The organism is Streptomyces sp. NBC_00400, assembly GCF_036048035.1.
Lineage (GTDB): Bacteria > Actinomycetota > Actinomycetes > Streptomycetales > Streptomycetaceae > Streptomyces.
The window spans coordinates 1,084,692-1,540,707 of sequence record NZ_CP107940.1; the positions used below are offsets into that span (position 1 = coordinate 1,084,692).

Consider the following 456,016-nt stretch of genomic DNA (forward strand, 5'->3'; position numbering starts at 1 on the left):
CGACACCGCCCATCCGGTCCACGGCCGGGACCGGATCGTCCACCGGCTCCTTGGGGAAGCGGACGACGGTCGGTGCGTCGGCCACGTCCAGCGCCTCGCGCAGCTGGGCGCGAAGCTGATCGGCGTCGCGCGGTGCGGCGATCCGCAGACCGGGGACGACCTGCAGGATCGACAGGTCCCACATGCCGTTGTGGGAGGCGCCGTCGGTGCCGGTGACACCGGCCCGGTCCAGCACGAAGGTGACGCCGCACTTGTGGAGCGCCACATCCATCAGCACCTGGTCGAAGGCCCGGTTGAGGAAGGTGGCATAGACCGCGACGACGGGGTGCAGACCACCGGTGGCCAGCCCCGCCGCCGACACCACCGCATGCTGTTCGGCGATGCCCACGTCCCACACCCGGTCGGGGTAGGCCGCGGCGAATTTCCCGAGCCCGACCGGCTGCAGCATCGCCGCGGTGAGGGCGACGACGTCCGCGCGTTCGGCGCCGATGCGGACCATCTCGTCGCCGAAGACGGAGGTCCAGGAGGGCCGGTCTGCCGCGATGACGGGTGCGCAGGTCAGAGGGTCCATCACACCGACCGTGTGGAAGTGGTCCGCCTCGTCCTCCAGAGCAGGCCGGCAGCCGCGGCCCTTCTCGGTGAGGCAGTGCACCAGGACCGGGCCGTTGAAGCCCTTCGCGCGGCGCAGCGCCGATTCGACGGCCGCGATATCATGGCCGTCGACCGGTCCGAGGTACTTCAGCCCCAGGTCCTCGAACATGCCCTGAGGCGCAAAGGCGTCCTTGAAGCCCTTCTTGGCGCCGTGCAGGGATCCGTAGAGCGGCGGTCCGACGACCGGGGTGCGCTGGAGCACGTCCTTGCCCCAGGACAGGAACTTCTCGTAGCCGTCGGTGGTGCGCAGGGTGGCGAGATGGTCGGCGAGGCCGCCGATGGTGGGGGCGTAGGAGCGCTCGTTGTCGTTGACGACGATGATCAGCGGGCGGTCCTTGGCGGCGGCGATGTTGTTGAGGGCTTCCCAGGCCATCCCGCCGGTGAGCGCGCCGTCCCCGATGACGGCCACCACATGGTCGTTGCCGCCCCGCACCCCTCGGGCCTTGGCCAGGCCGTCGGCCCAGCCCAGCACCGTCGAGGCATGGCTGTTCTCGATGACATCGTGCGCGGACTCGGCGCGCGAGGGATAGCCGGACAGGCCGCCCTTGGCCCGCAGCTTGGAGAAGTCCTGACGGCCGGTCAGGAGCTTGTGCACGTAGGCCTGGTGGCCGGTGTCCCACAGGATGCGGTCGGCGGGTGAGTCGAAGACCCGGTGCAGGGCGAGGGTCAGCTCGACCACGCCCAGGTTGGGCCCCAGATGGCCGCCGGTACGGGCGACGGCCTGCACGAGGAAGTGCCGGATCTCCTCGGCGAGTGCGGCAAGGCGCTCCGCGGGGAGCGCCTTGAGGTGGCGTGGCTGCCGGATGTTCTCCAGCATCGTCATATGCGCTCCCCCTCCGGTTCGGCTGACAGGGACCGGCCGGGCCCGGCTCGTGCGGCCATGTGGCGCAGGAGCCGGGCCGGACCGGGACGACGGTGCGCCCGGGTGCGGCTCACCGCCGGTGGGCGGTCACCCGCGGTTGCCCGCGACGGTCTCCCTGGCCGCCCGGAGGGATTCCTTCAGCGACCCCATGGTGGCGAGGACGGCGGTCGGCTCGTAGCCGCAGTGCGCCATGCAGTTGGCGCAGCGCGGGTCCTTGCCGCGGCCGTACTTGTCCCAGTCGGTCTCCTCGATGAGCTCCCGGTAGGTGGGGACGTACCCGTCGCTCATGAGGTAGCAGGGGCGCTGCCAGCCGAAGAGCGAGTAGTTGGGGATCGCCCACGCCGTGCACGGGAAGTCCGCCTTGCCCTCCAGGAAGTCCAGGAACAGCGGGCTGTGGTTGAGCCGCCAGCGGCGCCGGTTGCCGCCGGCGAAGGCCTTCTTGAACAGCTCACGGGTCTGCTCCACGCCGAGGAAGTGCTCCTGGTCGGGGGCCTTCTCGTAGGCGTAGGCGGGCGACAGCATCATTTCGTCGACCTGCAGGTCGTCATTGAGGAAATTGAGGACCTCGATGATGGTCTGCGGGGTGTCGGTGTTGAAGAAGGTGGAGTTGGTGGTGACCCGGAAACCGCGCCGCTTGGCCTCCTTGATCGCCGCCACCGCCTCGTCGAACACGCCTTCCTTCGCGACGGATTCATCGTGCCGCTCGCGCATGCCGTCGATGTGCACGGCAAAAGCGAAATACGGCGAGGGGGTGAAGTTCTCCATCTTCTTGCGCAGCAACATCGCGTTGGTGCACAGGAAGACATACTTCCGCTTGGCCACCAACTGCCGCACGATCTCGTCGATCTGCGGGTGCATCAGGGGCTCGCCACCGGCGATGGAAACCATCGGGGCGCCGGACTCCAGCACCGCACCGACCGCCTGCGCCACCGGCATACGCTGTTTGAGTACGCCCGCCGGATGCTGGATCTTCCCGCAGCCCTCGCATTTCAGATTGCACGCGAAGAGCGGTTCCAGCTCGACAATGAGCGGGAACTTCTCCCGCCGGCGGATCATCTTCTGTTCAAAAAGATAGGTCCCGACCCGGATGGACTGACGGAGCGGCATGGCCATCTGGCTCACCTCCAGGGGAGCAGCAAAGAACGGTGCCATTCATAGAAAACAGGAAGTACGGAGCGCAGCACGCGGAAGGCCGATATTCCACCGCGCACCGTGCCGATGCGTACGAGTTCATGTTCTGGAGCGTCCACGACCACCCGGACGGCCGCAACCGGACGGATGCCGGCCCGCCGGGCCACCCGGAGGGTCACGGCGGATTCCATGTCCACCGCGACCGCACCGGAGGCATGCAGCGCGGCCCGCTCCGCACCGCGTACGACGTGGTCACAGCCGCGCAGCAGCCCGGTGTGCACGGTCAGCCCCCGCTGCCGCAGGGCCCGGAGCAGCGGGCCGTTGTCGTGGCAGAGCGTTTCCGGCGCGTCCGCATGGTGGTCGCGGGTGGCCTCGGCGACGACCACGTCCCCGGGGCGCATCCCGGGAGCGAGGCCGGCGCAGAAACCGCTGGCGACGACGGGGGAACGCTCGGTGACCGCGCCGGCACGCAGCGCATGGGTGAGGGCGCGTTCGGCCGCCTGGGGGCCCATGCCGGTACGGAGCGTGACCAGCTGCGGACCGTCCCCTCGCGCCGTTCCCCCGCGGTCACCGCCGCGCAGCGCGAACCGCTCGATGCCGAGCGCACAGGCGACCAGCAGGGGCGGGTCCGCGTCCGCCGGGGGCCGCGGCATCAGACCCTCACCGGTGCGGCGGCCGGCCCCCCGCCCAGGTAGCGGCCCAGGGCGGTCAGCGGGAAGACCTGGCGGTAGAGGTGATAGTTGATGGAGAAATCCCAGGGGAAGCCCGTGCCGGTGAAGTACGGCTCGTCCCAGGACCCGTCCTCCCGCTGGGTGGCGGTCAGCCAGCGCACTCCGCGCCGTACCGCCTCGCTGCCCCGCTCCCCGGCCGCGAGCAGTGCCATCAGCGCCCAGGCGGTCTGTGAGGCGGTCGAGGCGCCGCGCCCGGCCCACTCCTCCGTGTCCTGGTAGGAGCGCTGGTCCTCGCCCCAGCCGCCGTCGTCGTTCTGCACCTGCTCCAGCCAGCGCACCGCCCGGCGCACCGCGGGGTGCGAGGCGGGGATGCCGGCCGCGGCGAGCGCGGGGAGCACCGAGCCCGTGCCGTAGAGGTAGTTGGTGCCCCAGCGGCCGAACCAGGCGCCGCTGGGCTCCTGTTCGGCCAGCAGCCAGGCGATGCCGCGGCGGGTGCGCGGGTCGTGGGTACGGCCGACATCGGCCAGCATCTCGACGACATGGGCGGTGACATCGGCCGACGGCGGGTCGATGACCTCCCCGAAGTCGCAGAACGGCAGCCGGTTGGGGAACGGGCTGGTGTTGTCGACGTCGAAGGCGCCCCAGCCCCCGCCCTTGGACTGCATCCCGAAGCTCCAGCGCACCGCGCGGTCCACCGCGGCGTCGACCCGCTGCGGATCGGGGTGCTCGACCCGGCGCAGCGCGAGCACCACCTCGGCGGTGTCGTCGATGTCCGGGTAGCTGTCGTTCTCGAACTCGAACGCCCAGCCTCCGGAGGGGAGTTGGGGCCGCTTCACGCTCCAGTCGCCGGGCCGGCGGATCTGCTCGGCGAGCATCCAGTCGACGGCCTTGACCAGCTGCGGGTGGCCGGCGGGCAGTCCGGCGTCGGCGAGCGCGATGGTGGCCAGGCAGGTGTCCCAGACCGGGGACTGGCAGGCCTCGATCATCCGGATGGGACCTCCCTGGCCGTCGGGCCCCGGGGGGCCGTCCTCGCGCCATACGGCGAAGCGGTCGAGGGAGGCCAGGCCGGCGCGCAGCACGGGGTGGTCGAGGTCGTAGCCGAGGAGGTGCAGGGCGATGACGGAGTAGACGGCGGGGGGCTGGATGCCGCCCCAGCAGCCGTCGTTCTCCTGCCGCTCGATGATCCAGCGGGCGGCGGAGCGCATCGCGGCGCCGCGCAGCTTGCGCAGGGCGACCTTGTGGTAGAGGTGCAGCGCCTTGTCCAGGCGCTGGAAGAGCCCGTCCCACGTGGTGGCGGGGGCGAGCGGCCGCGGCGGGTTGGGCCGGCGCGGATCGGTGTGCAGCTCGTCGAGGCCGAACGGCGCAGGGCGTACCGGGCGCTTCGCCGAGACGATCGTCAGCGGCACGATGGTCTGCCGCGCCCAGCATCCGAAGTCGTAGATGTTGAGCGGGAACCACGTGGGGAAGTAGATCAGCTCCGGCGGGAGTTGGGGCAGGTCGTCCCATTTCCACCAGCCGAAGAGGGCCAGCCAGATGCGGGTGAAGACCCGGGCCGCGGCGACTCCGCCCTGTTCGCGGACCCATGCGGAGGCCTTGGCCAGGTGCGGGGCGTCCGGGTCGTCCCCGGCGAGGCGCAGGGCGACATAGGCCTCGATGGTGGTGGAGAGTTCGCCGGGCCCGCCGTGGAAGGTGGCCCAGGTGCCGTCCGCACGCTGCTCGCCGCGGATGTGACGGGCCGCGGCCGCGGTGAACTCCGGGTCCTGGATGCCCAGGAATTGACGGAGCAGCAGGTCTTCGGCGTCCATCGTGACGTTGGTCTCGAGGTCGCCCTTCCACCATCCGGCGGGGTCCTGCACGGAGAGCAGGTAGTCCGTGGCGCGGGCGGTCGCGCGCCGGGCGGCGTCCGCCGTGTCCTGCGCCGTGGCGGTGCGCGCGGGCGGAGCTGTTCCGGTTGTCTCAGCGGTGGCATCGCTGGCCGAGGGGGCCCGGGGCGGCAGCGCCCCGGTACTTCCGTCGGTCGTCGCTGTCATGGCTTCCCCTTCTGCAGTGAACTGTCAAAAGCGTGCTCAGGGATTCCGTCGGCCGGCGCCTGGCTGGCGCCGGCCGGCGACTGCGATCTATTCGGTGTCGCTGGTGCTCATCTCTCCCGTACAACGACGAAGTCCGCGAGTGCGACGAGCTGTGCGCGGACCTTTTCCGGCATCTCGATCTCGTTCAGGGCGGCAATGGCGGTGGCGTGCTGGCGGCGCGCCTCCTGAGAGGTCCACTCGCGGCCGCCTGCCTCCTCGATGAGGGCCGCGCGGGAGGCGAACTCCTCCTCGGTGAAGTCGGCGATCTCGGTCTCGCTCTTCTTCGCGTCGTCGGCGAGGATCCGGGCAAGACGCTCGGCGGCGGGGCCCTCGGCGGCCAGTGCGGCCACGACCGGCAGCGACTTCTTGCGCTGGCGCAGGTCGCTCCAGGGCCGCTTGCCGGTGGCGTCCGGGTCGCCCCAGATGCCGAGCAGATCGTCGACGGCCTGGAAGGCGAGGCCGAGGTGGTAGCCGTACCGCTCCAGGGTGTCCGCGGTGCGGTCGTCGGCGCCGCCGAGGACCGCACCGATGGAGACGGCGCAGGCCAGCAGCGCGCCGGTCTTGTTGCCCTCCATCTCCAGGCACTCCTCGACGGTGACCCGCTCGCGGTGCTCGTAGGAGATGTCCTGGGCCTGACCGTCGATCAGTTTGCGGGAGGCCTGGGTGAGCCGGCGGGTGGCACGTCCGGCGTCGACCGTGCCGAGCTCCAGCAGTATTTCGTTGGCGAGGGCGAACAGCGCGTCCCCGACGAGGATGGCCTGTGCGGGACCGTGCACCTTCCAGACGGTGTCGCGGTGCCTGCGCTGCTCGTCGCCGTCCATGAGGTCGTCGTGCAGCAGCGAGAAGTTGTGCACCAGCTCGACGGCGACCGCGCCGGGGATACCGGTCTCGGGGGCCGCGCCGGCGGCCTCGGCCGACAGCAGGGCGAGCGCGGGCCGTACGGCCTTGCCGCTGTCGCCCGTGGTGGGGCGGCCCTCGGCGTCGATCCATCCGAAGTGGTAGGCGGCGACGGTGTCCATGGGAGAAGCGAGCCGGTCCACGGCGGCACGCAGCACGGGAGTGGCGAGTGTCCGCCCGCGCTCCAGCAGCGCGGTGACGCTCTCGGTGTCGATAGCTGGGGAAGCCGGGTTCACGGTTTCTCCTCTGTTTCCGGTGCTCGTGCTCGTGGGAGCGCTCGTACTCGTAGTCATGCCGCCTCCTGAGGCAACTGGCCCTGGGGGAAGCCGAGTTCGGTGAGTGCCTCGCGAGCGGCGGCAGTGCCGCTGCGAACAGCGCTTTCCATGGTCGCGGGCCACCCGGTGGCGGTCCACGCACCGGCCAGGAACAGGCCGGGGGCTTGGGTGCGGGCGGCGGGGCGGAGCCTGCCGACGCCCGGCGCGGGCGCAAAGGTCGCGGTGCGCTCGCGGGTGACGAAGAAGTCGTGGATCCTGGCGCCGCGGGCGGCGGGCAGCAGCCGCTCCAGTTCGGGCAGATAGCGGGCGCGGAGCTTGGCGACCGGCTGGTCGATCTCCTCCTGCGCCGCGGACTGCGAGACCGCCAGGTACTGGCTGCGCTCCTGGCCGGGAAGGCCCGTCAGCCCGGAGGCATCCGTGCGGTCGAAGACCCACTGGACCGGGGAGCCGACCGCGGCGAAGAAGGGGCGGCGCAGCACCTTGCGGTCGTAGACGACATGGAGGTTGAGGATGGGGGCGGTGCCGATGTCCAGCAGCCGGTCCTTGCCGTCCAGTGCCGCGTCGGGCAGCAGGGCGTGTGCCTCGCGCTGGGGTACGGCGAGGACGACGGTGTCCGCGGTCAGCTGCTCGCGCTCGTGCGGCCCCTTCTCCACCGTGACCTGCCAGCCGTCGTCGCGGCGGGTGAGGGCCCCGGCGCGGGTGCGCAGGGCGATGCGGACGCCGGCCTTCTCCAGGGCCGTGCGGGCGAGGTCGTCGTGGACGTCGCCGAGCGGGACCCGGGCCCAGCCGATGTCGGCGGCACCGGGGGCGGACAGCAGCCCGGTCTTGAAGACCTTGGCGGCCAGGCCCGTCGAGGCGTCCTCGGCACGGGCGTTGAGGGTCGCGATGCCGACCAGGTCCCACAGCGCCTCGACCGCGCGGGCGGACTGGCCGTGGCGGCGCAGCCAGCTGCCGAAGTCCTGCCGGTCCAGGGCGGGGTCGGCCGGGTCGAGACCCTTCAGCGCGAGGGTGGCGCGGACGACCCCGGCGCGTTCGGCGGGCGAGAGGTGCGGGTAGCCGGCCAGACTCCCGGCGAGGTGCAGCGGTACGGGGAGCGCCGTGCGGCGCAGCCGGCCGAGCCGCATCCGGTCGGCGTCGAGGACGGGTACGTCCATCCGGTCCTGCAGGGGCACCAGGTGCGCGGCGCCGAGCCGTGCCAGCAGCCGGCTGTAGGCGGTGCAGCAGCGCAGGAAGACATGCTGGCCGTTGTCGACGGTCAGCTCGCCGACGCCGGACTCACGGCGGAAGGAGAAGACCAGCCCGCCGAGACGGGGCCGGCCCTCGACAAGGGTGACCCGCAGCCCCGCGTCGGCCAGCGCGAGCGCCGCCGTGGTGCCCGCGAGCCCGCCGCCGATCACCACCGCCGCCGCCCCTTCGGGACGGCCGGACGGCAGGGCGTGCCGCCGGCCGGGCCGCATGGGCTCCGATGTCATGTGCTCTCCCCCCGTACTGCTGTGAGGGACGCAGCCACTCCCGGGAGGGTTGCCCGCCGCACTGACGCGGGATCACCGCTGTCGTTCGCCGCCCGGCGCATCATCCGCGCCTCCGCACGGACTCCCGGCGGCCGATCGCCCGCGCGTCGAGCCCGGAGAGCCCGCGCACCGCGACGAAGGCCTTCTCCCGGCCGGGCAGCGAGACCCTGCCGCGCAGCACCGCCTCGGGGTCGGCGGCGATCCGGGTCAGCAGCCGGTGGTAGATGCCGGCCATCGCGGCCACGCAGGCGCCGCTGCGCCGGTCGAGCATCGGCAGCAGCCGGAATCCCTCGGCGAACAGCGCGCGGGCACGCTGCGCCTCGAAGTGCACCAGGCCGGTGAAGTCGGAGCCGGGCGGCGGCACGGGCCCCTCGAAGCCCGCCGCGCAGCCGAACTTGGCAAGGTCCTCGGCGGGCAGATACGTACGGCCGTTCCCGGCGTCCTCGCGAACATCCCGGAGAATGTTGGTCAGTTGCAGGGCCAGGCCGAGGGTGTCGGCGTACTCGAAGGCACGCTCGGCGTCCGGCGCGCCCGGTACGGTGCCGAACACGCCCAGCGAGAGCCGGCCGATCGCGCCGGCGACACAGCGGCAGTAGTCCCGCAGCTCGTCCCAGGTCTCATAGGTCTCGCCGCGCACATCCATCAGCACGCCGTCGATCAGCTCGTCGAGACCGTCCAGCGGCAGCGGGAAGCGGCGGGCGGCGTCGGCCAGCGCGACGGCCACCGGGTCGGTGTCGTCCTCGTCGATCCGGCCGTCCTTGATGCGCGCCAGCACCGCCCGGGTGTCCTCCAGGCGGCGTTGCTTGGCGGCGGGTTCCAGGGTGCCGTCGCCGATGTCGTCGACCCGGCGGGAGAAGGCGTAGAGCGCCGACATGGCCTGCCGCTTGTCGGCCGGCAGCAGCCGGATGCCGTAGGCGAAGTTCCGTGCCTGCTGCCCGGTGACGGCCTCGCAGTAGCGGTACGCAGCGAGCACCGGCGCGGACGCGTGTGCGGTTGCCTCCACGGTCCGACTCACCCCTCTCTTCGCAATGTCGCCCCTACCTCGCGCAGCAGGCTGAGCTTGGTCGGCTTGGGCGGTCCAGGGAGTACGTCGTAATCGGCGGCCGCGACCGCCTGGAGTGCAGCGCGTCCGCCGGCCACGAAACCGGCCAGCAGCAGCTTGAGTCTGCCGTGGACGCTACCCACCAGCGGGGTGCCTTCACGCAGCAGCTCACGGGCGCGTTCGGCCTCGTAAGCGATCAGCGCGCGCACCGATGCGCCCCCGCTCGGCGCGGCCAGATCGGCCTCGTCGACGCCGAAGCGCTTCCTGTCCTCGGCCGGCAGGTAGATGCGGTCGCGCCCCAGGTCCTCGGCCACGTCCTGGATGTGCTCGACGATCTGGAGGGCGGTGCAGACCGCGTCGGAGTGGCGGATGCGGGCGGGGCTCGCGGTGCCGGTGAGGGCGAGGACGAGGCGGCCGACGGGGTTGGCGGACAGCTCGCAGTAGGCGGCCAGGTCGCCGTAGGTGCCGTAGCGGCTCACCCGCTGGTCCTGCCGGTTGGCCTCGATGAGGTCGAGGAACGGCCCCGGGGTCAGCGCACAGCGCCGGACGGTCGGGCCGAGGCGGCGCAGCAGCGGATGCCCGGGGCCGGGGGCGCGGTCACTGAAGACGCGGTGCAGGTCCGCTTCGAGGGCGTCCAGCAGCGCGGGCCGGTCGTCGTACTGTGCGCGGTCGAGTCCGAGGAGTACGGCATCGCCGCCGCCGGGTGCGAGATCGCCGTCACCGATGTCGTCGACGAGCCGGGCGAAGCCGTAGACGGCCATCAGATCGGTCCGCCAGGCACGGGGCAGGAAGAACGGCGCGACGGGGAAGTTCTCGTGTGCGGCCTGATCGAGCACGGTGCGCGTCTGCTCCCGTCCGTCACCTGCCGCCCCCCTTCGGAGGAAGGCGCGACGCGCCTGCTCGTTGTCTCGGCTCACCGGGGGCTGCCCGGCGCATTTCGGTGCCGGAGCGAACCAGTAGCCATTGCCGTCACGTCTCCCGTTCTACACCGCCAAGACAAAACATCCCATTTCGGACACGCCGCAGTCGGCGCCGCGCCCTGATCGAGCCCGCATCACCCGCTTGGGCGAGCATTGCCCGACATATCCCACTTGTGCCGTTCGGCACCCGTACAGCTTACGCCGTACATCTCGCCCGCGTCCGAGGGGGTACCGAAGCCCGGGGCAGCCATCCCGTCAATATCCGTTACGCCCGAACTGTTCCAGGTGTCAACGGAGTTGACCTTTTCCTCACGCCCGAAGGCCCCCGCGAGGCGGACTCACGGAGGCCTTCGGCTGCGGGACGGACTATTTGCCCGTCTCCTTTTCGTACGCCTTGATCACTTCATCCGTCGGGCCGTCCATCAGCAGCTCGCCGCGCTCCAGCCACAGGGTCCGGTCGCAGGTGTCGCGGATGGACTTGTTGTTGTGGCTGACGAGGAAGACCGTGCCGGCCTCCTTGCGCAGTTCGCGGATGCGGGCCTCGGAGCGCTTCTGGAAGCTGCGGTCGCCGGTGGCCAGCGCCTCGTCGATCATCAGCACATCGTGGTCCTTGGCGGCGGCGATGGAGAACCGCAGGCGGGCGGCCATGCCGGAGGAGTAGGTGCGCATCGGCAGCGAGATGAAGTCGCCCTTCTCGTTGATGCCGGAGAAGTCGACGATGCCGTCGTAGCGCTCGCGGACCTGTTCGCGGCTCATGCCCATGGCCAGGCCGCCCAGGAGGACGTTCTTCTCGCCGGTCAGGTCGTTCATCAGGGCCGCGTTCACGCCCAGCAGCGAGGGCTGGCCGTGGGTGTAGACCTTGCCGCGCTCGGCGGGCAGCAGACCGGCGACCGCCTTGAGCAGCGTCGACTTGCCCGAACCGTTGGAGCCGATCAGGCCGATCGACTCGCCGCGGTAGGCGGTGAAGGAGACGCCCTTGACCGCGTGCACCTCGCGTACCCCCGTGGAGGGCTTGCGGCGCACGATCCGGTTCAGCGCCGCGGTGGCGCTGCCCTTGCCCGCGCCGGTGCCGTAGACGCGGTAGACGATGTGCAGATCGTCCGCGATCACCGTCGGGATACGGGCCTCGGCGGCCTCGGTCGGCTCGATGCCGTTCTGTTCAGCCACGTCCGTACCGCTCCTCAGCCTTCCAGAAGTACACAAAGCCGACCACGCCCATCAGCAGCGCCCAGCCGCCGGCGAACGCCCACACATGGGGCGGCAGCTTCGCGGCGGTGAAGCTGTCGATCAGCGCGAAGCGCATCAGGTCGATGTAGACCGCGGCCGGGTTGGCGTTGAGCAGGACCTCCACGAAGGCGGGGGCGTGCTTGCCCTTGAGGATCAGGTCGATGCTGAACATCACGCCGGACGCGTACATCCACGTCCGCATGATGAAGGGCATCAGCTGCGCCAGGTCCGGGGTCTTCGCCCCCATCCGTGCCATGACCATCGCCAGGCCGGTGTTGAAGACGAACTGCAGCGTCAGTGCCGGCAAGGCCAGCAGCCACGACCAGGTCGGGACCTGCCCGAAGCCGAGCAGGATGATCACCAGCACGCCCATGGAGAACAGCAGCTGCTGCAGCTGCATCAGGCAGAACGAGATCGGCAGGCAGGCCCGCGGGAAGTGCAGCGCCCGCACCAGGCCGAGGTTGCCGGCGATCGCCCGCGTACCGGCCATCACCGAGCTCTGGGTGAAGGTGAAGATGAAGACACCGGTCACCAGGAACGGGACGAAGTCGGGGACGCCCCGGCTCGTGCCGATCAGCACACCGAAGATCAAGTAGTACACGAGGGCGTTCAGCAGCGGTGTGGCCACCTGCCAGACCTGGCCCAGCTTGGCCTGGCTGTACTGCGCCGTCAGCTTGGCGCTGGCGAACGCGGAGATGAAATGCCGCCGGTCCCACAGCTGCCGGACGTACTCCGGCAGCGAGGGACGGGCCCCGCTCTGCGAGAGCCCGTACTTCTGGGCCCGCTGGGCAGGGGTGAGCCCGTCATCGGAAGATGGCGGGGCACTCATGGCGACCGCACCGTCGTGCGTGGTCTCGCTCACAGTTGACACTTTCGTCCTCAAGGTGCGCTGCCGGGGCCACGCCCCGGTTCGCGCCTGATGCTCTCAGATACGAGCTTGTCAGATGACGGGAGGGCGGCCCAGTCGGGTCAGTCGCCAAACGGTAGCCCACTTCATGGGGCGCCTGGGACCGCTCGGGGTCGCCCAGCCCTCCTTGAAGCCGCCCAGCCAGGCCCGCAGCGCCGGTCGCGACGGCCGGCGGGCGAGGGTGAGCAGAAACCAGACACCGAGATAGACCGGAACCAGCGCGGCGGGGAGGTTGCGCCGGGCCAGCCACACCCGGTTACGGGCCACCATCCGGTGGTAGACCGCATGCCGGGCGGGTGCCGTCGTCGGATGGAAGAGCACCATGTCCGACCGGTAGTCGATCTGCCAGCCGGCGTCCAGCGCCCGCCAGGCCAGATCGGTCTCCTCGTGGGCGTAGAAGAAGTCGTCGGGCAGCCCGCCGACCTCCTCGAACACCTGCGTACGGACCGCATTGGCACCGCCGAGGAAGGTGGTGACCCGCGACGAGCGCAGGGGGTCCGAGGCCCGCAGCCGCGGCACGTGGCGGCGCTGGGTCTCCCCCGTGTCCGGGTCGGCGATCCGGAAGCTGATGATCCCGAGCTCGGGATCGGCGGCGAAGGCCTCCCGGCACAGCTCGGCGGTGTCCTCCCTGGCCAGCAGCCCGTCGTCGTCCAGGAAGAGCAGGACGTCGACCTCGCTGCCGCCGGGGCCGAACGCCTCGATACCGACGTTGCGGCCGGCCGGGATGCCGACGTTCTCCGGCAGCTCGACGGTCCGTACGCCCTCGGGGAGCTCCGGCAGCGGCGAACCGTTGCCGACGACCGCGACCTCGATCGGGTCGCCCTCCTGCTTGGCGACCGAGTCCAGCAGCGCGCGCAGCTCCTCGGGGCGGTTGCCCATGGTCAGGACAACCGCACCGAGCCGCATGCTCCTACCCACATCGGCTCCCGTCACTTGAGCCTGCTGGAGGCGAGGATGGACACCAGGTGCAGCAGGGTCTGCAGGAGCGCGATGCCCGCCAGCACGGCGACGCCGAGCCGCGAGAAGAACAGATCGCCCCTGACCGTGTCCAGGACCGCCAGGACCAGGATCAGCAGGGAGGCCTCGACCCCGAGGACCAGGCGGTGGAACTTCAGCGCCGCGGCCGCCTTGCGGGCCAGTGCCATACCGGACGAGCGCGGCTCGGACGCCGTCTCCTTGACCGGCGGAAGACCGCCCTGGTGACGGGCGACACCGACGAGGTCGGTCTCGGCCTTGATCATGATGGCGCCGAGAGCGGCGAGGGTACCGAGGAAAGCCCACAGCCAGTCGATCCGCCCGGAGCCCCACAGGTCCGCGGCGCGCAGGCCGAAGCCGACGAGCACCGCGGCGTCGCACAGGTAGGCGCCGACCCGGTCCAGGTACACCCCGCCCAGGGAGAACTGCTTCTTCCAGCGGGCGACCTCGCCGTCGACACAGTCGAGCAGCAGGTAGAGCTGGACCATCAGCACGCCGAGCAGGGCCCCCGCGATCCCCGGCACCAGCAGCGCGGGGGCGGCGAGGACGCCGGCCACGGTCATCACGTAGGTCAGCTGGTTGGGCGTGATCCGCGTGTTCACCAGGTGGCGGTCGATGCGCAGCGAGAGCTCGCGCATGTAGAGCCGGCCGGCCCAGTGCTCGCCGCTCCGCCGGTCCTTCACCCCCGGAGGGTGAACGACCGGGCGGAGCTCAGCTACCGATGGCTTCTGCATAGTCGGCGTAAGCGTCCCTGATCTGGTCGGTGGACAGGTCGAGGTGTTCGAGGATGGTGTAGCGCCCGGGGCGGGTCTTGGGTGCGTACTCGACGGCCTCGACGAATTCCTCGTCCGTGAAGCCGATCTCGCCCGGCGTGACCGGCAGGCCGTGCCGGCGCAGCACCTCGACCATCAGGTCACGGGTCTCCTTGTCCCCGCGCAGATGCGTGGCGAAGGCGGCGGCGAGGCCGCACTGCTCGCCGTGGCTCGCGGCGCGCTTGGGGTAGAGGATGTCGAGCGCGTGGTTGATCTCGTGGCAGGCGCCGGACGCCGGACGGCTGTCACCGGCCACCGACATCGAGATACCGGTCAGGACCAGGCCCTCGGCCAGCACCTGGAGGAAGGCGTCGTCGCCGACCCCGCCGGGGTGCCGGAGCACGGCCTCGCCGGCCTGGCGCGCCATGGCGGCGGCCAGTCCGTCGATCGCCTCGCCGGTCTCGCGGTGCGAGAGCTCCCAGTCCGCGACCGCGGAGATGTTGGAGATCGCGTCACCGATGCCGGAGCGGACGAACCGGACCGGGGCCTCACGGATGATGTCGAGGTCGATCACCACGGCGATCGGGTTCGGCACACCGTAGGAGCCGCGGCCCGCGTCGTTGTCGAGGGTGGCGACCGGCGAGCACAGGCCGTCGTGCGACAGGTTCGTCGCCACGGCGACCAGCGGCAGGCCGATGCGCGCCGCGGCGAACTTGGCGCAGTCGATGATCTTGCCGCCGCCGAGGCCCACGACCGCGTCGTAGTGCCCCTTCTTCATGGCGTCGGCGAGCTTGATCGCTTCGTCCAGGGTGCCGCCGCCGACCTCGTACCACTCGGCGCCCGGCAGCTGGGGCGACAGCCGCTCACGCAGCCGTGCCCCCGAGCCGCCGCTGATCGCGATGGCGAGCTTGCCCGACGCGGAGATGCGCTGATCGGCCAGCAGGCCCGCCAGGTCGTCCAGGGCACCGGCGTTGATGTCAACGACGACCGGGGACGGAATGAGGCGGGTCAGTACTGGCATGCGATGTCACGGCCCTTCGCCAGGTCGTCGTGGTTGTCGATCTCGACCCACTTGACGTCGCCGATCGGGGCCACGTCCACCTTGAAGCCGCGGTTGACGAGCTCCTGGTAGCCGTCCTCGTAGTAGAGGTCGGGGTCCCGCTCGAAGGTGGTCTTCAGGGCATCGGCCAGCTCCTCGGCGGCCTCGCCCTCGATGAGGGTGACACCGATGTACTCACCGGTCGCCTCGGCCGGGTCCATCAGCTTCGTGATCTTCTGGACACCCTTGGCGGGGTCCACGACGACCTTCATCTCCTCGTCGGCCAGCTGCTTGACCGTGTCCAGCGCGAGGATGATCTTCTGGCCGTTGCCGCGGGCGGCGAGCAGGGTCTTCTCGACCGAGACCGGGTGCACGGTGTCGCCGTTGGCGAGGATCACGGTGTGCTTGATCGAGTCACGGCCGCACCACAGGGAGTAGGCGTTGTTCCACTCCTCGGCCTTGTCGTTGTCGATGAGGGTGAGCTTGAGGCCGTACTTCTGCTCCAGGGCCTCCTTGCGCTCGTAGACGGCTTCCTTGCGGTAGCCGACGATGATCGCGACCTCGGTCAGGCCGATCTCGGCGAAGTTGCCGAGGGTCAGGTCGAGGATGGTGGTGTCCCCGTCGACCGGCACCAGAGCCTTGGGCAGGGTGTCGGTGTAGGGGCGCAGACGCCGTCCGGCGCCGGCAGCCAGCACGAGGCCGATCATGCGGGTTCTCCTTCATCGTGTACGGCGGGTGCTTGGGAGGACACCCAGAAACGGATGCTCTCGACGAGCACCAGCAGCGCCAGGACCACAGCAAGGGCCGTCAGCGCGATTGTGAAACCTTCAGGGGACAGGGCGGCGGCGAGAACGGTGATCACGAGGATCCGTCCCTCATGTCCGCCGGTCGCCCGGACGAGCCACCGCGGGGGGGCTCCGGTGCCACCGCGGATGCGGTAGACCGTGTCGTAGTGATGGTAGGCGACCGCCGCGACCAGCCCGAACGCCGCGGGCAGCGCTCCGGGGACGTCCGCACGGGCCGCCAGGACCAGGATCGTGACGTATTCGCCGGCCCGGAAGAAGGGCGGAACGAGCCAGTCGAGGGTGCCCTTGAGCGGCCGTGCCACGGCGGCACCGGCCAGCAGCGCGGAGCAGACGGCGACGCCGACGGTGAGCCAGGACATCGGGTCGTCCTGGAAGATCACCCAGACCAGCAGCACGGCGGCTGAGAGAAACGCCATGACCGGCGCCAGGAAGGAACCGGTACGGCCGCGGCCACGGCCACGGCCGGCGATCAGCTCGGCGAGCGGCCCGGAGTCGGCGAGGTCGGCCAGCGCCTGGGCGGCGCGGTCGGTACGGCGGGCCCGGCGGGTGAGCGAGCGCAGCACCCGGCCTGCCGTGGTGTAGCAGGCGGCCAGCGCACAGCCGATGAGCAGGGCGTAGAAGACGATGCGCGGGGTGGTGAGCGCGGTGAGCACCGCGATCATGGCCCAGCGCTCACCGATCGGCAGCACGATCATCCGGCGCACCCAGACCGTCCAGCCGACGCTGTCGAGCTTGTCGGAGAGCGCGGCGGTGGGGCTGGTGTTGGCGGTCGCGTCGTGGTTCGCCTCGTTGAAGGAGAAGTCGACGACATGGCGGCAGGTCTGCAGCACCATCGCGCCCAGTGCCAGCGCCCATACGTCGTCGCCACCGCGGGCCGCGCCCAGGGCCAGGCCCGCGTAGTACGCGTACTCCTTGGCCCGGTCGAAGGTGGCGTCCAGCCAGGCGCCCATCGTCGAGTACTGCAGGGAGTAGCGGGCGAGCTGCCCGTCGGTGCAGTCCAGGACGAAGGAGAAGAGGAGCAGCAGGCCGGCCGCGACGAACCCGCCGCGGGTGCCGGTGGCCGCGCAGCCGGCCGCGATCAGCGCGGTGAGCAGGGACGCGGTGGTGACCTGGTTGGGGGTCAGCCCGCGGCGCGCGCACCAGCGGGCCAGGTAGCGGGAGTACGGGCTGATGCAGTACGTGGTGAAGAACCCGTCACGGGACTTCACGGCGGTGCGCAGCCGTACGGCCTCGTCGTCGACGGCGGCGACGGCTTCCCGGGCGTCCTCGCGCTGTGCCGGGGTGAGCGCGACGGTGGCGACCAGGCTGCCGAGCTCGACGCGGTGCAGTCCGGTCACCTCGCGGTCGAGGGATGTGGTGAGGGTGTCGGTGAGGACGTCCGTGAGGTGGGCGGTACCGGCGCCGACCGGGATCCTGCCGACCGCACGGGTCAGCGCGGCGCGCGCCTCGGGCTGCGCGGTGAGCGCGCCCGGCACCGCCGCGGCGGGGAAGCGGGGGTCGGTCAGTGCGAGCCGCAGGGCATGCAGATGGCCGACGAAACGGGGGTCGACGACGGCGACCCGCTCCTGGGCGGGCACCGCGGCAAGCAGCTCGGCGGCGGATGCGGCATCGTCCGCAATACGGACGTCAAAGCCCAGCGTGCGCAGGTCGGCTTCGAGCGGCGACCCGGCGACCGGCGGACCGGTGAGGATGGCGGTCGACAGTCGAACTCACTCCTTGGATGCTGACAAGGCAGCACGGACGGTTCGTGATCGATCCGCATTCGATACGAACTACCCGGGCAGCGGGCGTGGCACACCTGGCGCCCGGTGGGCTGGGGTGGCACGTCGGCAGAGGCTATCGGATCGCCGGATGCGGCGGTTCACCGCGCATTCACCGCTCGATCGAGTGACCGACGGCTGCGCCTGCCGCGATCATCATGGTGGATCAGGTGGTCCATGAACAACTGGCCCGCGGACCTGGCATTCTCTCCGGTGCCGGTTATGAGGGGGCTGGTCACGGGGCGGGCGGGTTGTGCCGGGGCCGGTGTGGCGAGAGCCATCCCCGGTCCGGGGGCGGTCACCGTCCTGCGCTGCCGCCACCGGGACGCGCGCGCCGTCCGTATCGGGGGCGAAGGGCGCGACAGCGGGGTGTGGACCATCTCACGGCCGGGCGCACGGAAGGAGCGGCGCGCTGGCATGTAGCGCCGCGCACCCGCTCTGCCGGTGATGCGGACCCGGCTAGGGCAGACTTGGCGTCGAAGACCGACGACAAGGATGGGCATGCCGATCACACCTGCCAACGGACAGACCGCCGGGGACCCGGCGGTGAGCACACCGGGCGGCGCCGCCGAACCGATCATGCTGGAGCTGGTCGACGAGGACGGTGCGACGATCGGCACCGCGGAAAAGCTTGCGGCCCACCAGGCTCCCGGGCAGTTGCACCGGGCGTTCTCCGTCTTCCTCTTCGACGAGAAGGGGCGGCTGCTGCTGCAGCGCAGGGCGCTGGGGAAGTACCACTCCCCCGGTGTGTGGTCCAACACCTGCTGCGGCCACCCGTATCCCGGTGAGGCACCGTTCGTGGCCGCGGCCCGGCGGACCTCGGAGGAGCTGGGCCTGGCGCCCGCCCTGCTGGCGGAGGCGGGCACCGTGCGTTACAACCATCCCGACCCGGCCTCCGGCCTCGTCGAGCAGGAGTACAACCACCTGTTCGTCGGGCTGGTGCGGGCCGAGCCGGCGCCCGACCCCGAGGAGATCGGCGAGATCGCCTTCGTGACGCCGGAGGAACTGGCCGAACGGCATGCCCAGGCGCCGTTCTCCGCCTGGTTCATGACCGTGCTGGACGCGGCGCGACCGGCGGTGCGCGAGCTCACCGGAGGGTCGGCGGGCTGGTAGCGAGCGGGGTGAGCGGCAGCTCGGCCCAGATGGCCTTGCCGCCGTTCCTCGTGTTCTCGACATCGCATTTGCCGCCCGCCTCCGCGGTGAGCGTCTTGACGAGCCACAGGCCGCGGCCGCCGACGTCACCCTGTTCCGCCTCCAGTGCCTTGGGGCGGTAGGGGTGGCCGTCCTCGACCGCGACCCGTAGCCAGTTCGCCCCGATGGTGACCTGGACGGCGATCTGGGGCGAGAGCAGGGCGGCGTGCCGGACGGCGTTGGTGACGAGTTCGGAGACGATGAGCAACAGGCCGTCCATGATCTCGGCGGCCACGGGAACACGCTGTTCGGCGAGCAGATCCCGGACCGCGTGGCGTGCCTGCGGCACCGAAGACTCCAGTGCCGGGGCGGTGAACCGCCAGACACCTTCGTACGCGAGCGGGGAGGTCAGCTCTTCGGGGGGCTCTGCGGGGGGTCCGGAAGGCATCCTCACAGGAAGAGTGTTGAGAATGCGTTGGTCCGGACCGGCCAGCTGAACACAAGTCAGCGCTTATCGACGCTTTATGGCCGATTGCGAGTGAGGCGCTCGGCCCGGCGACCGATCCTGTTGCTTTTATGGGTTGTTCGCGGACTTACCGGAGGTGACCCCCGTACGATCCGCCCCCCGGGGCGGTACATCCGGAACGCACAGCGCGGCGGGACCGGTGCCTGGGCATCGGTCCCGCCGCGCTGTTTCAGTAGCGGGGACAGGATTTGAACCTGCGACCTCTGGGTTATGAGCCCAGCGAGCTACCGAGCTGCTCCACCCCGCGTCGGTGAACACCACCCTACGGGTCGGCAGCCTCAGCACCAAATCGATAATCATCGCGGGTGCCGCGGGCCCGCCGGTCCCGGATCACCGCCTGCATCGGACGGTGATCCGGCCACGTCCTCAGACCGCCCGGTCGGTGACCCGTCCGCCGTCGACCTCGATACGGCGGGTGGTGTGCACCGCTTCGAGCATCCGGCGGTCGTGCGTGACCAGCAGCAGGGTCCCGGGGTACGAGGCGAGCGCGGACTCCAGCTGTTCGATGGCCGGCAGATCGAGATGGTTGGTCGGCTCGTCCAGGACGAGGAGATTGACCCCGCGGCCCTGGAGGAGGGCCAGCGCGGCGCGGGTCCGCTCCCCCGGTGACAGGGTGCGCGCGGGGCGCAGCACATGCGCCGCCTTCAGCCCGAACTTCGCCAGCAGCGTACGGACCTCGGCGGGCGGAAGGTCGGGGACACAGGCCCGGAAGGCGTCCATCAGCGGCTGGTCGCCCTGTTCCCGGTCACCCGGGCCGGGTGCGCCGAAGAGCCGGCCGCGCGCCTGGTCGACCTCGCCGACCACCACGCCGGGGCCCAGGGCGGCATGCCCGGTGTCCAGCGGGAGCCGGCCGAGCAGGGCGGCGAGCAGGGTCGACTTGCCGGAGCCGTTGGGGCCGGTGATGGCGACCCGGTCCGCCCAGTCGATCTGCAGGTCCACCGGGCCGAAGCGGAAGTCGCCGCGCCGCAGGCCGGCGCCGCGCAGGGTGGCCACGACCGCGCCGGCCCGGGGCGCGGCGGCGATCTCCATCCGCAGCTCCCACTCCTTGCGCGGTTCCTCGACCACCTCCAGCCGCTCGATCAGGCGCTGGGTCTGTTTCGCCTTGGCGGCCTGCTTCTCGGTGGCCTCCACCCGGGCATTGCGGCCGATCTTGTCGTTGTCGGGGGCCTTGCGGCGGGCGTTCTTGACGCCCTTCTCCATCCAGTTGCGCTGGGTGTGTGCCCGGGTCTGCAGGGCGGCCTTGGTGTCGGCGTACTCCTCGTACTGCTCCCGCGCATGACGCCGGGCCCGTTCTCGCTCCTCCAGGTAGGAGGTGTAGCCACCGCCGTAGGTATTGACCTGCTGCTGGGCGAGGTCGAGTTCGACGACGCGGGTGACCGTGCGGGTCAGGAACTCGCGGTCGTGGCTGACCAGTACGGTGCCGGCGCGCAGCCCCGTGACGAAGGACTCCAGCCGGTGCAGACCGTCCAGGTCGAGGTCGTTGGTCGGCTCGTCCAGCAGGAAGATGTCGTAACGGGAGAGCAGCAGCGAGGCGAGCGAGGCTCGGGCGGCCTGGCCGCCGGAGAGCGTGGTCATCGGCTGGTCGAGGCTGACGGACAGGCCGAGCTGTCCGGCGGTTTCCTCGGCGCGTTCGTCGAGGTCGGCCGCGCCCAGCGCGAGCCAGCGCTCCAGCGCCGTGGCGTAGGCGTCGTCCGCGCCGGGCCGCTCGTCGACCAGCGCCTGGGTGGCGGTGTCCAGGGCGAGCTGGGCGTCGGCCACGCCCGTACGGCGGGCGAAGAAGGTGCGGACGGTCTCTCCCGGGCGGCGGTCGGGCTCCTGGGGGAGGTGGCCGACCGTGGCGGTGGGCGGGCCGAGCGAGAGCGTCCCGTCCTCCGGGGTGTCCAGGCCGGCCAGCAGGCGCAGCAGCGTGGACTTGCCCGCGCCGTTGGCGCCGACGAGGCCGACCACGTCCCCGGGGGCGACGACCAGATCGAGGCCGGAGAACAGGACGCGCTCGCCGTGGCCGGCGGCGAGATCTTTGGCGACAAGAGTTGCTGACATCAGGCCGCCGATCGTATCCGGCCCGCTCCGTCCCGGTCGCTCTAATATCCGGAGCATGGAACCCGGTCTGAAGACGCATGTCAGCGACGGCACAGCGACCGTCACCGTCAGCAATACCGGCAAGCGGAATGCCATGACCGTGCAGATGTGGCGGGACCTGCCGCCGCTGCTGGAGCGGCTGGCGGCCGACCGCGCGGTCCGGTCGCTGGTGCTGACCGGCGAGGGCACGACGTTCTGCGCGGGCGCCGACATCGGGTCCCTGCGGGATCCGGCGGGTGAGCCGCAGGGTCTGGCGGCGGCGGCCGAGGAGGCGCTGGCGGCGTTCCCCGGGCCGACGCTGGCGGCGATACGCGGCTATTGCGTGGGCGGCGGCACCCAGTTGGCGGCCGCCTGCGATCTGCGGTTCGCGGAGGAGGGCGCGCTGTTCGGGGTGACGCCGGCCAAACTGGCGGTCGCCTATCCGGCGGCCGCCACCCGGCGACTGGTCCGGCTGGCCGGGCTGTCCACCGCCAAGTACCTGTTGTTCTCTGGCGAGTTGATCGACTGTGCACGGGCACTGCGGACGGGCCTGGTGGACGAGGTGCTGCCCGAGGGTGCGCTGGACAAGCGGGTGGCGGAGTTCTCGGCCGTCCTCGCGAGCCGGTCGCTGCTGACGCAGACCGCGGCGAAGGAGCTGGCCGACGGCACGTGGGACGTATCGCCGGCCGAGGCCGAGGCGCGCGGCGCTTACTGGGCCGCGCAGGCGCGGGCGAGCGGCGACACCGCGGAGGGTGCCGCCGCCTTCCTGGAGCGCAGGGCGCCGCGCTTCACCTGGCCGACGGGCTGACGCCGGGGCGGGCCTTACGCGGGGCGGGCCTTGCGCGGGCCCGGGTGGGTGAAGCCCGCACGGGCCGTGGGACGGCTGCTCACTGCTGCCCGGTCAGCAGGGCCCGGCCACCCTCCCGCATCATCGCGGTGATCTCGGCCGGGGCCTTGTCCGGGGAACCCGCGTCGTAGGGCGGCTGCGGGTCGTATTCGATGCCGAGCTGGATCTCCTGGGCCGCGGCGTCCCCGGCGATCCGGCCGGCCAGCGTCAGCCCCATGTCGATGCCGGACGAGACGCCGGCCGCCGTGACGTACTTGCCGTCGAAGACCACCCGTTCCCCGGTCGGCTCGGCCCCCAGCGCCGGGAGCTGGTCCAGCGCGAGCCAGTGGGAGGTCGCCCGGCGCCCCTTGAGGAGGCCCGCGGCGGCCAGGATCAGCGAGCCGGTGCACACCGAGGTGGTCCAGGTGGTGCCGGCGTCCACGGCGCGGATCCACTCGTGCACCGGGCCGTCCGCCATCTGCGCGGCCTGCCCCGCGCCGCCGGGCACGACGAGGATGTCCGGTGCGGTGACCTCGCCCAGCGTGGCGTCGGCGACCAGCCCGAGCGAACCGAGGTCATTGCGGTGCGGGCCGGTGCGCTCGGCGACGAACACCGCCTCGGCGCCGGGCAGCCGGCTGAGGGTTTCGTAGGGGCCGACGGCGTCGAGCGTGGTGAAGCCGTCGAAGAGAAGGATCGCGAGCTGCATGGAGTTTCCTGTCGGTAGATCGGTATCCGTAGGGGCGGTGCCGGCCCGGTGGAGCGATGGCGGCCGGCAGGGGGTCAGGAAGAGACGAGGGGTGGTCCGGCGGTCCGGAAACGGCGGCGGTATTCGGCCGGAGAAGCGCCCAGGACACGGAGGAAGGCGCGGCGCATCGCCTCGGGGGTGCCGTAGCCGCAGTGGCGCGACACCTGCTCGATGCCGTCGGCGGAGTCCTCCAGATGCCGCCGGGCGGCCTCCAGCCGGACCCGGTCGACATAGCGCCCCGGCGTCATGCCCACTTCGTCGCGGAAGGCACGGGCGAAGTGCCGCGGCGAGAGGCGGGCGCGCTGTGCGAGGGCGTCAACGGAGAGGTCCCCCGCCGGGTTCTCGGTGATCCACTGCTGGACGTCGCGCAGCGGTCTGCGCTGTGCGGTCTGCGCGGCGAGCTGGGCGCTGAACTGGGTCTGGTTGCCGGGCCGCCGCAGAAACACGACCAGATGGCGAGCGATGGTCAGCGCGAGGTCCCGGCCGAGGTCCTCCTCCACCAGGGCCAGCGCGAGGTCGATACCGGCCGTCACGCCCGCGGAGGTGGCCAGATCGCCGTCCCGTACGTAGATCGGCTCGGGTTCGACCCGCACCGCGGGGAACCGTTCGGCGAGGGTGTCGCAGAGCATCCAGTGGGTCGTCGCGCGGCGGCCGTCCAGCAGCCCGGCCTCGGCCAGCAGCAGCGCTCCGCTGCACACCGACACCTTCCGCCGGGCGCGGTGGGCGTTGCCGCGCAGCCAGTCGACCAGCCGGGGGTCGGGGGTGCGGGTGCCCTCACCGCCGGGCACCAGCAGGGTGTGCGGCGGCCCGGCGGCGGCGAGGGTGGTGTCGGGGACCAGGGTCAGCCCGCTGGTGGTGCGGACCGGGGATCCGTCAAGGCTGGCGGTGCGGATCCGGTAGCCGCCCGGGACTTCCCGGCCCGCTCCGTGGAAGACCTCGACCGGTCCGGAGACGTCGAGAGCCTGCACACCGTCGAAGAGAACGACGAGTACCTCGCGCTGTTCCATGCCCCCATCCTGGGCAGCGGGGGCGAAGGCGGCAACGACGGATTTCCCACCCTTTCTGCCATCGCACGGGCCGGCAGCGGCTCACGGCCCTCCTCCGGTGCCCTGCACTCACCTCCATACCGACGGGTCGGTAACCTGCCCGTATGACCACTTCCAGCGCACTGCCCGAGCAGGCCGGCCGTACCTGCCACAACGTCGTCAACCCGTTCCACTCCACGCACTACTTCGCGCCGGAGCTCGCCGCGGAGATGGCCAAGGCCGGCATCGAGAACCGCAGCGCCGCCTACTTCGCCTGCCGCGGAGCGGCCATGGGCGCGGTGGGCCCCGGCACCATCACGGCCACCTTCTACAACTTCAAGCACGACCTCATAGCCGAGCACGTCCCGGACGTCTGGACGGTCGCCACGCCCCAGGCCGTGCTGGAGGCCCGGCTGCGCGCCGTGGACGCCACGCTGCGCCGGCTCCTGGGCCCGGAGGCCGTCGAGTCGCCGGAGATGGCCGAGGCCGCGCACCTGGCGCTGCGCGCCGTCGAGGGCTGCACCCGCCAGGCCCGGCCGCTGTACGCCGCGCACGCCGACCAGCCGGTGCCGAGCGCCCCGCACCTGGCTTACTGGCACGCCGCGACGCTGCTGCGCGAACACCGCGGCGACGGCCACCTGCTGGCGCTGCTCGACGCCGGACTGGACGGGCTGGAAGCGCTGGTCACCCACACCGCCAGCGGCCGTGGGATGAGCTACAAGGGCGTCATGGCGACCCGTGGCTGGTCGGAGGGGGACTGGGCGGCGGCGCAGGAGCGGCTGCGGGCCCGTGGCCTGCTGGACGCCGAGGGCGAGTTGACCGAGGACGGTGTCCGGCTGCGCAAGGACCTGGAGCGGATGACGGACCGTCTGGACCGGGCGCCGTACGAGCACCTGGGCGCCGACGGCGTGGCCCGGCTCACCGAGCTGGCGACCGGTTTCACCACCGCCGCCATGAACGCCGGGGCGTTCCCCGCCGCGCTGTTCGGCAAGTGAGGCCTTCGTAGCGTCACCGGGCCCGCGGTTCCCGGGAGGGGTGGATCCGTTCGCCCCGCCCGGGGCCGGGGCCGCGGTGGCTCTCCCCGCCCGCGGGCGGGCGCGGGGGGCTGCGCGGACACCCCCGGGCGGCCGGGCGGTGCGACAGTCCGGCCCGCCAACCGGCACAATGCAGGCTTACGCAAGCGCTGGAAGGCGGGTCAGGATCAACGTGACGGCATCCACTGAGCCCATCGGGACCCTCGGGTCCATCGAAGCGAGGATCGCCGGGGAGCTCGGCGTCAAGGAGCGGCAGGTGAAGGCCGCGGTCGAACTGCTCGACGGCGGCTCGACGGTCCCGTTCATCGCGCGCTACCGCAAGGAAGCCACCGAAACGCTCGACGACGCGCAGCTGCGCTCGCTCGAGGAGCGGCTGCGCTATCTGCGGGAGCTGGAGGAGCGGCGGACCGCGATCCTGGAGTCCGTGCGGTCCCAGGGCAAGCTCGACGCCGCCCTGGAGGCGCAGATCCGCGGCGCCGACTCCAAGGCGCGGCTGGAGGACATCTACCTCCCGTTCAAGCCCAAGCGGCGCACCAAGGCGCAGATCGCGCGGGAGGCGGGCCTGGAACCGCTCGCCGACGGGCTGCTCGCCGATCCTTCGGTGGAGCCGGCCGCGGCCGCCGCGGCGTTCGTGGACGACGGCAAGGGCGTTGCCGACGCGGCCGCGGCCCTGGAGGGCGCGCGGGCCATCCTGACCGAGCGGTTCGGCGAGGACGCGGACCTGATCGGCGAGCTGCGCGAGCGGATGTGGTCGCGCGGGCGGGTCGCGGCGAAGGTGCGCGAGGGCAAGGAGGAGGCGGGCGCGAAGTTCGCCGACTACTTCGCCTTCGCCGAGCCGTTCACCGAACTCCCCTCCCACCGGGTGCTGGCGATGCTCCGCGGCGAGAAGGAGGAGATCCTGGATCTCGCCCTGGAGCCGGAGGACCCGTCGGCGGCCACCGAGGGCCCGAGCTCCTACGAGCAGTCCATCGCCCACCGCTTCGGCGTCACCGACCGGGGCCGGCCCGGCGACAAGTGGCTGCAGGACACCGTCCGCTGGGCCTGGCGCACCCGGGTCCAGGTGCACCTCGGGATCGATCTGCGGCTGCGGCTGCGGCAGGCCGCCGAGGACGAGGCGGTACGGGTCTTCGCCTCGAACCTGCGCGATCTGCTGCTCGCGGCGCCTGCCGGTACGCGCGCCACGATGGGCCTGGACCCCGGCTTCCGTACGGGCGTGAAGGTGGCCGTGGTGGACGCGACCGGCAAGGTGGCCGCCACGGAGACCATCTACCCCCATGTGCCGCAGCAGAAGTGGGACGCCTCGCTGGCCACGCTGGCGAAGCTGGCCCGTGAGCACGACGTCGAACTGATCGCGATCGGCAACGGCACCGCCTCCCGCGAGACCGACAAGCTGGCGGCCGATCTGATCGCCGCGCAGCCGGAGCTGAAGCTGACGAAGGTGATGGTCTCCGAGGCCGGCGCCTCGGTGTACTCCGCCTCCGCGTTCGCCTCGCAGGAGCTGCCCGAGCTGGACGTCTCGCTGCGCGGCGCGGTGTCCATCGCCCGCCGTCTGCAGGACCCGCTGGCCGAGCTGGTCAAGATCGACCCGAAGTCGATCGGTGTCGGGCAGTACCAGCACGACCTGTCCGAGGTGAAGCTGTCGCGCTCGCTGGACGCGGTGGTCGAGGACTGTGTGAACGGCGTCGGCGTGGACGTCAACACCGCCTCGGCGCCGCTGCTTTCGCGGGTGTCGGGCATCGGCTCCGGGCTCGCCGAGAACATCGTGGCGCACCGGGACAGCAACGGCCCGTTCCTCTCCCGCAAGGCCCTCAAGGACGTGGCGCGGCTCGGCCCCAAGGCGTACGAGCAGTGCGCGGGCTTCCTTCGGATCCGGGACGGCGACGACCCGCTGGACGCCTCCAGCGTGCACCCGGAGGCGTACCCGGTGGTGCGCCGGATGGTGAAGTCGGCGGGCAGCGAGGTCGGTTCGCTGATCGGCAACACGGCGGTGCTGCGCACGCTGAAGGCCGCGGACTTCGTCGACGACTCCTTCGGTCTGCCGACGGTGAGCGACATCCTGCAGGAGCTGGAGAAGCCGGGCCGTGACCCGCGTCCGGTCTTCAAGACGGCGACCTTCAAGGAGGGCGTGGAGAAGATCGGCGACCTGCAGCCGGGGATGCTCCTGGAGGGCGTGGTGACCAATGTCGCCGCCTTCGGGGCGTTCGTGGACGTGGGCGTCCACCAGGACGGTCTGGTGCATGTCTCGGCGATGTCGAAGACCTTCGTCAAGGACCCGCGGGACGTGGTGAAGCCGGGCGACATCGTGCGGGTCAAGGTGCTCGATGTCGACATCCCGCGCAAGCGGATCTCGCTGACGCTGCGGCTGGACGACGAGCACGGCAAGGGCGCCGCGGCGACCGGCGGCGGCGAGCGCCGGGGCGGCTCCGGCGGCTCCGGCGGCTCCGGCGGCTCGGGCGGATCGGGCGGCTCCGGCGGCGGCCGGGGACCGCGTGAGGGCGGCGGCCGGAGCGGTGCGCCGCGCCAGCGGCAGGGCGGCGGGCAGCGGCAGGGCGGCAGCGGGCAGCGCGGCGGTGACCGCCGGGGCGGCCGCGACGCCGGGCCGGCCAACGACGCGATGGCCGATGCCCTGCGGCGGGCCGGACTCCTGGGCACGGAGCGCGGCGGCCGCTGACGGACCACGGCTGCGACCGGCGGCAGCGGGACGGGCGCCCGCTGCCGCCGGTACCGCCGTGTTGCGGAGGTGCTGCGGACGGCCTACTTGGATTCGACCCGCCCGACCGGGTGGGGACCGCTCGCCAACGCCTCGCGTGCGGTCTGCCAGGTGCGGTCGCCGGGGTGGAGCTCGGTGCGGAGGTAGGCCGCGGTGAGCCGCCCGACGGCGGCGACTCGCTCGGGGCTCTCGTCCGTGGTCTCGGCGGCGTCGTATCCGGGGATCCCGCCGAGTGCGTGCCCCGCGCCGAACAGGGTGAGCAGGGACTTGGGGCCGGGGCTCAGGGTGTAGGGGTCGGCGTGCCAGTCCGGCCCCCGGTCCGTGAAGTGCGGGGAGTCGTCCTCGTCGCCGGCGACGACCAGCGCGGGCGTGGTCATCGTGGAGAAGTCGGTGGTCCGCAGAACGGGCAGCGCCTGCGCCATGGGCCCGTTGAGGACGTCACCCCTGCCGGGCGCGGCCAGCAGCACCCCCGCCTTTATCCGGGGCTCGATGAGGCTCACTTCCTCGCCGCTGTCGGGGTCGGAGACCCGGGCGCCGAGCAGGAGGCCGGCGGTGAAACCGCCGAAGGAGTGTCCGGCAACGGCGGCCTTGGTGTGGTCGATCCGCCCGGCGAGCAGCGGCACGGCCTCTTCGATCACATCGAGCCGGTCGAGGAGGTGCGTCATGTCCTCGGCCCGCGAGCGCCAGAAGAAGGGTGCTCCTGGGGCGTCGGCGACCAGGTGGCTCAGAGTCCTGGAGGTGAGATGGGTGGGCTGGACGACCACGAACCCCTGTGCCGCCCAGGAGTTGACGAGCGGCGCGTAGCCGTTCAGCGAGGAGAGGTGGTTCGAGGGGCCGTGACCGTGCGAGAACAGGATGACGGGAAGTCCCGTTCCGCTCGCGGGTGCCGATACGCGGACCTGCATGTCCACGGGACGTCCGGGAACGGACAGCACCACCGGGCTGAAGGACAGGACCGGGGCGGGCGTGCCCGGGGTGTCGGCGGTGGTGGTGGCGGTGTCAGTGGAAGCGTTCACGAGGTGCGGGTTCCCCTTCTGTGAGCCCTGCCGCCCGCCGGTCTCGTGCGGCCGGCGGGCGAGCAGGGCGGTAGAGAGCGTCCGGCTTCGGCTAAGCTGAAGCGGAACGCTGCTCCATTTAATATCCGGATCGTCGCTCCGTTTTGTCAAGCCCTGCCGAGGGAGAACGTGATGCCCACCGATGGCCCCGCCGGGGAGCCACCGGCCCGCAGCAAGCGGGCCGACGCCCAGCGCAACCGTCAGACGGTGCTCAGCGCCGCCGCCGAGGTGTTCGTCACCTCCGGTGTCGACGCGCCGATCCGGCAGATCGCCGCCGGGGCGGGCGTCGGGATGGCCACGATCTACCGCCACTTCCCGACCCGGGCGGATCTTGTCACCGCGGTCTACCGCCACCAGATCGAGGCATGCGCCGAAGCCGGACCGGACTTGCTGGCCGGCACCGATACTCCGTTCGACGCACTGCGCCGCTGGATCGACCTCTTCGTCGATTTCCTGGTCACCAAGCACGGACTCGCCGACGCCCTGCAGTCCGACAGCGACCGCTTCGCCGCGCTGCACACCTATTTCCTCGACCGCCTGCTGCCCGTCTGCGCCCAACTGCTCGACGCCGCGGTCGACGCCGGTGAGATCAGGCCCGGCACCCAGCCGTACGAGCTGATGCGCGGCATCGGCAACCTCTGCATCGGACGCGACAGCGACCCCCGCTACGACCCCCGCCGTCTGATCGAACTGCTCCTCCAGGGACTACAGCGGCCTCGACCGGCCTGACGGCGGCGTTCACGGACGGCGGCGTTCACCGACAACGGCGTTCACGGTCGGCGGCGTTCACGGTCGGCGACGTTCACGGTCGGCGGCGTTCACCGGCGACGGCGGGCGGCGGGGCGGCGACGGCGGCGGGGCCGTGACGGGGCGGGGCGGCAGTCCCGCGGTTCAGGACGCCTCCGCATGGCCACGGATGCGCTCCACTTCCGCCGCCACATCCGTGAGCGTGGCGCAGTCCGGGACCGGCAGCAGATCCGGCAGACCGCCGGCCGGCCGGCGGCGCGGGTCCTCCAGGGCATCGGCCATCGCCGACAGCGCCTGGCACAGCCGCTCGGCCTCGGCCACGCTCGGGCGGCGGGCGCCGTGGTCCAGGCGTACCGCGCAGGCGGTCGCGGCGTCCACGATGCGTTCGGCCGCGGTGACGACGGTCAGCCAGTCGGGGTTGCGGTCGCGGGCGGCGAGGAGTTCGGCCGCGGCGGTCTCGGCCGCCGCCCTGGCCTCCCCCAGCGACCGGTAGGCGGCGCGGCGCAGCGTCAGCCGCCGGGCGGGGTCCGTGCCCGGTGCCGACTCCAGGACGTGCCGGAGGAATTCCTCGGTGCTGTGCAGCGCCGAGGTGACGCGGTGGCCGACCCGGCGGCGCGGGTCGGCGAGCCGTGGCAGGTGCCCGACGACGAGCACGATGCCGCAGGCGATGGAGGTGTCGACGACCCGCTCGGCGGCGGCCTCCTGAGCGCCGCCGGCGTAGACGAACGACAGCACCATGAGGGTGATCGCCACGGTCTGGAGCGCGAAGTGGCGCGTGGCGAACGGCAGCAGCGCGCCGCCCACGCCCGCCACCAGCGCGGGCCACCACGAACCGGTCAGCACCAGGCCGGCCCCGGCGAAGACCAGCACGCCGGCGACGGTCCCGGCGAAGCGGTTGACCGTACGGGAGAAGAGCGGGCCGAGGTCGGGTTTGACGAGGAAGGTGGTGGTCGCCGGGAGCCAGTACCAGTGCTCGGGGCGCAGCAGCAGGGCCACGGCGGCGCTCGCGGCGATGCAGACGGCGACCCGCAGGCCGTAGTCCCGCCCGGCGGGCCCGAACAGGCTGCGCCCGCGCCGGGTCCGCCCGCCGGCGGCAGCCACCGCCGCACGGGCCACGGTGCCCGGCACGGTCAGCCAGGCGGGGCGGCCGGCGGGGGCCGGTGCGGGCGGTTTTGGTGCCGGGGACAGCGGCTCCCGGCGGGCGAACGCGACCGCCGCGTCCAGCAGCGCCTGGTCGAAGGCGCCGCGTGCGGCCGTACTGGTCTCCGGGGCGGACAGCCGGCCCGGGGACCGTCCGGTGCGCAGGGCCTCGGCGAACTGCCGGGGGCTGCGCGCCACCCGGGACGGCAGCGGCCGGGCCTCCCACAGCAGTGCCACGCTGGCCTCGCACAGCGCGGTCGCCGCGGCGAACCGCTCGGTGAGCAGCCGCTCTTCCGTACGGGCGGGGCGCCGCAGCAGCCTGCTGGTGAGCCGGCGCAGCCGCAGGGCCTCGTCGGCACGGTCCAGCGCGGCGGTGAGGCGGCGCCTGGCGGGCTCGGCACCGGCCCCGCCGGCCGCGCCCAGGGCATCGGCGAGCGCATCGAAGACCGTGGCGACCGCCGCCCGCTCGCCGCTGAGCGCACCGCCGGCGGGTCGGGGCGAGCGCAGTACGAGCCGCAGCAGGAGCAGCCACAGGCAGCCGGCGAGGACGAAGAGAGCCTTCGCCCAGGGCGCCCCGGGCAGCGGCATCCCGGCGCCCAGGACCGTGGTGGCCAGCATCTGCATTCCGGCGTTGGAGCGCACCGGCCCGGCGACGCTGCCCGCGCCGGAGACAAAGCCGACGGCGAACAGCGCCGGAACCATCCACCAGCCCGCACCGGCCGTCTGCAACGAGGCGCCGATCAGCATGCCGAACGCCGAGGCGAGGGCGGGCAGACCGATGTGGACCATGCCGGTGCGCCGGGTGCCGGGACGGTCGTTGACCCCCGCCAGCATGGAGCCGAGCCCGCTCAATACGCCGGGCGCCGGGTGGCCGGTGGCGATGCCCGCGCCCAGCAGCGGTCCCGCACACAGCGCACCGCGGGCGACGGCCGCCCAGGGCACGGGCAGCCGCTGCCAGCGGAACGGGTGGGCCAGCCAGGCGGGCACGGCGCGCTGCGCGCGGAGCATGGGCCTCCTCAGACGACGGCGTACGGACGGCAGGAACGGAATCCGAGGGGCGACATCGGCCAACGGTGCTGGTACCACCCTAAGGTCCGGGCTTGTCCGGACCACTGCCGCGGGGTTACCGCAAGATCACGAGCGCACGGCCGGAAGGCGGCCCGCCCCCGTGGCTGTCAGCCGTCCTGCCCTGCCTCCCCCTCGTCAGCTCTCCCCCACCCTCGTCAGCTCCCGCCCCACCCGTTACCGTCCCGCCATGGCGATCAACACAGGCGGCATGGACATAGCGGTGATCGGCGGCGGCGTGATCGGACTGACGTCGGCGATCGCGCTGGCGGAGGACGGGCACCGGGTGCGGGTGGTGAGCCGGGACGCCGCGGGCGCCACGACCTCGGCGGTGGCCGGCGGGCTGTGCTGGCCGTACCGCATCCGGCCCTACGAACGCGCGGTGCGGTGGTCCGTGCGGTCCTTCCATGTGCTCACCGCGCTCGCCCGGCGGCCGGAGGAGACGGGCGCCCGGATGGTGACGGGCACGATGACGGACGCGACGGACGACGGGCGGGACACGCACCCCGGCGACCGCCCCGACGACGATCTGGCCGCCTGGTACGACGCGGTGCCCGGATTGCGGCGGGCGAGCGCCGAGGAGCTCCCCGAGGGGCATGCGGCCGGGTGGCGGGCCCGTACCCCTCTGGTGGACATGCCGGCCCATCTCCGCTACCTGGAGCGGCGGTTGTCGGCCGCGGGCGGCAGCGTGGAGCGGCATGAGATCACCTCGCTGACCGGGGCCGGCCGGCGTGCCGACGTGGTGGTGAACTGCTCGGGGCTGGGCGCGCGTGAGCTCGTACCCGATCCGGACGTCCATCCGGTCCAGGGGCAGCTGGTGATCGTGGAGAACCCCGGTATCGAGGAGTGGTACGTGTCCGCCGACACGGGGTCCGCGGACACGACGTATGTGCTGCCGCAGCCGTACGGCGTGGTGCTGGGCGGGACGGCGCGGGAGAACGCGTGGTCACGGGAGCCCGATCCGGCGGTGGCGGAGGCGATCGTGGCGCGCTGTGTGCGTCGCTTCCCCGAGCTGGCGGGGGCCCGGATACGGGAGCACAAGGTCGGGCTGCGTCCGGCCCGCCCGGCGGTACGGCTGGCGGTGGAACGGCTGCCCGACGGCACACCGTGCGTCCACAACTACGGGCACGGGGGTGCGGGGGTGACCGTGTCCTGGGGGTGCGCGGACGAGGTGCTGCGGAGCGTACGGGCCCTCCGGGAGGGTGACGGGCCACGGGGCCGGTGACGGTCGCGGGGCCCCGCCCGGCCACGGCGCCGGGCCCGTGACGCCTGGCCGCCGGCCGGCCGGCGGCCACCCGGGATTTGTGAATCGGCGCCGGACGAGATGAAGTTGCCGCCCAAGGGCGCACATCCCTTTACCGGCCTCGTGCGTCTCATGAGCAAGCGGCATTTCCATATTGCCGCACTTCAGGGGCATTTGGAGTATACATTTTGAAAAACCGCAAAATCGGCAAAAGGGGCATGCGTCGCGCATCCGCGGCGGTTGTCACCGCGGGAGCCGTCCTGACCGCAGGAGCGCTCGCCGCTCCGGCACAGGCCGCCACGCCCACGCCCCCCGCGATCGTCGCCAAGGGCGGCTTCGTGATGAACAACGGCACGGGGAAGTCCCTCTTCACCAAGGCCGCTGACACCCGCCGGTCCACCGGCTCCACCACCAAGATCATGACGGCTCGGGTGGTGCTGGCGCAGGCGAACCTCGACCTGGACGCCAAGGTCACGGTCCAGAAGGCGTACAGCGACTACATCGTCGACAACAACTGGGCCTCCTCGGCCAAGCTGATCGTCGGCGACAAGGTCACCGTCCGCCAGCTGCTGTACGGGCTGATGCTCCCGTCCGGCTGCGACGCGGCATACGCGCTGGCCGACAAGTTCGGCAGCGGCTCCACCCGGGCCGCGCGCGTGAAGTCGTTCATCGGGAAGATGAACTCCACCGCCAAGTCCCTGGGCCTGACGAACACGCACTTCGATTCGTTCGACGGCATCGGGAAGGGCGCGAACTACTCGACGCCGCGCGACCTGACCAAGCTGGCGAGCAGCGCGATGAAGTACTCCACCTTCCGTACGGTCGTGAAGACGAAGTCGACCAAGCAGAAGGTCATGACGAAGAGCGGTGGCTACCGCAACATGTCGTGGGAGAACACCAACGGTCTGCTCGGCAGCTACTCGGGCACCATCGGCGTCAAGACCGGCTCGGGTCCGGAGGCCAAGTACTGCCTGGTCTTCGCCGCCACCCGGGGTGGCAAGACGGTCATCGGCACGGTCCTGGCCTCCTCCTCGGTGGTCAACCGCACCGCGGACGCCAAGAAGCTGATGGACTACGGCTTCAAGAAGTAGCCCGCCCGGGACGTACGAGGGGCCTGCGCGCAGCCATCCGGCCGCACGCAGGCCCCTTCGCCGTCCCGCTGCCGTCCCGCTGCCGTCCGGCCGCCGCCGCTCCGCACGAGCCCGGTCCTGACGGGCCCGCCGGTCAGCCGGTCAGCCGGTCAGCCGGTGGCGATCCGCGCCGACACGCAGGGGTCCTCGTTGCGGTAGCCGAGGCGGTCGTAGAGCCGTTCGGCGGGAGTGTTGTCCGCAAGCTGCCACAGCGTGCAGAAGCCGTGGTGGCGTACCGCGTACCGGGTCAGCCACGAGGTCAGGGCCGCACCGAGCCCCTGGCCGCGCTGGCGGGCGTCCGTCGCGACGGACGCCATCAGCGGAGCGCCGCTGTCCCGCAGGCTGCTCAGGGCACCGCAGGCCACCAGCTGCCCTTCCGTGCCGCGGATCCCCACCCACAGGGTCACGCCGCTGGAGCCGGGGCCGGTGGAGTGGGCCGGGCTGTGCTCGTTGAGGAAGCCGAGCAGTTCCTCGTGGTGTGAGGCGTCAAGAGTGACCACCCGCTCCTCCGCCGGGTGTACGGGCGGTTCCTCCAGCGTCCAGCGGAAGATCCACTCCACGACGTCGGTCACCGGCAGATGCCGCCTGACCTGGCCGACGGTGCCGCGCGGCCCGGTGAACTCCCGCACCCGCTCGGGCAGGCCCTGCGCGGCACGCAGCACGAGTCCGGCGGCGGGATCCGGTTCGCCGACGCACCACAGATGCCCGCGGGCGTCGTCGAGCCAGGCGGCGGCGCCCTGGCCCGACCAGCTGATGCGGCCGGCCGGACGGCGCCGTGCGGCGCCGAAGCGCAGCAGCGCGCCGCCGGTTTGCCGCTCCAGGCCCTGGTCGAACAGGTCTGTGGTCCGGGGGAGAAGAGTCGTTGCCTGCATCGCTCTCTGAGGGAGTTAAGGGAGGCGAACGGCCCGGACACGCGCACGCGTGACCGGAGTCCGTCCATCTGGGTACAGGGGGAGCCCGGCAGCGGCTGCGCACACGCGCGCCCGGCCGACCGGGGCGTCCACTCTGGCATACCGCCCCCGGGCCGGGGCAAATCAGGGTCCCGGGACCCTCTCCGGCCGGGAGGCGGACGCAGCAGGGGCCGGCCGGACACCACGTCCGGCCGGCCCCTCACCTGCCCCGCGGACCACCTCGGTGACCGCTCACCGGGCAGCCGCATCCGGTGTGGCGGGCAATTCATCAGGGATTCGCGCTCCGGCCTTCCCTCCGGCTCCCGGCGGCGCTACCGACCCCGCCACCGACGGCGTCCTCGCCACCATCGCCGACCCCGCCGCCCTCGCCATTCCCGTTGCCGCCCGGCCCGATCCGGAACTCGAAGTCGCCGTCGTACTGCTCATGGCCCGCGATGACGGCCATCTCGACGGCCTCCTCGCCCTTCTGGCCGCGCACGATCAGCGGATCGCTGCGCAGATCGCGCATCAGCGCCCAGCACATGGCGATCATCACGACCATGAACGGCACCGCGACCAGAATCGTCAGGTTCTGCAGTCCGGTCAGGGCGTCGCCCGAGCCTCCGCCGATCAGCAGCATGATCGCGGCGACCGCGCCGGTCACCACTCCCCAGAAGACCACCACGAGCCGGGTCGGCTCGAAGGTGCCCTTCTGCGAGAGGGTGCCCATGACGATGGACGCGGCATCGGCGCCGGAGACGAAGAAGATGCCGACCAGGACCATGACCAGGATGCTCATGACCGTGGCGAGCGGGTACTGGTGCAGCACGTCGAAGAGGTGGCCTTCGGGCGTGCTCGACCCGCTGAGCTTCTTTTCGGCCTGGAGCTTCATCGCCGAGCCGCCGAAGACCGCGAACCACGCCAGGCTGACCACGCTCGGTACGAGGATGACGCCGCCGATGAACTGGCGGATCGTCCGGCCACGGCTGATCCGGGCGATGAACATCCCGACGAAGGGCGTCCAGGAGATCCACCACGCCCAGTAGAAGACCGTCCAGCTCCGCAGCCAGCTGCCCACATCGGCGCCGCTGCTCGCCTCCGTACGGCCCGCCAGCTGCGGCAGCTCGCCGATGAACGAGCCGAGGGAGGTCGGCACCAGGTTGAGGATGAGGATCGTCGGGCCGACCACGAACACAAAGACCGCCAGGATCACCGCCAGCACCATATTGATGTTGGACAGCATCTGAACGCCCTTGGCGATGCCGGAGACCGCGGACAGGATGAAGGCGAGGGTCAGCACGGTGATGATGATGACCAGCAGGCTGGTGCTGACGCTGTCCATCCAGCCGAGCACCTTGATGCCGCTGCCGATCTGCAGCGCGCCGAGCCCGAGCGAGGCCGCGGAGCCGAAGAGGGTGGCGAAGATGGCCAGGATGTCGATGACCTGACCGCCCCAGCCGTTCGCCCGCCGGGTCCCGATCAGTGGGGTGAACACCGCGCTTATCGTCTGCCGCCTCCCCCGCCGGAAGCAACTGTAGGCGATGGCCAGCCCCACGACCGCGTAGATGGCCCACGGGTGCAGCGTCCAGTGGAACATCGTGGTCGCCATCGCGGTGTCCATCGCCTGGGCGGCGTCCTTGGGGTCGGTGCCCGGCGGCGGTGTGGTGAAGTGCCCCAGTGGCTCACTGACGCCGTAGAACATCAGGCCGATGCCCATGCCCGCGCTGAACATCATCGCGATCCAGGACACGGTCCGGAATTCGGGGTCCTCGCCCTCCTTGCCGAGGGTGATCCGGCCGTACTTGCTCACGGCGAGCCAGATCGCGAAGATCACAAAGCCGGAGGCGGAGAGCACGAATGCCCAGCCCCCGTTGTCGATCACCCAGTTCAGCATGGATGTCGAGGCGTTCTTGAGGGATTCGGTGGACGTCGCTCCCCAGGCGATGAAGGCGAGGGTGAGCAGCGCGGTCACACCGAAGACCACACGGTCGGTCTGCGGGGGCCCGGTCCGCCGCGGGTCTTCGGGAAGGTCCGCGAGGGAAGGGGTGGCACCCCCGTCTCTGGCTCCTTTGACTGTGTCCGACACGTGTCAACCTTTCCATGTACTTCAATGGGTCATATTTTCCTTACCCGTTACCCCCTACCACACGAGGGCAGACGTTCATGGGCTTCGCGACCGTAAGGTGATAACCGGCCCGCTGGTCCAACAGCAGCGGGACGAGCGTGCGCAGCGACTGGCGCAGCGGTACGACGGCGCCGCCCCCGGCCCGCTTCCAGAGCACTCCGTGCAGCGCCAGTTCGTCCTTGACCTGCGCGAACTGTGCCGCGTCGAGACGGTAGGCGCAGGGCGGGGCGGCCAGGACCTCGCCGGCCCCGGGGGGTTCGTTGTCCGCACCGCCGAGGTAGACGGGGCCGCGGTCGGCGTAACCGGCGAGGCGGGCGGCGGCGGTGGCCGCCTCGATGCGTGTGCGGTGCCGGACGGTGAAGGTGAACGCGCCGTCCAGCGTGGCCAGTTGGGAGTCCACCCGGCGCCGGTTGTTGAGCACGGGGTCGGCCTTCTCGGCGGCAGTGAGGGCGTCGACCCGGGTCTCGACGAGCAGTCCGACCGAGCCCTTCACGCCGGTGGTGTTGCGCAGAATCCGTTCCTGGCCGTCGCCCGCGACCTGCTTGACCGGGTCGCCGGTCTCCGGGTCGGTCCAGATGCCGTAGACGCCGGTGGAGAATCCGGCGCGGCGGACGGCGGGTTCGGCGAAGTCCCGGGAGAGTGCGGTGGCTTCGCGGTGCACCCCGTCGGCGGTGTTGAGGTTGCGGGGCCACAGGGACAGCAGGTCCTTCAGGTAATACGGCGCGGTGGGGCCGTATTCGTGCAGGTCGAGGAGGGTGTCGGGGCGGTAGTCGCGGAGGACGGCGGCCATCGCGCGGGACTCGGCGGTGTGCAGGGCCAAATGATCGCGGTTGATGTCCACGCCGTCGGAGTTGCCACGGGTGTCCGCGGCCCGGCCGTCGGGGTTGGCGGTCGGGAGGACCAGCACGCTGGTGTGCTCCAGGAGCCTCCGGACGGCCGGGGCCTTGCTGTAGGCGAGGTTGCGGACGGTGGTCAGACACGCCTCACGCCCGGCGGGCTCGTCGCCGTGCTGGGAGCAGACCAACAGGACGGAGTTGCCCCGGCGGACGTCCGCCGGGCGCTCGGGGGCCGGGGCGCCGATCCTGACGAGCCGGATCGGGCGGCCCTGCCGCGTGGTGCCGATCCGGTCGATGCGCACCCGCGCCGAGGCGCGGTCGACCGTGGTGAGGAACGTCTGCTCCTCGGCTCCGGTGGTCCAGCGGGCACCGCGGCTGGTTTCGAATCCCGTACGGGGTGCGGGGGTTCCGGTTGCGCCGGCGGGAGGGGCCGGCGGGGTCGCGCCGAGGAGGGGGGCCGTCAGTCCGACGACCAGCGTCCCCAGGGCGAGGCGGCAGAAGCGGGACCTCACGAAGGTGCCTCCCTTGGGTGGGCGGTGGGGGTGACGTGCGGTGACGTGGGGCGAGGTGCGGGGTGGGGTGGGGTGGGGCCGCCCGCTGGAGGGGGCGGCCCCGGGCGGTCATCCGCCGGCCGGCATCCGGCTGATCGAGCGCGGCGGGGCGATCCCGGCCGGCGGTGTGGCGGCGGCCGGGTGCCGGGGCGCGCCCGCGGTGGCCCGTGCGAAGGCCGGGGCGCCGCCGGTCAGCGGCAGTTGGGCAAAGGTGCGGGAGAGGTCGAGGGTGAGCTTCGGAGTGGACGCGGGCGGGTCGATCAGGCCGGCGTCGGTTCCGGCCACGATGAGCGCAAGCCGGTGTCCGGCGGGCACGAGGTGATCGCTCGCGGCCAGATTCAGGGTGAGGGTGTAGCGCTTGCCCGGGGTGAGCGGGCGGCCCTTGTGGGGGTCGGCGTAGGTGCCGAGGTCGGCCCAGCCGCGGCTGAAGACGGTGTATCCGACCTTCCGGGTGTCGGCCGCGGTCTCCTTGAAGCAGCCGGTGTCGCCCGGGGTTCCGGCGCCCCAGCAGGTGCGTGTGCCGAGGGTGGTGATGCCCTCGCCGTCGGCCGCGTAGTTGCGGATGGTGTCGGGGCCGAGGTCCACCAGGACGGCGGAGAGATGGGCGGTCGTGGTGCTCGGGGTGGCGGTCACCGTCACCTTGCCCGAGCCGGACAGCCGCAGCGGGGCGCGCAGCGGTGCGGTGCTGAATCCGGCCTTGGCGGGCGTCGGTTCGTCGATCCGGGCCGCCCAGTCGGCCTCGCTCAGCTTCGGGTCGTCGGTGAAGGCCGCACTCGCGCCGTGCGGCGCCTTGGCGGTGCCCAGCACGCCGACGCCGGGTGCGCTGCCGCCACGCGGCCGCAGGGTGGTGGTCCGGGTGCCGGGGGCGGGCCACTGCGGGTCGGTCGACCAGGTGCCGGGGGAACGCTCGATATCGGCCCTCGGGGCGCGGTCGATGCCGTTGTCGTAGCCCATCAGATAGTGGTCGAACCAGTGGTGCAGGGTGGTGACCCACTCCCCGCGGCGGAAGTCGAAGGGGTCGACGTGCCCCGTCTGGGAGAGCCAGATCTTGCGCTCGACGCCGTGCCGGGCGAGCGCGTCCCACCACTGCCCGGCGTGCCGGGTGCGGACGTTGAGGTCCTGCATGCCGTGCACCATGAAGACGCTGGCCCGGACCTTGTCAGCGCGCCGCACATAGTCGCGCTCGCTCCACAGAGCGGTCCAGTCGCCGCTGCGCGGCGCACCGTCGGCGAGCTTCTTCTGCATCGCGGCGCAGCGCTTGTGCGCGTCGGGGCTGTTGACCAGATCCGCGAGGGCGTCGGGGCCCGAGTCGTAGAGCGGGGCGCCCTGGGCGAAGTAGTAGTCGTACCAGGAGGAGATTCCGGCGATCGGGACGATGGTCTTCAGCCCCTTGACGCCGGTGGCCGCGACGCCATTGGCGATGGTGGCGTCCCAGCTCTTGCCGATCATGCCGGTGCTGCCGTTGGACCAGTCGGCGGTGACGGGGGTGCCTCCCGTACGGGCGGTATAGGCGCGGCCTCTGCCGCCGAGCCAGTCGATCACGGCCTTGGCCGACCCGATGTCGGAGCGGCCGCCGACATCGGTGCAGCCGTCCGAGCGGTTGGTGCCCGCGAGATCGACGAGGACGGTCGCATAGCCGCGCGGCACGAAGTAGTTGTCGTAGTAGAGCGGGAACAAGGCCGGCCGGCCGTGGTCGTCATAGGTCTTCTTCTGGCTCTCGTTGCCGCGGCCGCAGCAGGAGTAGTACGGGCTGGCGTCCATGATCACGGGGATCCGGCGGCCCTGCTGTGCGGGTTCGGCGGGCCGCACGATGTCGACGGCGACGCGGTCGGTCCTCCCGTCCGCGTCGCCGTCGAGCCGTGTGTCCACCCAGACCGATTCGCGTATCGCGTGGTCGTAGGAGTAGACGGGTCTGCTCTCGCGGGGCGCCGCCTGCGCGGCGGCCGGCCCGGTCAGGGCGGACAGCAGGGCGGCGACGGCCGCCACCACGAGCAGGGTGAAGGGGGTGCGGAGGATCCGCGCAGGATTCGTCACGGGCGGACGGTAGCGCGGCGCAACTCCCGTGCGTAAGAGCCTGTCCCGCAACCCCGGCGGCCACGGCCGTCGCGGAGGAAGCGGCACCGCAGAACGTGGCCGGGGGCGGCGCATACCGGACACCCCGCCGGCCCGCTGCGACCGGCCGGCGATCAACGGGGCCTGCGGAGGGGGTTCATGTCGGTCATGTGTCAGATAAGGCCATGTACATGACGCCGCCGCTCCCCCGTGCATAGGGTCTGACGAGAGCCATCCCCCTACGAGTTGGAGGACTCGTGCGTCACAGACTCCTGGTCCCGGGTGCGGCCGCACTCAGCCTGCTGCTGGCGATCCCGGCCTCCGCGGCCGGCTTCACCCCGGGCGCTCCGGGTGTGGGCGACAGCTACTACCCCGAGAGCGGAAACGGCGGCTACGACGTTTCCCACTACGACCTGCGACTCAAGTACCAGCCCAAGACGGACCTGCTGGAGGGCACGGCGACGCTGCTCGCCAAGACCACCCAGGACCTCTCGCGCTTCAACCTGGACTTCGGCCTCAAGGTCAGTGAGATCCGGGTCAACGGCAAGAAGGCCTCCTTCGCCACGTCCGGCAAGCACGAGCTGGAGGTCACCCCGGCCACGCCGCTGGAGAAGGGCAAGCAGATCAGCGTCGTGGTGCGCTATGCGGGCAAGCCCTCCGAGCTGAAGATCGACAACTACAGCGCCTGGGCCCGTACACCCGACGGCGGGGTGATCGCCCAGGAGCCGGACGCCGCCGTGTGGTGGTTCCCGAGCAATGACCACCCCACCGACAAGGCGACCTACGACATCTCGGTGGCGGTCCCGGACGGCACCCAGGCGCTGAGCAACGGCGTGCTGGCCTCGCAGTCCTCCAAGCTGGGCTGGACGCGCTACAACTGGCGCTCGGACAAGCCGCAGGCGACCTACCTCACGACGCTGGCCGTCGGCAAGTTCGACATCACCACCGATACGACCGCGAACGGCCTGCCGGTCATCAACGCGGTCAGCAAGGACCTCGGCGCGAACGCGGGCTCGGCCCGGGCCAGCATCGAGCGCACCGCCGAGGCCACCGAGTGGCTGGAGAGCGTCTTCGGCCCCTACCCGTTCAACGCGGTGGGCGGCTATGTGCCGAACGTGCCGGCCCACTACGCGCTGGAGACCCAGACCCGCCCGTTCTACGGCGAGAAGGCCTTCGACCGCGGGACGAACGTCTCCGTCGTCGTGCACGAGCTGGCCCACCAGTGGTACGGCGACAGCGTCTCGCTCAAGGACTGGAAGGACATCTGGATCAACGAGGGCTTCGCCGCGTACAGCCAGTGGCTGTGGTCGGAGAAGGAGGGCGAGGGCACCGCTCAGGAGCTCGCGGACTACGTCTACGCCCAGCACCCGGCCGATGATCCGTTCTGGAAGGTCAAGCCGGGCAACCCGGGCGCGGAGAACCAGTTCGACGACGCCGTCTACGACCGTGGCGCGCTGGCCCTCCAGGCGCTCCGCAACAAGGTCGGCGACAAGGCCTTCTTCGGGCTCCTCAAGTCCTGGCCCACGGAGCACAGGTACGGCAACGCCTCGGTGGCCGACTTCGTGAAGTTCGCCGAGAAGAAGTCCGGAAAGAACCTTGCCGGGTTCTTCGACACCTGGCTGTTCCAGCCGTCCAAGCCCGCGGTGGGCGCGGGCAAGCAGGCGTTCGGCGCGGGGAAGTCGCCGGTCGCCGAGCCCAAGTCGTGGAAGCAGATCGCGGCCACGCACGACGTGCACCGGCGCTGACGCGGCACACGGGCGCCCGCTCCGGCGCCCGTGGCAACGATCCGGCCGGAGCCGGGGTGATTCCCCGGCTCCGGCCGGCTTCGTTGCGCCTACCCGCGCGCCGCCTGCCGGGCCCGGCGTGCGACCGGCAGGAAGCGCAGGCGCTCCGGAAGCACCGGGACCACGGCGCGGACGACCCGCCCGAAGCGGCGCAGCCGGCGCTCCTGCGCATCCGTCCATTCCAGTCCGATGGCGCACCGGGCCTCCGGCGGCATCAGACCGATCGTGAGGAAGCGGCGGAAGCGGGCGAACCGCGGGCACAGCCACGGCCAGGTCAGCCGGAGGAGCACCCGCAGCCACCGCGGACCACGGTCCGGGACCGGCAACGACGGATCCTTCGCCACCAACTCCCGCACCACCACGGTCTCTTCGAGTTCGTTGTCGAGAACCTTCTGGTAGTACGGCCAGAACTCCTCGACGGACTGCGGCATATCGCGGTTGTGGATCCCCAGGATCCGCCCGACCTGGAGCCATTCCGCATACAGCTGCCGCTCCTGCGCCTCGGTGAAAGGGCGCCCGAGATAGCGCTGCGCGTTCCGGAAGACGGGGTATCCGGTGGCGTGCACCCAGGCGTAGTACGCGGGGGTGAGCGCGTGATACTTGCGGCCGTGAGCGTCGGTCCCCTGAATGGTCTTGTGCAGCTGCCGCAGCCGGCGCCCTTCCGCGACCGCGCCCTCGCCTCCGTACACCCACAGCTGCAACGAGGTCAGCGACCGCTCCCCGCGCCCCCACGGGTCCGTGCGGAACACGGAGTGGTCATCCACTCCGGCACCCACCGCCGGGTGGGCGACCTGCATGGTCAGCGCGGCCGGCAGGGTCAGCAGAATGCGGACGTCACCGGCCAACGACCAGAGCACACCTCCGACCGGCGGGGGCTTTGCGTATGTTTCTACCATATTCATGTCATTAATCATGATACGGCGGGTCTGATGACTGACGGACGCGGGGCGGGCGCTCGGCCGGCGTGCCCCTTCGACGTATTGCCGCAGGGACAGGCCTGACCGGGGCGGCGTCGAACGAGGTTTACGCGCGGGCGAGTTGCCCCCGGGCAGGGGACGTACGCACCAGAAGCGGACCGCTGCCAGGCGACCCCACTTCAGGCAGGCCGCTGCAGGCGGGCCGACGCAGGAGGACCGCCGGAACTCGCACCACCGCCACCGCACCCCCTGGGCGACATTAGCCCGTAAGGGTGATTTTGCCTTGAGATAAACCCCATGAGCTGGGTCGATGACATCACCATTTTTCCTTGCCGGGCGCAGATAGTGACAAGGGCATCACGGAACGCGACACTCGCGACATCTGTCCGGACCACCCAAAAGGAGCACACACATGTCCTGCCCTCCCCCTCCCATTGACGCCCGTAAGGCACTCGACTTCCTGAGGACGAGCGGGCTCGTCGACCTCAGCGTTCCGCTGGAGCGCGTCGTCGACCAGGTCAGCCAGCTCGACGACGTGGCCGGCTACGTGCTCGCCTGGGAGCGCTACGTCCTGGTGGTCGCCAACCAGGTGGCCGAGCCCGACGACTCCGCTGCGCGCAACTGACCGTTGACTGCACCGATCGCCGGGAGGCATCCGATGGACACGACGCAACCCGGTGACGGCATGTCACAAAGGCGCGCGGTGGAGACCCGGGCAGTCGCCTGGCTCGCTGCGCGCCGCCATCTGATCGACCCGGCCGAAGCCGCCACGGACCGGGTGCTGTTCGCCCGCAAGGCGCTCATCGAAACCGCCTTCCTCGTGGGGCTGCGGGCGCGTCTCGCCCCCGAGCCGCTGGAGCGCGACTACGCGGCCCTCCTCACACAGGTCGAGGAGATCACGGCCCGCCCCTCCTACCGGGAGCTGATCGCCCGGGACGAAGCGGCCCTCCTGTTGTACGCGGGGACCTATGCGGCACTCCGGCTCTGCGGACGCGAGGACCCGGAGTTCCGGCACGTCATCACGCAGGCCGCGGCCGGAGGGTATGCGACGGTCTTCGAACGGATCCCGTACCGGCAGCTCGATCTGCTGCACACCCTGGAGCTGTGCGGTGTCCGCCACACGCTGCCGGCCATGGACGACGTCCTGCCGTTCACCCTGCTCTGCAACAGCCCGAATGTCGCCAAGCTCACCGACCGCGACATCTACGCCATCACCCACACGATCTTCTACGCCACGGACTTCGGCCTCCGCGAGCCCCGCTGGCCACGAGGCTTCGACCCGGGCACGGCGGTGGAACTGATCGAAGCGCTGCTCGTTCTCACCCTCGGCCAGGAAAATGCCGACCTGGTGGGGGAACTCCTGTGCTGCCTGCTGTGCCTCGGGGTGCGGGACTCTCAGGAAGCCCGCCGGGCATGGGAGTTCCTTACGGCGGCACAAGAGGCGGACGGGCGGGTCAATGGGCCTCCTGGTGTGGTCCACCCCGAACTGGCCGACGGGGACGACGCGTACGCACACTGGGCCACCGGCTACCACACCACCATCGTCGCCGCCCTGGCCGCGCTCCTGGACCGCAGCCCCAGGGTGGTGCGAAGGCGCCGGCCGTCCGCACCGAAGCCCCACCTGACCGTGGAGGAGCCGCTGCGGCGGGCAGTGGCGTGGCTGGCCGGCACGACCCGGCGCCATACCCCTGTCAGGCACCTGCCGGCCGCTGCGGCTGTCGCTCACGCAGCCGAGGCCCTGGGCGAACCCGAGCTCGCCCGCCCCCTGCTCCTGGACTTCTCCGAACGTCTCGCGGACGTGGACGCGGACGTGTGGCAGGAACACGGGATGGAGGTCGTGGGCGAGTTCGCATGCGGTCTGCGGACTCACGAGATCACATGCCCCTCACTCGACGCCTTCCTCAAATCCGCCGCCGCTGCCGTCGAACTCCTGGACGAAGTTCCCCCACAGGCCGCGCGCAACGTCCAACGCCTCGTCGACCTGGGGCTGATCACCCCCGGCTGTGCGGCCGCGCTGGGAAACGGGGAAGCCGACGCACCACATCCAGCACCGCGCTCAGCACGGCACTCGACACCGAAGACGACCGCCGCCGGCCTGCCCCACGCCTGGAAGAACTACCACCTGGGACACATCGCCGCCCTCGTCCGGGACTGGACTCGCGCCGGTCGGGCACAACACCGCATCACCCGCGACGCACTCGCCTTCCTCCTCTCCCAGCAAAGCCCTTGCGGCGCCTTCGGCCGCCCGGCCTGCGACGACCCGGCCACACGGGAACGGACCATGCTCTCGTGGACCCAGAGCATCATCACCGCCCTGGCCGCCGTACACACCACCTGCAGCGCAGTTCCCGCTGCCCGGCAACCGTGAAGGCGAAAGGGCGGTCGCGGATGCCTTCCGGCCTCCACGACCGCCCTTGATTCCGCAGGTGGGCGTTACTGCGCGACTACTTCGACAGTTCGCGCTCCTCGGCGATCCGGCTCACCCGGCCGCGGACCGCGAACCAGCCGGCGACCAGCGCGACGGCGAGGACCGGGATCAGCATGACGGTCTGCCGGCCGACGCCGTCGTCGAACCACATCAGGACGATGACGCCGAGCAGGAAGGCGATGGTGGCGATGTCGGTGACCGGCGTGCCGGGGAGCCGGAAGCGCGGGCGCTCGACCAGGCCCTCCTTCGACCGCCGCACGAACACCATGTGGCAGACCATGATCGTGCACCAGGTGCTGATGATGCCCAGCGCCGCGATGTTCAGCACGATCTCGAACGCCTCGCCCGGCACGACGTAGTTGAGCCCGACGCCCAGCACACACACCGCGGAGGTGAGCATGATGCCGCCGTACGGCACCTGGTTGCGGTTCATCAGGCCGGCGAACTTGGGCGCGGAGCCCGCCATCGACATGGAGCGCAGAATGCGGCCGGTCGAGTAGAGCCCGGAGTTCAGGCTGGACATCGCCGCGGTCAGCACCACGAGGTTCATCACATCGCCCGCGGCCGGCACACCGACGTTGGACAGCACCGTGACGAAGGGGCTCTCCCCGTCGACGTACTTGTTCCACGGCAGCAGCATCGCCAGCAGGATCACCGAGCCGACGTAGAAGACGCCCACCCGCCACATGATGGAGTTGACGGCCTTCGGCACGACCTTCTCCGGCTCACCGGTCTCACCGGCGGTCACACCGACCAGCTCCACGGCGGAGTAGGCGAAGACCACGCCCTGGAGCACGATCACCACGGGCAGCAGACCGGTCGGAAAGATGCCGCCGTGGTCGGTGAGCAGATTCAGGCCTGGTGTGTGGCCGTCGACCGGGTGCTGGGTGGCCAGCAGGAAGATGCCGATGAACATGAAGACGACCAGCGCCGCGACCTTGATGATCGCGAACCAGAACTCCAGCTCACCGAAGATCTTCACCGAGATCAGGTTCACGGTCAGCACGACCGCCAGGGCGATCAGCGCCATCACCCACTGCGGGATGTCGGTGAACAGGCTCCAGTAATGGGTGTAGAGCGCGATCGCGGTGATGTCGGCGATACCGGTCGTGGACCAGTTGACGACGTACATCCAGCCGGCGACGTAGGCGCCCTTCTCCCCCAGGAATTCGCGGGCGTAGGAGACGAACGAACCCGATGACGGGCGGTGCAGCACCAGCTCGCCCAGGGCCTTTACCACGAAGAAGGCAAAGAGGCCACACACCGCATAAGCAATCGCCAGCGCGGGTCCGGCGGCGTGCAGTCGGCCACCGGCGCCCAGGAACAGGCCGGTGCCGATCGCTCCACCGATGGCGATCATGTTGATGTGCCGGCCCTTGAGGCCCTTGCTGTAGCCCGCGTCGCCCGCATCCTGCTGCGCGCCGCTTCCCCCGTCAGGTGACCCGTGGGCTGTCTCGGTGACGGTTTCTGTGCTCACTGGTGGTGCATCTCGCTTTCGGGGAGGCGCTTGAGCGATTGCCGATCCCGCGGATCGCGCGGACGGCCGACGGCACACCTTCCCCGAAGAGCGCTCCCCCGTCTGTGGGCAAGATCACATCGTGTACAGGCCATCTAAGATTTGTCCATATTTGTCGTGAATTAACAGGCGGAACAGTTTCAGGGGAGGTGTCAGTTCACCCGATTCCGGACCCCACGCGTCGCCCGGCAACCAAAAGTTCTTGGCCCGTTCGGTCCGATGGGGAGGGGCATTGGCCTCCATGACGCCCCGCTCGCCGCCTCACCCCGCCGTACGCCCGGCGAGCGGTACCCGGCGGCGGGGCTCGCCGAACCAGCGGCCGAGCACCGGTTCCAGGTCATCCGCGCCGGCCCAGCAGACGTAGCCGTCCGGCCGGATGAGCATCGGCTCGGTGGCGGCGCCCCGGCCCACCCGGTCCACCCGGTCCGACCAGGGGGCGGCGATCCTGGCGAACGTGTCGGCCGGGTCCAGCAGGATGCCGTGCCCGGACCGCAGCAGTTCGTGCACCCGGGCCGGGCCGAGGTCCAGGTCCGGTGCGGGCCGCCCGACGAGCGGATGGGATTCGGTGCCCGGCATCGGATAGCGGACGGCCATCCCGGACATCAGGTCGGCGAGATAGTGCTGGGCGTCCGGGAGGTGGGCCATGGCCGTGAAGATCTCCCGGGCGGCCAGCACCTCCGGATCACGGGTACCGGCCCAGTCCATCAGCAGGCTCTGTGCCCGGACGTTGCGCAATACGGCGGCCCCGGCCGGATGGCGTTCCGCGTGATACGTGTCGAGCAGGTTCTCGGGTGCCCAGCCGCGCACGGCGGCGGCGAGCTTCCAACCGAGGTTGAGCGCGTCCTGCATCCCGGTGTTCATGCCCTGTGCGCCCAGCGGAAGGTGGACATGGGCGGCATCGCCCGCCAGGAACACCCGCCCGTGCCGGTACTGCTCGACCTGCCGTGACGCGTTGGTGATACGGCGGGCGTAGCGCAGTTCGAGCAGGTGCACCCGCGTTCCGAACACGGTGCTCAGGCCGTGACGGATGTCGTCCTCGGTGACCGGGACCTCCCTCGGCAGTGACCGGCCCGGTCCCCCGAGGACCAGTCGGCGCAGCTGCCTGCCCTGCGGATCGGTGCCGAGCGGGAACAGTGCCGCCCAGTGCCCGTCCTCGTTCCAGGTGTGCGACGTGGACGAATCGACACCGCTCAGCCGGACGTCGGCGGCGATGATCGTCAACGTACCGGGCTGACCGGGGAACCCGGCCCGCAGCAGCGACCGCACGGAGCTGTGAGCGCCGTCGGCCGCGACAAGGTAACGGGAGCGGAGGGTGGCGCCGTTGGCGAAGGTCGCGGCGACCCCGTGGTGGTCCTGGACGAGGCCGACCAGTTCGTGGTCCCTCCGGGCGTGGAGGCCGTGCGCGGCGAGGTGTTGGTCGAAGAATCCCTCGATGACCACCTGCGGCACGGACCGCCATGGCAGACGGTGCCGGTTGGAGTGGAGCGGGAGGGGGATACCGGCGAAGTGGCCGGTGGTGACGGGGTGATCTCCAGTGGCCAGCAAGGGCTCCAGCAGCCCTCGTTGGTCGAGCGCCTCCAGTGTGCGGGACTGCACGCCGCCTGCCTTGGACAGGTCGCTGCGCTGCGACAGCTTGTCGACCAGCACGGTCGACACCCCCGCCATCAGCAGCTCGTTGGCCAGCGTCATTCCGGTCGGGCCGGCGCCGACGATGAGCACATCGGTGTCCATGGACTCTCCTCTGGCTGTGTCGATCAGGACAGAAGCAACGCTCCGTCGGCCGAACCACCCGAGCCAGAAGCCGGCTCGATTGCGCTGATATCTGACACCGCCTACCCTCGGCTCGGTGGAATCCGACTACGACGAGCTGGATCGTCGGCTCGTGCACGCCCTGCAGATCGACGGCCGTGCTCCGTTCAGCGCCATCGCCGAGGTTCTCGGCGTGTCGGATCGCACCATCGCCCGCCGGTACGCCCGGTTGCGGTCGGCCGGGGCGGTGCGGGTGCTGGGCGGGGTCGACCCCACCGCGCTGGGCGCCATCCTGTGGTTCCTGCGGGTGCGATGTGCGCCCGCCGCGTCGCTTCCGGTCGCCGAGGCGCTGGCCAGACGCCCCGACACGTCCTGGGTGAGCCTCAGCTCCGGCGGCACCGAGATCACCTGCGTGGTCCGTACGGAGAGCGAGGCGGACAGCGAGGCACTGCTGCTGGCCAAACTCCCCCGCACCCCGCGTGTGGAGGGCGTGACCGCGCACTCCGTGCTGCACGCCTTCTACGGTGGCCCGGACAACATGGTCGGGAAACTCGGGTCGCTGGACACGGAGGCGATCGCGCGACTGCGCCCGCCTCCGGTGCCGCACCGACGAGGACCGGTGCGGCTCGACGACGGCGACCGCAAGCTCCTCGCCCTGCTGGCCACGGACGGCCGGGCCGGGTTCGAGCAGTTGGCCGCGGCGACCGGCTGGTCACCGACGACGGTCCGGCGCCGGATGACGGAGCTGCGCGAACACGGCCTGCTCTATCTCGACATCGACGTCGACTGGCGCATGTTCGGCGTGAACGCCCGAACCCTGATCTGGCTCTCGGTCGCCCCCGCGCACCTGGAGGAGGCCGGTCGGGCGCTGGCCGGGCATCCGGAGATCGCGTTCGCCGCCGCCACGACCGGCCCGACCAACCTGTACGCGAGCGTGGTGTGCACGAACCAACGGGAGCTGTACCGGTACCTGACCACCCGGATCGCCGCACTCCCAGCCGTCACACACCTCGAAACGGCACCAGTGATCAAGACCGTCAAGCAGGCAGCGAACCTGACGTAGCTCCGACCGGCACTCCGGCGCTGTACCGGCGGTCCGGCTGGCCAGTGGCCCCCGGCGGTGGGCCCGGCGTGCTCCGTCCCACGGTCCTTGTGACAGCGCGCCGCCTTGGCGACACCTCTCGTGCTTCGGCTCGGTAAGTTGAGCGCTCCCTGATGCCGGCGCGCCCACGCTCGCGAACCTCCACCCCTCGCGAACGGTCACACTGACGTGGCGCAACAACAGGGCAGAAGGGTCCAGAAGGTTTCACAGGAGTGGTGAGACAGCAATACTGTTGAACATGATGGAGACCGCCACCGGCCTGACGGTCGACGAACTGGCCGCCCGCGCCGGCGTCACCGTCCGCACGATCCGCTTCTACAGCACCCGCGGCCTGCTGCCGCCGCCGGAGATCGGTCCACGCCGGGTCGGCCGCTACGGTCCCGACCACCTCTCACGGCTCGCGCTCATCGAGGAACTTCAGCACCAGGGGCTGACGCTCTCCGCCATCGAACGCTATCTGGAGCAGCTGCCGCCGGATCTGAGCGCCCAGGATCTGGCCATCCACCGGGCACTGGTGGCGAGTTGGATTCCCGACACGGCTGAGGACGCCACCCGGGCCCAGCTGGAGCGGCGGGTCGGCCGGGCGCTGACCGAGGAGGACCTGGACCGGCTGGCGGCCATGAGTGTGCTCGTACGGACCGACGACCCGCAGGTCTTCCGGGTCGATCCGGGGCTGCTGCACCTGGGCGCCCGGCTGCTGGACGTCCCGATCGCGCTGGAGACCATCATCGCGGCGCGCACCGTCGTCATCGAGCACACCCGCTCGGCGGCCCGGGAGCTCAGCAGGCTCTTCAAGGACGAGGTGTGGGAGCCGTACCGGGAGGGCGGGCCGGACGAGGAGGAGCTGGCGCGGATGAAGTCGCTCTCGGCCCATATGCAGCCGATGGTGGTGCAGGCCCTGGTCACCGCCTTCCAGCGGTCGATGAAGCAGGAGCTGCGGGAGGCGTTCGGCAAGGAGGGCGACCAGGGCCCGGGAGGCGGCCGCGCCTCGCTGGGGTGAGGGGCGGGCCGCCGGGGCCCGCCCCTCTGACCGGTCGGTCCCTGACCGGTCGGTCCCTGACCGGTCGGTCCCTGACCGGTCGGTCCCTGACCGGTCGGTCCCTGACCGGTCGGTGGCCTGTCAGGCCATGGCCGGTCGGTCCTTGGCCGTCAGACCATGACTGTTCAGTCGCTGAACTTCTCGCCCTTCTCGGCCTTTTCGACCAGCAGCGCGGACGGCGCGAACCGGTCTCCGTAGGCCGCCTGCAGCTCGCGGGCGCGGGCCACGAAGCCGGGCAGGCCGACACGTTCCTCCCGCCCCGGCCCACCCTGGTAGCCGTTGATGTACTGGATCACGCCGCCGGTCCAGCCCGGGAAGCCGATCCCGAGGATGGAGCCGATGTTGGCGTCGGCGACCGAGGTGAGCACGCCCTCCTCGAAACAGCGGACGGTGTCCAGGGCCTCGGAGAAGAGCATCCGCTCCTGCATGTCGAGGAACGGGACCGCGGTGTCCTTCTTGGTGAAGTGCTCGCGCAGGCCGGGCCACAGGCCGGCGCGCTTGCCGTCGTCCCCGTACTCGTAGAAGCCGGCGCCGCCGCTGCGGCCGGGGCGTCCGAACTCGTCGACCATCCGGTCGATCACCGCGTCGGCCGGGTGCGGCTGCCAGTCGCCGCCGGACTCCTCGACCGCCCGCTTGGTCTCCTCGCGGATCTTGCGCGGCAGGGTGAGGGTCAGCTCGTCCATCAGGGACAGCACCTTGGCCGGGTAGCCGGCCTGGGCCGCTGCCTGCTCGACGGAGACCGGGTCGACGCCTTCGCCGATCATCGCCACGCCTTCGTTGATGAAGTGGCCGATGACACGGGAGGTGAAGAAGCCGCGCGAGTCGTTGACGACGATCGGGGTCTTCTTGATCTGGCGGACCAGGTCGAAGGCGCGGGCCAGTGCCTCGTCGCCGGTCCGCTCCCCCTTGATGATCTCCACCAGCGGCATCTTGTCGACCGGCGAGAAGAAGTGCAGCCCGATGAAGTCCTGGTCGCGCTCGACGCCTTCGGCCAGCAGCGTGATGGGCAGCGTGGAGGTGTTGGAGCACAGCAGCGCGTCGGGCGCGACGATGTGCTGGATCTCCTTGAACACCTTGCGCTTGAGCGCGACGTCCTCGAAGACCGCCTCGATGACGGCGTCACAGCCCGCGAGGTCCGCCGGCTCGGCGGTGGGCGTGATGCGCGCCAGCAGCTCATCGCGCTTCTGCTCGGTCGTACGGCCCCGGGAAAGCGCCTTGGCGAGCAGCCCCTCCGCGTACGCCTTGCCCTTCTGCGCCGCCTCCGGGGTGATGTCCTTGAGGACGACCTGCATCCCGGCCCTGGCGCAGGAGTAGGCGATGCCCGCGCCCATCATGCCGGCGCCGAGGACCGCGACCTTCTCGACCTTGCGGGGCGCGATGTCCTGGGGCCGGTTGGCGCCGGAATTGACGGCCTGCAGGTCGAAGAAGAACGCCTGGATCATGTTCTTGGAGATCTGGCCGGTCACCAGCTCGACGAAGTAGCGCGCCTCGATGGTCTGCGCGGTTTCGAAGTCGACCTGGGAGCCCTCCACGGCCGCGGCGAGGATGTTGCGCGGGGCGGGGTAGGGGGCGCCGTTCAGCTGCTTCTTGAGGTTGGCGGGGAACGCCGGGAGGTTGGCCGCGAACTTGGGCTGGGCGGGGGTGCCGCCGGGGATGCGGTAGCCCTTGACGTCCCAGGGCTGCTGGGACTCGGGGTGCTCGTCGATGAAGGTACGGGCCTTGGCCAGCAGTTCCTCGGGCGTGGCCGCGACGTCGTGGATCAGCCCGGCGTCCTTGGCGCGGGTGGCGTTGTACTGGGTGCCCTGGAGCAGCACCTTCAGCAGCGCGTCGGCGATGCCGAGCAGCCGGACCGTACGGGTGACGCCGCCGGCGGCGGGCAGCAGGCCGAGGGTGACCTCGGGCAGGCCGATCTTGGTGCCGGGGGTGTCGAGGGCGATGCGGTGGTGGCAGGCGAGCGCGATCTCGTAACCGCCGCCCAGCGCCGCACCGTTGACCGCGGCGACGACGGGCTTGCCGAGGGTCTCGATACGGCGCAGGTCGCGCTTGATGCCGTTGCCCGACTCGAAGGCCTGCTGGGCCTTGTCGGGGGTGACGGCAATCAGGTCGCGCAGGTCGCCGCCGGCGAAGAAGGTCTTCTTGGCGGAGGTGACGATGATGCCGCGGATGCTGTCCTTCTCGGCCTCCAGGCGGTCGGCGACCGCGGTGAGGGAGGTTGTGAAGGCGTTGTTCATGGTGTTGGCGGACTGGTCCGGGTCGTCCAGGACCAGGGTGACGATGCCGGTCTCGTCCTGTTCCCAGCGAATGGTCGACACAGCAGCGGATTCACTCATGGTGCGTACTCCGTAGTGGGTGGGACGAGGGTCAGAGGCGCTCGATGACGGTGGCGATGCCCATACCGCCGCCGACGCAGAGGGTGGCCAGGCCGTAGCGCTTGTCCTGCCGCTCCAGCTCGTCGATCAAGGTGCCGAGGATCATCGCGCCGGTGGCGCCGAGGGGGTGTCCCAGGGCGATGGCGCCGCCGTTGACATTGACCTTGTCCAGGCTCAGGCCCATGTCCTTGACGAAGCGCAGCACGACGGCGGCGAAGGCCTCGTTGATCTCGACCAGGTCGATGTCGTCGATGGTCAGCCCGGCCTTGGCGAGGGCCTTGCGGCTGGCGGGCGCGGGGCCGGTGAGCATGATCGTCGGCTCGGATCCGGAGACCGCGGCGGAGAGAATACGGGCCCGGGGAGTCAGGCCGTAGCGTTCGCCGACCTCCTTGGAGCCGATGGCGACGAGCGCCGCGCCGTCCACGATGCCGGAGGAGTTGCCGGCGTGGTGGACGTGGTCGATCTTCTCGACCCAGTGGTACTTCTGCAGGGCGACCGCGTCGAAGCCGCCGGCGTCGCCGATGGTGGCGAAGGACGGCTTGAGGCCGCCCAGGGAGTCGGCGGTGGTGCCGGGGCGCATGTGCTCGTCGTGGTCGAGGACCACCAGGCCGTTGCGGTCGCGTACCGGGACGACGGAGCGGTCGAAGCGGCCGTCCTTCCAGGCTTCGGCGGCGCGCTCCTGGGAGAGCGCCGCGAACTCGTCGACGTCCCGGCGGGTGTAGCCCTCGATCGTGGCGATCAGGTCGGCGCCGATGCCCTGCGGGACGAAGCCGGTGTCGAAGTTGGTCATCGGGTCGGCGAACCAGGCGCCGCCGTCGGAGGCCATCGGGACCCGGGACATGGACTCGACGCCGCCCGCCAGGACCAGGTCCTCCCAGCCGGAACGCACCTTGGCGGCGGCCATGTTGACGGCCTCCAGGCCCGAGGCGCAGAAGCGGTTCTCCTGGACGCCGGCCACGGTGTCGGGCAGCCCGGCGGCGATCGCCGCGATCCGGGCGATGTCGGAGCCCTGGTCGCCGACCGGTCCGACGACGCCGAGCACGATGTCGTCGACGGCGGCCGGGTCCAGCCCGGGGAAGCGCCGGCGCACTTCATGGATCAGACCGACGACCAGGTCGATCGGCTTGGTGCCGTGCAGTGCGCCATTGGCCTTGCCGCGGCCGCGCGGGGTGCGGATCGCGTCGTATACGTACGCTTCGGTACTCAAGTCAACAAGCCTTTCGCATGAGGGTGGAGGCAGAGGCAGCGGGTGGGGACCGGGGCCGGTCCGCGGTCAGCCGAGCAGGGAGCGTCCGATGATCTCCTTCATGATCTCGGTGGTCCCTCCGTAGATCGTCTGGATACGGCCGTCGGTGAAGGCCTTGGCCACGCGGTATTCCGCCATATAGCCGTAGCCGCCATGGAGTTGCAGACAGCGGTCGGCGACGCGCTTTTGCAGTTCGGTGGCCCACCACTTGGCCATCGAGGCGTGCACCGCGTCCAGTTCACCGGCGGAGTGGTCGGCGATACAGCGGTCGAGGAACGCCCGGGTGACGGCGCATTCGGTGGCCATCTCGGCTATCTCGAAGCGGATGTGCTGGAGCTTGGCCAGCGGCCTGCCGAAGGCCTCGCGCTCCTTGACGTACTCGCTGGTGATCTCCAGCAGGTGTTCGGCGCCGGCGACAGCGGCGACGGCGATGCCCATCCGCTCCTGGGCGAGATGGGTCATCAGATGGACGAAGGCGCCGTTCAGCGTGCCGAGCAGGTTCCCCTTGGGGACGCGGACGTCGTGGAAGAACAGCTCGGCGGTGTCCTGCGACTTCTGCCCGATCTTGTCGAGGTTGCGGCCACGCTCGAAGCCCGCCATGCCCCGCTCGACGACCAGCAGGCTCAGGCCGTGCGCCCCGCCTTCCGGTGTCGTTTTGGCCACGACGATGACCAGGTCGGCGAGGATGCCGTTGGAGATGAAGGTCTTGGAACCGTTGAGGATCCAGTGGTCGCCCGCATCCTCGGCGTGGGTGCGGATGCCCTGCAGGTCGGAGCCCGCCCCGGGCTCGGTCATCGCGATGGCGGTGATGATCTCGCCGCTGCAGAAGCCGGGCAGCCAGCGGCGTTTCTGCTCCTCGGTGCCCAGCGTCGTCAGGTAGGGGCCGATGATGTCGTTGTGCAGGCCCACGGCCAGCCCGGACGCGCCCACCCGGGTGAATTCCTCGGCCAGCACCGCGCTGTAGCGGAAGTCGTGCTGTCCGCCCCCGCCGTACTCCTCGGGAACCGCCAGCCCCAGCAGTCCCTGCTTGCCGGCCGCCCGCCAGGCGTCCCGGCTGACGATGCCGTCCTTCTCCCACTGCTCGTAATGCGGCGTCACTTCCCTGGCGAGGAAGGTCCGTACGACCTTGCGGAAGGCCTCGTGGTCCTCGGTGAAGATCTGGCGCTTCATCTGCGCGGTCATCGCTGCGGGCCCTCCTCGGAGCCGGTTCTTGACGGTGTCGGTCGGCGTGGGGGCCCCGGCCGCCCCATGGGATGGCGCCGGACGGCGCCCATGGCGAGCCGCCCGCCCCACACGTCGCCGGCCCTCCCCGGGGAGAAGGCCGCGGCTTCTTCGGCAGCCGGACGCGGGCCGGCCGCGTACGGGAGCGTGGTGGCGGGTGCCATCAGCCGGCCGTGTCCTGCTGCCCGGCGCGGACCGGGCCGGCGGGCGGGTCGTCGGCGACGCGCGGGGCGAGGAGGCCGGGGACCTGCCAGTCACGGGCGACCTCCACCAAGTCGGCGCCGGGCTGCGCGGGGGGTCTGCGTACCGCTCCCGGAGTGCGCGAGAAGCGCGGCGCGGGCGCGGGCTGGGTGAGTCCACCGTGCTCGACGAAGGTGCCGCGGGCGGCGAGATGCGGGTGTTGCGGGGCCTCGCGCAGGGAGAGCACCGGCGCCACACAGGCGTCGGACCCCGCGAAGACGGCCGTCCATTCCTCGCGGGTCCGGGTCTTGAAGCGGGCGGCGATGGTGGTGCGCAGCTCACTCCAGGCGGTGAGGTCGTCGCGGCTGGGTGCCTCCTGCTCGATGCCCAGCAGCCGGATGAATGCGCCGTAGAACCGCGTCTCCAGCGCGCCCACCGCCATATGGCCGCCGTCGGCGGTCTCGTAGGTGCCGTAGAAGGGTGCCCCGCCGTCGAGCAGATTCGCGCTGCGCCGGTCCTGCCAGCCGCCGGCCGCCAGCATGCCGTGGATCATCGCCGTCAGATGGGCCGTGCCGTCGACGATGGCGGCGTCGACGACCTGGCCCGTTCCGCCCTCGGTGCGGGCGTGCTGGAGGGCGGCGAGGACGCCGATGACGAGGTAGAGGGAGCCGCCCGCGTAGTCACCGAGGAGATTGGCGGGGATCGCGGGCGGGCCGTCGGGTGGGCCGATCATGCCCAGGGCGCCTGTGATGGCGATATAGCCGATGTCGTGTCCGGCGGTGTCGGCGAGCGGGCCCTGCTGTCCCCAGCCCGTCATCCGGCCGTAGACCAGCCGGGGGTTGCGCACCAGGCACTCCTCGGGGCCCACTCCCAGCCGCTCGGCCACGCCCGGGCGGTACCCCTCGATCAGCACATCGGCACGCTCGGCCAGTTCGAGGACCTGCGCCACCCCTTCGGGGCTCTTCAGGTCCACCAGCACGGAGCGTTTGTTGCGGTTGGTGACGTCGTAGGCCGGATCGACGCCCAGCCCCGGGCCGCCGGGCCGGTCGACGCGGACGACGTCCGCGCCGAGGTCGGCCAGGAGCATGGCGGCGAACGGACCGGGGCCGATGCCCGCGAGTTCGACCACCCGCACCCCGCTCAGCGGGCCGTTCCCTGACTCCGTCATCGCGCCCCATGCCTTTCCGCACTGTGACACTTCTGATGTAACACTTGCGATGTTAAGAACGTGTTCCACTTTCCACAAGCCCCCCGTGCCGGGTGGCACCAGCCAAAAGGCCCGCGCCGGCGATGCTCAACTGCCATCGCCGTCACGGGCCTTTGCGCGCCTGCTGCCGCTGCGTCGCTATCCCCCGTCGAGCTCGGCGATGAGCTTCTTGGGGGCTATGACGCGATACGACTCCTCCGCCCAGTCGCAGAGCAGCTCGGCCGGCGGAGCGTCCGGCTCCGCCAGCGGGACCTGCACCCATCCGGACTTGCCCAGGCCGTAGCCCGCGGGCTTGGCGCCGGGCAAGGTCAGGGCATGGGCATGCGCTGCGGGGTCCTTCAGCTTCAGCGTGACCCCGCGCGGACAGCCGCCGTCATCGATGCCGAGGAAGACGAAGACCTTCTTGTTGACCTTGATGACGCTCTCGCCCCAGGGGAACTCCTCCACGGTGCCGGGAAGCCCGAGCGCGAACGCGCGCACCCGCTCCCGCACCGCCGCCGGACCCGCCGCCTTCGCCATGCACTCCTCCGCATCCGTCCCCCGTACGGCACCGCCCGCGGCGCCGCCCGGCGCCACGCTCGTCACGCGTGGGCCGCCCAACGCATTCCACGCTAACGGCGACCACTGACAACGGCCCGCGGAGCGCCGGACGCCGGGCCGGCCGAGGGACACGTGCCGTCCTGTCCGCCCCGCAACTCGCCACCGCGCTGTTCGACTTCCACAGCGGTCAGGGGCTGCGCCGGTTCACCGGGCCAATCGGCTTCATCGGCGGCGGCCTGATCTTCGTCAGGAAGGACGCGGTCCGGGGACTGACGACGGCCGCCGCCATCTGGCTGACCGCGCCATCGGCATGGCCTGCGGTGGCGGCCTGCCGCTGCCGGCCACCGGCGCGACGGCGGTGCACTTCCTCGTCGTCCGCGGCTTCTCGAAGTTGTCCGGCCGGATCCCCTCGGGTCCGTCCTACGCCCGTATCGAACTGCCTTCCGAAACGGCCCGGCGCCCATCCGGCCGGGTCTCCTGCCCCCGCACACGGTGGAGCACCGCTACGCCGAGTCCGGCGGCACCTCCCCGGAAGCGGGAGCAGGAGTGGGAGCAGAAGGGGGATGGGGATAGGGAGCAGATGACCGCCCCAGGGGCAGCGCCCCCGCTTCCCCGGCCTCCGGTACGAGGTGGTCTTCGGGTGCCTGACGGTCCACGAGCCGGCCCAGCCGCTGGGGGACATTGCCGCCCACCAGGATGATGACCACGAGCGTCAGCCCGAAGGTGAGCACTGCCAGCGCCCGTCCCAGGGGCATGCCTTCGGCCAGATGAGCTCCCAGGACGGGCGCCACCGCCCCGCCCAGGGCTCCGGCGTTGTAGACGAAGCCCAGAGAGGCGGCGCGGGTGGCGGTCGGGAAGTGGCCGGCGAGGTACTTCGGCAGGATGCCGGAGACGCCCTGGCCGAGCGCGAGCAGCCCGAAGAGCAGTGCACCGAGCGCCGGCAGGCTGTCCTGCACCGCGAAGACCGGGAAGATGAAGGCGAGGGAGGCCAGCAAGGTGCCGGCATAGGCGCGGCGGGTACCGAACCGGTCGCCGGTGAAGCCCGCCAGCCAGCAGCCCGCCATGGTGCCGAAGCCCGCGTAGAACATCACGTCGGTGACCTGTCCGGGGGCGTACCCGAGGTCGGTCTTGAGGTAGGTGGGCAGCAGGGCCTGGACCGGCCAGCTGTAGAGGAAGGCGCAGAACACCGTCGCCATCAGGGCCACGTACAGCAGCCACCCGCGACGGCCGCCGAGCTGCGCGGCGAATGCCACCAGACACACCGCCGCGACGACGGACAGCCCTGGCACGGCCCCCGCGCCGACGGGGGTGAAAACGCAGAACAGCGCGACCGCGGCCGCCGCCGCCAGGAAAGTGTTGATCCAGGGCCGGATGCGGCCGGTGAACAACAGCCGGAGGGGATGGGGACGTTCCTCTTCCGTGCCGGCGGTGCCGATCTGCCGCTGCCAGTCACCGGCTTCCGGCAGTGACCGGCGCATCCAGAGGGCGACCAGGACGGGCAGGACGCCGATCCAGAACATCCAGCGCCAGCCCCAGTGCGGGACCACCCACTTGTAGAGCTCCGCCGCGAGGACGGTGCCGCCGGCGTAACCGGAGATGATGAATCCGGAAGCGCGATTGCGCCATCGGACGGGCCAGCTCTCCAGCACATACGTCACGCCGGCGCTGTACTCCCCCGCCATGCCCAGACCGATCACCAGCCGCGCGACGAACAGGCTGGTGTAGCCCCAGGCGAAACCGCAGGCGAAGGTACCGAGCGAGTACAGCAGGATGCTGGTGACCATGGCGGTCCTGCGGCCGTAGCGGTCCCCCATCGCGCCCAGGACGGCGCCGCCCAGCCACCGGGTGATGAAGGCTCCGGAGATCAGTGAGGCGGCGGTGGCAGTGCTCAGATGGAAGTCGGCGGCGATCTCGGTCAGCACGAGGGTGATCAGGACGAAGTCGAAGCCGTCCAGGAGATAGCCGATCCAGGCGGCGAACATCGCCTTCCACTGGCGCGGGGTGACTTCCTGCCACCAGTTCCGGCTGATCCGGCTGATCCATCTGTAATCAGGGGTGTCCGCGGGACGCGTCGTCACGGCTGTCCGGCCTCCTCCGGCGATCGGCGGACGGTACGGTTCGCGGCGTCGTCGGGGCAGCCGCTGGGTGACGGTCGGGGCAGCAGGCCAGACATGGGACGTCCTATGTCATCGGTGCCATCGGTGAATCTGGACCCGTCGCCATGCTCTGTCAAGACTGCGTGCCACAGTCCCTGCCGCCCCTGGGGACGGCGAGGGAACGGCCAAGGCGACGGACGGGACCGTACGTTGACGGGGCGACGGTCACTGCCTAATGTCCGGGCTCCGTGCCCGGTGGGCGGTCGAGAAGACGCACGAGAGGACGCACGATGCGACGGCAGGACACCTCCGGACGGGACCATGATCTCGTCCTCTACGGCGCGACCGGTTTTGCGGGCGCCCTCACCGCCGCCTACCTGGCCGCGCATGCTCCCCAGGGCTGCCGCTGGGCGCTGGCCGGGCGCAACACCGCCAAACTGGAGCGGCTGCGGGACCGGCTGACAGCGATCAACCCGGACTGTGCCGCCCTGCCGCTGCTGCGGGCCGACAGCGGCGATCCCCACGCGCTGCGCGCCCTCGCCGCCGGTACCCAAGTGCTGGTGACGACGGTCGGGCCGTATCTGCTCCACGGTGAGCCGCTGGTCGCCGCGTGCGCCGCGGCAGGCACCGACTATGTCGATCTGACGGGTGAGCCGGAGTTCATCGACCGGATGTATGTGCGTCACGATGCAACGGCCCGCGCCTCCGGTGCGCGCCTCGTGCACGCCTGCGGCTTCGACTCCGTCCCGCACGATCTGGGGGTGCTCTTCACGGTGGGGCTCCTCCCCGAAGGCGTCCCCGTACGCATCGACGGCTTCGTGCGGACCAACGGCACCTTTTCCGGCGGCACTCTGGCCTCGGCACTGACCGTCGCCTCGCGTCCGGCCGGCATGGCGCGGGCCGCCCGCGAGCGGCAGCGGGCGGAGCCGCGACCGGCCGGCCGTACGGTGCGGGCGCCCTTCGGGCCGCCTTTCAGGAGCGGTGAAACGCGCACCTGGGGCGTGCCGTTGCCGACCCTCGATCCTCAGGTCATCGCCCGCTCCGCCGCCGCGCTGGACCGTTACGGGCCCGACTTCCGCTACCGCCACTACGCAGGCGTACGGCGGCTGCCGGTCGCCGTCGGCGGGGCGGTGGGGGTGGGGGCCCTGTGCGCACTCGCCCAGGTGCCGGCCGCGCGGCGCTGGTTGTCGCGGCGTCTGGAACCGGGCGACGGGCCGGGCCCCGAACGGCGCGCACGCAGCTGGTTCAAGGTCCGCTTCGTCGCCTCGGGCGGTGGCGAACGTCTGATCACCGAGGTCTCGGGCGGTGACCCCGGCTACGACGAGACGGCGAAGATGCTCGCCGAGTCGGCGCTCAGTCTGGCCTTCGACGACCTGCCGGAGACCGCCGGGCAGGTGACCACCGCGGTTGCCATGGGGGACGCGCTGACGTCCCGCCTCCAGGATGCGGGCATCACGTTCCGCGTCGTCCAGGGGTAGCCCCGGCTCTCCTTGCCCCCACCCGGTCAGGCGTCGGCGAGCGCCCTCCGGCACAGTGCGTCCGCGGCCCGGGTCGTCTCGGGAAGCCGGTAATGCGCTGCCAGATGGAGCGTATGCGCACAGGCACGGTCGAGGTCGATGCGATGCCCCACGGAGACGAAGACCGGCTTGACGCCCCTTTGGGTACGCAGCGCACGTCCCACCTCCTCCGCTCCGTCCAGAAGAGGAGAGGCGGCGCCGCGGTCCGGCCCGGGAAGTGCGTAGCGGAAGGTGAAGGGGTTCTTGGCGACACCGACGGTAGGCAGCCCGGTCAGCACTCCCAGGTGGCTGGCGAGCCCGAAGCGGCGCGGGTGCGCCAGCCCGTAACCGTCGCAGACCACGAGGTCAGGGGTACGGGTGAGACGGGCGAGGGCGTCGAGCACGGTGGGAATCTCACGGAACGCGAGCAGGCCGGGGACGTACGGGAAGGAGATCTGCCCGACGGCGGTCGCCTCGTCGACGACGGCGCGCGTGCGGGCGTCCAGCGCGACGGCGGCAGCGGCGACGACGTCACGTGCGTCGTCGTAGGCGACATCCACCCCGACGACCGTGCCCTCGAACCCCGGTTCCGGACCGGGTTCATCGAGCCGCACGTGGGGCCGCAACCGGTCCTGGACCGCGCGCGCCTGGTCTTCGTCGACCGGCCAGTTCCGCAGTTCGTCGTCGCAGGAGATCGTTCCGGGAGTGTCCATGATGGCCACTACGCTACCGAACCGGTGAGCGAGCCTCTGGCCAGGCCGGGAGGCCTGATCATGATGCGTTGTCAGTGGCGCTGGGTACCTTGGTGAGCGTGAACCCGGACTCCGCCGACTCCGCCGGCCGCGCAGGCGCCGCCGAGGGCAGCCCCTCGGTGATCTGCTCGTGCCCCACCGCCGGTACCTCGCCGCTCTGAAACCACCTTCCGAGGTCTTCATGCCCGATGCGCTCCACCAGCTCGATGCCCTTGAGCTCGCCGCCCGGTTGCGCCGCCGCGACGTCTCCGCCCGGGAGGTCGTCCAGGCGCATCTGGACCGCATCGAACAGGTCAATCCGACCGTCAACGCCCTCGTCACCCTCGATCCTGAAGGCGCGCTCTCCGCGGCCGCGCTCGCCGACGAACGCCTCGTCCGGGGCGCCGCCCTCCTGCCCCTCCACGGCATTCCGATCGCCTTCAAGGACACCCATCTCACCCGCGGTATGCGCACCACACACGGCTCACCGCTCTTCGCCGACCACGTCCCCGACGAGGACGACTTGCTGGTCGACAGGCTGCAGCGGGCCGGCGCCATCCGCCTCGGCAAGACCAATGTGCCCGAATTCGCCGCCGGTTCCCACACCTTCAATCCCGTCTTCGGCACCACCCGCAATCCGTACGACACCACACGTTCGGCGGGCGGCAGCAGTGGCGGCGCCGCCGCGGCACTCGCGGCCGGGCTGCAACCCCTCGCCGACGGCAGTGACATGGGCGGCTCGCTGCGCAACCCCGCATCCTTCTGCAATGTCGTCGGGCTGCGGCCGACGCCCGGGCGCGTCCCCCGGCACCCCGGTGGCGATCTCTGGGACACCCTGTCGGTCCCCGGCCCGATGGGGCGGACCGTGGCGGATACAGCGCTGTTGCTGTCGGCAATGGCGGGTCCGGATCCACGCTGCCCCATCGGTCTGGAGACCCCGGGCGAGGCGTTCCGGGTGCCCCTCGATCGCGAGTTGCGCGGCCTGCGCATCGCCTGGACACCGGACCTCGGGGGCCACGCCCCGGCCGACCCGGACGTACTCGCCGTTCTGGAACCGCAGTTGAGGGTCCTGGAGGAACTCGGCTGCCGTATCGACACCGCCTGCCCGGACCTCACCGGAGCCGACGACACCTTCCGTACGCTGCGGGCACACAGCTTCGACCTGGCGCTCGGCGCCCTGCTCGACTCCGACCGGCAGAGCCTCAAACCCAGCATCGTCCAGAACATCGAGCAGGGCCGCCGGCTGACCGCCGCCGACCTGCGCACCGCCACCGCGACCCGCAGCCGGCTGTACCTCGGCATACTGGACTTCTTCTCCCGGTACGACCTGCTCCTGGCACCGGTCAGCCAAGTCACGCCGTTCGACGCGGAGCTGGAGTATCCCCGGGAGGTCGCGGGCCGGCCCACCCACTCCTATCTGGACTGGATGCGATCCGCCTACCTCATCTCCGTCCTCGGCGTACCCGCCCTTTCGGTTCCCGCGGGATTCACCCCGGGCGGTCTGCCCGTGGGGCTGCAGTTCATCGGTGCGCCGCGCGCGGATCTCGCCGTTCTCCAGGCAGGGCATTCCTATGAGAGCGCCACACGGCACGGACGGCGCCGCCCGGACCTGCCCACGGCCTGACCGTCCCGGCGTCCTGCCCCTTGAGGTTGCGACACTTCCGGGACCTGTACCTGCCCGCAGAGACATGCCCGCGGAGTTCGCCACACCATCCGGAAACAGCCGCACCCACCGGAGACACTTGCTGCGGCATCCGCCCTGGCCTGCGCATTCCCTTCCCGTCAGAAGCCGCACTTCCGCCTGATATCTCGTCTATATTGCACCCATGTTCGTACTGGAGCTCACCTACACCGCGCCCCTCGAACGCGTCGACGCCGTCCTTCAGGAGCACCGGGAGTGGCTGGAGAAGGAGTACGCCGCCGGGCACTTCCTCGCAGCCGGCCGCAAGATCCCGCGGGACGGGGGCGTGATTCTCGCCGCGGGAACGGACCGTGCGACCGTCGAGCGGATCGTGACCGAAGACCCGTTCGCCCTCGCCGGGGTGTGTGAGTACCGGATCACGGAGTTCGCGGCGACGACGACCGCCCCGGCTCTGGAGCAGTACCGGGAACAACTGCCGTCCTGAGCAGCCGTCCCCTTGCGCCCGGAGCGCCGGCGCACCAGGCTTGCGGGCTTGCGGGCTTGCGGGCTTGCGGGCTTGCGGGCTTGCGGGCAACACCCTCGGCGCAGTGGACACCACCTGGCCCGGCCCCCTTCACCTTGAGCGCCCCGCGGGCGGAACAGTCGGCCCCGTACCTCAGCCCGGTAACCGCCCCTCCCCTGGGCTACGGGGTCGTCGTCGGGGGCACCGCTGAACCACTGAGCGAGCCGGAGCTCGCGGGAACGGTCGTGGGCGACGCGGGCCAGCGCCCCCCGTTACGCCAGTAGTCCTGGATGTCCTCCAACTGACGCCCCTTGGTCTCGGGCGCGGTGGCGGCGGCGAAGACCAGTGCGGCGAGCGCGAGGACGCCAAGGCCCGCGAAGGTCAGGGCCGCACCGGCCCAGGCCATCAAAGAGGGGAAGAACTGGGCGATCAGGAGATTGGCCACCAGGTCGGCGGTGAGCATCACCGAAGCCCCGGTCGAGCGCAGCTGGGCGGGGAAGGCCTCGCTCGCATAAACCCAGATGAGCGATCCGAAGCCGAAGTTGAAGGCTGCGGTGAACAGCAGGATCGCGGCGAAGCCCACCCAGGTCGAGGCGCCGTGCAGCTCGCCCCTGGCGAAGACCGCGGTCAGGACGGCGAGCATCGCGACCATCGTGCCGATACCACAGAGCAGCACCACCCGGCGGCCGAGTCGGTCGATGATGAGGAGGGCGACCACGGTCGCGGCCAGCGAGGCGAGCTGGACGAAGGACGGCAGCAGGAAGTTCTGGCCGCTGCCGGTGAAGCCCATCTCCTCGAAGATCTGCGGGCTGTAGTACGTCACGGCGTTGATGCCGGTGATCTGGCAGAAGAAGCCGAGGCCGACGACGAAGAACGCGGCACGGGCGTACGGCTTGCGCAGCAAGGAACGCGCCGATCCACCGCTCTCCCGGGCGAGCGCGGATGCCACGACAGCGACCTCCTGACGCGGGTCGACGTCCGGATCGGTCATGGCCATGACCTCGACAGCTCGTTCCGTGCGCCCCTTGAGGACGTACCAGCGCGGGGTGTCCGGCAGTCTGAGCAGCGGGATCAGAACGAGTGCGGCGGGGATCGCGGAGAGACCGAGCATCCAACGCCAGTGACCGCCGCCGGACAGGCCCCAGTTGACGAAGTACGTGATGACGATGCCCGCGACCGTGGCCACTTGGTAGGCGGCGACGGAGGCTCCGCGGATACGCGCCGGAGTCGATTCGGCGACATAGAGCGGGGCCGCGACGATCGAGATGCCGATGGCGATGCCGAGCAGGAAGCGGACGGTGTCCAGCACGACGACGTTGGGCGCGACGGCGGAGAGCGCCACGAATACGGCGTACGAGCCGGCGACGATCAGCATCGCCGCCTTGCGGCCCAGGGCATCGGCGAGCTTGCCGCCGATCAGCGCGCCCACGATGGAGCCGAACACCAGGATGCTGTTGACCAGGCCCTTTTCGGCCTCGGTGAGATGAAAGTCCTTGCTCAGGAACACCAGGGCACCAGAGATGCTGCCGGTGTCGTAGCCGTAGATGACGCCGACGACGGCGCCGGTGAGCGCGAACAGTCTGCCGGTCCGGCGTGCGGTCCCGGGTGAGGGGGGCGGGGGCGTCGCGGAGAGCGTGGCAATGGACATGGGAAGTCCTTTGTGCGGCGGAGCGGGCCTTGCTGCATGACTGAGCTGCGTGACTGGACTGCGTGTGTGCACTACACACTCGAAGCGCATGAGTGATCTTGCAAGTATTCGGCGCGTTTCACGCAGGTGTCAACACTTTCCCGCACTTCCCTGTACTCCCCTGCACCTCCCTGCACGCACCCTCGACAGCCCGCGACAACCCCGCCTTCACGCAGGTGAGGCCCGCTCACGAGCCCCCGCCAAGCCGCCGAACCATCCCTCCCCTCTGGCGCATCCGCCCGAACGAGGGATGGAAGCCTGACGGCTTTCTGCGTACAGTCGATTGCAACGAACGCGAATATTGCACTTTCATACAGCCCTGCGGACGCACTGACGTGCAGAGACGACGTGCAGAGACGCAGACACACGGACACACGGACATGCAGACCGATGAGCACATGCACATCGCAGGAGGGTGGGCCATGAGCGAGATCTCGTACATGGAGCAGGAACTGCACAGCCAGCCGGAGACCTGGCGGGAGGCCGCGCGGATCGGGGCGGCCACGAGCCCGCTGCCCAAGGCCGGACAGCGGGTGGCCGTCGTCGGCTGCGGCACCTCATGGTTCATGGCGCAGTCGTATGCGGCACTGCGCGAGGCAGCCGGACAGGGGGTGACGGACCCCTTCGCCGCCTCCGAGGCGTTCCTCGGCACCGACCGCGGCTATGACGCGGTGGTCGCGATCACCCGGTCCGGCACCACGACCGAGGTGTTGCGCGTACTCGATGCGGTCAAGGGGCGCATCCCGACCGTGACGATCCTCGGTGACCCCGCGACACCGGCCGCGGCGGTCTCCGACGAGATGGTCGCGCTTCCCTTCGCCGATGAGGAGTCGGTGGTGCAGACCCGTTTCGCGACGACTGCGCTGACGTTGCTGCGTGCGCAGCTGGGCGAGGACGTCTCCCGGGCGGTGACCGACGCAGAGGAGGCGCTGGCCGCGCCGGTGGACAAGGAATGGGTGGACGCCGAGCAGTTCGCCTTCCTCGGGACGGGCTGGACGTTCGGTCTGGCCAACGAGGCGGCACTCAAGATGCGGGAGGCGTCGCAGAGTTGGACCGAGTCGTACCCCGCTATGGAGTACCGCCACGGTCCGATCTCGATAGCCGCACCCGGCCGGGTGACCTGGCTGTTCGGTCCGGCACCGGAAGGACTGGAGGCCGATGTGGTGCGGACCGGGGCGCGCTTTGTGTGCCATGCGCGCGATCCGCTGGCCGATCTGGTGCTGGTCCAGCGGGTGGCGCTGGAGCGGGCCCGCGCCCGCGGCCTGGACCCGGACAACCCCCGCGGCCTGACCCGCTCGGTGATGCTCGAATCGCCGTCCGCCTCGTAGCCGCCCGCCTCCCCCACGTCACCCCGACTCCCCCGTCAATCAGCCCCGTCCGCAAGGGAGCCAGCCTCCGATGCCCCTCGTTCCGACCTCATCGATCGTGGACGCCGCGCGTGCGGCGCGGGTCGGTGCCGCGGCCTTCAACGTCATTCATCTGGAGACGGCCGAAGCACTCGTCACCGCCGCCGAGCGCACCGCGATCCCGTTGATCCTGCAGATCAGCGAGAACTGCATCCGCTACCACGGCAGCCTGCTACCCCTCACCCGCGCCACGCTCGCCCTCGCCGAAGGCTCCACGGCCCCGATTGCGGTGCACCTCGACCACATCACCGATGGCGAGCTGGTCCACCAGGGCATCGCCGCCGGGGTGAGCTCCGTCATGGTGGACGCCTCCGCGCTTCCGTACGAAGAGAATGTGGCCACCACCGCCGAGCTCACCGCCTGGTGCCATGACCGTGGCGCCTACGTCGAGGCAGAACTCGGCGAGGTCGGCGGCAAGGACGGAGTCCATGCGCCAGGGGTGCGCACGGACCCGGACGAGGCCCTGGCCTTCGTCCGTGCGACGGGGGTGGATGCTCTCGCCGTGGCCGTCGGTTCCTCCCACGCCATGCATGAGCGCACGGCCGTACTGGACAAGACCCTCATCGAGGCGCTGCACACCACTCTGCCGGTGCCGCTGGTACTGCACGGTTCGTCCGGTGTGCCCGACGACGAGCTGCGACGGGCCATCGCCGCGGGGATGACGAAGATCAATATCTCCACTCATCTGGTCTCCGTCTTCACTCACTCGATACGGCACACCCTGGCCGCCGACCCCTCGCTCGTGGACTCCCGGAAGTACCTCAAGCCCGCCCGGGAGGCAGTGGCCGAGGAAGCGGCGAGGCTGCTGGAGGTGCTGGGCACTCCGGCGACGGTGCCGGACCAGTACGCAGCCCAGGCACCGGCCCGGGGGTGAGACATCCGGGGGCGGGGCGGCGGCAGGCGGCCACCGCCTCGGCGGCGCTTCGCCACGGCAGAGGGGATGGTGCGGCGCGGCGGAGTACGAGGGCACCTACGGAGCGTCGCTGTGACCTGCTGAGACGAATTAGGCTCGCGCCATGAAGCGCCATGAACGGATGAACGCACTGCTCGAGCTGCTCGGCGACCGAGGCCGGGTGGACGTCGAGGAGGCGGCGACCGAGCTGGAGGTCTCGGCCGCCACGATGCGGCGCGACATGGATGCCCTGGCAGAGCAGCAGTTGCTGACCCGTACCCGGGGCGGGGCGGTGCTCAGTTCGGTGGCGTACGACCTGCCAATCCGGTACAAGCATGCCCACCGGTCGGAAGAGAAGGAGGCAGTGGCACAGGCCGCGGCGAAGCTCGTCGAGCGGGGGCATGTGGTCGGGCTGAGCGGCGGCACGACGACCACGGCGATCGCGCGGGTGCTTGCCACCCGTGCGGACTTCGCGGAGGCCGGCCCGCAACCGCATCTGACGATCGTCACCAACTCCCTCAACATCGCCAATGAGCTGGCCGTGCGGCCGCAGATCAAGATCGTGCTCACCGGCGGGGTGGCGCACTCGCGGTCTTTTGAACTCGTCGGGCCGTTCAGCGAGTTGGTGCTGCAGCAGATTTCCGTCGATATCGCGTTCATCGGCGCCAACGGCATGGATCCGCTCATGGGGGCCACGGTGCACGACGAGGCGGAGGCCCGGGTCAACCGCCTGATGGCCGAGCGTGCCCGGCGTGCCGTGGTCGTCGCGGACTCGTCGAAGATCGGCGAGCGCTGCTTCGCCCGGGTCGGCGACGCGGATGTCTTTGACACGTTCATCACGGACAACGGAGCGAAGGAGGCGGTCCGCCGTGAATTCTCGGATCGAGGGCTGAAGGTGGTGGCGGCACGCCTGCCCTCGGGCGAGTGACACCGGCCGACAGCCGGAGCGGAGGCCAGCCCTTGTCGGCCCTCATCAGTCGGCCATCGGCGATCGTCAGGATCGGCCATCGGCCATCGGCGGTCGGCAGGCTCGGCGGTCGGCGGTCGGCGGTCGGCGGTCGGCGGTCGGCGGTCGGCGATCGTCAGGCTCGGCGTCGACTGTCGACAACCGACGCCGACCCGCCCGGTTCGCCCCACTCGGCCCGCTCACCTCGCTCACCTCGCTCACCCCACTCAGCCCGATCGTCCCCGCCCGGTTCCGAAAAGCCGCTCTTATGTCGCGCTTTCGTCCCTGTGTGACCCCCGGGGCTGCTTCTCCCTGGGTGGGTATGGACAATGGGAATGAACGTGCGAACCCGATGTGGGCTTCGCGGGGGTAGCCGAGGTTTCCAGCGGGGGAGATGACGTGCGGAAGATCATGGCCATAGCGCTGGCAACGGTGGCGTGCAGCGCCTCTCTGACAGTGGTCAGCGCCTCGACCGCGGCAGCGGCCGACCGGCCGCCACACTGCGTGGTGGTGCGGAAGTACTTCAACGAGGGTCATCAGCGCTATGTCCGTCTGACGAACCTGTGCAGCCGGCGCACCGCGTGCTACACCATCGTCGTCCCGCATCAGCGCGACCCCCATGGGCGCCTCCCCAAGGGCACGACGAAGGACGTCCGCTACGGCACGACCTGGGCCTCGCGGGCCCTGTACGTGAAGAACAGTTCCTGCTGAGCGGCCACCGGCAGGGCGCTGCGCTGCAGCTGATCTGGTGCGCGGGCCGCTGCGCCCCTTCCGGATGGGTCAGGCGCGTACGGCGACGCCGTCCAGCACCATGGAGAGGTACTGGCGGGCGATCTCCTCGGGGCTGTGCTGTCCGCCCGGCCGGTACCAGCTCGCCGCAACCCAGACGGTGTCGCGGACGAAGCGGTAGGTGAGCCGGATGTCGAGGTCGGCCCGGAAGACTCCATCCGCCACGCCACGTTCCAGTGTGCCCAGCCAGGCCTTTTCGAACTTCCGCTGCGAGTCGGCGAGATAGCCGAAGCGGGGCTGCCCGGCCAGGTGCCTGGACTCCTTCTGGTAGATCGCGACGGCCGCGCGGTGCCGGTCGATCTCCCGGAAGGATTCGGTGACCAGGGCTTCGATGGTCTCCCTGGGACCGAGCCCGGCGGCGAGTACGGCGTCATAGCCGTCCCACAGCTCGGTCAGGAAGCTGGACAGGATCTCGTCCAGCATCGATTCCTTGGAATCGAAGTGGTAGTAGAGGCTGCCCGCGAGCATCCCTGCTTCGTCGGCGATGCGGCGGACGGTGGTGGCGTTGTAGCCGTGTGCGGCGAATACCTCCGCCGCAATGTTGAGCAGTTCGCGGCGGCGCTCCGGTGACGCGTTCGCGGTCGTCGTCTTCTTCTTGGCGGCTGGCACCTGGCCATTGTCGCCCCCTGCTCCGGCCCTCCCCCCTCCCGCTCTGCCAATCTCCTCCCGCCCTGCCAATCCCCTCCCGCCCCGCCTATTGCCTCCATCCCGCTCCGCCAATCCGCTCGCCCGCGTTGCGGCCACCGGTCCGGACCTCTGTTCCCTGACGCCGACGTGACGCGATGCATATATTTTGCTAGTAAAACACCTGTTAATCTTTTGGCATGGGGAAGCATGCCAGACAATCCGGGAAGAGCGCGTACACCGTGTCGGGGAGTGCGGTGCGGGCCCGGCCGCTGCCCCTCAGGAGCACCGTGCGGCTGCGCCGGCCCGTCGACATCTGGCACAAACCGGCACTCAGCGCGGTGGCGGCGCTGGCGGTCCCCGATCTCACCTTGTTCTTCCTGGGCCGGCTGGATCTGATCCTGTACACCTCGGCGGGGGCGATGTGCGCCCTGTACGCGCACGGCCTTCCGTACGCCGCCCGCGCCCGCACTCTGCTGTGGGTGGTGCTCGGAATGGTCGCGAGCCTCGGCATCGCGCTGACCGCCGCCTCGCTGACCACGTCGACCGCGCTGCTCGTCGTGTGCGCCTCGCTGCTGGCCGCGGTCCACAAGATGGTCTGTGATGCCACGTGTATCGGCCCGCCGGCGAACATCATCCTGACGTTCATCACGGCCTCGGCCTTCTTCGTGCCGCAGCACCTCGGCCAGGTACCCCTGCATATGGCGGTGGCGCTCGGCGCCGGAGGACTCGCCTGGCTGGTCTGTATGGCACCGGCCCTGATACGGCCGCAGGGGCCGGAGCGGATCGCCGTCGCCCGCGCGCTGGAGGCCGCGGTAGGACTGCTGCGTACTGCCGAACGGGGCTTTGGCGGGGCGGAAGGGACCGGTGGGGAACCCGCTGGTGGGGAGCTTGGTGGGAAACACGCTGGTGGCGCCGGTCGGGCACCCGCGGGGGACGAAGCCGCCGGCCGGAAATCCGTGGATGACGAACCCGCCGGTGTGGCGCAGGCGCGGCATGCCACTGCGGCCGCCGTGAACGCCGCCTGGCACACCCTGTTTCTGGTCCCGGTGCACACCCCGGCGAGAGCCGCCGCGCGGGCCGGGCTCGAACGACCGCTGGTGCGGGCCGAATCAGTGCTGGGCCACGACGGCCGGTCCGCCGCAGGCGAAGCCGAACGACTGGGCGCCTGGGCCCGTGAACTGCGCAGCGGGCGGCCGCTGCCCCGGGTTGCGCTCTCGCCGGCACAGGCCGAGGAGCTGGTGGGCGTCGCCGAGGAGGCGCGGGAGCCGCGGCGGCCTGCGCCCGGCCGTCCGAGCGGGGTGCGCGCGGTGCTTGCCCGGCTCGCGCCCGGGTCACCGCTGCTGCCCATCGGCGCGCGGGTCGCCGCCGGGTGTGTGCTGGCGGGCTGGGTGTCGATGGCCATCGGCGTCGGACACCCGTATTGGGCCGTGGTCACCGCGGCCTCCATCTACCAGGCCAACACCACGCTCTCCTGGCAACGGGCGCTCCAAAGGACCCTCGGCAACCTTCTCGGTCTGCTGCTCTACACCGCACTGCTGCCGCTGACACACCTCGGGGAGTTCGCGATGGTCGCGCTGGCGCTGGTCTTCCAGCTCGGCGCGGAGGCCTGCATCACCCGTAATTACTGGCTCGGCTCGGTGTGCGTCACACCGATGGCGCTGCTGTTGACCGAGTTCGGCGGGCGGCTGCCGGCCGGCACGCTGATCGCCGACCGCTGGATCGACACCGTGGTGGGCGCGGTGGTGGGGCTGGCCTGCTGCGTCCTGATCACCAATCGGCGGGCCGCCCACCGTATCGACGTAGCCCTGGGGCGGGTTGCGGCCGCGGAGACCGCCGCCTTGCGGCTGCTCGCGGCGCGTACCGCTCCCGGGGCGGACGGCGCCCGGGGAACCGGCTGGGCCCACGAGGCCGACCCGCCCTGCGGTACCGACCGGGACCGGGATACGGACTGGGCCCGGGATACGGACCGCGACCAGGAGACCCACTGGCCCCAAGAGACCGGCCGGAACCAGGGAACCCACTGGGACAAGGAGACCCACTGGGCCCAGGAGACCCACAGGGACCAGGAGATCCACTGGGCCCGTGACCGGCTGGCCGCGAGGCTGGTCGAGCTCCGCGAGGCCGTGGACGTGGCGGCCGGCGAGTGGTGGCAGCGTGCCCTCCCCGAGGAGCGGATCGCCCGTGCCGAGCAGCAGGGCCACCGGACGCTGGCCGGCCTCGTCCGCCGACGCCCGGCACCGGTGCCGGCCGCCTGACCCGCGGTACCGCCCGGCGCGGCGGCCGGCACCCCGGCAGGCACAATTGCAGGCGTACGGCATGGCCGAGAGGAGAGTGCGGGTGACCGAGGACATCGTCGCGGGGGTGTTGCGCCAGTGGCAGCAGGTGCACCCCGGGCTGGACACCGGCCCGATGGCGGTGATCGGGCGGCTCAACCGCTGTTCCGCACTGCTGCAGCAGGCGGCTGATGCGCCCCTGCGGAAGGCCGGACTCACCCGTCCCGAGTTCGACATCCTCGGCACCTTGCGCCGGATGGACCGTGAGCTGACCCCCGGGCGGGTGGCCCGCGAGACCTTCGCTTCCGGTGCCGCGGTGACCAAACGCGTACGGCAGCTGGAGGAGCGCGGGCTGATCGCCCGTCGCCCCGACGACCGGGATCGCCGCGTCGCGCATCTCTCGCTCACCGACGAGGGGCGCGCGACCATCGACCGGCTGCTGCCCGAACAGTTGCGGTACGAGGCGGCGCTGCTCGAAGGCATCGGCGATCAGCGGCAGGAGGAACTTTCCGCGGCGTTGGCCGAGTTGCTGGTGGTGCTGGAGGGACGAATCGGCAGCCTGATGGAGTAACGACGACCACCGGGGCGGGGTGGGGTGGGGTGGAGTGGGTTGACGTGAGACAGCCGCCCGGAGGCGGGCCGGCGCTTGCGCTGTCGGGCCCGCCGCCAGGTCCGCCTCCAGGTGCACCGCCGGGAGCCGCCGTCGGGAGCCGCCGTCGGGACCCCGCCGGCAGGCCCGCCGTCACGGCTCCAGTCGTGCGATCCGTCCACGCTCACCCGCGGCCCAGCAGCCCAGGTCCGGGGCGCAGTCGACGGTGTCGTACGACCCCTGGTCGAAGGTGTGCCAGGTGCGGCCGCCGTCGAGGGTCAGATCGCTGCCGGACGGGCCGACCGCCACGGCGAGGCGCCGGGCATGCGGGAGCCAGGCGGCGCCGGAACGGTAGCCCCTGGGAGGTTCGGCGGCCGGTGTCCAGGTTCCGCCGGCGTCGTCGCTGACCGCGGCGGCGCGGGGCGAGGGCTGATCGGGGCGGAAATCACCGCCGACGGCGAGGACATGGGTGCGGTCGCGGAGGGCGAGCGCGAAGACACCGCGAGCCGGGTCGCCCGCCGGTATCGGGGTGCCGGTGGCCGACCAGGTGCGTCCGCGGTCGGCGGTGTGCAGGACGCGCGCGGTGGCCGCGCCACCGGTTGCGATCCAGGCATCCCGGCTGCCGGTGGAGACCAGGCACTGGCCACTGGCGGCGAATGCGGCTTCGCCCGGCTGGGCCGGCGGCATGCCCTTCGACGGCAGTACGCGCCAACTGCGCCCGCCGTCCGCGGTGGACAGGATGCGGTACCTGCCGTCAACGGGGTCGCTGAGCGCGATGCCGTGCCGCCGGTCGAAGAAGGTCAGGCAGTCGTAGAAGGCGTGCGGGTCGGCGTTGCGGAAGCTTTCGGTCCAGGTGGCGCCGGCATCGTCGGTGCGGAAGACCCGCGAGGCCTCCCCCTCACCGATCGCGAGAACCACCGCACGGCGCGCATCGAACGCCTCGATGTCGCGGAACTCCAGGGCACCGGCGCCGGGTGGGGAGACGTCGCTCCAGTTCTTGCCGCCGTCGTGGCTGCGCAGCACGGTGCCCGCCGTACCGGCGACCCAGGCGGTCGTACGGCTGACGGCCGCCAGGCCGCGGAAGCGGGCGGTGCTGCCGCTGTCCTTGAGCCGCCAGCCGGCGTGCGGGGCGGTGAGCGATGCCGCCGTTGCCGGCTCGGCGCCTTCCGGTACCGGTGGCACCGTGGGTGAACCCGCCGGGGCCGCGGTCGCCGGCCCGGCCGCCGTCGCGGCAAGCACCGCCATACCGGCCACCATGGCCGCCACCCGCCATCGAGCCTTGCGGGTACGCAGCACCCGCCGCGTGCCCCGGTCCCCTTCCCGGCCCCGGTCCGACTCCCGGTCCCGGTGCCCTTCCCGGCACCAGGGCCGTTCCCGGTCCCGGGCCCGTTCCCCGCACAACAAGCGTCCCGTGCGCCGCAATTCGCCCCACCCCGCTCTGGTTGTGGGCTGGAAGCTAGCCCAGCCCGACCCGGTCGTCCAGACCACCGCCCGGATCACCGCCCGGATCACCGCCCGGGTCGCCACCCGGAGCGCCATCCACACCACCGCCCCGACCACCGCCCGCAGCTGCCGATGTCCGCCCCGGCGCACCCACTGATGCCATCGCCCACCCCGCTCGCGACAACCGACGAGAGCCGGCGAGAGCCGGCGCAACTGTGAGACGAGAGCAGGCGGCACCCGTGATCCGCCGTGAGCCGCACTCGTGGCACACCGACCGCCCCCGCCGACCACGCACACCACCAGCACCGCGAGCACACCTGACACCCCGTCACATCAGCCAGCCGAGGCCCCATCACGCCCGCCGACGCACAGCAAAGAGGGCATTTGCGTACATTCAAAGGCCCGTGATGCAGGTCACGCAGGAATCCAATGCACCTGGCGTGATGACCTACGCGTCCTAGTGGTCACAGCACCGACGATCCGCACCGAATGCAAGGGAGCCGGCGATGTCCAGCGTCATCGACCAAGCCGTTCAGGCCCGTCTCATCGCGACCGCTCCCCGGTCGCAGGTGATTCCGGCGAGCCTGCGTTATGACCGCGCCGATCCGTTCGCGGTGCGTCTGGTCTTTCCGCCCGCCGCGTCGCTGGACGGGGCCGAGGTGACCTGGACGTTCTCGCGGGAGCTGCTGGAGGAGGGCCTGTGCGAGCCGGCCGGAGCGGGTGATGTGCAGATCTGGCCGTACGACACCCACGCCGTGGTGGTGGAGTTCCACGCCGTAGGAGGCATGGCCGTGGTGCAGTTCGACGCACAGGAGCTGCGGACCTTTCTGACCCGGTCGTACCAGATCGTCGCGAAGGGCGAGGAGGCGCGGCATCTGGATGTCGAGGCCGATCTCGTCGCCCTGCTGCGCGAGGCGTAACCCTTCCCCCGAGGACGACGGCAAGGGCGCGGGCGCCAAGAGCCACGGACCCCAAGAGCCGAGAACCGCGGCCGCCCCACCCGCGCTCGCGGCGATGAGTCCCGGCGCGCGTTCCGCTCATGCCCGCTCCGGCCCGAAGAGGTTCGCCAGCTGCAGATCCAGCAGCCGTAGCGCGGTTTCGGGGTCGTGCACACCCAGCAGAACGTAGGTGGCGAGCCCGTCGGCCGCGCTGATCAGCAGCATCGCCTCGTCCTCGGTGGCGCGTTCCGGCGGCAGCTCGCCGCGGTCCGCGGCCAGCCGTAGTTGACCGGCGAAGAAGGCACGGAGCTGGGGGATGCCGTTCTCGGCCTCCGCGCGCAGGGTCTTGTCGTGCACGGCGCGGGCGAAGTAGGCGGCGCCGACCAGCAGCCCCGTGCGGCTCTTGTCGTCGAGCGGCAGCATGCCCGACAGGCAGGCGCGCAGCACCTCACGGGGCGTCGGCTCCCCTGCCGGCTCCCCGTCCGACCCCTTGGCCAGCGCCTCGATGCGGGCGCGGATCCGGTCCGCGGCGAGCCGGTTGATGTGCCGGAGGGCGAAGAGAAGCATCTCGTCCCTGGTGCGGAAGTAGTGCTGCAGCCGGCCGAGCGAGATCCCGGCCTCCGCCGCGACATCGCGCAGGCTCGCACCGTCCAGCCCGCGGGTGCTCGCAATCCGCCACAGCGCCTCGGAGATCTCCTGGCGTCTGGCTTCGTGGTCCACCTTCTTGGGCACGGATGACCTCCCTCCTGCCGTGCGCGACCTTCACATGGCTCCGGCGCATGGCTCCGACGCGTCGCTCCGGCGCATGACTCCGACTCAGGAGGCCGACCCAGGAGGGCCGGCCCGCTTTTACAAGTCGCTTGTACCGTTATAACGTACCGGCATTCAATACGCTTGACTTGGAAACCGGTGACCTTCATGCCCGAGCATTCCGCCCCGCTGCTGCGCCCACCCCGCCACCGCGTCGATCCCCGGGCCCGCCGCTGGTGGACGGCCCAGGCCCTGCTGACGCTCAGCGGTCCGATGCTGCTCGTCGCCCTCGTCATGACGGTCCTTTCCCTCCTCTTCTTCCCCGGCGCACTGCCGTGGCTGGGCCCGTTGCTGCTGGCCGCGCTGGTGCTGCCGGCCGTCGGCTACCTCGTGGTCATGCCGCGGTGGCGGTATGCGGTGCACGCCTGGGAGCTGGGCGAGCGTGCGGTCTACGCGGCGGGCGGCTGGTTCTGGCAGAAGCGGCGGATCGCGCCGCTGACCCGGGTGCAGACGGTCGACACCGTGCGCGGGCCGCTCCAACGGCGCTACGGGCTGGCGACGGTGACCGTCACCACCGCCTCGACCGCGGGCGACATCAAGATCGCGGGGCTGTCCGACGCGGACGCCGAGGAGCTGTCGCGGCGGATCGGCGAGGCGGCACAGGACGTACCGGGTGATGCCGCATGAGCACGCCACACGAACCCTCCGCACCCGGCGTGGACCGCGGCATACCGGGCACGCCCCCCGCCGCCTCCCCCACCCCCTCTGCCACTCCCTCCGACACGGGCCGGTGGCGGCGGCTGGATCCGCGCACTCTGCTGGTGCACTGCGGCTGGATGGCCGCACCGCTCGGTTCGCTGGCGCTGACGGCGCTGGCCACCGGAGGCCGGATCACCGCCCAGGCCTGGATCACACTCGCCGCCATCGCCGCCTCGTTCGCCGTCGTCACCACCATCGGCCTGATCCGCTGGGCCCGTACGGAGTTCCGGGTCGTGCTCCCCGGGAGCCCGGACGGCGCGGAAACGGGTGCTGCCGGCGGCCGGGGCCACGCTTCACCCACCCTCGACGTCCGCAGCGGACTGCTGACGCGCCGGCTGCGCAGTGTGCCGCTGCACCGCATCCGCACCGTCGATCTGACCGCGTCGCCGCTGCACCGGCTGCTGGGGGTCACCGTGCTGCGGGCCGGCACGGCGGGCTCGGGGGACGGCCGCAGCGAACTGTCGCTGGAGGCGCTGACGGTCGTTGACGCGGAACGCCTGCGCGCCGAGCTGCTTGCGTACGCGGACGCCGAGGGGGCGGCGAACGATCCGGTGGTGGCCCGTATCAGCTGGCGCTGGCTGCGGTACGCGCCGCTCACCTTCTGGGTCATCGGCGGGGTGTTCGTGGTGGCCGGTTCGGTCTACCGGGTCCTGGACGGCATCGGCATCGAGGCCTGGAAACTCGGCTTCGTCCAGCGGGCGTTCACCGAGTTCGGCGCGAGCGCCCTCTGGCTGACGGTCCCGGCGGCGCTGCTCGCCGTCCTCGCCCTCGGCTCGGTCGGCGCCGTCGCCCTGTACGTCGAGAACTGGTTCAACTACTGCCTGGAGTGGACCGATGCGCGCACCCTGCGGGTACGCCGCGGCCTGTTCACCACCCGGTCGGTCACCATCGAACGGGCGCGGCTGCGCGGGGTGTTGCTGCGCGAACCACTGCTGCTGAGGGCCGGTGGCGGAGCGCTGGTGCGCGCGGTGGCAGGCGGCCTGGGCAACCGCGAGGAGAACCGCAAGCGCAGCGGGCTGCTGCCGCCGGCGCCCCGCCCGGAAGCGTTGCGGGTGGCGGGCGGCGCCCTGCGGTCGCCCTTCCCGGCGGCAGGCGTGTCACCGGCCGCGCTGGCACCGCACCCCCGCACCGCCCTTCGCCGGCGCCGGGTGCGCGGACTGCTGTGGGCGGTGCTGCCCGGCACCGCCGTCCTGGCCGGTCTCGGTGCGGCGTTCACCTCCGTCCTGCTGCACTGCGCCTGGGTCTACGCGGTGGTCACCACGGCGCTCGTGCTGTGGCTGGCCCGGGACGCGTACCGCAATCTGGGGCACGGGGTCGAGGGCCCTTATCTGGTCGCCCGCTCGGGCACCTTCAGCCGCGACACCCTCGCCCTCCAGCGGGAGGCCATCGCCGCCTGGACGTTCTCGACCTCGCCGTTCTCCCGCCGGTCCGGCCTGGTCACGCTCACCGCCGCGGTCGCGGCGGGCGAGGACGGCTATCGCATCCCGGACCTTGCGGCGGCCGAGGCTCCGGCCTTCGCCGCGATGGCGGCCCCGGGGATCCTGGAGGAGTTCCTGACGTACCCCGGGGCGCCGGATCACCTTCCGGAGCAGCGACTGCCGTAGCGGAAAGGGCACTTCCCCCGAGGCGCGCGGCGCGCCCGCCGCGTAGGCCCCGTGCCCGCGCACGCCGAGCACATCGCGCACGACGGACCACCGGGCACCCCCGCCGGCCATATGAGACACATCTCACACCGATGTCGCGTGCACGGCGAGCGTGGGCACACCGTCTTACCGGACGAGCCATTGCCCATGACCCGACAGCCGCAGGGGGAGCAGCGCGATGAACACCGTCATCGATCAAGCCGTCCAGGTACGCCTCATCGCCACCGCCTTCGGCCCGTATGCGGTGCCCGCGGTGCTGCACTACCAGCCCGCCGATCCCCTGGCGGTACGGATGTTCTTCCCGCCGGAGATCTCGCTGGACGGCTCCGCCGTGGACTGGGCCTTCGCCCGGGAACTGCTCGACGAGGGGCTTCGGAGACCGGCCGGGCGGGGTGATGTGCGGGTGCGGCCGTCCGGCCCGGACCGCACGGTGATGGAGTTCCACGCGGAGGAGGGCGTCGCCCTGGTCCAGTTGAAGACCGCGGACGTCCGGCTGTTCCTCGCCCGCTCCTACGAGGCCGTACCCGCGGGCGGCGAGCCGGCGCACCTCGGTATGGAGCGCGGCCTCGCGGAGCTGTTCGGCGCGGCGTAAGACAGACGGGCCGTGCGCGGCAGGCAGAGCCGAGCCGCGCACGGCATGAAGGCCGGGGGAGGAGGCCGCCGCCCCGGGGAACCGGAAGGCGACGGCACACACCGGGGCCTGTCCGGCAGGTCGGTGACGGACAGGCCCCGGGTGTCCGGCGGGTGGCGGTCACCCGCCCCCACCCACCTCAGCGCTTCGGAAACCCGAACCCGTAACCCTGCTGCTGCATCCACGGCAGCAGCCCGTCCAGCGCCTCGACGGTCCGGGAACGGTCGCCCCCGCCGTCGTGGAACAGGACCGTCGGCCCGTTGGGGAGTTCACCGCGCACCGTCGCCTTGATCCCCTCGAGCGTGCCGCCCTCGAAGTCCTTGCTGTCGACGTTCCAGCCCAGCGGCCGCATCCCGTGGTCCGCGGCCAGCTTCCGGCTGTAGGGGGTGAAGGCGCCGCCGGGGGCGCGGTAGTACTCGACCCGGGCGCCGCCCGCCGCGTCCTCGATCATCTTCTGCGCGTCGAGTATCTGCTGCGACTGGTAGCTCTGCGGCTGGTGATCCATACCGGTGTTGTGGCTGACGGTGTGGTCGCAGAGCTTGTGCCCCGCGGCCACCACCTGCTTGACGAGGTCCGGGTGCGCCTTGGCCTGCGGACCAATCATGCAGAAGACCGCTTTGACGTTGTGCTTCTTCAGCACGGCGAGCACCTTCGGGGTCCAGACCGGGTCCGGGCCGTCGTCGATGGTGATGTTCAGGCTGCGGCCGGGGCGGTCCGAGGCGTGCACGATCGAGGAATCGACCTTGAGGGGGGCGGCCCGCTTGGCCTGGCCGGAGCCGACGGTGTCGGCCTCGGCCTGTGAAGTGGCCCCGAAATCACCGAAGGCGAGCGTCCCCGCGACCGCGAGCGAAACCACTGCCGCCGCGGCCACCCCGATGATGCCGCTCTGAATACCGAAGCGCCGTGCCATCCCGACCCCGTCCCTACCCTGCTCGTGTGCGTACCGACCGGCGGTGGCCGCGTTGTGCGCACCGCCTTGCACCACGTGAGATGCAGCAGAGCCCGGGCAGGCTGCTCCTGTTACCGATCCATCATGAAACTTATTGATACTGGACCCATGCCACGTGTACTTCTGATCGAGGACGACGCCGCCGTACGGGACGGCGTGTCCCTGGCCCTACGGCGGCGCGGCCATGAAGTGGCTGCCGCGGCCAGCGGCGAGGAGGGGCTGGAGGTCCTGCCGGGTTTCCGCCCGGACATCGTGCTGCTGGATCTGATGCTCCCCGGCAAGGACGGCTTCGAGGTCTGCCGGCTGATCCGCGCCGAGCGGCAACTGCCGATCATCATGCTCACCGCCCGTGGCGAAGACCTCGACGTGGTACTCGGCCTGGAGGCCGGCGCCGACGACTACATCGTCAAGCCGGCCCGGGGCGAAGTCCTCGAGGCACGGATGCGCGCCGTGCTGCGCCGTACCGCGCTGCCCGCCGATGGCGCACCGGCCGCCGCCGAGCCGGGCCCCGCTCCGGTCGAGACCTACGGCGAACTGGCCATAGACCGCGCCGGACTGGTCGTCGGCAAGGGCGGCCAGGACCTGGCGCTGGCCCCCTCGGAGATGAAGCTGCTGCTGTTCCTGTCCGCCACTCCGGGGCAGGTCTTCAGCCGCCAGCAGCTGCTGGAGCATGTGTGGGAGCACAGCTATCACGGCGATGCGCGGCTGGTCGATGCCTGTGTCATGCGGCTGCGGACGAAAATAGAGGACACCCCGCGCAGCCCCCGTTACGTCCAGACCGTGCGCGGCTTCGGCTACCGCTTCGGACCCCTGTGAAGCGCCCCGGCCTCCGGCTGCCGGCCCTGCCCCGCCTGCGGACGGGGAACCCCCAGTTGCTGCGGGGGCTGCGGGCCCGGCTCGTCGTGGGGTTCCTGGTGGTGGCCGCCGTCAGTGCGCTGACCACCGCTCTGCTGACCTACCAGGAAGCCCGTAACGCCATACTGCAGCGCTCCCAGGACATCGCCGTCAACGACCTGAGGGCGCAGGTCAACTCGCTGGCACCCGAGCTCCCGGTCCCGCCGTCCCAGGCGGACCTGGATTCCCTGCGCGTCCAGTTGGAGCGCTCCGGAAAGTCCCGCGAATGGGATATTTCCGTACATTACAGCGGCGTACGGGACAGTGGCGACGGCAGCCTGGGGGGCGACGTCGTGATACCGGCCGGCCTCAAGGCGTCGGTGGAGAAGCGCCATGTGCCGGCCTTCCAGCGCGTGGACCGCGGCGGGGACCCCTGGCTGCTGATCGGGATGCCGGTCCGGCAGTCCGACGGCCGGGCCTCCGCGCTGACCGTCTATGCCCAACTCCCGCTGAGCGCCGAGGAGTCCAATGTCGAGGCTCTGGTGAGCGCGGCCCAGCGGGGCGCGCTGCCGGTACTGGTACTGACCGTGGTCCTGGCGCTGCTCGCCGCGCGCGGCGTACTGCGGCCCGTACGGGGTCTGCGGCAGGCCGCCGGACGGATCGCCGAGGGCAAGCTGGACACCCGGCTGGAGGTCAAGGGCGCCGACGAGATCGCGGATCTGTCCCGGACGTTCAACGACATGGCGGCCCGGCTGGAGGAGAGCATGGCCGAGCTGCGCCGCCTGGAGTCCAACTCCCGGCGGTTCGCGGCCGATGTCTCACACGAGCTGCGGACACCGCTGGCGGCGATGACCGCGGTCACCGATGTCCTCGACGAGGACGCCGACTCCCTCGACCCCGACACCGCCTCCGCGGTCCGGCTGATCAGCCAGGAGACCGGGAAGCTGGCACGGATGGTGGAGGACCTGATGGAGGTCTCGCGCTTCGACGCGGGGGCCGCGGCGCTCCATCTGGACGAGGTGGACGTCGGCGAGACCATCCGCAAGACCCTCCAGGCCCGGGCCTGGCAGAAGAGGGTGACGGCACAGCTGCCCGCGGACGTACGGGCCGGACTCGACCCGCGACGGCTCGATGTCGTGGTCGCGAACCTGGTCGGCAATGCCCTGCACCACGGCGGCGAGCCGGTCCGGGTGCGGCTGCACCTCCCGGAGCCGGGCGCGGACCGGCTGCTGATCGAGATCTCCGACAGCGGCCCCGGCATCGACCCCGAGGTCCTGCCGCATGTCTTCGACCGTTTCTACAAGGCGGACTCCGCCCGCGCCCGCTCGGAGGGCAGCGGCCTGGGCCTGGCCATCGCGCAGGAGAACGTACGGCTGCACGGCGGCTCCCTGCGCGCCGCCAACTCCCCCGAGGGGGGCGCGGTGTTCACGGTGGATCTGCCGCTGCGCCGCCAGGAGGCGGGTGAGCCGGCGGCCGAGGGGAAGGGCGACCCGCCGGACGGCGGAGCGGCGGTCGACGAGCAGACCGCGGATGACGACCGGGGCGGCCCCCGCTCCGCCGCCGGAAAGGAGAGGCACGCATGAGCGCCACGAACGCCCTCAATGCCCTGCGTGCGACGCGTACCCGCCGACGGGTGCTGACCGGCGGACTCGCCGCTGCGCTGGCCGGCCTGCTCACCGGCGCGCTGGCCGGCGCCCTGACCGGCTGCGGTATCGCCCCCACCGATGTCATCGACGCCGGCGAGCCCGCCACCGGCGTGAAGTCACCGGGCCAGCCCGCGGCCGATGTCCAGTTGTTCTTCTACGGGCCCTCCGGCCTGCGCTCCGCGACCCGGCGCGCGAAGACACCGGTCGACCCGGAGCTGGCCATCGAGTTGCTGATGAAGGGGCCGAACCACGCGGAACGGATGCGTGGCCTGTCCAGCGTGCTGCCGAAGTTCTCCGGCCCGCTGACCGCCACCACCCATGTGGGCAGTGTCGTGATCACCCTGCCGATGAACGTCAAGCGGCTGGACTCCGCCTCGCTGAACCAGTTGGTGTGTACCGCGGCCAATGCCCGGGTGCCCGGGAACAAGCCGTCGGGGGAGGTCGCCGTGACACTGGTGAGCAAGAACGTGCGCGTGGGCCCCATGGTGTGCGGTGGCAACAATGCCTTCCCCGTCGTGGAGCCCAGCCCGACCGGCACCGGCACGACCGACTCGGGCCCGAAGGCGGCGGAACCGGACCCGACGGGCTGAACGGTCTCCGTCCCGCGGGCCCGTCCCGGAGTTCCCATGAAGACGGACGGGCCGGCGCCCGCCCCCGCGGCGGCCCGCGGCAGGCGCATCCCGCAGGGAAAAAGATGACTCTGCACCGTACGGCCGAACCGTCCCACCTGCCCCTTCCGACGCATAAATATGAAGATCCATGGGAGGTCAACGAGTGCAAGGTCACAGCTGGAGCCCCTGCTCCAGCTAACGGTCGTTCGCCTAGCCTGCTGCTATGACCGCCGAGTCCCCCGAACTCCCCCTGGCCGCCGCCTTCCCCGATGCCGATCGAGAGCAGTGGCAGCGCCTCGTCGAAGGCGTGCTGCGCAAATCGGGCATCACAGAGGCGACGGGCACCGCCGCCGAGGATGCGCTCGCCACCGATCTGCAGGACGGCATCCGTATCCGCCCGCTCTACACCGCCGAGGACGCCACGGGCGCCCTGGGCCTTCCGGGCTTCCCGCCGTTCGTACGGGCCGGCCGGCCCGAGGGCACGACCGTCGCCGGGTGGGACGTACGCCAGCGCCATGTCCACACCGATCCGGCGCGCGCCAATGAAGCGGTACTGGCCGATCTGGAGAACGGCGTCACCTCCCTCTGGCTGGCCGTCGGCGACGGCGGGCTGCCGGTGGACGGCCTGGAGCGCGCGCTCGACGGTGTCTACCTGGACCTGGCCGCGGTGGTGCTGGACGCCGGCGCCGATTTCGCGCCGGCCGCCGAGGAGTTGCTGCGGCTGTACACCGCGTCCGGCGCGCCGCTCACCGAGGCGGTCGGCTGCCTGGGCGCGGACCCGCTCGGTCTGCTGGCCCGTACGGGCGACGACGCCAAGCTGCGCCTGCAGGGGGAATCGGCCGCCCGGATCGCCGCGCGCTGCGCCGCGGAGGCGCCCGGTGTGCGCGCGCTGGCCGTGGACGCGCTGCCGTACCACGAGGCGGGCGGCTCCGCGGCCGAGGAACTGGGCGCCTCGCTGGCGACCGGTGTCGCCTATCTGCGGCAGCTGACGGAGTCCGGCCTGGGCATCGACGACGCCTGCCGGCAGCTGGAGTTCCGCTATGCCGCAACCGCCGACCAGTTCCTGACGATCGCCAAGCTGCGCGCCGCCCGGCGGCTGTGGGCGCGGGTCGCCGAGGTCTGCGGGGCCTCCCCCGCCGCCTCCGCGCAGCGCCAGCACGCCGTCACCTCCACGGTGATGATGACCCGTCGGGACCCGTGGGTGAACATGCTGCGCACCACGGTCGCCGGGCTGTCCGCGGGCGTGGGCGGCGCGGATGCGGTGACGGTGCTGCCGTTCGATGCCGCGCTGGGCGTGCCCGATGCGTTCGCCCGCCGGATCGCCCGGAACACCCAGTCCGTGCTGCTGGAGGAGTCGCACCTGTCGAAGGTGATCGACCCGGCGGGCGGTTCCTGGTACGTGGAGAGCCTCACCGACGAACTGGCCGGTGCGGCCTGGGCGTTCTTCCAGGAGACCGAGGGCGCGGGCGGCCAGGCCGCGGCGCTGCGGTCCGGGATGATCGCCGGCCGGCTGGCCCGTACCTGGGAGCGCCGCAGCAAGGACCTCGCCCACCGGCGCGAACCGATCACCGGTGTCAGCGAGTTCCCGCATCTCGCCGAGGCCCCCGTGCACCGCGAGCCGGCGCCCGCTCCGATCGGCGGAGGGCTGCCGCGGGTGCGCAGGGACGATGCCTACGAGCGGCTGCGGTCGCGCTCCGACGAGCGTCTGACGGCGAGCGGCGACCGGCCGAAGGTCTTCCTGGCCGCGCTGGGCCCGGTCGCGGCGCACACCGCGCGGGTGACGTTCGCCGCCAATCTCTTCCAGGCCGGCGGCATCGAGACGGTGCAGGAGGCCGCGCCGGTGGATGCGGAGTCGGTGGCCGAGGCGTTCGCCCGCAGTGGCGCACGGATCGCCTGTCTGTGTTCGAGCGACGCGGTGTACGGCGAGCAGGCGGCGGCCGTGGCGGCCGCGCTGAAGTCGGCGGGAGCGCTGCGGGTGCACCTGGCCGGCAAGCCGGGTGAGCGCCGGGAGGAATTCACAGCGGCCGGGGTGGACTCCTTCGTCTTCGCGGGCTGCGACGCGGTCGAGGTGCTGTCCTCGGCCCTGGATGTCATGGAGGTGGCGTGATGAACGACACGACACAGCAGACGGGCGCCATCCCGGACTTCAGCACGGTCGAGCTGGGGAAGCCGGCCGCGGCGGACGCCGCCGGCGGCACCGGGGAGTGGACCGAGGCCGTGGCGCAGTCCACCGGCAAGGGCGTGGCGGATCTGACGTGGGAGACCCCGGAGGGCATCGACGTCAAGCCGCTGTACACCGACGCGGACCTCGACGGCCTGGACTTCCTGGGCACGTACCCGGGGATCACGCCGTATCTGCGCGGCCCGTACCCGACGATGTACGTCAACCAGCCCTGGACGATCCGGCAGTACGCCGGCTTCTCCACCGCCGAGGAGTCCAACGCCTTCTACCGCCGCAACCTCGCGGCCGGACAGAAGGGCCTGTCGGTCGCCTTCGACCTGCCCACCCACCGTGGCTACGACAGCGACCACCCGCGGGTGACCGGCGATGTCGGCATGGCGGGCGTCGCCATCGACTCGATCTACGACATGCGGCAGCTCTTCGAGGGCATCCCGCTGGACAAGATGACCGTGTCGATGACGATGAACGGCGCGGTGCTGCCCGTTCTCGCCCTCTACATCGTGGCCGCCGAGGAGCAGGGCGTACCGCCCGAGAAGCTGGCCGGGACCATCCAGAACGACATCCTCAAGGAGTTCATGGTCCGCAACACCTACATCTATCCGCCGCAGCCCTCGATGCGGATCATCTCCGACATCTTCGCGTACACCTCGCAGAAGATGCCGCGCTACAACTCCATCTCGATCTCCGGGTATCACATCCAGGAGGCGGGCGCGACGGCCGACCTGGAGCTGGCGTACACCCTCGCGGACGGGGTGGAGTACCTGCGCGCGGGCATGGCGGCGGGCATGGACGTGGACTCCTTCGCGCCGCGGCTGTCGTTCTTCTGGGCGATCGGCATGAACTTCTTCATGGAGATCGCCAAGCTGCGGGCGGCCCGGCTGCTGTGGGCGCGCCTGGTGCAGCGCTTCGAGCCGAAGAACCCCAAGTCCCTTTCCCTGCGCACCCATTCGCAGACCTCGGGCTGGTCGCTGACCGCGCAGGACGTGTTCAACAACGTCACGCGTACCTGTGTGGAGGCGATGGCCGCCACCCAGGGCCACACCCAGTCCCTGCACACCAACGCCCTCGACGAGGCGCTGGCCCTGCCCACCGACTTCTCCGCCCGGATCGCCCGTAACACCCAGCTGTTCCTGCAGCAGGAGTCGGGCACCTGCCGGGTCATCGACCCGTGGGGCGGCAGCGCTTACGTCGAAAAGCTCACCCACGATCTGGCGCGGCGGGCCTGGCAGCACATCGAGGAGGTCGAGGCGGCCGGCGGGATGGCGAAGGCCATCGACGCGGGCATCCCCAAGCTGCGGGTCGAGGAGGCCGCGGCCCGTACCCAGGCGCGGATCGACTCGGGGCGGCAGGCGCTGATCGGCGTCAACAAGTACCGGGTGGAGACCGATGAGGAGATCGACGTCCTCAAGGTCGACAACTCCTCGGTGCGCGCCCAGCAGATCGAGAAGCTGAAGCGGCTGCGCGCCGAGCGCGACGAGGACGCCTGCCAGGAGGCGCTGCGGGCACTGACCGCGGCGGCGAAGTCCGGTCCCGGCGAGGGGCTGGAGGGCAACCTGCTGGCGCTGGCGGTGGACGCGGCCCGCGCCATGGCGACCGTCGGCGAGATCTCGGACGCCCTGGAGTCGGTCTACGGGCGGCACTCCGGCCAGATCCGTACGATCTCCGGTGTGTACCGAGACGAAGCGGGCCCCTCCTCCGGTGTCGAGCGCACCCGGTCGCTGGTGGCCGAGTTCGAGCGCGCCGAGGGGCGCCGGCCGCGCATCCTGGTGGCCAAGATGGGCCAGGACGGCCATGACCGCGGCCAGAAGGTGATCGCCACGGCCTTCGCCGACCTGGGCTTCGACGTCGATGTCGGCCCGCTGTTCCAGACCCCGGCCGAGGTTGCCCGCCAGGCGGTGGAGGCGGACGTCCACATCGTCGGGGTGTCCTCGCTGGCGGCCGGGCACCTGACGCTGGTGCCCGCGCTGAAGGAGGCACTGGCCGCCGAGGACCGCGAGGACATCACGATCGTGGTGGGCGGGGTGATCCCGCCGCAGGACGTGCAGCCGCTGCGCGACATGGGCGCCGCCGCGGTCTTCCTGCCCGGCACGGTCATCCCGGAGGCCGCGCACGACCTGGTGCGGGACCTGGCGTCGGTCCTCGGCCACGAGCTCTGATCGGGGGGTCATGCCTGCGACGATCGATGTCGAACGGTACGCCGAGGGTGTTCGCGCGGGCTCCCGCGCCTGGATCGCCCGCGCCGTCACCCTGGTGGAGTCCACCCGGCCCGACCACCGGGCGGCGGCCCAGCGGCTGCTGGTCGAGCTGCTGCCGTACTCCGGCGCGGCCCGCAGAGTGGGCATCAGCGGGGTGCCGGGTGTCGGCAAGTCGACCTTCATCGACGCGCTCGGCTCACTGCTGACCGGCGCCGGGCACCGGGTGGCGGTGCTCGCCGTCGACCCGTCCTCCAGCCGTACCGGCGGCTCCATCCTGGGCGACAAGACCCGGATGGAGCGGCTGGCGACGGACCCGGCGGCGTTCGTCCGCCCCTCCCCCACCTCCGGCACGCTGGGCGGGGTGGCGCGGGCCACCCGGGAGTCCATCGTGGTGATGGAGGCCGCGGGCTACGACGTCGTCCTGGTGGAGACGGTCGGTGTCGGCCAGTCCGAGACCACGGTCGCGGGCATGGTCGACACCTTTCTGCTGCTGACCCTGGCCCGCACCGGCGACCAGCTCCAGGGCATCAAGAAGGGTGTGCTGGAGCTGGCGGACCTGGTCTCCGTCAACAAGGCCGACGGCCCGCACGAGCGGGACGCCCGCTCCGCCGCCCGCGAACTGTCCGGTGCGCTACGGCTGTTGCAGCCTCCGGACGCGGCGTGGACACCCCCCGTACTGACCTGCAGTGCCCGTGAGGGCACCGGCCTGAAGGGGGTCTGGGAGCGGGTCGAGCAGCACCGCACGCTCCTGGAGTCCACCGGCGCACTGGCCGAGCGGCGCCGCGTCCAGCAGGTCGAGTGGACCTGGTCGATGGTCCGCGACCGGCTGATCGACCGCCTCCAGGAGCACCCCGAGGTGCGCCGGCTGGGCCCCGGTGTGGAACAGGCGGTGCGCGACGGCGAGATCACCGCGACGCTGGCCGCCGAACGGCTGCTGGAGGCGTTCGGCCTGGGAGACGGGGCGACGGCCGAGGCATAGGCCGCAGGCCGGGCGGTCTCAGGCCGGGCGGTCTCAGGCCGGGCGGTCTCAGGCCGGGCGGTCTCAGGCCGGGCGGTCTCAGGCCGGGCGGTCTCAGGCCGGGCGGTCTCAGGCCGGGCGGTCTCAGGCCGGGCGGTCTCAGGCCGGGCGGTCTCAGGCCGGGCGGTCTCAGGCCGGGCGGTCTCAGGCCGGGCGGCCCTCGCGCCCTCCCGGCCCTTCACGTCCCGGCCCTCCCCCGGCGCAGGCGGAGCGATCAGCACCACACCGCCGGGGCGAACTATCACTGTGTGTTAGCCTCACATGTTTGGACAGCTGCGACGGTCTGCGATTCCATCCGCCCGGTTCCCCTTGTTCGTCGGCTGCTCATTCCTGCCGGGCCTTCCTCGGTACGTTCCCCCTTGCGGAAGGCTCTTCATGAACCACCCGGACCGCCCCGCCACCTCGCACGGCGACGTCGCCCAGCCGGTGCCCCTCACCGCGACGGTGCCCCCGGTCGCCTCCTTCGCCGGTCTGGACCTGCCGGCCGCGGTGCTGCGCACGCTCACCGAGCGCGGGGTGCGCGAGCCCTTCCCGATCCAGGCGGCCACGCTGCCCGACGCCCTCGCGGGACGCGACGTCCTGGGCCGCGGGCGCACCGGATCGGGCAAGACGCTCGCCTTCGGTCTGCCGCTGCTCGCACGGACGGCCGGGCGACGCGCGGAGCCGAAGCAGCCCCTCGCTCTGATCCTGGTACCTACCCGGGAGCTGGCCCAACAGGTCACCGAGGCGCTCGCTCCGTACGCCGACGGGCTCCGGCTGCGGATGGCCACGGTCGTCGGCGGTATGTCGATCGGCCGGCAGACCGCTGCGCTGCGCGACGGGGCAGAGGTCATCGTCGCCACCCCTGGCCGCCTGCACGACCTCATCGAGCGGAAGGCCTGCCGCCTGGGACGGGTACGGATCACCGTCCTCGACGAAGCCGACCAGATGTGTGACATGGGCTTCCTGCCGCAGGTCACCCAGGCGCTCGACCAGGTGCACCGCGACGGCCAGCGGATGCTGTTCTCCGCCACCCTCGACCGCGACGTCGACCACCTGGTCCGCCGCTACCTCCACGACCCCGTCGTCCACTCGGTCGACCCGTCCGCGGGGGCGGTCACGACGATGGACCACCATGTGCTGGTCGTCCACGGCCCCGACCGGTACGCGGTCATCACGGAGATCGCCGCCCGCGACGGCCGTGTCCTGCTGTTCCTGGACACCAAGCACGCGGTCGACCAGCTCACCCGGCACCTGCGGGCCAGCGGAGTGCACGCCGCGGCCCTGCACAGCGGCAAGTCCCAGCCACAGCGCACCCGCACCCTCGCGCAGTTCAAGAACGGCCGGATCACCGTCCTGGTGGCCACCAATGTCGCGGCCCGCGGCCTGCACGTCGACGACCTCGATCTCGTGGTCAACGTCGACCCGCCCACCGACCCCAAGGACTATCTGCACCGCGCGGGCCGCACGGCGCGGGCCGGTGAGTCCGGCTGCGTCGTCACGCTGGTGCCGTCCGGCCTGCGCCGCGAGATGAGCCGGCTGATGGCCGAGGCCGGCATCGAGCCGACGATCACCAAGGTGCGCTCGGGCGAGGCGGAGCTGAGCCGGATCACCGGGGCCAAGGCCCCCTCCGGCACCCCGCTCGACGGCGGGCCCGCCGCCCCCCGGGCCAAGAACACCAACGCCCCGTTCCGCGGCCTGGGCACCAGCAAGGACGCCTCCCGCAGCACCGGCGGCAAGTCCCGCAAGGCCGGCGAGGCCCGCAAGCTCGCCGAGGCCCGCAAGGCGGCCCGGGTGCGCCGCGGCAACTGAGCGCCGCTGGCCCGCTAGGCCGCTACGCCACCCACACCCGGCCCCCGGGTGGAAAAGTGGGCGACGGCCATGTCACGGAACCGCGCGGTGGCCGTGGAGAGATAGCGGTCCTCGCGCCGGACCAGGCTCAGGGTCCGTACGCAATCAAAGGTGTCGAGGTGCAGCCAGGCGAGCGGCATCCGGGAGAGATCGGCACGGGCCAGCGAGGGCATCAGCCCGATGCCGAGACCCGCCGCGATCAGGAAGTGTGTGGCGCCCGGCTCGTCGCCCTCGCAGGAGATGACCGGGCGGCGTCCGGTCTCGCCGAACAGCCGCTCCAGCAGCGCCCGTTGCCAGTGTCCCGCCCGGGTGGTGATGAAGGGTTCCCCGGCAATCTCGGCGACCGTCACCCGCCCCCGGCCTGCCAGCGGATGACCGGTCGGCACGACGAGCAGCACCTCTTCGCGCAGCAGCCGCACCGCACCCAGAGCGGGTCCGGACAGCGGCTGCGAGGCGAAACAGAAGTCCACCTCCCGCGCCCGGAGCTGATCCTGCATCACCTCAGGGGTGGACTGGAAGCACCGGAGGGTGACACCGGGATGGGCGGCGCGGAATCCGGCCAGCAACTCGGTGAGAGGCAGCAAGGTCTCCGCGGCGACGGCCACCGCGCCCTCGTCGAGCCCGGCGGCGTCGGCCGCCTCCCTGCGGGCGTCGTCGAGTTCGTCCAGTGCACGCTCGACCCGGGCCAGGAACGCGGCCCCGCAGGGGTTGAGCCGGATGGTGCGGCCCTGCCGGTCGAAGAGCGGCACCCCCAGCTCGGCTTCCAGCCGGGCGATCGTCCGGCTCACCGAGGGCTGGGCCACCCGTAGTTCCGCTGCGGCCCGGCTGATGTGCTCTCGGCGCGCGACCTCCCGGAAGTAGCGCAGGGACAGCAGGTCCATCGGTTTCTCGGGCCTTCCGCTCGGTGACGGCAACCCGGGAATCGTCACACACGGCAGGTCCGTGTCGCGTGCCGCTGAGGCGGGCCCGCCCCCCGTACGGGCCCGCCTCAGCCGCGCCTCGACACCGTCGCCCACACCGTCTTCCCGGTCCGGTCCGGCGGTGTCCAGCCCCAGGAGTCGCTGAGCTGGTCGACGATGTGCAGACCCCGTCCGGATTCCGACAGGGCGTCCGGCGGCTTGACGACGGGGGCGGCGGTTCCGGCGTCCGAGACCGCGCACAGCACGGTGGAGTTCTGCCGGGTCAGCGCGAGCCAGGCGTTGCAGAAGGGGACGGGTGCCTCGACGGCGTCGTCGCCCCCGTGGTCCTTGGCGCCGTAGCGCAGGGCGTTGCTGACGAGCTCGGAGACGACCAGGGCCACGTCATCGGCCACATCGGCACACATCTGCCAGCCCGCGAGAGTCGCCCGGGCGAACCGGCGGGCTTCCGGCACGGTGCGCGCTGAGCCGCTGAGGGCGCAGGCGGCGAAGCCGTCGGGGGCGGGCATCCACCATCCGCCCTCACACGGTTCCTCCCGAAGGGCGTCGTGCACGGTCTCTGCCGGATGTGTGGTCATCAACATCTCCGCGAGGGGGATTTCGGGGCTGGGCCGGACTGCCTCGGAGGGCTAATATCCTCGTCAGCCGTCACAGGATGCAAGTGCATCTGCAATTACATCAGTAAGGACGGTCGCCCAGGGGCTTGTTCACGCCAAGGTGATCGCAGGCTCGGGATCGGTCGGAGGAGAGACCTCCAGCAAGGAGCAACTGTTATGGAGCCGGTGACCAACGGCATGCAGGCGACCAGCATCGAAGGCGCCGTCTGGCGCAAGAGCCGCCGCAGCAATCCCAGCGGAAACTGTGTGGAACTGGCCGCTCTTTCGGACGGCGGGGTGGCGGTGCGCAACTCCCGGTTCGCCTCGGGACCGGCGCTCGTCTACACCCACGACGAGATGGCGGCTTTCGTCCAGGGAGCCAAGGACGGTGACTTCGACGACCTCATCGCCGGCCACTGACCGTGCGCCGTCGCGATTGGCGCATATGTCGTTCGGATAGTCGCCCCGGCTGTACGAAGCGCGCGGGGCGGTGGGACACTGGGCGCTCGCCCGACCACTCAGGGGAGTCAGCATGACCGCCGCGCAGCCGAGCAGCGATCCGTCCCTGCGCCGCTACCTGGAGCATCCGCGGGGCGGCCCGACCGTCCTGCGGATCGTGCTGGGCACCCAGCTTCGCCGGCTGCGTGAAGGGGCGGGCATCACCCGGGAGGCCGCCGGGGACGCCATCCGTGGCTCGCATGCGAAGATCAGCCGCCTGGAGCTGGGTCGGGTGAGCTGCAAGGAGCGGGACGTCGCCGACCTGCTGACGCTCTACCACGTCACGGACGACGCGGTCCGTTCCGACTTCCTCAAGCTGGCCCGCAGGACCAGCAGTCCGGGCTGGTGGCATCAGTACAACGATGTCCTGCCCGGCTGGTTCGAGACGCATATCGGCCTCGAAGAGGCCGCCTCGGTGATCCGTACCTACGAAGTCCAGTTCGTGCCGGGCCTGTTGCAGACGTCGGAGTACGCCCGCGCGGTGGCGCAGCTCGGCCATCCGCGGTCCTCTCCGGAGGAGATCGAGCGACGGGTGCAGCTGCGCGTGCAGCGTCAGGAGCTGCTGACCGTCCCGGATGCTCCACGGGTATGGGCCGTGATCGACGAGGCGTCGCTGCGTCGCCCGCTCGGCGGTCCCGAGGTGATGGCGGGTCAGCTGAGACATCTGCTGAAGATGGCCGAGCTGCCGAATGTCACGCTGCAGATCGCGCCGTTCAGCCTCGGCGGCCTGGCGGCGGCCGGTGGTCCGATCACGATCCTGCGGTTCCTGGAGCCGGACCTGCCGGACATCGTCTATCTGGAGCAGCTGACCAGCGCGCTCTACCTGGACAAGCGCGATGATGTCGATCATTACCTGGCGGTGATGGACCGTCTCAGCGCACAGTCCGAATCGCCCCGCGAGTCCTTGGCGATCCTGGAGCGGCTGCTCAAACAGGAGAGCTGAGGCGCGGGACCGGAACCCGGCAAGGGGGGCGGGGTGCCCATCGGGCGCCCCGCCCCCCTTCCTGTGCGGCCTGTGCAGGCCGTGCGGTCCGCGGGGGCTACAACTTGCGGGCCACCCCGCCGAATTCGATCCACTCCTGGGTGAGCTGCTTGGGACCGAGGTCCGCGTCCGGCTTCCAGGTGGAGACCTCCACCAGGCCCGGTTCCTGGATCTCCAGCCCCTCCAGGAACCCGGCCAGCTCATGAGCCTGCCGCACCCGGCCCCACTGGCCGTGCGTGCTGACCCGCATGAATTCGGTGACGAAGTCGCGGGTGGCGGCGTCCTCGCTGACCAGCTGACAGACCACCAGGAAGCTGCCGGGCGCCAGCCGGTCGGCGACCCTCTTGATGAGCCCGGCCGGGTCGTCGGCATCGGGTATGCAGTGGAGGACCGAGACGAACAGCGCGGCGACGGGCCGGTCGAAGTCGATCAGCCGCTCGACCTCCGGACTGCCGAAGATGCCTTCGGTGTCCCGCATATCCGCCTGGATCACGGCGGTGTGGGCGTTCTCCTCCAGCAGTGCGCGGCCGTGCGCCAGCACGATGGGGTCGTTGTCGACGTACACCACCCGGGAGTCCGGGTCGACCTGCTGGGCGACCTGGTGGACGTTGTCCTGGGTCGGCAGGCCTGAGCCGTGGTCGATGAACTGACGGATGCCGTGTTCGCGAGCCAGCCAGCGGACCACCCGTTGCAGGAAACGCCGGTTATTGATCGCCAGCACCTGGGTACTCGGGACGACCTTGCTCAGCTCTTCGCAGGCCTCGCGGTCAACGGCGTAGTTGTCCTTGCCGCCCAGGTAGTAGTCGTACATCCGCGCCACACTCGGGATGCTGACATCGACGGCACTGGACTGCGGTCGTGGTTCCTGGCTCATTCCACACTTTCCCGTCGCTTCGACAGTCATCAGCCATGGGGCAGGGGTGATCGCTCCGTATAGGAGTGACCACACGCTGCGAGCCCCCAACATACCCATCGGAAGGCGGTTGTTGCAGACGAGCGGCAGGGTCCCTCGGGAAGAAGTGGCGGGTGCCGGCCGATCAGTACGGGCGAGCGTCCCAACAAGCGTACGAATGAGGGGTGTTCCATCAGCCAGATCGCCTTCCGGGACCCGGCGGTCACCCGTATCCAGGCACCGCATCGAGCCCCCGCCCCCAGGCGCTGCAGCCCCCTGGCCGGGGGTACGGGCCACCGCCACGCCACTCACAGGCGGCGGCCCGTCCTCTTCCCCCGGCGACACCCAGCGCCGGGCTCACCCCCCGCGCAGCCGGCCCCGGACAGGAGCACCCCCGGGGCCCGGCCGCATCCGGTTCCGCCTCGGCAGACACCCGAGCAACAGCCGTTGCGGAGCGGGGTGTTGTGTGGGGTCGCCTACCACCATCGGCACGCTTTACACCCATGAGTCATGTCGCCGGCGCTCCCCCGCACCCGCCTACCGCCTTACTTTTACGTAAACTTACTGGTAAGTAAGATTACGGTAGGCTGGCGCCAATGGCTGACATACGCAGGCGACGTGTCCCCCGCCCGGTCCGGGAGCAGCAGATCATCGACGCGGCGATCAGGGTCTTCGCCAAGCGCGGCTACCACGCCGCCTCGGTCGACGAGATCGCCGAACTCGCCGGAATCTCCAAGCCGATGGTCTACCTCTACCTCGATTCCAAAGAGGGGCTGTTCCTCGCCTGTCTGCGGCGCGAGGCCGAGCGCCTGGTGGCCGCGCTACGCGCTGCCGCGGGCCCTGCGCACACTCCCGAACTGCGGCTGCGGGCAGGGCTGCTCGCGTTCTTCACCTTCGTCACCGAACACCGGGACAGCTGGGTGGTGCTGCACCGTCAGGCGGCGGAGCCGACCCCGGCGATCGCGGCGGAGCTGGTCCGGACCCGGCGGGCGGTGATGGCGGAGGTCGCGGGGCTGGTCCGGGCCGGTGGTGCGCAGGACACCGGGCCCGCCTGCCCCGACGGCGAGGCCGGCTTCGTGACGTACACCCTGGTCGGGGCGGCGGACTCGCTCACCGACTGGATGATGCTCCACCCCGACGAGCCGCCGGAACGGATCACCCTGCGGCTGATGAACATGGTGTGGGTGGGGATGCGCAATGTCCTCGACGGCGAGGTGTGGACGACGCCGGCCCGGGAGCCTTAGGCGTGTCTGCCGCACCCTGCCGTACTGGCCGGATCCCCCGCCCGGCCGGTACAAGAGAGGGATGACCACAGAGCAGAGCGAGCTGTCGAACGCCCCGGGGGCCTCACCCCTCACCGATGAGCCCACCACCAAGGAGCCCACCACCGAGGAGATGGTGCGTGCCAACCAGGCGAACTGGGATGCCCGTACGCCGGTCCATGTGGCCAGCCGGTTCTACGGCCTGGACGGTTCCCGGACCGCCGAGGACTGGTTCGCGCCGTTCGAGTGGACGGATCTGGGCGAGCTGGCCGGGCGGGACGTCCTGCATCTGCAGTGTCATCTGGGCACCGAGACCGCCGCATTCGCCGCGCGGGGCGCGCGCACGGTGGGGCTCGACTTCTCCGCGGCGGCGGTAGCGGAGGCGCGGCGGCTCGCCCAGGAGGGTGGCCGGAGTGTGGAGTTCGTCCGGTCCGATGTGCACCGGGCCGTGGAGGCACTGGGTGAGCGCCGGTTCGATGTGGTCTACACGGGCAAGGGCGCGCTGTGTTATCTCCCCGACCTCGCCACCTGGGCCGGGATCGTCAGCGCGCTGCTCCGGCCCGGCGGGACATTCTACCTCGTCGAGTTCCATCCCCTGCTCGACTCCCTGGGGCCGACGCCGAGCCCGGACCGGCAGCAACTCCAGCTCCATCACGACTACTTGGGCGGCCGCGGGCCGCTCAGGAGCGATACCCCGTCCACGTACACCGACGGCCCGCCGGTGCAGGGGGCGACGACGAGTTACGAGTGGCGGCACGGGCTCGGGGAGGTCATCTCCGCCGTGATCGGGGCGGGGCTGACCGTGGAACTGGTCCGGGAGACCGAGCTGCTGCCGTGGAAGCGGTTCGATGCGATGGGGCCGTCCGAGAACGGCTGGTGGCGCCTCCCGCCGTCGGAGCCGATCATTCCGCTGCTGTATGCGCTGCGGGCGGTGAAGGCCTGAGCCGCGGCCGGCGCGGGCGCCCGGCGGCCCAGCAGCCCGGCGCCCCGCCGGCCCCACCCGGCCGGCACCGCAGCCGGCGGGCGCCTCAGCCCGCCGGCCCGTGGATCCTGCGATGTGTCAGCGCCCACCAGACCTCCGCCAGATCGGCCGGATCACGGAGGCTGGTGCCGGTGATCTCCTCGAAGCGCCTCAGGCGGTTGCGCAGGGTGTTGGGGTGGACGTAGAGGGTCCGCGCGGCGGCCTCCAGGCGCAGCCCCTGTTGCAGATAGGCGGCAGCGGCCTCCTCCAACTGGGTGCCGTCCTCGCCGCGTTCGGCCAGCGGCGCCAGGCGGAGTCCCACCAGTTGTTCCCCCAGGGCCGGGAGCGCCACGACCGTGGCCCGCAGCCCCAGCTCCTCACGGGTGAACGCCCCGACGAGTCCGAAACCGACGGCGGCCCGGAGCGCCTGGGTCGCCCGGGTGAACTCCGTGGCGAGTCCGGACGCGGGGGCCGGAGCGCCGAGCCCCAGGATCAGACCGCGGCACAGCCCTCCCGGTCGCCCCGTCAGCAGCCCCGCCACCTCCCGGTCCACGGTGGTGACCAGAGGTCTTCCGGACTCGTCCAGGGCGAGCCAGGGACGCAGCAGGGCGGTGATCCGGCCGAAGGCGCGGTCGCCGGGGCCGGGATGGGCGCCGGCCTGCGGGGCAGGGCCGGACTCCGGGGCGCTGTCCGGCGCGCCGGGCGAGGGATCCTCGGGCAGGCGCGCGCGGAAGGGCAGACGGAGCGCACTGTGGTCGTACCCGCCCTCCGCGGCGGCCCCGTCGTCCGGGTAGCTTTCGACGCGGTGCCCGTCATCGGGGTAGCCGCCGGCGCGGTACCCCTCGCCCGTGCCGCCGCCCGCCGGCCCGGCGCCCCACGTACCGCCCCGCGTGCCGGAGGTGCCCCACCGCGCCTCGCCGAGCAGCAGGGCGCGGACCAGCGCCGCGCGCCGACGGTCCGTCATCGAGTCGGCCTGGGTCCCCGCGACCCGGCAACTGCGCACGATGCGCAGGGTATTGGCGTCGGCCCAGGCCCGCAGCGTCTCGGCGATCGGCAGCAGGTCCTCGGCGGTGCCACGCCGGGCCGCCATCTCCTCGCCGAAGCGCCGCCAGACGATATCCGTGCCGATCCGGTAGGCGGAGATGATGTCCTCGGCGGGCAGTGAGCGCGCCAGAGCCGTCACCTCGTCGAGGTGGGCCTGCGGGATACCGTACGCCCGCCCGTCACCCTGCCCCTGTGGTGTCCTGCGCTCCTCGGACCAGCGCTGCACCAGCGACAGGCCGGTGCGCAGGGACGCCTGCACCCGCGGCCTGAGCTGATCCACCGACAGTGCCGCATAGGAGGGGAGTTGGGCCCGGAGGCCGCCGATGACCTCGTCGGTGAGGGCCCCTATCCCGGCGTGCAGCGCGGCGACGGCCTCCGGCACCGTTGTGGAAGTCTCCACCCGTCCCCTCCCGACTCGGTGTCTTTCCCCATGGCGAAAGCGATCATTCGTCGCCATGCTACGAGGAAGCCGCCCGAACCCCTACAGATGTTCGATCCTGGACGACTTTTCCCCGGTCGTCCGGTATTCGTTCGGCGTTCGGCGCCCGGCCCCGCTGTTCCTCCCCGACACCCCCCGCACCATCAAGGAATCCCATGGCTGTTTCCTGGCGCCGTATCGCGGTGCCCGCCGCCGCGGTCGGCGTACTCGTCCCCGCGGCCCTCGGCACCCATGCGCTGCTCTCGGGTCCCGACACCCCGCGCACGTCCTCGGCCGGCATACCGGCCACCGGGGCAACGGTCCCCGGTGCCGTACCGGACGACGCCCGGGCCTCCGGTCCTGAAGGCGGTGCCGCGGTCGCCAGGCCGTCCGACGCGCCGACCCGTTCGGGCAATTCGGTCTCCGTGCAGCTCTCGTCGTACGACGCCCACCGCAAGCAGGCAGAACTCAAGCCGTCCGCCGGAAAGACCGTACGGACCGGTGATGTGATCGCCGCCGCGCCCAACCGGCACGCCCCTTCGGGTGCGCTGTTCAAGGTCGGCAAGGTCACCGGCTCCCACGACGGCAAGGTCCGGGTGACCACCGCTCCCGCAACGCTCTCGGAGCTGCTGGGCGATCAGAAGGTGGACCAGCGCGCGGCGTTGCGGCCCGGTGAGGTCTCGGTCAAGCCGCTCTCCTCGGGTGTCACCGTGCACAAGCCCGCTTCCGGCACCGGTGCGGAGGGCGGCGGCACGGCCACTCCGTCCGGCGGTCCGGACACGCCGTCGGGCACCCCTGACGCCACCGCCTCCGGCTCCCCGAGCCCGTCGGCGTCCGACTCCTCCGGGGTCCGCACCCAGCTCGTTCCGTCCGGCAAGCGCCCCGCCCCCACCCCCTCCGGCAGCACGCTGTCGCCCGATGCCCGCAAGGCGCTCACCACCCTGCGGCTGGGCGTCGATGTGCCGCTGCCCGAGGGTGTGGAGGCGACCGGTAAGTCTCCCGCCAAGCTGGCCGGCGAGGTGACGTTCCGGCCCGAGCTGATCTTCCAGTACGAGAAGCGCGGCGGGCTGAACCTGCTGCCGCAGCGCGCGGCCATCGGCCTCGGCGGCTCGTACGGCTACGGCTGGCAGGTGCACGGCAAGGTCCGCAAGACCGCTGACACCGGGCAGATCGCGGTGCCGCTGGCGGCGGTCACCGGACGGCACGTCTTCTGGGTGGGCCCGGTCCCCGTCGTGGTCAGCACCGAGGTCACCTTCACCTACCGCTTCACCGCGGGCGGCCGCATCGTGCTCGACGCCGACCAGCGCACCTCCGGTGCGTTCGCCGTCGGTGCGAAGTACGACCGGCAGAACGGGTGGCAGCCGCTGCACGAGGCGTACCAGCAGACCAAGGGGGCAACTCCCCGGGTCGAGGGGGCGGCCTCCGCGACGGCCCGCGTCGGGACGCGCGCCCAGGTGTTCCTCTACGACACCGCGGGCGTCGGCGGCGAGCTGTCCGTCCACCTCACCGGACGTGCCGCTGCGGCCAGTGACGGCGGTGCCCCGGCGTGGGACCTCCGCGCGGGTTACGACCTCAAGACCGAGCTGATGCTGCAACTGAAGATCTTCGGTATACAGATCGCCGATCTGCGCACCACACCGTTCGCGCTGCACGACGAGCGCAAGCTCTTCGGACGCGGGAAGCTGCCCGCCGTCTGAGCCCTCGCTCCACGCACACCGGACGGCGCCGCCGGGGCATCCGCTCCCGGCGGCGCCGTCCGTTGGTCCGCGTACCGGGCCGGCGGTCGTCCGCAACCGGCCCCGGCGCCGCTCTCACCTCAGCCGCCGGTACGCCGAGCGCAGCAGCTGGTCCTTCGCCGGCCCGCCGACCCGCCACTCCAGATGCCAGGTGTCCGCCCCGGTGACGGTGAACGTTCCCTCGTAGCGGTCCTCGGCGCAGGGGTGGACGGCACGCCAGCGGCCGGTCCTGAGATCGAGGTCGTGGAAGGGCCGGCCGTCGGCGAAGCCGATCGCGGCGGTGCCGTCCGGGCGGGGCCGCAGTCGCAGGGTGCGGCTCGCCGGATGCACCGCGGCGCCCCACCGCAGTCGGCCCTCCTCGACGTGCAGCAGGCCCTCCCCCGCCGGGTCGGGCCGGAACTCGGCGGTCCCGTGGAAGCTGCCCTCGGCGCCGGTCCGCAGGTCGCACACGGTGCGCTCGATGCTCCAGCGGCCGGAGAGGTACGCCGCGGCATCGGGGACCCAGTGCGGGGGCGGTCCGGCAACCGGCCCCGGCTCCGGCTCCGGGGCCCGCCCCGGCTTCGAGGCCCGCCCCGGCTCCTGCCCCTGCTCTCGGTCCAGCTCACTGCCCATCCCCCCATTCTCCCGTGCACCGCGGGCGTCACTCCGTCGGCCCCGCCGGGCAGCGCTCCCTCTCCCCCGGCCCCTCGTACCGTGCGGAGCCGCACCGCCCGTCTTACTCTCGGTTCAGTGATCGTCACCGAGGTCCGCGGCCGGCGGCCGCCCGTCGTCCCGATGCCGTCGGCCGGGCACCGCGGCCGATGCTGCCGCCTCGTACGAGCCGGAGACCGGAGGCACCACCATGCCGGAGCTGTTCATCGGCGGTCAGTGGACCGCAGCGGCCGACGGGCAGGTGCGGGAGATCCGCTGCCCGGCGGACGGCACGCTGGTCGCGACCGTTGACGAGGGCGGGCCGAAGGACGTGGCGGCGGCGATCGGCGCCGCCCGTACCGCCTTCGACGACGGGCCCTGGCCGCGGACACCGGCGGCCGAGCGCGGCCGGCTGGTGCTGCGCGTCGCCGACCTGCTGGAGCGCGACAAGGACGCGCTGGCCAGGGCCGAGTCGCTGGACACCGGCAAGCGGCTGGTCGAGAGCGCCTACGACATGGACGACATCGCCAACTGCTTCCGCCACTTCGGCAACCTCGGCGCGGCCGGCGGCACCGACCGGGTGGTGGACGCCGGCGCCCCGGAGATCGCCAGTACGGTGCGGCACGAGCCGGTCGGCGTCTGCGCGCTGATCACCCCGTGGAACTACCCGCTGCTGCAGACCGCCTGGAAGGTCGCCCCCGCCCTGGTCACGGGCAACACCTTCATCCTGAAGCCCAGTGAGCTCACCCCGCACACCGCCCTCCACCTCATGCGGCTGCTGGCCGAGGCCGGGCTGCCGGACGGCGCGGCCAATCTGGTGCTGGGCACCGGGCCCCTCGTGGGCGCGCCGCTCACCGAGGACCCCCGTGTGGACATGGTGTCGTTCACCGGCGGGCTGGCCACCGGGCGGCGCATCATGGCGGCGGCCGCGCCCACCGTGAAGAAGATCGCCCTGGAACTGGGCGGCAAGAACCCCAACATCGTCTTCGCGGACGCCGATTTCGACACCGCCGTCGACTACGCCCTGATGGCGGTCTTCCTGCACTCCGGGCAGGTCTGCTCGGCGGGCGCCCGGCTGCTCGTCCAGGAAGAGCTGCACGATGCGTTCGTTGACGAACTGGTCTCCCGCGCCCAGCGGATCCGGCTCGGCGGGCCGTTCGACGAGCATGCCAGGACCGGCCCGCTGATCTCGTCCGCCCACCTCGCGAAGATCGAGGCGTATGTGGCGGCGGGGCTCGACGAGGGCGCCGTCCTGCTCTGCGGCGGCGCCCGGCCCGACGATCCGTCGCTGGCAGGCGGGTTCTACTACCTGCCGACCGTGCTGGACGAGTGCACCCCGGACATGACCGTCGTGCGCGACGAGAGCTTCGGCCCGGTACTGACCGTCGAGCGGTTCCGTACCGAGGACGAGGCGGTCTCGCTCGCCAACGACACGGTGTACGGGCTGGCCGGGGCGGTGTGGACGCAGGACAGCGGGCGTGCGCACCGGGTCGCCGCCCGGCTGCGCGCGGGCACGGTATGGATCAACGACTTCCACCCGTATGTGCCGCAGGCGGAGTGGGGCGGGATGAAGCAGTCGGGCATCGGGCGCGAGCTGGGGCCCGCGGGACTGGCCGAGTACCAGGAGGCCAAGCACGTCTGGCGCAATACCGCGCCACGTCCGCAGAGGTGGTTCGAGTGACCGATCCCGCAGCGTCCCGGCCCGATTCCGAGGCCGGCCACGCGCACGACGACGAGGCGATCGCCGAACTCGGCTACAAGCCGGAACTCAAGCGCACCCTGGGCAACTTCCACACCTTCGCCGCCGGAATCAGCTACATCTCCATCCTCACCGGCACCTTCCAGCTGTTCTACTTCGGTATCGCCCACGGCGGCCCGGCGTACTGGTGGTCCTGGCCGATGGTCTTCCTCGGGCAGCTGATGGTGGCGCTGTGCTTCTGCGAGCTGGCCGCCCGCTACCCGGTGGCCGGGTCGGTCTACAACTGGTCCAAGAAGCTCGGCGGTCCGCACATCGGCTGGCTCGGCGGCTGGATGATGCTGACCGCCACCATGGTGTCGCTGTCCGCGGTGGCGCTGGCGTACCAGGTGACGCTGCCGCAGATCTCGTCGTGGTTCCAGTTCATCGGCGACGGCACCGGCCAGTCCGCGGCCGAGAACGCCGTGGTGCTCGGCACGGTCCTCATCACCTTCACCACCCTGGTGAACGCCTTCGGGGTCAAGCTGATGGCACGGATCAACTCCGCCGGCGTGGCGATCGAGCTGATCGCCGCCGTCGTTCTCATCCTTCTCCTCGCCGCGCACGTCACCCGCGGCCCCGGCGTGGTGCTCAACACCTTCGGTCTGGGCAGCGGTCAGAACCTCGGCTACTTCGGCGCGTTCCTGACCGCGGCACTGGCCTCGGCCTACGTCATGTACGGCTTCGACACCGCCTCCTCGCTCGGTGAAGAGTCCAAGGACCCCGGCCGCAACGCGCCCCGCGCCATCCTGCGGGCACTGGTCGCGTCCTTCTTCATCGGCGGTCTGATCCTCCTCTTCGCCCTGCTCGCGGTGCCCGATCTGCACTCCGCGAAGCTGTCCGTGGACGGCCTGCAGTACGTGGTGCTCTCCACGCTCGGCTCGACCGTCGGGCAGATCGTGCTCTGGTGTGTGGTCATTGCGATCACCGTGTGCGAGCTGGCGGTGCACACCGCCGGCATCCGGCTGGCGTTCGCGATGGCCCGGGACAACAACCTCCCGGCCGCCTCGCTGCTCGCCAAGGTCAGCCCGCGCTTCCAGACGCCGGTGCTGCCGGCCGTGGTCATCGGCCTGGTGGCGATCGGCATCCTCCTCATCAACGTCAACCAGCCGCAGATCTTCTCGGTGATCACCAGCATCGCGATCATCATGATCTATCTGGCCTACCTGGCGGTCACCCTGCCGATGCTGTTCCAGCGGCTGCGCGGCAAATGGACTCCGGCGCAGGGCAGGTTCAGCCTGGGCAAGTTCGGCATCCCGGTCAACATCCTCGCCGTGCTCTGGGGCTTCGGCATGTCCCTCAACCTCGCCTGGCCGCGCGCCGCGGTGTACAACGCGACCGGCCCACAGCACTGGTACCTGCGCTGGGGCGCCTTCTTGTTCATCGGCGTCGTGGCGATCGGCGGGTTCACCTACTACTGGTTCGTCCAACGCAAGCGCACCGGAGTCCTGGCCATGCACGCCGCCGTCACCCCCGACAGCGGCGGCCCGGGCAACAGCAACGCCCCCACCCTCTGATCAGGAGACGGCGCGATGACCCAGGAGGCCCCTGTGGACGAGTTCGACTACGTCGTGGTCGGCGGCGGCACGGCCGGCGCGGTCGTGGCGGCCCGGCTCAGCGAGGACCCGACGGCCACCGTCTGCCTGCTGGAGGCCGGCCCCTCCGACGTCGGCGACGAGAACGTGCTGCGCCTGGACCGCTGGATGGGACTGCTGGAGTCCGGCTACGACTGGGACTACCCGGTCGAGCCGCAGGAGAACGGCAACAGCTTCATGCGGCACGCCCGCGCCAAGGTGCTCGGCGGCTGCTCCTCGCACAACTCCTGTATCGCCTTCTGGGCCCCGGCCGAGGACCTTGACGAATGGGCCGCGATGGGCTGTACGGGCTGGAGCGCGGCCGACTGCTTCCCGCTCTACCAGCGGCTGGAGAACAACGACGCCCCCGGTGACCACCACGGCCGCAGCGGCCCGGTCACCCTGCGCACCGTCCCGCCCCACGACCCGTGCGGGGTGGCGCTCCTGGAGGCCTGCGTCGCGGCCGGCATCCCGACCACACCGTTCAACACCGGTCAGACCGTCGTCCGGGGCGCGAACTGGTTCCAGATCAACTGCCGCCCGGACGGCACCCGTTCCTCCGCTTCGGTGTCCTACCTCCACCCCCTCATGGGCACCCGCCGGAACCTGGAGGTGCGCACCGGGCTCCAGGCCAAGCGCCTGAATTTCGACTCCGCCCGGCACTGCACCGGCGTCGACTACCTCGCCCCCGACCTGATCCACACCCGCACCGTCAACGCCCGCCGCGAGACCGTCGTCTGCTGCGGCGCCATCGATTCCCCGAAACTCCTCATGCTCTCCGGTATCGGCCCGGCCACCCATCTGCGGGCCACCGGCGTCGAGCCGATCGTCGACTCCCCCGGCGTCGGATCCTCCCTGCAGGACCACCCGGAGGGCGTGATCATGTGGGACGCCAAGCAGCCCATGGTCAACTCGTCCACCCAGTGGTGGGAGATCGGCATCTTCACGAACACCGAGCCCGGCCTCGACCGCCCGGACCTGATGTTCCACTACGGCCAGGTGCCCTTCGACATGAACACCTACCGCCACGGCTACCCCACCTCGGAGAACGCCTTCTGCCTCACCCCGAACGTCACCCGTGCCCGCTCGCTGGGCACCGTCCGGCTGCGCACCCGCGACTTCCGCGACAAGCCCAAGGTCGACCCGCGGTACTTCACCCACGACCACGACATCCGCGTCATGACCCACGGCCTGCGCCTCGCCCGCGAGATCGTCTCCCAGACGCCCATGGTCCACTGGGCCGGTACCGAACTCGCCCCCGGCCCGTCGACCCACACCGACGCCGACCTGTTCGACTACCTCCGCGCCACACACAACACGGTCTACCACCCCGCGTGCACCGTCCAGATGGGTGCCCCCGATGATCAGGCGACGCCCCTCGACCCCCACTTGCGCGTCAAGGGCGTGACCGGACTTCGGGTGGCCGACGCTTCGGTGATGCCGTTCCTGCCGGCCGTGAACCCCTGTATCACCACGATGATGATCGGGGAGAAGTGTGCGGATCTGATGCGCAGCGACTGAATCAACGCGCGGCGGCAAGCGGCTCCACGCACACCAACGACCTACGAGGTGGGCTCCCTTCGCCGGCATGGTCCGGATCAGGTGCTAGGGGTCGCCGTCCGGTCTTACGACCTTCCGGCCTCTCAGCCCGGCCCTTCTTCTTGTCCTCGGCGGCAACCAGAGCTGCCTTCCCCGAGGCCAGTCCGGTCGGACTCCCTCGCTCGCCCCGCAGGCCTAGATTCAGGATACTCCCAAACAAAGGGGACGGAACAGATTATTCACACTTTTTTCGGCCGGGCCGGATCACCGCAGAATCACCGCGCCGAAGCCGCGCACGGAGGGCGAGGCGGGCCCCGGATCCCCCATGGTCCACCGCGGCGCCCGGTTTCCCGGCTGTGTCACGATCGTCGCGTCACGCAGGCCGGAGAGGGGACGCGCATGGCTGGTCGGGCCGCAGAGCACAGCAACCATACGGAGGTCGGCACGGCCCCGGAGCCGTCGGAGCGGGACGCCGGCCCGGGGGCGGACACCGGCCCTGGGGCGGACACCGGCTCGGGGGCGACCGTGGCCGAGCGGGTGCGGCGGGTCGAGGGCGGCCTGTCTCCCGCCGAGCGGAAGATCGCCCGGACACTGACGGCCAACTACCCGGCGGCCGGGCTGGAGTCCGCCTCGGGGCTCGCCTCCCAGGCCGGTGTCAGTGCGCCCACCGTGGTGCGGTTCGTCGCCCGGCTCGGCTTCGACGGCTACCGGCACTTCCAGCAGTCGCTGCGCGAGGAGGTACAGGCGCGGCACGCGTCGCCGCTGACCCTGGCGCCGGTGATCGGCGCGGACTCCCCCACCTCCGAACTGGTCGAGACCGCGCAGCAGGTGAGCAGCGCGACGCTGAGCCAGACCTTCACCGCACTCCCCGAGCAGGAGTTCGACCAGGCGGTCGGTTTGATCTGTGACCCCGCCAAGCGGATCGCCTGCTTCGGCGGGCGCTTTTCGCAGCTCCTGGCCGAATACCTCGACCTGCATCTGCGGCTGCTGCGCCCGGGGACCCTCCTGCACACCGCGGCGCCGGGGCGCGATGCGGGGTTCCGCCTCGACCTGAGCCGACGGGATGTGTGCGTGGTCTTCGACTTCCGCCGCTACCAGGACGACACCGTACGACTCGCCCGGCACGCGCACGAACGCGGGGCCAAGGTCGTGCTGTTCACCGACCCGTGGCTTTCACCGGTGGCCGAGTTCGCCGATGCGGTACTCCCGGCGCGCGTCGAGGCGCCGAGTCCGTTCGACAGCATCGCCGCCCCCCTGGCACTCGTCGACGCCCTGGTTGCCGCGGTGCATGCGCGCCTGGGAGCGGCGGCCGACGAGCGGATGCGGGCCGCGGAGGAGGAGTGGAGCGGAGAGGCCGGAGCCTGATCCTGAGCCCGAGCCTGACCCTCCTGAAAAATTCATTTCAACGCACCTCTTGACGCTCCACTTGTAACGAATATTTCATGAGGGTGTCTCGGGCCGCGCCCCTGCGGCCCCCCTCCTGCTCGGGAGTGTGTTGTGCCCGATCACCCTCATCCCTCACGCAAACTGCGGCTCTGGGAAGCCCTGGCCCTCTCCGTCGGTCTCATGGGGCCGACACTGGCGATGGGCCTCAACGGGGCCGGCGTCGCGGCCACCGTGGGCAAGGCCGTCCCCCTGGTCTTCCTGCTCGGCCTGCTCGGTGTCGGCCTCGTGGGCTACGGCTTCTGGCGGCTGACCCAGCACTTCCACCACGCCGGCTCCGTCTACGCCCTGGCCGGAGCCACCATCGGGCCCCGCGCCGGCTTCTTCGGCGGGTTCGCCCTGCTCGGCACCTACCTCGCCTTCCTGGTGTGCACGCTCGCCGCGACCGGGGTCTTCGCCCATGCCTTCCTGCATGCGCTGGGCATGACCTCCACCGGCCCGTGGGCGGCGGTCGCGGTGGTTGCCGCCCTGGGCGTCACCCTGCTCAACTCACGTGACACCCGCCTCACCGCCCGCACCCTGCTGATCACCGAAGGCATCGGCATCGCGGCCATGCTGGTCCTCGCCCTTGTCGTCATCGGGCGTACCGGCACCGGTTCGGCGCCTCGCCACCAGTCCTTCGACCTGTCGGTCTTCACCCCCGGCGGAGCCTCCTTCGGCGCCGTCATGACGGCGACCGTCTTCGCCTTCCTGTCCTGGGCGGGCTTCGAGGCGTGTGCGTCACTGGGCGAGGAGACCGACGACCCCCGGCGCAACATCCCGCGCGCCCTGGCGGGAAGCGTGCTGCTCACCGGCGTTCTGTACCTCCTGATGATGTTCGTCCAGACCATAGGGTTCGGCACCGACGGCAAGGGGGTGAAGGAGTTCGCCGGGGCGGAATCGGCACTTGTCACGCTCTCCGGCCACTACCTCGGCACCTGGTTCTCGCTCGTCATCGCCTTCACCGCGGTCGCCTCCGCCTTCGCCGCCGCACTGTCCTCGTCCGCCGCCGCGGCCCGTATGGTCTCGGCACTGGCCCGGGACGGCTTCGGTCCGGCCGGGCTCGCCCGCACCGAGCCGGTCACCGGCGCCCCCACCAGGGCTCTGTGGCTGTGCGGGGCCCTGGCCGTCGCGTTCACGGCCGTCATGTACGGCCTGGGCACCACCGCCTTCGACACCTACTACTGGTACGCGACCATCGGCGTGCTGTGCGTCCTGGTCGTCTACGCGGTGGCCGGTGCCGGCGTGATCGTCTTCACCCTCTCGCGCCGCGGCGCCATCCCCCGCCGCGAACTGGTCATCCCGCTCGCCGGTCTGGGCTACCTCTGCTTCGTCTTCTACCGGCAGTCCACCGGCCAGGGCGCGCCCTACACCTACTTCCCCTGGATCGCCGCCGCCTGGTGTGCGACAGGACTCGCCGTGGTCCTGTTCGCCCCCTCCCTCGCCGGGCGCATCGGCGCCCGTCTCACCAGTGAACTGAACGGGGGCCAGGGCCCCCACCAGGAGCAGCGCCCGGAGCCTCCGGCCGCCGACAGCATGAAGGTGATCTCATGACTCCCCGCGCCGACGACTACGCGACCGTCTTCGTCGCCACCTGCGATCTGGCCGGTCAGGTACGGGGACGTGCCGTACCGCCTTCGGAACACGATGCGGTCCTGCGCAGCGGCACCGGCTGGGTTCCCGCGAACCTCGCGATCTCCTCGTTCGGCCCGATCGCCCCCGACCACGTCTTCGGCTCCCGGGGCGACCTGCGGCTGATCCCCGACGCCGGCACCGCGGTCGGCATCCCGGCGGACGGCACCGCTCCGGGGATGCTGCTCTACCTCGCCGACCAGACGCTGCCGGACGGACAGCCCTGGGCCTGCTGCCCGCGCACCTTCCTGCGGGACGCCCTCGCGGAGCTGCGCGAACGCACCGGCCTGGAGGTCATTGCCGCCTTCGAGCACGAGTTCGTGCTGGAAGGCCTGCCCGCGAGCGCTCCGTTCTCGCTCCGGCGCTTCCGGGAGGCCGAACCCTTCGGATCCGATCTGGTACGGCTGCTGGAGCACGCCGGCCTCGAACCGGAGACATGGATTCCGGAGTACGGGGACGGGCAGTTCGAGGTCACCCTGCGCCCGGCCGCTGCCGCGGTCGCGGCCGACCGGGCCGTCCTCCTCAGGGAACTCGTCCGCGACCTGGCCCGCCGCCGTGGCCTGCCCGTCACCTTCGCCCCGCTCCTGGACGCCGACGGTGTGGGCAACGGCGTCCACGTCCATCTGAGTCTGCGCGACGCCGACGGCCGCCCCGCGCTGTACGACCCGGAGCGCCCCGGCCGGCTCTCCGCCCTCGGCGCCCGTTTCAGCGCCGGCGTCCTGGCCCATGCCCCGGCGCTCACGGCCCTGACCGCGCCGAGCCCGGTGTCCTTCCTGCGCCTGACCCCGGACCGCTGGAGCACCGCCGGGGCGTTCCTGGCCGAGCGCAACCGCGAGGCGCTGCTGCGCATCTGCCCCACCACCGAGCTCGCCGGATCCGGCCCCGCCGCCCAGTTCAACCTCGAATACCGGGCCGCCGACGCCACGGCCAACCCCTGGCTCGCCCTGGCCGTCCTCGTCCGGGCCGGCCTGGCCGGTCTCACCGGGGACTACGACGAGCCCACCGTGTGGCCCGAGGACACCGACCGGTCCCAGCTCGCGTCGGCGCCGCCCCTGCCCGCCACCCTCGACGAGGCCCTGGAGGCCCTGGAGAAGGACCACGTCGTCCGGTCCTGGTTCGCCCCACACCTGCTGGCGACGCACCTCTCGGTCAAGCGCTCCGAACTCGCCCAGCTGGGCGGTCTGGACGACGCCGCACGCATGCGGAAGGTCCGCAATGTCTACTGAACGACTCCTCGCGGAGATCACCCGGCTCCCCCTGGTGGACCACCACGTCCACGGCGCCCTCCGCCACGACGCCGACCGCGGTGCCCTGGAGCAGATGCTCACCGAGTCCGACCGCCCGATCCCGTCGTGGATGACCCAGTTCGACTCGCAGATCGGCTTCGCGGTCCGCCGCTGGTGCGCCCCGGTCCTCGGCCTCGAACCGCACGCCGGCCCCGAGGCGTACCTGACCAGGCGCTCCGCACTCGGCACCGACGAGGTCAACCGCAGACTGCTGGAGGCCTCGGGCATCGGCCACTACTTGCTGGAGACCGGCTACAAGGGGGAGGACATCCTCGGCCCGCAGGGCATGGCGGCCGCCTCAAGGCGCCCTGTCGACGAGGTGGTGCGCCTGGAAACCGTGCTGGAGGACGTGGTGCGCGCCGGGGTCACCGCCGCCGGACTCCCCGACCGGTTCCGGGCGGCCCTGGCCGCGCGCACGGTCACCGCGGTCGGCCTCAAGAGCATCATCGCCTACCGCCACGGCTTCGACTTCGACCCCACCCGCCCCGACGACCACGAGGTGACCGCCGCCGCGGGCGCCTGGCTCGCCGGGTACGAAGCCACCGGCACCCTCCGCGTGAGCCACCCGGTACTGCTGCGCTTCGCCCTGTGGTGCGGTGTCGACCGCGGTCTGCCGATCCAGCTGCACGCCGGCTACGGCGACCCGGACGTCGAACTCCACCGCTGCGACCCGCTGTTGCTCACCCGGTTCATCAAGAACGTGGAACCGTACGGCACCGACCTGCTGCTGTTGCACTGCTACCCCTTCCAGCGCAACGCGGGCTACCTCGCCCAGGTGTTCCCGCACGTGTACTTCGACGTCGGCCTCGGCATCAACTACACCGGCGTACGCTCCGACGCCGTCATTGCCGAATCACTGGAACTCGCCCCCTTCGCCAAGATCCTTTTCTCCTCCGACGCCTGGGGGCCGCCGGAACTGCATCACCTCGGTGCCCTGCTGTGGCGTCGCGGCATGGCCAGGACCCTCGCCGCGTGGACCGAGAGCGGGGAGTGGGACGTCGAGGAAGCCCTCAAGGTGGTGCGCATGATCGGCCACGACAACGCCCGCCGCATCTACCGTCTGGAGGCCCGGACATGACCGGCCACCTGGCTGCACTGGCCGCCGCGCTCGACGCAGAACTGCCGGCCGCCGCGGCACTGCGCCACCGCATCCACGCCCGCCCCTGCCTGTCCGGCGCCGAAGCCCCCACCCGCGACCTGGTGCTCGACGCACTGCCCGAAGGCTCCGCCACCAAGGTGGCCGGCACCGGTGCCGTGCTCCGGATCGGCGGACCGGGCCCCGCCGTCGCCGTCCGCGCCGAACTCGACGCCCTCGCGGTACAGGAGACGAGCGGCGCGGCATGGGCGTCCGCACACCCCGGCCTCATGCACGCCTGCGGCCACGACGTCCATCTGGCCGCGCTCACCGCCCTGGCCCGGGCCGTCGACCGCGCCGGCGGCCCGGCCCCCCTGCTGGCCGTCCTGCAACCGAGGGAGGAGACCTACCCTTCCGGCGCCCGGGACATCGTCGAGGACGGCATCCTCGGCCGGGAACAGTGCCGGGCGGTGATCGGCGCGCATGTGCAGCCTCTGCTGCCGGCCGGCACCGTCGCCTGCACCCCCGGCGGCGTCAACGCCTCGGCCGACGAGTTCACGATCACCGTGCGGGGCCGCAGCGGCCACGCCGCCTACCCGCACCTCACCCGCGACCCCGTCGTCGCCCTGGCCCATGTCGTCGTCGCCCTGCAGAGCCTGGTCAGCCGCGGTACCGACCCCATGTCGCACGTAGTGCTCACGGTCGGCACCCTCGCGGCCGGTACCGCCGCCAACATCATCCCCGGCACCGCCGAAGCCCGCGGCACCCTGCGCGCGCTGGGCAACGACGACCGCGAGATGCTGCACACCCGGCTGACGGAGGTCGCCGGACTGGTGGCACGGACCCATGGCTGCACGGCGCAGACGGACATCGTCCGCGGCGAGCCCGTGCTCGACAACGACCCGGCGCTGACCGCCGCCACGAGACCGCTGCTCGGCGCGCTCGGCCTGAGCGCCGGTGACGATCTGCGCTCCGCCGGCTCCGACGACTTCTCCTTCTTCTGCGCGCATCTGCCGTCCCTGATGCTGTTCGTCGGCACCCACGGCGGCACCGAACAACTGCACTCGCCCACGTTCCTGCCCCCCGACGAGCGGATCCGCGACGTCGCCCACGCCATGCTCGCCGGCTACCTGGCTGCCGCGGAACCGCTCGCCTGAACTCCCCGCCGCCTGCGCGCCCTTCGCGCACCTCCTCTCCTCCGCACCTCCGCACCTCCGCACCTCCGCACCTCCGCACCCAAGGACCACCTCATGACCACCACCGAAACGCACTCCATGCCCCACCCGGGCTCCACGACCCAACACCATGTGTCGCTGGCCGAGACGGCCACCGCCCGCAACTACGCCCCCCTGCCCGTGGTGCTGGCCTCCGGCCAGGGCGCCTGGGTCACCGACGTCGAAGGCCGCCGCTACCTGGACTGCCTGGCCGGATACTCCGCCCTCAACTTCGGCCACGCCCACCCCCGGCTGACGGCCGCGGCCCAGGAGCAACTGGCCCGCCTCACCCTGACCAGCCGGGCCTTCCACAACGACCGCCTCGGTCCGTTCTGCCGGGACCTCGCCGACCTGGCCGGCATGGATCTCGTGCTGCCGATGAACACCGGTGCCGAGGCCGTCGAGACCGCGATCAAGGTCGCCCGCAAATGGGGCGCCGACCGCAAGGGCGTGGCCCCGGACCGCGCCACGATCATCGTCGCCGACGGCAACTTCCACGGGCGCACCACCACGATCGTCAGCTTCTCCACCGACCCCGTCGCCCGCGACGGCTTCGGCCCCTTCACCCCCGGCTTCCGCAGCGTCCCCTACGGTGACAGCGCGGCGCTGGAAGCGGCCGTCGACGAGAACACCGTGGCCGTGCTCCTCGAACCCGTCCAGGGCGAGGCCGGCGTGATCCTCCCCCCGCCGGGCTATCTCCAGGCGGTGCGCGAGGTGTGCAGCCGCAAGAACGTGTTGTTCCTCGCGGACGAGATCCAGTCCGGACTCGGCCGTACCGGCACCACCTTCGCCTGCGACGCCGAGGACGTCACCCCCGACGTCTACATCCTCGGCAAGGCCCTCGGCGGAGGCATCGTCCCGGTGTCCGCCGTGGTCTCCCGCCATGACGTCCTCGACGTCATCCGCCCCGGCAGCCACGGCTCCACCTTCGGCGGCAACCCGCTCGCCGCCGCCGTCGGCCATGCCGTGGTGGAGCTGCTGCGCAGCGGTGAATACCAGGCCCGGGCCGCCGCATTGGGCGAGCGGCTGCGCGACCGGCTGGAGGATCTGACCGGCCGCGGCGTGGTCGCGGTCAGGTCCCGCGGCCTGTGGGCCGGCATCGACCTCGACCCCGCACTCACCACCGGCCGCCAGGCCTGCCTGCGCCTCCTGGACCACGGCGTGCTCGCCAAGGACACCCACGGCTCCACCGTCCGCCTCGCCCCGCCACTCGTCATCGAGCCCGGCCAACTGGACTGGATGTGCGATCAGTTGGGAGACGTCTTGGCACAGGCCGGCACCTGAGGTCCGGTGGACAGGGGGCGGGCGGTGTCCGCCGTCGCGGAGGGGCTGCCGGTGTCCCCGAAGGCTTGAGTGGATGCCGGCAAAGACGCGGCGCCCGGCCGTACGATCTCCTCGGCCTTGACCTCCCTCACCGCCGGGTCGGGCGTGGTCAGCCCGCGCTCGCGGGGGGGGCGTCGTGCACGAGCCGCCGGCCCACCGGCAAGACCCACGCCTCGCACACAGTCATATCCGGGCCGCCGGCGCCCCTGGGAAAGTCCGGGCGCTGGCTTATCCACGGTCTGCGCGGGATCGTTGTGCCATGAACGATGAACTCCCCGACACCGACGAGTTGCGGCACGCGGTCCGCGAGCTGGCCGAGGCTTTGGAGATGATGCTGAACCTCCTGAAGGCTGACGCGCCCCCCAGGACTCCCGAAGCGATGCGTCTCATCAGGAAGGCCATCGCCACGCTCGACGCATCAGGCGACCTGCTCAGGACTCCGGTTCTTGCCGGTGAGCTTCTCCCTCTGGCCGCTGCCATCCACACGATGACCGCCGCTGCGCGTGAGCAGATCCTTGACGACGCGGTCGCTGTCTCCCCCGTGCCGGACCACCCGCCGCTGTAGCTGACGACGGCACCCGGAGCCAGGCCACGGAGCCGCCGGTGGGACCGTCGGCGCCGATCGAGGCCATGCGGACGATGATCTCCGCGCCCTCCTCGACGGTTCGGGTGCCCTGCCGGCCATTGAGGTCGGTGGCGGTGCAGCCGGGGTCGACGGCGGTGAACCGGATGGCGGGGCAAACCGAGGCCCTTCGCCAACACCATGACCGCCATGGCAGGCAGCTACCTGACAGCTCTGGCCGCGCGGGTGGTTGCCGGGGCCTTCTCGGGTCTGCTCCGGGGAATGATCGCCGGGTACGCCCGCAAGATCACACCGCCGCACCTGGCGGGCAAGGCACTGGCCGTGGCGCTGGCCGGTACCCCGGTGGCACTCTCCGTCGGCACTCCGCTGGGAAGCCTGGCCGGGACATGGGCCGGGTGGCGCTGGACCTTCACCGGCCTGTCCGTCCTCGCCGCAGTCCTCGTGGTCTGGGTGGTCACCGCCGTCCCCAACGTGCCAGGCCGGCAGCCCGAGAGCCGCAAGACCCTGCTGCGCGTACTCGGCATCCCCGGCCTGCGACCGGTCCTCGCGGTCGTCTTCACCTGGATGCTCGCCCACAACATCCTCTACACCTACGCGGCTCCCTTCCTCGCGCACACCGGCGTCCCCGGTCGCGTCGACACGGTCCTGCTGGTCTTCGGCCTGGCATCCCTTGCCGGCATCTACGCCACCGGAATACTCGTCGGCCGCGCGCTGCGCAGCCAGGTCCTGACCAGTCTCGCGGGGTTCGCCATCGCCGCCCTGGCCCTCGGGCTCGCCGGCGACAGCCCTACCGTCTTCTACGCGACGACCGTCCTGTGGGGGCTGGCCTTCGGCGGCGCCGCGACGCAGTTGCAGACCGCCTCCGCCGATGCCGCCGACACCGATACGGCCCAGGCCATGGTCACCGTCGTATGGAACCTCGCCATCTTCGGCGGCGCCGCCCTCGGCGGAGCACTCATGACCAGCGCGGGCGCCGGAGCGTTTCCCTGGGTGCTGCTGACGCTGGCAGCCCTCGCCCTGGTCATCGTCACCGCCGCCCGCCGGCACGCATTCCCGCCCGGATCCCGCACGGTCCGTCACACCACCACATCAGCCTGCTGAACCCATCCCCCGAAGGAGACACCTGATCACCATGACCACCACAGCCCGAAGCACCCATTCGCTGACCGGATTCGGCACCGTCACCGGAGTCCCCGGACTGCCCGCCGGGTTCACCGACGCCTTCTCCAGCCGGTACGTCGATGTCGACGGGGTACGTCTCCACACCGTCACCCGGGGCCCGGCGGGCCGGCTTCGAGTACTACCGCGCGATCGACGAGACGATGGCCCAGAGCGCCCAGCGCATGCAGAACAAGATCACGATCCCGGTCCTGTCCGTGGCCGGGGACGCTCTGGGCGGCGAGAACATGGAAACCGAGGTCCGCTCCCTGGCCGAGAACGTCACCGGCGTCGTCATCCCCCACTGCGGCCACTTCGTCCCCGAAGAAGCACCCCAGGCATTCCTCGACGCCCTCCTCCCCTTCCTCGCCCCGTACCGCGCCGCCTCCTGACCCCGGGCAATCAGCCGCGGTCCGGTCCCACGGCTCAGCCACGGGGCCGTACCGCTCGGGACACCACTCCCGCCGACGCCTCCATGCCTCCCGCTCGGTGCGGCTCGGCCTCCTCACGCAGCCGCATCGCGGCGGCTGTCCTCATCCGAGCAGCTGCCCCTGCCCAACAACCCCATGGAGATCGCGACTTACGGCTGTCGTGAAGGACGCACACCACCACATACATGCAGAAGTTGACAACCTCGCACTCGATGTCCTGCTGATCGCTCGACCAGTGTTCACACGGAGTTGGTGTCCACTCGCTTCGATGAGCGGGCTGCAGCACCTCTCCCCGACTGCCCATGCCCGTGTGAGGAGCTTCCATGGCCCCCGATCCGATCTTCCCGACGTCCGAGTCCGAGCTCGGCGACAGACCCGAGACGACGACCGGCACCACCCGCCGTAGGTTCCTCCAGGGCACAGGGGTCGCCGCCGGGGCGCTGATGCTCGGCGCGACCGCCGGGGCGGGCGGCGCGTACGCCGCTCCGCATCCCAGGTACGTCGTGCCAAAGGGCTTCAAGGGCACCATGTCCGACCTGAAGCATGTCGTCATCCTGATGCAGGAGAACCGGTCCCTCGACCACTACTTCGGCACGTTCCCCGGCATACGCGGCTTCCACGACAAGCAGGCGCTGCGGTTCCAGGACGGCACCACCGTCTTCCAGCAGAAGGACGGCAGCGGCAACATCGTCACCCCGCAGGTCGACGACGGAGCCTGGGGCAACGACCACGGAGCCTGGGGCGACGCCGACCATCGCAAGTGGGACCTGTGGGTGCAGCACAACGGCGCCAGCTGCATGAACTACCACAGCGACGCCTACATGAGCTTCTACCATTCGGTCGCCGCGCAGTACACCATCGCCGACCAGAACTTCTGCTCTGAGTTCGGGCCGACCGACCCCAACCGGAAGTACCTGTGGAGCGGTACCGCCAACAGCGAGACGGGCAACACCGATGAATCCAACTACTCCCGTCCCTGGATCACGGTGGCCGAACAGCTCCAGCAGGCCGGCATCGACTGGCGGCTCTACTCCGACAACAGCGGCAACGGGCGACAGGGTTACCTCAGCACCTGGGTCGGCGACTACGGCGACAACGAACTGAAGTACTTCAAGGGGTTCGACCCGGAGGGGCTGAGCACCGACGACCCCAGGCTGCGGCCCGGCACCGGGCTGATCTGGCGCGGCAACGCCACGTACTACTCCGGCATGACCTCGCCGAACGACGACTCCGACGACAACCTCGGCGCGGTCCTCAAAAACTTCCATGACGCCTGCCGGCCGGGCGCGGAACACCCGCTGCCGGCAGTCTCCTGGATCGTGGCGCCGTACGGCTGGTCCGAACACCCGAGCGCGGACACCCTGCACGGCGAGCGCTACGTCAAGAAGGTGCTCGACATCCTGCAGAGCAACCCCGATATCTGGAACCACACCCTCTTCATCCTCAACTACGACGAGAACGACGGGAAGTTCGATCACGTGCTGCCGCCGTGGCCCGAGCCGGGCACGGCGCGCGAGTACGCCGGCGACTACCCGCTCGGCTTCGGTCCGCGGGTGCCGATGCTGCTGGTCTCACCGTGGACCCGCGGCGGGTACGTCGCCTCGGAAGTCTTCGACCACACCTCGACGATCACGTTCCTCGAGACCTGGGCGACCCACCTCGGCAAGCCGTTCCGCTGCCCCAACATCAGCGACTGGCGGCGCTCGATCGCGGGCGACCTGACCAGCGCGCTCGACTTCGCCCACCCGCAACCGGGACCGGCCACCTTCCCGGACCCGCGCGCCGAGCAGCCGGTGTCGATCGCCGCCGACCACATGAAGCCACGCCCGCTGAGCTTCCATCCGCACGCGACGATCTCGGAGGACCGCGCGTCGGGGACGGTCACCGCCAGGATGACCCTGACCGGCGGCCCGAAGGACAAGGCCTTGAGCTTCCAGGTCTTCCCCGACAAGTACCAGGCATTCTCCAGCACGCCGTTCACCGTCACCGCGCGCACACCGCGCGAGTACACCTGGGACGCCAAGGCCACCGACGGCAGGTACGCGTTCTCGATCTACTCCAACGACGGCTTCGTGCGCTCCTTCGCCGGCCAGGTCGCGCCCGCGGGAAAGAGGGAAGGTGGCCTCCCGCGCGTGGAGGTCGACCTGCTGAAGGGCGAGGGCACCAAGCACGAGGCCCAGGCGAAGCTCACGTTGCACAACGACGGCACCAAGCCGGTGGACTACACGCTCACCGCTCACGACTACCTCGGCCGTACCCAGAAGGTCACGGTGGCTCACGGTGAGACGAAGGTCGTCATGTGGCCGACCCAGGAGGGTTACTACGACGTGGTCGTCACCGTCGGCACCGACACGACATGGACGCAGCGCTACGCCGGCCGGATCACCACTGGCGGAAAGGACTGATCGGCCAGAACATCCGTGGTGACGGCGGCCGTCCTGGCCACCGTCGCCACGGTGCTCACCGTGCTGCGCAACGACCTTCGCCCTGGGCAGGAGCCGCAAGGGAGATCCGCACCTGCACCGTTCACCTCCTGGGCGTCACCGCGCCCCGGTCCTTATCAGGTGATCAGCCGCCACCACTCGTCGTCTCCGGGCTGATGACCTGTGCACGCTGCCTGTCATTCCGGCGAGTGCCACGCCTGTTCGGGGAAGTCGTCGATGATGGTCACCAGGGTCTCGGTCATGGACAGAAGGTCCTCATAGGCCTCGGCCCATACGTCCACCCGATCATGGTGCAGGTCAGCCCGGCTCGACCGGAGCGAGCACATCCAAAGCCTGGAGCGAGGGCCCGCCTTGACGCCGCATCAGTAGTGGCGCCGGCAGCAATCGTGGCCTGGTTCCCACCATCGATCGACGCCACGCCTGTGACCTCCGGTAGGTGGCCAGATCGCCGCAAGCACTTCCCGATCGCCATGCCGACGACGGCCGCCGACTGGCAGCCCTGCCCCGGCAGAGAAAGAATGGAAGCACGTACGGAAGCCCTGGCCGTCGGCGTCGGGCCATCCGGCTCATATGGGGAGCACGTCATGGTCGACCCCGCGGACAAGAGTGGTTCCAGGGATGTTGAAGGCCCGCAGGACCCTCTCGTCGAGAGAGTACGCCCCGAGCCCTCACGGCCGCCGGCTGCCGGTGTGACCCTGAACGGGCTTCTCGGGGACAGTGACCGGGCAGGCCGGAGACGCCTTTACTTCACGGGGAAACTCGACTATTTCGTCGAATTCTCTGTCGAGGATGTCCTGCACAGCTTGCAGATTCCCTCGGACAGGGCACCGTTTCTTGGGACCCCAGCTACTCAGATCACGCTGAAGAAGGGTGCCGATGTCGACTACACGCATACCATGAAGGCACGCCCGCCGGACGAATTCGATCTTGATCTTCGACGCGGTCCTCCGAGAATTGCTGGATCCGGAGATACTGGCGGGACGGCGTACTCGTGCTACGAGTGCGACACCGACCTTCGGGGGCAGTGTCATACACAGGGCTTTTACACCTGCACCTGTGCGTCCATGACATGTGACACGTGCTACGAAACCGGATGCAGTTTGCCCACGTGTGAGAGCACCTGCGGGGGGTGCCTCCCTAAAACCGATATCGGCTGCGACAAGACCCAAATAAGCTGCGTCGAAACGGCCTGCTCCCCTCTCTGCCATGACATCTGACGCCCCGTGACGTCTCGGTTGCACAGAACCCCGAAGGAGGCCAGGTGCCAGGGTCCGCCGCATGCCGCCGGGAACCTTCGTCGTCTTGGGCCAGTGCCCTCGATGCGAGCCGACGGAGCGCGACGCTGTTCGTCGCACGCGACGTGGCCGTGCGCACCGCCGACCGGGCACGCCTCAGGCAGTGCCTCCCACTCGCCCGCCGGCAGACGCGATACCCGGATTCCGTCAACTGGAACCCCTATGGACTTGCCGAAGGGAATTCTGGGGCCGCCGTGATGTGCTCCTATGCCGACCAGTGCCTCCCAGGCGAGGGGTGGGATGCGATCGCCCACGGTTTCCTCGCCGAGGGGGTGACCTCCGTGGAGTCGAGCGGGCCGATGCATCCCGGCCTCTTCTCTGGACTCAGCGGTTTCGCGTTCGCACTGGAAGCACTGAGCCGGGACGGCAACCGCTATCAGCGGCTGCTCACTGCTGTCGACGAGATGCTCGCACCACAGGCATCGGCGGCCGTGGCGGGGCTGGGGACGGGCCCGCCCGGTCTTCCGGTGAGTGCATTCGATCTCGTGTCCGGGGCGAGCGGGGTGGCGGCATGCCTGCTGGGGCACGATCCGCATGGAGTGCTTCCGGGAATCCTCGCGGCCCTGGTCCGCCTTGCGGAGCCGACGGACGGGATGCCACGTTGGGCCACCCCGCCCGAGTGTCTGACATCTGCGTCGATGCGTCGGCGCTATCCGTCGGGAAACCTCAACTGCGGACTGGCGCACGGCATACCCGGGCCGCTGGCCCTCCTGTCTCTCGCACTGCGCGCAGGCTACGAAGTCCCCGGGCAGGCCGAGGCGGTGAGCACCCTCGCCCACTGGCTGGTGTCGCATGGTGTCGACGACGCATGGGGAGTGGGATGGCCCGACGCCGTGCCGCTGACACCAGCGGGCCGGCCGGCGCCTCAGACGGAGCCGGCCGCAACCCGAGGCGCTTGGTGCTACGGCAGTCCGGGGGTGGCTCGCTCCCTGTGGCTCGCCGGCGAAGTCCTGGACGACGAGGGCCTTCGCCGCATGGCGGTCAAGGGGATGACGAGCGTCCTACGACGCCCGGTCGAACTGCGGTACATCAAGTCGCCCACGTTCTGCCATGGGGTTGCCGGGCTGCTCCACATCGTTCTTCGGTTCGCCCACGACACCGCATTGGACTGCTTCGCGGACGCTTCGACCGACCTTGTCGATCAGCTCCTGGCCGCCTATGAGCCCGATCGGCCGTTCGGCTACGCCTCTTTGGAGGCGGAGGATGTCGCGGTGGACCGGGCGGGGTTGCTCGACGGTGCGTCCGGTGTCGCCATGGCCCTCCTTGCCGCTGCCACTGGGGTGGAGCCGGGCTGGGACCGGATGTTCCTGCTGTCATGACCGGACCTCATCCCGCGCACGCGGGACAGCACGGCGACCGCCCTCCGCTTTACGAGCCGCTCGGATGGGCCCTGCTGCGGGCCCCGCTGCTCCCTGCGGACGCACGCCAGGCGCCCCTCGCAGCCGAGTCCGACGTCTCCCTGACGCCACGCGATGCGTTGCTGAGCCTCGCGATGTGGGTGGCGAGCCCCGATCTGGTAGCGGCACTCGAACGGACAGGTCCGCGGGACCGGTCGGCGCCCCGACTGATCCGCAAGCTCAGGCGGTACCTGATCAGAATGAGCACCAGGCCGACACCCTTCGGCCTGTTCGCCGGGGTCGGCCTGGTGCAGTGGGCTCCGGCCACGGACCTCGCGCTCACCCCGTCCGCATCACGCACGCACACACGGGCCGACATGGGGTGGCTGCACGACCTGACGGAACAGCTCGACAGCGATCCGGATATCAGTCATCACTTCCGGCTCATGGCCAGCCCCGCGATCCTCTTGCAGGGCGGTCGTGCCATCCTCACCGCCGGCGCGGGGGCGGGGACCTCCGTCCGAGCCACCGTGGCCGTGCGCCGCGTGCTCACGAGGGCACGGGGGCCCACCACTCGGTCCCACTTGGAAGCGGCCGTCCAGGACGTATCCGGAGCCACCCCCGACAAGGCCGGACGACTGGTAGACAACCTGCGGGCGCAGGGCTTCCTGATCTCGGAGCTTCACCCGGCGCTGACCGGTGGCGACCCGGTGACGCGCCTGCGCGCGTGCCTTGAGACGACTTCGTCTCCCCGCGCTCACGCCAAGGCCCGGGAGATGGCCCGACTGGCCCATGAGTTCCACCGATGGGACCAGCTCCCTCTCGGCCGGAGGGCGGAGCGCTTGCCTGCTCTGCTCCACCACATGAGTGATCTGCACCCAGGCCCGGCGAGCACAGCGAAGCTCCTGCAGACCGACACGGCGCTCTCACTCCGGGCCACCGCTCTCCACAGCTCGGTGGCCGCCGAAGCGGCCTCGGCCGCAGAGCTGCTCCTACGCCTGAGCGCCTTCCCTGAGGGAATGCCGCACCTGGAGGCCTACCGTCGGACCTTCGAGACCCGGTATGGGTCTCACCATCGGGTTCCTCTGCTGGAGCTCCTCGATCCCTCGACGGGCCTCGGGGCACCCTCTGCGTATGGTGCACGCGGCGAAGGAACCGCCAGTCACCGCCGGCGTGACCAGCTTCTGCTCGACATCGCTCTGGAGGCGAACCGCGAACGCCGCATGGTAGTGGAGCTCAGCGACGAGACCATCGCCCAGCTGGCCACGTCGGATCCTGTCGCAGAGAACGTTCCGCCCTCACTCGACCTGTCGTTCCTCCTCGCAGCCACATCCCCGGCAGCCATCGACAGAGGAGATTTCCAGCTCGTTGTCGGACCCAATCTCGGCGCACCGGCCGCTGGACGCAACCTCGGGCGGTTCGCCGGGCTCCTCGGTGCACCCGCCTACAACGCGCTGGCGGAACTGGCACGTAACGAGCAGGAATACGAACAGGATGCGCTGGTCGCCGAGGTGGTCTACGCACCCGACCCGCCACGGTCCGCGAATGTCTCGCTGAGGCCCGCGATCCGAGCCCAAGAGGTCCTCATCGATACCTGGCCCGGCGTGCCGGCACAGGACGTCATACCCGTTCGCGAACTTGTCGTCGGTCTCAGATCCGGCCGCTTCGTGATCAGCTGGCCCACAGGCGGAGTCGAGGTCATCGGGGTTCAGGGCCACATGCTCAACACCACGAGGGCACCCGCTACCGCCAGGTTCCTGCTCGAAGCCGCTCATGACGGCCACTGCCAGTTCACCCCGTTCTCTTGGGGGCCGGCAGCGGGCCTCGCGTTCCTGCCCCGGGTGCGCAGGGGCCGGACTGTTCTCGCACTCGCCCAGTGGCGGCTCGACCCCGTGGGCGACCTCCGCCCCGGCTCCGGCGACCGCTTCCCGGCGGCACTGTCGGTGTGGCGGAGTAGCTGGGACGTGCCCCGCCACGTTTACCTGGCCGTCAGCGACAACCGTCTCCTTCTGGACCTCGACGACGCGCAGGATGTCGAGCTGCTCCGGGAGGAACTCAAGACGGTTCCGGCCGGACAGTCCGGTCTGCTGCAGGAAGCCCTGCCTGGACCGGAGCACGCCTGGTTGCCGGGGGAGGGCGGTGGCCACATGTGCGAGGTCGTCGCACCTCTCACCCGACGGGGCGGTGAACGGGGCGGCAGCAGCCCGCCCGCCGTCGTGCATACGGTCGCGCCAGAGGCGAGGCTGCGCCCACCGGGCAGCGACTGGCTGTATCTGAAGCTCTACTGCGATCCCCGGCACGAGGACGACCTGATCGCCGGCCCCATGCGCGATTTCGGAGAGTACGCCACCCGGTCCGGCCTCTCGGACGGCTGGTTCTTCTTGCGTTACGCGGACCCCGAGCGCCACGTACGCCTCCGATTCCACGGAGACTCGTCCACGCTCATCGGACCGTTGATGGAGCACGTGTGTGCCTGGGCTGCCAGGCTGCGGGCCGACGGATTCTGTACGAGGTTTTCGTTCGACACGTACGAGCGTGAGGTCGAGCGGTACGGAGGCGAGGAAGGAATGGCGGCTGCGGAGGCCCTGTTCATGGCTGACAGCCCGAGCGTCGCCGACATGCTGCGAGCGAGCACCGAAGGCCGGCTGGACGTCGACCTTCTGGAGCTGGCCGTGCTCAGCATTGACGACCTGCTCGCCTGTCTGGGCCTGTCCCCCAAGGACAGAGCAGCCTTCTCCTACGGCAGCCCGCCGCCCCCGCGCGTCGGGGGTTCCGAGTACCGAAAGCGCCAGCGAGCCCTGCGCCCGGCCCTGGGCGGAGCCCTTCCACTCGAAGGCGAAGTGTCCCGCCTGCTCAGCGCACGGCGCCCAGCACTCGCGCCGGCCATCGACCTGATCGACTCACTCCACCGTGACCAGGCCCTTTGGTGCTCCAGCGACGAACTGTGCCGCAGCTACGTGCACCTGCACGCGAACCGCCTTCTCGGCACGGACACTTCGGGCGAATCGATAGCGCTGGAGCTGCTGCGACGCACACGGGCCGGATTGGTCCGAGCCCCCCTTTAGCGGGAACCATCGCCATCGCCCCATAGCGAGGGGTGTACGCGGTAGGTGATCGCAGGAAGTGTGGCGCGTGATCCGTTCCGGGGCGGCTGGGTGCCCCGGAGGTGGCCATGCTCTTCTCAGCGGGACATCCTCACCGAGGAACAGATCCACCACATGATCAAGACCCTCGGGAACATGGCCGACCGGCTCCAAGCCGCCGACCCGGAAGACAAAGCCCCGCTCTACGCCGATATCGGTCTTGAACTGGAGTACCACGCAGATCAGCGGGTTGTGACCGTACGGTCACAACCCGCTGACATGTGCGTAATTGCGTGTCCGAGGGGGGACTTGAACCCCCACGCCCGATAAAGGGCACTAGCACCTCAAGCTAGCGCGTCTGCCATTCCGCCACCCGGACTAGGTGTGATCTTCGCGGGGCGTTCCCCGCGGCGACATGGACAACAATACCAAGGTTTCGGAGTGCCTTTCACCTGCGTATCCGCCTGCCACATAACCTCGATTTATGGGCAATGAGGGACATGTCGTGCATACCAGTGGTCCCCGCAGGCCACGGGCGCTCTCGCCGCTGCGGGAGCATCTGCGGGACACGTTCTGGTTCGCGCCCACCGCGGGGCTGGTGGGCGCGGTGCTGCTGTGGTGGGGGGCGTCGGCGCTCGACCTCAAGATCATCGAGTTGCTGCAGGGCGCGCACGCGTACGGGGCGGTCCGGGAGCTGGCCTCGATCGCCGAGGACACCAAGACGATCGTGACCACGATCAGTGCGGCGATGATGACCTTCATCGGGGTGGTGTTCAGCATCTCCCTGGTCGCGGTGCAGATGGCGAGCGGTCAGCTCACACCGCGGGTGGTGCGCATCTTCATCCGGAGCCGGATCACCAAGATCACCCTCACGGTCTTCCTGGCGACTTTCCTCTTCTCGCTGCTGGTGCTCACCTCGTACGAGAGCGAGACCGATGTCCGGCAGGTCACTTCGGTGCCTGTGGTGCAGAGCCTGCTGACGATGGTGCTGGTGGGGCTCAGCCTGCTCCTGTTCATCGCCTATGTGTCGGCCACCTTGCGGTTGATGCAGGTGGGGCCGGTGGTCGACCGGATCACCCGGGAAGCGCTGCGGATGCTGGCGCGGCAGGGCACGGGTGGGGAAGGCGGGGAGGACGGGGCTCTTCTCGCGCCCGAGACGGGGCGGATCGCGCATGAGGGGCGGGCCGGGGTCGTCCGGGATGTGCATGTGGCGCGGCTGGTGCGGGTGGCGCGGCGACAGGGGGTCGTCCTGCGGCTGATCCCTCGGATCGGTGACTTCGTGATGCCGGGGACGCCGGTGCTGGCGGTGCACGGCGGAGCGCCGCCGCCGCGGCGGGCGCTGCGGTACACGGTGTCCGTAGGGGTGGAGCGCACCTTTCACCAGGATCTCGGGCTCGGGCTGCGGCAGCTGTCGGACATCGCGCTGCGGGCGCTGTCGCCGGCGGTGAACGATCCGACCACGACCGTGCAGTGCCTCGACCGGATCGTGCAGATCCTGGCGGCGGTGGTGCGGCGGCCGCTCGGGGCGGTGCACCACAGGGATCGCCGAGGGGCGGTGCGGCTGGTGCAGAACGTTCCCGGCTGGGCGGATCTGGTGGACCTGGGGCTGACCGAGGTCCGGGTGGCCGCGGTGCACAGTCCGCAGGTGACCCGTCGGATCGTGGCGGGCATCGGTGATCTCCTGCTGCTGGCGCCGGAGGAACGGCAGGCGCCGCTGCTGCGGCACCGCACGCTCCTGTTGCAGGCGGTGGAGCGTGCGGTGCCGACCGCCGCGGACCGGCGGTTCGCCCTGCACCCCGACCGGCAGGGGATCGGCTAGCTAGGTGTGTTGTCCGGTGAGGCCAGTGAGGCCAGTGAGGCCGGTGGGTCCTGCGGCCTTACGGCGTTGCGGCCGTGCGGCGGCGCGTCCTTACCGCCGTACGGCTACGGCATCAGGTGGTAGTCGGGGAAATTGCCCGGCAGCCGCTCGGAGGCCGGGCCCTCGGTCACCGCGCGGACCAGGAGTTCGCCGCCGACGAAGGCGCCGCTCCAGGAGTTGCCGAAGCCGCCGAAGAGCTCGTCGCGGTCGCCGCGGGATCGGGGCTTGCCGTGGCCGACCTTGAAGGCCCGGATCTGCGGGGCGAGACGGTCGTAGGTGTCCTTGTCGTCACAGGAGAGGCTGGCGACCAGGGCGCCGTTGCTGGCGTTCATGGCGGCGAGGAGTTCGGCCTCGGTGTCGACGAGCACGAGGGTGTCGACGGGGCCGAAGGGCTCGGCGTGGTGGAGCGGGGAGGAGGAGGGCGGGGCCAGGAGGGTGGTGGGCGGGAAGTACGCCGAGGTGTCCTGGGAGGGCAGGAAGCGGCCGTCGGCGAGGCTGCCGCGGTGCAGGGGAACGGCGCCCCGGGAGATCGCCTCGGTGGTGAGGTCGGCGAGCTCCTTGGCCTTGGCGGCGTTGATCAGCGGGCCGAAGTCGAGTTCGGGGAGCGGGTCGGCGGGGTCGGCGACGGCCAGGGGGTGGCCGAAGCGGACGCTGCGTACGGCCGGGAGGTACGCGGCGAGGAAGTCGGCGAACGCCTCGCGCTGGACGACGAAGCGGGGGTAGGCGGTGCAGCGCTGCTTGGCGTAGTCGAAGGTCTTGCGCACCAGGGGGGTCAGGGACTGCCAGTCGGTGTAGTTCCAGATGCCCCAGGTGTTGAGGCCCTCCTGTTCGAGGATATGGCGTTTGCCCAGGTCGGCGACGGCGGTGGCGACGCGGGCACCGGTGTCCCGGCCGCCGACGAAGGAGACACAGCCGATTTCCGGCGAGCGGACGAGGGCGGGCGAGAGTTCCTTGCCGCTGCCGCTGACGAGGGTGGCCGGGACCCCCTCGCGGGCGGCCAGGGCGCAGGCGAGGGTGAGGCAGACCAGCCCGCCGTCGGTGGGGGTCTTGGCGATCACCGCATTGCCGGCCAGCGCCTGGACGAGCATCGCGTGGATCAGCACCGACATCGGGTAGTTCCAGCTGGCGATGTTGCTGACCGGGCCGGGCAGCGGCGTGCGGTCGGCGAGCATCCGGTCGATCTCACAGACGTACCAGCGGACGCCGTCGATGGCGCGGTCGACATCGGCCTGCGCGAGCTTCCAGGGCTTGCCGATCTCCCAGACGAGCAGCAGCGCGAGCAGTTCGCGGTGCTCGGTCAGCGCGTCGAGGGTGGCGGAGATCCGGGCCTTGCGCTCGGTCAACGGGACGTGGCGCCAGGCCCGGTGCTGGTCGAGGCAGGCACGTACGGCGTGCAGCGCGACGTCCGCGTCGAGGCGGGGCGGGCCGGCGATGGGGGTGTTGTCGATGGGGCTGGTGGCGGGCAGCGGGTCGCCGTCCGGATGCCAGGCGGCGGCCCAGAGGTTGAGGGCCTGGTCGTCGCGGAAGGCTTCGGGGGCCACGGCCAGGCTGCGCTGCCAGGCGTCCTGCCAGGACGTTCCGGGCTTGAGGAGAAGCGTCGGGGCGGGCGCGGGGTGCTCGTTCCGCTGCGGGTTCGAGGTGGAATCAGTGGTGGGGGCCATCGGATGTCTCCGCTCTCGGTGCACGGCCGGAGGGGCAGGGTCATGGCGCTCGGGCGGCTCCCGGAGGAACCGTGTTACTGGACGGTAGTGGGCAGGGTGGCACCGCGGGACGGTCCGGCGTCAGGTATGGCGAGTGTCACTCGGCGCGGGCGACGGGGCCAGCGGGGTGAGGCGACCGCGTGGCCCCCGCAGGCGTCACGGGCCTCCCGCGGACCGCGGGCACTCCCGGCGGCCGGCACCAACACGGCGTGGTGGGCGCACAGTTCCGGCACCGGGCCGGGGTGCCGCGAGACCGGCCGGCGTACGCGACGAGGGTGGGCGGTGCCCTCGCGGCACCGCCCACCCTCGTCGGTCGTGCGTACGGGCTCAGCCCGCTGCGGGCTCCCCCGTCCCCTCCTGCGTACGGTCGGCGATCGCCCGGTGGTGGCGGACGACCTCCCCGATGATGAAGTTGAGGAACTTCTCGGCGAATGCCGGATCGAGCTTGGCGTCCTCGGCCAATCGGCGCAGCCGCTCGATCTGCGCGGCCTCGCGGGCCGGGTCGGCGGGCGGCAGGCTGTGCCGGGCCTTGAGCTCGCCGACCTGCTGGGTGCACTTGAAGCGCTCGGCGAGCAGGTGCACCAGGGCGGCGTCGAGGTTGTCGATGCTCCCGCGCAGATAGCTCAGCCGTTCACGGGCCGCCTCGTCGGCGACGGCGGCCGCTTCGCCGGCCGCCGGTGCTGTCCCCTCGCTCATGTGCGTCTCGCCATTCGTGATCGGTCGGGTACCTGGTGCGTTGTCGTGCTGCTGATGTCTGATGTCTTGATCGGGTGCACATTACCCGGCCGGTGGGCGGCGGCCGGGCCGGTCTCGCGGATCGGACCGGAGGGGAACCGCTACGGCCGGAGTGGCCGTCAGGGCGTGGAAGATGAGGCCGCTGATCGTCGTGACGGCTGCGAGAGCGCGACGGAGGAGGCCGGGGAACCCGCTCATCGGTGGCATCTCGTCAGCGGCAGCGAGGCTGGACGGGCCAGACGCTGCTCGGCTCCAAGAACCACTTCGGCCGCGAATTCGAGTCGCAGCTGGCCGACTTGAACATCGAACTGCTGCGTCCGGCCCGCAAGGGCGAGGCCGAGCGGGCCGGATCACAGCTGTTCAAGCCGCTGCGGCAGGTCATCGAGTCGATCAACGAGACCTTCAAGGGCCGGCTCGGCCTCGAACGGCACCGCTGCCGAACCACCCCCACGGTGTGATCATCCGCGTGCTGCAGCGAGTCCTGGCGCTGACCGCCGCCACCGCCGAATGAACCCGGACCGGCCCGCCGTCACAGGACTGACCGCCGGTCATCACGGTCCGGCGCCGCAATCGAGTGCGCTTTTCATCCGTCAGTTGACGGATGTATCTCCGGCCGCCCGCGCCTACGTTGTCGATCACATTACGGCAGATCAGACGGACCAGGCGGACGGGGTGAGCTGCTGCCCGGCCGGCGCCTTCGGCCTGGAAACCGTGTCGCGGATACCGCTCGGGGCACCTGACCCGGCCCCACGAGCACGGCTTACGGAAAATGAGGAAGAGAAACCATGACCGTTGAGATGACCCCCCGGAGCCCGGGGCCGCGTATGACCGCCGCGGTGCTGGCGGTCCCGGTTGCGGCACTGGGAATCGTGCTTTCGCCGCTCAGCACGGTGGCCGCGCACGCGGACACCGGAATCACCGCCACAGAGATCCCTGTCTCCATATCCACGTCGGCGCAGAACGGCTCCCTCGCACTCCGCTGGGGCAACGAGTACGCCGGTGGGACGACCTATGACCTCTGGAACAAGGACGACTCGGCACAGCAGAAATTCAAGATAGTTCCCAGCGACGACGGCACCTTCCGGTTGATCAACGGCAATTCCGGCAAGTGCCTCGATCTGTCCAGCGCCACCTACCCCGATGACCTCAGCGAGTCGGGCTGCGGTGACACCGATGCGCAGAAGTGGTACCTCCAGCCGGTGAGCGACGCAGCTGCCGACGCGGGTACGTATCTGATCCGCCATGTCGGCGACAACAAATGCATGAAGCCCCTCCACAGCATGGGCACCGCCTCCATCGTCGGAGCCCGTGACTGCAGCCGCGGCGACGCGACGCAGAATTGGGCCCTCGCCGCCGGAAACGAGGATGCGCAGCTGCGCACGCTGGCCACCGTGTATGCCCTGAAGCAGTTCGACGACAAGTCGAGCGTCATTCCGATGGCCGACTACAAGGTGGATAACAGCACCACAGCGACCCTCGGCGACTTCCAGAACGTGACGGCCGACGGCGGGCGGATAGTGAACGGCACGAGCGAAATCATGGACAAGCAGGTGAACTGGAGCCAGACCACTGGCTACACCTACACCGCGGGCGGATCCGTCACCACCACGGCAGGTGTGTCCTTCGGTCCGAAGGACGGGCCCGTGCAGGGGAAGATCGACGTCGCGATCCAGGGCAACTGGTCGAACAGCTGGCGAACGGACAACACGCAGGGCGGATCCGCCACCATCCACGTCAAGCCCAATCAGTACGGCTGGTTCCTGCGGGCCCAGCTGACGAAGAAGGTGACCGGCACCTGGACGATCACCAACGACCTGGGGAATTCGTGGACCGGCGCCGGCACCGCCACCGTCCCGGCCAAGGAGGGGACCGACTCCAAGAACAGCGACTTGATCGGTTGCAGTTCTGACAGCGCTCTGCAGGTCTGCAAGGACCGCGACCCCGGACGCGCGTAGCACCGTCCGCCCCAAGAGAAAAGCCAGGTCAGGCGGAGGTCTGACCTGGCTTTTCGCCTGAGCCGCCCTCGGGATCCGCACCCGGAACCCAGCCATTACGAGGACACCAGCACTCGTGCCGACCGACAACTTCGTGACCTTGATCGCCGCCTGCGTGACTGACGGGCCCGGGGAACCGGACACGTCAGCCCGCCCACTGATGCTGTGGTTTCTCCCAGGGGCAAGGTCAACAAGCGGCCGCCTCCCCCAGACTTGCTCCCGTCCCACGTGTTCCCCGTGCAGAAAGGACCGCAAGCATGCCGAACAGCGCCCTCCTCGTGATGGATGTCCAACGGGACATCGTGGATCTCGTGGACGACGGCTCCGGATATCTGCCGCGCCTGTGCAAGGGGATCGACGGTGCCCGGGCGGCGGGCATCCCCGTGATCTACGTGGCCGTCGGGTTGCGCCCGGGTCAACCGGACGTCAGCACGCGGAACAAGGTGCTCTCCTCCGCCGTGCGGGACGGCCTGTTCACCGAGGGCAGCCCCGGCACCGAGATCCACCCCGACGTCACGCCCCGGGACGGCGAGATCGTGGTCACCAAGAGGCGGGGGAGCGCGTTCTCGGGCAGCGACCTCGACCTGGTGCTCAGGGCTCGCGGTATCGACAGCCTTGTTCTCACCGGCATCGCCACCAGCGGTGTGGTGCTGCACACCCTGTGCCAAGCCAACGACTTGGACTTCGGCCTCACCGTCCTGGCGGATGCCTGCCTCGACATCGACCCCGAGGTGCACCGGGTCCTCACCGGGAAACTGTTCCCGCAGTGGGCCGATGTCGTCACCGTCGAGGACTGGTGCGAAGCCCTCACCTCGTAACTGGCGCGAAGCCCTCACCTCGTAAGAGGCCTGCCGAGCGAGGGGGCTCCGTTTGCCGAAGCGCTGACCGAGCGGTCCCCCGCGTCAGCGGACGCCCGGTGGCGGGATCCCCCACAGAACCCGCCACCGGGCCGCTCTTCATGGGTCGCGGCGCTCGGCCGGCCCCGGGCCCTCGGCGCTGCCAGGGTCCCGACTCAGGCACATACCCAGGTCACCGCCCGGCCACCCCTCTTTCAGGAGACTTCAGGAGGCTTCAGGGGGCTTCAGAGGGAGGGGACGGGCGGGTGGCGGTGCAGGGGCGGTACCGGGGCAGTGCAGGGGCGGCGCCTGGGCGGTGCAGGGAGCAGTTTCGGTGCGGTGCAGGGAGCGGTTTGGGTGCGCCGGGCCGGACGCGCGCTGCGAAGATGTGGCCGGTCACACCAGGCAGCCGACCGACCATCGGCGCCGGACAACGCAGGGGGTATCCACGTATGAGCAGGGACCGCATCAGGATCGCCGGGGCCGACGTCGCCGTCGTGGGCGGCAGCATCGCCGGTTGCGCCACGGCACTGGCTGCGCACCGGGCCGGTGCCGGGCGGGTCACCGTGTACGAACGCACCGCCGGCCGCCTCGCGGACCGCGGTGTCGGCCTCGCGGTGCACAACGCCCGGTATGCCGAGCTCGCCGCCGCCGGGTATCTGGACACCGCCATGCCATGGGTGCAGCTGGCCACCCGTCGCTGGTACGTACGCGACGGCGCCGAGCCGCTCGGCCGTCAGATCGGCGCGCTGCCCTTCCCGTTCCGCTCGTACTGCTGGGGGCCGCTCTGGCAGGAGTTACGGCGGCGGCTGCCGGAGGACACCGTCTTCCGGCCGGGGGTCCGGGTGGACGCGGTCAGCGACGCGGCGGACGGGGTCGGGGTCCATCTCGGCGGCGGTGAAGAAGGCGGAGCAGGCGAGGGCGGAGCAGGCGAGGGCGGTGCGGGCAGCGGCGAGCGGTGGGGCGCCGACGGCAGCGGCCGCCGTACGGAGCGCTTCGACCTGATCATCGGCGCGGACGGCTACCGTTCGGTGGTCCGCGAGGCCGCGTTCCCCGGCGTGCGGCCCGACTATGCCGGCTACCTCGCCTGGCGTGGCGCGGTCCCGGCCGACCGGCTGACGGAGCTCGGCTTCCCCGGCCTGCCGGCCGACCCCTGGGCGGAGGAGGACTGCATCTACGGAGTCTTCCGAGGCGGCCATGTCATCATCTACCGCATCCCGGACGGGCAGGGGGGCCAGCGCGCGAACTGGGTCCTGTACACCGCCCCGCCCACCGGCCTCGACCTGGGGCTCGACACCCCCACCAGCCTGCCGCCCGGCACCCTCACCGACGCCCTGTACGCCCATTTCGCCTACGTCACGGACGAGTTGCTGCCGCCTTACTGGGGCGGGCTGATGCGCCTGACGCCACGTCAAGAGGTGTTCATCCAGCCGATGTACGACTTCACCGCGGCGCGCTACACCGCCGGCCGGCTGCTGCTCGCGGGCGATGCGGCCACCGTCGCCCGCCCGCACACCGGCGCCGGTGCGGTCAAGGCGCTGCAGGACGCCGCCGCCCTGGAGACCGCGCTGCGCGCCCTACCGGAACGGCCCGACGCGCTCGCGGCATACGGGACCGAGCGCGGCGCGACCGGCAGGTCGATGGTCGAGCTGGGGCGCCGGCTGGGGCGGACCCTGGTCCAGGACACCCCGGACTGGCGGACCATGGACCAGGCCGGTCTGGAGGCCGCCTGGGCCGCGGCCGACGGCGCGGGCGCATTCGGCGGGCGTGAGCTGAAGAGCTGACGCTCCCGTCCGGGCACCACGCACCACGACCGCCGACCGGCCGGCCGGCCGAGCCGGTGGTGCGTGGTGCGATGCCGGCCGCCGCCCCGCACTCCCGTGCAGGAGAATGGGACCGTCGAGGTCACTTCACCGCGCACGGCTCCGGTGACCACGGCGGCAACCACTGCACCGAGCAGCACCGCACAGCACCGAGCAGCGCCGAGCGGCACCAAGCAGCGCCAAGGGCCGCTTCGGCTCTCCATACAGACACCACCGGGGCCGCTCCGGCCCGGTGAGGACAGGACTGATCAGACATGGGACGGGTCACCGAGCGACGCCGCGTCATCCGCATCCGCGACGGTGCCGTGAGCACCCGCCCGGACACCCTCGTCGCCGAGGAACCGCTGGAGATACGGCTCGGTGGCAAACCGCTGGCGATCACGATGCGCACACCGGGCGACGACTTCGCGCTCGCCGCCGGATTCCTCGTCAGCGAAGGCGTGCTGGCGAGCGCCGACGAGCTGGCGAACATCGTCTACTGCGCGGGGGCTACGGCGGACGGGGAGAACACCTACAACGTCGTGGACGTCCGGCTCGCGGACGGGGTCCCGGTCCCGGAGATCACCCTGGAGCGCAACGTCTATACGACGTCGTCGTGCGGGCTGTGCGGCAAGGCCAGCCTGGACGCGGTGCGCACCACCACCCGCTGGCCCCTGGCCTCCTCCCCCGCTGCCCCGGACGATGCCGACCCGATCCGTATCGATCCGATCCGTATCGACCCGGCGACCCTCGCCGCCCTCCCCGACCGGCTGCGGGCCGCTCAGCGGGTGTTCGAGCGGACCGGAGGCCTGCACGCCGCGGCGCTGTTCACGACGGACGGTGAGCTGCTCGACATCCGGGAGGACGTGGGGCGGCACAACGCCGTCGACAAGATCGTGGGGCGGGCGCTGCAGCAGGGGCAGCTGCCGCTGTCGTCGAGTGTGCTGATGGTCTCCGGCCGGGCGTCGTTCGAGCTGGCGCAGAAGGCCGTGATGGCGGGCATTCCGGTGCTGGCCGCGGTCTCGGCGCCCTCCTCGCTCGCCGTCGACCTGGCCGCCGAGACCGGGCTGACCCTGGTCGGGTTTCTGCGCGGCTCTTCCATGAACGTCTACGCGGGTGAGCACCGCATCGCCCTGCCCGCGGGGGCCGTCACGCCTACGGACTGAGGGCGCGGGCCCGTCCGCCCGGCCGGGCAGGCGAACCGATCGGCGGGGCGCCCCGCCCTACCCGGCCTCGTGGCTCACTCCCCCGGCAGCGCGATCCGGGTCAGCAGGGCGACCAACTGTTCGCGTTCGGCCGGGGTCAGATCCCCGGTCAGCTCCGCGTTGGCCTCGTCACCGAGCTGCCGGGTGCGCCGCAGCCGCCGCCGGCCGTCGGCGGAGATCTCGATGGCGTTCTTGCGCCGGTCCCGGGGATCGGGGCTGCGGGTCACCAGCCCGTCCCGCTGCAGCTCGTTGACGATCGCGACCATGTCCTTGGGGTCGATATGCAGCGTCCGGCCGAGCTCTGCCTGCGAGACCGTGCCGAGTTCCTCGACCGCCGACAGGACGGCGTGGTGCATCATCCGCATGCCTTCGCCGGCCAGGGCATCGGCGACGAGGCGGTGGCCGCGGGCGGCGGCGCGGCCCAGCAGCCAGCTGGGGAGCGCGCGGATGTGGCGGGGGGCGTAGGGGGTGTCGGCCATGGGGTCACCGTACCGAGCGTTCCCTTGGCAGACCCAACGAAAAACCATTGGCAACTCCAATGATTGCGCTATCGTTGGGGTACCCAATGAAAACCGGCGGGGGTACCTGCCGTCCGGCGACCGGGCAGCTGTCCGGCTACCCGTCTGCCGCCGCGCGCCGATCAACGATCCCGGAGGTACCCGCCCATGCGCCGTGTCCGATTCCATGCCTACGGCGGCCCCGAGGTCCTGCGGATCGAGGAGGCCGAGGCGCCGGTGCCCGGTCCCGGTGACCTGCTGGTGCGCACGGAAGCGATCGGAGTCACGCTGCCGTGCGTACGACGGGTGCGCGGGGACGGCAAGGGCGGCGGCGACCCCCTGCCCGCCACGCCCGGCGGTGAGATCGCCGGTTCGGTCGTCGCCGTCGGCCCGGACGTCACCGGCTTCGCCCCCGGCGACCGCGTCACCTCGCTCACCCTCACCGGCTCGTACACCGAACTCGCCCTCGCGCCCGCCTTCCTGGCGAGCCGGATACCGGACGACGCCGACGCCGTACAGGCGGTGGCGCTGGTGCGCAGCGGCCAGGTCGCGCTCGCCGCGCTCAGCACCGCGGCACCGCAGGGCGCCGAATCCGTGCTGATCACCGGCGCGGCGAGCGGCACCGGGCACCTCGCCGTCCAACTGGCCAAGCTCCAGGGGGTGCCACGGGTGGTGGCCGCGATCGGCTCGCCCACCAAGGCGGAGTTCCTGTACGGGCTGGGGGCCGATGAGGTGGTGGTCTACGACCAGGAGTCCTGGGGCGAGCCGGCCGACATCGTCCTGGACGGCGTCGGCGGCGAGCTGCTGCCGCGCGCACTGGCCGCGCTGGCGCCCGGGGGCCGGCTGATCTTCTTCAACTCCGGTGGCGGGACGGTCCCGGCGCACGAGCTGCTGGCGGGTGCCAAGACCATCACGGGACTGACGATGCGTCGCTTCTCCACCGTCCACCGGGAGCTGTACGAGCAGCACCGGGCGCGGCTGTGGGAGCTCGCCGGATCCGGCAAGCTGCGGGCCGCGGTCCATGCCGAACTGCCCCTGGAGGATGCCGCGAAGGCACACGAGATCATCGAGGCCAGGGCCAACCTCGGGAAGGTGGTGCTGCGGCCGTGAGGCGCGGCGGGCGGGGGCGGCACCTGTGGAACACCGGGCACACGCGGCGTTCCCGGCTCCCGGACCGCACCCGGCCCTTGTATCGCACCAGGCGCTCGGACCGCACCGGGCGCACCCGGCACACCCGGCACAGCACCTGCGGGCCGGGGGAGTGAATCAGGAGAGTGAATTACGGCCGCGGCGCGGAGAACCCGCGCATGCTCCTTGTCGCGGTCCGCACGCGGCAGTAGCTTCCGTCGCGATACACATAGGACGTGGGATGTCCTGATGACCCGACGCCGATGCCTCGAAGGGCAGGCCGGACCATGACGTCAGTTCTCCGCGCACACCCCATCCCCCGCTGCAGACCCCGGCGCCGTGCCGTGGCGCTGCTCACCGCGCTGACCGCCACCGCCCTCGCCCTCCTGCCGACCGCCCCCGCGCACGCCAGGCCTGACGGAGCACCAGGCAGCGTCCGTGCCGACGCCGCGGTGCCCTCCCCCGCCGGCGGCTTCGAGCAGCAGATCCTCTTCAAAGCGTCCCAGGAACAGGGCTACTTCTGCTTCCGTATACCGGCCGTCGTGAAGTCCGTGCGCGGCACCCTCCTCGCGTTCGCCGAGGGCCGGCGGCACGACTGCGGTGACGCGGGCGATATCGACCTCGTCCTCAGGCGCTCCACCGACGGCGGCCGGACCTGGGGCCCACTCCAAGTCATCAACCGCGGCAACGGCGACACCCACGGCAACCCGGCGCCCATCGTGGACCGCCGCACCGGCCGGATCGTGCTCGCCGAGACCTACAACAAGGGCCGCACCGACGGCCTCAGCTGCGAAGTCCCCTGCGACCGCACTCCGCACCTCCAATACAGCGACGACGACGGCGCCACCTGGTCCACGCCCCGGGACCTGACCGCCGCCGTCCGTCCCCCGCAGTGGAATTCGTGGTACGCCACCGGGCCCCTGCACGGCATCCAGCTCACCCGCGGACGGCACGCGGGCCGGCTGGTGTTCGGCATCAACTCCGAGAGCTACGCGGACAACCGGGTCACCGCCAACCACGCCGCCCTGGTCCACAGCGACGACGACGGCGCCACCTGGAAGGTCGGCGCGCTGGACACCTGGCCGGTCGCCGCAGACGGCACATTCCGTCAAAAGCCCTCGGAGATGGCGCTCCTGGAACGCTCCGACGGCTCGGTCTACGTCAACGGGCGGGAACAGGACGGCACCGATCCGGGCCACCGCACCGCGGCGGTCAGCCGTGACGGCGGCAACTCCTTCACCGCCCCGTTCCGCGCCCTCCCGGACCTCTACACCCCGATGGTGCAGGGCTCGGCGCTCCGGCTGCCGCACCCGCGCGCCGAACGCAGCCGCACCCTGTTCGCGGCGCCCGCCGACCCCGACCGGCGCCGGACCATGACCATCCGCTCCTCCTGGGACGAGGGCCGCACCTGGGAGAGCGTGGACCGGGGCGCCCGGGTGACCACCGACTGGTCCGGCTATTCGGACCTGGTCGCCGTCTCCGACGACGTCACCGGCCTGCTGTACGAGGGCGGCACGGTCGACGCCCGGGACGAGATCCGCTTCGCCCGCTTCACCGAGGACTGGCTCGGTCCGCGCCGCGGCCCGGACCCCACGACGGGCGACACCGCCCCGGGCGCCCGGCCGGCCTTCGTCCTGGGCGGCGCCCGGACCACCGGCGGCCGCTTCGGTCAGGCGCTGTCCTTCGACGGCGCCGACGATGCGGTACGCCTCCCCTACCGCGGCTCCCTCCCGCTCGGCACCCACGACTTCACCTGCAGCCTGTGGCTCCGCTATGACGCCACCACCGGCGAACAGCCGCTGTTGTGGATGGGCGGGGTGGGCAGCAAGTCCCCGCAGGTCACGGTGGAGGGCGACCCCGGTCACGACCGGATCACCGCCCGGGTCACCGCCGTCGACGGCCCCGCACCGGCCGCCACCGTCCAGGCCGTGACCCACGACGCGTACAACGACGGGAACTGGCACCATCTGGCGCTGCGCCGCACGGGTGGCCGGCTGCTGCTCACCGTGGACGGCGGGGAGACCACCGTCGTCCCCGATGTCCCGGGGTCGGTCAGCCGCGGCTCGGTCTTCGGCGTACACCTGGGCCAGCGGCCCGATGGCCGCGCCCAGTTCACCGGCGCACTGGACGAGGTACGTGTCTACCGGCGGGCCCTGACCGACGCCGAACTGTCCCGCGTACGCAGTGCCAACGCCCCGGTGGGCGGTCCGCTGGTCCTGGGGCTGTCGCTGGACCGGGTGCGCGGGGGTGCGAAGAGCTGAGCCGGCGCGCCGCCCCGGCCTGCCGCAAGCCCTCGCGCCGGGCAGGCCTCAGCCCCGCGTTCCGCCCACCGCGGCTCCGGCCGCGCGCCCCGAACCGGCCGCGGTCGCCGCCGGTTCGGCCGGCGGCCGGGCGGTGGCGGCGAAACGCTTCGCCAGGACCGCACACACCATCAGCTGCATCTGGTGGAAGAGCATCAGCGGCAGCACCGCGAGCCCGGCCTGCGCACCGAAGAGCACGCTGGCCATCGGCAGACCGGCCGCCAGGCTCTTCTTGGAGCCGGCAAAGGTGATCGCGATCCGGTCCGCACGGGGGAAGCCGAGTCTCTTCGCACCGTACGAGGTGGCGGTCAGCATCACCGCGAGCAGCACGGCCTCCACGCCCAGCAGACAGAGCAGCCGCAGGCCGGAGACCTGGTGCCAGATGCCCTCGACCATGCCGGCGCTGAAGGCGGTGTAGACGACGAGCAGGATCGAGCCGCGGTCCACCAGGCCGAGGAGCTTCCTGTGGCGCGTGAGAAACCCACCGATCCACCGCCGCAGCAGCTGCCCGGCGACGAACGGCAGCAACAGCTGACAGACGATCGACAGCAGCGCATCGGCCGAGAAGCCACCGCCGTTCCCGTGCAGGACAAGACCCGCCAGCAGCGGTGTGACGACGATGCCGACGAGGCTGGAGAACGACCCCGCGCAGATCGCCGCCGCGACATTGCCCCGGGCCAGGGAGGTGAAGGCGATCGAGGACTGGATGGTCGACGGCACCAGGCACAGGAACAGCAGCCCCGTGTAGAGGGCGGGCGGCAGGACGTACGGAACCAGTCCGCGCGCGGCCAGTCCGAGCACCGGGAAGAGCACGAACGTGCAGGCCAGGACCGTGAGATGGAGCCGCCAGTGGCGCAGTCCGGTCATCGCCTCGCGGGTGGAGAGACGGGCCCCGTAGAGGAAGAAGAGCAGCGCCACGGCGCCGGTGGAGGTGCCCTCGGTGACGGCGGCGGCCGGTCCGCGGGCGGGCAGCAGAGCGGCCAGGGCCACCGTGCCCACCAGCGCCAGGATGTATCCGTCCACGGGCAGCCGGGACGGGAGCTCGGTCAAAGGGCGGCGCATGGTCTCTCTTCGGTAGTTCGGCGTCTCACGGGCGGGTGGCACGGCCACGGCGCCTCCACCAGGGTGCCGGGGCCACGGAAATCGGGAAACCCTCTTACCGTGGTCACTGTTATTGTGTTTCGCGATGGGTGACGGGGGCAGGGCGCGTCGCGATGCGCGACCGGGGCAGAGAGGGACGCCGGACGGCAGAGAGCGAAGCCGGACGGCAGAGGCGGAGGGCCCGTGTTCGAACCCGCGCAGTTGCGCACCTTTCTCACCGTGGCGCAGACGCTGAGCTTCACCCAGGCCGCGCACCGGCTCGGGCTGCGGCAGTCGACCGTGAGCCAGCACGTGCGGAAGCTGGAGGACGCCGCCGGGCGCCGGCTGTTCACCCGGGACACCCATGCCGTGGAGCTGACCGAGGACGGCGAGGCGATGCTCGGCTTCGCCCGCACGATCCTGGAGGCCAACGAGCGGGCCGCGAGCTTCTTCGCGGGGACCCGGCTGCGTGGCAGGCTCCGCTTCGGCGCCTCGGAGGACTTCGTGCTGACCCGGATGCCGGAAGTCCTCGAAGAGTTCCGGCGGGACCACCCCGAGGTCGACCTGGAGCTGACCGTCGAGCTGTCGGGGACCCTGCACGAACTGCTGGCGGCCGGGCGGCTCGACCTCGTCCTCGCCAAGCGGCGCCCCGACGAGGCGCGCGGACGGCTGGTGTGGCGCGACCGGCTGGTGTGGGTGGGCGCCGAGCGGCTGCGCCTCGACCCCCAGCGCCCGGTCCCGCTGGTCGTCTACCCGCCACCCGCGCTGACCCGCGCCCGGGCGCTGGAGGCGCTGGAGCGCGCGGGCCGGGAATGGCGGATCGCCTGCACCAGCGGAAGCCTCAACGGACTGATCGCCGCAACCCGGGCAGGCCTGGGCGTTATGGCACATACGAGGGGCATGATCCCGCCAGGCCTGGTACGGATTCAGCCACGTGCCGGGCTGCCGGAACTCGGCGGAGTGGAGTTCGTTCTGCTCCATGGGCAGCGCAACCGCGCGGCACGCGGCCCGGCAGAGGCACTTGCGGACGCCATCCTGGCCGGCGGCGACCGGCTGCAGCTTCCCTAGGGCTCCACCAGGGGCCCCTCGGCCCACGGAACAAGCCCTGGCCAGGGACTCCACATCGGGGCATGCGTCCGATCCCGTCCCAGGTGCAGAGATTTGGTGCAGATATGGTCCCGGCGTCGTGATCGTCCGGCGGTGAACCGGCTGGCTCATGTCCAGGCTTCTCCGAAGTAACCCGATTTCGGCGGTTGGCCAGATCCCATGCCGTCCGATCCACCACGTGGTACGGCTCTGCCGGATGCCGTCACGTTGGGGTACGGTCGCGGCCTTGTGAGCAACACCACGAGGAGCTGGGTCATTGCGCGAGTTCACCGTCCCGCCACTGGCGACCGCGCCCCGGGTCGGCGGGCTGGCGGATGTCGTCTACGAGCATGCCGAAGCCGATCCCGGACGCGTCGCGCTGGCGCGTAAGGACGACGAGGGAAACTGGCAGAACGTCACCGCCGGACAATTCCGGGACGAGGTCCTCGCCCTGGCGAAGGGTCTGCTCGCGCAGGGCGTCCGGTTCGGTGACCGGATCGGCATCATGTCCCGTACGCGCTACGAGTGGACCCTGTTCGACTTCGCGCTGTGGTCGATCGGCGTCCAGTCCGTACCGCTCTATCCGACGTCATCGGCCGAGCAGGTCTTCTGGATGCTGCACGACGCGGGCGTCACGGCCTGTCTGGTCGAGCACGAGGACCATGCGATGACCATCGGCTCGGTCATCGACCGGCTGCCCCACCTGCGCAAGCTGTGGCAGTTGGACGCCGACCCGGTGGCCGAACTGAACGCGGCCGGTGCGCATATCGACGATGACGTGGTGCACCGGCACCGGATGGCCGTCACCCCGGACGCCACCGCGACGATCATCTACACCTCCGGCACCACCGGCCGCCCCAAGGGCTGTGTGATCACTCACGCCAATTTCGTGGCCGAGTCCGACAACATGGTGCTCCGCTACGAAAAGGTCTTCCACTCCAAGCCGGGCGACGAGGCCTCCACCCTGCTCTTCCTGCCGCTGGCGCACGTTTTCGGCCGGATGGTGCAGGTCTCCGCGATCCGCGGCCAGGTCAAGCTGGGCCACCAGCCCGAGCTGGCGGCCCGCGCGCTCCTGCCCGATCTGCAGAGCCTCCAGCCGACGTTCATCCTCGCGGTGCCGTACATCTTCGAGAAGGTCTTCGCCGCGGCCCGGCGCAAGGCGGAGGCGGAGGGCAAGGCCGGCCCGTTCGACAAGGCCGTCGAGATCGCGGTCCGCTACGCCGAGGCGCAGGAGCACAAGGCCTTCGGCACCGGGTCCGGTCCGAGCGCCGCGCTGCGGATGCAGCATCAGTTCTTCGACAAGGTGGTCTACAGCAAGGTCAGGGCCGCGATGGGCGGTCAGGTGCGGCACGCGATGTCGGGCGGCTCGGCGATGGAGCGGCGCCTCGGGCTGTTCTTCGCCGGCGCCGGCGTACGGATCTTCGAGGGCTACGGCCTGACGGAGAGCACCGCGGCCGCCACCGCCAATCCGCCCGAGCGGACCCGCTTCGGCACCGTCGGCACCCCGGTCCCCGGCACCACCGTGCATATCGCGGAGGACGGCGAGATCTGGCTGTACGGCGGGCAGATCTTCCACGGTTACCACAACGACCCCAAGGCCACCGATGCCGTGCTGCACGACGGCTGGTTCTCCACGGGTGACCTGGGCGCGCTGGACGAGGACGGCTATCTGACGATCACCGGCCGCAAGAAGGAAATCCTGGTCACCTCCGGCGGCAAGACGGTCTCGCCGGTGGGCCTGGAGGAGCGGGTGCGTGCGCACCCACTGGTCGCCCAGTGCATCGTCGTGGGCAACGACCGGCCGTTCATCGCGGCGCTGGTGACCCTGGACCCGGAGGCGGTCGCGCACTGGCTGGCCATGCGGGAGAAGCCGGAGATGCCGCCGACCGACCTGGTGCGCGACCCGGATCTGGAGACCGAGATCCGGCGCGCCGTGGTCGCCGCCAACACGCTGGTCTCGCAGGCCGAGTCGATCCGTACGTTCCGGATACTGGCCAACCAGTTCAGCGAGGAGCACGGGCTGCTGACCCCGTCGCTGAAGCTCAAGCGCAAGGCGATCGAGACGACGTACCAGGTCGAGGTGGACGCGCTGTACCAGTCGTGACGGGCGGGGCGCCGCCCCCTGAGGGCTTCCCGGGGGCGGCGCCCCGGCCGGTGAGGTGCACCGCACCAGTGCGTTCACTCTCGGCGAACCCGCTGCCGCGACCACCGCGGCATGCCCCGTACCACCGGCCACGACCGGCTTCGGGGCGCCGCCGGCCGGTCCCGCTCACGGCACCTTCGCAGGATTACTCCGCCCTCCGCCCGCATCCCGTCGACCCGTACGGGAATGCGCCACTCCGGATGGTCGTTGACATCCGTGAACGAGAAAGACGACGTAAGGATCGATTCCCCCGTGAGCAAGGTTCCCTCCATCACGCTCAACAACGGCGTAGCGATGCCGCAGCTCGGCTTCGGCGTCTGGCAGGTCGAGGACGACCAGGCGTCCACCGCCGTCGGCCAGGCCCTGGAGGCCGGATACCGCAGCATCGACACCGCGGCGATCTACGGCAACGAAGAGGGCACGGGCAAGGCGCTCGCCGCTTCCGGAATCGCCCGTGACGAACTGTTCGTCACGACCAAGCTCTGGAACGCCGACCAGGGCTACGACTCCACGCTGCGCGCCTTCGACACCTCCCTCACCAAGCTCGGCCTGGAGTATGTGGATCTCTACCTGATCCACTGGCCGCTCCCGTCGAAGGACCGCTACGTCGAGACGTACCAGGCCCTGGAGAAGATTCAGGCGGACGGCCGCGCCAAGGCCATCGGTGTCTCGAACTTCCGGCCCGAGCACCTGGAGCGGCTGCTGGGCGAGACCTCCGTCGTCCCGGCCGTCAACCAGATCGAGCTGCACCCGCACTTCCCGCAGGCCGAGTCCCGCGCCTTCCACGCCCGGCACAACATCGTGACCGAGGCCTGGTCGCCGCTCGGCCAGGGCAAGGGCCTCCTGGAGGACCCGACGATCGCCACGCTCGCCGCCAAGCACGGCAAGACCCCCGCACAGGTGGTCCTGCGCTGGCACCTCCAGCTCGGCAATGTCGTCATCCCGAAGTCCGTCACCCCTTCGCGCATCGCCGAGAACATCGACGTCTTCGACTTCGAGCTGGCCGACGAAGACCTCGCCGCCCTCGCCGGCCTGGACACCGGCAACCGGATCGGCCCGGACCCGGCCACCTTCGACGTGGCCTGACCGCCGCTCGGTAACGCGCTCCATCGCGGCGCCGCCCGGCTCGTCCGGGCGGCGCCGTTGCCGTACCCGAGTGGCGGGCCCGCCGGACGGCAGGAAGTGTGGTGGGTGAGCGTGGGGCGGACCCGGCGTATGCCGACCGGGGCCGGCACCCCTCGCTCTGCCCTGCGCCTCCCCCGTGCCCTGGCAGGGGAGGTGTCCCCACCGAGGAGGCACGATGCCTGAAGTCACCTCTCCCTACCAGCCCGGAACGCCCTGCTGGATCGATCTCGCGGCCCCTGACCAGCAAGCCGCCATCGACTTCTACTCCGAGGTCTTCGGGTGGACCGGAGAGGTCGGGCCCGCGGAGACCGGGGGCTATGCCGTCTGCACGCTCAACGGCAAGCCGGTGGCCGGAATCATGGCCGCCGTCCCGATGGGCGGCCAGCCCGCGCCGCCGACCGTGTGGACCACCTACCTGTCGGCCGCCGACGCGGACGCCGCCTCCGAAGCGGTGAGCCAGGCCGGCGGCACGCTCCTGATGCCGGTCACGGACGTGATGACGCTCGGCCGGATGTGTATCGCGGCCGAGCCCACCGGAGCGGTGTTCGGCATCTGGCAGCCCAGGGACTTCCCCGGCGCCGGCATCGTCAACGAGCCGGGCGCGCTGATCTGGAACGAGCTCAACACCACCGACCCGTCCGCCGCCGCCACGTTCTACAAGGCGGCCCTCGGTATCGACAGTGCCCCCATGGAGGGCGCCGAGAACTACTACGCCCTCACGGTGAACGACCGGCCGGTGGGCGGCATGCAGCCGATGTCCGAACAGATGCCGTCCGGCACTCCCTCGCACTGGCTGGTGTACTTCGCGGTGACGGACACCGACGGCACGGTCGACAAAATCACCGCGGCCGGCGGTGCGGCGCTGCAGCAGCCCTTCGACATGGTTGCCGGCCGGATGGCCGTGGTGGCCGATCCGCAGGGCGCGACCTTCGCCGTGATCAGCCCGAAGCCGATGAATCAAGGCTGAGCGGCCGTTGACCGCTCACTGCTGCGCGCGGGCCGTGTGGACGGTCTGCGCGGACAGCAGGAAGGCATCGGGGCGGCGGACGATACCGACGGCGTCATCGGGGTCGGCGAGGCGGGCGAGGGTGGTGTGGTCGTCCCCGTCCAGGCGGTCGCCGTACAGGTCGAGCCCCTGGGTCAGGTTGTCCTGGAGGTAGGCGCGCGCATCCTCGGTCAGCGGGGCCGGCAGGTCCAGCAGGAAACTGCGGGTGCGCGGGGTGCGCAGGCCGGCGTCGGCGAGGAAGGCGGGCCAGTCCTCGGTGTCGTCGACGGCGCCGGGCAGCGCCGCGCGCATCTCCACGAACCAGTCCTCGCAGGCCGCGTCGAGCCGGGACTGCAGCCCCGGGCGCCCGATGCCGATGTCGCGCGGCAGGAAGCGGGGGGCGAGGCCGCCCTCGGAGACGGCGAGCAGCCCGCCGGGCCGCAGATGAGCGCCGAGGGCGGCAATCGCGGCACGCTGGTCACCGACGTGGTGCAGGGTCCTGGCGGACCAGATGAGGTCGGCGCCGCCGAGGGCGTCGAGCCCGTCCGGGAGTTCGGCGAGATGGGTGCGGACCCGGTCGCCGAGGCCGAGGCGCCCGGCCCGGGCGTGTGCCCGCTCCAGGAGCGCCGCGCTCGCGTCCACGGCGACCACTTCGGCGGCGGGGAAGGCCTGGGCCAGCAGACAGCTGACGACGCCCGGTCCGCTGCCGACGTCGAGCACCCGGTCCACCCCGTGGTCGCCGAGCGCGGCCGTCCCGACGAGGAGCTGCCGCAGCCAGGCCGCGGCCTGCTCGTAGAGCGGCAGGTGCAGCTCGGCGCCCCGTTCGAGGAGCGGGCCGAACACCTCCCAGTCGATCTGCGCCGTGTCGTGGGGGTCGTGCCCGGGTGCGGGCCGTTCGTCGTTGCTCATGGCATCGAGCCTCCGTTACCGGTCGTGCGGATCCACGTTGCCGCTCCGGCAACCCCGGATTCCGGCGGAGCAGGCCGCGACCGTAGGGTCTGGCCCGTGGCTACTCCGGGATGGATACCGCCGACGGATACCGAGCGGCGGCTGTACGAAGCGACGGCGCGTGGTGACGGGGACGGTCAGATCGCGGCGATCGCCGGTGAGGATCTGTATCTGGCGGCACCGCAGCAGGGCCAGGACCCACTGCCCGTCTACGACGACCCGGCGGCGGGTGGTAAGTGCATTCCCGTCCTGACCCGCGGCATGCTGCCGCCGTGGCAGCCGCAGGAGTTCTTCGACCGGGTTTCGCTGGAGGAGCTGGCGCAGGACTGGCCGAACGACAAATGGCGGCTCGCGGTCAATCCCGGGACGCCGTGCGCCGTGTACCTGGCCGCCTCCCCGGCCCACCGCGCCGGCTGGCTGCAGCGGCGCGCCCAGGTCGGGGCCCGGCCCGGCGGGCTGCTCGTCACGCACTTCGGCGGTCCGCTGCACGGCCCGGTGGCGCAGGGGCTGGCGTGCGGTGCGCCGCTCGCGGTGCACCACAGCGTGCCGTGGAACGAACTCGGTACGGCCTTCCTCGACCACGCCTCCGACGCACAGACCCTGCGCGAACAGTGGTCGGTGACCGATCCCGCCGGCTGGCAGCAGCGCCTGGACCAGTTGCTCGGCGGGCAGTTCGTACCGGCGGAGACGGAGACGGCGCTGCGGGCGCGGGCCGGCGGACGCGGGGCCGGGGCCGGGGCCGCTGAGGAGACGGCGGGCGGGGAGGCGGCTCCGGAACCCGCGGACTCCCAGGCCCCAACGGCCTCCCCGGCCACCGCCGCCACGTCGGCCGTCCCCGAGCTCGTGACCAGGTACGAAGAGCGGTTCCGCGCCGACGGACTGCTGCCGCCGGCGGACGGCCGGGTCGTGTCGCTCGTCGCGATGGACCTTGCGCATGCCGTCGCTCTCGTCCGCTGGGGCCTGGGCGCCCGGCTGTGCGCACCGCAGCAGGCCGAACAGGCCGTGGCGCAGGCCGGGGTGAAGGCCAGGGAGGTGTACGGCTCGTGGGAGGAGTTCGCCGCGGGCTATGCGCTGGGGCGGCTGCTGGCGTTCGACAACGGCTGGTTCGGGCCGGAGTACGCGCAGGCCGTGCACCTGCACCGGGTCCTCACCCAGGACCCGGCCTCGCCGTGGCGCGGTCTGCCGTTCGCTTGACGGAGGGCCTCGCTTGACGGTCGAGCGCGTCGCTTGACGAGGCCCGCGTCACTCGACGAGGGCGCGCCCCGGCGGGCGGTCACGCGGTGCGGGTTCGGTGTAGACGTAGGGCATGGATGTAGCTGTTTGCCTGTTCAGCTCCGACCTCCGGCTGCACGACCAGCCGGTGCTGCATGCCGCACTGCGCTCCGCGGCGCAGGTGGTGCCGCTGTTCGTCGTCGATACGGGCGTCGCCGACGCGGGGTTCATGGTGCCCAACCGGGCGGCATTCCTGGCCGGCGCACTGGCGGATCTCGATGCCGGACTGCGCGGTTGCGGTGGTCGGCTGGTCATCCGTACGGGGGATGTGGTGGCCGAGGCCTGCCGGGTGGCGGCGGAGGCCGGAGCCGGCGAGGTGCATCTCGCGGCCGGGGTGAGCGGCTATGCGCTGCGCAGGGAGCGGCGGTTGGCCGACGGGCTGGCGGCGGCGGGGCGGTCGTTGGTGGTGCACGACGCGGTCATCACGGCGCTGCCGCCCGCCACGGTGCTGCCCTCCGGCCCGGGCAAGGACCACTTCGCGGTCTTCACGCCGTACTTCCGGCGCTGGCAGGCCGCGGGGCTGCGGTCGGTGCTGCCCGCGCCTCGGTCCGTACGCGTCCCGGACGGGGTGCGGTCCGAGGACCTGCCGTCGGCGGCGGACCTGTGCCCGGGCGGGAAGCCGTCGCCCGCGCTCCCGGAGGGCGGCGAGCGGGCGGGGCGCCGCCGGTTCGGTGCCTGGCAGCGCTCGGGCATGGCCGACTACCGGAACCGGCAGGACGACCTGCCGGGCGATGCCACGTCGCGGCTCTCGCCCTATCTGCACTTCGGCTGCCTCTCGCCGGTGGAGCTGGTGCACAAGGCGTCGGCCCGCCCGGATGCCGGTGCCGAAGCGTTCGTACGGCAGCTGGCCTGGCGGGACTTCCACCATCAGGTACTGGCGGCCCGCCCCGGCGCGGCAAGCGCCGACTATCGCACGAAGGGTGACCGCTGGCGGTACGACGACGCCGAGGTGACGGCCTGGAAGGAGGGCCGCACCGGCTATCCGGTGGTCGATGCGGGAATGCGGCAGCTGCTGCACGAGGGGTGGCTGCACAACCGGGCGAGGATGCTGGTGGCGAGCTTTCTGACCAAGACGCTGTATGTGGACTGGCGGGTGGGCGCGCGGCACTTCCTGGACTGGCTGGTGGACGGCGATATGGCGAACAACCAGCTCAACTGGCAGTGGGTGGCCGGGACCGGCACCGACACCCGCCCCAACCGGGTGCTGAATCCGCTGGTCCAGGCCGGACGGTTCGACCCGCGGGGCGACTACGTACGGCGCTGGGTGCCGGAGCTGGCCGGCCTCGCGGGCGCGGCGGTGCACCAGCCGTGGAAGCTGACCGGGCCGGAGCGCGCGGCGTACGACTATCCGGACCCCGTGGTGGACCTGGCGGACGGACTGGTGCGGTTCAAGCGGGCACGCGGGCTGGAGTAGTCAGGGCGGAGTAGCCGGGGTGGCGCGTGGCCGGGCCGGAGCAGCCGGGGTCCGCGGGCGGTTGCCGTGTCGTGGGCGGCAGCCGCGCCGGGAGATGATGCAGGACGGATACGTCGGATGCGACGGATAGTACGGATAGTACGGATGCTACGGAGAGGACGGATGCGACATGGCCGGGAGCGGTATGCGCCGCGGGCTGGACCGGACGCTGCTGGACCGCGCACTCGGGGCGGCGGGGCCGAGGCAGCCGGCCGCGCTGCCGACGTGGGCCCAGTTCCGTACCGCACTGCGCCGTACACCGTTGTCGGTGTGGCACGACGATGTGACGGACTGGGCCGCGAGCCTGACGTACTACTCGGTCCTGGCACTGCTGCCGACGCTGATCGTCACGGTGTCGCTGATCGGTCTCGCCGATCCGGCGGCCACCGAGCAGCTCATCAACCAGATCACGTCGATCGCACCGGCCCAGTCGGGCCCGACCGTGCACCGTGCGCTGGTCGGCATGGCGCATCAGCGCACCGCCGCCTGGGTGGTGCTGGGCGGCGCCCTGGTCAGCGCCCTGTGGTCGTCCTGCAGCTACCTGGCCGTCTTCCGTCGCGCGCTGCACGCCATGAACCGCACCAAGGACGACCGTCCGCCGTGGCGCAAGGCACCGCGGATTCTGATGACGGCGCTGCTGCTGATGGCCCTGCTGATCAGCAGCGCGGTGGCCCTGCTGGTGAGCGGGCCGATTGCGACCGCACTGGGCCGGGCCGTCGGGCTGGGCGAGGCGGGCGAGGCGACCTGGAACCTGCTGAAGTGGCCGCTGCTGCTGCTTCTGGCCACGGTGCTGGCGATGGTGCTGTTCCGTTCCGGCCCGCCCAGCTCCCGCGGCGTCCGCAGAGCGGCACCCGGCGGTGTCGTCGCCGTGCTCCTCTGGCTGGTCTCCTCCGCCGGCTTCGCGGCCTACACCTCGTACGTCGGCACCTTCAACCGGCTCTACGGTTCGCTCGCGGGGCCGGTGGTGTTCCTGATCTGGCTGTGGTTCTCCCATCTGTCGCTGCTGTCCGGCGCCCAGTTCAATGTGGAACTGGCGCGCGCGGGGCGGGTGGTCCGGCCGCGCTCGGGGAGCTGAGGGCGGGGTGGCCGGTGGGGGCTCGATCAGCGGGCGCCATCGCTTGGAGCGGCGGCTCAGCGGGCTCCGTGCCCCGGGGCGATCGCCTCGATCCGGTGGGCCAGGCCGAAGTCGAGATGAGTGATCCGCCCGCCGATGCTGTGGGTGTTCACCGAGACCGCGAGTCGGTTGTACCCCAGCGTCAGCTCGGCGTGATGCCCCAACTCCTCCTGGATCTGCGCGATATGGATGACCATGGCAGCGGCCGGGAAGTGCCCGTGGAAGGCGTAGCCACGGCACAGCATCCCCCCCTCGACGGACCAGCCGGGCAGCTCCGCGAGCCGGTCCTCGATCTCCTTGAAGCTGAGCGGTTCCAGTTGAGCTGCCATGGCGTTCGCCTCTCCCCGTGTACCGACCACCGATGAGCCGGTCCCCTATACGCATGAATACGCATGAACGTGCACGGTTACGGTCGGGACCGCCGCCGCCCACTGCCACGGCGGCCGCGCCCACTCCAGCGTGGCACGCCGACGACACTTTCGCGCACCCACGGCGCGCGCCCCTCCCGTACACCCCACCGGCACCGGCCCTCGGCTACCGTCCCTCCCATGACAACTGCTGAGGCGTCCTCCCCGGAGACGACCACAGGCGTGGGCTCCCTGCTGCGCGAATGGCGCGACCGGCGCCGGATCAGCCAACTGGAACTGGCCCTGCGCGCCGACTCCTCCGCCCGCCACATCAGCTTCATCGAGACCGGCCGCTCCCGCCCCAGCCAGGAGATGGTGCTCCGCCTCGCCGAACACCTCGACGTCCCCGTACGGGAGCGCAACGCCCTGCTGATCGCAGCGGGCTACGCCCCGACCTTCCCGGAGACACCGCTGGACGACCCGTCGATGGCCGCCCTGCGCTCCGGATTGGAACGCCTCCTGACCGGCTACGAGCCCTTCCCCGCCCTGGTGGTCGACGGGACCTACCACGTACAGGCGGCAAACCGCGGCGTCACCGTGCTGCTGGACGGCATCGCCCCTGCCCTCCTCCAGCCCCCGCTGAACTCCATGCGCCTCACCATGCACCCCGACGGCCTGGCCCCCCGCATCCGCAACTACCGGGAATGGCGCAGCCATCTCCTCGCCCAGATGGAACGCCAACTGGCCCTGATGCGCTCCCCCCGCCTGCGCGCCCTCTACGACGAGGTGAGCGCCTACCCCCTCCCCCCGGGCGGCCGCGAGAAGGCAGCCTTCGGCGAACACGCCCCCTTCGCCCTCCCCATGATGCTCGAACACGACAACACCGTGCTGTCCTTCATCTCGACCATCGCCACGTTCAACACCCCGATGGATGTAACCGTCTCCGAGCTGGCAGTGGAAACCCTTCTGCCGGCTGACCCGGAGACGGCGGCGTATCTGCGGGAGACGGGCCTGTAGCGGGCGGCGGGCGGCCGGGCCTTACGGGACGGCCCTGGCCGTGCCGGAGGGCTCGGGCCGCTCGGGTGGCCCGGGTGGCCCGGGTGGCCCGGACGGCAGCGGGACCGAACGGCTCGGACGGCTCAGACCGCCGACGGCACCCGGTCCAGAAACCCACACACGGACCGAATCCGCCCGTCCTCCCCCAGCCGCACCACATCGAACCCGGCCACCGGCGCCGAACCATCCGCCACACTGACCAGCTCCCACCCGAACCGCGCCATGTCATGGTGCCCGTCCACGCCCCCCAACTGCCGGAACACAAACCCGGGGAACTGCGCATGCGCCCCCGCGATGGCCGCCGCCAGCCCCTCGTGCCCCGCGACATCGGCCAACGGATCCGTATACGTGGCATCCTCACCGAAGGCCGCCGCGACGGCCTTGGCCCGCGGCCCCTCCTCCGTCGCATTCCACGCCTCGAAGTACCGCGCTACCACCGCCGCGTACCACTCGCCCGCCCCCGAGGACTGCTGCACAACCTGCTGCTGCTCCTGCTGAGTCATGACGTGCTCCTGCTCCTGGTGAGATCCGAACGGCACCGGTACCAAGCACTGTTGCCGGCACCGCTTCACGGGCCGGAGTGCGCCGGCCCGTGAACCGATGCCTTCACCTTGCCGGGCGGCGGGGAGGGGGTCGATTACTCGGGAGGTAAGGGGAGGGCAGGAAGCCTGGCTATACAGGCGGACAAGGCCATTCAGCGCTCTCGCCCGTTGAACTTCGCGATGGCCTCCGGCAGCTCCATCAGCGACTCGATGCGGACAGGCACGACGGATACGACGGTCAGCAGTACGGCGCCTGGCCGGTGAGGGACGCGGCTACTCGCATCCATACGCCGAAGAGGCGGTACAGGGTGGGGAGTTGGCCTTCCGTCTGAACGGTCCGGCTGTCCACGGAGGTGACCGAGGGGATTCCCAGAAGTGTCGATGCCACCGAGGACGACTGCCAACGGACCCTGAGGGTGGACGAGCCCGAAGTCGCGGCCCGCCGGGGCGCTTTCCGCCTTACGGAGAGACTGGCCGTGACCGCTTCCTCGATCGCCTGGCGCGCTTCCACAGCCGGGCGCAGCTTCGCGGCGAAGCGGTCATGTGCGCTCTTCACGGCCACGGTGGTGACGGAATCGTCCCACGCCAAGGTTTCCGCGCAGGCGCTGTCGTCACCGGTGAGGGCCACCATGGGCACACCGAGCACCGCTGCGGTGGCGTGGGTCAGGCCGATCTCGCCCACCGGCATGCCGTCCAGCCATATGTCCTCGATCTCGTGCCCCATGAAGCTGTGACTCAGCACGCCGAGCGTGCCGGCTCGAGAGTGGTAGCCGACGCAGATCATGGCGTCGTGTTCGGGGGTGAGGCCTTCGAGCATGCCCATGTGCTTGGGCTTGCCGCGGATGAGGCGGGCCTCCGGGTGCAGCGTCTCGGGCACCAGATTGCGCATGGGGCCGTGTGCATCGTTCACGACGACATCGGTGGCGCCTGCCGCCAGGGCACCGCGGACAGCGGCGTTGACGTCCTCCGCCATCATCAGACGCCCGCGCTCGTAATCCCGCCCACTCGGCTGGACGTCGTCGGCATCGACGAGCCCCGTGATGCCTTCCATGTCCGCGCTGATGTAGATCCGCACTTCGCATACTCCTCGACCTCAAGCCTCACGTTTGACCGGATGGGGGACGCTGAGCGTTCCTCGCCCGGTTCCTGGGCGCGGACAAGGCCGGGCGGAAAAGGCGGAGAGACGGAAAGCTCCTCGAGGACGAACCTTGCCGACGGTTTCCCCACCTGCTCGTCTTTCAGGTTCAGTTGTCCGGGGACGAACGCGTACCCGCGCGCCACCCGCCGAAGCGCCCCGGGCAGACGAATGCCCCCTCGTGCCGAAGCGGAGAGGGGGCCTGATGTCGCGTTCGCGGGGTCAGGACAGGGTGGCGGTGAGGGTGATGGTGGTGCCGGCGAGGGCCTGGCTCACCGGGCAGTTGACCTTGGCGTCCTCGGCCGCGGACTTGAAGGCGGACTCGTCGATGCCGGGCACCTGGCCCTCCACGGTGAGGTGGATTCCGGTGATGCCGGTGCCGGGCTGGAAGGTGACCGCGGCCTTCGTCGTGAGCAGCGTCGGTGGGTTTCCGGCCCCGGTGAGCGTGTTCGACAGGGCCATGGAGAAGCAACTGGAGTGGGCGGCGGCGATCAGCTCCTCGGGGCTGGTCTTCCCATTGGGATCCTCGGCGCGGGAAGCCCAGGTCACAGGGAAGTGACCGACTCCCGAGGAGTCGAGCGTGACCTCCCCCAGGCCCTTGAACAACTCGCCCTCCCACTCGGTGTGAGCGTTACGTGTGGTGGCCATGGTGAACCCTTTCTGTGTACGGATGACGCGATGACGTCGACTCTCCGATCGTCCGCCCTGGGGTGGTCTGCCCGGGTTTACGACGCGCCGCACCATGCGACTCGGCGGTCCGTCCGCACTCGGGAGCCGTCGCCTGACCAGGCCGCCTGGCCAGGCCGAACGTGGTTGCCGGCGGTCCCCTGACCGGGAACGTTGCGGAGTACGCGGGGCGGCTTAGCCTTGGAGGTATTGCCACGCTTGCCCCGGCCCCATGCCGCTGGGCGGCATCCGGCGGCGACTGCGGCAACCCGCGCCGACCCGTGTCGAGCGGGTGGCCGGTGAGCAACGCCGACGAGAGGACAAGCCATGAGCCCCCTGACCCCAGACGAAAACGCGCCCCCGGCCGGAGAAGCTTCCACCGACGGCACACAGTCCGCAGCGGAGGCGGCGGACACCCAGGCCGCCCTGGTCGAGCTCGCGGCCAGTGTGGCTCTGCTGCCGCAGGCGCCACCGGCCGAGGGCGAGGAGGAACGTCCCGAGGGCGCTGTCTCCCTGCCGGTGATCGAACAGGACGGCAACCGGTACGTCCCCGTCTTCACGACCGAGAATGCGCTGCTGACGGCCGGGGGCGACCTGGAGACCGCGCTCCGCATCCCCGTCGTCGACCTGGCCGCGAACTGGCCCGCGGACGACCTGTGGATGGCGGTCGACCCGTCTTCCGAGCAGGGCCTTGCCCTTCCCCCGGACCTGGTGCGGGCGCTGCCCGTCTTCAGCCGGCACGCCGATGACGCGGCCGGCCGGGCGGGCGAGGCCGGTGCGGAGGGGATGGAGGGGGCGTAGGGAGGCGGCGACGGAGAGCCTGGTCCGTCGCGGGCCGGAGGACCCGCATTGCCTGCCACACATCGGGCGGGTATGAGTGCCCGCTGTCGATGAGAGCCGGGTCCCTGACGTGCCCGCAGACAGACACCTCAGGGATCCAGAACCCGGGATCGACGGCGCCAGTTCCTGCGCGCCGTCTTGGGGCGTCCCTGCCGGCGGAGAACTGGGGGGGGTGCCCGCCGAATGCGGGAGCGCGGGCGACAGCGGTGCGGCAGCGGTGCGGCAGAATCGCGCATATGCGCGTAGTGATTTTATGTGGTGGAGAGAGCTCCGAGCGGGATGTTTCGCTGGCCTCGGGCTGGTCGGTTGCCCAGGCATTGCTTGAGCGGGGTCACGAGGTGGTGCTGGTCGATCCGGCCGCAGCGGTGCCGGTCCTGGCTGGACCGCTGCACCCTGGTGACACGGTCGACGCAATCAGCGTCGCGAAGGAACCACCGTCCCTCTCCGATCAGCAGCAGTGGCGGCGGCGCATGTACGCGGCCCTGACGGGCGGTCCGGTCCTTGATCTCCTGCGCGGAGCGGAGGCCGTATTCCTGGCGCTGCACGGTGGCTGGGGTGAAGACGGGCATGTGCAGACGCTGCTGGAAATGGCGGGCATCCCGTTCACCGGTGCGGGCAGCGCGGCGTGTGCGGCGGCCTGGCACAAGGGCCGGGCACAGGCGGTACTCGGCGCGGTGGGGCTGCCCGTGGTCGAACGGGCACTGTGGCGGCCCGGGGACGGAGACGTGCCCGAGAACGTGGAACGACTGGTTGCGGCGGGTCCGGTGGTGGCAAAGCCGGCAGCGGACGGGTCGAGTGTGTCGGTGCACCGGGTCGACTCGCTGTCGCAACTGGGCCAGGTTGCTTCCGAGGTGCGCTCCCGTGGGGTCGAGCTGCTGGTGGAGCCGTTCCTGCCGGGGCGCGAGTTCACTGTGGCCGTGGTCGGTGATCAGGTGCTTCCGGTGGTCGAGATCGAGCTGACGACTCCGGTGTGGGACTACGCCGCCAAGTACCAGCCGGGAGCGGTGAGCGAGGTGTGCCCTGCGCGGGTCCCGGCGGCCTTCGCGTCCCGGCTGCAGGAGCTGGCCCTGCACGCGCACCGGGCGCTGGGATTCGACGGCGACTCCTACTCGCGCACCGACTTCCGCTGCGATACAGGTGGCGAGCCGATGTGCCTCGAAGTGAACGCGCTCCCCGGCCTGACGGCAACGAGCCTGTTGCCGCTCGCGGCCACCGGGGCCGGCTGGACCTACCCCGACCTGGTCCAGCGCATCCTCGACCTCGCGGTCCGCTGAGCACGGACCGTGTCCGCACGGACGGGGCAACCCCGCATGGGACGGGCCCCCCGCGTGAGTGCCGGTCTCCGGAGCGTCAGCCAAGCTCCCGCGGTCCGTAGATGGCGTGGCCGACGCCGGTAGCGAGTGCCCAGTAGCGATCGCCGTAGGACCAATGCCACCACTCGGTCGGGTAGTTGACCATGCCCGCTGCGGTCAGGGCCTCGGTGAGGATCTGCCGGTTCCCACGCGCCTCCGAACTGATGTTGCGTGCGGCGGTATAACAGGCGCCCTCACTCACTTCCGGGCCGGCATCCACCGGCGTCCCCATATCAAGTTCCCGGCCATCGGCGGCGACGAGAGTCACGTCGACGGCAGCGCCGGCGCTGTGCGGGGCGATCTCCGGGGGAGACACGAACCGGCTTGCGGCAGCACGAACCTGTTCCGAGGGCCAGCCGGGGTTGTCGTTCCGGAGCCTTTCGGCATACCGCTCGAAGTAGAAACGTTGCACCGCAGGCGGCCGGTACCCCTCGATGAACAGCAACCGGACGCCGTCCGGCAGGAGCTCCCGGGCATCGAGAAGGCGGTTCAAGACACCTTCGCGCACATACGCGAAGGCCCCGGCATCGTCTTGCTCACGCGTGTCGACGGGGAAGGGATCCTGACGTCGGACATCGAGGAGTGGTTCGTTGCAGTCCTTCACCGGTATGGCTGCAATCTTCGGATCTGACATCAAGACGATCTCGGTCATGGACTGATCATTGCGCACCGGCCTCGACGACGTCCGCTCAACCGCCCGATCAGGAGCAGGCACCGGACGCACCACCCTGTCCTGCTCCAACTCACCTGCAGAATTCTCCACTTGAGATGCCCCTGCGCCTCGCACTGAAACGATCGGTGAGTGGCAGGATCGGGTCATGACCGATGACTTACCGGCCCGTGCGCGGGGCCTCTGGGAGCAGTTGGCGGAGGCGCCTGTGTCGTTCCCGTCGGACGGAGGCTCCGTGATCGCTGTCTCTGCCGAGTCTCGGCTGTGCCCGGCCGCCTGGACGGGAATCGTGAGGCTGGGCGATGCCGCGGTGATCACGGTGCCGGACGAGGCTCAGGCGCTGCTGTTCCGTCGTGCGGTGGTGGACACGCCGGTTGAGTCCCTGATGCGCCCCGGCACGCTCCGGGCGCTGCTGCCGGTGGTCGACGTGCTCGGCCCCGCCTCGCTGGCGTACCTCTCGATGGACGACTTCCGCCCTGAGTTCGGTGGGACGGCGGTCGGCTGCTTGCCGCCGGGCCATGATGGCCTTCGGGCGCTGGCAGGGTTGGTGGGACCGGAAGATGCAGGCGAGAGCGGCATCGACGAGATCGACTCCCCGGTGTTCGTGGTGCGCGACGGCCCCGAGGTCGTGGCTGCCGCGGGATACCGGAGGTGGCCGGCGTCGACCGCGCACCTGTGTGTGCTGACTGCTCCACAACGGAGAGGGCACGGTCTGGCGCGGCAGGTGGCCTCCGAGGCGGTGGCCCACGCGCTTGGCGCCGGACTGTTGCCGCAGTGGCGTGCGCGTCCCGCGGCCTCCCGGCGGGTGGCTGCCGCGCTCGGATTCCGGGAGATCGGCGGTCAGTTGAGTGTGCGACTAGGAGTCGGTCAGGGAGTGGGGCTGGCCGTCCGGTAGTGGTAACCCCCCGCCGGACCGGGGGTGGACCGGCCCTCGACGCGGGGGCGGACCGGCCCTCGACGCGGGGGGCGGACCGGCTCCCCGGACGGGGGGCGGACCGGCTGTCGGGGCGGGCGCGGTGCCAGAAGACTCGTCCGTATGACGACGAGTCTTGAGACCCCTTCCCCGCCGGCCGATGCGGGAGCACCCGTCGGCAGCGACTTTGCGCGGCTGTCGCGGCGCATCGTCGCGGCCGGGCTGTTGAAGCGCCGGCCCGGGTACTACGCGGTGCGGCTGTCGGCCGTGAGCGCGGCATTCGCCGGGGGCTGGGTGGTGTTCATCGCGCTGGGCGACAGTTGGTGGCAACTGGCCGTGGCCGTGTTCCTGGCGTTCGTCTTCGGGCAGATGGCGCTGGTCACCCATGATGTGGCGCATATGCAGGTGTTCCGTCGGCGTCGGCCCAGTGGAGTCGGTGGGCGGCTGTTCGGCAACCTGGGTGTGGGGATGTCGTACGGCTGGTGGATGGACAAGCACACCCGGCATCACGCCAACCCCAACCATGAGGAGCTGGACCCGGATGTCGCGCCGGACATCCTGGTGTGGTCGCAGGACCAGGCGCGGGCCGCCACGGGGCTGCCCCGCTTCATCGGCCGTTATCAGGCGCAGTTGTTCTTCCCGTTGCTGACGCTGGAAGGGTTCAATCTGCGGGTGGCGAGCATCCGCGCGCTGCGGTCGCCCACCATGAAGCACTGGGGCAGCGAGGCAGCGCTGCTGCTGACGCATATCGGCCTGTATCTCGCCGCGCTGTTCCTGGTGCTGTCACCCGGTAAGGCGCTGGCCTTCCTCCTCGTCCACCAGGCCGTCTTCGGTGTGTATCTGGGGTCCACCTTTGCGCCCAACCACAAGGGGATGCCGACGCTGACGGGTGACGCACGGCCGGACTTCCTGCGTCGTCAGGTGCTGACCTCGCGCAATATCCGGGGCGGGGTGATGACCGACTTCCTTCTCGGCGGGCTCAACTACCAGATCGAGCACCACCTCTTCCCCAGCATGCCGACGCCGCATCTGCGCCGTGCCCAGAAGATCGTGCGTGCCTACTGCACCGAGATCGGGGTCCCGTACCACGAGACCGGGCTGATCAGGTCGTACGCGGAGGCACTGCGGCACTTGCGGCGGGCGGGGGAACCTCTTCGGAGTCCGCGGGTGTAGGCACAGCGGTCGTGGCGGTGGGAGCAGTTGTGGCCGTCGTGGCCGCGGTCTCCGCCTGTCGTGCCGTACGCCGGGCCGCCATGAAGGCGTAGACCAGGATGCCGGCGAACAGGAAGAGCACACCCTGGTAGATCGCGGCGTAGCCGGCGCCGGCGACGAGCCAGAAGGTGAAGCCGAAGGCGGCCAGGGCGAGGGTCAGATCGCGGGCGAAGCGGGCGGGGCGGACCTGGTCGCGGCGGCCGGTGAGCAGGAAGTAGACCTGGGCGCCGGCGGCGAGGAGGTAGGGGACGGTCGCCGAGAAGGTGGTGATCAGGACAAGGATCTCGAACACGCCGCCGGACCCGATGAGGTAGTTGATCACCGTGAGGGCGCTGGCCAGCACACCGGCGGCCAGGACGCCGAAGGTCGGGACACCGCGCCGCTTGGTCAGGAACGGCGCGGGGAACAGCCCGTCCTTGGCGGCGGCGTACGGGGACTGGGCGCTCATCAGGGTCCAGCCGTTGAGAGCGCCGATGATCGAGACGACGGCGGCGAGCGCGACGACCGTGCCGCCCCAGTGTCCGCCGAACATGGCGTTCACCGCGTCGGAGAACGGCGCCTGGGACTTCACCAGCTTGTCGTGGGCGACGGTGCCGAAGACGGCGACGGTGCCCAGGAGGTAGACGACGGCGGAGCCGATGGTGCCGAGGACGGTGGCCCGGCCGACGTTCCGCTCCGGGTCGCAGACCTCGCCCGCGCTCATCGCGGCGGACTCCACACCCACGTAGGAGTAGAGGAGGATCGCGGCGGCCGCGGACATTCCGCCGGCCGCGCTGCCGCTGCCTTCGTGGAACGGGCCGAGGTTGGCCGGGTCGAAGAAGAACAGGCCGACGACGGCGATGAAGAGGAGCGGGATGAACTTGAGGACGGTGGAGATCGTCTGGACCAGGCCGACGTAGCGGGTGCCGGCGAAGTTGGCGACGGCCGGCAGCCAGAGCGCGCCGAGTGCGATCGCGAGGTCGGCGCCGCGGGAGGGGTGGCCGGGGAGGAGGACGTGGACGTAGCCGACGATGGCGACCGCGAGCGCCGCGTTGCTGACCCAGGTCATGGTCCAGTACGACCAGGCGGAGAGGAATCCGGCGAAGTCGCCGAACGCCTCGCGCGCGTAGACGTAGGGGCCTCCGGTGTCCGGGTGGCGCTCGGCGAGCCGCCCGAAGACCAGGGCGAGTGCGAGGGCGCCGATGGTCAGTGCGCCGAAGGCGACCAGGCTGACGGTACCGAACGGGGCGACCGAAGCCGGCAGTAGAAAGATGCCGCCACCGATGATGTTTCCCATCACCAGACAGGTGGCGGTGAACAAGCTCATCCGAAACGGTGACTTGGCTTGAGTGTGCAGGTCAGAGCCGGTCTCGGGGTGCTGAGCGGCAGGGCTGCGGTGCATGTGGGGCGCATCTCTCGTCGTGCCGGGCCGTCCGGTGCGCCGGACTGGTGCACATGGTCACCGGATCGGCGGCACGCTTCAAAATCGCCGTGAATACTCCCGCCACTGGGGCCTGCTGGTGAAAGATCTGCGGTCTCGTGGGTGAACGACAGGATTCCCTCGGCAGGCCCATTTATTGCGTATGGTGTGCAATAACCATCACTGTGCAATTACCTCGGCCGCAGTGTGCGAGAGGAGAACGGCATGCGTGGGACACCCGTCGTGCTGGGCATCGAGTCGTCCTGTGACGAGACGGGCGCCGGCCTGGTGCGGGACGGGCAGCTCCTGGGCCACGCCGTGGCGTCGAGCATGGGCGAGCACGCCCGGTTCGGCGGCGTGGTGCCGGAGATCGCCGCCCGCGCCCATGTCCACTCGTTCACCCCGGTGGTGCACCGGGCGCTGGAGGAGGCCGGGCTGCGGATGTCCGAGGTCGGGGCGGTCGCGGTGACGACCGGGCCGGGGCTTTCCGGTGCGCTCCAGGTCGGGCTGGCGGGGGCGAAGAGCCTGGCGTACGCGCTGGACGTGCCGCTGTACGGGGTGCACCACCTGGCGGGCCATGTCGCGGCCGACACCCTGGAGCACGGTCCGCTGCCCGACCCCTGTGTGGTGCTGATCGTCTCCGGCGGCCACACCTCGCTGCTGCTCGTCCGCGACCTGGCCCGCGATCCGATCGTGCACCTCGGCGACACCTTGGACGACGCCGCCGGCGAGTGCTTCGACAAGGTCGCCCGGGTCTTCGGACTCCCCTACCCCGGCGGGCCGGCCATCGACCGGACGGCGCGCGAGGGCGACGCGGGTGCCGTGCGGTTTCCCCGTCCGCTGACCGGGCCGCGTGATGATCCGTACGGCTTCTCGTTCTCGGGGCTGAAGACCGCCGCCGCACGATGGGCGGAGCGGAACCGCGGCCAGGCCCTGCCGGTGGCCGACGGAGCGGCCGGGCTGCAGGAGGCGGTCGCCGATGTCCTGACCCGCAAGGCGGTGGCCGCCTGCACCGCCCACGGCGTCGGCACCCTCGTCGTGGTGGGCGGGGTTGCCGCCAACTCCCGCGTCCGGAGCCTGGCGGAGGAGCGCTGCGCCGCCGCCGGGATCACCCTGCGGGTGCCGCCGCTGCGGCTGTGCACCGACAACGGCGCGATGATCGCCGCCATCGGGGATCTGCTGGTCCGGGCGGGCGCCGCACCGGCCCCGCTGGATGTCTCGATCGATCCGTCGGCGCCCCTGGAGTACGCCGCACTGCACCCGGTCGCCCGCACCGCCGCCGTGAACGTATCCGCCTGACCAGTACGGACCGGATCCGGGGGGGGCACATCCGGCGGGATCCAGCGGGCGGCGGAGGGGCGGGAGCCGTGCGGGCGGGACACCGTAGTGATCAGCCGTCCGCGGACGTCGTGAGTCCGGCCAGCGCCCGCGACAGGGCGGTCAACGCCTGGGTGACGTGCGGGAGTTCCAGCGGGTCCGGCGCGGCCAGGACGCGTTGCCGCAGCTCCCGGTCGGCGCCGAGCAGCGCCTCGACGCCGAGGCGTACCCGCAGGGCGCCCGGCGCGTCGCCGAAACGGTGTCCGCCGCGCGCTCCCCAGGGGGCCAACTTCCGCTCCAGCGCACGGGATTCCACGGTCCCGCGGGCCGCCATCGGCCGGCGCAGCGGTTCGAGGTCGGCGTAGAGATGGCTGCCGGAGTGCGGCGGGCGGCAGAGGGCGCCGGCCTCGGTGACGGTGTGGTGGAGCGCCGCGGCGAGCATGCCGTACACCCGGGCGGCGGTGGCCGTACGGGCACGCACCTCGTCGGGTTCGCCGAGCGCATACGTGACGGCACAGCCGACCGGCCCGGGAATGGGCACCGGGACCGCGGTGAGCGCGTCCAGTGCGGCGGCCCGCAGGACGGCTCCGCGGTCGGTGCCGGGGAAGCGGGCCAGCGCGGCCGGCCAGGAGTCGGGGACCAGCGTGGCCCGCAGGTCGGTGAGCACCACGACCTCGCCGGGCAGCATCTCGGCGGGGCTGAGCAGCACGGTGTCATGCGGATCGTGCAGCAGATCGCGGCGCGTCTCGTCACTGATGATCCACAGCCCTTCCTGCGCGGCCGCTTCACAGACCTCGTGCAGTTGCTCGGGCGCGGGGCAGGTGCCGGTCGGATCGTCGGCGACGGACAGGACCAGGACACGCGGGCTGTCGCCGTGCATCCGGGCCCGGCGGACGGTCTCCAGCAGCGCGAACGGGTCGGGCACGCCGCCCGATTCCGCCGGTACGGGCGCGAGGTGCACCGGCCGCCCGAGCTGCCGGGCGGGCGGCGCGTACCACTCGGAGCAGGGCCGCGGCAGCACCACCGCCCCGTCCGTCGCGGCGTACAGCGCGAGGAGCAGGGCCGGCGCCCCGGGGGCGGCGAGGATCCGGTCGGGGGTGGTGACCAGGCCGCGGCGTTCCCAGTAGCCGCAGGCGGCGGTGCGCAGTGGCGCGCTGCCGCCGGGCGGCTCGGCTTCGGTGCGGTCCGCCGCCGCGGAGAGGTACGCGGCGAGCGCCGGCAGGACCGGCAGGCCCACCGGCGGATCCGGGTCCGGCTCCCGCTGCGGATCCGGGGCGGTCCGCTGCATCCGTACCTCCACTCCACGACGGCGGGGCGATCGTGGGCCCCTCTCGCCCGAGGGAAACCCCAAGACATCCCCTGGGGCGGCCCCGTCCACCTTGGCAGATCGCGGGGGTGGCGGCGGGGCGACACGTCAGCGCGGGGCGGGACCCGCGCTCACTGCGCCGGGCGCGCCGCGGCGGACTCGTAGCGATGCACCGTGACCACCTCACCGCCGTCCCACTCCTGCCGCTCGGTGGCACGGCGGATCCAGCCCAGCCGTTCGTAGAGGCCGATGGCCGCGGTGTCGGTGGCCTTGACCTCCAGTACGGGGCGCAGTCCACGGGCGGCCGCCGCCGTCTCGACGGTGCGCAGCAGCCGTCCGCCGAGGCCCGCGCCGCGGGCGGCGGGTGCGACGCACAGCCGGCTGACCTCGTGGCCGCACAGCGCCGCGTGGCCGACGACCGTACCGTCGGTCTCGGCGACCCAGGCGGCGGTCAGTCCGTCGGGGGTCAGCCAGCGCGCCGGATCGTCCGGCCAGTGGTGCGGATAGCCGCTGTGGGTGTGCACCTCGGCCAGCAGCGCCACACAGGCGTCGAGGTCGGTGTCGCGCCGGTTCCTGATCATCGCCGCTTCCGGATCATCGCTGTTTCCTGATCATCGCTGTTTCCTGATCATCCCGACAGCGAAGCACGGATGGCCGGGGCTGGGGAGGCCGGGGCCCACGGTGGCCGGGGCAGAGACGGCCGGGGCCAGGCGCGGCCGGGGCAGGCGCGGCCGGGGCACGGCAGCCCGGTCTGCGCGCGGCACCGCCCACCGCCCCGCCACGGCCGCGCACCGCCCCGCAACGCCGCGCACCGCCCCCCAGCAGCCCCTTCCTGCCTGTTGCGGCGAGTCTGGGGTACAAGAGGGCGCATGCGATCGCTACTTCCCCAACTCGACCGGCGGACCTTCCACCTCATTGCCTCCCGCGAATGGCCGGGCGCACAGCGGGTCCTGCCCCGGCTGACCCGCAGCGCCAACCACGGACTGCTGTGGTTCGGCATCGCGGCCGGCGCGGCCGCACTGGGCGGCCGGCCGATGCGCCGGGCGGCGCTGCGCGGAGTGGCGTCGCTGGCCGTGGCGTCGGCGACGGTGAATACCCTCGGCAAGGGCTCGGTGCGGCGCCAGCGACCGCTGCTGGACGCGGTGCCGGTCATACGGCAGCTGCACCGTCAGCCCGTCACCTCCTCGTTCCCGTCCGGGCACGCGGCCTCGGCGGTGGCCTTCGCGACCGGTGTGGCCTTCGAGAACAAGTGGTGGGGCCTGGCGCTGGCGCCGGTCGCCGCCTCGGTGGCGTTCTCCCGCGTCTATACGGGCGTGCACTATCCGGGTGATGTGCTGGCGGGTGCCGCGCTGGGGGCCGGTGCGGCGTTTGCGGTCCGCGGCTTCGCGCCGACCCGCGCCCAGCTGGCGCCGCCCGCCAGACCGCGCGCCGAGGCGCCCGCGCTGCCGGGCGGCCGGGGTCTGGTCGTGGTGGCGAACCAGCGCTCGGGGCAGCGCACGGGCCCCGGACCGGACCGCGCCGAGGAGGTGCACGGGGTACTGCCGCAGGCCGAGGTGACGGTGTGCAGCGGGCCGGACGGGGAGCCGCTGGACAAGGCCCTGGAAGATGCCGCGGAGCGGGCCAAGGCGCTGGGCGGTGCGCTGGGGGTGCTCGGCGGGGACGGCACGGTCAATGCCGCCGCGGAGGTCGCGCTCCGGCACGGGCTGCCGCTCGCGGTGCTGCCCGGCGGCACCCTGAACCACTTCGCGTACGACCTCGGGATCGAAACCTATGCGGCGGCGGCACGCGCCGTGGAGACCGGTGAGGCCGTCGCGGTGGACGTGGCGCGCTTCCGGGCCGGGCCGCATCCGGAGGCGCGGCACTTCCTCAACACCTTCTCGATCGGCGCGTATCCGGAGCTGGTGCGGATCCGGGAACGGTGGGCCGGGAAGATCGGCGCCTGGCCCGCCGGAGTCCTCGCGGCGTGGGAGGTGCTGCGCACCGCCGAGCCGCTGACCCTCACGGTCAATGGCGAGCGGCGGGCCGTGTGGCTGCTGTTCGCCGGAAACTCTCAATACCGGGGGCTGGGGTTCGCTCCGGTGCGCCGGCACGACCTGGCGGACGGGGTGCTCGACGTACGGGTGGTGCACGGTGGCCGGCTGGCCCGCACCCGGCTGCTCGCCGCGGCCCTGCTGGGCACCCCGCGCAGCTCTCCGGTGCTCGGCGAGGCGCGTCTGTCGCGGCTGCGGATCAGCGGGCTCCCGGAGGGCACGACACTGGCCTTCGACGGTGAAGTGGCCCCGGCCCCGGCCGAGTTGACGCTGGACAAGCAGAACGAAGCACTGACCGTCTACCGGCTGCTGCCCGAATAGTAAGACCCCACTCTCATGATGCGAGATTGCGGCGTACGGTGTGATCACCACGCCGCAGAGCGGCCGCGCGGGGTACGTGCGGCCGCCAGGCGGTGGCCGGGATGCCGTGCGCACCCCGGCCACCGCTCCCCCGCATGCGAAGGAGCCGGTCATGCCGCAGGAATCCGCCGTCTACACCCACGGCCACCACGAGTCCGTACTGCGCTCCCACACCTGGCGCACCGTCGACAATTCGGCCGGATACCTCCGGGATGCGCTGCAGCCGCACATGCAGATCCTGGACGTCGGCTGCGGCCCCGGCACCATCACCGCCGACCTGGCGGCCCTGGTGCCGGACGGTCAGGTCACCGGCCTGGAGCAAGCACCGGACGTACTGCGGCAGGCCCGCGCCACGGCCGCCGACCGGGGCCTGACGAACGTCCGCTTCGCGGTCGGCGATGTCCACGCACTGGACTACCCCGATGACACCTTCTGCGTGGTGCACGCCCACCAGGTACTGCAGCACGTGGGCGACCCCGTCCAGGCGCTGCGCGAGATGCGCCGGGTCACCAAGCCCGGCGGGATCGTCGCCGTCCGGGATTCGGACTACTCGGCCATGACCTGGTACCCGGAGGTCGACGGGATGGCCGACTGGCTGCGGCTGTATCTGCGGGTGGCCCGCGCCAACGGAGGCGAACCGGACGCCGGACGCCGGCTGCACGCCTGGGCACGGCAGGCCGGTTTCGCCCCGGAAGCGATCACCGCCACCGCCGGCACCTGGTGTTACCACACCCCGCAGGAACGCTCCTGGTGGAGCGAGCTGTGGGCGGAGCGTACGGTCGGCTCCTCCTACGCGCGGATCGCGGTGGACGGCGGGCACGCCACCACGGAGCAGCTGGACCGGATCGCTCAGGCCTGGCGGGCGTGGGGCGCCGAAGAGGACGGCTGGTTCGGCATCCTGCACGGCGAGATCCTGTGCCGCGTCTGACGAACGGGACGACCGGGGCGGCCCCGGGGTGACGGGTCCCCCGGGGCCTGCCGCCGGTGTCCGGGCTCCCGGGGCCGGGCATCCGGGGGCCGGGCATCCGGGGGCCGGGGAGGCGAGGGTCCGGGGATCCGGAGGGGTCAGGCCCCGTCGTCCGGGGCACCTCCTTGCCACAAGACCCGACGGGGAGCGGTCGATGATGACCAAGTGATCGCGCACCCGCGGGCCGCCCAACTAGGGTTGCCCGTATGGACATTCTGGGGACCTCATTGCGGGTGTGCGTCGGCGATCTCGATGCGGCGATCGGCGTCTACGAACGGCTGACCGGCGCGGAAGCGATCCGTTTCCAGCGCGGCGGGGTGGCGGTCGCGGCCGTCGGGTGCTTCTTCCTGATGAGCGGCCCCGAAGCGGAGTTGTCGGTGCTGCGGAAGATCACAGCGACCATCGCCGTCAAGGATGTCGACGATGCGGTGGCCGATCTGACGGCCGTCGGCGCGGACATCGTCGCCGGTCCGCTGCCGACACCGATCGGCCGCAATCTGGTCGCCCGCCACCCGGACGGTTCGATCTTCGAGTACGTCGACCGGAAGCAGGAGGGCGAGGCTTAGACCGACCGGCAAATGGGTGGGCAGGACTGCCTAGACGGGCCCGAACAAAGGTAGGCACGAGCCTTGAGTGATCATGGAGTTCTTGACGCTCAGTGATCACCCGGAGGGCTCGTGCCTGCGGTCCCATCATGCCTTCTGGAACCCTTGTGGGACCAATTCGCCGCTCTCCTGCCCGTGCGGAGCGGGTACGCCGAGAGGCATCCACTGGGCTGTCACCGGCGACGGATCCCGGACCGCACCGTCTTCGAGTACATCGTGCTCGCTCTGGTCCACGGCTCCGGCTACGAACGGATCGCCGGCCCCGGATGCTCCGACCGACGCCGCGTCAGACAGTGGGCTGAACTGGGGATATCCGAGAAGGTCCACGCCCTCGCACTTGAGGCGTACGACCGCATGATCGGCCTCGGGCTGAGCGAGATCTCGGTCGACGGCTGCGTCACCAAGGCCCCGTCCGGCGGTGACAAGGCCGGGCGGTCGCCGGTGGACCGGGGCAAGCAGGGGCTCAAACGCTCGGTCGCCTCCGATGCCTGCGGTGTCCCGCTCGGGATCGTCTCCGACGGAGCCAACCGACACGACTCGCCCCTGCTCGGCCCCACCCTGGATGCAGCGAAAGCACAGGTCGGCGAAATGCCGCAGACGGTCAACATCAACCTCGACCGTGGCTACGACAGCGCCAAGTCCCGTGCGCTGATAGCCGAGTTGGGATTCACCGCTGAGATCGCGTGCAAAGGAGTGCCCGCCCCGATCCAGGCCGGCAAGCGCTGGGTGGTCGAGCGCACGCACTCGTGGATGAACGACTACGGCAAGCTGCGGCGCTGCACGGACAGGAGTGGCAGCGTCGTGGACTTCTACCTCTACCTCGCCGCCGTCCTCGTCACCCTCCGCATGCTGATCCGCCGAGCAACAAGCCGCTACCGCTGGGACGGCCGACCCACCACCCGACGCCTCTAGTGATCCATTTGCCGGTCGGCCTTAGGTGCTGGTCCCGGCCGCGGCCGTTGGTATGGCAGAACAACCTGTCCGCGCTGCACTCGGCGCCGGGCCCCAGCCAGTTGGACACGTCCACGGCCAGCACGAGCCGCCCGTCGGCCGCCGTGGGCTGGGGCAGCGCGGCCAGCGTCCGCCGCAGCCGACCGGCGTCGATCCGCCCGTGGCTGAGGGCGTCGTACAACGAGCCGCGCCCGCGGCGGTGCTCGGCCAGGAGCGTCAGGTCCACCGGCGTTGTCACCGGCCCGTCCGCACACAGCAACGCGTCGGTCAGCTCGAACAGCTCGTCACGGCGGGCGGTCAGACACGCATAGAAGTCGTCCCGGAAGTGTGACGCCACCGCGAACGGCTCCTGCTGGGCATCGTGATGCAGCAGACTCAATCTCCCACGGCCTTCGCGCTGGTCAGGTGCGTCCTTGGTCGGAGCACAGGATCAGGCGAAGGCTGTGTTCACGTCCCCGGAATCCCCGTTCGGTCGATCATGTTCGGGGGCATCGTTCGAGGTGCAGCGACGCCCACCAACCACAGTGATGCCGCAGCTCACAACATCGCCGTAAAGAACGAAGAGTCTGCGATTCAAGGCGCAGATCCGGCTCGACCGTCGAACCAGGCCCGGCTCTCCGGCTGGTTAGGCCGGATGAGGGCCAAGATCGCGGGCACTAGCCAAATCACCCCGAGGATGGGTATCACCCGGTAAAACGCAGGGGCGAAAGGGAGGGCGGTCCAGCCGTATGCGAAGGCCGAGACTCGCAGGTTGGGGTGTCGGGTCGGGAACTTGAGGGCGGTGAGGATGCCCCACGCGGCCACGGCCAGCACGAGGATCCCGGCAAAGACGACTCGCCCCGCGCGTGCCTCACCCGGAGTCTGACAGCACGGAGTCGATGCGTCGCCTTCGCCCCAGATTGAGGTGGCGACGGCAATGCTATTGGTCACCAGAGCAAGACCGAGTACGGCCTGCATGGCACCGAGGATCATCATCAGCACACGCAACTGCCGGACCGGCTCGGGCATCTGCGCCCCAGGAGGTACTGGAGGATGTCCGGGCCCCCAGGTCTGGCCCGGACCACCAATTCCAGCGGACCCCTGGGCTCCACTCGCCCACGCACGTTCCCAGGGCCGCCTGCTCTCAGGCTCGTCCATGTCGTCTGGTCTCACCCTGTTGCCCTCCCCCGGCATGGCTCACGTGTACGCGCCATCTTCCAGTGGCATGGGGCGGCTGTCCAGAACGCAACAGGACGTACCGATGGCAGCCGGTTCCGGCGTCCGCTACAGGATGAAGTCCAGGAGCGGACGTCTGCTTCTCACGTTTGAGTCGGAGCAGACCCCGGGGTGGCCGAACTCAGTCGAGACTCTGGCACCACATGTGCGGCCCGAGGACCGCACACCCCCTCCAGACGCAATGCATACCGAGTACCTGGACCTTAAAGAACAAGGTCAGAACCTGTTTCTGAACTCGAACCGTCGAGACGCGATGGCTGTGTCGGGGTATGGACGGGTGAGGAGACGGACAGCACCGAGCCGGACACCGGCGATGAGGACAAGGTCCTGCCCGAGCTTCTCGTGGCTCGGGCGGACGGGATGTGTGCCCCTCGTGCGGAACTCGTCCGCAGTCCAGGCTGGCAGCTTGCAGTCCGGCGGGCTCTGTGGTTTTTCGCGGTGTCTCATACCGCGGCATACGGTGCGCCGGGCTGAGTCATTTGGCACCAGGGCGACCTTCCCACGGCAACAATGGACGTTGTTGCAAACACAGTTGGGGGTGCTGATGGTTGAGACAGTGGTTCAGATCTTCACGCAGATGGCTGGCGGGGCTCTGACTTCGGTGGGTACCGGGGTGGGACAAGCGGTATCAGACATCGTGCGCGAGCGCTTCGCGACAGATGAACGTGGCCGTTCGGCAGTACAGGCAGTCGACGACCAGCCCGGAAGCCCGGAGGCGACAGCCTCACTCAGATCCGTGCTGCGAGCCGAGTTGGAGGCCGACCCGGAGTTCGCCCGGAAGATCTCCGCCGCCTTGGAAGAGCCCCCGCCTGCCACCTCCTCACGCTCGGCCTCTGGCAGCATCACGATTGACGGCACAACGATGCGGGGTAACCAGACAATCGCCCTCGGGCCCGTGACGTTCCACAACACACGCAACGTCCGTCTGTCCCTGGCCGGTGCCGCCTTGGCCTTTCTCGCCCTGGTCATCTTGGGAATCTACGGCGGGACACGGCTGGTCACCGGGGGCGACCCCGGTCAGGAAAGAGCTGTGACGGCGCTGAGCGCCGCAGATCTGCGTCAGGTACTCCCCGGCCCTGGGAGCCTGCCGGCAAAGTGGACACGGCCCAAGCCGCCCGAGCACCCGACGGTAAGGCAAGCTCCAGGGTTGGTCGCGACCGAGGCCGTCGGCTATCTGATGGGGGATCCGGACGCCGGGCTGTCCCTTATTGCCTTCGGTTTCACGGACGCGGGCAAGGCCAGCGACTTCCTCCGCGCCATGAAGAAGTCGGGGGACCCGGACGGACAGGCAGAGAAGGAGGGCGCCAGCGTCCCGATGCCGGAAATCGGGGATGAACTCTGGGCCGTAGCAGAACCCGCCAGCAGTATGCGCCCCGGTCGCGCCGGCCTAGTTCTGCGTGTCGGCACAGTTGTCGTGTTTATCGAAGGCTATGACACTGACGACCAGGCCTTCGCCACATCACGGCTGGAAGTATTGGCGAGAATAATGGCTGAACGGGCGCAGCAGGCGCAGAACGGCCAAACTCCGACCGCCTATGTACGCGATGCCTGAAACGCACGTCAGCCAGCCACCACGTTCGAGGCATGTTTCAGGCTGTGTGCGCCGCTTGGGGCGGGGTGATGGGCAGGCGGTTCGGATTCTTCCTGCCCCGGGTGAGACGCCTGGCCATGAGGGTGATCGCCGCCCAAGTGATCAAGGTTTCGGAATGCTGGACGAGCCGTTCGTAGTCCCGCGCATGCCGGCGGGCGTGCATCATCCAGGCCCAGGTTTGTTCCACGACCCAGCGGCGGGGCAGCACGATGAATCCGGAGGCGTCCTTGGGACGGCTCACGGTCTTGATCGTGAGATCAGGTTGCGGTGTACGCGGGGACGCCGCAGCCGCTCCAGAAGTCGGCCGGCGCAGACGACGACCAGCAGCAGCCAGCCCGCCGCGATGGCGGCATCGATCGCCCCCAGGAACAGCGTCGCTCCCAGGACCGAGTACCCGTCGGGCAGGAACTGCGGCACCACGGCCACGAAGAAGATGCCGACCTTGGGGTTGAGCAGGCAGCTCAACAGCCCCTGCCGGAAGGCGCGTACCGGCCCCAGGTATGCGGCCGGACGGTCCGGAACACCCGCCGCCAAGGGCGCGTCCCCGGACTCGGCGACCGCGCCCGACCGCCGGTGGGCCCACAGCGCCTGCGCGCCCAGCGAACAGCGCAAAGCCCACTACCGCAGCCGTCACGGCGAGATCTCACCTGCCAGCTCCCCGACGGTCCGCTCCAGCCAGGCGCGGTCGGCCTTGCTGGTGGCGTGGGCGAGTTGGAGCATGCCGCGCCGGAAGCGGTCGGTCATGTCGCGGGCGCGCAGTGGGCGGCCGTCCTCGTAGAAGTAGCTGCCGGGCTTGTCCATGAAGGCGAGGCGGCGGCGTAGTACGCGGGCCTGGTCGGCCGGGTCGGGCAGCCGGCCGAGGAAGGCCAGCAGGACGAAGAAGGAGTTGCGGTCGGTGATTTCGAGGTCGGCGGGTTCGCGCAGCCGGCGCAGGAATTCGGCTCGGCCGGAGGTAGTGAGGGTGAGGACCTGGCGGGGTGTGGCGCGTTCACCCGGTTCGGTGTGACGGGTGAGGTGCCCGGCGGCCTCCAGACGCTTGATGGCGGGGTAGAGAGCGCCGTCGCTCACGGGGCGCACATGGCTGCTGAGGCCGGAGATGCGGGCGCGCAGATCGTAGGCGTGCAGGGGCTCCTCGTCGAGGAATCCGAGGATGCAGAGGGTGAGCACCGGGCCTCCGAGGTGCGTGCTTCGCGGTCGTCGTGGCTGTCCAGAGTAGCCACGTCAGGGGCTATGCCTCTAGTAGAGATGCATCGAGTAGAGAGATCTCTCATCGAGATGACTCTAATAGAGGTACCTCTGTTAGAGTCAAAGTTATGACGACGGCAACCACGCAGTACTTCCGCACCCCGGACGGCATACAGCTCGCCTACCTCGACCTCGGCGGCACCGGCCGTCCCGTCCTCGCACTGCACGGCGCCTATGGACGCGGCCGCTCCCTGCTCGGGCTCGCCGGCCACCTCGGACCCGGATACCGGCTCATCGCGCTCGACCAGCGCGGCCACGGCCTCTCCGACCACCCCGACGACCACGGACGGGAGGCCTACATCGGCGACGCGGCGGCGCTCGTCGCACACCTCGGACTCGGCCCCGTTGCGGTCGTCGGACACTCGCTCGGCGGCATCACCGCGTACCAACTGGCCGCAAGGCGACCGGAATTGGTCTCGGCCGTGGTCGTGATGGACTTTCCGGCGGAGTACCGGGCACCAGTCGGCGACGATCAGCTGCTCGCCCTGCCGACACACTTCCCGAGCATGGGGGCGATGCTGGACGCACTCGCGTTTGTGGACGAGCCCCGGCACTTCACCGAGAGCGCGGTGGAGGAGCCGGAGGGGTGGCGGTTCCTGTGGCGGGCGGAGGAAGTGCATGCCGCCAAGGTTGCCGTCCGAGGCGACTGGTGGGGCGACTTCACCGCCGTCGAGCAGCCGCTGATGGTCGTGCGGGGCGGACGCAGTGCGGTCGTGCCGCGCCGGGACGCCGAGGAGATGGTCCGCCGCCGGCCCGGCACAGAAGTCGTGACGATCGACGGGCATCACGACTTCTACCTCACACACCAGGCGGAACTGGGCGCGACGGTAAGGGAATTCCTGGACCGCACGGCCCCCTTGGCGGGGTAACGCCTCCATCCCGGTGGTCAGGAACGGCAATCCCTGAACCCCAAGAAATCGAACCGAGTTGCCGATATTCCGGAAGGCTTTCCACTCCGGTGGCTGGCCCCCCAGGCACCCGATCGGTGCCGCAGACGAAGACCCCCGGTCACGGCCCTGACATGCCGTCATCACAGCGGTGCGGGCCGCCGCCTCCGCCCCGGGGGGCGGCGGCCCCGCTGCGCCTCTCGGCGGTTGCGCACCGGCCGCGGTCAGGACACCTCAAGGACGATCTTGCCGCGGGCCCGCCCGGCCATGCTCCGCCGGAACGCCTCGGCGGCCTCGGACAGCGGGAGGATCGCCTCGACCGGCACACTCAGCTTCCCGGCGTCCGCGAGTGCGCCGAGCGCGGTCAGGTCGGCGGTGTCCGGGCGCACCCACACCATGTGGCCGCCCTTGTCCTTGACCTCGCCGTCGGCGATCGACGCCACCCGGCTGCGGTCCTTGAGGAGTTCCTGCGAGACCTCCACGACGCCACCGCCGACGAAGTCGACGGCCGCGTCGACGCCTTCGGGCGCCAGGGTCCGCACCCGGTCGGCGAGACCGTCACCGTAGGTGACCGGCTCGGCGCCCAGGGAGCGCAGGAAGTCGTGGTTGCGCTCGCTCGCCGTGCCGATGACACGGGCGCCCTGTGCCACCGCGATCTGGACGGCGAGGGAGCCGACACCCCCCGCGGCGGCATGCACCAGGACCGTCTCGCCCGCCTGTACACCGACCCGCTTGAGCGACTGATAGGCCGTCAGCCCGGCGAGCGGAAGCCCGGCGGCCTGCTGCCAGCTGAGCGAGGCGGGCTTGCGCGCCAGCGTCCTGACCGGCGCGGCGACCAACTCGGCGTAGGTGCCGTGCTGCACCTCGTCCCTGCGCACATAACCGATGACCTCGTCGCCGACCGCGTACTCCGTGGCGTCCGCGCCCACCGCCTCGACCACGCCCGCCACATCCCACCCGGGAACGAGCGGGAAGTGCCCGTCCATCATCGGGTCCAGATAGCCGGCGACGATCTTCCAGTCCACCGGGTTGACCCCGGCCGCCTTGACCCGGATCAGGAAGGAGTCCGGGCCCACCTTCGGATCGGGGCGGTCGGTGTATTCGAGGACCTCGGGGCCGCCGTAGCTCTTTGCGATGATTGCCTTCATGACCGTCACAACGCGTGACGACCGGGGATCATTCCAGGGTCGCGGAAGGTCACCGAATCGGCGTACGCGAGGTGCGACGACCGGGGTGCGGCAGCGGTGACGGGCCCTCAGCCCGGGGCCTGGTTCAGCCGGCCCGGGCGAGCGGGCCGGCCGGACCGGCTGAAGGGGCCACACCGACTGCCCGGCCTACACCGGCCGCATCCGGTACTCGTACCGCTCCGGGAGCGGATGCCGGGAACGGGCCTCGGCACGGACCTGTTCGGTGACCGGTCCGCCGCCCGCGACCAGCCGCTCGGCGATGGCGTACCAGGTATCGGCCGGCGCCTCCTCGCCCTCCCGCAGCGCGGCGATCTCGAAGCCGGCGTCGAAGATCTCCCGGGCCTCGGCCGGCCGGCCCTGGGCGAGCAGCACCTGCGCGGTCAGCAACCGGAAGCGGCCGTCGGCCGGACCGGACTGCGGCAGGTCCGCCAGCAGCCGCGCCGCCTCGTCGGTACGGCCGGCCGCGAGCAGCACGGGCACCGCCTCCCGGACGAGGGCCGAGCGCACCGGCCGCCAGTCCCGCGCGGCCGGGCCCGGCTCCGCTGCCGCCCGCACCGCTTCGTCGCAGGCCTGCAGACAGCGGTCGGCGGCGCGCGCGGTCTCGCCCGCCTCCGCTTCGGCAACGGCCAGGCAGTACAGCGGCAGGGCGCCGGCGCCGTGCCCGAGCGCACGCTCCCAGCTGCGGACGGCCTGGGCGCGGTCACCGGCATGCCACTGGGCGAGCCCCAGGTGATAGTCGGTGGCCGCGCCCGAGGGGGCGGACTCCAGCAGATCGCGCCAGGCCGGCCCGACCAGCGCCGGTCCGGGCACCGGGCGGCCGGCCGGCAGGTCCCCGGTTCTGAGCAGCGTCAGCCAGGCCTCCTGCTCCGCGCCCAGCGCTGCCGCGTCGAACGGCGTACCCGGCAGGTCCAGACCTGCGCGGGCGGCCTCCAGTGCGCCCCAGCCGGAGCCGGTGGCCAGCGGCTCCTTCGGTTCCTGGTCGGCGTACGGCAGCCAGGCGGCGTAGGCGGCATCGACGTCCGCGCGCGGCAGGGCGGCTTCCAGCCGGGCCGCGACCTCGTGGCGGGCCGCGCCCCAGTCCGTGCCGTGCACGGTCGCGGCGTCGGCGTCCAGCGGCCCGTAGGCCTCCAGCCAGGCGAACTCCCCACCGGCGTCGAGCGGTACCTGCTCCAGTTGCGTACGGGCCAGGCCTGCCTGGATCTCGGCGTAGCCGCCGGTGCCCGGCTCGGTGAGCCACTGCTGCCAGCGCCGCCCGGCCCGGCCGGCGCCCCACAGGAAGAGCTTGCGGCCGCGCAGGGTGTCGGTGGAGGTCTGCACCAGGCCGCGGCCGTCGGCGTCGAGGGAGGTGATCCAGCGGCGGGCGCCGTCGGGCACCTCGTAGAAGTAGTCGGCGGGGAACTCGCTGCGCAGCGGGTACGTCCGGTCGATGCCGTCGTAGCCGGGTACCGGAACACGGCGCAGGCACCGTTCGTAGCCGAAGTGCCAGGCTTCCTCGGCGGGGGCCAGGACACGGGTGCCCTCGCCTTCGGGAACGGCGGTGTTGGACCACCAGTAGACGGGGACCGTGTGGTGGTGCGGGTTACGGATCCGGACGCCCACGTGGAGGAAGTCGGAGCCGTCGGGCAGCCACAGGTCCACCTGGAAGGGCAGGTCGCGCAGCCGTTCCCACTCCCACAGCCGCAGCATCTCCCCGCCGTCCGGCGCCGGGACACGGGCGGCGTGCAGCGGGGCACACGAGAGGGTGGTGTGGCCGGGGGCGCCGATGTTCCATTCGATGCCGCCGGAGAACCAGGCGCCGTTGAGGGCGAAGGCCGCGGGCTGCCACACCGGGTTGCGGTACAGCAGTTCGCGGCCGGTGGGCTTGTGGTGCAGGGAGTACACCCGGCCGCCGAGGCCGGGCAGGACGGTGGCGCGCAGCCGGTCGTTCTCGATGACCAGCGCGTCGAGGCCGGTGGGACGGCGGGTGCGGCCGTAGCCGTCCCGCATCCGCGTCGGCAGGATCGAGCGCAGCGGCGGACCGTCGATCTGCCGTGCCATGTCGGCGGGCAGGTGGGCGTCCCGGGTCTCGATGCGGTGCGGGTCCTGGCCGCCGCGCAGCGCGGGAAGGGGGTTGTCGGGGCCGAGGGGGGCTGCGGGGAGGGTCAGGGTGGTGCGTCGCACTCTCGTGGCCACGGCTGCCTCGCAATGCTGGACCGGGCCACCCCGGCTGTGGCGGCCTCCTGTTGACCATGGAACCGCGTGATCACCCCTCTGCACAGGGCTTCTTGCGGCCGGGTGAGGTCAGGGTTGCGCAAAGAGGACCTCAAGGGGGTCGGCACGGAGCACCGCGGCACGGTCCGGCCCATACCGGGACCGGCACACGACCGCACCGAAAAAGGGGAGGCCCCAGAACATCCGCAGAAATAGCCTGTTACTCGACTCACCAACACACAGACCACCACACAGCAGAACGGAAGGCCGCGCTCATGGCGACCCAGCACACCTACCGAGTCATCGTCCGCGGCACATGGGACGGCCTGACGGCACAGTCCCGTGCGCAGCTGCTCGCCGAGGTGGCCGACCACGGCCTGGCGCAGTTGCAGTTCACGCCCGAGGGGTCGCTGGCGTACGACAGTGCGCTGCACGCCTTCAGCTACCGCTATGTCATCGTCTCGGACGCGGCGGACGGCGAGGAGATGGCCGCTGTGCTCGCCGAGGACAAGGCGGAGCGGGCGCTGAAGGCCGCGGGCCTGGGCTATCGGGAACTGCGCTCCACGGTCACGAACATGGACACGATGAAGATCAACCGCAAGTCCCGCTAGCGGAGGCCTCGTCGGACGGCTGCGTGCCGGTACCCGGTTCGTTGAAGCGCAGCCGGTTCCCGAAGGGGTCGGTCAGGGTGAGCGAGGTTCCGGTCTCGTCCTGCTCCAGGCCGGGCCGCAGGTACGGATAGCTCTTGGCGGACAGTTCGGCATGGAGCGCGTGGACCCCGTTCAGCTCCGTGTAGAGCGTGGAGCCGGGCGTCGCATCGCCGTGGTGCTCCGACAGGTGCAGCACGAGGTCACCGCGCGAGACCTGGGTGTAGAGCGGCATACCGGGCTCGAAGCGATGCTCCCAGTCGATGCTGCAGCCGAGGTAGTCGACATAGAACTCATGGGCCTTGGCCACGTCGAAGATCCGGAAGACCGGCACGGTGCGGTGGAAGACGATGTCCATGGCGGACAGGGAATCACACGGTTTCCCCGGCGACCATCTCGGCGGTGATCGCCCAGCGCTCGTGGTCGCGCCAGGCGCCGTCGATGAAGAGGAAGTCCGGGGAGAACCCCTCCAGCCGGAATCCGGCCCGCTTGACCAGCGCGATCGACCGCTCGTTGGCGGGCTGGACATTGACCTCCAGCCGGTGCAGCCCCATCTCCCCGAAGGCATGGTGCAGGACGAGCCGCAGCCCCTCGCTCATCAGCCCCCGCCCGGCGGCGTGTGCAAAGGCGCCGTAGCCGATCGCACCGCAACGGAAGGCACCGTGCACGATGTTGTTGACCGTCAGATAGCCGGCGATCCGCCCGTCGGCGAGGTCGCAGATCAAGAAGCCCTCGCGCTCCGGCTCCTGGAGCCGGAGCAGATAGGCGTCGTAGGCGGCGTCCTCGGCCGGCGGGAAGAGCCAGGGACGGTGCAGTTCCGCGCTCTGCCGGGCCAGCGCGGTGAACTCGTCCCGGTCGGCGGCGGTGAAGTGCCGGATGCCCACCCGCGGGCCGTGTGCCAGGTAGCGGTCGTTGGTCGTCACCGGAGGATCGTACGGAGGGGGAGGGCGGCGGGCCAGCCGTTTGCGGTGGTGGTGCCGCCGCGGGTGGCGAAGGGCCCGCCCGGCGTCACACCGGCAGCCGGCCTCCGGGGCTGTTGTCCCCCGCCTCCGCAACCACCCGCCCCTACTGCCACACCGGCGCATCCGTGCCGCAGCGGCCGGGTGGGGTCGCCCAGGTGGCCGGGGAGCCGTCGAAGGAGACGGGTGGAAGGGCGTGGCGGAGCCGGCCGACGGGGCTGTCGGTGTCGCGGAGGTGGTGCGCGGGGTCATAGGCACCGGCGCCGGGCGTCTGCGGCCCCGGCCCGGGGCCGGGGTGCGGCTCGGCGTCGTCCGCCAGGTCGTGCATCAGCCACCGCGCGGTGCGGGCCAGGGCGAGGGTGGCGAGGAACGAGCCGCCGGTGCGGGACTGTCCGGTCAGTGCGCGGAGCACGGCCGCGGCCAGCAGGTAGCCGGTTCCGTGGTCGAGTGCCTGGGCGGGGAGCGTTCCGGGGGTGCCGCTGCGCTGAGCTCCGCCTCTGCTCTCTTCCGAGTCCTTGGATGCCGAGCCGGCGTCCGCTTCAACGGCGGCGATCCCGGTGGCCACCTGCACCAGGCTGTCGAAGCCGCGTCGGCCGCCCCACGGCCCGTCGTCGCCCCAGGCAGAGATCCGGGCCACCACCAGCCCGGGGCGGCGCGCGGCCAGCGCCTCGGGGGTGAGGCCGAAGCGGTCGAGTGCGCCCGGGCGGTAGCCGGTCACCACCACGTCCGCGCGGAAGAGCAGTTCCTCGAAGGAGGCGCGGCCGGCGGGTGAACCGAGGTCGAGCACGGTGGACCGTTTGCCGAAGCCGGTGTCGCTGTGGGCGTCCTGGCTCTCCGGCAGTTGCGGGGCGTCGACCCGCAGGACCTCGGCGCCGAGCAGGGCCAGCGTGCGGGTGGCGACCGGCCCGGCGATCACCCGGGTCAGATCGAGCACCCGCAGCCCGGCGGCCGGGAGCGTCGGCAGGCCGGCGAGCGGTGGCAGCGGACGGGGCGGGGCGTCGCCGAGGGTGTCGAGGGTCAGCAGCGGGTGGGCGGCCACGGCGGTGCCCTGCGGGTGGGCGCGCCAGGCCCCGGGGGTGCGGACGGCCACGGCAAGTCCGCCCGCGGCACAGACCGTCTCCTCGATCTCCTCGGCCCGGCGGCCGGACAGCGCGGCCTCGGCGTCCGCTCCCCCGGCGGTCTCGGGGAGGTCCAGCGCGCGGAGCAACCGGGCGCGGTGGTGCGGATAGTTGGCGTGGGTGCGTACCCAGCCGTCGGCGGTGCGCCAGAAGCGGGAGAGCGGCGCGAAGGACGAGCAGGCACGGCCGTCGACCCGCAGATGGCGTTCGCTGAGGAAGGCGGTGGCCACCGCGCCGTCATCGACCCGTACGGCGGTTACCGGACCGCCGTTGCGCCGGGCTGCCAGTTCGGCCCCGGCCAGCGCGCAGACCGCGACCGTGGACCGGGCCAGCGACATGACCGGCAGCCGGGCCGGCAGCAGACCGGGGGGACCGCCGTACGCGATCCGTTCCGTCAGGGCCGGGGCGCCGCCCAGGGCCGCCCAGGCCAGATCCGTACCGCTGTGCCGCGCACCCTCGTGCCCTCGCCCCATGGCGGGCAGTCTGGCACGGGACCCGGATCACCCCCGCGCCGCCGGCCGCTCCCCCGCGCTCGGTGCGGCGAGCGCCAGCCGGCGGTGGAAACGGCGCAGCACCGTGCGGACCACGAACGGGTGGACACGGCGGACGACGGCGCAGTAGAGGCGGGCGGACCGGCCGGGCCGGATTCCGGCGGTCGCGGTGCCGGGCGGGGCCCCGAGGCTACGTCGCCGCACTCTTCGCGGAGCTGGGCTTTCCCGAGGACGAGGCCCAACGCCGCGGCCTGCTCGCCCACACATCCCTTCTCGGGCACACCCAGCTCGGACACGCCGTCCCGCAGAGCCTGCCGGCCGGTTCCGCACGCGACCGCTATCTGGACGGAGTGATCGAAACCCTCGTACGGCCCTGAACGGAGGCGAAGGTTCCGAAAATGAGCGAACCTGAACGAAAATGGCCGAACTGCACGTAGACGTGCCCGGTATCCGAGGCATGAGGTGAGATCAGCGCGGCCAACACGGCGCGCTTCCGCATTGACATCTCACACCCGAGCAGCTCGATCCAGTTGAGCTCCTCGTACGGGAGGAATTCCGTGACCGAAGCCATCTCCTACTTTCAGGACCGCACCTGTCCCTACCACCCGCCCGCCGGCTACCAGCCGCTGCGGGATTCCGGACCGCTGACGCATGTCGCGCTCTACGACGGCCGCAAGGTATGGGCGGTAACCGGCCACAGCGAGGCCCGGGCGCTGCTGAGCGACCAGCGGCTCTCCTCCGACCGGCAGAACCCCGCCTTCCCGATGCCGGTCGAGCGCTTCGCGGCGATCCGCCAGGTCAGGACCCCGCTGCTCGGGGTCGACGACCCCGAGCACAACACCCAGCGCCGGATGCTGATCCCCAGCTTCAGCGTGAAGCGGGTCGCCGCGCTGCGGCCGGACATCCACCGGATCGTCGACGGACTGCTCGACCGGATGCTGGCCCAGGGCCCGCCCGCCGAGCTGGTCTCCGCGTTCGCGCTGCCGGTCCCCTCGATGGTGATCTGCTCGCTGCTCGGCGTCCCGTACTCCGACCACGAGTTCTTCGAGGACGCGTCCAGCCGCCTGCTGCGCAGCCGTACGGCCCAGGAGGCGGAGACCGCCCGCACCGATCTGGAGGACTACTTCACCGAGCTGATCGCCCACAAGGAGAAGAAACCGGGCGACGGGCTGCTGGACGAGCTGATCGAGGAGCGGCTGCGGTCCGGCGACCTCGCCCACGAGGACCTGGTCCGGCTCGCCATGATCCTGCTGGTGGCCGGCCATGAGACCACCGCCAACATGATCTCGCTCGGCACCTTCACCCTGCTCGAACACCCCGAGCAGCTGGCACAGCTGAAGGCCGAGGAGGGCCTGATGCCGGCCGCCGTCGAGGAGCTGCTGCGGTTCCTGTCCATCGCGGACGGCATGCTGCGGGTGGCTACGGAGGACATCGAGATCGGCGGGCAGCTCATCCGCGCCGACGACGGTGTCCTGTTCCCCACCTTGCTGATCAACCGGGACGAGAGCGCCTATCCGTCGCCGGACGAGCTGGACCTCGACCGTTCGGCCCGCCACCACGTGGCGTTCGGCTTCGGGATCCACCAGTGCCTGGGGCAGAACCTCGCCCGCGCGGAGATGGAGATCGCACTGCGCTCGCTCTTCACCCGGATCCCGGACCTGCGCCTCGCCGTGCCGGCCGCCGGGATTCCCTTCAAGCCGGGCGACACCCTGCAAGGAATGATCGAACTGCCGCTGGCCTGGTAGCAGCCATGACGGCAGACGAACGAAAGGGGTCCGGGATGCGGATCACCATCGACACCGACCGCTGTATCGGCGCCGGCCAGTGCGCCCTGACCGCGCCGGGGGTCTTCACCCAGGACGACGACGGTTTCAGCGCCCTGCTGCCCGGCCGTGAGGACGGCGCGGGCGACCCACTGGTGCGAGAGGCCGCCCGCGCCTGCCCCGTACAGGCCATCTCGGTCACGGACGACTGAGCCACCACCCCCGCGGACGGCCCGGCTGACGCGCGCGGCTCCCGGCTGACACCCGGCCCGCGGTGCGCCCGGCACCCTCCGCCCTCCTCCTTGTCCCTACGGCATCCACCCCATCCGCTACCGCAACACCCCTTGTGTGACGGGCAGTTCGAGCACCCCGGTGTCCTCGGGTGCGGAGCTGACCGTCACCGGCTTGATCCCCCGGTTGCCCGCATAAGCGTCATCGCTCGCGGCGAGGACCAGGCGCAGCCGGTGCCCCGGCTCGTAACGGTGCACGATGCCCGGCAGTTCCACGGTGAACCTCCGGGTCACATCGGCCACCCGGGCCGGGGCCACCAACCGGTGCACCAGCGTCTTCCCGCCGTCCGGCGCGACGTCGTAGAGCTTGACGAAGAGCACCAGCTTGTCGGCCGCGTCGGAGGAGTTCTGCACCCGCTCGGCCTGCGGTGAGGAGACCTTCAGCGTCACTCTGGGCGCGCCCACCACCTCCACCGGCCGGCCGCTCACCGGCCGGGACGTCCAGTCCAGGTAGGTGCCCCTGGCGTCGTAAGGCGCCACGTCCGGCAGGCCGAGCAGCCCGGCCGGTGAACTCTCCGAGTGGCTGGTGGCCGTCCGCAGATTGCGGTACTCCCGGCTGCCGCGCACCACCTCGCCGCGGCGGCCGACGAGCGTGCCGTCCCCGGAGAGGTACAGCCGCCGGCTGCCGCCCGCCGGGAAGACGGGCGAGGTGGCGTAGGCGGACCCGCCGGTCACCCAGTCCCGGTAATAGGCGAAGGCCGGGCCGGTGGCAGTGGCCGTCCGATGGCGCAGATACCGGTCGAACCACGCAAGGATCCGCCGCCCGGCATAGCTGGTGTCCAGATTGCCCTGCGCCAGGTCGAGTTCCCCCCGCGCCGGCTTCCGCATCCCGCCGCTGTGGCCCCAGGCCTGCCAGATCATCTTGACGGGGGTGCCCTGGGCGGCCAGCGTCCGGTAGCTGGCGGTGGCCTCGTTGAGGTTGAACAGGCTGTCGTCCTGGCCCTGGACCAGCAGTGTCGGTGCCTTGACCGAGGCCAGATACGAGACCGGGGAGACACTGCGCGCATAGGCGAGCACGGCCCGGGTCCGCCCGGCCGGGTAGCTGCCGGAATCCAGCAGCCGTTTGGTCTCGCAGGCCTGCGCGACGAAGTGCAGACAGCCTGCGCCGCCGGCCCGCGACGGGTCGAGTTTCGGGTGCAGCAGCCCCTGCGCCTCGCCGATCAGAAAGAACCCGTTGGTCCACTGCCACTTGTACGCACCGGGCAGCGGTCCGCCGCCGCCCCGCGTACGGCCGGCGTTGTCGGGGTCGAGGGAGTAGGAGAGGTCGTTCCAGGTGATGAGGGGGACCAGCGCGTCGACCCGGTGGTCGACTGCGGCGGTGGCCAGCTGCACCGCCCCGCCGTAGGACCCGCCGATCATGCCGACCCGCGGATCTCCCGGCCCGTCCTTGGCGACATAGTCGATACGTGTCCCGTCGTCGGCCGTACGGGCCCCGGCCAGCAGGTCGACCAGCCCGCTTGCCGCCCGGCCGTCGGTCCGGGGGTCGTCCAGGGAAATCGGGCAGCCGGTCTTGCCGAAGCCGAGTCCGGAGTAGGCCAGCGCCACATAGCCGCGGGCGGCAAAGGCCTTGGCGAGGGCGTCGGTCGCGCCGTCCGCCTTGTCACCGCCGAAGCCGTTGGTGGTCAGTACGGCGGGCGCCGGACGGGCGGCGACGGCACCGGCCGGGCGGTAGACATCCGCATCCAGGGTGCACGTGCGGTCCCCGGCCCGGACGGTGACCTGCAGCGCGGTGACGGTGTACGGGGCGGCGGCCACCGCGGGTGCGGGGGCGGTCAGGGCGAGCGGGGCGACGAGGGCGGAACCGGCCAGCAGGGCGAGGGACGTGCGGAGCAGGGGGCGGCGGGGCACGCCTCGGGACACGCTGGGCACGCAGACCTCCACACACGTCGTCCCAACAGTCGGTAACGGCGCGCTCATGCTGTGTCACGGGTGGGGGGAAGTCAACGGCGCCGGCGTGCGTCTCCGTTAGGACGTCAGTTCAGCGCTGCCCCCGTCGCAGCCCCGTCGCAGCCCCGTCGTGCCCCCGTGCGCGCCCTCGCTGCGCGCCTCGTTGCGGCATGAGGCGACGCGGCAGCCCGACCACCCCTGAAGCAACGGATGGTGACGAGCCATCAGGCAAATGGGGGGCCTTTCACACAGTCGCCGGCCGTTCGAAGACCAGCGTGCCGGCCGTCGCGTCCAGCTCCGCGGGGACGCCCAGCGGCAGGGTCAGCGCACTGTCACCGTGTCCGAAGCCGAACTCCTCGGCCACCGGCACCCCGAGGCCGCCCAGCCGGTCCGCCAGCACCTCCCGCACCCGGTCGTAGGGACCGCAGCCGGCCCAGGACCCGAGCACGATCCCGGCGACACCGTCCAGCCGGCCGGCGCGCAGGAGCTGGGTGAGCGCCCGGTCGATGCGGTACGGCGGCTCCCCGATGTCCTCCAGCAGCAGGAGGCCGCCCGCCGCCCCGCGCCTGGCCCGCGGGGTGCCCACCTCGGTGGCGAGCATGGCCAGACAGCCACCGAGGGTGATCCCGCGGGCCCGCCCCGGCACCAGGGGCCGGGCCGTCGGCGACGCCAGGGTCCGGACGGTCTCGGGTGCGAAGAGCGTGCGCCGCAGATGCTCGCGGGTGGCGTCGTCCTTGAGGAAGACCTCACCCGCCACGGCCGGACCGTGCAGGGTGGATACCCCGGCGCGCACCGCGAACGCCTCGTGCAGCACCGTCACATCGCTGAAGCCGACCAGCGGTTTGGGGGCCGCGGCCCGGAGGGCGTCCCAGTCCAGCAGATCGACCATCCGCTGGGCGCCGTAGCCGCCCCGCGCCGCGAACACGGCCTTGACGGCGGGGTCGCACCACGCCTCCTGCAGGTCGCGGGCCCGTTCCTCGTCGGCCGCGGCCAGATAGCGCAGGGTCGGGTGGGTGCCCCTGGCATGGGGGGCGGCGACCGGGTCGAGGTCCCAGCCCCGCAGTACGTCCAGTCCGCGGTCCAGCCGCTCCGGTGCGAGGGGGCCGCTGGGTGCCACCACCGCCACCCGGTCGCCGGGCCGCAGCCGCGGCGCCCTAACCCGCTCCCCCGCGGTCATCCGCGCAGCTCCAGCACCGGAACATCGCTCCGGGCGAGGCCGAAGGTCTGGGAATACAGGGAGAGTTCGGCCTCCACGGCGCGCACGATGGTCTCCGCCCGGCGGAAGCCGTGCCCCTCCCCGGCAAAGGCCAGATAGGCGTGCGGGGTACCGCGCCCGGCGACCGCGGCGAGGAACCGTTCGCACTGCACGGGCGGGCAGATCACATCGTCCAGGCCCTGGAGCAGCAGGAACGGCGCGGCGATACGGTCCGCGCGGTGCAGCGGCGAGCGCTCGCGGTAGCGGTCGGGCACCTCCGCGAACGGACCGACCAGGGACTCCAGGTACTGCGATTCGAAGTCATGGGTCTCGTCGGTGGCCCAGCCGGTCAGGTCCAGGATCGGATAGCTGATGGTGCCGCAGGCGTAGAGGTCGGTGGCGGTCAGGGAGGCGGCGGTGGTCCAGCCGCCGGCGCTGCCGCCGCGGATGGCCAGCCGCGCACGGTCGGCGGTGCCCTCGTCGGCGAGCGCCCGGGCGACAGCGGCGCAGTCCTCGACGTCCACCACGCCCCACTGGCCGCGCAGCCGCTCGCGGTACTCCCGGCCGTAGCCCGTCGACCCGCCGTAGTTGACCTCGGCGATGCCGATGCCCCGGGAGGTGAAGTAGGCGATCTCCAGGTCGAGCACCATGGGGGCGTGGCCGGTGGGGCCGCCGTGTGCCCACACCACGAAGGGCGGCAACTCGCCGTCGGGCGCCCGGTGGTCGGGGTTGTGCGGCGGATAGATGTGGGCGTGGATGTCCCGTCCGTCGGGGCCGGTGAAGGTACGGCTCCGTGGCCGGGGGTAGTAGGCCGGGTCCAGGACGTCGGCGTGCCGGCAGGCGATCACCCGGGTGCGTCCGGTGCAGGTGTCCAGCTCGACGATCTCGTACGAGCTGTGCGGCCCTGCGGCGATGCCGAGGACGCGGCTGCCCTGCACGGCGAGGGTGGGCGCCCACTCCGTCCACGGGCCGGCGGAGTCGACGAGTTCGCCGGTCACCGGGTCGAGGATGCCCAGGGTGGTGGAGCCGCGGCCGTGGATCACCGCGACGGTGCCGTTCTCCAGCGGCAGGAACCAGCGCTGCCCGACATTCCACAGCGGCCCGCCGAACTCCTCCTGCCGGGAGGGGCACAGGGCCACCGCGCCCTCGCCCTCCCCGGGCCCCGGCTCCTCCCCCGCGCCCGGCTCGGCGCCCCCGCCGTCGGGGTCGATGCGCTGCAGCTCCCACCAGCCGCTGCGGTCCGAGACGAAGAGCAGCGAGCCGTCCGCCGCCCACTCGATCTGCGCGACGGACTCCCCGGCCGCGCCGCCGCCCGGTGCGCCGGTGCCGAGGTCGCCGACGAGCGGCCGGACGTCCTCGAACTCGCCCTTGCCGGTGATCCGGGCCACCCTCACCAGCGTGCCCTCCCAGGGCATCAGGGGGTGGTTCCAGGCGATCCATGCGGCCCGCCGCCCGTCCGCGGAGATCCGCGGGCCGGTCACAAAGCGGTGCCGGTCATCGCTCAACTCCCGTACCCGGGACCGGCTTTCGGCGGCGGAACCATCGAGCGGCACGGCCGCGATCACCCTGCGCACATCGGTCGGCCGGTCGCCCGTGAACTCCTCCAGGACGCACCACACCTCGCCGAGCTCCGGGCGCAGCACGGGATCGACCCAGCGCAGTCCGGCGCCGATGCCGGAGAGCGGGGTGAGCGGGCGCGGGGCGTCGCCGCCGTCCGGTGCGCAGACGTACAGCCGCTGGTCGGCGAAGTTGCTGAAGACGAGGAGCGGTCCGTGCTCGGTGACCGTGCCGGCCCAGGGCTGGCCGCCGTACTCCAGCACCCGGCTGCGGACGTTCCAGGGCGCGGGCAGCACCGACTCCTCGGCGCCGTCCGGCCGTCGGCGGACCAGCGCCCGCCGGCCGCCCTCCGCGGGCCGCGGCTCCGTCCACCACACCTCGTCGCCGACCACCCCGACGAAGGCCGGCCGGCCGTCGTGCGCGGCAACCGCCCGGGCGTCTATCGGGGACGTCCAGCCGCCGTACGGAGCCGTGGTCACCATGTGCAGTTCCTCTCCTCCACCGGTCGGGCGTACTCCGGCCGGTCAGACCGTGCGCAGGAAGTGATCGAGCACCCGGACACCGAAGTGCAGCCCCTCGACCGGCACCCGCTCGTCCACGCCGTGGAAGAGCGCCTGGTAGTCGAACCCCTCGGGCAGTCGGAGCGGCGAGAAACCATAGCCGGTGATGCCCAGCCGGGAGAACTGCTTGGCGTCCGTGCCGCCGGACATGCAGTACGGCACGACATGGCCGTCCGGGTCGAAGCGCTCGATCGCGGCCCGCATCGCGGCATACGCCGGGGAGTCGACCGGGGCCTGCAGGGCGACCTCGCGATGGTGGAAGTCCCAGCTCACCCCGGGTCCCGTGAGCTCGTCCATGGCCGCATGGAACTCCGCCTCTCCCCCGGGGAGCACCCGGCCGTCCACATACGCGACGGCCGAGCCCGGGATCACATTGACCTTGTAACCGGCCGCGAGCATCGTCGGATTGGCGCTGTTGCGGACGGTCGGCTCGACCAGCTTGGCGGCCGCGCCGAGCCGGCCGAGCAGCGCATCGACGTCGAAGTGCGGTGCGTCGGCGTCCGCCTCGACGCCGTACAGCTCGGCGAGCCTGCCGAGCGCGGCCCGCACGGTCGGGGTGAGCCGGACCGGCCACTCGTGCGCGCCGATCCGGGCCACGGCGGCGGCCAGAGTGCTGACGGCGTTGTCGCGGTTGGCCTTCGAGCCGTGCCCCGCCCGGCCCCGGGCGGTCAGCTTCAGCCAGGCGGTGCCGCGCTCCCCCGCCGCGACCGGGTACAGCCGCATCCCACGGTCCGCATGGAAGGTGAAGGCCCCGGACTCGCTGATGCCTTCGGTGCAGCCCTCGAAGAGCCCGGCGTGCCGGTCGGCCAGGAAGCCCGCGCCGTCCTCGGCACTGGCCTCCTCATCGGCGGTGAAGGCCAGCACGATGTCGCGTCGCGGCCGCACTCCGCTGCGGGCCCACTCCCGTACGACGGCGAGCACCATGGCGTCCATGTTCTTCATGTCGATGGCGCCCCGGCCCCAGACCACGCCGTCGCGGACCTCCCCGGAGAAGGGGTGCACGCTCCAGTCGGCGGGCTCGGCGGGGACCACATCCAGATGGCCGTGGACCAGCAGGGCGTCGGCCCCGGGGTCGGTGCCCTCGATGCGGGCGACGACATTCGTACGGCCCTTGCTGCGCTCCAGCAGTGTCGGCGTCAGCCCGGCCCCGGCCAGCCGCTCGGCGACGTACTCGGCGGCCGGCCGTTCCCGGCAGGCGCCGTCACCGGCGTTGCCGGTGTCGATCCGGATCAGCTCGGAGGTGAACCGCACCACCTCGTCGAGCGCCTGTTGACCGACGCCGCCGGTCTGCCCGGCCGCCGGCTTCCCGGCCCTCTCCCGCTCAGCCATATTGCTCCTCCACGGCGGACGACACGACGGTGGTCACGGCCTTGAAGCACCGGATCCCCTCGTACATGTCCCCACTGGTATACGCAACGCGGCGCTCCCCCGTTCGCTCCACGCCGGGAACGCAGGTCGCCGCGCCCACCAGATGCTCGGCGTCGAACTCCATCTCGACCCGGAACGGCCCGCGCCGGGAGGGTTCGTGACGTACCGCCAGCGTCGCTCCCTTGCAGGCCGCGGCCCGGATCTCGGCCGCCGTACGGGCCGGCGGCCGGCACACCGCCGCATAGCGCGACACATAGTCCTTGACCGCCACGGCGGGTGCCTGCGGGGCGTAGCCCAGCGCGTCCTGACAGGTGCGGTCGTCGCCGGTGACCAGCACCACCGGCACGCCGTATCCGGCGACCACAAGGGAGTTGAGATACCCCTCGCTCGCGCGGGTGCCGTCGACCCAGACGCCGGTGAGGGTGTTGGCGAGGTAGGTGTGCGCAAGGACGCCTTCGGTGCCCGCCCCGGTGTGGTAGCCGACGAAGGCGATGCCGTCGACATCGCCGTGCTGCACGCCTTCGACCATGCTGAGCGATTTGTGCCGCCCGGTGAGCATCTGCGCCCGCTCGTCGAGCTGTTCCAGCAGGAGATTGCGCATGGTCCAGTGCGCCTCGTTGACCAGCACCTCGTCGGCCCCGCCGTCGAAGAATCCGGCGATCGCGGCATTGACGTCGGACGTGAACATCTGGCGGCAGCGCTCCCATTGAGGGGTGCCGGGCAGCACATCGGCGGGCCAGGTCACGCCCGTGGCGCCCTCCATGTCCGCGGAGATGAGGATCTTCACATTCACCAGTCCTATCGCAGCTAGGAGGCGGTCCGCACGATTCCCGACATCACTTGTTCACGTCACGTTCGGAGGGCCCGAACAGCTCCCCCAGCCTATCCAGGACCTCCGGGCTGACGCCCCGTCCAGGAGCTGCCGGTGCGGCCCCGTTGGCAGGAGCATCACGTTTTCTTCGCTGCTGCACCACGATTCCTTCCAACCGGAACCTGGGGGTACGCTCTTGTGGCACCGCATCTCAGGCAGTTTCTGTCGCAAAGCGGAAGGACTTCTGACGGATTCCGAAAGGGCATCCGAACGAGTTCTGTCAGCTGCCGACGGCACGTGCCAGGTGAGGTAGAACAGGCTGGACCAGCTTCCCACGCGATGAAACAGAGGCAGAATGGTGAGCGAAGCCCTCAACGACGCCTTACCGCAACGCGGCATCCGGGCCGACAGCGAAGACGACCAACTCGCGATCCTGACCGAACTGATCGCGCAAACACTTTGCGATCGCAACCCCGGCTTCCGGGAAGTCATCGAGCGCGGCGGTCACCAGCAGGTCACCCGCCTGATCGAGGAGGTACTACGACGCGGCCGGCCGCTGCCCGACAAGGTGCGCGCCGTCATGCTGCGCACCGACACCGACATCCATCTCGTGGCGTCCGCACTGGGCGATTGTCTGGTCAGTGCACCCAAGGAGGCACCGGGCCTGCTGATCCCCGCCCAGCTCGCCGACGGCAAGAGCGGCAGGGCGAGGCTGAAGGGCGTACTGCGGCATCGCGCCGCCGTGGTCGGCCATGCGGTGCCGGCGCACGAGGCCGCCGCGTCCGTACGCTCCGCATCCCGGCTGCTGGATCTGGCGTCCCCGCACGACGGACCCGAGGCCGGCGTGGTGTTCGTCGACGACCACCTCTCGTCCCTCCTGCTCCTCCAGGACGAGTCGTTGTCCCGAACCCTGATCGCCCGCCATTTGAGCCCGCTCGCGGGACTGACACCGGAGCGGTGCGAGCGACTGGAAGCCACCCTGCTGGCCTGGCTCGGCGGCATGGGGGCCCCCGAGGTGGCCAAGGCGCTCAGCATCCACCCGCAGACGGTGCGCTACCGGATGCGCCAGCTGGAGAAGCTGTTCGGGGCCGGCCTTCGCGACCCACGGACCCGCTTCGAGATCGAGATGGCACTCCGCAGCCGCCAGCTGATGGCCGGCGCACGACGGCGGCGCGCGGCCGCCACCCGTCGCCCACGCGCCGCCGCCAAACCCCGCAGGGCCCTGCCCCGCCCCTAGAAACCGCCCGCACCCACGGACCCCGGACCCAGGACGCACCCACCCCACGAACCCGCCCACCCCTGACCCACCGCCCGATTTGTCGAAAATCACACCACGACGCACAACCCAAATACGGACAATCTGCCCCATTCCTTCAAGGCGCCCAGACCCCCGCCACGTATCGTCACTGTGACTCCTCCACCGGGACCCCGGCCGCAGCACGGCCGCAGCGGCCCGGTGCACCGTCGGTCACCCGAGGCCGGCCACCCGGTAGCGGGCCTCCGATACACAGCGGGACAGGACACCACCTTGATGCACGGATCACGCATAGCGACCCGCACGCGCCGTGGGCTGGCCGCGGCCGTGGCCGCCGGAGCACTGCTCACGGCACTCACCACGGCGACCTCGGCCTCGGCCAGCACCTCCAGCACGCCGGTGGGCGACTCCCGGGTCGTGTGCACCTCCAAGAAGCCGGGCCTGGCGCCCGCCCTGTCCCAGGACATCGCCGGCGCCCTCCACGGGCGCAAGGGCGCCTCGGCGCTGGCGATCTACGACCGGCCGACGCACACCCGCTGCGAGTTCAAGGCCGGCACCCACTTCGACTCGGCGAGTGTGGTGAAGGTCACTGTGCTCGGTGCCCTGCTGCGGCAGAGCCAGGAGGCGCACCGCAAACTGACCCCGCACGAGGTGAAGCGGACCACCGCCATGATCACCAAGTCGGACAACGACGCGACCTCGGCGCTCTGGCACCAGATCGGCCCGGCCGGTATCAAACACTTCCTGTCCCTGGCCGGCATGGGGCACACCGTCCCCGGCGCGGGCAAGACCTGGGGCCTCACCCAGGTCACCGCCGCCGACCAGCTCACCCTGATGCAGCTGCTCACCACGGACAACGCGGTGCTCACCACACCCTCCCGCGGCTATGCGCTCGACCTGATGCACCGGGTCGCCCCCGACCAGCGCTGGGGAGTGCCCGCCGGCGCCCCCGCCACGACCTCCGTCCACGTCAAGAACGGCTGGCTGCCGCGCGACACCGGCGGCTGGCGGATCAACAGCGTCGGCTCCTTCACCGGCGGCGGCCACGACTACGGCATGGCCGTCCTCTCCACCGGAAGCCGCACGATGGACTACGGCGTGGACACCGTCGAGGGCGCCGCCCGGGTCATCCACCGCGATCTGGCGCACTGATCTTCACGGGCCGGCACCCGCTCCTCTCCGGCAGCCGAGAACACAGCCGCAGTCCGCGGTACGACTAAGCACTCCCCGGGGTGACCGACCCCCCGATCGGCTCCCTGCGGGGCGGCAGCAGCGGTATCAACGCCGCATCGAGGCAGTGCATCCGGTGGGCCGAGAGGTGTCGCGCCGCCGGATGGCCGCCACACCGCACTCTGGGAGGAACTCGGTGCCAGTCCGTGTCACGGCAGACCTCAAGGGAGTTCCCGAAACGGCGTTGTGGACGCTCTACCACCGCGCCGCCGAGGCCACCCGCCCGGACACGGTGCTGCCCGATCCACGCGCCGTACAACTCCGCACCGAGGTCGGCTTCCCCTTCGCGGAGCGGCTGGGCGCCGTCCGGCCATGGCTGGCGCAGGCCATCGCCCTCCGGGCCCTCGGATTCGACGGCGTCGTGCGTGCCTTCCTCGCCACCCACCCGGAGGGAACCGTGATCGCTCTCGGCGAGGGCCTGGAGACCCAGTTCTGGCGGGTCGACAACGGCCGGGCCCACTGGGTGACCGTCGACCTCGCCGAACCGCTGGCGCTGCGCAGGCGCGTACTGCCGCACGGAGCACGGCAACGGCTCGTCGCCTGCGACATCCGTGAGCGCCGTTGGAGGGCCGGGATCGACACCGCACGCGGGGTGTTGGTGACCGCCCAGGGCGTGCTGATGTATCTGCGGCCCGCTGAGGTGACCCGGCTGATCGCCGACTGCGCCGAGGCGTTTCCCGCTGGCTCGATAGTGTTCGACACCGTGTCGCGGCGCTTCAGCGCCCGCACCCGCGCCGGCGCCAAGGGACCGGGCGGCCATCAACTGCCCCCGATGCCCTGGGGCATGGACGCGGCCGGGCGGGGCCACCTGCGCGCCGCCCATCCGGCCATCGGCGACGTGGCCGACGTCCCGCTGCCCGCGGGCCGTGGGTTGCTCGGCTATCTCGCGCCGCGCGCCGCGGCCGTGCCCCTGCTCCGCGGCGACCGCCCGCTGATCACCCGGCTGCGTTTCGGCGCGGCGCCACCGAGTTCCGGTGCGGCGCCGCCGCATTCCGGTGCGGCGGCACCGTCGAATTCCGGTGCGGCGCCGTCGAATTGCGATACAGGGTCGCCGAATTCCCCTACCACGCCGCCGAGTTGACCGGTGCATCTTGGCCGTCCGCCCAGCCCCGGCCGGCCACCCGCACGGAAAGGGACCTCACCCCTCCCGGAGAAACGCCTCCACCCGCTCCGCGATCCGCTCCGGATACTCCCCGCTGATCGCGTGTGAGGCCTCGGGCCAGATCTCCACGGTGCCGGCGCGCAGTATCCGGGCCCGGGACGCCGCCTTCCGCGGATCATGCGCGATGCTCTTCCCGGCGATCAGCGCGAGGACGGGGACGCGCAGGGCGCGCAGTTCGTCGTCTCCGGGCCTGGCCGGGGGCGGGAAGCCGACCTTGAAGTCCCGCATCCCCGAGGCGATCAGCCGGCCCTCGATGTGGTCCGCGGCGTTGTCGATACCGCCCGAGATCCAGCCCAGCAGCCGGTTGCGCAGCCCCTCCGGCATCCCCGGGAGCACACTGCCCAGCGAGACCACGAGCATCTTCCAGCTCAGCGGTGCGAAAGTGTTCGCCGGATCCAGTGCGATCACCGACGCGACGCGCCCTGGACGGTGGAGGGCGACCTGCACCGCCAGCCAGCCCCCGATCGATACCCCGAGCACATGCGCCCGGGCCAGGCCGAGTTGACCGAGCATCTCGTCGATCCAGGCCGCCTGGTCGGCACCGGACGCCATCGGCGCCGACTGCACACTGCAGCCCGGCTCGCCGAGCCCGTCGACCGCGTACACGGGGCGTCCGCTCCTCATCAGCGCCGGCAGGTTCGTCCGCCACAGCGGGGTGCACGACTGTCTGCCGGGCATCAGGACGAGCGGCACGCCCTCGCCGGCACCGAACCGGTACACCCGTACGGTCCCGAACGCGGTGTCCACGGTGCGCTGTTCATCGGGCTCGGGCAGCGTGCCCATCGCCTCCCGGTACACCGCGGCGAACCGCTCGAACGCCTCCGCGTCCCGGAAGGCCCCGATGCGCCGCCGGGCCCACTCCGGTCCGATGCGTGGCTCCGGAAAACTGATATCCGCCATGCGCACATCCCATCACGGGCCTCGCCGGCCGCAGGGCCGGCCGGCAAGGCCTCGCCCTCAGGCCGGGGCCACCGGGAACCGCTCCTGGAGGCCGGCCTTGAACACCACGGAGTACGGGCGGCATCCCCCCGAAGAGGGAGTGCCGCCCGCACACCGTGCGCACCGTCCGCCGCGGCCGGCGCGGGCATCGCGCGGCCGGCGCGGGCATCGCGCGGCCGGCGCGGGCATCACGGCCGTCGCGGGCATCACGGCCGTCGCGCAGCGCTCAGTCCTCGTGCCCCAGCTGGAGGTCGCGCTCGGTGCGGCCGCCGCCCGCCATCCGCAGGACGGTGGCCACCGGCGGGTATCCGGCGGCGATGACGGTGTATTCGCCGGCCGACAGATCCACGAAGCGGAACAGCCCGTCGGAGGCGGTGGTCGCGGTGTCGACGACATTGCCGGCGGCGTCCAGCAGGGTGACCCTGGCGTCCTCGACGGGGCGGCCGCCGCCGGCCCGTACGGTCCCGCGCAGCACCGCGCCACCGGCGAGTTCGATGTCCTGGCGGGTCTCCCGTGACGCCTGCACGGTCACCGGCAGCGCGGCGGGGCGGTACGCCGGGGCGCTGGAGGCGAGGGTGTACTCGCCGGCCACCAACTCGCCGATGACATAGCCTCCTTCGCGCCCGCTGCGGGTGGTGGCGACGACCTCGCCGCGGACATCGGTGAGGGTGACCATGGCATCGCGTACGGGTGTGCCGTCGGCGGTGGTGACGGTGCCCGCGAGGCGCCCCGCGCCGCCGAGCACGACGTCCAGTTCGACCGGCCGCTCGCCGACGGTGACGCTGACGGCCTGCGGCTGGTGCCCGCCCGCCGCCGCGATCAGCACATACGCGCCGGCCCCCGGGGTGCTCAGGGCGTACCGCCCGTCGTCGCCGGTGGCGCCGCGGCCGACCTGGCGGCCGGCGACGTCGATGAGGGTCAGCGCGGCGCGCGGCACGATGCTGCCGTCGTGGTGCTGGACCGTGCCGCACACCGGGACGCCGGCCGTGACGGGGGGCGCTCCGGTGCCGCCGTAGCCGTGCGTCCGAGGGTAAGTCGTGCTGCTGTCAGAGGTGTTGGAGGCGGCCGTGTCGGTCGTGGCACGGGCCGGGGGCACGGCGGCGGGGTCGGCCGGATCGCCGTACGGGGCGTGCGGGGCATGCGGGGTCGGGGAGGTCTGCGGGGCAGGAGAGGCGTGGGACACCAGGGGGTTCTCTTTCAGGAAGAAGGCGAGCACAAGGCCCAGGACGAGCACCGGCACGAGGGACAAGAAGATCCCCGGCATGGCATGCGCATACGTGGCGACAGCGCTGTCGCGCAGCGAGGCGGGCAGGGCGCGCACCAGTTGCCGGGTGATCGACTCCGGGGCGGGCAGCTCCGCCGGCGGCCGGTCGCCGAGCCGGCGGGCCAGCCGGTCGGCGAAGAGGGTGCCGAAGAGGGCGGCTCCGACACTGCCGCCGAGCTGCCGGAAGGAGTGGGTGGCACCGGTCGCGGTGCCGGGGCCGGCGGCGCGTACGGAGTTCCGCACGGCGAGCGCCAGCACCGGCAGCACGAGGCCGATGCCGAGTCCGAGGAGGCCCGTCCAGAGGCTGCAGACCTCGCGCGGAGTGTTCTGCGGCATCCGCGACAGCAGCCACATCCCCGCCCCGGCCAGCGCGCAGCCGAGGACGGGGAACGTTCTGTAGTGCCCGGTGCGGCTGATGAGCCGGCCGGAGAGAAGGGAGGCGAGGACGATGCCGCCCGTCACGGGCAGCATCAGCAGCCCGGACTCGGTGGCCGTGGCGCCGCCGGCCCTCTGCAGGAAGGCCGGCAGGTAGCCGGCGGCGCCGAAGAGCGCGAAGCCGATGACGGCACCGGTCAGGCCGGTGACGCGGAAGACCGAGTCGCACAACAGCCGCAGCGGGACCAGCGGTTCGGCGACGACGTACTCGACGGCGAGGAACAGCACGGCACAGCCGAGCGCACCGGCGCCGAGCCCGAGGACGACCCGCGAGTTCCAGGCGTACTCCGTACCGCCCCAACTGGTCAGCAGAGCCAGACAGGTGACGAACGCGGCGAGCAGCAGCGCTCCGGCGATGTCCGGCCGTGCGCGGCGCACCGGCCGCGGCAGCTTCAGGCCCAGGGCGAGGACGAGGAGCGACAGCACGCCGAAGGGGACGTTGAGGTACAAGCACCAGCGCCAGGAGGCATGGTCGGTGCAGAGGCCGCCGATCAGCGGGCCGGCCGCGGTGGCGAGTCCGAAGGCGGCACCGGTCAGGCCCATGAAGCGGCCGCGGGCCCGCGGCGGTACGGCATCGGCGAGGATCGCCTGGACGCCGATGAGCAGCCCGCCGCCGCCGGCGCCCTGGACGGCCCGGAAGGCGACCAGTTCGTCCATCGTCCGCGACCAGCCGGCCAGCGCCGAGCCGACGGTGAAGACGAGGAGGGCGAAGAGGAAGACGGGCTTGCGGCCGAAGAGGTCACCGAGCTTGCCGTGGAGCGGCAGGCCGATGGCCGCGGCGAGGAGGTAGGACGTCACCGCCCAGGACATCGTGTCCGGGCCGTGCAGCTCGTCGGCGATCTCGGGGAGCGCGGTGGCGACGATGGTCTGGCCGAGGGCCGCGAGCAGCAGCGCCGGCATCAGGGCGAGGACGATCAGGCGGACGCGGCGGGGGCCGGCCGGCGCCGTCGCACCGGGAGCGACCCCCTCGGTCCTGTCGGTCCTGTCGGTCCTGTCGGTCCTGCCACGCCTACCGTTCCCGTTGTGCGCGGCCGGGGCCGTGGTCGTGCCGGAGACAGGCGGACCGCTCCGCTCGACCCGCTCGCTCAGGGTGGTCCCGCCCACGTGCTGCTCCCCTCGTCACGCCTGTTGCCGCCCAATTTCTCGCATTGGGCGACAACACCGATCAACCACGACGAAAGGGTGCGGGCGGGGCAGGAAGGGACGTCAAGTACGTTGCCCGGGACGCCTATTGGGCTCCCATCAGGGCTTTCCGTACGGAAGCGTTCCGGCGGGCCGGACGCTTCCGCTCACCGGAAACCACCCGAACCGGTGAGAGTGACGGCATGCGCTCAGGGTGACGGGCGGGAAAGGCCGATCACTTCGTCACGTGGGCGGCGAGGTTGTCGAGGATGCTGTCGTAGATCCGGCCGAGCCCCTTGGGGGCAAAGGTGCGCTCGAAGAAGCCGCCGATACCGCCGGCGCCCTGCCAGGTGGTGGTGACGACGACCTTGGCGCGCTTCTCGCCGGCCGGGGTGACGACCCAGGTCGTCACCATCGAGGAGTTGCGGTCCTTCTCCACGAGCTGGCCGTCGGTCGGCTCGTCGACCTCCAGCAGGCAGTCGCGCACCCGCTTGCTCGTGGCCTGGAGCTTCCAGTGGACGAGGGTGCCCTTGCCGTCACCGCCCTCGCGGACCTCGTACTCGCTGAAGTGCTCGGGCAGCAGCTGCCGGCGCGTGCCGGAGTAGTCGGCGAGCGCGTCGAACACGTCCTCCGGGTCCGCCGCGATCTCGCGCTGCGTGATGGCCTCGACCTGCCCCATATGTGTGTCCTCCAGTACTCGGCTGCCGGTCCTGCGGTGCGCCGCCAAGCCAACCACCCCACGGCGGCCCGCCCAAATTCAGGGCCACCCCCACGCAAGGGAACAAGTGTTCCATTATGGCGCGAGGGGGGGGGCTCTGCTGGATCCAGAGAGAGGCGCCCCCGAGCCGCTGCGCCGCGAGCCGGCCGGGCGGCGCCGGCGTGGTGACCACATCGTCATGGGCGCGAACGTCGACTGCCATCAACGCGCCGAGGGCTGTTGTGCACTCCCATAGGTACCGCTGACATGGGGTGTGCCGAAATGGGTTACGCCAACTGGGCCTCCAGTCGGCGCGCGAATACCGTGCCGTTCACCGCGGCAAAAGCGCCCCTCGGATCTACTCCCGGGGCGCTTCGCACGTCAGTGCGCCTAGCCGTCTGTCTTCTCGGCGGCGTCAGGGAGGATGAAGCCCCGCACGGGGGCTGTCTCCTCCTGTTCCTCTTCCTGAGCCTCGCGGTAGGCAGCCACCAGGGCGGCGTACCGGCTATTGATCAACTCAGCCATGGAGCCTCCAATCGACGCACCGAGTGTGGCAGACGCCGGTTATGGCTTGTCCCGGCACGGCGGACGGGGCGTCGGCATGGGCTTGATGGGGCCGGTGTCTGACGGGGAGTGCTGACACTTCGCGGATACCGCAATGAGCTGATCCCCGGTCGGGGCTCCCCACAGTTCCTCGTCGACGTCGTACCCGGCGACACGGATAGCGTCCTGCGTGCGCACCAGGATCAGCGGGTCGTAGTTGTCCGGGTCGTAACCGGGGTAGTGGTGGACGAAGTCGCCCAGCGACGCACACAGCTCCTCGTACACCTTGGTGTGGAGGATGAGCGCGTGCCATCCCTCGTCAACGACACGGGAGGGCGCCAGCGCGACGTCAGGCATCTTGGCGCAGGCGACGACGAACTTCAGCCCCTCGTCCGTGATGCGCTCCGCCATGCCCCCATCCATGCCGGGGTTGGCGTCCTGCACGGTTCCGACGACGCTTAGATACGCTGCCGGGCTGATCAGATCGCTTACGGTTAACACGTGCGGCCTCTCTTCGAGTTGTGTCGTACGGCTGCCGTCCCCGGCCGTGATCGCTGTCCAGGCATTCGGCTGGGGACGGCTCTTATCCTCTTGCTGCCCCGCCCCGATGAACCGAGATGTCAGGACGGCGGGGGCGGGAACTTGTGGGCGGTCGCCCGGTGATTGATTCAAACCGGGCGACCGCGTATCGCGCTCCCCTCTTCGTCCCCGGAGCACATCAGGGGGACTGGGGCCGCGGGGGTTGGATGAGGCCCACCGTGAGGAGCACGCCCGGCGCCGCTACGCCGGGGGTCTAGAAGCTGCGGTAGACGCCAATGCCCAGGACGAACAGGATGGTCATCGCAGCAAGGGCGGTGCCTACGACGTGCTTCATCACTGCCGCCCGGCCCACTTACAGCAGTCGCACGGGAACGGGCACGGCTTGACAGCCTCGGACGCCGGCACGTACGTCACACCGGCAATCGCGTACGGACGAACGAGCTGGGTGTTGAGCAGCACGTCGCCCGCCTGGTCATGCTGTGGCTCCAGGTCGTCGTACGACGTCATCGCTTCACCCTCCGCTTCTTGTGCAGGTGGTTGGCGATCTCGATGCCGGCAGTCGCAGCGGCAGCGGCTCTTCCCTGTTCCCGGGCTTCCTTGCGCTGCTTGTCCAGCGCGGTGCAGACGTCGCAGCCCGGGAATGGCTTTGCGTCGAGGTTGTACGGATCCGTCAGGTGTACCGGGGGTGACATCGTCCGCTTCGGCTCGGTCATGTCTCCAATAAACGCTGCTACGAAGGACGTTGGTACGCCCATAGCGGGGACGGAGCGGCCTCTTCAGCGCTATCGTCCCAAGAGGCCCAAACGTCCCTGGGAGGAACCTTGAATAGCGCGCTGCGAGACGCTATGGCGAGTGCGAAGGTCAGGCCCAACCAACTAGCACGTATGGTCGGGGTTGAGCCCAAGACCGTCGAACGATGGCTGAGCAACCCTGACCGTGCTCCGCGGGAGTCCACGCAGGAGGACGCCGGCCGCGCGCTAGGAGTGGACCCTGTGACTCTGTGGCCCAAATCGGTGCGTTCCCACGTCAAGACAGGGCACGACCGCGAGATTGTTGCGGCCTACCCCTTTCGTAGCGCCGCCCCCACCTCGCTCTGGGCATCCCTCATTGACGGAGCATCCCGGACTCTGACGTTCGCTGGCTATACGAACTACTTCTTGTGGCAGCAACACCCGCGGCTCGGTGCCCGTCTTGCGGCGAAGGCGAAGCACGGGACCCGTGTGCGCTTCCTCGTCGGCGACCCTGAGTCGGAGGTGACGACGAAGCGGGAAGAGGTAGAGGGTGTCCCGTTGACTGTCAGCACGCGCATCAGGATCACGCTCGACGCGTTGGCCAAGATGGGCCGCCACGAGGGCGTAGAAGCGCGCTTCAGTGATCAACACATCGCACTGTCCGTCTTCATGTTCGACGACCAAATGCTCGTCACCCCGCACATTGCCTCACTCCTCGGCGATGAGTCACCCATGTTCCATATCCGCCGGCTGGAGGACGACGGGCTGTACGACCGGTTCGCCGGCCACGTGACGGCACTGTGGGAGGACGGCCGCCCGGTCGAGCCGTAGTTCCCTCGTCAGCGACAGCAGGAACTCCCTGCTGCTCCAGCCACTGGGCGATCTCGCCCAGGTTGGTCCGGCCCGGCGTACGTGGTGCGCTCCATGCCGGGCGTCTCGAACCCTGGCGCCTGGGACAAGGTCAAGCGGCCCCCGGAAATACGCACGGGGAATCTTCCGACGCGCCCCTACCCTCTCCGGCATGGACAGGTCGCATGAACGGAGCCGGACCGATGACCGGAGCCAGGGGAAGCCGCCACGCCCGGTACACGTGCGGGAGATGACCGAGGCGGATATCGACGCGGTCTCGGCGGTGCGGGTCCGCGGCTGGCAGGCGGCGTACCGCGGGCTGATGCCGCAGGAGTCTCTGGACGCGATGAGCGTGGCGGCGGATGCGGAGCAGCGACGGTCGTGGTTCGGGCGCCGGTCGCCCGAGGTGTCGGATCTGGTGGCCGAGCGGGACGGTGCGGTCGTCGGCTGGGTGTGCGTCGGACCGGCCCGGGACCCCGATATCGCGCCGGGGCCACGGGAGTTGTCCGCACCACGGCCGACCGCGGGTGAACTGCTCGCCCTCTACGTCACGCCCGGCCTGATCGGCACCGGCGTCGGACGCGCCCTGATGGCCGCCGGCCTCGCCCGGGCACGGGCGAGCGGCTACCGCGCGCTGTATCTGTGGGTGGTACGCGGCAACACCCGCGCCCAGCGGTTCTACGAACGGGCCGGTTTTGTGCCGGACGGGGCGCAGGAGGCGTACGAGGTGGGCGGCCGCAGCGCCCCCGCTCCGCGCTACCGCCGCCCGCTGACGTCCGAAGCGGAACCGCCACCGGCCCCCTTCTCCCGCTCCCCCGGCCCTTGACCCGGCACGCCCCCTCCCGCGCCGTCCCCCGCCGCCCCGGGTCCGGCCGGTGCCGGTGCGTCCTCGTGTACCCCCAGCCGCGCCAGTGAGGCGGCCGCCGCGGCCGCCAGCCGGGGGTGGGTGACGGCTGTGGTGAGCGCGGGGACCGCGCGGCGGTCGCCCAGCGCGCCCAGGCCCTCGACACAGGCGAGCGCCACCCGCCAGTAGGGGTTGTGCGGGGTCAGCAGCCGCTCCAGGGTCGCGATCAGCGCGGGTACGGACTGCGGTGCGCGGAGGTCGGCGAGCAACCGGACCGGGTGGAGGGCGTAGGCGGTGCGCAGCGGGTTGGTGGCGAGTGCGGCGGCGGCGCGGGCGGTACGGGGGTCGCCGAGGCGGGCCAGGGCGTGTGCGGCGGTGGCGCAGCGCACCGGGTCGCGGTAGTTCAGCAGCAGCACAAGCGTCTCGAAGGCCCGCTTGTCGCCGGCGCAGCCCAGGATGAAGGCGGCGATCTCTCTCGCCCACAGCGGACGTTCGACGGCGACCAGCATCCGGGCCAGTTCCTCCCGCCCGGCCGGGGTGTTCTTGCGGGCCAGCCCCAGCAACCGTTCGTAGGCGACCAGATCCTGCGGGGAGCGGAGTTCGGCCCGCACCCGGTCCGTCAACTCGTGGAATTCCTCTTCCATTTGCCGATCCCCTCCCGCCGGGCCGCCCCGGTTCCCGCGACGTGGTCTGCACCACAGCCTAATGACCCTCGCTACCCCTGGCGCTCTGGTTACTCACCGGTTAACCTGCTGGAACGAGCAGCACCACTGCTCGGGCGGCCTGGTGACGCAGCCGCCACAGAGTGAAGTCGGTTCGGCACAGCACGACATCAGTACGGAGAACACGGCACGGCCCCGGGACAGGGCCCGCCGTACCTCCCGCACCGCCGGTGCTCCCGCAGCGCTGCGGCTCCCGCGGCTCACCGCCGCCGTTCTGCCGCTGCGCAGTGCAGGTATCGCACCGCGCGGATACCCCTCAGTCGTCACTTCTCCCCTGTTGTCAGGGGAACACCCTCAGGAGTCTCGCGATGGGCCCTCAGTCCACCCCTGATCTCTCAACTGAAGCCTCCCCCCTCTCCCTTTCCACCGTCGCCGTCGTCGGCCTGGGCACCATGGGTACCGGTATCGCCGAGGTGCTGACCCGGGCCGGCCGCGAGGTCATCGGCATCGACACCGACGAGGCCGCGGCCCGGCACGCCGTCACGGCCCTCGAAACCGCCACCGCCCGCGCGGTGCAGCGCGAGCGGATCACGGAGCGGGAGCGGCAGGACATCCTGGCCCGGTTCCGCACCTTCACCGATCTGCAGGCCGCCGCGGACGCCGATCTCGTCATCGAGGTCGTGCCCGAGGACTACGAGCTCAAGCGGCAGGTCTTCGCCGGACTCGACGCCGTGGTCCGCCCGGACACCATCCTGGCCACCGGCACCAACGCCCTGTCCGTGACCCGGCTCGCCGCCGATTCGCAGCGCCCCGAGCGGGTGCTCGGTGTGCACTTCTTCAACCCCGCACCGGCCATGAAGCTGGTCGAGGTGGTCTCCTCCGTGCTCACCGCACCGACCGCGGTCGCGGCCGTCACGGAACTGGCACACGACCTGGGCAAGGACCCGATCGCGGTGGGTGACCGCCCCGGTTTCGTCGCCGACGGCCTGCTGTTCGGCTACCTGAACCAGGCCGCGGCGATGTACGAGTCCAAGTACGCCACCCGCGAGGACATCGACGCCGCGATGCGGCTGGGCTGCGGTCTGCCCATGGGCCCGCTGGCGCTGCTCGACCTGATCGGCGTGGACACCGCGCGGACGGTCCTGGAGGCGATGTACGCCGAGTCCCAGGACCGGCTGCACGCCCCCGCGCCGATCCTGGGCCAGCTGGCCGAGGCGGGGCTGACCGGCCGCAAGGCGGGCCGCGGCTTCTACACGTACGACGCCCCGGGCAGCCCCACCGTCGTGCCCGACGCGGAGAGCCCGGCGGCCGCCGACGCGCAGGCCGGCGGGCGGACCGTCACCGGCGTCGGTGTGGCCGGCTCCGGGACGATGGCCAGCGGTATCGCCGAGGTCTTCGCCAAGGCGGGCTACAAGGTCGTGCTGGCCGCCCGCAGCCTGGAGAAGGCCGAGAAGGCCAAGGCCCGGATCGCCAAGTCGCTGGGCCGCTCCGTGGACAAGGGCCGGATGAGCGCCGAGGCACGGGACACCGCGCTGGCGGCGATCACCCCGGCCGGGTCGCTGGACGCGTTCGCGGACGTGGACCTCGCGGTCGAGGCGGTGGCCGAGGACCTGGCGGTCAAGCAGGAGCTGTTCAAGACCCTGGACAAGGTCTGCAAGCCGGGCGCCGTCCTGGCCACCACCACCTCCTCGCTGCCGGTCGTGGCCTGCGCCCGCGCCACCTCGCGCCCCGAGGACGTCATCGGGATGCACTTCTTCAACCCGGCGCCCGCCATGAAGCTGGTCGAGGTGGTGCGTACGGTCCTGACGGCCGACGACGTCCACGCCACCGTGCGCGCGGTCTGCGCCAAGGTCCGCAAGCACCCCGTGGACTGCGGCGACCGGGCCGGGTTCATCGTGAATGCGCTGCTGTTCCCGTACCTGAACAACGCGATCAAGATGGTCGAGGAGCACTACGCGACGCTGGACGACATCGACGCCGCGATGAAGCTCGGCGGCGGGTACCCGATGGGCCCGTTCGAACTCCTCGATGTGGTCGGCCTGGACGTCTCCCTGGCCATCGAGAAGGTGCTGCACGCGGAGTTCCGCGACCCCGGGCTGGCCCCGTCGCCGCTGCTGGAGCACCTCGTCGCCGCGGGCTGCCTCGGCCGCAAGACCGGCCGCGGCTTCCGTGAGTACGCCCGGCGCTGACGCGTGGCGGCACCCCGGCCCGGCCGGGGGAGGGTGGGGTGGACTGCTGGAACCCGACGGCGGTCCACCCCCGCTCACGGGGGCACAGGCAGTACCTCATGCCGCAGGTCGCGTAAATATGCAGTACCGTCCCCACATGTCCCAGCCCGCTCGTACGCACCCCTCCGACACCCCCGACAACGCCACTCCCGGTACCCGCCGGGCGGCCGCGCAACGGCTCAAAATGCGCCGTGAATTGTCGTCGGCGGCGATGGAGCTGTTTGCGACCAAGGGCTACGAGGCGACGACGGTCGACGAGATCGCGGCCGCCGCGGGCGTCGCCCGGCGTACCTTCTTCCGCCACTTCCGCTCCAAGGAAGAGGCGATCTTCCCCGACCACGACGACACCCTCGTCCGCGCGGAGGCCGTCCTGGACGCCGCTCCGCCGCACGAGAACCCCCTGGACACGGTCTGCCGCGGCATCAAGGAGGTCATGCGGATGTACGCGGCCTCCCCGGCCGTGTCGGTGGCCCGCTACCGCCTGACCCGCGAGGTCCCCACCCTGCGGGAGGCCGAGATCGCTTCGGTGGCCCGCTACGAGCGGCTGTTCACCCGCTATCTCCTGGGCCACTTCGACGAGGGCGCCCACCGCGAGGGCGACGACGATCCGCTGCTCGCCGAGGTCGCGGCGTCCGCCGTGGTCACCGCGCACAACCATGTGCTGCGGCGCTGGCTGCGGGCCGACGCCCAGGGCGATGTCGAGGCCCAGCTCGACCACGCCTTCGAGATCGTCCGGGAGACCTTCGGCGCCGGCATCGGCGCGGGCCGCACCGGCAGCGGAGAGAACCCCCCGGCGGCCGTCTCGCGGGAGGGCGAGGTGCTGGTCGCGGTGGCCCGCACGGACGCGCCGCTGGACGAGGTCATGCGCACCATCCGCAAGGCGATCAAGGAACACAAGTAACGGCCTTCCGGCCGGAACCGGACAGGAACGCGGCCCGGCGCCCTTGGACCGACCGGGCCGCGACACGGATGGCGTAACGCCACCCCTGCGCACTGTGCGCGCACATGACCTTTCTTTGCGTCATCGAGAGGCCCCCCAGCGGGCCTCTTTTGCTCATGCGTGCCGTCCGGATGACATCTGAGAGAAATTCTTGGCACTCAGTGTCTTGTCGACTGGCACGCGGTGTCATACGTTGAGGGTGTCCGGGCGGCCGGCGTGCTGCGAACCCACGCACGCCGGCTGTCCCACCAGCCCTATGTGGCTGTCCGCCCGGATGCCTGCGTCACAGGCACCAGCCAGCCCGCGCTGCTTTGCTTCCAAGGCCCTTGTCACGAGCAAAGGCGAAGCGAAGCGGAGCCAGCGCTGCCAGGCACCGCGGCCGACGGCTCTGCGACCCCCGCAGAGGCGACGGCAACGGCGCCACCCCGGCCGAACCGACGGCACCACCTCCCGCACCACCCCGACGTTCCCTCAAGCCGTTTCCCCAACGCGCTTCGCCGGAGGCACCCCGTGAACGAAATCCTGGACGCAATCCTCGCGCCCGACACCACCAGCGCCGACTTCGCCGGCCTGGCCCTCCCCGAGTCCTACCGCGCGGTGACCGTGCACAAGGACGAGGCCGAGATGTTCGCCGGCCTGGAGACCAAGGAGAAGGACCCGCGCAAGTCGCTGCACGTCGACGACGTGCCGGTGCCCGAGCTGGGCCCGGGCGAGGCGCTGGTGGCCGTGATGGCCTCCTCCGTGAACTACAACTCCGTCTGGACCTCGATCTTCGAGCCGATGTCGACGTTCGGGTTCCTGGAGCGCTACGGCAAGCTCTCCCCGCTCACCAAGCGGCACGACCTGCCGTACCACGTCATCGGCTCCGACCTGGCGGGCGTGGTCCTGCGCACCGGGCCGGGCGTCAATGCCTGGGGCCCCGGCGACGAGGTCGTGGCGCACTGCCTGTCCGTCGAGCTGGAGTCCTCCGACGGCCACAACGACACCATGCTCGACCCCGAGCAGCGGATCTGGGGCTTCGAGACCAACTTCGGCGGCCTGGCTGAGATCGCGCTGGTCAAGTCCAACCAGCTGATGCCCAAGCCCAAGCACCTGAGCTGGGAGGAGGCGGCGTCGCCCGGTCTGGTCAACTCGACCGCCTACCGCCAGCTCGTCTCGCAGAACGGCGCGGCGATGAAGCAGGGCGACAACGTCCTGATCTGGGGTGCCAGCGGCGGACTCGGCAGCTACGCCACCCAGTTCGCGCTGGCCGGTGGCGCCAACCCGATCTGTGTGGTCTCCTCCGACCAGAAGGCGGAGATCTGCCGGAAGATGGGCGCCGAGGCGATCATCGACCGCAACGCCGAGGGCTACAAGTTCTGGAAGGACGAGCACCACCAGGACCCCAAGGAGTGGAAGCGCTTCGGCAAGCGCATCCGCGAGCTGACCGGCGGCGAGGACGTGGACATCGTCTTCGAGCACCCCGGCCGGGAGACCTTCGGCGCCTCCGTCTACGTCACGCGCAAGGGCGGCACCATCGTCACCTGCGCCTCCACCTCGGGCTACAACCACGAGTACGACAACCGCTACCTGTGGATGTCGCTGAAGCGGATCGTCGGCTCGCACTTCGCCAACTACCGCGAGGCGTGGGAGGCCAACCGCCTGATCGCCAAGGGCAAGATCCACCCGACGCTGTCGAAGACGTACAGCCTCGAGGAGACCGGACAGGCGGCGTACGACGTGCACCGCAACCTCCACCAGGGCAAGGTCGGCGTGCTGGCACTGGCCCCCGAGGAGGGGATGGGCGTGCGGGACGAAGAAATGCGCGCCAAGCACCTCGACGCCATCAACCGGTTCCGGAACGTCTGAGGCAACTCGGACTCCGGACCACGAAGATACGGGCCTGATATGACTGAGCGTCAGAAGGATCGTCCGTGGCTGATGCGGACCTACGCCGGCCACTCCACCGCCGAGGCGTCCAACGAGCTGTACCGGCGTAATCTCGCCAAGGGCCAGACGGGTCTGTCGGTCGCGTTCGACCTCCCGACGCAGACCGGTTACGACCCCGACCACATCCTCGCCCGCGGCGAGGTCGGCCGGGTCGGGGTCCCGGTGTCCCACCTCGGCGACATGCGACGGCTGTTCCAGGACATACCCCTGGACCAGATGAACACCTCGATGACCATCAATGCGACGGCCATGTGGCTGCTGGCGCTGTACGAGGTGGTCGCCGAGGAGCAGGGCGCCGACATCTCCAAGCTGTCGGGGACGACGCAGAACGACATCGTCAAGGAGTACCTCTCGCGCGGGACGCACGTCTTCCCGCCGGGACCCTCGCTCCGGCTGACCACCGACATGATCACGTACACGGTGGCGCACATCCCCAAGTGGAACCCGATCAACATCTGCAGCTACCACCTGCAGGAGGCGGGCGCCACGCCGGTCCAGGAGATCGCGTACGCGATGTCCACCGCGATCGCGGTGCTGGACGCGGTGCGGGACTCCGGCCAGGTACCGCCGGAGAAGTTCGGTGATGTCGTGGCCCGTATCTCGTTCTTCGTGAACGCCGGTGTCCGGTTCGTTGAGGAGATGTGCAAGATGCGCGCCTTCGGCCGCATCTGGGACAAGATCACCCGCGAGCGCTACGGCATCGAGAACGAGAAGCAGCGCCGGTTCCGCTACGGCGTCCAGGTCAACTCGCTCGGCCTGACCGAGGCACAGCCGGAGAACAACGTCCAGCGGATCGTCCTGGAGATGCTGGCCGTCACGCTCTCCAAGGACGCCCGCGCCCGCGCCGTCCAGCTCCCGGCCTGGAACGAGGCCCTGGGTCTGCCGCGGCCCTGGGACCAGCAGTGGTCGCTGCGCATCCAGCAGGTCCTCGCCCACGAGAGCGACCTCCTCGAATACGAGGACATCTTCGCCGGCTCGCACGTCATCGAGGCCAAGGTGGACGCCCTGGTCACCGACTGCCTCGCCGAGATCGAGCGGATCCAGGAGATGGGCGGCGCAATGGCCGCGGTGGAGTCCGGCTACCTCAAGTCGCAGCTGGTCACCGCGCACGCCGAGCGTCGGGCCCGGATCGAGGCCGGCGACGAGAAGATCGTCGGCGTCAACTGCTTCGAGGGCACCGAGCCCAACCCGCTCACCGCGGACCTCGACACGGCCATCATGACCGTCGACCCGGCCAACGAGGCGCGGGTGGTCCGGGCGCTGCACGACTGGCGGGACAACCGCGACGAGACACGCGCCCAGGAGGCGCTGTCGGTCCTGAAGAAGACCGCGGCCGGTGACGGCAACCTCTTCGCCGCCACCGTGGAGTGCGCACGTGCCGGGGTGACGACCGGCGAGTGGGCCTGGGCGCTGCGGGACGTCTTCGGCGAGTTCCGGGCCCCCACGGGCGTCTCCAGCGCCCCCCTGGCGGTCGCCGCCGAGGAAGGCAGCCCGCTGGCGGCGGTCCGCGAGAAGGTCGCCAAGACCGCGGCCGAACTCGGCAGCGGAAAGCTGCGGCTGCTGGTCGGCAAGCCCGGCCTGGACGGGCACAGCAACGGCGCCGAGCAGATCGCCGTACGGGCCCGGGACGCCGGCTTCGAGGTGATCTACCAGGGCATCCGGCTGACCCCGGAACAGATCGTCTCGGCCGCGGTCGCCGAGGACGTGCACTGCGTGGGCCTGTCGATCCTCTCCGGCTCGCACGCCGAGCTGGTCCCGGACGTCCTGGCCCGCCTGCGGCGCACCGGCGTCGACGACATGCCCGTCATCGTCGGCGGCATCATCCCCTCCGCCGATGCGGCAGCGCTCCGGGAAGCCGGAGTGGCGGCAGTGTTCACCCCCAAGGACTTCGGTATTACGGAGATCATCGGCCGTATCGTCGACGAGATCCGGAAAGCGAACCAGCTCGACCCCCTGGAGGTCCCCGCATGACCCAGGCCCACCCGTCGCCCGCCACCACCCCGGGCGAAGGTCGCAACCGTCTGCGGCCACGGCGCTCCTGTCTCGCGGTCCCCGGCAGCAACCCGCGCTTTCTGGAGAAGGCCCAGGGCCTCCCGGCCGACCAGGTCTTCCTGGACCTGGAGGACGCCTGCGCGCCGCTCGCCAAGGAGGGCGCCCGCCACCACATCGTCGAGGCGCTGAACCAGGGCGACTGGACGGGCAAGACCCGGGTCGTACGGGTCAACGACTGGACGACGCACTGGACGTACCGGGACGTCATCACGGTCGTCGAGGGCGCGGGGCAGAACCTCGACTGCATCATGCTGCCGAAGGTCCAGGACGCCCAGCAGGTCGTGGCGCTGGACCTGCTGCTGACGCAGATCGAGAAGACCATGGGCTTCGAGGCCGGCAGGATCGGCATCGAGGCGCAGATCGAGAACGCCAAGGGCCTGGTGAACGTCGACGCGATCGCCGGTGCCTCGCCGCGCCTGGAGACCATCATCTTCGGCCCGGCCGACTTCATGGCGTCCATCAACATGAAGTCCCTGGTGGTCGGCGAGCAGCCGCCCGGCTATGGGGCGGATGCCTATCACTACATTCTGATGCGCATTCTGATGGCGGCCCGCACCTACGATCTGCAGGCGATCGACGGTCCGTACCTTCAGATCAAGAATGTTGACGGCTATCGCGAGGTCGCCGGCCGCGCCGCCGCCCTCGGCTTCGACGGCAAGTGGGTACTGCACCCGGGCCAGGTCGAGGCCGCCAACGAGGTGTTCTCCCCTTCCCAGGAGGACTACGACCACGCCGAGCTGATCCTGGACGCCTACGAGTGGCACACCTCGGAGGCGGGCGGCGCCAAGGGCTCCGCGATGCTCGGCGACGAGATGATCGACGAGGCGAGCCGGAAGATGGCACTGGTCGTCGCCGGCAAGGGCCGGGCCGCCGGCATGACCCGCACATCCAAGTTCGAGGCCCCGGAGGCATAAGCACCATGCAGTTCGGCCGTACCTATGAAGAGTTCACCGTCGGCGATGTGTACAAGCACTGGCCCGGGAAAACCGTCACCGAATACGACGACCACCTCTTCTGTCTGCTCACGATGAACCACCACCCGCTGCACATGGACAGCAACTACGCGGAGCAGACCACCGATTTCGGCAAGAACGTCGTCGTCGGCAACTACATCTACTCGCTGCTGCTGGGCATGTCGGTGCCCGACGTCTCCGGAAAGGCCATCGCCAACCTGGAGATCGAGTCGCTGAAGCACGTGGCGCCGACCTTCCACGGCGACACGCTCTACGGCGAGACCACCGTCCTGGACAAGACGCCCTCGCGCTCCAAGACGGACCGCGGCATCGTGTACGTCGAGACCAAGGGCTACAAGCAGGACGGCACCCTGGTCTGCGTCTTCCGGCGCAAGGTCATGGTCCCCACGGCCACCTACATCAAGGAGCGCGGCGGCGAGCAGCCCGGCCGCCCGGAGCTGCAGGCCCCGACGGCCAAGAAGGAGAAGTAGCCATGACCCGTCTCGCGCAGACCGAGGGCCTGACCGACATCCAGCGGGAAATCCTCTCCACCGTCCGCGACTTCGTGGACAAGGAGATCCTGCCGGTCGCCACGGAACTGGAGCACCGCGACGAGTACCCGTCGCAGATCGTCGAGGGCCTGAAGGAACTCGGCGTGTTCGGCCTGATGATTCCCGAGGAGTACGGCGGGCTGGGCGAGTCCCTGCTCACCTACGCGCTGACCGTCGAGGAGATCGCCCGCGGCTGGATGAGCGTGTCGGGCATCATCAACACCCACTTCATCGTGGCGTACATGCTCAAGCAGCACGGCACCCAGGAGCAGAAGGACTACTTCCTGCCGAAGATGGCGGCCGGTGAAATCCGCGGCGCCTTCTCGATGTCGGAGCCGGCGCTGGGCTCGGACGTCTCGGCCATCTCCTCCAAGGGCGTGCGCGACGGCGACGAGTACGTCCTCAACGGCCAGAAGATGTGGCTCACCAACGGTGGTTCGTCCACGCTCGTCGCGGTGCTGTGCCGGACGGACGAGGGCCATCCGGAGGGCACCGCCCCGCACAAGTCGATGACGACCTTCCTCGTGGAGAAGGAGGCCGGCTTCGGTGAGGTGCGCCCCGGCCTGACCATTCCGGGCAAGATCGACAAGATGGGCTACAAGGGCGTCGACACCACCGAGCTGATCATGGACGGGCTGCGGATCCCGGCCGATCGGGTGCTCGGCGGCGAGACCGGACGTGGCTTCTATCACATGATGGACGGCGTCGAGGTCGGCCGGGTCAATGTGGCCGCCCGCGGTTGCGGCGTCGCCCAGCGCGCGTTCGAGCTGGGTGTTTCGTACGCCCAGCAGCGGCACACCTTCGGCAAGCCGATCGCGCAGCACCAGGCCATCCAGTTCAAACTGGCCGAAATGGCAACAAAGGTCGAAGCGGCGCATGCGATGATGGTGAATGCCGCTCGCAAAAAGGACTCGGGCCAGCGAAACGACCTCGAAGCGGGTATGGCGAAGTACCTGGCCTCCGAGTACTGCAAGGAGGTAGTGGAAGACGCTTTCCGCATCCACGGCGGTTACGGCTTCTCCAAGGAGTACGAGATCGAGCGGCTCTACCGCGAGGCCCCGATGCTCCTGATCGGCGAAGGAACCGCCGAGATCCAGAAAATGATCATTGGGCGACGGCTACTGGAGGAGTACCGGATCCAGGGGTGAACATCCCGTTTGGGCTGCTTTGTCCTAGACGAAGATCACACCCCGTCATCGTTCTTCGGCCACGGATTGGCTCTGGCTCTTGGCCAGTTGCCGCTCGTAACCGATAGCATCCCCGGAAAGCCGCCGTCCCCCGTATCCATACGCGGCATCCTCCGCTACGAAGGTCATCCATGCCCCACAGCCAATCCTCTGCACAACGCGGTAGCGTCCGCCTCGCGCGCGGAGCGTCGCCGTGGCTCCTGCCGACCGTTGCCACGGCAGCGGTCAGCCTCGCCCGGTCCCGCCGGTCGGGTCGCTGGGCCGCCGTTGCCGTGCCCACCACCGCACTGGCGGCGGGCATGCTGTGGTTTTTCCGCGACCCCGAGCGGGAGATCGCTCAGGGCCGTGTCATCTCCCCGGCTGACGGCGTGGTGCAGAGCATCATGCCGTGGAAGGACGGACGCACCCGCGTCGCGATCTTCATGAGCCCGCTGAACGTCCACGTCAACCGTGCGCCGCTGGCCGGCACGGTGACGTCCGTGGAGCACATCCCCGGCGGGTTCGTCCCGGCGTTCAACAAGGAGAGCGAGAACAACGAGCGGGTCGTCTGGCACTTCGACACCGAGCTCGGCGACATCGAGATGGTGCAGATCGCCGGCGCGGTGGCCCGCCGCATCGTCCCTTACGTGCCCCAGGGCACCAAGGTCGAGCAGGGTGAGCGGATCGGACTGATCCGCTTCGGCTCGCGCGTCGACGTCTACCTCCCGGAGGGCGTCGAGGTGGCGGTCGAGGTCGGCCAGGCGACCACCGCGGGGGTGACTCGTCTTGACCGTGATTGATCCCGAGACACAGGCGGGCTGGGTGCCCGAGGCCGACGAGGACGAGGACGACATGCCGCTGTCCACGCGGCTGTCGATAGCGGACACCCTCACCCTCGGCAACGCCATCTGCGGCTTCATGGCCGTGTACTTCACCACCACCGGCGTGCTGATCCCGCACCTCACGGGGAACGAGGACGGCGGGATGGCCCGGCACAGCGCGGCGATGGCCGTGATCCTGATGCTGCTGGCGTCGGTCTTCGACCTCTTCGACGGGATGGTGGCGCGCAAGCTGCGGGCCTCGGCGATGGGGGCCGAGCTCGACAACCTCTCCGACCTGATCAGCTTCGGCCTGGCGCCCGCGTACTTCGTCGTGACCTGGGGCATGGTCGCCCAGGACGCGAACCAGCGGGTGTCCGTGGTCGCGGCCGTCGTGGTGCTGCTGGCGGTGGTGCTCCGGCTTGCGCGGTTCTCCTGCGTGCCGATGCGTGACGGAATCTTCCAGGGCATGCCCGGCCCGTTCGGCGCCCTGACCGTCGTCGCCATCGTGCTGCTGGAGCTGCCGTTCGTGCCGACGCTGCTGGCGATCGTCGGGGTGGCCTGGCTGATGGTGAGCCGGGTCGAGTACCCCAAGCCGCGGGGGCGGCTCGCGGTGGCGATGCTCAGCTGGATCGTGCTCAGCATGGGCATGCTGACGGCCTGGGCGCTGGACGCCCCCGGCGGCCAGCTGCTGCTGCAGACCGGCTGCGCCCTGCAGGTGGTCCTCGGCGCGATGATCCCGCTGTTCGCGACGGCCCGGAGGGTGAACACCTTCCGCGACAACCGCCGCGAGTCGCGGGCCGAGTCCCGCGCCGCACAGCTCCCCTAGCAGCACCCGGACGCACCACCCGGACGCAAAAACCGGACAACGCCGCGGGCCCCGAGCGAATTCTTTCGCCCGGGGCCCGCGGCGTTGTGCCCGTGGTGGTGCGGCCCGCGGCGGGCCGCACCGCGCCTCAGACCAGGAAGTCCCGCGCCAGCTGCTCCGCCGCCCGCTCCAGCAGCGGGCCCGCCTCGGCCATACAGCGGGCCGGGTCGGGCTCCAGATCCGTCAGGGCGTAGGCCCGCCGGATGCCGGCCGCGCCGAGCGCTTCCTGCGGCAGCTGGAGCCGGCCGCAGACCGCGACCACGTCCACGCCGGCCGCACGGGCCGCGGCGGCGACCCCGGCCGGCGCCTTGCCGTGCAGCGTCTGGGTGTCGAGCGAGCCCTCACCGGTGATGACGAAAGTGGCCTTCGCCAGCGCCGGGGCGAAGCCCAGGACGTCGAGCATCACGTCGATGCCGGGCCGGAAGGCCGCGTCCAGGCCGACCAGCGCGCCATAGCCGATCCCGCCCGCCGCGCCCGCGCCGGGTGCCAGGGCGGCTTCCGCGGCCTTCGGTCCCACCGCCCGCCCCAGCACCTCGGCGTAGTGCGTCAGCGCGGCGTCCAGCGTGGCCACGTCCTCCTCGCTCGCGCCCTTCTGCGGGCCGTAGACCGCCGGGGCGCCCTTGGGACCCGTGAGCGGGTTGTCGACATCGCTGGCCAGCACGATCGCGGTCTTCGCCAGCCGGGGGTCCAGCCCCGACAGATCGGCCGTGGCCAGGTCGCGCAGCGGACCGCCGCCGGGGGCGACCGGCTCGCCGTCCGCGTCCAGGAACCGGGCGCCCAGCGCCGCGAGCATGCCGGCGCCGCCGTCGGTCGTGGCGCTGCCGCCGACGCCGAAGACGATCGAGGTCGCGCCCGCGTCGAGGGCCGCGCGCAGCAGCTCGCCGGTGCCGTACGTGGTCGCCGTCAGGGGCGCGAAGACGCCCGCCGGCAGCTGCTGGAGCCCGGAGGCCTCCGCCATCTCCACCACCGCGGTGCCTTCGCCGCGCAGCGCGAAGGTGGCCGTCACCGGCGCACCGGTCGGGCCGGTGACCCGTGCCTCGTGGCGGGTGAAGCCGGCCGCGAGTGCCGCCGCGACCGTACCGTCGCCGCCGTCGGCGACCGGCACGGCCGCCACGTCCAGACCGGGAACCACACGCCGCAGACCGGCCGTGACATGCTCGGCGACCTCGACGGCCGTGAGCGAGCCCTTGAATTTGTCCGCGGCGATCAGCACCTGTGCCGAAGAAGTCCTTGCTGCGTCCGCCACCGTGTTTCCCCTTGCTTTCGTACGGGCAGTCGCGCCGCTGTGACCTTATCCGGCGAGGGGTCCGGCGACCAGGGCACTTCGCTCCGCGGTGCAGCCGAGCGCCCCCGGGGTGCGCCGTGAAGTCCGGCGGGACGCGCCCGGCCCCGGCCCCGTTCCGTCTAGGCTCGCGCCGTGACCACCATGGACTACGCCACCTACCTCGCCGGCCTGCCCCGCGTGCTCGCGGGCGCGGGCGTCATCTTCCGCGACGCGGAGGGCCGCCTCCTGCTCGTGGAGCCCAACTACCGCGACACCTGGATCCTGCCGGGCGGCACCGTCGAGTCGGACCACGGCGAGTCGCCCCGGCAGGCCGCCCGCCGTGAGACCGCCGAGGAGATCGGCCTGGACGTCAAGCCGGGCCCGCTGCTCGCCGTCGACTGGGTACGCGGCACGGACCGGCCGCCGCTGGTGTTCTACCTCTACGACGGCGGAGTGCTGGACGCCGCGCAGCTGTCCGCGATCCGTGTCCAGGAGGACGAGCTGCTGTCCTGGCGCATGGTGCACTGGGACGAGGCCCAGACCCTGGTCACCCGCGGGATGGCCCTGCGCCTCGGCGCCGCGCTGAAGGCCCTCGCGGACGGCGGCGGCCCGGCGGAACTGGAGGACGGCGTGCTGCCGGCCGGGGCTGACAGTACGTCGGGATAAGGCGGGCGGCGACTGCGGTGTCTCCTCTAGCGTGGCGGGATGGATGAGATTGCCGCGAAGGTCGCGCAGGTGCCGGGAGTTGTCGGAGTGATGCTCGGGGGAAGCCGGGCACGGGGCACCCACCGGCCGGACTCCGACTGGGATGTGGGCGTCTACTACCGGGGCGCGCCGGATCTGGCGGCGCTGGAGGCGCTGGCCGCGGAGGTGACCGGCGGCCCCGTCGAGGTGTACGGACCGGGGGCCTGGGGCGCATGGGTCAACGGCGGGGCCTGGCTCGTGCTGCCCGACGGGAGGCAGGTGGACTGGATCCTGCGGGATGTCGACCGGGTGCGGCAGGTGTGGGAGGAGTGCCGCGAGGGCCGCTTCGAGATCGGTGTCCAGGCCGGCCACCCCCTCGGCTTCTGGTCCCCCGCCTACCCGGGTGAGGTGGCGCTGGGCCGGGTGCTGGCCGATACCGACGGGGAGCTGGACCGCCTCCGGCAGGAGACCCGGACCTATCCCGAAGCCCTGCGCAAGGCCCTGACCCGTGACGGCGTCTGGGACGCGGGGTTCTCGGTGGCGATGGCGGGCAAGTCGTCCGCGGCCCGGGACGTGCTGCATGCGGCACTGTGTCTGTCCCGGGCCGTCGGCTACCTCGTCCAGGCGCTGCACGCCCATCACCGCCTCTGGTGTCTCAATGAGAAGGGCGCGCTCGCGGCGGCCTCGGCGATGCCGGAGACACCGCCCGGCTTCGGTGCCCGGGCCGCCGCCCTGCTCGGCGGTATCGGCCACGGGGGAACGGAGTTGAAGCGCTCGCTGGAGGCCGCGGCAGAGCTGGTGGACGAGGTGCGGGGCGTGGTTGGCGTGGGCGGCGCGGCCGGTGTGGCCGGTGTGACCGGGGGCTGATGCCGGAGACGGGCCGGCGGGGCTCGGTAGGGCACGGCCCGGCCCCGGCAGCGGCCCGGCCCCGGCAGCGGGCGCCGGAGGCGCATCCGTGCGCGGCCGGGCAGACACGGAGCAGCCGGCACGGGCGCGTAAAGGCAACCGGAGGCCGTTGCACTGCCTCTTCGAGAGCGGCACTCGACCCGGAGGTGTGGCATGGACCGGGAAGACCTTCTCGGGCCGGCTTCTCGCCGGCCCCGACCCCTGGGGGCAGCATGACCCTCGCAGTGATGCTCTGCATTCTCCTTCTGGTCGTCACCTGCCTTGCGTACGTCGTGGCACGACGCTGGTTGAGGACAGGCACGGCGCTGGCGGTATCCGCCGGAGTGTTGGTGGCTCAGGTCGGCGGCCTGTGCGTGGTCGCCGACCTCACTCTGGCCACCATGGGCTGACCTGGCCCTGCGCACTCCGGAGCGGGCAGCGGACGCTCCTGGCCGGTCCGGAGTGCGCAGGGGCACTTCCGCCGGCCTATTCGCCGATGGCTCCGTCCGCCAATTCACGTGCGACGTCGAGGTGCCCTACGTGTCGTGCGTACTCCTGCAGCAGATGGAAGAGGATCCAGATCAGGGTTGGCCGGTCTTCCTCGGCCGGAACGCGTCCGCCGAGGGTGGCGGCCCGGTCCTCCAGCCGTGCTTCGGAGACAATGGCGCGGGACCGGGCGCACTGCTCCTGGAAGAATTCCTTGACATCCTCGAAGGATTCTCCGGATTCCACGTGCCACGGTCCGGGCCTATCGTGAAATTCACCCCACGGATTTTCGACATCCTCGCCGCTGAACCCCCATTGCAGCCAGCGCAGTTCCACGCAGGCCAGGTGCTTGAGCAAGCCCAGCGGTGCCCAGCCGGTGGGCAGACGGCTGTTTCTCAGCTCTTCGTCGGACATTCCCTGCACCTTGCGCAGCACAGCGTCCCGGTAGAAGTCGAGGTAGCCGGTCAGCAGCTCGTACGGGCTGGTGAGCGTCACCGGAGGTTCTGCCGCGGGCTCGATTGTGTGCACCATGACGAGGACCTTAAGGCACCGTTTTAGTCTGAGCCCCATGAATTCAGACCTTGTCCTGCTCGACAGTGATGGCCCGCTCCGCACCATCCGCCTCAACGCGCCCGAACGCCGCAACGCCCTCGACCTCGACCTGCTCGGCGAACTCGCGGCCGCCATCGCCGCCGTCGCCGCCGACGCGGACGCTCGCGCCCTGATCGTCGCCGGGGCCGGCACGGCCTTCTGTGCCGGAGCGAACCTGGAGAGCATGTTCGGCGACATCACCAGGCCGGTGCACGAACTCCGCGCACATCTGAAATCGGTCTACGCCTCGTTCCTCGGCCTCCGTGACCTCACGATCCCCACGATCGCTGCCGTCCAGGGCGCGGCCGTGGGCGCCGGGCTCAATATCGCTCTTGCCTGCGACATCGTCATCGCCGGTCCGCGCGCCGCTTTCGGGCCGACGTTTGCCGACATCGGCCTGCATCCCGGGGGTGGTTGTTCCTTTCTGCTGACCGAACGCATGGGTCCCGCGCATGCCACTGCGGCGCTGCTGTCGGGCGACATCATCAAGGCCGAGGACGCCGTACGACGGGGCCTGGCCAATCTGCTGGCCGAGGATCCCGAGGCCAAAGCCACGGAGTTGGCCGCCCGGTACGCGCAGCGCAGCAAGGATCTCAATGCCGACATCAAGCGGTCGGTGCGGATCGCTGCGACGTCCGACTTCCCCACGTCGCTCGACTTCGAGTCGTGGGCGCAGGCGTCATCCGTGGGCAGCGAGGAGTTCGGCCGCTACATGGAGGACTTCCTCAAGCGCTAGTCCCGGGCACGGTCCGGTGCGTGGAGCGCGGGATGCGTGGAGCGCGAGGCGTGCGGAGCGCGAGGCGTGCCCAGGTTGCCGATTTGCCTACACCCTATAGGCAAATGCATAATCCCTTTAGTCATCTGAAGGGGAGGCCATGGCACGCGCAGGACTGACCACGGAACGCCTGGTCCAGGCGGGGGCGGAACTGGCGGATGCGGTCGGCTTTGAGCAGGTGACCGTCTCGGCGCTGGCGAGACGGTTCGACGTCAAGGCCGCGAGTCTGTATGCGCACCTGAAGAGCTCCCAGGACCTCAAGACCAGGATCGCCCTGCTCGCGCTGGAGGAACTTGCCGACCGGGTCGCCGCCGCCCTGGCCGGCCGGGCCGGGAAGGACGCCCTCGCCGCCTTCGCCCACGTCTACCGCGACTACGCCCGGGAGCACCCCGGCCGCTACGCCGCGGCGCGTCTCCGGCTCGATCCGGAGACGGCGGCGGCGAGCGCGGGGCCCAGACATGCGCAGATGACGCGGGCGATCCTGCGCGGCTACGACCTGACGGAGCCGGACCAGACGCACGCCGTCCGGCTGCTGGGCAGCGTCTTCCACGGCTACATCAGTCTGGAGACGGCCGGCGGCTTCAGCCACAGCGCTCCCGACTCGCAGGAAACCTGGTCGTGGATCCTGGACCGCCTCGACGCCCTTTTGCGGAACTGGCCCGGGCCCTGATCACCGCGGTCACCGCATCAGCGCGCAAGCCCGCAAGCCCGCAAGCCCATCACCGCATCTCCACGCACGCTTCGGCATCTTGATCACCAGGCTGGGACGATGAACACCGAACACCACTGGATCACCACCCCCCTCACCGCGGACCTCCTGCGCGGAGCCCTCGACCTGGAACACACCGCACACGGGGTGCTGCCGCACCGGCTGCCCGCCCGGGCCCGCGCGCAGTACATGGACGGTCAGCTCGCCATGGCGGAATCCCAGCCCTCCGGCGTACGGCTGGTCTTCCGGACCCGGGCCACCGCCATCGAGCTGGACGCGCTGCCCACCAAGCGGGTCTACGTGGGTGCACCGCCCCGCCCGGACGGCGTGTACGACCTGCTGGTCGACGGCCGTCTGGCCGGCCGGGCCGGCGTGAGCGGCGGCAACACCCTGACCATCGACATGGCCGCCGGAACCGCCGAGCAGCAGCCCGGCCCCGCCGGTACCCTCCGCTTCTCCGGCCTGCCCGACGGCCTCAAGAACATAGAGATCTGGCTGCCGCACAACGAGACCACCGAACTCATCGCCCTGCGCACCGACGCCCCCGTCGAGCCGGCGCCGGACCGGGGCCGCAAAGTGTGGCTGCACCACGGCAGTTCGATCAGCCACGGCTCCGACGCCGCCGGCCCCACCACCACCTGGCCCGCACTCGCCGCCACCCGCGCCGGAGTGGAACTGATCAACCTGGGCATGGGCGGCAGCGCCCTGCTCGACCCGTTCACCGCCCGCGCCCTGCGGGACACGCCCGCCGATCTCATCAGCCTCAAGATCGGCATCAATGTGGTGAACGCCGATCTGATGCGCCTGCGGGCCTTCATCCCTGCCGTCCACGGCTTCCTCGACACCATCCGCGAAGGCCACCCCGCCACCCCGCTGCTGGTCGTCTCGCCCCTCCTGTGCCCCATCCACGAGGACACGCCCGGCCCCAGCGCCCCTGACTTCACCGCTCTCAGCACCGGGCAACTGAGGTTCCGGGCCACCGGCGACCCTGCGGAACGGGCGCACGGCAAACTGACCCTGGGCGTCATCCGGGACGAGCTGGCCCGGATCGTGCAGCAGCGGGCGGCCGAGGACCCGAACCTGCACTACCTCGACGGCCGTGACCTCTACGGCGAGGCCGATTCCGCCGAACTGCCGCTGCCCGACCAGCTCCACCCGGATGCCGCCACCCACCGCCGCATCGGTGAACGCTTCGGCCAGCTGGTCTTCCGGGCCGACGGCCCCTTCACGGACCGCCCCTTCACGGACGGCAGCCTCACGGACCACAGCTCCACGGACCGCAAGCTCACGGACCGCAGCGCATGACACCGGGGCTCGCTCGCCACCCATGAGCCGCGAGCGAGCCCCGGTGCTCCGTCACCCGCACGCCTCCGCCGGGAACAGGCCGTCCGCCGTCCGCTCGAAGGCGAGCAGGCGGCGCTTGCGGTCGAGTCCGCCCCCGTAGCCGGTGAGACTGCCGTTGGCGCCGACGACGCGATGGCAGGGGACGATGATGCCGACCGGGTTGCGCCCGTTGGCCAGACCGACCGCGCGGGCCGCCGTCGGGACGCCGAGCCGTTCGGCGAGCTGCCCGTACGACAGGGTCTCGCCGTACGGGATGGTGCCCAGCGCCGACCAGACCCGGCGCTGGAAGGGCGTGCCGCGCAGTGCGAGCGGCAGGTCAAAGGTGGTCAACTCCCCGCGGAAATAGGCCCGGAGCTGGGCGATGGCCGCGGCGAACGGCGGGTCGTCGGGGTCCCCCGGAGCGCCGAAGGTCTCCTGGGGCGGACGGTGGCGCTGGTCGGTCATGTACAGACCGGTGAGGGTCTGGCCGGCGGCGACCAGGGTGAGCGGCCCCACCGGGGTGCCGTCCAGGACGGTGTGGGTGCGGGGCGCGTCGGGTGCGGGTGGGTGAACCGTCATGGCTGCGGCCTCAGTTCGTCGGGAGGTGGTTGATGGGGTGGTCGTCGGTCGCCCAGAGGTACTGGACGGCGTAGGCGCGCCAGGGGCGCCAGCGCGCGGAGTGCCGGGTGAGGGCGGCCGGGGTGTGCGGCAGGCCGAGCCCGGCGGCCGCACGGCGCAGCCCGAGGTCGGTCGGTGTGAAGGCGTCCGGGTCGCCGAGCGCGCGCATGGCGATGCATTCGACGGTCCAGGGGCCGATGCCCGGCAGTGCCGCGAGCCGTTCGCGGGCCTCGTCGCGGTCGCTGCCGACGCCCAGGTGCAGCGCGCCGGAGCCGAGGGCGGCGATGACGCCGGTGAGGGTGGCACGGCGGGTGCGGGGCATCGCCAGCGCGTCCGGGTCCAGCTCGGCGAGCGCGGCGGACGTCGGGAAGAGGTGGCTGAGGCCGCCGTCCGGGTCGTCGACGGGTTCGCCGTGCGCACGGACCAGCCGTCCGGCGTGGGTGCGGGCCGCCGCGGTGGACACCTGCTGGCCGAGGACGGCACGGACCGCGAATTCCTCGGCGTCGACCGTCCGCGGGACCCGTCGTCCCGGTGCCTTGTCGACGAGCGGCGCCAGCAGCGGGTCCTCGCGAAGCAGCCCGTCGACGGCCTCCGGATCCGCGTCGAGGTCGAGCATCCGGCGGCAGCGGGCGATGGCACCCGCCAGATCGCGCAGATCGGTGAGGGAGAGGCGGCAGTCGATGTGGTCGGGTCGGGGTGCGAGGGCGACGATGCCGTGCCCGTAGGGGAGGTTCAGGGTCCGGCGGTAGGCGCCGTCCCGCCACTCCTCGACGCCGGGGACCGCGGTGGCGGCGAGGTGCCCGAAGAGGTTGTCGGGGTTCAGCGGCTGCCGGAAGGGCAGCCGCAGCGCGAGCGCGCCGGGCACCGCCGCACGGGGCCCCGGCCTGGCGCGCTGCCGCAGCTCCGTCGGGGACAGCGCGAAGACCTCCCGTACCGTCTCGTTGAAGGTGCGGATGCTGGCGAAACCGGCGGCGAAGGCGATATCGGCCATCGGCAGTGCCGTGGTCTCCACCAGGAGGCGGGCGGTCTGCGCACGCTGGGCGCGGGCCAGGGCGAGCGGCCCGGCCCCCAGCTCCGCCAGCAGCTGGCGCTCCGTCTGCCGGGTGCTGTAGCCGAGCCGGGCCGCGAGCCCGGGAACACCCTCACGGTCGACGATGCCGTCGGCGATCAGCCGCATGGCGCGGGCGACGAGGTCGGCGCGCGCGTTCCACTCGGGAGAGCCCGGGCTGGCGTCCGGCCGGCACCGCTTACAGGCCCGGAACCCGGCCTGCTGGGCGGCGGCCGCGCTCGGGTAGAACCGCATGTTCTCCGGCTTGGGCGGCACCACGGGGCAGCTGGGGCGGCAGTAGATACGGGTCGTGAGGACGGCGGTGTAGAACCAGCCGTCGAAGCGGGCATCCTTGGACTGCACGGCGCGCAGACAACGCTCGGTGTCGGTGTGCATGCCCTCAGGATTGCTCAGTCGGCGCCATCCGGCTGGCGAGAATCCGACATCAACGTCGGGCTACCAGGGACGGCGCAGGTCACCTGGACTGCCAAGGGGACGCAGGTCGTCGGCAGGGCGGGGTGGATCGCGCTCAGCCGGCAGCGCGCCCCCGTGCCGCCCGCCCCATCCGCGCGGCCAGCCGCCGTACCCGGCGCCAGTTCATCGTCGGTGCGCTGTGCGGCACGCCGGGGCGGTGGCGGGGCACCCGTACGCGCAGGGCGCCGGGTGCGATCCGGCAGCGGACCGGTGTGGGCAGGGTCAGGGCCTCGCCGTCGACGCCCGCCTGGACGGCGGACGCGTCGGCGCCGATGACCACGTCCGTGGCGGTGAGCGAGGTCAGCCCGGGGCCGCGGCGGCCGCGCAGCATCCAGGCGGCCTGCGCCGCGTTGTCGACGTGCACGCCCAGCACGCCCAGGAGGCCGGAGTCCAGCCGCTCCCGGCGACCCAGCCCCGCCGGATCACCCATGCGGTACGGGTTGTTGCTCACCAGTACGGCCTGCGGCCCGTCGAGAGCCGTGGTGCCGGCACGGACGGCCAGCCGCGGGCCGCTGTGCCGGGTCAGCAGGTCCGGCAGCAGATCGAGGATCGTACGGGCCTTGTCGTCGCGGTACGCCGGGCTCTGCACCACCGCGGCGTAGGCGCCGAAGGAGGCGTTGTTGACGAAGACGCGGTCGCCGACGTAGCCGAGGTCGACCCGCAGCTCGACGCCGTCGGTCAGGGCCTCCAGGCAGGTCGAGGGGTCCTCGCGGTCGAGGCCGAGGTCCAGGGCGAAGTGGTTGCGGGTCCCCGCGGAGATCACCAGGAACGGGATACCGCGCTCCGCCGCCACGCCCGCGACCAGCGCCTGGGTGCCGTCACCGCCGGCCACGCCGAGCAGGTCCGCGCCCTCGTCGACGGCGCGGCGGGCCAGGGCGGCCACGTCCTGCGGATGTGCGGGATCCAGCACCACGACCTCGGCGCCCAGCTCCTCGGCCTTCCCCACCAGCTGGAACTTCCCGACTTTGCCGCCCCCCGAGCGCGGATTCATGATCAGGAAGGGCCGGGCGGGGCGGTCGGCCGGCGACTCCCGCGGGGCGGCCTGGCCGGTCTCCCCCACCAGCGCGGCCCGGCCCGCGGAGACGGCCAGCGCCCACAGCCCGAGCGAGACCAGCACCACCCAGAGCAGCCCGGCGGCGACATAGAGCACGAGGACGGCGAGCGGCGCCGCCACGGCCAGGACGAGAGCCAGCGCCCGCACCACGCCCCGGTGCGCGAGCACCCACCACACGCCGGCCGCGGTGACGGCCAGACCGGCCGCGCCCGCGCCCACCAGGACGACGCTCCGCAGCCCGGCGAACAGCAGCAGGACCAGCACCGCCACCGTCCCCGCCGCCAGTGACAGACGGGCGAGCCAGCGTCCGTCCATGGCCTCGCACCTCCCTTTGCACGTATGCCGCCGGTCGGCCCGTACGGTCGTCGGCCCGTACGGTCCGCGGTCAGTCGCCCTGCGCGGCGAATGCCGCGTACGCGCGCTCGTCGAAGAGGACGAAGCGCACCTCTTCGACCGCGGTGTCCGCGTCGCGCACCGTCTCGACGGCGATCCGGGCGGCGTCGGCCACGGGCCAGCGGTAGACGCCGGTGGAGATGGCCGGAAGGGCGACGGTCCGTGCGCCCAGTTCGTCGGCCACCCGCAGCGCCTGGCGATAGCAGGAGGCGAGCAGATCGCTGCGGTCCTCGCTGTCGGAGTGGACGGGGCCGACGGTGTGAATCACCCAGCGGGCGGGCAGCCGGCCGGCGGTGGTGGCGACGGCCTGACCGGTGGGCAGGCCGCGGCCGTAGTGGGAGTCGCGCAGCGCGCGGCACTCGGCCAGGATCTCCGGGCCGCCGCGCCGGTGGATCGCGCCGTCCACGCCCCCGCCGCCGAGCAGCGAGGAGTTGGCGGCGTTGACCACGGCGTCCACGGTCTGTTCGGTGATGTCGCCCTGGACGAAGGTGAGGGAAGTGCTCATGGTGTCCGAGCCTAGGGAGGGTCGGACCGTGCGGCCACCTGGATTCAGCGGCGGTGCGCGCGCAGGCGGCGCCAGACCGCCTTGGCGGCGTAGTGGCCGGACATGCCGTGGACTCCGGGGCCGGGCGGGGTGGCCTGGGAGCAGAGGAAGACGGCGGGGTGGGCGGTTTCGTAGGGGACGCGGGCGAGCTTGGGGCGGATCAGCAGCCGCAGGCCGGCCGCGGAGCCGGTGGCGGTGTCGCCGCCGACGTAATTGGCGTTACGAGCGGCGAGTTGGGGCGGGCCGGCGACCGCACGGGCCAGGACGAGGTCGCGGAAGCCGGGGGCGAAGCGCTCGATCTGCCGCTCGACGACGTCCGTGGCGTCGCCTTCCCAGCCGTGGGGGACATGGCCGTACGCCCAGAAGGTGTGCTTGCCCTCGGGGGCGCGGGTGGGGTCGATCAGGCTGGGCTGAGCGGTGATCAGGAAGGGGACGGAGGGCGCCCGGCCCTCGGTGGCGGCGTTCAGCGCGGCGGAGATCTCGCCGCTGGTGGGGCCGATGTGGACGGTGCCGGCGCGGCGGGCCTCCTCGGCCGTCCACGGCACCGGGGCCGAGAGGGCGTAGTCGACCTTGAAGACGCTGGGGCCGTACTTCACGTCGCGGTAGGCGTTGCCCAGGCCCGCGATCCGGGCGAGCGCGGTCGGGGCGGTGTCGAAGACATAGGCACGGGCCGGCGGCAGGTCGTCGAGGCGTTTGACCTCGAAGTCGGTGTGCACCACGCCGCCGTGGGCGCGCAGCAGACCGGCGAGCGCGTCGGAGATGGCCTGGGAGCCGCCGCGCGCCACCGGCCAGCCCTTGGCGTGTGCGGCGAGCGCGAACATCAGGGCCATGCCGGAGGTCCCGAAGCCGCCGAGCGGGGCGTTGGCGTGCGCCGCGAGCCCGGCCATCAGGGCACGGGCCTTCTCGTCCTGGAAGCGGCGGCTCAGGAGGGTGACCGGCTGCGCCGCGACCAGGCCGAAGCGGGCGTAGGTCAGCGGGTCCTGCGGCAGCCCCAGCCACTGCGTGCGCAGGAAGTCATGGGCCATCGACTCCCACTTGCCGGTGAAGGGTTCGACGAGCCTGCGGTAGGTGCCGGCGTCGCGTGGTCCGAAGGACATGGCGGTCTCGCCGACGGAGTGGCCGAGCACGGCGGCCGTGCCGTCCGGGAAGGGGTGCGCCATGGGGAGGTCGGCGTGCAGCCATTCGAGGCCGTAGCGGTCCAGCGGCATGGTGCGGAAGGCGGGTGAGCCGGCGCCGGTGGGGTGCACCGCCGAGCAGGGGTCGTGGCGGAAGCCGGGGAGGGTCAGCTCCTCGGTGCGGGCGCCGCCGCCGATGGTGTCGCAGGCTTCGAAGACCTCCACGGACATACCGCGGCGGGCGAGTTCGACCGCCGCCGTCAGGCCGTTGGGCCCCGCCCCGATCACCACGGCATCGAGCATCCTCGGCACCTGCGCCACTCCCCTCAAGTCCGACCCTCGTCGGTGAGGGTCAGTTGGCGGCTGCCAGCAGTCCGAGGATACGCCGCGCCGTCGCGGTGTCCCGCGCCGCGGTGAAGGGCAGCGCATTGCCGCCTTCAATACGGAACGGCCGCCCGGCGACCGTGCCGCTCGCGCCGCCCGCCTCATGGACCAGCAGCAGCCCGGCCGCGTGATCCCAGACATTTTCCCAGCTGAAGGCCGTGGCGTCGATCTCACCGCGGGCGACGTGCAGATACTCCAGGCCCGCCGAGCCACAGGGGCGCGGGGCGATGCCACCGGTCTCCAGGGTGGCGAGCACCCGCTTCTCCTCGTCGGTGGTGAAGTCGAAGTGGGACGTGGCGACATCGAGGACCGCACCGGACGAGGGGCTGCCGGCCCGGAGCGGTTCGCCGTTCAGATGGGCACCGGCGCCGCGACGGGCGACGGCCATCAGGCCGAGCGCGGGGGCGTACGTCCACGAGGCCAGCACCTCGCCCCGGTGGGCGAGCGCGACGAGCGTGGCGAAGCCGGGGTCGCCGTGGACGAACTGGCGGGTGCCGTCGACCGGGTCGACGATCCAGACGGGGGCGTCGCCGTGCAGCGCGTCGAGCACGCTCGGGTCGGCGTGCACAGCCTCCTCGCCGACCACCACGGAACCGGGCAGCAGGGCCGTGAGCGCGGCGGTGAGGTGCTCCTCGGCGAGCCGGTCGGCGACCGTGACGAGATCGTGCGGACCGTTCTTCTCGACGATGTCCTCGGCGGCGAGCTGCCGGAAGCGGGGCATGATCTCGTCGGCCGCGGCACGGCGGACGGCGGCCTCGACAGCGGCCAGGTCCAGCGCCGACAGGTCGAGCGAGGGCTCCTCCTGGGCGGTGGCCGGGGCCGCGGCGGGCGGGGTGGTGTCGGTCGGGGTAATCGCGTTCTCTCCCGAATCGTGGGTACGAAGTGCTTCGATCATGTCTCCATCGAAACACGAGCCACTGACACGACGGCTGGACTCCAGGTGAATTCCGGACGCCACGGCGGGCACGGCTGGGGGGGCGGGTACCCCAGCCCCCAGCCCCTCAGCCCCCCAGCCCCTCAGCCCCTCAGCCCCTCAGCCCCTCAGCGCCCGACCGCGTACCCCTGCATCCCCCGCGGATTCGCCGCCGCCGACAGCACCCCGGTCTCCGGGTCCCGCGCCACCGCGCACAGCCGCCCCTCGGACCAGGCCTCACCCACCGTGACGAGATGCCCACGCCGGCGCAGCCCGTCGATGACCCCGTCGCCGATGCGGGACTCCACGGTCACGCTCCCCGGCCGCATCCCGCGCGGGAAGAAGGATCCGGGGAAGGAGTCGTGGTGCCAGTTCGGGGCGTCCACGGCACCCTGCAGATCGAGGCCGCCGCGGACCGCCCCGCGCAGCGCCACGGCCAGGAAGAAGTGGACCTGCCACTGGTCCTGCTGATCGCCGCCGGGCGTGCCGAAGGCCATCACCGGGACCCCGTCGCGCAGCGCGAGGGACGGGGAGAGGGTGGTGCGGGGGCGGCGCCCGGGGGTGAGCGAGTTGGGCAGCCCCTCCTCCAGCCAGGCCATCTGCAGCCGGGTGCCGAGCGGGAAGCCGAGCGCCGGGACGACGGGGCTGGACTGCAGCCAGCCGCCGGACGGGGTGGCGGAGACCAGGTTTCCCCAGCGGTCGACGACATCGATATGGCAGGTGTCGCCCCGGGTGGCGCCGTTCCGGTCGGTCTCGGGGGCGACATCCGCCGGTACACGGCCGGTCGGGGCCGGTGCCTGTGCCGCCGGGCCGCGTGCGACGGTCGGCTCACCGGCGCCGCTGCCGGAGACACCCCTCGCGTCGCAGTCGTCCACGCCCGCCGCTGCCGCCACCGCGTGCTTGCTCAGCCGTGGGGTGCGGCCGTCCGGGCTGCCGGGCCGCAGCTCGTACGAGGCGCGCTCGCCGACGAGGGCCCGGCGGGCGGCGTTGTAGCCGTTGCTCAGCAGGGCGTCGAGCGGCACCTCGTCGGCGTCGCCGTACCAGGCCTCGCGGTCCGCCATCGCCAGTTTGCCGCCCTCGATGAGCAGATGCACGTACTCGGCGCTGCCGTACGCGGGCAACTCGTCCGGCAGCAGGGCGAGTTGCTGGAGAAAGGCGGGGCCCTGGGACCAGCCGCCCGCCTTGGCGACGGTCCAGCCGTTCCAGTCGTGGGTGACGGGCGCCTCGTAGGTGGCGGAGAAGGCGGCCAGGTCGTCGCCGGTGAGGGTGCCCGCGTGGCGCTCGCCGGAAGTGTCCATGGCGGGGCGGGCCGCGAAGCCGGCCAGCGCCTCGCCGATGAAGCCTTCGCGCCAGATGCGGCGGGCGGCCTCGATCTGCGCCTCACGGCCCGCCGACGCGGCCTGCGCCTCCGCGAGCAGCCGGCGCCAGGTGGCCGCCAACGGCCGGTTCCTGAGCAGCCCGCCGGGAGCGACGGACCGGCCGCCCGGGAGGTAGATCTCCGCGGACGAGATCCACTCCGTCTCGAAGAGCGCCCGGACCGTCTCGACGGTCTCACCGATCCGCTCGACGGCAGGATGGCCGTGCTCGGCGTAGCCGATGGCATACCGCAGCACCTCGGCCAGGGACTTGCTGCCGTGATCGCGCAGCAGCAGCATCCAGGCGTCGAACGCCCCGGGGACCGCGGCGGCCAGCGGCCCGGTACCGGGCACCAGGTCGAGGCCGAGCGAGGTGTAGTGCCGCACGCTCGCGCCGGCCGGCGCCGGACCCTGTCCGCACAGCACCTGCACGGGCCCGCCGGCGGGCGCCAGAATGACCGGCACCTCGCCCGCCGGACCGTTCAGATGCGGCTCCACCACGTGCAGCACGAACCCGGCGGCCACCGCCGCGTCATAGGCGTTGCCGCCGTCCTCCAGGACGGCCATCGCGGACTGGGACGCCAGCCAGTGCGTGGTGGAGGCCATGCCGAAGGTGCCTTGGAGGGTCGGGCGGGTGGTGAACACGGGGGCTCCTCCGGTCCGTGCGGGGACGTGCGGCAGGGGGCCGTCGGCCCGGCTGCCGACGCCCTCCCGGGGGTTGCTGCCCAGGATGCGGGCAGCCCATCCGTCCCGGGGCGCCCCGGGACGGACGGCGGCAGGCCCTCGTCTCCGCACCGACCGCGGACCACGTACCGCACGGCCACGGCTCCCGCCCGCCATGGCTCCCCCGGCCGAAACCTCTTCGCCCCGTCCCGCCCCGCTGCGTACCCTCGGCCTCATGACCGGCACCGATGTGTCCCCCGACCAGCCGACCGGCCGCCCGCTCGTGGCGATCCTCACCGGGGCGGGCGTCTCCACCGACTCCGGGATCCCCGACTACCGCGGGCCGAACGGGCTGTGGCGGCGGGACCCCGAAGCGGAGAAGCTCGTCACGTACGACACGTACATGGCCGATCCGGAAATCCGGCGGCGGTCGTGGCGGATGCGTCAGGAGAGTCCGGCGTTCCGGGCCGAGCCGAATGCCGCGCACGCAGCGGTGACCCGGCTGGAACGCTCCGGTACGCCGGTACGTGTCATCACGCAGAACGTGGACGGGCTGCATCAGCTCGCCGGAATGCCCGAGCGCAAGGTGCTCGAACTGCACGGCACCGTGCGGACCGTGGCCTGCACCCGCTGTCACGCCCGGTCGTCGATGCAGGAAGCCCTGGCGCGGGTGGCCGCGGGCGAGCCCGATCCGCCGTGTCTGGTGTGCGGCGGGATCCTGAAGTCGGCGACCGTGATGTTCGGGGAGCGGCTGGACCCGCAGGTGCTCGGTACGGCGCTGGGCGTGGCGAAGGCGGCGGAGATCTTCTTCGCGGTCGGCACGACGCTCCAGGTACAGCCGGCGGCCTCGCTCGCCGGGGTGGCCGCGGAGCACGGCGCGCGTCTCATCATCGTCAACGCCGAGCCGACGCCGTACGACGAACTCGCCGCCGAGGTGATCCGCGAACCGATCGGCAGCGCACTGCCGAGGCTCCTGGCGGGGCTGGAGGAGAGCGTCTGAGTCTCGCGCTCCGCCGCCGTTCCACCCCCGACCGAAGCTCAACTGCCGGGCAGATCACGTCAACTGCCGACCAGGGCGCGTATCGAGTCCTGATCGATCTGCGGGATTCACCCTCGCGACAAAGGCCGATCGCAGGGCCGACGGGCAGTCGCCTTGGATGCGCATGACGGTCAGCCCGTGGGCAGGCCGATCTGGTCGCGTTCGAGCACGGAGCGCAGCTCTGAAAGGACCTGTACGGCGGCCAGCCCCGAGGGGCCGCCGAGGAGGTCTGCGGTCAGCTCGGCCAGCGTTTCCGTGAAGGTCGCCTCCGCCGCCGCGACGAGTTGCCGGCCGTCGTCGGTCAGCTCCAGCAGTGACGAGCGACGATCCGACGGGTTGGTTCGCCGTATGACGACGCAAGGGTCCGGCGGCCCCGGCCCGAGGGCCCTCGATCGGTGGAGGAGCTCCGTGCCGGGTTCAGGGCGATGATGGCCGAAATGATCGTCCCGGCCGGGATCCGCACCCGGGCTGCGACTCTCGGCGACCGGCCCGCAGCGCTCGTCGAGCCCGCCGGCGCTCCGCAGGCCGGGACGATCCTCTACTTTCACGGCGGCTCCTACGTGGTCGGTTCACCGGAGACGGCGATGTCACTGACCGGGAACCTGGTGGCCAAAACAGGGTTCAGAGCGTTCTCGCTGGACTACCGCCTTGCCCCTGAGCACCCGTTCCCGGCCTCGATCGAAGACGGGCTGAGCGCCTACCGCGCACTTCTCGACAGCGGCGAGGCCCCCTCGGCGATCGCGTTCGTCGGGGACTCCGCCGGTGGCGGCCTCACCGTCACCACGTGCCTCTCGGCCCGCGACGCGGGCCTGCCCATGCCCGCCGCGATCGTGGCGCTCTCCCCCGGACTCGACATGACCCGGACAGGCGAGAGCATGGACACCAAGGCGGGCATCGACCCGTTCTTCACGCGTGCAGGCCTGGAACACACCGGGGCCCTGTACCTGGCGGGAGAGGACCCGCACCAGCCCCTGCTCAGCCCGGCGCCCCTGGCCGATCTGACCGGCTTCCCCCCGATGCTCCTGCAGGCGGGCACCAACGAAATACTCCTGGACGACTCCACACGCATGGCCACGCGTGCGAGGGAAGCCGGAGTCGACGTCATCCTCGACATCACCGCTGACGTTCCCCATGTCTTCCAGGCGTTCGCCGGCGCCCTGGACGAGGCCGACGAAGCACTGGACCGCGCCGCTCTCTTTCTCCGCCAGCACATCCGCACCAGGGGCACGGCACACACGCCGGAAGACTGAAGCCGGCAGACGGTCTCTTGCGGACCAGGGTTGTGCACCCCGGGCCCCGGACTCGCCGTTCCTCTGCCCGGCGGCCGGGGCCATACCCGCTCCGAGGACCGTTCAAGACCCCGGGGCGGTTCGACTGCCACAGGTCGCCCGGCATCACCCCGCCAAGTTCAGTAGCGTGAACGAGGCCGCACATCGCGGCCGCTGACGAATCGTCTGCCGGCCCGGAGGTAGCACAGTGCACGGTGAGTACAAGGTCCCCGGGGGCAAGCTCGTGGTCGTGGACCTCTGCGTCGACGAGGGGCGGCTCAAGAACGTGCGGGTCGCGGGTGACTTCTTCCTCGAACCGGACGAGGCCATCCTGCAGATCGACGACGCGCTGGAAGGCGCCCCGGCCGACACGGACACCGCCGGCCTCACCGCCCGGATCAACGCCGCGCTGCCCCCGTCGGCCGTACTGTTCGGCTTCACCGGCGAAAGCGTCGCCATCGCCGTACGCCGTGCCCTGGCCCAGGCCACGGACTGGAGCGACTACGACTGGCAGCTCATCCACGAAGCGCCCCAGCCACCGGCCCTCCACATGGCGCTCGACGAGGTCATCACGACGCAGGTGGCTTCCGGCCGGCGCCCGCCCACCCTCCGGGTCTGGGAATGGGACTCGCCCGCCGTCATCATCGGCAGCTTCCAGTCCCTTCGCAATGAAGTCGACCCCGACGGCATCGCCCGCCACGGCGTCACCGTCGTACGCCGGATCTCCGGTGGCGGCGCGATGTTCGCGGAGCCGCAGAGCACCATCACCTACTCCCTCGCCGTCCCCGAGGCGCTGGTGTCCGGCCTGTCCTTCGCCGACAGCTATGCCTACCTCGACGACTGGGTCCTCACCGCACTCGGCGACATGGGCATCAAGGCGTGGTATCAGCCGCTCAACGACATCGCCACCGAGATCGGCAAGGTCGCGGGCGCCGCGCAGAAGCGCATGGTCGGGCCGGGCGGCGGGCCCGGTGCGGTCCTGCACCACGTGACCATGTCCTACGACATCGACGCCGACAAGATGCTCGACGTGCTGCGCATCGGTAAGGAGAAGCTGTCCGACAAAGGCACCAGGAGCGCCAGGAAACGCGTCGACCCGCTGCGCCGCCAGACCGGCCTGCCCCGCGAAGCCGTCATCGCGAAGATGATCGACTCCTTCCGCTCCCGCTACGGCCTCACCCGCGGGGAGGTCACCGAGGGGGAGATGGCCCGCGCCCGGGAGCTCGTCCGGACCAAGTTCGAGGATGCCGCGTGGACCGCACGCATCCCCTGACCGGCCCGGCTGTCGTGGCAAAGGCCCCGCCCATGCGCCACGGGGTCACGCACGGACGGGGCCGGTCTCTCAGAGCGTCCAGGAGTGGGCCGGGTCGTCCAGCCACACCCTTTCGCCCCTGGCGGTCACGGTCAGACCGAAGCGTGAGGGGGCCGGGCGACCATGGCCCTCCCACCACCGGAACGCGGCCTCCGCTTCGTCCCACAACCGGCGGGGGCCGGACTGCCAGACGCGCGCCGCCTTCCCGTCGCGGAACAGGCAACAGGCCCAGGACCGGTCACTGAGGCTGTAGAACCAGACCGGCTGTGCGCCGTCGCGCTTCTCCGCCTCGACGTACGAGCACTGAGGGACGCGGAGACCCATGGCGAAGCGCTCCGGGCCGAATTGCTCCCCGGCGAACTCCGCTTCGGTGACCGTCGTGGACGACTCGTCACCATCGGCCACGCTGCCCGTGACGTACTCGGAATGCGCCCGGGGGACGAACCGTTGGGAGCGGAGCTTCATGAACTCCACGGGGCCGGTGAACCTGCCGGACGCGCTTGCCCCGTCCGGGGCGACCACCAGGCGGGCCACCGCGTCGGCGTGGCTGTAGTGCGTTCCCCACGGGGCCACGATGATCCCGCCGGGACGGCACTGCTCCACCCATGCGAACGGCACGGACCGCAGGCCGCACGTAGCGATGACCCGGTCGAACGGTGCCCCCTCCGGACAGCCCCGGAACCCGTCACCGTGGACGATGTGAACGGGGATGCCCAGCCGCTCCACCGTGGCCATGGCGGCCGTGGCCACCGCCCGGTCCACCTCCACCGTGGTCACGCACCCCGGCCCCGCACGGTGGGCCATGAGCAAGGCGTTCCAGGTGGTGGCGGTGCCGATTTCCAGGGCATTGTGGCCGGGCTGGAGGTCCAGGTCTTGGAGCATCCGGAAGACGACCGAAGGCATGGACGCGGAGCTGGTCGGCACATGTCCCGGTTCGGTACCGGTGTGCTTCCCGTCGTCCCATTGCGTCACGATCGGTACGTCGGAGTCCGCGAACTCCTGCCATCTGGTGGGGTCGTCCACTCTGGACACGGCCACGCTCCGGCCCGCCTCCATGTCGAACGGCCACATGAGGTCCGGCAGCACGGTGGAGCGGGGAACGGCCGCGTACGAGGGTGCCCAGTCGGAGGAAAGGGCCCCTGAAGACATGAGGGCACGCCCCAGCCCGTCAAGGCCGGGGCGCTCCTGTGGTGCGTCAGTGGTCACCGGTTCAGGCAACCTTGGGCGGGTTCGGCTGACCCGGTCCGCCGTCGGGGGACGGGGGCTGATGCGGGCCCGGGTACGGCTCACCCGGGAGCCCGTCGCCGCCACCGTCGGTCGCAAGGATCATGATCACTGCTCCTCCATGTGTCTCTCGGTGATTGTTTACCCGTCGACTGCCGCTGTCCGTGGGACAGTCGCCCGGGGCCTTGCCCGCCCCATGCCGGGATCACTCAACGACGCGGGGGACGCCGGAATGGGCATCCGACAAGGGGGCGGAGTCCGGGGCTAGCCGGCGTCCGGCTTGCCGTGGATGCGCTCCCGCATCCGGTCCAACAGGTCGGACTTTTCCGCGTGTTGCTTGCCCGCGTTCCGGTTGTCCTTCGCCACGGCGTTGGTCGGCTTCAAGTCGCCCCGCGGCTTACGGGCACCGAGCGGTCTGCTCATTTCCTGCCGCCTCCCTTCCGGGCACGCGCAGTGGCCTCCACGGGCACTTCGTCGTGTTGCGGATGGCGCCGGAGCAGGACCCGACAGTCCACGACCCAGGTCCGGTCACCGGCCCTTTCGGCCGCCTTCAACTCCCGTTCCAGATCGGCACACTTCACGCAGCTCACGGCATACCCCGCAGCCGTGCCCGCGTCGTGATCTGTCTGGGCGACGTATAGAACCCGGGTGGCGCCTCCGTGCTGGTCACGCCCGTGCCTCCCTTCCGTGGGGGTGGCCCGCGATCACGCCGTTCAGGCACCGGACCTCCAGTGACCGGCCCGCCTGCCGGGCAGCCTCCCGATCCCGGCCGCAGGGTTCGCACACGTCGCATCCCGGGACCGGGACGGGCTCCAGCTTCGAGCCGACAACCGCCAGGCCGTTCTCACTCCGATTCATCGCGCATCCGCTCCAGTCCGGCCACGTGCCGCTTGAGAAGTTCACGGTTCGGACGGGCGTACGGGCCCCACGGGACGTCGACGGGTCCGCCACGTCGGTGGACGCTGAAGCTGTTCGCTCAGTCATCCGAACTCCTCACTCTCTGCGGCTAGTTGGTGACAAGAGTGGAGGAGGAATCGGTACTGTGAGGAGCGATTCAGCGCCCGATCTGGGCGTTGGTCGCGCTGGCATATGCGTACGCCGTTGACCGGCCTAAACGCCGCCACGACCGTCAGTGACCAGGTCAATGGTCAGGGGGAGTTATGGACTCTAACGGAGACGAAACAGGGAGTGCAGAGGGCGCATACGACCCGCGCCGGCAGTTCGCGGAAGAGTGCCGGAGCCACCGGGAGCTGCACCCACAAGGACCCCTGAATCAGACTCAACTGGCCAAGTTGGCCAACACATCAAAGAGCGCAATCAGCCGGGTGGAGACGTGCGTGGGCCCCATTCCGCCGGGCCTCCCCGCCCGGTTGGACCAGATCTTTGCCACAGACGGCCTGTTCAAGCGGCTCTACGAGGAGATCACCGCCCAGTCGTTCCCGGTGCACTCCCGCCGGCGTATTGAGCTGGAGCCAAAGGCGGTCAGCATTTCGGCGTGGTCGCCCACGGTGGTGCCTGGACTGCTTCAGACAGCGTCGTACGCGCGAGCCCTTCTCCGTGAGGGTGACCCGCGAGCCAGTGACGACGAAGTGGCCACGCTGGTACGAGCGCGAATGGCGCGACAGGAAGTACTGAAGGGCACTTCCCCGCCGGACTTCTCCGTGGTCATCTGTGAGTCCGTGCTTCGGCGGAACGTCGGGGGCCCCGACGTGATGCGGGAACAGCTCTCCGCATTGCTCGTCCATGGTTCCCGGCGAACCACCGTGCTGCAGGTGATGCCGTTAAGTGCGGAGACTCACGGGCTCATGGACGGTTCCATGTCCGTTCTGACCACCACGGAAGGCCCGCCCGTGATCTACACGGAGGGCATCAGATCGGGAACGATCATCGAAGATCCCTCCACGGTGCGGCTCCTCGCACGGTCTTACGATGTACTCACCGCTTCAGCTCTCTCGCGTGACGCGTCCGCCAGCATGATCCGCAAGCTTTTGGAGGCATCGTGACCCCCCTGACTCACCTTTGGGTCAAGTCCAGCTACAGCAGCCAAGACGGTGGCGACTGCGTGGAGTGGTCCCCGGCGCACGCAAGCGCCCACGGCGCCGTTCCCGTCCGGGACAGCAAGGACCCCAACGGACCGGCCCTGACGTTCGAGCCGGCCGCGTGGTCAGCGTTCGTTACCGGTGTGCAGGCAGGGGAATTCCCCGCGTAGCGCGTACACGCCGAAGCACGGTAGGCCCCCTCCTGGATGCCCAGGAGGGGGCCTACGTGCACCCTCGTTCGCCACGGAGTGGCCTACACGTCCCGGATGATCTCCATCTGAATTTCGCATGCCTGCCCGATGGGCGGCACCTAAGGTATGCGGCATGACGCTGCAACTGGTTCAGGTGAACTTCAAGGCCCGGGACGACTCGGCGCTCGGCCGGTTCTGGGCGGAGGCGCTCGGCTGGGGTGTTTCCAGCGAAGGGCCCGGCGTCACCAACCTGGTACCCGTGGGCTTCGACTGGCCGGACCCGTCCGCCGTCTGCATCGATCTCGTCCGCGTCCCGGACCCGGAGTCGGTGAAGTGCCGCGTGCACATCGAGCTCGCCACCACCTCCGACGCCCATCAGGCGGAGTTGGTCGCACGTCTGACGGAGCTCGGGGCGACACCCGCCGATTCGGGCCGGGGCGACGCGCCGTGGACGGTGATGGCCGACCCGGAAGGCAACGTGTTCAGCGTCCTGGAGCCCCGGGAGCTCTACCGGGACACCGGGCCGATAGCCGCCGTGGTCGTCGACTGCGCCGACCCACGGGCCATGGTCCGGTTCTGGGGCGAGGCGATCGACTGGACTGTCCACGAGCTGACCGACGACCGCGCCCTGCTGCGCTCCGTCAAGGGTGTCGGGCCGTACCTGGAATTCCGCCGCACGCCCGACGACGAGATCGTATGGAGCCGCGTCCATCTCGACGTGATGTCCGACCCCGTCGATGATCAGGCGAGGGAGGTCGCCCGGCTCGAAGGCCTCGGCGCGGTACGGGCCGACGTGGGTCAGGGTGACGTTTCCTGGGTCGTCCTGGCCGACCCGGCGGGCAACGAGTTCTGCGTCCTCGGCCGGGGCTGACGCGGAACTCCGTCCGCGCTCTCCTGGCGGTGCGGCTGACCGCGCCGTCGCACGGCCGCGGTCAGACCGGCCGGGCGCCTCCTCCGGATGCTCGGGCGGCTCCCCCGGATGCCCGGTCGGCCCGCCCGGCGGTCCGGCCGGCCCGCCCGGACCCCGTGGCCATCAGCAGCGTGTAGAGCGTCAGCGCGGTGGCCAGGCCCACCGCCCAGCCGTAGTCGGCCAGGGGTTTGAGGAACGGGATCAGACCGTGGGCGGGGAAGGGGCCCTTGCCGGGCTGGGAGTAGGAGCCGCCCACCGCCAGCAGGCCGCCGACGGCGAAGGCGAGGACGGCACGCCAGTTCCAGCCGGCCGTGTACCAGTAGCGGCCGCCGGGTCGGTAGAGGTCGGCGAGGTCGAGGACGGTACGGCGGATGATCCAGTAGTCGGCGATGAGGATGCCGGCGACGGTGCCGAGCAGGCCGCCGACCACCCCGAGCCAGGTGAAGATGTACAGCTCGGGGGTGGCGGTGAGCTTCCACGGCAGGATGATCACGCCTACCACGCCGGTGATCAGCGCACCCGTGCGGAAGGTGATGAACTTCGGCGCCAGATGGGCCAGGTCGTAGGCGGGTGAGACGACATTGGCGGCGAGGTTCACGGAGATCGTCGCGATCAGGACCGTGACCAGGGCGAAGAGCAAGCCGAAGACGCTGTCGGACTTCCCGGCCAGCGCGACCGGGTCCCAGATCGGCGCCCCGTACACCGCCTGTGAGCCGGAGGTGACCAGTACGGAGAGCAGGGCGAACGCCGTCATCGTGGTCGGCAGGCCCAGGGTCTGTCCCCAGACCTGGGCCCGCTGCCCGGCTCCGAAGCGGGTGAAGTCGGGGATGTTGAGGGACAGGGTCGCCCAGAAGCCGATCATTCCCATGAGGGACGGGAAGAAGACCGGCCAGAAGTGCTCGCCCCAGCCCAGTGCGCTCGGCTGGTCCAGCAGCGGGCCGAACCCGCCCGCCTTGGCCGCCATCCATCCGAGCAGCGCCAGGGCGCCGACCAGGACGAAGGGTGCGGCCCAGTTCTCGAAGCGGCGCAGGGTCTCCATGCCGCGGTGGATGATGGCGAGTTCGACGGCCCAGAACACCAGGAAGCAGAGCCAGAGGGTCCAGGGGTAGCCGCCGACGGACGTCGCCCTGGCCCAGTCACCGCCGAAGATCTTGCCCAGCAGGACGTAGATGCCCTGGCCGCCGATCCAGGTCTGGATGCCGAACCAGCAGCAGGCCACGGCGGCCCGCACCAGCGCGGGCAGATTGGCGCCGCGCAGCCCGAACGACGCCCGTGCCAGGACGGGGAACGGAATGCCGTACTTCGGGCCCGCATGCCCGGTGAGCAGCATCGGGACGAGGACGACGAGGTTCGCCAGCGCGATGGTCAGGACCGCCTGCTTCCAGTCCATGCCGAGCGCGACCAGGCCGGAGGCGAGGGTCCAGGAGGGGATGTTGTGGGCCATCCCGATCCACAGGGCGGTGAAGTTGTAGGTGGTCCAGCGGCGTTCGGAGAGCGGGACGGGGCGCAGGTCGGCGTTGACGTACCGGCCGTGTGCGGGGATGGCTCCCGGGGCGGGTTCGACGCGGCCGTCCGGGGCGGTGAGCCGGCCCGGGGGCGTTATGGGGAGTTCCGGCGGCAGGGGTGAGGGGGTCGCGGACATGCAGGGGCCTTTCGTCCGGATGCGGGCCGCCCGGGTGGTGGCCGGGCGGCGCGGCATGTCATCGGTCGTGACGCCCGGCCGGCGGGTGACCCCCGCCGTCGGCCGCTGGGGCGCTCGCCCGGTGCTCGCCGGGGCGTCCGGTGCCGCCTCAGTGACGGCGGGGTGCACCCCCTCGTGCCGGCGGCCGTTCAGTCGGCGAAGGCGGGAAGGATCTCCGCTCCGTAGGCGTCGATGGTGGATTCCTTGGCGTCGTGCATGGCGTAGAGCGCGAACTGGTCCACGCCCAGCGCCTGGAGCTGTTGCAGCTTCTCGATGTGCGCGGCGGCCGGGCCGAGCAGGCAGAAGCGGTCGATGACCGCGTCCGACACAAAGCCCGCGTCGGGGTTGCCCGACCGGCCGTGGTGCGCGTAGTCGTAGCCCTCCCGGGACTTGATGTAGGCGGTCAGCTCGTCCGGCACCATGCCGGAGTGCTCGCCGTAGCGTTCGACGAGGTCGGCGACGTGGTTGCCGACCATGCCGCCGAACCAGCGGCACTGCTCGCGGGCGTGGTCCAGGTCGTCGCCCACATAGGCGGGGGCGGCGACACAGATGGTGAGGTCGGCGGGGTCGCGGCCGGCGTCCTTCGCGGCGGTCCGTACGGCCTTGATCATCCATTCGGTGAGGAAGGGGTCGGCCAGCTGGAGGATGAAGCCGTCGGCCAGTTCGCCGGCCATGGCGAGGGCCTTGGGCCCGTAGGCGGCCATCCACACCGGGAGCTTGCCGTCCTTGATCCAGGGGATCTTGATCCGGTGGTCGCCGACGTAGGCCTCCCGGCCCTCGGCGAGATCGCGGATGACGCCGATCGCCTGGCCCAGCCGGGCCAGGGTGTTGGGCGGCCGCCCGGCCACCCGCATCGCGGAGTCGCCGCGGCCGATGCCGCAGACGGTGCGGTTGCCGTACATCTCGTTGAGGGTGGCGAAGGTGGAGGCGGTGACCTCGGGGGCGCGGGTGGAGGGGTTGGTGACCATCGGGCCGACGATCAGCCGCTCGGTGTGTTCCAGGACGCGGCTGTAGAGGACGAACGGTTCCTGCCACAGCACGGTCGAGTCGAAGGTCCAGCCGTAGCGGAAGCCGTTGCGCTCGGCACGGCGCATCAGGGACACCACGGCGGAGGAGGGCGGGTCGGCCTGCAGAACAACTCCGAAGTCCACGGCGGCGCTCCTTAGATGAGGTACTGGCAGGTGCCACGCGGGATGTACTGGCCGTGCCCCGCGCGGCCGGTGAACTCCCGCCTGTCGATGACGAGTTCGCCCCGTGAGAGGACCGTTTCGACCTGACCGGTGAGCTGTTTGCCCTCGTACGCCGAGTAGTCGACGTTCATGTGGTGGGTCTTTGCCGAGATGGTCTGGCGGGCGGCGGGGTCGTAGATGACGAGGTCGGCGTCGGCGCCCGGGGCGATGGTGCCCTTCTTCGGGTAGAGGCCGAACATCCGGGCCGGGGTGGCGCAGGCGATCTCGATCCAGCGGCGGCGGCTGATCCGGCCCTCCACGACGGCCTGGTGGAGGAGGTCCATCCGGTTCTCCACACCGGGCAGCCCGTTGGGGATCTTGGAGAAGTCGCCGCGGCCGAGCTCCTTCTGCCCCTGGAAGCAGAAGGGGCAGTGGTCCGTGGAGACCACCTGGAGGTCGTTGGTGCGCAGCCCGCGCCACAGCGCTTCCTGGTGCTCACGGGGCCGCAGCGGCGTGGAGCAGACGTACTTGGCGCCCCCGAAGTCCGGCTCGGCGAGATTGTCGGTGGACAGGAACAGATACTGCGGGCAGGTCTCGCCGAAGACGTTCAGTCCCTTGTCGCGGGCCTGGGCGATCTCGGCCAGGGCCTCCTCGGCGGAGACATGGACGACGTAGAGCGGTGCGCCGGCCACCCGCGCCAGCTGGATGGTGCGGTGGGTGGCCTCGGCCTCCAGGAGCACCCGGCGGACCTCGCCGTGGTAGCGGGGGTCGGTCTTCCCCTCGGCCAGCGCCTGTTCGACCAGGACGTCGATGGCGATGCCGTTCTCGGCGTGCATCATCACCAGTCCGCCGTTGTCGGCGGAGCGCTGCATCGCGCGCAGGATCTGTCCGTCGTCGCTGTAGAAGACGCCGGGGTAGGCGGTGAACAGCTTGAAGGAGGTGACGCCCTCCGCCACCAGGAGGTCCATCTCCTTGAGGGTGTGCTCGTTGACGTCCGAGAGGATCATGTGGAACGCGTAGTCGATGGCGCACTGGGCGTCGGACTTGGCGTGCCAGGTGTCCAGGCCGGCCCGGAGCGACTTGCCACGGGACTGGACCGCGAAGTCGATGAGGGTGGTGGTGCCGCCCCAGGCCGCGGCGCGGGTCCCGGTCTCGAAGGTGTCGGAGGAGAAGGTTCCGCCGAAGGGGAAGTCCAGGTGGGTGTGGGCGTCGACGCCACCCGGGATGACATATCTGCCGGTGGCGTCGAGGATGCGGTCCGCGGCCTCTGCCCAGCGCTCGGCGGTGGGGTTGCCGTGTGCGGCGAGGGCGGCGATCCGCCCGTCCTCCACCAGGACATCGGCGTGGATCTCGTCGGCGGCTGTGATCACCAGTCCGCCCCGGACGACCGTACGGCTCACCATCCTGCTCCTTCCACACCAGCGACATCGGTGGCACGGGAAGGCGGAGCCGACGCGCACCATCCCCTCGGCAGGTCCGCTCCGCTGACGCCACGCCACAACCGGTCTACACCCGTAGATCGCGGTCGAGAAGGAGACCGTAGAAGCATGTCACCCACGGTGGCAATACCGTGACCGTTAATCAGCGGAGACGTTCGTGTTGCGCCGACGATCATCTGGACGGTTCAACGCGGGGGCCGGGCGCGGCGGCCACGGCACCCGCCGGAGGGGTGCGGGGGCGGCCCGTTGGGCAGGTATGCGCCGACGCCGGCGGGCAATCCTCGCGAGCGCCACAGCATCCTGGCGGACGATGCAGAGAGGCGAGAGGGCATGGAGCACAGCACACCGTGGGAGTTCTCCGACGACCGGGGGCGCCTTGCGGTGGCCGGGGACCGGCCGTTGCGGATCGTGGCGTACATACAGGCGGGGGCGACGCTGTGGGACCACGGCATACGCCCCGTGGGGCTCTTCGGGTCCCAGCACGACGGCGCCGCCCCCGACCCCGCGAAGGGCGGTGAGCTGCCGCTCGCGGAGATCCCCTACCTGGGTTCGGGCGGCGCGCTGCACCCGGACACCCTGCTGGAGGCGGAGCCGGACCTCGTCGTGGCCGTGACGTACGACGGCGAGCAGGTCTACGGCCTGGAGCAGAAGACCGCGCTGGAGCTGGAGGCGCATGTCCCGGTGGCCACGGTCGCGGTGGGCCCGGGGCGGAGCCTGGCCGGGGTGCGTGAACGGTTCGCGGCGCTGGCCGGTTCGCTGGGGCGGGGCGAACCCCTCGGCGCCGCCCGCGAGTTGGACGCCGCGGAGGACGCCCTGCGGCAGGCGACCGGCGGCTCGGTGCGGCCGCGGGTGCTGGCGCTGTCGCCCGCGGGGCCGGAGCGGGTGCATCTGGCGCGGCCCAGTTCCTGGCCGGATCTGCGGGCGCTGACCGAACACGGCGTCGGACTGCTGGAGCCGGCCGCGGGCGCCGGGGTGAACTGGTCCACCGTCGGCTGGGCGGACGCCGCGGCGATGGAGCCGGACATCGTGCTCGGGGACGTACGGGCCAACGCCGCCCGGCCGCAGGAGCTGCGGGCCGACGAGCACTGGCGCGCGATCGAGGCCCGGGCCCGGCTGCTGCCGTGGAACCCGGAGGCCCCGTGCAGCCGGCGCGCGCACACGCGGTTCTTCACCCTGCTGGCCGACACGGTGCGCGAGTTCGCCGGGACGGAGTGAGGCCGGTCCGGGGGCACCGCGGGTGAGCGGGAGCATCGCTCTCCACGAGGCCCCGGCCCGGCACGAAGCCCCGGCCCCGGCCGCAGTTGCGTCGGCTTACGAAGCGTCCGTCATCCCCTGCACCGACCGCAGCGCGTCCGCGAGCAGTTCCGCGCCCTCTTCCGCCTCGGCGACCGTCAGTGTCATCGGGGGTGCGATCCGCAGCGAGGAGCTGCCCTGCCCGCCCTTGCCGACCAGCAGACCGCGTTCCCTGGCGGCCTCCACGACCAGCGAGGCGGCCTCGGGCGAGTGCTCGTCGGTGCCGGGCCGGACCAGTTCGATGCCGATCATCAGGCCGCGGCCGCGCACCTCCCGTACGAGACCGACGCCGGCCGAGACCGCCCGCAGCCGCTCGATGAGCAGGCCGCCGACCCGCCGCGCGTTGCCCTGGAGGTCGTGTTCGAGGAGGTAGTTGAGGTTGGCGAGGCCCGCGGCCATGGTGACGGGGCTGCCGCCGAAGGTGGAGATGGAGTTCGCGGAGAGCGAGTTCATCACCTCGGCGCGGGCCACCACCCCGCCGACGGACATGCCGTTGCCGATGCCCTTGGCGAAGGTGAGCAGGTCGGGCGGGCCGTTGCCGTCGTGCGCCTGCCAGCCCCAGAAGTGGTCGCCGGTGCGGCCCCAGCCGGTCTGCACCTCGTCGCTGATCCAGAGGATGCCGTGCCGGGCGAGCACCTCGCGGAACGCGGCGTAGAGGCCGTCCGGCGGCATGGTGAACCCGCCGACGCCCTGGACCGGTTCGGCGATCAGCGCGGCGACGCCGCCCGCGGTCTGCTGGAGCATGTCCTCCAGGTCGGCGACGCAGGCGGCGATGTACGCGTCGTCGCTCAGCCCGGCGTACGGGCCGCGGCTGCGTACCCCGCCGTGCACATAGAGCGTCTGCAGCGGCGAGAGGCTGGTCGGGGACCAGCTCTGGTTGCCGGTGATGCCGATGGTGGAGAACGACCTGCCGTGGTAGCTGTTGCGCATCGCCAGGATCTGGTTGGAGCGGCGGTGCGTGGTGGCCAGCAGCAGGGCCGCGTCATTGGCCTCCGTACCGGAGGTGGTGAAGAAGACCCGGGCATCGGGGATGCCGGAGAGCGCCACGATCCGCTCCGCCAGCTCGACCATGGGGCGGGAGAGGTAGAGCGTGGAGGTGTGGATGATGCGGCCGGCCTGCTCGCTGACGGCCTTGGTCACCTCGGGCAGCGCATGGGCCGTCATGGTGGTGAGGATGCCGCCGAAGAAGTCGAGGTAGCGGTTGCCGTCGGCGTCGAAGACGTGGCGGCCCTCGCCGTGGGTGAGTTCGAGGGGCCGCTCGTAGTAGAGGCTGAGCCAGGAGGGCAGGACGGCCTGGTGGCGGGCGTGCAGGCTCGCGGGGTCATGGCTCATGGCTGCACCAGCCCGTCGTACGCGTCGGGGCGGCGGTCGCGGTAGAACGCCCACTGCTGGCGGACCTCGTCGATCAGGGCGAAGTCGAGGTCGCGGATGACCAGTTCCTCCTTGGAGTCGCTGGCCACCTCGCCGACGAACCGGCCGCGCGGGTCGACGAAGTAGCTGGTGCCGTAGAAGTCGTTGTCGCCGTACTCCTCGACCCCGACCCGGTTGATCGCCGCGATGAAGTACTCGTTGGCGACGGCCGCCGCGGGCTGTTCCAGCTGCCAGAGGTAGGCGGACAGACCGCGGGAGGTGGCGGAGGGGTTGTAGACGAGCTGGGCGCCGTTGAGGCCCAACTGCCGCCACCCCTCGGGGAAGTGGCGGTCGTAGCAGATGTAGACGCCGATCTTGCCGACGGCGGTGTCGAAGACCGGCCAGCCGGCGTTCCCCGGCTTGAAGTAGTACTTCTCCCAGAAGCCCTTGACCTGCGGGATGTGGTGCTTGCGGTAGGTGCCCAGGACCGTGCCGTCGGCGTCGATGACGGCCGCGGTGTTGTAGTAGAAGCCGGACTGCTCGACCTCGAAGACGGGGACGACGATGACCATGCCGGTCTCGCGGGCGAGGTCCTGCATCCGCCGTACGGTCGGCCCGTCGGGCACCGGCTCGGCCCAGCGGTAGTGCTCGGGCTCCTGGACCTGGCAGAAGTACGGAGCGTTGAAGACTTCCTGGAAGCCGATCACTTTCGCGCCCTGCGCGGCCGCCGCTCTGGCGTACTCCTCATGCTTCGCGATCATCGATTCGGTGTCGCCGGTCCAGGTCGCCTGGACCAGTGCGGCACGCACAACATCGGCCATGAGCTGCTCCTTTGTCGATGCGTCAGCCTGCAGCCCGCGCGGGATCTACGCGTGTGGAGGCGACCGTAAGCCCCGTCACGCACCGTGGCAAGACCATCTCCGCATGGCGCGTCCGGGATATCGACAGGGAAACTTGCAAGTTTCCCTGTCGATATTTACGCTGGAGATATGCCGGAAAAGGACCAGGAACGCCTGGCGACGGAGCTGGGCGCCACCGTCTCCCTGCTCATGCGACATCTGCGCGCCGCCTCGCCGCAGGGGGAGCTCACCCCGACCCAGCGCGCGGTGATCGGCCGGATCGACACCGACGGCGAGGCCACCATCGCCGCCCTGGCGCGCGCCGAGCTGGTCCGCCCGCAGTCGATGCGGCTGACCGTCGGGGCGCTGGAGGAGCGCGGCGTCCTCGCCCGCAGCCCGCATCCGACGGACGGCCGGCAGGTGGTCTTCTCGCTCACCGAGGAGGGCCGCCGGATGCTCGCCGTCGTACGGCAGGCCAAGCAGAACTGGCTGGCCGAGGCCATCGCCGACCGGCTGACCCCGGAGGAGCAGCAGACCCTGGAGTCGGCCACCGCACTGATACGGCGGCTGATGCCGGAATGAACGCCGTGAACGCCGGGATGAATGCCGCTGGGGATGCCGGAACCCCGCAGGACACGGGTGGGCCCGGCACCCCAGCCGGGCCCGCAGCCCCCGGCGCGGCCACCGGCCCCGGCCCGGCCACCGGCTCCAGCGCGGCCGCCGGCCCCGGTCCTGCCTTCGGCGCCCGGCTGATGGCGCCGCTCCTGCTCGGGTCGCTGCTGAACCCGATCAACTCGACGATGATCGCCACCGCCCTGGTGGCCATCGGCCGGGACTTCCGTGTCGGTGCCGCCGACACCGCCTGGCTCATCTCCGCGATGTACCTCGCCAGCGCGGTGGGCCAGCCGTCGATGGGGCGGCTCGCCGACCGCGTCGGGCCCCGCCGGGTGTTCGTCGCCGGCGCGCTGACCGTCTGTGCCGCGGGCGTCATCGGGGCGCTCGCACCCACCTTCGCGCTGCTGATCGTCTCCCGGGTCGTGCTCGGGATCGGCACCGCGGCGGCCTACCCCGCCGCGATGGCGGTGCTGCGCGCCGAGTCCCGTCGGACCGGGCGCCCCACGCCCCGTCGCGTGCTCGGCCGGCTCTCGCTCGCCGCGCTGAGCAGCGCCGCCGTCGGCCCCACGCTCGGCGGACTGCTCGCCGCGACCGCGGGCTGGCGTGCGGTGTTCGCGGTCAACGTCCCGCTCGCGCTGCTCGCCCTGTTCGGCGCGCTCGCCTGGCTCCCCGCGGACCGGAAGGACGCCCGGCCGGGCCGCGCCGGGCCCGCCTCCGGTTCCCTCGACCCGCTGGGCATCGCGCTGTTCGCCGCGGCGCTCACCTGCGCCATGGTCTTCCTGCTGCGCCTGGCGGACCCGCAGTGGCTGCTCCTGGCGCCGGCCGGAGTACTCGCGGGCGTCCTGGTGTGGTGGCAGCTACGGCATCCGGAGCCGTTCCTCGATCTGCGGATGCTCGCCCGGCACGGTGCCCTGGTGCGTTCCTATCTCCGCCAGGGGCTGACCTATCTCGTCATCTACTGCGTGCTGTACGGCTTCAGCCAGTGGCTGGAGCAGGCGTACGGCGCCTCCTCCTTCCAGGCCGGGCTGATCCTGCTGCCGATGTCCCTGGCGGCCGCGGTCTGCTCGCTCGTGGGCGCCAGGACGAAGGGCATCCGCGCCCCGCTGACCCTCGCCGCGGCCTGTCTCGCCCTGGGCAGCGCGGCCCTCCTCATGCTGCAGGGCACCGGCCCGCTGGTCGCGCTGCTCTGCGCCGGGGCGCTCTTCGGCATCCCGCAGGGCCTGTCCGCCACCGGCAATCAGGCCGCCGTCTACGCCCAGGCCCCGGCCGACGGGGTGGGCGCGGCCGCCGGGCTCCAGCGCACCGCCCAGTACCTCGGCGCCATCACCGCGTCCGGCCTCATCGGGCTGCTCTACGGGCAGCGCGCCTCGGACTCCGGGCTGCACGCGATCGCGCTGATCGGCATCGCGCTCGGCCTGCTGCTGCTCGTCCTGACCCTCGCCGACCGCGGCCTGCGGCCCGGCGCCACCGGGAGCGGCGTCTGAAACCGGCCATCGGGCACCGGCCACTCGCCGCGACGGCCACGCCCGCAACACCTCCACCACCCCTCACCACACAAGGAGCACCCATGCCCGCCACCACCCTCGACACCGCGACCGCCCTGGTCCTCATCGACCTGCAGAAAGGCATCGCCGGCCTGCCCGGCGCACCGGTGCCCTCCACCGAGGTCGTCGAACGGGGCGCACGGCTGGCCGCCGCGTTCCGTGCGCGCGGGCTGCCCGTCGTCCTGGTGAACGTCACGGGCGGCGCCCCGGGCCGTACGGAATCCGCGCGGCCCGCCGGCAGCCCGCCCGCCGACTGGGCCGAGCTGGCCCCCGAGCTCGACCGGCAGCCCGCCGACATCCTCGTCACCAAGCAGCAGTGGGGCGCCTTCCACGGCACGAACCTGGATCGGGAGCTGCGCCGCCGGGGGGTGACCCAGGTCGTCCTCGCCGGCATCGCCACCAGCATCGGCGTGGAGTCCACCGCCCGCGCCGCGCACGAGCACGGCTACCACGTCACCCTCGCCACCGACGCGATGACCGACCTGGACGCCGACGCACACCGCAACAGCCTGGAGAAGATCTTCCCGCGGCTGGGCGAGACCGGTACGACCGAGGCGATCCTCGGACTCCTCGGCTGAGGCGCGGGGGCAAGCATCCCGGGGGCGTACACCGCAGGCAGGTACGCCTCAGGGATGCTTGCCCCCGCGCCTCAGGGATGCGCGCCTCAGGGGCGTACGCCGTCGAGCGACGCCGGATGCTCCGCAGGCCGCCGCTCGTGCCAGCGCAGATCGTCCTGGAGCTGGGCGGCCAGCGAGATCAGGCGCGGCTCGCCGTGGGCGGGGCCGAGCAGTTGCGCGCCCAGTGGCAGGCCGCCGGCGCTGAATCCGGCGGGGACGCTCACGCCCGGCCAGCCGAGGACGTTCCACGGCCAGGCGTACGGGCAGGCGGCGATCATGGCCTGATCCGTACGCCAGCCGCTGAGCTTGGCAAGGGTGCCGATCCGCGGGGGCGGGGTGGCGGTGGTCGGCGTCAGCAGGACGTCATAGGGGCCGAACAGCGCGCCGATCCGGCGCTGTTGACGCCTCTCGACGGCCCGTGCCCGGCGCAGTACCGGCCCGCCGAGCAACCGGCCCATCCGTGCCGCCTCCCGCGTACGGCGGTCCAGGAGGGCGGGGTCGGGGACCCGGCCCGCCCACTCCCCCACCCCGGCCGTGGCGCGCGGGACGAAGGCCAGTCCGACCAGCCCGTAGTCCGGCTCCGCCTCCTCCACGAAGTGCCCCAGCCGGGCCAGGGTGCGGGCCACGCCCGTCACCGCGTCCCGGACATCGGGGTGCAGCGGCTTGGGGGTGAAGGTGAAGGCGGCCTTCCACGACAGCGCGATACGCAGCCGGCCCGGGTCGCGGCCGGCCGCCTCGCGCGCCGCGATGGCGGGCGGCCGGTGCAGATCGCCGTCGTGGTTGCCGCTGGCCACGTCCAGCAGCAACGCCGCGTCCTCGACCGTACGGGCCAGCGGTCCGATACCGGTGATGCCCTGGAAGGCCTCCGGGTCCGGCCAGGTGGAGATACGGCCGCGCTGGGGTTTGATGCCGACGAGATGGGTCCAGGCGGCGGGGATGCGGACCGAACCGGCGCCGTCGGTGCCGAGCGCGGCCGGTACCAGCCCGGCCGCGACCGCGGCGGCCGAACCGCCGGAGGAGCCGCCCGGGGTGTGGGCGAGGTTCCAGGGGTTGCAGGTGTTGCCGAAGGCCGGGCCCTCGGTGAACGGCCACTGTCCCAGTTCGCAGGCGTTGGTCTTGCCGACGATGACCGTCCCGGCCGCGCGCAGCCGCCGGACGACCTCGGCATCGCGCTCCTTGGGCGGGAACTCGCCGGCGCAGCCGAACGCGGTGGGTTCGCCCGCCACATCGGTGTCGTCCTTGACGGCGACCGGCACCCCGAGCAACGGCAGCCGCTCGCCGTGCGCCAGTCTGCGGTCGGCCTCTGCGGCCTCCGCCATCGCCGCCTCGGCCCGTACCCGCCGGAAGGCGTTGACGCCGGCCTGGGTGGCCTCGATGCGTTCCAGCGACCGCTGTACCAGCGCGGTCGAGGTCACCCGCCCCTCGGCCAGCGCCCGCGCCTGCTCGGCGAGGCCTTCCCACTCCCCGGCCGTGACACCGATGCGCCGGGCCGGGGCCGGCCCGGTCCCGCTGTCCTGGCTCTCGTCAACGCTCACGCTGCGCGCCCTCCCTGGAACCGCTCATTCGAACGAACGGTTCCAGGGAGGCTAATCGTCACGGCGAGGGCCATCAACGATGCCGCGCGGTGCGCCACATCGACGACACACGGACGGCACACAGCGGCCCGCCGTGTTCCGGCGGTATGACGCCCGGTCACGCACCAGGGGCGCGACGGGCGGTGCACACCGTGACGGGACGGGCCGTGCACACCGTCACGACGGGTGGACGACCCTTGCCGAGCCGCCGCCGCGGCGTACCTTCTCCGCCGCGGCCAGCCAGCGGCCGTCCGGCAGCCGCTGGACGCCGGTCGCCGCGCCGATCTCCGGGTTCTGCTTGAACACATGTCCGATCGCCTCGAGTTGCCCGCGGACCGGGCTGTTCCACAGGCCGGGTTCGAGTTCCGTCGTCGCCGCGTTGCGCTGGCTGGCGCGCGGGGCGGCGATGGCGTCGACCAGCGGCATTCCGCGGTCGAGGTGGTTGACCAGGGTCTGCAGCACGGTCGTGATGATGGTCGCGCCGCCGGGCGAGCCGAGCGCCACCACCGGCCGGCCGTGGCGCAGCACGACCGTCGGCGAGAGGGACGAGCGCGGCCGCTTGCCGGGCCCCGGAAGGTTGGGGTCATGGACCGCCGGATCCACGGGCGCGAAGGAGAAGTCCGTGAGCTCGTTGTTGAGCAGGAAGCCGCGGTGCGGGACGACGATGCCGCTGCCGCCGGTCTGCTCGATGGTCAGGGTGTAGGCGACGACATTGCCCCACTTGTCGGCGACGGTCAGATGGGTGGTGTTCTCCCCCTCGTACGTCGTCGGGACGCCCTTGCCGCCGCCGGCGCAGCGCTGCGGATGGCGCGGGTCGCCGGGTGCGAGCGGGCTGGTCAGCGCCTTGTCGTCGCGGATCAGGCAGGCCCGGGAGTCGGCGAAGCGCTGGGAGGTGAGGGCCTTGGCCGGTACGTCTTCCTGCGCCGGGTCGCCGACCCAGCGGCCGCGGTCGGCGAAGGCGATCCGGCTCGCCTCCAGGTACCGGTGGAGGTACTGCTTCTCGCTCAGCCGCGAGACATCGCTCCGCTCCAGGATGTTGAGCGCCTCGGCGATGCTGGTGCCGCCCGAGGAGGACGGCCCGATGCCGTAGACGTCGAGGCCACGGTAGCGGGTGTGGGTCGGCGCGTGGCCGAGCGCGCGGTAGGTGCGCAGATCGGCCGCGGTCAGCTTGCCGGGCCGCACCTTGCGGGTGGCTCCGGAGCGCACCGGTGGCTTGCCGACGGTACGGACGATGTCCCGGCCCAGTGCGCCGTCGTAGAGCTCCCGTACGCCCTTCGCCGCCAACTCCCCGTAGGTACGCGCCAGATCGGGGTTCTTGAACGTCGAACCGACCGCCGGCAGCTTGCCGCCGGGCAGGAAGAGGCCGGCGGTCGCGGGGAAGTCCTTGAAGCGCGCCTCGTTGTCCGCGGTCTGCTGGCGGAAGGTCGCATCGACGGTGAAGCCGCCCGCGGCCAGCTGCCGGGCGGGCCGCAGCACCTGCCCCAGTGACCGGCTGCCCCATGCGCGCAGGGCGGTGTCCCAGGTGGCGGGGGTCCCGGGGGTGCCGACGCTCAGGCCGCTGGTGACCGCGTCGGCAAACGGGATCGGGGTGCCGTTCTCCAGGAAGAGGTCCCGGCCGGCGGAGCGCGGGGCGGTCTCCCGGCCGTCGAGGGTGCGTACGGTCCGGGACGTGGCGTCGTAGTAGACGAAGTAGCCGCCGCCCCCGATACCCGAGGAGTAGGGCTCGGTGACGCCGAGGGCGGCGGCGGTGGCGACCGCCGCGTCCACGGCGTTGCCGCCCTGTTCGAGCACCGAGATACCGGCGGCCGAGGCATCCGCGTCGACGCTGGAGACGGCCCCGCCGGAGCCGACGGCGACCGGTGTCTTCTCCGGTGTGGCGGTGGGGGCGCGGTCCTGGGCCGCGGGAGCGGGCCGGGCGGGTGCGGCAGGTGGTGCGGCGGGCGCGGCGGCGGCCGGGACCGCCACCAGGGAGCCGGCCAGCGCGGCGGCCGCTCCCAGGACGGTGAGGCGTCGGGCTCTGCTCATACCGGATATTCCTCCTGAGCGTGCGCACGGGGGGGGCGGCAGGGGCCGGAGCCTACTCGGCCCAACAGCCCGCGGACAGAGGGCTTTTCGCCTGTCGGCGCCCTGATGACGGCGGGGATCAGCTACCCCCTTTTCCGTACGGAACAGGTACGCCGGTACGGACCGGGGCAAGCCGCCCCGGGCCCCCGCCCCGCCCTCGAACACCCACCCGGTGAGCCGCTACGCTCCCCGGCCATGGACGACACCCTGCAGCTCCTGACCGCGGCGGCCGTGGCCCTGATCGTGGGCCTGGCGGCCGGCTGGGCCGTGCACTCGGCGACGGTCCGGCGGAAGCTGACCCGCGAACAGGGCTTCTTCGGGCTGCCGGACGGTTCGGAGTGCGTGCTGGTCACCCACCGGGACAGCTCCTCGGCGCACTGGAGCATCCCCCGTCATGACGCGCTGGCGCTGCTCGGGCTGGCCGCGGTGATCGAGAACTGCGGCGCGCACCCCGAGGTGGCCCCGCACGACACCGGCCTGCAGGGCTTCGGGGCGCGCACCGAGTTCTGTGTCGGTGACCCGACCGCCCACCGGCGGCTGGCGGCCCATCTGGCCAATCTGCTGCCGGGCGTCACGGTGCACCCGGGCGACGAGTCCGGCGCGGGCCGCGGCACCTTCACGATCGGCGGCACGGCGTACCGGATGGAGCCGGGCGCGGTCGAATATGTCCTGCTGGCGCGGCTGACCGCCGGTGAGGGCGGCGACCGCCCGGTGTTCCTGGCGGCCGGCCAGCGCCCGGTCACCCACCGGGCCGCGGTCCGCCATCTGGTCCGCAACCGGGCCCGGCTGGCCCGTAAGCACGGCGCCGACGGCCAGTTCTGTCTGCTGCTGAAGGTGGTCAACTCGCAGGCGTACGGACCCGATGTCGTCGAGCTGGTCGCCGATGTCACCAAGGCCGCGCTCACGGCCGCGGAACCGAAGGGCCACCGGGCGGCGGCCTGAGACCGGAAGGCAGTCGGGCCGGTCTCCGCCCGGCACACCAACGGGCAGCCACCTCCCCCTTCTGCCAAGCTCGGAGGCATGATCGCCGGCCTCCGCTCACCCGTCCTGCACTGGACCGGTGTGCTGCCGGTGCTGGCAGTGGTGCTGCTGGCCCTGACATGGGGGCGCGCGCTGCCGGTCGCCCTGGTGGTGCTGGTGTCGTGCTTTCTGGCCGGGGCGGTGCTGGCCGCGGTGCATCACGCGGAGGTGATCGCGCACCGGGTGGGAGAGCCCTTCGGGTCACTGGTCCTGGCGGTCGCGGTGACCATCATCGAGGTGGCGCTGATCGTCACGCTGATGGCCGACGGCGGCGCCAAGAGCGCCACGCTGGCCCGGGACACCGTCTTCGCGGCGGTGATGATCACCTGTAACGGCATCGTGGGGCTGTCCTTGCTGGTCGGCTCGCTCCGGCGCAAGGTCGCCGTCTTCAACGCCGAGGGCACCGGCGCGGCGCTGGCGGCGGTCACCACGGTGGCCGGTCTGAGCCTGGTTCTGCCGACGTTCACCACCAGCACGCCGGGGCCCCGGTTCTCCACCCCGCAGCTGATCTTCGCCGCTCTGGCCGCGCTGGTCCTCTACGGCCTGTTCGTGACCACCCAGACGGTCCGGCACCGGGACTACTTCCTTCCGGTGACCACGTCCGGCGAGGTGATCCACGGCGAGGACCATGCGGACCCGCCCTCGGCACGGGCCGCGCTGACCAGCCTCGGGCTACTGGCGCTGGCACTGATCGCGGTGGTCGGCCTGGCCAAGGCGGTGTCACCGGCCGTCGAATCCGGTGTGGCCGCGGCCGGTCTGCCCTCGTCCGTGGTGGGCATTGTGATCGCGCTGCTGGTCCTGCTGCCGGAGAGCATCGCGGCGGTCCGCGCGGCGCACCGTGACCGGGTGCAGACGAGCCTGAACCTGGCCCTCGGCTCGGCGATGGCCAGCATCGGCCTGACCATCCCGGTCGTCGCGCTGGCCACCGTCTGGCTGCCGGTCCCCCTGGCCCTGGGCCTGGGTGCCGGCCATCTGGTGCTGCTCGCCCTGACCGTGATCGTCGGCACCCTGACGGTGATCCCCGGCCGCGCCACCCCGCTGCAGGGCGGCGTCCATCTGACTCTGCTCGCCGCATACATCGTGCTGGCGGTCAGCCCGTAGCGCGAGGGACACCGGCCGGGCGGGTGTCTGTCCGCGCCCGCCCCGCCGGGGAGTGTCTCCCCTGGCCAGGCCCTTAGCTAGGCCCTGTTGTCACGCCCCCCGACGGGAGCCGGTAGGGCACATTGACCACCGTCACCCCCGGCGTGAACAGCAGCCGCGCCTTGAGCCGGAGTGCGCTCTGGTTGTGCAGCGGCTGTTCCCACCAGCGCCCGACGAGGTATTCGGGGATGACGACCGTGACGGCGCCGCCCGGGTGCCGGGCACTGACGCCCAGGACGTAGTCGATCACCGGCTGGGTGAAGTCCCGGTAGGGGGCACTGAGCACCTGCAGGGGTACGTCGATGTCATGGGCGTCCCACTGCTCGCGCAGCCCGCGCACATCGCCGGGATCGATGGCGACGATCAGCGCGTCCAGCGAGGTGGGGCGCATCGCACGGGCATAGCCGAGGGCCTTGAGCGTGGGCGCGTTCAACGCGTTGACCAGCACCAGGACATAGTTTCCTGCCGGCTCCCAGGGCCGCGCGTCCGGGGCAACCGCCACCTCCCGCGAGACCCTTGCGTAGTGCTGGTGTACCGCACGCATCCCCATGAAGAGCAGCGGCATGGCGATCACCACGATCCATGCGCCGTGCGTGAACTTGGTGATCAGGACGACGACCAGGACCACTCCGGTGAGTACCGCGCCGACCGCGTTGATCGCCTGGGAGCGCCGGTGCCGGACCCGTTCCCGGGCCGGCAGCCCGCGTTCGGCGAGGACGGTCCGCCAGTGCCGGACCATGCCGGTCTGGGAGAGCGTGAAGGAGACGAAGACGCCGATGATGTAGAGCTGGATGAGGTGGGTGAGTTCCGCCTTGAACAGGATGATCAGCCCGATGGCGGCCAGTGCCAGCAGGATGATGCCGTTGGAGAACACCAGCCGGTCACCGCGGTTGTGCAGCTGCCGGGGGACATAGCGGTCCTCGGCGAGGATCGACGCGAGCATCGGGAAGCCGTTGAAGGCGGTGTTGGCGGCGAGGATCAGCACCCCGGCCGTGAACGCCTGCAGCAGATAGAAGAGCACGGTGACCTCGCCGAAGGTGGCGCGGGCGATCTGGGCGAGGGCGGTGGAGGTCGGGGTGTTCGGCGGCAGCCCCAGTTCGGTGGGCTCCACTGCGACATGCACGTCGTAGAGCATGGCCAGGGCCGTGATCCCGGCGAACATGGTGACGGAGAAGAACCCCATGATCAGCAGCGTGGTGGCGGCGTTGCGGCTCTTCGGTCTGCGGAAGGCGGGCACCCCGTTGCTGATCGCCTCGACGCCCGTCAGGGCCGTGCAGCCGGAGGCGAAGGCCCGCATTCCCAGCAGGACCAGCGCCAGGCCCGTGTAGTGCGAGACGGCGTGCAGCGGCAGCTCGGCGGATTCGGCGCGGGGGGTCGCGCCGGTGGCGATCCGCACCGCCGCGAACGCGAACATCAGATAGATGAAGAAGACGAACCCGTAGGTGGGAACGGCGAAGACCCGCCCCGATTCCCGGACCCCGCGCAGGTTCATCATCGCCAGCAGCGCCACGAACCCGACGGACAGCGCCACGTCATGGCCGCCGAGCGACGGAATCGCGGAGGTGATCGCGGCGACGCCGGAGACCACGGACACCGCCACGGTGAGCACATAGTCCACGAGCAGCGCACTGGCGGCGGTGAGCGCCGCGTTCCGCCCGAGATTCTGCGCGCTGACGATGTAGGCCCCGCCGCCACCGGGGTACGCGTAACAGGTCTGCCGGTAGGACGCCACCACGACGACCAGCACCAGCACGATGGCGGCCGCGGCGTACCAGGTCAGATGGAGCAGAGCGACCCCGCCCAGGCCGACGACCAGCAGGATCTCCTCGGTGGCGTAGGCGACCGAGGACAGCGGGTCGCTGCAGAAGATCGGCAGCGCCAGTCGCTTCGGCAGCAGCGTCTCGCCGAGCCGCGCACTGTCCAGCGGACGGCCCACCATCATCCGCTTCGGCCTGAAGAATGGACTCATAGGCGGACAAACTATGGTCCGCCCGTCGGGGGCGGAGGGAGGCTCGCGGAGCCGCCGCGCCGCACGGCCGCGGGCCGGCGGCCCCCTTCCCCGGGCCGCGCCGCCGGCCCCTTCCGTGCGAACTCCGTGCGAGCCGATCGGGTGCGGAACACGGCCTGGCCGGTGTCGATCCCGGTGCCGCCGCGGACCGCATGAGAGCACGTGGAGGATGGCATCCGATCAGCGCACGACGACGCGGCGGAGGTTCGTGCAGGCCGCGGTCGTGGTCGGGGTGCTCTCCGCCGGCCGCGCACTGCTCCCGGCCGGCAGCGGCGCTCCGGAGACCGGCGGGCCGCCACGGGCCCGGCCCCGGCCGCCGGCCCCGCACGCCGTGCCGGCCGGGCCTGTCCCGGACGGCGGTCCGGCCGGTGCGGCGCCCGACCCGCATGCGTACCGGCTCCGCCCGATGGCCGGCGAAACCTCCCGGTCAGGCCCGGGCTCCTCGCCACCGCATCCCGAGGTCGCCTTCCACCTCTCCACCGACCGCCGCGAAATCTTCCTCACCTTCGACGACGGACCCCACCCCTTCCACACCCCCCACGTCCTGCGGATTCTGCGCCGGCACGACGTGCGCGCCACGTTCTTCGTCATCGGCGAGAACGCCATCGAATTCCCGGGGCTGCTGTGCGACATCGCCGACGAGGGCCATGCCGTCGGCAATCACACCTGGACGCATCCGCAGCTGACCGCGCTGCCGCCGGGTGCCGTCCGCAGCGAACTCGGCCGCACCAGCAGCCTGATCAAGGACATTCTCGGTACCGCCCCCGACCTGGCCCGCGCCCCGTACGGCGAGTGGGACGACCCCACCCTGAGCATCTGCAACGACCTGGGCATGTCCCCCGTCGGCTGGGCGATCGACTCACAGGACTGGACCGTCCCCGGAGCCCGGGCCATCGCGCACACCGTCCTGGACGCGATGCACCCCGGCGCGATCGTCCTGTCGCACGACGGGGGCGGTGACCGCCGGCAGACCGTCGCGGCCCTGGAGTGGTATCTGCCGCGCCTGCTGGACGAGGGCTACCGTCCGATCCGCATCGAGCCCTGAGGGCCCGCGCCCCGGAGGCGACGACCGGGCCGGCCGGCATCGGGAGGGGGAGACCGGCGACGGCAGGCATCGGGTGAGAGCGGTCACCCGGTGCCCCGGAAACTCACCCTATGGTTTATCGTTCAATTGGAAGCGGGTGCCGGCACGACGGCGTCCGAGGGCCCTCCCCCAGGGAAGCCGGCCCGCCGCCGCACGGCAGCAGGCCCGTAGGCCACCGCCGTCACCGCCCGCGCCCCCACAGCCGCCCCGGCCGAATTCCCCCGTTCGGCCGGGGCTTCCCCTTGTCCCGTTCCCTTGCCCCGTCCCCTTGCCCGTCCCGACGTTCCGTCTTCCCCGACGTTCCGTCTTCCCCGACGTTCCGTCTTCCCCGACGTTCCGTCTTCCCGTTGTCCCGCCGACCGGAGACGGAGACGGAGGTGGAGGCGGAGGCGGAGGCGGGACAAGCGCGCTCAGCGCAGATACGACGCCCCGTTGACGTCGAGCACCGTCCCGGAGGTCCAGACCGCCTCCGGTGAAGCGAGATAGTGGACGGCGGACGCCACCTCCTGCGGTGTGGCGACCCGGCCGAACGGGCTCTGCTCGCGGACCTCCTCCGTGAGGCGGTCCGCGACCCGCTCGGTGGCCACGAAACCAGGGGCCACGGATGCCACGCCGATGCCGTACGGCGCCAGATGGACCGCCAGCGACTGCCCCATCGCGTGCAGCGCCGCCTTGGACGCGCCGTACGCCGGATGATCCGGCTCGCCGCGGAACGCCCCACGCGACCCGATGCTCACGATCCGTCCCTCCACCTCTCGCTCGATCATGCTCCGCGCCGCGTGGTAGGTGACGTCCGCCGCCCCCAGCAGGTTCACGTCCACGATCTGCCGCCAGGCGCTCCGCCAGTCGTCGAACGACGTACGGTCCAGTGGATGCGCCCGGTTCGCGGCCGCGTTGTTGACGAGCACATCGACGCCGCCCAGCCCGTCCACGGCCGCCTCGACGACCGCCGCCGCCCCCTCCGGGGTGCTCACATCCCCCTGCACCAGCACATGCCCGCTCCCCGCCAGCCCCTCGAACGCCTCCTGCGCCGCCGCCCGCCGCGACGCGTAATGCAGGGCCACCCGGTCCCCGTGCGCGGCGAAGATCTCGGCAACCGCCCGGCCGATCCCCCGCGAAGCCCCGGTCACCAGCACCGCCCGGCTCATCGGACCCCCTCCGCTCCGGCGCGCGGACGGCTCGCACCGACACCGCCGCTACGGGACAGCAACCGCTCAGCAAACGACCAGGGATGGTTCATCAACAGATCAATCCTTACCTCGTGCCATGTCACCGACGTGCGTAAGGAATCGTAAGGAGCCGCACCGGATACAGGCACGGTCGGCCGGACGGCCACGCACCCTCGGCCGGACGGCCACGCCCTCAAGGAATGCCGGGCATAGAGTCCGTGGATGCCGTTCCATCACAATTGACCACTACCACCGGCTGCTGTTACGACACCTGCCGAAGACCTGCCGCACGGCGCTCGATGTGGGCTGCGGGACGGGCCGGTTCGCCCGCCGGCTGGCCGGGCGGGGAATCGACGTCCATGCGGTGGAGCCGTCGGCCGAGGCCCTTGCGCACGCGAGGAACAGCTCCCCACGGCCGGCCCGGGCCTGACCGGCTGCCCGCCCGGCCGCCCTGCCGCCCTGCCGCCCGGCCGCCCGGACTGACCGCCCGGCCCCACCCGATCTGCGAGCACCCCCGGATCCGACGATCATCGACATATGGCCCCGTCCGCCGAGCCCGGCTCGGCTTCGTACCCCGTGATCCGGCCGATGCTGGCCACGGTCGGCCCGTTGCCCGCCGAGCACGAGGCGACGGCCTGGGCTTTCGAGGCCAAATGGGACGGTGCGCGCTGCATCGTCAACACTCCCGGCGACGGAACGATCCGGCTGATCACCCGGGCGGGCAACGACGCGACCACGACCTACCCGGAACTGGGGCCGCTGGGCGAACAGCTGCGGGGCCGGTCCGCGGTGCTCGACGGTGAGGTGGTGGTACTGGACGCGCGCGGTCGGCCGGATTTCGGGCTGCTGCAGCGCCGGATGGGCGTGGTGAACCCGCGCCGCACGGCCCGGCTCGCCATGGAGTACCCCGTGCAGCTCGTCCTCTTCGACCTCATGTACCTGGACGGCTCGCTGCTCGGTTCGCCGTACTACGAGCGTCGCCGGCTGCTGTCCGCGCTGCGGCTGCGCGGCCCGAACTGGTCGGCGCCGGAGTATGTGGAGGGCCATGGGCAGCAGGCCTGGGAGGCCTCGCTGCAGGGCGGCCTCGAAGGTGTGGTGGCGAAGCGGCTGACCTCCGCGTATCTGCCGGGCGTCCGGTCACCCGAGTGGCGCAAGACGAAGCATCTGCTGAGCCTCGATGTGATCATCGGGGGCTGGACCGAAGGCCACGGCGGGCTGGCCGGCCTGCCCGGTTCCGTCCTGGCGGGTATCGCCGAACCCGCGGGGCTGCGGTACGTGGGCTCCGTCGGCTCGGGGCTGTCCGGCCGGGAGCGTCAGGAGCTGGCGCACTACCTGGGAGTGATCCCGCTGGACCGCTCCCCGTTCATCAACCCCGTGGACACACCTGGCGCTCACTGGGCCGAGCCCCGGCTCGTCGCCGAGATCACGCTCAGCGGCTGGACCTCGGCCGGCCGGCTGCGGCATCCGATCTGGCACCGGCTGCGCCCCGATCTCACCCACCTCGGCTGAGTGCGGGCATACCGGCGCCGCGCCGGGAAGGCTCGCCCTCAGGACTCCGCGCAACGGCAGACGGAAGGAGCCGGTGATGAACCGCCCCACCGACAGCACCACAGGCAGCACCACCGACGGCACCGCAGGCAGCAACGCAGGCAGCAACGCAGGCGGTCATACCCACGGCACCACAGGCAGTCCCTCGGACGGCACCTCGCCCGCCACCACCGAGGGCAACCCGGCCTACGGCAAGAAGCCCTTCAAACGCTCCAAGAGCCACTTCGCGGACCGCATCACGGCGGACGGCCGCGACGGCTGGCCGGTCGAGGCCGGCCGCTACCGCCTGGTGGTCAGCCGCGCCTGCCCCTGGGCGAGCCGTGCCGTCATCTCCCGACGGCTGCTCGGCCTGGAGGACGCGATCTCGCTCGCCCTCACCGATCCGGTCCAGGACGACCGCAGCTGGCGCTTCACCCTTGAGCCGGACGGCCGCGACCCCGTCCTCGGCATCCGCTTCCTCAGCGAGGCCTACGACGCCCGCGAGAAGGGCTACCCGGGCGGCGTCAGCGTCCCCGCCGTCGTGGACGTACCCAGCGGGCAGCTCGTCACCAACGACTTCCAGCAGATCACCCTGGACTTCGCGACGGAGTGGCAGGCGCTGCACCGGCCCGGCGCACCCGATCTCTACCCCGAGCCGCTGCGCGAGGAGATCGACGTGGTCATGGCGGGCATCTACCGGGATGTCAACAACGGTGTGTACCGGGCCGGTTTCGCCACCGGGCAGAGCGATTACGAGGCCGCCTTCCACGATCTGTTCCGGCGCCTGGACCTGCTGTCCCAGCGGCTGGCCGACCGGCGCTACCTCGTGGGCGACACCCTCACGGAGGCCGACATCCGGCTGTTCACCACGCTGGTCCGCTTCGATGCCGTCTACCACGGGCACTTCAAGTGCAACCGGTTCAAGCTGGCCGAGGACCCGGTGCTGTGGGCCTACGCCAAGGACCTCTACCAGACCCCCGGCTTCGGCGACACCGTCGACTTCCACCACATCAAGCAGCACTACTACCGGGTGCACACGGGCATCAACCCGACCGGCATCGTCCCGCTCGGGCCGGACCTCTCCGGCTGGCTGACCCCGCACCACCGCGAGGAGTTGGGCGGACGGCCGTTCGGCGACGGCACTCCGCCCGGCCCGGTACCGCCGGCCGAGGAGGTCCCGCCCAGCGGACGCCCCGACGCCGCGCCGAGCGGCTTCTGAAGCCGCGCCGAGCGGCTTCTGAAGCGGCCCCGACCGGCTTCCGAAGGGGTCCCGGCCGCTTCGCCGGCTCCCGGCCGCCGGACCGGCCCCGGCTCCCGGAGCATGAGACCCTGAAAACAGAGAACAATCCCCCTCTCCTTGCCCCACTCCCACTCCCACTCCCACCCCACCCCACCCCACGATCCACACACTCCAGCGAGGAGTGAGCCCGATGAGGATGGTCCTGACGGCCCGTATACCTACCCAGACAGGCAATGAACTGATCCAGAACAGCCAGCTGTCGAAGATCATGGAGTCGGCCTTCGCCGCGCTGCAGCCCGAGGCGGCCTACTTCACCCTCGACGAGGGCGAGCGCACCGCCTTCTTCTACTTCGACATGAGGGAGTCCTCGCAGATGCCGACTCTCCTCGAATCCTTCTTCATGGACCTGAACGCGAAGGTCTCGCTGCGGCCGGTGATGAATGCCGAAGAATGGCGCACCGGACTCTCGGAGCTGATGAGCGGCACCTGAGCCGGGCCTCGAACCAGGCGCCCGAACCGGGCACCTGCTCCACACCGCGGTGAACCACACCGCGGTGAACCGTACGCCCCTCCCTCACTCCGGCGCGCTGTCCTCCGGCATCCCCCGCGCCAGCCCGGCCAGCACATCGAGCGCCCCGGCCAGCGTGTCGACGGACGGCGAGGCGAGGGCCAGGCGTACGGCGCCCGGCGCATGGCCCGGACCGACGGCGAACGCCCCGGAGGGGGTGACCGCGATGCCACGGCGGGCAGCGGCGGCGACGAAGGTATCGGCCCGCCAGGGGTCCGGCAGTTCCCACCAGCAGTGATACGCCCGCGGATCGGCCCGGACCCGGAAGCCGGCGAGCCGTTCGGCAACGATCCGCTGGCGCGCGGCGGCATCGCTGCGCTTCTCCTCCTCGATGGCCGCCGCGGTGCCGTCGGCCATCCAGCGGGTGGCGGCGTCGAGCGCGAAGCGGGAGGCCGCCCAGGTCCCCGACCTGAGGGCGGTCGCGAAGTCCTGGGTGGTGCCCGTGGGCACCGTGAGGAACCCCAGCGACAGGCCGGGCGCGAGCCGCTTGGACAGGCTGTCGACGACCACGGTGCGCTCCGGCGCGAGGGCCGCGAGCGGCGGCAGGTCGTTGCGGAGGAATCCGTAGATGGCGTCCTCGATGACATGGATGCCCAACTCCCGCAGAACGGCGGCGAGTTCTGCACGGCGCGGGCCGGGCATGGTGGTGCCGAGCGGATTGTGCAGGGCCGGCTGGACGTAGACGGCGCGCAGCGGAGCGGCGGCCCGCAGCGCTTCGGGGGTCAGGCCGTGCTCGTCCATGGCGAGCGGGACGAGCGTGACGCCGAGGCGGGTCGCGATGCCCTTGACGACGGGGTAGGTGAGCGCTTCGACGCCGAGGCGTTCACCGGCCGGGACCAGTGCGGCGACCGCCGCGGCCACCGCCTGCCGGCCGTTGCCCGCGAAGAGCAGCTGCCCGGGGTCCGGCGCCCAGTCGGCGCGGGCGAGGTGGGCGGCCGCGGTCCGGCGGGCCACGGCCGTACCGGCGGCGCCCACCGGGCGGAGCGCGGCGGCCAGGGCGTCGGGACGGACCAGATGCTCCAGGCTCTTGGCGAGGAGCGCGGGGTGGTGCGGCAGAACGGGGAAGTTCATCTCCAGGTCGACCCTGGCACCGCCCGGCTCGGCCAGGGCGGGCTCGGCCGCGGGCGCGGCGGTGCGGACGAAGGTACCGCGGCCGACCTCCCCCACCGTCAGACCGCGTCGGCTCAATTCCCGGTACACCCGGGCCGCCGTGGAGCCGGCGATGCGCCGGTTCCTGGCGAACCTGCGCAGCGGCAGCAGCCGGTCCCCGGGGCGGAGCCGGCCGGCAGCGATGTCGGCCGCGAGCTCATCGGCAATCACGCGATAGTCGTCCATCGGTCACTTCCTACATTGCACCGAGTACATTATTTACATTGTGCCGAGAGATTGCCCTCTATAGCATCGAGGAGTCAAGCCACAGCAGAGGAGACACCTTCCATGGGATCGGTCTTTCACCGAGAGATCACTGTCGGGTACGAGGACGAGGGCAGCGGCGAGCCGCTGGTGCTCGTACACGGGCACCCCTTCAACCGTTCGATGTGGCGCCCGCAGACCGAGTACTTCAGCCGGGCCGGCCGGCGGGTGATCGCCCCGGACCTCCGGGGCTACGGGGACAGCACGGTGACCCCCGGCGCAACCCCTCTGGCGACGTTCGCCCGGGACCTCGTCGACCTGCTCGACCACCTCGGGATCGAGCGCTGCACCCTCGGCGGCCTCTCGATGGGAGGCCAGATCGTCATGGAGTGCTACCGGCTCTTCCCGGAACGGATCAGCGCCCTGCTGCTCGCCGACACCTTCGCCGCGGCGGAGACCCCGGACGGCAAGACCGCGCGCTACGACATGGCGGAGCGGCTGCTCCGCGAGGGCATGTCCGGCTACGCGCACGAGGTGCTGGACAAGATGGTCTCCCCGGACACGATCGCCGCCCGGCCGGACGTCGCCGCGCACGTCCTGGAGATGATGACCACCACGCCCCCCGAAGGTGCGGCCGCCGCCCTGCGCGGCCGCGCCGAACGCCCCGACTACACCGAACTGCTGCCCCGGATCACGGTGCCGACCCTGGTGGTGGTCGGCAGCGAGGACACCTACACCCCGGTGAGCGACGCCCGCCACCTGAACGAACACATCCCGGATTCCCGTCTGACGATCATCGAACAGGCGGCCCACATGCCGAACCTGGAACAGCCGCACACCTTCAACGCGGCACTGCACGAATTCCTCAACTCACAGCCGAAGGCCGCAGCAGCAGCCGCCCCGCAGAGCTGATCACCACCGCGGGCGGGCGCCACGCCACCCCGCATCCCGCGGTGTTCATGGCCGGGCTCCCGCACCCCGGATCATCAGGTACCGGCCCGCCCCGGCCCGGCCACCCGCCCGGACGCCAGCAGCGCCCTGTGCGGAAGCACCAGCCGGCCGCCACCATCGGTGAACTCCGCAGCCAGCACGACGAAGTGCTGACGGATACGTTCGGCCACGGCCGCCCCCTGGCTCCGTACGACCCGGCCGATGGTGGCCACCCCTGCCGCCGGACCGCTCCACCACTCCTCCGGTGTGGTGTGGTGCTCCCAGGTCACCGGCCGGCAGGCCACCTCCGTCAGCCCCGCGTCCCGCAGCAGGCCGACGACGCCTTCTTCGGTACGCGGGAAGTCGTCCTCGGGAGCGAGCGCGGGCAGAAACGACGGACGGGACACACCGGCCGCCCGTACGGCACGGCCGAGCAGCGCCTGCCCGGGCGCGGCGGGAGCCGCCCCCCACCCCGACTCCCCCTGAACCCAAGGGCGTTACCCACCCGTAACCTACCGATGGGTTACCTCAGGTAAGGAGTGGACCTTACTCTCCAGTCAAAATCGGGTCACCGTGCGCCCCACCTGTCCCTCCCGGACAGCGCGCGGCCGGCCCGCATCGAGATCTGGAGCAGAAGATGAGGCCCTCCCGTACGACACTGCGCGCCGCGATCGGCACCGTCTCCGCGGCGGTGCTGGCCACCACGGTCCTCGCCGGCGCGCCGGCCACCGCCGAGGCGGCAACGCCGCAATCCGCCGCCACGGCAGCGGCGCCGGGCACCCCCTCCGTGCGGTTCGTCGACATCCAGGGCGACGGCGGCACCACCCTCAAGGCGAATGTCTTCACTCCGGCCGGTGCCGACGGCGCCCGGCGCTACCCCGTCATCGTGCTGCCCACCAGCTGGTCGATGCCGCAGATCGAGTACATGGCACAGGCCAAGAAGCTGGCCGAGGCCGGCTATGTGGTCGTCGGATACAACTCACGCGGTTTCTGGCAGTCCGGCGGCGAGATCGATACGGCCGGTCCGAAGGACGTCGCCGATGCGTCGAAGGTCATCGACTGGACGCTGGCCCACACACCGGCCGATCCGCAGAAGGTCGGGATGGGCGGGGTCTCCTACGGTGCCGGGATCAGCCTGCTGGCCTCCGCTTTCGACAAGCGGATCAAGGCGGTTGCGGCGCTCAGCGGCTGGGGCGATCTCGTCGGCTCGATCTACAGCGGCCGCACGGAGCACCGGCAGGCCGCGTCGTTCCTGGGCGGCACGGGCGAGCTGACCGGACGCCCCAGCCCCGAATTCCGCACCATCATGAAGGACTTCCTGGCCTCGAACCTGGACAAGGAGAAGGACCTGATCGCGTGGGGGCGCAAACGCTCCCCCGCCACCTATCTCGACAAGATCAACGCCAATGGCGCCGCCATCATGCTGGGCAACGCCTGGGGCGATTCCATCTTCCCGCCCAACCAGACCGCCGACTTCTACGAGAAGCTGACCGGCCCCAAGCGACTCGAATTCCGTCCCGGTGATCACGCCACGGCCGAAGGGCTCGGCCTGTTCGGGCTGCCCAACGACACCTGGACCGACACCCAGCGGTGGTTCGACCACTACCTCAAGGACGCGGACAACGGCGTCGACCGGGAGTCGCCGGTGCTGCTCAAGTCCCGTTCCACCGGCGCGTACGAGGGCTACAGGAGCTGGAAGGACGTCCCGTCCGCGCAGCGCAGGATCGAGCTCGGCGACAGCAAGCAGCTCCACACCAACTGGGACTCCGGCGCCAACGGCGGGCTGGTCATCCTCTCCAGCATGCTGGACCAGTTCCTCCGGCTGCCGCCGATGGCCTCGATCCCGCTGCTGCCGCGCTCCCTGGCCGCCGTCTGGCAGTCCGAGCGCTACGACACCGGGCAGCGGGTCAGGGGGACCGCTCGGCTGCACACCACCCTGACCAGCACCGCGGAGAGCGGCACCGCCATCGCCTACCTCTACGACGTGGGCCCGCTCGGCATCGGCAAGCTGGTCACCCATGCGCCGTACACCTTCCACGGCAAGACGCCGAACCAGCCCTTCGGCGTCGACCTGGATCTGTTCTCCACGGCCTACGACGTCCCGGCCGGGCACCGTCTCGCGGTGGTCGTGGACACCGTCGACCCGCTGTACAACGAACACAACCCGAGCGGCGCCCGGCTGACGTTCTCCTCCCCGGCGAACGATCCGTCGTATGTGTCGGTGCCGGTGCGCGATTAGCGGCCCCCGCCACCTGCACCCCGGCGGCTCACCCCCAACGGTCACCCCGGCGGTCGCCGGCCCCCCGGCAGCAAGGTGCCCGGTTCCGGGGCGGCCACCTCGGCGGCCTCCACCTTGGGATTGCGCCGCTGGCGCCGGGAGACCCAGTGGGCCAGCCAGGACAGCAGCATGCACATCCCGATGTAGATCGGCGAGATGATCATGACGACGGGGATGAACGGCAGGTCGTAGTCGAGGTTGGAGGCGATCAGCTTGCCCGCGTGCAGGAACTCCTCGTAGGTGATGAGGTAGCCGAGCGAGGTGTCCTTCAGGGCGACCACCAGCTGGCTGATGATCGCCGGGAGCATCGCCCGGACCGCCTGCGGCACCAGGACATGCGTCATGACCTGCGTCTTGCGCATGCCCAGTGCGTAGGCGGCCTCGCGCTGACCGCGGTCGACGGAGTGGACACCGGTACGGAAGACCTCGGCGAGCACCGAGCCGTTGTAGAGCGTCAGTCCGGCGACCAGGGCCACCAGCGGCTCCGCCTTCAGCGCCACATAGATGAAGAAGATCATGACCAGTACGGGCATGGCGCGGAAGAACTCCACCAGCAGCGTGCACAGCCAGCGCACGATCCGGTGCTCGGAGAGCCGGCCGGTCGCCAGCACCCCGCCCAGCGCCAGCGACAGCACCGCCGCGAGGGCGAAGGCCTTCAGGGTGTTTCCGAGGCCCCGCAGCAGGAGCTCCTGAATTCCCTTGTAGGTGAAGGGATTCCATTTCGCCGCGGTGAACTGGCCGGTGGCGAAGAGGAGGTAGAGGATCCAGCCGATCAGGGCGAGGATCAGCGCCGTCGAGACCAGTGCGTAGACCCGGTGCCGCGCTCTGGTCCGCGGGCCCGGGACGTCGTAAAGGGCGGTGGTCATCGGGCGACTCCGAAGCGCTTCTCCAGCACGTTGAAGAGCGCGCTGATGGTCAGGGTCACGATCAGATAGCCGACGGCGATCCAGACGAAGGTCCAGATGATGCCGTAACCCCTCTCGCTGAGCGGCTTGTACACCCCCAGCAGCTCGGTGACGCTGAAGGCGCCGGCGATCGCGGAGTTCTTGGCGAGCGCGATCAGGGTGGAGCCGATGGGCGGGATGACGGAGCGGAAGGCCTGCGGGAGGACGATCCCGCCCAGCGTCTGCGGGAAGGTCATGCCCAGGCTGCGGGCCGCCTCGCCCTGCCCGACCGGCACGGTGTTGATGCCGGAGCGCACCGCCTCGCAGATGAAGGCGGAGGTGTAGCAGCCCAGTGCGAGGATGGCGAAGAGGTTGAAGGGCAGGACGAAGCCGAAGCGTGGCAGGCCCAGCACCACCGCGAAGAACAGCAGCGTCAGCGGCGTGTTGCGCAGCACCGTCACCCAGGCCGTGCCGAAGGCCCGCAGGGAGCCGACCGGCGCCACCCGGAAAGCGGCCATCAGGAAACCGAGGACGAGCGCGAGCAGCGAGGCGAAGACGGTGAGTTCGACGGTGCCCAGCAGGCCCTTCCCGTAGAGGGAGAGGTTGTCGAGGAGAACGTTCATCGGTCAGTCCTTGGCGGCTCAGGTCGCCGGGTAGCGGTCGATCGGGGGCGGCTTGGGGGCGGGCACTCCGGACAGGCCGAGGGTCGCGTCGTACGCCTTCGTCCAGTTGCCGTTCTTCTCGTTCGCGGCGAGGGCGTCGTCGAGCGCGAACCGCAGCGCGTTGTCACCGCGGGGCACGCCGATCCCGTACGGCTCCTCGGAGAACGGCTTGCCGACCACCTTCAGCTCGTCGGGCGCCTTGGCGGCGTAGCCCAGCAGGATCGCGTCGTCGGTGGTGACCGCGGCGACCTGGTAGGTGAGCAAGTTGTCGACGCACACCGAGTAGGTGTCGTAGGCGACCAGTACGACCCTGGGGTACTCGGCCTGGATGCGCTGGAAGGGGGTCGAGCCGGCCGCCGAGCAGACCCGTTTGCCGGCCAGGTCGCGCGGGCCCTTGATGTCGTGCTCGTCGGTGCGCACCAGCAGCGACTGGCCGGCCATGTAGTACGGGCCGGCGAAGCCCACCAGCTTCTTGCGCTTGTCGTTGATGGTGTAGGTGCCGACGTAGAGGTCGATCTGGCCGTTCTGCAGGGCCGTCTCGCGGTTGGCGGAGGCGATCGTCTGGAACTGGATGGTGTGCGGCGCGAAGCCGAGGGCGGCGGACATCATCTTGGCGATCTCGATGTCGAAGCCGGTGTACTGACCGGTGGCCGGGTCCTTCTCGCCCAGGTAGGGCTGGTCCTCCTTGACGCCGATGATGAGGTGGCCGCGACGCTTGGCCCGCACCCAGGTCGGGGAGGCGGGCAGCGAGAAGTTCTCGGCGACCGGGTAGCGGGGCAGTTCGCTGCCCTTGGGGCCCTTGACCGGCGGGCTTCCTTCCCGGCCGCAGCCGGCGAGGGCCAGCGCGAGCACGGCGAGCACGACGGCCAGGAGGGCACGGCGCAGGGGCGAGGAGTGGCTGTGCGGCATCACGACGCCCCCGTTCAGTGCTTGAGGATCTTGGAGAGGAAGTCCTTCGCCCGTTCGCTGCGCGGCGCGGTGAAGAAGTCCTCGGGGGTGCGGTCCTCGACGATGCGGCCGTCGTCCATGAACACCACACGGTTGGCGGCGGAGCGGGCGAAGCCCATCTCGTGGGTGACCACCACCATCGTCATGCCGTCCCGGGCGAGCTGCCGCATGACCTCCAGCACCTCGTTGATCATCTCCGGGTCGAGGGCGGAGGTCGGCTCGTCGAAGAGCAGCGCCTTGGGGTCCATGGCGAGTGCGCGGGCGATGGCGACGCGCTGCTGCTGGCCGCCGGAGAGCTGTGCCGGATACTTTTCGGCCTGGGAGGCGAGCCCCACCCGGTCCAGGAGTTCACGGGCGCGCCGCGCGGCCTCGTCCTTCTTTTTCTTCCGGACCTTTATCGGCGCCAGCATCACATTGTCCAGCACGGTCTTGTGAGCGAAGAGGTTGAAGGACTGGAAGACCATGCCGACTTCGGCCCGCAACTGGGCCAGCGCGCGGCCCTCTTCGGGCAGTGGCTGCCCGTCCAGCTCGATGGTGCCCGACTCGACGGTTTCCAGGCGGTTGATGGCCCGGCACAGGGTGGACTTCCCGGACCCGGAGGGCCCGATGACCACGACCACCTCCCCGCGGCCGACGGTGAGGTCGATGTCCCGCAGGACATGCAGCTTTCCGTAGTGCTTGTTGACCCCGCGCAGTTCAATCAGCGCATCACCGGCCATATGCAGACCTGCCCACTCTCATCCGTACAGCGGAGAACTCGCAACCTACCGGGGCGAATAGGGCGCCTCTCCACTGACACGCACGTATGCGCAGAGATGGGCGGGTGAATCAGGGTGACGGAGGAACCCGGCGCGAGGTCGGCGCGGGCCGTTGCCACGGCATCCCGGGCGGAGGAGGTCAGCTCTCCGAGACCTCGGCGTAGACCTGCGACAGCTCCGGCGCGCCGATATCGGCCCACTCATGACCCATGGTCACCACGTCGATCTCCCGCCCGGACGCCAGCCGGACCACCGGCTGCCCGTCCGGCCAGACGTGCCACACGGCGCCGGGTACCGTGCGGACCACGACCGTGCCGAGGTAGAGACCGGCGTCGTTGCCGAGCCAGGGCAGCACCTCCGGGTCGTCCCGCCAGACCGGCTGCAGCTGGTCCAGCGCCTCCAACGACCGTGCGGAGTCGTCCAGTTCCACGCCCTCCGTGGCAGCCTGGGCCCGCAGCAGTTCGCACTCGGACAGCAGCTCGACGACGCTTTCGGGATCGGCGCGCACCGACTCCGCGAGCGGCACGGACCGGTGCGCTTGCTGCCGCTTGCGCCACTTGTCCAGGAAAGACATGTTCATGGTCTGCAGGGTCCCACCCGCCCTGTGGTCGCGGCCACAGGCGCGCGGCACACCCGTACCCCGTTCGTCACCTTGACGCTTCCCCCGCGCCTCCCTACCTTCATGGCGCTCGGATCGGATCTGACCGGCCCCCAGGAGTCCCCCGCCTCCAGGGCCTGTCTTCAACGTCCCGTCTGCCTCGCGGCGACGGGCGAACGACGGGACTTCGAAGACAGGCCTGGCGGGACCGGCCTGGAACGCCCGCTCATGCCTGCCCGCCCGCGCCCACCGGAGGGATACGGACCGATGCGTGTACGACGATGGGGCACCCCCCTGGTCCTGCTGCTCACCGCAACCGCACTGCCGGCCACCGGCGCCGAACCCGCGACAGCCGTCGCGGCGCACGCGTCACCGGCCGGCGCACCGCACGGCCCGCTGCCCCTGGCCAGGCTCTTCGACAACCGGGCGGTCAGTGACAACTCCCGGCCCGACGCGGCTGATTTCGACGGGGCGGGCCGGTCGCTGTCCGCTCAGGACCTGACGGCGGCCGGCTGGTCGCCCGGGAGTGCCCTGACGCTCGACGGGGCCCGGCTCACGCTGCCGCGCACCGTCCCCGGGACGCCGGACAACGTCCTCGCGGACGGCCAGCCGGTGGCCGTCCGCGGCCGCGGCGAGGCGCTGACCTTCCTGGTCGCCGGGACGGGCGGTACGGCCACGGGCACCGGGACCGTGCACTACCGGGACGGGTCGCACAGCACCTATGAACTCACCGCGCCCGACTGGCGGTCGGGGCCGCCGGCCACCAAGGCGGTGACGCTGCCGCACCTCAATGCTCCGGGCGGTCAGCTGACCGGGACGGCACGGCTGTATGCGGTGACCGTGCCGCTGCGAGCGGGGCGGGAGGTGAGCTCGGTGGTACTGCCGGAGGCGTCCGGGCCGTCCGGTGCGCTGCATGTGTTCGCGGTGTCCGTACGGGACACCGGGCGCGGCAGGACCGGGAGTTGGGCGGCGAGCACGGCGGGCTACCGGGCGGTCGGGCCCTGGACCGACCGCACGCTGCGACTGGTGGTGCACAGCGGCGCGGGCGGACCGCGGGCGCGCATACGGATCGCCAACACCTTCGCCGCCGCACCGGTGGACATCGGGGCGGCCGGCATCGCGGTGCGGGACGCGGGAGCGGCGGCCAAGCGCAGACCGGTGCCGCTGACCTTCGGCAAGGCACACACCGGGGTCCGCATACCGGCCGGGGCCGAGGCGGTAAGCGATCCCGTCGACTTCACCGTTCCGGCCGGCACCGATCTGCTGGTGAGCCTCCATCTGCCGGGAACGGTGACGGCGGCGCCCGTGCACCAGGAGGCGGCCCAGCAGTCGTATCTGAGCGCCGCGGGCAGCGGTGACCGCACCGCGGACACCGGGGGCACGGCCTACCCCGGAACGATGACCTTCTGGCCGTTCCTGACCGGCGTCGATGTCGCGGGCGGGCCCGGCTCGATCGTGGCCCTGGGCGACTCGATCACCGACGGGGTGAGGTCGACGAGCGGCACCAACCGGCGCTGGCCCGATGTGCTGGCCCGCCGCTTCCAGGCGCAGCACGCGCTGCCCCGCTACGGCGTGCTGGGCCAGGGCATCTCGGCGAACCGGATCGTCACCGACCGCTATCCGGGCGACGGGGTCAGCACGGACACCGGCGGGGTGAGCGCCCAGCACCGGCTGGAGCGCGATGTGCTGGCGCAGCCCTCGGCGCGGACGGTGGTCGTGTTCGAGGGCATCAACGATGTGCGCTGGGGCACCTCGGCCGACGAGGTCATCGCCGGTCTGCGGGCCCTCGCGGGGCGGGCGCACGAGCGGGGGCTGCGGGTGGTGGTGGCGACCATCGCGCCCTGTGAGGGCTACCCCGACTGCACCCCGGCCGTGGAGGCCCGCCGCCAGGCCGTCAACGCCTTCGTACGCGACGGCGCCGGCACCGTCTTCGAGGCGACACTGGACTTCGACGCGGTACTCCGCGATCCGCAGCGGCCCGCACGGCTGCTGCCCGCCTACGACAGCGGCGACCACCTCCACCCGGGCGACGCGGGCCTTGCGGCGCTCGGCAACGCGGTGGACCTGCGGGCGCTGGTGCCGGGACGGCGCTGAGGCCGTTCCCGGGGCCTGCCACCCGGCGCCCCGCAGCCCCCGGCCGGCCCCCGGCCAGGGCCGTCACACCGTCCTAGACGTCGAGGTCCACCACGACCGGGGCGTGGTCCGAGGCGCCCTTGCCCTTGCGCTCCTCGCGGTCCACGTACGCGTCCGACACGGCCTTGGCGAACGGTCCGTTGCCGTAGACGAGGTCGATGCGCATACCGCGGTTCTTGGGGAAGGCGAGCTGGCGGTAGTCCCAGTAGGTGTAGGGCCGGTCGTACTTGAGGGGGCGCGGCACGACGTCCGACAGGCCCGCCTCGCGCAGGGCGGCCAGGGCGGCGCGCTCGGCGGGCGTGACATGGGTGGCGCCCTCGAAGACGGCCGGGTCCCAGACGTCCTCGTCGGTCGGGGCGACGTTGTAGTCGCCGAGGACCGCGAACGGGCGGGAGCCCGCCGTGTCCTTGGCGACGGCCGTCTTCAGCGCCTCGAACCAGCCGAGCTTGTAGGTGTAGTGCGCATGACCGACCTCGCGGCCGTTGGGGACGTACACCGACCACACCCGGGCCGGGCCGCAGGTCGCCGAGACGGCCCGCGGCTCCTGCACCCCGTCGTAGTCCGGGCCGCCGGGCAGGCCCTTGACCACGTCGTCGAGCCCCACCTTGGAGAGCAGGGCCACGCCGTTCCACCTGCCGTCGGCGTTGACCGCGGCTTCATAGCCGAGCTCGCGCAGCTCGTCGTACGGGAACTGCTCGGCGGTGCACTTGGTCTCCTGGATGCACAGCACGTCCGTGCCGGTGCGCTCCAGCCAGGCCAGCAGCCTCGGGAGGCGGGCGGTGATCGAATTGACGTTCCAGGTCGCGATGCGCATGCCGGTAAACCTACCGCGCGGCACTGACAGTCAGGCCCTCAGCCGAGGGCGGTCCGGTGGCCCGGGGCGAGACGGCCGTGCTCGGCCCCGCCGCCCAGCTTGTCGATCATGGAGTCGTAGACCGGGCGGGCGTGGTCCTGGAGCAGGCTGTCGTGGATGTCGATGGCGCGTCGCGGCGCGACCTCACGCACATAGTCGATGATCTCGGCGATTTTGTTCCAGGGGGCGTGGACGGGCAGCAGCAGGGTGTCGACCGTACGGTCCTCCGGGACGGTGAGGGCATCGCCGGGGTGGAAGACCGTGCCGCCGTCGATGAGGTAGCCGACGTTGGTGATGCGCGGGATGTCGGGGTGGATGACGGCGTGCAGCTGGCCGTGCACCTCCACCTCGAAGCCGGCAGCGGTGAAGGTGTCCCCGTCGCCGACCGTGTGCACCCGGCCCGGGAACGCGCCGGCGAGCTGGTCGGCGACGCTGGCCAGCGTCCAGATCTCGGCCGCCGGGTTGGCCTCCATGCCGGCCCGCAGCCGGTCCTCGTTGAAGTGGTCCATGTGCTCATGCGTGACCAGGATCGCGTCCGCGCCGACGGCCGCGTCCTCCTCGCTGAAGAGACCGGGGTCGATGACGAGCGTCCGCCCGTCCTTCTCCAGCCGGACACAGGCGTGGGTCTTCTTGGTGAGTTCCATGGGGACATTTTGCCGTGGCGGCCGCGGTGCGTGCGCTCCCGCCCACGGCTGCGGGCGCGTTGGGCACGCCCCTCCTCGGCCCTCGGCCCGCAGGCTTCACGCCTCAGGCGTCGTCTCCTCCCGTATCACCCGCTGGGCGACCGCGAAGGCGGAGTTCGCCGCCGGGACACCGCAGTAGACGGCGGTGTGCAGCAGGACTTCCTTGATCTCCGTGGGGGTGAGGCCGTTGCGCAGGGCCGCGCGGGTGTGCAGCGCCAGCTCGTCGTGGTGGCCGCGGGCGACCAGTGCGGTGAGCGTGATGACGCTGCGGGTACGGCGGTCCAGGCCCGGCCGGGTCCAGGTCTCGCCCCAGGCGTAGCGGGTGATGAAGTCGTGGAAGTCGCCGGTGAAGTCGTCGGCGGCGGCCTCGACCCGGTCGACGTGGGCGTCGCCCAGGACCTCACGGCGGACCTTGATGCCCGCTTCGTAGGTGGCGCCGCGGGCCTGTTCCGGCTGGGCGAGACCGGACTCTATGGCGGCGGGCGGCGCCATCGGGGGCGGCGGGGGCGCGATCTGCGGCTTGGGGGCCGCGGCACCGATGGCGGTCTGGCCACCGGGTCCGGGCTTGTCGTGCCAGGCGGTGGAGAAGTGCCGGATGAGGAGTTCGGTGACCGCCGAGGGCTGCTCGACGGGCGCGAGATGGGAGGTACCGGGCACCAGCGCCAGGCTCGCGTCCGGTATGCCGGCGACGAGGGTGCGGGCGTCCGTGGTCGGGGTGACCTGGTCCTCGGAGCCGACGACGGCGAGGGTGGGGACGCCGATCCGGCCGAGGGAGGACCGTACGTCGAAGGACGCCAGCGCCTCGCAGGCGGCGATGTAGCAGCCGGGGTCGGTGGTCCGCACCATCTGGACGGCCCATTCGACGATCGCGGGCTGGGCACCGGCGAAGCCCTGGGTGAACCAGTGCTCGGGCGCGGTGCGGGCGATCGGCTCCAGCCCGTTCGTGCGGATGACCACACCGCGCTGACGCCAGGCGTCGGCGGTGCCGTACCGCGGCGAGGTGGACACCAGGGCGAGCGAGGTGACCTGGTGCGGGCGGGTGAGCGCCAGCTGGATGCCGATGGCTCCGCCGATGTTGCAGCCGGCATAGCCGAAGCGGTCCACGCCCAGGGCGTCGAGGGTGGCGATCAGCCGGTCGGCCAGCTCCGCGATGGAGGCCGCCGCGTGGGCGGGCGAGCCGCCGTGTCCGGGCAGGTCGAAACGGATCACACGCCAGTGGCGGGTCAGCTCGGGGATCTGCCGGTCCCACATGTGCCAGGTGGTACCCAGAGCGGCGCCCAGGACGAGTACGGGGGCGTCGTCGGGGCCGTCAATCCGGTGCTGCAGGGTCTTCTCACTCACCCGGCCACGCTACCGGCTTTCCGGCGCGGTCCTGACGCCCGGGTCAGGAAGGGCCGTGGGAGTGTGCCCGCGAGCCCCGCCCGAAGCGGAGTTTGCGCAGGTCAGGACCTCTACCGCCTAGACGACGCAGACAACCGGATGACCCGGCTCGTCGTAGCTCACCATGATCCGCCGGTACGGACGCGGGTGCCTTGCTCGAGATCAGGACCGGGGCGTCTACTGGCCCGTCAAAGCAGCCTTGCAGGGTGTGCCGATATCTCACTCACCCCCTTCACGCTCTCAGATCTCACACTGCCCCTATGACGGGGGCCATGACCGTGTGGGCCTGACCAGGTGGAACACCTCGCGGGCGGCGTAGCGTTTGAGGCATCGGACGATTTCGCGTCGGGTCTTGCCCTCCTTGGTGCGGCGTTCGTAGTAGTCCTGGGTGCGTGGGTCGAAGCGCTGGCGGGTCTGCACGATCCGGTGGAGGGCCGCGTTGGCCTGCCGGTCGCCGCCGCGGTTGAGGCGACGGTACTGCCGGCTGCCCGAGGAACGCTCGATCGGACTGACCCCGCACAGCGCTATCAGCATGCGCGGAGTTACGCCGGCCGCGGTGAGCATCTTGGCCGTCGCCGCGGAGGAATTGCGGGCCACGTCGGCGAGGAACAACGGGACGTGGCGCGGGCCGAGCATCTCCAGTCGCTTGGTGCCGAGCACGGGCACGAGGGAGAGCCGTATCGTCGCGTACTTACTCTGTACGAGCTGCGCTTCCGGTTGGGCTTGATCACGTTGTCAGATGTGCACGGGCTGCCGGAGGTCGTCGGGGGATCGCCAAAGTGAGAGACCCAAGCTGCATGGCTCGTGTCGGTGTGGGGTGCTGGGTTACAGCCCACAGGAGCCGCGGTCGAGGTGGAAGTACCGGGCGTTGGCCCAGCGGCACAACCGGATACCGACGATGACGCCGACGATGGTGATCAGGGCAGGTAGGTATCCGCTGGCGACCTGGATGATCGGGATTGCCGGGCACCCGCCTGAGATCGCCCAGCCCGTACCGAACAACACCGCACCGGGGATCACGCCGGCGTGGATGCGTCCCGGGGTGCGGCGGACCCGTAGCAGAGCGAACGCGCACACGAGGATCACCACAGCACCCGCGAAGGAGAGGAACATGCGCAGGTCCTGGAAGGTGAACATGCGGTTCAGCTCAGCGAAGTCGCCGAAACCGATGTTGGTGACGGTGTAACCGAGAGCTAGTCCGGTGATGATGTTGGCCAGCAGAATCGCGCCCCGAGTACGCATCAGATCACCTTCCACAGCAGGAACGACACCGCGACGGCGGTGCCGAAGAACACGGCGGTCGCGACGAGGCTGACCGGCCGCAGCCGGCCGCAGCCGCTGAGTCCGTGGCCGGAGCTGCACCCACCGGCCAGCCGAGTGCCGAAGCCGACCAGAACACCTCCCACGAACAGCATGGCGACCATGGTGGCCGAATCGGCGGTGACCAGGTCCCGAAAACTGGGGCCCATGTCGAAGCGAAGGTGGAACCGCCCGGAGGCGACCGCGGCGATGAACCCACCGAGGAGGATCGACATCAGCAGGGCAGCCTGAGTGACCAGCGGGGCCGGGCGCAGGCTCGTGGCTGCCGGACGCTCACTCGCTGCCGATTCGGTGTCGGCTTCCAGTGGCTGCGACTTCTCGTGCGGAGCCTGCGGCACGGTGGACGCGCCGGTGCCGGTGCCGAAGTGCTCCGCTGTGGCTGCGGCAAGCGCCTCGGCCAGAGCTTGATCGTCGGCGAACTCCTCGTCCATCCGTTCGAGCTCGCGTTCGCGACGCCAGTGCAGCACGCGATCCCACGCGGCCGACACCCCGAGAGACCGATCAGTGATGAGGGTGTGGTTGATGGTGACCAGAGCGAGCCCGATAGCGCCCGCCCACCAGGGCCAGTAGGTACTCATGCGGGTCCTCTCATCCAATCGGCAAAACGAGCCCACCAGCCGCGCTTCGGGGCGGGCGCGTGCCGTGATTGTCGAGCGAGGCTGTCTGCAGGTCGGCCGACCTGTGGGGGCGGTGACGGCCGGTCATGCCAGACATCTGCTGGTGGAGGTGTGGCTCCGAACTGGGCCATGGCTTCCGGTGTCGCGGTTCCAGGCCCCGACTGTGACTGCTCATATGGCCGGGTCGGTGCCGGCTGAGGCCAGGACGCGGGCTCCGGTGACCCCGGAGTGGGTCGTGGCGGCGGGGACTGTCGAGGGGCGGCCGCCGCGCTGGTGGCGCTGGATCGGCCCGCCTCGGCCGGCGCTTCGAGGTGTCGCGCTCTGGCTCCGTTGGGCAGCAGGCTGATCGGCACGCGCTCGCCGGTGAGTGACATCTGGTAGCGGGCACAGCCGAGCCATTGATCTGCGCTGTCGCAGTAGTACTCGCGCCAGCCTTGCAAGCTCGCCTTAAGTAGGGGGAAAAGGGGGCATCCTGCGGCGTGTGAGCAACCCACGTTGCTCCCTCCTGACTGGCGTACCACCCGTTGGGGGAGAGCGGTTACTGTTCTCGATTCCTGCCCACGCCGGCCCGGTCGACGGCCTGAAAAGCAATGCGGTGGCGGGCAGTGACAGAAGGCGCTGCGCCTCCCTTTCTCGACCGGGCGAGATGCAACCATTGTTTCGGTGTCCCGAGCAACTCTGGGAATTTTTTCAAACAGGTCACCTGGCACCACTTAGTGAGATACTCTCCGCGACGGATATGTGGCGCCTGCCTCTCATGTCCGGATTTTTATGACCCCGGCGAGGTAACTTGGATCGTGATTCGGCTTCATGAGGACGGCCCACACCGGCGCAAGGAAGCTGCTTCTGAAGGAGTTGTAAATTCTGGAGTTCCTTGTGGTGATGGCGTGAATATCGTGGATCTCAAGCGAAGAACCAAGGAGGTAATCGTGTGCCAACGTGCTGTCTGTCCGTCGTGCCGGAAGTTGACCTTTGAGGGTTGCGGGAGACATGTGGACCAAGTGCTCATGGGCGTACCAAACGCCCAGCGGTGCATGTGTGAGCCTGCGGAACGCAAGCGTGCGCGCCCGGTAAAGGCGGCGACTCGAACGGGATCGGCACCAGCCCGACAGGGCGAGTCGTCGCGACGCACACGCACTCCTGGTGCCCCGGGGAGTCCACCGGGCCGGTCGAGGGGCGGCTGGTGGGCTCGGCTCATCGATTGGGCCAAAAGCCCGGCCTGAGGTAATCATCCGAGTGTGCTTGCTTTCGGTCCCTTGAGCCCAAGGCGTGGATTGTTGGGCCATGAGAACCCCGATTTCAGAACTCCGGGGTGCCAAGTGACGCCGAGCACGGAGCCAGCACCGACACTCGCGTCTCGCGACGAACGTCATAGGCGCTCTGCGTAACAGCATCCGCTTCTTCTGATGACCTCATCCTCATCCACTTTCTGCGGACCCGCTGCACCGAAGAATGGCGGAGCGCCATGATGCTCCGGATGTAGAGATGATGCTCCGGATGGAAAACTGCCAGTCGCGCGTCGCCGACGTGAATGCCGGGCAGACCGTCGTGGACGCGTGCGAGAGGGCGAATATCCTGGCCGCCGGTGCCATCCGACGGCCTCTGAGGGATTCGCTACTGACGGCAGCCCGTGTGCCACTGCCACTGGGACGCCCGGGCTGTCGTATGTGCGCGGGAGCGGGCCGGCACAGGGGGAACCACCCCGCTCCTGCGATCGGCGCCCGCGCACCTCTCCATGAGGGTGAGCGCCTCGGCCCTCGTGATCGGGTCACTCCTTCCTGCGCGCCATGTCCCTGAAAGACTTCTCTCGCACATTCCTCGTCCGGTTCTCCCCACGGCGGCGTGACGCGGTAGGTCGCCATGGTCGGCGCCTTCCCGCACACCGCCTCGGGCGCCGCAGCGTCAGTCTCGGTTACACAGAGCGGGATCTCGGCGGACCCAGGAGCAGGACGTGCAGGAAACTCTTGCGCCGCCACAGCCACTTGTCATCGAAGAAGTTGTCCAGGATCTTCCTCTGAAGTCGGCACGTGCATAAGGGTGTTCGCCACGCCAGCGGTCTTCAGTCCGTCGTCGGATCCGGGCAGTCCGCTGGCTGGCGGTGTCCGCGATCGCCTGCCAGTTGTCGACGCAGGCGATGCGCGGACGGGTCATCGGCGCGGCAGCTAGGGGGTGTCGTTCGGATCATGGTGGATCAGGGAGCGGGGTCTGGTGCGTGCGATCGCAAGGCGGAGGAGGGAGTCGACGCGGAGCGTCGGCGAGTGACGACAACGCGGCGAGCGTGCGTGCCAGACCCCGCGAGCCCGCCATGATCCGAACGACACCCCCTAACTCGCGCCTGTTACCTCAGGGCACCGCTGCATCATCCATGTAGCGATTGCGCATCAAAATTGTGGAGTCGGCGTGATGATCTGTGATTTTCAGCAAGATCGGTGCCAAGTGGTTCGCTGAGGTGCGGATCAGGGGGACGGGAGCGGCGTGCAGGGCGGGTACCCGGCGTCGTGCGGTCATCGCGCAGGAACAGAGGGGCGTGGACTACGCGTACGCGTGCCTCGAGCAGCGGCAGTCACAGGACACGGCGACCGCTGCCGTCTACCGCGCGCACAACGAAATGCCGGTACCCGGCGCGTCAAGCGGACAAGCCGACGCCCGGGCACGAGGCGATGATCCGCTGGTGATCATGCGGGTCAGCGTTCACGGCGGCGAGTCGTTCCTCATCGGGCGACAGCCTGTGTGGAACGACGAACGCGACCTGGTGGTCGTCTCATCCGCTGCGCAGCAAGCCATCGAGTGGCGACTGGCGACCAAGGAAGATCCCGGCGACCTGCTGCTGCGGCGAAAACTGGCCTTCCAACGCCGCAAGCCGCGGACCGTGACGAACTACCTCGACGAGCTCGTACTGCGGCAGTACGACGTCGAGCTGGACGATGGAGCAGTGACCGAGGAACCCGCACAAGCCGACGTGTCGGACGTCCCGCCGAGGAAGGACCGGGTCCCGCAGCCGGAGCGTACCCGGAAGAGGATTCCGCGGCTCCGTCCCTGGAGGCGCTGCTCCTGGACGACCTGGACCTGCCTCGCGACGGGGCCATGCGCGACATCGTCGACACGGTGCAGCGCGAGCAACTGCTGCTGGTGGCCCATCAACGGCCCGGCGCTCTGGTCATCCAGGGCGGCCCGGGGACCGGCAAGACCGCAGTGGGCCTCTACCGCGTGATGTGGCTACTGGACAACCACCACTGCTCGGCCCAGGACGTCCTCGTCGTAGGCCCGCACCAAGGCTTCCTCGCTTATGCCGGACAGGTCCTGCCGGCACTCGGCGGAGGAGACGTCACCACCCTCACCCTCGACCGCCTCCTGGCCGGCGACCGTCCCACATCCGCGACGGGCACCGACTCCCCCGAGGCGGCCTTCCTCAAGAGTGGCGGGCGGGGCCACTGCCCGCGCCGGAGACTGTGATCGCGGTGGCGATCTCCTCGATGTCGGCAGGGGTCAGCTCCAGCGAGCCCGCTCCGATCCAGCCGTCCACCTGGGCGGCCTTGCGCGCGCCCACGATCGCTCCGGTGATGCCGGGCCAGGCGAGCACCCAGGCGATGGCCACCTCGGCCACGGTGCGCCCATGGCGTTCAGCGATCGGCCGCAGCGCCTCGGCGAGCTGGAGGTTGGCGGTCAGGCCGGTCGTGAAGTCGTGGTGGGCGGTCCGCCAATCCTCGGCGGGCAGGCCGGCCACGCGCTCGGCGGAGAAGGCCCCGGTGAGCAGGCCGGATTGCAGCGGCGAGTAGACGATCACGCCGGTCTCGTGTGCGCGTGCCCAGGCAATCTCAGCGGCGGACGACCGGTTGATCGCCGAGAACGGCGGCTGGATGACGTCGACGTGGGCGATCTGCTCGGCCGCCTGGAGCAGGTCGGGCGTGTGATTGGAGAGCCCGATCGCCCGTACCTTGCCTTCGGCCTTCAGGTCGGCCATGACCTGCCAGTACTCCTCCAGCGGCGTGGCGTTGGGCGACACCGCTCCAAAGCCGCCACCGGCGTACTCCAGCGATTCGCCGGTGTCGGGATAGTGCACCTGGTACAGGTCGATGTGGTCGACGCCCAGCCGCCGCAGCGAGTCATCGAGCTCGCGGCGGACGCTGGCCGGCTTCATGATCCGCCGAGGCGCAGCCGACGGATTGTCCGGGTCCCAGACCAGGCCGACCTTGGTGAAGATGTACGGGCGATCGGCCTGCGGCAGGTCGGCGATGGCCTTGCCGACCAGTTGCTCCGAATGGCCCAAGCCGTACACCGCGGCGGTGTCGATCCAGTTGACGCCCGCGTCCAGCGCGTGGCGGATCGCGGCGACCGACTCGGCGTCGTCCGTGGCGCCCCAGCTGAAGGTCCAGCCCGAGCCCGACACGGCCCAGGAACCGAAGCCCAACCGGGTAATCTCCATGCCGGTACGGCCAAGCATGACAGTCATAAGTGATGCGCTCCCGTGAATCAGAATGCCGGAACTGTTCCGGCGGATTCAACTCTCGGCGTTCCACGCGAGGTCAGGCAGTGCCCGGCGCTGCCTAGGCACGTCATGACCAGGCACACCTAAAACCAGAAAATTATGGAACATATGATCTTCGACCGACGCTCCGAGCTGGGTGAATTCCTCCGATCGCGCCGCGCCCGGCTTCGCCCCGAGGAGTTCGGCCTGACCTCCTACGGACGGCAGCGCCGGGTCCCCGGGTTGCGCCGCGAGGAGCTGGCGCAGCTGGCCGGGGTCAGCGTCGACCACTACGTACGCCTGGAGCAGGGCCGAAGCCTGCGGTTCTCGGGGGAGGTCCTGGACGCGGTGGCCAAGGCCCTGCGCCTGAACCCGGCCGAACGGGAGCATCTGCACCTGCTGGCGCGCCCCGTCCCGGCTGCCGCCGAGGAACCCACCGGCAGCCCGCCACTGCGCCCGGGCATACACAGCCTGCTCTCCGCGATCAGCGACGCCCCTGCCTACGTGGTCGACCACAGGACCGACGTGCGGGCCTGGAACCGGCCGGCCGCTGCGCTCATCACCGACTTCGGCGAACTTCCCGCCGCAGAGCGCAACATGGCCAGGCTGGTTTTCCTCGACGACGGCGTGCGCGACCTGTATGTCGACTGGTGGGCGCGGGCTCGCGACGTGGTGGCCTTCCTCCGGCTGGACATTGCGCGCCCGCCCGGCCCTCCTGCCGCCCAGGCCCTGATCGAGGAACTGTCGGCCGTAAGACCCGAGTTCGGCCAGATCTGGGCGGAGCACGACATCAAGGCCCGGGAGCACGGTAGTTACCGGTACCGGCATCCCCTGGTGGGCGAGCTCGAATTGACCTACGAGACCCTCCGGCTGCCCGGCCACCCCGACCTCGCCCTGATCGTCCACACGGCCGAGGAGGGATCGCCCTCCCAGGAAGCACTCCGCATCCTGACCCGCTAATCCCCGTATTTCGGTACTCATGCCGAGGGCGATACGGATGTCTTGGCAAGGGGTAAAGCTTACGACTTGGTGCGCGATAACACTGGCCGTATCTGAGAAACGAGGTGGTAGCGCTTGGCGGCCTGGTGTTTGGATGCTCGGCGTGACTTCTGTGGATCTCGATGATCGCCGTGAGCGGGCGCTGTTGGACCAACTTGAGTGGTACTACGACGCGGTGTCGCGCCATGGTGCTCGCGTTGAAGATTTCGGGCCGCTGACCTTGTTCGTCCGGGAAGGGCAAGGGTGGCCGTTCTATGCACGTCCGGCTCGGGGATGGTCGGGTGCGGTGAGTGTCGCCGACGTGGCCCGAGTGCGTGTCCGGCAGCGTGAGCTCGAAATCCCGGAGAGTTTCGAGTGGGTAGCCGAGACCACGCCTGCGCTGCGTGCCGCGGTCGAGGAGTCAGGGCTCGTGGTTCACGAGCACCCCTTGATGGTGCTCGACCCGGGCTCGTCGGCGCCCGCTGTGGACGAGATGTCCGAGGACCTGTCGGTGAGGACCTTGGACCCGGACAATCCGGCGTTGCCAAGCGCGCTGGCTGTGCCGCATCTCGCCTTCGCGGAGCCCGGAACCCGTATCGGCTCGGCGGGCGCGGCGGAATTGGCAGAAACGGTGCGGGACCGATCCGGCGACGGGTCGGTGGATCGCGTGGTTGCACGCATCCGGGCAGGTCTGACTGTGGTTGCCGCAGCGGTGGAGGACGGGACGGCGCTGTGCGCGGGCCAGCATCAGCCAGTCGGGGCGGTCAGTGAGATCGTCGGTGTCGGGACGCTGCCCACCGCTCGCCGTCGTGGCCTTGGGCTCGCGGTCACTGCGGCGCTTGTGGCCGACGCGCGATCACGAGGCGTGGAAACCGTCTTCTTGTCTGCAGGCGACGAGGACGTCGCCCGGACCTATGCCCGACTCGGCTTCCGGCGTATCGCGACCGCATTGATCGGTGGGCCTGCCGAGTAGCGAGTCCGCTACCAGAGGCGCTGTCAGCCGTGACGTGACAACGGCCGCGCGGGTTGAGCGGATTGTGACATCCGCCTGGGCCCGTGCGGCCTTGTCCCATCCTGCCTGCTGCGGCCTGTCCCGCGCCCATCTCGTCGGTTTGGTCAAGGAGTTGGCCGCTCCGTGGACCGCGCGCTGCGACTCCGCGCGGCACGACCGGCGTGGTGGGCAACGGCGGCGGGCACCCGGTGCCGGTCCGCAGCACCGGCTGGTGTTCACCGACCGTGTGCTGGTCACGTTGGTCGTTCTGCGCTTTCAGCTCCCGCACGTGGCCCTCGCCGAGCTTTATGGAGTGGACCGGACCACCGTCACCCGTGCGGTGCACGAGATCAGGCCGTTGCTGGCCACCCGCGGCTTCGCCGTCCCCGATCGGCCTGGGGTGCGGTTCGGACGTTGGCGGACGTGTTCGGCTACGCCGCCGCGGAGGGCGTCCGGCTGCGGATCGACGGGACCGAGGTTCAGGTCCGTCGACCAGCCGCGCACCGACCCGGGCGCCGGGTCTTCGTGTCCGGCAAGCGTAGACAAAACACGGTCAAGACGACCACGATCAGCGACGGCCAGAGCCGGACTCTGTGGTCAGGTGCCGACCGTCCCGGCCGGATGCACGACCAGACCGCCCTGCGCACCGAGGGCATCGCCGAACAGCTCCGCCTCCATCCGGACGTCACGGTCGAGGTCGACGGGGGCTACCGAGGTCTCGCCAACGAGTTCCCCGATCAGGTCAGCGCGCCGCCACACAAGCTTATGGAGGACGTCCCCGAAGGCGAGAAACTCGCATGGCGCGAGGCTCGACGGCGACAATCCTCGCGGCGGATCTGCGCGGAGCACGCGAACGCCGAGCACAAGCAGTGGCGACCGCTCCAGCGGTACATCGGCCGACGCGAGCACTATGCCGAGACCCACCGCGCCGTCGCCGGCTTGGTCTCCGACCGCGCCGCCCGTCGGGCCACAGTCCGACGGGCGAGTACAGAGATCGTGCTCGCCCGGCAGACTGCCTGCTGATCACCCACCAGCCGAACCACCAGGCCCCACGCCCGAATCTCCATCGCGCACCAAGCCGTAAGTCCGCTTCCACAGCGGATCGGTACGGCCGAAGCAGGCCGTGTGAACGGCGTCCGCTGTATCCACCAGCGCCTCGGTCCGGCCGACCCCGTACGGATACGCTCTCGGCACCGTGGCCGTGGCCGAAGCGTGCCGCATCGGCCACGGCCGGTCCGGTGCCATGGCCGATGCCGACGGCTCTCCGTGGCGCTCTGGTACGACGTGGATGACCGTTACCGGCCGGACCGTGGCCACTCCCGTGGCACAGGCCGGACAGCACGGTCCCCCCCAACGCACCCCCGTCGAAGTCAGGGGTGCGTTGATGTGCTCTGAAAACACGCGCTGGGCGAAGTACAGGGCGCCTGGAGGGTAGACGCCGACTTTCGCCGCCGGTGCCGTGCCGGACTCAGAGGTCGGGGTTCTTGCCCTCGGCCGTCTGCTTGATCCGATCGATTTGAAGCCTGGCGAAATCGGCGTAGGGCTGGCCTTCCCGAAGGCCCTCGCTCGCCACACGGATCAGGGACCCTCCGAGGCGCATAAAGATCTCGGTGTTCCGTCCGGTGAAGGCATCGGTCTCATCCGCGCCCGCCGAGACCTTTAGCGGCTTCGCCCCGGCGCCGGATTTACGGCGCTCCTTGGCCGCCAGGCTCTTCATCGCGAAATTCACATCGTCCGGGGTGCGGAAGGCGTAGATGGTGAAGATGACCTGGCCCTCGCCCGCTGCCTGATCGATGTGCGACGTGCCGAGGGCTGTGAAGCCACTGCACTTCGTCCCCGTGTCGTCCTGGCAGGTCTTCACGGACTCGGTATGTTCAGGGATGCTGACGCCGAATCCCTCCCAGTCCTGAGGGGCACTGTCCGTGTCCACCAGGGCCCTGCGAACCTGGTCCTCGGTCAGCACGACCGGCACCTTCGGCTGCCCGCCGCCACCGGTGACAGCACCCGCGCCGTCGCCGCCATCGGTGGCCCCCGGGCCCCCGCCGTCGGCACCTCCGCACGCCGTGAGCGCCGCTACCATCGCAGCCCCGACCACAATCCCCCGTGCCACCCTGAACACCGTCAACCCCTCTGCCCAACAGATCATTTGGCATGCACCCAACCGCATGGATGCGTCGACTGCCAAGTCCCCCGGCCGGGACGGTCACCGCGGCACGCCGTGCAGTACCACTCAAGCTGGTCCAACAGCGCCCGCTCACGGCGATCATCGAGATCCTCAGAAGTCACGCCGAGCATCCAAACACCAGGCCGCACTGCCCGTAACCCGGTGCCAATGGAAGCCGAAGAGGTACGGCAAGGCATCGTTGCAGGTCAGAGCGTGTTTCCGGGTCAGCAAGTCAGCACAAAGTCAGCATCGGCGGCGTCACGCCGGGAAACGGGCCGGCTACAGGGGCACGCCGTGGTCCAGACCTCCGCAGCGTCCGGAGCCGAGACCCAATGCCAGTTGTCGCACCACAGTACAACCTCCTCCGAGATCGCAAAGGGCCCTCTGAATCAGCGGAGTTGGGCGCCCTCCGCACCATTGTTATCCCCACCTCCACTGCACCGAAGGTCTTCGCCATTGATCAAGGCCCACCAGCTTTAACAACGCTCGCGATCAATACACCTAGCCCCCTCACCGGGCGCCGCGCCTTCTACCGTCCTCCGAAGCTCGCGACGATGGGAGCCCCGCCCCGCCAGGCGCATTCGGCCGAGAGAGATCACCGCATTCGCCGATCTCGCTCGCCGAGGCGAGGCTGCTTCAACCGATGAACCGCCGACTCCGCGCGATCGGCGTCAAGGCCCGGCAGAGCCGGAACACCGCTCTGTTCACTGTGGCCTGGCAGATCCCGGCCGCGATTCTCGCCAAGGTCCTGGGACTGCACCGCTCGGTGGCCGTCCAGTGGCAGCAGGCCAGCGGCGGCGACTGGACGGCGTACGCCGCAGACGTGGCCGCGCGGAACTCCCGTAGGTCAGGCGTCAATCAGGTGGCTCCGGCGCACGAGAATTCCTCGACGACGTCCCAGGTGTAGATGCCCAGGCCCGGGTCCTGACGCTGGTTCACAAGGTGGATGCGGTCGATCGTGAGGTCGATCCGTTCGGGGCGAAGCCGTCGGAGCTCGCGGTTGAGTCGCCGATCATCCTCACTCTCCCGCTGGGCGTAGGCCAGGTGTGGCCCGCTTCTCATCCTGGATCCTCATCGCCCCAAGCCACTCCAGCCGAGCCGTGGCCCGATCGAAACGCCGGTCATGCGCGCTGTCGCGCTCTCACCACACACCTACGTCAACGGCGTTGCAGCTGGGGATCAGGGTGAGCGGGGACTCCTGTTGCTTGGTGGCCGCGTTCCAGGAGGCGTTGGAGGGTGCGGTTGTCGGCTGCCGTTGCGGAGATGAGGACGGCTGGGCCGGCGAGGGGTGTGAGGGCGGCTTCGCCCTGGTCGGAGTCGGTGGAGAGGATCTGGGGTGGTGGTTTGTGGTGGGTGAATTCGGGGGTGACGATGAGGATTTGGCCGGTCATGCGGTAGTCCGCGAGGACGGCTGGGCCCGACCAGCCGGGGGCTCCGGGGCCGAGATGGAGCTCTTGGTCGAGCAGGGGTTGTTCGGCCAGGCGGACGGTCAGGCGGGTGCGCAGCTGTCCTGGGGGTTCGTTGGTGCGGCCGAGTACCTGTTCTTCTCGCAGGATCAGTCGGGCCCTGGGGGCCAGTTCGGCACGGGTGGTGGTCACCAGGTCGCTGCCTACGACGGAGATCACGGGATCGGGCTGATAGTGCAGTTCGGCGTCGTCGTCCACGCGGAGCAGCACGTCATGGGTGGCGGTGCCGCCGTAGGGGCCCGGCAGGGCGAGGGTGGCGCCGATCGTGTCGAGGTGCAGGCGTGCGCCGGTGCGGACTTCGATGTTGAGGCTGAGCCGGTCGCCGCCGAGTGGGGCGCTCACCGCGCCGGTGAGAGCGACTCGGGCGTAGGGGCCGGTGGCGTTGAGCCGGCGGGGGATGAGGGCCCGTCGTCCGTAGAGCACGGGCAGTGCCGTGCCGCCGCGCGGGTCGGGGACGGCAACGATCCGCGCGGCGGAGGTAACCCCTGGAGTGGGTGGGGCAGGTTCCGCTGCGTGGTGTGGGGGCTTGGCGGGTGCGAGGGTCATGCGGCGTCCGTGGTCCAGTCGGCCAGGCGTGCGCGCACCCAGTCGGAGACGGGCTGGATGCCGTCCTCCGTCTTCAACGTGGTGAAGGCGACGGGGAGTTCGCCGCGCTGTGCCTTCGCGTCGCGGGCCATGCCTTCCAGGTCCACTCCGACGTAGGGGGCCAGGTCGGTCTTGTTGACGACGAGGAGGTCGGCGGTGGTGACGCCGGGGCCGCCCTTGCGCGGAATGTCGTCCCCGCCCGCCACATCGATCACGAAGATCTGGAAGTCGACCAGGCCCTTGGAGAAGGTGGCGGTCAGGTTGTCGCCGCCGGACTCCACCAGCACCAGGTCCAGTGGTCCGACCCCGTCCTCCAGGTCCTCCACCGCCTCCAGGTTGGCGGAGATGTCGTCCCGGATGGCGGTGTGCGGGCAGGCGCCGGTCTCCACCGCGCTGATCCGCTCGGGGGGCAGTACCGCCTCCCGCAGCAGGAATTCGGCGTCCTCACGGGTGTAGATGTCGTTGGTGACCACCGCGATGGACAGTTCCTCACGCAGCGCCCGGCACAGTGCCGCGACAGTGGCGGTCTTGCCGGTGCCCACCGGCCCGCCCAGGCCGATGCGCAGCGCCCGGCGCCTCCCGTTGGGGCGTGTGGGGGCGGCGGCGCTGTAGGTGTGTCGCTCGGGGAAGGTCTGCGCGTGGTCGAGGTGCATGGGGGCTCCGGTGTTTCGTGGTGGTGCGGGTGGGGGGTCAGGAGGCGAAGAGGCGCACCGGCCAGGCGGCGTGCTGCTCGGCGGTGATGTCCAGCAGCGGCGCGGATGCGGCGGGCAGCGCGTCGAGGCCCTCCAGTGGGACTCGTTCGGCGGCCTGCGCGGCCTGCGCGGCGACCTGGTCGAGGTCGTCGGCCAGGCGCGCCAGGACGGCGGTGGCCTCGAAGGGGTCCAGGCTCAGCAGGCGTACGACGGCGGTGGCCGGGCCGCTGACGTTCTCGTACGCCACGGCGTAGGCGGCATCCAGCGGCGCCAGCCCGGCCGAGCGGGCCGCAAGCCCCATGACGATGGGCTGGTGGGCGCCGCGCGGGCGGGCCGCGGCGAGCGCGTCCAGTTCGGCCGAGGGCCAGGTCGCGCGGGCGGCGCGCATCATCTGCCGCCCCAGTCTGCGGGCCACAAGCCGCAGGGCGGGGGCGGGGGTTCGGGCGTCGGCGGCCTCGTCCAGCAGGAGTGGGTCGCAGCCGGATGCCGCTGCGGCGGCCAGGCCCGCGCCGACCAGCCCCGCGGTGTGCAGCCTGCCGCGGCAGAACGCCTCCAGGGTGGGGGTGTCCCGGATACGGCCTGCGGTGACGGCCGGTTCGGCGCCCCCGGAGTGCGCATGCCCTCCGGCGGGGAACCGGCCGTCAGCGAGGACCAGCAGTGCCGCGCGGCTCATCGCGTTTCCCTACGGTGACTGCAGCTTTGGCCGCGGTGGTGGTGACTCATCGGCAGGTTCGCAACGATCCTCGGGACGGTGTTCGCGGCAGCCATCAGACGAGGAAGTACCGCTGGGCGAGCGGAAGAACCTTCAGTTCGTCCTCCGGGCACATCTGCTGCACATCCTTGCCGTCAATGGTGACCTGGAACGAGTCAGAGTTGACGACGATGCGCGGCGTCGCGTCGTTCTCCTTCATGTCGGCCTTGGTGAGGTGCCTGGTGCCCTTGATCTTGTGGAACGGCTTGGCCACGCCGATCTTGTCCACCAGGCCGCCCTTCCCCAGCGCGAAATGCGTGACGAAGTTCAGCGAGAGCGATGCCGGCGCCCGGCCGACCGCGCCGTAGGCGGGGCGAGGCAGCACGGGCTGCGGGGTGGGGATGGAGGCGTTGGCGTCGCCCAGCTGTGCGTACGCGATCTGCCCGCCCTTGATGACCAGGTGCGGCCTGACGCCGAAGAATTTCGGCTCCCACAGCACCAGGTCGGCGAGTTTGTCCTCTTCCACCGATCCGATGACGTCGCCGACGCCGTGGGTGATCGCCGGGTTGATGGTGTACTTGGCGACGTAGCGGCGTACCCGGTGGTTGTCGCAGGAGCTGGTGTCGCGGGGCGCGGCCCCGATGCGTTCCTTCATGACGTGTGCGAGCTGCCAGGTGCGCAGGATGGTTTCGCCCGCGCGCCCCATCGCCTGGGCGTCCGAGGACGTCATCGAGATCGCGCCGAGGTCGTGCAGGATGTCTTCGGCGAGCATGGTGGTCGGCCGGATCCGCGACATGGCGAAGGCCAGGTCCTCGGGGACGTTCGGGTTGAGGTGGTGGGCGACCATGAGCATGTCGAGATGCTCTTCCGAGGTGTTGTACGTGTAAGGAATGCTCGGGTTGGTGGAGGAGGGCAGCACATTGGCGTGGCCGGCCACGGTGATGATGTCCGGGGCGTGCCCGCCGCCCGCACCCTCGGCGTGGTACACGTGGATGCCCCGGCCGGCGATGGCGTCGAGGGTGCTGCCCACGTAACCGGCCTCGTTCAAGGTGTCTGCGTGCAGGGCGAGTTGCGCTCCGCTCTCCTGGCACACCTCCAGCGCGGCGCGGATGGCGGCGGGGGTCGCCCCCCAGTCCTCGTGGATCTTGAACCCGAAGGCTCCGGCGCGCAGTTGGTCGCGCATCGACTCCTTGTTGACCGTGCTCCCCTTGCCGGTCAGGCCGATATTGACCGGGTAGGCGTCCAATGCCTCGAACATCCGGGCCAGGTACCAGGCCCCTGGGGTAACGGTGGTGGCCTTGCTGCCCTCGCCGGGTCCGGCGCCGCCGCCGATGAGGGTGGTGACTCCGGAACCCAGTGCCTCGGGGATGACCTGCGGGTCGACGAAGTGCACATGCGTATCCACGGCACCCGCGGTGAGGATTTTGCCGTTGCCCGCGATGATCTCCGTCTCGGGCCCGATGACGAGCTTCGGATGAATTCCGTCCATGATGTCGGGGTTGCCGGCCTTGCCCAGTGCGACGATCCGGCCGTCGCGGATGCCCACATCGGCTTTGACGATGCCCCAGTGATCGACGATCACCACGCCGGTGATGACGGCGTCGGGCGCCCCGTCCTTGCGGCTGAGCAGGGACTGCCCCATGGACTCGCGCAGTACCTTGCCGCCGCCGAAGACCGCTTCGTCCCCCGCCAGTCCCGGCCCTCCGGAGCGGTCCTCCTCGATGCGGATCCACAGATTGGTGTCGGCAAGCCGAATGCGGTCGCCGGTCGTCGGACCGAACAACTCGGCATACTCGCTGCGGGGCATCGACTTCAGCCTGTGCCGGGAATTCTCTGTCATCGCTCCGCCCCCGATTCCGTGCCGCCGTTCACGGCTTCCTCCTGGTCGTCCACCGGTCCCGCGGTCTCGCCACGCAGTCCCGGCACCACCCTGTTGCCCGCCAGAGGTACAAGCTCGACGTCAAAGTCCGCATTGCACTCGAAACGCTTCGCCGTACCCGCCGCGATATGCAGTCGCAGCCCGCGCGCCGCGCTGCGCTCCAGGGGCTCGTTGTCCTCCGAGGAGAACTCCAGGCAGTGATTGACCTCGGCGAAGTGGTAGTGGGATCCGACCTGGATGGGCCGGTCCCCGACATTCTTCACGTTCAGGACCGTCACCGGCTTACCTTCATTGATGACAATGTCGGGGCCGTCGAACTCGATTTCTCCAGGAATCACGATTGCTCTCCTGCGGCCATCGAGGCGGAGTCGGCTTCAGGGTCAGGCACAGGCACCAGGCTGGGATCGACCAACTCACGTACACTGCACAGCTTGCTCCCGTCCGGGAAGGTCGCCTCCACCTGGAGGTCGCGGACCATCTCGAAGACGCCCTCCATCAGTTCCCCGGGATAGAACAACCGGGCCGCTTCATGGGCCAGGTCCAACACCGGCTTCCCCCGGCGCGCCCCTTCCATGATGTGCACGCTGATCAGCGCGACCACCTCGGGGTAGTTGAGCTTCACGGGCTCGACCGGATCCAGCCGACGTTTCGCCGCGATGTCGGCGGCCACGTAAATGAGCAATTTCTCTTGCTCATGGGGGCTCAGATGCATCCACTCCACCTTGTGCTTCGTCCGGCGCCGCCATGGCTCCACAGCGGCCCCGAACGGTATTCGGACACCGCAACCACCTGCACGGAAAGTAGCCATACGCCCTACCGGGACCTCGTCACCTACTGTGAAGCGAGGTGCTGTGGCCCGTGGGACTGGGATGCCAAGGCTGCAATCGTCGGGAATTGTCAAGACCGCCACCGACAGGCGTCGCCGGGGGACGGGGCCGGCCATGGGGCCGCGTGTACTCAGCACCCATCAGGGAAGATGTCCTTGTCTTTCGCCTATCGCCGCAAATTTGCGGCCAATAGAGTTGGCCGATTATCGCCGTCGCATCCGGGCCGACTCCCCCACGAACGTTTGAATTCGCAGGCCGCAGGGGTGGCATGAGCTGCGGATACCGCACTCGCGCTGGCCGGAGCCGTGATCGCCTGGAGGTTGTCGTCGGTCAGCAGGAGGTCTCGGTGGCCGTCAGGACGAACACCCTGCGCATGCGCCGCCAGGAGCAGCCCGGCGACGCTGCCGGCCTCGGTGATGCGACCGGCGCGAACAGCGTCCACGGCCTCGCTGAGCTTCCACCAGCGCACCGTCATACCGATCTCCGTGTCGTCCCGGTGGACCACGCCGGCCCGCAGGTCGGCAACGAGGAAGAGCTGAATCTTCGCGGCCGTCACGGCGGAGAGCGGATCCATCACGCTAAGCGGCCGGGTTCTTCCTGGTTGCAGTTCTGGTTGCGTTCAGGGGCGTCCCGGCCCCACCCGCATTCTCCGGAGGGTGTGGTTCGGTTTGAGGGACCTGGTGACCAGGCGTTTCGCTTTGCGGTAGTCCGGTAAGTCCCTGGGGGTGCGGGGTTGGGCCCGGCGCGTCAGCGTCGACGGCATCCGGGAGGCACGGGTGGAACAGGAGCTGTTCGCGTTGCTGAAGGAGCGTGAGGAAGCGGCCCGGGTCCGGGTGGAGAGGTTGCAGGGCGAGCTGGCCGCGCTGAACGTGCAGATCGCGGCTGCCGAGGACGAGCTGTCCCGGCTGGAGATCACCCGGGAGACCCTGGCCACTCTGGGTGGCGAACACATCTCTCCAGCGCTGCAGTTCGAGTCGTCCCTCTCCGGGGATGCGAATCCGGACGATCTGTCCGCGCCCGTCCCGCCAGTGGTCAACCTGGCGACCGGCGAGGTGCCTGCGGAGGGCGACTGGCCCGTGCTCGCCCTGCTGGCCAGAACGGACGTGCCGCTGCGGGCCAAGCAGATCTGCGAGCAGACCGGGGAGACACGGTGGTGGTGCTGCTGCACGAGGCGGCGCGCCGGAAGTGTCAGCTGGGCTGACGCTGCTCGTCGTAGTCAGAGCGGGCGGCTTCGACTTCGTCGAGGTGGTCGACGAACCATTCCATCATGGCTTGCAGGGGGGACCTCAGGGTCCGGCCCAGGCGGGTGACGCCGTACTCGATCGCCACGGGCTCCGTGGACACGACCACGCGCTCGACCATGCCGTCGCGCTCCAGCCGGCGCAGGCATGCGGTCAGGGACTTCGGTGTGACGGCCGGCAGGTGTTGCCGAAGCTCGCTGAAGCGCTGGGGACGCTTGCACAATGCGTCCAACACGAGCAAAGACCACTTGCCGAACAATTGGTTGAGCAGACGACGGCCGTCGTCATCGAGTTCTGCTGGATTCACGTAAGTCTCCTCGGTGATACCTGATTTCGTTGCAGTCTACTTCGACTACTAGGTATACAAGGGATATCAATCAGTCCCGGCCGCCAAGGCAGGGACCATGGCTTTCGCGTCGGCCGCGGACGGGTTGAGCGCGCGAGTGGTCGGCCGGCCCGAGGCATCACCGAGCGCTGGGCCCGACTGAGACGAGAAAAAGCCATTACTCGATACAAGGAGGCACATATGACTGACAAGGTGGGCACCACTCCGAAGCCGGCTGATCGCGACAGCTTCGTTTCTCATGCTTACCCCGAGAAGCAGGTGAACCTCGGCGAGATCATGATGAACTACGCGGAGGCGGGGTCACCGGACAAGCCGGTACTCCTGCTCATTCCCGAGCAGACGGGCTCCTGGTGGAGCTATGAGCCGGCGATCGAGCTTTTGGCCGAGGACTTCCACGTGTTCGCCGTCGACTTGCGTGGGCAGGGACGGAGCACCTGGACGCCGAAGCGGTACAGCCTCGACAACTTCGGAAACGACCTGGTGCGCTTCATCTCGCTGGTGATCCGGCGTCCGGTCATCGTGTCAGGGAACTCGTCGGGTGGGGTCTTGGCCGCCTGGCTGTCGGCGTATTCGCTCCCCGGCCAGATCCGCGGCGCGTTCTGCGAGGACGCACCATTCTTCGCCTCCGAACTCGTCCCCGCGTTCGGGCACAACATACGCCAGGGGGCGGGCCCGTTCTTCGAGCTGCTCAGCAAACACCTCGGCGATCAGTGGTCCATCGGCGACTGGGCCGGCTTCGGTGCCGCTGCCGAAGCTTCGTCGTCGAAGCTTGCGCAATTCTTCCCGGCAAGCGCGGAGCCGCCCCAGAACCTCAAGGAATACGACCCTGAGTGGGCGCGGGCGTTCTTCGAGGGAACCGCCGGATTGAACACCCCCCACGACCGGATGCTGGCGCAGGTCAGGACACCCGTCCTGATCACCCACCACAACCGGGCGGTCAACCCGCAGACGGGCGATTTCGTCGGGTCGTTGTCCGACGAGCAGGCACAGAAGGCTCACGACATCATGTCGTCCGCAGGCGTCAAGGTCGACTATGAGTCGCATCCGGAAGCGCACCACATGATGCACCAATTCGACCCGGCGCTATACGTGAAGCTGCTGACCGAGTGGGCCTCAACCCTGCCGGCGGAATGACCGGGGCGGATGTCAGAAGGGTGTGGTTCGGTTTGAGAGACCGTGATCACGCCGCGAGTTCGAGGGTGTCGCGGTAGCGGACTGTGTGAACCCGCAGGTGTTCGCGCTGCACGTGGTACTCCCAGTACGCTTCGAAGTCGCCGTTGCTGATGACTGCACGGAGTTTGAGGACAGCCTCGGCGCCTGGCAGGCCCCAGCGGGCGCCGGTGATGTCCATGCGGTCCTTGATCAGGTGCCGGCATGCTCCTTCGATCACTCCGGCGGCGATCGGCCAGCCCTCGGCGAGCGCGATGTCGTAGCCCAGATAGGGCAGCTTGGCCCGCAGGTATCCGACTGCCTTGTCCACACCGGCCCGCTTGTGCTCGCTCAACTGTGCGGCATCCGCCTGCTGTTCGAGGGCGTCGGCGACGTGCTGGGCCGTGCCCTGGAGGATGGCGAGTGCGTGCCCGCCGACCCAGGGTTCGGCCCCGGGGTCGGCCGGGGCGAAGAAGCACCAGGCCGCGCCCCACAGATATTCGAGTACATGGACGAAGTCGATGAGGACGTGGACTTCCAGTTCGCGGGCATCGCACTGTTCGTGGATCAGATCCAGCTGGTGGCGTGCTCCGTCGACCAGCATCACCCACTCGCGTGTCCGGGCGGGGTCGCGCCGCTCGGCGTGGTCGAACACCGCCGCGATGACGGTGCGGGCGTCGGCGGCGACGGAGGCGGTCAGCCACTTGTCCGTCGCGCGTGGCCGGTCGGGCCGCTTCTCACGGTCGGCGCCGTTCGGTCGGATCACCTCCTGCGGACCTCGCGGCTGGGCCGCCAAGGCGTAGACGGCGCCGACGGTCGCCATCCGCTTGCGCCCGCTCTTCTCCCCGCCGGCCAGGCGGGTCTGGTACGGGCCGCCACCTGAGGCGGCCTTCCTCGCGGCGGCCCGCCTGGTCTCCTCGCGCAGCGCGTCGGGACGCATCACGACCCCCTTGCCGTCCGCAGACAACACCAGCAGCATCTCCCCGGAGCCGGAGCCGGAGCCGGAGGCGGAGGCGCTGCGTGCGAAGGTGTAGAAGGCGTCGATGTCCGCCGCGGTGCGCTGGACCAGTTGGATCGTCTGCCGTTTGCCGGTGTGGGTTCCGGTGGCGCGCTCGACCGCGGTCTGCGCGTCGGCGAACGAGCCGCGCGCCGCCTCGACCGCGGCTAGTTTCTTGAGCGTGTGGGAGTGGCGGCCGGTCGGCAGGTCCAGTTCCGCGTCGGCCGGATACAGGTTCGATGCCCCCTTGGCGCGGTAGGCGATCCGCTCCACCTGCACCGTGCCGAACCGCGTGGACAAAAGCCGTGCATGGCTCTTCTCTGCGCATCGGCGCACCACGCCGTCGCTCCCGGCGACCTCTTGCGCCCGCTGTTCTCCGGCCGCCCGCTTCTCGAGCCATTCCTGCAGCATCAGCCGCTGCACCTCGCGGGCGCGGGTGGCGATGAACTCCTCGGTGGCGGCGCAGGCCGCGGAGCGCGCCGGGTCGACGAGGTCCGCGAGGAGCGCCTCGAATGCGGTGCGGGTGGCGGGAAAGCCCTCGGTGATCTCGCGGGAGTCATAGGCTGGCATCGGGCTCTTCCTTCGTTGCTGCGAGGCTTGTCACCAGGCACGACGCGGGAAGAGCCGGCTTTTGTCTACGGCTGCACAGGTGCGCGAACGCTGTCGGCCAGCGCGAACAGGCCGCGCTCGGGCTCGTCCAGCCACCCGTGGCGCACCATCCGCTTCAGCCGCATCCGCAGCGTTTCGATGTGCCGGTGGTCGACGGTCTCCCCGGTCTGCTCGCAGATCTGCTTGGCCCGCAGCGGCACGTCCGTTCTGGCCAGCAGGGCGAGCACGGGCCAGTCGCCCTCCGCAGGCACCTCGCCGGTCGCCAGGTTGACCACTGGCGGGACGGGCGCGGACAGATCGTCCGGATTCGCATCCCCGGAGAGGGACGACTCGAACTGCAGCGCTGGAGAGATGTGTTCGCCACCCAGAGTGGCCAGGGTCTCCCGGGTGATCTCCAGCCGGGACAGCTCGTCCTCGGCAGCCGCGATCTGCACGTTCAGCGCGGCCAGCTCGCCCTGCAACCTCTCCACCCGGACCCGGGCCGCTTCCTCACGCTCCTTCACAACGCGAACAGCTCCTGTTCCACCCGTGCCTCCCGGATGCCGTCGACGCTGACGCGCCGGGCCCAACCCCGCACCCCCAGGGACTTACCGGACTACCGCAAAGCGAAACGCCTGGTCACCAGGTCCCTCAAACCGAACCACACCCTTCTCCGAAGGCTCTTCAGCACAGGTGGAGCGGCGACAGCAACGAACACAGACGGGCTGTTGTACGTGCGGAAGGGCCGCCTCAGCGGACGGTGGGGATCGGCGCGGCCTCACCATGCGGAAAGTCGAGGGTGGCCCACTTGCCGCCGGCGACCAGGGCGGCGAAGCGGTGCAAGCGCCCGTCGGCATCGATCCAGTAGCGGGTGCGGCGTTCGGCGGATCCGGTGGCGGTGCCCGGTGCGGGCGGGGCGGTGTCGCCGGAGTCGGGGGGCTTGGGGCCGGCGATGACGGTGACGGGGGTGTTGTTCAGTCGTTCGCTGCGCAGCCGGCTCGCCCCTCCCTGGCGCAGCAGTTGGGCGTTCTCGGGGCGGTCCGTGCCCAGGGAGAGGGCCAGCAGCAGCACGGCGTCGATGGGGTTGGCGCGGGGATCCAGGGGGCGGTGCTGCCAGCCGGAGCGTGGTGGCGTGGCGGGCAGTTGGGCGTTGCTGTTGGGGTGGACGTAGGCGGTGCGGAGGTCCCACCGCACGAGGATGTTCTGCGGCTGTCCGGGGACACGTACCTGGGCGTAGCCGGTGTGTGTGGTCCAGTCGACGCGGCCGGTGAGTCTCAGGGTGCGTCCGGCGGCGGGGACGGTGGCGTGGATCTGGCCGCGTACGCGCTGGTAGTTGAGGAATCGTACGGTGGACATCAGCTCGGCCTCGGATGTGGTGAGCGGGCGAGGCCCCGCTGCCGCCCGCTTGCCCCGGCCGTCGTCTCCGCCGCATCCGGTCAGGACGAGGGCGAGTCCGGCCGTGCCCGCGGCGAGCAGGGCACGGCGGCGCATCACGAGCCGCTCCGGCTGTGGGCGGCGAGCAGATCGCGGCCCGGCAGCGGGACGCGGTCCGCGTCGACGGAGCCGGGCAGGCCGGTGGCAGGGCGTACGGGGGCGGTGGCGCCGCCGGGCATCTGCGGCTGGTCCGGGGGCTCGGGCACCGTACGGAAGGGGATTCCGGCAGGTGCGGCCGGCTGCGTGGGTGGTGCCGCGGACGTCATCACCGGGCCGTCGGCGTCGGCGGAGCACTGCGGCTGGGCGGCCAGGGTCTTGGGGGCCGTGGTGGACAGGGCGTTGTCCGTGAGGCAGTTGCCCTTGCCGGGGGCGCGGTCGCTGGCCGCGTACACTGCGTCGACTCCGTTGCGGCTGAAGGTGTTCGAGGTGATCGCGTTGCCGGTGGGCGGGACGTCTTCGGCGGACATGAGGACGAGTCCGGCGCGCGGGTTCCCCTCGATCCGGTTGTTGTGCACGGTGTTGCGCTGGCCGCCCGCGAGGCCGATTCCGATGCCGAAGCCCCCGTCGGCCTGCTGGGGTGACTTCGGCTCGGCGTTGTCGGCGACGAGATTGCCCGCCACAACGGCACTGTGCTGGGGGACGAATGCCTCCAGATAGTCGGAGTTGACCGTCATTCCGACACGGTTGTGGGTGAGGCGGTTGCGCAGTACCCACATCTTCTCGCTGGCGTTGGTGCCCTCGTAGCCGACGGCGTTGTACTCGGCGACGTTGTCGCTCACCACGACATTGCACGGCTTGCACTGGCCGACGTACAGGCCCGAATCGGCGCCGCCGGAGGTGTGGTTGTGGTCCAGCCGTCCGCTCTGAGCGTTGAAGGCGTAGATGCCGTAGAGGCCGTTGCGCGCGGAGGTCACATAGCTGACCCGGAAGCCTTGCAGCGGCGGGAACTTCTCCGGGTCCAGGCGCTCATAGCCGTTGCTGCCGCGGGCCAGGCCCTGCCCGTCCTGGGACGCCACGCCGGTCACCAGCACGCCGTTGAGCAGGTGGTCGCGGACGGTGAGGTTCTCCACCGCCACGCCGGAGCCGGTCACGACGACGCCGTTATGCCGCCTGCCCTGCCCGTCGATGATCACGCGGTTGCGGTCGGTGCCGCGCAGCACGACGCGGTCGACCGGGATCCGTACGGTCTCGTGGTAGACGCCGGGCGAGACCAGGACCAGGTCGCCCGGCCGGGCGCGTCCGACGGCCGTGCTGATCGTGGGGGCGTCCTGCGGCACCCGGATGGTCTGTGGCGTACGGGCCTTGGCTGCGTCGTCCTCCTCGTCGGACGGTGCACAACCCACCGCCGCGAGAAGCATGCCGATCAGGCAGATGAACGGGGTGATACGGCCTCGGAACACGGTTTCCCTTCAACGGTTTCTGAGATGGCAGTGAGGGAGATTTGCTGACAATTACTCCTCATCACTGACAAGATGGAGTAATGGATCAGTTACGTGGCGTACCGCGTAGGGGGCTGCTCATGGGGGGTGCGCTGGCTGTGGCATCCTCCCTGGCGGCCTGCCGGGCCCAGGGCCCGCACCCTGAAGGGAAGTCCGCCGACGACGCTCCCCACCCACTGTCGTCTGTGAATCCAACAGGACCCACGCAAGCGGGAGTTGACAGACCCGGCACGCCACAGGAACACCTCGGTCTCGTGGTGCTCGACCTCGCCCCGGCACAAGAGGGCGGCGAAGTGGCCAAGGTGATCGCCGACCTGGGCCGGTCCGTGCAGCGGGTGGCCAGGGGCAGTCATCCCCGTATGGCCGGGCTGGCCCCGGGCGATACGACCGTGACGGTCGGCATCGGGCCCCGCCTCGTCTCCGGCGCGGGGCGCGAACTGCCCGGCGCCGCCCGGCTGCCTGCCTTCGCCCGCGAGAAGATCCCCGAGGCGGCCCGCGACGGCGACGTTCTGCTGCAGATCTGCGGCTCCGACCCCCTGGTGGTCAGCTGCGCGGAGGCGGCCTGCACTGCGGCGCTGACCGACGCGGGGGCGCGCGTGCGCTGGTCGCAGCAGGGATTTAGGCCCCCGGCGGGGCCGCACGCCGGGCGCAATCTCCTCGGCTTTCCCGACGGGATCATCGTGCCCAAGGGGCCGGAGCAGATGCGGCGTGAGGTGTGGCTCGACGGCCCGGGGCCGGTGGCCGGTGGCACGATCGCCGTGGTGCGCCGGCTGCGCATCGCCACCGACCGTTTCCTGGCCCAGCCCGTGCACCGTCAGGAGGAGATCATCGGCCGGCGGCGCTCCGACGGGGCGCCGCTGAGCGGAGGCGGTCCCGAGGCCGAGGTGGACCTGGGCGCCAAGACTCCCGACGGCCGCTATCGGGTACCGCCCATGGCACACGCCCGCCGCGCGAACCCGCTCACCTCCGGCAGCGGACTGATGCTGCGCCGCGGCTACAGCTACCGCAACGGGCCGGACGACGCCGGTCTGGTCTTCATCAGCTTCCAACGCGAACTCCGTACGTTCGTCGCCACCCTGCAGCGGCTCGACGAGGGCGATGACTTGATGGCGTTCACCACGGCCACGGCCTCTGGCACCTTCCTGGTTCTGCCGGGCTTCGATGCCGAACGCACTTTGGGGGCGGGCCTGTTGGCCGGGTGAGACGTCGACGGTGCGCCCCCTGGAGGGAGGGCGCACCGCTGCGGAACAGGTGCTCTTGCTCAGCGGGCGTAGTACATACCCGCGTCGAGGTTGTGCTTGACCGAACCCCAGTCACCGACCTGGAACACCTGGGTCTCCGCGGTGGTGTCGGAGTTCCTGCTGAACTCCACCTTGGAGTCGATCGACGAGTTCCCGCCGGGATCGTCCTCGTAGGGGTTGGTCCAGCGCAGCCTGCTGATCTGCGGGTTGGGCCGTCCGATGGGCACATTGGTCAGGTTCGCGGTGCTCTTGTCGAACCGCAGTTTGTACTTGCCGTGCTCGGTCAGCGCGGGCACGTCGAGCGAGCTGAAGTAGTACTCGCCCTTGGCGTTGGTAGTGGTCGTGGCGAGTGTGTTGCCGTTCTCGTCCAGGAGGGTGACGGTGACGCCGGGGATCCCGGCCCATTCGTCGGGGTTCTGGGTGCCGGGCTGCGGGTCGTACCAGACGCGGTTGCCGATCTGGATCGGCGGCTCGTCGCACAGGTACTCCAGGTCGCCCAAGCCGTTGGCCTTGGCGAAGTTGCCGCTGTCCAGAGCGGTGAGGTACTGGATGCCGTAGCCTTTTTGGTCGGCGGCGCCGCTGGTGCGGTCGTGCCAGTTCACCCCTCCGGAATTGATCGCGTGCGCGGGGTCCATGTACGTACTGGCGATCTTGCCGTCGTGCAGGGAGAGGGCCAGCGCACCCTGTGCCCGTTCGCCGTGGCCGGACCAGTTGTCGCCGTGGTAGAACTCGTCGGCGCCGTCGCCCGGGTTGGTCGGGCAGCCGCCGGTGCCCTCCCAGACGAACGTGCCCGCGGCGGTGCGGCACACCTTGGTGATGTCACCCGCCGAAGCAGTGGTGTCCAGGGTGGGGTGCGCCGGGTTGGGGTTGATCATCTGGTAGCCGCCCAGGTCGCCCTGACGGTCGCGGAAGCCCAGTGCCAGGTCGCCGTTGGCCTCGATGGCGATGTCGCTGAGCATCGGCTGCGGGCGGGCGGGGGTGCCGCTGACGGACGCCGGGTACTGGTTCGGGTCGTCCAACGTCCAGGGCGTCCACTTGGCGGAGATGCCCGGGGTCAGGTCACCACGCGCCTTGTCCAGCTGCTCGTCCAGCACCGGCGCGGTGGAGAACGTCTGACTGCCGGGGTCGTACGTCCACACCACAGCCCGCAGGTCACCGGCGTTCTGGGTGGACTGCGCGGAGCACACCCCGCCGACGTACACCACACCGTCGCGCACCCCGAGGCCCATCGGCCGCCAGTCGGCGGGGCCGTTGCAGCCCGGGTCGGGGATGTCGATGCTCGACTGCGGCGCGTTCGGGGGCGGGGCCGACTGGGTCGCGTCGAAGGTGTAGAGCTTGCGGTCGTACATGTTGACGACGTACAGCTCGTCACCCTTCTCGGAGAGGTCGATGTCTCCGAGCCCCTCCTTGCCGACGGCCTTGATGAAGTCGCCGTCGTAGCGGGCGGTGCTGGTGTCGTGCGGGGTGCTGCCGGCAGTCAGGGTGGCAAACGTGGTGGTGGCACCGCCGCCGCGCGGCGTTACATAGATCGCACCCTGCCCGTCCGGCCCATAGGTGGTGGCCCGCTTGGCATAGGCGCCCTGGAAGATGCGCCGCTGCTTCTTGTCGTACGCCAGGCCGTAGGTCGCGCCTGTGTCGCCCTTGGTGTTGAGGGCGGTGGGCTGGGGCGCACCGCCGTTGCTGTTGCCGCGCCAGTTGTTCTTGAACGTCACCAGGCCGCGCGAGGTGTCGGGCTTGAGCATGTCCTGCTGGCAGGAGGTCGTCAGGTCGGCATTGACCTGGCAGAAGTCCGCCGTGTTCCACACCCCGAACCGCACCGTCTGCGAATGCTCGGCCACGTTGACGTAGGTGACCGCGGAGGAGAGGTCCCTGCCGCCGAAGGCAGGCTGCAGATAGTCCGGAAGGCTGCTGGTCACCAGCTCCAGCCGGAACTCTCCCGTGGTCCCCGCGGTGGGCACATCGACGGTGCCGTCCGGGTTGGTGGTGACGATGAATCTGTTGTCATCGGCATCGGTGACCTCGACCTGGATCCCGGCCACCCCTAGTTCACGGGCCGCCGTGTACCTGCCGTCGGCGTCCACGTCGCGGATGACGCTGACCGTCAGCGTGCCGGGCGCGGCGGCGACCGCCGGCGTCGGCACCATCGAGGTCAGCAGGGTCAGCGCGGCTCCCAGGCCGAACCCGGCCCGCAACGCGCCTTTCGTCGTTCTTCTCAAAAGAATCCCCTGTCGCGAATGGTGGATGGGGCGGCTTCGCTGCGGAATTCCACACGCCGCCATGTACATATGGCGGTATGTGACGAGTGGCCCGAGCGCGAAGTCTTCCCATTTCCCGGGACGAGCGGCCGCTCATGAATTCGAGCGGAAGCGCCCCGTCGCGCGGGAACTGCACGCAGGGAAGACTCCGACCGGTCAGAAAAAACCAGGGCACCGTATTCTGCGCACCGGCCGATCGACCTGCTCAGCATGGCCGTGACCGTGATACACACCAGCCCCGCGCCGTCCGTAAATCAACGGACGAGGCACTTAGGGTATGTTGACCGCCGCGAAATAGGCTTCGCCGGTAACCCCGTGATTACGCCCCGTTCCTGGCATGGCAACAGATTGGTGAGGGCGCCGGAGCAGCGCAACCCGCCGTTGCGTATCCGGCCATTTCAGATCGCCCGGCGAAGGCCCGGCCGTGCGAACTCGAACCACCTCGACGAGCAGAATGACGTTCGCGGAAACCTGCTTCGTGGCCTGAAGTGTGACCTTGACGCCGTCGGCCCCGGCAGCACGGCAGCCCCTGGCACACGCGGCGATGCCTCTACCACGCCGGAACGTGCCGCACGAGCCTCCCGAGGCGCCCGTGCGCGCCCCTCCTGATCCAGCCATGGACTCACTTCAGGTTATGATCGGAATACTGAACGTAATCAGCCCACGCACTCCTCCCTTCAAATGGCTCAATTCCCTACCGAGCACGCTCACTACACCAACGCGCCCTTGCAGCCGTCCCAGGATGCATCCCCTGCCTCTCCAGGTAATGTGAGGCACCATGCGTGGGCGTCGTCCCACTCGGAATGCCGGGTGAACGCCAGGCGTTCCGCCTCGGCCGCTACCTGGATGAACCGCTCCAGCAGCGCCAGCCCTTCCGCGCGTCGCCACCCAGGAACTCTGGGGCCTCACGGTGCTCTACCAGGCCCTACGCTCGACCATGGTCACCGCCGTCGAGGCTCACGGCGGACTGCACCCCGACCGGGTCGACTTCACCACCGCCCTCGAAGCCGCACGCGACACCGTCTTGGGTTCCGAGTGGGAACGGAACAGGTCGACGCCTCAGCCGTGCAGGTTACTTGGGAAACCCGGGGTGCCGACCTCACGACCATGATGGATTCCTCGACCTTCGCCGAGGTCTGCCCAGCACCCTGCAGGCTCCATCGACGGGAAGACCTCCCCTTCCCATGCCCCGCCTGGACAGTGCGCGCCGTGGTACCGATGACGTTGACGGCTTCTGGCGCCCGTGCCATAGAGGCATTTGTCCGCCTCGCACCACAAGCTCGCGCTGGAGATGCTCGACGAACTCGCCGCCGTCGGCCCGCAGCTGGCTGTCGTGGTGGCAGATGCCGGTCCCGGCGCGAACGCGGACTTGCGAGGTAGCCTTCATGACCGCGGTCTTGCCTACGTCTTGCAGGCCAAGGCCGAGATGATGGCTCACCCCGAAAGCGCCGAACCGCGTCAGCCGACCTTTGGTTCATGGCACAGGACGAACTTAGCCAAGAGCCCCGTCGCCCCTCGACGCTCCTCGTCCTCCTGCACCTGCCCGAGATGTGCGTGAGCGTAGCTAATGGCTCTACTCAGATGGTTGACCGGTAATTGATCCGCAACACTCTGCATGACGCATGACCGCTTCGCACCAAGAATCTTTCGGCACCCCTGCCTCACCGGGTTAGCTATCAGACCGCCTGACCAGCGACGCAAGACGACTGACGCCCCATCAGAACGAGCGTCAACTGATCGTCATTTCAGCGTCAAGATATCGCCGGTAAGGCCCGCACCGCACATTCCGCGCACGGGAAAAACCACAGGTCAGACGCCCTTATCCGCCCCCCCAGCACCACAACGCACTCGACATGATGCGTCATCGAGAAGAGGTAGACCCAATTCCGACAACGACCCATACCGCACCTCGCCGAGGCATTTGTTCGAAGGCCAGAGCAGCGGGTCTCAACCCACGTAGGCGACTCGGTCGAGGGAGGACGATAAGGTCCACACCCGCAATTTCCTGTGCAGGCAGGAGCTGGTCGCCCCTTCCATCTTCGGAGACCCCCAGATCACGCTGCGACCACAGCGGTCTCCGGTCCCGCCTCAGGGGTTCCGATATCCCCGAATCGATGCCGGCGCCTCTCATGTAGCGCGCGGACATCGAACGACTCAGACTGCAAGACGTTCTCTGCATGCCCCTTTGTGACGCGACTCCAGCGCATCCGTGTAGCCATCCCACTTTCAATGACACATCCAGGACACCAGATGACCCTCAAGACAGACATTGACGGCGGCCGACTTCGAAATTCGAGCCCACCCAGCATCTCACCCCCAAGGCGATCCACTCCCTGATTCACGCCATGCAACGAGGGCAACATGACGCGCCATCAGGTCTACCTGACGCTACGTCATCAAAGTCAGCACCGAGTCAGCATGCACCCTGCCAGAGGTGGCGACAGACGGCGACACATGCACATGCCCCAATCCGCTCCACACCACCCCTGACCTGTATAGATGCTGGCCAACCCGCTACTCCCGCAACCTTGCCCCAAACCCGGTGCCAATGGAAGCCGAAGAGGTACGACAAGGCATCGTTGCAGGTCAGAGGGCATTTCGAGGTCAGCAAGTCAGCACAAAGTCAGCATCGGCGGCGCTACGCCGGGAAACGGGCCGACTCCCGGGGGTCATGCGGCACGCCGTGGTCCAGACCTCCGCAGCGTCCGGGGTGGAGACCCGATGCCAGTTGTGGCACCACACTACAGCTACCTCTGGAGGTCTCCAATCCCCATGGGGCGAGCCAGAGTTGAGTGACTTCGCTTCCAGGCTGGCGGCTCTCGGAACGTCAACAGCAACAGTGAGACTGCGGGAAATCCGAGCTTCAATCGTGAAACCACGGAGCACGAACCACACGCACAACGGCGAGCACGGAGGGCTAGAAGGTGCTGTCGCGACTCCCTCGCACCCCTGCCTGGCGCCATGGCCGCCGAAGTCCGCCGGGTCATCCGCCGTGGGATCTGCTGCGCTCCTGCCACCTCCGCGCACTGAAGGGCACGACGGCTGGGCGGTCGGGTCCTTCAGTGTGTCGCGAGGAGCCGCGCGGGGGCCGTCAGCGGACGTCCTTCACGCCGAAGTGGGTGCCGAGGGCGAGGCCGATGGCACTTTGCATGCCTGCGTACATCTCCATGCCACGGGCGCTGACGATGTCCCCAACGAGGAGAGCCAGTTCGCCAAGTACTCGATCGTTGAGGTAGACGTGCAGCGGCATCGCGGGGACCATCGGCCCGAGAGCCTGCGCCCCTAGCGCAGATCCCGTCGTACGGGAGCGGGCGGCTGCGCGGCTGTCCGTGTGCCGGAGGACATGGAAGCCGTCCTTGCGTGAAGCTTTCCAACGGTCCCCCTCCTTCCGCATGGGGATGACTCCGGCTGCGGCCAGGACGGGCTTCCACACATCTGGGTTGAACATATTTGCGCGGATGGCCTTGCCGTGTTTTGTAGTGCCGACGTCTCGAAGGAGGCGGTCCAGGCTGTCGCTGAGCCGGGTGCAGTTGGCACACCGGCGTCGGGAGGTGGCCCGGCGGGTGTCCAGGCGCCCACCGTGCCCTTTCCGGTTCCTGCGGCCGGGCGCGCGTCCGGCACCCCGCCGGAATGTGGTGCGGTGGTGAGGGCCAGCAGAGCGCGCGTGCAGCTCCCGGCCCCTGACCCCCGTTGCATAAGCCGTGTCCAGGGTCCGCGGTGAAGGCCCGTTCACCTCCGTCCCGCCGGCCACGCAGACGACGTGACACGGTGATTGAGATTCCGTTGCCGGCTGCGGCGGCAGGGGTGTGGTGGGCCGCAGCCGCCCCGCTCCCGGCGCGTCAGTCGAGGACGCGGGCGAGGAAGCCGCGGATGTGCTCGGTGATGGTCTGGAAGTGGCTCTCCAGGGCGAAGTGCCCGGATTCAAGCAGGTGGATCTCGGCGCGGGGCAGGTCCTGGGCGAATGCCCTGGCGCCGTCGGGGCCGAAGATCTCGTCGTTCGCGCCCCAGACCGCCAGCAGCGGGACCTGCGAGTCGCGGAAGTACTGGTGGACCTGCGGGTAGAGGTCCAGGTTGGTCGGGTAGTCGCGGAAGAGCTTGAGCTGGATCTCGTCGTTGCCCGGGCGGTCCAGCAGCGCCTGGTCGTGGACCCAGTTGTCGGGGCTGACCAGGCTCGGGTCAGCGACTCCGTTCACGTACTGCCAGCGTGTGATCTCGGGTGCCAGGGCGCCACGCAGGGGGGCTTCGGTGTCCGGTCCGGGCGCCTGTGCGTAGGCGAAGACGCCGTCCCAGAACGGCTTGACGAAGCCCTCTTCGTAGGCGTTGCCGTTCTGGGTGACGATCGCGGTGACGCGTCCGGGGGCTCGGAGGGCGAGCCGCCAGCCGATGGGAGCGCCGTAGTCCTGTACGTACATCGCGAACCGGTCGATGCCCAGGTGCTGGAGCAGTCCGGAGGTGACGTCGGTGAGGGCGTCGAAGGTATACGGGAAATCCTGCAGGGCCGGCATCGCGGACTGGCCGAACCCGATGTGATCGGGGGCAATGACGTGGTAGCGGTCGGCGAGCGCCGGGATCAGGTGGCGGAACATGTGCGAGCTGGTCGGAAAGCCGTGGAGGAGGAGCACGGCGGGCGCCTTGGGGTCGCCGGCCTCCCGGTAGAAGACCTCGAGATCGTTGACAGTGGCGGTGCGGTGGTGAACTCCGGAGACCATGCCTCTAACTCCTAAATCTTGCTTTAATGGTTACACATTCAGTCGAGCATGATCGACCTAACTTGTCAAGCAACTTTTATTGGTTAGGTGACGCGGTCGGGGGTGCCGCCGGGACGACGGGACGTAGCCCGTCCCAAGCCTCCGCCGTCAACGGTCGCCAGCCAGCACAGCCCCCCTTCGGGCCCCTCCCTGCCCCGGCCGCCGACCGTCCGGCCGGCGCAGCACCTCGACCGAGGAACCTGACGAAATAGATCCGCTTCTCTCGTCAGAACGCGCCTATGTAACCTGGCAAGCGAATCAATATGGTTAGGAGTGGCGAGGTGGCCGATCGAGAACAGCAGGGCACCCTGCTGGAGCTCCTCAACACCACACCGGTGGTCAATGGCGCGGCCCAGGACCAGCTCGCAGACCCGGAAGCCGCCAGGTCCTGGCAGCTGGCCCACGGCGGCAGCGGCACCACGGACGAGCTCCGAAGCCTCGCGCAGGCGCGCGACGCCCTGCAGGACGTGGTGCGCGGCAGCCGGCCCGCCACATCGCTGGCCCCGCTCCTGAAAGACGTCACCTGCCTCCCGCACCTCTCCTCTGCGGGGGTGTCCTGGGAGCTGGACGCGCCTGCGGATCGCCGGATGGCGGTAGAGGCGGTCATGGCGTGGAGCGCGCTGCAGGAGGCGATGCCCGGTCGGCTGCGGCCGTGTGCCAACCCGGAGTGCCGACTGTTCCTCCTCGACCGCAGCAAGCCCAACAAGGCCCGCTGGTGCTCGATGGCCCTCTGCGGCAACCGCATGAAGGCAAGGCGCCACTACCAGCGCACCCGCGACGCAGCAGCCGAGTGACTCCGGCGGAACGTGCCGGCCAGCGCGTCTGGGGGAACGACCGTGATGGCGAGGACGTCGCGGCGCACACGTAGTTCCAGGCTGCGCACCATGACCGAGGGCTGTCCCGCCGGCGCGACACCGGCGCAATGGTCACACCCATGCCGGCCCCGCCGGCTGGCCGGCGGTCCGCGGGCTGCGCGCCCGCAGGACGACCGCCAGAGCGGCCTGGCGGCGAGCGACGAACTGGTCGATCCACACACGCACCTCAGGCCAGCGTGTCCGCCGGCGCCGCAGCCCGGGGACGAGCAGCCAGGCCGTCACCGTCTCCCCGCACATCATCCGCAGACGGCCACCCGGTCTTCCACCACGCACCGCCCCGCATGGGCCGCGCCGAGGCGGCCGCCAAGGCCACGCGGGCTTCCCCGGCAACAGCCCGGCCGGCCACCGTGACCCGGATGCCCCGGAACCAGCCAGACCGCCACGCAGATCCCCCATCAAGGCGGAGTGAGGGCGAGTCCCGTCTCGGCGAGGCATCCGTCGATCAGGTGCGGTCGGTAGCGCAGGCAGCACCGGCGCAAGCGTCCGGGTGCGCTGGTCGATCTCGGCCTTGCGGTGGCGGCGGCGTTTGGTGAACGACCGGTCAATCTCAGCATGCCGAGTCTCCGGCCCGCAGGGCCGTGAGCCACTGATGTCGGCGGCCATGTAATTCCCCAGCGGACGACCGGGTCTCGTTGCACGGAGACTTCGGTGCGCGTGCCAGAGACTCAGGCCGCAGCTATCTCCAGGCGGTCCAGTAGCCCGGCCGCCGTGAAGGCGTCGACCAGGTGGGTGCGGCCCTCGGTGAAGTGGCCCCAGCTGTCGAAGTGGACGGGGACCACACGGCGGGCGGCGAGAATGGTGGCGGCCTCGGCGGACTGAGCGCTGTCGAGGGTGAGCAGGGCGCCGTCGAGCAGAGCGGTGCGGGCGGCGCCGGAGAAGAGGACAGCGGTATCCACGGGAGCGAAGCGATCGGCAACCTGCTGGACCAGGTCCAGTGAGGCGTTGTCGCCGCTGACGTAAACGGTGGGCAGGTCGGGGGCAGTCAAGACGAATCCGATCACCTCGCCGGTGACGGGTTCGCAACCCTCGGGTCCGTGCTGGGCGGGGGTAGCGGTCACCGTCAGGGTGCCGCCGTCGGGGCAGGGCAGTTCCACGGTGTCCCAGGGGGCCAGGCCCCGGGCGGTGCCGCCCAGGCGGTCCGCGCCGCCGCGTGTCGTCAGGACCAGCGGGATGCCGGCCAGTAGTGCACGGCCGGAGTGGTCGAGGTTGTCGGGGTGCTGGTCGTGGGAGAGCAGGACCACGTCGACCGGAGCGAGTTCGGCGGGGTCGACGGCGGCGGGCGCGGTCTTGGTGAGGACGTGGCCGTTACCCCGGGGGTACTCACCGGGGGCGTCGAAGGTGGGGTCGGTAAGGAACCGCAGCCCGCGGTACTCGATGAGGGCGGTCGGGCCGCCGAAGACGCTGACGGGGGTCTGTTCGGTGTGCGTACCGGTCATCATTTCCTCACGGATGGAGAGAAGGTTTCCCGTGATGCGAAGCTAGCTCAGCCTCACGGAGAAACGCAAGGCTTAACATGAGATCCATGAAGGAGACCCCGACCGGCGAGCCCGCCCACTTCGCCCCGCCGCCCGCACCTGGCGCGGAGCAATACCGCGCGCTCGACTTCGCCAACGCCGCGCTCGCCCTGCCTGGCGGCCAGTACCTGGACCTGCTCGGCTCGCCCGAGGCGGCGACCCGGTGGCTGGTCGAACGTGACCTCGCGCCGACTGACACGGAGCTGCACGAGGTGTGCGCGGCCCGGCTGCGTGCCCTGCGGGATCAGGTGCGAGCACTGCTCGCGTCCCGGATCGGCGCCCTCCCCGCGCCTGACGGGGCATTGCGTGCCGTCAACGACGCACTGACCTGCGCTCCCACAGCCGCGGTGCTGCGCTGGGACCCCACGCTGGGCCTGCACCGGGTCCAGGAGCATCCCACCGACCAGATCGTCGACCACGCCCTCGCGGTCCTCGCCACCGACGCCGCCGACCTGCTCACCGGCCCCGATGCCGAACGGCTGGCCGCCTGCGACTCGGATCCCTGCCAGCGCTACCTGCTGCGCACCCATGCCCGCCGCCACTGGTGCTCGGTGCGCTGCGGGGACCGCGCCCGCGCAGCCCGCGCCTACGCCCGCCGCACGCAGGCCAACAGGGGCTGAACCCAGTCCCAGCACGGCTCAAGTGATCAGGCATGTTGGCGTACTGGAATCCGGCAGAGCGCATAGGGACCGCCATGCCACCGTGTGCGGTCTCCTCACACCAGCCAGCTTGTTCAGCCGTCCGCCGACAGCCACAGCGACGGGTGCCAGCAGCAGCCACACCGCCAGCTCCGGCCGCGGCCCGACCGCGGTTGCCAGGACCGTGCCCGGCACACCGGTCGCCACCGGGGCGGTGAGGGTTCCCGGGCCGTACGGGCCGCATGCGCCGCTCGACCAGCCGTATCTCGACGTGACTGACGCCGTCGGTGATGCCGAGCGCGCTGATCGCAGCCCGCGCGGCGGGGGCGACCACATCGAGGAGCGGGTCGGCGGCGTCAACCGAGTGCGCCAGCTCCTGGAGAACGGAGCCATGCCGACGGTCTTGCGGGTGACGGCGACCACGGTTGCGTGCCCCTGGTAGGTGACGCAGTCGACGCTGACCTGCGGCCCGTCGAGGTGTAGAGGCTCAGGCCAGCGCCGTCCCTTTTGGGGGACCGGGTCAGTCGCTGCAGGGTGCAGAAGGCGTGCGCGACGGAGACGAGGTGACGTGGTGGTGCCAGCCCCTCCAGGTGCGGCCTTCGAAGTGGGCCAGGCCCAGGGCCTGTTTCATCTCCCGGTGGTCGTGCTCGATGCGCCGGCGCAGTTTCGCGGCGCGCACGGGGATGGCTCCCGGACCACCGCCTACAAGCGCCGCATGGAGCTCGCGATGAGCCGGTCGGCCACGCATCGGCCGCAGATCTCGTGTCGTCACTGCCTCCTTGCTCCGCGTACTCGAAAGCGGAGAGCCGGAGTGCAACGGTTCCCCCGCCGGCCGCTGCGCACCGCAGTGCTGAGCTGGGAGAACGCTGATCGGAGCTGTGTGCGGGGGCGATGGTCTGTCAACGGCTGCGTGCAACCGGCCGTCCGTGGGGATCCTTCCGCCTGGCCGCTGTCGGGCGAGCGGGGTTGAGGGCAGCTGAGAACGCATCAGCCCTGTCTCGTCGTCTGACCGCGGGCCTGGGAATGTGGAAGCCCCGCCGCTCCGGAGGGGAGGGCGGGGCCGAGGACCCGAGCCATGCGGGACGGCCGGTCAGTGCGGTGCGACCTTGGCGTAGGAGCTGGGGCCCTCAACGGTGCGCACCGCGTCGTCGTAGACCACGATCGGGCCGGTCGCGGCGGTGTCCTGCTCGTAGCTGCTCTTCTTGAACGACTTCCAGCCGGGATGGTAGATGCCGAGCTTGAAGTACGGGCCGACCTGGGCCTTGTAGTCGGTCGGGCCGCTGTAGTTCACCACCTGCCGCCCGCCCTTCCACAGCTGGGCCAGCCCGGCGGCGGTGTTCGACCACTTGGCGTGCAGCACGAAGTCCGTCCACTTCCCGGGAGTGATGGCCCCCAGGTCGATGGTCTTGTGGCCCGATCCGGGCCCTTTGGAGATGCCGCTCTGGGTGTTCCAGTTGATTTTCATCCGCCAGTGCCCCCCGGACACCGACAGGGACACCGGGGGACCGCCGTCACCGTTGCCTGGGGTCTTGCCGGGATCGATCAGGACGGCGTGCCACTGGGCCAGGATGCTGGACTGCGGGTCGGCCTGCCAGTTGGCCGGCAGGTAGATGCTGAAGCCGTACCAGTTCTCCGAGCCTATCGGCACCGAGCCGCGGGAGACCTCCGAGCGGAAGCTGCCCAGCTGGTGCGGCACCGTCATCTGCAGCGCGTGGCTGCCCTCCCTGGCCGGCGGGCTCGGCGAGCTCACCTGCCGGATCAGGCTTTTCGGCTGGGTCTCCATCGCGGCCAGGGAAGTCTGCCCGCGCTGCTGGGCGGCCGTGTCGTTGATGGTCGGACGCCAGCCGTTGTCGGCGGCCCGCTCGAACCCGTCGTAGAGCGCCCCGGCCGGCTCCAACGGGACCGGTGTCTTCTGCCCCTTGTGCTGCTTCCCCTGGGCCGACGCGCTCGCCTTCGAGGAGGCGTTGCCGGTTGAGCCGGAGCCCTCGCACGCCGAAACTGTGAGCCCTGTGGTCGTGAGGGCGGCGACCGCCAGCACCATCCTGCTGCGTTTCCGTACCGTCTGTTTCATCTCTCTGCCTCTCTGTCGGCGTGCTCTCTGTCGGCGTGCCACCGACTTCTGGTGTGCCGCGCTCTGCTCACAGCGGATCTCTGCCGGACGCCTACGGCCGTGCGGACCGTAGCGGTGAATCTTGTGACTTCTTTGGGAGGCAAACAGCGGCGGTCAGAGCTGCTCACCCGACTCGGATGTCAGTGGACGTGGCTTGTCACGACCGCCGTCACTGGTCTCTACCGTGAAGGTGACAGGAGGGGGTCTGATGGGTTCGCTGTACGAGGAGTTGGACGCCCGCGAGGCGGCCGCCCGGGTGCGGGTCGAGGAGCTGGAAGCCGAACTCGCTGAGCTGTCCGGAAAGCTGGAACTGACCCGGGAAGGGCTGGAGCGTCTGCGGATCGCGCGGATCAGACCGGAGCGGAGCCGATCCGGTCAAGCAGCTTCCGGAGCTCATCCGTCTCCGTCTGAGGCAGGGGCAGCAACGGTGGCCGCGGTGGGCCGACCGGGCGGCCCGTCAGGTCGAGCCCTGCCTTGATCGCCCGTGGCAGCCCCCGCCCGACGATGAACTCCAGGAACGGCAGCAGGGTTTCGAGGAGGGTGTCTCATGCAGCGCGCGGACGTCGAACGCACTCAGACTGCAAGACGTTCTCTGCATGCCCCTTTGTGACGCGACTCCAGCGCATCCGTGTAGCCATCCCACTTTCAATGACACATCCAGGACACCAGATGACCCTCAAGACAGACATTGACGGCGGCCGACTTCGAAATTCGAGCCCACCCAGCATCTCACCCCCAAGGCGATCCACTCCCTGATTCACGCCATGCGATATGGGAAACATGACGCACCATCAGATTCACCTGATGGTGCGTCACCAAAGTCAGCATCGAGTCAGCATGCACCCTGCCAGAGGTGGCGACAGACGGCGACACATGCACATGCCCCAATCCGCTCCACACCCCCCCTGACCTGCATAGATGCTGGCCAACCCGCTACACCCGCAACATTGCCCCAAACCCGGTGCCAGTGGAAACCGAAGAGGCAGGGCCCCGCGAGGCCCGGGCCGCAGGACACCGGGGCGGAGCTGGCCCGGCTGCGGACCGAGAACACCCAGCTGCTCACAGCCGAGAAGGAGTGGTCGCTCACGCGCGAGATCCTGCGCCGGGCAGCGGCCTGTTTCGCGAAGGAGATGAAGCGAAGACCTGCCGCTGGGACTATCAAGGGACTGAAAGCGGAGCCCAAGACACCCACCGCAGGCCGTCATGACCACCGATGCAAGAAGCCCCGCCGGAGGAAGGCGAATTCGGACGGGGCTTCGTCGTGTCACCAGATCTCACACGATTCGCACAGACCCCATAGACGCCTCCGCACCACAAGGCTCCGAGCTGGACTTACGCACCCCGCCCTGGACTCGCTGGACGCACTTGGAAGGTTCCTACGACATGTGCCAGGTAGTACCCAGAGCGGCGCCCAGGACGAGTACGGGGGCGTCGTCGGGGCCGTCGATCCGGTGTTGCAGGGTCTTCTCACTCACCCGGCCACGCTACCGGCTTTCCGGCGCGGTCCTGACGCCCGGGTCAGGAAGGGCCGTGGGAGTGTGCCCGCGAGCCCCGCCCGAAGCGGAGTTTGCGCAGGTCAGGACCTCTACCGCCTAGACGACGCAGACAACCGGATGACCCGGCTCGTCGTAGCTCACCATGATCCGCCGGTACGGACGCGGGTGCCTTGCTCGTGATCAGGACCGGGGCGTCGTCTGGCCCGTCAAAGCAGCCTTGCAGGGTGTGTCGATACCTCACTCACCCCCTTCACGCTCTCAGATCTCACAACTGCCCCTATGACGGAGATCATGACTGCGTGGGCCTGACCAGGTGGAACACCTCGCGGGCGGCGTAGCGTTTGAGTCATCGGACGATTTCGCGTCGGGTTTGCCCTCCTGGTGCGGCGTTCGTAGTAGTCCTGGGTGCGCGGGTCGAAGCGCAGGCGGGTCTGCACGATCCGGTGGAGGGCGGCGTTGGCCTGCCGGTCGCTGACGCGGTTGAGGCGACGGTACTGCCGACTGCCCGAGGAGCGTTCTACGGGGCTGACCCCGCACAGCGCGGCGAAGGACGCCTCACTGTGCAGGTATTCCGGGTTGTCCCCCATCGTGATCAGCAGAGTGACGGCCGTGTCCGGGCCGATGCCCACGTTCCGACTTCCCGCGCCGACGGCGGGCCGCGCGGTCAGGCCGGTTCATGTCGGACACCGCGACGCGCTGGGCCGGCAGATAGCGGGACAGGGCCGCACCGTAGCTGCCGGCCCCTCCACCCCGGCCCGGCACATCGTGCCCAACTGGCGGGCGCAGTCGAGCAGTTGCCGATGTCCGGTCGCAGTGGCGGGGAAGGTCTCGGTGCCGAGGACCGCCCCAGCGGGAGAGTACGGCGGCGACATGGGCGTCCCCGTGGGTGACCAAGCCGAGGACGGCCTCACCCGTAGGTGGGTGGTTCCTGGCTGGTGGGTGGGATGCTGGGCATTCTGGTCATGGTGGTTCACCTCCCGACGGATGGCCTCTCGGGGGGACCGGTCCGCTGGGCCGTCGGAACGGTGACGGCGCCTGGTTGCGGCAAGACCCCGTCACGGAACCCGTCCCGCCGCCCTCACACCACGGCTGAGCAACACCTTCACCGGGCGCCGAGCGGACTGCCACGAAAACGACATCTGCCTACCTGCGCGACCTCAGAGTTGGCCCGTCACGGCGGCCGAGGGCGGGTGACGCGGCACACCGGATGCGCGTCAGCGGTCGTCCGCGTCGTGGATCAGGAGGGCGATCTGCACGCGGTTGTTGAGGCCGAGCTTGGTCAGGATGCTGGAGACGTGGGTCTTCACCGTGGGCACGCTGATGAAGAGCTCCGCGGCGGCCTCGACATTGGTCAGCCCCCTGCTGACCGCCACAGCGACCTCACGCTCCCGGTCACCGAGGACCGCCAGCCGCTCGCGGGCCGCCCGCCGCCGCTCGTCGGCATCCGACTCCACCGTCACGGCAGTGATCAGCTGATGGATCACGGAAGGCGACAGGACCGGATCCCCCGCGGCCACCTTCCGTACGGCTTCGACCATCTCGCGCGGCGGGGTGTCCTTCAGCAGGAACCCGGCCGCGCCCGCGCGCAGCGCCCGTACCACGTACTCGTCGCTGTGGAAGGTCGTCAGCATCACGACCTCGGGCGCGGGCGGCCGGCTGCGCAGCAGCCGGGTCGCGGCCAGACCATCCATGACCGGCATCCGGATGTCCATCAGGACGACGTGGGGGGTGAAGGCGCGGACCAGGGGCTGCACCTCGGTCCCGTCCGCGGCCTCGGCGACGACGTCGATGCCGTCGGCCCCGGCGAAGAGCAGGCGCAGACCGGAGCGTACGAGGGGGTCGTCGTCGACGACCAGGAGGCGGATCATGCGGCCCACGGTAGCCAGGCCCTCAGATGGTACCCGCCTTCGCCCCGGCCGTACGTGAGCCGGCCGCCCGCCAGCTCGGCCCGTTCGGAGAGGCCGATCAGGCCGAGGCCGCCGCCCGGTACGGGGGTGCGGGACGCGTCCGGCGGGACGGGGTTGCTCAGTTCGACCGAGACCCCCTCCGACGGCCCGCCGGTGACCTCCACCCGCACCTCGGCCCCCGGCGCGTGCTTGCGGGCGTTGGTCAGACCTTCCTGGACGATCCGGTGGACCGTGCGGCCGGTGAGCGCGGCCACCTGTTCCGAGGCGGTGACGTCCAGCCGGGCCCGGATGTCCGTACCGGCCTCGCGGCTCTCCGCGAAAAGCTGTTCCAGGTCGCCCAAGCCCGCCTGTGGCCGGGTGCCCCCGGTCTCCTCAACCGTCGGGGCGCGCAGCACCCCGATGACGGTGCGCAGTTCCTGCAACGCCCGGTGCGCGCTCTCCCGGATCACGGCAGCGGTGTGCGCAATTTCGGCCTCGGGCGCCCCCGGACTGAATTCCAGGGCGCCCGCGTGCAGACTGAGCAGCGACAGCCGATGGCCGAGCACGTCGTGCATCTCCCGGGCGATCTCCTCCCGCGCCGCCCGCTGCGCCTCCTCGGTGCGCCGGGCCGCTTCCGTCTCGGCGCGGTCGACGCGCTCGTGCAGCGCGCGCACGAACAGGCCCCAGCCGACCGCCGCCGCCACCAGCGCCACGCCGAGCACACCGGCCAGCATCTTCTCGGCGGTGAACGCCGAATACGAGAGCCACATGGACACGAAGTACGCGCAGTGGAGCAGGAAGGGGACGAGGGCGAGGCCCGCGACCCGGGCCGTGGTGCGTGTGGGGCGGTGCACCGCGACAGTGAAGACGGCGATCAGGGAGGGCAGCAGGAGAGGGTAGAGCAGGCCGGCCAGCAGCAAGCCGGTGGCCACTGCGGTCGGCCACCTGCGCCGCCACCACAACACCCCGCAGAGGATCACGGCTCCCGTCCACTCGTGCGGGGAGAGCCAGGTGAGGCCCAGCGAGACGAATACGGCGTTGAGGGGCCAGAAGTCGAATTGCGGGAGGAGCACAAGGCCGTCACCCGCGATCCCCGTCGTGAAAGCGGCCACCAGCACGGCCAGCGCGTCGACCGCGCGGGGGGCGAAGGGAGACCGGCCGCCCGGCCCGGGGCGAGGAGGGGACCCCGGATCGAGGGCGGGGGGCAGGCGAAGGACATGGCGCATGCCCGCCACGGTAAGGGCACGGCGGCCGTCCACCGGCCCCGGAAACCGTGCTCCCGGCCCGACCATACTTAAGGAGGAGTGGTACCGGGAGCACGATCCTTCCTCTGGCGGCCCGGGCGGGACTTCCTGCCGATCCCCGCTGGTCAGGACGTCCATAGCGTCGTCGGCATGATCGTTGGACGAAAGAAGATCTGGCTCGGCGCCGCCGCGTCACTGGTGGCCGTCGCGTCCCTGGCGGCCGGTGTCCTGAGGCCGGATCGCATATCTCCCGGCGAGGCACGGTCGCGGGCCTCGCACACCGAAGCCCGGCCCGCGGCGGGGACGACGGCCCACGGCGGGGCCGTCGACTGCGGCGAACTGCGGTGCATCGCCCTCACCTTCGACGCCGGCCCGGGCAAGGACACCCCCGAACTGCTCGACCTGCTCAAGAAGGAGCAGGTCCCCGCGACGTTCTTCCTGCTCGGCGAGAACCACGTGCTGAAGCACCCCAAGACCGTACGCCGGATGGCCGCCGAGGGGCACGAGCTGGCCAACCACACCTGGTCGCACCGTATCCTCACCGATCTGGACGCGGCGGGCATCCGTACGGAACTCGCCCGCACACAGGACGCCATCGAGCGGGTGACCGGCCGCAAGCCCACCCTGATGCGCCCGCCCCAGGGGCGGACCAACCGGGAAGTGGCCCGGGTCAGCCGGGAACTGGGCCTGGCGCAGGTGCTGTGGAGCGCCACCGCGAAGGACTACTCCACCACGGATTCCGCGCTCATCACCCGGCGGATCCTCGATGCCGCCGACCGTGACGGGATCATCCTGCTACACGACATCTACGACGGCACCGTCCCGGCGGTCCCCGGCATCATCGCCGAACTCAAGCGGCGCGGCTACACCTTCGTCACCGTCCCACAGCTCCTGGCCCCGGGGGTCGCCGAGGCCGGCGCGGTCTACAAACCCTGACCTCTTTCCCTTCCGCCTCCTTCCGCCTCCTTCCGCCTCCTTCCTCCCCTGTCTCTTCCCCTGCTCTCTCGCGATCGAGGACGTCCATGCCCAAGAAGACAGCCGCTTCCCTCTCGGCCAACCGCGCCGCACTCTCACACCGCGTCGCCTACGCCCTGCGCCACCCCGAACGGGTCCCCCCGTACCTGCGGCGGTCGGCGCGGGACACCTGGCTGCGGCTCAAGCACCGCGACCACGTCTCGTACTACCGGGCCGTGATGGCCTCCGATACGGGCCGCAACCCGGAGGCCGCGGTCGGCAGCAGGACCCATGAGCGGTGGCTGGCGCTCGGCCTGATGCAGTTCGACTACCTGCTGGAGCACGGGCTGCGCGGCGACCACCGGATGCTGGACATCGGCTGCGGCAACCTGCGGGCCGGACGCCACTTCATCGCCCATCTGGATCCGGGCCACTACTACGGCATCGACATCTCGCCCGACATCCTCGTCTCGGCCAAGCAGACGCTGACGGAGTACGGGCTGCAGAGCAAGCTGCCGCACCTGACCATCACACAGGACCTGACGCTCGACTTCCTGCCCGACGCCCACTTCGACGTGGTGCACGCGCACAGCGTCTTCTCGCACTCCCCCATCGGAATCATCGACGAGTGCCTGGGCCATGTGGGGCGGATCCTGGCGCCGGGAGGCTTCTTCGACTTCACCTTCGACCGTACCGAGGGCGTCGAGCACCAGGTGTTGCGGGAGGACTTCTACTACCGCACCGAAACGCTGATCCGGCTGGCCGAACAGCACGGACTGACCGCCCGGTTCATGGACGACTGGGAGACGCGGCCGCACGGCCAATCGAAGATCCGGGTCACGGCACCGAACGGTTACCAGGCCTAGGGGGCGTCGACTGGTAGTCAGCCAGATGCCCACACGGTGCGCTCCACGCCACTGACCTGCCGGCGGGGGCGCCCGCCGCACCGGATTCAGGCCCGGCGGCGGGGGTCCTCGAGGTAGTGGAGGACGGCGGCGACGCGCCGGTCCAGTCGGTGGGTGGGTGAGAGGTCGAGTTTGGCGAAGATGCTGCGGATGTGCTTGTGGACAGCGCTGTCCGTGACGACGAGCCGTTCCGCGATGGCGTTGTTGCCCAGCCCCTCGGCCATCAGGACGAGTACGTCCCGCTCGCGAGGGCTCAGCCGGTCCAGCCGGGTGTCCTGGCGGGACCGGGTGAAGAGCTGCGTGATGACCTCGGGGTCGATGGCGGTGCCTCCGGCCGCCACCCGCCGAAGGACGTCCAGGAATTCCTCCACCCGCCCGACCCGTTCCTTGAGCAGGTAGCCGAGGCCGCCCACGCCGCCGGTGAGCAGCTCCGTCGCGAAGGTCTGCTCGACGTACGCGGACAGGACGAGGACGGCCAGGTCGTGTTGCCTGCGCCGGGCCTCGACCGCCGCGACGATCCCCTCGTCGGTGTGGGTCGGCGGCATCCGCACGTCGAAGATGGCGACGTCCGGTCTGTGTTCGCCGATGGCGTCCAGTGCCTCGTCGGGGGTGCCCGCGGTGGCCACCACATCGAGGGACTCGGCACGCAGCAGCAGGGCGAGCCCCTCGCGCAGCAACGGGTCGTCCTCGGCGATCACGATCCGCATGGAAGATCCACCTCAAGGGTTGTCGGGCCGCCGGACGGGCTGGTCAGGGAGAGGTTGCCGTCGTGTGCCGCGATCCGGCGGCGGATGCCGGTGAGTCCGGAGCCGCCGCCCTCGTCCGCCCCGCCCCGGCCGTCGTCCTCGACGCACAGGTGGAGACGGCCGCCGCGGCTGCGCGCCGTGACGGTGGCATGGTCGGCGCCGCTGTGCTTGGCGATGTTGGTCAGGGCTTCGGCCACGACGAAGTAGGCGGTCGCCTCGACCGAGGCGGCGCACCGCTCGGGTACGTCGACGTCGATCCGGCAGGGCACCGCGCAGTTCGCGGCCAGCCCGGAGAGTGCGCCGGTGAGTCCCCGGTCGGCCAGCACCGGAGGCAGGATGCCGCGCGCGACCGTACGCAGTTCGGCCAGCGCCTGCTCGGCGGCGGAGTGTGCGCGTTCGAGGAGTTCGTCGGCGTCGGCGGGGTCGCGGGCCACCATGCGGCGGGCGGCGCCGAGCAGGATGGTCACGGAGACGAGCCGGTTCTGGGTGCCGTCGTGCAGGGAGCGCTCGATGCGGCGCAGTTCGGTGGCGTGGGCGTCCAGGGCAGCCGCGCGCGTGGCGGTGAGCTCGGCGACGCGCAGGGACAGGTCCGTCTCGGGGCCGGCCGCCAGGAGTCGTCGTCCCGGGCGGGCCTGCAGGCGCGCCATGCCGGGGGTAAGGCCCAGGATGATGGCGGTCCAGCCGAGGCCCAGCAGGCCGACGGCGAGCGCGGCCGGCCAGGATTGCACGTTCCCGAGCCCCAGCGACGTAGTGGCCACCTCCTCGGGCGCGAACCGCCACCACAGCGGGAAGGTGCCGTCGCGGAGGGCTGAGATCGGCAGCAGGACGCCGAGCAGGCCCAGGAGGAACCCCAGAGTGGCGTGGCGGACCAGCCAGCGCAGCTCCCGTCGCGTGGTGGGGTCGACGAGGGCGAGCCGCAGTTGCGTCGGCGGGGGTTCCGGGGCGACGACTTCGGGACCCCAGCGACCGAGCCGGACGCGCTCCCGGCCGGCCAGGGCGTGCAGCGCGCGCAGTACGGCGGGCGCCATGAGCAGTCCCACCCCGATCGGACCGGTCACGGCGGTGACGGTCAGCCAGAGCAGCACGAACAGGGCCGAGAGGGCACTGCCGAGCCCGGAGGCGAGCTGTCTGATCGCGGCCGTCGCGGGCCGTACGACGGTGTCTTTGAAACCCGCCCGCGCGTCACCGGCTGCCGCGCCCTGCCGGATCGCCATCAGTCCTCCCTCCCCCTCCCCTGCTGCGCGGACGACCCTATGACGCGGCCGGCTCGCCGTCCGTCACGGGGTCGGGGAGTACGGCCTGCTGTACCTCGAACCGGGCGGTCTGGGGGATCGGCCGGGAAGGGTGCTCATCCATGGCGTCGGCCGGCGGCTGCTGGTGGACCGTCGGTTGTTCGTCCGGTATCCCCTTGACCATCAGCCCGCTGCCCGCCCTCGCCCTCCCCAGGCCGGCCTTCGGCAGCGGCCCGGTCGACGCTCCCGCGCGGCCGGGGGTGTTCCGGCGGACGGCACACGCGACGGGAGGCCGGCCTCCCGTAGGTCAGGAAGGGTCGAGCGGCTCGTGCCGGAGTCTGGCCGTCACGGCATCCGCCTGTCCGCCTCGCGGACTTCGTGAAGGTGAATGAGGACGTCGAAGCCCTGGGCGAGCCTGACGTCGCGCGGCTGCACGGGGAACTGCGTGCCGACGTTGAGCGTGGGCCGGGCGGTGTTCAGCCAGGCGCGCGCGGGCGCCGGGGCGTTGCGGACGTCGAGGTAGAAGTCCCGGTAGCGGACCTGGTCGAGGGTGTGCTCGTTCCTGCCGGGCTCGGCGGCGTCCACGGTGAACTTCTTCCAGTCGCCGCCCAGGGCGGCGTCCTTCGACAGGAAGGAGCCTTGGTTGAAGGTGAAACCGATGGGGAGATAGCTCTTGCCCATGGTGTCGCGCAGGAACGACCCTTGCGTCTTGGGATACACCTCGGGATTGCTGGCGGCGTAGGCGACGTGGTCGTTGTGCGCGGACAGCAGGATCTTCTGGCCGGTGTGCTGCTGCCACCAGGTGACGTTCTGGGCCATCACCTCGTCGCGGAAGCGCTGGAAGGTGGGCAGCGAGTCCGAGTCGTTGGGGTTCATGGTGAGGAACCTGGCGGTCTGGGCGATGGAGCGGGCGTTCTGCTCGGCCCATTCGAACGCCTTGCCGGAGCCCTTTTGGCTGCTGACCAGTTCCAGGGCCTGCTGCGCCTTGGTGGCGAGCTGCTGCCGTTCCGCGAGCGGCTTGCGCATATGGGCGAAGGCGTCGTCGATCGGACGCAGGCCGGTGTAGAGCTCGTTGAGCCGCGGCAGCGCCTCCGGGTGGTTCTGCTGCACGTAACCGGTCACCCGGCCGAAGAACGCGTCGTTCACCGCGGGGGCGCCGATGTCGTCGCCCATGAAGTGGACGGTGCGGCCGGGGTGGCGGCTGTTGTAGTCGCGCATCCACTCGATGAGGCGCACGAACTCCTCACGTTCCCAGGGAGAGTTGGTCAGCGTCTCCTTGGCGATCTTGCGGGCGTCGCCCTTTCCGGTCTGGAGGTAGTCGTCGATCTGGAGCCCGGCGGACCAGCTCAGTTCGAGGGCGAAGGTGGTGAAGCCCTTCTCCTCGACGAGGTGGCGGAAGACCCGCTCCTTCATGGCGAAGAACTCGTGGGAGCCGTGGGTGGCCTCGCCGAGGCCGACCACCTTGGCGTCGCCGATCATCGAACCCAGGGCTCGCAGGTCGGCCGTGTTCCTCCCGGGCTCGGCCGAGCGCAGCGGGTGGGCCGCCTGCTCCAGCGCGCGGACCGGGTTCTGCTTCGCGCCGGCCCGATCGGCCGTGCCGGCTGTGGTCGCTTGGACCGCCACAGGAACGAGGACCGCTCCCATCGCGACCATCGCCGTGACCAGCAGCCCTCGCCGGCTGATGCGCTTCCGGTTTCTCGCCATGCTCTTTGCCCCTCACCTTGCGTACTGCGACGTGAGAAGGAGCATCGCCCGCGATGCCCTTGCCGCGCGCTGGGGGCAGCCACCGGACTTCTCCGGGTGGCTACCGCCCGCTGGAAGCGGTAGTAGGGGGTACCGGAGCAGGGGCGTTGCCCGTTACCAACGTCCCCGGACAGCACACCTAGCCGCCCTTCGGCAACTTCTCACGACGTCTTGGGCCTGCCGAGAGTGTGCGTTGACTGCGAAGGTCCACAGCGGCGGCAACCAGGATGGTGATGAAGATGAACACGTAGAGATTGGCCAGCACAAAGGCGAGGGGGCCGTCCGTCAGAACGGGTACTGCGTCGTCGTCCATCGGGTCGGCCAGGGCCAGTACCCCCGGGAGGGCGCCCGCGACAAGAACCGCTGTCGGCAGCCACCGGCCGCGACGGCCGGGCCGGCCCACCACCCGCGTCAGAAAGACTCCGAACGGCACCAGCCACACCCAGTGGTGCCCCCACGACCAGGGTGACACCGCGGCCGCACAGAGGCCGCACAGCGAGAGGGCCAGCAGTTGCTCCCCGCGTCGCGTCGCCCATGCCGCGAGCACCAGCACCGCAACGCCGACCACGGCGCCGAGTGCCAGCCACAGCCACAGGGCGGGGGTCTCCGGCACGCCGTTCTTCAGCAGAAGCCCTCGCAGCGACTGATTGTGCCTCGACGCCGGATCGACGTAGATCCGGCTGAGGTCGGCGAACATGCCCCGCAACCAGTAGTCGGTTGCGGCGGCGGGAACCACGAGGAAGCTCACTGCGACTGTCCCTGCAGCGCACGCCGATGCCACAGCAGCCTGACGGTATTTCCGGGTCACGATCAGATAGGCCACGAAGATGAGAGGGGTGAGCTTCAGTGCCGCCGCGAGCCCGACGCCCACACCCCGGGCGGGGTGGTCCGTGCGTCCCGTCAGATCGGCCAGTACCAATGCGACCAGCAAAAGATTGATCTGTCCGTCGTTGAAGTTGCTGTGCACCGATTCGAGTACGAACGAAGCACCGGAGACGGCGATCACCGCAGGGGCAAGGAGGCGTGTTGCCGGTCTGCCGAGCGAATACCAGGACCGCGCCACGATGAACACCAGCAATGAGGTGTTCAGCAACACCACGAGGATTTTGGCGGTTGCCGCGCTCAGTAGGGACAGAGGGGTGAAGACCAGGGCCGCGAAAGGTGGATAAGTGAAGCAGAAGTCGTGCCACACGGGCACGTTGTAGAGGTCCCGGCCGGCCAGTGCTGCCTCACCGCCCGCTCGATAAACCTCGAGATCGACCGCTTCGGCATCCAGCGCAAGGATCATGCTCACGAGCCCGAATATCCCCAATCCACTGACAAGGATTGAGCAGCCGGCCCGTCGCGCGGTCGGCCAGGTGCGTTGCGATTTCACAGGCGCCTCTTGACGTGGTGATCAGAACAGGGTGTGGCAACAAGAAGTGGCGTTGTCTTCACCGGTCAGGAGAGCAGATTCAAGCGCTGGAAGTCCGGCCAGATCTGCGTCCAGGGTTTCTTCTGCCGGCTGATCAGAGATATCGGGCGCGCCTGGTGGGCGGTGTCGATGCGCAGCCCGTTGTCGACGGTGGCGACCTGCCGGATCACGCCGAAATGGGCGCGGACTGCGGGCTCGGGGACACCGACGTAGATCAGGGTGGTGCGGTCGGCGTCGGGTGGGCCGAAGAACCAGTAGCCACGAGAACCGCTGTGCACGGGTGGCAGGCCGCGGGCGAGACCGTAGTACGCCGGGGCGGAGGCCACCCCGTAGTCGTCGGACATGACCACCGTGTGGTCTCGCCGGTCACGGGGAATTTGGTGATAGACGTCGCTGAACTGGTCGGCCAGCTGCGGCCAGCCGATCTCGGAGCGTTGGTCGAAGCGTGGGCAGCTGCGGTCACCCACGGCGCCCGCCGTTCCCGCCGAACACCCGGGCCGGCAGCGCGGCCAGCACGATCCCTGTCGCGGTGGCCAGGATCGCCGGGAGTCGCAGCACGCGCAGTGTCCCCGGAGTGAGGGTGTCGGCCAGCAGCGCCAGCAGCGGCACGCCGGGGGGCTGGTCGGCATACCCCCAATCCAGGTGGCGGCCGGCCATGATGAAGTACAGCTCGTCGCCGTCGTAACCGTAGCGGCCGGCCAGCGCGAGCACCGGCCAGCGCGAGCAGCAGCACCGTGGCGCCGGCCGCGATGCCCAGTACCGGTAACTGCGCCATTGGGGCCAACTCGGCCGGCCTCGTGCACGGGCCGGTCGGTGATCTTTGGCAGTTCCCTCTCTCCGGCGGTGGCAGCGGGCGGGACCGCAGAGGCAGCGGCAGTTTGCCGATTCCGCACAGCGCACGCGAGGGCGGTCGAGCCCCGCGAAACGGAGTCGTCACGATTAATCCCTCCAGGAAGGGAATCCTGCAGACAGTTGGGCGATGAATGTGCTGAAAGTCGCTCCAGGATTGATTTTCTTCCGGTATCGATCCGGTGTTCAACCGCGTACGACGTCAGCCGAACGCCCCGGCCTTCCCCGCACATCCGATGTGGGAGGAAACCGCCGGGTGGCGGATTTCGCTTACGCCCTGTCGCGTGCAGGAATTGCTCAGGGAACCGGGGTTGCGAGATCTCAGCCGCCAGGTCCTGGTCGAAGCCGACGGGCATGGGCATCCTGCCGGCGATCCGGCGCATCGCCGGCAGGCGGTCTGAGAGCCGCATCCTTCGATGACGGGCCACGGCAAGGGCAGTGACCGAGCAGCCGGTGCACCACCACCGGCAGAGTCCCGGACCTCGTGGCCGGCTTGTCGAACACGGTCCGCGGGTTTCGGTTCGCTGCCGGGCAGTCGCCTGTCGATCACCTTCGTGCCGACCGCGGCGAGCCCCGGGATGCTGCGCCGTCAGGATGGGTTGGCGCTGCAGGCCCGGTGCCGGTGTTGCGGAGGTCAGCGGGTGGGGAGGTCACCCCCGCCGGTCTCCAGCCAGTCGCGCTCGGCATCGGTGAGCCGATGTGCCGCGGCGGCCAGTGAGTCACGGACCTCCTCGGGCTGCCGGGGCCCGATGAGAGCGACGACCGGGAAGGGCTGGGAAAGGGTCCAGGCAAGGGCGATGCCGGTGGCGGATATTCCCGTGCGCTCGGCCAGCAGACCGGCGCGGTGGATCCGGGCGGCGTTGGTCCGGCTGTACCAGCTGTCCGCGAGCGGACCGGTGCGCAGCTCATCGGGGTGAGCGAGGGCGTGCGCGCCGCGGCCCTGGCTCGCCCAGGGGTACAGCCGGGCCCTGCCCTCGGCCAGCCAGGCGCGCCAGGCAGGGTCGTTGGAGGTCTCGGTGCCCGGATAGATGGGGTGGACCATGTTGATCAGGCTGTATTGGTTGCTGATGCCGGCGGGCAGCGGCAGACCGTGTGCGCGGGCATAGGCGACGGCCTCGGTGACGCGTTCGAGGGTCCAGTTGGACATGCCGTACGCGCCGATGAGGCCACGGTCCACGAGGTCGGCGAGGACGGTGACGAACTCGCCGACGGGGATGTCGGTGTTGTCGCGGTGAAGCATGTAGAGCGCGGCAGTGTCCCGGCCCATCCGCTCGAAGCTCTCGGTGAGCTGGCACTCGACCCGGTCAGGCAGGCATTCCGGGGTGTGCGCGCCCTTGGCCAACACCCAGACGTCCTTTTCAACGCCGCGCGACCGGGCCCAGGCGCCGAAGGTGCGTTCGCAGCAGCCGGGGCCGTAGGCGTGGCCGTAGAGCCAGGCGGTGTCGAAGGCCCGGCCGCCGCCCTCCCAATAGGCGTCGAACACGGGGAAGCCGCGTTCGTTCTGGCCGAAGGCCGAGGTACCGAGGAGCAGCGGGGGGCCCTCGGGACCGGGGGGCAGGGCGGGGGCGGGCAGCGGGGCGGGGGGCATGGCGGCTCTCCTGGTGGTGTGGGGTGGTCGGGAGGAACGGGCTCCGCACCCCGGTCGTGTGCGACCGGGGTGCGGTGCCCCTGTGTCAGGCGTGGTGCAGGATGCGCGTCACGCGGTGACGGCGACGGCCCTGCGGACCTCGTCGGCGATGTGGTTCAGATGGCCCTCCGCGAGCCCCGGGTGCGACGGCAGCGCCAGCAGCTCCTGGGACAGCCGCTCGGCGACCGGCAGGGACACCCCCTGGTGCTCGGCGAATGCGGGCTGCTTGTGCAGCGGGAACGGGTAGCGCAGCAGTACCGGGACGCCTCGCGAGCGCAGGTCGGCGGCGACGTCCGCGGCGGGGCGGCGACCGCCGCCCGGCGCCACTCGCACCGCGTACTTCCAAAACGCGTGGGTGGTGCCCGGCGGCTCCACCGGCAGTTCCAGTCCCTTGGCACCGGCCAGTTGCTGTGAGAGGTGGGCGGCGTTGCGGCGGCGGGCCTCGACCATCTCGCCGAGCCGCTTGTGCTGGGCGATGCCGATGGCCGCCTGGACCGAGGTGAGGCGGTAGTTGTAGCCGACCTCGTGCGCCCAGATCATCCCGGGGCGACCCGAGACGGGGCCTTCGCCGTGGCTGCGCAGTCGGCGTACCCGCTCCGCGTGGACCGGGTTGTTGGTGAGCACGGCGCCGCCCTCGCCGCCGGAGGTGATCACTTTCTGCTCGAAGAGGCTGACGCAGGCCAGGTCCCCGAAGCCGCCGACGGGCCGGCCGCCGATCTCGGTGCCCAGCGCTTGCGCTGCGTCCTCGACGACCGGGACGCCCGCCTCGGCGGCAACGGCGGTCAGGGCGGCCATGTCGGCGGCGATGCCGTTGATGTGGACCGCCACGATGGCCTTGGTGCGCTGTGTGATCAGTGACTTGACCGAGACGGGGTCCAGGCAGTGGGTGTCCGGTGTGACGTCGGCGAAGACCGGTCGGGCGCCGAGGTACACAACGGGGCTCGCCGAGCCGATGAACCTGTGGGTGGGCACGATGACCTCGTCGCCCGGGCCGACGTCGAGGGCGTGCAGTGCCAGGTGTACCGCCGCCGTGCCGGTGGACACGGCGACCGCGTGCTCGACGCCCTGGCCGGCGGCGAGCACTGCTTCGAACTCTTCGATGGTGCTGTTCCCGAGCCCCACCAGTCGGTTGGAGCGCAGGGCCGCCACCGCCGCCTCGATGTCATCTTCCGTCAGCTGGGGCCACCGCGGTAATTCCTGGGAGGAGTTCAACTCTTCACGCCTTTCAACTCGGTGGATGCATTTACGGGTTCTTGGGGAGCGGGGATCGGCATATGGCGATCCGCTTTCTGTCGGGCCATGCTGGGGCGCGGCCCGAAATTCTTCAACGGCCGCTCCGAAACATCCTGGAACGCTCCGGATCACGTCCGGGATGCCTGGAATTTTCCGTGCCGGAGAATTCCCAGGAGGTTCGGGGCACTGCCGCAGGCGCGGCGGCGGTTCAGCGCAGTCCGAGGGCCGCTCTCACCGTGCCGAACAGGTCGGTGTTCTCGCGGACTCCGAGCACCCGGTGCGCGAGCGGCCCTTGGGCGGCAACCGGTACCGGGGCCCCGGTGTGGTCCTGCATCTCGCCGGGCATGGCCGTGGCGTACCCGAGCTGCATGCGGCCGCCCTCGTCGGTGACGAGCGTGGCGGACAGCCCTGCCGGTCGGGCGTCCTCGGGTAGCACCTGGGTCGCGTGGCCGTGGTCGGCGGTGACAATCACGAGGGTGCGAGGGTGTTGTTCGGCGTACGCGAGGGCGGTTGCCACTGCGCGGTCGAAGGCCACCGTCTCGCCGATCTGGCCGCACGGGTCGGCTTCGTGTGCCCGGTCGTCGATGGAGGCACCCTCGACCTGGAGGAAGAAGCCCTTGCCAGTCGCCCTTGACCTGTCGCGCCGGGCTGTCAGCAGGTCGAGTGCGGCGCGGGTGGACTCGGCCAGGGTGGGCGTGCCGGCGGGCCGGGCGGGGTTGTGGGGGGCGCACCGCCGGGGTGCGGTCCCGCCGGGTGCGGCCGGCGTGCCGGTCCATTCCACGGGCACCTGGTCAGGGGCGAACAACCCGAGCACGGGCCGGCCGGGGCGGGCCGCTGTCAGATCCGCTTGGTCGCGCACCACCTGGTAGCCGGTGGCACGGGCCTGTGCCAGCACCGTTCGGCCGCGGTACGGGCCGTCCGTGACGGTCTGTGCGAAGTGGTCGGCCCCACCGCCGAGCAGGACGTCGGGGCGGGCGGTGACCGTCTGCTCCACGATGGAGCCCGCGCCGCCCGCGGTCCGGGTGTCGGCCGGGCATGCGGCCATGTCCGCGGGGCCTTTGCAGGACCGGTCCGTGACGTGCGACGTCAACGCGGCGGGGGTCGCGTCGGCGACCGAGGCCGTGGTGACGCTGCCTGTTGCGTAGCCCTGGTGGTGGGCTTTCTCCAGCACAGTGGGCAATGGCCGGTTGGTGTCGGGGGTTTTGGAGACCCGTCCGTTGACCGTGCGCCGGCCCGTCGCCCAGGCGGTGGCGCCTGCTGCGGAGTCGGTGACGTAGACCGGCCGGCCCCGCTCGTCCACCGAGAAGGTGGTGCGCCGGCCCTCTGCGTCCAGGGTGTCCATGGCCAGTCTGCCGGTTGCGCCCATGGAGTAGTTGCGTGCTGCGGTGATCTCCGCGTCGCCCATGCCGTCGCCGATCAGCAGGATGACGTTGTCCGCAGGACCTGGGTCCGATACGCCCGCTCCGGTCGCGGTGGCAGCGGCGGGCCCGGTGGCGAGGGTCAGCAGTGCGGTGCCCAGGACGGCGTGCCGCCACGGGGCGGGTCTGTTTCTGCCGGGGCGGCGGGTTCCCGTCGTCCGTACTGGGTTCGTGTACCGCGTGCCGCCGGTCCGGTGGCCGGTGTCGTTCATGGTTCGTCGGATCGTCACGTTCCTCGTCCGGTTCCACGTCGGTCTCGTTCGGTTCGTTCGGTTCGCTCGGTTCGCCGTTCAGGTGTGCGGCACGCCCTGTGCAAGGGTGCCGTGCTGTGCTTGGTGTGCCGCCACCGCGTCTGGTCGGGCCCGGCTGCGCACGGGTGTTGCGGGAGCGCCTGACGGGGCCGGGTCCAGTTGGACATGGGTGCCGGTGCGGGCAGCGAGGCCTGCGGCTGCCGCTACTTCCTGCGCGCGCAGCGCCTCCTGTGCGGTGCAGGGGCTGGGGGCATCCTGTGTCACCGTGCGGAGGAATGCGTGGATCTCCTGCCGGTAGGCGGTCGCGAAGCGGTCGGTGAAGTCCTGGTACGGGTGCTGCCGGGGAGCGGGCGGGAAGCTTGTGCCGTCCTGGCCGAGCAGACGCAGTGGGGTCCGTGCGTCGAGCCCCACCGAGAGCGAGCTCTTGGTGCCCAGCACCTCGATGCGGTGGTCGTATCCGTGCGGGTCGAGCCGGGAGGCGCAGAGCACTGCGCGCGTGCCGTCGGTGAGGGTGAGGACGACGGTGGCCACGTCGTACCCGGCGCCGCCGAGCAGTCGCGCCCCGTTGGCCTGGACGGCGATCGTGCGCTGTCCGGTCAGCCAGTGCACGGCATCGATGTCGTGGATGAGGCAGTCCGTGAAGATGTCACCCGCCGTCTGTTCGTACGCGCCGGCCGGCGGCTCGTGGTCGAAGGCGGTGCACCGCACCAGCAGGATCCTGCCGAGTCCGCCCGAGACGATTCGTTCACGCAGCGCCCGGTACGCGGGGTCGCAGCGCCGTTGGAAGCCGACGTGTACCCGGGTGTGTGCCAGTGCCTCGGCCAGTTCGCGGGCTTCGGTGTCGTCGGCGGTCAGCGGTTTCTCGCAGAACACCGGTAAAGACGCCTGTGCGGCGGCCAGCAGCGGGGCTCGTCGCTGCGTCGCAGGGGTGGCCACGATGAGCGCGTCCACCTCGGCGACAACATCGCTGAGCGCTCGGCGGGAAGTCACGTCGGCGCCCGTGCCGGCAGCCAGGGCGCCGGCCAGACGGTCCGCGGCGTCGAGGTCGACATCGTGCACCACCAAGGCGGGTGGGTCCGGTAGTTCGAGCAGTGTGCGCGCGTGCAGTCGGCCCATGCGGCCGGCCCCGACGATTCCCACTCTCATCGAAAGTCTCCGTAAATGCCTGTCGGCGCCGCTCGGGGCGCCGGGATGAGGTCGTCCGGCGGTGCGTGACGGCCGGGCCCGGGCCCGGCTGCCGCAGTGCGGTTGCCATGCGGTGTGTGGTGGGTCGTGCGTGGGTGGTGCGGTGCGTTGAGGTTGTCCCAGCGGTCCGGGCGGCGGGGGTTGCCGGGTCGTCAGCTGAGGACGGCGGCCCACCGGGGGTCGGTCACGTCCACTCCGGAGGAGATGAGCTTGGTGCGCAGCTCGTCGCGCAGCTGGGCCAGGTCCACTTTGGACTGGCGCAGATTCGCGGTGAGCCGGGTGCTGCGGGTCCGGTAGCTCGAGGGGGTGTCCGGCCGCTTGTTGAAGTCCTCCAGCAGCAGCGCGTCGATATGCGCCGACCAGGGCAGTTCATGGATGCCGGCGGCGATCTCGCTGGGGCGCAGCCGGTGCCAGTACGAGATGCCGCCCGCGTGGACCAGCTGCGGGGCGAAGACCTTGGTGCCGGGGAACCTGTGGAAGTGGGAGATCCGTAGCCCCGCAGCGAGCGCCATCAGCTGATAGAGCATCAGGCCGTCGAAGACGACGCGGATCACCTCGTTGCCGTTGTGGAGGTGGTGGTAGCGCTCGTGGCTGCGTACCTCGCGGCCGTCGTCGAGTACGTCCACCAGTCCGCCTTGGGGGAAAGGCAGTTGCGGGCCCTCCAGCGTCATCACGCGGGCCAGTGCCTGTTCATGGTGCGGTTCGATGAGCCGCACCATGGCTGCGTCGATCTCCTTCTCCGGGCCGGGAGGGATGTAGGAGTAGGCGGCGGGGGTGACGGGGCCGCCGATGGCGCGCTCGATGTCGGGGCGTACCCGCGGATCGAGGGCCAGGAGCGGCGGTGCGGCGAGTGGGATCGGACCGTAGCTGAGCGGGCCGCTGGCAGCAACGCCCGGCTCCAGGCCGTCTGTGCAGCGGTCGAACCAGTCGGTGTCGGTGACGAAGCAGTCGACGTCGACGATGCCGAACGGCTGGTCCAGGTTGCGCAGCAGGAACTCGAAGATCTCGTGGCTGCCGACCCGGTCGTCCACGTCGAAGGCGGGCAGCTTGCCGGTCATGTGGTCCCGTAACGCTGTCTCCTGCGCGTTCAGCCCGGAACAGATGAACACGCAGTTCAGTGGCTCGGGGACGAATCGCAGGAAGTGATGGAGAACGTGCAGCAGTCCGGATGAGAAGAAGCAGAACCACGCGGGGCGGTCTGCCGGCAGGCCCGTGAGGAATTGTTGGAATCGGTTGTCGAGGTGCAGCAAGGGTTCGTCGGGCTGTCGGTCGCCCGGGGGCTTCTTGGTCGGATCGGAGGTCATCATCATGTCGAGGCCGTTTCCGTGCTAGCCGCCGTGTCGCCGGGGTCGTGGCTGATCTTTGTGGGCTCGCCCGCTGTGCCACGCGTTCTTCGGGAGCTTTCCCGGGTTCTTCCCTCGGTGTTTTCGGCGTGCTTTCGGGAGTGCAGTCGAGCGGGCTTGGTGGGCCGGGTGCCGGCACGCGGGCGGCGGGGCGGTCGCGCCGCGCCGCCCGTCGTGGCGCGGATGCCGGCCGGGATTCAGACGGTGTCCCAGTACTCGCCGAGCAGGAAGGGCAGTCCGTAGGACACCGACTTCCTGTCGTTGGGCCGGTAGGCGGCCCGGGGCAGGGTCCGGAAGTCGATGCTGACCCGGCTGATCTCGGTGTCGTTGACGACGTTTCCGTGCCAGGAGTTCGCGCCGTCGAACACGATGACCTCGCCGTACTCGGCGTGCACCGGCTCCTTGTCGATCCACAACGTGTTGTTGCCGAATGCCCGGGTGAGCGGGACCCAGTAGTTGACCTCGGCGGAGTCGTGCCCGAAGTCACGGTCACGGTGCCAGGAGCCCACGGCAACGGAGTTGCGCAGGTGTACCCGGAAGGTGGGGATGCGCTGGAGGTAGACGTCGTCGGCCGTGTCTCCGAGCAGGTGCCGTACCAGCGTGCGGTACGTGGGCGAGATGACGTCGACGTTGTCGTAGAACCGCTTGTGATAGGGCGTGCTCTGATCGGTCTCCCGGGTGGCGAGCCACTCGCTGGCTGCCAGACCCTCCAGGTCGTCCACGTCCATCACCTCGCGCACGAGGTCGGCGAGGGGGACCTTGGCCACGTCATAGCGCAGCCGTGTGTATGTCGTCATGTGTCTCCTCACACCAGCATGCGGCCACGCAGGCGCTTGCACCGCCGGTACCAGCCGCCGACCAGCTCGTCGATCACCGGGTCGCCCGTCTCCCCGTCGCTGACCTGGTGGCTCCGGCCGGCTGCGCGCATCGCCAGCCGTCGGGCGGCGAGCCGCAGCGGGACGGTGGGGACGGTGAGGCGCTCCAGATGGTTGCCCAGTCGCTCCAGCGGGCTGAGGTCGAAGTACTCGCGCTGCCAGCGCAGTTCGTTGTGGCGCCAGTCCTTCAGGCCGTTGAAGCCGCGGCCGTCGTTGTGGTGCATGACGTCCTGCAGGTCCTGGACCAGCACGCGTTTGCCGGCGGCGCGCACCAGGGTGGCAAGGATGACGCCGAGCCCCTCGAAGCCGCGGTAGTGCCCCTCGGGGAAGCGGATGTTCTCGATGGTCCAGCGGTTCACGCACAGGATGACGTCGTCCACGGCGTGTACCTCGTAGCGGTCCGAGCCGTAGTCGTGCACCTTGTCGTAGTCGGTGACCCGGCCGCGCCTGGTCTCCTTCTCGTTCCACCAGGCCAGCGACACGGTGTCGGATCCGCCGACCGAGCCGAGCATGCCCACGGAGTCGTCCTCGAACACCGCCTGTGCCACTTCGGCAGGGTTCTTCCGCAGCTCGACGTCGTCGTGAAGCATCACGAGGCCGGTGATGTCGGAGTTGGCGGCCGCCTGGTCGAACATGGCGTTGTACGCCGAGAAGAGCGAACGCTGATTGCGCATGGTGAACACCGGGCTGCCGGGTGTCCGGACGCGCTCGATGCCCGGCAGACACGAGCGCTCGAACAAGGTGCTCGGGCCGACGCAAACGCCGTAACCTATCACGATGGACAACCTCCCGTAATGGTTGTGGACTTGGACGGGACTGCGCTGCGGCCGCAGGCCGTCGCGCGGCGGGCGAGGCCCGTCAGAACTGGTAGGTCTGCAGGGTGCCGGTGCGCCGGACATCGAGCGTGGCGCAGTGGAAGCCGCCGCCGAGGGTGCGCGAGTGGGTCAGCTGCAGCGGCAGCACGTTCATCCCGTGCTTCTCCAGCAGCTTGATCAGCTCGGTCTGCCGTCGGTCCACCACGGCCAGGTCGGGCCGGACCACCAGCAGGTTCATGCCGATCCACACCGAGCAGTGCGGCTTGTCACCGGTGAAGCCGATGTCCACCAACTCGGGGCAGGTGATGGTCTGCCACGAACGCAGGAAGTCGGGCATGTTCCGGTCGTTCACCCGCGAGGGGTTGATCAGTACGAGGCCGGGCCGCAGCGGCACGATGGTGGAGTCCACATGGGTGGAGGCGTACAGCCTGCGGCACGGGTGCACGGTGTAGGTGTCGCCGACCGCCGACTGCAGCCACCTGGCGCCGAGTTCGTTGCCGCTGTCGGATACCAGGTACAGCAGGTCGGTGCCGAAGCGCAGGATGTTGGCGGCGTCGAAGACCGGCTCCATGTCGGTCAGTCGCTCACCGGCCGGGGCGTGCGGGGCGTAGGAGGCGTCGGTCAGTTGCGGCTTGGGCGCGGCCAGCCAGCGGGAGCCGCTGTCGAAGTACTCCCGCAGGGTGTCCTTGTAGGCGAGCGACTCCAGGGAGCGGGCTCGCAACGCCATCGGGGTCTCGATGATGGTCTGTCCGATGGCCAGCAGACCGTCGCGCGGGCAGTAATCGTGGAACCCGTCCGTCTCCCAGTCCGGGGTCTTGATCAGGGCTGCGTTGTCGCGGGTCCCGGGCCGGCGGACCGTGACCCCGAGCTTGGTCAGCTCCTCCGCCAGGACGTGGAGTTCCTCCTCGGTCTCCTTGACCACCCGGTCGGGGTAGGCGCCGGAGGGTATCTGGTCCTGGCTGTCGTAATCCCCCGCGTACTCCACGGCGAAGACACTGCGGTCGGCGGTGGGTACCCGGGCACCCACCGCTGTGCCGATGATGATCTCCTCCAGCGGGTCCCATTCGTTGTGCACGTTGACAAGGCTCATGGTTCTCCTTATGTGAGTGGGCTGTGACATCGACGGAAGGGGCGCTACTGCGGGCGACCGTGACGCGTGTCGCCGGGCTCGGTGGGCGAGGCAGCGGACGCGTCCGCCGCTGCGCGCGGGCACGACGGGTACGGGGCCGGATCTGCCGTCCGCCGCGAGGCACGGCAGGCTCGCGGTGTACGACGGGGCGGTGCGGGCACCGAGCACCGGGCGTACCGGACGGGTGCTCGGTGGGGCGCGGCGGATCCCGGTGCGCTCACTGGAATCCGACGGCCTGGACCACACATGAAGGGACAGGAACGGCAGGACGACCTGGACGACGCCGGTGGGCGGCAAGTGCGCCGGTCCTGGACCGGCGCACTGCACGGATCTCCGGTTCGACGCTGCGGACCTGTGTCGTCCCGGACCGCCGGAGTCCCGGCCGGACGGTGGAGGTGCGGGACGGGATCTTCGGTGCTTCGTCGTTGCCTGTTCCCCGGACCCGCTGAAGGCTAGCAGCGCCGCCTCGCTCCGCGCATGCGTCTGTCGTCGCGGTCAACCGTGCCACCAGCGCTTTCACGCCCGGTCGCCGGTTGCCGTGGAGGACTACGGCTCCGGGGACGGTGTCGGAACCGTTCGACTACGTGCGGTGGACAGTCGAACGTCCTCGGACGTGCCGTACGGGACGGCTCTGTATGGGGTATGTGCCCTGCGTCAGCGCTCCAACAGCGCGTCAGCCACAGCGATCTGGGACGGGTCGATCGTGGTCCGCCCGTCCTCGATGTCCCAGAGTGTGTTCTGCAGCAGCCGGCCCAGGGTCCAGCCGGTCGCGCGCCCACGGTCCAGCTCCAGCGCCTCGGTCAGCAGATCGAAGCGCCGCCGGACCACCCGCAGGGCGTCACCGGTCGCGGCGATCTGCTCCCAGCCGGTGTCCAGGGCGGGCCACAGGTCGAAACCCGGGTCACCGACCAGCGGTTCGGGGTCAATGGCCAGCCACGGTTCGCGCTCCGCGGCCAGCACGTTGTCGTAGTGCAGGTCCCAGTGCAGCATCCGGTCACCGGGCTCACCGGCCAGCTCGTCGACGGCCGACGCCCATCTGTGCAGCCGCTGCCGGTCGGTCGGGGCCGTCAACGAGGCGACGGCCTGCGGCACCTCCTTCAGCATGTCGCCGGCGATGTCACCGAGGCCGCGCAGTCCCCCGGGTACCGGGACGGAGTGCAGCCGGGCCAACAGCTCGGCCAGGATGCGCATGGCCACGTCGTCGTCCTCGACGGACGCCAGGGTGCGCGAACCGTCCAGGCGTTCCAGCAGCATGGTGCTGCTCACCGGGTCATGATCGAGCAGTCGCACCATGCCGTTCCCGTTCCAGGTGCGCAGCCCGATCAGCGCGGCGGTTGTCTCCTCCCGGGGTCTTTGGAGCTTGAGCACGGCCCGGGTGCCGTCCACACGCAGCACCGGCACCACGAGCGAGGCCTCACCGGAGCTGAGGCCACCGTCCCGCTTCAGTTCCCAGTGGTCGAGGAACTCCGTGACCAGTGCGGGCAGCCCGGCGATCCAGGCCTGTTCCTCTTCACCACCGTTCCTCGTGTACGAGCGGGCCAGGGCGTCGGGGACGTCGATTCTTTCCGACGGACTCATGGGGTTTTCCTTCATGGAGTGGAGTTTCCCGCCGCGGCCGGCCGCCGGGACCCGAACGGGCCCGGCCGGCGAGGCCGGGCGGCCTTACCAGGGTCGGGCAGCCTTGCCGAGCTCGTGCAGGGCCCGCTCGTCCGGCCGGGCGACCGGGACATCGACGGCCCGCCTCAGGCCCGACCGCAGAGCGGCCCGGTGCGGTGGCCTGTCGGCGTCGTGCAGGGCCTGACCGTCCGTCTCGTCGGCGTCGGCCTGCCCCAGTTGCTCGGCCACCCGCTGCCATATCTCGGCGCAGCCGCGGGCGAGTTCGGCGATGACCTGGACACGGTGCGGTGGCACGTTGCCCAGCAGCCGGTCCCAATCCTGGCTGCGCACGGCCACCACGTTGAGCCAGCGCAGCAGCACCCGGCCGTCCTCGGTGAGCCGTACGGACGGGTCGCGGCTGAGGTGACGCAGCATCATGGCGCGTGACGGCCCGTTCGCCTCGGCCCGGTCGGCACGGACCCGTGATTGTTGGGCGGCCGTCGGCTGCCCCTGCTCGCGGCCGCGTTCAGGCAGCGGGCTCTCGCCGTGACGCAGTCGCTTGCGGACGTCGGAGACGGTACTCAGGGACACCCCGGCCTGTGCGGCGATCTGGCGCAGCGATGCCGAGGGGTTCTCCTGGATCAGACGTCCTGCCAGCTTTCGCCCCTCGGTGGGGTCCAGGGGCCGGGCCCGCCCGTCGCGGCCGATGCGCACGTTCGACTGCGGATGCCCCGCAGTCGAACAGGATCGCAGGGTTCTGACCGTCTTCGCCGAGAGTCCGGTCGCCAGTCCGATGGCCCGGTCGGACCAGAGCGGATGACTGTCGAGGACGCGGGTCGCCGCGGCCTTGCGGTCGTCGAGGGAGAGCGGCAGGCCGTGGGTGATGTTGGATTTCACCGCGAAGACGAATGCCTCCTTCGCCTCGCCCTCGAAGTACCGGACCGCGATCTCGGTGGCACCGCGGAGTTCGGTGGCTCGCAGCCTGTGCATGCCGTCGATGACGCGCTTCGTGGAAGACATCACCACAATGGGTGGCAGTTCCGCTTCGGATTCCGCGAGAGTACGGATGTGCTCGGCGTCCTCACCGGCGCTTCGTGGGGAATCTGATGGCAGCAGCGAACCGATCGGCACCATGATCACGTCCGATAGTTTCAAGTTGCCCTCGTCCGATTCTCCCGGGCACTCCATTGGCCACTGTAGGGCTTTAACGGGACTATTACCTAAATTGGGCTCCATTACCTACCCTTCGGTCATCAGACATTCATGGCAGCACAGAGCGGTTCCTTAAAATTTTCACCTGTCATATGCTTAGCACCCATGAACGCTTAAGTAAAGCGACTGAAAAGCGATCCTGAAAAGCGATCCTGAAAACAGAATGAGTGTCCGGTTCTGCCCCGCCACCACGGGGGCGGAAGGGCAGGAGAGGCGGTGCCGGGCGAGCCCGTGAAGCCGGCTGCGCCCGCCGGCGCCCCTTTCCGGCCACTGCGGACAATCCATCGACCGTCGAGGGCTCACGCTTCATAAACGAACGGATCGACCGCGCGGCGGGAACGCGCCACACACCGGCCGGATGGCTTCCACCACCGGCCCGCGGCGCGGCCATCCTTCCCGGCAGCCCGACGCCTCGTGTTTCCGAGACCACGCAGGGAGAACGACATGAAAGCGCTTGTATTAGCAGGCGGCGCGGGCACTCGCCTCAGGCCCATCACGCACACGTCCGCAAAGCAGCTGGTCCCGGTCGCCAACAAACCCGTCCTGTTCTATGGACTGGAGGCGATCGCCGCAGCCGGCATCACCGATGTCGGTATCGTCGTCGGCGATACTTTCGGCGAAATCAGTGAGGCCGTTGGGGACGGCTCGAAATTCGGTCTCGACGTGAGCTACATCCCACAGTCGAAACCACTGGGACTCGCACACGCCGTGCTGGTCGCCCGCGATTTTCTGGGCGAGGACGACTTCATCATGTATCTCGGCGACAACTTCGTGGTGGGCGGCATCGAGGGCCCCATACGGGAGTTCCGTGCCGTCCGGCCGGACGCGCATGTGCTGCTCACCCATGTGTCCGACCCCCGGTCCTTCGGCGTTGCCGAACTGGGTGCGTCGGGCCGGGTGCGCGGGCTGGAGGAGAAGCCCACCCACCCAAAGAGCGACCTCGCCCTGGTCGGGGTGTACCTCTTCTCCCCCGCGATCCACGAGGCCGTGCGGGCCGTCAAGCCGTCCTGGCGCGGGGAGTTGGAGATCACCGACGCGGTGCAGTGGCTGATCGACACCGGTCGGGACGTGCGCTCCACACGGATCACCGGCTACTGGAAGGACACCGGCAATGTGGCCGACATGCTGGAGGTGAACCGACTCGTGCTGGAAGCCGTCGAGCCGCGCTGCGACGGCCTGGTGGACGAGCACAGCGACCTGATCGGCCGGGTCCGGATCGAGGGGGGCGCCGAGGTGCGCAACTCCCGTGTGGTGGGCCCCGCGGTGATCGGTGCGGGCGCGGTCGTGACCGGCTCCTACGTGGGGCCGTTCACCTCCATCGCCGAGGATTGCCTCGTCGAGGACAGCGAGGTCGAGTTCTCCATCGTGCTGCGCGGCGCCTCGATCTGCGGGGTGCGGCGTATCGAAGCGTCGCTCATCGGCCGGCACGTGCGGGTGACGTCCGCGCCGCCGGTGCCGTACGCCCATCGGCTGGTGCTCGGCGACCACAGCAAAGCGCAGATCTCCTCGTGATGTCCCTTGCCCCGGACCGTCCTGCCCCAGCGCCTCGCCGGCGCCCGTCTCCCCGTCCACAGCGCCTGTTCCCGCCCGACCCGTTCCGACCGGAAAGCGGAGCCCGTTGCCATGACCACACACCTGCTCGTCACCGGAGGGGCCGGTTTCATCGGCTCCCGCTACGTCCGCGCCCTGCTCGGCCCCGACGGGCCGCCCAATGTGGTGGTGACCGTCCTTGACGCCCTGACCTACGCGGGCAACCCGGCCAATCTGGCCGTCGTGCGCGACCACCCCCGGTACCGGTTCGTCCAGGGCGACATCTGCGACGCGGCCGTGGTCGACCGGGTGATGGCCGACCAGGACCAGGTCGTGCACTTCGCCGCCGAGTCTCATGTGGACCGCTCACTGCTCGACGCCTCCGCCTTTGTGCAGACCAATGTGCACGGCACCCAGACCCTGCTGGACGCGGCTCGGCGGCACGGGGTGGCGCCCTTCGTCCAGGTGTCCACCGACGAGGTCTACGGGTCCATCGAGCACGGCTCGTGGACCGAGGACGAACCGCTGCGGCCCAGCAGCCCCTACTCCGCGTCCAAGGCATCGGCCGAGCTGCTCGCCCTGGCCCACCACCTCAGCCACGGACTCGACGTGCGGGTGACCCGCTGCTCCAACAACTACGGTCCGCACCAGTTCCCGGAGAAGCTCATCCCCCGGTTCATCACCCTGCTGATGGACGGGCACCGGGTACCGCTGTACGGGGACGGACTGCACGTGCGGGAATGGCTGCATGTCGACGACCATGTACGGGGCATCGAGGCGGTCCGCACCCGCGGCCGGACCGGTCGTGTGTACAACATCGGAGGGGGCGCCGCACTGAGCAACAAGGAGTTGGTGGGACTGCTGCTGGAGGCGTGTGGTGCCGACTGGAGCAGCGTGGAGCAGGTCGAGGACCGCAAGGGACACGACCGGCGTTACTCGGTGGACTCCACCCGGATCCAACGGGAGCTGGACTTCGTGCCGACCACCGGCCTGGCCGACGGGTTGGCCGCCACCGTCGCCTGGTACCGCGCGCACCGCTCCTGGTGGGAACCGCTGCTCCCGGCCGGCTCGCTGCCCGCCTGAACGGGGCGTCCCCGTCCCGCCCGCCGCCCGACGCCCGGCACGCACCCCTCGGAGACCGACACCATGTCCCCGTACCCTCGCCCGCGTTGGCTCGTCACCGGTGCGTCCGGCATGCTGGGGCGCGAGCTCACCTCCCTGCTGGTCCGTCGGGGAGCCGCGGTGACCGCGCTCGGCCGCGGCGCCCTGGACCTCACGAACGACGCGGCCGTGCGGTCCGCCCTGGCGCGCCACCGGCCGACGGTGGTAGTCAATTGCGCGGCGTGGACCGCGGTCGACGCGGCAGAGTCGGAGCCGTCCCGGGCCATGGCGGTCAACGGCGACGGGCCGCGTCATCTGGCGCAGGCATGCCGCGCCCTGGGCGCCGTACTTCTCCAGTTGTCGACCGACTACGTGTTCGCCGGGTCAGCCGGGCGGCCGTACCGAGAAGACGACCCCACCGGACCGCGCACGGTGTACGGCTGCACCAAGCAGGCCGGGGAGCGGGCGGTGCTGGACATCCTTCCGGAAGCCGGTTACGTGGTCCGCACGGCGTGGTTATACGGGGCGGGCGGGCCCAACTTCGTGGCCACGATGATCCGGCTCGAGGCCGAGCAGGACACCGTGCCGGTCGTGGACGACCAGCACGGCCAGCCGACGTGGACCGCAGACCTCGCCGACCGGTTGGCGGCGCTGGGCTCGGCGGCGCTGGCAGGAACGGCGCCGGCCGGGATCTACCACGCGACCAACACGGGCGGCACCACCTGGTACACGCTGGCCCGGGAGACGTTCCGGCTGCTGGGCGCCGACCCCGGCCGGGTCCGGCCCACCACCAGCCTGGCGCTGGCCCGGCCGGCCACCCGGCCCGGGTACAGCGTGCTGGACCAGCCCCGCTGGCGGGAGGCGGGGCTCGAGCCGTTGCGGAACTGGCACACCGCCCTGGCGGAGGCGTTCCCCGCACTCTGTGAGGCCGTCGGCCATCCCGTGCCCCGGCTGCTGTGACCTGCCGGCCCGTGTGCCGGGGAGCACCACCTGTACCAGGAGCACGCATACGAGGGGCCCACCGTGAGAGTTCACGGTGGGCCGTTTCGTCGGGTGCTCAGACCACGTGCCGCTCGCGCAGGGAGCGGTGGAAGGCGACGCATTCGTCGAAGGACGGCAGCAGGCCACGCCGCTCCATCTCCTCCATGCCCGGGGCCTGTTGATCCTTCTCGGAGAGCACCGGCTCGATGTCCCCGGGCCAGGCGATGGCGAGGTCCGGGTCGAGCGGATGCACCCCGTGCTCCCGCCCGGAGGCGTAGCCCTGCGAGGTGAGGTAGACAACGACGGCGTCGTCGGTGAGGGCCATGAAGGAGTGGCCGAGCCCTGCCTCGACGTACAGGCTGCGGTACGGGTCGTCGAGTCGAACGGCCTCCCAGGAGCGGTACGTGGGCGAGCCGGTCCGGATGTCCACCACCACGTCCAGCACGGCGCCGCTGAGACAGGTGACGTACTTGGCCTGGCCGGGCGGGGCCTGGGCGAAGTGCACCCCCCGCAGCACCCCTTGCCGCGAAACGGACCGGTTGACCTGGGCGACCCCGGGTTCGTAGCCGAGCACAGCGCTCAACGACCGGCCGCTGTACAGCTCCTGGAACTCGCCCCGGTCGTCGGCGAACGCACGGGTCTCCGACAGCCAGGCGCCCTGCACACTGAGCGGACGCATTTGCGCCTCCTCTCACAATGGTTCAGTCGATGCGTGTCGGCATCGTCGGTGGGGCTGCGGGGCTCCGCGGCCACCGGCGACGTGGGGACGGCGGGACCGGCGGGGTCAGAAGCGGTGCGTCTCCAGGCTCCGGTCCTGCGGATGACGGGGTGATGCCGTGGAAGCTCCCGCGAGCATCCGGGAGCGGGGCAGCCGCAGCGGCAGCACGACCACGCCGTGCCGCTCCAGCACCCGCATCAGCTGTCGCTGTCGGTCCACGAGGACCGCGCCCGGCCGGAGAACCAGCATGCTCATCCCGATCCAGGACGAGGGTGGAGTACGGGTCCCCTTCATTGTGGACGCTGACCAGGCTCACGGCTGACCTTTCGGTACGAGGTGGTCACGGGAGGGATGCGGCGGCGTAGGCGGGTTCAGGCCTGCGGGAGGTAGCGCGCCAGCCGGCCCCACATGGCATCGTCGTCGGCGTCTCCGGTGTGGGGGCCGGTGAACCGGGTGGCGTACTCGGCGACCTCGGCGAGCGTCCAGCGGAGTTCGTAGAACCGCAGGAACGCCGGGCGACCCTGGGGGGCGGTTCCGAACACCCGGGTCAGGGCGGCCCAGTCGCGCTCCGGCGGGGCCCACATTGCCCCGCCCCAGTCGATGATGTCCACGCCCTGTCCGAACAGGACGTTGGTCAAGCTGGGGTCGCCATGTGTCAGCGCGGGGCGTTCGCCGCGCCACCGCGCGGTGCACCGGTCGGCCACCCGGGCGGCCTCCTCGCGCAGGTCGGTGAGGTGGCCCCACCGCCGGGCCACCAGGTCGGCCAGCCGGCCGCCGTAGGGTCCGCACTGGGCGGCGGCGCCGTTCAGCGCGACTTGCAGCGCCTTGTCGAGGTCGTTGTCGAAGGGGAACCGGAAGTCCTCGGTGGGCAGCTCGACGGGCCGGGAGGCGGGCGGTTCAAATGTGTGCACCTCATGCAACTGGCTCATCAGCAGGTCGATCTGGCCGGGCGTGGGGGGTGCGGAGGAGGCGGTGGCACGCTCGACGTAGGGGAACGTCACGACGGGGAAGTCCGCGATCCGGTGGACCACCCGTCCGTCGTGCCCGGCGAGCGGGGCGAGGACGAACTCCTTCCCGCTCTCGCGCAGCAGCAGCGGCACTTCGTAGGCCCCGGGGAAATGGCCGTCCAGGTCGCGGCGGATGCTGATCCACAGCGGTCCGCAGCGGTATGACCAGCTGTCCTCGCCCAGTGGGAAGAACTCCGGCTCGGGCAATTCTCGGCCGCTCGGGAAGAAATCCTGGAAGTTTTCCTCGACAAGCCGGAGAAGGCTCCGGCGTTCCACGAACGTATTCTCCAAGAGCATGCCAGAGGCTAACACCGTGGGCGGCCATGAGGCTTTTCCCGGAAAGGCGTTCAACTGACTGCCGGGAACATGCGGACAACCGCCGGGCAACGGCTCCACGGATATGGTGGGCTGATGGCTGATGACAGTGATGTGCGCCTCGCGCACCGACTGGAGGAAATGGCCGGCGAATTGGCGCTGGGATTCTTCGGACGGCAGCCGACCGCGCGGCGCAAGAGCGACGGAAGCCCGGTCAGCGAGGCCGATCTCGCCGTGGAGAAAGCCATGTTGGCGGTACTGGCGGCGGAACGGCCCGGGGACGCGGTGCTGAGCGAGGAGAGCGGCGCGCTCGGGACCGCGTCCCGGCGCCGTTGGATCCTGGATCCCATCGACGGCACGATCCCCTTCCTGGCCGGAGAGCGCGGGTGGGGTACCCATGTGGCCCTGGAGGTCGATGGGGAGCTGCGGGTCGCCGTGCTGAGCCGGCCCACCGAGGGCGCCAAGTGGTGGGCGGTTCGGGGTGGGGGCGCGTTCGCTTCCACCGGCGGCGGTCCGCTGCCGGCGGCGCGTGCGCTCTGCATACCGGGGGCGGGCGTGCCGCTGCGGACGGCCCGGGTGGGTGGCTTCCTGATGCCGGACTCCCCCGTCGAGCCGGTGCGCGACCGGATGCGCTGGATCGAGTCCTCGGTGTGCCTGGTCGCCGACCTGCTGGAGGGCCGTGCCGACGCGGTGGTCGACGAGGGCGGCCATGTCTGGGACCGGGCGCCGGCCGCCCTACTGGTGCGGGAGGCCGGTGGTCGGGTTGACGACCTGCGAGGGGGCAGCCGGCTGGACGGGCGCTGGCTGATGTACGCGGCGGAGGGGGTCGCGGACGAACTGACCGGGCTGCTGCATGATGCGGGTGCGTGACGGCTTGGGTGGTGCCGGTGTCGGGCCGGCCCCACCGGAGAGCCCCCGCCGCGTCGTGGGCGTACCGTCCACGGGGCGGTCGTCCTGCCCGGTGTGCCGGGCGCCCGGCAGTTCCTGCCGGGATGCTGCAGTGCCGGTCGTGCGGACGGCCGACGTGCCTGACGGTTCCTCAGGGATGCGCCTCGCCCTTGACCGCGCGGCGGAAGGTGTCGGCGGCGTGGTCGATCTCGGCGTGCGAGGAGTCGGCGTGGACGCCGGTTCCGGGGCCGAGGTAGCCGTCGGAGACGCCGGTGGCGAGGGCGAGGGAGCGGGCGAGGACGCTGTCGGTGCGGGGCAGCACGCCGGGTTCGAAGGGATGCGTGGGGCGCCCGCCCGGGGCGCGGAACGGCACGGTGGAGCGGTCGCCGCGGCCGAATGCGGTGAGCGCCGGCAGCCCGGCGTAGTAGTGCGTCGGCGAGTCGAGGAGTGTTCGGGTTCCGAGCCGGTCGGCGACGTCCTGGGCGTGCGCTGCATCCTCGAAGACGTACACGGCGACGGTGCCGCACTCCCCCGCAGGGTCGTGCAGGGTCCTGCCGCGCACCCCGGGCAATTCGCCGATCGCCTCGACCAGCCGGCGTTTGACGTCGCGGATGCGGCCGAGGATCAGATCGAGCTTGTTGAGCTGCGCGAGCCCCACGGCGGCGTGCAGTTCGCCGAGGCCCAGGTTCATACCGAGCAGCAGGTCGCCCTCGCCGCGGTCCTGGCGGTAGGGGAACCAGCCCTGGTCGTGGAAGGAGTAGGCCCGCTGGAAGACCAGCGGGGCATCGCTGAGCACGAACCCGCCCTGCAGCGAGGTGATCACCTTGTAGTGGTTGAGGGAGAATGCACCGGCGCTGCCCAGGGTGCCGAGCGGCCAGCCCCGGTAACTTCCGCCGGCGCTTTGCGCGCAGTCTTCCAGCAGTTGCAGTCCGTGCTTGTCGGCGAGGTCGCGCAGCGCAGTCATGTCGGCGGGTGCGCCCAGCATGTGCACGGGCATGATCGCCCGGGTGCGGGGGGTGATCCTGGCCCGTACGTCGGCCGGGTCCAGGGTGAGGGACTCGTCGACCTCGGCGAGCACCACATCGGCACCGCAGTGCAGTACTGCCGCGATCGAGGCGACGAACATGTAGCCAGGCACGATGACCTCGTCCCCCGGTCCGATGCCGAGTCCCACGAGGGCCGCGACCAGCGCGGAGGTGCCGCTGTTGACGCCGAGGCAGTGGGCGGTGCCGAAGCGTTCGGCCGCCGCTCGTTCGAAGCGGCGGACCCACTCCCCCTCGCCGGGGTCGTCGAATGCCTCTCGGTGGGCGTACCAGCGGTCGAGCACAGCCATAACATTGGCGCGCTCCTCGTCGCCGAAGAAGCGGTATCCCGGTCCCGGCACTGTGGTTCCTCCCTGGGTGTGGCGCGGTGGGCTCATGGGGCGCCGACGGGCGTCGGGGCCTCGGTATGCGCGCCCGGGTGCATACCGAGGATGCTGCTGTGCGCAGCGCCGGCGTCAGGCTTCGGCCAGTAGTGCGGCAAGCCGGCGGGACAGCGCGATGGCGGTCAGGGACGGGTTGGCGGCGCCCAGGCGGGGGAAGACGGCCGGGCCCGCGGCGTAGAGACCGGGCAGCGCGGTGAAGGCGTGGCGCGCATCGAGCAGCCGGCCGAGCGGCAAGCTGCCGCCCTCATGGTCCTCGGTGCCGAGCAGACTCGTCCAGGTCTCGGGCAGGCCTGCCGACTGGCGGCGGGTGCGGTCGGGTAGCACCCGGGTGTTGTCGCGGTCGGCGTCCCCGAAGTCGGTGAACTCCAGAGGGGTGGCGGGCGCCCCCAGTTCGGCGGCGGCCAGCGCCCAGAAGTCGCACAGCAGGTCGCGCTGTCCGCTGATCATCTTGCGGTCCTCTGGGAGCAGTTCGGTGTGGATGCGGGCCTGCCAGGGCAGTTCGTCGGACGGCCGGCACTCCACCGCGCTGCGCTCGTTGGGGAGTTGCTCTCCGGTGACCCGCACGTCCAGCAGTGCCCGGCCGGGCCCGTCGTCGTGGATGTCCATCCGCAGGTAGGAGCGCAGCGCCGGGTCGGTGGGCAGGTGGTACGAGCCGGGTGCGGGCAGGCGGTCGGCGGGCAGCCGGGCCACAAAGCCCTGCACGATGTGGTCGGCGAGGCCTCCGAGCCGGGGTTGGGGCAGGGCGCCCGCCTCGGTGAGGGCATGCACGGCCAGCCGGGTGCTCTCCACGGTGCCGGCGCACAGCACCACGGTGTCAGCGGCGACGGTCGCCAGGGTGCCGTAGGCGGTGCGTGCCAGGACCCCGCGGGCTCGTCCGCCGCGCACGTCCACGGCGAGCACTTCGGTGCCGCAGTGCACCTGGACGCCGGGTGGCGGGGCGGGCCGGCCGGCGGGCCCGCGCCAGGCGTCCAGCGCGGTGTACGCCTCCCAGCGGTCGCCGGGCAGGCGTCGGCAGGCCCGGGGCAACGGGCGGAACTCGTGGCCTCCGAGGACGGTTCGGGCGGGCTGGGCGGGGTCCCACAGCCTGCCGCCGCTCCAGGCGGTCAGGTCGGCGGTGACCCGGTCGTACCAGGAGGGCTTGCCGGCGACGCCGGTGGTCAGGTCGGCCACGATCTCGGCAGGCCACCCGGGCGGGTGCAGCGCCCACTCCTCCAGCGGCAGTATCACCCCGTGCCAGTACAGGGACCGGCCGCCCAGCCGGCAGCGCAGCCCGGAGATACCGGTGTAGTGCGGGGGTGTCGCGGAACGCCAGGGCCGGTGGAAGTGCGGGTCGCGCTCCGGCGCGAAGACGATTTCGGTGGCGGCCTTCTGAGGGTGCGTCACATGGATGTGCGCCAGGTCCTGGCCGGGCCCCGCCTCCAGCAGCAGCACGTCCTGGGCGCCGTGGCCGGCCAGCGCGGCGGCGAGTTCTACGCCGGCGAGCCCGCCGCCGACGATCACGGTCCGGGCGTGGGTCGGGACGGGTCGGGAGGGGCCCGGCCCGCCGGCCCGTGGTCGGGCCGCGTCGTGTTTCGGTGGGAGGTGGCCGGACATCTCTGACTCCTCGCCTGATGTTTTCCCGCCTCTGGCCGCGAAGAGGCGACCTGTTTTCCAGGCGGCCGGTTCACTGCAGCGTACCCATCTGTTCGACTGCGTGCGTTCCTCGGTCGAACGCCTCAGGTGTTCACGGTCCGCGCATCGTCGGGACTGTGGCGTACGGCTGACGTAGGTGCGTAAATTCCGACTTCATCCGTCGCATTCTCGAAAGCGAGGGCAATCATGAGAAATTCACTGGCGATCTCCGGTGGACCGCGCCTGTCCGACCGCGAGTGGCCGCGTTGGCCGCAGCCTGGCGAGCGTGCGCTGAAAAGCCTCGAAGACGTATTGATGAGCGGCCGTTGGACGATTAGCTGCGCCTATCAGGGGCGGCAGTCCTACGAGCGCCAATTCGCGGCCGCATTCGCAGACTACTGCCGTTCCGCCATGTGCGTGCCGATGGCGACGGGAACCGCCTCGCTGGCCATCGCGCTGGAGGCGTGCGGGGTCGGTGCCGGGGACGAGGTGATCGTGCCCGGACTGAGCTGGGTGGCGTCCGCGTCGGCCGTGCTCGGCATCAACGCCGTACCGGTGCTGGTGGACATCGACCCGGACACGTACTGCCTGAACCCGGCGGCCGTGGAGGCGGCGATCACCGAGCGGACCCAGGCCATCACCGTGGTGCACGCCTACTCGGCCGTCGCCGACCTGGACTCGCTGCTGGACATCGCCCAGCGGCACGGACTGCCGCTGATCGAGGACTGCGCGCACGCACACGGCGCCAGTTACGGCAACTGGCCGGTGGGTGCGTTCGGCACTGCCGGGGTCTTCAGCATGCAGGGGAGCAAGTTGCTGACGTGCGGCGAGGGCGGTGCGCTGGTGACCGATGACGCCGACATCGCGATGCGCGCGGAGCATCTGCGCGCGGACGGGCGGGTGGTGCGCCGCGATCCGGTGGACGTGGGCGAGATGGAGCTGGAGGAGACCGGTCAGCTGATGGGCAGCAACGCCTGTCTGTCGGAGTTCCATGCGGCGGTGCTGCTGGACCAGCTGGCCCTGCTCGACGGGCAGAACGCCCGCCGGGTGCGGGCCGCGGACCATCTCTCCGACCGGCTCGGCGAAATAGGGATGACGGTGCAGGACACCTCCCCGGGGACCACCGACCGCAGCTACTACCGCTACATGGTGCGGCTGCCCGACGAGGTACTGGCCGTGGCACCGGTGGACCGGATCGCCCGCGCGCTCACCGCCGAGTTGGGCTTCGCGGTGACGCAGACCCATCGGCCGCTGAACGACAATCCGCTGCACCGGCCGGCCTCGCGCCGGCGGTTCGCCACCGATGCGCGCTTCCTGGAGAGGGTGGCCCCGTCGCGGTTCGATCTCCCGGTGGCCAAGCGCATCTACGGGAGCGTGGTGAGCTTCGGTCACGAGGTGCTCCTGGCCCCGCTCGACGCCATCGACGACATCGCCCGGGCGTTCAGGAAGGTCATGGACAACCTCCGGGAGGTCGCCCGCTGACGGACGTCACGGCATGGACGGCAGCACGTCGCCCCGCACCGTCCGCCCGAGCCGGCGGGAAAAGACCTCCGGGGTGGACACGTGCAGGGTGTGCATCCCCAGTTCGGCCCCCACTCGCAGCACCGTGGCACGGTCGTCGATGAGCAGCGTCTCGGCGGCCGTAGCACGGCACCCGTGCAGCGCCGCGGTGAAGAACGACAGTGCCGGTTTCACGCGGCCCACGCGCCAGGACGAGCACAGCATGTCGAACAGCGCGAAGTGTCCGTAGGTCTCGTCCTTCAGGCGGTCCCAGTGCTCGGCCTCGTTGTTGGTGAGGACCACCGTCACCTCCGGCCGCTCCTGGCGTAGTGCGCGCAGGGCGCGGAAGCTGTCGTGGTACGGGCGGACGCTGCCCAGGTAGGCGCGGTCCAGCCAGCGTGTTTCTGTGGGTGTGTCGGCCGAGGGTCTGTGTCCGTCCGCGACCAGCCGTGCGAGCACTTGGTGCACATGACGCCGGCCGCTCTCGTATTCGGGCGCCGACGCCTCGACGCGCCGGGCGATTTCCGCCCGGTTCGCGCCGTAGCGGTCGGCAACCCGTTCAAGGAAGTCCGTCTCTTCGTTGATGTTGTTGTAGAGCACGCCGCCGGCATCCACGAACAGCGTTCGAATCATCGCAAGTCCTCTCTCTCGCAGGGCCGGTGACGGCTTCGGCTCAGCGCTCCAGCAGGGGGGCGTAGCAGCCGCCGTCCGTGTGCGCCCAGGCGACGAGCATCCGGTAGGGCTCCCATTGCGGGTACGCCTGTCTGCCGGGCTTGGCCAGCTCGCGCTCCAGGCCCCAGGTCTCCAGCTGGATCGAGTAGCCGGTGAGCAGGTCGATGTCGGCGTCAGTGCTCAGCAGCGGGCGGGCCAGGTCAGCCACCGCCTCCTGCAGCAGTGTCCGGTCGGCGTGCTCCTCGGCGGTCGGCTGCGCGTCCGTCTGCACGGGTGCGTAGGCCATTTTGACCAGTTCGTTCAGGTCCAGTTGCACGGGCGCGAGGACCGCGAACTCGAAGTCCAGCAGGGACACCACATCAGTGCCGTCCCACAGTGCGTTGACCGGGGAGAGATCGCCGTGATTGAGCGCTGGGACCGCGTCGGACAGGGCCGCCCAGTGGCGGTCGAGCGCGGCGCTCAGCCGTTCGTGTTCGGTGTCGGTGAGCACCCCGGCCGTGTGCAGCCGCAGCAGGCCGTCCTCGGCCTCGTCGGGGGACTGCGCGTAGAAGGGGTTGCGGGTGCGGGCCACGGGTGCGGCGGAGGCCGGGTCGACGCGGTGCACCGACCGGGCCCGCTCCCACAGTTGCCGGGTCGCGGTCACGCGCTGTTCGCCATCGAGTGTGGGCCAGGCCTCGTCCAGGCTGGTCGCGGGGATCTCCCGGGTGACCACCCATTCGCAGCCACGGGTGGTGCCGGAGTCCAGCACCCTCGGATAGCCCACCTCAGGGGGCAGCAGCCGGGCCAGCCGGGTCTCGCGCACCAGGTCCTGGGCGGCGGTTGAGCCCGCGACGCGTACGGCGAGTCCGCCGCCCAGCCAGGTGGCGTTGGTCCAGCCGGCCGCGCGGCGGGCGGTCGCGAAATCCACGCCGTGGCGCCGGAAGATCTCGGCGGCCACGGCAGCGGTCTGTGCGGCGTGCGCCGCGCGTTCGCGGCCGGTCGTGGTGCCGGTCACCGATGCGCCATCAGCCGCAGCGAGACGACCAGGCGCAGGGGGTCCGGTCCGTCGGGCAGCCGGAGCAGTGGCGGTACTTCGTGCCACATGCGTGGACCGAGCAGCCGGGCGTCGCCGTCGCGGTCGTAGAGCGGCTCCAGGTAGCCCTGGCGCAAGATGCGCATGGCGCCGACGGCGTCGTAGCACAGCGGGAACTGAAGGTTGAAGCGGTTGAGGTCGGTGTCCTCCTCGGCGCCGTGCGGGCCGATGTAGTCGCCTTCGCGGTAGGCCAGCAGGAACACCCGCCCGTAGTGCAGTTGGCGGCCGGTGATGGCCTCGACCACGGGCAGCAGGTGACGTGCCGCATGTTCGGCCCAGTCGAGCAGGCCGTGGTCGCGGAAGACGGTGGTGACGCGTTCGGCGTGGGCGGGTGAGTCGGATTTGGCGTCGATGCGCAGCAGTCGGAAGCCGTAGCCGAGCGAACCGTCGCCGGCCGCGTGTTCCTGAGCGTCGAGCACGGGCTCGTCGCTCAGCTGCCGGTAGGCCGAAAGGGCCGCCTCCTTGAGTGCGGTGACATCGGCGACCTGCGGTATCTGGGCGCACCGGTGGGCGGTGTAGAAGGCGCGGAGAGAGCCGATGTCGAGGTCCCAGTCAGAGGTGCGCAACCGGTCGATCGGGGCCTTGGGACGGACGGAGTTGGCGTCCACAGAAACCTCTTTCGCGGATGGTGGTCACGTTGGCTGTCTTGGGGCGGTCGGGTCCGGGGGGAGGCGCGGGCGGCTCAGGCGGTGCCGAGCACCACCAGGCGGCGGCTGCTGACGGTGAAGGTTGCGCCGGTCTCGTCCATGACCCGGGTGTGGGAGAACCCGGCGGAGCGGAACCACTCGCTGATCTCGGGGGCGGTGAACATGCGGACGCTGTAGCGGGCGCGTTCCACCTTGTTGTCGCGAATGGTGGTCTTCTCCGCGTAGTAGCGGCTGGCCTCGGCGTCCAGCTCCTGGATGTCGATGGCCATGTCCTGCCCGCGGCGCAGGATGTCGACGTGCATGTCGTGATTGGCCAGCACGCTCGGAATGTGCCGGTAGGGGGAATGCATATCGAGCAGGAACCGGCCGCCGGGGCGAAGTGCGCGGCGGTAGCGTCGCAGAATGTCCCGGTCGGTCTCATCGTCGAAGTAGCCGAAGGAACTGTACCAGGAGACGGCCGCGTCGAATTCGGCGGCGAAGGACATCTCACGAAGGTCGACGTGCCGGTAATCGACCTGGGCCCCCGTTTTCTCGGCTTCGTTTCGGGCCATCTCGAGGAACCGCTCGTCGCGGTCGATCCCGACCACCCGATAGCCCCGGGAGGCCAGCACGTTGGCGTGGCGGCCGTGCCCGCAGGGTGCGTCAAGGAGATCCATTCCCGGCTCGAATCCGCCGAGTTCGACCATACTCGACGCTTCTTTCTCGCTGAGTTCCGGAGTGAGATCGGGGAGGTCGAAATAGTCGTAGTCGCCGCCGAAAAGACTGTCCCAATCCACATGCGGTTTCCTTGGGTTCATATGCTCAGGCTAGAACCGGAGCCGCATTTGCCGCAATGATTTCATTCGCCGTGCGGGCGGTGGGATTCATTCACCGTGCCAGGCTCGCCACAATGCGGCATAGGCACCGCTCGCGGCCAGCAGTTCGTGGTGGCTGCCCAGTTCGATGACACGGCCCTTCTCGACGACCGCGATCCGGTCGGCGTCCTCGGCGGTGTGCAGCCGGTGCGCGATGGCGATGACGGTGCGGTCGTTCAGCACGGCGGCCATGGCCCGCTCGGTGTGCCGGGCCGTGGCCGGGTCGAGCAGCGCGGTGGCCTCGTCGAGGACCAGGGTGTGTGGGTTGGCGAGCACCAGCCGGGCCAGTGCGACCTGTTGGGCCTGTGCGGCGGTGAGCTCGTGCCCGGTGGAACCGACGAGGGTGTCCAGGCTGTCGGGCAGCGCCGCTGCCCAGTCGCCGGCGCCGACCACTTCCAGGGCGCGGCGCACCTCGGTGGCGTCGGCGCCCGGTCGGGCGAGGGTGAGGTTTTCCTGCAGGGTGCCGCGGAAGATGTGCTGTTCCTGGGTGACCAGCGCGATGCGGTCGCGCAGTTCCCCGGTGCTCAGTTCGACCAGCGGCACCCCGCCGAGCCGGACCGTGCCGGAGCCGGGGTGGTAGATGCCCGCGAGCAGCTTGCCGAGGGTGGACTTGCCGGAACCGGAGGGGCCGACGACGGCGAGCCGTTCGCCCGGCGCGAGGTCGAGGTCGATGTCGTGAAGAACGGCGAGTCCGGGCACGTAGGAGTAGGTGACGGCGCGGGCGGTGAGGTCTTGTCCTGAGGGCCGGGCACCGGTGGGTGCGCGGTCCGCGGGCAGCTTGCTCACGCCCAGCACCCGGGCCAGCGAGGCCGAGCCGATCTGCAGCTCGTCCGTCCAGCTCAGTACGTCGTCCAGCGGGAAGATCAACTGCCGTACGTAGAGGGTGGCAGCGACCACTTGGCCCAGCGAGGCCAGGCCGCTTGTGTAGAGCAGCCCGCCGACGGCGAGGGTGGCCACCAGCGGGACGGCGTAGCTGAGCTCGACCAGCAGGTACCAGGAGCTGCGCAGCCACATCGTGTGGCGTTCGGCCTGGTATGCCTGCGCCAGGTCGCGGTCGAGCGCCCGGCGGCGCCAGTGTTGGAGGCCGAATGCCTCCGCGGTGCGGGCCCCGGGTACTGCCTCGGCGAGGCTGTCGCCGAGCGCCACGTAGCTGGCGCCGCGCCTGCGGTAGGCGGCGCCGGAGCGGCGCAGATACCAGCGGGTGCCGGCCCACAGCAGCGGTACGACCAGAAGGCTTGGCAGCGCGGTGAGTGGGCCGACCAGCAGCAGTGCGCTGAATGTGAACAGGCAGGTCAGCGAGGCGATGAGGGTCTCGGGGGCGGCGTAGCGGACAGTGTTGGTGAGGGCGTCGGTGTCGCGTGAGGCACGGGTGATCAGATCGCCGGGTTCGGCGTCCTCCACGGTGGACAGCGGCAAGCCCACCACCCGGTCGACGAAGTCTTCGCGCACCTCGGCGGTGATCTTCTCGCCGAACCGGCAGGAGCGCTGGACCGCCCAGTAGGTGAGCGCGGCCTGGGAGATCAGTGAGACCAGCAGACCGAGGCCGAGCAGATTGACGGTGTCGGCGGTGGCGGTGGCGGTGGTGCCGGCCACTTCGTCGATAAGCCGGCCGATCAGCCAGGGAGCGAGCAGTGCGCACACCGTGGCCAGTCCGTGCAGTGCCAGCATCCAGCCGAGGTCGCGGGTGTGGCGGCGGGCCAGAGCTCGGGCGTGCTTGCGCACCTCGGCCGTGTCGGCGACCGGCAGCGTTTTCCTGCTCATTGCGCGGGCCCCCGGGGGACGAAGCTGGTGGTGGGCGTGTCCCCGGTGCGGTCCTCGCCGGTTTCGCGCTGGATGAGCAGGCGGTAGTGCGCGCTGGTGGCCAGCAGGTCACGGTGGCTGCCGGTGGCGGCGACCCGGCCGCCGTGGAGGAAGGCGACCTGTTCGGCGTGGTCGAGCAGCAACGGGCTGGAGCTGACCAGGACAGTGGTGCGGCCCTGGCGGGCGGCGCGCAGCCTGCGGCCGACCCGGTCCTCGGTGTGCGCGTCGACGGCCGAGGTGGGGTCGACCACGACGAGGATGCCGGGGTCGGCGAGCACGGCGCGGGCGAGCACCAGTCGCTGGCGCTGGCCGCCGGAGAATCGGGCCCCGTCGGCGGTGATCTCGGTGTCCAGGCCGTTGGGCAACGCCTCGACGATGTCCTCGGCGACGGCCACCCGCAACGCGGCATGCACGTCGTCGTCGCAGGCGGCGCGGTGCGGGTCGAGGCTGTCGCGCAGGGGTCCCCGGAAGAGCCGGGAACGGTTGTCGACCACGAGGATGTGTTCGCGCAGCTGCTCGGTGCGCAGCTCGGTCAGCGGCAGCCCGGCGTAGCGGACGGGCCCGTCGGAGTAGCCGCCGAGCCGGTCGGCGAGCTGTACGCCCTCGACCGGCGGCGCCACCACCGCGAGGAACGAGCCGGGGGTGACGACCAGTCCGGTGCGCTCGTCGACCAGGTCGTGCCCGCCTGCGAATAGCGGGGTGCGCCCGCATTCGGTGTCCGGGGAGGCGGCGGGCAGGGAGAGCACGGCTATGGCGCGGCGTGCGGCGACATGGGCCCGGGCGAACCGGTCGGCGGTGTCGGTGAAGATGGCGAGCGGCTCGACGAGGAAGGCGGCGTACGCGTAGAAGGCCACGAGTTCGCCGGGTGTGACCGAGCCGTTCAGCGCGGCGCGGGCGCCGACCCAGGTGACGGTGGCGACCAACAGGCCGGGCAGCAGCACCTGGGTGGCACGGATGAGGGCCTCGGCGCCGGCGACCTCGGAGCCGGCGACGCGCACGCGCTGGGAGCGCTCGCGGTAGGAGCGGGCGAAGGAGGTCTCGCCGCCGACGCCACGCAGGACCCGCAGCCCGGTCACCACGTCGGTGAGCCGGGAGGTCAGTTCGCCCTGGAGATCCCGGTAGGCGCCCTGTCTGCGGTGCAGCGGGCGCAGGGTGTAGCCCATGGTGAGGATGATCGCGGGCAGGGCGACGATCAGCAGGAGGCCGAGCGAGGGGGACTGATCGAGCAGCACCACGGCCACCAGCAGCGTGGAGACGACTGCGCCGAAGGCCCGGCCGACGACGTCGAAGGCGTTGCCGATGGTGGTCATGTCCGAGGTGCCGATGCTGACCAGTTCGCCGTCGTCCACGCGGCGTTCGAGGCCGGCGCCGAGCCGGCCCGCGTGGCCGACCACGAGTTGCACTGTGCGGAAGCCGGCGGCCAGCGCGTTGTGCATGCTCAGCCGGCGGCGGACCGTACCGGAGGCCGCCTGGACCACGCCAAGGCCCAGGAGGGCGGCGGACCATACGAGGACGGCGTCCATCTTGCCGGGGACGAGCCCTTGGTCGATGGCCTCGCGCACGACGACCGGTACGAGTGCCTGCGAGCCGAGCCAGAGCAGACCCAGGAAGGCTGCCGCACTCAATGGCCAGGCGACGCGGCCCGCAAGCCACAGTAAGTACCGGGAGGCGGAGCGAATATCGGGGCTACCTGGATCTGCGACGGGGAGCGGACGCATTGCGCGAAGATACCGAGTGAGCCGGACAGACCGTCAACTCCCGCGGCCGGCAGCCGTCTTGTGTGTTCGACTGCGTAAGGTAAGCAGTCGAAAGCCTTCCACCACATTCCGCGGTGCTTTGCCGACTGTGCGCGAGGGGCGTCCGGCATCGATGCGGTGTGCTTTCACGACGGTCGTGCGGTGTACGCGCTCTCGCACACACGCGACCGATCGGGGCGATGTTGCCCAGCTTCGTGCCACCGACCTAGCCTCGCGCTTCCATGATGCTTCGACAGGTATCGGAGATTCGCCATGCTGGTGCACGCCACTTTGCCGAAGGGTGCGGCGCTCATCGAGCAAGAACGGCCGGAGGCTGACCGTGGATCGCCCGGCCGCTCCGTCCGCCGGTTCCGGTCCTCGAAGTGCTCGCGTCCTGTGCACGGGCCCGCGTTCGGGGCGTCGGGGTCGAAGCCGGACGCCGAACGCTGCGGCGCGTGGCCCGGACGCCGCGCGAGCGCCTCGTACGCGCTGCGCCGGCCCCGGTCGGCCGCGGTTTCGGCAGGCCGCCGATGATCATCGTCGACACCGTGCTGCGCCGGCGCGCGCAAGAGGGCCGGCCGATCCGGGTCGGCATGGTCGGCGCCGGCTATATGGGACGCGGCCTGGTGCGGCACATCTCCACCTCGGTGGCCGGCATGCGGGTGGCGGCAATCTCCAACCGTCATGCGGCCCACGCCGAACGTGCCTACACCGAGGCGGGGTTGGCGCACGTGCGGGCCGATACTGCGGGCGCGATCTCGGCGGCGGTGGCCGGGGGCCGGCCGGTGGTCACTGAGGACGCGTTCGCCCTGATCGCCGCAGAGGGCATCGACTGTCTGGTGGACGTCACCGGCGCGGTGGAGTTCGGGGCCCAGGTGACCGTCGCCGCCATCGAGCGAGGGCTGCCGGTGGTGACCATGAACGCAGAACTGGACTGTACGGTGGGCCCGTTGCTCGCACACCGTGCCCGCACGGCCGGGGTGGTGCTCACCGGGGCGGACGGTGACCAGCCCGCGGTGCAGGCCAATCTGCTGCGGTTCGTGCGCAGTCTGGGTGTGAGCCCTCTGGTGGCCGGCAACGTCAAGGGATTTCAGGACGAGTACCGCACACCCACCACCCAGCAGCCGTACGCCAAGCGGTGGGGCCAGAACGTCCGCATGATCACCAGCTTCACCGACGGGACGAAGGTCTCCTTCGAGCAGGCGATCGTGGCAAACGCCTTCGGCTTCACCGTGCCCCGGCGCGGCATGTACGGACGCGACCACACCGGCCATGTCGATGAGTTGACCGGGATGTACGACGTCGACGAACTGCGTGAGTTCGGTGGCATCGTGGACTACGTGGTGGGCGCCAAACCCGCCCCTGGTGTGTATGTGCTGGGCACCCACGACGACCCGGCACAGCGCCAGTACTTGGAGCTGTACAAGCTCGGCCGGGGTCCGCTGTACAGCTTTTACACGCCCTACCACCTGTGCCACTTCGAGGTGCCGCACACCGTGGTGCGCGCCGTGGACTTCGGCGATGCGGCACTGACCCCGCCCGCAGGCCCCCGCGTCGACGTGGTGGCCACGGCCAAGCGGGACCTGCCTGCCGGCACGGTGCTGGACGGAATCGGCGGCTACGACAGCTACGGGGTGGCTGAGTCACATGCTGTGACGCGCGCCGACGGACTGCTGCCGATGGGCATCTCCGAAGGCTGTGTGCTGCGCCGTGCCGTCGCCAGGGACACCGTGCTCAGCTACGCCGATGTGTCCCTGCCGTCGGGCCGGCTCGTCGATGCCCTGCGCGTCGAGCAGGACAATCTGTTCGCCGTCTGACCCGAGGTTTGGCGCGGGCCTCGCCGGGCGGCGGGCCTGTGCTGCCCGGTCCCCGCGGCTGTGCCGCTACCGGCCAAAAGGCCGTCGGCGAAGTCGATTGCCTGACACGAGCCGGATCAGCTCGTGTTCGGGACTCGTGCCGCCGGCAACACCGCCGTCCGGAGAGCTCGTTGGCCGATGCCGTCCGCGACCGGCATCGCGCGCAACCGCTGGCCGTGCGGTCCTCTCTCGGTCCCCTCGTGAGCCTGGCCTGCCCGTCCGGCCGGTTCTGCGCAGCGCGCCTTGCGCCGGGAGGTTCACACATGGTCAGCAGCGCCCAGACACTCACCGCGTCTACGCGGCGAACTCTGCTGCGGCTCAGCCCCTCGCCGGAAGGAAGCGGCTGCAGACACGGCCCGTGCCGCTGCGATACCGGCCAGGCTGCCGGGACGTGGCCATCAGGCTCAGCCCGACTCCTCATCCCAACGCTTCATGACTGCTGGCTTCAACCTCCCTCGCCAGACGCAGCCACTGCTCGGCACACACCCGCGCGGCCTGGGCCACCGCTGCAGCACGATGTCCCGGCACACCGGCAGCCAGCCTGCACCACTTGCTCTCGTCCACAAGGGCATGGGTCCTCAACAGCTGCGCCAGGCAACGGCCCGCGTCTGTCCGCATAGAGGGGTCCTTCGCGATCTGGCGCAGTACGAAGTCGAGGTCGGGCGGTGAGGTGTGCAAGAGGGCATGGCTAGGATCTGCCGGCCTCTCGTCGATGCCGGTTGGCCCGGGTTGAGTCCGGGCAGCACTACGCAGCCTCGGTGGCAACGGGTCCTTTCCGGCACGCACCCGGTCCCGTACATCTTTCGCCGTGGCGAGGCTGACCCCGGATTCTTCGGCAACCTCCTTGAGGGTGCTGCCAGGCTTGGCGGCAAGCAGCCGACTGGCGCGTATGCGGCCTTCGGCCGGATTGAGAGGCCGGGAGCGTCCGTCCCTGCCCACCCGTTTGGTCAACTGCTCAGGTTTTTCCGTTGAACGGGGCCGCATAGCTGCGACGCTGCTGGCTGCGAGACCGGTAACGGCGGCGATACGCCGGTCCGACCACTGCGGGTGAGAGGCAATGATCCGTGCCGCTGCACAGGCACGGTCGGCTCGGCTCAACGGCAGGCCGTGCGCCGAATTCAGCTCCACCGCCAGGACGAAGGCGTCTTCCTCATTGCCTTCGAAGAACTGAACCGCGATGCGCTCTTGGCTTCTGAGCGCGGCAGCCCGCAGGCGGTGCATGCCGTCGACAACGCGCATCGTCGACCGGTGCACGACGATGGGCGGTAGCGGTGCATCCGACTCAGCAAGCGCCTCGACATGCCTTTCGTCCTCTCCCGCAATCCTTGGCGAGTGAGAGGGAAGCAACGAGGAGGTGGGCACCATCGCTGCCGGTTTGCGGGCTGAGTCATATCTGTGATCAAGACTGATCAATCCGTCAGCGATCGGATGGGTCACTTGGAGGGGCAGGTAGGACATGTCGTCACCTCACCCGAGAGTGCATCCTGTTGCCCGCCTGCGTGACCTGAGGTCCGGCAGTGAGCCCTGGCTCATGCCGAGAGGACGGGAGACCGGACAGTCCGGCGAGCACGGCCGACGGCGGGGAGACAGAAAGACGTAATCGTACCGTCAGCAAGGCCCAAAATCCCTTCGTCACGGATTCTCGATGTACGTGCAGATGTACGTGCAGGGACGCGCGCCACTGGTTGAGTGCAGATCCCGGCCCCGCAGCGAAGCGCTCGGCCGGTCGTCGCAGACACGCGCTCACGGCCGGCGCCGAAGAGGCGAGCGCGGCGTGCTTTCCGCTCCGGACAACGGGATGTCATTCGCCGTTCGCCCGGCCTCCGCCAGGCCGAGCAGCAGACGTTCCACGTTCCCCAAGAGCTCTTCACACGGCCGTGGTTTGCGGTGGTTGAAGCATCGCCGAAAGAACAGGGCCTGGGAGCAGGCAGATGAGGGCAACGTGCAGGTCCGGGCCAGGCGACGACGCCCCCCTTCCGGGCTCCGTCTCGCGGACTCCGTCACAGCGGGCAATCGACCGGCCACGACGGCACCGGGCTTGCGTGCTGACGTGGGATCTGCAACGTGCCGTGGCGCCCCGGGACTTTGCCTTTCTGTGTCACGCCGTGGAAGTTATCGACGGCCCAGCAGGACCGTCAACTGATATGACACCAGGAACCAGCCATTCGTTCATTCCAGTTGTCGATGGGCGGCGGGACGTCTCCCTGCCAGCGGTTGCGTCCGTGGTCCGGGGACTTTTGGGGTGGCTGCAGCACCACCGGCCGCCGCATCTGCCCGATGCTGCGGCAAGCCGCCAGAAGGCAGCCGCCCAGCCCGCCCTGTCCATGCACCCGGGGCCCTCGCTCACACCTGGGCCGAGCCGGCCTGCCCCTGCAACCGCCGATGCCGCACCCCTCCACGGTGGAGGCTTCGCGCGTGACGCCCTGAGGTATTCAGAGCCGCCACCACCGCCGCAGACTCCAGTCCGTCCGGGAGCGGCTCAGTAAAGCCGCCGCCCGGGCACCTTGGCGAACAGCCGGACGCCTCCTCACATGCACAGCAGACCGTTCGTTGGCAGCCGAGGCGAGCGCCCGGAGGGGTGTGCCACTTCTCGCGCATGCCGTCTTCGGGCACGATGGAGGCAGCCCAACACAGGTGCCTTGCATAGGGAGTCGGCGATGAGCGGCCAGGAGGGCATCACGCCCCGGCAGCGTTTGACAGTTGCGCAGAAGCTCGACCACTTGCTCAAGCTGCATGCCAAACCGGGCAATGATGACAAGCCGTCCTACAAGACGATGGCAGCGGAAATCGCCGCGCAGTCGGGCGAGACGTTCTCCGGCGCGTACCTGTGGCAACTGCATCGCGGAGAGCGCACCAATCCGACCTTGCGGCATCTCAGCGCTCTGGCAGCGTACTTCGGTGTATCTGTGTCGTACTTCATCGACGATGACGTGGCCCGAAGTGTGATCGTCGAGGAAGACCTGGCCCGCCGTGAACTGGACAGGTCCATGGCCGAGGCCGGGGTGAGCGCGGTATATCTGCGCGGCGACCTCACGGCGCTGTCCCCAGAGGGGAAACGGATGGCCGCGGACATGATTCGCCAGATCCGTGCGCTGGAGCAAGGTCCGAAAAAACCTCCGTCCCCGCCACGCGCATGAGCCCGCCCGGCGACAGGATGCGGCTCGGTTACAAGGTCATATGTCCTCCTGCCCCGACGATCCCCGGAGATTCGACTGAGATGCGCTGGAGGCGTCTGCGCCGCCGTTGCCGCAAGGTGATCGGCGGCATCCCCTGGCCAGAGCCTTTTTCTGCGGAGGAATTATGTAGCCGGCTCGCGGGGGAACGAGACCGGCCGCTGCATCTGCTTCCGTTACCGACGCCAACGGCCCCCGGCACCCCATCGGGCATGTGGCTGGTCACCGAGCGCGGAGATTACATCTTCTACGACTCGCAGACCAGCCTTCTGCACCAAGAGCACATCATCGTGCACGAGATCGGACACATGGTGTGCGGCCACCGGTCAGCAGGTGATGACCAGCAGCTGTACCGGATGATCGACATCGCGGACCCGGAGTCCATCCGGCAAGCACTGCCCCGCATCCGGTACTCCGATGAGCAGGAACAGGAAGCAGAGATGATGGCCAGCCTCATCCTGGAGGCTGCCGGCCGCATTCCCGCCCCAACTCTGCCCTCCGGAATGCTCAGCGGGCTGGAGTCCGCCATGGGACTGCGGACGGCCCGGCATCCAGGAGCATCATGCCGCCGTGGGTAGAGACCGCCGGCATATCCGCGCTGTGGGGCGTAGCGGTCGCCCGCGCACCACAAGGCATCCGTGACCGGGAGCAACAGCCCTTATGGTTCGCCACCCTCATGATTGCACTCGCGATGTCGACGCACCTCGAACCCGTCACCGCTGCGCTGGCACACGTGGCCCCGAACGCGCACTGGATCGACATGATCACGCACATCTTCGGCATCATCGATGCAGCCGCAGTGTTCTGGTTCATCTGCGGAGCCGCAGGACGACACCGCCACACCACCCTGGTGTTCGGTGCCGCGATCACAGTCATCACCATGCTCGTGATCCTGGACACCGGCGCTCCCCCGCACGCCCGCAACATAATCACCCCCTCATCGACGACCCCAAGCGTTCCGGACACCTACTGGTGGCTCTTCTTCTCCTTTCACCTGGTCGCAGACAGCATCTGCGGATTCGTATGCTGGAGTTACGGCCGCCCCGGCACACCGCGGTTACTGCGCTACGGATTACGCCTGTTCGCCACCGGCATGCTGCTGGCAGACCTGCTGTGGGTTCTCAAACTCGCATACCTGCAGACACGCTCGGCAGCCATCGCCCCACTGTTCTCGCCCCTCACCGGCATCGAAGCCCTGTTCATAGCAGTGGGGGTGGCCCTTCCCGTCCTGACTCAGGCACGCGACCGCCGACGCGGCAGGAGGTCCTACCGAGCGCTTGCCCACCTGTGGACGGACCTCACCACCGCCACCCCCGATGTCGTCCTGGGACCGACGCGGCACTTACAGCGCATGATGATCCCACTTCAACTCCGCCTCTACCGGAGAGTGATCGAAATTCGGGACGCGATGATCGTGCTGCGGAACTACGCCACCCCAAGCGCGCTCCACCTGGCACACCAACACATCAGCACCCCGTCCGTCCCCTCGCACCTCCGCGACGCTCACATGACCGCCTGCTGGCTCACCGCCGCCCTCCAGGCGAAACGCAACGGAACGCCACCACACCCCCAGACGGCTCATCTCGCCGGCCCCAGCACGAACGACCTCACCGACGAAATCAAGCACCTTCTTCAGATCGCAGAAGCCTACAAGTCGCCAACTGTTTCTTCTTACAAAGAGTCACTTATCGGAAGGCCACAACAAGCGGAAAACAACCATGCCCCTCCCCTCTTCGCTCACCCCTGTGAAAATGGAGGCGAGCGTCGCCGACGGCATCGCCGACACCGTGAAGATCATTCATGAAACCGGCCCACCCGCACGGTCGGACTCCATGCACACAACGATCGAGGACGAATGGCACGACGTCATGGACGCGCCCAAGAGGGCAACTGACACCATCACCACAAAACACCCTCATCCAACTCATCACCAAAGCACACATCTGACCTGACACACCCAACCCACTAAGCCGACCCGCCGAGGAGAGACGGATCAGCCGTCCGCCGCGTCTGCCTGGGGGCACCGTGCATCGCGGTGCTGATTCCAAGCGGACGTAGACACGTCGTCCGCGCCAAGGAGATGTAGATATAGCCCGCGTGTTCCACCTGCACTTCGCCCCGACCGGTTCGTCCTGGCTGAACCTGGTCGAGCGGTGGTTCGCCGAGCTCACCTGCAAGAAGCTCCAGTGCAGCGTCCACCGATCCGATCCCGCCCTCCAACGCGACATCCGCGCTTGGATCAAGTACGGGAACACCGGCCCCCGCCCCTGCGTATGGCACAAGGCCGCCGACCAGATCCTCGACAGCCTCGCCGGTTACTGCCGACCCATCCACGCAGGTCATCAGGTCACGCTGGATTCGCCTTCGAGGCCGGCCGCTACCGCACTATCCCTGGCTGCGCGGCGGTAGCCGCTGTGTGATCCGGTTGAACAAGTCCGTCAGCGGTTCGCCGACCTCCTGACCGAACTCAGTCAGCCCGTAGGTGACTTGGGGCGGCGTCGTCGGCTCGACCTCCCGCCGGACCAGGCCGTCCTTGACCAGTGCGCGCAGGGTCTGAGCGAGCATCTTCTCGCTGATGCCCTGGATGCTGTCGCGCAGCTCGTAGAACCGAAGGTCGGTGCTCCGCAAGGCGATCAGCACCCAGATGCCCCACCTGCTGGTCACGTGGTCCACCACGTCCCGCGCGGGGCAGTCGGTGTGAAACACCTCATACCTCTGGCCCACCTCGGCCTGCGTCAGCTGCGCGCCTTCCTTCATGTCCGGAGCTTACCTCTGGGTATGTTCTTACGAAAAGTAAGCCCTCCTCCTAACGTCAACTGCCGTAGTGCACAACGGACTAGGAGCTGAACATGATCGTGGTAACCGGGGCTACCGGAAACGTGGGCCGACCTTTGACGCGGGCCCTGACCGAGGCGGGCGAGCAGGTGACAGCGGTGTCGCGGCACGCGGCGACGGTGCCGGACGGCGTCCGGCACGTGGCGGCCGACCTGGCCGAGCCGGCGGGCCTCACGCCCGCGCTGGACGGGGCGAAGGCGCTGTTCCTCCTGCTGTCCGGCGACCTGCACGCCCCCGGAGCCAGGCCGGCCGACATCATCGGCCTGGCCGAGGCCAGTGGGGTCCGCCGGATCGTCCTGCTGTCTTCGCAGGGCGTGGCGACCAGGCCGCTCGGCCCGTCGCGGGTCGCGATGCGCGCGCTGGAGGACGCGTTGCGGGAGTCCGGCCTGGACTGGGCCGTCCTGCGGCCGGGCGGCTTCGCCTCCAACGCCCTGGCCTGGGCGGAGTCCGTCCGCACGCAAAGGGCGGTCGCGGCGCCCTTCGGCGACGTCGGGGTACCGGTCGTCGACCCGGCGGACATCGCCGAGGTCGCGGCGGCCTGCCTGCTGGACGACCGGCACACCGGCGGGGTGTACGAGCTGACCGGGCCAGAGGTGATCACACCGCGTCAGCAGGCAGAGGCCATCGCCGCCGCGCTCGGCTCGCCGGTGCGGTTCCGCGAACTCACCCGCGACGAGGCCAAGGCCGCGATGACCCAGTTCGTGCCGGCGGAACTCGCCGACGACACCCTGGACATCATCGCCGCCCCGAACCCGGCCGAACTGCGGATCAGCCCGGACGTGGAACGAGTCCTCGGCCGCGCCCCGCGCCCCTTCAACGGCTGGGTCGCCCGCAACATCGCCGCTTTCCGCTGAGGCACAACTCCGCTGAAGCGCCCGGCAGCCTCGTGCGGCTTCGGCTTCGGCTTCGGCAGCGGCAGCGGCAGCGGCTGCCGGTCCACCGGTATGCGGGCATCGTGGCCGGGCCGTTCCTGCCGAACGCCGCCGGGACGGCGATCCATCAGCTGCGGTGGGCTCACGAACGCATCCGGACTCGACTGACCGTGCCCAGAGCATTCATTCCGGAGTGCCGGCGCGCGGCATGAACGAGGCCGGAGCCCAAGTCGAAGTATCGGCACGTACAAAGCCCTGTGCTTGGCCTAGAGGTCAAGCACAGGGCTGGTGACCTGAGTCGTTGATACCTCGCCAGTCGCCGGCGAGGTATCAACGACTCAGGTCACCAGGACGTGTCCGATGGGTCGCGTGGCTTCTTCCCCTGCTCACACCCGTGTTAGCCGATTATTAGTGGAACGGCAGTTTCTCGATAGCGGCCCGGACCAGAGTGGGTGACGTACCGAGGAGACAACGACACCGACTGCCCCCGGGGGCCTGAATTGCGCTCCAGCACCACTGCCCGCACCGCCCGTCGCCGCACCCTGCGCATTGCCGCCGCGGCCCTGACCGCAGCCGCCGGCCTCACCCTGACCGCCTGCTCCGGCTCGGACGCCGCCGACGCGAAGTCCGCGGGCCACACGAGCACGAGCTCTGCCACCGCCGAGTCCACCCCCTCGGGCCGGCCCGGAATTCAGAGCTCTGACGGCAAGGAGAGCCCCGTTGCAGAGATCGGCACCAAGTCGGTCGCTGCGGGCAAGCAGTCAGGCGGCGCGCAGTCCGTCAGGGCCAGGACGGGAACCCCGGTCCGCGCCCAGACCCTGGTGGACGGCAGCACGGCCAAGATCTACGGCCTCGGCTCCCAGCGCTACCGCGCCGAGATCGTCAGCGACGGTTCGGTCGTGGCCACGATGGAGACGACGGGGCAGGACGCCGACGCCGGGCTCGATGCCAACGGCATGTACGTCGTGCTCACGGTGGGCGGCGAGATCCACTCCTGGATGGGCGGCGAGCACCAGGGACCGGGCACCTTCAAGCTCGCGGGCGGCTGGACGGCCAAGGTCACGAAGGCCGGCGAGCTGCGGTACCGCGCGCAGATCACCGGCTTCGAGGGCGTGGCCGCCACGTTGGAGACGAAGGGGCACGACGTGGGGGTCGACGCCAACGGCGTGTACATCGTGCTCAGCGCCGGCGGTGTGGTCAGCGCCCACACGTAAGGACCCGCCCGGCTGTGGCGGTGCAGCCACCTCCGGCGGGGCAGCCCCACCGCCACAGCGACGGAAGCAATCTGCGCCTCACACACACCATGCGTGGCCCACTGCGTGCATCAAGCCTGGTGAACGACGCACAGAGCAGGCGGCTTTGGCCGCGGTGTCGCTCCAGGAGAGATGTTGCGGAAAAAGATCTGAAAACACGATGGAGGAATTCATGAAGTCCTTGCGCACTCGTATCGCTCTCGGTCTCGCCGTGGGTGTCGCGGCGGTCACTGTGCCGCTGACTGCCACGGCCGCCTTTGCCGCCGGCCCTCCGCCCGGTGACGGCTGGCAGCCGGTCGGTGGCGAGTCGTTCGACTCCTGGCAGAAGTGCTATGACCAGATGCAGAGTGACCTTTCACAGAACCCCAAGTACCACGAGGCCACCTGCGTCAGCGACCCCCAGCCCGGCCTCCCCAACTTCTACTCGGAGTGGATGCGCTGAGCTTGTTCTTCATGGTCTGACCTCGCACGATTCCCCGAACCTGATCGCCCGTACGAGGATCCTGGGGACGTGAACACGGCCTTCGTCTGCTCTTGTGCGCCGACCAAAGAGGCACATGACCAGCACGAAGGCCGTGGGGGGAATGCGTCTGCTGCAATCCGGCGTCCGGCGGGAAGCGCTCACCGTGGCGTCACACTTCCGGGCGACCTCGTCGACTGCCAGACGCGCAGGGGCTGCCCGCGCGCCGGAACCGGCCCTGATTCCCCGACAGCAGATCTTCGGAAACGCCCGCATACGCACCTGCGATGCCGCGTGCCTGTCCCACGGCTGGTGGCACAGGCACTTAAATATCGGAGCATGACTACAGAGCCGCAGCGCTTCACGATCTTGTTGGTCCCCGAACACGTTGTGGACAGCGGCGGTGCCTCCGTGGAGGACTCAGCCGTCCGATCGGCGGTCGTCGAGGCGACAGGCGAGTCGGGCGCCTCGGGCTACCCCCGCTACGTCGGACACGGGATCGTGGCCGACATCGACCCCAGTACGCGCACGGTCGAAGCGATGCTCGTCGATGGTGCAGAGCTGGACTACGGGCTCACCGCCAGGGTCACTGCCGCTTCCTGATCGCGGCGTCGTTAACGGACGACTCACGGTTACCCGGAGGGGTTCTCCACCCATGGCGACGCCGCAAGGCCCGCTACCGCCTCGACGGTCGGTCCGGACTGCCGGGTGGCCGTGGTCGGTGGCCGCCGGCACGTCCAGGTCCTGCACGATGCCCCGTTCTTCGGCCTTTTGGTGCGGCAGGACAGGCCAGAGGCGCCGGTCGGAAGCGGCGAGCCCGAGGACAAGCGGGCCCCGTCAAACACCGCACAGCGCGACCCATGTCCTGGACGGCCTGGACCGCACAAGACGCGGTCTGCAACCGGTGCCGGGTGGTCCCGAACGCGGCGCCCGGTACGAGTACGGGGGCGTCGTCGGGGCCGTCGATCCGGTGCTGCAGGGTCTTCTCACTCGCCCGGCCACGCTACCGGCTCTCCGACGCGGTCCTGACGCCCGGTCAGGAAAGGCCCTCGGGGCATGGCCCCGACCGCCCCCGAAGCAGGTTACGCGCAGGTCAGAGCCTCACCGTCGCACCGTGGAGGCGCCGCGGACGACCCGGCGCCCCGGCCCGTCGCAGCCCGCCATGATCCGCCGGTACGGATCTGGTACGGATGCGGTGCCTTGAGAGCTGGCCCCGCACAGATCAGGTGGTCGACTGCGGACAGCGGATGGTCGTCGCCTGATGCGGACAAGGCGCCGCAAAGGCCGACGACGCCCCCCAGCCGCAGGTGCGCACAGCCGCGGTGCCGTCGGGCACGAACCTGCTCGGCCTGCTCAGCCACCTGACGTTCGTCGAGCGCGCGATGTTCCCCGGGGACGACGTCACCGACTGGCCGGCGACGTTCCACGCCGCACCGGCGGACAGCGTCGCCGATGTCGTCGCCCGCTACCGAGACGCGGTCAAGCGCGCCAACGACGTTCTCGACGGGTGCACCGATCTGGGCGCACCGGTCCCCCGGCCGAGGCCGGACCGCCCCGCTCCCAGCATCCGCTGGGCGCTCACCCACATGATCGAGGAGACCGGCCGGCACGCGGGCCACGCGGACATCCTCCGCGAACTCATCGACGGCACGACCGGCCGCTGATACCGCGTCGACCGTGTCTCTTGGGCGGGGACGCCGCCCACCTCCACTCACAGGAGCCCACCATCATGCACACCTACGACGTCACAGTGACCACCTCCGCCTCGCCGGACATCGTCTGGAAGCTGCTACGAGACGAGCCGGCTGTGGGGCTGGGTGATGCCGCGCTACCTGCAGAAGTTCATGCAGGGCATGGCGGAGGGGCTGGCCCGCTACGCCGAGGAGTGCAAACCGGCTCAGTGATGCCTGCGCCGCAGCGCGCGTTCAGCCAGGGCCCGCCCGGGCATCCAGGCTGCTTCGCCCCCGGACGTGTCACACCCAGGAGACGGTACGCCAGGGGCGTTCCGCATGGGTGGCCAGCACTCGATGTGCGTGGAGCATTTCCGTGTACTCGTCGCCCCGGCGTGGGCGTTGAGTCCCGGCAGCGCCGTCCGGCTCGCGTGGCATCCCTGTCACCGTCAGGCACTTATGCCACAACTCATCCGTTGTTTATGGTGACTTGAGACCGCAGAGCGCGGTCGAAGGGAGATCTTCATGCCTACGCAGACCAGCAGCGCATCGCGCAACCTTCCTCGCTTCGAAGACGCAGAACCGCTCGGCCCGCAGGACGCGGAGTTCGCCAACGACATCAAGGCCGTGCTGGAGAAGCACGGCAACCTGGACCGGTTCGGCCTGGTCCTGTTACACGACCACTTCTCGGTCGACAGCGACGAGGTGCCCGTCGAGACGAACGACCCGCAGGCCCGCACACTCCACGTCAAGGTGGAGAAGAAGGCAGAGACCCAGCACGCCCAGCCCTCGCAGTGGAGGTTCGTCGCGGACTCCGAGGGGACACCCACCGCACAGAGCGACAGCACCCCCTACGAGGTGCTGATGCTGTGCCTGACACTGGCCTGCGAACGCCGCTGAGGCCGGACAACCCCGGCTGACACTCCCGCACACAGGGGGAGGGCTGTACACGCTCCCACGGGTACAGCCCTCTCTGTGCTTCACCCGACGCTGGACCGCCTACGCCCCGAGAAGTAGCCGCACCTCGGCGGCTTCAGCCCCGGCTTCCGCCGCATCCCGTGGCACAGACCAGACCGGCGGCCGTTGCCTCCGACGACGTGGTGATCACGGCACGCAGCCGCGCGCCTGGGGTTCATGGGCGTTGCCGTCGAAGCATTCCGCGACGTGCTCGGCGTCCCCGACCGGGTACGCCCTCGCTCCGCGCCGGCCCGCTACGCGTCCTCCTTCAGGATCACCAGCTCGCCCTTGCCGATCGGCGAAAGGGAGCTGAGGTAGCCGTCCGAGGCCGTGACCAGCCGGTTGAAGTCTTCCATCTGGTGCGCGTGGGAGGTCGCGTTGTCGACCACGAGCAGGTGGCCGGGCGCGAGGATCCGCTGTAGCGAGGGCCACCAGCCGGCGTACTGTCCGCGGTCGCTGTCCAGAAAAATGAAGTCGTACTCACCCGCATCGCGCGTGGCGATGAACCGGCCGGCCTCGTCCTCGATCTGCTGAATGCGGGGGCGGAGCCCGGCACGCTGAAAGTTCCGCTCGGCCATCGCGCGCTTGTCAGGCGCCTTTTCGATGGTGGTGACCGAGCCGTCCTCGCCCACGGCGTCGGCGAGCCACAACGTCGAGTAGCCGTTCGACGTCCCGATCTCCAGCACCTTCTCGGCCTTGGAAGCCTTGACAAGTAACGCGAGGAACACACCGGTGTCGTGCGTGATGTTCAGCATCTTCCGGCTGCGGTCGTCCGTCGCCGCATCGTTGGTACTGCCGAATTCCTCCAACTCACCCAGCAGTTCGGCAAGACGGTGTTCCATGGCGATTCCTCTCCTTGCTTCATGAAGCCTCATCAGCCGGCCAGACTCTGTATCGCGACGTACAGGCCGAGGAGCAGCAGGGCGACACACAGTACTGTGCGGAACTTTTCCTCGGAGATCCTTCGGCGAATCCGGTTGCCGGCCGACATCCCGAGAAACGCCGGGGCCAAGGCGGCGGCCGACATGACGCCGAGGTTCATGCTGAGCAGGTCCTGCGTCCGCAGCGACCATGCCAGACCAACGGTGGAGAGCGTGAAGAGGATCCCCATGCTCTGCACCAGTTGGTCCCGCAGCAGCCCGATGGACTGCAGGTAGAAAACTCCTGGGACGGCTGACGATCCGGTCATTCCGGTGAGGAAGCCGTTGGTGGCTCCGAAGACCACACCCGCGGGGTGGTGCCACCATCTGTCTCTGATGTTCACCCGGAGCTTGAACAGCCCGAGCAACCCGTACACCGCGAGCCCCAGGCCGAGCAGTGCGGACATCACGTCCGCCCGGAAGTAGCTCAGTGTGAATGCGCCCGAGACGGTGAAGACCGTGGCGGCCAGGAGGAACGGCCAGGTGAGCCGCACGGCTTCCCGGCCGTGACCTCCGCGCGACGCCTGGAGGACGTTGGTCAGGAACGTGGGAATGAGAATCAGCGCCTTCGCGGGGTGGATCCCGACCGTCGCCGCGAGAATCCCGAGAACGACGGGCGGCAGGCCGAGGCCGGTCAACCCCTTGATCAACCCACCCGCGAAGAACGTCAGAACAATCAACGTGACGGTGGCCACGTCGAAGGAGAGCAGGGCCGTGTCGGTCAAGAGTTGCGGCCACTCCGCGGGTGCGCGCTCTCCACGCCACGGGAGGCGAAGCACCGCAGTGCCGTCACGACGTCAGCTTGCTCCTCCGCGTCCAGGACCTCGGGCTTCTCCTGTTCGAAGTGATCGGCGAGTTTAATGATGTCGCTCTTGCGATCCTCGATGTAAACGGCACCGTCCGTGACCTGCGTCGCGGTGCGCTCGGCGAACTGCCCCGCGATGTCCTTGGCGGCCCGGACGAAGTTGATGTCGAAATCGCCGATCTGCAGGAGGACATAGCGTGAAGGCGTTCCGACAGGTGCTCCGTTGACGAACCTGTGCTTGCTCGGGTGGGGAACCTGGAACACCTGATCCCGGTGGACGGTGAATACCTCGTCCGTATCGGGCAGCTCGATCGTGATCTGCCCCCGTGAGCAATACATCATGTCGGACACTTCATTATGGAAGTGATAGGGGACAGCCTTGTGGTCGAGATTGAACAGGCTGACCCGCAGGCCGTCCTGATAATGGAACTCTTTCATCTCCATGGTTCAGCTCCCTGTCTCGCTGGTGACCAATCCGGGACCGTCGACGGCTACGGAGCGTGCGGTGACGGCCGCCGCGACGTCCAGCCACTCGTCGGCGACCCACTCGGCCGCCTCGACGAATGCGCCGGCAAAATTGTGTTCGTGCTGCCAGAACCTGACGGGCGAACCGTAGGAGGTGAGATACGGCGACGGAACACACCCGCCGCCCGTCCGCTTCATCACCCGATACCCGCCGTCAGCATCGAGCGCGATACCGCCCGTGACATATCCCCCCTCCTCATGCGGGACGATCTCGCCCCGCCTCAGAAGGTTCTGCACCAACGGTGACGGATGGTTCTCCATGCTGAAGTCCTGCCCACTGGCGCGGATCACGCAGTCCGCCCGCAGGGTCGACCGTCCGCCCTCGTCGGACCGGTAGGTGATCCGGAACTCGCCGTCCTCCCCCACTGCTGTGCGCGGCGCGTCATAGCCCTGCCTGACGGTCGTCAATATTCCGGCGTCCATCACAGCAAGAAGCTTCTCCGCGTTTGCGGACGGCATCGGCACGGCCGTCCGAATGAAGTGGGTGTCGAGCAGACGGTCATACGCCGCCTTGTCAGACGGTTCGAGCTGGTTGTAGAAGCGCATCCTCCGCGCTTTCAACACAATGGTGTGGACGAGGTTTCCGGTGTACGAGTCCCGGAGATCACTCGCGAGCTTTTCCCTGGCGGAGTGATAGCGGGGGTTTTTGATGTCGTTCCATCCCACTGCCCCCTCGGTTGCCCGGCGCAGGTCCTGGTCCAAGAGCTCCAGAATGCGCTCGATCTTCAGATGCCCTTGGTGATCGCGCCGGATCTCCGCCAGGCGCTCCTCAGTGAGATGGTGCGGCTCGTACGGTACGAGCGGCCCCCGCACGGGAGGGAAGAACCCGCAGCGCGATCCGGCGACGATGTGCAACGGCTCTTCGCCGGCCTGCGCCGCCGGCTGGTACGACGCGACATGACCGTCGTCGGTGTAGGTGAACTCGCCGTCACCACACAGGGTCATGATGGCGTCGATACCGCTCGGGCCCATCCCCTGAACGAACACACAGGGCCGCTCGCCGCGTGCGCGCCGCGACCGGATGCGTTCGGCGACGGCCGCTTTCACCGCGTCCGGTGGATAGGGCACCATGACGTATCCACTCTCTCCGGAAAGTGGGTCGGTCGCCTTGGACTGCCAGTGCCCGGTACTCAGCAGGACGCGGTCGATCCCGTCCACCGTGAACTCGTGGTCGGTACCGAGGCTACGGAGGGACAGGGCGAAACCCTGCTCCGTTGCGTAGCCGTCGACGGCCTCGTGGCGCACGTACTGCTGAACGTCGATGCCATGTGCACGAGCCCGCTCGACGGTCTCCTGAAACCGCTTCTCGAGGTACAGGCCGAACAACGCACGCGGATAGAACTCGCCGTTTTCGGGCTGCCACTCACTGAGCTCGACTCCGGGGTGGGTCTCCCGGACCATCTCCGGATAATCCGTAATGAGCCATGGTTTGCTCGCGGCCAGCCACTCGACGAAATCATTGCCGTGGATCCCCATGGTGCTCGCCTCGTTGTTGCACCGGTGCGCAAGCTGGACGTTGTCCTTCGCGTAGGGATATCCCGGCCCGCTCACCGGCCCCCGCTCCACCGTGACGATCGTGACGGCCGAGGGGGAGAGCGAGGGCCTACGGCATGGATCGGTGAGTCGTTGCACCACATGCCACAACGCGCAGGTTCCTGCGAAACCCGTGCCCACGATGCAGTAGGTGATGCGTCCCCTCATCTTGGCATTCAGGTCAGGACTCCAAGCGTGTGAGGGCGCGCCTGATACGTATGCCGGCCTTGCTCACGAGCGCACCCGTCCGGCCGCAGTTGATCCGTACGAGGTGATCGAGGAAGTGGCCCTCCGCGAAATGGCTGCCGCAGATCGTGGCGACCTTCGCCTCCTCCAGCAGAAACTGATCGGCGCTGCTGTAGCCCTGCTTCTGGTAGGCGTCGGCGTAGCTCGAAAAGTCGACGAAGAGGAAGTAGCCCCCTTGGGCAGGGCTGATCTTCAACGAGGGGACGGCTTCGAGCTCGCGCAGCATGGTCTGGAGATTGGTGCGTGCGGTCTTCGCTCTGGCGGTCGCCACCTCGTCCATTTCCGGCTGCAAGGCGACGTGCGTGGCGACCTGCCCGTAAGTGGACGCGAACGAGGTGATGTTGACCTGTGCGCGCGCCGCCGCGTCCACGATGTCCGGCGGGCCGCACAGGTAACCGATCCGGTCGCCGTGCATTCCGTACGTCTTGCCGGGCCCGGTCACTGACAGCGTCCACGGCCGCATGGAGCAGCGGCTGCCGTCGGGGAGCGGAACGTCGATGGCGGCAAACGTCTTGGCGCGGTCCCCCACGATATGGGCCTCGTAGGGAGAGTCGAACAGGACATAGACGGGGCTCTCGCCGCGGGACTCGCACCGCACATTGTGCCGGGCGATGACATCGGCCAGCGCCGACAATTCCGCGGTCGAATAGACCTTGCCCGTCGGGTTGATGCAGTCGCCGAGCACGACAATCTTGGTTCGCTCCGAGAGCGCTTCCTCAAGAGCCGGCGCCGTGAGGCCGTCGTGTGCCGTGACCAGGACGGTCTTCGGGATGGCTTCGTGCAGCCGCACCATGTCCGAGTAGTGCGGCCAGTTGGGCACGGGGATCACGACTTCGTCGCCCGGGTTCAGCAAGGCATGGAAGATTACCGAAATCGAACCCTTCACACCGCCCGGCGTGACCATGATTTCACGGTTCGGATCGTACGCAATTCCATGGAGGCGGGCCACACGCGCGGCCACGGACTCCAACAGGAACGGAAATCCTCTGACGGGCGCAAAGGCATGAATCCTGTCGGATTGCTTCTCCACGAACTCGATCACACCTCGGTCGATCCGGGGATCGGTCGGTGTGTCCAGCGCGCCGATGCTGAGGTCGATGATCTGGTCGTCCTCAGGGAGCGCCTTGTTGAGCGCGACGATCTTCGCTGCGGTTCCGTGAGTCACTGAATCTGGAATGCTCAGGACGGCATCGGAAATTCCACGATTTTTCTGCACGGTCGGCCGAGTCACCTCTCCCCGCTAGGAATTCAACTTGCGGACGACCTGGTGCATCGCGTTCCACATTTCCTGTTGTATCTTCAGCGTCTCGTTCGCGCCGTAGGCGATCTCGGCGACGTCGGCGTCGGTGCGGCAGTTGTTCTGGACGCACTTCTTCGCATCGGCGGCGTGCCGTTCCTCGACGCCCTCATCGCCGACGTGGACGTTGAAGTAGATCTCGACGTTGTTGACGAACTCGGCTTCGGCCTGCTTGTTGTTGCTGTTGCGGAACGCCGTACGGCAGACCTGCAGCATCCTGTCGGCGTGGGACTCCAGGGCCATCGCGACGCCCAGCATGCGGTGATAGTTGGCGCCCAGCAGCTCCCGGGTGCGCTCGCGGTACGCGAACGTCTCCGGGATGACCAGGTCGCTGTTGCGCGCGTCCTTCACGAGTAACGGCGCCAGGCCGAACTCGATCTTCCCGTGCAAGTTGTGGGCGTTCTCCATCAACACCTCATGGCAATGGGCGGCCTCGCCGTTCCCGGCCTCCTCGTTGAGGATGTAGGAGAACAGGACCAGCGTGTCCCGGTCATCGTTGACTGCCGCCTGCGCACACACGTGGGCGATACCTTTGACCGTGCCCTCGGTACGCTGGAAGAAGTTCGCCCGGTGGAATTCATAGGTGTCGCTGTTCCATGGCGAGTTCTCCAGGAACTTGAAGTACTCGTTGTCGTAGACCGGGTGCCGGTCCAACTCGTCCATAAGCGAAGTAACTTGATCGTGAAGTGCCGTTGCCATGCTTGTCGCCATCTTGCTTCACTCCAGTTCACGCAGGTGTGGATCGCGGTCAATAAGATGGTCAAATTGACGCAACGATCCACTGGATAGATGCCTTGAGACGTCTTCGATTGCACTTGATCACTATCACGAGCCATCGTGGCGGCCCTGCCGACGAACTGCGGGAGTCACCCCGCAAATTCACTCATCTCGCACCATGAGAATTTTCGCGCCCGAGGAAGGTCGCTTCATTCCACGGACGGGAGAGAGTTACTCGCTCCCCCGCGCACCACACTGCGCCGCGAAGAGCTGAGACCCGGAATCGGACAGGACCGAAAAAACCTACAGAACTTCCTCCTGATGAAGGCAGAAGAATCGCTGAACGTAAATCCACCCTCCAGGTGAGCCACGATGACCACCCCGGCGTTCGGCCGTGCTCCATGATTGCCTAAAGGTTGATTCGGGAACAGTCTTTACCGGCCACTTGTCGAGAGCCGGACCACTACCCATGGTCACGGTTTCGTTACTCCACCGGGAACGTCGGTGCGGGGTAACGGATGGCCACGATGGTGCGGAAGGGGCGCCTGCGGCAGCACTGCCCCAGGAAGAACCGCCCTCCGAGACTCCGGAGCGCCGGGTACGGGGTCATGGCATGACGGCGAGGTCCTGGGGCAACCGGCCCTGCATGACCGGAAGTCATAGTCGGCTTGAAGTAGGCAGTCCGGTCCCGGGAGATCGCGTCCACTTCGGACATCAACTCTGGTGCCACGCCGACAAGACGCCTTCGGACCCCCCTGGCTGCGATGAGCAGCTGCGCGCTTCCCAACTGTGCGGCGTCGTGCTGGCACTTGGGACTCTCCTTGGCGTCCTTCCCCTGCTCATACGCGGGTTAGCCGGGTGTTAGCGGAGCGGCAGCCGTGCGCTAGTGGCCCCGATCAGAGTGGGGGACGTACCGAGGAAACAACGACACCGACCGCCCCGGGGAATCCGAAAATGAGCTCCAGCACCACTGTCCGCACCGCTCGTCGCCGCACGCTGCGTATTGCCGTCGCGGCCCTGACCGCGGCCGCCGGTCTTACCCTGACCGCCTGCTCCGGCGCGGACGCCGGCGACGCGAAGTCCGCGGGCCACACGAACGCGCGCTCGGCCGCCGCCGAGTCCACCGCCTCGGGCTGGTCCGGAAAGCAGGGCTCCGACGCCAAAGCGAGCGTGAAGGCGGGCGTCGCGGACAAGCAGTCGGGCCAGCAGCAGTCGGGCAGCGCGCACGCCGGGGCCGGTGGCACGGCGGCATCCCCGGTCCGCACCCAGCGTCTGGCGGACGGCATCAGCAAGGCCGAGATCTCCCAGCTCGGCGACCAGCACTACCGCGCCAAGATCGTCGCCCGCGGTTCGGTCCTGGCCACGCTGGAGACGAAGGGGCACGACGACGGGCTCGACGCCAACGACATGTTCGTCACCCTCACGCTGGACGGCCAGGTCCACTCCTGGATGGGCGGCGGACACCAGGGACCGGGCACCTTCAAGCTCGCGGGCGGCTGGACGGCCAAGGTCACAAAGACCGGCGAGCTGCGCTACCGCGCGCAGATCATCGGCCACGACGGCGTAGCCGCCACACTGGAGACGAACCAGCACGACGTCGGGCTCAACGCCAACGGCATCTACCTCGTGCTCAGCGCCGGCGGCGTGATCAGCGCCCACGCGTAAACACCCGCCCGGCCGGGATACCACGAGGTGTGGTGCGACGGCAGCGAGACCGTCATGTCCCTCTACAGCCGCTGACCGCACTCCACCCGGCGAGAACCCGTCCCGCCGGCACAGAGCCGGAAAGTCCGCTGCCCCGGTGTGTCACACCGGGGCAGCGGACTTTCCGCTTCCCCCACCCGCCGACCGCAGGATCCGGCCCCCCAGCGGGAGTCCCAGCGGCCGGCGGCCCTTACTCGACCGCATACAGCAGGTTGTACTCAGCACCATCCGCCCTGAAGCGCAGACTGCGCTCACCCGGCGTATCCGTGATCCACTGCTCCCCGGGCCTGCCGTCCCCGACCGCTCCGGCGGCCTCCCCGAGGGAGACGGCAATCGTTCCCGTGAAGTCGCAGTCGTACTTGACGGTGTACATCCGGTCTCCCTGCACCGTCCCGTTCCACACAGTGCCACGATGCTGCACAACAAGCCTCGGCTTGTCGAAGCCGCTCCAGCCCTCAGTCGTGACGCACTGGAGCTTCTCCAGATAGAGCTTGGCCATACCGTCCCCTGTGAAGGATCCTTCTCGACACTTCACATCCTGCCGAGCCTCGATAAACGATCACTAAACGTGCCGTGGGGGCTGGGTCAGGGGCAGGGACGGGGACAGGAACAGAGGCGACGGTGCCGCACACCGTGTGCGCGGTGTGCACTCAGCCTCGGCGGCGCTGCCCGCTCAGTGGGCGAAGCCCCAGTCGAGCATCTTGGTGGCGTCGTCGAAGCGGCTGCCCTGGTCGTCCTTGAGGATCGCACCGACCAGGGTGCGGTTGTCCCGCTCGGCGGCGAAGACGAGGGCGTAGCCGGCCTCCGGGCCGCTGCCCGTCTTGATGCCCAGGGCGCCGTCGTAGGTGCTCAGCAGCTTGTTGGTGTTGTCCCAGGTGTAGTACCGGGTGTGGCCGTTGGCAGCCGGGGCCTCGGCCTTGAACTGCTTGTTCTTCACGATGTCGGCGAACGCCGGCTGCAGCATGGCGCGCTGGCCGAGCTTGGCCAGGTCGCGGGCGGTGCTGTAGTTGCTGCCGTGCGAGATGCCGTCGAAGCCGTCGAAGTGCGTGCCGGCCAGGCCCAGTTGTTGTGCCTCGGCGTTCATCTGGTTCACGAAGTCGGCGATCCGCGCGTCCGCGGTGGTCCCGGCGCCGAAGTTGTCGGCCAGGGCCATCGCGGCGTCGTCGCCGGAGGGGATCAGCATGGCGTGCAGCAGCTGCTCGACGGTCAGCGTGTCGCCGGTCTGGAGGTCGGCGGTGCTGCCGCCGACCTTTTGGACGTAGTCCCGGTACTCCTGCTTCACCGTGATCTGCCGGTTCAGCCACTCCGGGTGCTTGAGCACCACCATGGCCGTCATGATCTTGGTGGTGCTGGCCATCGACACACTCTCGTCCGCCTTGGCCCCGCCCCACAGCTCCCGCTCCTGGCTGCCGTCGCGGGCGTCCAGCAAGAAGGCGTGGTCGGCGTTGATCTGAGGAGCGTCCTGATCCTTCGCGTCCTGCGCAGCGGCGGCCTTGCCCTTGACGGCGTGCTGCGCCACTTGGGCAGACCGGAACTGCCGCTGCGTGCCCTGCTTCTGGCCGGCCGGCGTGGTGGCCTCGCCGCCCTGCCGGCCGTTCTCATCTGCGGAGTGCGTGGCGCCGGGGGTGGCCGCCTCGGCGAGGCCGCCGGCAGAGATCGGCAGGGCGGCACCGACAAGTGCGACCATCGCGACCCGGACTCCGGTGCGGTGTATTCGGTTGGGTTTGGCGTGGGAACCCATGGGGCGTCCATCCTTCCGGCGAATGGACGCCGGTATGTCGTAGAACTCGGTTCACCGTGAACCTACTTGTGCGGCGACAGGGTCTCAAGTCGGCTATGTCATAGCCGTGTAACAGGGTTCGCCTCTGTGGTGAGTTGCGCAGATGGCCGACGGGGCCTGTGGGGTCGCTCGCGCGCAGCGCAGCGCGCCCGATGCCCGGCGCCCATCGGTGATCGCCGGGCATCGAACGCGCACCGCGGTCAGCGGTTGCAGTGCTCCAGCTTGGCGTCGAGAGGCTTGGCGAACTTGTGGACCTTCTCAAGCGCCGCCTTCGGGTTGGCGGCGTTCAGCCCGGCACGCATGGCCTTGGCATGTGCGACGAACTTGGCGTACATCGCCTGGCGGTCCTTCGGCACGGTCGGCTTCGCGGCATCCAGCATGCCGATCCACCGGTCGAAAGAGCTCTTGACCTTTCCGACATCGTTGCTCGTCGAAAGCACGTCGAAGATCTTCTTCAACTCAGTACAGCTCGGCGCACCCGCCGCCGCCCCGGTGCTGTGCCCCTGAGAGGCCGGCGCTGCGAGAGCGGTACCGGTCACTCCGGTCACGGCGGTGACGGCGAGAAGTAAGGATGCCGCTGCCCTGACGGTGCTGCTTTTCGTCATGTTCTGTCTCCTGACTTGTTACGTACCGATGCGTCGGTTCTTTCCATCGACTCAAGGCCATCGGATACGGGACCGCTGAGTCGCAAGAGATCCGCACGTCACATACCGTCCCCGAGAGGGGGCCCTCCCCTGGGAATGCCGTCGGACAATGCGGGTCGCTTCCTGCAACTCCGTTATGCCTGATGTCGCTGACAGTCGCCTTGGCGGATCACTGACACCCAACTGACAGATCACTGTCACCCTCAAGAATGGAGTGATGCCTGCGGTCACGGCCAGCCAAAAACCCCCACGCAATCTGGCTGATTCCGACTGTGCGAGAAATGCGCTCTCCCCTTGGCGAGAGCCGCGACGGACGGCTGACCCGCGCCGCAGCCAGTCCTCCCCCGCAGCACTTTCCACAAGATCGCGGCACGGGCACAGGCGGGGCGCCCCCTCAGGGCGCTGCCACGGCCGACGAGCCAGGATGGCTGGATCAATGCAGTAATGCGAGGCGACCTCTCGCGCGACCACCTGCCCGGAATCCTGGAACAGCAGGATCGGCGGACGCCCGGCCGGCGATCCCAGGGCGGCGGCATGGTCAACTTTCGGCAAAGCGAGTCGCCGGGCGTAAACGGTTGGTCAAGACATTGTAATGTGCTGGGTGAGAATTCGGTCGGCGGTACCTGAGCGAGACGCGGGTCGCGCGCCTGGTGCCCAGGCGTCTCCGGCGTCAGCCCTTTCCAGGTGTGTTAGCGTCGCCTCGAATCACAACGGGGTTGCGCAGAGCGGGGATAGCGCGGGGTGCGCCGAGAGGGCAGGAAAAAACCCGCGCCCCCGTGGGTTGCGTCGACGGGGGGATAAATCGTTGATGGTGCACCAAGACAAACCACAGTTTGCACAGATAGGTCCCACAGGGCACGGCATTCCGGGGCATGGCGGCGTGGGAGATACTGTTCCCCAGCAGCGAGGGACGAGAACTCCGCGTCTTTTATTTCGCGTGCTCGGCCCACTGAGCATAGGCAATGAAACGGAATCCGTGGTGATTCCTTCCTCCAAGCCAACCGTCTTATTAGGGGCCTTGCTCCTGCACGCCAATGAGACGGTGTCGCAGGAGTACCTGCGCAACGCACTGTGGGGTGACGAACGGCCAACCGCGGCCGGTGCTGCGATCCATACCACCATGCTGCGGCTACGGAAACTGCTGGACAAATACGCGCTGGGTGGCGCAACCGCCGGCAACATCGAGACCGTACCCGGTGGCTACCGCATCTCCGCCGACGCCGGCACACTCGACCTCCTCGCCTTCCGCAAGGCCGTGCAACGGGCGGGCGAGGCAGCCTCCGAGAAGGACGAACTCGGCCTGCTGCGAAGCGCCTTGAGCAACTGGCAAGGAGCTCCGGTGGCCAACTTGGTCTCACCGGCTCTGCACGACGGAGTAGCAGCGGCCCTGGCTGAGGAACGCATCAACTCCCTGGCGCGATGTCACGAAATCGAGCTGGCGCTCGGCAACTGCACGGCGATCATCCCTCCCCTGCGTGCGCTGACCGCCGAGTACCGGGGCAATGAGCAACTCACCGCCCAGCTGATGGAAGCGCTCTACCGCGCCGGGCGGCAGAGCGAGGCCCTCGGCGCCTACGGTTCCATCAGCCGTTTTCTGCGCGAGACTTTCGGGGTGGACCCCGGTCCCGCACTGCGCCAGCTTCACCTGGCCATTCTCCGGGGTGAGATGCTCGGAGCCGCCGTCCCTCCCGCTCGCCAGGGGACAGTGGTGGCCGTCGCCCGTCCGCCCGCCGACCTCAAGGATTTCTCCGGGCGCCACAGCGAACTGGCCGACATGAAGGAGTTGTTGGCCGACCAGTCGACACCCGCCATCGTGGTCGTCTCCGGGCTTCCCGGGGTCGGTAAGACCGCACTCGCCGTCCGCCTCGCCCGGCAACTGTGCGAAGGGCTTCCGGACAGCAGCGGGTTTCCTGGCGGGTGGCACTTCCTCGACGCCCGCCACAAGGCCCTGCCCGACAGGCCCGCGCCCCAGGAACACGCCTTGATCGTGCTCGACGGGGTGCGGAACAGCGATGAGGCATTGCCGGCACTGGACTGGGCCGAAGCCCACACCGTTGTCCTCACCAGCCGGCACAGCCTCGCCGACTTGGTGATCAGCCGGGGGGCCACCGTCTTCCGGCTGAGATCCTGGCGCAGGGCTGAGTCGCTGGCCTTTCTCACCTCCGTGCTCGGTCCTCGGATCACAGAAGCGGAACCGGAGGCGGCCGACGAGCTGGCCGCTCTCTGCGGCGACCACCCCCTTGCCCTGCGCATTCTGACCACGCGTCTGCTCCTGCGCCCCGGGCACGATCTGGCATCGGCGGTGGGGACGGTGCGCGCCACCTCTCCGGCTTCGCTGACGGTCGGCGGACGCCAGGGCGCCTCAGTGGGGCAGAGGTTCGACGACTATCTCGGCACTCTTCCGCCGCCCTGCGCGGAGCTCCTGCGGGAGCTGGCCGCCGCGCCGGAGAACCGCTTCAAGCTGTCAGAGGGCGCGGCCCTGCTCGGCCGGCCGGAGGACGAACTCCAAAGCCGGCTCGACGAGCTCCTTGAGGCCGGCGCGGTCGAGTACCGCCCGGGCGGGCTCTACGGCATCCACACCCTGATGCGCAGCTACCTCGCCTTCGGCAGCTGACAAAGCCGCAAAGACCTCGCCCCACCGTGCTCCGGCGCACCACGGGGCGTCATCAGCACGCACTCAACCAGGCCCATGGGGCCGATTCCCCGGGACCGCACGGTCCGGGAGACAAGGACGGACAGAGAACGTGTCAGTGCCACAGGTGATTCCGTTCGGCAACGCCCGTGTACGGATCAAGCGTGATGTGCTCTTTACGGAGACCGACGACGGGGTGCTCTTCCACAATGCCTCCGGCGGCTTCCAGCTCACCGGCCGCTCGGCCTACCGGTTCGCCACTCTGATCGTTCCCTACCTCAATGGCGAACACACCGTGCGCGAGCTGTGCGACATGCTCCCGCCGTCCCAGCAGCATATGGTCAACACCCTGGTGCGCATGCTCATGGACCGTGGACTGGCCCGCGACGTACCGCTCCTGGACGACCAGGCGGCGGTATCGCTCGAACCGTCCGTTGCCGAACACTTCGCACCCCAGATCGAGTACATCGACCACTACGAAGACCAGGCCGCACAGCGCTTCCACCGCTTCCGCACCGCCCGGCTGGTCGTCCTGGGCGACGACGCGATCGCCAACTGGTGCGCGACGAGCGCCCTCCGTAACGGCATCGCGGCGGTGCATTTCTCCGGCCCTGCGGAGGTCTTTTCCCAGGCCGTCAAGGAAGCCGGAGTCCTCAGCGAAGCCGGCTGCCCGGCTCGGGTGGAGCAGCTTCCCGAACGCAGCGGCCTGTTCGACTGGGCCGATCTCGGCGGTGCGGAACTGGTCGTGTGCACCGGACGTCAGGCTCCTGCCCAGGTCGTGCGGCTGTTGTCGCAAGGCGTACCGCAAGGGAGCAGACTGCTGCCGCTGACCATGTTCGGTCACCGTGTGGTGGTCGGACCGCTGACCTCCGGCGATGCGGGCGCCTGCTGGTCGTGCGCCATGCTGCGGCTCGGTTTCAATGGCGACGCGGGCGCGGCCGCCGACGTCTGGCGCGCGGTGACCACCGGAGGCGACCACACGGGAGTCCGCCCCGGTCGTCATTTGTCCGCGATCCTCGGCAACCTGCTCGGCTTCGAGGCCTTCCGCGAGATCTCCGGCGTCCTGCCGCCGGAGACCGAGGGCTCGGTCATCGTGCAAGAGGTCGACTCCTTCGACACGGACGTCACCACAGTCCTGCCTCATCCGCTGTGCACGCTCTGTGACGGTGCCGGCGCCGTCCCGGACGCACCGGTGGTCAGCTGGCCGGGGCTGAAGCCGACCACTCCGCTGGACTCCTCCGTGCCCTCGTCCACCGACGACGGGCCCGACCCGGCGATCGAGCCGCTCGACGAGCTCACCGCCCGACTGGTGGCAGGAGCCGGCGGCGTCTTCCGCGAGTTCGACGACGAGTGGCCCGCCCAACTGCCGCTGAAGGTCAGCCGGTTGCGTTTCGGCACCGGCGCCGGGAACCGTCGTGTGGTCACCGCCTTCGACCTGCATCATGTGGCCGGTGCCCGGATGCGGGCGCTGCGCGCTGCGGCCGGCGAGTACCTCGATCTCGTGACCCCGGCGCCGGTGGTGCCGGCCGAGCGGGCCCAGGGGACCGAGCGTATCGACCCCACCGTGCTGTCCACGTTCAGCGGCATGGACCTCGGTGACCGGCCCACCGGAGCGTGGTGCCTGGCCGCCTCCCTGATCGACGGCAGTGAGCTGCTCGTCCCGGCCGCCGCGGTACGGCCGTACGCACCGTTCCACAACCCCGCCGGCACCTTCACGGCCACCACGGCGGGACTGGGCACGGGCACCTCTCTTGCCGACGGCGCCTACCGGGGGCTGTACTCCGCACTGGCCCATCTGGCTGTCACCACTGCCATGCGTTCCGGCGCCCGCGCTCCGCTCGTCGCCCCGGAAAGCCTGACCGGTGATGCCGAACTGGCCTTCCTGCTCAGCAGCGCGGCAAACCTCGGTGTCGACGCCGAGCTGCTGCACCTCCCTGTCGCCGGAGCGGCCACCGTGCTGTTGGCCCGCGCCCGGGCGGCCGACGGCACGCCGTCGTGGGCGGTCGGCGCGGACGGCTCCCCCACCAGGGCGGCCCGGATCGCCCTGCGCGATCTGCTCGGGCAGTGTCAGATCCTGGCCGAACGGCCGGAGGAACGGTCGGCCGGTCACCAGTTGGTCGACTCCTTCGACCCGTACACCGTCCTGGGCGGCGAAGTGACCGCACTCGCGGAGCAGGCTACGGAGATGTCCGCCGTGCTGACGACGTTGCGGGCCGCCGGATACGAGCCCTACGCGGTTGCCGATGGCTCTCCTGACCTGCGGCAAGCAGGCCTGCACGCGGTGCGGGTGCTCCTCGCCGCCACCCGGTCATGATGCGCGCCGGGACGACGGTACGGCAGGTGGAGCCACAATCCGGGCCGGGCCGGGCCGCGCTGCCCGCCCTCCTCGCCCCCTTCCTCGGTGAGCTCGGCCTGGTGGCCGACACCGGCCGACTGGGCGTCCGCGACGAGCTGACCGCTCCTGCGGCCGCCGCCACGGACCGGCCCACTGTCGCCTTGCGCTTCTACGGGCATCTGGCCGTCATCGGCCCGGTGTACGGGCCGGGCGCCGCGCGCCCGTGCGGCCAGTGCCTGGATCGCCGGTGGCAGGCGGTGCGCAGCAGGGAGCTGCGCGATGCGCTGGAACTGGGCGGCCGCACCACCGAGGTGGGCAGCACGCCCTACCTCGTCCCGTTCACCGTCGAGGCCATCGGCCAGACGCTGAGCCGGCTCGCCGCCGCACCGGGCCGGTGCGACGGTGACACCGCAGCGGCCTCGGCGCGCGTGGTACTGCTGGACCTGCGCTCGCTGCGCTCGCGCGGTTTCGTGCTCACCGCCGATCCCGAGTGCCAGGCGTGCGCCGAGGTCACCAGCGAGGACGAGCAGCACGCCGGGCACGAACTGACGCCCTCACCGAAGTCGGCGGAAGACTCCTTCCGGTCGAAGTCGCTGGACGAACTGACATTGGACGAGACGCAGTTGGCCAATCCGGTGTGCGGGGTGCTGGGGACCGTAGTGATGCGTGAGTACGACTCGCCGACCACGGCCTCGACCATCGGCCGGATGGATCTGCGCTCCGGCACTCATCTGCACGAGACCTTCTGGGGCGGCCACACACTCCGTTACCGGGAAAGCGCCCGGGTCGGTCTGCTGGAGGGGCTGGAGCGCTACGCGGGCATGCGGTCGCGGACCCGCGCCGTAGCCACTGTGGCCAGCCTGCGGGAACTGCGGGAGACCGGCAGCCGGGTGCTCGACCCGCGTGCCTGCGGGGTGTATTCCGAGGAGTTCTACCGCGACAATCCGCGCGGGGTGGAGCCCTTCACCGAAGAGCGCACCATCCCCTGGGTCCGGGGCCGTTCCCTGCGCGACAGGGAACCGGTGCTGTTACCAGAGCTGCTCAGCTACTACCACGCGGCGCCATTGGCGGAGCGTTTTGTCCAAGAGTGCTCCAACGGCTGCGCCTCCGGCAGCTCCCTCACGGAAGCAGTCTATTTCGGACTGATGGAGCTCATCGAGCGGGACGCCTTCCTGCTCACCTGGTACGCGGCCCTGCCGCTGCCGGAGATCGACGGGACCACCAGCCGTTCGGCCACCACCCGCGTGCTGATCGACCGGCTGGCCCTGCACGGCTACCGTGCCCGGTTCTTCGACGCCCGGATCACCTTCGGCGTGCCCGTGGTCGTCGCCGTCGCCGAACGGATGGACGGCGGCTGGGGCACACTCGCCTTCGGTGCCGGCGCCGGCCTCTGCCCGGAACAGGCGCTGCGGGCCGCCTTGGTGGAGATCGCCACTGACGCACCCCAGCTGGCGCGCCGGGCCACCTGGAACCACGACCGGCTCGCGCCCATGGTGGACGACTTCGACCAGGTGATCGCCCTGCACGATCACTCGTTGCTCTACGGGCTGCCCCAGATGCGGCGGCACGCGGAATTCCTGCTCGCCGAACGCGGCACACGCTCGATGGCGGAGACCTACGCCGATCTGGACCAGCGGCTGCGCCCCGCACCGGATCTGCTTCAGGACGTGGAGGCATGTGTGGGCCTGCTCGCCGAGGCCGGCTTCGATGCCATCGCCGTGGACCAGAGCCTGGAGCTGCAGCGAAGGCTGGGGCTGAGCACCGCCGGAGTGATCGTCCCCGGACTGCTGCCGATCGACTTCGGCTGGTCCAGACAGCGCGCGCTGCTCTCGCCGAGGCTGCGCACCGCTCCCCGCCAGGCCGGATTCGCCGACCGGGACCTGACCGAGACCGACTTCCACCGCGTGCCGCACCCCTTCCCCTGATCGATGCCCCTGCCCGCCACCCGACGCCGATACGACCGACCCGCGCACGAGCTTTCGGAAAGGACCTGCGCCGTGGCCTACGCCCATGACTACCTCAACGCCGTACTGAACCGCGCACGTGACGGCATGCCGCCCTACGGCTTCCAGCCGAACTGGGCCGACGCCCCCCGGCAGACCAAGCTCTACCGGGGACTGGACCTCATCGAGTTACCGGTGAGCTCTGCCGATGCCACGGAGTCCGACGCCCTGCTCCGCGACGCCTTCATACCGCCGGCCGCCGACGGCACCGCCGGCTTCACCGTGGACCTGCTCTCAGGGATGCTCCTGGAGTCCTACGGCAGGCTCAGCCGCCGCATCGAGATCAATGCCAACGACGATGTGGACAAGGTCCAATTCTACCGATCGGCCAAGTTCAGCCGCGGTACCGCCTCCGGCGGTGGCCTGTACCCGGTGAGCATCTACTGGGTGGCCGGCCCCAGTGCCCCGGTCCAACCGGGCGTCTACTACTACAGCTCTCCCCACCATGGTCTGCAGCGGCTGCTCAGCGGGGACGTCAGCAGCCAGGTTGCCGAGGCCCTGGCCGTCAAGGGTGAACCTCCGGTCGAGACCGACCAGTTCATGCTGCTGGGCCTGAAATTCTGGCAGAACGCCTTCAAGTACAACAGCTTCAGCTACCACGCCACCACCATGGACATCGGTACCGTTGCGCAGAGCTGGCGGCAGTGGGCGGGCGCCCGGGGACTGGACATCCAGCCGGCCTTCTGGTTCGACGAGCCCCGGCTGGGCGAACTCATCGGCGTACACCCCGATGACGAGGGAATTCTCGCCGTCGTCCCCCTCACCTGGGCCCCGGCCCGCACCCAGCGGCCTGCGGACACCGTGCCGGTGCGCTCCTCGGTGGTACACCCCGAGGAAGAACGCTCCCGCAGGGTGCTGCGGTTCGAGACGCTCCAGGCCATCCACAGCGACACGCTCACCGGGGCAGCTCGTCGCCCCGACGCACACGCCCTGACGTCCGCCCGGGTCCTGCCGCCGCGCTCCGCCGAGCGCATCCCGCTCGAACCTGCCGGCTTCGGCGAGGCACGCCTGGCAGACGCCCTGGGGAACCGCCGCAGCAGCTTCGGCGGCTTTTCCGACGTACGCCCCCTCTCGCAGGGGGAGTTGAGCACCCTGCTGACTGCCGCCGAAGCGGGTGCCGCCCTGCCCTGCGACCTCTCCCCGGCCGAAGACCAACGCCTCGGCCTGGTCAAGTTCGGCGTCTTCGTCAACCACGTCGAGGGCGTCGAGCCCGGCAGCTATGAGTACGACCCGGACCAATCCGCCCTGGCCCCCGTCAAGGCCGGCCACTGTGGCACGTTCCTGCAGCGCAATTACTTCCTCAACAACTACAACGTCGAGCAGGCCGCCGCCGTCATCGTGCCCGTCATACGGGGCGACGCCGTCATCGACAGCGTCGGACCGCGCGGCTACCGACTCATCAACGCCCTGACCGGCGCCGTCGCCCAGGCCGTCTACACCGCAGCCGCCGGGTTGGGTATCGGCTGCGGCGCCGCCCTGGGCTTCGACAACATCTCCTACATGGAGGAACTCGGGCTGACCGAGACCCGGGAAATGCCGCTGTTGATGCTGATGGCCGGCCATGAGCGGGGCGGCTTCGCCGGCTGCCGGTTCGAGAACAGGTGAGGCGAGACCACACACCATGACCACCGCATCCCACCCGCTCTCCGCTACGGAGACGCCATTGCCGTCGTACGACACTCTGCTCGGCCCGCGCTTCATGGCCCGCGTCAGCGGTCTTCCCTTCGATGTGGTCGCCGGATTGCGTCAGCCCCGTTCCCGGGCCTGGGCCGAGCAGGTGGCCGATGCCAGGCACCGGCTGCTGACCGAAGGCGAACGGCTCAGCGACGAGCTCCACGGCCTGGTCAAGGCCAACAACGACAGCCGCTTGCGCGGCCAGTTGCTCAACGCCCGTCGCAAGCTCTTCACCGGCGCGATGCCCCGGAACGGCGAGGAGCTGGCCGACCGCGTCGGCGGCGGCCTCGGTGCCGCCCTGCGCGCTTGGATGGAATGCCACCGTGAGCTCGACCGCATGCTCGATGACCCGGTGGTCGACGAGGAGCTCACCCTCGCCCGCAGGCAGCTCAGAGAGCTGGCCGCACAACCACGGCTGCGTCAAGGGCTGTTGCTGGCCTCCGCCACCCTGGACGAACAGCTCGGCGCCTATCTGCACACCACACCCGGCACCGCCCGGCTCTCCAAGAAGCAGCGGCGCATCGAACGCTCCTTGCTGGAGTACGTCTACCGCAGCGCCTGCAAGACCAGCCCGTTCAGCTCCTTCACCGGTCTGGCCCTCGGCGAGTTCCAGCAGACGGCAGGTCCCGACTTCACCCTCACCGTTGACGACCGCTGGAGTGACCACACCCAGCTGAACATCGCCGTCCTCGGGCGGCTCGCCGAACTCATCACCGCCGACGAGCGGCTGCGGCCGGATCTGCCGGTCACCCTGGTCACCGGCTGGACCAGCGACACCGACCGGATCCGATACGTCCGCCGTACCGTGACCACGGGCGACGACACCGTCAGCGCCAGCTTCGACTCCGTCAGCGAGACCATGTTCTTCCTCCGCCACAGTGGAGGACTGGACGCGCTCATGGCCCTCTGCGCGGAGGGCTCGACCCTGCGCTACGGCGAGCTGCTCACCCTCTTCGCCCAGCGCGTCACGGCCGGCACCGAGGAGTGCGAGCGCTATCTGGCCACCCTGCTGCGGCTCGGCCTGCTCTCCGTTCCCCCGCTCGCCGTCGACATCCATCACCCGGACCCGGTACGTGGCTTCGCCGACGCCCTCCGCTCCCTCGACCGTCCGTGGTCCGACAAGATCGCCGAGGCGCTGTACGGCGTCAGCGGCCTGGTCCAGGCCTACCGCGGCGCCCCGCTCGCCGAACGCCGGCAGATCCTGGACGAGGTCCGGCGGACCCTCACCGCGGTCCATCGTGACCACGCCTGGGAACAGCAGGCCACACTGCCGCCCACTCTGGTCTACGAGGACACCCGGGCCGCCACCACCGTCCTGCCGCTCGACGCAGAGCCCTTCCACCGGCACACCGGTCGCTCCCTGGCCTCCCTCTCGCGGATCATGCCGGCCTTCGACATGGCCCTGCCGCACCGGCTGACACTGCGCGGCTTCTTCCTTGCCCGCTACGGCCGCGGCGGCACCTGCTCCGATCTTCTCGGCCTGGTGAGCGACTTCCAGGAAGACATCTACGACCAGTATGTCCAGATTGCTTCCGCCCGCACCCCGTTCGCCGACGACGGCAGCTATACGCCCGCGGAGAACTGGCTCGACCAGCCGGAGATCACCGCTGTGGACGACGCCCGGCGACTCTTCGCCGAGCAGATGACCGCCCTGTGGGAAAGCGCCGGTTCCGGTCACGATGCCGTCAATGAGATCGAACTTGACGACGACTTCGTGAGTGCGGTCGCCGGCAAACTCCAGCCGCTGACTCCGGACTTCCGACCAGCCGCCCACTTCCTGCAGCTCTCGGCCTCCCCGGACACCCCGGCCGTCCTGAACCGCTCCTGGGGCGGGCTCTTTTTCCCCTTCTCCCGGTTCAGCCACGGCTTCGACGACCTCGGCCTCGCCGAGCGACTGCGTACCTGGCAGCAGCGGATACGCCCGCGGGGCGCCGTGTTCGCCGAAGTCACCGGAGGCACCGCCCGTACCAACCTCAATCTGCACGGCCGGCTGACCGACTACGAGATCGTCTGTCCCGGCGAGCACAGCACCGCCCCGGAGGCAGCGCGCATCCCGCTGGAGGATCTCACCCTCAGCCACGACCCCGGCTCCGACCGCCTGATGCTCACCTCCCGCAGGCTGGGACGCGAAGTCATTCCGGTCTACTTCGGCTATCTCGTCCCGATGGCGTTACCAGAGGTGGCCCGCATCCTGCTACTGCTCTCGCCCTCCGCCATGGTCTCCCCCGACCCCTGGGGAGGTGTCCCGGAAGGCTCGGCCAACGACGGCGTACTTTGCCGGCCCCGGGTGCGCCACGGCGGCGTGGTCCTCAGCAGGCGCCACTGGTCCGTCCCCACCCGGGCGCTTCCGCTGCGCCGGCCGGAGGAGAACACCGCTCGCTGGTTCCTGCGCTGGCAGGACTGGCGACGGCAACACGGCATGGACGCCCAGGTGTTCGTCACCCTCCACACACGGCAGCCGGAACCGTTGCCGGGCACCGGCGGGGCAGCCGCGCCCGTACGCCGCCACAAACCGCACTACCTCGACTTCGACAGCTGCCTGTCCCTGAACCTCTTCGAGCACTTGGTGAGCGCCGAGGTGGAATCGGTGACCGTCACCGAGATGCTCCCCACCGCCGACGACCTGCACACCACCTCGCGCAGCGGCCGCCACATCACCGAGATCGCGGTGGAGACCTTCACCCCGCTGCCCTCCAGCCGCCCCGACTCCCGTGAGGAACGATGACCTCCTACCCCGTGCTGCCGCCCGCCGAGGGAGTGCCGGCGGCGGACGACCGATGGCTCGCGGTCTACATCTTCTACGCAGGCAGCCCGCGCCCGCTGCTGACCACGTGCATCAAGCCGCTCTTCGCCGAACTCACCTCCGCGGGCCTGATCCGTCAGTACTTCTTCCTCAACTACTGGCTCGAAGGCCCCCATATACGGGTGCGCTTCCAACTTGCCGACCCTTCCGATGCCGTCATGCGGGATGCCGTCAAAGCCAGGGTCGAGGAAGCGGTCTCCGCCTTCCTGCGCCGCCGCCCCTCGCTCTACGAGGTCAAGTCCGATTTCTATGTCGGCCTCTACAACACCCTCTTCGACCTTGAGTACACCGACGCGCAGCGCCAGGCCCACCTCGGTGAGGACGGCCGCATGCGGCTGCGCGCCAACAACTCCTTCCACTGGACCGCCTACGAGCCGGAGTACGACAAGTACGGCGGCCCGGTCGGAGCAGAGCTCGCAGAGTGGCACTTCACCCGCTCGACCGACCTCGTCCTCGACGCCATGGCGGTGATGAACCTGCACATGCGCAGCGTGCTGTTCGGCCACGCCGGCCAGCTGATGATGGTGATGTGCTCGGCCTTCCTCGACGAGAACACGGCCGTCGTGAGATTCCTGGAGCGCTACCGCGACTACTGGCACAGTGCGTTCAGGGACACCGACCTGGTCTCCGGCTCCGACTTCGACCGCAACTACGACCCCATGGCCACCGCCGTAGCCGAGCGGTTCGGCGCCATCAGCAAGGCCGTAAGGGAGGGGGCGGGCCACCGCCTGCCCGGGTCGCTCGGCGCCTGGGCCGAGCACTGCCTCGAACTGCGTCGGCGCGTCACCGAACTGGCCCGTTCGGGACAGTTGGTCTTCCCCTCCTGGGAGCGCACCCACCGGATCACCGTCACCGACCCGGGCGAGGCCGTGGCGCGGCTGCTCTCCGCCTATCTGCACATGACCAACAACCGGCTGCACATCACCCTCACCGACGAGGCCTATCTGGCTCATGTGCTGGTACGCGCCCTGACCGAGCCGAGTGACGAAGCGGAAGGCGCGGCCTGATGACCACCGCGGCACTGCTCGACGGCCGGCCGCGCCGGGCACCGGGCCTGGTCATCGGCCCCGCCGTGTTACGCGGTACGCGTACCGTCCATCTGATCAAGGACCGCGTCAGCGGGCGGTTCTTCGAGATCGGCCCCAAGGAACGCTTCATCATCGAACGGCTCGACGGCGCCCGCAGTCTGGCCGAGATCGGCGAGGAGTACGCCCGTGCCTTCGGCCGGGTCATTGACGAACAGGCGTGGGGCGCCATCCTGGCCACCCTGTGGCGTCGCGCCTTCTTGGAGGCCCCGGACGGCCGCCGCCCCGGTCCCCCCGAACCCCCCGGTCCGCAGCCCACCGGGCCCCGGGGCCTGACCGGCTCGGTGAGCTGGGGCGACCCGCAACGGCTGCTCACCCGGCTGCACCGCCGCACCCGCTGGGCGTTCACCCCTGCCGCGGCCGCGGTGACCCTGCTGCTCTGCGGCGGGATGCTGCTGTGGCTCACGCTGCACACGCCGCAGCTCCTCGACGAAGTCCCGGTGCTCTACCACCATCCTGAACTGGCGGTGCTGGTCGGGTACCTGCTGTGGGTCAGCTCGGCCCTGCACGAGGTGGGGCACGGTCTGTGGTGTCACCACTACGGCGGCCGGGCCACCGCCATCGGCATGCGATGGCGGCTGCCGATGGTGACGTTCTACTGCGAGGCCGACGACGTTCTGGTGCTGTCCTCCCGGCGGGAGCGGGTGACCACGGCGGCGGTCGGGGTAGTGATGAACCTCGTGTTCCTGCTGCCGTTCTTCGCCGTGTGGTGGGTGTTGCCGCCCGGCGACACCACCCATGACAGCCTCTCCGCGCTGCTGGTTCTCGGCGTGCTGCGGGCCCTGGTCAACTACCTGCCGCTGCCCTCTCTGGACGGCTACCGGATGCTCGAACACGGATGGAACGTCATTGATTTGGGCCCGCAGGCCTGGGCTTATCTGCGGCGGGACCGACGGGCGGAGTCCGGGTACGGCCCGCGGGCGAAGCGGATCTACCGCGGCTACATCGCCCTGTTCACCGTGAGCGTGCTCGCGGTGACCGCCGTCGTGGTCCTCCTGGTGGTGCACTTCACCTCCGGCATCACCCGGGTGGCCGTACTGGCAGCGGGCGTGGTGTGGACCGCCGTCTCGCTCACCATTGCGGTGCGCCGCCCCACGGCCCGCCGTGCCGCGCCCGCGGAACCGGTGGACCCCCCGCCCGCGGAACCGGTGGACCCCTCACCCGCAAGTACGGCGCAGTCCCGTGCCCGGGCAACCTTGCCACGCAACAGTCGAAGGAGTGCTCCCCTCGTGAAAAACCCACCCCCGGACGAGCCCGTAGTCATCGTCCAGGACCTGCGCAAGTCCTACGGCGAGACGGTCGCAGTGGCCGGAACGTCCTTCGCTGTGGGGAAGGGAGAGTTCTTCGGCATCCTCGGGCCCAACGGCGCAGGCAAGACCACCCTGGTCGAGATCCTCTCAGGCCAGCGCACCCCCGACTCCGGAACCGTCACCCTCTTCGGCCAGAGCCCTTGGCCGCGCAGCATGGCCGTCTACCGCCGACTCGGCATCCAGACCCAGGCGTCCTCCTTTTTCCCCGACCTCACCGCGCTGGAGCACCTGCAGACCATGGCCGGGCTCTACGGCCTGCCCCGCTCTGCTGCAGACGAGGCGCTGGAGAAGGTGAGCCTGACGGGCTCGGCCACGGTGCGGGTGACCAAGCTCTCCGGGGGCCAGCGGCAACGGCTGGCCCTCGCCTCCGCCTTGGTGCACAGCCCCGAACTGCTCTTCCTCGACGAGCCCACTGCCGCCCTCGACCCCGAGGCCCGCCGCGGGTTGTGGGGGCTGTTGTGCGAGATCCGCGCCCAGGGGTGCTCGATCCTGTGCACCACTCACCACATGGACGAGGCGGAGCAGCTCTGTGACCGTACGGCGATCATCCAGGACGGCGCGGTCATAGCGCTGGACACCCCCCGGCAACTCATCCGCGAGGCCGGCGGTCCCAGCCGGATCTCCGTTCCCGCCGACCTGCTCAAGGCCGAGGCCGCCCGCGCGCTGCCCGGCGTGCTCAGCGCCAAGCAATCCGGCACCGATGTGGTGATCGGCACCGAGTCCGTCTCGCAGGTGCTCGCCTCCCTCGGCTCGGTCGTCGACCTGGAGCAGGTGGAGACCCGCCGCCCCACCCTCGAGGACGTCTATCTCAACCTGACCGGAGTGGAGTTCACCAAGTGACCGGATTCATGCCGCTGGTAAGGGCGCACTTCCTTGCTACCAGCCGCAACAAGGCGGAGCTGTTCTTCACCTTCGCCTTCCCCCTGATCTTCATCGTCGTCTTCGGCCTGATCTTCGGCTCACGGCCTGCCGACGGCGGCAAGAACGTCATCGACTACCTTGCCCCCGGTGTCCTTTCCTGGGGCGTGGGCAACGCAGCCGTCTTCGGCGTCGCGTACTCATTGGTGAAATGGCGCGAGACCGCGCTGCTGCACGCCATCCGCCGCACGCCCACGTCGGTACTGACCGTGCTCGGCGGCCGACTGGTGATCGTGCTCTGTGTGGCGCTGGCCCAGGCTGTGCTCTTCCTCGCCATCGCGATGGCGCCACCGTTCCGTCTGCACGTGACCGTGAGCGGACTCGCTCTCACCGTGCCGGTACTGCTCTGCGGTGCACTGGCCTTCTTCGCCGTGGGTGTGGTGGTCGGCAATATCTGCCGCACCCCCGACGCGGTGGGCGCCTTCGCCAACTGCCTGATGGTGCCCATGGCGTTCCTCAGCGGATCGTTCATCCCGCTGAGCCAGTCCCCCGACTGGCTGCGTACTGTCTCCCACGCCCTGCCGCTTCGCTATATGAACGAGGCGATCACCGGAGTGCTGGACGGTGGCACCGCTTTCGGTCCCTGGGCCCTGCGCTGTCTGGCCCTGCTCGTCTTCGCCGCAGTGCTGTCAGCCCTGGCCGTCAAGACCTTCCGCTGGGAGAACGCCGCATGAGCCGCCCGGCCGACAGCACTCGCGTGCGGTACACCGCCGCGTCCGAGGCCCTGCGGAGCACCTTCGCTGTCCGGCAGGCGGAGCTGGAACCGCACGTCGAGCCGCCCGGCATCGTCACCCTCGGCATCCACGACGTACTGACTGCCGGTGCACCCGATCCGGAAGCCACCGCACGGCCCACCGCCACCGTCCACCTCGCGCCGGACATCGCCGTGGTCGGCCCGTTTCCCGACGACTCCGGCGCGCCCGGCCCCTGCGGGCACTGCCTTGCCCTGCGCTGGCAGCGGCTGCGCCCCGAGTTCCAGCGCCAGGCGCTGGAACTCGGCGGCAGGCAGCAGGTCTTGGGGGAGTGGCCGCTGCTGCTGCCCTCCGCCGTAGAGGCCTTGTGGCAACTGCACCGGGCCGTCAGTGCAATGCGCCCGTCCGCCGACCGACGGCTGGGGACGGCCCGGGTCTGGGCAATGGATCTCGGCAGCCTGCTGGTGCGCGGTTTCCCGCTTGCCCCGGACCCCCTCTGCCCCGGCTGCGGCCCGGCCGACGGCGAACCTCAGACCGCGGAACTCCCCGCGGCGCCCAAGCGGAACCCCGAGGATGACCGGGCCCGCAGCACGGAGAGCTTCGAGTTACCCTCCGACGCCCTGATCAACCCGGTCTGCGGTGTCCTCGGCGCCACCACGTTCGTCACCGTCACGGCACCCACCACCGCCCCCGTCACCGGCCGCGTGATGATCACCGGCCATTACGGCCTGGCCGAACTGACCTTCAGCGGCCAGGCCAACTCTTATCGCAGCAGCCGCGACCTGGCCCTCTTCGAAGGGCTGGAGCGGTACGCCGGCATCAGCCGCCGCCACCGTGGCGAGATGGTCCTCGCCGCCTATGACGACATCCGCGACCATGCCCTCGACCCTCGCGCCTGCGGTACTTACTCGGACCTGACCTACCAACTCGACGATGCCTGCACACCGTTCGACCCGACCCGGCCCATCCCCTGGATCAGGGGGCGTGAACTCACCACCGGCCGCCCCGTCCTGGTACCCCGGCGGCTTGTCTACTACGGCGGCGAGACCTGCGACGACAACTTCGTCTTCGACTCCTCCAACGGCTGCGCCAGTGGCTCCACCCTGACCGAGGCGGTGCTCTTCGGCCTGCTGGAACTCATCGAGCGCGACTCCTTCGTGCTCGGCTGGTACGGCGGTGCGGCCTTGCCGGAGATCGACGTCAGTGCCGTCCCCGACCCGGAACTGCACATGATGCTCGACCGCGCGGCCCTGCACGGCTACGACGTCAAGCTCTTCGACAACCGCGTCGACCTGCCGGTCCCCGCCGTAACGGGACTCGCGGTGCGCCGCGACGGCGGGCCGGGCCTGTTGTCCTTCGCCGCCGCGGCCGGGCTCGACCCGCGCCGCGCGATCCTGGGCGCGCTTTCGGAGATCCTCACCTACCTGCCCGAACTGCCCCGGCGCTTCCGGGACCGCGCCGAGGAACTGCACGCCATGACGGACGACTACTTCCTGGTGCGCCGGCTCAGAGACCATCCGGCACTCTTCTCCCTGCCCGAGATGGCCCCGCACGCCGCCCGCTACCTGCACCCGGGCACCACTGTGCCCTACGAGGAGGTCTACGCCGACTGGCAGCGCATCCGGCCGCGCACCACCGACCTGCGCGACGACGTCGCCCTGATCACCGGCGCGCTGGCCGCCGCCGGCCACGAGGTGATCGTGGTGGAGCAGACCACGCCGGAACAGCGCGGCCTGGGACTGCACACCGTCGCCACCATCGTGCCCGGCCTGCTCCCGCTCGACTTCGGCTGGGCACGCCAACGGGCCCTGCACATGCCCCGGATGTTTTCCGCCTACCGCCGCGCCGGCTGGCGGGAACACGACCTGACCCGGGACGACCTCCACCTCGTCCCCCATCCCTTCCCATGAGCCGACCGCTGCGACAGGACGTCGCCTCCGTGCTTCCCTCCGCCCTTGAGCTCTACCTGCGCCTGCACCGTGAACCCGAGCTGTCCGGCGTCGAGCGGCGTACCGCCGCCCGGGCCGCCACGGTCCTTCGGGGTCTCGGCTGCCGGGTCACCGAAGGCATCGGCGGCCACGGTGTTGCCGGCGTACTGCACAACGGCCGTGGGCCAACGGTGCTGCTCCGTGCCGAACTCGACGCCCTTCCGGTACGCGAGGAAACCGGGCTGCCCTACGCCAGCACAGTGACCGCCCCCGGCCCCCAGGGCGTGCCCGTCCCGGTGGCACACGCCTGTGGCCATGACGCCCACCTGGCCATTGCCCTGGGCGTGATGGACCTGCTGGCACGCCACCGCGACCGGTGGCGCGGCACCGTGGCGCTGGTGGGCCAGCCCGCCGAGGAAACGCTCTCCGGAGCGGCCGCCGTGCTCGCCGACGGGCTCTACGAACGCCTCGGTGTTCCGGACGCGGTCCTTGCCCAGCACCTCGCGCCCTTCCCGGCCGGAGTTGTGGCACACGCCCGGACCGTGCTGGCGGCCTCCCGCGCACTGCGCATCGTGCTGTACGGCCCCGGCGGGCACACCGCACACCCGGAGGGCGCCGCCAACCCCATCGAGACCGCTGCCGCCGTCGTTGCCGGGCTCCCCCATGCGGTCGGTTCACACGTCGTGGCCGGCGTCGGCGCCCTGCACGCCGGCACCACCGCCAACGTCCGCCCGGACCGCGCGACGCTTGAGGTGAGCGTCCGTGCCCCCACCGGGCGGCAGGCCGGAGAGGCCGAGGGTGCCATCGCGGAGCTGGCCCGGCAGGAGGCGGCACGGCTCACCCCAGGGCGGCCCCCTGAGATCACCGTCACCGCCCGCTCGGCCCCCACTGTCAACCATCCCGAGCTCGGCAAGACGGTACGCGCGGCACACACCGCCGTGCTGGGGCAGCCCGCGGTGCACCCCTGGCCCCTGTCCATGGCCACCGAGGATTTTCCCGAATATGCCGCAGGCCGCACCGTGCCCACCGCCTACTGGATGCTCGGCTGCGTCGGCCGAAAACAGTGGGAAAGCACCGCCGACCTGCCGCTGCGGGAGCGGTTCGCGGTCATCCCGCCCAACCACTCCCCGCGCTTCGCCCCCGATCCGGTGCCCACCCTGCGCACCGGAATGGTCGCCATGGCGACGGCGGCGCTCGCCTGCGGTCTGGGGGATGTCAGCGAGATGTGAGGCCATTATCAGCCGTCTTGCGGCGGCATGCCCGTAGATGGAGACAGGCCGGATGGCCCGGGCCGCATGCGATGCGGCCCGGCCACAGCCGCATCGCATGACCACACCCCTGTGAGAGGAGACAAACGCGGTATGACCATCAAAACCGATCTCGCCGACCTTGCACGCGACATGCTGACCCTGGAGTCGGAGACCTTCGAGATCAACGACTACAACGAGGCCGACGGCAAGCTGCTGGGCAGCTCGTCCACGAGCTGCGACAGCAGCTCCTGCAGCTCCAGCACCACCTCGTGCAGCAGCTGCTGCAGCTGACCCCCGCCTCGTGAGTTTCGGCGGATTCAACGTCCCACAACCCGCGCAACCACCTCATCTGCGCAACCACTTGAAAGGAGTCCACGATGGCGGACAAGCCCGACCTCGCTGACCTCGCGCGCGAGATGCTCGCCCTGGAGTCGGAGACCTTCGAGATCAACGACTACAACGGCGCCGAGGGCGCCATGATGGACGGCTGCACCAGCACGACGAGCTGCAGCACGAGCTCCAGCACCACCTCGTGCTCCAGCACCTGCAGTTGAGCCTGGCCCCTTGAGGACCGGCGGGACGGCGAGCCCTGCACCGTGCGCCGTCCCGCCCCGCACCACCATTCCGACGAAGGTGATCCCCTCCATGGAACACGGCATCTCGCTTCTTCCCGACTGCCGTCCCTCGCGACGCACGCCCGCGGAGTACTACCGCGATGCCATCGCCATCAGCAGGTTCAGCGACGAGGCCGGACTCGGCTACGTCAAGATGACCGAGCACTACCTCGGCGATTACGGCGGCTACTGCCCCAGCCCGCTGACCTTCCTGACCGCGGTCGCTGCTCGGACCAGCCGTATCCGGCTGATGACGGGCGCGCTGCTGCCGGCCTTCCACCACCCCATCCAGCTCGCCGCCCACATCGCCCAGGTCGACGCCATCAGCGGTGGCCGGGTGGACGCCGGCTTCGGCCGGGCCTGGCTGCCGTACGAGTTCGACGCGTTCCAGGTACCGATGGACGAGAGCCGGCCGCGCTACGAGGCCACGATCGAGGCCGTGGTGCGGCTGTGGTCCGAGGAGAAGGTCACCGAGGACACCCCCTACTTCTCCTTCACGGACGCCACCTCGCTCCCCCCGGTCACCCAGCGTCCGCACCCTCCGGTGTGGGGGGCGGCAGTGAAGTCCCCCGAGAGCTTCACCTGGCTTGCCACCAAGGGTTTCGGCGTCCTGCTCGCTCTCCCCCCGGCTCGCCAGTACACCAGCGTCAGCCGCCATCTGGTCGACCACTACCGCGAAGTCTTCGCCGCCACCCACGGCGCCACCAGGACACCGCGGATCGCCATGAGCACTCCGCTCTACATCGCACGCACCGACGCAGAGGCATACCGCCTCGCCGAACCCCTCTACCGCGAATACGTACAGGTATGGACCGAGGCGGCCCGCTCCTGGCGAGCGACCAGCTCCAGCGGCTACATCGGATACGAGTCCATGGGCCGTGACATGAAGCACCTGAGCACCTTCGACGTCAAGCGCTATGGCACCGCGGTCATCGGCTCCCCGGAATCCGCCGTGGAACAGATCCGGAAACTGCACGAGACGTACGAGGCCGATACCTATCTATGGAATGTCGACTTCGGTGGGCAGACTTACGAGCAGATGCACTCCAGTCTGAAGCTCTTCGTCGACGAGGTTCTGCCCAAGCTGTGACCCGACCCCAGGAAAAGGCCATGTACGACTCCACCGATCCGCAGCACGCCACCAGTGCGCCTCCCGCACACCGCTCTGACCACGGCCTCGCACCTCGGCAGCGGGGCGGGCGTGCCCTCACCCTGGCCGGCTATGCGGCCTATGGCCTCTTCCCGCTCTCCGGCGCCATCGCCGTGACCCTCATGATCCTCACCGGCTCCTGGTACTGGATGCTGCTGGTGCCCCCGGTCGCTTACGGTGCACGGCAGTTGGCCAAGAACCTGCGTTCTGACGACTGAATTCACGCCACACGGCGGTGATGCCACGGTGAGTTGGCGTCAGCTGATGAAGGCGGCGAGCCGAGGCTCGCCTCTCCCGGCAGGGCTTCGCGGAGCGAGAACGAGGGCTTCGCGGAGCGGCTGCCGGAACCGTCGGAACTCCACGCCGGAACGCCACGGTCGGAGAGTCACGGTCGGAAAGTCACGGTCGGAAAGTCACCGTCAGAAAGTCACCGTCAGAACCTCACGGTCGAGACGGTGTGCACGACCGGGTGACCCGGCTCGTCGAAGTTGACCATGATCCGCTGGTACGGGTGCGGTGACCGGCCCGTGGTCGTCGTGCCGGCCCAGGGCGCGTCGATGCCGAAGTCCCAGCCGACCTTCGACGCCTGCTCGGGCGAGATGGTCCGGTGGTTCTTCTTGAGGGCGGCGGTGCTGGTGCCGACGGCGTTGAGGTAGTGCTCAAGTCCCCACTTGTTGGTCCTGAACTGCACGAACAGCGAACTGGTCTGCCAGGAGTTGGTCTCGTAGTAGTAGACCGGGGTGGAGCCGATCGGCACCGGGACGTTGTAGATCCGCTGCTGGACCTTGGACGGGAAGGCGTTGGTCAGGCCGGTGGCGGCGGCCTCGGCCTCCTTGCCCTCGCCGCTGTCCCGGCTCTGCTCGGCGGAGATGACGATATAGCCGGCCGGGATCGCGATCAGCAGGAAGACGATCAGCGCCATCAGCACCGGGCGCCGGCGCTTGACGCGGGGAGCCGGTGCGGGCTGGGCGTCGTCGTGCACGGTGTGCAGGTCGGTGTCGGTCATCGGCGGCCCGCCCGTTCGTATCGTTCGTAGCGCTCGACCCGGCGCCGGTTGGCGCGCCGGAAGCGGCGGGCCACCAGGCGGGCCAGGTCGGCGGCGCCGACCATACCGGCCTCGGGGCCCAACTGAGCCTTGGTGAGGGTGGCTTCGGGACGGTAGCCGCGGCCGGTGAGATGACGCCGGAAGGCCTCCCTGGCCGGGCCGATCAGCAGGTCGTCGGCGGCGCTGACGCCGCCGCCGATGACGAAGCACGACGGGTCTAGGGCAGCGGCGAGGTTGGCGATGCCGACGCCGAGCCACTGGCCGATCTCCTGGAGGAGTTCGACGCACATCGCGTCGCCCTCCCGGGCCAGCTCGGTGATCAGCGGTCCGGTGATGTCGCCGATGCGGCCGCCGACCCGCTCGATGATGTTGTACGCGACCGGGGAGTCGGCGGCGGCCAGCTCGCGGGCCTCGCGCACCAGGGCGTTGCCGGAGCTGTACTGCTCCCAGCAGCCGCGGTTGCCGCACGGGCAGCGGTGGCCGCCGGGGACGACCTGCATATGGCCGAATTCACCGGCCACGCCGTACTTGCCGCGCTTGACGGCGCCGTCCTCCAGGATCGCGCCGCCGATGCCGGTACCGAGCGTGATCATGACGAGGTGGTCCTCGCCGCGGCCGGCACCGAAGCGCCACTCCGCCCAGGCGGCGGTGTTGGCGTCGTTGTCGACCATGACCGGGACCGCGAGGCGGCCGGCGAGGCGGTCGCGCAGGGGTTCGTTCCGCCAGTTCAGATGGGGTGCGAACAGCACCTTGCTGCGGTCCGCGTCGACCCAGCCGGCCGCGCCGATGCCGACCGCGTGGACGTCGTGGCGGTCGGAGAGGTCGAGCACCAGCTCGGTGATGGTGTCCTCGACGACCCGGGGGCTCTTGGACTTGTCCGGCGTCTCGGTGCGGACCTTCTCCAGGATGGTGCCGTCGGCGTCGACGACGCCCGCCATGACCTTGGTGCCGCCGATGTCGATGCCGACGGTGGGCACCCGGGGGGCGGTCAGATGCGAGCGCCGCTCTCGGGTGCCGACCGTGCGCAGCACGGTGGCGCTGGCCGATCCTCGGTGCACCCGGTCCCGGTACATGCTCATCGACCCACCTCTTCGCCGTGTCTCCCCCACTGCCTGATGGGCGTGGGTGGTACCCCCATGCGGCGGCTTTGTGCGCGCAAGAGTCGTCTCGTCCCTGCGGGTCTCGGGAGGCCGGGGCCTCGATGTGCGGGTTCGGTGCGATTGTGCATCACCGGCGGCGTCCGGCGCATCGCGACGGTGAGTGACGCGCCCCGCACAGCTCCGGGGCCGTGCGGGGCGCGGTGGTGATCACTCGGGGCGATGGCCGCCGGGAAACTCCGGGGTCTCGGTCCGGGCCAGCTCATGACTGAGCTGTTCCAGTTCGCTGCCGCCTGCCATTTGGCGGGTCAGCTCTTCCAGGGTGATCTCCGATTTGGCGTGGCTGCCGGCCATGGCGCCGCGCTTGAGCAGAACGAAGCGGTCACCGACGAGATACGCATGGTGCGGATTGTGGGTGATCAACACCACGCCGAGCCCGGCGTCCCGCGCGGCCGCGACGTACTTGAGGACCACGCCGGACTGCTTGACGCCGAGCGCCGCCGTCGGCTCGTCCAGGACCAGGACCTTGGCGCCGAAGTAGACGGCGCGGGCGATGGCCACGCACTGGCGTTCGCCGCCCGAGAGGGTGCCGATGGGCTGGTCGACGTCGCGCAGGTCGATGCCCATCCGCAGCAGCTCGCTGCGGGTGGTCTCGCGCATCGTCTTGACGTCGAGCCGTTTGAAGGGACCCACGCCGGTGGTGGGCTCGGAGCCGAGGAAGAAATTCCGCCACACCGGCATGAGGGGAACGACGGCCAGGTCCTGGTAGACAGTGGCGATCCCGCGGTCCAGGGCCTCGCGCGGGGAGGCGAGGGCGGTCTCCTCCCCGTCGATGGTGAAGGATCCTGCGTCGTGCCGGTGCAGCCCCGCGATGATCTTGATGAGGGTGGATTTGCCGGCGCCGTTGTCCCCGAGCACACAGGAGATCTCGCCCGCGTGCACCTCCAGGGACACGCCTTCCAGCGCCCGGACATTGCCGTAGTACTTGCTGACGTCACTCAGCTCGACCAGCGCGGTCATGCCTTTTCCTCCGCCCGCTTGCGGACCCATGCGTTCAGGAGTGTGGCGAGCAGCAGCATCGCGCCGAGGAAGAACTTGTACCAGTCCGGATTCCACTGCGCGTAGACGATGCCCTTGCTGGCCATGCCGAAGATGAAGGCGCCGACGGCCGCACCGATCGCCGAGCCGAAGCCGCCGGTCATCAGACAGCCGCCGACCGCCGCGGCGATGATGTAGAGGAATTCGTTGCCCACCCCGTCACCGGACTGGATCGCGTCGTACGAGAACAGCAGGTGCTGGCCGGAGACCCAGGCGGCGAAGGCGACGCCCATATAGAGGCCGATCTTGGTCTTGGTGACCGGGACGCCCACCGCCCGTGCGGCGTCGGCGTTGCCGCCGACCGCGAAGATCCAGTTGCCGACGCGGGTGCGCAGCAGGATCCAGGTGGCGAGGGCGACCAGCACGATCCACCACAGGATGGTGATCTGGATGTCGACACTGCCGAGGGTCAGATGCGAGGCGAAGACCTTGCGGGCCGACTCGAAGCCCTCCATGTCGGCGATGGACTTGGTCGAGACGGTGCCGTCGATCAGCTTGGTGAAGCCGAGGTTGAGGCCGGTCAGCATGAAGAAGGTGCCGAGCGTGATGATGAAGCTGGGCAGTTTCGTCCGGGTCAGCAGCAGGCCGTTGAAGGCCCCGATGGCCAGGGTGACCAGCAGGGATACCCCGACGCCCACCCAGGTGTCAGCAGTCATCTGGTAGCTGAACATCGAGGAGATCAGCGCCGAGCTGACGACCATGACGCCGGCCGAGAGATCGAATTCCCCGCCGATCATCAGCAGCGCCACCGGCACGGCCATGATGCCGATGGTCGAGGACGCATAGAGCACGGTGGAGAGGCTGGAGGCCTGCAGGAACGGTTCGGCGACGATCGAGAAGAACACGAAGACCGCGGCGGCGCCGACGACCGAGCCCAGTTCGGGGCGGCCCATCAGCCGGCGTGCCAGGGAACGGTGCAGCAGCCGTTCGTCGCCGCCGCTCTCGGCAGGCGGCCCCGCGGGCTGCAGCGGTGGTGCGTCGGTGTGGCTCATCGCGTCCCCCGCTTCGTGTAGTCCTGCAGCGCGTCGGCGTCCTTCTTGGTGATCACCTGGGGTCCGGTGAGCACCGGCTTGCCGCCGCCGAGGACGTCGGAGTTGTACTTGTAGAGCCACAGCAGGTCGACGGCCTCGTAGCCCTGGAGGTAGGGCTGCTGGTCGACGGCGAAGCCGAGGGAGCCGTCCTTGAGGCCGGTCGCGACCTGGGCGTTGAGGTCGAAGGTGTCGATCTCGGCCTTGCTGCCGGCCTGCTCCTTGGCCTTGACGGCGGTGGGGGCGAACGGGGCGCCGAGCGTGACGACGGCGTCGATGGAGCTGTCCGCCTGGAGCTTGGACTCGATGGAGGACTGCACATCGGGCATGTTGGTGCCCTCGACGTACAGCTTCTGCAGATCTCCCTTGAAGGTCTTCCTGGCGCCGTCACAGCGCTGCTCGTGGCCGACGTTGCCCTGTTCGTGCAGGACGCACAGGGCCTTCTTCCGGCCGCGCTTGTTCAGCTCCTCGCCGACCGCCTCACCGGCCACCGTCTCGTCCTGCCCGATGTGACTGAGCGCACCGAACGCCTTCGACTCCTCGGCGCCGGAGTTCACCGTGATCACCGGGATACCGGCCTTCTCGGCCTTGGCGATCACGTCCTTCATGGCGCTGGGCTTGGCGAGCGACACGATCAGCCCGTCGACCTTCTGGTCGATGTAGGACTGCACCAGCTGGCTCTGCCGCTGGGCCTCCTTGTCGTGCCCGTAGACGAACTTGATGTTGTCCTTGACGGCGGCCTGCTGGGCGCCGTTCTGGACGATGTCCCAGAAGGTGTCGCCGTCTCCCGAGTGGGTGACCATCGCGAACGTCCACCTGGGGGTGTTCACCGCGGCCTTGCCGCCCGCGGACTTGGCGGCGCGTTCCTGTTCGGCGCGCAGGCCTCCGGTGCTGCTGCACCCCGCCAGAGCCACGCCGAGCACCGCCGCCAGCACGGCGCCGACGGCGCGTCCCCTTCTTCCAACCCGTGCCACGAGGACTCGCCCTTCCCGCTGATGCTGCCGTATCGACTGCGTTGGTTTTCTGCGCTGTCCGGACCGGCCGGTCCGGGTGCGTACGGTGTCATGCACCGCCTCCGGCACCGGTCGGCCGGGCCCAACCGGCCAAGTATCCGTTACCGGTGATCTGTCCCGGTTCATCGGGTCCCGTCTTCCCTGGGGCTTCACCGGGTGCCTCGCCCGGTGTATGCGGTCAGCTTCGGTACGTCCTTCCCGGTGACCAGGGCGGGCCCGGTGAGCACCGGCCTGCCGCCGCCGAGCACATCGGCATTGGCCTTGTGGAGCCAGAGCAGATCCACCGCCTCGTAGCCCTGGAGGTAGGGCTGCTGGTCGACGGCGAAGGTGACGTCCTTGGCCTTGAGCAGCTTGACGACGGCGGAGTTCAGGTCGAAGGTCGCGAGCTGCGCGGAGCTGCCCGCCTCCTCCTTGGCCTTGACGGAGATCGCCGCCATCGGCGCACCGAGCGTGACGATGGCGTCGATGTCCTTGTCGGACTGGAGCTCGGCCTCGACGGAGGACTGCGAGGCGGGCGCGTTGGTGCCGTCGACATCAAGGTTCTCGACCGTCCCGTGGAACGCCTTGCGGACCCCGGCACAGCGGTCCTCCAGCGACACATTGCCCTGCTCGTGGACGACGCAGAGGGCCTTCTTCCGGTGCCGGCGGTTCAGCTCCTCGCCGACCGCGCGCCCCGCCACGGACTCGTCCTGCCCGATGTGCGTCAGCGCCCCGTACGCCCGGGAGAGCTCGCCGCCGGAGTTGATGGTGATGACGGGTATGCCCTGTGCCTCGGCCTTCCGGACGGCCGCCTTGACGGCCTGCGGCTTGGCGAGGGTGACGATCAGCCCGTCGACCTTCTGATCGATGTACGACTGGATCAGCGCGGCCTGCTGGGCACCCTCCTTGTCATGGGCATACAGGAACTTCACGTTGTCCTTGGCGGCGGCCTGCTCGGCACCGTTCTGCACGATGTCCCAGAAGGTGTCGCCGTCGCCGGAGTGGCTGACCATCCCGATCGTCATGCGCGGGGTGGTGGCGCCCTTGCCGGACCCGGACGCCACACCCCCGGCGCCCTGCCCGCCGGGGGCGCTGCACCCGGTGGCCAGGGCGAGGGTCGTCAGTAAGGCGGCGGCGCTGCGCGCCGCGACGCCGCGAACAGTGAGGGGACCAGCCGTATGCACGCCCATCATCGTGGGACCGCCTTTTCTCCCGGCCGCCGGACTGCGGCTGGAGGAGTTTGTAACGGCGCACACAGAGCCACGTCAATGGTTTGTCAGAACATTCTGACGAAGGGGCTCCGCAGAGGTGTCCCATAGGGGGACATTGCTACGGGAACCGCTTCGTCGGGCGGACTGCCTCGGGGGCGTCGCAGCGACCGGCGGTCCGGCCGGCCGCTCCCGGCCGCGCCTGGCCCCTCAGGGACGCTCAGGGGCGCTCAGGGGCGCTCGGCGCGGCGCTCCGGGGCGCTCGGACCGCCGCCAGGGCCGCCGCCTCAGGGCCTCTCTCAGGGGCGCTCTCAGGGGCGCACGAGCAACTGGAACTCGAAGGCGTAGCGGGAGGCGCGATAGACATGCGAGCCGAATTCGACCGCGCGCCCGGTGTCGTCGAACGTGGTGCGCTGCATCGTGAGCAGCGGGGCGCCCTCGGGCTCGTCGAGCCGTTCCCCCTCCTCGACGGTCGCGGCGCGCGCGCCGACCGCCTGACGGGCGCTGTGCAGGGTGATGCCGGCCGACCGCATGAGGCGGTACAGACCGGTCTCCTCCAGCTCGGCCGTCTCCAGCGTGAGCAGCCCCGCGGGAAGGTGGTTGCGCAGATGCGCGACGGGCTCGCCGTGCGTCAGCCGCAGCCGCTCGACCAGCGCGACCTCGGCCCCCTCCGCGATCCCCAGCGCGGCGGCGACCTCGGCATCGGCCTCGGTGGTGGTGTTGAGCAGCACACGGGTGGCCGGCTTCTGCCCGGCCGCCTCCAGGTCGTCGTAGAGGCTGCTCAGCTCCAGCGGACGCTTGACCTGGCTGTGGACGACCTGGGTGCCGATCCCCCTGCGGCGCACCAGGAGCCCCTTGTCGACCAGCGACTGGATCGCCTGCCGCACCGTCGGCCGGGACAGGCCGAGCCGGCCGGCCAGCTCGATCTCATTGCCGAGCAGGCTGCCGGGAGCCAGCTTGCCGTGCTCGATCGCGGCCTCCAGCTGCTGGGACAGCTGGAAATACAACGGGACCGGACTGTTCCGGTCCACGCTGAACTGGAGGGGGCTCTCGGCGCCCCGGGCTGCTGTTTCGCGTTTCCCCACGCTGGCGAGCGTATCCGTCCGGACAGATGACGGGAAGTCCGGAGGTCACATTGTCCGGACAAGGGGCCAGGGACCTTCGCGCGCCTTACCCTTCGTAACGCCCCGCCCCTCCCCGAGGAGTCAGCCGGCCATGTCCGTACGTCGCGTCGTCCCCGACATCCAGTCCGACGCCCTGGAGGAGAACCGCACCTTCTACGGCCTGCTGGGGTTCGAGGAGGTCATGAACCAGGGCTGGGTCATGACCCTGGCATCCCCCGCCATCCCCACCGCCCAGCTCACCTTCATGACCCACGACAAGACCGCCCCGGTCACCCCCGACATGAGCATCGAGGTCGACGACGTGGACGCGGTCCACACCGCCCTGCCGGCCGCCGGCGCAGACATCGTCCGGCCGCTCCGGGACGAGGAGTGGGGCGTCCGCCGGTTCTTCGTCAAGGATCCGAACGGCCGGGTCGTCAATGTCCTTTCACACCGGGCGCCGCCTCGCGAGGCCGTGGACGAGGCGACGAACGAGGCCAAGAACGAGGACGACGAGTCCTAGGGGCCCAAGTCCCAAGGCCTGGCCGGCGAGGCCGTGGCACTCCGCCGTGCGGTGGATCTCCATGGCAGTGCCTCCGCCACACGGGGGAAGCGGATCATCCGCCGGTCCGATCCCTGCGCGCTGCGGATCCAGAACAGTGGCCCCATGGCAATCAGCGAGACGAGTCCGACGACGACGGCCCGTGCGCTGACAGGTGCGACACCCTTGAGGGCCGACAGTGAAACGCGAACCGGAGGGAACGGACACAGAGCCGTCCACGCTGTGGGGGCGTATCGCATGCTGGTGGGCAGCCGCGTTCGCCGGGTTGCACTTCTACTGGGCCGTTGGCGGTGATGTGGGGCTGAGCATCTCCGCCGGACCGCTGGCCGCCGAGCGCCCGCTGTGGTTCGTCGTAGCCGGCTTGTGGGGTGTGGGTGCGCTCTGCCTCCTCGGCGCCCGGCTGGCATGGCTGCTTGCCCGGTCCGGGCTCCGGGGCGTTCCCGCTCTGCCGGCGCGGTGGCTCGGGTGGGGCGTCAGTGCCCTCCTGTTGGCCCGTGGCATCGGTATCGAGGTGCTGCTGCTGACCGACACGACGCCCCTGGACACCTCCGTGAGTGTGGAACAGCGGACCTGGACGCTGGTCCTCTGGAACCCCTGGTTCATCGCCGGAGGACTGGCCTTCGGCCTCGCCACCCTTCGCTCCCGCAGGCATTGACCTGTGTCGTCCGTTGCCGCTTGCCCCGGCCGGCGCCTGCTACCGGCTACGGCCGGCGCCGTTGTCGGCCGGACCACCTCTCACTCCGTGCCGCCCGCCGGAGCGTTGAGCGGCAGCACCGTCCCCTGGGCCACCGCGCACACGCTCTCCTCCCCCGCGTCATCGATCACCGTCAGTTCGCAGCGGCACACCGCCTGCCGGCGTCCGGCGTGTACGACCTCGGCGCGGGCCCGCAGCGTACGGCCGCGTGCCGGGCGCAGATACTGGATGGAGAAGCCGCCGGTGACGATGGCCGGGCCCAGGGCCGTGGCCGCGGCAAAGGTGAGGGTGTTGTCGGCGGCGTACGAGAGCACTCCGCCGTGCACGAACCCGTGCTGTTGCAGGAGTTCGTCGCGGATATCGATCTCCAGCGTCGCCGCGCCGCCCCCGAACCCGGTGATCCGTGCCTGCACCAGCCTGCTGAACGGCTGTGCGTCCAGCCCCTGCTGCGCCGCCACAAGATCGAGCGCCGCACTCTCCTGTACTGCACCGGCCATCTCGCCCACCGCCTTTCGCCGAACCTCCGAAGAAGACCTGGCCGAGATGAGAGCCAGCTCTCCCATACGGCACCGTATCCATGGGTGCGCGCCACTTCATCACTTCACGCCGCATCACTTCATCCAGGCGTCCTCGTACTTGCGGTAGGTCCCGTCATGGGTGGCCAGGTGTACCCACTGGTCCACGTACGCCTTGAACTCGATGTCGCCGCGGGGCAGGGCGTAGGCCTTCTCGGAGAAGGAGAAGGGCTTGTCCGGGTGGAGTGAGCAGAGTTCGGGGTGGATCTTGGCCTGGTAGCGGGTCTCGCTCGCGTCGGTCATCATCACATCCGCGCGGCCAGCGATGATCTCGTCGAAGATCGTGGTGTTGTCCGGGTGAACCGTGAGGGTGGCCCGCCGGATATGGGCGCGGGCGAATTCCTCGTTGGTGCCACCGGGGTTGACGATGACCTTGGTTCCGGGCCGGTCGATCTGTTGCAGGGTCTGGTACTTGTCCTTGTCCGCGCAGCGCACGAGGGGGGTCTTGCCGTCGGTGCGGGTGGGCTCGCTGAAGTAGACGGAGCGGGCGCGCGGGAGGGTGACCGAGACGCCGCCCATGGCGATGTCACAGCGGCCGGCCGACAGGTCGCCGACGAGCTCGGCCCAGGTCGTGGCCACGTAACGGGGGGTGGCGTCAAGGCTCTTGGCGAGGTCCCCGGCCATGTCGATGTCCACACCGCTGTAGGTGCCGGTCGTGGGGTCGAGGTGGCTGAAGGGGCGGTAGTCGCCGGTGGTGCAGACCCGCAGCACACCGCGCCGGGGGATGGCGTCGAGGACCGAGGCCTTCGCGCCGGCGGCGAGTGGGGCACCCCCTCCTCCGGTCGGGGCGTCCGAGACCGCCGGTGCGGCGGCGGTGACGGCGAGCAGACAAGCCAGGGCGGAGAGGGTGGCGGCGCGCTTCATAAGGGCTCCTGTGACTCCTGGACGCGGCGGCGTGATCGCATGATCGAAGCGCTCAGAGTGACAGAGCCCGCGGTGCAGGTGAACCCCTTGACCGGCCGACGGGACGGCCGGACGGCCGGTGTGGTGTCCGGAAGGTGCGGTGACCGGAAAGGCCGATGCGGTGTGACCACAGCGGCCGGCGGGATGGCGAGCCGAGGACCCGTCAGTCCTCGTAGAGGTTCGCCGTACCTCTGGTGGCCGAGCGGTCGGGGGCGGCTTCGTCCAGGCGGTTGAGGAGGTCGGCGGCGCGCTTGGCGACGGTCTCGCGGTCCCCCTCGGAGAGCGCCGTTCCCATACCGACGGCAACGGCCCCCGCCGCGATCCACTCCGGCGCGTTGTCGACCGTCACCCCACCCGTCGGCAGCAGCGGCACCTGCGGCAGTGAGGCACGGACCTCCGCCAGCCAGGCCGGGTCGTGCCCCGAGGCGGGGAACAGCTTGAGCGCGTCCGCGCCGAGTTCGAGCGCGCGGACCATTTCGGTCGGCGTCGACACCCCGGGGAAGACCGGAATGCCGTAGCGGTGGCCGGTACGGATGACCTCGGCGTCGAGGCTCGGCGAGACGAGATAGCGGGCGCCCGCGTCGACCGCCATCCGGGCCGATACCGCGTCAAGGACCGTGCCCGCGCCGATGACGGCGTCGTCGCCCAGCTCGCGGGTGAGCGTCGTGACCGCCTCCAGGGCGAACGGGGTGGTGAGGGATATCTCCAGGCTGGTGATGCCCGCCGACAGCAGGGTGTCGGCCGTGGCGCTCGCCTCGTCATACGTTCTGCTCCGGACGATGGCGAAAACCCGCTGCGCCAGAGCGGCCCGGGTGATCTCCCAGCGATACACGGCAGTTCGCCGTCCTTCCTTGTCTCCAACGCCTTGTGCCGGTTCACCATGCCCACGGTGGATACGGCACTTTCCGGGGCGTGCCCCAGCAGCCGACCCCAGATGGTCTTTTTCCGCTGATGCCCGCCCGCTCCTCGTTTCTGCCGAAACGCTACCGGGAACCACTGACAATCCTCTCTCGGGGGTGCGCCCCGTGCGCCCCTTCTGCCAAGAATGGGGAGAAGAGGGAGGTGAGAGGGGGCGCACGACGTGGGCGCCGGGCGTGGGGCGCACGGGATGGACGCGCGGCACCCGCGGACAGCACGACGGCGGCCGGGGTGCCTGCACACCCCGGCCGCCGTCGTATGGAAGGCGGCGGACCCTGACCGGGCCCGCCGCCCCACTGTTCCACTGTTCCGCTCTTCAGCCGTTTCGCTGTATCGCTGTACCGCTGTGGCGTGCTGCTCTGCTGCCCTCGTACGGGCGGCCACTCAGCCCGACGGCCACTCAGCCGACGGCATCTCAGGCCGACTGCATCTCAGGCCGACTGCATCTCAGGCCGACTGCATCGCAACCCGCCGCGGGCCGTCAGCAGCCGCGGTCGACGAGATCGAATGTCTTGTAGTGGTCGGCGGTGTAGTAGTCCTCGTCCTTCTTCTCGCCGGTCACGATGCGTCGCGCACCGCGGTCGGGCGAGCCGGGCGTGACAACGGTGAACTCGTGGTAGTACTCCGAGCTCTGGGACGGCAGGATGCCCTCCCGGTTGTCGAAGACCGTCCCGTCCTTGGGATACGGGTAGGGCCCACCCTTGGCGATCAGATCGAGGGTGTCGTGGGCCTGCGAGGGCAGTTTGGAGTAGCAGGTCTTGCCGACGTCCTTGACGTGCACGGACCTGACGTGCGCCGTGGCGGCGTACGAGGTGGCCGGGTGGGTCGTGGCGACGGCAGGTGTGGCGGCGACCGCGGTCCCGCCGATGAGAAGGGCCGAAGCGAGGGCGCCGGCGGCGCCGAACTTGGTGATCCGTGGGGGGATTCTCATGCCATCCAGAATGACGCGCGTAGACATGATCCTGTCAATCCCAACGGGCGGAAGTTTTCCGGGAGTTCACAACACCACGCCCACCAACCGCCCCAATTCTCCCCATACTGCGCCCACGTCTCACCCCTGGTACGGGGGGGGACCTCTGCCGCTCGGGGGGAGGCTCGACGGAGACTCGACGGAGACTCGACGGAGACTCGACGGGGATTCGACGGGGACTCATCCGGGACCACCCCGAGGTGCCCCAGCCAGGACCCGCGAAGCGCCCCACCCCGGCCCCCGAGGTGCCCCTCGGGGACCCAGGGTCGCCCGGCTCAGGCGCCGAGGGCGGCCTGCCGGTCACGGCGCTGCTTGAGGTGGCCCGCAGCTGCCAGCGCAGCGGCCACGACGGCCGTGCCGGCGAGCTGCTGCCGCCCGTCCGTACTGCCGGCCATGACGGCGAAGACACCCAGGATGGCGGCCAGCGCCAGCCAGGTCAGGTAGGGGAAGGCCCACATCCGCACCGAGAGCAGTTCGGGCGCCTCGCGCTCCAGGCGGCGGCGCATCTTCAGCTGGGTGAGACCGACGATGGACCAGACGACCAGCACCGAGCAGCCGGCAATGTTCAGCAGCCAGGCGAACACCGTGGTCGGCCAGACGATTCCGGCGATCACGGCCGCGAAGCCGAACACACAGGAGGCCAGCACCGCCGCGGCCGGCACGCCCCGGGTGACCTTGGCCAGGAAACGCGGCCCCAGGCCCCGGTGGACGAGGGAGTACGCCATGCGCGACGAGCCGTAGATGTTGGCGTTCATCGCGGAGAGCAGCGCCACCAGCACCACGATCTGCATGATCGTGCCGGCTGCCGGGATACCGAGCCGGTCGAGCACGGTGACGTACGGGCCGTCCGTGGCGACCTTCGGGTTGTTCCACGGCACCAGGGTGACCACCACGGCCATCGAGCCGATGTAGAACACGGCGATACGCCAGACGGCGGTGCGGACGGCACGGGCCACGTTCCGGCTCGGGTCGTCGGACTCCGCCGCCGCGATGGTGACGGTCTCCAGACCGGCGAAACCGGAGATGGTGGTCAGCAGCCCGGCGGCGAGCCCGGCGGCGCCGGTCGGGAAGAAACCGCCGTGGCCGGTGAGATGGCTGGTGCCGGGCGCACTGCCGAACACCCCGAGAATGCCGAGCACACCCAGCACCAGAAAGGCGACGATCGCCGTGACCTTGACGGCGGAGAACCAGAACTCGAACTCGCCGAAGTTCTTGACCGCGGTGAGGTTGCTGGCGCAGAAGAACACCATGAAGATCGCCACCCAGCCGTAGGCGGGGATGAACGACACCCAGGTGTGCATGATCGTGCCCGCCGCGGTGGCCTCGGCGGCCACGCCGGCACAGAGCATCAACCAGTACATCCAGCCCGAGGTGGCCCCTGCCCAGGAGCCGAGTTCCGCCTCGGCATGCACCGAGAACGAGCCGGTGGAGGGCCGGGCGGCGGACATCTCGCCGAGCATCCGCATGATCAGCATGACCAGCGCGCCGGTACCCGCGAAGAGGAGGACGATGGCCGGCCCGGCCGCGGCGATGCCGACCCCGGAGCCGACGAAGAGGCCCGCGCCGATGACCCCGCCGAGCGCGATCATCGACAGATGGCGCTGCTTGAGGCCGTGCGACAGCACGGCCTCGCCGTTCTGCACGGGCTGCGGGGAGCCCTGGGGCGGCGGGGAGATGGTCCGGCTCATGGTCGTGCCTGTTCATTGGTTGAGACGTGCGGTGAGCCAGACGAGTGTGAAGACGCGCGTGCACGTATGAGGTGAACGCCCGCCATTCGGACCGTTCCTTCACCTGTGGTGAAGGCGTCATCACGCAAAGACAGTGGCCCGGAGGGCGTGATTCCGGCCCGGGGAGGCGGGCATCGGCCCATGGCCTCACGGGAGGCCGGGAGTTGGGGACGGGTGGCGGCCGGGAGGCCGAAGGCAGGCCGGGACTTTTGCCTGTCAGGCAAATCTTTTGCCCAACAGGCGAAGGATCGCTATACCAGGGGGTATGACCGAGCTTCCCGACGAGCCCGTCGGCGCTCCGCCGGGGGACTTGTCCACCGTCGCGCCGCGCCTTCGTGACCTGCGCAGACGCAGTGGCCTCACGCTGGAGACCGCGGCCCGGCTGGTGGGACTCTCGCCCGCGCATCTGTCACGGCTGGAGACGCGTCAGCGGCAGCCGTCGCTGCCGGTGCTGCTGGCGCTGGCCCGTACCTACGGCACCACGGTATCCGACCTGCTCGGCGAGACCGCGCCGGAGCGGGACCCGGTGCTGCGCGGGGACCGTACGGAGCCGTCCGAGGTCGGCGGCTGGACATATTGGACCGTGGGCGGAGCCGGGCGGGCGATGCAGGCGCTGCGGGTCCATGTGCCGCAGCGGACGCAGGGCGATCTGGTGCGGGTGCATCCGGGCGAGGAGTGGCTGTACGTCCTGGAGGGGCGGCTGCGGCTGACGCTCGGCGCGGCGGTGCATGTGCTGGACCCGGGGGACTCCGCGCACTTCGACTCGCTCACGCCCCACCGGATCTCCGCCGCCTCCCGGGGCGGGACCGAGCTGTTGTTCGTCCACACGCTGTTGCAGAGCGGGGCCGCCGAGTGGTGCCTCGGCGACGACGCGAGGCGCCGCGGGCTGTGACCCCCGGTCGCCGTTCTTGAAGGAAGGACCATCCGTCGTGCCCGATCAGACCGTTCCTGCCGTACCCGCGCCTCCGCCTTCGGAGCCGCTGCCCGGGACGGCGCCCGCCGCCCGGACGTACAAGGAGGGCAAACCGCCGCGCGGGGTGTATGTGCGGGTGTTCCTCTACGTCGTGGCGACGCATGTGCTGTTGGCGTTCATGAGCTTCCTGGTGATCGTCGCCAAGTCACGCTGACGATCCGGCTGCGCCGGGCGCTGCGCTTTGTCTCCGCCCGTTTTCGGCTGTCCCGCCGTGGGGGTTTCTCGCCGTTTCGCCTGCGGCGGGCCGGGTCCGCTGCGCGGGGCGGGTGCGCTGCGCTTCGCCTCGCCCCGTCTTCGGCTTTCCCGCCGTTGCGCCTGCGGCGGGCCAGGTCCGCTGCGCGGGGCGGGTGCGCTGCGCTTCGCCTCGCCCCGTCTTCGGCTTTCCCGCCGTTGCGCCTGCGGCGAGCCAGGTCCGCTGCGCGGGGCGGGTGCGCTGCGCTTCGCCTCGCCCCGTCTTCGGCTTTCCCGCCGTTGCGCCTGCGGCGGGCCAGGTCCGCTGCGCGGGGCGGGTGCGCTGCGCTTCGCCTCGCCCCGTTTTCGGCTTTCCCGCCGTTTCGCCTGCGGCGGGCCAGGTCCGCTGCGCGGGGCTGTGGGTGCGGTGACGGGCCGGAGGGGCCTGGTGTGTGGACTGCTTCGCTTTACGTCCACACACCAGGCCCCTCCGGCCCGTCACCTCCCGTGGGTGAGTAAGTGAACGTGGGTGGGGGCGTGTGGGACGTCTCGGTGCCGGGTGGTCCTCCGGCGTGGCAACGTCCATCTCCTCGGTTCGAAAGTCCATTGCCCCGGTGCGGTGGGCAGGTGAAGCCTGCTGGCGCGAAGGCTCGCACGACTCGTCCCTGCACCTCGCCGCACCGAGGAGGACCGAAGGATGCACCGTACGCGCACCGCGGCGGCCACCGCGCTGGCCGCGGCCCTGGCCGTGATCCCTCTGACGGGTATGGCCGGGCCGCCGGGCGCCGGCGGGAAGGCGGGGCAGGACGGCCCCCGGGACCGTCCCGGAGTTGCCGGTTCCCGTGCCCTCTCCCCCACGCCCCGGTCCGTCCGGAGCCGGTCCGACCGGGTCACCATCACCCGCTCCGTGACCGTCGTCGCCGGGCCGGACACCGATGCCCCGGCACTGGCCGTCGTCGGGAAATCGCTCAAGGACGCCGGCGCGGACCAGGTCGTACGGGCCGAAAGGGCCCCGGGCGACGGGCAGTTGGTGGTGTATGTGGACGGGGCGGGCGCGTCGCGGGCTTTGCGGGCGCTGGGGACGCAGGGTCCGGACGGGCTGCCGGCCGAGGGCTATGCGCTGGCCGTCGGCGGGGGCCGGATCGCGTTGTCCGGCAAGGACGCCACCGGTACGTATTACGCCGCGCAGTCGCTGCGGCAGCTGTTGCCCCACCGGGACCGGCCGGGCGCGCGGGTGCGGGGCACCGCCGTACGGGACTGGCCGGCCACCCCGCTGCGGGGTGTCATCGAGGGCTTCTACGGCACCCCTTGGTCGCACGAGGCCCGGCTCGACCAGCTCGACTTCTACGGCGAGCACAAGATGAACCTCTATGTGTACTCGCCCAAGGACGACCCCTATCTGCGGGAGAAGTGGCGCGACCCGTATCCCGCGGGGCAGCTCGCGCAGCTCAAGGAGCTGGTCGACCGGGCGCGGCGGCGGCATGTGGAGTTCACCTATGCGCTCTCCCCGGGGCTGTCCGTCTGCTACAGCTCCGACGCCGATCTCCGGGCGCTGACCGCCAAGTTCCAGAGCCTGTGGGACATCGGTGTGCGGACCTTCGCGGTGCCGCTGGACGACATCAGTTACACGGACTGGAACTGCGCGGCGGACAAGGACACGTTCGGGACAGGTGGCGAGGCGGCGGGGGCGGCGCAGGCGCATCTGCTCAATCGCGTCCAGCAGGAGTTCATCGCCCGGCATCCGGGGGCCCAGCCGCTGCAGATGGTGCCGACCGAGTACTACGACGTGAAGCCGTCGCCGTACAAGAAGGCGCTGGCCGCCCGGCTGGACAAGGACGTGCTGGTCGAGTGGACGGGCGTGGGGGTGATTGCACCGACGATGACCGTCGCCGAGGCGCGGCAGGCCCGGGAGGTCTTCGGGCACCGGATCCTGACGTGGGACAACTACCCGGTCAATGACTATGTGACCAACCGGTTGCTGCTCGGGCCGTTCAACGGCCGGGAGAAGGGGCTGCCGGAACAGCTGGCGGGGATCACCGCGAACCCGATGATCCAGCCTGCCGCGTCCAAGCTCGCGCTGTACACGGTGGCCGACTACGCGTGGAACGACACGGCGTATGACGCCCGTGCCTCCTGGGGTGCCGCGATCGCGGAGCTGGCCGGCGGCGACGCCCGGACGGCACGGGCCCTGCGCGCCTTCGCCGATGCCCACTACGCCTCGTCGCTCAATCCGCGGCAGGCACCCGAGCTGTCATCCGCCATCGCGCAGTTCGGCAAGGACGGCGATGCGCGACGGCTGGACGGGGTGCTGCGGAACCTGCGGGACGCGCCGGGGGTGCTGCGGGACCGGCTCGCCGACCGGGGGTTCGTCAAGGACAGCGGCCCCTGGCTGGATGCCACCCGGGCCTGGGGCGTCGCGGCGCGCAGTGCCCTGCAGCTGATCGAGGCCACCAGGGCCGGGGACGGCGCCAAGGCCTGGCAACTGCGGCAGCGCATACCGGAGTTGGTGCGGACCGCCACCTCGTTCGTGTATGTGGACATGGCGGGGAAGAGGGTTCCGGTGCTGGTGGCGGACGGGGTGCTGGACACCTTCGTCGAGGAGGCGGTGGCCGCGCACGACGCGGCGCTGGGCATCGCCGGCCGTCCGAAGGGGGCGACGGATCTGGCCGTCTACCAGGACCATGCGGTTTCCCGGATGACCGATGGTGATGATGCCACTTACTTCTGGAGCGGCGCGGCGCCGAAGACCGGCTCCTTCGTGGAGCTGGATCTGCATGCGGAGCGTCCGCTGGGCACCGTACGGCTGGCGATGGGCAAGAGCGGCAGCCCGGACGACTATCTGCGGCACGGCGTCCTGGAGTACTCGTCGGACCACAGGAACTGGCACCCGCTGGCCTCGTTCGACGGGAAGGCCGAGGCCGGCGCCGAACCGCCGGCCGGGACCAAGGCCCGGTACGTCCGCGCACGGGCGACTGCGGCGCAGGACAACTGGCTGGTGGTGCGGGAGTTCGCGGTGGCCGGGGCCGATGCGGCGACGGTGGCCGGTGGCCCGCCCGCGGCGGCGGGCAGCGCGCTGCGGTCGGCGGGGGACGGTGATCCGGCGACCGCTTATCGCGCGGCGCGGGCGGCGCAGCAGGGTGAGGCGCTGGAGTTCACCCCCGACACGCCCCGCAGGGCACGGTCCGTCACCGTCCTCCGGCCGCAGGGCGCACCCGCCGGGGCGGCGGAGGTCGAGGTCCGTACGGGCGGTGCCTGGCACACCCGCGGCACGCTGTCCGGGGCCTATACGCGGCTGCCGGCCGGCGAGGTCGCGATCGAGGGCGTGCGCCTGGTCTGGCGGGACGGGACGGCGGCACCCGAGGTCAATGAGGTGATACTGCACTGAGGGGAACCGAGGGGCTGACGGGGGCCACCTTTTCCTGACAGGCCGCGTCATCGGGCCCTCGGTCCGCGCCGTGCGCCCTACTCTGAGGCTCTGGCCGCCGCCCTCGCCCCGGAGGAGACCGACTCATGGCCCGACCCGCGCCCGATGCCCCTCGTCCGACCGCGGCCGCCGTGCTCGATGACGCGGTCCGTTCCCTCGCCCCGGACACCGATGCCAACCGGCTGGTCTCGCGGATCGAGGCGGGGGCGGCGCCGCGCTCCGTGTTCGCCACCTTCGCCCTCGAACAGCATCATGTGATCAGCGCCGACCGGCTCAGCTTCCAGCATCTGGCGCGGCGGGCGGACGGCGATCCGCCCGTGGCCGACTTCTTCGACCTGCTCGCCCAGGGCGAGGCGCTGGCCTTGAAGCAGCTGGCCGGGCTGGCGGACGCCTGTGAGCTGAGCGAGCGGCAGATCGCGGAGTACCAGCCGCGCCCCGGATGCCAGGCCTACCCCTCCTATGCGGCGCGGCTCGCCCTCGGCGGTGAGCCGTCCGATGTGGCGATCGCGCTGACCGCCAACTTCGCGGCGTGGGGCGGCTATTGCGCGATCGTCGAGGCCGCGATGCGGGACCGCTACGCCTTCCCCGAGGAGGCTTGTCAGTTCTTCGGCTTCTTCGCCGGGCCAACGCCGGCCGTCGACGAGAAGGCGTGCCAGGCGGTGCAGCACGGCCTCGACACCGGCCAGGCACGGCCGGCCACGGCGCACCGCTACGGCCGCCTCCTCCAGGCGTATGAACTCATGTTCTGGAACTGTGTCGCCGAGTGATCCGGCCCCAGGGGTCGCCGCCGGCGTACGGGCCTGCCTCGCCGGTGCAGCGGGGCAGGCCGGTGGCGGTCATCGGCGGTGCGGCCGTTCGAGCAGCCGGCCGGTGGGTGCGGCGAGGGTGGCGCCGTCGTGGATCTCCCGGCCGCGCAGCCAGGTGGACCGTACGACACCGTGCAGGGTCTTTCCGGCGTAGGCGGTGATCTTGTTGCGGTGCTGGAGGGCCTGCGGGTCGACGGTGAAGGTCTCCTCGGGGGCGAGGACCGCGAAGTCCGCGTCCCGGCCGGGCTCGATGGCGCCCTTGTGGCCGAGGCCGGCCAGCGCCGCCGGTGCGGTGGCCATCCAGCGCACCACGTCATCGAGGCTGTGACCGCGCTCGCGGGCCTCGGTCCAGATGGCGGGCAGGCCGAGCTGGAGGGAGGAGATGCCGCCCCAGGCCGCGCCGAAGTCGGCGGTCTTGAGGTCGGCGGTGGAGGGCGAGTGGTCGGAGACGATGCAGTCGAGGGTGCCGTCGGCCAGTCCCTCCCACAGCGCGTCCCGGTTGGCGGCCTCGCGGATCGGCGGGCAGCACTTGAACTCCGTTGCGCCGTCCGGGATTTCCTCGGCGGTCAGGGTGAGGAAGTGCGGGCAGGACTCGACGGTGATCCTGACGCCCTCGCGCTTGGCGGCGGCGATCAGCGGCAGCGCGTCGCTGGAGGACAGATGCAGGACGTGTACCCGCGCGTCGAGCCGCCGGGCGAGCGCGATCAGTCCGGCGATGGCGTCGTTCTCGCAGGCGCGCGGGCGGGAGGCGAGGAAGCCGGCGTACTTCGGGCCGTGCGGCTGGGGGGCCGCGCCCAGCCGGCCCGGGTCCTCGGCGTGCACGATCAGCAGGCCGCCGAATCCCGCGATCTCACCGAGGGCGGCGGCCAGTTGCTCCTGGTCGAGCTCGGGAAACTCGTCCACGCCGGAGGGCGAGAGGAAGCATTTGAAGCCGAAGACACCGGCGTCGTGCAGCGGGCGGAGGTCCTTGACGTTGCCGGGGATGGCGCCGCCCCAGAAGCCGACGTCGACATGGGCCTTGCTGCGGGCGACCGCGCGCTTGGTGTCGAGGTGGGCGGCGGTGGTGGTGGGCGGGAGGCTGTTGAGCGGCATGTCCAGGAGGGTGGTGATACCGCCGGCCGCGGCCGCGCGGGTGGCGGTCCAGAAGCCCTCCCACTCGGTGCGGCCGGGGTCGTTGACGTGGACGTGGGTGTCGACGAGGCCGGGCAGCAGGACGTCGTCACCGAAGTCCCGGACCCGCGCCCCGGCCGGAGCCTCGGCGTCGTGCGGCAGCACCGCGGTGATCGTGCCGCCCGCGACGGTGACGGACGCGGCACGCGTCCCCTGCGGGGTGACGACGCGTGTGGAGCGCAGCACCAGCTCTGTTTCGGACACCCGGTCCCCTCCTCGTTTCTGTCTTCATCGTTGCGTGCGGGCGTGCGGGGCGCACGGCCGCCGCGAAGGGGCCGTGGCGTCCGGGGCACGGACGCACGCAGGAGCGGCATACAAGAACGGCATGCAGGAAGACAACGAATTCAACAATCTGTTGAAAGAGTCTTCACTCCGGGCCGCGGCCCGTCAAGACCCCTTGACCGGCACCGGCCCGGCGAGCGGCCCGGCCCCCTCCGATGCCGTGGGTTCCTCCGCCACCACGGCCCCGACCTGCGACGGGATGATCTCCTCCGGGACCGGGCCGGTGCCGGCCGCGGCGCGCTCATGGCGGGAGAGCAGGGCGTAGAGCGCCCCGGCGAGCCCCATCCCGAAGATCCAGGAGAAGGGCGCGACCACGGCGAAGGCCGGGACCAGGGCGAGCGCGGCACAGACCGCGGCGGCCGGCAGAAAGGCGGCCACGGCCTTCGGGTTGTAGCCCCTGCGGTAGAAGTACGCGCCCCGGGCGTCGGCCGAGAACAGCGCATCGACGTCGATCCGGCCGCGGCGCACCAGGTGGTAGTCGACGAGCAGTATCGCCACCAGGGGCCCGAGGAAGGCGCCGAGCGCCCCCAGGAAGTACTGGATCACCAGCGCGGACGAGTACAGCTTCCAGGGCATGACGACGATGGCCAGCACCGCGGTGATCATGCCGCCGCGCTGGAAGTTCAGGTACTTGGGCGCGAGGTTGGCGAAGTCGTAGGCGGGCGAGACGAAATTGGCGACGACATTGATGCCGATGGTGGCGACGATGAAGGCCAGCGCGCCGATGACCGTGACCACCGGATTGTCGATCTTCTGGATCACCTTGACCGGGTCGTAGATCGCCTCGCCGAAGACGGAGATCGTGCCCGCGGTGACGAGGACGGCGACCACGGCGAAGGCGGTGAAGTTCACCGGCAGCCCGATCAGATTGCCGCGCCGGTAGGAGCGGTGGTCAGGAGTGAAGCGGGCGAAGTCGGCGTAGTTGAGGACCAGGGTCAGGAAGGTGGCGACGGTCAGGCTGACCGCGATCAGGCTCTGCTCGGCCTGCGCGGAGCCGTCAAGGCCGGTGAGGCTGCGGGTCAGCGAGATGTCACCGCCGGCCTTGACGACCAGATACACCGCGAGCGCGAGGACGACCAGCCAGACCACCGGCCCGGTCGCGAAGTCCTGGACCTTGCGGATGAACTCCATCCCCCGGGTCAGCAGGACGGCCTGCAGCCCCCACATCACCAGGAACGCGATCCAGCCCAGCGTGGACAGTCCCAGCACCGAGTTGTGGTGGTAGGCCTCCAGACCCGGCGCGAGCTGCAGCGTCAGCAGGACCACGGCGGTGGAGGCCAGCCAGGTCTGGATGCCGTACCAGGCCACGGCCATGACCGCGCGCAGCAGGGCGGGGATGTTGGCGCCGTAGACGCCCCAGCTGGCGCGGGCGAGCACCGGGTAGGGGACGCCGGTCCGGTGCCCGGCGTGCCCCATCCGGTTCATCAGCCAGTGGACGATCGTGATGCCGGCCAGCAGCGCCACGAACACCTCCCAGGCGGGCAGGCCCAGCACGAACAGGCTGGAGGCGAAGGCGTAGTTGCTGATCGCGTGGGTGTCGGACATCCACAGCGCGAAGATGCTGTACGTGCCCCAGGTGCGCTCGGGGGCCGGCGCGAGGTCCCCGTTGAAGAGGCGTGGGTCCGGCTGCGGGGGCTTCGGGGGTGTGGTCACGTGTCCTCCCGGGCGGGTGGGGTGGAGCTTATGGCGGTAGGGCGGCCAGTTGTCAGATGCCTGATGTCTGAGCGGAAAATGCAGCAGGATGTGGTGAGTCCTGGGCGCACCCCGGGGGCGGGCCCAGATGTGTGCTCAGCGGCCAGGAGCCGATGGCCTTGGGGCGGGGCGGCGCGAAGCTGCGTCCCGCGCTGGTGGTCAGCCCGAGACTGACGACAGCCTCCGCGAACTTCACCGCGGCGGCAACCCCGTCGACCACGGGAATCCCGAGCGCCGCCGCGACCCTCTCCTGGAGCCCGGCCATGCCCCCACAGCCCAGGCAGATCACCTCGGCGCCGGCCCGGACCACCTCGCGGGCGGTCTCGATGATCGCCTCGACGGTCCGCTCCGGGTCCTCCTCCAGCTCCAGGACGCCGAGCCCGGTGCCGCGCACCGCGGCACAGCGCTGCAGCAGCCCGGCGGTCAGCAGCCGGTCCCGGATCTGCGGTACGGCACGGTCGAGGGTGGTGACGATGCCGTAGGCGTGGCCGAGCATCATCGCCATCTGGGCGGCGCTCTCGGTGATGTCCAGGACGGGGACGTCCAGCAGCTCCTGGGCGCCCTCCCGGCCGGGTTCGCCGAATCCGGCCATGACCAGCGCGTCGAAGGGCGTATCGAAGGTGGCGAGCCGGTCCAGCACGGCCGCGGCGCTGAGATAGCCCTCGAAGTGGCCCTCGATCGACTCCGGCCCCCACCGGGGCTGGGTCGCGATGATCTCAGTGCCCGGGGCGGCGGCCGCGGTGGCGGTGACGCGGATGGCGGCGGTCATGGAAGCCGTGGTGTTCGGGTTCATGACGAGAAGGCGCATAGCTCTCCAACGATTTGGAGGATTCCACAGAATGGACAGTAGGTTTCGCGCAGCAGAACGTAGCTACGGCCCCTGGCACCGTCAAGGGTTCGCGGCCAGGAGCTTGCCGGCCGGCTCGCACCGTGAGACAAAGAGGGCCTGACCGGCGGGAACGAGTGTGCGAGAGACCGTGTGTCCGCGTAACGGGACCGGTAGGCTTCTCCGGTCGGGCCCGGCGCCCGCCAGCACCGGCCGAGACCGATCCGACCCGCCCCGAAAGGAACGCGACGTGCCGTCGTCCAGCGCCAGCACCTCCGCCGCCGAAGCCAAGCCCGCAGGCGCCAGCGGCGGCGTCCAGTCCCTCGAGCGCGCCTTCGACCTGCTGGAGCGGATGGCCGACGCCGGCGGCGAGGTGGGCCTGAGCGAGCTCTCCACCAGCAGCGGGCTGCCACTGCCCACCATCCACCGCCTGATGCGCACGCTCGTCGCCTGCGGCTACGTCCGGCAGCAGCCCAACCGCCGCTACGCACTCGGCCCGCGCCTGATCCGGCTCGGCGAAAGCTCCTCGCGGCTGCTGGGCACCTGGGCCCGGCCGTTCCTGGCCCGCCTGGTCGAGGAGACCGGCGAGACCGCCAACATGGCACTGCTCGACGGCGACGAGATCGTCTATGTCGCCCAGGTGCCCTCGCGGCACGCGGTACGGATGTTCACCGAGGTCGGCCGGCGGGTGCTGCCGCACTCCACCGGCGTCGGCAAGGCCCTGCTGGCCCACCACTCCCCGGAGGAGGTCCGCGCCCTGCTCGGCCGTACGGGCATGCCGGCCGCAACCGAGAAGACCATCACCGACCCGGACCGCTTCCTGGAAGCACTCGCCGATGTCCGCCGCCTGGGCTACGCGGTCGACGACAACGAGCAGGAGATCGGCGTCCGCTGCCTCGCGGTACCGGTGCCCAACTCCCCCACCTCGGCGGCGATCTCCATCTCCGGCCCGACCGGACGGGTGACCGAGGCCTCGACGGACAAGATCGTCCCGGTGCTGCAGGACGTCGCGGCGCAGCTGTCGGTGGCGCTGGCGAATCAGACGCCGGCGTAGGCGCAGCGGACGACCCTCGCAGGGCGGCCCTTCACGGGGCCAGGAGACGATGTGCGGCGTACGGCGCCCCGTTCCGGGCGCGGCGCCGGCACGCACCGTGACCCGTCCCCGGCTCTGCGCTCGCGGTCACCGGGTGCACGTCACCGGCTGCGCGGCAGCTCGCCGAAGCGGTCGATCCCCTCACGCACCTCCGTGAGCGCGGGCGACAGCGCACTCACCGAGCCGACCGCCCCGGCGATCAGCAGGAGCGAACGGCGCAGCCGGGGCACCTCCGGCAGCCCGTGGCTCACCATCGCGTCCAGCGCGGCCAGCTCGTCATCCGCCGCCACCCGATCCGGTAACTCGCCGGGAAGTACTGCCAGTTGCCGACGCAGCCGGGCCACCGCCCCGCGTAGTTCCTGGACCCGTGGGTCGCCCTCGACCCCGGTCACCCGTCCGTCCCTCTGCAGCTGCTCCACAACGACGGCGTCCTCCAAGGCCGTTGCCCGTTCCGCCATGCCGGACAGTTAACGCCACTCTGCGCTGATCGCGCCACACGGAGAGCGAAAAAACCGGATCACCGAGCAGAAGCAGCCGGGAACGACCCGCAACGGCCCGGAAAGGCCGCGCCAGGCCGTACCCCGTATCGACCTGATGATGCGCCAGCACTTTTGTTCCCCTCGACACCCTTTGGTGTGGGTGCGCACGGTCCGAAGCGTATGCCGCAGCGAGATGGAGCATTCTCCCTTTCAAGGAAATATCCGGCATATCGATGGATCGGAGAATGTCATGGAGTCCAACTCCGGCCCCGACACCGGCTCGAACCACCACCGCGGCGTCAGCGTCGTGCAACTCATCTGCCGTGCGTACGGCCTCTCCGATGCCTCGGAGATCACGCTGGAGCACATACACCGTTATGTCGCCGAGCGCCGGCGCGCGGAGGAACACATGCCCCACCTGCGCGACCGGCTGCGGCCGGGCATCCCCCGCCCCCGAGCCTCCGGTGACGCGGCCTGATCCGGCGGACCGCCCCACCGGACCGGGAGACCGGGCGCCATGAGGCAAGCAGCCCCCATGAGGCAAGCGGCCCCGATGAGGCAAGCGGCCTCCATGAGGTAAGCAGTCCCCATGACGCCGAGGACGCCCGGACGGCCGGGAGAACCGCAAGGACAGTCACCACACGCCCGGCCGGGCGCCGATGAGGGGCCGCGGAACGCCGGGCGGCCCGGGGGAAGGGTGGCCGGCCTGCTGCTCGCCGCGGGCGGCGGGCGACGCCTGGGGGGACGGCCCAAGGCGCTGCTCGACCACCGGGGACGGCCACTGGTCGAGCACGCCGCACGGGCACTGCGGGACGGCGGCTGCGACCCCGTGCACATCGTGCTGGGGGCGGCCGCCGGCTTCGTACGGGAACGGGCGGATCTCTCGGCGTACGGCGTCTCGGAAAACCCGGACTGGGCCCAGGGTATGGGCTCCTCGCTGCGCGTGGGCCTCGCCGCGCTGGCCGGTTCGGGGGCGGATGCGGTGGTGGTGTCACTGGTGGACCAGCCGGGCATCGGCGCCGCGGCGGTGGCGCGGGTGGCGGCGGCGCACACGGGCACCACCTCGCTCGCCTCCGCGGCATACGACGGCCGCCGGGGCCATCCGGTCCTGTTCGGCGCCGCCCGCTGGCCGGACATCGCCGCCACCGCGACGGGCGACCGTGGTGCGCGCGCCTACCTCCAGGAGCATGCGGACGCGCTCACCCTCGTCGAGTGCGCCGACATCGCCGAGCCGTACGACATCGACACGCCGGAGGATCTGCACCGCCTGCAGTGACCGGCCCGGCGCGGATGCGCACGCCCCTCGGCAACTCCCGGGCGGCGCAAGGGAGTAGGCGTACGGGCGGCCGTAATGGAGAGTGATCGATATGGCACCGAGAGCCATTCGATCACTGCTTGTGTCGACTCGGAGAATCTCGACATCAACAAACCATTGAAGTTCCGCGATAAGGAAACTAGTCTCCACTGGTCAGAAGCGCCCTGAACCCTGACGGCGCCCGCGACCGTATTCCGGAGCCCGCGGCACCCGGTGCCGCCGGGTGTTCCGGAGGCCGCCAGGCACCGCCGCTGAATGGAGTGACACTCATGTCCGCACCAGCGCCGTCCCCGCTGGCCATCGTCGACGTCGACCCCGCGCACGCCCCCGAACGGCAGGGCGAGGTCCTTACCGACGCCGCGCTCACCTTCGTCGCCGAGCTGCACCGCCGGTTCACCCCGCGCCGCGACGAACTGCTCGCCCGCCGCGCCGGGCGCCGTGCGGAGATCGCCCGGACCAGCACCCTGGACTTCCTCCCCGAGACCGCGGAGATCCGCGCGGACGACAGCTGGAAGGTGGCCGGGGCGCCCGCCGCGCTCAACGACCGCCGGGTGGAGATCACCGGCCCCACCGACCGCAAGATGACGATCAACGCGCTCAACTCGGGCGCCAGGGTCTGGCTCGCCGACTTCGAGGATGCCTCCGCCCCGACCTGGGAGAACGTCGTCTCCGGGCAGCTCAACCTGATCGACGCCTACGAGCGCCGGATCGACTTCACCGACGCCGCCTCCGGGAAGTCGTACGCCCTGAGGCCCGCCGGGGAGCTGGCCACCGTCGTGATGCGCCCGCGCGGGTGGCACCTGGACGAGCGCCACCTCCAGTTCGAGGGCCGGCCGGTCCCCGGTGCGCTGGTCGACTTCGGGCTCTACTTCTTCCACAACGCCCAGCGCCTGCTGGACCTGGGCAAGGGCCCGTACTTCTACCTGCCGAAGACCGAGTCGCACCTGGAGGCCCGCCTCTGGAACGAGATCTTCGTCTTCGCGCAGGACTATCTCGGCATCCCCCAGGGCACCGTGCGCGCCACCGTCCTGATCGAGACCATCACGGCCGCGTACGAGATGGAGGAGATCCTTTACGAGCTGCGCGACCACGCCTCGGGGCTCAACGCCGGCCGCTGGGACTACCTCTTCTCCATCGTCAAGAACTTCCGTGACGGCGGTGCCAAGTTCGTCCTCCCGGACCGCAACGCGATCACGATGACCGCCCCGTTCATGCGCGCCTACACCGAACTCCTCGTCCGCACCTGCCACAAGCGCGGGGCGCACGCGATCGGCGGTATGGCGGCCTTCATCCCCAACCGCCGCGACCCCGAGGCCAACGAGCAGGCCCTCGCCAAGGTCAAGAACGACAAGGACCGCGAGGCCGGCGACGGCTTCGACGGCTCCTGGGTCGCCCACCCCGACCTGGTCCCGGTCGCCCGCGCCTCCTTCGACGCGGTCCTCGGCGACAAGCCGCACCAGAAGGACCGCCTGCGCGAGGACGTCGACGTCAAGGCCGCCGACCTGATCGCGATCGACTCCCTGGACGCCAAGCCCACTTACCAGGGCCTGATCGACGCGGTCCAGGTCGGCACCCGTTACATCGAGGCCTGGCTGCGCGGACTGGGCGCCGTCGCCATCTTCGGCCTCATGGAGGACGCCGCCACCGCCGAGATCTCCCGCTCCCAGATCTGGCAGTGGGTCGACGCGGGGGTCGTCTTCGAGAACGGCGAGAAGGCCACCGCGGAGCTGGTGCGCGCGGTCGCCGCGGAGCAACTGGCCGCCATCCGCGCCGAGGCCGGCGAGGACGCCTTCACCTCCGGCAGGTGGCAGCAGGCCCACGACCTGCTGCTCCGGGTCGCCCTGGACGAGAACTACACGGAGTTCCTGACGCTTCCCGCGTACGAGCTGCTGGGCTGAGGCTTCGCCCGTAGCGCCCGAGGGGCCGGTAGGTACCACCGCGGTGGTACCTACCGGCCCCTCGCCGTCACGCGGCACCCCCGGTGGACCGGTAGGTCGCGACGTACTCGGCCAGGAAGGCCGCCTCCGTGATCAGCGCGCCGCGGAGCTGGCTTATAGTGGCTCGACACTACAAACGTAGTAGAAAGCGGTTCGGCACGAAGGGCGCTCAGGGTGGCACGACGGCGGGAGCAGGTGCTGGACGCGGGCATCCAGGTCCTGGGCAGCGCGGGGGCGCGGGGGCTGACCTATCAGGCCGTGGATACCGCGGCAGGGGTCCCGTCGGGCACCACCTCCAACTACTTCCGCAACCGGACGTCCCTGATCGACGGCATCGTCGACCACGTCCAGATCCTGGAGCACCGCGACTGGGAGGCCTTCGCCACGGCGGCCGCCCCGGCCGACACCGGTGAACTCGCCGATACCGTCACCCGGTTCCTCCGGTACGCGACCGGCCCCGAGCGGGCCAGGACCGCCGCCCGCTTCGCGCTCTACCTGGAATCCTGGGCCCGCCCCGAGCTCCGCCCCGCACTCACCCGCAGCCGCGAGGCGGTCATCGACTGGGGAGCCGAGTGGCTGCGGCGCATCGGCTCGCCGGCGCCGCGACGGCACTGCGCGATCCTCTGCGACTACATGGACGGCGTTGCCTTCCGTCAACTCTCCTTCCCCGACGAGGAATTCGACCCGGGACCGGGCCTCCGCGAGCTGCTGGGCGGACTGCTGGACTGAGGAGTCGGAGAGGCCAGAGGAGTCGGAGGGGCCAGAAAGCCCAGAGGGGTCAGAAGGGTCAAGGGGTCACCGTCCGCGTCACCCTGGTGCCCCGCCCGCCCTGCCCGCCGCCGCAGCGGCCACCGCTGCGGCGCAGTCGCAGCCCCAAAACGCCAACGGCCCCCAGGAGAGCCGGCGTTGCCGCTCCCTGCGGGCCGTTGCGCTCTCCCGGCGTCAGCGGGCGGTTGCCGCCGCGGGCTCGTCGGCGTCGGCCGCCGCAGCGGGGGCGGGCCGCTGGGCGATCGCCGGATCGGCCGGGCCGGCGGCGGCCACGTCCGTGCCCGTGCCCGTGCCCGTGCCCGTGCCCCCCGGAGCCTCCCCCTCGGCATCCCCGTCCGCGTCCGCCGTCTTCCTGCCGAAGTGGTTGAAGGCGAGGTTGAGGACGACGGCGACCAGACAGCCGGTGCTGATGCCGGAGTCCAGGACGACCAGCAGGTCCTTGGGGAGGCTGTGGTAGAAGTCCGGTGCGGCGATCGGGATCAGGCCGATGCCGACGGCCGCGGCGACGATCAGGGCGTTGTCGCCCTTCTCCATCGCGGCGGAGGCCAGGGTCTGGATACCGCTGGCGGCCACCGAGCCGAAGAGCACGATGCCGGCGCCGCCGAGGACCGGCGGCGGGACCAGCGAGATGACCGAGGCGGCCACCGGGCACAGACCCAGCACGATCAGGATCAGACCGCTGGTGGCCACGACGAAACGGCTGCGCACCTTGGTCATCGCGACCAGGCCGATGTTCTGTGCGAAGGCGCTGTTGGCGAAGCCGTTGAAGAGCGGGCTGAGGGCCGTGCCGAGGGTGTCGGCGCGCAGTCCGCCCTCGATGGTGCGCTCGTCCGCCGGGCGGTCGACGATCCTGCCGAGGGCGAGCATGTCGGCCGTCGACTCGGTCATACAGACCAGCATCACGATGCACATGGAGACGATCGCAGAGATGTCGAACTGCGGGGCGCCGAAGTGGAACGGCGTCGGGAAACCGATCAGGGACGCCTGGGAGAGCGCGGAGAAGTGGGTGATGCCGACGGGTATCGCGATCAGGGTGCCGGCGATCAGGCCGAGCAGGATCGCGATCTGCTGGAGGAAGCCGCGCAGCACCCGGCGCAGCACCAGCACGATCAGGAAGGTCAGCGCGGCCATGCCGATGTTCGTCAGCGAACCGTAGTCCGGGGCCCGGTCGTTGCCGCCCTGGGACCAGTTGAAGGCCACCGGCAGCAGCGAGACGCCGATCAGGGTGATGACGGTGCCGGTGACCACCGGCGGGAAGAACCGTACGAGCTTGGAGAAGTAGGGGGCGAGGAGGAATCCCAGCACACCGGCGACGATCACCGCGCCGAAGATGACCGGCAGTGCGTCGGCGGGGCTGTGGGCCTTGCCGATGGCCACCATCGGTGTGACACCGGCGAACGAAACCCCGTTGACGAAGGGCAGCTTGGCGCCGACCTTCCAGAAGCCCAGCGTCTGCAGCAGCGTCGCGATGCCCGCGGTGAAGAGGCTGGCACCCATCAGGAACGCGGTCTCGGTGGCGCTCAGCCCGCAGGCCGGCCCCACGATCATCGGCGGGGCCACCACTCCCGCGTACATCGCGGCCACGTGCTGGAGGCCGCTGGTGAACATCTTGAAGGGCGGGAGGGTCCGGTCGACCGGATGCTTCCGGTCCTCCTCCGGCTTCTGCCCGGTCATTGCGGCCACTGCGGGCCTCCTTCGTTTTCTGCGTCGCCGGGGCCGGCGAGCGAGGCTGTCACGGAGGGCTTGCCATGTGGTGCATGGTGCAGGAAGTTGCCTGGTGAGCGATGCTGCGAGACGGCGCGCTGGTGGCGCGCACGGACGGCGGCGGGGCCGGCCGGCCCGGGGGTGGGAGCCGACCGGCCCAGGGGTACGAGAAGTTCCCGCACCCCCGGGTCCGGCGCTTGCGGACCCCGCTCGGATCCACAAGCCCGGCCGGGAGCCGTCCCTCCCGGCCGAGTTCAGGGGGGCGACGGCCGCGGCCGCGCCGAGGGTCAGCCCTCGGCGGCGATCCGGGCCAGACGCTGCGCCTCGGCCCGCGCGGTGCGGGCGACGGCGTCCTCGTCGACGTTGCTGAGGTGGTTGTCCTCGACGACCGGCCGGCCGCCCACGAGGGAGAGGGTGACCGGTGCGGCCGGGCCGAAGACCAGGGCGGTGACCGGGTCGGCGATGGAGGAGTGGCCGAGGCCGTCGAGCTTCCACAGCACCAGGTCGGCGAGCTTGCCGGCCTCCAGCGAACCGATCTCGGCGCTCCGGCCGAGGACCTGCGCGCCGCCGTAGGTGCCCAGCCGCAGCGCCTTGCGGGCGTTCAGCGCGGCCTCCCGGTGGGCGCCGAGACGGTTGATCAGCAGGGCGTTGCGCAGCTCGGTGTGGAGTTCGCCGGACTCGTTGGAGGCGGTGCCGTCGACGCCGAGGCCGACCGGGACGCCGGCCGCGAGCATGTCGGGGACCCGGGCGATCCCGGCCGCGAGACGGGCGTTGGAGGACGGGCAGTGCGCGACGCCGGTGCCGGTGCGGGCGAAGGCGGCGATGTCGGAGTCGTTCATGTGGACGCAGTGCGCCATCCACACGTCGTCACCGAGCCAGCCGGTGGACTCGAAGTAGTCCGTCGGACCCATGCCGAACAGCTCGTGGCAGAACTTCTCCTCCTCCACGGTCTCCGAGCCGTGGGTGTGCATCCGTACGCCCTTGCGACGGGCCAACTCGGCGCCCTGCCGCATGAGTTCGGTGGACACGGAGAACGGCGAGCAGGGCGCGGCGGCGATCTGCACCATCGAGCCGAAGGAAGCGTCATGGTGGGTGTCGATGGCCTCCTCGGTCGCCAGCAGGGCGCCCTCGGTGGTCTCGACGGCGAAGTCCGGGGGCAGCCCGCCGTCCTTCTCGCTGCGGTCCATGGAGCCGCGGGCCAGGGTGATCCGGGCGCCGATCCCGGCGGCGGCCGCGAGCTCGGCGGCGACGAGGTCGCCGGAGCCCCGGGGGAAGACGTAGTGGTGGTCGGCGGCGGTGGTGACGCCGCCCTTGACCATCATGCCCAGCGAGCCCTGGGTGGCCGCGGCGAGCATCGGGGCATCGATCCGGGCCCAGGTCGGGTAGAGCGCGACCAGCCAGTTGAACAGGTTGTGGTCGGTGGCCAGGCCCCGGGTGATCCACTGGTAGAAGTGGTGGTGGGTGTTGATCAGACCGGGGGTGACCAGGTGCCCGGTGCCGTCGATCCGGCGGTCGACATGCGCCAGCCCCTCGGGCGCCTTGCCGGCGCCGACCGACTCGATGACGTTCCCGGCGACGACGACATGGCCGGTGGCGTACTCGGTGTCGTGGGCGTCGACCGTCGCGATGGCGCAGTTCTCGATGACGAGGCGCTCGATCGCGCCCTCAGGGGATGCCGAGGCAGCCATGGTGCTCCTACTTTCGATTCCGGCGGTGGGCACGGCATGGCCCTACGGGATTTGAGTGCCGGAGCCGGGCGAGGCGGCTGACAGTACCGCTGCCCGTGGGGTGCTCCGGGTGCCGAGATGAGGGAAGAACAGGTTGAGCAGGACCGCGACCGGGGCGCCGGCGCTGATCCCCGAGCCGAGCACGGTCCGGGCCCAGGCGGGGAAGCCGTCGTAGAAGGCCGGCGCGGCGAGCGGGACGAGGCCGGCGCCGAGGACGGGAAAGGCACCGAGAACCAGCAGGGTGGTGCGGGGCGTGCAGGTGCGGTGCCATGGGTCGTTCCCCTCGGGTTCCGCGTGTGCCCCTCCCCACTGCGGGGTGGGGAGGGGCACACGCGGCACGGCGTTGCGTCGGAGCCGCTACAGGTTCGTCAGATCCACCGGGATCCCGGGCTCGACACCGTCGCGCAGAACAGTGGCTTCGATCAGGCCGTACGGGCGGTCGGCCGCGTAGTAGACCTCATTGTCGTTCTTGAGCCCGAACGGCTCCAGGTCCACCAGGAAGTGGTGCTTGTTCGGGAGCGAGAAGCGGATCTCGTCGACCTCCGAACGGTTGTTGATCACGCGCGACCCCATTTGGTACAGGGTCTGCTGGAGCGAGAGGCTGTAGGTCTCCGCGAACGCCTGCAGGATGTGCTTCTTGACCTGCTCGTACGAGCGTTCCCAGTTCGGCATCCGCTGCTCGTCGTCGGTCCAGTTGAACCGCCAGCGGCCGGACACCTCGGTGGCCAGGATGCGGTCGTAGGCCTCCTTCAGGGTCGTGTACTTGTCCTTGATGTAGCCCCAGAACTCCGAGTTGGTGGAGTTCATCACCACGAGGTCCTTGAGGCCGGAGATGACCTGCCACCGCTCACCGTCGTAGGTGATCTCGGTCAGGCGGGTCTCCTGGCCCTTGCGGACGAAGGAGTGCTGGACCTCGTCGGCGCCGATGAAGCGGGAGTTGGCGTCGGAGGGGGCGATCCGCTCCCAGGCGTACTCCTCGATCCGGATGCGGGCCCGGTGGATCGGCTCCTGGCTGGTGACGAAGTGCCGGGCCAGGTGGATGCCGAACTGCTCGGCCGACTCGATCCCGTGCTCCTTGGCGAAGGCGTACACGGTGTTCTTGGTCGTGTCGGTGGGCAGGCAGTGGGCGTTGGAGCCGGAGAGGTGGACCTCTTCCAGGTCGCCGGAGAGCGAGACCGAGACGTTCAGGTCCTTGATGTGGTGCCTGTCGCCGTCGCGGGTGATCTTGACGACGCGGTTCTCCGCTTTGCCGTACTGGTTCTGGCCGAGCATCACCGGGCGGGCCGGGCGGGATGGGGCAGTCATGTCGGTGCTAGCTCCCTCGGTATACGGAGTAGCCGAACGGGTTGAGCAGCAGCGGTACGTGATAGTGCTCGCCCGGCGTGACGGCAAAGGTGATCGCCACCTCCGGGAAGAAAGCTCCGCTGTCCCTTACGCGGGGGGCGTCCTGCTGTTCCTCGGCTTGCTGGGTTGCCTTGTGGTGTGCGCGGTGCCGGTGCGAAACGAAGTACTCCTCGACGGCGAAGTCAAGGCGCACATGGGTGGTGCCTTCCGGCAGGGCCGGCAGGTCCTTGCAGCGTCCGTCCGCATCGGTCGTGGACGCGCCGTGGGCGGTCCAGGCGCCGTCGCGGCCGGAGCGCACCGCGAGCGTGAGGGCGACACCCTCCGCGGGGCGGCCCACGCTGGTGTCCAGGATGTGCGTGGACACCGACGTCGGTGCAGCCGTCTCGCTGCTCATGCTGCGTCTCCTTCTGCGTGCTCGGCGATACGGGTCAGGCGGATGCGGTTGATCTTGCCGAGTTCCGCACGCACGATCTCGCGTTCCTGTTCCGGCGTGTTGTCGATCCGGTGACGAACGGCGTCGCGCATCTGCTCTCCGGTCCGGCCGGAGGCGCAGATCAGGAAGACATGCCCGAACTTCTCCTGGTAGGCCAGATTGAGTTCGAGCATCTCGGCCCTGAGGTCTTCGGAGGCGCCGGCCATCCCGCTCTGCTCGCGGCGCGAGGTGGGGTCGCCCGGCTTCGGCCGGCCGATCGGCGGGTGCCCGGCCATCGCCTCGGCCAGGTCGTCGGCGGTCAGCTCGGCCATGGCGGCGTCGCTCGCGGCGAACAGGGCATCGGCGGTGGCGTAGGGACGCTGCGCAAGAACCTTGCCGCCCCACGCCCGGCTGGCACACACCTCGTGCAGTGCGGCCAGGGCCGCAGTGTCGTCGGCGGTGTTGAACCGGGTGAGTCCCGGCGTGGGCTCGGGGGTGTCCCCCGTCGAGCGTGGTGAACGCGTAGACACGGGAAGCCTCCGTGGCCTGATGCTGGACAGCTCTGCTTGGCTGGAAACAGCTAAGACCCCTGACAACAACACGTCAACACTTTGTTGAAAACTCGGCGGCACAAATGCCGCCGTCCGGCGATGGGGGACGACGGCTCCGGCGGCCGGAGCGGATCTCGGTCCGCTTCGCCCTCAGTCGGCACCCTTCGGGGCGCTATCCCTGTTCAGATAGTTGTAAACGGTGAAGCGGCTGACGCCGAGGGCGCCGGCGACGGTCTCCACTCCATGGCGGACCGAGAAGGCCCCGCGGGACTCGAGTATCCGTACCACCGACTGCTTGGTCTTACGGTCCAGCTCCGCGAGCGGCATGCCGTGCCGGCGCTGGAGCTCGGCGAGGATGTGGTCGAGCGAGTCCGACAGATGCGGGAGCCGTACGGCCACCCGGTCCTGCCCCTCCCAGGTCAGCACGACATCGTCGCCCTGCGCCTGGTCCGGCGCGAGCAGCTGTCCGCCCATCGCGTCGACCAGCGGCTTGACCGCCTGGACGAACGGGTGGTCGGCGGGCTCCGTCACGTCGCCTCCCCCGCACCCTGCCCGGCGCCCTGGATCACATTGACCTGCAGGGAGACCCGGGTGGCGCCCGCCTGCAGCGACTCCCGCAGCAGGGCGGCCACGGCGCCGAGCACCTGCTCGGCGTCACCCTCCGCCGTATTGCCGAAGGGGCCGACGTCGACGGCGTCCAGCCCGGCGCCCGTGACGACGTCCCGCGCCACCACCGCATGCTCCGGCGCCTCGTCCAGGTCGAACGGTTCCGTCGTGAACTCCACTCTCAATCGCACGCCGCTCAACCTACGCGCGGTAGCGCCCGGCCACCAGAAATTGCCCCGGAGCCCCCTTGACAGCCTTCGAGCCCGCCAGGCAATCTTCCAATACGCAGAAAAACAGTTCCACTATCCGGAAGGGAGCGCCGGGCCTGATGGGTTTCACGGACACACGCTTCAACGTCAATCTGTCGATCCTGTTCACCGAGCTTCCGTTGCTGGAGCGGCCGGCGGCCGCGCGGGCGGCGGGGTTCACGGCGGTGGAGCTGTGGTGGCCGTGGGTGGACGCCCCGGTGCCGGAGCAGGCGGAGCTGGCGGCGCTGCGCACCGCGCTGACGGATGCCGGGACGCGGCTGGTGGGGCTGAACTTCTACGCCGGTCAGCTGCCGGGCCCGGACCGCGGAGCCCTGTCGGTCCCGGGCGAGGAGTCGGAGAAGTTCCGGGCGAATGTGCCGGTGGCGGTGGAGTTCGGCCGCTCGCTGGGCTGTACGTCCTTCAACGCCCTGTACGGCAACCGGGTGGAGGGGGTGCCGGCCGCCGAGCAGGACGCGCTGGCGCTGGAGAATCTGGCGTTCGCCGCGCGGGCGGTCGCGGAGGTGGGCGGGACGGTGCTGATCGAGGCCCTGAACGCACCGGAGTCGCCGCACTGCCCGATCGTCAGCGCGCCGAAGGCCGTCGAGGTGGTGGACGCGGTGAACACGGCCACCGGCCTGGACAACACCCGCTTCCTGATGGATCTCTACCACCTGTCGATGAACGGCGAGGACCTGGACGAGGTCATCGACCGCTACACGCCCAAGACGGCGCATGTGCAGATCGCCGACAACCCCGGCCGCGGCGCCCCCGGCACCGGCGACCTCGACTTCACCGACCTGCTCGGCCGCCTCAAGAAGGCCGGCTACCAGGGCTGGACCGGCCTGGAGTACAAGCCCGGCGACGGACCCAGCGCAGGCGCCTTCGGATGGCTCCCCGCCCCTCTGCGCGCGGCCCGTTCCTGACGACTTCCGGCACCGTGAAAACCGTGAAAGAGGCATCCCGATGAGCAACCTGCCCAAGATCGCGTGGATCGGTCTCGGCATCATGGGCTCGCCCATGGCCGAAAACCTGATCAAGGCCGGCTACCAGGTCACCGGCTACACCCTCGAAGCCGACAAACTCCAGCGCCTCGCGGCGGCCGGCGGCACCGCCGCCGCCTCCCTGGCCGAAGCCGTCACCGACGCCGACGTCATCATCACCATGGTCCCGGCCTCCCCCCAGGTCGAAGCCATCGTCTACGGCCCCGACGGCATCCTGGAAAACGCCCGGCGCGGCGCCCTGCTGATCGACATGTCCTCGATCACCCCGCAGACCTCCATCGACCTGGCCCACGCCGCCGCCGACAAGGGCATCCGCGTGCTGGACGCGCCCGTCTCGGGCGGCGAAGCCGGCGCCATCGAAGCCGTCCTGTCCATCATGGCCGGTGGCGACCGGGCCGACTTCGACGCCGCCCGCCCCCTGCTGGAAGCCCTCGGCAAGACCATCGTCCACTGCGGCCCCCACGGCGCCGGCCAGACCGTGAAGGCCGCCAACCAACTGATCGTCGCCATCAACATCCAGGCCTGCGCCGAAGCCGTCGTCTTCCTCGAGAAGTCCGGCGTCGACCTCACCGCGGCCCTCGACGTCCTGGGCGGCGGCCTGGCCGGCTCCACCGTCCTGGCCCGCAAGAAGGACAACTTCAAGAACCGCGACTTTCCCCCCGGCTTCCGCATCGACCTCCACCACAAGGACATGGGCATCGTCACCGACGCCGCCCGCACCGTCGGCGCCGCCCTGCCCGTCGGCACCCTCGTCGCCTCCCTCGTCGCCTCGCTGCGCGCCCAGGGTGACGGCGGCCTCGACCACTCCGCCCTCCTCCGCGGTGTCGAACGCCTCTCCGGGCACCCCACCACGCACTGAGGCCACGGCGGCACGGACGCCGGCCCCGTGCACGAGTGCGCCCAGGGGACCTCGCGCAGGTTCCCTCCCCGGGGACCGTCAGCACGTCCCCTCCGGCTTCCGGGCGGCGGCCGCGCCGACACTTGTCCTGTCGCGCCCAGGCGTGGCCGCCGCCCGGAACACCCCCGGACACCTCTCAGCTTTGTTTCAACAAACTGTTGACGATTGGTCGTAGCGCTTCTTACGCTCCGACACGCGGAAGCCGACTTCCGCGCTCTCGTACGGAAGGTCACCATGTCGAAGCCCACGCTGACGGCGCGCTTTCTCACTACGGAGGCTGGCGCCCCCGTCGCCGACAACCAGAACTCCGCCACCGCAGGCGCCGGCGGCCCGATCGTCCTCCAGGACCAGCACCTGCTGGAGAAGCTCGCCCGCTTCAACCGCGAGCGCATCCCGGAGCGCGTCGTGCATGCCCGTGGCTCCGGCGCGTACGGCTACTTCGAGGTGACCGACGACGTCACGGGCTTCACCCGTGCCGACTTCCTGGGCACCGTCGGCAAGCGCACCGAGACCTTCCTCCGCTTCTCGACCGTCGCCGACAGCCTCGGCGGCCCGGACGCGGCCCGCGACCCGCGCGGCTTCGCCCTGAAGTTCTATACCGAAGAGGGCAATTACGACCTCGTCGGCAACAACACCCCGGTGTTCTTCATCAAGGACCCGATCAAGTTCCCCGACTTCATCCACTCCCAGAAGCGCGACCCCTTCACGGGCAAGCAGGAGCCGGACAACGTCTGGGACTTCTGGGCGCACTCCCCCGAGGCGACCCACCAGGTCACCTGGCTGATGGGCGACCGCGGCATCCCGGCCTCCTACCGCCATATGAACGGCTACGGCTCGCACACCTACCAGTGGACGAACGCCGAGGGCGAGGCCTTCTTCGTCAAGTACCACTTCAAGACGAACCAGGGCATCCGCTGCCTGGACGCCGAGCAGGGCGCCGAGCTCTCCGGCAAGGACCCGAACAGCCACCAGACCGATCTGCTGCAGTCCATCGAGCGGGGCGTCTACCCCTCCTGGACGCTGTACGTGCAGATCATGCCGGCGGCCGAGGCGGCGAACTACCGCTTCAACCCGTTCGACCTGACGAAGGTGTGGCCGCACAGCGACTACCCGCTGCAGCGGGTGGGCCGCCTGGTCCTGGACCGCAACCCCGACAACGTCTTCGCCGAGGTCGAGCAGTCGGCCTTCTCGCCGAACAACTTCGTGCCCGGCATCGGCCCGTCCCCGGACAAGATGCTCCAGGGCCGGCTCTTCGCCTACGCCGACGCGCACCGCTACCGCCTGGGCGTCAACCACACCCAGCTGCCGGTGAACGCCCCCAAGGCGACCGAGGCCCACAACTACGGCCGGGACGGCCTGATGGCCACCCACCGCCACGACCGGCACGCCAAGAACTACGAGCCGAACTCCTACGGCGGCCCGGTCCAGACGGACCAGCCGCTCTCCGCCCCGCTCGCCGTCTCCGGCCACACCGGCACCCACGAGGCCCCGGCGCACACCAAGGACGACGACTTCTTCCAGGCCGGCGAGCTCTACCGCCTGATGTCGCAGGACGAGAAGACCCGCCTGGTCGACAACATCGCCGGCGGCCTCTCCCAGGTCAGCCGCGATGACGTGATCGAGAAGAACCTCGCTCACTTCCACGCCGCCGACCCGGACTACGGCGCGCGCGTCGAGGCCAGGGTCCGTGAGCTGCGCGAGGACTGACGGGAGGTCAGCTTCCTTGCGCATCCGTACCGGCCGGCCCGTTTGAGGGGTGGCCGACCGGTACGGAACGGCAGCGCGAGCTCCGCGGTACACCGGGAGAACCAGTGCGGTGGCCGTGCCCGCCCGAGCGAAAGGGCGGGCCTCTCCCCACCGCGGAGCCCGCCTGCTCCCCCTCGCCTCCACCACCCCAGAAGACTCCGTCCGGCGGCGCGATGTCCTGTCGCGCCCGATTCTCGCGCTGTCGGACGGGAACCACGGCGGGCCCGGAATCCGTACGTCACGGATTCCGGGCCCTGCGTGCGTGGCGCGCCCGCCCTCACGGACGGCCCCTGCGCGCCGCGATGCGCGCTCCCCGTGCGCGTGGCTCCCGCGCAGCTCTCCCCCGCCTGCGGCTCTCCTCGTAAATCGCCCCCCTGCGCCCGACTTTGGAGGGACCATGGGAGCAGCAGCAGATCCGACCTGTCTGCCGCCCGACCTGCCAGGAGCCGACCATGGCCGACAGCGTGCCGGTGCGGTGCCCCACGTGCCGCCGCGAGAACGCCTTCACCCCGCCCACCTTCCCGTGCGCGTGCGGTGCCCCGCTGACCCTGCCCGTGCTGCGCGGCGGGGTGCCCGTCGAGATACTCCACCGCACGTGGCAGGCCTCCTGGGTGGAGGTGCGCTGCGAGGTCTGCGGCCGGCAGGACGAGTGGCCGGCGCCGGAGTCCGGCTGCGCCTGCGGCACGGTCGTACGGCTCCCCGTCGCCCCCGCGCCGGTCCCGCCCCCGCCGAATTTCCCGTCATCCGGCCCACCGGCACCGAGGCGCGCACCTGCCCCGGCCCCCGCTCCGGACACACCACGCCCCGCCCTGCGGCCCGCGTTCCGCCCGGTCACCATCCGCACGGCCCGCGACTGTGTCACCGCCGCCGAGCAGTATCTGAAGTGGCTGGGCTACGCCGATGTCGCCCGGACCCAGGAGCGCACCGCCTCCGGCGTGGACCTCCGCGGTACGGGTGTGGTCGCCCAGGTCGACCCGACCACCCGCGCCACCCAGCTGCGCGAGATCGAATGCGTCTGGCTCAACGGCCTCAACGCCTCGGCCATCGCGGTCTTCTTCTCCCTCGCCGGCTACGCCCGCGACGCCCGCTCCCGCGCCGACGACCTGCACATCCCCCTGTTCGTCATGGACCTCACGGGCACCCCGCAGCCGGTCAACGACCCGGCCGACGAACTGATCAAGTACGGGGCGGCGGGGCGGTGATCCGGCCGCCCGCGCAAACCGGTTCGCCCCCACCACCGGAACCGGCGACACTGGATCGGTGATCATCCAGGTAGCCGCACTCGATGACCTGCCCCTGCTGCGCGCCATCGAGCGAACGGCCGGGGTGCCGTTCCGGGATCTCGGTATGGCACCGGTGGCGGACGACGAACCCCCCTCACTGACGCAACTGACGGAGTTCCAGCGGGCGGGGCGGGCGCTGGCCGCCTACGAGGAGCCAGGACCGGCGGGCGACAGCCTTCGTCCGGTCGGCTTTCTGCTCTGGGACCCGGTCGACGGATGCACCCACATCGAGCAGGTATCGGTCCACCCACAGCATGCCCACCGCCGCATCGGCCGCGCCCTCATCGACCGGGCGGAACAAGACGGCTCCCCGGCCCCGCTCACCCTGACCACCTTTGCCGAGGTGCCGTGGAACGCGCCGTACTACGCCCGCCTCGGATTCCGGATCCTCGACGACGCCGACCTCACACCGGGCCTGCGGGCAATCCGCGCCCACGAGGCGGCGCTGGGCCTCGACCGCTGGCCGCGGGTGTGCATGAGGCGCGAGCCCGGCCTCCGTACATGACACTCCGTCAGGCCAACCACCCGCCCGACATAATGACGGCATGATCGACGCGAATGCCCTGCGGGCCGTCTGCCTGGACTTCAACGGCGCGGTCGAGGAGTTCCCCTTTCCGCGCCACCCGGACGTCTCGACCTTCAAGGTCGGCGGAAAGATCTTCGCGCTGACGACGCTGACGGACACCCCACTCACCGTGAGCCTCAAGTGCGACCCCGAACTGGCGGAACGGCTGCGCGCAACGCACCCCGAGGTAGTACCCGGCTACCACCTCAACAAGCGCCACTGGAACACCGTTTCCCTCACCGGCACCCTCCCCGACCCACTCATCCTCGACATGATCGAGGACTCGTACGACCTCGTGGTCGCTTCGCTACCCCGCGCCCAGCGCCTGCTGCTCGACTGGCCCGGGGAACGGCGGGCCTGAACTCCGGCCCCCTGTCCGCGGTGGTGCTCCGCGGGCGGAGGGCTTGCAGGGCACCGATCCGGCATGGCCCGTCAGGCTTGGAGCGTCTCGCTCAGGCAAACTCGCGCCGCATCGACGAAATCCTCGCGTGCCTGCTTGAACGCATGCCAGTCCTGGTCCTCCGCACTGCTCCGTCCCAGGAGCCTGATCACGTCGACCACGATGCGTGCCTCCGTGTGCGGCCCCACCGGTTCGACCAGCAATCGGTTGTAGGCATCGCGTGTGACGGTGTAGGCGGCGTCCTGCGCCTCGCGCGCCGCGTCGGGGGTCGGGTACTGACCGTCGGCCTTGCGCCAGCACACGGACGACTCGGAGTCGGCTGCGCTGAGAAACGCGGCGTAGGTGGCCTGGCGGGCCAAATAGAGAGCCGTGAACGTACTCATCTCTTCTCCGAAGGCGCAGAAGTCGGGCGTCCTGACACGCTACTCGGGCAGGCCGCGACGCTCACCCGAAACCTCTCCGATTGCCTCGGCCGAGCGGCTCCCGTCAGCAGTCGGTGCCCGCAATGCGCGGGTTGCTGTACCGCACGGTACGGTGTGGCGACATGACCGGCTCCTGCAGTCGGTCGTCCCCTTCCGTCGGGTTGCAGGCCGCATCCGGTGCGCACGCAAGTTGCGGGGAGCAGGTGTCGAAGGACGGGTTGCAGTCGGGTAGGCAGCTCGGAGCGCCGGATGTGCGGGGGGCTGTTTCCGGGTGGACCGCAGCCAGTTCCGCGCGGACGCCCTGCATGGCCACGCCGTGGTAGATGTCCTGCAAGCTCTGTACGTGCACATTGCCGACGGTCATCCACCGCGCGAACACGCACGGCCAGACACTTCCGTCCGGGGCAATCGCCAGCTTGTTCCGGCCGCAGCGCCCACACAGTTTCGCGATGTCCGGTGCGGTCTGGCCGGCTGCGCGGCCGAACGGCCGGACCCTGTCTGTCCGGACGTCCCGCAGGCCGATGTCCAGCAGTTCCCGGCGGGACTGGTCGGCGCGCTGCCCCTGGAGCACATTGATCACGCTGCCGCGCATCGGAACGCCCAGGGCCAAGGCCTTCTCCACATTGGCGCGCGTGCGGGCGTGTGAGCCTCGGCTTTCAGTGACGTCGTCGTGATCGTCGGGGTCGTCGGAGTAGTAGCTGAAAGCGAGCCGCACATCCGGCAGCCGGAGCACGTCCCAGACAGCGTCGGAGATGTGCGTCAGGTTGCTGAAGACCTCGATGCGCATGTGGCGGTCGCGGGCGTGCCGGATGAACCGGGGGAGGTCGGGGTGGAGCGTTGGTTCGCCCCCGATGAACTGGACGTCGCGGACGCCGAGCGCCGCGAGTTCGTCGGTGACACGTTGCCAGTCGGCCGCTGCCATGCTGCCGTGGTCTCCTTGCGGGGAGGATCCTGCGTAGCAGTGGCGGCAGGCCAGATTGCAGAATCCTGTGATCTCCAGCCAAGCGAACTGTGGAGCTAACAGAGCCATGTGCTTCCCTCCAAGGGTGAGTGGCAGGCGGTTCAGGACCCCGCCGGGGCCACGGGCGGGTCCGCCCTGGGGCCTGGTGGTTCTGCGGCCGACCGCCGTTGTCAGGGCAGCGCGGTAGCCGGCTTGCCCGCAGCGCATCGAACGTCGCAGCGCCGGGGGAGTTCAGGAACGGATCGTCGGCGGGGCGCCCGGCAGGCGAACATCGGCCCGCCTGGCGAGGATCTTCGCGACACCGGGCGGTACCGGCGGAACCGCTCCCGGGGCGCACCGGCCGCAGAAGGTGATGACGACGCACGGGCCCGACGCGGAGTCGAGGATCACGTCTCGCAGATCGAGGTTGCTGCCGCAGTCGCAGCGGGCGGAATCGGTAGTCACTGCTCGCCCCCGACGCAGCCGACCGCTCCTGCGGTGTGCTGCTCCGCCAGCCACTGGCAGTCCCGGGCTAGCGCGCGCACCTGCAGGTGGGCAGACACCAGGCCGTGGCCCAGGCCAACAGATGTCTGGTACCGGATCGAGTTCAGCCGGGCCCGTCCCCGGCCATCCGCGACCTCGTCGCACTGGTACTGCTGATCGACCGCGCAGTACAGGTCGGCGATGGCCAAGAGCAACGTCCGCTCCAGCACAACTAACTCGGGGTATGGCGGGGGTGGCCCGGGGCGCAGCGAGTACCGGATCGTTTCCTGGATCTCGTACTGGCCTGGCGTGCCGGTTGCCGCAGTCACTGCGACCTCCGGTGCCGGCGCTGCGGGCAGGCCACGATGAACCAGACCCGAACGCCTCCGCCGACCGGAGTGGCGACCGTTCCGGCTGGGGTGAGGGGGCTGTGGGCGGTGCCGCACCAGTAGCACGCCTCGCCGTGCAGTCGGACGATGCTGACGTCGGGACCTGTAGCAGCCGGAGCTGTTGTTGCGGTCAAGGTTTCTCCCTGTGCCGTTGGGCTCAAGGAGAGAGTGGCCCTGCGGGCTCCCCTCAAGTACCCCTGCCAGGGGTACCGTTCAGGCGCCCGCCCCGGCGTGGCACCACTCGGCGAAGCTGCTGAGCGATTCGGCATCCGCGCGCTTCAGGCGGCGCAGGGTGGCGGCGTCCTCGCGCACCCACCGGTGCTCCCGGGCGTGCTGCGGCGCGATCCGGCGGGCCACCTTCAGCGACTCGAACGCAGCATCCGGCCGGCCCGACCAGAGTTGGGCACGGCCGAGCTCGATGTAGAAACCCGACCGGCGCTCGGCCGGCAGATCCAGTGGAGGCTTCCACTCGCGGGCCAGCCGCAGCGCGCGGTCCACATGGCCGTCGCCCAGGCTCACGGCCACCGACACCTCGTGTACGCGGACGCTGTCCGGCCCGAAAGCCGTGCCCTGGTAGATGTCCTCCGGCACCCGGTCGCCGAGCTCCCGCGCGTCGTCGAGGTGAACGTCTGCGGCGTCGTGATCACCGGCGCGACCGGCGAGAACCGCGGCCCGCATGTGCAGCGCTCCACGGGCCGCCAGTGCCTCCGCCGAGTCGGTGCGCGGAGCGCGGTCGACGGCACGCTCAAGCGCTCGCAGACCCACCGCGTGCGTCCCCGCGCCGAAGTGCAGTTCGGCCCGGACATAGGCGACCGCCGCTTCGACGAACGGATCGTCGGCCTGCGCCCCGGCCCACCTCATCAGGTCGAGAAGACGCGCCGAAAGATCCTTTGCGCCGTGCTTGAAGGCCACCGCGTCCGCGGCCCGGCAGGTGTCCACCAACAGCCGCGCGGTCTCGGGCCGATCGCCGGGCGCCGCGGTGCTCAGGGCGCGGCACAGTTCGGCGAGCAGCCCTGGCACGGACCGGGCGATGCGCGCATACTGCGCGCTCAGCCTGAGCCCAACGACCGTGGATACGGGCTCGCGCAGCTCGGACGGCTCGCGGCACCGCCCGTCGTCCGGCTCCTCGTACGAGGCGAGGACGGCCGACAACCCCGGCATCGCCTGGTGCACACGGTCGTCCGGCCGTTCCCGCTCCGGTAAGAGGCGGGTGGGGTCGATGCCGAGCGCGCCGGCGAAGGCTTCCAGGACAGCATCCGACACTCCTCGCTCACCGCGCTCCACCTTCCGGACCGTTCCGAGCGCGACACCGGCGGCGCGGGCCAAGTCGACCTGGCTCAGGCGGGCAACCCGACGTTCGTAGGCGATGCGTGGGCCCACCCCGCGGTACACGATGCTGGCCATAGGGTCTCCGTTCGATGCAGCCACTCCGCACCGTACCCGCAACAACACGCTCCGGGATCACCAACGGCCCCGTCCGCCTCACGTGCGGGGGGGGGAGCCGTGCAGTCGAGTCATCACGGCTTCAGCGCGTCCACCAACTCGGACAGGCCGGCGAACCGATAGTCCGCTGCCTGTGCAGCCTCACTCCCCGCCCAGAGGTGTCCGAGGGGACCTCTGCGCAGGTGGGCCGCCCGCATGCCGGCGGCACGGACCGGCACCACGTCGTTCTGGGGGTGGTCGCCGACGTACACCACTTCACCAGCCGGAACCCCTGCCAGCTCAACCACGCGTGCGAAGAACTCCGGGGCCGGCTTGGCCACGCCCCACTCACCGGACGTGGCCAAGCCATCCACCGGCAGTTCGATCGCGCGCAGCAACTCGCCCGCCCTGGCTGTCTGGTTGCCGGCCACGACCACGCGCATCCCAGCCGCCCGGAGCGCCTCCAGCGACGGACGGACGTCGGGGTACAGGTCCGACTCATCCAGGAACTCCCCCTGGCCGGCCCGCTCCATCGCCGCCCGTTCGGCCTCGATGTCGATGCCAGGCCGCACGAGTCTCAGCGCGTCGGCATTGTCCCTCCCCTGGGCGACCACTGCGCCCACCAGGGCGGACAGCGTGTGCCGGTTGACGCCGAGCCAGTCGGCCCACGCACCCCACCCGCGGTCGTCCCTGATCAGGGTCTCTCCAACATCGAACGCCACCGCACGAATCATGCAAGCAGCCTACGGCGGGCCAACTCACCTGCGTTCGCAAGCGAGAATCCGGGCGTTCCACCCCAAAACGATCACAACGTCCCAGGCGCCACCGCCGAGAGCAACGCGGCGATACGCCGTCGATTCATGACTGCCGCACCGCACGCTCCCTGCGGCCCGACGCCCGGGAGGCGCACGACCAGCCACTCACCCTCCACCCCGCAGCCATCCATGCCTGTCCCCCTGACGCAGCCCGCAGAGCACAACAAACACCCCGCCTCTACACGCTGCAGGAGCGGGGCAATGCATCGGTGGAGACGCCCGCGTAACGACCAGCGGTCGGTCAGCAGGGCCGGCACTCTGCCGGGCTGCACCGCGTCACGGAAGGCTCGCATGTATCGGCACAGCACTGATCACCTCTTGGCTGCTGCCACTCGCTGATCTGGTGGCCCTGCTGGACGAGGATCTGACGGCAGCAACTACCAACGTGAGCACAGGACTTCCAGCACCACACCACAGACTGAGTAACAACTTTCTCTAAGAGTTCAAGGCGGCTCGTGACCGCCGCACGCTCCTGCCTCCGCCCCGCTGCGTCACCCCCAACCAGGCCTGCGCTGCAACTCCCTAGCAGCAAGACCGGACACAGCACGCGAGAAGACCATGGCGCGGCGTCCAGGCCGTGACGCGGCCTGGACGCCGGTCCTCGCCATCGCCAACTTGTCAGCTGGGGCAGAGCGGGGGCGTCTGCGGGGTGAAGAGTAGAAGCGTGAAACGTGGCTAATGACGGTGAGTGCTAAGGGGCACACGTTCTGGTGATCGGGCCGACTTTCCCCGCTTGCGGAGTCAAAGGCACTCGTTAGGCAGCACATGGAAATTCCTTCCGCGTCGCGCCGAAGCAAAAACGCTTCTAAGGCAATCCCTTCTGCCGATCCCCGTTAATGCACGCTACTCGGCGTCACCGATTGTGAAGTTAGCGGCAAGGACCCTGAGGCGCATTGCCGTAATTCGCGGAGCCTCGAGCAACATGTATTTCTGACCGACTTGCTTCACGGCATGCACCAGAGGTGAAGAAAGAAAGGAAAGAACTGATCCAATCTCTTCCGGCGTGGGCGCTTCCTCGGCCTCAGATCGTAGAATCAGATAGAGGTCATGAGGAGAGAGCGCTCCCGTCGTAACCTCGTCCGCATTTCTCGCTTCAGCTTCTAGTTGACGAACAACTCGATCACACAGCTTATGGAGCCTTTTTTCACGCGCCCAAGCTTTTTCAGTGTTGCAGAGCCCGATGAATCCAGAACCTTGCACGAGTTCGCGAAGGCTTGGAAGGGACAGTGGTGCCATTCGATGTTGCCTCAGGAGCTCCACCAGCGCCTCAACCTCAAATAGCCCCACCTTATGAGAGTTGGCGCGTTCCGTCATTCTCGCACTCGGAAAGCTAGGGCCGATAACTAGCGCATACTCGGCAGCGTTATCTGCGCGATGCTCTTTGAGAGTGTCGAAGTTTATTTGCGTTTCGGCAATCTTTCCAGAAGCAGAAGATTTTGCGTCGACGACGGCACTATACTTCATACCTCCCGACAGATTCGCGGAAATAAGTACGTCCGTTTTCCCTGACCCTCCGAACAATTGACTCTCAAATCCTAGAAACGAGAATGCCTCTGCCACGGCCTTCTCGAAGCGTCCGGGTTTTGCTGAATCGAGTGCCGCCTCCTTCAATTCACCAACCAGTTCAGCAAACCGATCCGAGGTTTCGTCGACCGCGGCATCGCTAGATACTTCATCACGTTCCTGCGTATCGCCAGGTCCGGCTGTTGGCAACTCCATACGCAAAGATCTTCCTAGCGGAAGGAGATGATAACGACCCCAGGCGACCTCTTCCACCAATCCGCACTTACGCAGCATCTGGAGCCGAGTGCGAACCTCAGCAATATCCTCCCTGGGCAGGCCGTATCGCTTTCGGCCGATTGTGGCCAAGTCGCGGGGCGTGTCCGCCTCTTCAAGTGCTTCCAGCATCTCGCCGACAAAGGAAAACTTTGAGTGGATCACACGCAGCAGATCCACGTCATGAGACGCCTCCAAGCAAGCCTTACCGATATCGGTCGATTGATACAGACTGAACCCGACTTGCTCCATAAGTCCTGCATTCTTGAATGCACTAAGAGCTGCCGCAGTAGATGAAGGGCGCAAGCCAAATTCTGACGATGCGAATTCGTCAATCTCCTCACGACTCACGCGATCATTCATCGCTGAGACGAACTTTCGGATAGAAGTGAAAGTGTCACCGTCAGTACGAGGGATGTAGCCGATATTATGTTTCCGGTCGGCAAGGTCTACATTGGCGAGCAGTTCTCTAACTAACAGGTGCGCCTCAGGGAGAACATCTTGCTGCGTTCCAGCCTGGACAGATTTCCTGCTTCTAAAATTCCCTGGCCGAGCTAGCTCTAGGTGCTCCAACATAGCGAGGCCCGCACTTGTGGGTGCAATTTTATGATTGAAATCCAGTTCAGCCATTCCACTGGAACGGAGCCATGCAGTACGCCTTCTGATTTGATCGAGCGTACTCCATGAGCAATCGTATTTTTCGCGCGCCACCTGCAACAGATCAGACTGAGTGATCCCATCACGAGCCTCATGCAGGAGCTCACCTACGAACCTAATATGCGCATGAAGAACGGAAATAAGATATGCATCTTCACGGCTCTGCAGCCATTTCTCAGCGGCAAAGGTTAAGAGCCATGATCGATTACCAGTCCTATTCACCAAACCACAGGGTTGGAGGCGTTGACCTACTTCTGAAAAAGGAATTCGAATTCCCGAATCTCCAGGGAGGTCAATAAGACTGTCTACGTCCACCCCCTCCGCAAGCGAGGTCAATAGAGCCCTTAGAACCTCAAGCTGATTTTCACTCCCGCCTTTGAAGGCAGGCATTGAAAACGCGCGACTGCTCCACGGACGTGCAGACAGGAATAGGGGCTCACTCATCTAACTATCACCGCCACGAATGAAGACGCTGGAAGGTCCATCATGCAACTGAACTACCTTGATCACACCTGTTTGGGCAAAACCTATCGAAAGTTACGCTCGGCGTGATATCTAGTTCTTGGAATCCCCACCGGGGGGGGCTGGCAGGTACAGGCATCCGAACGGGTAGCTCGACCACATCGGCATAGATCGCCGGCAAGTCGTTGGGGAAGCAACGACAATACGACGCCGCACTGCCCCTCCGTCCGGACACGTCAGGCATCTTCGCCGCTTACGCCGCCAGTGGTTAGCAATGAGAGTTCCAGGCCGCTGCCGTTCCAGAACGAACAGGGAGTCACGGGGACCTGCGGGGGCGCTGCACTCAAGACGGACACGTCTGCTTCCCTCAAGTATCTCAGCCCCCGACCCCACCTCACCCCTAAAGTGGATGTCGCAGGTTCGAATCCTGTGAAGGGCGCGACGAGGGGCCCGCTCCACTGACGTGATCGGCCCAGTCGGACTGCCCGGTCATGATCGCTGCGCCGTTCCATCGTCTGTTCCAGCCCACGCGCTGGCGAGTGATGCAGTGGCAGACGTGCTTCCCGCACGCCCGAACCTGCCGCGGAGCAGGGCAGCACGGGCTCCTGTTGTCACCTCGGAAAACCCGGGGCCCAGACGGCGACGACCTCTGTCCGGTCCAGTTGGCTTCGCAGTGCGCACGCGCCGACGAGGTCGGAGGTGAGGATGTGTTCCAGGACGGCTCGCTCGGAGTGGTTCAGGGGACGGGGCGTGACGGGCAGCGAGGGCATGTATGTACCTTCTCCGGGATCTCCGCCTGTGGATGGAGTCTTGCGGTTCCACCCGTGGGTGGTGGTGAACCGCTCCGTGCGCGGCGCAGTCTCGTCGCATGGGCTTTCTTCATTCGGCAGTTGTCGCTCTCACCGGTGTCTGCGTTCTGGTTTTCCTTGTGGCCTGGGTCGTTGGGGCGGTCTACTTCGGTGCGCAGAGCCGGAACGGGCTGGGCGGCTGGGCGCGCGGGCTGCGGCGCACCATGCGCGGACGGATTCCGGTGGTCGTGGGCGTTGGTGTGTTCTGGGTGCTGGTCGGTTATTGTCCGCCGTCGTTCTGGCAGCGCCTTCAGTACTGGCAGCCCGGGCTCGCGCTCCTGGGTGCTCTGCTCGCCGTCGCCTCCACGGCATTGCTGCTGTGGGCCCGCTGGACGCTGGGCGCGATGTGGGCCAGTGTCCCGCTGGTGCAGGAACACCATGAGCTGCGTACCGACGGTCCCTACCGGTTGGTGCGCCACCCCATCTACACCGGTCTGCTCGGTCTGGTCGTCGGCGGGATGCTGGCCTGCGGGTTCGGGGTCTGGGTGGCCTACCTGGTGGTCGCCGTGCCCTGGTTGCTGCGCCGGGTGCGGGTGGAAGACGGCTTGATGGCCCGGCAGTTCGGTGTTTCCTACGCTGCGTACCGTGCGCGGGTGCCTGCACTGATCCTCTGGACTCGCCCCGCCCGGGTCGGTCCCCGCGGTGCCGGCGTCGAGCGGCAGTAGTCCAGGGGTGCCGGCCCGGGCGAGCGGAAGGGGCCGGGCGCCCGAGGATGCCCGGCCCCTTGCGCTCACTGCACGTCGCCGCCCCCGATCACCGGGCGCCGATTCCGCTCCCCACGCGCCCGAGCTTCATCGCCGGGCGCGGACTCATTGCCGTACGCGCCCCAGCTCCTCCGCCAGCCGCTCCCGCAGCTCGATCTTGCGGACCTTGCCGCTGACGGTCATCGGGAAGGCGTCGAGGAGGTGGAGGTGGCGCGGCACCTTGTAGTGGGCGAGGCGGGAGCGGCAGTAGTCGGCCAACTCATCGAGGGTGAGGGGGTCTTGGGGGTCGCGGAGGATGACGCAGGCGGCGATCTCCTCGCCGTACTTCGCGTCGGGGACACCGACGACCTGGACATCGGCGATCTTGGGGTGGGAGTAAAGGAACTCCTCGATCTCGCGTGGGTAGACGTTCTCACCGCCTCTGATGATCATGTCCTTGATCCGGCCGACGATCCGGACGTAGCCGTCGTCGCTCATCACCGCGAGGTCGCCCGTGTGCATCCACCGGGCGGCGTCGATGACCTCGGCGGTGCGCTCGGGGTCCTCCCAGTAGCCGAGCATCACGCTGTAGCCGCGGGTGCACAGTTCGCCGGGGGCGCCGCGGGGCACGGTCACCCCGCTCGCCGGGTCGACGACCTTGACCTCGATGTGCGGCAGCACCCGGCCGACGGTCGCGGTGCGCTGTGCGAGGTCGTCGTCGCGGCGGGTCTGGGTGGAGACCGGGGAGGTCTCGGTCATGCCGTAGCAGATGGAGACCTCGGTCATGTGCATCTCGGCGACCACCCGTTTCATCACCTCCTCGGGGCACGGCGAGCCCGCCATGATGCCCGTACGGAGGGAGGTGAGGTCGTAGCCGGCGAAGTCGGGGTGGTTGAGCTCGGCGATGAACATGGTGGGGACGCCGTAGAGGGAGGTGCAGCGCTCGTCCTGGACGGCCTGGAGGGTGGTGGCGGCGTCGAAGGCGGGGCCCGGGATGACGATGCAGGCGCCGTGCGAGGTGGCGCCGAGGTTGCCCATGACCATGCCGAAGCAGTGGTAGAAGGGCACCGGCAGACACACCCGGTCCTGTTCGGTGTAGGCGACGGTCTCGCCGACCCAGTAGCCGTTGTTGAGGATGTTGTGGTGGGAGAGGGTGGCGCCCTTGGGGAAGCCGGTGGTGCCCGAGGTGTACTGGATGTTGACCGGGTCGTCGGCGGCGAGGGTCTTCTCGCACTCGGCGAGCCGGGTGTGCCGGACGGTGGCGCCTGCCGCCAGCAGCCCGTCCCAGGTGGGGTCGCCGATGTAGACCACGTCGCGCAGTGCCGGGCTCTCGGCGCGTACCTCCTCGGTCATTGCGCGGTAGTCGCTGGTCTTGTGGTGGGTCGCGGAGACCAGGAGCGAGATGCCGGCCTGGCGCAGCACATACGCCAACTCGTGGACGCGGTAGGCGGGGTTGACGTTGACGAGGATGGCACCGATCCGCGCGGTGGCGTACTGGACGAGGACCCATTCGGCGCAGTTGGGCGCCCAGATGCCGACCCGGTCGCCCTTGCCGACGCCCCTGGCCAGCAGGCCGAGCGCCACCTCGTCGACCGCGTGGCCCAGTTCGGTGTAGGTCCAGCGGCGGCCGCTCGCCACCTCGACCAGCGCCTCGCGGCCGCCGAACCGGGCGATGGTGCGGGCCAGATCGGCCCCGATGGTGTGCCCGAGCAGCGGCCGGCCGGCGACCCCGCAGGCGTACGACAGTTCCTGGTGCGGCTCGCTCATCGGTGGTTCTCCTCGCGGTACTCGGCACTGGGCGGCCGGTTCGTCGGTGGTTGTCGTTGTGGTACTCGGCGCTGTGCGGGCCGGCTCATCGGTGGTTGTCGTCGCGGTACCCGGCACTTCCGTCGCCCTGCGCGGTGCGCTCACGCAGCTCGATTCGGCGGATGTTGCCGGAGACGGTCTTCGGCAGTTCGGCGAACTCCAGCCGCAGATGCGCTTGTAGTTGCAGGGGGTCACGACCTCACGAGGGTGCGCGAAGATCGCCCTCGCGGTTTCCGGGGCCGGGCGACCACCCGGCCGCCGGCACGACACACGCCTTGGACGCGGCCGGCCGCAGCGGATCGGGGGCGGGCACCACGGCGGGCTCGGCGATCGCCTCGTGCTCCAGCAGGGCGCTCTCCAGCTCGAAGGGTGAGATCTTGCAGTCGGAGGCTTTGAACAGGCCGCCCGCTTCCGGGGACAGATCTTCACCACTCATCATCCGGGGATCAGCCCGTCCTCAACCCGTCCCCGGACCTCAAGGGGCGGAAGCATCACTCCGCCCTCCGGGGGCACCTCCCCCGGCGAATCCACCCATGCGTTCATCAGCTGCTCCCAGAAGCCCGACGTCAGCCCTCGCTGCCATACACGCGCGAGGCTGCCCGCCGGAGCGGACAAGCCACTCCGAGGACACCCGGTGCGCGCCTTGCACAGCATGGCGTCCAGAGTGCCCCGAGATCCCGCAACCGCCTACCCTTTCGATCTACGAAGACAGGCTCGGTCTTCACCCACGCCTCGTCCGCCGGCGGAGGAGCGCGACCTGACAAGTGCTACGAGGACCACTGGCAGCCGGAGTTCTGCTCGCCGGAGCCGAACTCCACGCACCACCAGGCCGGTCACGCCCTGGCCGTCGCCGAGCAGTGCACCAGCCGGCCGCTGTTCCTGTTCGTCAACGTCTCAGCAACCCACGTCCCCCGGCCACTACGCCGGCAACAACACCGACCCCTGGCGCTCCCAGGCCGCCGCGCTCGCGTGCACCGACGAACACCTCGGCCGCCTGGTCGACGGGCTCACCGGCACCAAGAGGCGGTGGTCATCATGTGCAACAGGCAGCAGACTCACCCTCACGGTCTTCGTCTTGGTCACGTGCACCTTGGCCGGAGCACGTGACCAGACGAAGGCCGCCCCCACGTCCGGCGAATGCCCAGGTGAGCGACCCAGTTCGACGGACGATTCGAGCGGGACATGCGGCGCGGTATGCCTACGCTTCGGGCTCTGGCTCGGCCCTTAGGTACCGGCCCCAGATCTGGGCCTTGTGATAGGGACCGGCCCCGTCGCAGTCGTACTGCGGCGCGTCAAAGATCACCCAGTACACCAGCTCGCCGCTGAGCGACTGGGCATGTTCATTGGGTTCGGGTGCACCCATGGCATCCTCAGGGCACGGTGATGATGATCTTGCCGCGTGCGTGGCCGGCGGCGCTGGCGTCATGGGCCGCGGCGGTCTCCTTCAGCGGGAACGCGGCGTGCAGGGGGACGGTGAGGCGGCCCTGATCGGCCAGGTCCGCCGCCAACGGCAGTCCTGCCCAGCCCGGTGACTCTCCTGCCTCGGAGCGGGAGAACCGCACTCCGTGCCGAGCGGCGTCGAAGTCCGCGATGGTCACCACGCGGTGCGGGTCGCCGACGATGGCCACCAGTTCGGCAAGGGAGCCCTTGCCGGCCGCGTCCAGAACCACGTCGACACCGTGCGGAGCCAGTGCAGCAAGGCGATCGGCCAGTCCCGGCCCGTAGGTGACCGGTACGACGCCGAGCCCCTTGAGGAAACCGTGATTGCCCTCGCCGGCGGTGCCGATCACGGTGAGGCCGCGGGCCCGGGCGAGTTGCGCGGTGATGGTACCGACACCGCCGGCGGCGCCCTCGATCAACAAGGTCATGCCCTCGACGGCGTCCAAGGCTTCCAGTACACGCGTGGCCGTGTCGATATTGCCGGCGGCGCCACCCGCTTCACCGAAGGACCACGACCGAGGCTTGGGCGCCCACGCCTCCAGCACGGCGTACTCGGCCGCGGCGCCGCCCTGGTCCACGAAGGGAACGAGACCGAAGACCGCATCTCCCACGGCGGTGCCGGTCACCCCCTCCCCCACCTCGTCGACGATGCCCGCGGCATCCACGCCTGGTACATGGGGCAAGTCCAGGGAGACGAAGTCCTGCAACATCCCTGAACGCAGGTACCAGTCGGCAGGGGTGACGCCGGTGGCACGCACGGCGATGCGGACCCGACCGGGCCCGGCGTGCGGCTCCTCGACCTCTTCGACGGCAAGAACCTCGGAACCGCCATAGCGGTGGTACTGCACAGCAAACACGGACAGCCTCCATACACACGGCACGTCGTTCGACAGGAGGACTCACAGCCGCTCACCTCCGCGGCCGGGAGCCGACCGCGGGAACCCCGCGGCATCACGTCACGCTAACCCGCTAAACGGTCGACCTCTTCCGTTTGTGCTTAAGTGGGAGACATGCCTGACCGACTGTCTCGGAACCCCTCCACCGCCCCCGCCGGCACCCCCGCCCCGGGGCAGCGAGCCGACGCCCGGAACAACCGCGCTCGGCTCCTCCAAGCCGCTCGCGACGCGTACGCCCTCGACGGCACCGACGTGCCCTCCAGTGCAATCGCCCGCCGAGCCGGTGTGGGTGCTGCCACCCTCTACCGGCACTTCCCGACCCGCGACTCGCTGATCGCGGCCGCGTTCTCCGAACAACTCGGCCAGTGCATTGCGACCGTCGACGAGGCCCTCAAGGACGACGATCCCTGGCGCGGACTTCGCACCGCCCTCACCAAGGTCTGCATGATGCAGGCCGAGGACCGCGGCTTCAGTGCCGCGTTCCTCGCCGAATTCCCCGACGCTCCCGACGTCCGGCGTGAACGTACCCGCGCCGAGTCGGGCCTCGCCCGGCTGGTACAGCGGGCGAAGGAAACCGGACAGCTGCGCCAGGACTTCGACAGCAGCGACGTCACACTGCTGCTCCTGGCCAACAACGGCGTCCTGCGAGACTCCCCGGCGGCCTCCATGGCCGCGTCCCGCCGCCTGCTCGCCTACTTCCTCCAGTCCTGCCGGCCGACGGACGACACACCGCTGCCCGCACCCGCGCCACTCCGTCTCGACGACCTGTACAGGGCACCGCGTCGAACGGGATGACCGGATGCCGAAGACAAGTCCGGTGATCCGGTGGCTGGCCGGCAGGCGGTGTGCGGCCAGGGTGTGCAGGACCAGCAGGTGCGGCCGGGTCGGAAGGTCGTCAGGAAGGCGGCTCGGGAGGGTCTTCCCGAAAGCCCGGGTACGGGGGCACGTGTCGGATGCAGGGGTAGCGAGGTAAGCCCGAAAGCCGCCAGACCTCGCCCGGGCCTTCCTGGTCTGGTCAGTGCGGAACCGCCACGCTGACAGCGCCCTGATCCCGATCCCGCCCAAGGACGCGGCAATGGCCCTCATCGAGCAAGATCAACGGTGGGCCCACGTCCGCCGACTTGTGAAGGGAGACGGGATCGACACCGCCACCCGCGTCGTCCTCAGCCGCCTGCTGGGACTTCACATCAGCCGCGCCGGGAAGTGGGTCAAGGAGGCCGGCTCAACCCGAGCTGACTACGCCGCCGAGATTTCCCGCCGCGGCACTGCCACCCCGATTCAGGAGGGGGCTGGGCCATTCGTCGCCCCCCTCCATACACGGCCGTTTTGAGATCGTTTTGATCATGTGAGGCTTGTCGAGTCCCACGGTGATCTTCATGGCGCGTCCAAGGTTTTGGCCTGTCCAGTGCAACGCAGGTCAGCTGCGGGGTAGCGCGCCCAGGAGGGTTGCTGTCAGGGCCAGCTTCAAGTAGTCCTTCAGCTCCAGGTGGAAGCGGGCGAGGTCGGGCTCGGCCTGGTAGGCCGCCTGCAGGCTGGGTGGGGGTGTGCTGTACGCCGACAGCGCGCCGGCCATGACCATGGTTTGCAGGCTGAACAGTGTTGCGTTTTCGCCCAGCTCCGGCAGGTACTTCAGGATCAGGGCGGTCATGGTTGTCAGGCGGTCCAGGGAGGCACGCTTGTAGCGGGCCACGACCTCGACGGAGACGTTGTGTTCCAGGACGCTGCCCTGTGCGCCGAAGAGGTCGCACAGCACCACTCGGCTGGAGAGTGAGCGGCTGAGGATCTCGGCCACCCCTGCCGCTCGCTCGGCCATGGGTAGATTTTCGTCGATGCCGGCCGCCAACTCGCCTGCCAGTTCCGTCAGCCACTCCTGCAGGAAGTGGTCCAGCAGTTCCAGCAGCACCGCCTCGCGAGACTCGAAGTAGCGCAGCACGTTCGGCTTCGCCAGGCCTACCCGGCGGCTGAGCTCGTTCAGGGTGACCGCGGCCACAGGCATCTCGTCGAGCATCGCCGACGCCGTGTCGAGGATCGCCCGTCGACGCATCTCCCGCTGCTCTTCGGTTCGCGCCCGCTGGAAAGTCACGATCACCAGCCTAACTTAGGTACCTGCGGTACGTTGACAACGTACCGAAAGTACTTTAACGTCCCACACAAGATACCTTCGGTACGTTAGTTAGTTGGGAGCCTGGCATGAGCGAGAAGTGGACGACGGCGAACATTCCGGACCAGCGCGGGCGGGTGGCCGTGGTGACCGGGGCCAACACCGGACTGGGGTACGAGACCGCCAAGGCGCTCGCCGAGCGCGGGGCGTCCGTGGTGCTCGCCGTGCGCAACGTGGAGAAGGGCGAGCAGGCCGCGGCCCGCATGACCGGCGACGTGACCGTGCAGGCGCTGGACCTGACCTCGCTCGACTCCGTCCGGACCGCGGCGGCGGCGCTGCGGTCCCGGCTCGACCGGATCGACCTGCTGATCAACAACGCCGGCGTGATGTACACCCCGAAGCAGACCACCCGGGACGGCTTTGAGATGCAGTTCGGCACCAACCACCTCGGCCACTTCGCGCTCACCGGGCTGCTGCTGGACCTGATGCTGCCGGTGCCCGGCTCGCGCGTGGTGACGGTCAGCAGCACCGGCCACCGCATCCGGGCCGCGATCCACTTCGACGACCTGCAGTGGGAGCGGTCGTACAGCCGGGCCGCCGCCTATGGTCAGTCCAAGCTGGCCAACCTGATGTTCACGTACGAGCTGCAGCGTCGGCTCGCCACACACGGCACCACCGTCGCGGTGGCCGCGCACCCCGGCATGTCCAGCACCGAGCTCGCCCGCAACACCCCCGCGGCCTTCCGGCTTCCGCTCACCTGGCTCGCGCCGCTGATCACCCAGAAGCCGGCGATGGGCGCCCTGCCGACCCTGCGGGCCGCCACCGACCCCGCCACGCTCGGCGGCCAGTACTACGGTCCCGGCGGACGCAACGAGGTCATGGGCCACCCCCGGCTGGTCACCTCCAGCCCGGAGTCGTACGAGGTGGCCGTCCAGCAGCGGCTGTGGGCCGCCTCCGAAGACCTCACCGGGGTGAAGTTCCCCGTCGTTCAGTCCAGGCAGAACTCGTTTCCCTCCGGATCGGCCATCACGATGTAGCCCGCGCTGGAAGGAGGCGCCGGCTCGTCGCGGCGCAAGTGGGTGGCGCCGAGACCGACGAGGCGCTCGCACTCCGGAGACGTCCGCCAAGACCTCTCATCACCGGAGTTCCGGTGTCCGTGCGTTCTGCCACCTTGTCGTCCGACGAGGCGGATATCTGGTCGGCGGCTATTCGATCGTGGTCGTGCCTTCGGACGCCGCCACCCGCACTTCAGTCATTCCGCAGGTTCTGATAGCCGTACTTACCGATACTGGAAAACGCTCTGCCAAGCACAAGCGGACGAGGACTGCGTCCGCAGCGGAAAGCCTCCGTCACCGACGCAGCTCGCACGCGCACACCACCTCTCGACGGCTTCCTGGCACGCAGACGAGGTTGATCATTCCGCTGCCCCAGGATGATCCGAAAGAGACGGCCTGGACCCCGCGGACGAGCGCCGGACGCGTCGATGAAACGGCTCGTTTCTAAGCGACCGTGAGCACGATCTTGCCCTGGATGTGCCCTCGGGCGGCGCGTTCGTGCGCGGCTCGGGCATCCGCGAGCGCAAACGTGCTGTCGATCGCGACGCGGACCGTGCCCGCGTCGAGCAGGCGTCCCAATTCGGCAAGCTGCGCGCCGTTCGAGCGGACCTGGGTGCCCGTGACTGTGACGCCCAGCTTCGCGGTCTCTTCTTCGTCGAATTCACCGAAGAACACGGGGAATTGGGAGCCGCCGCGCTTGAGCGTGCGCAGGAAGCGCTTGCTGTCGGGCCCACCGACGGTGTCGAGAACGAGGTCGACGTCATGCACAAGTTCCTCGGGACGACTCTTGGTGTAGTCGACGAACCGGTCGGCGCCGAGCTCGCGCAGGAACGATTCATGCGCGCCCGATGCCACCGCGATGACCCGTGCGCCCTTCCCTTTCGCCAGCTGTAGCGCGAAGTGCCCCACACCGCCCGCGGCGCCGTTGATGAGCACCGTCGTGTTGGCGTCGAGTGCCGTCGGGCGATGCTGCGCCGCCTGGAAGGGCGAGGGGTGATCGTGTCCGAGCTCGATCAGGAACTGCCACGCGGTGAGCCCGGCCATAGGCGCCCCGGCGGCGTGCACGTGATCGATGCCGGCCGGCTTGAGCGCAAGGTCCGACGCAGGCGCGGCCACGTACTCGGCATATGTGCTGCCATCGAAGCCGGGGAAGCGAAGGAGACCGAAGACTTCATCACCGACGGAGAGGCCGTCCACATCCGCGGCGACGGCCTCGACGACGCCCGACAGGTCCGTCCCCGGAATCACGGGCAAGTCGAACTTCGGCCTCGTCTCCGGAGGCAGGTTGGACATCCCGTCGCGCAGGTACCAGTCGGGTGGGTTGATGCCGGCCGCGTGCACCCGGACAAGCACCTCACCCGGCCCCGGCTCGGGAACCGGCACCTCGTCGTCACGCAGAACTTCAGGGCCGCCGTGCTCATGGAGCCGGACCGCCCTCATCGTGTGTGTCGGCATCGTTTTCTCCTGCTCGCACTGCGGGATACGCTTATTCGGATCAGCGATCCACATAAATGGACCACTGATCCGAATATATGGACCACTGATCCGGATAGTCAAGAGGGACAGATGCGGGCCGACGCCAGGAAGAACCGCGACCACCTGCTCGCAGTAGCGGGCACCGCCATCACCGAGCAAGGCGTCGACGTGTCACTGCGCGACATCGCGCGCAGAGCCGATGTCGGACTCGCGACGCTGCTGCGTCATTTCCCGACGCGCGAGGCACTGCTCGAGGCCCTGCTCCGCACGAGCTTCGACGAGCTGACCGCTAAAGCAGGCGCCCTCGAAACGTCCAGCTCGCCCGACGATGCTCTCGTGTCGTGGCTACGCGACTGCGTCGCGTGGACAACCGAGTATCGGGGCGTGACGGTGCTGATGGCAGCCGCCATCGAGGACACCGGATCCGCACTCCACGCTTCGTGCGTCACCCTGCGCGCAGCCGGTGCGCGGCTCCTCACCCGTGCCCAGGCCGCGGGCATGGCGCGGAGCGATATCGATGGCGCCGATTTGTTTGCGCTGGTAGCCATGCTCGCTTGGCTCGGCGACCAACCCTCACTCGCGCCACACGCCGATCGCCTCTTCGAGGTCGTCGCGAGCGCGATTCCGGCAAACGCAGGAAGCCAGCCATGCCAAGGGGGAACGCCGCCCTCAGATCCGTAGCCGGCATGGCCACACGCTGACCGCGGACTCAGCCGCGTGCTCGACAGGGCGAGGTTCGACACCGAGTCCGCCAAGCCGGCCGAGGAGCGCGGCACCGAGTCGCGCCGGCGAGGTCGAAGGACTCGAGGTCAGCCTCGCCGGCTCCGAGGACAAGCTCGCCCAGATCGATAACCGGTCCCAGCAGGTCACCATCAGCCTCGGCATGCCTACGACCAGGAGCGGGGACCGTGAATAACG

392 protein-coding genes, 2 tRNA genes and 18 pseudogenes (1 of these 412 running past the window's edge) are annotated in these 456,016 nt (G+C 70.3%); 191 read left to right on the plus strand and 221 right to left on the minus strand.

Annotated features, from left to right (window positions below):
- The 15 genes from dxs to OHS81_RS04925 all read right to left on the minus strand — a co-directional run.
- Positions 1 to 1,474: the 5' portion of a 1-deoxy-D-xylulose-5-phosphate synthase gene (gene dxs, locus OHS81_RS04855; RefSeq protein WP_328382764.1), read on the minus strand. Its footprint begins 407 nt before the window's first position; 1,474 of the gene's 1,881 nt are visible here — the first part of the coding sequence; the start codon lies at positions 1,472 to 1,474; the stop codon falls past the left edge of the window.
- 126 nt (positions 1,475 to 1,600) lie between these two features.
- Positions 1,601 to 2,626 carry an adenosyl-hopene transferase HpnH gene (gene hpnH / locus OHS81_RS04860; RefSeq protein WP_311621631.1) on the minus strand — a complete coding sequence of 342 codons (1,026 nt, stop codon included), beginning with the start codon at positions 2,624 to 2,626 and terminating at the stop codon, positions 1,601 to 1,603.
- Between the two features lie 5 nt (positions 2,627 to 2,631).
- On the minus strand, positions 2,632 to 3,297 hold the full coding sequence (locus OHS81_RS04865) for a phosphorylase family protein (protein WP_328382769.1): 666 nt from the start codon (positions 3,295 to 3,297) through the stop codon (positions 2,632 to 2,634).
- Positions 3,297 to 5,345 carry a squalene--hopene cyclase gene (gene shc, locus OHS81_RS04870; protein WP_328382770.1) on the minus strand — a complete coding sequence of 683 codons (2,049 nt, stop codon included), beginning with the start codon at positions 5,343 to 5,345 and terminating at the stop codon, positions 3,297 to 3,299. Before shc ends, OHS81_RS04865 begins: the two co-directional genes overlap by 1 nt.
- A 107-nt stretch (positions 5,346 to 5,452) precedes the next feature.
- Positions 5,453 to 6,517 carry a polyprenyl synthetase family protein gene (locus tag OHS81_RS04875; protein WP_328382771.1) on the minus strand — a complete coding sequence of 355 codons (1,065 nt, stop codon included), beginning with the start codon at positions 6,515 to 6,517 and terminating at the stop codon, positions 5,453 to 5,455.
- 53 nt (positions 6,518 to 6,570) lie between these two features.
- Entirely contained in the window at positions 6,571 to 8,028 is a 1,458-nt protein-coding gene (hpnE, locus tag OHS81_RS04880; RefSeq protein ID WP_443058651.1) for a hydroxysqualene dehydroxylase HpnE, read from the minus strand.
- A gap of 100 nt (positions 8,029 to 8,128) precedes the next feature.
- Positions 8,129 to 9,082, minus strand: a complete 954-nt coding sequence (hpnD, locus tag OHS81_RS04885) for a presqualene diphosphate synthase HpnD (protein ID WP_443058652.1) — start codon at positions 9,080 to 9,082, stop codon at positions 8,129 to 8,131.
- Positions 9,079 to 9,945, minus strand: a complete 867-nt coding sequence (hpnC, locus tag OHS81_RS04890) for a squalene synthase HpnC (protein WP_328382774.1) — start codon at positions 9,943 to 9,945, stop codon at positions 9,079 to 9,081. Before hpnC ends, hpnD begins: the two co-directional genes overlap by 4 nt.
- Before the next feature lie 450 nt (positions 9,946 to 10,395).
- Positions 10,396 to 11,196, minus strand: a complete 801-nt coding sequence (locus OHS81_RS04895; protein WP_328382776.1) for an ABC transporter ATP-binding protein — start codon at positions 11,194 to 11,196, stop codon at positions 10,396 to 10,398.
- Positions 11,189 to 12,118: an ABC transporter permease gene (locus tag OHS81_RS04900; protein ID WP_328382778.1), complete on the minus strand. Its 930-nt coding sequence runs from the start codon at positions 12,116 to 12,118 to the stop codon at positions 11,189 to 11,191. The genes OHS81_RS04895 and OHS81_RS04900 overlap by 8 nt, the downstream gene beginning before the upstream one ends.
- A 78-nt stretch (positions 12,119 to 12,196) precedes the next feature.
- A complete protein-coding gene (locus tag OHS81_RS04905) occupies positions 12,197 to 13,069 on the minus strand; it encodes a glycosyltransferase family 2 protein (RefSeq protein WP_328390905.1) in 873 nt (290 codons plus the stop codon).
- A 23-nt stretch (positions 13,070 to 13,092) separates the two neighbouring features.
- Entirely contained in the window at positions 13,093 to 13,872 is a 780-nt protein-coding gene (locus OHS81_RS04910; protein WP_328382780.1) for a CDP-alcohol phosphatidyltransferase family protein, read from the minus strand.
- Positions 13,850 to 14,911: an iron-containing alcohol dehydrogenase family protein gene (locus tag OHS81_RS04915; RefSeq protein ID WP_328382782.1), complete on the minus strand. Its 1,062-nt coding sequence runs from the start codon at positions 14,909 to 14,911 to the stop codon at positions 13,850 to 13,852. The genes OHS81_RS04910 and OHS81_RS04915 overlap by 23 nt, the downstream gene beginning before the upstream one ends.
- A complete protein-coding gene (locus OHS81_RS04920; RefSeq protein ID WP_086720811.1) occupies positions 14,899 to 15,636 on the minus strand; it encodes a phosphocholine cytidylyltransferase family protein in 738 nt (245 codons plus the stop codon). The genes OHS81_RS04915 and OHS81_RS04920 overlap by 13 nt, the downstream gene beginning before the upstream one ends.
- Positions 15,633 to 17,438 carry a DUF5941 domain-containing protein gene (locus tag OHS81_RS04925; RefSeq protein ID WP_328390907.1) on the minus strand — a complete coding sequence of 602 codons (1,806 nt, stop codon included), beginning with the start codon at positions 17,436 to 17,438 and terminating at the stop codon, positions 15,633 to 15,635. The genes OHS81_RS04920 and OHS81_RS04925 overlap by 4 nt, the downstream gene beginning before the upstream one ends.
- 558 nt (positions 17,439 to 17,996) lie before the next feature.
- Here OHS81_RS04925 and idi point away from each other — a divergent pair.
- A complete protein-coding gene (idi, locus tag OHS81_RS04930) occupies positions 17,997 to 18,608 on the plus strand; it encodes an isopentenyl-diphosphate Delta-isomerase (protein ID WP_328382787.1) in 612 nt (203 codons plus the stop codon).
- Here idi and OHS81_RS04935 read toward each other — a convergent pair.
- The 3 genes from OHS81_RS04935 to OHS81_RS04945 all read right to left on the minus strand — a co-directional run bounded on the left by OHS81_RS04935 (position 18,583) and on the right by OHS81_RS04945 (position 21,192).
- Positions 18,583 to 19,074 (minus strand): ATP-binding protein, encoded by a 492-nt coding sequence (locus tag OHS81_RS04935; RefSeq protein ID WP_328382788.1) that lies wholly within the window; start codon positions 19,072 to 19,074, stop codon positions 18,583 to 18,585. The two genes, idi and OHS81_RS04935, sit on opposite strands and share 26 nt — an antisense overlap.
- 251 nt (positions 19,075 to 19,325) lie before the next feature.
- Positions 19,326 to 19,399 (minus strand) — tRNA-Met (locus tag OHS81_RS04940).
- A gap of 119 nt (positions 19,400 to 19,518) precedes the next feature.
- Entirely contained in the window at positions 19,519 to 21,192 is a 1,674-nt protein-coding gene (locus OHS81_RS04945) for an ABC-F family ATP-binding cassette domain-containing protein (RefSeq protein WP_328382790.1), read from the minus strand.
- A gap of 55 nt (positions 21,193 to 21,247) precedes the next feature.
- Between OHS81_RS04945 and OHS81_RS04950 the strand changes: the two genes are divergently transcribed.
- Positions 21,248 to 22,018 (plus strand): enoyl-CoA hydratase/isomerase family protein, encoded by a 771-nt coding sequence (locus tag OHS81_RS04950; protein ID WP_328382792.1) that lies wholly within the window; start codon positions 21,248 to 21,250, stop codon positions 22,016 to 22,018.
- A 79-nt stretch (positions 22,019 to 22,097) separates the two neighbouring features.
- On the opposite strand, the gene OHS81_RS04955 is transcribed toward OHS81_RS04950, so the two are convergent.
- Together OHS81_RS04955 and OHS81_RS04960 are read right to left on the minus strand one after the other, a co-directional pair.
- Positions 22,098 to 22,742: a DJ-1/PfpI family protein gene (locus tag OHS81_RS04955; protein WP_328382794.1), complete on the minus strand. Its 645-nt coding sequence runs from the start codon at positions 22,740 to 22,742 to the stop codon at positions 22,098 to 22,100.
- A gap of 74 nt (positions 22,743 to 22,816) precedes the next feature.
- Positions 22,817 to 23,788, minus strand: coding sequence for a GlxA family transcriptional regulator (locus OHS81_RS04960; RefSeq protein ID WP_328382796.1), 972 nt, complete (start codon positions 23,786 to 23,788; stop codon positions 22,817 to 22,819).
- 143 nt (positions 23,789 to 23,931) lie between these two features.
- Between OHS81_RS04960 and OHS81_RS04965 the strand changes: the two genes are divergently transcribed.
- Both OHS81_RS04965 and OHS81_RS04970 read left to right on the plus strand, forming a co-directional pair.
- Positions 23,932 to 24,801 (plus strand): SCO6745 family protein, encoded by an 870-nt coding sequence (locus tag OHS81_RS04965; protein ID WP_328382798.1) that lies wholly within the window; start codon positions 23,932 to 23,934, stop codon positions 24,799 to 24,801.
- 211 nt (positions 24,802 to 25,012) lie between these two features.
- On the plus strand, positions 25,013 to 27,511 hold the full coding sequence (locus OHS81_RS04970) for a Tex family protein (RefSeq protein ID WP_328382800.1): 2,499 nt from the start codon (positions 25,013 to 25,015) through the stop codon (positions 27,509 to 27,511).
- A gap of 83 nt (positions 27,512 to 27,594) precedes the next feature.
- Here OHS81_RS04970 and OHS81_RS04975 read toward each other — a convergent pair whose 3' ends face one another.
- Entirely contained in the window at positions 27,595 to 28,566 is a 972-nt protein-coding gene (locus OHS81_RS04975; RefSeq protein WP_328382802.1) for an alpha/beta hydrolase family protein, read from the minus strand.
- Positions 28,567 to 28,737: 171 nt separating this feature from the next.
- Here OHS81_RS04975 and OHS81_RS04980 point away from each other — a divergent pair, with 171 nt between their 5' ends.
- Positions 28,738 to 29,334, plus strand: a complete 597-nt coding sequence (locus tag OHS81_RS04980) for a TetR/AcrR family transcriptional regulator (protein WP_328382804.1) — start codon at positions 28,738 to 28,740, stop codon at positions 29,332 to 29,334.
- 162 nt (positions 29,335 to 29,496) lie between these two features.
- On the opposite strand, the gene OHS81_RS04985 is transcribed toward OHS81_RS04980, so the two are convergent.
- Positions 29,497 to 31,500 carry an FUSC family protein gene (locus OHS81_RS04985; RefSeq protein WP_328382806.1) on the minus strand — a complete coding sequence of 668 codons (2,004 nt, stop codon included), beginning with the start codon at positions 31,498 to 31,500 and terminating at the stop codon, positions 29,497 to 29,499.
- A gap of 247 nt (positions 31,501 to 31,747) precedes the next feature.
- Here OHS81_RS04985 and OHS81_RS04990 point away from each other — a divergent pair, with 247 nt between their 5' ends.
- Together OHS81_RS04990 and OHS81_RS04995 are read left to right on the plus strand one after the other, a co-directional pair.
- Entirely contained in the window at positions 31,748 to 32,782 is a 1,035-nt protein-coding gene (locus OHS81_RS04990; RefSeq protein ID WP_328382808.1) for an FAD-dependent oxidoreductase, read from the plus strand.
- Positions 32,783 to 33,018: 236 nt separating this feature from the next.
- Positions 33,019 to 33,891 (plus strand): D-alanyl-D-alanine carboxypeptidase family protein, encoded by an 873-nt coding sequence (locus tag OHS81_RS04995; RefSeq protein ID WP_328382810.1) that lies wholly within the window; start codon positions 33,019 to 33,021, stop codon positions 33,889 to 33,891.
- A 149-nt stretch (positions 33,892 to 34,040) separates the two neighbouring features.
- On the opposite strand, the gene OHS81_RS05000 is transcribed toward OHS81_RS04995, so the two are convergent.
- The 4 genes from OHS81_RS05000 to OHS81_RS05015 form a co-directional block, all read right to left on the minus strand.
- A complete protein-coding gene (locus OHS81_RS05000) occupies positions 34,041 to 34,802 on the minus strand; it encodes a GNAT family N-acetyltransferase (RefSeq protein WP_328382812.1) in 762 nt (253 codons plus the stop codon).
- A gap of 307 nt (positions 34,803 to 35,109) precedes the next feature.
- Positions 35,110 to 36,906, minus strand: a complete 1,797-nt coding sequence (locus OHS81_RS05005) for a BCCT family transporter (protein ID WP_443058653.1) — start codon at positions 36,904 to 36,906, stop codon at positions 35,110 to 35,112.
- 40 nt (positions 36,907 to 36,946) lie between these two features.
- On the minus strand, positions 36,947 to 38,293 hold the full coding sequence (locus tag OHS81_RS05010) for a M14 family metallopeptidase (RefSeq protein WP_443058654.1): 1,347 nt from the start codon (positions 38,291 to 38,293) through the stop codon (positions 36,947 to 36,949).
- A gap of 108 nt (positions 38,294 to 38,401) precedes the next feature.
- Positions 38,402 to 40,366 carry a Xaa-Pro dipeptidyl-peptidase gene (locus tag OHS81_RS05015; RefSeq protein WP_328382814.1) on the minus strand — a complete coding sequence of 655 codons (1,965 nt, stop codon included), beginning with the start codon at positions 40,364 to 40,366 and terminating at the stop codon, positions 38,402 to 38,404.
- A 275-nt stretch (positions 40,367 to 40,641) separates the two neighbouring features.
- On the opposite strand from OHS81_RS05015, the gene OHS81_RS05020 reads away from it, so the two are divergent.
- Entirely contained in the window at positions 40,642 to 42,129 is a 1,488-nt protein-coding gene (locus OHS81_RS05020; protein WP_328382815.1) for a M1 family metallopeptidase, read from the plus strand.
- An 89-nt stretch (positions 42,130 to 42,218) separates the two neighbouring features.
- Here the strand turns inward: OHS81_RS05020 and OHS81_RS05025 are convergent, their stop codons facing one another.
- The gene (locus OHS81_RS05025; protein ID WP_328382817.1) at positions 42,219 to 43,070 is read right to left on the minus strand and encodes an oxygenase MpaB family protein; all 852 of its coding nucleotides are present in this window, start codon (positions 43,068 to 43,070) and stop codon (positions 42,219 to 42,221) included.
- A 427-nt stretch (positions 43,071 to 43,497) separates the two neighbouring features.
- Here OHS81_RS05025 and OHS81_RS05030 point away from each other — a divergent pair, with 427 nt between their 5' ends.
- Together OHS81_RS05030 and OHS81_RS05035 are read left to right on the plus strand one after the other, a co-directional pair.
- A complete protein-coding gene (locus OHS81_RS05030) occupies positions 43,498 to 43,710 on the plus strand; it encodes a hypothetical protein (protein ID WP_328382819.1) in 213 nt (70 codons plus the stop codon).
- A gap of 33 nt (positions 43,711 to 43,743) precedes the next feature.
- Positions 43,744 to 45,453, plus strand: coding sequence for a DUF6895 family protein (locus OHS81_RS05035; RefSeq protein ID WP_328382821.1), 1,710 nt, complete (start codon positions 43,744 to 43,746; stop codon positions 45,451 to 45,453).
- Between the two features lie 76 nt (positions 45,454 to 45,529).
- Here the strand turns inward: OHS81_RS05035 and OHS81_RS05040 are convergent, their stop codons facing one another.
- Positions 45,530 to 46,990 (minus strand): amino acid permease, encoded by a 1,461-nt coding sequence (locus OHS81_RS05040; RefSeq protein WP_328382823.1) that lies wholly within the window; start codon positions 46,988 to 46,990, stop codon positions 45,530 to 45,532.
- Positions 46,991 to 47,290: 300 nt separating this feature from the next.
- The gene (locus tag OHS81_RS05045) at positions 47,291 to 48,760 is read right to left on the minus strand and encodes an FAD-dependent monooxygenase (protein WP_328382825.1); all 1,470 of its coding nucleotides are present in this window, start codon (positions 48,758 to 48,760) and stop codon (positions 47,291 to 47,293) included.
- A gap of 115 nt (positions 48,761 to 48,875) precedes the next feature.
- Between OHS81_RS05045 and OHS81_RS05050 the strand changes: the two genes are divergently transcribed.
- Both OHS81_RS05050 and OHS81_RS05055 read left to right on the plus strand, forming a co-directional pair.
- The gene (locus OHS81_RS05050; RefSeq protein ID WP_328382827.1) at positions 48,876 to 49,841 is read left to right on the plus strand and encodes an Lrp/AsnC family transcriptional regulator; all 966 of its coding nucleotides are present in this window, start codon (positions 48,876 to 48,878) and stop codon (positions 49,839 to 49,841) included.
- Positions 49,842 to 50,118: 277 nt separating this feature from the next.
- Positions 50,119 to 50,880, plus strand: a complete 762-nt coding sequence (locus tag OHS81_RS05055) for a MerR family transcriptional regulator (protein WP_328382828.1) — start codon at positions 50,119 to 50,121, stop codon at positions 50,878 to 50,880.
- A 164-nt stretch (positions 50,881 to 51,044) separates the two neighbouring features.
- Here OHS81_RS05055 and OHS81_RS05060 read toward each other — a convergent pair whose 3' ends face one another.
- From OHS81_RS05060 to OHS81_RS05080, 5 genes are all read right to left on the minus strand, one after another.
- Positions 51,045 to 53,249 carry a 3-hydroxyacyl-CoA dehydrogenase NAD-binding domain-containing protein gene (locus OHS81_RS05060; RefSeq protein ID WP_328382829.1) on the minus strand — a complete coding sequence of 735 codons (2,205 nt, stop codon included), beginning with the start codon at positions 53,247 to 53,249 and terminating at the stop codon, positions 51,045 to 51,047.
- A 31-nt stretch (positions 53,250 to 53,280) separates the two neighbouring features.
- Positions 53,281 to 54,495: an acetyl-CoA C-acetyltransferase gene (locus tag OHS81_RS05065; RefSeq protein WP_088801031.1), complete on the minus strand. Its 1,215-nt coding sequence runs from the start codon at positions 54,493 to 54,495 to the stop codon at positions 53,281 to 53,283.
- A gap of 66 nt (positions 54,496 to 54,561) precedes the next feature.
- Positions 54,562 to 55,704, minus strand: coding sequence for an acyl-CoA dehydrogenase family protein (locus OHS81_RS05070; RefSeq protein WP_328390913.1), 1,143 nt, complete (start codon positions 55,702 to 55,704; stop codon positions 54,562 to 54,564).
- Between the two features lie 214 nt (positions 55,705 to 55,918).
- Entirely contained in the window at positions 55,919 to 57,103 is a 1,185-nt protein-coding gene (locus OHS81_RS05075; protein ID WP_328382831.1) for a CaiB/BaiF CoA transferase family protein, read from the minus strand.
- A gap of 177 nt (positions 57,104 to 57,280) precedes the next feature.
- Complete coding sequence (locus tag OHS81_RS05080; protein ID WP_328390916.1) at positions 57,281 to 57,661, minus strand: MmcQ/YjbR family DNA-binding protein; 381 nt, start codon at positions 57,659 to 57,661, stop codon at positions 57,281 to 57,283.
- A 236-nt stretch (positions 57,662 to 57,897) separates the two neighbouring features.
- Between OHS81_RS05080 and OHS81_RS05085 the strand changes: the two are divergent.
- Positions 57,898 to 58,094 (plus strand): annotated as a pseudogene (locus tag OHS81_RS05085) (MgtC/SapB family protein); the annotation flags it as partial.
- 91 nt (positions 58,095 to 58,185) lie between these two features.
- On the opposite strand, the gene OHS81_RS05090 reads toward OHS81_RS05085, so the two are convergent.
- The gene (locus OHS81_RS05090; protein WP_328382833.1) at positions 58,186 to 59,760 is read right to left on the minus strand and encodes a sialate:H+ symport family MFS transporter; all 1,575 of its coding nucleotides are present in this window, start codon (positions 59,758 to 59,760) and stop codon (positions 58,186 to 58,188) included.
- 308 nt (positions 59,761 to 60,068) lie between these two features.
- On the opposite strand from OHS81_RS05090, the gene OHS81_RS05095 reads away from it, so the two are divergent.
- Positions 60,069 to 61,256, plus strand: a complete 1,188-nt coding sequence (locus OHS81_RS05095) for a saccharopine dehydrogenase family protein (protein ID WP_328382835.1) — start codon at positions 60,069 to 60,071, stop codon at positions 61,254 to 61,256.
- Between the two features lie 26 nt (positions 61,257 to 61,282).
- Here OHS81_RS05095 and OHS81_RS05100 read toward each other — a convergent pair whose 3' ends face one another.
- Positions 61,283 to 61,987, minus strand: coding sequence for an endonuclease V (locus tag OHS81_RS05100; RefSeq protein WP_328382837.1), 705 nt, complete (start codon positions 61,985 to 61,987; stop codon positions 61,283 to 61,285).
- A gap of 220 nt (positions 61,988 to 62,207) precedes the next feature.
- Here OHS81_RS05100 and OHS81_RS05105 point away from each other — a divergent pair, with 220 nt between their 5' ends.
- A complete protein-coding gene (locus OHS81_RS05105) occupies positions 62,208 to 63,629 on the plus strand; it encodes an amidase (protein ID WP_328382839.1) in 1,422 nt (473 codons plus the stop codon).
- Positions 63,630 to 63,831: 202 nt separating this feature from the next.
- Positions 63,832 to 64,131, plus strand: a complete 300-nt coding sequence (locus OHS81_RS05110) for a YciI family protein (protein ID WP_129293032.1) — start codon at positions 63,832 to 63,834, stop codon at positions 64,129 to 64,131.
- A gap of 199 nt (positions 64,132 to 64,330) precedes the next feature.
- On the opposite strand, the gene OHS81_RS05115 is transcribed toward OHS81_RS05110, so the two are convergent.
- Positions 64,331 to 65,797, minus strand: coding sequence for a sugar porter family MFS transporter (locus OHS81_RS05115; RefSeq protein ID WP_328382842.1), 1,467 nt, complete (start codon positions 65,795 to 65,797; stop codon positions 64,331 to 64,333).
- A 461-nt stretch (positions 65,798 to 66,258) separates the two neighbouring features.
- On the opposite strand from OHS81_RS05115, the gene OHS81_RS05120 reads away from it, so the two are divergent.
- The 4 genes from OHS81_RS05120 to OHS81_RS05135 all read left to right on the plus strand — a co-directional run bounded on the left by OHS81_RS05120 (position 66,259) and on the right by OHS81_RS05135 (position 69,791).
- Positions 66,259 to 67,164 (plus strand): SIS domain-containing protein, encoded by a 906-nt coding sequence (locus OHS81_RS05120; RefSeq protein ID WP_328382844.1) that lies wholly within the window; start codon positions 66,259 to 66,261, stop codon positions 67,162 to 67,164.
- A 70-nt stretch (positions 67,165 to 67,234) separates the two neighbouring features.
- Positions 67,235 to 68,116 (plus strand): class II fructose-bisphosphate aldolase, encoded by an 882-nt coding sequence (locus OHS81_RS05125; RefSeq protein WP_328382845.1) that lies wholly within the window; start codon positions 67,235 to 67,237, stop codon positions 68,114 to 68,116.
- A gap of 142 nt (positions 68,117 to 68,258) precedes the next feature.
- Complete coding sequence (locus OHS81_RS05130; RefSeq protein ID WP_328382847.1) at positions 68,259 to 69,062, plus strand: DeoR/GlpR family DNA-binding transcription regulator; 804 nt, start codon at positions 68,259 to 68,261, stop codon at positions 69,060 to 69,062.
- Between the two features lie 417 nt (positions 69,063 to 69,479).
- Complete coding sequence (locus tag OHS81_RS05135) at positions 69,480 to 69,791, plus strand: hypothetical protein (protein ID WP_328382848.1); 312 nt, start codon at positions 69,480 to 69,482, stop codon at positions 69,789 to 69,791.
- Positions 69,792 to 69,860: 69 nt separating this feature from the next.
- Here OHS81_RS05135 and OHS81_RS05140 read toward each other — a convergent pair whose 3' ends face one another.
- Entirely contained in the window at positions 69,861 to 70,478 is a 618-nt protein-coding gene (locus tag OHS81_RS05140) for a TetR/AcrR family transcriptional regulator (protein WP_328382850.1), read from the minus strand.
- 215 nt (positions 70,479 to 70,693) lie between these two features.
- Between OHS81_RS05140 and OHS81_RS05145 the strand changes: the two genes are divergently transcribed.
- Positions 70,694 to 72,751 (plus strand): FUSC family protein, encoded by a 2,058-nt coding sequence (locus OHS81_RS05145; protein WP_328382852.1) that lies wholly within the window; start codon positions 70,694 to 70,696, stop codon positions 72,749 to 72,751.
- Positions 72,752 to 72,833: 82 nt separating this feature from the next.
- Positions 72,834 to 73,340, plus strand: a complete 507-nt coding sequence (locus tag OHS81_RS05150; protein ID WP_328390918.1) for a MarR family winged helix-turn-helix transcriptional regulator — start codon at positions 72,834 to 72,836, stop codon at positions 73,338 to 73,340.
- Between the two features lie 171 nt (positions 73,341 to 73,511).
- On the opposite strand, the gene OHS81_RS05155 is transcribed toward OHS81_RS05150, so the two are convergent.
- Positions 73,512 to 74,603 (minus strand): WD40/YVTN/BNR-like repeat-containing protein, encoded by a 1,092-nt coding sequence (locus OHS81_RS05155; RefSeq protein ID WP_328382854.1) that lies wholly within the window; start codon positions 74,601 to 74,603, stop codon positions 73,512 to 73,514.
- 199 nt (positions 74,604 to 74,802) lie between these two features.
- Here OHS81_RS05155 and OHS81_RS05160 point away from each other — a divergent pair, with 199 nt between their 5' ends.
- A complete protein-coding gene (locus OHS81_RS05160) occupies positions 74,803 to 74,958 on the plus strand; it encodes a hypothetical protein (RefSeq protein ID WP_328382856.1) in 156 nt (51 codons plus the stop codon).
- A 349-nt stretch (positions 74,959 to 75,307) separates the two neighbouring features.
- On the plus strand, positions 75,308 to 75,721 hold the full coding sequence (locus OHS81_RS05165) for an SsgA family sporulation/cell division regulator (protein ID WP_328382857.1): 414 nt from the start codon (positions 75,308 to 75,310) through the stop codon (positions 75,719 to 75,721).
- A 117-nt stretch (positions 75,722 to 75,838) separates the two neighbouring features.
- Here OHS81_RS05165 and OHS81_RS05170 read toward each other — a convergent pair whose 3' ends face one another.
- The gene (locus tag OHS81_RS05170) at positions 75,839 to 76,471 is read right to left on the minus strand and encodes a TetR/AcrR family transcriptional regulator (protein WP_328382859.1); all 633 of its coding nucleotides are present in this window, start codon (positions 76,469 to 76,471) and stop codon (positions 75,839 to 75,841) included.
- Positions 76,472 to 76,657: 186 nt separating this feature from the next.
- Here OHS81_RS05170 and OHS81_RS05175 point away from each other — a divergent pair, with 186 nt between their 5' ends.
- From OHS81_RS05175 to OHS81_RS05185, 3 genes are all read left to right on the plus strand, one after another.
- The gene (locus OHS81_RS05175; protein ID WP_328382860.1) at positions 76,658 to 77,176 is read left to right on the plus strand and encodes a PH domain-containing protein; all 519 of its coding nucleotides are present in this window, start codon (positions 76,658 to 76,660) and stop codon (positions 77,174 to 77,176) included.
- On the plus strand, positions 77,173 to 78,852 hold the full coding sequence (locus OHS81_RS05180) for a PH domain-containing protein (protein WP_328382861.1): 1,680 nt from the start codon (positions 77,173 to 77,175) through the stop codon (positions 78,850 to 78,852). The genes OHS81_RS05175 and OHS81_RS05180 overlap by 4 nt, the downstream gene beginning before the upstream one ends.
- Positions 78,853 to 79,069: 217 nt before the next feature.
- Positions 79,070 to 79,483, plus strand: coding sequence for an SsgA family sporulation/cell division regulator (locus OHS81_RS05185; RefSeq protein WP_328382863.1), 414 nt, complete (start codon positions 79,070 to 79,072; stop codon positions 79,481 to 79,483).
- A gap of 178 nt (positions 79,484 to 79,661) precedes the next feature.
- Here OHS81_RS05185 and OHS81_RS05190 read toward each other — a convergent pair whose 3' ends face one another.
- Entirely contained in the window at positions 79,662 to 80,432 is a 771-nt protein-coding gene (locus OHS81_RS05190) for a polysaccharide deacetylase family protein (protein WP_328382865.1), read from the minus strand.
- A 147-nt stretch (positions 80,433 to 80,579) separates the two neighbouring features.
- Between OHS81_RS05190 and OHS81_RS05195 the strand changes: the two genes are divergently transcribed.
- From OHS81_RS05195 to OHS81_RS05225, 7 genes are all read left to right on the plus strand, one after another.
- Positions 80,580 to 81,287 carry a response regulator transcription factor gene (locus OHS81_RS05195; RefSeq protein WP_088801012.1) on the plus strand — a complete coding sequence of 236 codons (708 nt, stop codon included), beginning with the start codon at positions 80,580 to 80,582 and terminating at the stop codon, positions 81,285 to 81,287.
- A complete protein-coding gene (locus tag OHS81_RS05200) occupies positions 81,284 to 82,888 on the plus strand; it encodes a HAMP domain-containing sensor histidine kinase (RefSeq protein ID WP_328382867.1) in 1,605 nt (534 codons plus the stop codon). Before OHS81_RS05195 ends, OHS81_RS05200 begins: the two co-directional genes overlap by 4 nt.
- Positions 82,885 to 83,541, plus strand: coding sequence for a hypothetical protein (locus OHS81_RS05205; protein ID WP_328382869.1), 657 nt, complete (start codon positions 82,885 to 82,887; stop codon positions 83,539 to 83,541). Before OHS81_RS05200 ends, OHS81_RS05205 begins: the two co-directional genes overlap by 4 nt.
- Positions 83,542 to 83,785: 244 nt before the next feature.
- Positions 83,786 to 85,669: a methylmalonyl-CoA mutase small subunit gene (mutA, locus tag OHS81_RS05210; protein WP_328382871.1), complete on the plus strand. Its 1,884-nt coding sequence runs from the start codon at positions 83,786 to 83,788 to the stop codon at positions 85,667 to 85,669.
- The gene (gene scpA / locus OHS81_RS05215) at positions 85,669 to 87,900 is read left to right on the plus strand and encodes a methylmalonyl-CoA mutase (protein ID WP_328382873.1); all 2,232 of its coding nucleotides are present in this window, start codon (positions 85,669 to 85,671) and stop codon (positions 87,898 to 87,900) included. Before mutA ends, scpA begins: the two co-directional genes overlap by 1 nt.
- Before the next feature lie 10 nt (positions 87,901 to 87,910).
- On the plus strand, positions 87,911 to 88,918 hold the full coding sequence (gene meaB, locus OHS81_RS05220) for a methylmalonyl Co-A mutase-associated GTPase MeaB (RefSeq protein WP_328382875.1): 1,008 nt from the start codon (positions 87,911 to 87,913) through the stop codon (positions 88,916 to 88,918).
- Between the two features lie 414 nt (positions 88,919 to 89,332).
- Positions 89,333 to 90,748, plus strand: a complete 1,416-nt coding sequence (locus OHS81_RS05225; protein WP_328382877.1) for a DEAD/DEAH box helicase — start codon at positions 89,333 to 89,335, stop codon at positions 90,746 to 90,748.
- A gap of 14 nt (positions 90,749 to 90,762) precedes the next feature.
- On the opposite strand, the gene OHS81_RS05230 is transcribed toward OHS81_RS05225, so the two are convergent.
- Positions 90,763 to 91,668 (minus strand): LysR family transcriptional regulator, encoded by a 906-nt coding sequence (locus OHS81_RS05230; protein WP_328382879.1) that lies wholly within the window; start codon positions 91,666 to 91,668, stop codon positions 90,763 to 90,765.
- Positions 91,669 to 91,775: 107 nt separating this feature from the next.
- Complete coding sequence (locus OHS81_RS05235; protein ID WP_328382880.1) at positions 91,776 to 92,282, minus strand: ATP-binding protein; 507 nt, start codon at positions 92,280 to 92,282, stop codon at positions 91,776 to 91,778.
- A 195-nt stretch (positions 92,283 to 92,477) separates the two neighbouring features.
- Here OHS81_RS05235 and OHS81_RS05240 point away from each other — a divergent pair, with 195 nt between their 5' ends.
- On the plus strand, positions 92,478 to 92,720 hold the full coding sequence (locus tag OHS81_RS05240; protein ID WP_328382881.1) for a DUF397 domain-containing protein: 243 nt from the start codon (positions 92,478 to 92,480) through the stop codon (positions 92,718 to 92,720).
- A 112-nt stretch (positions 92,721 to 92,832) separates the two neighbouring features.
- Positions 92,833 to 93,741 (plus strand): helix-turn-helix domain-containing protein, encoded by a 909-nt coding sequence (locus OHS81_RS05245; protein ID WP_328382883.1) that lies wholly within the window; start codon positions 92,833 to 92,835, stop codon positions 93,739 to 93,741.
- A 97-nt stretch (positions 93,742 to 93,838) separates the two neighbouring features.
- Here the strand turns inward: OHS81_RS05245 and OHS81_RS05250 are convergent, their stop codons facing one another.
- The gene (locus tag OHS81_RS05250) at positions 93,839 to 94,654 is read right to left on the minus strand and encodes an SAM-dependent methyltransferase (protein ID WP_328382885.1); all 816 of its coding nucleotides are present in this window, start codon (positions 94,652 to 94,654) and stop codon (positions 93,839 to 93,841) included.
- A 614-nt stretch (positions 94,655 to 95,268) separates the two neighbouring features.
- On the opposite strand from OHS81_RS05250, the gene OHS81_RS05255 reads away from it, so the two are divergent.
- Positions 95,269 to 95,916: a TetR/AcrR family transcriptional regulator gene (locus OHS81_RS05255; RefSeq protein WP_328382887.1), complete on the plus strand. Its 648-nt coding sequence runs from the start codon at positions 95,269 to 95,271 to the stop codon at positions 95,914 to 95,916.
- Positions 95,917 to 95,977: 61 nt separating this feature from the next.
- Positions 95,978 to 96,877 carry a class I SAM-dependent methyltransferase gene (locus tag OHS81_RS05260; protein WP_443058655.1) on the plus strand — a complete coding sequence of 300 codons (900 nt, stop codon included), beginning with the start codon at positions 95,978 to 95,980 and terminating at the stop codon, positions 96,875 to 96,877.
- An 85-nt stretch (positions 96,878 to 96,962) separates the two neighbouring features.
- On the opposite strand, the gene OHS81_RS05265 is transcribed toward OHS81_RS05260, so the two are convergent.
- On the minus strand, positions 96,963 to 98,339 hold the full coding sequence (locus OHS81_RS05265; RefSeq protein ID WP_328382889.1) for a PucR family transcriptional regulator: 1,377 nt from the start codon (positions 98,337 to 98,339) through the stop codon (positions 96,963 to 96,965).
- Between the two features lie 194 nt (positions 98,340 to 98,533).
- On the opposite strand from OHS81_RS05265, the gene OHS81_RS05270 reads away from it, so the two are divergent.
- Positions 98,534 to 100,054 carry a hypothetical protein gene (locus tag OHS81_RS05270; protein WP_328382891.1) on the plus strand — a complete coding sequence of 507 codons (1,521 nt, stop codon included), beginning with the start codon at positions 98,534 to 98,536 and terminating at the stop codon, positions 100,052 to 100,054.
- Between the two features lie 114 nt (positions 100,055 to 100,168).
- Here the strand turns inward: OHS81_RS05270 and OHS81_RS05275 are convergent, their stop codons facing one another.
- Positions 100,169 to 100,705 carry a DUF6314 family protein gene (locus OHS81_RS05275; protein ID WP_328382893.1) on the minus strand — a complete coding sequence of 179 codons (537 nt, stop codon included), beginning with the start codon at positions 100,703 to 100,705 and terminating at the stop codon, positions 100,169 to 100,171.
- Positions 100,706 to 100,934: 229 nt separating this feature from the next.
- Here OHS81_RS05275 and OHS81_RS05280 point away from each other — a divergent pair, with 229 nt between their 5' ends.
- The 10 genes from OHS81_RS05280 (at position 100,935) to OHS81_RS05325 (ending at position 114,088) form a co-directional block, all read left to right on the plus strand.
- Complete coding sequence (locus OHS81_RS05280) at positions 100,935 to 102,404, plus strand: aldehyde dehydrogenase family protein (RefSeq protein ID WP_328382895.1); 1,470 nt, start codon at positions 100,935 to 100,937, stop codon at positions 102,402 to 102,404.
- Entirely contained in the window at positions 102,401 to 103,975 is a 1,575-nt protein-coding gene (locus OHS81_RS05285) for an APC family permease (protein ID WP_328382896.1), read from the plus strand. The genes OHS81_RS05280 and OHS81_RS05285 overlap by 4 nt, the downstream gene beginning before the upstream one ends.
- A gap of 15 nt (positions 103,976 to 103,990) precedes the next feature.
- The gene (locus tag OHS81_RS05290; RefSeq protein ID WP_328382898.1) at positions 103,991 to 105,553 is read left to right on the plus strand and encodes a GMC family oxidoreductase; all 1,563 of its coding nucleotides are present in this window, start codon (positions 103,991 to 103,993) and stop codon (positions 105,551 to 105,553) included.
- Between the two features lie 417 nt (positions 105,554 to 105,970).
- Positions 105,971 to 106,936: a MurR/RpiR family transcriptional regulator gene (locus OHS81_RS05295; RefSeq protein WP_328382900.1), complete on the plus strand. Its 966-nt coding sequence runs from the start codon at positions 105,971 to 105,973 to the stop codon at positions 106,934 to 106,936.
- 132 nt (positions 106,937 to 107,068) lie between these two features.
- Positions 107,069 to 108,547: an APC family permease gene (locus OHS81_RS05300; protein ID WP_328382902.1), complete on the plus strand. Its 1,479-nt coding sequence runs from the start codon at positions 107,069 to 107,071 to the stop codon at positions 108,545 to 108,547.
- Positions 108,544 to 109,851, plus strand: coding sequence for a glutamine synthetase family protein (locus OHS81_RS05305; protein WP_328382904.1), 1,308 nt, complete (start codon positions 108,544 to 108,546; stop codon positions 109,849 to 109,851). Before OHS81_RS05300 ends, OHS81_RS05305 begins: the two co-directional genes overlap by 4 nt.
- The gene (locus OHS81_RS05310; protein WP_328382906.1) at positions 109,841 to 110,989 is read left to right on the plus strand and encodes an amidohydrolase family protein; all 1,149 of its coding nucleotides are present in this window, start codon (positions 109,841 to 109,843) and stop codon (positions 110,987 to 110,989) included. Before OHS81_RS05305 ends, OHS81_RS05310 begins: the two co-directional genes overlap by 11 nt.
- On the plus strand, positions 110,986 to 112,143 hold the full coding sequence (locus OHS81_RS05315; protein WP_328382908.1) for a M20 metallopeptidase family protein: 1,158 nt from the start codon (positions 110,986 to 110,988) through the stop codon (positions 112,141 to 112,143). Before OHS81_RS05310 ends, OHS81_RS05315 begins: the two co-directional genes overlap by 4 nt.
- A gap of 93 nt (positions 112,144 to 112,236) precedes the next feature.
- Entirely contained in the window at positions 112,237 to 113,484 is a 1,248-nt protein-coding gene (gene rocD, locus OHS81_RS05320; RefSeq protein WP_328382910.1) for an ornithine--oxo-acid transaminase, read from the plus strand.
- A gap of 298 nt (positions 113,485 to 113,782) precedes the next feature.
- Positions 113,783 to 114,088 (plus strand): hypothetical protein, encoded by a 306-nt coding sequence (locus tag OHS81_RS05325; protein WP_328382912.1) that lies wholly within the window; start codon positions 113,783 to 113,785, stop codon positions 114,086 to 114,088.
- A gap of 31 nt (positions 114,089 to 114,119) precedes the next feature.
- Here OHS81_RS05325 and OHS81_RS05330 read toward each other — a convergent pair.
- Positions 114,120 to 114,251 (minus strand): annotated as a pseudogene (locus OHS81_RS05330) (short-chain dehydrogenase); the annotation flags it as partial.
- Between the two features lie 44 nt (positions 114,252 to 114,295).
- Here OHS81_RS05330 and OHS81_RS05335 point away from each other — a divergent pair.
- From OHS81_RS05335 to OHS81_RS05355, 5 genes are all read left to right on the plus strand, one after another.
- Positions 114,296 to 115,207 carry an MFS transporter gene (locus OHS81_RS05335; protein WP_328382914.1) on the plus strand — a complete coding sequence of 304 codons (912 nt, stop codon included), beginning with the start codon at positions 114,296 to 114,298 and terminating at the stop codon, positions 115,205 to 115,207.
- Positions 115,208 to 115,347: 140 nt separating this feature from the next.
- The gene (locus OHS81_RS05340) at positions 115,348 to 115,656 is read left to right on the plus strand and encodes an alpha/beta fold hydrolase (protein ID WP_328382916.1); all 309 of its coding nucleotides are present in this window, start codon (positions 115,348 to 115,350) and stop codon (positions 115,654 to 115,656) included.
- Positions 115,657 to 116,018: 362 nt separating this feature from the next.
- Entirely contained in the window at positions 116,019 to 118,100 is a 2,082-nt protein-coding gene (locus tag OHS81_RS05345; protein WP_328382918.1) for an alkaline phosphatase family protein, read from the plus strand.
- Between the two features lie 1,405 nt (positions 118,101 to 119,505).
- On the plus strand, positions 119,506 to 120,753 hold the full coding sequence (locus tag OHS81_RS05350) for a lanthionine synthetase C family protein (protein WP_328390922.1): 1,248 nt from the start codon (positions 119,506 to 119,508) through the stop codon (positions 120,751 to 120,753).
- Positions 120,750 to 123,836, plus strand: a complete 3,087-nt coding sequence (locus tag OHS81_RS05355; RefSeq protein WP_328382920.1) for a lantibiotic dehydratase — start codon at positions 120,750 to 120,752, stop codon at positions 123,834 to 123,836. Before OHS81_RS05350 ends, OHS81_RS05355 begins: the two co-directional genes overlap by 4 nt.
- A gap of 312 nt (positions 123,837 to 124,148) precedes the next feature.
- On the opposite strand, the gene OHS81_RS05360 is transcribed toward OHS81_RS05355, so the two are convergent.
- Positions 124,149 to 124,233 (minus strand) — tRNA-Leu (locus OHS81_RS05360).
- A gap of 126 nt (positions 124,234 to 124,359) precedes the next feature.
- On the opposite strand from OHS81_RS05360, the gene OHS81_RS05365 reads away from it, so the two are divergent.
- On the plus strand, positions 124,360 to 125,673 hold the full coding sequence (locus tag OHS81_RS05365) for a DUF2254 domain-containing protein (protein ID WP_328390924.1): 1,314 nt from the start codon (positions 124,360 to 124,362) through the stop codon (positions 125,671 to 125,673).
- 104 nt (positions 125,674 to 125,777) lie between these two features.
- Here OHS81_RS05365 and OHS81_RS05370 read toward each other — a convergent pair whose 3' ends face one another.
- Positions 125,778 to 127,373 (minus strand): aldehyde dehydrogenase family protein, encoded by a 1,596-nt coding sequence (locus OHS81_RS05370; protein ID WP_328382922.1) that lies wholly within the window; start codon positions 127,371 to 127,373, stop codon positions 125,778 to 125,780.
- Between the two features lie 366 nt (positions 127,374 to 127,739).
- Positions 127,740 to 128,108 carry a chorismate mutase gene (locus OHS81_RS05375; protein WP_328382924.1) on the minus strand — a complete coding sequence of 123 codons (369 nt, stop codon included), beginning with the start codon at positions 128,106 to 128,108 and terminating at the stop codon, positions 127,740 to 127,742.
- 272 nt (positions 128,109 to 128,380) lie between these two features.
- Between OHS81_RS05375 and OHS81_RS05380 the strand changes: the two are divergent.
- The 5 genes and pseudogenes from OHS81_RS05380 to fdhD all read left to right on the plus strand — a co-directional run.
- A pseudogene (locus tag OHS81_RS05380) lies at positions 128,381 to 128,658 on the plus strand (IS982 family transposase); the annotation flags it as partial.
- A gap of 313 nt (positions 128,659 to 128,971) precedes the next feature.
- A complete protein-coding gene (locus OHS81_RS05385) occupies positions 128,972 to 130,102 on the plus strand; it encodes an RICIN domain-containing protein (protein ID WP_328382926.1) in 1,131 nt (376 codons plus the stop codon).
- Between the two features lie 296 nt (positions 130,103 to 130,398).
- Positions 130,399 to 130,959, plus strand: coding sequence for a cysteine hydrolase family protein (locus OHS81_RS05390; RefSeq protein ID WP_328382928.1), 561 nt, complete (start codon positions 130,399 to 130,401; stop codon positions 130,957 to 130,959).
- A gap of 470 nt (positions 130,960 to 131,429) precedes the next feature.
- Entirely contained in the window at positions 131,430 to 132,761 is a 1,332-nt protein-coding gene (locus tag OHS81_RS05395; RefSeq protein ID WP_328382930.1) for an FAD-dependent monooxygenase, read from the plus strand.
- Positions 132,762 to 133,054: 293 nt separating this feature from the next.
- The gene (gene fdhD / locus OHS81_RS05400) at positions 133,055 to 133,945 is read left to right on the plus strand and encodes a formate dehydrogenase accessory sulfurtransferase FdhD (RefSeq protein ID WP_328382932.1); all 891 of its coding nucleotides are present in this window, start codon (positions 133,055 to 133,057) and stop codon (positions 133,943 to 133,945) included.
- A 74-nt stretch (positions 133,946 to 134,019) separates the two neighbouring features.
- Here fdhD and OHS81_RS05405 read toward each other — a convergent pair whose 3' ends face one another.
- Entirely contained in the window at positions 134,020 to 134,463 is a 444-nt protein-coding gene (locus tag OHS81_RS05405; protein ID WP_328382934.1) for a MarR family winged helix-turn-helix transcriptional regulator, read from the minus strand.
- Between the two features lie 186 nt (positions 134,464 to 134,649).
- Between OHS81_RS05405 and OHS81_RS05410 the strand changes: the two genes are divergently transcribed.
- Together OHS81_RS05410 and OHS81_RS05415 are read left to right on the plus strand one after the other, a co-directional pair.
- Positions 134,650 to 135,591, plus strand: coding sequence for a quinone oxidoreductase family protein (locus OHS81_RS05410; protein WP_328382936.1), 942 nt, complete (start codon positions 134,650 to 134,652; stop codon positions 135,589 to 135,591).
- Positions 135,592 to 135,896: 305 nt separating this feature from the next.
- On the plus strand, positions 135,897 to 137,870 hold the full coding sequence (locus OHS81_RS05415; RefSeq protein ID WP_328382938.1) for an exo-alpha-sialidase: 1,974 nt from the start codon (positions 135,897 to 135,899) through the stop codon (positions 137,868 to 137,870).
- A gap of 48 nt (positions 137,871 to 137,918) precedes the next feature.
- On the opposite strand, the gene OHS81_RS05420 is transcribed toward OHS81_RS05415, so the two are convergent.
- Positions 137,919 to 138,971 carry a bile acid:sodium symporter family protein gene (locus tag OHS81_RS05420; protein ID WP_328382940.1) on the minus strand — a complete coding sequence of 351 codons (1,053 nt, stop codon included), beginning with the start codon at positions 138,969 to 138,971 and terminating at the stop codon, positions 137,919 to 137,921.
- A gap of 222 nt (positions 138,972 to 139,193) precedes the next feature.
- Here OHS81_RS05420 and OHS81_RS05425 point away from each other — a divergent pair, with 222 nt between their 5' ends.
- The 4 genes from OHS81_RS05425 (at position 139,194) to OHS81_RS05440 (ending at position 144,310) form a co-directional block, all read left to right on the plus strand.
- Complete coding sequence (locus tag OHS81_RS05425) at positions 139,194 to 140,057, plus strand: LysR family transcriptional regulator (RefSeq protein WP_328382942.1); 864 nt, start codon at positions 139,194 to 139,196, stop codon at positions 140,055 to 140,057.
- Positions 140,058 to 140,352: 295 nt separating this feature from the next.
- Positions 140,353 to 142,179 (plus strand): AMP-dependent synthetase/ligase, encoded by a 1,827-nt coding sequence (locus OHS81_RS05430; RefSeq protein WP_328382944.1) that lies wholly within the window; start codon positions 140,353 to 140,355, stop codon positions 142,177 to 142,179.
- A 291-nt stretch (positions 142,180 to 142,470) separates the two neighbouring features.
- Positions 142,471 to 143,304, plus strand: coding sequence for an aldo/keto reductase (locus tag OHS81_RS05435; protein ID WP_328382946.1), 834 nt, complete (start codon positions 142,471 to 142,473; stop codon positions 143,302 to 143,304).
- A gap of 214 nt (positions 143,305 to 143,518) precedes the next feature.
- The gene (locus tag OHS81_RS05440; RefSeq protein WP_328382948.1) at positions 143,519 to 144,310 is read left to right on the plus strand and encodes a VOC family protein; all 792 of its coding nucleotides are present in this window, start codon (positions 143,519 to 143,521) and stop codon (positions 144,308 to 144,310) included.
- Positions 144,311 to 144,325: 15 nt separating this feature from the next.
- Here OHS81_RS05440 and OHS81_RS05445 read toward each other — a convergent pair whose 3' ends face one another.
- A complete protein-coding gene (locus OHS81_RS05445) occupies positions 144,326 to 145,237 on the minus strand; it encodes a class I SAM-dependent methyltransferase (RefSeq protein ID WP_328382950.1) in 912 nt (303 codons plus the stop codon).
- A 96-nt stretch (positions 145,238 to 145,333) separates the two neighbouring features.
- Here OHS81_RS05445 and OHS81_RS05450 point away from each other — a divergent pair, with 96 nt between their 5' ends.
- From OHS81_RS05450 to OHS81_RS05460, 3 genes are all read left to right on the plus strand, one after another.
- Entirely contained in the window at positions 145,334 to 146,470 is a 1,137-nt protein-coding gene (locus OHS81_RS05450) for a DUF1266 domain-containing protein (RefSeq protein ID WP_328382952.1), read from the plus strand.
- Between the two features lie 112 nt (positions 146,471 to 146,582).
- Positions 146,583 to 147,962, plus strand: a complete 1,380-nt coding sequence (locus OHS81_RS05455; protein WP_328382954.1) for a cryptochrome/photolyase family protein — start codon at positions 146,583 to 146,585, stop codon at positions 147,960 to 147,962.
- 169 nt (positions 147,963 to 148,131) lie between these two features.
- Positions 148,132 to 149,076 (plus strand): YihY/virulence factor BrkB family protein, encoded by a 945-nt coding sequence (locus tag OHS81_RS05460; RefSeq protein WP_328382956.1) that lies wholly within the window; start codon positions 148,132 to 148,134, stop codon positions 149,074 to 149,076.
- Between the two features lie 56 nt (positions 149,077 to 149,132).
- On the opposite strand, the gene OHS81_RS05465 is transcribed toward OHS81_RS05460, so the two are convergent.
- A complete protein-coding gene (locus OHS81_RS05465) occupies positions 149,133 to 149,444 on the minus strand; it encodes a 4a-hydroxytetrahydrobiopterin dehydratase (RefSeq protein ID WP_311621718.1) in 312 nt (103 codons plus the stop codon).
- A 219-nt stretch (positions 149,445 to 149,663) separates the two neighbouring features.
- On the opposite strand from OHS81_RS05465, the gene OHS81_RS05470 reads away from it, so the two are divergent.
- Positions 149,664 to 150,479 (plus strand): helix-turn-helix domain-containing protein, encoded by an 816-nt coding sequence (locus OHS81_RS05470; RefSeq protein ID WP_328382960.1) that lies wholly within the window; start codon positions 149,664 to 149,666, stop codon positions 150,477 to 150,479.
- Between the two features lie 122 nt (positions 150,480 to 150,601).
- Here OHS81_RS05470 and OHS81_RS05475 read toward each other — a convergent pair whose 3' ends face one another.
- The 3 genes from OHS81_RS05475 to OHS81_RS05485 form a co-directional block, all read right to left on the minus strand.
- Positions 150,602 to 151,021: a nuclear transport factor 2 family protein gene (locus OHS81_RS05475; RefSeq protein ID WP_328382962.1), complete on the minus strand. Its 420-nt coding sequence runs from the start codon at positions 151,019 to 151,021 to the stop codon at positions 150,602 to 150,604.
- Positions 151,022 to 151,298: 277 nt separating this feature from the next.
- The gene (locus OHS81_RS05480; protein WP_328382964.1) at positions 151,299 to 152,135 is read right to left on the minus strand and encodes a M55 family metallopeptidase; all 837 of its coding nucleotides are present in this window, start codon (positions 152,133 to 152,135) and stop codon (positions 151,299 to 151,301) included.
- A 282-nt stretch (positions 152,136 to 152,417) separates the two neighbouring features.
- The gene (locus OHS81_RS05485; protein WP_088800969.1) at positions 152,418 to 152,843 is read right to left on the minus strand and encodes an OsmC family peroxiredoxin; all 426 of its coding nucleotides are present in this window, start codon (positions 152,841 to 152,843) and stop codon (positions 152,418 to 152,420) included.
- 345 nt (positions 152,844 to 153,188) lie between these two features.
- Between OHS81_RS05485 and OHS81_RS05490 the strand changes: the two genes are divergently transcribed.
- Positions 153,189 to 153,662 carry an SseB family protein gene (locus OHS81_RS05490; protein ID WP_328382969.1) on the plus strand — a complete coding sequence of 158 codons (474 nt, stop codon included), beginning with the start codon at positions 153,189 to 153,191 and terminating at the stop codon, positions 153,660 to 153,662.
- 275 nt (positions 153,663 to 153,937) lie between these two features.
- Complete coding sequence (locus tag OHS81_RS05495) at positions 153,938 to 154,975, plus strand: D-alanine--D-alanine ligase family protein (RefSeq protein ID WP_328382971.1); 1,038 nt, start codon at positions 153,938 to 153,940, stop codon at positions 154,973 to 154,975.
- A 76-nt stretch (positions 154,976 to 155,051) separates the two neighbouring features.
- Here OHS81_RS05495 and OHS81_RS05500 read toward each other — a convergent pair whose 3' ends face one another.
- Positions 155,052 to 155,705 (minus strand): M15 family metallopeptidase, encoded by a 654-nt coding sequence (locus tag OHS81_RS05500; RefSeq protein WP_328382972.1) that lies wholly within the window; start codon positions 155,703 to 155,705, stop codon positions 155,052 to 155,054.
- A gap of 253 nt (positions 155,706 to 155,958) precedes the next feature.
- Here OHS81_RS05500 and OHS81_RS05505 point away from each other — a divergent pair, with 253 nt between their 5' ends.
- Positions 155,959 to 156,618: a GNAT family N-acetyltransferase gene (locus tag OHS81_RS05505; RefSeq protein ID WP_328382974.1), complete on the plus strand. Its 660-nt coding sequence runs from the start codon at positions 155,959 to 155,961 to the stop codon at positions 156,616 to 156,618.
- A 141-nt stretch (positions 156,619 to 156,759) separates the two neighbouring features.
- On the plus strand, positions 156,760 to 157,809 hold the full coding sequence (locus OHS81_RS05510; RefSeq protein ID WP_328382976.1) for a fatty acid desaturase family protein: 1,050 nt from the start codon (positions 156,760 to 156,762) through the stop codon (positions 157,807 to 157,809).
- Here OHS81_RS05510 and OHS81_RS05515 read toward each other — a convergent pair.
- Positions 157,739 to 159,154 carry an amino acid permease gene (locus OHS81_RS05515; protein ID WP_328382978.1) on the minus strand — a complete coding sequence of 472 codons (1,416 nt, stop codon included), beginning with the start codon at positions 159,152 to 159,154 and terminating at the stop codon, positions 157,739 to 157,741. The genes OHS81_RS05510 and OHS81_RS05515 overlap by 71 nt on opposite strands.
- Before the next feature lie 318 nt (positions 159,155 to 159,472).
- Between OHS81_RS05515 and tsaD the strand changes: the two genes are divergently transcribed.
- Complete coding sequence (gene tsaD / locus OHS81_RS05520) at positions 159,473 to 160,546, plus strand: tRNA (adenosine(37)-N6)-threonylcarbamoyltransferase complex transferase subunit TsaD (RefSeq protein ID WP_328382980.1); 1,074 nt, start codon at positions 159,473 to 159,475, stop codon at positions 160,544 to 160,546.
- Positions 160,547 to 160,637: 91 nt separating this feature from the next.
- Here tsaD and OHS81_RS05525 read toward each other — a convergent pair whose 3' ends face one another.
- Together OHS81_RS05525 and OHS81_RS05530 are read right to left on the minus strand one after the other, a co-directional pair.
- Positions 160,638 to 161,852, minus strand: coding sequence for an aminotransferase class I/II-fold pyridoxal phosphate-dependent enzyme (locus tag OHS81_RS05525; RefSeq protein WP_328382982.1), 1,215 nt, complete (start codon positions 161,850 to 161,852; stop codon positions 160,638 to 160,640).
- Positions 161,853 to 162,001: 149 nt separating this feature from the next.
- The gene (locus OHS81_RS05530) at positions 162,002 to 162,451 is read right to left on the minus strand and encodes a GNAT family N-acetyltransferase (RefSeq protein WP_328382984.1); all 450 of its coding nucleotides are present in this window, start codon (positions 162,449 to 162,451) and stop codon (positions 162,002 to 162,004) included.
- 288 nt (positions 162,452 to 162,739) lie between these two features.
- Here OHS81_RS05530 and OHS81_RS05535 point away from each other — a divergent pair, with 288 nt between their 5' ends.
- The 4 genes from OHS81_RS05535 to OHS81_RS05550 all read left to right on the plus strand — a co-directional run bounded on the left by OHS81_RS05535 (position 162,740) and on the right by OHS81_RS05550 (position 166,744).
- Positions 162,740 to 164,221: a bifunctional phosphatase PAP2/diacylglycerol kinase family protein gene (locus tag OHS81_RS05535; RefSeq protein ID WP_328382986.1), complete on the plus strand. Its 1,482-nt coding sequence runs from the start codon at positions 162,740 to 162,742 to the stop codon at positions 164,219 to 164,221.
- A gap of 151 nt (positions 164,222 to 164,372) precedes the next feature.
- Entirely contained in the window at positions 164,373 to 165,188 is an 816-nt protein-coding gene (locus OHS81_RS05540; RefSeq protein ID WP_328382988.1) for a class I SAM-dependent methyltransferase, read from the plus strand.
- A gap of 245 nt (positions 165,189 to 165,433) precedes the next feature.
- The gene (locus tag OHS81_RS05545; RefSeq protein WP_328382989.1) at positions 165,434 to 165,793 is read left to right on the plus strand and encodes a VOC family protein; all 360 of its coding nucleotides are present in this window, start codon (positions 165,434 to 165,436) and stop codon (positions 165,791 to 165,793) included.
- A 111-nt stretch (positions 165,794 to 165,904) separates the two neighbouring features.
- Positions 165,905 to 166,744 carry an IS5 family transposase gene (locus OHS81_RS05550; RefSeq protein ID WP_328382990.1) on the plus strand — a complete coding sequence of 280 codons (840 nt, stop codon included), beginning with the start codon at positions 165,905 to 165,907 and terminating at the stop codon, positions 166,742 to 166,744.
- Between the two features lie 40 nt (positions 166,745 to 166,784).
- Here the strand turns inward: OHS81_RS05550 and OHS81_RS05555 are convergent.
- Positions 166,785 to 167,162, minus strand: a pseudogene (locus OHS81_RS05555) (transposase); the annotation flags it as partial.
- 194 nt (positions 167,163 to 167,356) lie between these two features.
- Positions 167,357 to 167,791, minus strand: coding sequence for a hypothetical protein (locus OHS81_RS05560; protein WP_328382991.1), 435 nt, complete (start codon positions 167,789 to 167,791; stop codon positions 167,357 to 167,359).
- A 763-nt stretch (positions 167,792 to 168,554) separates the two neighbouring features.
- Here OHS81_RS05560 and OHS81_RS05565 point away from each other — a divergent pair.
- Positions 168,555 to 169,550 carry a hypothetical protein gene (locus OHS81_RS05565; RefSeq protein WP_328382993.1) on the plus strand — a complete coding sequence of 332 codons (996 nt, stop codon included), beginning with the start codon at positions 168,555 to 168,557 and terminating at the stop codon, positions 169,548 to 169,550.
- Between the two features lie 97 nt (positions 169,551 to 169,647).
- On the opposite strand, the pseudogene OHS81_RS05570 reads toward OHS81_RS05565, so the two are convergent.
- The 3 genes and pseudogenes from OHS81_RS05570 to OHS81_RS05580 all read right to left on the minus strand — a co-directional run.
- Positions 169,648 to 169,848, minus strand: a pseudogene (locus OHS81_RS05570) (transposase); the annotation flags it as partial.
- Entirely contained in the window at positions 169,827 to 170,201 is a 375-nt protein-coding gene (locus tag OHS81_RS05575; protein WP_328382995.1) for a LysE family transporter, read from the minus strand. The gene OHS81_RS05575 and the pseudogene OHS81_RS05570, both read right to left, overlap by 22 nt.
- 18 nt (positions 170,202 to 170,219) lie before the next feature.
- Positions 170,220 to 170,756, minus strand: a complete 537-nt coding sequence (locus OHS81_RS05580; RefSeq protein ID WP_328382997.1) for a PadR family transcriptional regulator — start codon at positions 170,754 to 170,756, stop codon at positions 170,220 to 170,222.
- A 146-nt stretch (positions 170,757 to 170,902) separates the two neighbouring features.
- Between OHS81_RS05580 and OHS81_RS05585 the strand changes: the two genes are divergently transcribed.
- Positions 170,903 to 171,703, plus strand: a complete 801-nt coding sequence (locus OHS81_RS05585) for an alpha/beta fold hydrolase (protein WP_328382999.1) — start codon at positions 170,903 to 170,905, stop codon at positions 171,701 to 171,703.
- A gap of 242 nt (positions 171,704 to 171,945) precedes the next feature.
- On the opposite strand, the gene OHS81_RS05590 is transcribed toward OHS81_RS05585, so the two are convergent.
- Positions 171,946 to 172,869 carry an NADP-dependent oxidoreductase gene (locus OHS81_RS05590; RefSeq protein WP_328383001.1) on the minus strand — a complete coding sequence of 308 codons (924 nt, stop codon included), beginning with the start codon at positions 172,867 to 172,869 and terminating at the stop codon, positions 171,946 to 171,948.
- A 186-nt stretch (positions 172,870 to 173,055) separates the two neighbouring features.
- Positions 173,056 to 175,080: a DUF5107 domain-containing protein gene (locus OHS81_RS05595; RefSeq protein WP_328383002.1), complete on the minus strand. Its 2,025-nt coding sequence runs from the start codon at positions 175,078 to 175,080 to the stop codon at positions 173,056 to 173,058.
- Between the two features lie 293 nt (positions 175,081 to 175,373).
- On the opposite strand from OHS81_RS05595, the gene OHS81_RS05600 reads away from it, so the two are divergent.
- Positions 175,374 to 175,709: a DUF6204 family protein gene (locus OHS81_RS05600; RefSeq protein WP_328383004.1), complete on the plus strand. Its 336-nt coding sequence runs from the start codon at positions 175,374 to 175,376 to the stop codon at positions 175,707 to 175,709.
- On the opposite strand, the gene OHS81_RS05605 is transcribed toward OHS81_RS05600, so the two are convergent.
- The 4 genes from OHS81_RS05605 to OHS81_RS05620 all read right to left on the minus strand — a co-directional run bounded on the left by OHS81_RS05605 (position 175,690) and on the right by OHS81_RS05620 (position 178,517).
- Positions 175,690 to 176,103, minus strand: a complete 414-nt coding sequence (locus OHS81_RS05605; RefSeq protein ID WP_328383006.1) for a glyoxalase superfamily protein — start codon at positions 176,101 to 176,103, stop codon at positions 175,690 to 175,692. The two genes, OHS81_RS05600 and OHS81_RS05605, sit on opposite strands and share 20 nt — an antisense overlap.
- A gap of 13 nt (positions 176,104 to 176,116) precedes the next feature.
- On the minus strand, positions 176,117 to 176,668 hold the full coding sequence (locus OHS81_RS05610; protein ID WP_328383008.1) for a GNAT family N-acetyltransferase: 552 nt from the start codon (positions 176,666 to 176,668) through the stop codon (positions 176,117 to 176,119).
- Between the two features lie 142 nt (positions 176,669 to 176,810).
- Positions 176,811 to 178,295 (minus strand): CoA transferase, encoded by a 1,485-nt coding sequence (locus tag OHS81_RS05615; RefSeq protein ID WP_328383010.1) that lies wholly within the window; start codon positions 178,293 to 178,295, stop codon positions 176,811 to 176,813.
- Between the two features lie 27 nt (positions 178,296 to 178,322).
- On the minus strand, positions 178,323 to 178,517 hold the full coding sequence (locus OHS81_RS05620; RefSeq protein WP_328383012.1) for a hypothetical protein: 195 nt from the start codon (positions 178,515 to 178,517) through the stop codon (positions 178,323 to 178,325).
- Positions 178,518 to 178,870: 353 nt separating this feature from the next.
- Between OHS81_RS05620 and OHS81_RS05625 the strand changes: the two genes are divergently transcribed.
- Complete coding sequence (locus OHS81_RS05625) at positions 178,871 to 180,058, plus strand: cytochrome P450 (RefSeq protein ID WP_328383014.1); 1,188 nt, start codon at positions 178,871 to 178,873, stop codon at positions 180,056 to 180,058.
- Positions 180,059 to 180,093: 35 nt separating this feature from the next.
- Positions 180,094 to 180,288: a ferredoxin gene (locus tag OHS81_RS05630; RefSeq protein WP_088800950.1), complete on the plus strand. Its 195-nt coding sequence runs from the start codon at positions 180,094 to 180,096 to the stop codon at positions 180,286 to 180,288.
- A gap of 117 nt (positions 180,289 to 180,405) precedes the next feature.
- Here OHS81_RS05630 and OHS81_RS05635 read toward each other — a convergent pair whose 3' ends face one another.
- The 5 genes from OHS81_RS05635 to OHS81_RS05655 form a co-directional block, all read right to left on the minus strand.
- Entirely contained in the window at positions 180,406 to 182,283 is a 1,878-nt protein-coding gene (locus OHS81_RS05635) for a CocE/NonD family hydrolase (RefSeq protein ID WP_443058656.1), read from the minus strand.
- A gap of 214 nt (positions 182,284 to 182,497) precedes the next feature.
- Entirely contained in the window at positions 182,498 to 183,430 is a 933-nt protein-coding gene (locus OHS81_RS05640) for a S66 peptidase family protein (RefSeq protein ID WP_328383016.1), read from the minus strand.
- Positions 183,427 to 185,487 (minus strand): prolyl oligopeptidase family serine peptidase, encoded by a 2,061-nt coding sequence (locus OHS81_RS05645; RefSeq protein ID WP_328383018.1) that lies wholly within the window; start codon positions 185,485 to 185,487, stop codon positions 183,427 to 183,429. Before OHS81_RS05645 ends, OHS81_RS05640 begins: the two co-directional genes overlap by 4 nt.
- A 42-nt stretch (positions 185,488 to 185,529) precedes the next feature.
- Positions 185,530 to 186,894: a M20/M25/M40 family metallo-hydrolase gene (locus OHS81_RS05650; RefSeq protein WP_328383020.1), complete on the minus strand. Its 1,365-nt coding sequence runs from the start codon at positions 186,892 to 186,894 to the stop codon at positions 185,530 to 185,532.
- Complete coding sequence (locus OHS81_RS05655; protein ID WP_328390928.1) at positions 186,887 to 187,720, minus strand: M55 family metallopeptidase; 834 nt, start codon at positions 187,718 to 187,720, stop codon at positions 186,887 to 186,889. The genes OHS81_RS05650 and OHS81_RS05655 overlap by 8 nt, the downstream gene beginning before the upstream one ends.
- Before the next feature lie 379 nt (positions 187,721 to 188,099).
- On the opposite strand from OHS81_RS05655, the gene OHS81_RS05660 reads away from it, so the two are divergent.
- The 3 genes from OHS81_RS05660 (at position 188,100) to OHS81_RS05670 (ending at position 191,310) form a co-directional block, all read left to right on the plus strand.
- Positions 188,100 to 188,981: a helix-turn-helix domain-containing protein gene (locus OHS81_RS05660; protein WP_328383021.1), complete on the plus strand. Its 882-nt coding sequence runs from the start codon at positions 188,100 to 188,102 to the stop codon at positions 188,979 to 188,981.
- 294 nt (positions 188,982 to 189,275) lie between these two features.
- Positions 189,276 to 190,151 carry a serine hydrolase gene (locus tag OHS81_RS05665; protein ID WP_328383023.1) on the plus strand — a complete coding sequence of 292 codons (876 nt, stop codon included), beginning with the start codon at positions 189,276 to 189,278 and terminating at the stop codon, positions 190,149 to 190,151.
- 214 nt (positions 190,152 to 190,365) lie between these two features.
- Positions 190,366 to 191,310, plus strand: coding sequence for a class I SAM-dependent methyltransferase (locus tag OHS81_RS05670; protein ID WP_328383025.1), 945 nt, complete (start codon positions 190,366 to 190,368; stop codon positions 191,308 to 191,310).
- Positions 191,311 to 191,367: 57 nt separating this feature from the next.
- Here the strand turns inward: OHS81_RS05670 and OHS81_RS05675 are convergent, their stop codons facing one another.
- From OHS81_RS05675 to OHS81_RS05705, 7 genes are all read right to left on the minus strand, one after another.
- Complete coding sequence (locus tag OHS81_RS05675; protein WP_328383027.1) at positions 191,368 to 192,291, minus strand: alpha/beta fold hydrolase; 924 nt, start codon at positions 192,289 to 192,291, stop codon at positions 191,368 to 191,370.
- Positions 192,292 to 192,556: 265 nt separating this feature from the next.
- Positions 192,557 to 195,133 (minus strand): MFS transporter, encoded by a 2,577-nt coding sequence (locus OHS81_RS05680; RefSeq protein WP_443058657.1) that lies wholly within the window; start codon positions 195,131 to 195,133, stop codon positions 192,557 to 192,559.
- 253 nt (positions 195,134 to 195,386) lie between these two features.
- Complete coding sequence (locus tag OHS81_RS05685) at positions 195,387 to 195,830, minus strand: SRPBCC family protein (protein ID WP_328383029.1); 444 nt, start codon at positions 195,828 to 195,830, stop codon at positions 195,387 to 195,389.
- A 408-nt stretch (positions 195,831 to 196,238) separates the two neighbouring features.
- Positions 196,239 to 196,373 carry a hypothetical protein gene (locus tag OHS81_RS05690; RefSeq protein WP_328383031.1) on the minus strand — a complete coding sequence of 45 codons (135 nt, stop codon included), beginning with the start codon at positions 196,371 to 196,373 and terminating at the stop codon, positions 196,239 to 196,241.
- Positions 196,374 to 196,412: 39 nt separating this feature from the next.
- Entirely contained in the window at positions 196,413 to 196,802 is a 390-nt protein-coding gene (locus tag OHS81_RS05695) for a glycine-rich domain-containing protein (protein ID WP_328383033.1), read from the minus strand.
- A 462-nt stretch (positions 196,803 to 197,264) separates the two neighbouring features.
- Positions 197,265 to 197,438, minus strand: a complete 174-nt coding sequence (locus OHS81_RS05700) for a hypothetical protein (RefSeq protein WP_176956340.1) — start codon at positions 197,436 to 197,438, stop codon at positions 197,265 to 197,267.
- The gene (locus tag OHS81_RS05705; protein ID WP_328383035.1) at positions 197,435 to 197,644 is read right to left on the minus strand and encodes a hypothetical protein; all 210 of its coding nucleotides are present in this window, start codon (positions 197,642 to 197,644) and stop codon (positions 197,435 to 197,437) included. Before OHS81_RS05705 ends, OHS81_RS05700 begins: the two co-directional genes overlap by 4 nt.
- A gap of 279 nt (positions 197,645 to 197,923) precedes the next feature.
- On the opposite strand from OHS81_RS05705, the gene OHS81_RS05710 reads away from it, so the two are divergent.
- Both OHS81_RS05710 and OHS81_RS05715 read left to right on the plus strand, forming a co-directional pair.
- On the plus strand, positions 197,924 to 198,493 hold the full coding sequence (locus tag OHS81_RS05710) for a hypothetical protein (protein WP_328383037.1): 570 nt from the start codon (positions 197,924 to 197,926) through the stop codon (positions 198,491 to 198,493).
- A 268-nt stretch (positions 198,494 to 198,761) separates the two neighbouring features.
- Positions 198,762 to 199,337, plus strand: coding sequence for a GNAT family N-acetyltransferase (locus OHS81_RS05715; RefSeq protein WP_328383038.1), 576 nt, complete (start codon positions 198,762 to 198,764; stop codon positions 199,335 to 199,337).
- Here OHS81_RS05715 and OHS81_RS05720 read toward each other — a convergent pair.
- Positions 199,268 to 199,999: a HEAT repeat domain-containing protein gene (locus OHS81_RS05720; RefSeq protein WP_328383040.1), complete on the minus strand. Its 732-nt coding sequence runs from the start codon at positions 199,997 to 199,999 to the stop codon at positions 199,268 to 199,270. The two genes, OHS81_RS05715 and OHS81_RS05720, sit on opposite strands and share 70 nt — an antisense overlap.
- A gap of 386 nt (positions 200,000 to 200,385) precedes the next feature.
- On the opposite strand from OHS81_RS05720, the gene OHS81_RS05725 reads away from it, so the two are divergent.
- From OHS81_RS05725 to pssA, 9 genes are all read left to right on the plus strand, one after another.
- Complete coding sequence (locus tag OHS81_RS05725; RefSeq protein WP_328383042.1) at positions 200,386 to 202,206, plus strand: 3-hydroxyacyl-CoA dehydrogenase family protein; 1,821 nt, start codon at positions 200,386 to 200,388, stop codon at positions 202,204 to 202,206.
- A 136-nt stretch (positions 202,207 to 202,342) separates the two neighbouring features.
- Positions 202,343 to 203,146 carry a TetR family transcriptional regulator gene (locus OHS81_RS05730; RefSeq protein WP_088802448.1) on the plus strand — a complete coding sequence of 268 codons (804 nt, stop codon included), beginning with the start codon at positions 202,343 to 202,345 and terminating at the stop codon, positions 203,144 to 203,146.
- Between the two features lie 549 nt (positions 203,147 to 203,695).
- A complete protein-coding gene (gene ccrA, locus OHS81_RS05735) occupies positions 203,696 to 205,033 on the plus strand; it encodes a crotonyl-CoA carboxylase/reductase (protein ID WP_328383044.1) in 1,338 nt (445 codons plus the stop codon).
- A gap of 39 nt (positions 205,034 to 205,072) precedes the next feature.
- On the plus strand, positions 205,073 to 207,085 hold the full coding sequence (locus tag OHS81_RS05740) for a protein meaA (RefSeq protein ID WP_328383046.1): 2,013 nt from the start codon (positions 205,073 to 205,075) through the stop codon (positions 207,083 to 207,085).
- Positions 207,082 to 208,080: an HpcH/HpaI aldolase/citrate lyase family protein gene (locus OHS81_RS05745; protein WP_328383048.1), complete on the plus strand. Its 999-nt coding sequence runs from the start codon at positions 207,082 to 207,084 to the stop codon at positions 208,078 to 208,080. The genes OHS81_RS05740 and OHS81_RS05745 overlap by 4 nt, the downstream gene beginning before the upstream one ends.
- Positions 208,081 to 208,085: 5 nt before the next feature.
- Positions 208,086 to 208,610, plus strand: a complete 525-nt coding sequence (locus OHS81_RS05750; RefSeq protein ID WP_328383050.1) for a MaoC family dehydratase — start codon at positions 208,086 to 208,088, stop codon at positions 208,608 to 208,610.
- 2 nt (positions 208,611 to 208,612) lie between these two features.
- Positions 208,613 to 209,818: an acyl-CoA dehydrogenase family protein gene (locus tag OHS81_RS05755; protein ID WP_328383052.1), complete on the plus strand. Its 1,206-nt coding sequence runs from the start codon at positions 208,613 to 208,615 to the stop codon at positions 209,816 to 209,818.
- A gap of 170 nt (positions 209,819 to 209,988) precedes the next feature.
- Entirely contained in the window at positions 209,989 to 210,636 is a 648-nt protein-coding gene (locus tag OHS81_RS05760; protein ID WP_093491318.1) for a phosphatidylserine decarboxylase, read from the plus strand.
- Entirely contained in the window at positions 210,623 to 211,483 is an 861-nt protein-coding gene (pssA, locus tag OHS81_RS05765) for a CDP-diacylglycerol--serine O-phosphatidyltransferase (RefSeq protein WP_328383057.1), read from the plus strand. Before OHS81_RS05760 ends, pssA begins: the two co-directional genes overlap by 14 nt.
- Before the next feature lie 127 nt (positions 211,484 to 211,610).
- Here the strand turns inward: pssA and OHS81_RS05770 are convergent, their stop codons facing one another.
- Positions 211,611 to 212,735 carry a glycerate kinase gene (locus tag OHS81_RS05770; RefSeq protein WP_328390932.1) on the minus strand — a complete coding sequence of 375 codons (1,125 nt, stop codon included), beginning with the start codon at positions 212,733 to 212,735 and terminating at the stop codon, positions 211,611 to 211,613.
- A 213-nt stretch (positions 212,736 to 212,948) separates the two neighbouring features.
- On the opposite strand from OHS81_RS05770, the gene OHS81_RS05775 reads away from it, so the two are divergent.
- The 3 genes from OHS81_RS05775 (at position 212,949) to OHS81_RS05785 (ending at position 214,765) form a co-directional block, all read left to right on the plus strand.
- Entirely contained in the window at positions 212,949 to 213,452 is a 504-nt protein-coding gene (locus tag OHS81_RS05775; RefSeq protein WP_443058831.1) for an NUDIX domain-containing protein, read from the plus strand.
- Between the two features lie 39 nt (positions 213,453 to 213,491).
- A complete protein-coding gene (locus OHS81_RS05780; protein WP_328383061.1) occupies positions 213,492 to 214,337 on the plus strand; it encodes a nucleotidyltransferase domain-containing protein in 846 nt (281 codons plus the stop codon).
- A gap of 251 nt (positions 214,338 to 214,588) precedes the next feature.
- On the plus strand, positions 214,589 to 214,765 hold the full coding sequence (locus OHS81_RS05785) for a hypothetical protein (protein WP_328383063.1): 177 nt from the start codon (positions 214,589 to 214,591) through the stop codon (positions 214,763 to 214,765).
- A gap of 76 nt (positions 214,766 to 214,841) precedes the next feature.
- Here the strand turns inward: OHS81_RS05785 and OHS81_RS05790 are convergent, their stop codons facing one another.
- Complete coding sequence (locus tag OHS81_RS05790) at positions 214,842 to 215,372, minus strand: DinB family protein (RefSeq protein ID WP_328383065.1); 531 nt, start codon at positions 215,370 to 215,372, stop codon at positions 214,842 to 214,844.
- Positions 215,373 to 215,409: 37 nt separating this feature from the next.
- Here OHS81_RS05790 and OHS81_RS05795 point away from each other — a divergent pair, with 37 nt between their 5' ends.
- From OHS81_RS05795 to OHS81_RS05805, 3 genes are all read left to right on the plus strand, one after another.
- Complete coding sequence (locus OHS81_RS05795; protein ID WP_328383067.1) at positions 215,410 to 216,168, plus strand: enoyl-CoA hydratase; 759 nt, start codon at positions 215,410 to 215,412, stop codon at positions 216,166 to 216,168.
- Between the two features lie 139 nt (positions 216,169 to 216,307).
- The gene (locus OHS81_RS05800; protein WP_328383068.1) at positions 216,308 to 216,877 is read left to right on the plus strand and encodes a TetR/AcrR family transcriptional regulator; all 570 of its coding nucleotides are present in this window, start codon (positions 216,308 to 216,310) and stop codon (positions 216,875 to 216,877) included.
- Positions 216,878 to 216,976: 99 nt separating this feature from the next.
- Positions 216,977 to 218,221, plus strand: a complete 1,245-nt coding sequence (locus OHS81_RS05805) for a GDSL-type esterase/lipase family protein (RefSeq protein ID WP_328383070.1) — start codon at positions 216,977 to 216,979, stop codon at positions 218,219 to 218,221.
- Positions 218,222 to 218,272: 51 nt separating this feature from the next.
- Here the strand turns inward: OHS81_RS05805 and OHS81_RS05810 are convergent, their stop codons facing one another.
- The 7 genes from OHS81_RS05810 to OHS81_RS05840 all read right to left on the minus strand — a co-directional run bounded on the left by OHS81_RS05810 (position 218,273) and on the right by OHS81_RS05840 (position 226,782).
- Entirely contained in the window at positions 218,273 to 218,818 is a 546-nt protein-coding gene (locus tag OHS81_RS05810; RefSeq protein WP_328383072.1) for a methylated-DNA--[protein]-cysteine S-methyltransferase, read from the minus strand.
- Between the two features lie 10 nt (positions 218,819 to 218,828).
- Positions 218,829 to 220,301: an AlkA N-terminal domain-containing protein gene (locus OHS81_RS05815; RefSeq protein WP_328383073.1), complete on the minus strand. Its 1,473-nt coding sequence runs from the start codon at positions 220,299 to 220,301 to the stop codon at positions 218,829 to 218,831.
- Between the two features lie 133 nt (positions 220,302 to 220,434).
- Positions 220,435 to 221,748: a diacylglycerol/lipid kinase family protein gene (locus OHS81_RS05820; protein WP_328383075.1), complete on the minus strand. Its 1,314-nt coding sequence runs from the start codon at positions 221,746 to 221,748 to the stop codon at positions 220,435 to 220,437.
- Between the two features lie 70 nt (positions 221,749 to 221,818).
- Complete coding sequence (locus OHS81_RS05825) at positions 221,819 to 222,331, minus strand: O-acetyl-ADP-ribose deacetylase (protein WP_328383077.1); 513 nt, start codon at positions 222,329 to 222,331, stop codon at positions 221,819 to 221,821.
- Between the two features lie 44 nt (positions 222,332 to 222,375).
- A complete protein-coding gene (locus OHS81_RS05830; protein ID WP_328383079.1) occupies positions 222,376 to 223,797 on the minus strand; it encodes a phytoene desaturase family protein in 1,422 nt (473 codons plus the stop codon).
- A 40-nt stretch (positions 223,798 to 223,837) separates the two neighbouring features.
- Positions 223,838 to 224,764, minus strand: a complete 927-nt coding sequence (locus tag OHS81_RS05835) for an inositol monophosphatase family protein (RefSeq protein ID WP_328383081.1) — start codon at positions 224,762 to 224,764, stop codon at positions 223,838 to 223,840.
- Between the two features lie 146 nt (positions 224,765 to 224,910).
- On the minus strand, positions 224,911 to 226,782 hold the full coding sequence (locus OHS81_RS05840) for a gamma-glutamyltransferase family protein (protein ID WP_328383083.1): 1,872 nt from the start codon (positions 226,780 to 226,782) through the stop codon (positions 224,911 to 224,913).
- Between the two features lie 253 nt (positions 226,783 to 227,035).
- Here OHS81_RS05840 and OHS81_RS05845 point away from each other — a divergent pair, with 253 nt between their 5' ends.
- Complete coding sequence (locus OHS81_RS05845; RefSeq protein ID WP_328383085.1) at positions 227,036 to 227,800, plus strand: SIR2 family NAD-dependent protein deacylase; 765 nt, start codon at positions 227,036 to 227,038, stop codon at positions 227,798 to 227,800.
- Between the two features lie 170 nt (positions 227,801 to 227,970).
- Here OHS81_RS05845 and OHS81_RS37350 read toward each other — a convergent pair whose 3' ends face one another.
- A complete protein-coding gene (locus OHS81_RS37350; protein WP_443058658.1) occupies positions 227,971 to 228,387 on the minus strand; it encodes a hypothetical protein in 417 nt (138 codons plus the stop codon).
- A 36-nt stretch (positions 228,388 to 228,423) separates the two neighbouring features.
- Here OHS81_RS37350 and OHS81_RS05850 point away from each other — a divergent pair, with 36 nt between their 5' ends.
- Both OHS81_RS05850 and OHS81_RS05855 read left to right on the plus strand, forming a co-directional pair.
- Positions 228,424 to 229,089, plus strand: a complete 666-nt coding sequence (locus tag OHS81_RS05850) for an alpha/beta hydrolase (RefSeq protein ID WP_443058659.1) — start codon at positions 228,424 to 228,426, stop codon at positions 229,087 to 229,089.
- Positions 229,090 to 229,315: 226 nt separating this feature from the next.
- Positions 229,316 to 230,380, plus strand: coding sequence for a lipoate--protein ligase family protein (locus OHS81_RS05855; RefSeq protein WP_328383087.1), 1,065 nt, complete (start codon positions 229,316 to 229,318; stop codon positions 230,378 to 230,380).
- 69 nt (positions 230,381 to 230,449) lie between these two features.
- On the opposite strand, the gene OHS81_RS05860 is transcribed toward OHS81_RS05855, so the two are convergent.
- Entirely contained in the window at positions 230,450 to 231,625 is a 1,176-nt protein-coding gene (locus tag OHS81_RS05860; protein ID WP_328383088.1) for a protein-L-isoaspartate(D-aspartate) O-methyltransferase, read from the minus strand.
- A gap of 282 nt (positions 231,626 to 231,907) precedes the next feature.
- Complete coding sequence (locus OHS81_RS05865) at positions 231,908 to 232,066, minus strand: hypothetical protein (RefSeq protein WP_328383089.1); 159 nt, start codon at positions 232,064 to 232,066, stop codon at positions 231,908 to 231,910.
- A 914-nt stretch (positions 232,067 to 232,980) separates the two neighbouring features.
- Here OHS81_RS05865 and OHS81_RS05870 point away from each other — a divergent pair.
- The 3 genes from OHS81_RS05870 to OHS81_RS05880 all read left to right on the plus strand — a co-directional run bounded on the left by OHS81_RS05870 (position 232,981) and on the right by OHS81_RS05880 (position 234,744).
- Positions 232,981 to 233,646 carry a DUF5753 domain-containing protein gene (locus tag OHS81_RS05870; RefSeq protein WP_328383091.1) on the plus strand — a complete coding sequence of 222 codons (666 nt, stop codon included), beginning with the start codon at positions 232,981 to 232,983 and terminating at the stop codon, positions 233,644 to 233,646.
- Positions 233,643 to 233,852, plus strand: a complete 210-nt coding sequence (locus OHS81_RS05875) for a DUF397 domain-containing protein (protein WP_328383092.1) — start codon at positions 233,643 to 233,645, stop codon at positions 233,850 to 233,852. The genes OHS81_RS05870 and OHS81_RS05875 overlap by 4 nt, the downstream gene beginning before the upstream one ends.
- A 154-nt stretch (positions 233,853 to 234,006) precedes the next feature.
- On the plus strand, positions 234,007 to 234,744 hold the full coding sequence (locus tag OHS81_RS05880) for a VOC family protein (RefSeq protein WP_328383094.1): 738 nt from the start codon (positions 234,007 to 234,009) through the stop codon (positions 234,742 to 234,744).
- Between the two features lie 61 nt (positions 234,745 to 234,805).
- On the opposite strand, the gene OHS81_RS05885 is transcribed toward OHS81_RS05880, so the two are convergent.
- From OHS81_RS05885 to hydA, 3 genes are all read right to left on the minus strand, one after another.
- A complete protein-coding gene (locus OHS81_RS05885; RefSeq protein ID WP_328383096.1) occupies positions 234,806 to 236,425 on the minus strand; it encodes an NCS1 family nucleobase:cation symporter-1 in 1,620 nt (539 codons plus the stop codon).
- Between the two features lie 188 nt (positions 236,426 to 236,613).
- Entirely contained in the window at positions 236,614 to 237,615 is a 1,002-nt protein-coding gene (locus tag OHS81_RS05890; protein WP_328383097.1) for a TIGR03842 family LLM class F420-dependent oxidoreductase, read from the minus strand.
- A gap of 11 nt (positions 237,616 to 237,626) precedes the next feature.
- Positions 237,627 to 239,036 carry a dihydropyrimidinase gene (gene hydA / locus OHS81_RS05895; protein WP_328383098.1) on the minus strand — a complete coding sequence of 470 codons (1,410 nt, stop codon included), beginning with the start codon at positions 239,034 to 239,036 and terminating at the stop codon, positions 237,627 to 237,629.
- A gap of 366 nt (positions 239,037 to 239,402) precedes the next feature.
- Here hydA and OHS81_RS05900 point away from each other — a divergent pair, with 366 nt between their 5' ends.
- On the plus strand, positions 239,403 to 240,287 hold the full coding sequence (locus tag OHS81_RS05900) for an ABC transporter substrate-binding protein (RefSeq protein WP_328383100.1): 885 nt from the start codon (positions 239,403 to 239,405) through the stop codon (positions 240,285 to 240,287).
- A 96-nt stretch (positions 240,288 to 240,383) separates the two neighbouring features.
- On the opposite strand, the gene OHS81_RS05905 is transcribed toward OHS81_RS05900, so the two are convergent.
- Entirely contained in the window at positions 240,384 to 241,697 is a 1,314-nt protein-coding gene (locus OHS81_RS05905; RefSeq protein WP_328383102.1) for an aspartate aminotransferase family protein, read from the minus strand.
- On the minus strand, positions 241,694 to 242,536 hold the full coding sequence (locus OHS81_RS05910) for a nitrilase-related carbon-nitrogen hydrolase (protein WP_328383104.1): 843 nt from the start codon (positions 242,534 to 242,536) through the stop codon (positions 241,694 to 241,696). Before OHS81_RS05910 ends, OHS81_RS05905 begins: the two co-directional genes overlap by 4 nt.
- A gap of 168 nt (positions 242,537 to 242,704) precedes the next feature.
- On the opposite strand from OHS81_RS05910, the gene OHS81_RS05915 reads away from it, so the two are divergent.
- From OHS81_RS05915 to OHS81_RS05925, 3 genes are all read left to right on the plus strand, one after another.
- On the plus strand, positions 242,705 to 243,136 hold the full coding sequence (locus OHS81_RS05915; RefSeq protein WP_328383106.1) for a MarR family winged helix-turn-helix transcriptional regulator: 432 nt from the start codon (positions 242,705 to 242,707) through the stop codon (positions 243,134 to 243,136).
- Between the two features lie 170 nt (positions 243,137 to 243,306).
- The gene (locus tag OHS81_RS05920) at positions 243,307 to 244,653 is read left to right on the plus strand and encodes an MFS transporter (protein WP_443058832.1); all 1,347 of its coding nucleotides are present in this window, start codon (positions 243,307 to 243,309) and stop codon (positions 244,651 to 244,653) included.
- A gap of 83 nt (positions 244,654 to 244,736) precedes the next feature.
- Positions 244,737 to 245,291 (plus strand): isochorismatase family protein, encoded by a 555-nt coding sequence (locus tag OHS81_RS05925; RefSeq protein WP_328383110.1) that lies wholly within the window; start codon positions 244,737 to 244,739, stop codon positions 245,289 to 245,291.
- 86 nt (positions 245,292 to 245,377) lie between these two features.
- Here OHS81_RS05925 and OHS81_RS05930 read toward each other — a convergent pair whose 3' ends face one another.
- Both OHS81_RS05930 and ggt read right to left on the minus strand, forming a co-directional pair.
- Positions 245,378 to 246,865, minus strand: coding sequence for an amidase (locus tag OHS81_RS05930; RefSeq protein ID WP_328383111.1), 1,488 nt, complete (start codon positions 246,863 to 246,865; stop codon positions 245,378 to 245,380).
- 216 nt (positions 246,866 to 247,081) lie between these two features.
- A complete protein-coding gene (gene ggt, locus OHS81_RS05935; protein WP_328383112.1) occupies positions 247,082 to 248,929 on the minus strand; it encodes a gamma-glutamyltransferase in 1,848 nt (615 codons plus the stop codon).
- A gap of 234 nt (positions 248,930 to 249,163) precedes the next feature.
- Here ggt and OHS81_RS05940 point away from each other — a divergent pair, with 234 nt between their 5' ends.
- Both OHS81_RS05940 and OHS81_RS05945 read left to right on the plus strand, forming a co-directional pair.
- Positions 249,164 to 249,910: a hypothetical protein gene (locus tag OHS81_RS05940; RefSeq protein WP_328383113.1), complete on the plus strand. Its 747-nt coding sequence runs from the start codon at positions 249,164 to 249,166 to the stop codon at positions 249,908 to 249,910.
- A gap of 78 nt (positions 249,911 to 249,988) precedes the next feature.
- Positions 249,989 to 251,089: a calcium:proton antiporter gene (locus OHS81_RS05945; RefSeq protein ID WP_328383115.1), complete on the plus strand. Its 1,101-nt coding sequence runs from the start codon at positions 249,989 to 249,991 to the stop codon at positions 251,087 to 251,089.
- A 73-nt stretch (positions 251,090 to 251,162) separates the two neighbouring features.
- Here the strand turns inward: OHS81_RS05945 and OHS81_RS05950 are convergent, their stop codons facing one another.
- Complete coding sequence (locus OHS81_RS05950; protein ID WP_328383117.1) at positions 251,163 to 253,097, minus strand: APC family permease; 1,935 nt, start codon at positions 253,095 to 253,097, stop codon at positions 251,163 to 251,165.
- A 208-nt stretch (positions 253,098 to 253,305) separates the two neighbouring features.
- Here OHS81_RS05950 and OHS81_RS05955 point away from each other — a divergent pair, with 208 nt between their 5' ends.
- Positions 253,306 to 254,181 carry a polysaccharide deacetylase family protein gene (locus OHS81_RS05955; RefSeq protein ID WP_328383119.1) on the plus strand — a complete coding sequence of 292 codons (876 nt, stop codon included), beginning with the start codon at positions 253,306 to 253,308 and terminating at the stop codon, positions 254,179 to 254,181.
- 449 nt (positions 254,182 to 254,630) lie between these two features.
- Here OHS81_RS05955 and OHS81_RS05960 read toward each other — a convergent pair whose 3' ends face one another.
- Positions 254,631 to 255,368: an SDR family NAD(P)-dependent oxidoreductase gene (locus tag OHS81_RS05960; protein WP_328383121.1), complete on the minus strand. Its 738-nt coding sequence runs from the start codon at positions 255,366 to 255,368 to the stop codon at positions 254,631 to 254,633.
- Between the two features lie 243 nt (positions 255,369 to 255,611).
- Between OHS81_RS05960 and OHS81_RS05965 the strand changes: the two are divergent.
- From OHS81_RS05965 to OHS81_RS05980, 4 genes and pseudogenes are all read left to right on the plus strand, one after another.
- Positions 255,612 to 255,798: pseudogene (locus OHS81_RS05965) on the plus strand (class I SAM-dependent methyltransferase); the annotation flags it as partial.
- A gap of 128 nt (positions 255,799 to 255,926) precedes the next feature.
- Positions 255,927 to 256,898 (plus strand): non-homologous end-joining DNA ligase, encoded by a 972-nt coding sequence (gene ligD / locus OHS81_RS05970; protein ID WP_328383122.1) that lies wholly within the window; start codon positions 255,927 to 255,929, stop codon positions 256,896 to 256,898.
- Between the two features lie 76 nt (positions 256,899 to 256,974).
- Complete coding sequence (locus OHS81_RS05975) at positions 256,975 to 258,135, plus strand: glutathione S-transferase family protein (protein ID WP_328383124.1); 1,161 nt, start codon at positions 256,975 to 256,977, stop codon at positions 258,133 to 258,135.
- 211 nt (positions 258,136 to 258,346) lie between these two features.
- Positions 258,347 to 258,646: a hypothetical protein gene (locus OHS81_RS05980; RefSeq protein WP_328383126.1), complete on the plus strand. Its 300-nt coding sequence runs from the start codon at positions 258,347 to 258,349 to the stop codon at positions 258,644 to 258,646.
- Between the two features lie 84 nt (positions 258,647 to 258,730).
- Here OHS81_RS05980 and OHS81_RS05985 read toward each other — a convergent pair whose 3' ends face one another.
- Complete coding sequence (locus OHS81_RS05985) at positions 258,731 to 260,059, minus strand: aminotransferase-like domain-containing protein (protein ID WP_328383128.1); 1,329 nt, start codon at positions 260,057 to 260,059, stop codon at positions 258,731 to 258,733.
- 102 nt (positions 260,060 to 260,161) lie between these two features.
- Between OHS81_RS05985 and OHS81_RS05990 the strand changes: the two genes are divergently transcribed.
- Positions 260,162 to 260,989 (plus strand): alpha/beta fold hydrolase, encoded by an 828-nt coding sequence (locus tag OHS81_RS05990; RefSeq protein WP_328383129.1) that lies wholly within the window; start codon positions 260,162 to 260,164, stop codon positions 260,987 to 260,989.
- Between the two features lie 74 nt (positions 260,990 to 261,063).
- Here OHS81_RS05990 and OHS81_RS05995 read toward each other — a convergent pair whose 3' ends face one another.
- Positions 261,064 to 261,414 (minus strand): hypothetical protein, encoded by a 351-nt coding sequence (locus OHS81_RS05995; RefSeq protein ID WP_328383131.1) that lies wholly within the window; start codon positions 261,412 to 261,414, stop codon positions 261,064 to 261,066.
- A 230-nt stretch (positions 261,415 to 261,644) separates the two neighbouring features.
- Between OHS81_RS05995 and OHS81_RS06000 the strand changes: the two genes are divergently transcribed.
- Positions 261,645 to 263,246 carry an alpha/beta fold hydrolase gene (locus OHS81_RS06000; RefSeq protein ID WP_328383133.1) on the plus strand — a complete coding sequence of 534 codons (1,602 nt, stop codon included), beginning with the start codon at positions 261,645 to 261,647 and terminating at the stop codon, positions 263,244 to 263,246.
- Positions 263,247 to 263,287: 41 nt separating this feature from the next.
- On the opposite strand, the gene OHS81_RS06005 is transcribed toward OHS81_RS06000, so the two are convergent.
- The 5 genes from OHS81_RS06005 to OHS81_RS06025 form a co-directional block, all read right to left on the minus strand.
- The gene (locus OHS81_RS06005; RefSeq protein WP_328383134.1) at positions 263,288 to 264,151 is read right to left on the minus strand and encodes an amino acid ABC transporter permease; all 864 of its coding nucleotides are present in this window, start codon (positions 264,149 to 264,151) and stop codon (positions 263,288 to 263,290) included.
- The gene (locus OHS81_RS06010) at positions 264,148 to 264,792 is read right to left on the minus strand and encodes an amino acid ABC transporter permease (RefSeq protein WP_328383136.1); all 645 of its coding nucleotides are present in this window, start codon (positions 264,790 to 264,792) and stop codon (positions 264,148 to 264,150) included. The genes OHS81_RS06005 and OHS81_RS06010 overlap by 4 nt, the downstream gene beginning before the upstream one ends.
- Positions 264,793 to 264,810: 18 nt before the next feature.
- Positions 264,811 to 265,740 (minus strand): glutamate ABC transporter substrate-binding protein, encoded by a 930-nt coding sequence (locus tag OHS81_RS06015; protein ID WP_328383138.1) that lies wholly within the window; start codon positions 265,738 to 265,740, stop codon positions 264,811 to 264,813.
- Positions 265,741 to 265,754: 14 nt separating this feature from the next.
- Entirely contained in the window at positions 265,755 to 266,498 is a 744-nt protein-coding gene (locus OHS81_RS06020; RefSeq protein ID WP_328383140.1) for an amino acid ABC transporter ATP-binding protein, read from the minus strand.
- 178 nt (positions 266,499 to 266,676) lie between these two features.
- The gene (locus OHS81_RS06025; protein ID WP_328383141.1) at positions 266,677 to 267,117 is read right to left on the minus strand and encodes a DUF6278 family protein; all 441 of its coding nucleotides are present in this window, start codon (positions 267,115 to 267,117) and stop codon (positions 266,677 to 266,679) included.
- A 285-nt stretch (positions 267,118 to 267,402) separates the two neighbouring features.
- On the opposite strand from OHS81_RS06025, the gene OHS81_RS06030 reads away from it, so the two are divergent.
- Positions 267,403 to 269,229, plus strand: coding sequence for an SGNH/GDSL hydrolase family protein (locus OHS81_RS06030; protein WP_328383143.1), 1,827 nt, complete (start codon positions 267,403 to 267,405; stop codon positions 269,227 to 269,229).
- 73 nt (positions 269,230 to 269,302) lie between these two features.
- Here the strand turns inward: OHS81_RS06030 and OHS81_RS06035 are convergent, their stop codons facing one another.
- The 6 genes and pseudogenes from OHS81_RS06035 to OHS81_RS06060 form a co-directional block, all read right to left on the minus strand.
- Entirely contained in the window at positions 269,303 to 270,082 is a 780-nt protein-coding gene (locus OHS81_RS06035; RefSeq protein WP_328383145.1) for an exodeoxyribonuclease III, read from the minus strand.
- Positions 270,083 to 270,120: 38 nt separating this feature from the next.
- Entirely contained in the window at positions 270,121 to 270,765 is a 645-nt protein-coding gene (locus OHS81_RS06040; protein WP_328383147.1) for an MBL fold metallo-hydrolase, read from the minus strand.
- 96 nt (positions 270,766 to 270,861) lie between these two features.
- Positions 270,862 to 272,145, minus strand: coding sequence for a bifunctional 3-oxoadipate enol-lactonase/4-carboxymuconolactone decarboxylase PcaDC (pcaDC, locus tag OHS81_RS06045; RefSeq protein ID WP_328383149.1), 1,284 nt, complete (start codon positions 272,143 to 272,145; stop codon positions 270,862 to 270,864).
- Between the two features lie 297 nt (positions 272,146 to 272,442).
- Positions 272,443 to 272,760 (minus strand): annotated as a pseudogene (locus tag OHS81_RS06050) (transposase); the annotation flags it as partial.
- A gap of 249 nt (positions 272,761 to 273,009) precedes the next feature.
- Positions 273,010 to 273,426 carry a YeeE/YedE thiosulfate transporter family protein gene (locus OHS81_RS06055; protein ID WP_109893874.1) on the minus strand — a complete coding sequence of 139 codons (417 nt, stop codon included), beginning with the start codon at positions 273,424 to 273,426 and terminating at the stop codon, positions 273,010 to 273,012.
- On the minus strand, positions 273,426 to 274,082 hold the full coding sequence (locus OHS81_RS06060) for a YeeE/YedE family protein (RefSeq protein ID WP_328383151.1): 657 nt from the start codon (positions 274,080 to 274,082) through the stop codon (positions 273,426 to 273,428). Before OHS81_RS06060 ends, OHS81_RS06055 begins: the two co-directional genes overlap by 1 nt.
- Positions 274,083 to 277,205: 3,123 nt before the next feature.
- Between OHS81_RS06060 and OHS81_RS06065 the strand changes: the two genes are divergently transcribed.
- On the plus strand, positions 277,206 to 277,574 hold the full coding sequence (locus OHS81_RS06065) for a UvrD-helicase domain-containing protein (protein ID WP_328383153.1): 369 nt from the start codon (positions 277,206 to 277,208) through the stop codon (positions 277,572 to 277,574).
- Here the strand turns inward: OHS81_RS06065 and OHS81_RS06070 are convergent.
- Positions 277,531 to 278,571, minus strand: a complete 1,041-nt coding sequence (locus tag OHS81_RS06070; RefSeq protein WP_328383155.1) for an aldo/keto reductase — start codon at positions 278,569 to 278,571, stop codon at positions 277,531 to 277,533. The genes OHS81_RS06065 and OHS81_RS06070 overlap by 44 nt on opposite strands.
- A 144-nt stretch (positions 278,572 to 278,715) precedes the next feature.
- Between OHS81_RS06070 and OHS81_RS06075 the strand changes: the two genes are divergently transcribed.
- From OHS81_RS06075 to OHS81_RS06085, 3 genes and pseudogenes are all read left to right on the plus strand, one after another.
- Positions 278,716 to 279,546, plus strand: coding sequence for a helix-turn-helix transcriptional regulator (locus OHS81_RS06075; RefSeq protein WP_328383156.1), 831 nt, complete (start codon positions 278,716 to 278,718; stop codon positions 279,544 to 279,546).
- Positions 279,547 to 279,679: 133 nt separating this feature from the next.
- A complete protein-coding gene (locus OHS81_RS06080; protein ID WP_328383158.1) occupies positions 279,680 to 280,537 on the plus strand; it encodes a GNAT family N-acetyltransferase in 858 nt (285 codons plus the stop codon).
- Between the two features lie 64 nt (positions 280,538 to 280,601).
- A pseudogene (locus OHS81_RS06085) lies at positions 280,602 to 281,578 on the plus strand (transposase family protein).
- Between the two features lie 445 nt (positions 281,579 to 282,023).
- On the opposite strand, the gene OHS81_RS06090 reads toward OHS81_RS06085, so the two are convergent.
- Positions 282,024 to 282,518 carry a hypothetical protein gene (locus OHS81_RS06090; RefSeq protein WP_328383160.1) on the minus strand — a complete coding sequence of 165 codons (495 nt, stop codon included), beginning with the start codon at positions 282,516 to 282,518 and terminating at the stop codon, positions 282,024 to 282,026.
- Between the two features lie 844 nt (positions 282,519 to 283,362).
- Here OHS81_RS06090 and OHS81_RS06095 point away from each other — a divergent pair.
- A complete protein-coding gene (locus OHS81_RS06095) occupies positions 283,363 to 283,626 on the plus strand; it encodes a hypothetical protein (RefSeq protein WP_328383162.1) in 264 nt (87 codons plus the stop codon).
- 250 nt (positions 283,627 to 283,876) lie between these two features.
- Here OHS81_RS06095 and OHS81_RS06100 read toward each other — a convergent pair whose 3' ends face one another.
- From OHS81_RS06100 to OHS81_RS06135, 8 genes and pseudogenes are all read right to left on the minus strand, one after another.
- Positions 283,877 to 284,731: an urease accessory protein UreD gene (locus tag OHS81_RS06100; RefSeq protein WP_328383164.1), complete on the minus strand. Its 855-nt coding sequence runs from the start codon at positions 284,729 to 284,731 to the stop codon at positions 283,877 to 283,879.
- Positions 284,728 to 285,423 carry an urease accessory protein UreG gene (ureG, locus tag OHS81_RS06105; RefSeq protein WP_327223147.1) on the minus strand — a complete coding sequence of 232 codons (696 nt, stop codon included), beginning with the start codon at positions 285,421 to 285,423 and terminating at the stop codon, positions 284,728 to 284,730. The genes OHS81_RS06100 and ureG overlap by 4 nt, the downstream gene beginning before the upstream one ends.
- Positions 285,424 to 285,460: 37 nt before the next feature.
- Positions 285,461 to 286,135, minus strand: a complete 675-nt coding sequence (locus OHS81_RS06110; protein ID WP_328383166.1) for an urease accessory protein UreF — start codon at positions 286,133 to 286,135, stop codon at positions 285,461 to 285,463.
- Positions 286,136 to 286,229: 94 nt separating this feature from the next.
- Positions 286,230 to 287,960 carry an urease subunit alpha gene (locus OHS81_RS06115; protein WP_443058660.1) on the minus strand — a complete coding sequence of 577 codons (1,731 nt, stop codon included), beginning with the start codon at positions 287,958 to 287,960 and terminating at the stop codon, positions 286,230 to 286,232.
- 29 nt (positions 287,961 to 287,989) lie between these two features.
- Complete coding sequence (gene ureB / locus OHS81_RS06120; RefSeq protein WP_328383168.1) at positions 287,990 to 288,370, minus strand: urease subunit beta; 381 nt, start codon at positions 288,368 to 288,370, stop codon at positions 287,990 to 287,992.
- A 74-nt stretch (positions 288,371 to 288,444) separates the two neighbouring features.
- Positions 288,445 to 288,744, minus strand: a pseudogene (ureA, locus tag OHS81_RS06125) (urease subunit gamma); the annotation flags it as partial.
- A gap of 281 nt (positions 288,745 to 289,025) precedes the next feature.
- Complete coding sequence (locus OHS81_RS06130) at positions 289,026 to 289,433, minus strand: hypothetical protein (protein ID WP_328383170.1); 408 nt, start codon at positions 289,431 to 289,433, stop codon at positions 289,026 to 289,028.
- A 614-nt stretch (positions 289,434 to 290,047) separates the two neighbouring features.
- A complete protein-coding gene (locus OHS81_RS06135; RefSeq protein ID WP_327158398.1) occupies positions 290,048 to 290,407 on the minus strand; it encodes a winged helix-turn-helix transcriptional regulator in 360 nt (119 codons plus the stop codon).
- Between the two features lie 219 nt (positions 290,408 to 290,626).
- Here OHS81_RS06135 and OHS81_RS06140 point away from each other — a divergent pair, with 219 nt between their 5' ends.
- Positions 290,627 to 291,580: an alpha/beta fold hydrolase gene (locus OHS81_RS06140; protein ID WP_327223133.1), complete on the plus strand. Its 954-nt coding sequence runs from the start codon at positions 290,627 to 290,629 to the stop codon at positions 291,578 to 291,580.
- A 46-nt stretch (positions 291,581 to 291,626) separates the two neighbouring features.
- Here OHS81_RS06140 and OHS81_RS06145 read toward each other — a convergent pair whose 3' ends face one another.
- From OHS81_RS06145 to OHS81_RS06160, 4 genes are all read right to left on the minus strand, one after another.
- Positions 291,627 to 293,162, minus strand: coding sequence for an ISKra4 family transposase (locus OHS81_RS06145; protein WP_328383172.1), 1,536 nt, complete (start codon positions 293,160 to 293,162; stop codon positions 291,627 to 291,629).
- A gap of 65 nt (positions 293,163 to 293,227) precedes the next feature.
- A complete protein-coding gene (locus OHS81_RS06150) occupies positions 293,228 to 293,704 on the minus strand; it encodes a hypothetical protein (protein ID WP_328383174.1) in 477 nt (158 codons plus the stop codon).
- Positions 293,705 to 293,930: 226 nt separating this feature from the next.
- Positions 293,931 to 294,674, minus strand: a complete 744-nt coding sequence (locus tag OHS81_RS06155; RefSeq protein WP_328383176.1) for a hypothetical protein — start codon at positions 294,672 to 294,674, stop codon at positions 293,931 to 293,933.
- Complete coding sequence (locus tag OHS81_RS06160; RefSeq protein ID WP_328383178.1) at positions 294,671 to 296,014, minus strand: right-handed parallel beta-helix repeat-containing protein; 1,344 nt, start codon at positions 296,012 to 296,014, stop codon at positions 294,671 to 294,673. Before OHS81_RS06160 ends, OHS81_RS06155 begins: the two co-directional genes overlap by 4 nt.
- 119 nt (positions 296,015 to 296,133) lie before the next feature.
- On the opposite strand from OHS81_RS06160, the gene OHS81_RS06165 reads away from it, so the two are divergent.
- The gene (locus OHS81_RS06165) at positions 296,134 to 297,255 is read left to right on the plus strand and encodes a Dyp-type peroxidase (protein ID WP_328390938.1); all 1,122 of its coding nucleotides are present in this window, start codon (positions 296,134 to 296,136) and stop codon (positions 297,253 to 297,255) included.
- A 59-nt stretch (positions 297,256 to 297,314) separates the two neighbouring features.
- Here OHS81_RS06165 and OHS81_RS06170 read toward each other — a convergent pair whose 3' ends face one another.
- Positions 297,315 to 299,510: an SdrD B-like domain-containing protein gene (locus OHS81_RS06170; protein WP_327690155.1), complete on the minus strand. Its 2,196-nt coding sequence runs from the start codon at positions 299,508 to 299,510 to the stop codon at positions 297,315 to 297,317.
- 1,297 nt (positions 299,511 to 300,807) lie between these two features.
- Here OHS81_RS06170 and OHS81_RS37355 point away from each other — a divergent pair.
- A complete protein-coding gene (locus OHS81_RS37355) occupies positions 300,808 to 301,107 on the plus strand; it encodes a transposase (protein WP_443058661.1) in 300 nt (99 codons plus the stop codon).
- A 1,533-nt stretch (positions 301,108 to 302,640) separates the two neighbouring features.
- Here OHS81_RS37355 and OHS81_RS06175 read toward each other — a convergent pair.
- Together OHS81_RS06175 and OHS81_RS06180 are read right to left on the minus strand one after the other, a co-directional pair.
- Positions 302,641 to 302,799 carry a hypothetical protein gene (locus OHS81_RS06175; protein WP_211117471.1) on the minus strand — a complete coding sequence of 53 codons (159 nt, stop codon included), beginning with the start codon at positions 302,797 to 302,799 and terminating at the stop codon, positions 302,641 to 302,643.
- Positions 302,800 to 303,388: 589 nt separating this feature from the next.
- Complete coding sequence (locus OHS81_RS06180) at positions 303,389 to 304,258, minus strand: alpha/beta fold hydrolase (RefSeq protein ID WP_328383181.1); 870 nt, start codon at positions 304,256 to 304,258, stop codon at positions 303,389 to 303,391.
- Positions 304,259 to 304,560: 302 nt separating this feature from the next.
- Between OHS81_RS06180 and OHS81_RS06185 the strand changes: the two genes are divergently transcribed.
- Positions 304,561 to 305,091, plus strand: coding sequence for a CGNR zinc finger domain-containing protein (locus OHS81_RS06185; RefSeq protein ID WP_328383182.1), 531 nt, complete (start codon positions 304,561 to 304,563; stop codon positions 305,089 to 305,091).
- Positions 305,092 to 305,837: 746 nt separating this feature from the next.
- Here OHS81_RS06185 and OHS81_RS06190 read toward each other — a convergent pair.
- Positions 305,838 to 306,608, minus strand: coding sequence for an MBL fold metallo-hydrolase (locus OHS81_RS06190; RefSeq protein ID WP_328383184.1), 771 nt, complete (start codon positions 306,606 to 306,608; stop codon positions 305,838 to 305,840).
- Positions 306,609 to 306,694: 86 nt separating this feature from the next.
- Between OHS81_RS06190 and OHS81_RS06195 the strand changes: the two genes are divergently transcribed.
- Together OHS81_RS06195 and OHS81_RS37360 are read left to right on the plus strand one after the other, a co-directional pair.
- Positions 306,695 to 307,306, plus strand: a complete 612-nt coding sequence (locus OHS81_RS06195; RefSeq protein WP_328383186.1) for a CGNR zinc finger domain-containing protein — start codon at positions 306,695 to 306,697, stop codon at positions 307,304 to 307,306.
- A gap of 202 nt (positions 307,307 to 307,508) precedes the next feature.
- Positions 307,509 to 307,766 (plus strand): hypothetical protein, encoded by a 258-nt coding sequence (locus OHS81_RS37360; RefSeq protein WP_443058886.1) that lies wholly within the window; start codon positions 307,509 to 307,511, stop codon positions 307,764 to 307,766.
- 79 nt (positions 307,767 to 307,845) lie between these two features.
- On the opposite strand, the pseudogene OHS81_RS37365 reads toward OHS81_RS37360, so the two are convergent.
- Together OHS81_RS37365 and OHS81_RS06205 are read right to left on the minus strand one after the other, a co-directional pair.
- Positions 307,846 to 308,003, minus strand: a pseudogene (locus OHS81_RS37365) (IS701 family transposase); the annotation flags it as partial.
- A 411-nt stretch (positions 308,004 to 308,414) separates the two neighbouring features.
- A complete protein-coding gene (locus tag OHS81_RS06205) occupies positions 308,415 to 309,395 on the minus strand; it encodes a polysaccharide lyase (protein ID WP_328383187.1) in 981 nt (326 codons plus the stop codon).
- Positions 309,396 to 309,642: 247 nt separating this feature from the next.
- Here OHS81_RS06205 and OHS81_RS06210 point away from each other — a divergent pair, with 247 nt between their 5' ends.
- Entirely contained in the window at positions 309,643 to 309,912 is a 270-nt protein-coding gene (locus OHS81_RS06210) for a hypothetical protein (protein WP_328383189.1), read from the plus strand.
- 904 nt (positions 309,913 to 310,816) lie between these two features.
- On the opposite strand, the pseudogene OHS81_RS06220 reads toward OHS81_RS06210, so the two are convergent.
- The 4 genes and pseudogenes from OHS81_RS06220 to OHS81_RS06235 all read right to left on the minus strand — a co-directional run.
- Positions 310,817 to 310,909 (minus strand): annotated as a pseudogene (locus OHS81_RS06220) (3-oxoadipate enol-lactone hydrolase); the annotation flags it as partial.
- Positions 310,910 to 311,279: 370 nt separating this feature from the next.
- Positions 311,280 to 311,878, minus strand: a pseudogene (locus OHS81_RS37370) (transposase); the annotation flags it as partial.
- A gap of 266 nt (positions 311,879 to 312,144) precedes the next feature.
- Positions 312,145 to 312,798, minus strand: coding sequence for a response regulator transcription factor (locus OHS81_RS06230; protein ID WP_127153797.1), 654 nt, complete (start codon positions 312,796 to 312,798; stop codon positions 312,145 to 312,147).
- On the minus strand, positions 312,795 to 314,042 hold the full coding sequence (locus OHS81_RS06235) for a sensor histidine kinase (RefSeq protein ID WP_328383192.1): 1,248 nt from the start codon (positions 314,040 to 314,042) through the stop codon (positions 312,795 to 312,797). The genes OHS81_RS06230 and OHS81_RS06235 overlap by 4 nt, the downstream gene beginning before the upstream one ends.
- 168 nt (positions 314,043 to 314,210) lie before the next feature.
- Here OHS81_RS06235 and OHS81_RS06240 point away from each other — a divergent pair, with 168 nt between their 5' ends.
- Complete coding sequence (locus OHS81_RS06240) at positions 314,211 to 314,996, plus strand: polysaccharide deacetylase family protein (RefSeq protein WP_328383194.1); 786 nt, start codon at positions 314,211 to 314,213, stop codon at positions 314,994 to 314,996.
- 86 nt (positions 314,997 to 315,082) lie between these two features.
- A complete protein-coding gene (locus OHS81_RS06245; protein WP_328383196.1) occupies positions 315,083 to 315,880 on the plus strand; it encodes a class I SAM-dependent methyltransferase in 798 nt (265 codons plus the stop codon).
- Positions 315,881 to 315,966: 86 nt separating this feature from the next.
- Here OHS81_RS06245 and OHS81_RS06250 read toward each other — a convergent pair whose 3' ends face one another.
- The 17 genes from OHS81_RS06250 to OHS81_RS06330 form a co-directional block, all read right to left on the minus strand.
- Positions 315,967 to 316,626, minus strand: a complete 660-nt coding sequence (locus OHS81_RS06250; RefSeq protein WP_328383197.1) for a response regulator transcription factor — start codon at positions 316,624 to 316,626, stop codon at positions 315,967 to 315,969.
- On the minus strand, positions 316,614 to 317,879 hold the full coding sequence (locus OHS81_RS06255) for a sensor histidine kinase (protein WP_328383199.1): 1,266 nt from the start codon (positions 317,877 to 317,879) through the stop codon (positions 316,614 to 316,616). The genes OHS81_RS06250 and OHS81_RS06255 overlap by 13 nt, the downstream gene beginning before the upstream one ends.
- A gap of 37 nt (positions 317,880 to 317,916) precedes the next feature.
- Complete coding sequence (locus OHS81_RS06260) at positions 317,917 to 318,081, minus strand: hypothetical protein (protein ID WP_328383200.1); 165 nt, start codon at positions 318,079 to 318,081, stop codon at positions 317,917 to 317,919.
- A gap of 161 nt (positions 318,082 to 318,242) precedes the next feature.
- A complete protein-coding gene (locus OHS81_RS06265) occupies positions 318,243 to 319,601 on the minus strand; it encodes an erythromycin esterase family protein (protein WP_328383202.1) in 1,359 nt (452 codons plus the stop codon).
- Positions 319,602 to 319,779: 178 nt separating this feature from the next.
- Complete coding sequence (locus OHS81_RS06270) at positions 319,780 to 320,928, minus strand: glycosyltransferase 87 family protein (protein ID WP_328390939.1); 1,149 nt, start codon at positions 320,926 to 320,928, stop codon at positions 319,780 to 319,782.
- Positions 320,929 to 321,080: 152 nt separating this feature from the next.
- Positions 321,081 to 321,521, minus strand: coding sequence for a hypothetical protein (locus OHS81_RS06275; protein WP_328383204.1), 441 nt, complete (start codon positions 321,519 to 321,521; stop codon positions 321,081 to 321,083).
- Positions 321,514 to 321,765 (minus strand): hypothetical protein, encoded by a 252-nt coding sequence (locus OHS81_RS06280; RefSeq protein WP_328383205.1) that lies wholly within the window; start codon positions 321,763 to 321,765, stop codon positions 321,514 to 321,516. The genes OHS81_RS06275 and OHS81_RS06280 overlap by 8 nt, the downstream gene beginning before the upstream one ends.
- A 772-nt stretch (positions 321,766 to 322,537) precedes the next feature.
- Positions 322,538 to 323,491 (minus strand): aldo/keto reductase, encoded by a 954-nt coding sequence (locus tag OHS81_RS06285; RefSeq protein ID WP_328383207.1) that lies wholly within the window; start codon positions 323,489 to 323,491, stop codon positions 322,538 to 322,540.
- 108 nt (positions 323,492 to 323,599) lie between these two features.
- Positions 323,600 to 324,742 (minus strand): DegT/DnrJ/EryC1/StrS family aminotransferase, encoded by a 1,143-nt coding sequence (locus tag OHS81_RS06290; protein ID WP_328383209.1) that lies wholly within the window; start codon positions 324,740 to 324,742, stop codon positions 323,600 to 323,602.
- 229 nt (positions 324,743 to 324,971) lie between these two features.
- A complete protein-coding gene (locus OHS81_RS06295; RefSeq protein WP_328390940.1) occupies positions 324,972 to 326,393 on the minus strand; it encodes an alkaline phosphatase in 1,422 nt (473 codons plus the stop codon).
- 78 nt (positions 326,394 to 326,471) lie between these two features.
- The gene (locus OHS81_RS06300; RefSeq protein WP_328383211.1) at positions 326,472 to 327,578 is read right to left on the minus strand and encodes a Gfo/Idh/MocA family oxidoreductase; all 1,107 of its coding nucleotides are present in this window, start codon (positions 327,576 to 327,578) and stop codon (positions 326,472 to 326,474) included.
- 191 nt (positions 327,579 to 327,769) lie between these two features.
- Positions 327,770 to 328,927: a dTDP-dihydrostreptose--streptidine-6-phosphate dihydrostreptosyltransferase gene (locus tag OHS81_RS06305; protein WP_328383213.1), complete on the minus strand. Its 1,158-nt coding sequence runs from the start codon at positions 328,925 to 328,927 to the stop codon at positions 327,770 to 327,772.
- A 230-nt stretch (positions 328,928 to 329,157) separates the two neighbouring features.
- The gene (locus tag OHS81_RS06310) at positions 329,158 to 329,757 is read right to left on the minus strand and encodes a streptomycin biosynthesis protein StrG (RefSeq protein WP_328383215.1); all 600 of its coding nucleotides are present in this window, start codon (positions 329,755 to 329,757) and stop codon (positions 329,158 to 329,160) included.
- An 8-nt stretch (positions 329,758 to 329,765) separates the two neighbouring features.
- On the minus strand, positions 329,766 to 330,611 hold the full coding sequence (locus tag OHS81_RS06315; RefSeq protein ID WP_127155748.1) for a glycosyltransferase: 846 nt from the start codon (positions 330,609 to 330,611) through the stop codon (positions 329,766 to 329,768).
- A gap of 82 nt (positions 330,612 to 330,693) precedes the next feature.
- A complete protein-coding gene (locus OHS81_RS06320) occupies positions 330,694 to 331,740 on the minus strand; it encodes an inosamine-phosphate amidinotransferase 1 (RefSeq protein ID WP_328383217.1) in 1,047 nt (348 codons plus the stop codon).
- A gap of 693 nt (positions 331,741 to 332,433) precedes the next feature.
- On the minus strand, positions 332,434 to 333,357 hold the full coding sequence (locus tag OHS81_RS06325) for an APH(6)-I family aminoglycoside O-phosphotransferase (RefSeq protein ID WP_328383218.1): 924 nt from the start codon (positions 333,355 to 333,357) through the stop codon (positions 332,434 to 332,436).
- 84 nt (positions 333,358 to 333,441) lie between these two features.
- Entirely contained in the window at positions 333,442 to 334,611 is a 1,170-nt protein-coding gene (locus tag OHS81_RS06330) for a ParB/RepB/Spo0J family partition protein (protein WP_328383220.1), read from the minus strand.
- A gap of 420 nt (positions 334,612 to 335,031) precedes the next feature.
- On the opposite strand from OHS81_RS06330, the gene OHS81_RS06335 reads away from it, so the two are divergent.
- The 3 genes from OHS81_RS06335 (at position 335,032) to rfbD (ending at position 338,178) form a co-directional block, all read left to right on the plus strand.
- The gene (locus tag OHS81_RS06335; RefSeq protein ID WP_328383222.1) at positions 335,032 to 336,099 is read left to right on the plus strand and encodes a glucose-1-phosphate thymidylyltransferase; all 1,068 of its coding nucleotides are present in this window, start codon (positions 335,032 to 335,034) and stop codon (positions 336,097 to 336,099) included.
- 111 nt (positions 336,100 to 336,210) lie between these two features.
- Positions 336,211 to 337,200 carry a dTDP-glucose 4,6-dehydratase gene (gene rfbB / locus OHS81_RS06340; protein ID WP_328383224.1) on the plus strand — a complete coding sequence of 330 codons (990 nt, stop codon included), beginning with the start codon at positions 336,211 to 336,213 and terminating at the stop codon, positions 337,198 to 337,200.
- A 63-nt stretch (positions 337,201 to 337,263) separates the two neighbouring features.
- Positions 337,264 to 338,178: a dTDP-4-dehydrorhamnose reductase gene (gene rfbD / locus OHS81_RS06345; RefSeq protein ID WP_328383226.1), complete on the plus strand. Its 915-nt coding sequence runs from the start codon at positions 337,264 to 337,266 to the stop codon at positions 338,176 to 338,178.
- Between the two features lie 97 nt (positions 338,179 to 338,275).
- Here the strand turns inward: rfbD and OHS81_RS06350 are convergent, their stop codons facing one another.
- From OHS81_RS06350 to OHS81_RS06360, 3 genes are all read right to left on the minus strand, one after another.
- On the minus strand, positions 338,276 to 338,878 hold the full coding sequence (locus OHS81_RS06350; RefSeq protein ID WP_328383228.1) for a dTDP-4-dehydrorhamnose 3,5-epimerase family protein: 603 nt from the start codon (positions 338,876 to 338,878) through the stop codon (positions 338,276 to 338,278).
- Between the two features lie 105 nt (positions 338,879 to 338,983).
- Positions 338,984 to 339,172, minus strand: coding sequence for a hypothetical protein (locus tag OHS81_RS06355; protein WP_328383230.1), 189 nt, complete (start codon positions 339,170 to 339,172; stop codon positions 338,984 to 338,986).
- Between the two features lie 116 nt (positions 339,173 to 339,288).
- Positions 339,289 to 340,200 carry a phosphotransferase gene (locus OHS81_RS06360; RefSeq protein WP_328383232.1) on the minus strand — a complete coding sequence of 304 codons (912 nt, stop codon included), beginning with the start codon at positions 340,198 to 340,200 and terminating at the stop codon, positions 339,289 to 339,291.
- Positions 340,201 to 340,332: 132 nt separating this feature from the next.
- Here OHS81_RS06360 and OHS81_RS06365 point away from each other — a divergent pair, with 132 nt between their 5' ends.
- Positions 340,333 to 341,109, plus strand: a complete 777-nt coding sequence (locus tag OHS81_RS06365; protein WP_328390941.1) for an inositol monophosphatase family protein — start codon at positions 340,333 to 340,335, stop codon at positions 341,107 to 341,109.
- A gap of 169 nt (positions 341,110 to 341,278) precedes the next feature.
- On the opposite strand, the gene OHS81_RS06370 is transcribed toward OHS81_RS06365, so the two are convergent.
- Both OHS81_RS06370 and OHS81_RS06375 read right to left on the minus strand, forming a co-directional pair.
- A complete protein-coding gene (locus tag OHS81_RS06370) occupies positions 341,279 to 342,511 on the minus strand; it encodes a DegT/DnrJ/EryC1/StrS aminotransferase family protein (RefSeq protein ID WP_328383234.1) in 1,233 nt (410 codons plus the stop codon).
- Between the two features lie 114 nt (positions 342,512 to 342,625).
- On the minus strand, positions 342,626 to 344,146 hold the full coding sequence (locus OHS81_RS06375; protein WP_328383236.1) for a GMC oxidoreductase: 1,521 nt from the start codon (positions 344,144 to 344,146) through the stop codon (positions 342,626 to 342,628).
- 225 nt (positions 344,147 to 344,371) lie between these two features.
- Between OHS81_RS06375 and OHS81_RS06380 the strand changes: the two genes are divergently transcribed.
- Positions 344,372 to 345,646 (plus strand): DegT/DnrJ/EryC1/StrS aminotransferase family protein, encoded by a 1,275-nt coding sequence (locus tag OHS81_RS06380; RefSeq protein ID WP_328383238.1) that lies wholly within the window; start codon positions 344,372 to 344,374, stop codon positions 345,644 to 345,646.
- A gap of 6 nt (positions 345,647 to 345,652) precedes the next feature.
- Here OHS81_RS06380 and OHS81_RS06385 read toward each other — a convergent pair whose 3' ends face one another.
- From OHS81_RS06385 to OHS81_RS06410, 6 genes are all read right to left on the minus strand, one after another.
- Entirely contained in the window at positions 345,653 to 346,297 is a 645-nt protein-coding gene (locus OHS81_RS06385) for an HAD family hydrolase (protein ID WP_328383240.1), read from the minus strand.
- Positions 346,298 to 346,337: 40 nt separating this feature from the next.
- A complete protein-coding gene (locus OHS81_RS06390; protein ID WP_328383242.1) occupies positions 346,338 to 347,330 on the minus strand; it encodes a phosphotransferase family protein in 993 nt (330 codons plus the stop codon).
- Positions 347,327 to 348,016 carry a StsF protein gene (locus tag OHS81_RS06395; RefSeq protein WP_328383244.1) on the minus strand — a complete coding sequence of 230 codons (690 nt, stop codon included), beginning with the start codon at positions 348,014 to 348,016 and terminating at the stop codon, positions 347,327 to 347,329. The genes OHS81_RS06390 and OHS81_RS06395 overlap by 4 nt, the downstream gene beginning before the upstream one ends.
- Before the next feature lie 74 nt (positions 348,017 to 348,090).
- On the minus strand, positions 348,091 to 348,831 hold the full coding sequence (locus OHS81_RS06400; protein WP_328383245.1) for a class I SAM-dependent methyltransferase: 741 nt from the start codon (positions 348,829 to 348,831) through the stop codon (positions 348,091 to 348,093).
- A gap of 87 nt (positions 348,832 to 348,918) precedes the next feature.
- Positions 348,919 to 350,670 carry an ABC transporter ATP-binding protein gene (locus tag OHS81_RS06405; protein WP_328383247.1) on the minus strand — a complete coding sequence of 584 codons (1,752 nt, stop codon included), beginning with the start codon at positions 350,668 to 350,670 and terminating at the stop codon, positions 348,919 to 348,921.
- On the minus strand, positions 350,667 to 352,334 hold the full coding sequence (locus OHS81_RS06410; RefSeq protein WP_328383249.1) for an ABC transporter ATP-binding protein: 1,668 nt from the start codon (positions 352,332 to 352,334) through the stop codon (positions 350,667 to 350,669). The genes OHS81_RS06405 and OHS81_RS06410 overlap by 4 nt, the downstream gene beginning before the upstream one ends.
- Before the next feature lie 566 nt (positions 352,335 to 352,900).
- On the opposite strand from OHS81_RS06410, the gene OHS81_RS06415 reads away from it, so the two are divergent.
- Positions 352,901 to 354,262: an NAD(P)H-dependent oxidoreductase gene (locus OHS81_RS06415; protein WP_328383251.1), complete on the plus strand. Its 1,362-nt coding sequence runs from the start codon at positions 352,901 to 352,903 to the stop codon at positions 354,260 to 354,262.
- A 456-nt stretch (positions 354,263 to 354,718) separates the two neighbouring features.
- Here OHS81_RS06415 and OHS81_RS06420 read toward each other — a convergent pair whose 3' ends face one another.
- A complete protein-coding gene (locus OHS81_RS06420; protein ID WP_328383253.1) occupies positions 354,719 to 355,759 on the minus strand; it encodes a ParB/RepB/Spo0J family partition protein in 1,041 nt (346 codons plus the stop codon).
- A gap of 1,199 nt (positions 355,760 to 356,958) precedes the next feature.
- Between OHS81_RS06420 and OHS81_RS06425 the strand changes: the two genes are divergently transcribed.
- The 5 genes and pseudogenes from OHS81_RS06425 to OHS81_RS06440 all read left to right on the plus strand — a co-directional run.
- Entirely contained in the window at positions 356,959 to 357,438 is a 480-nt protein-coding gene (locus OHS81_RS06425) for a helix-turn-helix domain-containing protein (RefSeq protein ID WP_328383254.1), read from the plus strand.
- 248 nt (positions 357,439 to 357,686) lie between these two features.
- Positions 357,687 to 358,052, plus strand: coding sequence for a hypothetical protein (locus tag OHS81_RS06430; protein WP_127154751.1), 366 nt, complete (start codon positions 357,687 to 357,689; stop codon positions 358,050 to 358,052).
- On the plus strand, positions 358,037 to 359,278 hold the full coding sequence (locus OHS81_RS06435) for an MAB_1171c family putative transporter (RefSeq protein ID WP_328383257.1): 1,242 nt from the start codon (positions 358,037 to 358,039) through the stop codon (positions 359,276 to 359,278). Before OHS81_RS06430 ends, OHS81_RS06435 begins: the two co-directional genes overlap by 16 nt.
- Positions 359,226 to 359,426, plus strand: coding sequence for a thiamine-binding protein (locus OHS81_RS37375; protein WP_443058662.1), 201 nt, complete (start codon positions 359,226 to 359,228; stop codon positions 359,424 to 359,426). The genes OHS81_RS06435 and OHS81_RS37375 overlap by 53 nt, the downstream gene beginning before the upstream one ends.
- A 148-nt stretch (positions 359,427 to 359,574) precedes the next feature.
- Positions 359,575 to 359,817, plus strand: a pseudogene (locus OHS81_RS06440) (IS630 family transposase); the annotation flags it as partial.
- Between the two features lie 42 nt (positions 359,818 to 359,859).
- Here the strand turns inward: OHS81_RS06440 and OHS81_RS06445 are convergent.
- The gene (locus OHS81_RS06445) at positions 359,860 to 360,231 is read right to left on the minus strand and encodes a winged helix-turn-helix transcriptional regulator (RefSeq protein ID WP_328383259.1); all 372 of its coding nucleotides are present in this window, start codon (positions 360,229 to 360,231) and stop codon (positions 359,860 to 359,862) included.
- 92 nt (positions 360,232 to 360,323) lie between these two features.
- Between OHS81_RS06445 and OHS81_RS06450 the strand changes: the two genes are divergently transcribed.
- The 4 genes from OHS81_RS06450 to OHS81_RS06465 all read left to right on the plus strand — a co-directional run bounded on the left by OHS81_RS06450 (position 360,324) and on the right by OHS81_RS06465 (position 363,497).
- Entirely contained in the window at positions 360,324 to 361,163 is an 840-nt protein-coding gene (locus OHS81_RS06450; RefSeq protein WP_328383261.1) for an SDR family oxidoreductase, read from the plus strand.
- A gap of 518 nt (positions 361,164 to 361,681) precedes the next feature.
- Positions 361,682 to 362,395, plus strand: a complete 714-nt coding sequence (locus OHS81_RS06455; RefSeq protein WP_328390943.1) for a hypothetical protein — start codon at positions 361,682 to 361,684, stop codon at positions 362,393 to 362,395.
- Positions 362,396 to 362,606: 211 nt separating this feature from the next.
- Positions 362,607 to 362,876 (plus strand): hypothetical protein, encoded by a 270-nt coding sequence (locus OHS81_RS06460; protein WP_164492826.1) that lies wholly within the window; start codon positions 362,607 to 362,609, stop codon positions 362,874 to 362,876.
- A 357-nt stretch (positions 362,877 to 363,233) separates the two neighbouring features.
- Positions 363,234 to 363,497: a hypothetical protein gene (locus tag OHS81_RS06465; protein ID WP_328383264.1), complete on the plus strand. Its 264-nt coding sequence runs from the start codon at positions 363,234 to 363,236 to the stop codon at positions 363,495 to 363,497.
- Between the two features lie 301 nt (positions 363,498 to 363,798).
- Here the strand turns inward: OHS81_RS06465 and OHS81_RS37380 are convergent.
- Positions 363,799 to 363,873, minus strand: a pseudogene (locus OHS81_RS37380) (3-oxoadipate enol-lactone hydrolase); the annotation flags it as partial.
- A gap of 295 nt (positions 363,874 to 364,168) precedes the next feature.
- On the opposite strand from OHS81_RS37380, the pseudogene OHS81_RS06470 reads away from it, so the two are divergent.
- A pseudogene (locus tag OHS81_RS06470) lies at positions 364,169 to 364,558 on the plus strand (DinB family protein); the annotation flags it as partial.
- Positions 364,559 to 365,089: 531 nt separating this feature from the next.
- The gene (locus OHS81_RS06475; RefSeq protein ID WP_328383266.1) at positions 365,090 to 365,464 is read left to right on the plus strand and encodes a hypothetical protein; all 375 of its coding nucleotides are present in this window, start codon (positions 365,090 to 365,092) and stop codon (positions 365,462 to 365,464) included.
- Positions 365,465 to 365,775: 311 nt separating this feature from the next.
- On the opposite strand, the gene OHS81_RS06480 is transcribed toward OHS81_RS06475, so the two are convergent.
- Genes OHS81_RS06480 through OHS81_RS06505 form a run of 6 tightly spaced genes read right to left on the minus strand, consistent with a single transcriptional unit; the run spans position 365,776 to position 371,510 of the window.
- The gene (locus OHS81_RS06480; RefSeq protein ID WP_328383268.1) at positions 365,776 to 366,363 is read right to left on the minus strand and encodes an O-methyltransferase; all 588 of its coding nucleotides are present in this window, start codon (positions 366,361 to 366,363) and stop codon (positions 365,776 to 365,778) included.
- Positions 366,364 to 366,395: 32 nt separating this feature from the next.
- The gene (locus tag OHS81_RS06485) at positions 366,396 to 367,166 is read right to left on the minus strand and encodes a sulfite exporter TauE/SafE family protein (protein ID WP_328383270.1); all 771 of its coding nucleotides are present in this window, start codon (positions 367,164 to 367,166) and stop codon (positions 366,396 to 366,398) included.
- Positions 367,163 to 367,690, minus strand: a complete 528-nt coding sequence (locus tag OHS81_RS06490; protein ID WP_328383272.1) for a hypothetical protein — start codon at positions 367,688 to 367,690, stop codon at positions 367,163 to 367,165. The genes OHS81_RS06485 and OHS81_RS06490 overlap by 4 nt, the downstream gene beginning before the upstream one ends.
- Positions 367,691 to 367,693: 3 nt before the next feature.
- Positions 367,694 to 369,472 (minus strand): FAD/NAD(P)-binding protein, encoded by a 1,779-nt coding sequence (locus OHS81_RS06495; RefSeq protein WP_328383274.1) that lies wholly within the window; start codon positions 369,470 to 369,472, stop codon positions 367,694 to 367,696.
- Between the two features lie 13 nt (positions 369,473 to 369,485).
- Entirely contained in the window at positions 369,486 to 370,781 is a 1,296-nt protein-coding gene (locus tag OHS81_RS06500; protein ID WP_328383276.1) for a pyridoxal phosphate-dependent aminotransferase, read from the minus strand.
- A gap of 9 nt (positions 370,782 to 370,790) precedes the next feature.
- Positions 370,791 to 371,510: an iron-containing redox enzyme family protein gene (locus OHS81_RS06505; RefSeq protein ID WP_328383278.1), complete on the minus strand. Its 720-nt coding sequence runs from the start codon at positions 371,508 to 371,510 to the stop codon at positions 370,791 to 370,793.
- Positions 371,511 to 372,518: 1,008 nt separating this feature from the next.
- Here OHS81_RS06505 and OHS81_RS06510 point away from each other — a divergent pair.
- A complete protein-coding gene (locus OHS81_RS06510) occupies positions 372,519 to 373,229 on the plus strand; it encodes a hypothetical protein (protein ID WP_328383280.1) in 711 nt (236 codons plus the stop codon).
- A gap of 229 nt (positions 373,230 to 373,458) precedes the next feature.
- On the opposite strand, the gene OHS81_RS06515 is transcribed toward OHS81_RS06510, so the two are convergent.
- The 3 genes from OHS81_RS06515 to OHS81_RS06525 form a co-directional block, all read right to left on the minus strand.
- On the minus strand, positions 373,459 to 373,767 hold the full coding sequence (locus OHS81_RS06515; RefSeq protein WP_328383281.1) for a hypothetical protein: 309 nt from the start codon (positions 373,765 to 373,767) through the stop codon (positions 373,459 to 373,461).
- Between the two features lie 174 nt (positions 373,768 to 373,941).
- The gene (locus OHS81_RS06520) at positions 373,942 to 375,009 is read right to left on the minus strand and encodes a D-alanyl-D-alanine carboxypeptidase family protein (RefSeq protein WP_328383282.1); all 1,068 of its coding nucleotides are present in this window, start codon (positions 375,007 to 375,009) and stop codon (positions 373,942 to 373,944) included.
- 239 nt (positions 375,010 to 375,248) lie between these two features.
- A complete protein-coding gene (locus OHS81_RS06525) occupies positions 375,249 to 375,653 on the minus strand; it encodes a hypothetical protein (protein WP_328383284.1) in 405 nt (134 codons plus the stop codon).
- 847 nt (positions 375,654 to 376,500) lie between these two features.
- On the opposite strand from OHS81_RS06525, the gene OHS81_RS06530 reads away from it, so the two are divergent.
- The 14 genes from OHS81_RS06530 to OHS81_RS06595 all read left to right on the plus strand — a co-directional run bounded on the left by OHS81_RS06530 (position 376,501) and on the right by OHS81_RS06595 (position 396,304).
- Positions 376,501 to 378,306, plus strand: a complete 1,806-nt coding sequence (locus OHS81_RS06530; protein WP_328383285.1) for an AfsR/SARP family transcriptional regulator — start codon at positions 376,501 to 376,503, stop codon at positions 378,304 to 378,306.
- A gap of 130 nt (positions 378,307 to 378,436) precedes the next feature.
- Positions 378,437 to 380,638 (plus strand): TOMM precursor leader peptide-binding protein, encoded by a 2,202-nt coding sequence (locus OHS81_RS06535; protein WP_328383287.1) that lies wholly within the window; start codon positions 378,437 to 378,439, stop codon positions 380,636 to 380,638.
- 26 nt (positions 380,639 to 380,664) lie between these two features.
- Positions 380,665 to 382,584: a TOMM precursor leader peptide-binding protein gene (locus OHS81_RS06540; RefSeq protein ID WP_328383289.1), complete on the plus strand. Its 1,920-nt coding sequence runs from the start codon at positions 380,665 to 380,667 to the stop codon at positions 382,582 to 382,584.
- Positions 382,585 to 382,656: 72 nt separating this feature from the next.
- The gene (locus tag OHS81_RS06545) at positions 382,657 to 384,267 is read left to right on the plus strand and encodes a nitroreductase family protein (protein WP_328383291.1); all 1,611 of its coding nucleotides are present in this window, start codon (positions 382,657 to 382,659) and stop codon (positions 384,265 to 384,267) included.
- A gap of 16 nt (positions 384,268 to 384,283) precedes the next feature.
- Entirely contained in the window at positions 384,284 to 387,061 is a 2,778-nt protein-coding gene (locus OHS81_RS06550; RefSeq protein WP_328383293.1) for a lantibiotic dehydratase, read from the plus strand.
- Positions 387,058 to 388,146 carry a lantibiotic dehydratase C-terminal domain-containing protein gene (locus OHS81_RS06555; RefSeq protein ID WP_328383295.1) on the plus strand — a complete coding sequence of 363 codons (1,089 nt, stop codon included), beginning with the start codon at positions 387,058 to 387,060 and terminating at the stop codon, positions 388,144 to 388,146. Before OHS81_RS06550 ends, OHS81_RS06555 begins: the two co-directional genes overlap by 4 nt.
- Positions 388,147 to 389,420: 1,274 nt before the next feature.
- Positions 389,421 to 390,374 (plus strand): ATP-binding cassette domain-containing protein, encoded by a 954-nt coding sequence (locus OHS81_RS37385; RefSeq protein WP_443058833.1) that lies wholly within the window; start codon positions 389,421 to 389,423, stop codon positions 390,372 to 390,374.
- Positions 390,371 to 391,126 (plus strand): ABC transporter permease, encoded by a 756-nt coding sequence (locus tag OHS81_RS06565; RefSeq protein ID WP_328383298.1) that lies wholly within the window; start codon positions 390,371 to 390,373, stop codon positions 391,124 to 391,126. The genes OHS81_RS37385 and OHS81_RS06565 overlap by 4 nt, the downstream gene beginning before the upstream one ends.
- On the plus strand, positions 391,123 to 393,054 hold the full coding sequence (locus OHS81_RS06570; RefSeq protein WP_328383300.1) for a TOMM precursor leader peptide-binding protein: 1,932 nt from the start codon (positions 391,123 to 391,125) through the stop codon (positions 393,052 to 393,054). Before OHS81_RS06565 ends, OHS81_RS06570 begins: the two co-directional genes overlap by 4 nt.
- Positions 393,051 to 394,301 (plus strand): amidohydrolase, encoded by a 1,251-nt coding sequence (locus OHS81_RS06575; RefSeq protein WP_328383302.1) that lies wholly within the window; start codon positions 393,051 to 393,053, stop codon positions 394,299 to 394,301. Before OHS81_RS06570 ends, OHS81_RS06575 begins: the two co-directional genes overlap by 4 nt.
- 132 nt (positions 394,302 to 394,433) lie before the next feature.
- Positions 394,434 to 394,613: a thiazolylpeptide-type bacteriocin gene (locus OHS81_RS06580; protein WP_328383304.1), complete on the plus strand. Its 180-nt coding sequence runs from the start codon at positions 394,434 to 394,436 to the stop codon at positions 394,611 to 394,613.
- An 86-nt stretch (positions 394,614 to 394,699) separates the two neighbouring features.
- Positions 394,700 to 394,876, plus strand: coding sequence for a thiazolylpeptide-type bacteriocin (locus OHS81_RS06585; protein WP_328383306.1), 177 nt, complete (start codon positions 394,700 to 394,702; stop codon positions 394,874 to 394,876).
- Positions 394,877 to 394,967: 91 nt separating this feature from the next.
- Complete coding sequence (locus tag OHS81_RS06590) at positions 394,968 to 396,026, plus strand: LLM class flavin-dependent oxidoreductase (protein WP_328383307.1); 1,059 nt, start codon at positions 394,968 to 394,970, stop codon at positions 396,024 to 396,026.
- A 20-nt stretch (positions 396,027 to 396,046) separates the two neighbouring features.
- A complete protein-coding gene (locus OHS81_RS06595; protein WP_328383309.1) occupies positions 396,047 to 396,304 on the plus strand; it encodes a hypothetical protein in 258 nt (85 codons plus the stop codon).
- Positions 396,305 to 396,519: 215 nt separating this feature from the next.
- On the opposite strand, the gene OHS81_RS06600 is transcribed toward OHS81_RS06595, so the two are convergent.
- The 7 genes from OHS81_RS06600 to OHS81_RS06630 form a co-directional block, all read right to left on the minus strand.
- Positions 396,520 to 397,092 (minus strand): hypothetical protein, encoded by a 573-nt coding sequence (locus OHS81_RS06600; RefSeq protein ID WP_328383310.1) that lies wholly within the window; start codon positions 397,090 to 397,092, stop codon positions 396,520 to 396,522.
- The gene (locus OHS81_RS06605) at positions 397,089 to 398,210 is read right to left on the minus strand and encodes an ROK family glucokinase (RefSeq protein ID WP_328383312.1); all 1,122 of its coding nucleotides are present in this window, start codon (positions 398,208 to 398,210) and stop codon (positions 397,089 to 397,091) included. Before OHS81_RS06605 ends, OHS81_RS06600 begins: the two co-directional genes overlap by 4 nt.
- A 228-nt stretch (positions 398,211 to 398,438) precedes the next feature.
- A complete protein-coding gene (locus OHS81_RS06610; RefSeq protein ID WP_328383314.1) occupies positions 398,439 to 399,248 on the minus strand; it encodes an ATP-binding cassette domain-containing protein in 810 nt (269 codons plus the stop codon).
- Positions 399,245 to 400,318 carry an ABC transporter permease gene (locus OHS81_RS06615; RefSeq protein WP_328383316.1) on the minus strand — a complete coding sequence of 358 codons (1,074 nt, stop codon included), beginning with the start codon at positions 400,316 to 400,318 and terminating at the stop codon, positions 399,245 to 399,247. The genes OHS81_RS06610 and OHS81_RS06615 overlap by 4 nt, the downstream gene beginning before the upstream one ends.
- On the minus strand, positions 400,315 to 401,328 hold the full coding sequence (locus OHS81_RS06620) for a sugar ABC transporter substrate-binding protein (protein WP_328383318.1): 1,014 nt from the start codon (positions 401,326 to 401,328) through the stop codon (positions 400,315 to 400,317). Before OHS81_RS06620 ends, OHS81_RS06615 begins: the two co-directional genes overlap by 4 nt.
- Positions 401,329 to 401,516: 188 nt before the next feature.
- Positions 401,517 to 402,539, minus strand: coding sequence for a sugar ABC transporter substrate-binding protein (locus tag OHS81_RS06625; protein ID WP_328383320.1), 1,023 nt, complete (start codon positions 402,537 to 402,539; stop codon positions 401,517 to 401,519).
- Positions 402,540 to 402,865: 326 nt separating this feature from the next.
- A complete protein-coding gene (locus tag OHS81_RS06630) occupies positions 402,866 to 403,639 on the minus strand; it encodes a GntR family transcriptional regulator (RefSeq protein ID WP_328383322.1) in 774 nt (257 codons plus the stop codon).
- A 130-nt stretch (positions 403,640 to 403,769) separates the two neighbouring features.
- Here OHS81_RS06630 and OHS81_RS06635 point away from each other — a divergent pair, with 130 nt between their 5' ends.
- A complete protein-coding gene (locus OHS81_RS06635; protein WP_328383324.1) occupies positions 403,770 to 404,180 on the plus strand; it encodes a VOC family protein in 411 nt (136 codons plus the stop codon).
- A gap of 217 nt (positions 404,181 to 404,397) precedes the next feature.
- Entirely contained in the window at positions 404,398 to 404,874 is a 477-nt protein-coding gene (locus OHS81_RS06640; protein WP_328383325.1) for a DUF3995 domain-containing protein, read from the plus strand.
- A gap of 80 nt (positions 404,875 to 404,954) precedes the next feature.
- Here OHS81_RS06640 and OHS81_RS06645 read toward each other — a convergent pair whose 3' ends face one another.
- The 5 genes from OHS81_RS06645 to OHS81_RS06665 form a co-directional block, all read right to left on the minus strand.
- Positions 404,955 to 405,410 (minus strand): PaaI family thioesterase, encoded by a 456-nt coding sequence (locus OHS81_RS06645; RefSeq protein WP_328383327.1) that lies wholly within the window; start codon positions 405,408 to 405,410, stop codon positions 404,955 to 404,957.
- 114 nt (positions 405,411 to 405,524) lie between these two features.
- Positions 405,525 to 406,352: a transporter substrate-binding domain-containing protein gene (locus OHS81_RS06650; protein ID WP_328383329.1), complete on the minus strand. Its 828-nt coding sequence runs from the start codon at positions 406,350 to 406,352 to the stop codon at positions 405,525 to 405,527.
- A gap of 202 nt (positions 406,353 to 406,554) precedes the next feature.
- A complete protein-coding gene (locus tag OHS81_RS06655; RefSeq protein ID WP_328383331.1) occupies positions 406,555 to 407,223 on the minus strand; it encodes a bifunctional 4-hydroxy-2-oxoglutarate aldolase/2-dehydro-3-deoxy-phosphogluconate aldolase in 669 nt (222 codons plus the stop codon).
- Between the two features lie 567 nt (positions 407,224 to 407,790).
- Positions 407,791 to 408,240, minus strand: a complete 450-nt coding sequence (locus OHS81_RS06660; protein WP_328383333.1) for a ribonuclease domain-containing protein — start codon at positions 408,238 to 408,240, stop codon at positions 407,791 to 407,793.
- 314 nt (positions 408,241 to 408,554) lie between these two features.
- Positions 408,555 to 409,967, minus strand: coding sequence for an amino acid permease (locus OHS81_RS06665; protein WP_328383335.1), 1,413 nt, complete (start codon positions 409,965 to 409,967; stop codon positions 408,555 to 408,557).
- A gap of 304 nt (positions 409,968 to 410,271) precedes the next feature.
- Here OHS81_RS06665 and OHS81_RS06670 point away from each other — a divergent pair, with 304 nt between their 5' ends.
- The 4 genes from OHS81_RS06670 to OHS81_RS06685 all read left to right on the plus strand — a co-directional run bounded on the left by OHS81_RS06670 (position 410,272) and on the right by OHS81_RS06685 (position 415,341).
- On the plus strand, positions 410,272 to 410,898 hold the full coding sequence (locus OHS81_RS06670; RefSeq protein ID WP_328383337.1) for a helix-turn-helix domain-containing protein: 627 nt from the start codon (positions 410,272 to 410,274) through the stop codon (positions 410,896 to 410,898).
- 37 nt (positions 410,899 to 410,935) lie between these two features.
- Entirely contained in the window at positions 410,936 to 411,133 is a 198-nt protein-coding gene (locus OHS81_RS06675; protein ID WP_088800724.1) for a DUF6126 family protein, read from the plus strand.
- A 714-nt stretch (positions 411,134 to 411,847) separates the two neighbouring features.
- Positions 411,848 to 414,535, plus strand: a complete 2,688-nt coding sequence (locus OHS81_RS06680; RefSeq protein ID WP_328383344.1) for a beta-N-acetylglucosaminidase domain-containing protein — start codon at positions 411,848 to 411,850, stop codon at positions 414,533 to 414,535.
- 125 nt (positions 414,536 to 414,660) lie between these two features.
- Positions 414,661 to 415,341, plus strand: a complete 681-nt coding sequence (locus OHS81_RS06685; RefSeq protein ID WP_328383346.1) for a transcriptional regulator — start codon at positions 414,661 to 414,663, stop codon at positions 415,339 to 415,341.
- Positions 415,342 to 415,410: 69 nt separating this feature from the next.
- On the opposite strand, the gene allB is transcribed toward OHS81_RS06685, so the two are convergent.
- From allB to OHS81_RS06700, 3 genes are all read right to left on the minus strand, one after another.
- A complete protein-coding gene (gene allB / locus OHS81_RS06690) occupies positions 415,411 to 416,754 on the minus strand; it encodes an allantoinase AllB (protein ID WP_328383348.1) in 1,344 nt (447 codons plus the stop codon).
- A gap of 183 nt (positions 416,755 to 416,937) precedes the next feature.
- Complete coding sequence (locus OHS81_RS06695; protein WP_328383350.1) at positions 416,938 to 418,485, minus strand: NCS1 family nucleobase:cation symporter-1; 1,548 nt, start codon at positions 418,483 to 418,485, stop codon at positions 416,938 to 416,940.
- Positions 418,486 to 418,537: 52 nt separating this feature from the next.
- Positions 418,538 to 419,332, minus strand: a complete 795-nt coding sequence (locus OHS81_RS06700) for an aspartate/glutamate racemase family protein (protein ID WP_328383352.1) — start codon at positions 419,330 to 419,332, stop codon at positions 418,538 to 418,540.
- 268 nt (positions 419,333 to 419,600) lie between these two features.
- Between OHS81_RS06700 and OHS81_RS06705 the strand changes: the two genes are divergently transcribed.
- The gene (locus OHS81_RS06705; protein ID WP_328383354.1) at positions 419,601 to 420,404 is read left to right on the plus strand and encodes an IclR family transcriptional regulator; all 804 of its coding nucleotides are present in this window, start codon (positions 419,601 to 419,603) and stop codon (positions 420,402 to 420,404) included.
- 140 nt (positions 420,405 to 420,544) lie between these two features.
- On the opposite strand, the gene OHS81_RS06710 is transcribed toward OHS81_RS06705, so the two are convergent.
- Complete coding sequence (locus tag OHS81_RS06710; RefSeq protein WP_328390945.1) at positions 420,545 to 420,835, minus strand: DUF5955 family protein; 291 nt, start codon at positions 420,833 to 420,835, stop codon at positions 420,545 to 420,547.
- Positions 420,836 to 421,172: 337 nt separating this feature from the next.
- On the opposite strand from OHS81_RS06710, the gene OHS81_RS06715 reads away from it, so the two are divergent.
- From OHS81_RS06715 to OHS81_RS06730, 4 genes are all read left to right on the plus strand, one after another.
- Positions 421,173 to 421,400: a hypothetical protein gene (locus tag OHS81_RS06715; RefSeq protein WP_328383356.1), complete on the plus strand. Its 228-nt coding sequence runs from the start codon at positions 421,173 to 421,175 to the stop codon at positions 421,398 to 421,400.
- A 219-nt stretch (positions 421,401 to 421,619) separates the two neighbouring features.
- Complete coding sequence (locus OHS81_RS06720; RefSeq protein WP_328383357.1) at positions 421,620 to 422,198, plus strand: nucleotidyltransferase family protein; 579 nt, start codon at positions 421,620 to 421,622, stop codon at positions 422,196 to 422,198.
- 308 nt (positions 422,199 to 422,506) lie between these two features.
- A complete protein-coding gene (gene aceB, locus OHS81_RS06725; RefSeq protein WP_328383359.1) occupies positions 422,507 to 424,135 on the plus strand; it encodes a malate synthase A in 1,629 nt (542 codons plus the stop codon).
- 213 nt (positions 424,136 to 424,348) lie between these two features.
- Positions 424,349 to 424,903: a TetR/AcrR family transcriptional regulator gene (locus OHS81_RS06730; RefSeq protein ID WP_328383361.1), complete on the plus strand. Its 555-nt coding sequence runs from the start codon at positions 424,349 to 424,351 to the stop codon at positions 424,901 to 424,903.
- 213 nt (positions 424,904 to 425,116) lie between these two features.
- Here the strand turns inward: OHS81_RS06730 and OHS81_RS06735 are convergent, their stop codons facing one another.
- The 8 genes and pseudogenes from OHS81_RS06735 to OHS81_RS06770 form a co-directional block, all read right to left on the minus strand.
- A complete protein-coding gene (locus OHS81_RS06735) occupies positions 425,117 to 426,616 on the minus strand; it encodes a nucleobase:cation symporter-2 family protein (protein ID WP_328390947.1) in 1,500 nt (499 codons plus the stop codon).
- Between the two features lie 317 nt (positions 426,617 to 426,933).
- The gene (locus OHS81_RS06740) at positions 426,934 to 428,334 is read right to left on the minus strand and encodes an 8-oxoguanine deaminase (protein ID WP_328383363.1); all 1,401 of its coding nucleotides are present in this window, start codon (positions 428,332 to 428,334) and stop codon (positions 426,934 to 426,936) included.
- 42 nt (positions 428,335 to 428,376) lie between these two features.
- Positions 428,377 to 428,586 (minus strand): annotated as a pseudogene (locus OHS81_RS06745) (purine permease); the annotation flags it as partial.
- A 144-nt stretch (positions 428,587 to 428,730) separates the two neighbouring features.
- A complete protein-coding gene (gene pucL, locus OHS81_RS06750) occupies positions 428,731 to 429,678 on the minus strand; it encodes a factor-independent urate hydroxylase (protein WP_328383365.1) in 948 nt (315 codons plus the stop codon).
- A gap of 7 nt (positions 429,679 to 429,685) precedes the next feature.
- Complete coding sequence (gene uraH, locus OHS81_RS06755; protein ID WP_119203528.1) at positions 429,686 to 430,111, minus strand: hydroxyisourate hydrolase; 426 nt, start codon at positions 430,109 to 430,111, stop codon at positions 429,686 to 429,688.
- Positions 430,108 to 430,659 (minus strand): 2-oxo-4-hydroxy-4-carboxy-5-ureidoimidazoline decarboxylase, encoded by a 552-nt coding sequence (uraD, locus tag OHS81_RS06760; protein WP_328383372.1) that lies wholly within the window; start codon positions 430,657 to 430,659, stop codon positions 430,108 to 430,110. The genes uraH and uraD overlap by 4 nt, the downstream gene beginning before the upstream one ends.
- A gap of 171 nt (positions 430,660 to 430,830) precedes the next feature.
- Positions 430,831 to 431,211 (minus strand): helix-turn-helix domain-containing protein, encoded by a 381-nt coding sequence (locus OHS81_RS06765; protein WP_328383374.1) that lies wholly within the window; start codon positions 431,209 to 431,211, stop codon positions 430,831 to 430,833.
- Complete coding sequence (locus tag OHS81_RS06770; protein ID WP_328383376.1) at positions 431,208 to 431,477, minus strand: hypothetical protein; 270 nt, start codon at positions 431,475 to 431,477, stop codon at positions 431,208 to 431,210. Before OHS81_RS06770 ends, OHS81_RS06765 begins: the two co-directional genes overlap by 4 nt.
- 137 nt (positions 431,478 to 431,614) lie before the next feature.
- On the opposite strand from OHS81_RS06770, the gene OHS81_RS06775 reads away from it, so the two are divergent.
- From OHS81_RS06775 to OHS81_RS06800, 6 genes are all read left to right on the plus strand, one after another.
- Positions 431,615 to 432,457, plus strand: coding sequence for a TIM barrel protein (locus OHS81_RS06775; RefSeq protein WP_328383378.1), 843 nt, complete (start codon positions 431,615 to 431,617; stop codon positions 432,455 to 432,457).
- Between the two features lie 40 nt (positions 432,458 to 432,497).
- Complete coding sequence (locus OHS81_RS06780) at positions 432,498 to 433,394, plus strand: 2-hydroxy-3-oxopropionate reductase (protein WP_328383380.1); 897 nt, start codon at positions 432,498 to 432,500, stop codon at positions 433,392 to 433,394.
- Between the two features lie 288 nt (positions 433,395 to 433,682).
- Positions 433,683 to 435,140, plus strand: coding sequence for a catalase (locus OHS81_RS06785; protein ID WP_328390949.1), 1,458 nt, complete (start codon positions 433,683 to 433,685; stop codon positions 435,138 to 435,140).
- Positions 435,141 to 435,631: 491 nt separating this feature from the next.
- On the plus strand, positions 435,632 to 436,381 hold the full coding sequence (locus tag OHS81_RS06790) for a hypothetical protein (protein ID WP_328383382.1): 750 nt from the start codon (positions 435,632 to 435,634) through the stop codon (positions 436,379 to 436,381).
- A gap of 58 nt (positions 436,382 to 436,439) precedes the next feature.
- Positions 436,440 to 436,967 (plus strand): GNAT family N-acetyltransferase, encoded by a 528-nt coding sequence (locus OHS81_RS06795; protein ID WP_328383384.1) that lies wholly within the window; start codon positions 436,440 to 436,442, stop codon positions 436,965 to 436,967.
- Positions 436,968 to 437,007: 40 nt separating this feature from the next.
- Positions 437,008 to 437,388 (plus strand): MmcQ/YjbR family DNA-binding protein, encoded by a 381-nt coding sequence (locus tag OHS81_RS06800; protein WP_328383386.1) that lies wholly within the window; start codon positions 437,008 to 437,010, stop codon positions 437,386 to 437,388.
- Between the two features lie 71 nt (positions 437,389 to 437,459).
- On the opposite strand, the gene OHS81_RS06805 is transcribed toward OHS81_RS06800, so the two are convergent.
- From OHS81_RS06805 to OHS81_RS06840, 8 genes are all read right to left on the minus strand, one after another.
- Positions 437,460 to 437,810: a hypothetical protein gene (locus OHS81_RS06805; protein ID WP_328383387.1), complete on the minus strand. Its 351-nt coding sequence runs from the start codon at positions 437,808 to 437,810 to the stop codon at positions 437,460 to 437,462.
- Between the two features lie 103 nt (positions 437,811 to 437,913).
- Positions 437,914 to 438,879: a radical SAM/SPASM domain-containing protein gene (locus OHS81_RS06810; RefSeq protein ID WP_328383389.1), complete on the minus strand. Its 966-nt coding sequence runs from the start codon at positions 438,877 to 438,879 to the stop codon at positions 437,914 to 437,916.
- A gap of 162 nt (positions 438,880 to 439,041) precedes the next feature.
- Positions 439,042 to 439,254 (minus strand): hypothetical protein, encoded by a 213-nt coding sequence (locus OHS81_RS06815; protein ID WP_328383391.1) that lies wholly within the window; start codon positions 439,252 to 439,254, stop codon positions 439,042 to 439,044.
- Positions 439,251 to 439,601: a DUF6415 family natural product biosynthesis protein gene (locus OHS81_RS06820; RefSeq protein WP_328383393.1), complete on the minus strand. Its 351-nt coding sequence runs from the start codon at positions 439,599 to 439,601 to the stop codon at positions 439,251 to 439,253. The genes OHS81_RS06815 and OHS81_RS06820 overlap by 4 nt, the downstream gene beginning before the upstream one ends.
- Before the next feature lie 273 nt (positions 439,602 to 439,874).
- Positions 439,875 to 441,065, minus strand: a complete 1,191-nt coding sequence (locus OHS81_RS06825) for a helix-turn-helix transcriptional regulator (protein WP_328383395.1) — start codon at positions 441,063 to 441,065, stop codon at positions 439,875 to 439,877.
- 113 nt (positions 441,066 to 441,178) lie between these two features.
- Positions 441,179 to 441,817: an HAD family hydrolase gene (locus OHS81_RS06830; RefSeq protein ID WP_328383397.1), complete on the minus strand. Its 639-nt coding sequence runs from the start codon at positions 441,815 to 441,817 to the stop codon at positions 441,179 to 441,181.
- Between the two features lie 924 nt (positions 441,818 to 442,741).
- Complete coding sequence (locus OHS81_RS06835) at positions 442,742 to 444,646, minus strand: restriction endonuclease (RefSeq protein WP_328383398.1); 1,905 nt, start codon at positions 444,644 to 444,646, stop codon at positions 442,742 to 442,744.
- A 758-nt stretch (positions 444,647 to 445,404) separates the two neighbouring features.
- Entirely contained in the window at positions 445,405 to 445,563 is a 159-nt protein-coding gene (locus tag OHS81_RS06840) for a hypothetical protein (protein WP_328383400.1), read from the minus strand.
- A 158-nt stretch (positions 445,564 to 445,721) separates the two neighbouring features.
- On the opposite strand from OHS81_RS06840, the gene OHS81_RS06845 reads away from it, so the two are divergent.
- Entirely contained in the window at positions 445,722 to 446,306 is a 585-nt protein-coding gene (locus tag OHS81_RS06845) for a methyltransferase family protein (protein ID WP_328383402.1), read from the plus strand.
- A 144-nt stretch (positions 446,307 to 446,450) separates the two neighbouring features.
- Here OHS81_RS06845 and OHS81_RS06850 read toward each other — a convergent pair whose 3' ends face one another.
- The 3 genes and pseudogenes from OHS81_RS06850 to OHS81_RS06860 form a co-directional block, all read right to left on the minus strand.
- A complete protein-coding gene (locus OHS81_RS06850) occupies positions 446,451 to 448,091 on the minus strand; it encodes an AMP-binding protein (protein ID WP_328383403.1) in 1,641 nt (546 codons plus the stop codon).
- A gap of 85 nt (positions 448,092 to 448,176) precedes the next feature.
- Positions 448,177 to 448,539 (minus strand): annotated as a pseudogene (locus tag OHS81_RS06855) (AMP-binding enzyme); the annotation flags it as partial.
- 961 nt (positions 448,540 to 449,500) lie between these two features.
- Entirely contained in the window at positions 449,501 to 450,427 is a 927-nt protein-coding gene (locus OHS81_RS06860; RefSeq protein ID WP_328383405.1) for an NADP-dependent oxidoreductase, read from the minus strand.
- Between the two features lie 153 nt (positions 450,428 to 450,580).
- On the opposite strand from OHS81_RS06860, the gene OHS81_RS06865 reads away from it, so the two are divergent.
- Entirely contained in the window at positions 450,581 to 451,261 is a 681-nt protein-coding gene (locus OHS81_RS06865) for a TetR/AcrR family transcriptional regulator (protein WP_328383407.1), read from the plus strand.
- A gap of 622 nt (positions 451,262 to 451,883) precedes the next feature.
- Here OHS81_RS06865 and OHS81_RS06870 read toward each other — a convergent pair.
- Complete coding sequence (locus tag OHS81_RS06870; RefSeq protein ID WP_328390951.1) at positions 451,884 to 452,549, minus strand: TetR/AcrR family transcriptional regulator; 666 nt, start codon at positions 452,547 to 452,549, stop codon at positions 451,884 to 451,886.
- A gap of 107 nt (positions 452,550 to 452,656) precedes the next feature.
- Between OHS81_RS06870 and OHS81_RS06875 the strand changes: the two genes are divergently transcribed.
- Positions 452,657 to 453,604 (plus strand): SDR family NAD(P)-dependent oxidoreductase, encoded by a 948-nt coding sequence (locus OHS81_RS06875; RefSeq protein WP_328383409.1) that lies wholly within the window; start codon positions 452,657 to 452,659, stop codon positions 453,602 to 453,604.
- Here the strand turns inward: OHS81_RS06875 and OHS81_RS06880 are convergent.
- Positions 453,556 to 453,678 (minus strand): annotated as a pseudogene (locus OHS81_RS06880) (VOC family protein); the annotation flags it as partial. The gene OHS81_RS06875 and the pseudogene OHS81_RS06880 overlap by 49 nt on opposite strands.
- 388 nt (positions 453,679 to 454,066) lie before the next feature.
- Entirely contained in the window at positions 454,067 to 455,077 is a 1,011-nt protein-coding gene (locus OHS81_RS06885; protein ID WP_328383411.1) for an NADP-dependent oxidoreductase, read from the minus strand.
- Between the two features lie 111 nt (positions 455,078 to 455,188).
- On the opposite strand from OHS81_RS06885, the gene OHS81_RS06890 reads away from it, so the two are divergent.
- Complete coding sequence (locus OHS81_RS06890) at positions 455,189 to 455,779, plus strand: TetR/AcrR family transcriptional regulator (protein ID WP_328383413.1); 591 nt, start codon at positions 455,189 to 455,191, stop codon at positions 455,777 to 455,779.
- Positions 455,780 to 456,016: the final 237 nt, after the last annotated feature.

What these genes read in the sequence shown, in the direction of transcription:
- OHS81_RS05905 (WP_328383102.1), bottom strand. Translation starts at nt 241,697, where the DNA reads ATGAGCCATGACCCCGCGAGCCTGCACGCCCGCCACCAGGCCGTCCTG.
- OHS81_RS06060 (WP_328383151.1), bottom strand. Translation starts at nt 274,082, where the DNA reads ATGAGTACCTACTGGCCCTGGTGGGCGGGCGCTATCGGGCTCGCTCTG.
- uraH (WP_119203528.1), bottom strand. Translation starts at nt 430,111, where the DNA reads ATGAGCAGCGAGACGGCTGCACCGACGTCGGTGTCCACGCACATCCTG.
- OHS81_RS06475 (WP_328383266.1), top strand. Translation starts at nt 365,090, where the DNA reads ATGCCTACGCAGACCAGCAGCGCATCGCGCAACCTTCCTCGCTTCGAA.
- OHS81_RS06095 (WP_328383162.1), top strand. Translation starts at nt 283,363, where the DNA reads ATGAACCGCCGACTCCGCGCGATCGGCGTCAAGGCCCGGCAGAGCCGG.
- OHS81_RS04910 (WP_328382780.1), bottom strand. Translation starts at nt 13,872, where the DNA reads ATGCAGAAGCCATCGGTAGCTGAGCTCCGCCCGGTCGTTCACCCTCCG.
- OHS81_RS05225 (WP_328382877.1), top strand. Translation starts at nt 89,333, where the DNA reads ATGAACCACCCGGACCGCCCCGCCACCTCGCACGGCGACGTCGCCCAG.
- OHS81_RS06265 (WP_328383202.1), bottom strand. Translation starts at nt 319,601, where the DNA reads ATGGCGAGAAACCGGAAGCGCATCAGCCGGCGAGGGCTGCTGGTCACG.
- OHS81_RS06030 (WP_328383143.1), top strand. Translation starts at nt 267,403, where the DNA reads ATGCGTGTACGACGATGGGGCACCCCCCTGGTCCTGCTGCTCACCGCA.
- OHS81_RS05540 (WP_328382988.1), top strand. Translation starts at nt 164,373, where the DNA reads ATGCCGCAGGAATCCGCCGTCTACACCCACGGCCACCACGAGTCCGTA.
- OHS81_RS06580 (WP_328383304.1), top strand. Translation starts at nt 394,434, where the DNA reads ATGACCATCAAAACCGATCTCGCCGACCTTGCACGCGACATGCTGACC.
- OHS81_RS05985 (WP_328383128.1), bottom strand. Translation starts at nt 260,059, where the DNA reads ATGGACGACTATCGCGTGATTGCCGATGAGCTCGCGGCCGACATCGCT.
- OHS81_RS05375 (WP_328382924.1), bottom strand. Translation starts at nt 128,108, where the DNA reads ATGAGCGAGGGGACAGCACCGGCGGCCGGCGAAGCGGCCGCCGTCGCC.
- OHS81_RS05490 (WP_328382969.1), top strand. Translation starts at nt 153,189, where the DNA reads ATGAGCCCCCTGACCCCAGACGAAAACGCGCCCCCGGCCGGAGAAGCT.
- OHS81_RS05260 (WP_443058655.1), top strand. Translation starts at nt 95,978, where the DNA reads ATGACCACAGAGCAGAGCGAGCTGTCGAACGCCCCGGGGGCCTCACCC.
- OHS81_RS05080 (WP_328390916.1), bottom strand. Translation starts at nt 57,661, where the DNA reads ATGGCGAAGGCGGCGGGTCCGGCGGCGGTGCGGGAGCGGGTGCGCGCG.
- OHS81_RS06775 (WP_328383378.1), top strand. Translation starts at nt 431,615, where the DNA reads ATGGGTTTCACGGACACACGCTTCAACGTCAATCTGTCGATCCTGTTC.
- OHS81_RS06205 (WP_328383187.1), bottom strand. Translation starts at nt 309,395, where the DNA reads ATGAAACAGACGGTACGGAAACGCAGCAGGATGGTGCTGGCGGTCGCC.
- OHS81_RS06890 (WP_328383413.1), top strand. Translation starts at nt 455,189, where the DNA reads ATGCGGGCCGACGCCAGGAAGAACCGCGACCACCTGCTCGCAGTAGCG.
- OHS81_RS06235 (WP_328383192.1), bottom strand. Translation starts at nt 314,042, where the DNA reads ATGCGCCATGTCCTTCGCCTGCCCCCCGCCCTCGATCCGGGGTCCCCT.
- shc (WP_328382770.1), bottom strand. Translation starts at nt 5,345, where the DNA reads ATGACAGCGACGACCGACGGAAGTACCGGGGCGCTGCCGCCCCGGGCC.
- OHS81_RS05205 (WP_328382869.1), top strand. Translation starts at nt 82,885, where the DNA reads ATGAGCGCCACGAACGCCCTCAATGCCCTGCGTGCGACGCGTACCCGC.
- OHS81_RS06335 (WP_328383222.1), top strand. Translation starts at nt 335,032, where the DNA reads ATGAAAGCGCTTGTATTAGCAGGCGGCGCGGGCACTCGCCTCAGGCCC.
- OHS81_RS06350 (WP_328383228.1), bottom strand. Translation starts at nt 338,878, where the DNA reads ATGCGTCCGCTCAGTGTGCAGGGCGCCTGGCTGTCGGAGACCCGTGCG.
- OHS81_RS05275 (WP_328382893.1), bottom strand. Translation starts at nt 100,705, where the DNA reads ATGGGCAGTGAGCTGGACCGAGAGCAGGGGCAGGAGCCGGGGCGGGCC.
- OHS81_RS05245 (WP_328382883.1), top strand. Translation starts at nt 92,833, where the DNA reads ATGACCGCCGCGCAGCCGAGCAGCGATCCGTCCCTGCGCCGCTACCTG.
- OHS81_RS06240 (WP_328383194.1), top strand. Translation starts at nt 314,211, where the DNA reads ATGATCGTTGGACGAAAGAAGATCTGGCTCGGCGCCGCCGCGTCACTG.
- OHS81_RS05760 (WP_093491318.1), top strand. Translation starts at nt 209,989, where the DNA reads ATGCCCCACAGCCAATCCTCTGCACAACGCGGTAGCGTCCGCCTCGCG.
- OHS81_RS06020 (WP_328383140.1), bottom strand. Translation starts at nt 266,498, where the DNA reads ATGGCCGGTGATGCGCTGATTGAACTGCGCGGGGTCAACAAGCACTAC.
- OHS81_RS06600 (WP_328383310.1), bottom strand. Translation starts at nt 397,092, where the DNA reads ATGACCGACACCGACCTGCACACCGTGCACGACGACGCCCAGCCCGCA.
- OHS81_RS06595 (WP_328383309.1), top strand. Translation starts at nt 396,047, where the DNA reads ATGTACGACTCCACCGATCCGCAGCACGCCACCAGTGCGCCTCCCGCA.
- OHS81_RS05145 (WP_328382852.1), top strand. Translation starts at nt 70,694, where the DNA reads ATGGGGAAGCATGCCAGACAATCCGGGAAGAGCGCGTACACCGTGTCG.
- OHS81_RS04985 (WP_328382806.1), bottom strand. Translation starts at nt 31,500, where the DNA reads ATGCTCCGCGCGCAGCGCGCCGTGCCCGCCTGGCTGGCCCACCCGTTC.
- OHS81_RS05820 (WP_328383075.1), bottom strand. Translation starts at nt 221,748, where the DNA reads ATGGACGGACGCTGGCTCGCCCGTCTGTCACTGGCGGCGGGGACGGTG.
- OHS81_RS04980 (WP_328382804.1), top strand. Translation starts at nt 28,738, where the DNA reads ATGCCCACCGATGGCCCCGCCGGGGAGCCACCGGCCCGCAGCAAGCGG.
- OHS81_RS06425 (WP_328383254.1), top strand. Translation starts at nt 356,959, where the DNA reads ATGAGCGGCCAGGAGGGCATCACGCCCCGGCAGCGTTTGACAGTTGCG.
- OHS81_RS06650 (WP_328383329.1), bottom strand. Translation starts at nt 406,352, where the DNA reads ATGAAGCGCGCCGCCACCCTCTCCGCCCTGGCTTGTCTGCTCGCCGTC.
- OHS81_RS05940 (WP_328383113.1), top strand. Translation starts at nt 249,164, where the DNA reads ATGGACGACACCCTGCAGCTCCTGACCGCGGCGGCCGTGGCCCTGATC.
- OHS81_RS06305 (WP_328383213.1), bottom strand. Translation starts at nt 328,927, where the DNA reads ATGATGATGACCTCCGATCCGACCAAGAAGCCCCCGGGCGACCGACAG.
- OHS81_RS05810 (WP_328383072.1), bottom strand. Translation starts at nt 218,818, where the DNA reads ATGACGGTTCACCCACCCGCACCCGACGCGCCCCGCACCCACACCGTC.
- OHS81_RS06460 (WP_164492826.1), top strand. Translation starts at nt 362,607, where the DNA reads ATGAAGTCCTTGCGCACTCGTATCGCTCTCGGTCTCGCCGTGGGTGTC.
- OHS81_RS06420 (WP_328383253.1), bottom strand. Translation starts at nt 355,759, where the DNA reads ATGTCCTACCTGCCCCTCCAAGTGACCCATCCGATCGCTGACGGATTG.
- OHS81_RS05415 (WP_328382938.1), top strand. Translation starts at nt 135,897, where the DNA reads ATGACGTCAGTTCTCCGCGCACACCCCATCCCCCGCTGCAGACCCCGG.
- OHS81_RS05305 (WP_328382904.1), top strand. Translation starts at nt 108,544, where the DNA reads ATGACTCCCCGCGCCGACGACTACGCGACCGTCTTCGTCGCCACCTGC.
- OHS81_RS05455 (WP_328382954.1), top strand. Translation starts at nt 146,583, where the DNA reads ATGGATGTAGCTGTTTGCCTGTTCAGCTCCGACCTCCGGCTGCACGAC.
- OHS81_RS05845 (WP_328383085.1), top strand. Translation starts at nt 227,036, where the DNA reads ATGACCGGCACCGATGTGTCCCCCGACCAGCCGACCGGCCGCCCGCTC.
- OHS81_RS06525 (WP_328383284.1), bottom strand. Translation starts at nt 375,653, where the DNA reads ATGACGAAAAGCAGCACCGTCAGGGCAGCGGCATCCTTACTTCTCGCC.
- OHS81_RS05240 (WP_328382881.1), top strand. Translation starts at nt 92,478, where the DNA reads ATGGAGCCGGTGACCAACGGCATGCAGGCGACCAGCATCGAAGGCGCC.
- OHS81_RS06325 (WP_328383218.1), bottom strand. Translation starts at nt 333,357, where the DNA reads ATGAGTCCGTCGGAAAGAATCGACGTCCCCGACGCCCTGGCCCGCTCG.
- OHS81_RS05310 (WP_328382906.1), top strand. Translation starts at nt 109,841, where the DNA reads ATGTCTACTGAACGACTCCTCGCGGAGATCACCCGGCTCCCCCTGGTG.
- OHS81_RS04990 (WP_328382808.1), top strand. Translation starts at nt 31,748, where the DNA reads ATGGCGATCAACACAGGCGGCATGGACATAGCGGTGATCGGCGGCGGC.
- OHS81_RS05465 (WP_311621718.1), bottom strand. Translation starts at nt 149,444, where the DNA reads ATGGCAGCTCAACTGGAACCGCTCAGCTTCAAGGAGATCGAGGACCGG.
- OHS81_RS05190 (WP_328382865.1), bottom strand. Translation starts at nt 80,432, where the DNA reads ATGGCACGGCGCTTCGGTATTCAGAGCGGCATCATCGGGGTGGCCGCG.
- OHS81_RS05445 (WP_328382950.1), bottom strand. Translation starts at nt 145,237, where the DNA reads ATGAGCAACGACGAACGGCCCGCACCCGGGCACGACCCCCACGACACG.
- OHS81_RS05715 (WP_328383038.1), top strand. Translation starts at nt 198,762, where the DNA reads ATGACCGAGGCGGATATCGACGCGGTCTCGGCGGTGCGGGTCCGCGGC.
- OHS81_RS05975 (WP_328383124.1), top strand. Translation starts at nt 256,975, where the DNA reads ATGAACCGCCCCACCGACAGCACCACAGGCAGCACCACCGACGGCACC.
- OHS81_RS06610 (WP_328383314.1), bottom strand. Translation starts at nt 399,248, where the DNA reads ATGACCGCGCTGGTCGAGCTGAGTGACGTCAGCAAGTACTACGGCAAT.
- OHS81_RS06010 (WP_328383136.1), bottom strand. Translation starts at nt 264,792, where the DNA reads ATGAACGTTCTCCTCGACAACCTCTCCCTCTACGGGAAGGGCCTGCTG.
- OHS81_RS06015 (WP_328383138.1), bottom strand. Translation starts at nt 265,740, where the DNA reads ATGCCGCACAGCCACTCCTCGCCCCTGCGCCGTGCCCTCCTGGCCGTC.
- OHS81_RS05910 (WP_328383104.1), bottom strand. Translation starts at nt 242,536, where the DNA reads ATGGCCGATGTTGTGCGTGCCGCACTGGTCCAGGCGACCTGGACCGGC.
- OHS81_RS05745 (WP_328383048.1), top strand. Translation starts at nt 207,082, where the DNA reads ATGACCCAGGCCCACCCGTCGCCCGCCACCACCCCGGGCGAAGGTCGC.
- OHS81_RS05370 (WP_328382922.1), bottom strand. Translation starts at nt 127,373, where the DNA reads ATGGCCCCCACCACTGATTCCACCTCGAACCCGCAGCGGAACGAGCAC.
- OHS81_RS05795 (WP_328383067.1), top strand. Translation starts at nt 215,410, where the DNA reads ATGAATTCAGACCTTGTCCTGCTCGACAGTGATGGCCCGCTCCGCACC.
- OHS81_RS05345 (WP_328382918.1), top strand. Translation starts at nt 116,019, where the DNA reads ATGGCCCCCGATCCGATCTTCCCGACGTCCGAGTCCGAGCTCGGCGAC.
- meaB (WP_328382875.1), top strand. Translation starts at nt 87,911, where the DNA reads ATGCCTGCGACGATCGATGTCGAACGGTACGCCGAGGGTGTTCGCGCG.
- OHS81_RS06800 (WP_328383386.1), top strand. Translation starts at nt 437,008, where the DNA reads ATGATCGACGCGAATGCCCTGCGGGCCGTCTGCCTGGACTTCAACGGC.
- OHS81_RS06660 (WP_328383333.1), bottom strand. Translation starts at nt 408,240, where the DNA reads ATGAGAATCCCCCCACGGATCACCAAGTTCGGCGCCGCCGGCGCCCTC.
- OHS81_RS06025 (WP_328383141.1), bottom strand. Translation starts at nt 267,117, where the DNA reads ATGAACATGTCTTTCCTGGACAAGTGGCGCAAGCGGCAGCAAGCGCAC.
- OHS81_RS04920 (WP_086720811.1), bottom strand. Translation starts at nt 15,636, where the DNA reads ATGATCGGCCTCGTGCTGGCTGCCGGCGCCGGACGGCGTCTGCGCCCC.
- OHS81_RS06635 (WP_328383324.1), top strand. Translation starts at nt 403,770, where the DNA reads ATGTCCGTACGTCGCGTCGTCCCCGACATCCAGTCCGACGCCCTGGAG.
- OHS81_RS05115 (WP_328382842.1), bottom strand. Translation starts at nt 65,797, where the DNA reads ATGTCCATTGCCACGCTCTCCGCGACGCCCCCGCCCCCCTCACCCGGG.
- OHS81_RS05355 (WP_328382920.1), top strand. Translation starts at nt 120,750, where the DNA reads ATGACCGGACCTCATCCCGCGCACGCGGGACAGCACGGCGACCGCCCT.
- OHS81_RS05880 (WP_328383094.1), top strand. Translation starts at nt 234,007, where the DNA reads ATGACGCTGCAACTGGTTCAGGTGAACTTCAAGGCCCGGGACGACTCG.
- OHS81_RS06075 (WP_328383156.1), top strand. Translation starts at nt 278,716, where the DNA reads ATGATCTTCGACCGACGCTCCGAGCTGGGTGAATTCCTCCGATCGCGC.
- OHS81_RS06185 (WP_328383182.1), top strand. Translation starts at nt 304,561, where the DNA reads ATGGTTAGGAGTGGCGAGGTGGCCGATCGAGAACAGCAGGGCACCCTG.
- OHS81_RS05885 (WP_328383096.1), bottom strand. Translation starts at nt 236,425, where the DNA reads ATGTCCGCGACCCCCTCACCCCTGCCGCCGGAACTCCCCATAACGCCC.
- OHS81_RS06520 (WP_328383282.1), bottom strand. Translation starts at nt 375,009, where the DNA reads ATGGGTTCCCACGCCAAACCCAACCGAATACACCGCACCGGAGTCCGG.
- OHS81_RS05390 (WP_328382928.1), top strand. Translation starts at nt 130,399, where the DNA reads ATGCCGAACAGCGCCCTCCTCGTGATGGATGTCCAACGGGACATCGTG.
- OHS81_RS05945 (WP_328383115.1), top strand. Translation starts at nt 249,989, where the DNA reads ATGATCGCCGGCCTCCGCTCACCCGTCCTGCACTGGACCGGTGTGCTG.
- OHS81_RS05630 (WP_088800950.1), top strand. Translation starts at nt 180,094, where the DNA reads ATGCGGATCACCATCGACACCGACCGCTGTATCGGCGCCGGCCAGTGC.
- OHS81_RS06295 (WP_328390940.1), bottom strand. Translation starts at nt 326,393, where the DNA reads ATGAACGACACCGGCCACCGGACCGGCGGCACGCGGTACACGAACCCA.
- OHS81_RS06250 (WP_328383197.1), bottom strand. Translation starts at nt 316,626, where the DNA reads ATGCGGATCGTGATCGCCGAGGACGACCCGTTGCTGCGCGAGGGGCTC.
- OHS81_RS05235 (WP_328382880.1), bottom strand. Translation starts at nt 92,282, where the DNA reads ATGACCACACATCCGGCAGAGACCGTGCACGACGCCCTTCGGGAGGAA.
- OHS81_RS06575 (WP_328383302.1), top strand. Translation starts at nt 393,051, where the DNA reads ATGAGCCGACCGCTGCGACAGGACGTCGCCTCCGTGCTTCCCTCCGCC.
- OHS81_RS05755 (WP_328383052.1), top strand. Translation starts at nt 208,613, where the DNA reads ATGACCCGTCTCGCGCAGACCGAGGGCCTGACCGACATCCAGCGGGAA.
- OHS81_RS06080 (WP_328383158.1), top strand. Translation starts at nt 279,680, where the DNA reads ATGCTCGGCGTGACTTCTGTGGATCTCGATGATCGCCGTGAGCGGGCG.
- OHS81_RS05685 (WP_328383029.1), bottom strand. Translation starts at nt 195,830, where the DNA reads ATGGGGCAGGTCGAGGCCATCACGCAGCGCGAGATCGCGGCGGACCCG.
- OHS81_RS05045 (WP_328382825.1), bottom strand. Translation starts at nt 48,760, where the DNA reads ATGGACACCGATGTGCTCATCGTCGGCGCCGGCCCGACCGGAATGACG.
- OHS81_RS05915 (WP_328383106.1), top strand. Translation starts at nt 242,705, where the DNA reads ATGCCGGAAAAGGACCAGGAACGCCTGGCGACGGAGCTGGGCGCCACC.
- OHS81_RS06005 (WP_328383134.1), bottom strand. Translation starts at nt 264,151, where the DNA reads ATGACCACCGCCCTTTACGACGTCCCGGGCCCGCGGACCAGAGCGCGG.
- OHS81_RS05315 (WP_328382908.1), top strand. Translation starts at nt 110,986, where the DNA reads ATGACCGGCCACCTGGCTGCACTGGCCGCCGCGCTCGACGCAGAACTG.
- OHS81_RS05640 (WP_328383016.1), bottom strand. Translation starts at nt 183,430, where the DNA reads ATGACCGCGGGGGAGCGGGTTAGGGCGCCGCGGCTGCGGCCCGGCGAC.
- OHS81_RS05230 (WP_328382879.1), bottom strand. Translation starts at nt 91,668, where the DNA reads ATGGACCTGCTGTCCCTGCGCTACTTCCGGGAGGTCGCGCGCCGAGAG.
- OHS81_RS04955 (WP_328382794.1), bottom strand. Translation starts at nt 22,742, where the DNA reads ATGCAGCTCGCGATCCTTCTCTTCGACGGCTTCACCACGCTCGACGCC.
- OHS81_RS05725 (WP_328383042.1), top strand. Translation starts at nt 200,386, where the DNA reads ATGGGCCCTCAGTCCACCCCTGATCTCTCAACTGAAGCCTCCCCCCTC.
- OHS81_RS05720 (WP_328383040.1), bottom strand. Translation starts at nt 199,999, where the DNA reads ATGGAAGAGGAATTCCACGAGTTGACGGACCGGGTGCGGGCCGAACTC.
- OHS81_RS06810 (WP_328383389.1), bottom strand. Translation starts at nt 438,879, where the DNA reads ATGGCTCTGTTAGCTCCACAGTTCGCTTGGCTGGAGATCACAGGATTC.
- OHS81_RS06380 (WP_328383238.1), top strand. Translation starts at nt 344,372, where the DNA reads ATGAGAAATTCACTGGCGATCTCCGGTGGACCGCGCCTGTCCGACCGC.
- mutA (WP_328382871.1), top strand. Translation starts at nt 83,786, where the DNA reads ATGACCGCCGAGTCCCCCGAACTCCCCCTGGCCGCCGCCTTCCCCGAT.
- OHS81_RS05030 (WP_328382819.1), top strand. Translation starts at nt 43,498, where the DNA reads ATGTCCTGCCCTCCCCCTCCCATTGACGCCCGTAAGGCACTCGACTTC.
- rocD (WP_328382910.1), top strand. Translation starts at nt 112,237, where the DNA reads ATGACCACCACCGAAACGCACTCCATGCCCCACCCGGGCTCCACGACC.
- OHS81_RS06190 (WP_328383184.1), bottom strand. Translation starts at nt 306,608, where the DNA reads ATGACCGGTACGCACACCGAACAGACCCCCGTCAGCGTCTTCGGCGGC.
- OHS81_RS06715 (WP_328383356.1), top strand. Translation starts at nt 421,173, where the DNA reads ATGGAGTCCAACTCCGGCCCCGACACCGGCTCGAACCACCACCGCGGC.
- OHS81_RS05270 (WP_328382891.1), top strand. Translation starts at nt 98,534, where the DNA reads ATGGCTGTTTCCTGGCGCCGTATCGCGGTGCCCGCCGCCGCGGTCGGC.
- OHS81_RS06680 (WP_328383344.1), top strand. Translation starts at nt 411,848, where the DNA reads ATGCACCGTACGCGCACCGCGGCGGCCACCGCGCTGGCCGCGGCCCTG.
- OHS81_RS05280 (WP_328382895.1), top strand. Translation starts at nt 100,935, where the DNA reads ATGCCGGAGCTGTTCATCGGCGGTCAGTGGACCGCAGCGGCCGACGGG.
- OHS81_RS05180 (WP_328382861.1), top strand. Translation starts at nt 77,173, where the DNA reads ATGAGCACGCCACACGAACCCTCCGCACCCGGCGTGGACCGCGGCATA.
- OHS81_RS06875 (WP_328383409.1), top strand. Translation starts at nt 452,657, where the DNA reads ATGAGCGAGAAGTGGACGACGGCGAACATTCCGGACCAGCGCGGGCGG.
- OHS81_RS06405 (WP_328383247.1), bottom strand. Translation starts at nt 350,670, where the DNA reads ATGAGCAGGAAAACGCTGCCGGTCGCCGACACGGCCGAGGTGCGCAAG.
- OHS81_RS04950 (WP_328382792.1), top strand. Translation starts at nt 21,248, where the DNA reads ATGGAACCCGGTCTGAAGACGCATGTCAGCGACGGCACAGCGACCGTC.
- OHS81_RS06570 (WP_328383300.1), top strand. Translation starts at nt 391,123, where the DNA reads ATGAGCCGCCCGGCCGACAGCACTCGCGTGCGGTACACCGCCGCGTCC.
- OHS81_RS05060 (WP_328382829.1), bottom strand. Translation starts at nt 53,249, where the DNA reads ATGAGTGAATCCGCTGCTGTGTCGACCATTCGCTGGGAACAGGACGAG.
- OHS81_RS06670 (WP_328383337.1), top strand. Translation starts at nt 410,272, where the DNA reads ATGACCGAGCTTCCCGACGAGCCCGTCGGCGCTCCGCCGGGGGACTTG.
- OHS81_RS06270 (WP_328390939.1), bottom strand. Translation starts at nt 320,928, where the DNA reads ATGATCCTTGCGCTGGATGCCGAAGCGGTCGATCTCGAGGTTTATCGA.
- OHS81_RS06465 (WP_328383264.1), top strand. Translation starts at nt 363,234, where the DNA reads ATGACTACAGAGCCGCAGCGCTTCACGATCTTGTTGGTCCCCGAACAC.
- OHS81_RS05955 (WP_328383119.1), top strand. Translation starts at nt 253,306, where the DNA reads ATGGCATCCGATCAGCGCACGACGACGCGGCGGAGGTTCGTGCAGGCC.
- OHS81_RS06100 (WP_328383164.1), bottom strand. Translation starts at nt 284,731, where the DNA reads ATGACCCTCGCACCCGCCAAGCCCCCACACCACGCAGCGGAACCTGCC.
- OHS81_RS06605 (WP_328383312.1), bottom strand. Translation starts at nt 398,210, where the DNA reads ATGAGCATGTACCGGGACCGGGTGCACCGAGGATCGGCCAGCGCCACC.
- OHS81_RS05335 (WP_328382914.1), top strand. Translation starts at nt 114,296, where the DNA reads ATGGCAGGCAGCTACCTGACAGCTCTGGCCGCGCGGGTGGTTGCCGGG.
- OHS81_RS06555 (WP_328383295.1), top strand. Translation starts at nt 387,058, where the DNA reads ATGACCTCCTACCCCGTGCTGCCGCCCGCCGAGGGAGTGCCGGCGGCG.
- OHS81_RS05660 (WP_328383021.1), top strand. Translation starts at nt 188,100, where the DNA reads ATGGTGAGCGAAGCCCTCAACGACGCCTTACCGCAACGCGGCATCCGG.
- OHS81_RS06515 (WP_328383281.1), bottom strand. Translation starts at nt 373,767, where the DNA reads ATGGCCAAGCTCTATCTGGAGAAGCTCCAGTGCGTCACGACTGAGGGC.
- OHS81_RS05805 (WP_328383070.1), top strand. Translation starts at nt 216,977, where the DNA reads ATGAACACCGAACACCACTGGATCACCACCCCCCTCACCGCGGACCTC.
- OHS81_RS04945 (WP_328382790.1), bottom strand. Translation starts at nt 21,192, where the DNA reads ATGTCAGCAACTCTTGTCGCCAAAGATCTCGCCGCCGGCCACGGCGAG.
- OHS81_RS06740 (WP_328383363.1), bottom strand. Translation starts at nt 428,334, where the DNA reads ATGGCTGCCTCGGCATCCCCTGAGGGCGCGATCGAGCGCCTCGTCATC.
- OHS81_RS05165 (WP_328382857.1), top strand. Translation starts at nt 75,308, where the DNA reads ATGTCCAGCGTCATCGACCAAGCCGTTCAGGCCCGTCTCATCGCGACC.
- OHS81_RS05515 (WP_328382978.1), bottom strand. Translation starts at nt 159,154, where the DNA reads ATGAGCTTGTTCACCGCCACCTGTCTGGTGATGGGAAACATCATCGGT.
- OHS81_RS05535 (WP_328382986.1), top strand. Translation starts at nt 162,740, where the DNA reads ATGCGATCGCTACTTCCCCAACTCGACCGGCGGACCTTCCACCTCATT.
- OHS81_RS06180 (WP_328383181.1), bottom strand. Translation starts at nt 304,258, where the DNA reads ATGGTCTCCGGAGTTCACCACCGCACCGCCACTGTCAACGATCTCGAG.
- OHS81_RS06245 (WP_328383196.1), top strand. Translation starts at nt 315,083, where the DNA reads ATGCCCAAGAAGACAGCCGCTTCCCTCTCGGCCAACCGCGCCGCACTC.
- OHS81_RS04905 (WP_328390905.1), bottom strand. Translation starts at nt 13,069, where the DNA reads ATGCGGCTCGGTGCGGTTGTCCTGACCATGGGCAACCGCCCCGAGGAG.
- OHS81_RS05650 (WP_328383020.1), bottom strand. Translation starts at nt 186,894, where the DNA reads ATGGCTGAGCGGGAGAGGGCCGGGAAGCCGGCGGCCGGGCAGACCGGC.
- OHS81_RS05545 (WP_328382989.1), top strand. Translation starts at nt 165,434, where the DNA reads ATGGACATTCTGGGGACCTCATTGCGGGTGTGCGTCGGCGATCTCGAT.
- OHS81_RS06885 (WP_328383411.1), bottom strand. Translation starts at nt 455,077, where the DNA reads ATGCCGACACACACGATGAGGGCGGTCCGGCTCCATGAGCACGGCGGC.
- OHS81_RS06805 (WP_328383387.1), bottom strand. Translation starts at nt 437,810, where the DNA reads ATGAGTACGTTCACGGCTCTCTATTTGGCCCGCCAGGCCACCTACGCC.
- OHS81_RS06065 (WP_328383153.1), top strand. Translation starts at nt 277,206, where the DNA reads ATGCGCGACATCGTCGACACGGTGCAGCGCGAGCAACTGCTGCTGGTG.
- OHS81_RS05500 (WP_328382972.1), bottom strand. Translation starts at nt 155,705, where the DNA reads ATGACCGAGATCGTCTTGATGTCAGATCCGAAGATTGCAGCCATACCG.
- OHS81_RS06480 (WP_328383268.1), bottom strand. Translation starts at nt 366,363, where the DNA reads ATGGAACACCGTCTTGCCGAACTGCTGGGTGAGTTGGAGGAATTCGGC.
- OHS81_RS04865 (WP_328382769.1), bottom strand. Translation starts at nt 3,297, where the DNA reads ATGCCGCGGCCCCCGGCGGACGCGGACCCGCCCCTGCTGGTCGCCTGT.
- OHS81_RS05585 (WP_328382999.1), top strand. Translation starts at nt 170,903, where the DNA reads ATGACGACGGCAACCACGCAGTACTTCCGCACCCCGGACGGCATACAG.
- OHS81_RS05560 (WP_328382991.1), bottom strand. Translation starts at nt 167,791, where the DNA reads ATGCCCGAGCCGGTCCGGCAGTTGCGTGTGCTGATGATGATCCTCGGT.
- OHS81_RS06210 (WP_328383189.1), top strand. Translation starts at nt 309,643, where the DNA reads ATGGGTTCGCTGTACGAGGAGTTGGACGCCCGCGAGGCGGCCGCCCGG.
- OHS81_RS06260 (WP_328383200.1), bottom strand. Translation starts at nt 318,081, where the DNA reads ATGGTCAAGGGGATACCGGACGAACAACCGACGGTCCACCAGCAGCCG.
- OHS81_RS05605 (WP_328383006.1), bottom strand. Translation starts at nt 176,103, where the DNA reads ATGGACATCGTCTTCCACCGCACCGTGCCGGTCTTCCGGATCTTCGAC.
- OHS81_RS05925 (WP_328383110.1), top strand. Translation starts at nt 244,737, where the DNA reads ATGCCCGCCACCACCCTCGACACCGCGACCGCCCTGGTCCTCATCGAC.
- OHS81_RS05900 (WP_328383100.1), top strand. Translation starts at nt 239,403, where the DNA reads ATGGAGCACAGCACACCGTGGGAGTTCTCCGACGACCGGGGGCGCCTT.
- ligD (WP_328383122.1), top strand. Translation starts at nt 255,927, where the DNA reads ATGGCCCCGTCCGCCGAGCCCGGCTCGGCTTCGTACCCCGTGATCCGG.
- OHS81_RS06195 (WP_328383186.1), top strand. Translation starts at nt 306,695, where the DNA reads ATGAAGGAGACCCCGACCGGCGAGCCCGCCCACTTCGCCCCGCCGCCC.
- aceB (WP_328383359.1), top strand. Translation starts at nt 422,507, where the DNA reads ATGTCCGCACCAGCGCCGTCCCCGCTGGCCATCGTCGACGTCGACCCC.
- OHS81_RS05920 (WP_443058832.1), top strand. Translation starts at nt 243,307, where the DNA reads ATGGCGCCGCTCCTGCTCGGGTCGCTGCTGAACCCGATCAACTCGACG.
- OHS81_RS05395 (WP_328382930.1), top strand. Translation starts at nt 131,430, where the DNA reads ATGAGCAGGGACCGCATCAGGATCGCCGGGGCCGACGTCGCCGTCGTG.
- OHS81_RS05255 (WP_328382887.1), top strand. Translation starts at nt 95,269, where the DNA reads ATGGCTGACATACGCAGGCGACGTGTCCCCCGCCCGGTCCGGGAGCAG.
- OHS81_RS05780 (WP_328383061.1), top strand. Translation starts at nt 213,492, where the DNA reads ATGGATGAGATTGCCGCGAAGGTCGCGCAGGTGCCGGGAGTTGTCGGA.
- OHS81_RS05790 (WP_328383065.1), bottom strand. Translation starts at nt 215,372, where the DNA reads ATGGTGCACACAATCGAGCCCGCGGCAGAACCTCCGGTGACGCTCACC.
- OHS81_RS06165 (WP_328390938.1), top strand. Translation starts at nt 296,134, where the DNA reads ATGGGGGGTGCGCTGGCTGTGGCATCCTCCCTGGCGGCCTGCCGGGCC.
- OHS81_RS05110 (WP_129293032.1), top strand. Translation starts at nt 63,832, where the DNA reads ATGTTCGTACTGGAGCTCACCTACACCGCGCCCCTCGAACGCGTCGAC.
- OHS81_RS05130 (WP_328382847.1), top strand. Translation starts at nt 68,259, where the DNA reads ATGAAGCGCCATGAACGGATGAACGCACTGCTCGAGCTGCTCGGCGAC.
- OHS81_RS05705 (WP_328383035.1), bottom strand. Translation starts at nt 197,644, where the DNA reads ATGACCGAGCCGAAGCGGACGATGTCACCCCCGGTACACCTGACGGAT.
- OHS81_RS05615 (WP_328383010.1), bottom strand. Translation starts at nt 178,295, where the DNA reads ATGGGGCGAGGGCACGAGGGTGCGCGGCACAGCGGTACGGATCTGGCC.
- OHS81_RS05785 (WP_328383063.1), top strand. Translation starts at nt 214,589, where the DNA reads ATGACCCTCGCAGTGATGCTCTGCATTCTCCTTCTGGTCGTCACCTGC.
- OHS81_RS04960 (WP_328382796.1), bottom strand. Translation starts at nt 23,788, where the DNA reads ATGGAACAGCGCGAGGTACTCGTCGTTCTCTTCGACGGTGTGCAGGCT.
- OHS81_RS06780 (WP_328383380.1), top strand. Translation starts at nt 432,498, where the DNA reads ATGAGCAACCTGCCCAAGATCGCGTGGATCGGTCTCGGCATCATGGGC.
- OHS81_RS06615 (WP_328383316.1), bottom strand. Translation starts at nt 400,318, where the DNA reads ATGAGCCACACCGACGCACCACCGCTGCAGCCCGCGGGGCCGCCTGCC.
- OHS81_RS06490 (WP_328383272.1), bottom strand. Translation starts at nt 367,690, where the DNA reads ATGGAGATGAAAGAGTTCCATTATCAGGACGGCCTGCGGGTCAGCCTG.
- OHS81_RS05475 (WP_328382962.1), bottom strand. Translation starts at nt 151,021, where the DNA reads ATGACTCAGCAGGAGCAGCAGCAGGTTGTGCAGCAGTCCTCGGGGGCG.
- idi (WP_328382787.1), top strand. Translation starts at nt 17,997, where the DNA reads ATGCCGATCACACCTGCCAACGGACAGACCGCCGGGGACCCGGCGGTG.
- OHS81_RS06385 (WP_328383240.1), bottom strand. Translation starts at nt 346,297, where the DNA reads ATGATTCGAACGCTGTTCGTGGATGCCGGCGGCGTGCTCTACAACAAC.
- OHS81_RS05825 (WP_328383077.1), bottom strand. Translation starts at nt 222,331, where the DNA reads ATGAGCACTTCCCTCACCTTCGTCCAGGGCGACATCACCGAACAGACC.
- OHS81_RS06840 (WP_328383400.1), bottom strand. Translation starts at nt 445,563, where the DNA reads ATGCCCTCGCTGCCCGTCACGCCCCGTCCCCTGAACCACTCCGAGCGA.
- OHS81_RS05095 (WP_328382835.1), top strand. Translation starts at nt 60,069, where the DNA reads ATGCGACGGCAGGACACCTCCGGACGGGACCATGATCTCGTCCTCTAC.
- OHS81_RS06355 (WP_328383230.1), bottom strand. Translation starts at nt 339,172, where the DNA reads ATGAGCATGCTGGTTCTCCGGCCGGGCGCGGTCCTCGTGGACCGACAG.
- OHS81_RS05525 (WP_328382982.1), bottom strand. Translation starts at nt 161,852, where the DNA reads ATGCAGCGGACCGCCCCGGATCCGCAGCGGGAGCCGGACCCGGATCCG.
- hydA (WP_328383098.1), bottom strand. Translation starts at nt 239,036, where the DNA reads ATGGTGAGCCGTACGGTCGTCCGGGGCGGACTGGTGATCACAGCCGCC.
- OHS81_RS05025 (WP_328382817.1), bottom strand. Translation starts at nt 43,070, where the DNA reads ATGAATATGGTAGAAACATACGCAAAGCCCCCGCCGGTCGGAGGTGTG.
- OHS81_RS04995 (WP_328382810.1), top strand. Translation starts at nt 33,019, where the DNA reads ATGCGTCGCGCATCCGCGGCGGTTGTCACCGCGGGAGCCGTCCTGACC.
- OHS81_RS06375 (WP_328383236.1), bottom strand. Translation starts at nt 344,146, where the DNA reads ATGTCCGGCCACCTCCCACCGAAACACGACGCGGCCCGACCACGGGCC.
- OHS81_RS06110 (WP_328383166.1), bottom strand. Translation starts at nt 286,135, where the DNA reads ATGAGCCGCGCGGCACTGCTGGTCCTCGCTGACGGCCGGTTCCCCGCC.
- OHS81_RS06320 (WP_328383217.1), bottom strand. Translation starts at nt 331,740, where the DNA reads ATGAGCCTTGTCAACGTGCACAACGAATGGGACCCGCTGGAGGAGATC.
- OHS81_RS06585 (WP_328383306.1), top strand. Translation starts at nt 394,700, where the DNA reads ATGGCGGACAAGCCCGACCTCGCTGACCTCGCGCGCGAGATGCTCGCC.
- OHS81_RS06590 (WP_328383307.1), top strand. Translation starts at nt 394,968, where the DNA reads ATGGAACACGGCATCTCGCTTCTTCCCGACTGCCGTCCCTCGCGACGC.
- OHS81_RS05470 (WP_328382960.1), top strand. Translation starts at nt 149,664, where the DNA reads ATGACAACTGCTGAGGCGTCCTCCCCGGAGACGACCACAGGCGTGGGC.
- OHS81_RS05195 (WP_088801012.1), top strand. Translation starts at nt 80,580, where the DNA reads ATGCCACGTGTACTTCTGATCGAGGACGACGCCGCCGTACGGGACGGC.
- OHS81_RS06255 (WP_328383199.1), bottom strand. Translation starts at nt 317,879, where the DNA reads ATGGCGATCCGGCAGGGCGCGGCAGCCGGTGACGCGCGGGCGGGTTTC.
- tsaD (WP_328382980.1), top strand. Translation starts at nt 159,473, where the DNA reads ATGCGTGGGACACCCGTCGTGCTGGGCATCGAGTCGTCCTGTGACGAG.
- OHS81_RS06530 (WP_328383285.1), top strand. Translation starts at nt 376,501, where the DNA reads ATGGTGCACCAAGACAAACCACAGTTTGCACAGATAGGTCCCACAGGG.
- OHS81_RS06505 (WP_328383278.1), bottom strand. Translation starts at nt 371,510, where the DNA reads ATGGACGAGTTGGACCGGCACCCGGTCTACGACAACGAGTACTTCAAG.
- OHS81_RS06140 (WP_327223133.1), top strand. Translation starts at nt 290,627, where the DNA reads ATGACTGACAAGGTGGGCACCACTCCGAAGCCGGCTGATCGCGACAGC.
- OHS81_RS05250 (WP_328382885.1), bottom strand. Translation starts at nt 94,654, where the DNA reads ATGAGCCAGGAACCACGACCGCAGTCCAGTGCCGTCGATGTCAGCATC.
- OHS81_RS05120 (WP_328382844.1), top strand. Translation starts at nt 66,259, where the DNA reads ATGAGCGAGATCTCGTACATGGAGCAGGAACTGCACAGCCAGCCGGAG.
- OHS81_RS06145 (WP_328383172.1), bottom strand. Translation starts at nt 293,162, where the DNA reads ATGCCAGCCTATGACTCCCGCGAGATCACCGAGGGCTTTCCCGCCACC.
- OHS81_RS05325 (WP_328382912.1), top strand. Translation starts at nt 113,783, where the DNA reads ATGAACGATGAACTCCCCGACACCGACGAGTTGCGGCACGCGGTCCGC.
- OHS81_RS06300 (WP_328383211.1), bottom strand. Translation starts at nt 327,578, where the DNA reads ATGAGAGTGGGAATCGTCGGGGCCGGCCGCATGGGCCGACTGCACGCG.
- OHS81_RS05460 (WP_328382956.1), top strand. Translation starts at nt 148,132, where the DNA reads ATGGCCGGGAGCGGTATGCGCCGCGGGCTGGACCGGACGCTGCTGGAC.
- OHS81_RS05175 (WP_328382860.1), top strand. Translation starts at nt 76,658, where the DNA reads ATGCCCGAGCATTCCGCCCCGCTGCTGCGCCCACCCCGCCACCGCGTC.
- OHS81_RS05960 (WP_328383121.1), bottom strand. Translation starts at nt 255,368, where the DNA reads ATGAGCCGGGCGGTGCTGGTGACCGGGGCTTCGCGGGGGATCGGCCGG.
- OHS81_RS05070 (WP_328390913.1), bottom strand. Translation starts at nt 55,704, where the DNA reads ATGAAGCGCCAGATCTTCACCGAGGACCACGAGGCCTTCCGCAAGGTC.
- OHS81_RS06790 (WP_328383382.1), top strand. Translation starts at nt 435,632, where the DNA reads ATGGCCGACAGCGTGCCGGTGCGGTGCCCCACGTGCCGCCGCGAGAAC.
- OHS81_RS05485 (WP_088800969.1), bottom strand. Translation starts at nt 152,843, where the DNA reads ATGGCCACCACACGTAACGCTCACACCGAGTGGGAGGGCGAGTTGTTC.
- OHS81_RS06825 (WP_328383395.1), bottom strand. Translation starts at nt 441,065, where the DNA reads ATGGCCAGCATCGTGTACCGCGGGGTGGGCCCACGCATCGCCTACGAA.
- OHS81_RS05675 (WP_328383027.1), bottom strand. Translation starts at nt 192,291, where the DNA reads ATGGCGGATATCAGTTTTCCGGAGCCACGCATCGGACCGGAGTGGGCC.
- OHS81_RS05100 (WP_328382837.1), bottom strand. Translation starts at nt 61,987, where the DNA reads ATGGACACTCCCGGAACGATCTCCTGCGACGACGAACTGCGGAACTGG.
- OHS81_RS05035 (WP_328382821.1), top strand. Translation starts at nt 43,744, where the DNA reads ATGGACACGACGCAACCCGGTGACGGCATGTCACAAAGGCGCGCGGTG.
- OHS81_RS06700 (WP_328383352.1), bottom strand. Translation starts at nt 419,332, where the DNA reads ATGCGCCTTCTCGTCATGAACCCGAACACCACGGCTTCCATGACCGCC.
- OHS81_RS06000 (WP_328383133.1), top strand. Translation starts at nt 261,645, where the DNA reads ATGAGGCCCTCCCGTACGACACTGCGCGCCGCGATCGGCACCGTCTCC.
- OHS81_RS05495 (WP_328382971.1), top strand. Translation starts at nt 153,938, where the DNA reads ATGCGCGTAGTGATTTTATGTGGTGGAGAGAGCTCCGAGCGGGATGTT.
- OHS81_RS05865 (WP_328383089.1), bottom strand. Translation starts at nt 232,066, where the DNA reads ATGAGCAGACCGCTCGGTGCCCGTAAGCCGCGGGGCGACTTGAAGCCG.
- OHS81_RS05980 (WP_328383126.1), top strand. Translation starts at nt 258,347, where the DNA reads ATGAGGATGGTCCTGACGGCCCGTATACCTACCCAGACAGGCAATGAA.
- OHS81_RS05835 (WP_328383081.1), bottom strand. Translation starts at nt 224,764, where the DNA reads ATGATCGAAGCACTTCGTACCCACGATTCGGGAGAGAACGCGATTACC.
- OHS81_RS06645 (WP_328383327.1), bottom strand. Translation starts at nt 405,410, where the DNA reads ATGGCCGGTGCAGTACAGGAGAGTGCGGCGCTCGATCTTGTGGCGGCG.
- OHS81_RS06445 (WP_328383259.1), bottom strand. Translation starts at nt 360,231, where the DNA reads ATGAAGGAAGGCGCGCAGCTGACGCAGGCCGAGGTGGGCCAGAGGTAT.
- OHS81_RS06040 (WP_328383147.1), bottom strand. Translation starts at nt 270,765, where the DNA reads ATGGAACTCACCAAGAAGACCCACGCCTGTGTCCGGCTGGAGAAGGAC.
- ggt (WP_328383112.1), bottom strand. Translation starts at nt 248,929, where the DNA reads ATGAGCAGAGCCCGACGCCTCACCGTCCTGGGAGCGGCCGCCGCGCTG.
- scpA (WP_328382873.1), top strand. Translation starts at nt 85,669, where the DNA reads ATGAACGACACGACACAGCAGACGGGCGCCATCCCGGACTTCAGCACG.
- OHS81_RS05075 (WP_328382831.1), bottom strand. Translation starts at nt 57,103, where the DNA reads ATGACGGAGTCAGGGAACGGCCCGCTGAGCGGGGTGCGGGTGGTCGAA.
- OHS81_RS06285 (WP_328383207.1), bottom strand. Translation starts at nt 323,491, where the DNA reads ATGCCCCCCGCCCCGCTGCCCGCCCCCGCCCTGCCCCCCGGTCCCGAG.
- hpnE (WP_443058651.1), bottom strand. Translation starts at nt 8,028, where the DNA reads ATGACATCGGAGCCCATGCGGCCCGGCCGGCGGCACGCCCTGCCGTCC.
- OHS81_RS05510 (WP_328382976.1), top strand. Translation starts at nt 156,760, where the DNA reads ATGACGACGAGTCTTGAGACCCCTTCCCCGCCGGCCGATGCGGGAGCA.
- fdhD (WP_328382932.1), top strand. Translation starts at nt 133,055, where the DNA reads ATGGGACGGGTCACCGAGCGACGCCGCGTCATCCGCATCCGCGACGGT.
- OHS81_RS05000 (WP_328382812.1), bottom strand. Translation starts at nt 34,802, where the DNA reads ATGCAGGCAACGACTCTTCTCCCCCGGACCACAGACCTGTTCGACCAG.
- OHS81_RS06435 (WP_328383257.1), top strand. Translation starts at nt 358,037, where the DNA reads ATGCCGCCGTGGGTAGAGACCGCCGGCATATCCGCGCTGTGGGGCGTA.
- OHS81_RS06665 (WP_328383335.1), bottom strand. Translation starts at nt 409,967, where the DNA reads ATGAGCCGGACCATCTCCCCGCCGCCCCAGGGCTCCCCGCAGCCCGTG.
- OHS81_RS06175 (WP_211117471.1), bottom strand. Translation starts at nt 302,799, where the DNA reads ATGCCGCTGCACGTCTACCTCAACGATCGAGTACTTGGCGAACTGGCT.
- OHS81_RS05815 (WP_328383073.1), bottom strand. Translation starts at nt 220,301, where the DNA reads ATGCACACCGACACCGAGCGTTGTCTGCGCGCCGTGCAGTCCAAGGAT.
- OHS81_RS05340 (WP_328382916.1), top strand. Translation starts at nt 115,348, where the DNA reads ATGTCGACGGGGTACGTCTCCACACCGTCACCCGGGGCCCGGCGGGCC.
- OHS81_RS05295 (WP_328382900.1), top strand. Translation starts at nt 105,971, where the DNA reads ATGGCTGGTCGGGCCGCAGAGCACAGCAACCATACGGAGGTCGGCACG.
- OHS81_RS05740 (WP_328383046.1), top strand. Translation starts at nt 205,073, where the DNA reads ATGACTGAGCGTCAGAAGGATCGTCCGTGGCTGATGCGGACCTACGCC.
- OHS81_RS05645 (WP_328383018.1), bottom strand. Translation starts at nt 185,487, where the DNA reads ATGGTGACCACGGCTCCGTACGGCGGCTGGACGTCCCCGATAGACGCC.
- OHS81_RS05185 (WP_328382863.1), top strand. Translation starts at nt 79,070, where the DNA reads ATGAACACCGTCATCGATCAAGCCGTCCAGGTACGCCTCATCGCCACC.
- OHS81_RS05950 (WP_328383117.1), bottom strand. Translation starts at nt 253,097, where the DNA reads ATGAGTCCATTCTTCAGGCCGAAGCGGATGATGGTGGGCCGTCCGCTG.
- OHS81_RS37375 (WP_443058662.1), top strand. Translation starts at nt 359,226, where the DNA reads ATGGAGGCGAGCGTCGCCGACGGCATCGCCGACACCGTGAAGATCATT.
- OHS81_RS05750 (WP_328383050.1), top strand. Translation starts at nt 208,086, where the DNA reads ATGCAGTTCGGCCGTACCTATGAAGAGTTCACCGTCGGCGATGTGTAC.
- OHS81_RS06830 (WP_328383397.1), bottom strand. Translation starts at nt 441,817, where the DNA reads ATGATTCGTGCGGTGGCGTTCGATGTTGGAGAGACCCTGATCAGGGAC.
- OHS81_RS06450 (WP_328383261.1), top strand. Translation starts at nt 360,324, where the DNA reads ATGATCGTGGTAACCGGGGCTACCGGAAACGTGGGCCGACCTTTGACG.
- OHS81_RS05695 (WP_328383033.1), bottom strand. Translation starts at nt 196,802, where the DNA reads ATGGCGGAGCGCATCACGGACGAGGGGCTGAAGTTCGTCGTCGCCTGC.
- OHS81_RS05420 (WP_328382940.1), bottom strand. Translation starts at nt 138,971, where the DNA reads ATGCGCCGCCCTTTGACCGAGCTCCCGTCCCGGCTGCCCGTGGACGGA.
- OHS81_RS05290 (WP_328382898.1), top strand. Translation starts at nt 103,991, where the DNA reads ATGACCCAGGAGGCCCCTGTGGACGAGTTCGACTACGTCGTGGTCGGC.
- OHS81_RS05665 (WP_328383023.1), top strand. Translation starts at nt 189,276, where the DNA reads ATGCACGGATCACGCATAGCGACCCGCACGCGCCGTGGGCTGGCCGCG.
- OHS81_RS05700 (WP_176956340.1), bottom strand. Translation starts at nt 197,438, where the DNA reads ATGACGTCGTACGACGACCTGGAGCCACAGCATGACCAGGCGGGCGAC.
- ureG (WP_327223147.1), bottom strand. Translation starts at nt 285,423, where the DNA reads ATGCACCTCGACCACGCGCAGACCTTCCCCGAGCGACACACCTACAGC.
- OHS81_RS04915 (WP_328382782.1), bottom strand. Translation starts at nt 14,911, where the DNA reads ATGCCAGTACTGACCCGCCTCATTCCGTCCCCGGTCGTCGTTGACATC.
- OHS81_RS05635 (WP_443058656.1), bottom strand. Translation starts at nt 182,283, where the DNA reads ATGAGCGCGCCGTTACCGACTGTTGGGACGACGTGTGTGGAGGTCTGC.
- OHS81_RS04935 (WP_328382788.1), bottom strand. Translation starts at nt 19,074, where the DNA reads ATGCCTTCCGGACCCCCCGCAGAGCCCCCCGAAGAGCTGACCTCCCCG.
- OHS81_RS05405 (WP_328382934.1), bottom strand. Translation starts at nt 134,463, where the DNA reads ATGGCCGACACCCCCTACGCCCCCCGCCACATCCGCGCGCTCCCCAGC.
- OHS81_RS06850 (WP_328383403.1), bottom strand. Translation starts at nt 448,091, where the DNA reads ATGAGCGAGCCGCACCAGGAACTGTCGTACGCCTGCGGGGTCGCCGGC.
- rfbD (WP_328383226.1), top strand. Translation starts at nt 337,264, where the DNA reads ATGTCCCCGTACCCTCGCCCGCGTTGGCTCGTCACCGGTGCGTCCGGC.
- OHS81_RS06330 (WP_328383220.1), bottom strand. Translation starts at nt 334,611, where the DNA reads ATGGAGCCCAATTTAGGTAATAGTCCCGTTAAAGCCCTACAGTGGCCA.
- OHS81_RS05730 (WP_088802448.1), top strand. Translation starts at nt 202,343, where the DNA reads ATGTCCCAGCCCGCTCGTACGCACCCCTCCGACACCCCCGACAACGCC.
- OHS81_RS06550 (WP_328383293.1), top strand. Translation starts at nt 384,284, where the DNA reads ATGACCACCGCATCCCACCCGCTCTCCGCTACGGAGACGCCATTGCCG.
- OHS81_RS05410 (WP_328382936.1), top strand. Translation starts at nt 134,650, where the DNA reads ATGCGCCGTGTCCGATTCCATGCCTACGGCGGCCCCGAGGTCCTGCGG.
- OHS81_RS05155 (WP_328382854.1), bottom strand. Translation starts at nt 74,603, where the DNA reads ATGGCGGTGCTTGCCGCGACGGCGGCCGGGCCGGCGACCGCGGCCCCG.
- OHS81_RS05530 (WP_328382984.1), bottom strand. Translation starts at nt 162,451, where the DNA reads ATGATCAGGAACCGGCGCGACACCGACCTCGACGCCTGTGTGGCGCTG.
- OHS81_RS06495 (WP_328383274.1), bottom strand. Translation starts at nt 369,472, where the DNA reads ATGAGGGGACGCATCACCTACTGCATCGTGGGCACGGGTTTCGCAGGA.
- OHS81_RS04965 (WP_328382798.1), top strand. Translation starts at nt 23,932, where the DNA reads ATGACCACTTCCAGCGCACTGCCCGAGCAGGCCGGCCGTACCTGCCAC.
- pucL (WP_328383365.1), bottom strand. Translation starts at nt 429,678, where the DNA reads ATGACTGCCCCATCCCGCCCGGCCCGCCCGGTGATGCTCGGCCAGAAC.
- OHS81_RS05105 (WP_328382839.1), top strand. Translation starts at nt 62,208, where the DNA reads ATGCCCGATGCGCTCCACCAGCTCGATGCCCTTGAGCTCGCCGCCCGG.
- OHS81_RS06310 (WP_328383215.1), bottom strand. Translation starts at nt 329,757, where the DNA reads ATGACGACATACACACGGCTGCGCTATGACGTGGCCAAGGTCCCCCTC.
- OHS81_RS05850 (WP_443058659.1), top strand. Translation starts at nt 228,424, where the DNA reads ATGTCACTGACCGGGAACCTGGTGGCCAAAACAGGGTTCAGAGCGTTC.
- OHS81_RS05690 (WP_328383031.1), bottom strand. Translation starts at nt 196,373, where the DNA reads ATGGCTGAGTTGATCAATAGCCGGTACGCCGCCCTGGTGGCTGCCTAC.
- OHS81_RS05440 (WP_328382948.1), top strand. Translation starts at nt 143,519, where the DNA reads ATGCCTGAAGTCACCTCTCCCTACCAGCCCGGAACGCCCTGCTGGATC.
- OHS81_RS05775 (WP_443058831.1), top strand. Translation starts at nt 212,949, where the DNA reads ATGGACTACGCCACCTACCTCGCCGGCCTGCCCCGCGTGCTCGCGGGC.
- OHS81_RS05800 (WP_328383068.1), top strand. Translation starts at nt 216,308, where the DNA reads ATGGCACGCGCAGGACTGACCACGGAACGCCTGGTCCAGGCGGGGGCG.
- hpnH (WP_311621631.1), bottom strand. Translation starts at nt 2,626, where the DNA reads ATGGCCATGCCGCTCCGTCAGTCCATCCGGGTCGGGACCTATCTTTTT.
- OHS81_RS05125 (WP_328382845.1), top strand. Translation starts at nt 67,235, where the DNA reads ATGCCCCTCGTTCCGACCTCATCGATCGTGGACGCCGCGCGTGCGGCG.
- OHS81_RS06685 (WP_328383346.1), top strand. Translation starts at nt 414,661, where the DNA reads ATGGCCCGACCCGCGCCCGATGCCCCTCGTCCGACCGCGGCCGCCGTG.
- OHS81_RS06735 (WP_328390947.1), bottom strand. Translation starts at nt 426,616, where the DNA reads ATGACCGGGCAGAAGCCGGAGGAGGACCGGAAGCATCCGGTCGACCGG.
- OHS81_RS06230 (WP_127153797.1), bottom strand. Translation starts at nt 312,798, where the DNA reads ATGATCCGCCTCCTGGTCGTCGACGACGACCCCCTCGTACGCTCCGGT.
- OHS81_RS05055 (WP_328382828.1), top strand. Translation starts at nt 50,119, where the DNA reads ATGATGGAGACCGCCACCGGCCTGACGGTCGACGAACTGGCCGCCCGC.
- OHS81_RS06130 (WP_328383170.1), bottom strand. Translation starts at nt 289,433, where the DNA reads ATGGATCCGCTCTCCGCCGTGACGGCCGCGAAGATTCAGCTCTTCCTC.
- OHS81_RS06115 (WP_443058660.1), bottom strand. Translation starts at nt 287,960, where the DNA reads ATGCCCCGCAGCGAGTATGCCGAGTTGTTCGGTCCGACGACCGGCGAC.
- OHS81_RS05990 (WP_328383129.1), top strand. Translation starts at nt 260,162, where the DNA reads ATGGGATCGGTCTTTCACCGAGAGATCACTGTCGGGTACGAGGACGAG.
- OHS81_RS06625 (WP_328383320.1), bottom strand. Translation starts at nt 402,539, where the DNA reads ATGATGGGCGTGCATACGGCTGGTCCCCTCACTGTTCGCGGCGTCGCG.
- OHS81_RS06430 (WP_127154751.1), top strand. Translation starts at nt 357,687, where the DNA reads ATGTGGCTGGTCACCGAGCGCGGAGATTACATCTTCTACGACTCGCAG.
- OHS81_RS06510 (WP_328383280.1), top strand. Translation starts at nt 372,519, where the DNA reads ATGAGCTCCAGCACCACTGTCCGCACCGCTCGTCGCCGCACGCTGCGT.
- rfbB (WP_328383224.1), top strand. Translation starts at nt 336,211, where the DNA reads ATGACCACACACCTGCTCGTCACCGGAGGGGCCGGTTTCATCGGCTCC.
- OHS81_RS06070 (WP_328383155.1), bottom strand. Translation starts at nt 278,571, where the DNA reads ATGACTGTCATGCTTGGCCGTACCGGCATGGAGATTACCCGGTTGGGC.
- OHS81_RS05385 (WP_328382926.1), top strand. Translation starts at nt 128,972, where the DNA reads ATGACCGCCGCGGTGCTGGCGGTCCCGGTTGCGGCACTGGGAATCGTG.
- OHS81_RS06055 (WP_109893874.1), bottom strand. Translation starts at nt 273,426, where the DNA reads ATGCGTACTCGGGGCGCGATTCTGCTGGCCAACATCATCACCGGACTA.
- OHS81_RS06035 (WP_328383145.1), bottom strand. Translation starts at nt 270,082, where the DNA reads ATGCGCATCGCGACCTGGAACGTCAATTCGATCACCGCCCGCCTCCCG.
- OHS81_RS05590 (WP_328383001.1), bottom strand. Translation starts at nt 172,869, where the DNA reads ATGAAGGCAATCATCGCAAAGAGCTACGGCGGCCCCGAGGTCCTCGAA.
- OHS81_RS06865 (WP_328383407.1), top strand. Translation starts at nt 450,581, where the DNA reads ATGCCTGACCGACTGTCTCGGAACCCCTCCACCGCCCCCGCCGGCACC.
- OHS81_RS05600 (WP_328383004.1), top strand. Translation starts at nt 175,374, where the DNA reads ATGGCGACCCAGCACACCTACCGAGTCATCGTCCGCGGCACATGGGAC.